The following is a 461,373-nucleotide window of genomic DNA, read 5'->3' as shown; positions in this document are numbered from 1 at the left end:
CGTCGACCAGGCCCGGCCAGTACTCCGCCCAGGCGCCGCCGACTTTGGCCCGGCCCAGTTGCAGGGGACCGGTCGCGTCGAAGCCGATGGTGTTCCAGCGGGCCGAGACCCGGTCGGTGGTCTGTTCCAGCCAGCCGTTGACGTACAGCTGCAGCACCCCGGCGACCGCGTCGTAGACCACCGCGATGTGGTCCCACTGGGCCTGCCACTGGTATTCCTGGTGCTCGGCGGTCTGCGCCACCGCGGCGGCCGTGTCGGTGCTGGGCATCTCGATCTGCCAGCCGCCGGCCTGGTCGAACAGGCCGGGGTGGTAACGCAGCGCGAAGCCGCTGTTCACCGTCCCCGCCTGGGAGAACACGGTGGCCTTCGCGGTCGGGCGGGACGCGGCCGTCACCCAGCCGGCGACGGTGAAGCTACGGTTGGTCGCCAGGACCGGCCCGGCGGTGGCCGCGTAGTCGCCAGCGCCGTCCAGCCGCAGCGCACCGGGCGGGCTGCCGAGCCATCCGGCGGCCGGGTCGATCCGGGCGTCGCCGGTCGGCGTCAGCGGGCGGCCCTTGCCGGAGTCGTCCGCACCGTCGGTGTTGAGTTTCCACCGCCCGGCCAGCACCGGGTGCTGGCGGTACAGGTCGGAGACCTCCTCGGTGGACACGACCCGGTCGAAGACCTGGACGTCGTCGAGGTCACCGGGGAAGAACTCGTTCTTCACGCCGTTGTACTTGCCCCGGCCGACGGCCATCGGGCCGGTGGCGTTGAAGGTGAGCGGCACGGCCTTGTCCTGCTGCAGCACGCCGTTGACGTAGAGCCGGGACCGTTTGGCCACGGCGTCTTGCACACCGACCAGGTGCGTCCACTCCCCCACCACCGGCGGCGCGCTCGACAGGAGCCGCACGAACCCCGGCAGGGCGTCGCTGTTCCACTGGCTGAACGACCACCGGTTGTCGACCTTGGAGTAGTGCAGGTAGAAGCCGCTGACGGTGGTGCCGTCCTGGCTGACGACCGAGGCGAAGTCGTTGGTGCTGGACAGCTTCGCCCACGCCGACACGGCAAACGACTTGCTGGTGTCGATGACCGGGCCGGTCGTCTCGGCGTACCCGGTGGTGCCGTTGCCGCGCAGCGCGGTGCCGACCTGCCCGCCGACGCCGAGCACGGCGCCGGTGTTGACGCGGGCAGTGACCGGGGTGGTTCCGGTGCGGACCTCGGCCGCCACCGTGGTGGCACCGGCGGGTTCGTCGAGCCTCCAGCGGGCGCGCGGCTCGGTGCCGGCCCTGACCCGGAACAGGTATGCGGTCGGGGCACTAGCATTGCCTGCGGCGTCCAGGGCGGTGACGTACAGGAAGTTCACCCCGGCGCGGGTCGGTGTCAGCTGGACCGTGACCGCGCCTCCGGCCGTCGCGGGCCGGTACTCCCCCGCAGCGGTAGGCGTGGTGTTCACCCCCACCCAGTAGCGGGTCACGTCGGTGTCGGTCGTGGTCAGTGTGAACGATCCCGGCCTGCCGACGCCGTCATACCACGGGTCGTCAGGGTTGTCCGGGTTCGAGCGCGGGTACGCCGCCGACGACACCGCCGGGGCCGACGGCGCGCCGGCGTCATAGCGCAGGTAACAGCTGGTGGCGCCGCCGATCCAGCTCCACGGGCTGTAGTCGTTGCCGTCCCAGGTCCGCACCTCCCAGCGCAGCCCTGTCTTGCCGGCCAGCGACACGGGCGGCGTCACCTGGAACGTCGACCCGGTCGTCTTGGGCCCGACGCGCGGCGAGGACCACTTGCCCCCGGTCCAGGTCAGCGAGAACTCGGCATACAGCTTCGCGGCCGAGCCGGAGTCGGCGTCGTGCAGGATCGCGTAGAACGTCGGCGTCTGGTTGACCACTGGCGAGTTCGCCGGGTCCATGCACGCCCCGCCCGGACTCATCGACATGTTCTTCATCAGCGGCTGCGGCGGCGGCGTGTTGTACTCGATCCGCAGGTCGGCGTCGGCGGCGAACCGCTTCCACCAGGCCATCGTCGACTCGGAGTAGGCCCGCAACCCCAGGGTGATCGCCGGATCCTTGCGGGCGACTGCGGCCCGCAGCACGTCACGCAGCGCGGTGCCGCCGAACTCGACCGGGGTGCGCGAGCAGTAGGCGACGTCGCGTGAGGTCAGGTGGGTCAGCCAGTTGTCGGCGGTCGAGCTCCACGTCGAGGTCGAGGAGAAGCCGCTGGCGTGCCACAGCTGCACGCTGGTGCCCTCGTCGCAGTCGTAGGCGTGGGTCTCGTAGGCGATGAACTCGGCGTTGAGAATGCTCTTGCCCGCGAACGCGCCGATCGGTAAACGGTAGAAGATCCGCTTGCGGTTGTCGCTGCCGCACTCGGAGTCGAAGCTGACGTCGCAGAAGCCGACACCCTCGGTGCCGGTGAAGCCGTAGCTGTTGTAACGCTGCGACACCATCAGGTTCGCCGAGGAGTCCACTGGCTTCCACACCGGGTCGATGACCAGCGGAAACCGGCTGGCGTCGGCGCGCAGTAGCGCCGCGTCGGGCAGCAGCACGAGCTCGTCGCGGGACACGTCAACGCCGACCCGGGCAACCGCGGCCCTCGCTGCCGGACGGAACATCCCCAGGGCACCGGCAGCGGCGCGGGCGGCCGGGGTGCCGCCGGAATCCCACATCTGAGGTGCGGGTGCTTCGAAGACCGCCTGCCCGCTGCGCCGGTCGACCGCGCGCAGCGCACCGGCCGCGTCGGCGCTGACAGTCAGGTCCGGTGCCTGCACCCTCAGCCGCACCCGGGCCAGCGCGGGCTGGCGGGCCGCCTGCGGCGTCTTGACCACCAGCAGGTGCGCGAAGCCGTCCACGTCGGCGCGTACCCGCAGGTCGACGCCGGGCAGCACCTCCGGGTAGGTCACGGTGTCACCAGCGACCGTGGGTGCCGGCAGCGGCTGCGGCCAGGACAGTGCGAGGCTGCGCCCGGCCCGGGTCATCCGGACGAACGGACCGTCGCCGCCGCCGGACAGCACTAGGTCGACCGTCGAGGCAGCGGGCGCGAACCCGCCACCGGGCACCCGGGTGAGCGTGGTGTCGACCGCCGACCAGCCGCCGCCCGTACGCGCCCGGACCGGCTTGGCGTGCTGCACCATCCGCATCCGGCCAGACGCCAGCGCGTACACCTCCCGGGACTCCCCACGCAGCGACACCACCTCGACCGGCTGGCCCGTCAGCTGCGCCTGCCGCAGCGCCGCGGCCTCGCTCAGCCGGCCGTCCGGGGCCGGGACCGCCGCGGCAGGCATGGGCGCGGGCGGTGCCGCGGCCACGGGCTGCACCAGCACCACCGTCGCCGCGACGGCGGCGACCAGAGCGCTGACGACCCCCGTCCGACCACCAGAAACTCTCGTACCAGACATCACTGCCGACCGCTCCCCACCCCGGCGTCCATCGCCGACTGCGGCAACGTATGCGCCGGGATGGATGTCCGGCGTCTGGCAGCAGATGGATCTCCGCATACCGCATCGGTGGCACGCCGCCCGGCAGATCCACCCGCGGTGGTAGGGCGGCGTTACCCGCCACGGCGCTAAACTCCGCCAATGTCCGCGCTGTCGACCCTGGCCGGCCGGCTCGCCACGTGCCGCACCCTGCTACTGGACATCACTCTTGCGGTCGGATCCACGATGGTCGCCGTCCTGCTCGGTCACGAGTATCTGGGTGACTGGCGATCGATGGACGCGACCGGCTACCTGCTCATCGTCGCGGCCAACCTGCCGGCCGCGTTCCGACGACAGGCACCCGTCGCGATCCTGACCTGGTGTGCCGGGGCATGGACGCTGTCCATCGCGGTAGGCTACTGGCCGGCGCTGAACACCTACGGCACCTTTCTCAGCCTCTATGCCGTCGCGCTGCTGCGCAGCCGCCGCGTCGCCCTCACCGCCACCGGCTGTGCCGCCCTAATCTGGGTATTCGCCGGACTGCTGGCCGCCAACTCGTCCATGCCCAGCGTGCTCGCCCAGACGGTGCTGTTCAACGGCATCACCTGGCAGATGGGCACCAGCGCCCGCAAACTGGAGCAGCGCAACAGGCAACTGGCCCAGCTCACCGAGCAGCTGCGTCAGGAGCAGGCCGACCGGGCGCAGCGGGCCGTCGTCGAGGAACGTATCCGCATCGCCCAGGAACTGCACGACATCGTCGCCCACCACATGTCGGTGATCTCCGTGCAGGCGGGGATGGCCGGGTACGTGTTCGACAGCGACCGGCCAACGGCCCGCACCGCGCTGGCGGTCATCGCCGACAACAGCCGCGAGGCACAGGAGGAACTGCGCCGGATCCTGAGCCTGCTGCGCACCAGCGCCACCCCCGCCGACGGCGACCCGGCCCGCCCACCGGCCCCCGGTGTCGGCCGCCTCGGCGAACTCGTCGACCGCATGCGGACCGCCGGGGTGCACACCGAACTCCGGGTCGACGGCAAGCCCCAGCCACTACCGCCGGGCCTGGACGCTTGCACCTATCGCGTCGTGCAGGAGTCACTGACCAATGTGCTCAAACACGCGGGCCCGGCAACGGCCACGGTGACCCTCGAATACGCGCACCAGCGGTTCACGGTTCGGGTCATCGATGACGGTGGTGCCGCTCGCCCCGCCGAGCCCGCGCTCGCGGCGCTCGCCCAACCGGGGCACGGAGTGCTCGGTATGCGGGAACGGGCGCGTGTCTACGGCGGGACACTGACCGCCGGTCACCGGGACGAGGCCGGTTTCCAGGTGATCCTCGTGTTGCCCCTGCCCTGAGCAGGAAGGGTGACTGAGCCCGCCGCCGGATGCCAGCGACCCACGCCAGGCACGAAAACTTTTCGACCGATGCACCGTCGCGCCTGGATAAGCGGACGCCGTCGTCGCCGTCGTCCCCGTACCGCACGTTCGGAGGGCACGCGCGCCGTTGCCGAAAAGGTTTTCGTAAGTCATCGTGGCACCTGTCGATGTACCGGCATACCGGCGAGAGGAGCACGCACCCGGACCCAGCAACCCGCGGTGGCGGGCACACGCCACCACCGACAGCCCTGAACAGGTGAGACACCGACCAGCCCGCACGGTGACCGGGTAGGCACGGCTCCCCCGCGCGGCGCGTCCCGCCGGCCGGGGAGACGGCGTGCGCTGTGGCGGCCCATGGTGGCGTCTCGCCGAGCCGGCCCCTACCCGGAGGACGCGAACATGACACGCTCCCGACTACTGTCCCTGCTCACCGTGCCCGTCATCGTGGCCGCGACGCTGCTGGTCCCGCAGCCCGCCGCCGCGATCGTCACCTTCAGCTCGACCGCGGTCAACGCCAACGGCGGCAACTGCGCGGCGCTGCCGGGCGGCGACACCGCCAACCTGGTGCAGCTGACCCAGCAGGCCTGCAACGCGGCCACGTACCAGCGGTTCACCTTCACGCCGGTGTCGGGCACCACCGACACCTACACCATCGCGACGTCGACGTCGGGCAAGTGCGTCGACGTCAACGGCGCGTCCACGGCCGACAACGCCACGATCATCCAGTGGCCGTGCCACACCAACGCCAACCAGCGCTGGCGGCTGGCCGCGGTGACGGTCAGCGGCACCGACAAGACCTTCAACGTGGTCTCGGTCGGGTCCGGCAAGTGCATCGTGCCCAGCGGCGGCTCCTCCGGGGCCAACGTGGGCCTCGTGCAGCTGCCGTGCAGCACCGCGACGAGCCGGGTGTGGCGCCTGCCGTCGTACGTCAGCGACGGCACCGGCGTCACGGTCACCAACCCCGGCAGCCGCTCCACGGTGGTCAACACGGCCACCTCGCTGGCCCTGCAGGCCGCTGGCGGCTCGGGCGGCTACACCTGGACGGCAAGCGGCCTGCCCGCCGGGCTGAGCATCAACGGCTCGACCGGCGTGATCAGCGGCACCGCGACGACCGTGGCGTCGTACTCGGTGACGGCGACCGCGACCAGCGGCGGCGTCAGCGGCAGCACGACGTTCAGCTGGACGGTCACCGGGGGCGGCGGCACGAACACGTTCACCAACCCGATCAAGGCGCAGGGCCCGGACCCGTGGCTGCAGTACTACAACGGCTACTACTACCTGGCGACGACCACCTGGAACCGGACCATCACGATGCGCCGGGCGACCACGATGCGGGGCCTGGCCACCGCCACCGACCAGGTGCTGTTCAACCTGACCAACCCCAACGGGGCGGGCACCATGTGGGCTCCGGAGTTCCACCTGCTCAACGGCCCGAACGGGCTGCGCTGGTACTTCTACTACACCGCCGGGCAGGAGCCGTACAACCTGGGCACCCAGCGCATCCACGTGCTGGAGAGCGCGGGGACGGACCCGATGGGCCCGTACAGCTTCAAGGCCGACCTGCTCGACCCGACGGCCAACAACACCTGGGAGCTCGACCCGGGCATCCTGCAGCTCAACGGCAACCTGTACCTGCTGGGCACCTTCTACAACGGGTCGCAGCCGCTGTTCATCCGACCGCTGAGCAACCCGTGGACCGCCAGCGGCACCCGCCGGATCCTGACCACCCCGACGCTGAGCTGGGAGACGGTCGGCGGGGCGGTCGCCGAGGGCGGTGAGGTCCTGCAGCGCAACGGCAAGACGTTCATCATCTACTCGGCCAGCCACTGCTCCACGCCGGACTACAAGCTCGGCATGCTGACCTACAACGGCACCGGCGACCCGCTGCTGTCGTCGTCGTGGACGAAGTCGGGCCCGGTGTTCCAGCGCTCCAACGCCAACAGCGTGTACGGGCCGGGCCACAACGGCTTCTTCAAGTCGCCCGACGGCACCGAGGACTGGATCGTGTACCACGCGAACAGCTCGACCAGCGGCGGCTGCGACATGAACCGCTCGACCCGGGTTCAGAAGATCACCTGGAACGCCGACGGCACCCCTAACCTCGGCGTGCCGGTCGCGACCGGCGTCACCCTGACGGCGCCCTCGGGCGAGCCGGTCTCGTGACCGACGCCGCCCGCCGCCACCGCCCGGTGGCGGCGGGCGGCCGCGGACACACCCGACCGGGCGTCCTGTACGGGAATGAATGAGCGGTTCACCGCGTGATGTCCGCCCGCAGCGGCTAACCTCGCCGCATGCATCCTGCCAAGGTCACCGTGGCCGAGATCACCGGCCCTCGCGCGCTCGCGCGGCCGGTGTGCCCTGGGCAGCCCCCGCACGCCGTAGAACGCCTGGTCGGCAGCACATCCGGGCAACGGACCGGTGCGTGGTGAGACCTCGCCGCGGCCACGGCCTCGCCACGCCTGGAGGCGGCCGGGTGCGGACGGCGCGCCGATCTTCACGGGGTTCACGATCTGGCACAGCGGAGAGGGCTACACTCTCGGCCGCACGTGGTGGTGGGCCACGTGCACCGGCGGGAGCGGGAAAAAGCTCGTCCCCGCCGCCTGCGGCACTGGCGCGACGGGGCGCTGCCGGTGTTCGAGCACCTCCCCCACCAGGGGATCTCGGAGCCGTCGAAAGGGCCGGCGAGGGCCGGAAAATGACCCTCGCAGCTGCGAACCGAAACGACTGCCCCGGCGTTGAACCTGCAACAACCCGCCGCTGCCGCGATGTGATGCGGAACAACATCGGCGGGACTGGAATAGGCACCACAGTGACGGTGTTCCAACGGTGCGTCACGAGGGGGGAGAGAAGACCATGGCAATCACCGACTACGACACGCCCCGTACGCCCGCCGTCGAGGAAGACAGCCTCGAGGAACTGCGGGCCCGGCGGGATGCGCCCAACGCTTCGGCGGTGGACGTCGAGGAGAGCGAGTCCTACGACCTGCCCGGCGGCGAACAGCTCGACGAGGAGCTGACGGTGCCGGTCGTGGCACAGCAGGCGGACGAGTTCCGCTGCACGAAGTGCTTCCTGGTCCGCCACCGCAACCAGCGGGCGGCGGCTGGCAAGGACGTGTGCGTCGAATGTGCCTGACCTAGCGCGGGCGGCGGCTGCGGCCCGGGTGCGCGAGCGGCAGCTCCGCGCGGCCCGGGCAGCCCCGCCCCTGGCGGGTCACCGGTGCCCGAAGTACCCATGCCGGTACTTCGGGCGCGTTCACGATCGATGAACCGGCGCGCGCCGTGGACGGGGGTCCCGGCGTCGCCGGTGGCGTCGTTTCAGACGGTCTGCTCGGGTCCTGAGATCTTGTCCAGCACCGAGCCGACCGCCACACCGAGCAGGATCGCCACCCCGGCGGGCAGCGAGAACGCCAGCCAGGTGGGGGCCCCGGCCAGCAACAGGGCGGTCTGGGTGAGCACCAGCAACGCGGTGGCCAGCACGGTGCCGGCCACGCCGCCGCGATAGGTGTAGGCACTCAGTCCGCCGAGCAGCACCGCGGCCACCGCGATCAGCATGTGGATGTCCGACACGGGGAAGGAACCGCCGAGGTAGCCGGCCTGCGCGATGCCGCTGAGCGCGGCCAGCAGGCCGGAGCCGGTGAATCCGAGCACCGCGCCGAGCAGCCGCTTGGCCTGGAACCGCGGCACCTCGCCGTCCGGCCGGGCAACGCCGAGTGCGCGCCGCACGGCGACGCTGAGGAAGACCACTCCTCCGGCCAGCGACCCGAGCACGAACAGGGCCAGCCACGCCCACGTGGCCCACGCCGGGTCAGGGCCGCCGCGCAGCGGGATGCCCCGGTCGGCGGCCACGCCCAGCGCGACGGCCTGGGCGGCGGCGAGACCGCCGAGCGAGACCGCCCAGGCAGGTGCGGAGGTGAGCCCGGTGACGACACCCAGGATCAGGCTGAACACCACGACGGCGGCGACGGCGGTGGCACCGGCGAGCAGGCCCGGCCAGTCGGCCTGGACGAGCTTGGCGTAGACGGTCCCGGCGAGCCCTCCCAGCGCCCCGACCGCGAGGTTCGGTGCGGCGGTACGCAGCGAGAAGGCGAACGCGGCGGCGAGCAGGCCGGCGATGGCCATGGTCAGCCACAGCCTGCGGCCGAACGCGTCGCCCCCGCCCTGCGCGCCTACGGCGACCGCCGCGATGACGGCCAGGACCAGCAGGATCGCTTCCCAGCCGAGGTGGGTCAGCAGCCCGCGGGCGCTGCGGCGCGGTGGCGGAGGTGCGGCCTGGGCCGTCGCGGGCGGTGCGCTGATCACCATGGGCGGACCTCCACAGACCGTCGTGAATTGACGAGGGTCCACTATAGACCCGGTCCGTCGAGGCTGTCATCGGGCAGATCTGGCAGGCCGCGACCGAGGCGGTGCCGTACCTGTATCTGCGGTTCTTCTGAGCCGACCGGCGGAGCGCCCTCGCACGGGCGCTCCGCCGGCGCGGCGGGTCAGCCGAGCGGCTGGACCGTCGCCGAGGTCAGGCTCGTGTAGAAGCAGCCGGTCGTCGGCAGGCTGGTCGCGGCGGGCGGGGTGAGCCCGTCGTAGAGGGCCAGCAGGTAGTTCTGCGGGCACCGGCGGGTGCTGCCGGTGCGGATGCCGAAGTGCAGGTGCGGGCCGGTCGAGTTGCCGGTGTTGCCGGTCAGGCCGACCTGCTGTCCGGCCACGACGGTCGCGCCGTTGGACACCGACCACGACGAGAAGTGGCAGTAGGTGTAGACGTTGCCGTCGGCGCCGGTGAGGTTGACGCCGCGCCCGCAGGAGCTGTCGTCGATGATCACGACGGTGCCGCCGCGCACGGCGTACGCGGGGGTGCCGGTGCCGACGGGCAGGTCGATGGCCGGGTAGTCGTGGTGCGGGTCGTCGTACTCGCTGCGCGGCAGGGCGCTCTTGGCCAGCGGCAGGGAGAACGCGGGCGCGCCGGTCGTGGACGTCAGGCGGATCGCGTCGGCCACGACGTAGCCGGTGCCGTTGGTCCACCGGCTCACCCCGACCACGTTGCGGGTGCCCGCGGCCAGGGTGAACGTGCCGAGGCTGACCCAGCGGCCGCCGTTGGCGCGCTGGTTGACCACGACCGTCTGGCTGCCGCCGCTGGCGGCGACGACGAACGGGGTGGCGTTGTTGTACCCGGCGTCGGCCGGGTACCAGACCTCGACCGTGTGTGGTCCGGCGGCCGCGATCGTGGCGGTGAACCAGGCCGCGTCGCTGACGGTGGTGTCGGGGCTGGCGAAGCGGTAGTCGGCGCCGTAGCGCTGCGTCGACCAGGCCGAGGTGCCCCAGTTGGCGCTGGCGGTGAACCCGGCGGCGTTGTCGACGATGGTCGTCGCCGCCGCGGCGGGCGCGGCGGGGCCGAGCACGACGAGGGTGGCGGTGGCGAGCCCGGCGACAGCGTTGCGCAGGGCGAGGGGAAGTCTCACTAGCTCTCCGTCAGGGGGTGTCGAGGAGTGGAAGTGAAACTATTCAACCAACATCAAGTTACGAGCGAAAGAGTTCTACATAGATCACCTTGAAAGGGTCGTGCCCCCGCCCCCTTACACAGGGGGCAGGGGCACGATGCTCACAGTGCCGGATAGAGCGGGTGCGCGGCGGTCAGCGCCGCGACCCGGTCCCGCAGGGCGCTGGCGGTGGCATCGTCGAAGGTCGGCAGCAGCGCCGCCGCGACGATGTCGGCGACCTCGGCGAAGTCGGCCTCGCCGAACCCCCGCGCGGCCAGCGCGGCGGTGCCGATCCGCAGCCCGGAGGTGACCATCGGCGGGCGCGGATCGCCAGGCACGGCATTGCGGTTCACCGTGATGCCGATGCCGTGCAGCCGGTCCTCGGCCTGCCGCCCGTCCAGCGCCGACGCCCGCAGATCCACCAGGACCAGGTGCACATCCGTGCCACCGGTCAGCACCGACACCCCGGCCGCCGCGACGTCGGCCGCACCCAGCCGCCGCGCCAGCAGCCGCGCGCCGTCGAGGGTCCGCTGCTGGCGCTGCGCGAACTCCGCGCTCGCCGCCATCTTGAACCCGACCGCCTTCGCCGCGATCACATGCTCCAGCGGACCACCCTGCTGCCCCGGGAACACCGCACTGTTGACCTTGCGGGCGACCTCCTCGTCGTTGCTGAGCACCACTCCCCCACGCGGGCCGCCCAGCGTCTTGTGCGTCGTGGTGGTGACCACGTCGGCGAACGGCACCGGATTCGGGTGCAGGCCCGCCGCGACCAGCCCGGCAAAGTGCGCCATGTCCACCATCAGCCGCGCCCCGACCAGATCGGCGATCTTGCGGAAGGCGGCGAAGTCCAGCTGCCGGGGGTACGCCGACCAGCCAGCGATGATCAGAGCGGGCCGGTGTTCGAGCGCCAGCCGCTCCACCTCGGCGAGATCGACCCGGCCGTCGTCGGCCGACACGTGATAGGCCACCGCGTGGTACAGCCGCCCCGAGAAGTTGATCCGCATGCCGTGGGTGAGGTGGCCGCCGTGCGCCAGGTCCAGGCCGAGGATCGTGTCGCCGGGCTGGATCAGCGCCATCATCGCCGCCGCGTTGGCCTGCGCGCCCGAGTGCGGCTGCACGTTGGCGAACCCCGCCCCGAACAGCGCCTTCACCCGGTCGATCGCCAGCTGCTCCACCACGTCGACGTGCTCACAGCCGCCGTAGTAGCGCCGCCCGGGATAACCCTCGGCGTACTTGTTGGTCAGCACCGAACCCTGCGCCTGCAGCACCGCCAGCGGCGCGAAGTTCTCGCTCGCGATCATCTCCAGGGTGTCGCGCTGGCGGCCCAGCTCGGCGCGCAGCGCCGCGTACACCTCGGGGTCGAAGTCGGCCAGCGGGGCGTCCAGCGTCGTCACCGGCTCGCCTCCGCACCGATCAGCGCGGCGTACTCCGCCGCGTCCAGCAGCTCCGGGGTGCCGGTCAGGCGCAGCCGGAACAGCCAGCCCTGCCCGTACGGATCGGCGTTGACCAGCGACGGGTCCTCGGCCACGGCCGGGTTCACCGCGACGATCTCACCGTCGGCCGGGGCGTACAGCTCACTGACCGACTTGGTCGACTCGACCTCCCCGCACGGGTCGCCCGCCGTGACGACGGTGCCGACCGGCGGCAGCTCCAGGTAGACGATGTCGCCCAGGGCCTCGCCCGCGAACGCGGTGATGCCGACGGCGGGCTCGTCCTCGCCGGACAGCCACTCGTGGTCGCGGGTGTAGCGCAGGTTCTCCGGAACGGTGTTCACGCGTTGCCTCCAGCCTGGCGGCGGTAGAAGGGCAGCTCGACGACGGTGACGGTGTCGCGGCTGCCGCGGATGTCGACGGCGAGCACGGTGCCGACGGCGGCCCGGTCGGCGGGCACGTACGCCATCGCGATCGGGCGGCCCAGGGTCGGCGACGGCACGCCGCTGGTCACGGTGCCGATCCGGACGCCGGTGTCCGGGTCGAGCACGTCGTAGCCCTGCCGGGGCGCGCGCCGCCCAGCGGGCAGCAGCCCGACCAGCAGCTCGGCCGGACCGCTCGCCTGGCGGGCGAGCAGCGCGTCCTGGCCCACGAAGGCGGGTTTGTCGAGCACGGCGACGCGGCCCAGCCCGGCTTCGAACGGGGTGCGCGCGACGGTCAACTCCTGGCCGTACAACGGCATGCCCGCCTCCAGCCGCAGCGTGTCCCGGCAGGCGAGCCCGGCCGGGACCAGGCCGTGTGCCGCACCCGCCGCGCTCACCGCGGCCCATACGGCGGCCGCGTCGCCGGGCGCGCAGTAGATCTCGAAGCCGTCCTCACCGGTGTAGCCGGTCCGGGCCAGCAGCACCGGCAACCCGGCCAGCACAGCGGGGTCGATGGCGTAGTAGCGCAGGGCGTCCACGTCGGAGTCCGTCACCTCGCGCAGGACGTCGGTCGAGCGCGGCCCCTGCACGGCGATCAGCGCCCAGTCGCCGGACACGTCGGCGACGGCGGCGTCGAACCCGGCGGCCCGCCCGGCCAGCGCGGCGTACACGGTGGCGACATTGGCGGCGTTGGCCACGACCAGGTAGCGCTCGGTGTCGAGGCGGTAGACGACCAGGTCGTCGAGCACACCGCCGTCGGGCGCGCACAGCATCGTGTAGCGGGCCCGGCCGACCGCGACGGCCGACAGCCGCCCGGTCAGCGCGTAGTCGAGCATGTCTGCGGCCTCGGGGCCGGTCACCTCGATCTCGCCCATGTGGGTCAGGTCGAACAGCCCGGCGGCGCGGCGTACGGCGTGGTGCTCGGCGGTCTCGCTGCCGTAGCGCAGCGGCATCGTCCAGCCGGCGAACGCGGTCAGCACAGCGCCGAGCCCGACGTGCACGTCGTGCAGCGGGGTGCGCCTGGGGGAAGGTTGGTCATGCCCGGCCGTGTCCCGTTCAGGACAGGCGTGGGCGGTCGACGACGCGACGGCACTCACGGGAGGCTCCCTGGTCCGGGTGCCGCACACGCGGCACCGGTGATGGATGGCCTCCCCCTCTGTCATGGGGCCTGAGAGCTTCACCGCGGCGGCGGCTTGCACCTTGGGCGCAGGACGTTCCCGTCCTGACTTTCCAGAGTTCGCCTCGCCACGGCGGTACGTGGGCCTGAGAGATTCCGGGGAGAGTTGCTCCTTCGGCGGCCCGGACGCACCGGGCCTCTCCCGCCGTGGTTCTGTCGGCGAGGTATGCAGTTGTCCGCCGTACCGTAAGCGCCGGTCGTGAACGCCGTCAACCGGCGCGGGTCAGCGGCGCCTGGCCACGTAGACGGTGTTGGTGGACTCCCGGTCCTGCAGCGGGTTCGGGAAGCTGACGACCTCGGCCCGCACGCCGGCGAACACCGCGGCCAGCCGGGCGGTGAACTGCTCCTCGGGCGGGTCGTTGGACCACAGCGTGAACACGCCGCCGGGGTGCAGGTGCTCGGCGAGCCGGCGCAGCCCGGCGGGCTCGTAGAAGCCCGCGTGGCTGGGGTGCAGCAGGTGGCTGGGCGAGTGGTCGATGTCGACGACGATGGCGTGGAAGCGCCGTCCGGGCCGGTGCGGGTCGAGGCCTTCCGCCGACGCGCAGCGGGCGAAGAAGTCGCCCTCGGCCAGGCGGCAGCGCGGGTCGGCGGTCAGCGTCGTGCCCGCCGGGATCAGGCCCTGCTCGTGCCAGGCGATGACGTCGGGCAGCGCGTCGATGACCAGCAGCGCGTCGACCCGCTCGTCCTGCAGGACGGTCAGCGCCGTGTAGCCCAGGCCGAGCCCGCCGACGGCGACGTCGAAGCCGGTGCCGTCCAGCTCGGCCAGGGCCAGCGCGGCCACGGCCTCCTCGGCGACGGTGAACAGGCTCGACATGAGGAAGTCGTCGTCGAGTTTGACCTCGTACACGTCGGTGGCGAACATCGGGTCCCAGCGGCGGCGCAGGCTGATGACGCCCATCGGCGTCTGCCGCCAGCCGAGTTCCTGCAGCCGTGCACCCATGCCGTCTCCGCCTCCGTCGGCCGCGGCCGTCCTGCGGCTTCGTCGGCGATCGGTCCAGGCTAGCCGACGTGCGGGGCGCGCCCGTGCGGGCGCGCCCCGGGCCCGTCAGCCCGCGCGGCGCGCGGTGTAGAGCAGGTATTCCCAGTCCATCGCGCCCCGGCCGAGGTCGTTGCGGCGGCCGAGTTCGGCCAGCGCCTCGTCGAGGGCGGCGACCTTGTCGGGCTGGTCGGCGATGTTGCGGTACACCGCGATGGTGGGGCCGTACGTCGCCTTGAAGAAGTCGCGGAACTCTTCGGCCGTGGCGAACCGGTCCACCCGCACGGTGCGGCGCTGCGCGACGACGTCGGTGACCCGGTCGCCGAACAGGGCGGTGACGTGCTCCTCGCTGCCCCACAGCGGCGGCGGCTGCGCTCCGGGCGGCGGCGGGGCGGCGTACGGCTTCAGCACGGCGAACATCTGCCCGATGAACCCCTGCGGCGTCCAGTTCGCCAGCCCGATGGTCCCGCCGGGGCGGCAGACCCGGACCAGTTCGTCGGCGGCGGGCTGGTGGTGCGGGGCGAACATGACCCCGACGCAGGACATGACGGCGTCGAACGACGCGTCGGCGTACGGCAGCGCCTCGGCGTCGGCCTGCTCCCAGGTCAGCTTCGCGCCGCGCTGCTCGGCCAGGGCGCGGCCGACGTCCAGCAGTTCGGGCGTCAGGTCGCTGGCGACGACGTCGGCCCCGGCGAGCGCGGCGGGGATCGCTGCGTTGCCCGAGCCGGCGCCGACGTCGAGCAGGCGGACGCCCGGTCCGGCGGCGACGGCCCCGGCCAGGACGGTGCCGAGTTCGGGGATGACCTCGGCGGCGACGGCCGGGTAGTCGCCCAGCGCCCACATCGCGCGGTGCTTGGCCTTGAGCGCGCTGTCGTCGCTCGGTGCGGTGGTCATGGTGGTGCTCCTGTCGTGTCTCATGATGGGTTCACGGTAGGAAGCCGCCCGATGTCCGATCCAGTACAGGATCTGTACCAGGCCCGCGTTCCCGTTCTACGGTGCCGGACATGGGAGCCTCATATCGCCAGTTCTGCCCGGTCGCCAAGGCCATGGAGCTGCTCGACGAGCGCTGGACGATGCTGGTCGTCCGGGAGCTGGTGGCGGGTAGCCGACACTTCAACTAGCTGCGCCGGGGCCTGCCGCGCATGTCGCCGACGCTGCTGTCCAAACGGCTGCAGCAGCTGGTGGCCGCCGGGGTGGTGGAGCGGCGGCCGACCGACAGCGAGGTGCAGTACACGCTGACCCCGGCCGGGCGGGAGCTGGAGCCGATCGTGGTGGCGCTGGGCGCGTGGGGTGTTCGCTGGATCGGCCAGCTCGGCGACCAGGATCTGGACCCGAAGCTGCTGCTGTGGGACATGCACCGCCACGTCGACCGGGCGGCGGTGCCTGGTGGGCGTACAGTGCTGCGGTTCGCGTTCCACGACGTGGCGCGCCCGCTGCGCGACTGGTGGCTGGTGATCACCCCGGAGGACGTCGACATCTGCGACTTCGACCCTGGGCACGAGGTGGCGGTGACGGTCACCGCGAGCCTGCGCGGCCTGATCCGGGTGTGGCTGGGCGAGCTGTCCTGGGCTGACGGGATGCGGCGCGGGGACCTGGAGATCGAGGGTCCGCAGGAGCTGCGCCGGGCGCTGCCGACGTGGTTCCGCTCGAACGTGTTCGCGACCGTTCCCCGCCCGGAACCGGTTCCGGCAGCCCAGCCCGTCCCAGCCTGACCGCCGCAGCCCTGCCGCCTGGTAAAACGTCGCCAATAAGCACTCGGCCGAGCGTGGTAGGCCCCGCGCACCATGATCACACATTACGCTGAGCCGTGAAATAAGCGGCAAAAGGGGTAATCGGGCCATGGGGCGTGCGGTTCTGCGTGCGATCGCCGCTTTGTGTCTGCTCGCACCGGCCGCATGCGGGGGTACGCCGGGACCGGTACCGCAGCGGGCCGGGCCCGCCACGCTGCAGGTTCTCATCGGCTCGTCCGGTGCTGCCGAGACCAGAGCGGTCACCGACGCCGCCGCGGCGTGGTCGGCGGCCAGCGGCAACCAGGTGACCGTCATCCCGGCCCAGGACCTCGACCAGCAGCTCGGGCAGGCGTTCGCGGGCTCGTCGCCGCCAGACGTGTTCTACGTCGACGCGGCCCGCTTCGCCGACTTCGCCAGCGTCGGCGCGCTGGAGCCCTACGCCGAGCAGTTGCCCGGAGCGGGCGACTTCTACGGCACGCTGCGGCAGGCGTTCACCTACCAGGGCCGGTTCTACTGCGCGCCCAAGGACTTCGCCACCCTGGCCCTGCAGGTCAACGAGGACCTGTGGGCCAAGGCCGGGCTGAGCGCCGCCGACGTGCCCCGCGACTGGGTACAGCTGGCGGCGGTCGCCGAGCGGATCGCGGCGACCGGCGTCACGCCACTGGTGCTCGGCGACACCCAGGAACGGATCGGCGCGTTCCTGGTGCAGGCGGGCGGCTGGCTGATCAGCCCGGACGGCACCCGGGCCACTGCCGACAGCCCGCAGAACCTCACCGCGCTGCGGTACGTGCAGCAGCTGCTGCGGGCCGGGCTGGCCAGATACCCGAGCGCGCTGGACACCGGCTGGGCCGGGGAGGCGTTCGGGCGCGGCCTGGCCGCCATGACGATCGAGGGCAACTGGATCCGCGGCGCGCTGGCCGGGGACTACCCGGGCATCCGGTACACCGTGCACGCGCTGCCCACCGGGCCCGCCGGACCGGGCACGCTGTCGTTCACCACCTGTTGGGGCATCTCGGCACGCACCCCGTACCGCGCGCAGGCCGTCGCGTTCGTGGAGGCGATGACGGCCGTCGACCAGCAGCTCGCGTTCGCCTCCGCGTACGGGGTGATGCCGTCGGTGACCACCGCCCGCGACCGCTACCTGCAGGCGTCCCCCGGCGACCGCGCGTTCCTCGACGGCGCGGACCACGCCCAGGGCCCGGTCAACGCCCCGAGGATGGGCAACGTCCTGTCCGACTTCGACACCCAGCTGCAGCGCCTGACCGTGGCCGACCCGCAGGCGATCCTGCGGCGGCTGCAGCGCAACATGACGGCGGCGCTGCGTGGCTGAGCCGCGCCGCCGCAGCGGCATCCGGGGCAACGAGGCGGCGGCCGGGTGGCTGTTCGTCGCACCCGCCGTGCTGATCCTGGGCCTGTTCCTGGTGCTGCCGATCGGCATGGCCCTGTGGGTCAGCGTCAGCGGCTGGAACGGCCAGGGCAGCCCGTTCGCCGCCGGCGTGCCGTACGTGGGGGCCGACAACTACGCCGAGCTGTTCCTCGACGACGGGCTCACCCGCGAGAACTTCATGATCAGCCTCCGCAACAACCTGTACTACGTCGCCGTGGCCGTACCCGCCCAGACGCTGCTGGCACTCGCCCTGGCCCTGGTCGTCAACCAGCGCTTCCTCAAGGCCACCTCGTTCTTCCGGACCGCGTTCTACTTCCCGTCGGTCACCAGTTCGGTGGCGATCAGCGTGGTGTTCCTGTTCCTGTTCGCCAACTCCGGCGCGGTCAACGCACTACTGGCCATGGTCGGCATCAGCGGCCCGGCCTGGTTCGCCGACCCGCGCGGGCTGCTGCACCTGATCCTTGACGGCCTCGGGCTGGTCGACCTCACCGCCCCGCCCGCCGCGCTGACCGGCGGCGGCCCGTTCGGGCTGTCCTGGTGGGAGTGGCTGGCCGGCCCCAGCGTCGCCATGTCGACCATCATCATGCTCGTCGTCTGGACCACCAGCGGCACCTTCATGCTGATCTTCCTCGCCGCGCTGCAGGACGTGCCGGTGCAGGTCGAGGAGGCGAGCCTGATCGACGGCGCCAACGCCTGGCAGCGGGTGCGCCACGTCACCCTGCCGATGGTCAAACCCGCCCTGTTCCTGGTCATCACCCTGGGCCTGATCGGCACCTGGCAGGTCTTCGACCAGATCTACGTGATGAGCCAGGGCAAACCCGCCAACACCACGCTCACCCCCGCCTACCTGTCCTACCGCACCGCGTTCACCGACTTCTCGTACGGCACCGGCGCGGCGATCTCGTTCGTCCTGTTCCTGATCATCGTGGTGATGACGCTGCTCCAGCGCTGGATCATGCGTGACCGCGACGAGCCCCGGCCCCGCCGCCGCTGGTGGCCTCGCCGCCGGAGCACGCCATGACCCCGCCCGGCAGGCGGCGCGGCGGGCCCCGCGCGATCGTGGGAGTCTTCCTCGGATACGCCATCCTGGTCTTCTTCGCCCTGGTGTTCCTGTATCCGTTCGTGATCCAGGCCGCCAGCTCGTTCAAGACCGAAGCCGACGCCGCAGCGCATCCGCTGTCGCCGGTGCCCGACCCGTTCACCACCGCCGCGTTCGCGAAGATCTTCGACAGCACCGCGTTCCCGGTGTGGATCGGCAACTCGATCCTGGTCACGCTGCTCATCACGGCAGGCCGGGTGTTCCTGGACTCCCTGGCCGGATACGCGCTGGCGCGGCTGAGCTTCCGGGGTCGGGGCGCGGTCACCGCGATGATCGTGGCGGTGATGGCGGTGCCCGGCGTCGTGCTGCTGATCCCCAAGTTCCTGGTGCTCAACCAGCTCGGCATCTACAACACGTACGCCGCGCTGGTGCTGCCGCTGCTCGTCGACGCCGCGGGCGTGTTCATCATGCGGCAGTTCTTCCTGTCCGTGCCCCCCAGCCTGGAGGAAGCCGCCCGGATGGACGGGGCGGGAGTGTTCCGGACCTACTGGTCGGTCATCCTGCCAATGGCCCGGCCCGCCCTGATCACGCTGACCATCCTGTCGTTCCAGGCGTCGTGGAACGAGTTCCCGCACACCGTCGTCGCGGTGCAGAGCCCGCAACTGTTCACGCTGCCCCGGGGCATCGCCAACCTGGTCAGCGGCTCACTGGGCGCGGGCACCCAGTATCCGCTGAAACTCGGCGCGGCCCTGCTGGCCACCATCCCCGTCGCGATCATCTTCGTGATCTTCCAGCGTTACTTCGTCCGCGGCGCGGCCGAGGGCGGCAGCAAGGAATGACCCGCCTGCCGTGCCCGGTAATCTGCAGAGGTGACCTCCTCCGGTGATCACACGGCGGCGCTTCCCCGCAAGCGCATGGGCGCGGCTGTCCTGTTCACCGACGCGACCGGGCGCGCGCTGCTGGTCGAACCCGTCTACAAAGACGACTGGGAGATCGTCGGCGGCTGCGTCGACGAGAACGAGTCGCCGCGGCAGGCCGCGATCCGCGAGGTCGAAGAGGAGCTGGGCAAGACCGTCGCGCCGGGGCGGTTGCTGGTGATCGACTGGGTGCCGCCCCGACCGGGCCGGACCGAAGGCGTCATGTACGTCTACGACGGCGGTGTCCTGGACGAGTCGGGCACCGCGGACATTCAACTGCCGCCGGACGAGCTTGCCGGCTGGGCGTGGTGCGACCAGGCACAGACCGAGCAGCGGGCGTCGGAGCTGCTGGCCCGGCGGGTGACCGCCGCAGTGCGAGCCAAGGCCGAGGGCACCATGTTCGAACTGGAGAACGGCTTTCACGTGCGATGAACTGGTTCTCCACCGGCAGGCGGTGGCGGTAGCGCCGTAAGGGCCATCACCGCGGCGTCGTCGTCGAGGCCGGTGCCGAATCGGGTGAGCAGGTCGGTCAGAGCGGCGACGGCCGCGCCCGCCGACGCGGGGGCGAGCGAGGTCGCGAAGTCGAGCAGGTCCTCGGAGCTGTAGCGACCGCGGTCGGCGTCGGTGCGCGCCTCGATGAGCCCGTCGGTGTAGAGGATCAGGGTGTCGCCTGGGCGCAGGGTGTAGGTGTGGGTGGTGAACCGGAGGTCGGGCAGCAGGCCGACAAGCGGGCCGCCGCTGGTGTCGAGGTATTCGGCGGTGCCTGCCGCGGTCAGGAGCAGCGCCGGGGGATGTCCGCCGCCGGTGACGGTCATGGCGCGTCCCGCGCTGGTCGCGTGGCCGAGGATGCCGAACACGACGGTGCAGTGGCGGTGGTTGTCGGACTGGTACTCCTGGTAGAGGACGGTGTTGAGGTTGCCGAGCACCGCCGCCGGGTCCGGGTCGTAGACCGTCGCGGCGCGCAGCGTGTAGCGGGCCAGTGAGGTGACCGCCGCGGCTTCGACGCCCTTGCCGCACACGTCGCCGAGGAAGAATCCCCAGCGGTCGCCGCCAAGCGGGAACAGGTCGTAGAAGTCGCCGCCGACCTCGTCCGCGGAGGCCATGTGGTAGTAGGCGGCGACGTCCATCGCCGGTGGGGTGGCCAGGGTCCGGGGCAGCAGGCTGCGCTGCAGTCCGGCGACCAGTTTCTGCAGGCGCTGCCTGTCCTGCTGGGCGGCCTGTTCGGAGGCTTCGGCGGCGTGACGGGCGCGCAGCAGCTCGGTCTCGTAGGCGCGGCGGTCGCGGGCGTCGAACAGCGTGGTGCGGATCAGCAGCGGCTGACCGTCGGCGCCGGTCTTGACCGTCGAGGTCACCAGGACGGGGAGTTTACGGCCGTCCTTGGCGCGCAGGTCCAGCGCGACGCCGCCGATCTCGCCCTGCATGGTCAGCAGCGGTGCGTAATGGGTCTCGTAGTAGATCTTCCCGCCGACGGTGAGCAGGTCGCTGAACCGGCGACGGGCGACGATCTCATCCCGGTCGTAGCCCAGCCACCCCAGCAGCGTCTCGTTGATCTTCGCGATGGTGCCGTCGAGCATGGTCGACAGGTTCCCGCACGGGGCGTGTTCGTACAGGTCGTCGGCGCTGTCCTCGAGCATGGCGGGAAACGTCACATCCGCGGTGTTCTCATCGGTCCGGCACGGCCGCGGCGTGCTCACCGGCGCACGGCCAGAAACTCACGCAACGCCGCGACAGTCTCCTCCGGCGCGCTGAGCTGCGGACAATGACCTGTCGCGGCCAGCGTGACCAGACGGCTGCCCGGTATCTGCTGTCGCAGGTAGAACCCTACCTCCGGCGGGGCGATCGCGTCGTGGGAACACTGCATGATCAGCGTGGGCACACCGACCTTGGCGAGGTCGGCCCGGTTGTCGGACAGGAACGTGGCCCGGGCGAACACCGCGGCCATCGCCGGGTCGGTCCGGCAGAAGCTGTTGGTCAGTTCCTCGCCGAGCTCCGGGCGCCCGGGATTGCCCATGATCACTGGAGCCATGGTCGCCGACCAGCCCAGGTAGTTGCTGTCCAGCGACTCCAGCAGCTCGTCGATGTCAGCGCGGCTGAACCCCCCGTGGTAGGTGTCGTCGTCGATGTAGCACGGCGACGGGGTGATCAACGCCAGGGCGGCGAACCGATCAGGGGCCTCGTTGGCCGCCAGCACACCGATCATCGCCGCGACCGAGTGCCCGACGAACGTGACCGGCGGCAGCTCCAGTTCCCGGCAGATGTCGACGACGTCCTCGGCGTACCCGGACAGCGACGCGTACCGCTCGGCGCCCCACGCCGCCGGATCGGACCGGCCCGACCCCACGTGATCGAACAGTACGACGCGGTGGTCGACGGCCAGAGCGGGAACGATCCGACGCCACATGTTCTGGTCGCAGCCGAAGCCATGTGCGAGCATCACCACCGGCGCGTCGACAGGCCCGGCGAACGTGACATGGTTTCGGGTACGAACATTCATGCGCCCATGCTCGCACGATGACCTCCCGGGCGCGGCTCAGCGCGGCAGCAGGAAGTCGGCCGGGTCAGCGGGTTCGCCGCACGCACCGGCTAGCGTGGAGCCATGGGCTCGGGACACGGCCACGGCCACTCCCACGGCGTGACGGCGACCGGACGGCACCGCCGGGCGCTGGCCGTCGTGCTGGGCATCTCCCTGGTCATCTTCGTGATCGAGGTCGTCGGCGCGGTGGTCACCGGCAGCCTCGCGCTGCTGGCCGACGCGGGCCACGTGCTGGCCGACGCGGGCGGTGTCGCGCTGGCGCTGGGCGCGGCCGTGCTGGCGGCCCGGCCCCCGACCGAGCGGCGCACCTGGGGCTGGGCACGCGCGGAGGTGCTCGCCGCCGCGATCAACGGACTTGTCCTGGCGGGCATGGGCGTCTACGTGCTGATCGAGGGCGTACAGCGGCTGTTCGTGCCCACCGACGTACACCCCGGCGGGATGGCGCTGTTCGCCGCGATCGGCCTGGTCGGCAACGCGATCGGCATCGCCGTGCTCTACCGGGTCCGCGACGCCGGCCTGAACATGCGAGGCGCGTTCCTGGAGGTGGCCACGGACACCGCCACGTCGGTCGGGGTGCTGGTCGCGGCGGCAGTCATCGCGTGGACCGGCTACACCCAGGCCGACGCGGTCGTGTCGATCCTCATCGGCCTGGTCATCGTGCCCCGGGCGCTGAAGCTGCTGCGCGCGGCCGCCGACGTGCTGCTGCAGGCCGTCCCGGCGGGCATCGACGTGAACGAGATCCGCGCCCACATCACCGGCCTGGACCACGTCGTCGGCGTACACGACCTGCACGTCTACACCGTCACCTCGGGCCTGCCGGTGCTGACCGCCCACGTCGTCGTCGAGGCCGGGTGCTTCCAGGACGGCCACGCCCCGCAACTACTCGACGCGCTGCAACTGTGCATCAGCGGCCACTTCGACGTGGTGCACTCCACGTTCCAACTCGAACCCCCCGGCCACACCGGCCACGAACCCGAGACCCACGCCTGACCCGCGTCAGGACACGCGGACCAGCATCTGGTCGACGGGGGCGAAGTCGTCGGTGAGGACGGTCGCATCGGCGGTGAAGGCGGTCAGGTCAGGGCCGGAGATCATCGGCACGGGTTGCTGGAGCATGGCCAGCCGGGCCGTGAGAGCCGGCAGCGGCAGGGGGCGAGCCGAGGCGACGATGACGAAGTTGGCGCCCTCGCGGCCGTCGAGCGCGCCACGCGGGGCGATCAGGGCCACGTGCGGGAAGACCGCGGCGACGGTGGCGACCTCGGCGCGGATGAAGCGGGTCGGCGGGCCGTCGATGACGTTCTGGGCGTATATCCCGTCCGGGCCCGCCACCCGGCGGATCTCGGTCATCATCTCGCGGGTGGTCAGGTGCCACGGCACGGCCAGGTCGCCGAAAGCGTCGCCGACGACCAGGTCGGCGGAGCCGTCGGGCAGTTCGCCGAGCAGCATCCGGGCGTCGCCGACCACGGCGCGCAGGTCGGGGCCGGGGCGCAGGCCCAGGGTGCGTTCGGCGAGTTCGACCAGGCCGCCGTCGATCTCGAAGACGGTGCTGCGGCTGCCGGGACGGGTCGCGGCGAGGTAACGGGGCACGGTGAAGCCGCCGCCGCCGAGGTGCACGGCGTCGACCGCGGCCCCGGCCGGTGCGGCGAGGTCCGCGACCACCCCGATCCACTGGGTGTACGCGTACTCCAGGCGGGTCGGGTCGGCCAGGTCCACGTAGGAGTGCTCGGCGGAGTTGAGGTACAGCACCCGCCCGGCGGGCCGCAGCGGATCGGCGCTGACCTGCGCGCAGTGGTACGCGGTCTCGACGTCGCACGGGTCGGGCGCGAGCACGGACAGGCCCGTGCCGACGGCCAGCAGCGCCGCCGCGGTGACCCGGGCGGCGGTCGCCGTCGCCTGCCCGGCCCGGCGCAGATACGCACCCAGCGCGAGTGCGGCGACCGCGAGCAGCACCGCCGCCCCGATCATGATCACGCTGGTGGGCAGCGCGGCGACCAGGACGAAGCCGGTGACCAGGGTCGCGGTGACCGCACCGAGGGTGCCCACACTGGACAGCCGACCGACGACCCGGCCGGTCTGCTCCAGGTCGCCGAGCTGAAGTTTGACGACCATCGGCGGCACCGCCGACAGCAGCATGATCGGCACGAACACGGCCGCGGCGGTCAGCCCGAGCACCACGGTGACCGAGGTGCCGCGCAGCGCCTCGCCGAGCCAGCGGACCACCGGCAGGGTGCCCGCGACGGCCAGCGCCGACAGGCCGAGCAGCGGGGCCAGCAAACGGCGCGGGTCGCGGCGGTCGGCGTGCCAGCCGCCCAGCCACGCGCCGTAGGCGATCGCGCCCAGCGACATGCCGATGACGGCGCTGGTGACCTGCAGGCTCAGCCCGAGGTACGGCGCGACCAGGCGCAGTGACACGGTCTCCAGCACCAGCACGATGCCGCTGGCGAAGAAGACCAGGACCATGGCGAGCCGGTCGGGCAGCCTGGACGGCGAAACGGTGTCGGTCACCGTCGCGATGATACGGCCAGCTCGGCGTCACGATCGCCGACGGGCGCGGGCGGCGTGCGAGATCCACATGGGCCGGTATGGCCGGGGACTGTATCCTGCCCGGATGCCGGACGCCCTGACATACAAGATCGCCGATTCTGCGGCCGAGGAGCAGGGCATCCACCGGCTCAACCACCGTACGTTCGCCGGGGAGATCCCCCAGCACGCGGCCAACGCCGACGGTCTGCTGGTCGACCGGTTCCACGCCGAGAACACCTACGCGGTCTGCCTGGACGGCGACGAGGTCGTCGGCATGGTCTGCGGTCGTACCGCGCGGCCGTTCTCGCTGGACGGCAAACTCGCCGGGCTCGACGGGCACCTGCCCGCCGGACGCCGCCCGGTGGAGGTGCGGCTGCTGGCCGTCGATCCGCGCTACCGCCGGGGCACGATCCTGCCCCGGCTGCTGGCGATGATCGCCGAGCACTTCACCGGGCTCGGCTGCGACCTGGCGCTGCTGTCGGGCACCACCCGCGCGCTGGAGATGTACCGGCGGATGGGCTGCGTCCCGTTCGGCCCGCTCACCGGCGAGCCGGGCGCGCAGTTCCAGCCGATGTACCTGACCCTCGAAGACGGCCGCCGCCAGGCATGGAGCGGCCTGTCGGCAGGCGGTGGGCAGCCGGAGAACCTGCTGCCAGGGCCGGTGTCGGTCGCCCCCGAGGTCGCCGCCGCGTTCGGCAGACCGCCCGCCTACCACCGCTCGCCCGAACACCAGGCCGTCGTCGACGACCTGCACCGCCGCCTTGCCTCGTTCGTACACGCGGCCCACGCGCAGCTGCTGCTCGGCTCGGGCACCGTCGCCAACGACGCCGTCGCGGCCCAGCTGCGGCTGCTCGACCGGCCCGGCGTCGTGCTGGCGTACGGCGAGTTCGGCGAGCGCCTGGCCGACCACGCCGCCCGCACCGGCCTCGACCACCGGGTGCTGACCGGGCCGTGGGGCGCCCCCCTGCCCTGGCCCGCCGTCGAACAGGCGGTCACCGCGCTGCCCGAGGGCGGCTGGCTGTGGACCGTGCACTGCGAGACGTCGACCGGGCAACTGTTCGACCTGCCGCGGCTGACCCGGCTGTGCGCGGACGCCGGGGTGCGGCTGTGCGTCGACGCGATCAGCTCGATCGGCACGGTGCCGGTGGACCTGTCGGGGGCGTACCTGGCCACCGGCACCAGTGGCAAGGCGCTCGGCGGCTACCCCGGGCTGTCGATGGTGTTCCTGCGCGAACTGCCCCGGTCCTCGCCCGGCCTGATCCCCCGCTACCTCGATCTGGGCTGCTACGCCGAGGCGGGCGGGATCGCGTACACCCAGTCGTCGAACCTGGTCGCCGCGCTGGACACGGCCCTGGCGGTCACCGACTGGCCGGACCGGCACGCCCGGCTGGCCCGCGCCGCGGCCTGGCTCGACGCCCGGCTGCGCCGCCTCGGACTGGACGTGGTCGCCGAGCCCGCCGAGGCCGCACCGGGCATAGTCACCATCGCGCTGCCCGCCGCGCTCCCGGCCGCCGACGTCGGGGCCAGCCTGGAGCGGGCCGGTTACCTGCTCGCCTACCAGAGCGGCTACCTGCGCGACCGCAACTGGCTGCAGATCAGCCTGATGGGCCGCTGGACCTGGCCGACCCTGCGCGGCCTGGTCACCTCCCTGGCCGCCGCGACCGGCCACACCGCCTGACCCCAGGCACTCCCAGCCATCGCCCGTAGCCGATGGCGAGAAGTCGGGCACATCCGGGAACCCGAAGCCGCCGACCGCCGACCAACGCTGACCGAGCCGCAGAAGACGGGCGACGCCCAGCGCGTCACCCGCCAGGCTCGGCGACAGTGCGGCGATGGGGAGGATTGTGGACATCTCGGTGAAGGCGACACGACGTGCGCTGCACTGGCTGCTCGCCGTGGTCGCGGGAGTGGCGGCGGCCGTGGCGCCGTCCGGCGCGGCCTGGGCGCACGAGGTCGGCGGGGTCGGCGCGACCAACTTCACCACCACCCTGTCCGCGCTCACCCCCGCCGTGCCCGGAGTACGCCTGGCCGTGGTCGAGAACGGCTCCCGGCTCGAACTGCGCAACACCACCGCCCAGGAGGTCGTGGTACGCGGCTACAGCGACGAGCCGTACGCCCGGATCGGTCCCGACGGCGTCTGGCTCAACGACAGCTCCCCCGCGACCTACCTCAACGCCGACCGCTTCGCCAGCACGACCGTGCCCGCCGACGCCGACCCCGCCGCACCTCCGCGCTGGCGCAAGGTCTCCGGCGACAACGTGCACCGCTGGCACGACCACCGTATCCACTGGATGCTCAGCACCCTGCCCACCGCCGTCGCCGCCGCGCCCACCGCCGCCCACCGGGTCTCGGACTGGCACGTCGACCTCGACTACGGCGGCGCCGTCCTGTCCGCGACCGGCTCGCTGGACTGGGTCCCCGGCCCCTCCCCCACCCCCTGGTACCTGCTCGCCGCCGTGGCGGCGCTGCTCGTCGTCGGCGCGGTGTTCACCCGCCGCGCACACACCCTGGTCGCCGCCGCCCTGGTCGCACTCATCGCCGCGGACGTGCTGCACGCCGCCGGGATCGCCCTGGTCACCGCCGGCAACGTGCCCGAACGCCTCACCGCGTTCCTCGGCGACGGCCTGACCGGCCTGCTCATCTGGCCCTTCGGCCTGGTCGCGGCCGTGCTGATCGCCAAGCGCGCGACGTTCCTGGGCTTCGTGGCGATGGGCGTCGGCGGCCTGCTGTCGTCGATGATGGCCCTGGACGACGCGCCCGTGTGGTGGCGCTCCTCAGCCCCGTCGGCCCTGCCCGCCGACCTCAACCGCGCCGGTGTGGCCCTGGTCGTCGGCCTCGGCGCGGGCCTGCTGGTCGGCGGCCCGCTGCTGTGGCGGCGCTTCAAACCCCAGGCCCGCGAGGCCGCGGTCGCGGAGCCGTCCCTCGCCGACGACATGCGAACCGCCCACCCACCGGGCGGCGAGCCCACGGCAGGCGGCACACCGGCCACCGACCCGCAGGCAGGCAACGCCCCACGCGTCGACCCGACGTCATCGCCCGAGAACGGTTCGCCCACCGAGCAGCCGACCAGCCCCGACGCCGCGCCCGTGGTGCTCGGCGCCCGTGCCGCCCGCGCCGCCGCCGACGTGTCAGCCGACAGCGGCGAGGCCGGGCAGGGCGGCGCGGTGGGGCGGCGCGGTTTCGCGGGCACACTGGCCGCGGGTGGCATCGGGGCGATCCTCGGCGCAGCGGGCGGGATCGCCGCAGGCACCCCGGGCGAACCCGGGACACCGGCAGGCGCGCCTCCGGCCGAACCGCTGACGGGCGTCGGGGCGACCCGGATCGCGTTCCACGGCGAGCGCCAGGCAGGCATCACCACCCCGGCCCGCCCGCAGGCGCGGCTGCGGATCATCGCGTTCGACCTGGCCGAAGGCGTCGACCGGGTCGGGCTGCAGAGTCTGCTGCGCCGCTGGACCCAGGCCGCCGCACAGCTCAGCCAGGGCCTGCCGCTGGGCGACAGCGGTGACGACGTCGTCACCGGCGCGGGCCCGTCGTCGCTGACCGTCACCGCCGGTTTCGGGCCGAGCCTGTTCGGCAAGGCGGGCCTGCCCGCCACCGCCCGTCCCGCCGAGCTCACCCCACTGCCCGCGTTCCCCGGCGAACGGCTCGACCCCGCGCACAGCGACGGCGACCTGTGCCTGCTGGTACACGCCGACGACGCGCTCGTCGTGTTCCGCGCCGCCCGCGCGCTGACCCGCCTGGCCGCCCCGCAGGCCAGGATGCGCTGGCAGCTCGACGGCTTCAACAACAGCCCCGGCGTGACCCCGACGGCGGCGACCGGGCGCAACCTGATGGGCCAGCTCGACGGCACCAACAACCCGCAACCCACCGACGAGGACTTCAGCACGAAGGTGTACGTCACCGACCCGGCCGCCCCAGCGTGGCTGCGCGGCGGTTCCGTGCTGGTGGTGCGCCGGATCCGGATGCTGCTCGACGACTGGGACGCCCAGCCCCGGCAGGCGCAGGAGCGGGTCATCGGCCGCCGCAAGGACACCGGCGCGCCGCTGAGCGGCGGACAGGAGCGGACCCCGGCGAACTTCGGCACCAAGGGCGCCGACGGCGCCCTGACGATCCCCGCCGACGCGCACATCCGGCTCGCCACCCCGGCGTTCAACAACGGCGCGGCGATGCTGCGGCGGGGCTACTCGTACACCGACGGCGACGCGGCCGGGCTGATCTTCCTGGCCTGGCAGGCCGACCCGAGACGCGGGTTCGTCCCGGTGCAGCAGCGCCTGGTCGCCTCCGACGCCCTCAACCGTTTCACCAGGCACGAGACCAGTGCCCTGTTCGCGATGCCGCACGGCGTCGCGCCCGGCGGCCACCTCGGCCAGGACCTGTTCGGAGAGGACCCGGCATGAGCACGCCATACCGTCCGTTATCGGTGCTGGCCGCCGCGCTCGTGGCGGCATCGGCCCTGTCCGGCTGTGCACTGTGGGGCATGGAGGGCGGACCTGACGCCGCAGGGGCCTCGATGCCGCCCGTTGCCGTCACCGCCCCGCCCGCCGCCGTGGCGGTCCAGGGGCCGGACGGCGTGCAGCGTATCGAGATCACCGTCGACGACGACCTCAAGCTCACCCCGCAGGTGGTGACGGCGCGGCCGGGCCGGATCGAGCTGACGTTCCGCAACGTCGGACTGACCCCGCACGACATCGCCCTGCGCATTCCCGCCGCGACGGGGACCGGCAACATCAACGGCTCCGCCACCGACATCGTCACCGTCGAGGTCACCGAACCCGGCACCTACCCCATGCCCTGCCTCTACCACGGCACGTCCGGCATGCGCGGCACCCTCGAAATCCGCTGACCCGCCCATCGCCCAGATCGGCGGACCTCCAGGACACCAGCCAGGGAGTAGGTTGCAGGCACCACCGACGAGGGCGACCACATGCCGCTGATGCAGGACACTCAACCGCTACACCTACTCGAAGTCGAGTGCTACGAGTTCATCGACGATGGCTGGCCGCCATGGGTTAAGGCCCGCTTGGTCGATGCTGCCGGGAGCATCTGGCACTTTGCCGAGAAGACCCCGATGTTCTTCGCCGACGACGAGCCGACCGGCTCGACGCCGATGCCGGTGAAGGGCAACGTGCGATGTGAGATTCTGCGGACGGAGTCCGACGATCAAGGCCGCGAGGTCAAAGTCGTGCGGACCGAGGCCGAGGCCCTTGAGGACGACCTCTGCGAGTTTCGCGTGTGGCCCGTGCAGATCATCGGTCGCTGGCGCGACTAGCGCGCAGCCGAATGGCCGAGGTGTGCCCCGCTGATGCCCATCAAGGCTGTACTTGAGAGGGGCGCCCAGAGGATCCGGTCAGGGTCGATCAGAACATGACTCAACTTCACCGGATTCTCGAAATCTCATATCGACACGGACACCTAGAGCTCACTTGTCGCGTCGGATCGGGCAGCGGCTGCGGTGCTCCAACCCCGCTCGAGAAGCTCCTCACATGAAACCGCCTCTTGTTTCCATTAGCAGATCGACACCTCGCGCGCCACCAATCTCCCGACCCGATCGACGACTCTTACGTGTGTAATTCCCACACCCATTCGATCGCCTTATTTCTAGACTTAAGCGCGTCAATGCAAGATCGGCAGACGCCCTAGGAGTTTCGGTGAGACGAACAACCACAGCAAGGGCTGGCGCCCTGTGGCTGGCCTCGATCGCGGTAGTGGGAACGACCGCAACTCCGGCTCGCGCCGCGGACAGCAACCTGCCCGGCGGCACCAGCATCTCCGTCGCCATCAGCACACCCGCGAACGGAGCAGTACGCCCACCCGGCCCGGTACCCGTCACCGGCACGGCCGCGATCGGCACCGGAGCACCCGTGGTCAGCACCTCGCTGACCTACGTGCTGGACGTCTCCGGCAGCACTGCGAGCACCAACGGCTGCGGTGGCGACCAGAACGGCGACGGGTCGGCCAACACGGTCCTCGACTGTGAGATCGCCGCGGCGAAGACCCTCAACGGCCAGACCCTCGTCGCGCCCGTCGCGGGGACCATCGCCGCCGTCGGCGCTGCGGTCTTCGGCGACAGCGGAGCGGCGGCCGACGTCGGGCCCGCCACCGGTCAGCAGCTGTCGACCGGCCCGAGCACCGACGCCAACGCCAACGGCACCCGCGACATCGACGAGGTGCTGTCCTCGGCCTTCATCTCCGGTGGCCTGAACCAGTTCCCGCCGGTCAAGAACGTCGGCGGCACCACCAGCTTCCCCAGCGGCATCACCGCCGCGACGACCGCGGCGGCCGCGCCCGCCAACCCGCCGGGGCGCACCCTGCGGCGGATCGTGGTGTTCCTGTCGGACGGCATGAACAACGGAGCGGCCATCGACACCGCGCTCGCGGCGGTGCCCGCCAGCGTCGACTTCTACACGTTCGCCGTCGGCAGCGGCTCCGCGTGCGGCGGTGCGACCGGCAACACGCTGCGGCAGATCGCCAACGCGACCGGAGGCACCTGCACCGAGGTCGACGACCCCGCCGACCTGCCCGCCATCCTGCCCAGCGTGATCGCGTCGGAGCTGACGTCGCTGACGCTGCGCGTCGACGGCACGGTCGTGGCCAGCCCGTTCACGGTCACTCCGGTCCTGCCCCAGAACGGGCCGAAGTCCGTCTCCTACAGCGTCAACACCAACGCGCTGACGGCAGGCTCGCACCAGGTCTGCGTCCTGGCCAACGGCAGCGACGGCGGCGGGACGGGCAGCGTCACCGACTGCCGCACGATCGTCATCAACGCCCCGCCGGTCGTCAACGCCGGTGGCGCGTACGCCGGAAAGGAAGGCACCCCGATCGGGATCGCGGGCTCGGTCGTCGACCCTGACGGTCCCGCCTTGACCACGTCGTGGACGGCAGCGCCACAGTCGGGCGTGGACTCGGGGGCCGCGTGCACGTTCGCCAACCCGGCCGCCACCTCGACGACGGTCACCTGCACCGATGACGGCGTCTACAAGCTGACCCTGTCGGCCGGCGACGGCGTCAACGCCACGGTCTCCGCGGCCACCACGCTGACCCTGACCAACGTCGCGCCGCAGGTCACCGTATCCGCACCGGCCAACGGCGCCCTGTTCACCAAGGGCACCACGGTCGCCTTCACCGCGCCGTTCACCGACATCGGCCGCAACGACAGCCACACCTGCTCGGTCAATTTCGATGACGGCACTCCCGCCGCCACCGGCACCGTGGTGGAGTCACCGGGCTCGGGCACCTGCACCGTCAGCCACGCGTTCACCGCCGTCGGCCCGCACGACGTCCTCGTCCGGGTCACCGACGACGACGGCGCCGCCGCCACAGCCGTGGTGCGGGTCGTCGTCTACCTGCCCGGCGGCGCCTTCGGCCTGCAGGCCAAGGGACTGCTGCTCACCCTGCCCCGGACCCCGGACGCGACCTGCCCGCCGGACAAGACGCTGACCCGGACCCCGGTCAACGCGGCGCCGCTGCTCACCACCGGTGTGCTCAACGCCAGCTGCACCCTTGATCCCGCCACGGGCACGACCACCGCGAAAGCCTCGGTCGACGGGGCGACCCTGCTCAATGGCGTGATCAACCTGTCGGTCATCGAGACCACGAGCACCTCCGGCGCGGCCGGGGTCACCCGCACCTCCCGTGTGGTGGGCACCGTCAACGGCTCGGCCGTGGGCACGGACCAGCCGAGGACGATCGGCATCCCCGGCATCGCGGTCGTCTACCTCAATGAGAACAGCACCAACGCCAGCGGCCAGCTGGTGCGCAACGCCGTCCGGGTAGAGGTCCTCGGAGCCCTCGGCATCGTCACCGAAGAGATCATCCTCGCGGAGACCCATCTGGGCTGATACTCCGCAGCGAACAACCGACCGACACTCACGGCGGCCACCTGTGACCAGGTGGCCGCCGCCATGCCAGGTCCCGGGGCCGGGCGGGTCGGTGCCGACGGGGCCGGCGGCCGGTGTCGGACGTGGGCGGCATGATGTCGCGATGCTGAACCTGTCGCTGCTGCGGCCCATCGTGCGGGAGGCCTGGGGGCCCGACACCTGTGATCCCGTGGACCTCGCGGACTGGCGGCCGGACAACCCGGGTCGCGGCCAGTGCGGGGTCACCGCCCTCGTCGTCCATGACCTGCTCGGCGGCGAGCTGCTGCTGGGCGAGGTGTTCGAGGACGGCGTACGGCGCGGGCACCACTACTGGAACCGGCTGCCCGACGGCACCGAGGTCGACCTCACCCGGGAGCAGTTCCACCCGGGTGAGACCGTGACCGGCGGCGTGGACGTGGCCCGTCCGCCCGGTGCGCCGCGCCGGTGCCGTGGACAGTACGAGCTGCTCCGGCACCGGGTACGCGCCGGGCTGCACCGCGCCGAAGGTACTCACCTGCCGGTACCGGCTGGTCCGCCGGTCCGGATCGCGGTGGTGCTGCTGGTCGATCCCGCCGGGGCGGTACTGCTGCAGCTCCGTGATCGGAACGCGCGTGCCGAACCGGGCCAGTGGGGACTGGTCGGCGGACATGTCGAGCAGGGCGAGGACTACGAGCAGGCCGCCCGACGTGAACTGGCCGAGGAGACCGGGCTCGTCGTCGACGCCCCGTTGCGGCTCCTCTGGCAGGACGTGCGCCCAGACCTCGCCGAAGGCACGTCAGGGGTGGACATGCGCGCCTATACGGCCCGCTGCGGCGTGGTGCCCGCCGGCGCCATCGTCGTCGGTGAGGGTCAGGCCGCGGAGTTCGTCAGCCTCGCCGAGGCCGTCAAGCGTGACCTGACCCCGACCGCCGCGGCCGTGCTGTCGCAGATCCTCACCCGCCACGGCCGGGCGTTGTAGGCGAGCGCACCGCGTGGTGCCCCGAGCGGATGGGGCACCACGCGGACGTGCTGTCAGGGGGCCAGGTCGAGCAGGCTCTGCAGCGACGCCTTGTGCGAGTGGTTGACCACGTTGCGGGCACCGGTGTACTCCGCCGAACCGGACTCGTAGTTCACGTACACGACCGTGCCGACCCGGGACAGGCCCTGGGTCATGCTGGGCGCCGAGAAGCACGCGCCGGTCGCGTTGGCCCAGGTGTTTCCGTAGCCGCGCTTGACGACGAAGATGTAGCTCAGGTTCGTCCGGCCGTACGACGTGCTGAAGATGAAGTGCGTGTCGGTGACGACCACGCCCTGCGTGCGCGGGGGCACGGCGTACGGGCCGCTCTTGACCGACAGCGTGCCGTCGCCGTTGACGCTGTACTCCCACATGGACTTCTGGGTGGTCTCGTCGAAGTTGCCCGCCCAGACCGTGCCGCCGGGGCCGGCGGTCAGGAACGAGTTGCCGTTGGTCTCCTGCTCACCGGACTGCGCCAGGTACGGCACGCCGGTGGTCTCCAGCGCGGTCCGCACGTTGGTCAGGCTGTACCGGCGGATCTTCTGACCGCCGCCGGACACGTACAGGTAGCCGCTGGCGACCGCGATACCCCCGGCGTGGGTCTCGTAGATGTCGAACTCGCCCTTGTCGACGCCGTCCCACGCCTGGGCGTTGATCCGGGCCCGGCCGCCCGCCGTGCGGTTCCAGTGGCTGGTCAGGTGCACCGACATGTCGCCGAAGTAGGAGATGCCCTGCGGCACGTGCGTGCTCAGCAGCCGCAGGTCGAAACCCTGGCTGAACCGGTCGTTGTACACCTTCGACGCTGACGGGCCCGGATAGAACACCGAGCCGCCGGTGCTGGTGCTGCAGCTGGGCGCGGCGTGGGCCGCACCCGGCGCGGCGAGCGCGACGATGATCGCCGCGGCCGCCGCGCCGAGCGCGGCCGTGATCGCTGTGGTCTTCTTCATGACGTCCTCTCGGTCTGGGATCGGGCGCGTCACGAGATCATGACCGCGACCTCCCCTGCCCATCGTCACAGCGCGGGGCAGGCCAGCGCGTGCACCCGGGGTATGGACGCCGATCTCCCACCAGGGCGGTAGCGGTCCAACCGGCGGAGTAGTCAGTCGGGGCTGCCGGGGGTGACCAGCCCGGACTCGTACGCGACCACGACGGCCTGGGCCCGGCTGGACAGCGACAGCTTCGACATCAGGCGGTTGAGGTGCGTCTTCACCGTCGCCTCGCTCACGTACAGGGTGCCGGCGATGTCGGTGTTGGACAGCCCGCGCGCGACCAGGCGCAGCACCTCCTGTTCCCGGCTGGTCAGCGCGGCCAGGTCCTGGCCGGGTGCGCCCGCGGCCGGGCCGGGGCGGGTGTTCGCCTCGATCAGCCGGCGCAGCACCCCCGGGGTGAACAGCATGTCCCCGCCCGCGATGGCGGCGATCGCCGCGAACAGCCGTTCGGGGCTGGTGTCCTTCAGCATGAATCCGCTGGCCCCGGCCCGCAGCGCCGCGTACACGTACTCGTCGAGGTCGAACGTGGTCAGGATGAGGATGCGCGGCGGGTCGTGGGTGGCCGCCGCCAGGATCTGCTCTGTCGCCGCGACGCCGCTCAGGCCCGGCATCCGGATGTCCATCAGGATCACGTCCGGCCGCAGCCGCGCCGCCAGCTCGACGGCCTGCTCTCCGGAGGACGCCTCCCCCACCGCGTTCAGGCCGGGCGCGGCTTTGATCATGGCGACCAGCCCTGCCCTGATGAGGACCTGGTCGTCGACGACCAAGACGTCAACCATCGCCGTGTTCCCCGATCGGCAGCGTGAGGCGCACCTCGAACCCGCCCTGCGGCCGAGGCCCGGCCGACAGCGTCCCGCCGTAGATCCTCGCCCGCTCCCGCATGCCGATCAACCCGTGGCGCACCACATCGGAGGGTGATTCCGGTCTCCGGGGTGCGCCCCGGTCGGTGACGCGGACCTCCAGCGACTGCGCGCGCCACGTCAGCGACACCGCGGCCTCGGGCGGCACCGCGTGTTTGAGCACGTTGGTGAGGGACTCCTGCACGACCCGGTACACACACAGCGCCAGCCCCGGCGGCAGGGTCACCGGCTCGCCCTCGGTATGCGACGTGACGGTCGCGCCCGCCGCCCGGACCCGGTCCAGCAGGTGCGGCAACCGGTCCAGGCCCGGCGCGGCGTCGAACTGCGCGGGCTCGCCGGCCTCCACCGACGACACCCGCAGCACCGCGAGCAGCCGCCGCATCTCGCTCAGCGCCTCGTGCGCGGTGCCCGCGATCACGTCCAGCGCGGTCCGCGCCGTCTGCGGGTCGGCGTCCAGCACGTACCGGCCGAGCCCGGCCTGCACCGAGATCACCGACATGTGGTGCGCCACGACGTCGTGCAGCTCGCGTGCGATCCGGCGCTGTTCCTGCGAGACCGCCTGGTGGGCCCGTTCCTGCTGCTCGCGGCGCAGCTGCTCGGTGAGGTACGCCAGCCGCCGGCCCCGTTCGCGCAGTTGCCGCCAGTTGTCGCCGAATCCCCACGCCACCAGGAGGATGAAGGTGACCACCACGGAGCCGAACAGGCGCTCGTCGCCGTCGAGCGCGCGCTGGGCGTACAGCAGCACGGCCCAGCCCAGCAGCGCGCCGGGCACCGACGTCCGGCGGGGCCGGGTCTCGGCGACGGTGAACACCGCCAGCGCGACGGCGAACGTCACGACCGAGTGGTAGTAGCCGAGCGTGAGGTAGACCGTCGCCGCGGTGGCCACCGCGAGCAGGATCGGCAGCGGGAACCAGGTCCGCACGTACAGCGGAAGGTGGAGGGCGAGGATGAGCGCCCACCCGGCGGCGTCGATCGGCACGCCGGTGGTGGCCGCGGCGACGTCGGTGCCCGCCAGCAGCAGCGCGGCGGCCAGCAGCCACGACACCAGCACCACATCGGCCAGCTGACGCCATCGCATCCGGCAGACGCTAGCGACGTCGCGCCGCCACTGTCATCAACCCACCGACGTACCGCGGTCAGCGGGCTGCTGCCACCACCGGTCGAGTGGGGGCGGGCTCGGGCCGGACGATGGAGGCGGTGCACGCCGCGACGGCGCAGAACAGCAGTGGCAGCAGGAACGTGTAGTTGAGCGGCATGACGCGGGTGAGCGCCCCGATCACCGCGGGTCCGGCGAGCAGGCCGACGTAGCCCAGGCCCACGACGCGGGACATGTTGGTCGCCGCGGCGGCCGGGTCGGTGTGGCCCGCGGTGCTGAACAGTTGCGGGATCGTTCCGGACAGGCCGATGCCGAACAGGGTCCAGCCGACGAGGGTGAGGGGCACGTTCGGGGACAGGGTGATGAGTACGAGGGCCGCGGCGGCGACGAGGCAGCCGTACCGGACGACGGCGACCGGGCCGAAACGGGCGACGACCCGGTCGGCGAGGAACCGGCCGGTGGTCATGGCCGTCGCGAAGGCGCCGTAGGCGAACGCGGCGGTGGCCGTGCTCGTGTCCAGGACGTCGCGCATCGCCAGGGCGCTCCAGTCGGCCGCGACGCCTTCGCTGAGCATGAGCATGAACGCCAGGAACGCCAGCGCCCAGATCCGCAGCGGCACCGGTCCACGCGTCCGGGTGTCAGGTGCCGGCGCGGCGGTGGCGTGCGGTGCGGGCAGCAGGCTGCGCGCTGCCAGCAGCGCGACGGCGATCCCGGTGGCGCTGACGGCGGCGAGCACGGTGGCGGTGCTCCACTGCCAGCTGAGGGTGCGTGCGCCGAGCAGGGCCGCGAACACGCCGCCGATGGAGAACATGGCGTGGAACGCGGACATGACCGGCCGCTGGTAGGCGGCTTCGACCTGGACGGCATGGGCGTTCATGCTGACGTCGAGGCAGCCGTTGCCGATGCCGAAGATCAGTAGCGCCACGGCCAGGGTCCAGGTGCTGGTCGCGAGGGCGGGCAGGATCAGGGCCGCGCTGATCAGCACGCCGCTGACGGGAACGGTGCGGCGGGCCCCGTGGCGGTCGGCGAGCGGTCCGGCGACCTGCATGCCGAGGAAGGCCCCTCCGCCGAACAGCAGCAGCAGCCAGCCGAGGGTGGCGTGGGTGATGCCGAGGTGCTGTTCGATGGCGGGGATGTGGACGACCCAGATGCCGAGGACGAACCCGTTGAGCACGAAATAGGTGAAGGTCGCCATCCGGGCAGCCCGCAGCGGAGTTAACATGGAAGCGAACATAACAAACATCTCATGTGTTTGAAACTGGTGGTTCGATGTTCTGTGGTGTTCAATACGTGCTGTGAGTCTTGACCGGCATCGACAGATCATCGACGCGGTGCGCCAGGCGGGCCAGCTCAGCGTGACCCAACTGGCCGAGCTGACCAGCGCGTCGGAGATGACCATCCGCCGCGATCTGGATGTGCTGACCGAGCAGGGCGCGCTGCAGCGATACCGCGGCGGCGCGCGCACGGTGCAGTTGCGCGGCGAGGAGACCCCGTTCGCGGTACGGGCGCACGAGCGCTCCGACGGCAAGCGCCGCATCGCCGCGGCGGTGTCGGAGATGATCGCCGACGGCGAGGCGGTCGTACTCGACAGCGGCACGACGTGTCTCGAGGTCGCCCACGCGCTGACAGGTCGGCGGCTGACCGTGATGCCCCTGTCGTTGCACGCGGTCAACGTGCTGACCAGCGCACCGCAACTGCGGCTGCTGCTGCCCGGCGGCGAGCCCCGGCCGGGCGAGCTGACGATGATCGGCCCGCTGGCCGAGGCGTCCCTGGCCGCACTGCGGTTCGACACCGCCGTGATCGGCTGCTGCGGCCTCACCGCCGAGCAGGGCCTGACGGCGTTCGACCTCGCCGACGCGGCGATCAAGCGCGCCGCGATCGGCTCCTCGCGCCGCGTCATCGTGGTGGCCGAGCCGGCCAAACTGAGCCGCGTGGCACTGGCCCTGGTCGCACCGGTGTCGGCGGTGCACGTCGTGGTCACCACCGAGGACGCGTCCGACGAGGACGTGCACGCGCTGACCACGGCCGGAGTCGTCGTGGAGCGGGTGTGACGCGCGCCTTCCGGTGACAGGCCCGCGACCCAGAAGATCACCAACGCCTGGAACGCCTCCGTCACCCGGTCCGGCACCGCCGTCACCGCGGTCAACGCCGCCTACAACGGCGACCTGGCGCCCGGATCACCGGCGCTGGTCTACTACCGTGCCCGCAGCGGCGCTCCGACACGGTGCAGGTGCGTCAGAGCCTGGCGATACGACGCGACGAGGCCCGACTCCGCATAGGGCACCCCGATCCCGGCGCAATACTCCCGCACGATCGGCTTGGCCCGGCGCAGGTTCGGCGTGGGCATGTTCGGGAACAGGTGGTGCTCGATCTGGTGGTTGAGCCCGCCCAGCGCCAGGTCGACCAGCCGCCCGCCCGTCACGTCCCGCGAGGTGATCACCTGCTTGCGCAGGTAGTCCATGTCGTCGGTGGCCATCGGCATGCCCTTGTGGTTGGGTGCGAACGTGCAGCCCAGGTAGAGGCCGAACAGCCCCTGGTGGACCGCGACGAAGGCCAGTGCCCTGCCGGGCGGCAGCATCGCGAAGGCGACCCCGAGATAGCCGAGCACGTGCACGGTGAACAACGCGATCTCCGCCGCCCGGTGCCGGATCCCCCGGCGGCGCAGGGCGCGGGCACCCGACACGTGCAGGTTCAGCCCTTCCAGCAGCAGCAGCGGGAAGAACAGGTATGCCTGGTAACGCCCGACGAGGCGGGGCACTCCCCGGCTGGCCCGCGCCTGGTCGGTGGACCAGATCAGGATGTCGGGCGATACGTCGGGATCGTGGTCCTCGTGGTTGGGGTTGGCATGGTGGCGGGTGTGCTTGTCCATCCACCAGCCGTAACTCATGCCGATACCGAGATTGCCGGCCAGCAGCCCGGCGATCTCGCTCGGCCTGCGCGAGGCGAAGACCTGACGGTGCGCGAGGTCGTGGGCGACCAGGGCCACCTGGGCGTACACCACGGCGAGCGCGGCGGCGACGAGCAGCTGCCACCACGAGTCGCCGATCAGCGCGAACGCCGCCCACGCCCCGGCGTACGCCACGACGACGAGCCCGATGCGCAGCGCGTAGTAGCCGGGGCGGCGGTCGAGCAGCCCGGCTTTCTTGATCCGTTCCGACAGGTGCGCGAAGTCGCTGCCCCGGGTGGCCGGAGGACGGTCCGCGATCATGGCTTGACTCATGGGTTCGAGCCTGCCGAATGCGACCTTGCCAAGGAATCCCGCACGCCCCCTGACCAGGGGTAGGGCCACCCCCACCCTTCCCGCAGCGGGCCACCCCGCTGATCCGGTCAGCCGGGCATGGGGTTCAGAGGTCCGGGACCTGCTGCTGCCCGGCGGGCTGGGAAGCGTCGGCTGCGGCGGGCTGGGACGGCATCGGGGCGGTCTCCACAGCGGAGGGCCCGTCCGTCGTGGTTGGCGCCGGGCGCGCCAGCCGCCGGTCGAGCAGGTGGTTGCCGAACATGTGCAGCAGGTTCGCGGTCAGGATCGTCGGCGCGATCACCGCGACCACGCCGGTGAACTGGATCTCCAGGGTGAGGGCCAGGATGATCGCGGTGATGCCGTGCTGCTGCGCGGCGGCCAGGTGCCAGCGGTCGGCGGAGGGCATGCCCCGGGTCAGCGGCCACGCGACGAGGGCCTGCGCCAGGAACGCCACCGCCCCCAGCGCGATGCCGGCCGCGAGGTCGACGCCGCCGATCAGCAGCACGCCCAGCCCGGCCGCCGCCGCGTACATGGCCGCCTCGGTGATCCGGGGCATGAGCCGCTCCAGCGCCGGCGGGCGGGCGAACAGGCCGATCAGGGCCATCGCCAGCATCCATCCGGTGAACATCGCCACGACCACGCACGCGAGCAGCACCGCGTACTGCAGCCACGGCTGCCGGCGGGTGTAGCGCCACACCAGCCACGCCAGCGCGGCGAGCCCGAGGTTGCCGGCGAGGTCGGTCAGGTAGTGCAACGGCCACTGGCCGTCGGCAGCCGCGGACGCCGTGCCCAGGCCGAACGAGGTGGCGATCGTGGCGGCGTAGACGGTGAGGATGACGGTGATCGGGTCGTCGAACGACGACCAGGCGGCCAGGACGGTGCGCGCGCGGGTGCTCATCCGGTCGTCGCCCATCAGCGCCGCCACCGACAGCGGGTCGATCTGCGCCACGGCGACACCCAGCAGCAGGAACAGCGGGTCGCGCCACGCCAGCGCCAGGACACCGCCGATGATCAGTGCTTTGACGACGACGCCGACCGTCACCGCCGATACGATGATCTTCTTGTCCTGCCGGGCCTGCGCCAGGTCGATGCCGTACGTCGCGCCGTACAGGCCGATGGCCAGCAGCAGGTAGGCAGCCCAGTGGTAGGCCGCCGAATGCGGCAGGGACGCGGCGTCGATGTCGAACACGGCAGCCGCACCCAGCCCCGCCAGCACGAACGCCGTGAGCACCGCAAGGCGACGCATGATCCCACCATTCCGCCGACGGGTCGGCACCGCTGCCCGAACCTGTGCCGGCCAACGCCAGCGTAGTGCGCGGCCGCCAGGTATCGGTCCGTCGCGAAAGAGTGATCCCTGACGCGGGCGCCGTCACCGCCGGACCCGGCGATGACGGCGGCCGCACCGGGGTCAGCCGGCGTCGCGGCGAGGCATGGGCACGACGACGTTGAGGGTGTCCACCGGCCCGGTAGGGCCGACCGGGTGGCCGCGGTTGCTGCGCCCGCAGTGCGGGCACAGGCGGTAGAAGTCGTCGTCCTCCTGCTTGCCGTGGGCGCGCAGGAACGCGTTCGACAGGTCCGACATCTTCCAGTCGGTCGGGTCGACCTTCTGCTGGTCGAGCGTCACGCCGACGAGGAAGCCGAGGCCCGGCAGGCTGTAGTAGAAGATCGCCCCCTTCTCGACGTCGAGCACCACCCGCACCAGCGGGCCGGTGTCCAGGTCGTCGAGCCGGTCACTGAGCTTGCCGATCAGATGGCGGACATGGCGGGCGTGGCGCATGTAGTTGGTGCGGCGGTCGCCGGAGTCACCGGTGGCCATCAGGTCGAGGGCGTCGTCGTCGAACAGGTCCACATAGAAGTCACAGTCGGCCTGCGGGGTGAACCAGGCGACATAGTGCAGGTCGTTGATGTCGAGGAAGCGCTGGCTGATCGCGATGAGGGTGTTGCGGCCGCGCTGGCGGGTGGTGTCCTCCGACGTCCACACGGCCGACGTACGCAGGTTCAGCGGGGTCATCTTGGCCATGCTGGTGCGATCGGGCAGCGGACTGTCCAGCTCGGCCCTGGCCCGGTTGCGCCGTTCCCGGACCAGGTACGCCCCGGCGGCGACCAGGAGCACGCCGAGCGACGGAGCCAGCGCCGTCACGATGATCTCCACGGTGCCGGACCAGCCGGTCATCGCGCGGATCTCGTCATCCCAGATCACCGCGGTCAGGCCGAGCCCGGCCAGAGCCGTGCCGACCAGCAGGACGTAGTAGCCGACGATGATCTGCGGATACCACCAGCTGCGGCGGCGCAGCACCCCCAGCACGGCGGCGAGCACGATCAGGGTGCCGAGGATGATCGCCAGGCGGCGGTAGTCGTACTGCTCGCGCTTGACCACGCCGATCGCGATCTCGAACGGGGCGGGTGTGGCGAACAGTGCGACGAGCAGTTTGGTGTAGTCGTCGAGTTTGCGGGTCCGGGGCAGGTTCATCGGGGTTTCCTCACCCTTGACGAAGCGCGGCTGCCCAGACATTCTGACAGCTCGATGCCACGCTATGAGGTGACGACCGTACAGAAAGTACTGACGGTAGGTCGGGTTCCCCGGCCGCCCGGATGCCGACCGCCCGTGCGATCGCGCCCGGCGGACGTCCGAGCGTCAGCCCTGAGCAGCCGTTCTTGCCATTTGTCACACAACTGTCACGGCACTGCGGAACTTCCGCCACATGCGGTGGCGATCGTCTGGTGCACCGATACGAGGAGGTGCCGAGATGGCGGCGAAAGCGGTCGCGGGTTCGCGACACCGGCCGGTGGGCGAAGGCAGCGCCCGTGGCTGACAAGCTGCGCCTGCGGCTGTACTCCAGCCCGCTCGGCCTGTACCTGACCGCCGGCGGCCGCCTGGACGGGAGCACCGTCCACCAGCTCACCACCGCCGTCGACCTGGCCCTGATCCGCCTGAACCCGGTCCGGCTCATGGTCGACCTGCACGCGGTGACCTACCTCGACGTGGCGGGAGTGGCGGCGCTGATCGCCTGCCGCCGCGACGCGCACGCCAGGGGCGCGCAACTGGCCGTCGTGCAGCCCAGCAACCCCGCACGGGCGACCGTGCTGGCGTGCGCCGCCCAGGACCTGCTCGCGGGAGACAAATCCGCGCCCGCGGCGCGTCCGGCCGCTGACAGCTGGCGCCACTGTCCCAGGCCCAGCCTGCGCTGCCCCCGGCCGCCGGGCCGCGCCCACCGTGCTCCCCGCGGCACTCACCACCGCTGACCGCGCCGCCGGTTGTCCGGCCCACTACGCTGCCGCCGAGGAGGCACCGATGTCCGAGCTGTTCCAGCTCCGGCTGCACGTCACCGCGGCCGGGCTGTGCCTGGACGCGCGCGGCCGGCTGGACGGCACGACCTGCCACCGGCTGACGCGCGTGATCACGGCCGTGCTCGACCACCGGGCGGCACGGCGGGTCATGCTCGGCCTCTACGCGGTCGACGCCATCGACCTGGCCGGCATCGCGGCACTGCGCATGTCGCACGCACAAGCCCACAGGCACGGCGTCGAGCTGCTGATGTACGGGCCCCAGCGGCATGTCCGCGCCGCCATCGGGGCGGCCGGAGCGGGTCACCTGATCACCGACACCGCCGGCGAGTCGATGCCGCACCTGCCCGTACGGGCGTTCCGGCAGCGCGACCGAGCACGGTACGCCTGCCCGCGACCCCCGGCACGACCGCCAGGATGCGTACGACCGGCCCGACAGAGCGCCGACTGAGCACGTCACCGACCCTGCGGCCTCCTGTCACGCGGGTCCGCGGTCAGCAAGCTGTCCACCCCGGTCACCTCCAGCACCTGCATCACGATGCCGGACGCGTTCGTCACGTAGATCCGGTGCCCCAGCCGTAGCGCGGCGGCGTGCGCGTTCAGCAGCGCCCTGATGCCCGTGGAGTCCAGGAACGTGACCTCCGCGAGATCGACCTCGATCTCAGGCGACTGCTCGACCGCGGCGTGCAGCTCCGACAGCAGCCGGTCGGCGACCATGAGATCGATCTCGCCCTGCAACCAGACCACGACCCGGTCTTCGTGAACCTGTCGCCGTACAGCGAACCGGCCTTCGGGCTCACTCGTCGCCACTGATGACTCACCTCTTCACCTGAACGTTCGGACAGCCCCGCCCGCCGCAGCCTCACGGCATCACCTCGGCGGAGCATGGTGGGGGGACCGGCATGGGGTGCGGCCGCACCGGTCCCACGGGTATAGCGCCGGACCGCCCCGCAGTGTCACACCGCTGGCCGAGTCACCCGACCCGAGCGCTGTCAGGCGTGGAGGGTTCGCCTCATCGTGGAGGACATCGCCGCCAGCTCCGGCCGGGCAGGCAGGAACAACGTCGTCACGCCCAGCGCTGCGTTCGTCCTGGCGAGCTCCTGCTCGTACAGGTAGTCCGCGGCGTTCCTGACCCCGCGCACGATCGTGTCACCGCCATGACGCCGGCAGTAGTCCACGGTCAGCCCTTGCCAGACCGCCACGGTGACGTTGAGCCAGGCCTCGGGGAGCAGCGCCTGGATCTCCAGCGCCCGCGCGGCCGGCGGCCGAGACGGCTGCTTGCCGTCGTTGACCGCGACCAGGACCGTGACGTGCTCGAACATGCGACGCGACCGGTCCACGACGTCAAGGTGACCGGGCGTGAACGGATCGAACGTCCCGGGGTAAACCGCTCGGGCCGACCCGCGGCCACCATTAGACCCATGAAGCATCGCGCCAGACTATGCCGACCGCGTCGAACCGACTGGTTCAGTTCGGCAGCCACGCGCGGGCTGGGTCAGGGGCGGGGGGCGTACATGATGACCGCGACGCCTGCGAGGCAGATCAGTGCGCCGATGACGTCGTAGCGGTCGGGCCGGAACCTGTCGACGATCATGCCCCACGCGAGGGACCCGGCGACGAAGACGCCGCCGTACGCGGCCAGGATGCGGCCGAAGTCGGGGTCGGGCTGGAACGTGGCGACGAACCCGTACACACCGAGGGCCACGACACCGGCGGCGATGAACCACAGCCCGCGATGCTCGCGCCAGCCCTGCCAGATCAGCCATGCTCCGCCGATCTCGAACAACGCCGCCACGACGAACAGCACGATGGACCTGGTGATCGTCATGGCGGCAGGATACCGGCGCGGGCTACGACGACGCGCTCATCGCCCGAGCCGCGACGACGGCCGTCACCGCGCTCCGGTCCTGACCGGCGTCACACCGTGGTGATCATGCCTCGGTGGGTTGTTCGGCCCGCAGCAGGCGCCGCCCGCAGGCGAGCAGCTGCTGTCGGCGGCTGCGGTCGTCGAGCGGCGCCAGGACCGGGTCGCGGCTGGTGCCCGACAGGCCGTTGATGAACATGACCAGGCCGATCCGGGCCTCGACGTCGGGCGCGGGTCCGAGGATGAGCGTGGTGGCGTCGTCCCACCACCGGCGCATCGACTCCTGCTGGCTCAGCAACTGTTGGAGGTAGGGGTCCTTCATCAGCACGGCGAACCCGGAGTTCTCGTCGAGCGCGATGTCGATGATGCCGCCGAGCACCTCGTCGACACGTGCCGCGCGGGTGCGGTGGGCCTCGGCACGGCGGGTCACGGTCGGCAGCTCGTCCAGTGAAGGTCTGAGCACGTCCAGGACGATCTCGTCCTTGGTCTTGTAGTGGTAGTACAGCCCGGCCTTGGTCACTCCGGCCTCGGTGGCGATGTCCTGCAGCGACGTCGTCTGGATCCCGTCACGGGCGAACAGCCGCAGCGCCGCGGCGAGCAGCTGTTCGCGGCCGACCCGTCGGCGGCGCGGTGGCGCGGTCTCCATCGCGGCCGGCCTCCTCAGTCACGCCCCGCAGCTAACGGGCCTTGAGCAGCGATTATGAGATCCCGTCGGCGGTGCTGCCACCGAATGTGGGCTATACCTCTCGGCTCATCAAATGTTAGCCGGTCGGCTTAGTCCGCTCCTATCGTTCCTGCTTGCGGGCCGTGCACCCCGACGCCACCGCTCCCTCGACCGCGGCAAGGAAATGATCATGGCAAATCTGCTGTACCGGCTGGGCCGGTTCTCCTTCCGCCGCCGCGGCCTGGTCACCGCCCTGTGGCTGGTGCTGCTCGCCGCCGTCGGCGTGGGCGCGGCGACGCTGTCCGGGCCGACCAGCAACGCCTTCAGCATCCCGGGCACCGAGTCGTCGCAGGCCATCACCGTGCTGCGCGAGAAGATGGGCGTCGGGGCCGACAACGCGTCCGCGCAGGTGGTGTTCACGGCGAGCGGCCAGGCGAAGCTGACCGACCCCGGCCAGCAGGCCGCGGTCACCGCCGCCGTGGCGGCGCTGCGGGCCGCGCCGCAGGTCGCCCAGGTCGGCGACCCGTTCCAGGCCGGAACCATCTCCCCCGACCAGCGCACGGCGTTCGCCTCGGTGGCCTACACCGTCGCGCCCGGGGACCTGACCGACACCGACCGGCAGGCCCTGTACGCGGCCGGGCGCACCGCCGAGGCGGCCGGTGTCGGCGTCGCGTTCGGCGGCACGGCCACCCAGCAGCAGCAGGCGGGCGGCGCGGCCGAGGCCATCGGCATCGCCGTGGCCGCGCTCATCCTGCTGCTGACGTTCGGTTCACTGGTCGCGGCCGGTCTGCCGCTGCTGACCGCTCTGCTGGGCGTCGGCTTCGGCATGGGCGGCATCCAGATCGCCACCGGCTTCTTCGACCTGTCGACGTCGACCTCGGCGCTGGCGACCATGCTCGGCCTGGCCGTAGCCATCGACTACGCGCTGTTCGTCGTATCCCGGTTCCGCCACGAACTGGCCGACGGCCACGAACCCGAACAGGCCGCCGGACGCGCGGTGGGCACCGCGGGGTCCGCGGTGGTGTTCGCGGGACTCACCGTCATCATCGCGCTGGTCGCGCTCTCGGTGACCGGCATCCCGTTCCTCACCGCGATGGGCCTGGCCGCCGCAGGCACGGTCGCCGTCGCCGTCGCGATCACGCTGAGCCTGGTGCCCGCCCTGCTGGGCTTCGCCGGCCCCAGGATCCTGACCGCCGACCGCCGCAAGGGCATCGGCCGGCACCGTTCCCCGGCCACCATGCCACTGGGCGGCAGGTGGGCCCGTGGCGTCCTGCGCCACCGGGTGCCCGCGCTGCTGCTGGCGCTCGGCGTGGCCGGTGTCATGGCCGTCCCCGCGCTCGACCTGGCGCTCGCCCTGCCCGACGACAGCACCGCCGCCCCCGGATCCACCCAGCGTATGGCCTACGAGCAGCTCAGTTCCGGCTTCGGCGCCGGGTTCAACGGCCCCCTGCTGCTCGTCGTCGAGGACTCGCTGGGCGACGTCAGCACCGCCGCCGGGCAGGCACAGCAGTCCGTGTCGCGGCTGCCCGACGTCGCCGTGGTCACGCCGCCGACGATCAACCCCGACCGTGACACGGCCATGCTGACCGTCATCCCGCACAGCGGCCCCGGCACGCAGGAGACCAAGGACCTCGTCACGGCGATCCGCGACTTCGCCCCAGCCGTGGCCGCGTCCACCGGCGCGGACCTGTCGGTCACCGGTGCCACCGCGGTCAACATCGACGTGTCGGACAAGCTGACCGCGGCCCTGATCCCGTACCTGGCGATCGTGGTCGGGCTGGCGTTCGTGCTGCTCATGCTGGTGTTCCGCAGCGTACTGGTGCCACTGAAGGCCACCGTCGGGTTCCTGATCAGCGTCGCGGCCGCGTTCGGCGCCCTGGTAGCGGTCTTCCAGTGGGGCTGGCTCGCCGACCTGTTCGGCGTCCCGTCCACCGGCCCGATCGTCAGCATCATGCCGATCTTCCTCATCGGCGTGCTGTTCGGCCTCGCCATGGACTACGAGGTCTTCCTCGTCACGCGCACCCGCGAGGAGTACGTCCACGGCGCGGCCCCCGACGATGCGATCATCACCGGCACCCGCCACGGCGCGCGCGTCGTCACCGCCGCCGCACTCATCATGATCTCGGTCTTCGCCGGGTTCATCCTCACCGACGACACCATCATCAAGTCGCTCGGCTTCGCACTGGCCGTCGGCGTCGCCGTCGACGCCTTCCTGGTCCGGATGACCATCGTCCCGGCGGTCCTGTCACTGCTGGGCAGGGCCGCGTGGTGGCTGCCCGCGTGGCTCGACCGGATCCTGCCCAACGTCGACGTCGAAGGCGAGCAGCTGACCCGCCGCCTGGCCGCCGAGCAGCCACCGCTCTCGGCGGCCCCGGCCCAGCCGCAGTCTGCCGCCGCACCGGCCGAAGAGCCGACTGTCGCGGCGTCTGCTGACCTTTCGCAGCAGGCCGAGCCGATGCCCGAGCGCGAGCTGGTATCGGTGTAGAACCTCCACAAGGCATCGGCGACACACCGCCGGGCACAGTGCTGGCGCCGTCACGCCGCGAGGAGGAACGATGCACTCCAGACCCGACCCAGCTGGGCTGCCGCGACGGCTGAGCCACGTCTACTGGATCGGCGGCAGCAGCGGCTCGGGCAAATCGACCGCCGCCAGGCGTCTCGCCGCCCGCTACGGGCTCGGCGTGTACGACACCGACGCCGCCATGCCCGACCACGCCCGCCGTCTGCCCGCCGACACCGCGCCGCGCCTGAGCAGGTTCGCCGCCATGGACATGGACGACCGGTGGGTCAACCGGACACCGCACGAGATGCTCCAGACCTTCCACTGGTACCACGGCGAGGGCTTCGAACAGATCATCGCCGACCTGCTCCGCCTGCCCGCCGACCGGCCCGTCGTCGCCGAGGGCTTCCGCCTGCTACCGGAGCTCGTCAAGCCCCTGCTCGCCGACCAGCATCGCGCGGTGTGGCTGCTCGGGTCCCCATCGTTACGCAAGGCCGTCTTCGACGCCCGCGGCGGCACCGGGTGGGGCTTCATCGCCAAGACCAGCGATCCGCGACGCGCGCTGGACAACCTGCTCCAGCGCGACGCCATGTTCACCGACCGGCTCGCCCGGCAGACCACCGAACTCGGCCTCACCGCGCTCGCGACGACCACCGACAGCAGCGAAGAGGACTTCGTACGGCAGATCGCGGCAACCCTCGGCCTCGATCGCTGAACCAGCGGGTCGTACTCCTACAGTCCGCTCAGTCCGGGCGGCGTCCCCAGGCCGAGATCAGCGGCGCGAGGGTGAGGTCGAGTTCGCCGGCGTCGACGGCGGCCAGATGCGCGTCGATCTCGGCGTCGTCGGTCAGCCCTGCGGCCAGCAGCTCGGCGCGGACCATGCGCACCGTCGCGGCCTCCAGCCGGTCGCAGGCCACGCCGCCGACCGGGAAGCAGCCCGATGCCTCGACGTCGGCCAGGCCCGCTGCCCGCAGCGCCCGCGGCAGCGTACGGCCGAAGCGCAGTTCGGCGCCCCGGCGGGTCATCAGCTCCCGGACGGCCCGCCGCAGCCGGTTGGCGCGCTGCTGCGCCGGGCCGATCTCGTCGAGGCAGGCCAGCGGCTGCAGCTCGGTGTCGGCGTCCTCGATCAGCAGCCATCCGCCTGGACGCAGCGCCGCGACCATCGTCGCCAGCGCACGGGCACGGTCGGGCACGTGGACGAGCACCAGCCGCGCGTGTACGAGGTCGAACGTGCCCGGCTGCGGCGGCGGATCCGCGACGACGTCATGCCGCAGCACCTCGTACCCGCCGCGCGGGTCCAGCCAGGCGGGGTTGATGTCGGTGGCCAGCACGTATCCGGTCGGCCCGACCGCCGCGGCGAGCGCCTCGGGGACGCTGGTTCCTCCCGCGCCGACCTCCCAGCAGCGCCATCCCGCGCTCACACCGAGCCGGTCGAAGTGCCCGCGCGTGACCCCGTCGAACAGCCTGGCCAGCCAGGTGAACCGCTCGCCCGCCTGCACCCGCGCGTTGTCGAGCAGGTACCGGTGATCCGGGGAGGGGTCGACGGCGGGCTGCGGTGAACTCATGCCCACATCCTCATGTCGTGGCCGGTGCCGTGTCAGCACGACACGGGATGAGACGTGCCACAGCGCCCGTCACGACGTGGCGGCCAGCCACGGTTGGATAAGTGCCGGGTCGGCGAACATGAGTTCGCAAGAACAGGCCGGGCGCGGCGGACCTGAGTCCTCCGCGCCCGGCGTTGTGCCGTTCTACCAGGTCAGTTGTAGACCTCGAACTCGAACAGCGAGTAGCCCCAGGCCGTGCCCCGGGCGGTGCCGTTGATCCGCACGTACCGGCCGGTGGCCCCGAGCGCGGTGTTGTCGTCGACGCCGCCGTTGCCGCCGGTCACCGACCGCACCGTCGTCCAGGTCGTGCCGTTGGCCGAGGTCTGGATCTGGTACGCGGACCCGTACGCCGCCTCCCAGGTCAGCTTGACCCGGCTGATGGCGGACGACTGGCCGAGGTCGACCTGGATCCACTGCGGGTCGGCGAACGCGCTGCCCCAGCGGGTCGTCAGCGAGCCGTCGACCGCTGCCGCCGCCGTGAACGCGCCTTCCACGGTGGACGCCGTGGCCGGACGGTTCAGGGCGATGTTGGTCGAGGTGGGCGGCGGGCCGCTGTCACCGTAGACCTCGAACTCGAACAGCGAGTAGCCGAATCCGGTGCCCCGGGCCGTGCCGTTGATGCGCACGTACCGGCCGGTGGCGGTCAGGCCCGTGTTGTCGTCGACCCCGCCGTCGCCGCCGGTGACCGATCGGGCGTTGGTCCAGTTCGTGCCGTCGGCCGAGGTCTGGATCTGGTACGCCGAACCGTACGCCGCCTCCCAGGTCAGCTTGACCCGGTTGATCGCGTACGACTGGCCGAGGTCGACCTGGATCCACTGCGGATCGGCGAACGCGCTGCTCCACCGCGTGGTCAGCGAGCCGTCGACCGCACCCGACGCCGTGTAGGCGCCCTCGACGCTCGACGCCGTCGCCGGACGGTTGAGCGCGAGGTTGCCCCCTGTCGGCGGCTGGGTGCCGCCGGAGGTGAACGTGAAATCGTCGATGTCGAACAGCGAGCCGGTGGCCGCACCGGTGAACACCAGGTACAGCGTCTGCGTCCCGGACGGCACGGTCACCGTTCCGGTCACGTCGACCCAGGTCTCCCAGCCGCCGGTCGGGGCGACCGGCACCGTGGACACGACCGTGCCGGTCGGCGAGCCGACCCGTACGGTCAGCGTGCCGCCGACCCCGGCCGAGGCGACCCGCGCCTTGAACCCGGTGACGCCGCCCAGGTTGTACGGCGTGAACGAGATCCAGTCGCCGTTCTCGATGTAGCCGACGGCGTTGCCGCCGTGCGCGCTGGCCTTGGCGGCGAGCTGGACGCCGCTCATCGTGTTGTAGTGCTCAGCCTGGCGGGTGCGCGGCTGGAGCACGGTCTGGGCCGAGACGGCCGTCCCGGTCGGCGGGGTGTACACCGCGGCGAGCACCCCGAAGATGTTCGCGGCCGCGTCGTGCTCGCCGTCGACCGTGGTCTGGATCGACCCGGTGCAGCCGTTCTTGCTGGTGATGGGGTGTCCGTGGCTGTCGTGGCCGAGGACGTAGTTGAGCACGACCCGGTTGCAGTCGATCGTGCCCGCGTTCGGGTCGGTCACCCGGATCTCGTAGGGCACCAGGTCGCCGAACTGGAACACGGTGCCGTTGCTCGGCAGGACGATCTGGATCCCGGCCCGGCCGACGCCGACGACGACGCTGGCCGTGGAGATCCGGCCACCGGTGTCCCGGACCGTCAGCGTGGCGGTGTACTCGCCGTTGGCCGCGTACGTGAACGTCGGGTTGGCCGCGGTCGAGTCGGTGCTGCCGTTGCTGGTGAAGTCCCAGGCGTAGGTGATCGCGTCACCGTCGGGGTCGTTGCTGCCGGCCGAGCTGAACTGCACGGTCAGCGGAGCCGCCCCGGTGGACGGGTTCGCCGCCGCCTGGGCGATCGGCGCCCGGTTGCCGCCGCTGTTGTACTCGATGCGGTAGACGGCCGAGTTGGCGTCGCCGCCGAACCAGGTCGTGCCGTAGTCGAGCACGTACAGGGCACCGTCCGGCCCGAACTCCATGTCCATGATCGCGGTTCCGGACCACGGAACCGATTCGATCGCACCGGCCGTGCCGTTGGCGTTGATCGTGGCCGCCTTGATCCAGCGGCTGGTGAACTCGCCGAGCATGACCTTGCCGTTGTACGAGGCGGGCCACTTCACGTCGGAGACCAGCGCCGGGTTGAACTGGTAGACCGGGCCGCCCATCGGGCCGCCGCCGCCCAGCTCGGGCCGCCAGGGTCCCGCGCCGCCGTAGGGCAGCCAGGCGGCCTGCGACGGCGGGAGGGTGGTGATGCCGGTGTTGTTGCGCGAGTTGTTCGTCGGGCCGCCGGCGCAGTTGAACAGGCCGGTCGACGGGCCGGTCGGGAACGTGTACTCGTGGTACGGGGTGTTGTAGTTGGAGCAGTACGGCCAGCCGAAGTTGCCGGGCTGGGTGATCCGCTCGAACGACACCGTGCCCGCGGGACCGCGGTTGGGGTCGGCACCGCCGTCGGGGCCGTAGTCGCCGAGGTAGACGACGCCGGTGGCCTTGTCCACGCTCATCCGGAACGGGTTGCGGAAGCCCATGGCGTACACCTCGGGCTTGGTGTTGGGCGTGCCCGGCGCGAACATGTTGCCCGCCGGGATGGTGTAGCCGCCGGTCGCGCCGGGCTTGATGCGCAGCACCTTGCCCCGCAGGTCGTTGCTGTTGCCCGCGGTCCGCTGAGCGTCGAACGCCGGGTTGCGGTCGGCCCGCTCGTCGATCGGCGCGGAGCCGCCCGAGTCGAACGGGTTGGTGTCGTCGCCGGTGGACAGGAACAGGTTGCCGGCCGCGTCGAAGTCGATGTCACCGCCGACGTGGCAGCACTGCCCCCGGCTGGTCGGCACGTCGAGGATGGTGACCTGGGTGGCCGGGTCGATGGTGTTGTCGTCGCGGACCGTGAACCGGGCCAGCTTGTTGGACCCGTTGAACGGCGCGAACTGCGCCGCGGTGCCGGTCGCCGGGGAGTCGCCGCCCGGGGTGCTCAGCGGCGGCGCGTAGTACAGGTACACCCAGCGGTTGCTGGCGAAGTTCGGGTCGGCCTTGATGCTCTGCAGACCCTCCTCGTCGTGGGTGTAGACCTGCAGCGTCAGCGCGACCTTGGTGTTGCCGTTGACGTCGGTGTAGCGCACCACACCGTCGCGGGAGGTGTGCAGCACACCCCGGTTCGGCAGCACGGTCAGGCCCATCGGCTCGCCCGTCTCGGCCACGCCCTTGGCCAGCGTCACCTGGCTGAAACCGCCCGGCTGCTGGGTGCCGACGGTGCAGTTGCCGGTGCCCTGGGCCGCGTAGCGGATGCCGCCGAGCAGGTGGGTGCGGAAGTTGGCCTCGCTGAAGCTCTCCTGGGTGTGGCCGAGGCCGGTGTACCAGGAGCGGCCGCCGTCGTAGGCGCGGCACCACGCGATCGGGTGGTCCGCGCCCATGCTGCCACCGGTGTAGGTGGACTCGTCCAGGTTGGCCAGGACGTGCACCGACGCGCGCGGGTTGGTGCGGTAGTTGTACAGCTCGTCGGTCCGGTTCCAGTTCGCCGGCAGGCCGGCGGTGGACGGGTGGGCCGTGTCCTCGACGCGCACCGTGACCGGCTGGATCGCCGGGTGGCTGGCGAAGTACGCGCCGACCAGGTTGCCGTACCAGGGCCAGTCGTACTCGGTGTCGGAGGCGGCGTGCAGGCCGACGTAGCCGCCGCCCGCGCGCACGTAGCGCTCGAATGCGGCCTGCTGGGTGGCGTCGAGCACGTCGCCGGTGGTGGACAGCCAGATCACGGCCTTGAATCTGGCCAGGTTGGCGTCGTTGAACTGGGTGGCGTCCTCGGTCGCCTCCACCGCGAAGTTGTTCGCGGTGCCGAGCTGCTGGATCGCGGTGATGCCCACCGGGATCGAGTCATGCCGGAACCCCGCGGTCTTGCTGAAGATCAGCACCGTGAAGTCGGCCGCTTGCGCGGGGACGGCGTTGACGCCGACTCCCGCCAGCACGAGGGTGACACAGAGCAGCACTCTGCGAAGGAACATGATCGGTTGGCACCTCTCCCGAAGTGAATCCCATGAAGACGTGCGCCGATCACGTCTGGAACGTGCACTGTCAGCCGCATCGTGGGCCGATGGGCCTCAGACTGGGTCGCGGCCCGACATACGGTGCCGCCTATGTCGCCCGCCTGCCATGAAGCGGCATGGCCAGCCACGACTGAGGTGGATTCGTGTTACCGCCTCCTTCCGCGCAGGTTACCGGAGAGCGCTCTCCCGGCGAGGTGCAGACAGTTAAGCAGACTCCCCCGCCGTTGTGAAGGCTCATCGCGTGCCGACCGTCCTATACCTTCTGTCCGCGTTGGACGACCAGCTTCGCATCGATGCGCTCCGCGTGCGCCAACGATGCCGATGCGGTGCCGAGCCGCTCTACGTTGCCCGCCATGCACAGCGATGGTGGGAGGACGACGTGAGGTTTCCAGTAGTACGGACAGCGGCGAGGATCGTCGCCGCGACAGGGGCGGTGGCACTGCTCCTGTCGATGGGCGTGTTAGGCGCCCAGGCCGCACCCGAGGGCGCCGGGCCGCCCCCCGGGGACCCGGCCACGGTCACGACCGTCGGCGGCGTGACCAACAGCGTCGCCGCCGAACGCCGCGACACGGTCCTGCCCAAGGGCTGGCGGACCTCGGCCGACACGGCGTGGACGACCTCCGGTGACGCGACCGGCCTGCACGTGCTGGTGGCCACGGCCCGCAGCGGGTACACCTGGCAGACGGCGGCGACGCTGGCCGAGCCGGGCTTCGACACCGACATGTGGATCGGCAACGCCTGCCTGACCGGCTCCGGCCGGCGGCTGGTCGTGGCGTACGCGCCGCGCACGTTCACCAACAAGGCCGACCTGTTCGACCGGGGCGCCTTCACCGCCGTGGTGGACCTGCAGACCGGCGCGGTCCGCAAGCTCAGCGTGCAGAGCTCCCTGGCGTACTTCAACCCCGGCTGCGGAGCCGGGGAGACCGCGGTCATCAGCCAGTTCGGCGGCGACCGCGCCGACGACCCGGCCCCCACCGCCATCCGCAGCCGCCTGTTCACCGTGGACTCCGCGACCGGCAAACTGTCCACGCCGATCGGCCTGCGCACCGAGGTCACCTCGGCCGTGCCGACCAGCGACGGCATCGTCGCCGCAGGTCCCGGCAGGCTGGTCCGTGTCGGCACCGACGGCACGACCAAGCCGCTCGCGCCGACCACCGGCGTGGCGTTCCGGCTCGTGCCCGACGGTTCCGGGCAGGTGACGTTCGCCGAGCACGACGGCGTGAAGGTCCGGGTGCGGCACACCTCGACCGCCACGGCCGCCCCGGCGGCGCTGCTGGCCGAGGGCGACCTGACCGAACTGGGCCTGACCCGTGGCGCGAACGGCAAGGCGTTCGTGACCGGACGGCCGACCCGGGTGGCGGCGCTGCCCGGCAGTGTCCGCGTGCTGGACGTGCCGGTGGGCAGCGAGCCGTCCTCCACCGGAGCGCTCGCCCTGACCCGTGTGAGCGTGGCCGCCGGCGTCGACCCGCGGCTGGCCGTCGACCCGCAGGCCGGTGCGCGTACCGTCACCGTGCAGGCGAAGGTGCTGGCAGGCGGTGCGCGGCTGGACTTCCGCGTCGGCCCGCACGTCAGCGGCGCGAACGCCGCGGCGGGCACGGCCGTGAACCCGCTGCTGCTCGGCGCGGCTCCGGCCGGTGCCGGGCTGCGCCTCAAGACGGCCACGACGACGAGTTCGGCCGACAACCCCGTCGACGCCGAGCGCTACTGCTCGGTGCCCCGCAACGACCCGCGCAACCAGGCCATGCAGCCCAAGCCGCGCCAGGTCGAATGGGCGGTGGACCAGGCGATCACGAACTCGCTGCACCTGGCCCGGCCCGCCGACTGGAAGAACCTCGGCATGCCGGCGTACACCCCGCAGGGTCTGTTCCCCAGCATCCCGCTGATCGGCGGCGGGCGGGTCCCGGCGCAGATCATGCTCGGCATCATCGCCCAGGAGTCGAACATGTGGCAGGCGTCGCGGTTCGCCCTGCCGGGCGTCACCGCGAACCCGCTGATCGGCAACTTCTACGGCCGCGAGATCTACAACGCCAACCCCGACGACGACTGGGCCATCAACTGGACCAAGTCCGACTGCGGGTACGGGCTCACGCAGGTCACCGACCACATGCGACTCGCCGGTCACGAGAAGGGCCCCGACGACACCGCGTGGACGTACCAGACGCAGCGGGCCGTGGCGCTGGACTTCGCCACTAACATCGCGGCCGGCCTGCGCATCCTGCAGGACAAGTGGAACCAGACGCGGCAGGGCGGGCTGATGATCCACGACGGCAACCCGGCGGCGCTGGAGAACTGGTTCTTCGCCGTGTGGGCGTACAACAGCGGCTACCACCCGCAGAGTGAGGCCGCGGCCAACAACGGGGCGTGGGGTGTCGGCTGGGGCAACAACCCGATCAACCCCCGGTTCAACCCGCAGCGCAAGGCGTTCCTGGAGGTCAGCTACGACGACGCCCGCAACCCGCAGTGGTGGCCGTACCCGGAGAAGATCATGGGCTGGGCGGGGCATCCGATCGAGGCCAGCGAGACGCCGGAGACCACGGTCGCCGGTTACCGGGCCGCCTGGTGGACCACCGCCGAGGCACGGGCGTCGGTCAAGCCGCCGCTGACGAAGTTCTGCGACGCCACCAACGACTGCGTGCCCGGCGCGCTGTTCCCGCCGAACGAGGAGGACGTCGTCGGCGAGCCCGCGGGCCCGTGCGGTCACATCGACGACGCCGGCTGGTACGACCTGAAGTGCTGGTTCAACCGGCCCGTGGGCTGGCAGACCGATCCCGGCGCGTCCTGCTCGCGGTGCGGCAACGAGGTGCTGCGCTTCGACCCCGGTTACGCCTACCAGGACGACGGCACCAGCTTCCCGCCCCGGTGCGACCTGACCGGGCTGCCCGCGGGCGCGCGCATCGTCGACGACGTCGCCGACGACATCCGCTCGGTGCGGACCGGCTGCCCCCGCAACTTCACCAACGCGGGCACGTTCGCGCTGGACTTCGCCGGCGACTCGGCGGGCAACCGTCCGTCGAAGATCGATTTCCACCAGGTGGGGGCAGGGTTCGGCGGGCACCTGTGGCGGGCGTACACCCGCGTCCAGGGCGCCAACGGCGGCTCGCTGAAGGTGACCGGCACCTGGTCCGCGTCGCAGGCCATCAACGGCTGGACCCGGATCATGGTGTCGGTCCCCGACCACGGGGCGTGGACCCGCCAGGCCAAGTACGTCGTCAACCTCGGCAACGGCCAGACCAGGTACCGGGTCGTCAACCAGGCCTGGCGCGAGCACCGCTGGATCGACCTGGGCGTGTTCCCGGTCAACGGCAAGCCCAGCGTGTCGCTGAGCACGGAGACCTCCGACGGGCGCGGCGAGGACGCGATCATCTTCGACGCGGTCGCGTTCGTGCCGACGCAGGCACCGTCGGCGATCTACGTGGCGATGGGCGACTCGTACTCCTCCGGTGAGGGTGCCGCGCCGTACGACCGCAACAGCGACTACCTGCACACGGTCAGCGACGGCGAGGACAAGAACGCCTGCCACCGCTCCCGCGACGACGCCTACCCGCGCAAGGTCACCCTGCCGGGACACGCCGCACCGATCGCGCAGGAGGCCGCCGAGGGCAAAGCCTCGTTCGGGTTCATCGCCTGCTCGGGCGCGATGACCGTCAGCCTGACCCGGGACGCGGTCAACAACCCGCCGACAGCCGACGACCTGCGCGGCAGCACGAGCTGGGGCGCGGCCGACCAGCACTTCGGCGAGGTCGCCCAGGTGGACCAGGGCTACCTCGACGTCGACACCACGCTGGTCACCGTGTCCATCGGCGGCAACGACGCCCGGTTCGGCGACGTGCTCAACGGCTGCGTCATGACACTGGGCAACTGCTACGACAGCGACTACCGGCTCACCCGTGACGTCCACGGCACCGACGTCGTCGACCCCGCTCCGCTCAAGGACTACCAGTCGAACCTCATCCGCAACCAGCTCCCCCAGCACCTCAAGGCGGTCTACCGGGCGATCCGCGCCAAGGCCCCGAACGCGAAGATCCTCGTGATGGGTTATCCGCAGATGTTCCCCAACCTCCCGTCCGAGGGCTGCTACAACCTCGGGCCGCAGACGCAGAGTTTCCTCAACAGCCTGGCCGGACTGCTGACCACCACCATCGCCAAGGCCGTCCAGGAGGTGAAGGACGAGGGCGCGAACATCCGGTTCGTCGAGCCGAACACCACCTGGCTCGTGGGCGTCGGCCAGAACAGCCACGCCGCCTGCCCGGCGACCCCCAACTCGTGGCTCAACGCGCTCACCGCCACGTCGACGACGGGCAGCGGCAGCGCCACCCCCGGCGCCGGCAGCTTCCACCCGACCGTCGCCGGCTACCGCGCCTACGCCGACCTGGCCAACAGCGCACTGCAGGGCTACAGCCACCGCGCCATGGTGTCCCAGCGGATCTTCAACTATGTCGCCAGCCGTTCGTCCGACGGGTGGCAGATCACCCAGGCGCAGGCCGACGAGGCGGCCCTGCGCTGCCTGAACCTGGCGGCACGGTCCGGCCTGACCGGCGATCCCTGCATGAGCGTGCCGATCCTGTTCCCCACCGCCACCGACGCCAACGGGGCGGCGATCAACGACGACGACGCCATCATCGGCAACCCGCAGTGGCTGCTCAACAGGTACGTGAGCGGCGCGCAGAAGGAGGCGGTGCTCAGCCGCAGCTGGATGAACCTGGTCGGCGTCGGGCAGACCACCTGCCCGACCCCGCGCCCCACCGGGTACCAGTGCGACGAGTACCCGTTCTACTCCAGCGAGCGGGGAGGCGTGTGGGACATGTTCTACGGTGAGACGTCGACGAACAGCACCCGCCTGCGCCTGGTCCCGACCGCGGAGAACCGGGCCGAGGGCACGATGCTGGGCGCGATGTACACCAAGTGCCAGATGACCTCCGGCACGTACGAGCCGACCCAGGGCACCCTGAAGACCCACGGGCAGCCGTACCTGACCATCCCGCTGCTGTTCAGCCCACCGAAGACGTTCTACGTCTGCTGACCGAACAGGGGCCCGGCGGCGCGTTCCATGCCGCCGGGCCCCTGCCTGCCTGGTCTCAGCGGGCGTACGCGGCCAGTGCCGACGGGAGCAGGTCGTCGAGCCCGAACGGGACCCCGGCGAGGATCGCCCTTCGGGCCCGCTGCAGGGCGCTACCAGGTGGCACGCCCAGTTCCACGCTCAGCCGCGAGCGGACCCGGTCGAAGGCGTGCAGGGCGCCGGCGGCGCTACCGGCCCGGCACAGTGCCACCATCAGGGCACACTGCAGCCGGTCCCGGCCGGGATGCGCGTCGGCCAGTGACAGCAGTTCGGGCACCAGCACCCGGTGCAGCCCCAGATCGAGTTCGACGGCCACCCGGTCCTCCACGGCCTGCAACCGCCACTCCTCCAGGCGCAGCGCCTCGGCGGCCAGGGCGCCTTCGGCCAGGCCCGCCAGCGCAGGTCCGCGCCACAACCGGTCGGCGGCCCGGAAACCGGCGGCCGCCGCGGGCAGATCACCGGCGTCGCGGTCCCGGCGGGCGGCCGCCACCAGCGACTCGAACCGCTGCCGGTCCACCTCGCACCCGACCGTACGCAGCAGATAACCCCCCGAGCCCACGGCCAGGTCGGCAGGCGCGAGCCCCGCCTCGACCAGGGTCCGGCGCAGCGACGCGGCGCAGTTGCGCACCTGCCGGTCGGCCGTCGCGGGCGGATCGTCCGGCCACAGGCAGTCGACCAGCCGCGACACCCCCACCCAGCGGTCGCTGTGCGCCAGCAGCATCGCCATGATCTGCTGCTGGCGCACTCCCCCGAACGCCACACCCCGTCCACCCGCCAGGACCTCCAGCGGCCCCAACATCCGGATCTCCATCACGGTCCCCATCCCCGAATCCCTCATGACGGGGGCACCGTATGCGCACCGGACGGCGCTTCACCCCACCGCGAACCGATCCGCGCGACCGTTGCCGGTGACCCGCCCGAGTCCCGCAGCCAGGCCGTTCACCTGCGGATATCCACCACGTTTCCGCGGCGAGGCGGTGCCGCGGCCGCCCGGCGCAGGCAGAATCGGGCGCGCCCGGCGGCAGATTCACCGGCGGCGGCAGAACCCGGGCCGAGCCACTCCGCTCGCATCGAGCACGCCGACAATGACGGCGCTGTGGCAAAATCCATGCGCGGCGACGACATCAGTCCCTCCACAGTGGAGGATCACGTGCCGCCCGCAGACGGCCTGGCCCACCACCCGGCCGGGTCCCCTGATCACACGAGCTCCTGGACGGCAACAGCCACATGGACGGTGAACAGCTCGGCGAGTGGCTGCGCCGATGCCGCCGGGCGGCCGGCCTGACCCAGCACGAACTGGCGGTCCGGTCCGGACTGGCCGAACGCGCCCTGCGCGACATCGAACGCGGCCAGGTACGCCATCCGCATCCGCGCACCATGCGGGCACTGACCGCCGTGTTCGGACCGCCCGACGCCACACCGGCACACCGGCCACCGCTGACCGTCGGTGTGCTCGGCTCCCTGACCGTCCACCGCGACGGGCACCCGATCGAGATCGGCCAGCCGATGCTGCGCGCCCTGCTCGGCCTGCTCGCCCTGCAGCCCGGACAGACGGTGTCCCGCGAGCACATCGTCGATGTGCTGTGGCCCGAGAACCCGCCGCCGACCTGCCTCAAACTGCTGCAGGGCTACGTCGGGCAGCTGCGGTCCATCCTGGAACCGCAGCGCACTCCGCGCGCGCCGGCGCAGGTGCTGTCCCTGGTCGGCAACGGCTACCAGCTGCGGCTGACCGGCGAACAACTCGACCTCGCGCAGTTCAACGACCGGCTCGCCCGCGCCCGCGACGCCCGCACCGGCGGTGACGCCGAGACGGCGCTGCGGGAGCTGGAACAGGCCCTGGCCTGCTGGCGCGGTCCCGTGCTGGCCGACGCGCCCCCGAACCTGCGCCAGCACCCCGCCGCCGCGGCCGCGGCACGCCGCCGCACCGCCGCCGTGCTCACCTATGCCGACACCGCGATCGAGCGGGGCCGTCCCGACCCGGCCTGCGAGCGTCTGCAGGAACTGCTGGCCGAGGAGCCGCTGCACGAGGCGCTGGCCGCCCGGCTCATGCGGGCCCTGGCGGCCAGCGGGCAGCGCGCCGCCGCCCTGGACCTGTTCGCCGCGACCCGGGCCCGGCTCGCCGACGAGCTGGGCATCGAACCCGACGCCGCCCTGCATGAGGCGTACCTCGACATCCTGCGGGCGCGGCCCGCCGAGGCCGAACGGCCCCGCGCCCCGGCGGTGCCCGCGCAGCTGCCCCTGGACGTGCCCGGCTTCAGCGGACGCGGCCGGGAGCTGCGCTGGCTCGACGCCGGCCTGGCCGACGCCGGGGACCCGCCCCGGTCGCTGGTCGTCGCGGCGCTGACCGGCACGCCGGGCTGCGGCAAGACCGCCGTCGCGGTGCACTGGGCGCACCGGGTGGCCCACCGGTTCCCCGACGGGCAGCTGTACCTGGACCTGCGCGGATTCGATCCGGGCGGCCCGGCGATGGTCCCCGCCGAGGCGGCCCGGTCGCTACTGGAGGCGCTGGACGTGCCACCGGACGGCATACCCGTCTCCCCGCAGGCGCAACTCGGGCTCTACCGCAGCCTGCTGGCCGGGCGGCGGGTCCTCATCCTGCTCGACAACGCCCGCGACGCCGAGCAGGTCCGGCCGCTGCTACCCGGCAGCCCCGGCTGCGCCGTGCTGGTGACCAGCCGCGACCAGCTACGCGGCCTGCTGGCGACCAGCAACGCCCGCCTGCTCACCCTCGACCTGCCGTCCCCGCACGACGCCCGGCGGCTGCTGGCCGCGCGGATCGGCGCCCAGCGCACCGCGGCCGAGCCCGCCGCCGTCGAGGAGATCATCGCGCGCTGTGCCCGGCTGCCGCTGGCACTGGCGATCGTCGGGGCCCGCGCCGCGACCCGGCCCCGGCTCGCGCTGTCCGCGATCACGCACGAGCTGGCCACCCGGAACCTGGACGGGCTCAGCGGCCCCGACGCGGCCACCGACGCGCGCGCCGCGTTCTCCTGGTCCTACCGCACGCTGAGCCCGGCGGCCGCTACCGCGTTCCGGCTGATCGGACACACCGCGACCGGCAGCGTCACCGCCGACGTCACCGCCAGCCTCACCGGGGCCGCCACCCCCGCCGCCCACCGCGTCCTCGAAGAGCTCACCGACGCCAACCTGGTCACCGAGTCCACGCCGGGCCGGTACCACCTGCACAGCCTGCTGCGCGCCTACGCCGCCGAGCTGAGCCGCGCCCTCGACGCCACGACGGCACGGCGGCAGGCGCTGCACCGGCTGCTCGACCACCACCTCGCGACCGCGCGCACCGCCGCCACGCTGCTGGAACCGGCGCGCGAGCAGCTCACGACCGCCCCCGCGACGCCCGGGGTGACCCCGCCGCCGCTGGCCACCCGTGAACAGGCGCTGGCCTGGTTCGCCGCCGAACGCGGCACCCTGCTCGCGGCCATACGCCGGGCCGAGGCCGGCGGCTGGGACAGCCACTGCTGGCAGCTGGCGCACAGCGTGTCGACGTTCCTGTACGCCCGCGGTCACTGGCACGACCTGGTCGCCGCCCAGCGCAGCGCGGTCCGGGCAGCGCGCCGGCTCGGCGAGCGCACCGGGGAGGGCCACACGCACCTGAACCTGGCCCGCGCATACTCCGCGCTCGGCCGGGGGGCTCGGATGCGCCCGCACCTGCGGCGCGCGCTGGCCCTGTTCACCCGCTCCGGCGACCACGGCGGCCTGGCAAGGGCGCACAACGCGATCGCGCTGAGCCATTCGCGCCAGGGCGAGCACGGCCGCGCCCTGCACCACAACCAGCAGGCGCTGACCCACTACCGCCTCGCGGGCAACGCCAACGGCTACGGTCAGGCGCTCAACGACATCGGCTGGGGCTACGCCATGCTGGGCCGGCACCGCCTCGCCCTGCGCTACTGCCGCCGGGCGCTGGCGGTGCTAGGCGGGCTCGCCGACCCCACCGAGGCGGCCCACACCTGGGACAGCCTCGGTTACGTCCACCACCGGCTGGGGGATCACGCCCGCGCCGTGGCCTGCTACGAGCGGGCGGTCGCGCTGTTCCGGGAGAACGGCAGCCGCTACCACGAGGCCGAGTCCCTGACCCGGCTGGGCGACACGCACCGCGCGGCCGGTGACGGTGCTGCTGCCCGCGCCGCCTGGCAGCAGGCCCGCGACATCCTGGACGGGCTGCGCCACGCCGACACCGCGCGGGTACGCGGGCTGCTGGCCGAACTGTCCACCAGGTGAGCGGCCGGGGCCGCTGCCGTCACCCGGCGAGCCCCGGCTCCAGCAGCGCGGTCCCGAGCGGGGTGAGGGTGTGCAGGACCGCTTTGCCGACCCGGCCGGTCTGGATCAGCCCGGCGGTGCGCAGCACGGTGGTGTGCTGGCTGATCGACGAGGCGCTGACCCCGACCCGGCGGGCCAGTTCCGTGGTGGTGCTGCCCTGACCGATGGACTCCAGGACCGCGGTGCGGGTGTCGCCGATCAGCGGCGCCAGTGACATCCGCGGCGGGAGCACCATCGCGGACACGGCCAGGCTGTGCTCGACGGGATACACCAGCACCTGCGGCAGGGTGCTGTCGAGCAGGACGTCGGGGGTGTTCATCGAGATGTAGGACGGCACCAGCAGCAGCCCGCGCCCGTCGAGGTGGACGTCCTGATCACGCAGCACCGCGACCGTCAGCACCGGCGGCGACCACTGCATCAACGGCAGGTAGCTGCTCAGCAGCCCGTCGACGCCGCCGTCCAGGAACGCGCGGGCCCGCCGGGCGCGGTCGGCGTCGATGTGCGCCTGCGCCTGCGGCCAGAACGGCTCGATCGCGGCGTGGAAGTGGCGGCGGATCGCGTCGGCCAGCCGCTGCAGGGTCTCACGGTCGCCGTCGGCCAGCCGCGCGGTCCACCCCGGCAGCCGATGCCGGGCCGCGAGGATCGCCAGTTCCTCGCGCAGCCGCGACCGGGGCGTGCTCAGCAGCGCGTCGAGTCCCGCGTCGAGGCCGAGGCCGCCCTCGCTGGGGGTGAGGAAGTCGGGAAAGTATCCGCCGGGCACCAGCGCGCCCAGCACGGCCAGATCGTCACGGGAACAGGCCAGCGTCGCGGCTCGCCGCCACTCGTGGAAGGCCAGCGGCAGCGACCGGTCCTGCAGCCGGAAGATGCTGAGCACCGTCTCCCACAGGGGATCGGGCTGTGACAGCACCCGTACGCGGGCGAAGTCCTCGGGCGCGAAATGAATCCGCAGCACAGCGGCCGCCCTCCCCATAGCGATCACCGCATCGACGGCAGTGACGCTAATGGCGAGGGAGATGTGTCGCAACCCGACAGACGTGACGGGTATGCCATTCCGGGCAGCCTCAGCACCGAGCGCGGACGGCTGCTCCTACGTCGACCTGCGATGGCTGCGGACCGGTCGTGTCGTTGCCCCCGGTAGCTGTCGCATTTGTCACCCGGCGAAGGCCGCCCGGCGGTCCGTGGCCGACAGCACGGCGGCGACATCCGTGCGGATGCCGGTCAGCCAGCCCGCCAGCAGGTCTCCCGGGCATTCGGTCGCGCCCCAGTCCCGGTGCCCGGCGATGGCGGGCACGGTCCGGCGCAGTCCGCTGATCGGGTTGACGTAGCCGACGCTGGCCAGCGGGTTGATCCGGGACCAGCCCGCCAGCCCGGCCAGGACCAGGACCAGGCTGTGCCGGGCGGCGGCCGTGGGTTCGCGCTGCATGAAGTTGCCCAGCAGCACGACGCCCACGTTGCCCGCGTTGTAACCGCCCACGTGCGCGCCGTTGACCATCCACCCGGCCGGGTCGAAGCCGGGCAGCACGTCACCGCCGGACCACCGCCCCTCGTACACCGTGCCCGCCTCGTCGATGAGCAGGTGGTAGCCGAAGTCGCCGTAGCCGAGGTCGACGGCCTGGTACCGGTAGATGGAACGCATCCGCGCGACCGGGTCGGGGTCGTCGTTGGCCGTCGCCGTGTGGTGCACGGTGAACCCCTGCACCGGCCAGTACGAACACGGGGTGATCTCGGCCCCGCCCGCGCCGAAGCGCAGCGACTCGTCGGCGCCCCAGGCCGCGCGGCTCAGATACGTCCGCCCGAACAGCGAGGTCCGTCCGTCGGTGCCCGCCGACGCGGCGGCCAGAGCAGGACCGTCCGTGCCGTTCAGGGCGACCGCGCGGGCACTGTCGGCCAGGTCCAGTTCGTACGCCGGTGCGCCCGGTGCCGTGACCAGGGCCAGCTGCTCGGTCGCCGGGCCGGTGTCACCCGCGCCTGCGGGGCAGCCCGGCGTCACCGTCTGCCAGGTGCCCCAGCGGCCCTGCCGGTCGGCGAAGCGCAGCCGCCCGGCCCGGCCGTGCGCGGGCCATCGCACGCCGACGGTCTGCACCGCGAACCCTGGCCGCGCCGTCCCGTCCGTACCGGGCGTGGCCAGGGTCCTGGTGACCGGTCGACCGCCGCCTGCGGGACGCGGGCCGGGGTCGGCCGCCGTGGCCGGGTGGGCTCCGGCGAGGACCGTGGCCGCGCCCACCCCCAGCGCACCGATCAGCGCGCGCCTGCCCACCCCGTCGCCGACCGCCTCGACATCGCCGCCATCGCTTCGCACAGCCACTCCTCCGCATCCTGCCGACCCGGCACCCGGCCGAGTCCTCCGCAGCGATCGTCGTGACTGGGCAGCCGCCGCGGCAATACCTTTCAGTCGAGGCTGAAAAGATGCTCCCGCTCCTGCTCAGCGCCAGGTTTCAGGCTCGCCTACAAGGTGTGGCAGCCGCCCGGCGGGCCGCCTGAGGATGACGTCGTGCCGCGGTGCCCAAGGCCCGCACCGCCCCGACACGAGATGGAGTGCAGCAGATGCGTACCAGAAGGATGCTTGAGGTCGGCGCAGCCTGCCTCGTCGCGCTGGCGGCCGTGTTCGCCATGCCCACCCCCGCCAGCGCCGCGGTCAACACGTACATCAGCGTGACGCCGCAGCCCCAGGGGCCGTCCAGGATGGTGCTGGACGTGCTGGACGCCAACCCGGCGAACGGGACCCCCGTGCAGCTGTGGGAGCGCAACTACAAGACCCAGCAGTACTGGACCATCCACCACGTCGGTTACTACAACGGCTACGACGTGTACGAGTTCCACAGCAACATCGCCGACAAGTGCCTCGACATGGCCATCGACGGCCCTCCGGGCAACGGCACCCGGGTGCAGACCTGGACGTGCAGCGGGGGCTCCAACCAGCGGTGGTACGCGGAGAACGTCTCCGGCGGCGACTTCGTGAGCTGGCGGCCGCTGCACAACATGCGCAACAAGAACCTCTGCCTCGACCTGCTCAACGGCCAGTACGGCAACGGGGCGCGGCTGCAGGTATTCACCTGCCAGGGCACCTGGAACCAGCGCTTCAACGTCTACTGACAGGAACCGTGGCCGGTGCACCGCACCCGCCGAAAGTCACGACCCGGCCCCGAGGCGCGTCATCGGCCTCGGGGCCGGGTCGTGTCGCCGTCGCCTTCCGCGCGACACGCCGACGATCTCCCCGGACCGCGCCGCCACGGTGACTACCCTGCTGGTGATCAAGCAATTCATCTCTTACGGGGGCATCATGGACATGGACATCTCGGACCGCATCCGCCTGCGTTTCAACCTGCTCGACGCCGACGGCAACGGCGTGCTCGAAGCCGAGGACTTCGCCGCGGTAGCCGACCGGATCATCCTGGCGGCCGGCGCGGACGCGACCGACCCGAAGGCCGCCGCCCTGCGCGCCGCACACGACCGGTACTGGCAGAGCCTGCGCTCGGCGAGCCCCGCCGAGCGGATCGACCTGCCGGCCTACGCCGCCATCGTGGCCGCCGACGGCTGGTTCCCGCAGTACGGCCAGCAGTACGCGCAGTCGCTGGCCGACATCTGCGACCGCGACGGTGACGGCCAGATCAGTTTCACCGAGTTCCAGCCGGTCATGGTCGCCGTGGGCTTCGCCGCGGACAAGGTGCAGCGCCTGTTCTCCTCCTTCGACCAGGACGGCAGCGGCAGCATCGACCGCGCCGAGTGGGTCGCGGGCATCGCCGAGTTCTACGACCCCACCGTGACCGGTTCGGTCACCGAGGTCCTCGTCAACGCCTGACCGCGCGCAACGGGCCGGGAGCGCCGCCGTCCACGGCGGGGCTCCCGGTCGCCGGGGTGCCGCTTCGCGCGTGGTGTGACAGGCTGGGGACCGGTTTCGATTCGCCGGCCAAGCGGAGGTCGCGGTGCCCGGATCAGTGTCGATGCTCTACATGGCGATGTCGCTGGACGGATACATCGCAGGCCCGGGCGACGGGCCGGACAACCCCGGCGGCGAGGGTTTCACGCGGCTTCACGACTGGTTCGTCGACGCGGACGGCAAGTTCGTCCGGCCGTCCGGACCGGACGCGGAGCTCTACGACGAGCTGGAGACGTTCGGCGCGGTGCTGGCGGGCAGGCGCACCGTGGAGCAGGTCGACCACTGGGGCGGCGACCATCACGGCAGGCCCGTCTTCGTGCCCAGCCATCGTCCGCCGGGCCCGTCGGTGGCGAACTATCCGCTGGTCACCTACGTCAGCGACGGGATCGTCAGCGCGATGGCGCAGGCGAAGGCCGCCGCGGGCGACCGGTACGTGCTGGTGCACGGCGCGTACACGGCGCAACGGGCGCTGGCGGCCGGGGTGCTCGACGAGCTGCAGATCAGCCAGATTCCGGTGTTGTTCGGCGGCGGCCGCCGCCTGTTCGACGTGCTGCCCGCACGCCTCGAACTGGAGATCGTCCGGGTGATCGACACGCCGCAGGCGACTCACCTGCGATACCGCGTCCTGCGCTGACCCGCGCCCGCTACGGCAGGGTCGGGCGGACGTCCAGGTCGCGGTCCATGCCGGTCAGGGCGAGCAGGCTGCCGGCGACGCCCGACGGTGGGGCGATGACGGTCAGCGCGGTGCCGGTCCGGGTGAGGTCGTCGGCCAGCCGCTGGAGCATGCTCAGGGCCTGGCTGTCGAGGAACGCGACCTCGGTGAGGTCCACGTACGCGGCCGAGGCGTCGCCGATACCGGCTCGCAGTCGCGGGTCGAGGGCTGGGACGTTGGACATGTCCAGCTCACCGCTGATGCGTACCAGGGGCCGGTCCCGGTGGGTGGCCACGACGATCTGTGCCAGGTCGCTCATGCGGCAGGTCCGTTCGGTGAAAGTCGAAGCCGGATGGTGGTGCCACCGGCGGTGGTGTGCCGTTCGAACGTGTCACTGACCCGGCGCATGATCATTATGCCGCGGCCGCGGTCGCTGCCCGGATGGGCCGGTGAACGCCAGCTGCCGGTGTCGGCGATGGCGACCACCAGGGTGCCGTCGGGCTCCTGGCTGACGGTCACGCTGACAGACCGTGGCGTCTGGCCGAGGTAGGCGTGTTCGATCGCGTTGGCGGCCGCCTCGCCGACCGCCAGCATCAGCCTGGCCACCGTGGTGTCGGCGACGTGGCGCACGGCGCACCACGCGGTCAGCGAACGGCGCATTCCACTGAGCTCGGTGGCGTCCGCGCGCAGTTCACGCCGGTACGGCTGGGCCACCGCGCGCAGGCAGAGCACGACGGTGTCGTCGGTGCGCTGCCGTTCACCCCCCAGGGCACTGATCAGCCGGCTACAGAACTGTTCGACAGGAAGATGGTGCAGCTCGACCGCCGCCCGGGCGAGGCGTTCCAGGCCCACGGTGATCGGCTCCCGGCGGCGTTCGATGAGCCCGTCGGAGTACAGCACCAGGGTGGCACCGGGTTCCAGCCGGTCGGTGGCGTCAGGGCGCTGATCGTCGACCTTTCCGGTGAGCGGGCCCGATCGTCCGCCGTCGAGCCAGCGAGCGCTGCCGTCGGCGTCGATGACGAGCATGGGCGGATGCCCCGCCGAGGCATAGCGCAGCCGTCCGCTGGCCGGGTCGTACTGGGCGTAGCAGGCGGTGGCGAAATGTGCGCCGTCGACCTCCCGCGCGAACCGGTCGAACTGCGACAGCAGCTCACCTGGGCCCGCCGAGTGCGGCGCCAGAGCCGCCATGGCCACCCGCAGCGCCCCCATCGCGATGGCGGCGTCGAGACCGTGGCCGACCACGTCGCCGACGGTGATCGCGAGCTGGCCGTCGGGCAGGGCGAACGCGTCATACCAGTCGCCGCCGACCTCCAGCGCGACGGTTCCGGCCTCGTACCGGGCACAGACGGCCGTGCCCGCCGGACTCTCGACGGCCCGTGGCAGCAGCGCCCGCTGCAGCCGCAGGGCGACCTGGTGTTCCTCCTCGCGCAGGACCTCGTCGGCCCGGCGGCGGTCGTCGATGTCGGTGGCCACACCGAACCACTTGAGCACCGACCCGGCCCCGTCGCTGAGCGGCACGATGCGCATCAGGAACCAGCGGAAACCGCCCGAGCGCTGCCGCAGCCGCAGCTCGCCTTCGAACGCGGCGCAGCGGGCCTCGGCCCGCGCGAGGTCGGCGCGCAGTCCCGCCGCCTCGTCAGGGTGCGCGGCGGCGGTCAGCATGGCCCAGTGGTCCATGCCGTCGGGGTCCACGCCGGTGGAGGTGGTCCAGTTCTCGTTGGCGAACTCGACCGAACCGTCGCAGCGGCCCACCCAGACCAACTGGGGAGCCACCTCGACCACCTCACGGAACCGCAGTTCGCTCTGGCGGAGCTCCTTTTCGGCCTGGGCGCGCTCGACGGCGGCCCAGGTCCGTTCCGCGACCTCCTCGACCAGTGCCAGCTCGCCGGGCTGCCAGGTGCGTGGCGTGCTCTGGTGCAGCATCAGCGTCGCGACGTGCGAGCCCTCCTTCACCAGGGGGACCGCCGCGAACGCCCGGACGTCGGTGGCCGGGTAGGCCAGCCGTTCGGCCTCACTGACCCGGGCGTCGGTGCGCACGTCGGTGACGGTGATCGCACGCCCGGCCCGCCACTCGGCGAACAGACCCGCCCCGAAGTCGTCGGCCCGGTAACGGCCGGCGATGCTGGCGACGCCGGGATCGTGGAAGTCCCGCTCGACGACGTAGTAGTCGCTGTCCGGCTCGTGGGTGACGTCGAGGTACAGCGCCCGGCTCACCGACAGGTGACGGCCGAGCAGGTCGGCCGAGCGCGTCTTGATCTCCGCCGGGTCGGTCAGGGCCCGCAGCGTCTCGCTCACCGTGAACAGGAAGTCCCGGCGGGCCTCGGCCTCGTAGCGTTCGGTCACCTCCGCCGCGACCCCGACCAGGCGGTACGGCACGGGCGGGTCCCCGGTGAAGAAGGCACGGGCGGAGACCGCGACCCAGTGGTAGCCGCCGTGGGACTGCATGACGCGGATGTCCTCACGCAGCTCGCGCGCGCCGCCGGGGTCGAACGCCGCGGCCACCGCGTCGGCGTAGCGGCCGCGGTCATCGGGATGGATCATCGAGGCCAGGGCCGCCGACAGCGACAGCGTCCCGTCCTTGGGCAGGTTGAACAGCTCGAGCATCCGCTCGTCGGGTTCCCCGCGATCGTCGGCATACCAGACGAAGGTTCCCAGGCGGGCCGCGTCCAGCGCCAGCTGCAGCCGCTCCTCCTTCGACGTCTCCATGGCCAACAATCTAGCGGCTCCCGCCGGGGCACCTCGGACACAGCGAAGCCCGTACCTCCCTGGGCGGGGCACGGGCCGTCGCTGCGGATCATTCAGCCGATCGCCGCGTCAGCGGCGCTTCTCCAGCGCGCTCTGGCACGGCACGCAGTGCGTCGCCCACGGCATCACCTCCAGGCGGATCACCGGCACCTGCTGCCCGCACCTGGCGCACACCCCGAACGTTCCCGCCTCCAGCCGCGACAGCGCGGTCTGCAGCTTCTCCAGCTGCTCGGACAGGGCCGCAGTCAGCATGGCCTGCTCGGCACTCTCCACGACCAGAGTCCCCGCGTCGGCGGCGTCGCCGCTGCCGGTCTCACCGGCCAGCACCGTGACGGTCTGCTCCCGCAGACTGCGCAGCCGCTCGGCCGTGTCGTCGTGGCGCTGCCGCAGCAGCCGGGCGATATCGGCCAGGTCTGCGCTGCCGGCCACCGCGGTCATCGTCTCCCCCTCAGCGCTCAACTGGACGGCACCTTCCCTTCGCACAACAGGGCCGAACCCGTGGCCGAACACGTTCCGGCCTGGGTCTCCCTGACGGATGAGCGCAGAGCGTAACCAGACCGGTGCCAGGGAGACGAGACACCACGCCGTCCGGCATCAACGGGCGATTCGGGCTTTTCGCCGGGGCGCGGGCCACCGCGGACCGAATCCCACGACACGTCAGCCGATCGATGCGCGTTTCCGCCGATGATCGTCCGGGCACGATGACCGTGAGAGCGGAGGTGAGGCTGGTGTCGTCAGCGAACTTGCAATTCAGTGTTCCGGCGGGCGGACAGGGCGTCAGGGCCGCCCGCGACGCGATCAGCGCGGCGGTCAGGCAGTGGGGTTTCACCGACCCCGGGTGGGTGTACGAGATCTGTGCGGTGACCACCGAACTGGTCAACAATGCCGTCTGTCACGGTGGCGGATGCCGAGGGGTGGCGCTGAGCGCCGACGACGCCTCGGTCACCGTGCACGTCACCGACAGTTCGCCCGCCGAGCCGCGGCAACGGCCCGGGGCGTACGGCCTGGCGATCGTCGCGGCGTTCGCGCGGGCCTTCGACACCACCCGGCTGCCTGCGGGAAAGCGCGTCTGGGCGACCATGCGCCCCTGCCCGGCGATCCGGGCCTGAGCCGTGGGTCAGCGACTGCCGGGATCGGGCTGTTCGGGCACGGTGAGCAGGGACATCACGCCCGTGACCTCCAGCACCCTCAGCACCATCCCGGTGGCGTTGACGACATACAGGTGGTGGCCGAGCGCCTGCGCCGTGGAGCGGGCGTCGATGAAGGTCCGGATGCCGGTCGAGTCCAGGAACGTCAGCTCGGTGAAGTCGACGTCGGTGCGGGGCGACTGCTTGACCGCGTCGAGCAGCTCGGCGTGCAGGTCGTCGGCGACCATCATGTCGATCTCGCCGCGCACGTGTACGACGATCCGGTCGTCCTCGACCTGCCGCCGCATCGCGAAACGTTCCTCGGTGTCACTCATCACCGCTATTAACTCACCCGCCGAAGCGGCGCCGCAACAGGCCCCCGGCTGGTTCGCGTACCGGATTCACACAGCTCAAACACAGCTTGGGCGCGGCCGCGCCGGTGCCCTGGTTTGGTGACCGCCATAACTGAGCAATGATCCGTACATGGGACCGGGCTACGGAGTGGGTGAGCGCACCGCGACCGTCGCCCTGCCGACCGGGCCGGCGGCGCCCGGTGCGGCTCGCGCCGAGGTGAGCCGGTTGCTGATCACCTGGGGCCTGACCGACCCGGACTGGCTGGGCCAGGTCAGTGTCGTGGTGAGCGAGCTGATCAGCAACTGCGTGCGCCACGGTGGCGGGTGCCGCGGCCTGACCGTCGAGGCGCGGGGCGGTGACGTCACCTTGACCGCCTCGGACGGTTCGGCGACCCTGCCACGGCAGCGCCCGCACGGCGGTCCGGACGGCGGCCGCGGACTGTGGATCATCGACGAGTTCGCCGACGCCTGGGGAGCCCGCCCGACGCCCGGCGGCAAGCAGGTCTGGGTGCGGCTGCGCGCCCACCCCGATCAGCTGTGAGCAGCCTGCGCAGGAGTCAGGCCGCTCACGACCGGCGGCCCGCCGCCAGCTGGGCGCGGGCCCGGGGAAAGTCATAGAGCTGCTGGGCGTACAGGTCCAGCACGAGATCCACGGACGACGGCGGGACCCCACGGGTGCCCAGCACGACGCGCAGCCACTGCAGAAATGTCGTGAACAGCTCGGTGTCGTCGACGAACAGCGCCGCGCACAGGAACTCGACGATCTGGCCGAGGTCGTACTCGGTGGCCTCCCGCTGGTGCGCGCTGTAACCGGCCAGGGCCGGGAACCGCTGCGCCAGATCGTCCATCGCGGCCGCGACGAGCTGCGTGTTCCGCTTGGCGATCAGGACGTGCTCGTCGTCGCTGACGAACGACTCCCGCAGCGGGTCGTACTGCCCGACGGCGGGCAGCAGCCACGTCCGCAGCACCTCGACCGCCTCTCCCGCGCTGGCGGCCACCCGGTCGGCGCCCAGCCGCAGCCCCCAGCGTGCTGCCGGGCCGAACCCGCGCCCGCCCGCGAGCACCGGGATACCGGCGCCCTGCGCCGCTTCGATGACGCGGTGGGCGGCGGCGAGCCGGGTCGGCACCGAGCAGCTGACCGCCACTACGTCGGGCCCGTGGCGATGCAGGTAGGAGATCAGGTGCGGGCCGGGCACGCTCGCGCCCAGGAAGCGCACGTCCCAGCCGTCCCAGCGGGTGACCTCGGCGAACATGCGGGCGGGCAGCGCATGCCATTCGCCGTCGACGCACGCGACCACGAGCACGCCGCGCCCGGAGTGCTGCGGGCGGTGACGGGCGGCGAGCGCGGCGACGACCTGCTCGCTGACGTGGGTCGCGACGTGCTCCTGGGCGACGCTCCACTCGTTGCGCGCCCACAGCTCGCCGATCCGCGCCTGGGTGGGCGCGACCAGGTCGAGCACCACGTCACGGGGCGGCACGCCGCGCTCGGTGAGGGCGAGCGCGAAGTCGACCGCGGCCGCCTGCGCACCGTCGCCGACCAGTTCCAGGTAGCGGGCCCGATCCGCCGTGGACACCGCCGTCACCTGGCGCCGCCTTCCGGTGGCAGCAGGGCTTGTATGACCAGCACCGCGATGTCGTCCTGGAGCCGGTCGCCGGCCCAGTCGGTGACCTGCTGCGCGACCCGTTCGGCGATGACGGCCGCGGGCGCCCCACGGTACGCCCGGATCTCGGCGGCCAGCCGGTCCGGGCCGAACAGGGGGTGGTCGGCGCTACGGCCGCGCGCCTCGGTGATGCCGTCGGTGAACAGGACCAGCGTCTCACCGGGCAGGAGCGTGAGGTGGGTCTCGCCGAAGGGGGCGTCGAGGATCAGGCCGATCGCGGTGCCCGCCAGGTCGACCTCGGTCACCTGGCCGTCGGCGGCCATGAGCAGCGGCGGGGCGTGTCCGCCGGTCGCGAGCGTGACCTCGACCTCGGCGGCCGCGCCGGTGGCGAACGTGCCGATGACGAGAGTCGCCATGGCCGGCTCGTCGCCGGTCAGCGTCGCCTGGTTGAGCAGGCCGAGCAGCCGCAGCGGGCTGGACTCGGTCAGCCATAGGGCGCGCAGGCTCTGCCGGGTGTTGCCGGACTGCACCGCCGCCTCGATGCCCTTTCCGCACACGTCGCCGAGCACGAACAGCCAGCGGCCGCTGCCGTCGGTGGCCGGGCGTACGTCGTAGAAGTCGCCGCCGACGCGCAGGCGCTCCCACGCGGGGCGGTACGCGGCCCCGAGCGTGACACCAGGCACCGCCGGCAGTTCGGGCGGTTCGACGCTGCGCTGCACGGCCTCTGCGGCGTCGGCCTGCGCCGCGTACAGGGTGGCCGCGCTGATCGCCGCGCCCGCCCGGGCGGCGAACTGGCGCACCAGGTGCGTCTCGACGGTCTCGAACGGGGCGCGGCCCGCGTGCCGGGCCAGGATCAGCGCCCCGGCGGGGCTGGTGTGGCCGGGCAGCGGGACGACCATCGCCGAACCGACCGCACCGAAGCCGGGTGCCAGCAGCGCCCCGATGTCGTCGCCGAGCCGGGGGTCGTCGAGCACACTGAGGCCGGACATAGCCTGGTCCAGGGCGCTGTCGGGCCGTACCGTCCAGCGCGACAGCGCGCCGGTGGACTCGGTGCGGTCCTCGGGACTGACGTCGACGCGGAACCACGGCAGTTCCCGCTCCCCGTCGAGCACCACCACGGCGCAGTCGGCCAGCGCTGGCACGGCCAGCACGGCGGTGGTCCGGGCCGCGCGGACGGGGTTGAGGCAGGAGCCGAGCCGGCGGCTGGCCTCGGACAGGAACGCCGAGCGCCACCGCTCGGCGAGCAGCGCGTCGACGCGCATGACCTGGTCGGTGACGTCGCGCACGTACCACGAGGTCCATTCGCCGGTCGGCACCGCGCGCCCGCGCAGGCGGCGTTCGTCGAGGTCGAGATCGAACGAGCCCGGAGGTCCCTGCAGCACGGTGGCCAGCGGCGGCGCGGTCATGGTCTGGCCGACGGCGACGCCGAGGATCTGCACGGCGGCGGCGTTGGCGACCCGGACGATGCCCGCCCGGTCCACCATGAAGATCATCTCGTCGGAGCCGTCGAGCAGGTCGGCCCACGGCGGACCGTCACCCTCGCCGTCGACGACCGGCTCGGCGACCTCCGCGCCGACGAAGACCTGCTCCGCCCGCGACTCGGGCACCGGGATGTGCGGAAGCCGCATCGTCTTGATCTCTTCTCGCATTCCCCTACCCTGCCACGGCCGATGAAGCCCCGGCGAGGACCGCCGGGGTCCTTGGCGGATACCCCGTTGACGAGTTCCGCAATCCTGACGCGGGAACATTTGCCGTGGACCGCCTATGAAGGAAACGATCCCACGGCCGTAGAACATGACCGGTGGCCACCCGCCGGGCGGCTCGGTTCGCGGCCGGGTGAACCTGCTGCTGCCACCTGCCGGGTAGCGGACAATGAATGGCGTCGCACGCCGGCGGGGAACACCCTTTCGCCATGACGCGTATCCCATTGCACCGATGGATCTCGGCGGCGCTGACGATGCTGCTGACGCCGCTTGTCGCCGCCGCGACCTGCGATGGCCCGATCGTGGCCGCGACGATCAACTACGAGCAGCTCGGCGCCTGCAACGGATTCAAACGGCCGGACGGCGCGACCCAGGCCGCCAAGCCCGGACACGCCTACGTCGTGTTCCGCATCAGCACCGTCACCAACACCAGCACCGGCGCGGCCGATTTCAGCCTCGATCCGGTCCGGCTGTTCGTCAACTCCGACCCCAGGGCGTACGGCGTCGGCACCTATCCGCTCGGCTGGCGGCGTCCGCGCGCGGTCGAGCCCCGGGTGGTGCGCGCCGGGACCGTGGAGACCTTCAACGGCACGGTGACCATGGAGGTGTCCGAGGGAGGCGCCGGGACCGACGGCGCCGCCGCGGCTCAGAACGTCAGCTACTTCCTGTCGCACGAGACCCCGGCCGGAACGCAGGGCGTGCTCATGGCGAAGTCGAACAGCGCGCAGACCTCGTGGAACTACACCAACGACTGCGCGAAGATCGAGGAGTTCTACCCGAACCCGTGACCGGCCACGGTCGGCGTGAACAGCGCCGCGGGCGGTCAGGCCGCAGCCTGCCGCCCGCGGCCGTTCGGTTCAGAGCTGCCGGAACTGCCCGTAGTAGGAGCCCAGCGAGTCGAGGTACGCCCCGTCCTGGTGACGGTCGGCCTCGTACTCGGGCGCGTCCTTGACCTGATCCTTGGTGCATTCGATGTAGACGCGCTCGTCGTCGAGGTCGATGCCCTTGATGACGCCGGCGGGCAGCACCACCTTGCTGCCGAAGATCCACGGGCCGGTGTCGACCACGAGGATCCGCGAGCCCGCCTCCCCGGCCTGCTCGTCGATCTTGCCGATCGAGCCGTCCGTGGCCTCCACCCGGAACCCGGTCAGGTCCCTCTCCCCGCCCTCGACGACGGGTTTGTAGTCCAGCGTCTCGTGATAGTTCCACGGATCCCACGGCGTGGGGTTCATCAGCGCCACGACGGCCTCCTTGCTCATGGTCAAGTACGCCGCCCTTTTACCCACTGACAGTCCTGCCAATCCTCACGTTCGGCGGACAGCGGATGCTCGCCGTCGACGCGCCACCGGCCCCGGTGCCCGGCTGAGCCGCCGGGCTCAGCCGCCCGTGGCGGAGAAGTGCATGTAGTCCTTCAGGGACCGGTAGTCGCCGCCCCACTGCCAGCCGATAGCCGCGAAGGCCCGGACGGCCTCCTCCCGGGGCTGCGCCATTCCGGGCCGGGCGTCGGCCCGGTCGAGGTAGGAGGTGGCGAGCTCCGGCAGGACGACCTTGCCCTTCTGGTACGGGTTCTGGAACGGGTTGAGGTCGATGGCGAGCCCGTAGGCGTGCTGCGACCAGCCCTGGTGACCGCGTACCGGGCGGCAGGCGTACACCTCGGTGGTGTTATGGTCGCCGGTCGGCGGGGCCTTCAGGCCGGCGGCGCTGGTGATCCGCATCCGCTCGATCGGGAAGCCGGCCGTGAACAGCCGCTTGAACACGGTGACCAGGTCGTCGGCCACGCGCGCGTTGACCAGCAGCTCACCGGTGTGGGCACGCCCGTCGAAGCCGCGGAAGACCACCGTGACGTAACGAAGGTCCGCCGCGGCGATCGGGCAGTTCCGGGTCCAGCTTGATCTGGCCAGTACGGCGGCGGGCACCGCCTGGACCGTGGCGTGGAAACGGCCGTCGGCGGGCGGTGCCAGGTCGTCGACGGTGACGATCGACCGGTGGCGCAGCTCGGGCGGGGTCGCCTGGGCCGCGGCGAAACCCTGCGGCCCGACGGGCAGCACCCGCTTTCCCAGCCACGGCGGAGCGGCGCCGGCATCGCCGGTGGTCCCGGAGCCGGAATCCGCCCGCGCGGACGGGGTGTGTGTCGGCTTGTCCGGTTCCGCGCTGGCCGGGACGGCTGAGCAGGCGGACAGCACAGAGCCCAAAAGCACCACTCCGGCCACGAAACGTGCCGCCCGGCCGCCCACGCGACGCCGTGCGCCGCTGTCCGCAGGGGCACTGGAACGGGGGGTCGACGAGAGGTCTCCGGGGGCACGCATCTCGCCAAGGGTACCGTTTGAGCAGGTGGGAGGCTTGCCGCCGGGTCCCGACAAGGTCACACCCGCAGTTGCGCCTAGCGGCTTCCGGTCGACTCCGGCATCGTCACAGCGGCCTCGCGGGGCGGCGGGACGGTGGCCTGCTCGTCCTCGTCACCGCCGGAGGCGCGGGCGTCGGCCAGCACGTCGGCGGGGACGTGCCGCTCCAGGAAACGCCGGGCGAGCCGCGTCGAGGGATGGATGCCGAGCGTCGCCACCAGGACGATTCCCGCGATCACGAGCCAGCCGCCCGCGCCCCAGTTCAGTGCCAGGAAGGTGTACAGCGCCGGCGCCCAGACCTTGCCCAGGGTGCCGCTCAGCTCGGCCGCGCCCTGATAGGCGCCGCGCTGACGCGGGTCCATCAGCTCGGCCTCGAACGACCAGCTCGCCGCCGAGAGGTAGAGCTCGGCACCGGTCACCGTGACATGGCCCAGCCACACCAGGAAGATCGTCACCCAGCCGACGGTGTCGTGTGTCGCGAGCGTGATCAGGCAGGACAGCACGAAGAAGGTCGACGACAGCCGCACCGCCTTGAGCGCGGTCGGCACGTCCCGTACGCCACGCGAGGTGACCATCGGCAGGAAGATGCACATCACCGTGTTGGTGGCGAACAGGAACGCCAGTACGACGCGCGGCGCGTCGGTCTGCTCCACCAGCCAGAGCGGGATGACGACGTTGAGCAGCACCTGGTTGGTCCAGAACACGCCGGTGAAGAAGTTGGTCAGCAGCCAGCCGGGGTTGCGCAGCGGACCCGGCCCCGGGATACGCAGCCTGCGGTCCTCGGGGCTGCGCTCGTCGTGCGAGGCCCGGGGCAGCCGCGTCACCGCCGTCGCGTTGACCAGGAACACCACGGCGGTGAACCAGGGCAGGGCGTGCAGCACGTCGTTGGAGTGGAACGCGAGTGCGATGCCGCCCATCACCGAGCCGAGGGTGAAGCCCAGGTTGAGCGCGGAATACATGTAGGCGCGGGACTTCACCCGCTCGTCGGGTGGCAGCACGTCGATCGTGTACGCCCCGTACGCGGCGCCGCCGAGCGCGCCGATCACCTCCATGCCGACGGCCATGACGACGTAGCCCCGGAAGTCGGTGATGAACGGCCACACGGCGAACATCGCCGCCTGCCCGGCGGCGCTGGCCGCCCACATCCGTTTCGGCCCGTAGCGGTCCACCAGCTTGCCCATCGGCACGGCGGCCACGAACGCCGCGATGCCCGCCAACGTCAGACCGAGGCCGACCTGGGCGGCCGACAGCCCGACGATCTGCGTGAAGAACACCGCCGACCCGGTCATGAACGTGCCCTGGCCGAGCGCGAACAGCAGCGACTGCGTGGAGAGGCGGCCGGCCAGCGGCGACGGCGGGCGGGCACGGCTGAGCAGGGCGGTGAGCGTCACCTCGGGATTCTCTAGGCGCGGTAGGACAATTGTCGCGCCAATTACCCGTCCCGCCGCCGCGACAAGGCGGGTGGAGCACCGTACGGCGGCGTTGTAGGGTGCGTGCATGAGTGGGGAGGTACGGGCCGATCCGGTCGAGCTGGCGCGGGTCGCGCAGTCCTGTCTGGACGGTTCACTGGATCTCGCTGCGGCGCTGCGCACCGCCAGGGCCGACACGGTGCTGTCCACGGCCGACTTCGGCAACGTCGCGAACGCGGGTGCCCAGACCGAGGCCTACCACGGCGTGGAGGGCAGTGCGGGCACCGCCACGGAGCGGCTGGTCACGGTGCTGGAGGTCGACAACGAGAGCCTGCTCCGGGTCGCCTTCGCCTACCAGCAGGCAGACGCCGACGCCGAGCGCAGACTGCGGCGCAAGCACCGCAACATTCCGATCTGACCACGGGAGCTCGCCGATGGGAATGCCACCGGAGGACCAGGAGCACTTCCCGCCGATCACGGCGGCCGAGTCCACCTGGCAGCTGCACGCGAACCCGGGGCGGATCACCAGCGCCGCGTCGGCGTGGCGGCGGTTCGGCAAGTCCGCCACCTCCCTGGGCGACGACCTCGACGCGGACGCCAAGAAGCTGGTCGGCTCCCAGTGGGCGGGCCCGGCCCGCGACAGCTACGTGAGCCACCGGACCAAGCTGATCTCCAGCGTCGACGCGCTGCAGGACAACGCGGGCAAGCTCGCCGCTCACCTGGAGGGCGTCGCGGACCTGCTGCAGCGCTACCAGGGACTGCTCGACGCCGCGTACGCCAAGGTGCGCTTCCGTGACGTCGGCGGCACGTTCCACCCGCGCAGCGCGGACGAGCAGAAGCTGATCAGCGACGCCATCGCCGAGGCCGCGACGCTGCGCAAGGAGCTGGAGCAGGCGCTCGCCGGAAGTCTCAGCGGCTTCGACCGCTCGGGCTGGAACGCCGTCGCCGCCGAGTGGGGCGCGATCGCCACCGGCAGCACCGACCCGTTCACGCTGCCCGCCGAGGCGACCGGCGGCGTTTCGGTGATCATGGTCGACGGCCGGGCGGTCGTGAACACCGGCACCGGAGACGACGACGTCAAGGTCAGGATCGACCCGAAGACCGGCGACGTCGTCGTCACCGTCAACGGCGCGGACTACCACTACCCGCCGGGCACCCCGGTCACCATCCGCGGCGGCGAAGGCAACGACACCATCGAGGTCCCGAAGGGCTCCGACATCCGCGTGACGCTGCTCGGCGGCGCGGGCGACGACACCATCCGCGGCGGGGACGGCGCGGAGCAGATCTTCGGCGGGCGCGGCACCGACGACCTCTACGGCGGCCGCAGTGACGACTACGTCTCCGGCGGCTCCGGCATCGACTACCTCGACGGCCAGGACGGCAACGACGTGCTGGCGGGCGGCGCGGGCCAGGACACCGTGTACGGCCTGGGCGGCGACGACCAGCTGTCCGGCGGCGAGGACGACGACTACCTCGAAGGCGCGAAGGGCAACGACACCCTGTACGGCGGCGCTGGCAGGGACGTGCTGTCCGGCGGCCACGGCGACGACAGACTGGCCGGGGGCACCGGCGACGACGTCTACTACGGCGGCCACGGCAGGGACCAGATCCTCGCGGGCGGCGGGCGCGACACCGCCTACCGGCAGGACGAGGACACCGTCGACGGCGTGGCCTCCGACGTCAAGGTCGAGATCAGCGACAAGGCGCAGTTCATCAGGATCGAAGGCTCCGACGAGTTCAGGGAACGGGTGCTGGCCGACCTCGACATGTACCGCGCCTCCCCCACCGGGCAGCAGATGCTGGACAACCTGGAGGCCAAGCGCGACCCGAACTTCCTGTTCGGCGAGAACACGCTGACCATCAAGGAACTCGACGACGAGAACGGCTACGCCAGCAAGGGACACAAACTCGCCAACTCCGACTCCGTCATCCAGTACAACCCGGCCTTCACCTTCGACGCCGAGCGCGGGCGGCCGTCGGTCGTGCTCTACCACGAGCTCGGGCACGTCTACGACTACTGGAACGACACCTTCCAGGAGGAGCAGATCACCGGCGGGCCTGACGACGGCATCAAGAAGGGCGAGCGGCAGGCCGCCGGCCTCCCCTTCGACCACGACGGCGACTCCTCGACGCCCGACCAGCTCGACCCCGACCATCCGATCCAGTACACCGAGAACGGACTCCGCCGGGAGATGGGCATGCGCGAACGCGACACCTACCGCACCTACTCCGGAGACGGCTGGTGAACACCGTGCGCCGGATCGCCGGTCTGCTCCTCGCCACGGCGTCGCTGGCCGCCTGCTCGGGCGACCCGGACCTGGACCTGGACGTGCGGACCGCCGTCGCGGGCACGGAGGTCACGGTCGAGTACACCCTGGCCAACCGGTCCGACACGCAGGTGGTGGTCTACGACGGCGGGTGGACCGATCCGCAACGGCCGGGCTGGTCACAGGGGCCGGTGGAGGTCAGCGTCCGCGACGACGGGGTGATCGAACTGTCCCGGCGCATCATCCACGCCTGCCAGACCCCCGACACCAGCGACTGCGGCGGCGTGCAGGAACCCACCGTACGGATGCACGGCTCCGTACTCGAACCCGGTGCGAGCAGGTCGGACAGTTTCCGGGTGCCGCTGCGGGTCGAGCCCGATCACCCGGTGTCCGCCCAGCGCACGCCGATCTCGCTGGCCGGCGAGAAGGTGGTCTTCTGCATCGGGTTCACCGAGGCGACCGAGGCCGACCCGCCCGCTGCCGACGGGCTCTACCCGCCCGGCAGCCCGCAGACCGTCCTCTGCGGCGACCCGGTCCAGCTGCCGTAGACCAGGTCGCGGCAGGCCGACTGCTCGCCCGCCGCGACCCCCCGTTGTGGCCGACGCGCTAAGCCGTCACCTCGTCCTCCGATGCGGTGGCGGAGGTCGGCACCCGCGGTGCCGCAGCGGCGATCGCCCCGCAGAGCAGCAGGCTGATACCGCCCGCGGCGGTCACCACCCCGACGAAGGAGAGCACCAGGTAGGGAATGCGGGAGTCCTGGTGCGACCAGCCGAGTGCCGTCGCGAAGTAGTACGCCAGGACCAGCGCCGCCACCTCCGCCAGCGCGGCTATGACCAACCCCGGGGCGCCTGCCACCAGCATCGCGATCCTGCCTGCGGCGGTGTGCCGCTGGAACGCGCGGAGCGCCCATCCGGCGAACATCCAGCCCGCCCCGATCCCGATGAGCAGGCCCACCACGGCCGCGGGCGTCACCAGCGCAGGTGCCTGCCCGTGCACGGCGATGACGACGTTCGGGTTCCCCGAACTCGCGTACTTCTCGGTCGGGTCCCCGCTGACGCGGACCACGAGGTCACCCTTGGCCGCCCAGAAGATCGTCTGCTCAGGGTACGTGTCGACGGCCTGGTCGGACATGCTGTAGACGGTGCGCCCGAGCTGCCAGCCGTCGGCCGTGAACCGCTCCCTGACCCCGTCGACCCAGGCGTTGACCTCCGCGCCGGGCACCCGGTACGCCAGCCAGGTATGAGTGAGTACGGGGTCGGCGCCCGCCGGGACGAGTGACTCGCAGGACTCGTTGGTGTCTGCCCGGTCGCATCCGACATAGTTCGCCGACGGGTACGGACCCTGGACCGGTGTCGACGTGGTGACGGACCTGCCGATCGCCTCCACGACCGAGTCTGCGGGCGTCGTCGGTGACGCCCGCCAGACCGCCTCGCTCGCGGCCGCCGAGGCGGCGAGACCGACGAACAGGGCAACCACCACGGCAGCGGTCTGGTACCACGGGCCGCCGGGGAGCCTGAACCGCCACCTGAGCCCGCTGAGGATCAGGTTGAAGGCCTCTGTCCTGGTCGGCTTGGTCCGCCCCGGTTCGGCGGCGTCCATCAGCGTCGTGACCACCTCCAGCCCGCGTTCACGGCGAAAGCTCCGGGGATAGCAGAGCAGCAACCTGCGGTACGCGACTTCCAGTTGTGTCATCGTCCACTCCCTACAGTGCCGGGCTGGGGCGCAGCCGCGCCGCCGCCACGGACGCGTTCTTGCGAAGCAACTCCACCTCGGCGGTGAGCAGCGCTCTGCCGCCGTCGCTGAGCCGGTAGTACCGGCGCAGCCGGCCGTCGACGGCCTCTTCGCGGTCGAGGGACACGCTGCCCTCGCCGACCAGCCGGTCCAGCGCGGCGTAAAGCGTGCCCGCCTGCAGCTTGACCCGGCCTTCGGAGAGCTCGCCGACGGTCCGGATGATGCCGTAACCGTGCAGTGGCTCCTTCGCCAGCGCGGTCAGGATGAAGAACGTGGGTTCACGGATCGACATGCGTTCAATATAAAGACCATCTGTATATACAGTCAATCTTTCATTAAGCCGGTACGTGCCCGCTCCCGCTGACTGCGCGCACGGCCTGCCGCTCACCGGGGTCGACCCGTCGATCACGGGCCGGTCGGGGAGGGGTCGAAGCGCCGGCCGCGCCGAGGACGAGGCCCGACGCGACCACGAGCACGCCGAGCACCTGGCTGAGACCGGGCAGCGTGTGGTCCTGGAGCGACGCGGCGACCAGCGTGGCCGCGGGCACCACGCCGGTGAACATCCCGGCCCGTTCCACGCCGAGTCTGCCCAGCCCGGTGAACCAGGCCAGGAACGCGACGACGGTCATCATCACGGCCAGGTAGAGCAGGGTCAGCGTCTCGGTCGTGGACGGCGGGCGCAGCGCACCGGCCTCTCCGGCGATCAAAGCCGCGACGGCCAGCATCGGCACCGCGAGCGCGCAGCTGTACGCCGACACCCGCACCGCCCCGAGCCGGGGCAGCACCATCGCGGCCAGCAGCGAGAACAGCACCTCGCAGACGAGTGTGCCGAGGGCGGCCAGGGTGCCGACGGTGTCGGCGGCGCCGGTGCCGTGGACCAGCGCGGTGCCGCCGACGACGATCAGCGCGGCGACGACCAGGCGGGCGGCGGGGCGTTCGCGGCGCAGCAGCGGGCCGGTGAGGGCCAGGCCGAGCGGTGCGGCCCCGACGACGGTGCCGACGACGGCCGCGTCGGCGTGCTCGAGGGCGATCAGCAGCAGCGTGTTGAACAGCGCGAGGCCGAACACGGCGACCCCGGCCAGCACCAGCAGGTCGCGGCCGCTGGGCCGGGTGGCCGCCCCGCGCAGTCGCGGGAACAGCCGCAGCAGTGCGGCCAGCAGGGCGGCGGCCAGCGCGTATCGCATGGCCTGGCCGGTGAGCATCGGGTAGTCGAGCAGGAGGCGGCTCAGGCTGAACGAGCCACCGAGGATGATCATGCCGAAGGTGCACAGGGCCGCTCCGGTGAGGCTGTCACGGTTCACGTCCTGACGTTATGGTCGTCATTGGTATCCCAGACAGGGCCACCTGGCACACGAAATCGAGGACCACTTGCCGGTACGCGAAGCGCTGCTCGACCTGGACCGCACCCGCCCCGGCGTCGGTGAGCGCCTGACCGGGGCGCTGCGGGACGCGATCACCCAGCGGCGCATCCCACCGGGCACCCGGCTGCCGTCCAGCCGGGACCTGGCCGCCGACCTCGGCCTGTCCCGGGGGCTGGTCGTGACGGCGTACGAGCAGCTGGTGGCCGAGGGGCGGCTGCTGAGCCGTCGCGGTTCCGGCACCGTCGTCGCCGCGGCCGTGGCCGAGTCCTGCGGCGGCGGCCTCGGAGTGCCCGGACCGGTGCCGCCCGGTGTGGCTCCCCTGCGTCCGGGCGTGCCGGATCTGGGCATGTTCCCGCGGGCGGCATGGCGGCGGGCATACGAGAAGACGCTGGCCACGGCCCTGGACACCGACCTGGACTACACCGACCCGGCGGGCGTGCCACGGCTGCGGGCCGAGCTCGCGGGCTACCTCGGGCGGGTCCGCGCGGCCCGGGTGGACCCGGACGGGCTGGTGGTCACGACCGGCGCGGCGCAGGCGCTGAGCCTGCTGGGCCGGGTGCTGGCGGCACGGGGCATGGTCGAGGTCGGCGTGGAGGATCCGGGCAGCGCGGGCATCCGCGACCACCTGCGCGCGCACGGGCTGCGGCTGCGGCCGGTGCCGGTCGACGACCGCGGGCTGGTGGTGTCGGCGCTGGGCGGGGTCCGGGCGGTGTTCGTGACGCCCGCGCACCAGTTCCCGGTCGGCGTGGTGCTGGCCCCGGAGCGCCGGGCCGCGCTGATCGACTGGGCACGCCGCACCGGCGGGCTGATCATCGAGGACGACTACGACGCCGAGTTCCGGTACGACCGTGAGCCGGTCGGCTGCCTGCAGGGGCTGGTCCCGGACCTGGTCGCGCTGGTCGGCTCGGCCAGTAAGGCGCTCGCGCCGGGCCTGCGCCGGGGCTGGCTGGTCCCGCCACCGGCCTGGCTGGCCGCCGTACGCCAGGCCAAGTGCGACGCCGACATGGGCGGCTCGGCCCTGGAGCAGCTCGCCTTCGCCGAGTTCCTCGCCGGCGGCGGCTTCGACCGGCACCTGCGCCGCGCCCGGCGGGTCCAGCGCGCCCGGCGCGACGCGCTGGTCGAGGCGCTGCGGCGGCACCTGCCCCAGGTCCGCGTGTCCGGTATCGCCGCAGGCCTGCACCTGGTGGTCGAGCTGCCCGACGGGGTCGACGACCGCGCGCTGGCCGACCGCGCCCACGCCGCAGGGCTCGGCCCGGTGGCCCTGTCCGACCTGCGGCTGGGCACGCCAGGGCCGCCCGGTCTGGTGCTCGGCTACGCGGCGCGGTCCCCGGACGAGCTGGCCGCCGCGGTGGCGACGCTCGCCCGGCTGATGTAACGACCCTGGGTACGTGGGCTCATAACACATCGGTTTACATGATCGGCCGGTGGTCCGTGATCGTCTCATCTCGCGGCGATGGCAATCTGATCGGGTGTCACGCCCCTCCGGTCCTGCCGAGCACTGGCAGTCCGTCTACGATCGCACCGCCCCGCACCAGGTCAGCTGGTACCAGGCCGAGTCCGCCATGTCGGTGCGGCTCGTCGAGTCAGCCGGCCCCGGCCGCTCCGTCATCGACGTCGGAGCCGGCGCCTCCACCCTCGTCGACGGGCTGCTCGACCGCGGTTACACCGACGTGACCGTCCTGGACATCGCCCCCGCGGCGCTGGAGGTCGCGCGCCGCCGGGTCGGCGCGCGCGCCGGAGCCGCGCACTGGATGAACCGCGACCTGCTCACCTGGGCGCCGCTGCGGCACTACGACGTGTGGCACGACCGTGCCGTGTTCCACTTCCTCACCGACCCGGCCGACCGCGACCGCTACCGCCGGGTGCTGGACGCCGCCGTCGCGCCCGGCGGCCAGGTCGTCATCGGCGTGTTCTCCGAGGCCGGCCCGGAGACCTGCGCCGGGCTGCCGGTCGCCCGCTTCCACCAGGAGAGCCTGGCCGTGCAGTTCCCCGGCTTCCAGGTCGTGCAGGCCGAACGCGAACACCACTACACCCCGGGCGGGGAGTTGCAGCCGTTCCTGTGGCTGCGGCTGACGCGTACGCCCGGCACCGGTCCTTCGGAATGGCGGCCCGAGCCCGCGCCGCGGCCCGGACGCCTGTACTGACCTGGCGTGTTCCGCGGGGCGAGCCACCCCGCGGAACACAGCCCGGCGGTCACGGGACCGTCGTGCTTGGACGATTCCGCTAGGCTCCGCGCCATGCCTGAGCTACGCCACGCCATCGCCGTCGTCGCCCTGCTCGCCGCCACCGTGGCCGGCTGCGACGCGAACCCCGCCGTTCCGGCCGCGCCCACCGGCGCGCCGTCGGCGTCGCCCGACCCCGTGGAGACCCCCGCACCCGGCGACCACCGCCTGACCATCGCCTGGAACGGCGGTAACCGATCGTTCGTGGTGCACGCGCCGCCGTCCTACGATCCGGCCAAGCCCATGCCGCTCGTCGTCACCATGCACTACTTCCCCGGCGACGCCGACGGCATCGCCGCCACCAGCGGCATGAGCGCCAAGGCCGACCGCGAGGGCTTCCTGGTGCTGTATCCCGAGGGCTTCGCCGGCGGCCTGAACGCGCTGTCGTGCTGCGGCTCCGAGGACGACGTAGGCCTGATCAAGACGCTGGTCGCCCGGATGGTCGAGCGCTGGCACGCCGACCCGAAGGCGATCTTCGCCACCGGCATCTCCAACGGCGGCGACATGGCCTACCGGCTCGCCGTCGAGATGCCCGGCGTGTTCGCCGCGATCGCACCGGTCAGCGGCGGCTTCAGCGGAGGAAAGGCGAGCCAGGCCGACTTCAGGCCCACCCAGCCGGTATCGGTGATCACCTTCGTCGGCGGCAAGGACCGGTATGCCACGGCGTTCGAGTCGGGGCTGACGGCCTGGCAGGAGCGCCTGTCGTGTACGCCGAAACCGGCCGCGAAACTGCCCCGGGGCGGCACCCGCACGACGGCGGCCTGCGCCGACGGCAGTGAGCAGGTCGCCTACCGGCTGCCGCAGATGGGCCACAGCTGGCCCGGAGCGCGGTCGGGTGCGCTGGCCGACCCGGACGCCGGGGTCGACGCCACCGCGCTGATGTGGGAGTTCTTCCGGGCACACCGGCGCTGAACTGCACACTCACAGCAGCATCAGCCGTATCAGCAGTCTCGTTCCGCAGGAGCGCGTAGTAGCGTGAATCTGAAGAAAACGCGCGTTTCGAGGGAGGTGCGGTGGACGTCTCCAGTGAACAGGAGCCGGGCAGGCGCTGGATGGGTGTCGGACGCAGTCACGCGGCCGACTCCCGGCCCGCAGCGGCACAGGCCGCCCGCTTCGCGCTGACCGGACCGGACCCCAAGCTGCTGATCGTCTTCGCCGCGATCACCCACGACCCGCAGGCGGTGCTCGCCGGGCTGGCCGAGGCCGCGCCCGGCGTGCCCGTGGTCGGCTGCACCACCCACGGCGAGATCGGGCCCGGCGGCCCGGCCGACGGCACCATCACCGTGGCCGCCATCGGCGGCGCGGGCTTCCAGGTGCAGACCACCGTCGCCAGGGACGTGACCGGCCGCCAGGGCGACGCGGGCTTCGAGGTCGCCGCCTGCGTGGACCGCGTCGACCTGCCGCACAAGGTGCTGATGCTGCTCACCGACGGCCTGGTCCGCGACCAGGAGAGCATCGTGCGCGGCTGCTACCGGGCCCTGGGCGCAGCCGTGCCGCTGTTCGGCGGCGCGGCGGCCGACGGCTGGCGGATGAGCGGGGCCTACCTGTTCAAGGACGGCCAGGTGCTGACCGACGCGGTGATCGGCGTCGCGCTGGCCTCCGAAGCACCCCTGTCCGTGGCGGTCAAGCACGGCTGGCGCACCGTCGGGCAGCCGATGATCGTCACCCGCAGCCTCGACGGGCGGGTCTACACCCTCGACGACCGCCCCGCCCTCGACGTCTACCTCGAACGGCTCGACGCACCACCGGAGGCCTACACCGACCCGGCGGCGTTCACCGCGTTCGCGCTGCCCCGGCCGCTGGGCGTACAGCGGCGCAGCGGCGTCGAGGCCCGCAACCTGTCCACCGAGGTCGACCTGGCCGGCAAGTCGATCGGCGGCGGCGGCGCCATCGACCCGGGGGGGCTGACCTGGGTCATGACCGGCGACGAGGAGTCCATCCTCGAAGCCACCGACGACGCGTGCCGCGACGCCCTGTCCGGACTGGACGGCCACCCGCCGCTGGGCATGCTCACCTTCAGCTGCGCCGCGATCCGCGCGGTGCTCGGCGACGACGGCATCCAGCGCGAGGGCCAGCACCTGGACCGCTGGGCGGGCTCGCGGCCCTACGCCGGCTTCTACACCTACGGGGAGATCGCCCGTACCCACGGCATCGACGGGTTCCACAACCAGACGCTCGCCGTGCTGGCGCTGAGCTGACATGCCGGGTTCGGCCGAGTCGCTGCACATCCAGCAGCTCGTCGAGCTGATGGCTGTGGTGTCGTCGTCGACCGACGAGTCCTCGGCGGTCCAGCACGCGGTCGAACGCTCGGCGCAGGCCCTGGAGGCCGAGGTCGCCGCCGTGGTGCTCGACGGCAAGGTGGCCGCGTCGATCGGTTTCCCGCTGGGCGCGGTGCCCGACGACGACATCGTGGCGGTGAGCCTGCACGAACGCGACACCCTGGACGTGCCGGGCGTCGGGCGCTGCCCGGTGGCGAGCGCGGCCTGGGCGGGCAGCAAACCGGGACACCTGGTGCTGGCCCGGTGGGGTGAGCCGTTCGCGATCGAGGAGCAGAACCTGATCCGCGGCATGGCCCGGCTGCTGGAGCTGACCCTGACCATGCTGCGCACGCTGGCCGCCGAGCAGTCCATGCGCGAGTCGCTGCAGGAGCGCCAGCGGCTGCTGGAACAGCTGTTCACCATCCAGCGCGCCATCGCCCGCCGCGAGGACCTGCAGCAGATCCTGGACACCATCACCCTGGCCGCCCGTGACCTGCTCGGCGACGAGATCAGCCTGCTGTGGCTGCGCGACGAGGACGACACCGGGCGGGCCCGGCTGGCCTCGGCCGCCGACGCGGGCGGCATCCTGCCCGGCAGCGCGCTGACCGCCGACCTGACCGATGCCGCGACCGCGAGCCAGGCCATGACCGTCGGCGACATCGTGGTACGCCAGGGCGGCATCGCCGCGACCGAGGTGGTCAGCCGGTTCGGCAACGGCCGGGTGCACGCCTCGATGGGCGCCCCGGTGCACGACAGCGGCGTGGTCACCGGCGCGCTGGTCGTCGCATCCTGCGACGAGGGCCGGGTGTACGGCCCGTCGGACGTGCAGACCCTGCGGGCTTTCGCGCAGAACGTCAGCCTCGCGCTCACCGACGCCAACACGGTGGTGCGCATGCAGCAGGCCCACCACGACGCGCTCACCGGGCTGGCCAGCCGCAGGCTGTTCATGGAGCAGCTGACCCAGCGACTGGCCACGGCCGACGCCGAGGGCGCCACGGTCGCGGTGCTGTTCCTGGACCTGGACCGGTTCAAGGACATCAACGACACCCTCGGCCACGCGGCCGGTGACCAGCTACTGACCGTCACCGCCGACCGGATCGCCGCCCAGTTGCGCGCCGTCGACCTGGCGTCGCGGTTCGGCGGGGACGAGTTCGCGGTGATGCTGCACCGGGTCGACGGGCCGGGCGACGCCGCCGCCGTCGCCGGGCGCATCGCCACCGCGCTGGGCAAGCCGATGCACGTCGCGCACCAGCGGCTCCGGGTCGGAGCCAGCATCGGGATCGCGCTGAGCACCCCCGGCCACAGCGACCCGGTGGAGCTCGTCACGCACGCCGATCATGCGATGTACGAGGCCAAACGCGCCAACGCGGGCGGCTACGCGATCTACGACGCCACCACGTCGGCGGAACGGGATCCCCGCCCGGGACCCGTCCGGGCCTGAGCCGCCCGCTGCCCCCGTCCGGCCGGTCCGGGGCCCGTCAGGTGTCGGGCTTCCGGCGACCATGACGCCACCGTGATACCCGTCCCGATGATGGGAGACGGCCGTCCACCGAGGACCGCCACGAGAGGAGCAAGCGGTGAAGGCAGCACCCACCACCCGCGTGATCGTCGCGGTCGCCGTCCTCGGCGCCGTGCTCGCCCCGGCCGCACCGGCCGCGGCCGTCCCCGACCCGCTGGTGACCCTGGAACAGCAGATCAGTGGCACCGACACCGCCCCGAAGACCGTCGTCGTGTCCTGCCCCAAGGACAGCTGGGTGTTCGCCGTCGGCGGCTGGGTCAACGGCAGCACCGGCGGGGTGCTGCTGACCCGCCTGGAACCCGCCGCCGACCTGCGCTCGGCGACCGTGTCGGCCCGCCCGCGCAGCGACAGCGCGGTCGCGTTCTCCGTCGTCGCGCAGGTCGTCTGCGCCCGGACGCTGGTGGCCCCGACCCGTGTCGGCAACACCACCACCCAGGGCGGTGCGATCGAGGCTGCGTGCCCGGATCCGACGGTCATGCTGGGCTTCGGGTTCGCGATGGACCGCCGCGTCGACAACTGGCGACTGGACGAACTGGCACCCGACAGCGCCCTGGCACGGGTCAGTGTGCACGCCTCGGGCAGCGGCATCGGCGGTGCGCTCACCGCCTACGCCATCTGCCACACCGTGTCGGAGCCGCCCGGAGCGCTGATCAACCTTTACCGGGCGGTTGGCATCCCCGTCACCGGTCCGGCCTGGCCGAAGCTCGCCACACTCCTGCCGATGGACCTCGGCTGGACGTTCGGCGTCGGCGCGACCGTCAGCGGCGCGGGCAGCCACCTCGCCGGCTTCCAGCTCCGGCCGTTCGGGGAGGGCACGGCACGGGCCGACAGCGTCGGTGCCCTGCCGGGCCTGCGCACCCCTTCCCTGGTCGCGAGCGGGATGGCCGCCGCCGAGGATCCGTCGCTGACGACCTACGGCGCGCGCATCGGGACGTTCCACTGACCTCGGGTTCAGCGAGCGGGCGGCCGGACCGGGACGAGCAGGTCCCGGTCCGGTGGGCGCACCCCGATCGTCCGCATCGCCGCGGTGTAACGCTCGAAGGCCCGCCGGGCCTCACCGTGCTGCCCGCCCGCGACGAGCGTGCGCACCAGCGACCGGTGTGCCCGCTCGTCGTACGGGTCCCGCTCCAGCAGCCGCAGCAGGTAACCGACCGCCGCGCCCGGCTGGCCCGCCGCCCGGCTCGTGTGCGCCAGCATCCGCAGCATCGCCAGGTACGCCGCACGGGCCTCCTCGCGCAGCGGACCGGCCCACTCGGCGTACGGCTCGTCCTCGAACGCGTCGGCCCGGTAGAGCTGGTCGGCGGCGAGCAGGATCAGCCGCGCCTGCGCCAGCGCCTCCTGCTCGACCAGCCGGCGGCCCCGCGCGACCTGGTCCAGGAAGTCCTCCACGTCCACCCCGGTCGTGGCCGTGTTCAGCGCGATGCTGCCCTGGTCGGCGGTCAGGTGATGGTCGGCCGGATGCGCGCGGGCCGGGTCGAGCACCCCGCGCACGATGTTGAGCAGCACGGACAGCCGGTGCCCCGTACGCTGCCCGTCGCCGTCAGGCCACAGCAACTCGCTCAGCTCTCCGCGCGGCACCGGCCTGCCCCGCCGCCCGACCAGGATGCGCAGCAGGTCACGGGCCTTACGCGACTGCCACGACGACGCCGGGACCACCTGCCCGGCCAGCTCCACCTCGAACCGGCCCAGCGCCCGCACCAGCACCGGCGAGCGGTCCGCCGACGGACCCGCCCCGCCGCCGATACGGTCGGCCAGCGCGTCGGCCGCCGCCAGCCGCTGCTCGCCGAGCAGCCCGGCGGCGCGCTCGTCGGGGCCCGCGCCCGGCATCCGGCTCATCAGCACCGCGATCCGCGCCGCCTCGACCTCGGCCCCGGCCTCGGTCCAGATCGCCAGCGCCTCCCGCAGCGCCCCGGCAGCACGCGCCTGGTCGTCCTCGGCGGCGGCCCGCAACTCCAGCGCGTCGGCCAGCCCCGCCCGGTCGCCCTGCCCGCGCGCCACCCGCGCGGCCTCGGTCGACAGGTCCGCGGCGCGGCGCGCCTCACCCTGGCTCAGCGCGATCCAGCCCTGCGCCTGCAGGGCCGGGCCGGAGATCTCCGGACCGGCCCGGTCGGCGGCGGCGTCGGCGTGGCCCGCGGCGGTCTTCACGTCGTCGCCGAGCAGCACCAGGGCCAGCCCCGCCAGCGCCGGGACCAGCACGTGGGCGTTGCCGGTGCCCGAGGCGACCTGCACCACCTGCTCGTACGCCGCCCGCGCCTGCTCGCGCCAGCCACGCCGCCGGAACAGCTCCGCCAGCCCCAGCACCGCCCCCGCGAACCGGCGCGACCCGAAGCGCTGATAGTGGCCGATCGCCGCCCGGTACCGGCGCACCGACTCCTCGTAGCGGCCCAGCATCGCCAGCGCGTCGGCCTCGTTGCAGGTCGCGATCGCCTGCAGGCTCGGCGACCCGGCCGCCTGGGCGTACGCCGCGCACAGCCGCGCCGACTCCAGCGCCGCCGGGTAGCGCGCCGCCTGCAGATCCTGGAAGGTGCGGTTGGTGTGGATGCGGGTCAGCAGCAGCACGTCGCCGGTGCGGTGCGCGATCGGCAGCGCGAGCGCGAAGTGCTCCTCGCTGCCCGCGGCATCACCCGCGACGCCCAGCGACAGCGCCACGCTCAGATACGCGGTGGCCAGCGCGGCGTCGTCCCCGGCCCGCAGCGCCCGGCCCACGGCCGCCCGCGCCGCCGACAGCGCGCTGTCGGTGTCCCCGGCGAGCAGGTGCGCATGGGCGGTCCAGGCGGCCAGCAACGCCGTGTCGGCCGTGTCGCCCACGGCCGCGCCACGGCTGAACACGTCGAGCGCGCCTAGGCCGTCGCCGCGCTGGTAGGCGACCCGCCCGGCCCGCCAGGCCAGCCCTGCGGCCAGTTCCGGACCGTCCGCGCCGAGTTCGCCGTAGGCGCGGGCGGCCGCCTCCAGGTCGCCCGCGGTGCGCAGCGCGTCGGCGTGCAGCAGGGCCAGCCGGTCGTCGCGCTCAGCCTGCGGCAGGGCCGCCACCAGCTCCCTGACGAGGTCGGCCTGCCCGGCCGCGATGATCCGGTCACCGTGTTCCCGCAGGACCCGCGCGGCACCGGCCTGGTCACCGGCGCGCCGGTGCTCCCGTGCCGCCGCGCCCGGCGGACCGTGCCGGTCGTACCACGCGGCTGCGGTCTGCCCGCCTTGCGCCTTGCTCCGATCCGCCACCGGTGCCGGATCCGGGGCGGATCCGCCGGACCCGGTCGCCTCGTCCCGGACACCCGATGACGGCACCTCATGCCCCACCGCCACGCCCCAGGCCCTCGCCGACGGCATCGCGGGGTCCGCCGCCACGCGGGCCACCACCGGCACGACGTGCTCGTCGTTCGGCAGGCCGGGCACCGCCGGCCCGCGGACCAGCAGGCCGGTCCGGCGGAGCAGGTCCATCAGCCCGTCGGCGTCCGGGTGGCCCAGCGCCGTACACAGGCCAGGCGTCACCGGTTTCCGGTCACCGACATCGGCCAGCAGGCGCACCGCGGCTTCGGGTAGCCCCGCCAGCACCTCGGTGCGCAGGTAGGCAGCCAGCGCGCCGACGGCCAGCGCCGCGGGCTCCCCCGCCGCCGGACCGCCCAGCCGGACCGCCTCGACCGCGAAGTGGACCAGCGCGGGCCAGCCGCGGGTGGCCGTGTGCAGTGCGGCGGCCAGGTCGGGATCGGCCAGGCCGCTCTCCTCGGCCAGCAGCCCGGCGACCTCGTCGACGGTGCAGGCCAGGTCCGCCGGTCCGAGCTCGGTCCAGCGGCCCGGACGTCCCGCGTGCCGCCACGGCACGGGCCAGCGCGACGCGAGCACCACCTCGGCGTCGTCGGGCAGCTCCTCGACCGCGATCAGCAGCTCGCGCACCTGTGCCGCGGACAGCCGCGGCAGGTCGTCGAGCACGAGACAGCGAACCTCGTCCGACCCGGCCTGCCGCACGAAACCGCACGGGTCGGCCCCGCCCTGCCACCAGCGCGCCCGTACGGGTGGACACAGGCCGCGCAGCAGCGTCGTCTTGCCGTAGCCCGCCGCGGCGACCACGATCCGGCGGCTCGGCCCGCTGCCCATCGACGCTCCTCCTCCGGTCCGCCCGCCGTGCCGCTCGCCCCGTGGGAAGGCTCCGTCCCGGCGACCCGACGATCAATCCTTCTGTCGGGAATTCGCGCCAGAGCGCAGCGTCGGTCCAGTATGGACCCATGGTCGGCGCGCCCGCCGGGCATTATGGTCGGCATGACCGACACCGCGAAGGACACCTCCGCCGCCGACGACCAGGGCCGTTACGTCAACCCCGGCGGCGAGTTCACCCGCGACCAGCGCTACATCGCCACCCGGATCACCGCCGACGGCCGCGACGGCTACCCCGTGGAGTTCGGCCGCTACCGGCTCGTGGTCAGCCGGGCCTGCCCCTGGGCGAGCCGGGCGGTGATCGTACGCCGCCTGCTCGGGCTGGAGCAGGCGCTGCCGATGGCGGTCGCCGGGCCGACCCACGACGCGCGCAGCTGGACGTTCGACCTGGATCCGGGCGGCCGGGACCCGGTGCTGGGCATCGAGCGGCTGCAGGAGGCCTTCTTCGCGCGGTTCCCCGGCTACGAGCGCGGCATCACCGTGCCCGCGATCGTCGACGTCACCACGGGCCAGGTCGTCACCAACGACTACGCCCCGATGACGATCGACCTGTCCCTGGAGTGGACCGCCCACCACCGGCCCGGCGCGCCCGAACTGTATCCGGCCGCGCTGCGCGGTGAGATCGACGAGCTGAACGCCCTGGTGTTCCGGGACGTTAACAACGGCGTCTACCAGTGCGGCTTCGCCGGGTCACAGCGGGCGTACGAGACCGCGTACCGGCGGCTGTTCGCGCGGCTGGACGCCCTGTCGGCGCGGCTGGCCACGCAGCGCTACCTGGTCGGCGACACGATCACCGAGGCCGACGTGCGGCTGTTCACGACGCTGGTGCGCTTCGACGCGGTGTACCACGGGCACTTCAAGTGCAACCGGCAGAAGCTGGCCGAGATGCCGGTGCTGTGGGCGTACGCCCGCGATCTGTTCGCCACGCCGGGCTTCGGCGACACTGTCGACTTCGGGCACATCAAGTCGCACTACTACGAGGTGCACCGCGACATCAACCCGACCGGGGTCGTGCCCGCCGGGCCGGACCTGTCCGGCTGGCTCACCCCGCACGGGCGCGAGGAACTGGGCGGCCGCCCGTTCGGCGACGGCACCCCGCCCCGCCCGGTGGCAGCCGGGGAGGCAGTACCGCCGCTCACCTGAGCCGCTTGGAGCACTCCTCGGCGACGAACGCCTGCAACTCGGGTCCCATGGACGCGCTGGTCTCGTCGACGTCGACGAGCCAGGACCGCTGCGCGTCGGTGAGCGTGATCAGCAGGTCCTCCCCGATGACGCCGGTGTCCAGCGCGGTGCACCACTCGTCGCGGTCCTCGCCCGACAGGCCCTCGTTCCACCAGGAAGACATGCTGTGCTCGTCCATGGCCTCGACGTTACGACCTGAGCCGGGCCCGGCGGCCCAAAACGCGGGACCGCCGGGCGGTCGCACCGGCGTGTCCGGGCCGGATCACACCGAGGCGAGCACCGCCGGGATCTCGTCGGCGATCTCGCGGGCCAGGAAGCCGATCCGGCCGAACCGGGGGGCCAGCCGCTGGGCGCTGCCCGCGTGGGCGTATGCCGCCCAGCACGCGGCCTGGGCGGGTTCGGCGCCCCGGGACAGCAGGCCGGTGACGACCCCGGCGCGCACGTCGCCGCTGCCGGAGGTGCCCAGGCCGCTGCCGCCGGTCTGCTCCCACCAGGTCCGGCCGTCCGGGTCGGCGATCCGCCCGAACAGCGACACCACCGCCCGGTAGCGCTGCGCGATGCGCACCGCGGCGTCCATCAGGTCCTCGCCGACGTCGCCGCCGAGCAGGTACCGGGCTTCGCCGACGTTGGGCGTCAGCACGTACGAGCCGGGCCGGTCGGCGGTCAGCGACGGGTCCTTGCTGAGCGCGCCCAGCGCGTAGGCGTCCAGCACCACGGTGGTGTCCGGCCCGGTCGCGTCCAGCACGTGGCGCAGCAGGTCGGCGGCATGGTCGATGTCACCGAGGCCCGGCCCGATCGCGACGGCGGTCGCCTGCCCGGCCAGCTCGGCCAGGCGGTCGGGGAAGCCCCGGTCGCCGCCGGGCTCGGGCAGGTCGAGCACCAGCGCCTCGGGCACCTGGATGCTCAGCGCGGTCGCGGTCGACTCCTCGACGGCGAGCTGCAGCACCCCCGCCCCGGCCCGCAGCGCGGCGACCCCGGCCAGCAGCACCGCCCCGGGCGTGTGCCGCGAGCCGCCGACGATCAGGGCGGTCCCCCGGCTGTCCTTGGCTCCGGCGACCTCCGGCAGTGGCCAGTCGCGCAGCAGCTGGACGGTGACGATCGAAGGTTCAGACCGGCTCGGCACGGATGCCCTCCTCGCGGGTCGGCGTGGTGTCGCGGGCACGCAGGTGGGCGACGTCGTTGAACACCTGCGGAACGAGGCGGCCGCCGTCGCGTGCCCATACGCTGACCGAGGTGTTCCCGATCGCCGCGGCCCGGCTCAGGTCCAGCAGCCGCTGCTCGTCCAGGTCCTCGACGAGGTAGCGGATGATCTGCACGACCACGTCGTGGGTGACCAGCAGCACCCGCCGGTCGCTGTGGTCGCGGCGCAGGTCGGACAGCAGCGTCCGGATCCGCAGTGCCACGTCCGCCCACGACTCCCCGCCCGGCGGCCGGTAGTAGAACTTGCCGAGCCGCTGGCGGCGCTCGGCCTCGGTCGGGTGCAGCTCCTGCACGCCGCGAGCCGTCAGCAGGTCGAGGATGCCCAGTTCCCGGTCGCGCAGCCGCTCGTCGAACGACAGCGGCAGGTCCAGGCCGTCGGTCATCGCCTTGGCCGTGTCGGTGGTGCGCAGGTAGGGCGAGACCAGCACCAGGTCGGGCTTGGGCACACCGGCCAGCCAGCCGCGGGTCGCGGCGGCCTGCTCGCGGCCCAGGTCCGACAGCGGCACGTCCGGGTCGCGCGGGGCGAGGTCCAGCCGCGACGCCCCCGTGCCCTCGGCGAGCACGGCCGCGACGTTGCCGACGCTCTCGGCATGGCGTACGGCGGCCAGCCAGTCCAGTTCGCCCATGTCTCCCCTTGTCCGCGTGCGATGGGGGTGAGGTACCCGGAGCCGCGCCGTTGACACCTGCCGGTCAGGGCAGGATCGCGTCGACGTAGCCGCCGTCCACGCGCAGCGCCCCGCCTGTCGTCGCGCTCGCCTGGTCCGAGCACAGGTACGCCACCATGTTGGCGATCTCCTCGGGCTCGATCAGCCGCTGGATCAGCGAGTACGGCCGGTGTTCGCGCATGAACCGGCGCTGCGCCTCGTCCCAGGGCACGTCGTCGCCGACCAGGTCGCCGACGAACGTCTCCACGCCGGCGGTGTGGGTCGGCCCGGCGATCACCGAGTTGACGGTCACGCCGGTGCCCGCCGCCGCCTTGGCGTAGCCTCGGGTGACCGCGAGCAGCGCCGTCTTGGTCATGCCGTAGTGGACCATCTCGATCGGGGTGACCACGGCGGAGTCGCTGGCGATGGACTGCACGCGGCCCCAGCCGCGCTCCATCATGCCCGGCAGGTACAGCCGGATCAGCCGGACCGCCGACAGCACGTTGACCTCGAAGAAGCGTGTCCACTCGGCGTCGCTGATCTCCAGCACCGGCTTGGCCTCGAAGATGCCCAGGTTGTTGACCAGGATGTCGAGTCGCGGCATCGCGTCGAGCATGGCCGCCGCCCCGTCGGCGGTGCTCAGGTCCGCCGCGACCGCGGTGACCGCCGCGTCCGGCACCGCGGTGCGCAGCCGGGCCGCGGCGTCCTCGGTGGACGCGCCGCGGCCGTTGACGACCACGTGCGCGCCGCTGCGCGCCAGGCGCTCGGCGATGGCGTACCCGATGCCCTGGGTCGAACCTGAGACGAGCGCGGTGCGCCCGGAGAGGTCGATCATCATCGGTCCATCATCGCAGCGCGGTGTGCCCGCCACGGCGCATCCGGCGACATCGCGGACGGTGTGCCTCAGGCGTCGGCCGCGCCGCGCTGCTCCCCCGGCGTCACCCCGACGCCGGGGCAGGGCCGCTCCAGGCGCTGCTGCTCGCGCAGGTGTTCCGGGGCCAGCCAGCGGGCCAGGTGGTAGCCGGCGATGGTGACGATGGTGCCCAGCGCGATGCCGCTGAGCTGGAACGTCGGGCTGAACACCAGCGAGGTGTCGCCGATCGCGATGATGATGCCCGCGGCCAGCGGAACAAGGTTGACCGGGTTGCCGAAGTCCACCCCGTTCTCCTTCCAGATCTTCGCGCCGAGCAGGCCGATCATGCCGTACAGGACCACGGTGATGCCGCCGAGCACCCCGCCCGGGGTCGCCGAGATGACCGCGCCGAACTTGGGCGAGAAGCCGAACACGATCGCCACGAGCGCCGCGATGAAGTACGCCGCCGTCGAGTAGATCCGGGTCGCCGCCATCACCCCGATGTTCTCCGCGTACGTGGTGGTCGGCGAGCCGCCGACGGAGCTGGCCAGCACGGTGGCGACGCCGTCGGCCCCGATGGCCCTGCCCATGACCGGGTTGAGGTCGTGGCCGGTCATCTCGGCGACGGCCTTGACGTGCCCGGCGTTCTCCGCGATCAGCGCGACCACGGCGGGCAGCACCAGCAAGATGAACCCGAACGTGAACGCGGGGGCGTGCCAGCCGGCGACCTCGTTGCCGTCGGCGCCGGTGGTGGTGTGCGGCGGGAAGCCGACCCAGGGCGCGGCGGCCACCGACGACCAGTCGACCCGCTCGTGCGTGGTCGGGCCGCTCGATCCCGGCAGCACCGACGTGATCGGCCCGGCGACGCGGTCGAGCAGCCAGGACAGCAGGTAGCCGAAGATCAGGCCGAGGAAGATGGCGATACGCCCGATGAACCCGCGTGCGGCGACCGCGACCACGATGACGAACGTCATGGTCACCAGGGCCACCCACTGGTCCTGCGGCCAGTACACGGACGCGACGACCGGGGCGAGGTTGAAGCCGATCAGCATGACGACCGCGCCGGTGACCACGGGTGGCAGGACCGCGTGCAGCACCCGGAACCCGAGCAGGTGGATGAGCAGGCCGCACAGCGCCAGCACCAGACCGGCGACCAGGATCGCGCCGGTGACCTGCGCGGAGTCGCCGCCCTGGGCCCGGATAGCGGCCACGGCGCTGACGAACGACGCCGAAGTGCCCAGGTAGCTGGGCACGACGCCCTTGACGATGAGCAGGAAGCAGATCGTGGCGACGCCGCTCATCATGATCGCCAGCTGCGGGTTGAGGCCCATGACGACCGGGAAGACGAACGTCGCCCCGAACATCGCCACCACGTGCTGCGCGCCGAGCCCGGCCATGCGGGGCCAGGACAGCCGCTCGTCGGGCGCGACGACCTGGCCGGGCGGCGGCGTCCTGCCCCCGTACACCTCACGCCATCTGAACACCGGCCACCTCACCGCCAAGCTCGCGCCCTCTGGACCACCCACCGGCCACTCACGCGGCGCAACGGACTGATCACAGAATGCACGGTGAACGGCCGGACACTCCCCGGCCACGCCGCGCCCGGCAGTTCCGGCCGGTCGCGGGGGTCAGGCCCGTTCGCGGGCGGCGGTGCGTCGGCGATCGGCGGGGTCGCCCGACAGCAGGTCGATCAGGGAGGTCAGCGGCATCGGGTGGGCGAGGTGGTAGCCCTGTGCACGAGCGTCCAGCCACGCCGGTGTGTTCCCCCGGAACGCGGGAGGGCCGACCCGGCAAGCCGAGTCGGCCCTCGATCAGTCACCTAGCGGGGTGCCACCTGGGTCACGGGTAGCTGGTGACGGTGCTCGGCACGGTCGCCGTGCCCTGTGCGGGTCCACCGGTGGTGTTGATGACGTTGTCGATCACACCGTTGCCGCCCAGCGACACCGTGGAGATGCTGTGGAACTTGACGTTGGGGTTGTTCGGCGTCTCGATACCCCTCGCGGCGTGGATCGTGGGATCCACGTTGAAGTAGCAGTAGATGCCCAGACCCCAGGCCTCGTGGCTGGTCACCGTGTCGGCCACCTTGTACGCGGCGTAGCCCCTGGTGGCGCCGTTCATGTAGGCCGCCTGGTTCGGCGGGTCGTAGGGCAGCTCGTTCTGGAAGAAGATCGTCTTGCCGCCCTGGCCGTTCCAGACCACGTTGTACTTCTGGTAGTGCTCGACGAACAGACCGGTCGCCAGCACGTTGTTGCCGTTGACGATGACGCCGTAGTCGGCCGTGTTGACGGTCCAGCCGATGCCCGCGCCGTGGTCGCCGCGCCACGCCCAGATGTGGTCGATGATCACGTTGTTGCTGTTGACCAGCAGGCTGGTGGTGGCCTTGCCGGCGTGCGCGCCGCCGATCCGGAAGAACACGTCCGAGATCGACGTCGGGTTGGCGGCGTGGCTGGCCGACGAGCCGTTCGCGCCGAGCTGCAGCAGCACCGGCGAGTTGACCGGGCCCGCGTCGAACAGCAGACCGGCGATCTTCACGCCGTCCACGTCGGCGACCGACATCGGGATGGCCCCGGTGTCCGGGATGATCGTCGCGTAGCCGAGACCCAGCACCACGGTGTCGGGGCGGTTGACGTTGATCGTGCCGCTGGTGTGGTAGATGCCCGGCGTGAACAGCAGGTGCAGGCCCTGGGCCAGCGCCTGGTTGATGCGCGCCGCGCTGTCGCCCGGCTTGGCCACGTAGAACGCGCTCAGCGGCAGCGAGCTGCCGGGGGTGGAGCCGCCCGCCCAGGTGGTGCCGGACGCGTTGGTACGCAGGGACGGCACGAACACCCGGTAGTTGCCGCCGCCGTCGATGTACAGGTACGGCTTCTCCCGGCTCTGCGGGGTGGTCGCCAGAGTGGTGTAGACCGGGTTCGGGAAGCCGTTGGCCGGAGCGCCCTGCACGCCCGAGAACACCATGTTCCACACGCCGTTGACCCAGCCGCCGATCTGGCTGTCCCGGGTGTACCACTGCTGCTGCGAGTACGGCCCGACCGCGCCGGAGACCCGGCTGTCGGCGATGTAGCCGCCGCTGGCCCAGCCGTAGCCGTTCGGGGCGAGGTTCAGGTCGCCGTGGATGTCCATCCGCCGGAACGGCGCGGCCTGCGAGACGGCCCACCGGGTGAACCCGGCCGACGGGTAGATGGACAGGTTCTCCGCCGAGCGCCAGAAGTTCTGCGTGGCGTTGCCCTGGAACCAGCCCGCGTCCACGGTCACGTCGCCGTTGATGCGTACGTCACCGGGGTTCTGGCCGAGACCGATGATCGAGGTGTAGAACCCGATCTGGGCGTTGAACCCGCTGTAGGTGCCCGGCTTGAACGCCAGCGCGTAGCGCTGCAGGCCGAACTGGTTCGACTCCATCTCGTTGAAGATGGTGTTGACCTGCGCCTGGATCGTCGCCCCGGACATGGACGGGTCGAAGACCTTCACGTTCGGGCCGAGCGAGCCGCCGCCGGGGATGACCTCGCCGCTGGGGCTGGGCGAGGGCTGCGTGCTCGGGCTGGCGCTGGGCGAGGTCGGGGTGCCGGAGCGCACGGCGACCTCCCACAGCGAGTAGCCCCAGCCGGTGGCGCGGGCGGTCATGTAGACGCGCACGTAGCGCGCCGAGGCTGACGCGTTGATCGTGGCGGTGCCGCCGGTGCCGGTGGTGGTGCTCCAGACCGTGGTCCAGGTGGTCGCGTTGGTCGACGCCTGGATCTGGTACGCCGTGGCGTAGGCGCCTTCCCAGGTCAGGATCACCTGGCAGATCGGGGTGGCGACGCCGAGGTCGATCTGCAGCCACTGCGGGTCGGCGAAGGCGCTGGACCAGCGGGTGGTGCCGCTGCCGTCGACGGCGTTGGACGCCGGCGTGCCGGCGTTCTCGACCGAGGAGGCGGTGGCGGGCTTGCCCTGGGCGACGTTCGTGGTGCCGCAGCCGCCGGTGCCGCCGCCGATCTCGCCGTAGACCTGGAACTCCCACAGCGAGTAGCCGTAGCCGGTCGCCCGCGCGGTGCCGTACACCCGCACGTAGCGGCCGGAGCCGGTCACGTTGAGGGTCTGCACGCCGCCGGTGCTGGTGGTCGTGCTGTAGACGGTGGTCCAGCTGCTGCCGTTGGCCGAGGTCTGGATCTGGAACGCGGTGGCGTACGCCGACTCCCAGCGCAGGATGACCTGGCTGAGGGTGGCGGTGTCACCGAGGTCGACCTGGATCCACTGCGGGTCGCTGGCGGCACTGGACCAGCGGGTGCCGGTGTTGCCGTCGACCGCGGCCGACGCGGGCGTGCCCGCGTTCTCCACCGACGACGCGGTGACGGTCTTGCCCTGCGAGAGCAGGGTCACCGCGGCGTTCGCCGCACTGTTGCCGATCACGACGAAATAGGCCATGAGGAGTACGCCGACGGTTGCGAGCACGAGGGCGTACAGGGGTCTGCCGCGGGACACGGCCAGACGGGGGACGGATTGCATCTCTTCTCCCTGGTAGGGGACTGGGCGACGGGTCCGGCCGGCCTGTGCGATCAGGACGGTCGGTGGACGGTAGAGAGCGCTCTCTGAAACAGAGAGTTGTCGTTTGTTCGATAGCTGTCAAGGGCATGTTTCCGTGGTGTGTCACGGAGATCCGTTCAGAAGGTGCCCAGGCAGCGCTTTTGTTGCCGGGTACTGCATTCGGGCGGGCGAGTTGGCACGGCCCGAATCCGTGGATCATGGGAGAGCGATTGCCCACGATCGTCACGGGTGCCCCGGCGGCCGCCGCTCGCGTGCCGCGCGTGCCCGGAACCCGGCTCCGGTAACGTGCACCGCTGGCGTACCCGGTAGCAATGTCCGATCATGGGCGGAAGTAGCGGCAACTGCCGCAGAACTGCACGCCCGACCTGGTTAGTCAAGGTTCCCATCGGGTACTGACCGCTTGCCAGGCGCGCCGAGGAGAGGAACCCCATGGCGGATGCGGTGACCGTGGACGAGATCAACCCAGGTGATCACGCCTGCCTGACGTTCACCGACCCCGACGAGAGGCTCGACCTGGTCGCCGACTTCGTCGCGGACGGACTGCACCGCGGCCAGCGCGTGATCTGCTTCACCGACGCGCTGACCCCCGACGAGCTGTCCGAGGAGCTGGCGATGCGCGAGGTCGCCAGCGTGGCGGCCATCGACCGCGGCCAGCTCACGCTGTACACCAGCCAGGACGCCCCGGCAGCGGACGGCGGCGCGACCGCCGAGCGCATGGTCGCCCTGATCGCACGGGAGCGCCACCAGGCCGCCCGGCGCGGCATGCCGGGGCTGCGGGTCAGCGCCGACATGTGCTGGGCGGGGCGGCCGATCGCCATCGACCAGCTCGTCGCGTTCGAGCAGCAGGCCGCGAGCCTGTTCACCGACGGGCGGCTGACCGCGATCTGCCAGTACGACCGGGAGACGTTCGACTCGGTGACGCTGGCCTTCGCCAGCGACGCCCACCACAAGACGGTCGCGGCGCTGGCCTACCACGACACTCCCCTGCTGCGGATCTGCCGCCAGCACCGCCCACCGGGGGTGCGCGCCGCCGGCGAGATGGACTACACCCACCTGCAGCCGCTGCAGCAGGCACTGACCGAGGCGCTGCGGCTTGACGACAACATCCACCTCAACCTGGTCAAGCTGCGATTCATCGACGTCACGGCGGCCACCGCCATCGTCAAGGCCGCCGCGACCCTGCCCGCCGGGCGGCGCATGGTCGTGTCCTGCCCTCCGGCGGTCGCCCAGGTGCTCAACGCGGTAGGCGCCGAACACGTGCCGCAACTGGTCATGCCGAGTCAGTCATGACGGCCGCCGACTGGCTCCCGGAGCCTCCGCCCGCGATGGCGGAGCCCGAGGGGCTGGACACGGTGTTCGTCGCCGACGACCTGTACTCGCTGCGCGCGGCCGTGGCCGCGCACGCCGGCGAGTTCGGGCTGACCGAGCCGGGGCTGGGCAGGCTGCTCGTGGTGGCCACCGAACTGGCCACCAATGCCATCCGGCACGGCGGCGGGCGGGGCCGCCTGCGGCTGTGGCGTCACGACGCAGCGGTCCACTGCGAGGTCAGTGACGACGGTCCGGGCATCGCCGACACGGCGAGCGCGGGCATGAACCGGGTGCCGCTGAGCACCGAGGGCGGCCGCGGGCTGTGGGTCGTCCGCCAGTTCACCGACGAGATGACGATCACCGGCCGGGAGCCGGGCACGACCATCACGGTCACGTTCAAGCTCTGATCCTCAGCTGGCGAGCCCCGTGTCGTGCGCCAGCAGCGCGATCTGCACCCGGTTGTTCAGCTCCAGCTTCGCCAGCAGCCGCGACACGTACGCCTTGACCGTGGCCACGCTCATGTGCAGCCGTACGCCGATCTCGGCGTTGGACAGGCCCTGCCCGATCGCGGCGGCCACCTCCCGCTCCCGCGCGGTCAACCGGCCCAGCACCTGCTGCGCGCGGGCCGCGCGAGCGGCTCCGGTGCCCGCCGTCACCTGGTCGATGAGCTGCCGGGTCACCGACGGCGACAGCATCGGCTCGCCCGTCGCGACCCGGCGCAGCGCCCGCACCAGCTCCGCGGGCGGAGTGTCCTTGAGCAGGAACCCGCTGGCCCCGGCCCGCAGCGCCCGCAGCACCTGCTCGTCGGCGTCGAACGTGGTCAGCACGACCACCTCCGGCGCGCCGGGCCTGCGGCGCAGCAGTTCGGTGGCGGCCAGGCCGTCCATACGCGGCATGCGGATGTCCATCAGCACGATGTCGGGCGTGTGCGCGGCCACCGCCGCGGGCACCTCGGTCCCGTCGGCCGCCTCGCCGACCACCCGCAGATCGTCCAGCCCCGCCAGCATCATCGACAGACCGGCCCGCACCAGCGGGTCGTCGTCGACGATCAGCAGCCGGATCACGCCGGCCACGGCTGCCACGTCCACAGCCGGAAGTCGCCCGCCGGGGTACGGCCGTGCTCGATGCGCCCACCCGCCAGCGACACCCGCTCAGCCAGCCCGACCAGGCCGGTGCCCGTGCCGGGGATACCCGCCGCGCCGCCGAGCGGCCCCCGGCTGAGCACCTCGACGGTCAGCCCCTGCGCGGGCTGCCCGGCGACCGCGACCCGCACCGCCGCGCCGGGGGCGTGCTTGCGGGCGTTGGTCAGGCCCTCCTGCACCACGCGGTACGCGGTGCGCCCGGCATGCGCGGGCAGCGCGGCGGGTTCGGGCAGCTGCTGGGTGAGCTGCACCCGCATCCCCGCCGACCGCGACTCGGCGACCAGGCCGGGCAGGTCGGACAGGGTCGGCTGGGGCCGTTCGGGCTCGTCGCCGGGCTCGTCGGGAGTGCGCAGCACGCCGATGACGGCGCGCAGGTCCTGCAGCGCCTGGTGGGCGCTGTCGCGGATGACGCCGGCGGCCCGCGCCACCTCCTGCGGCGGCGCGTCCGGCCGGAACTCCAGCGCTCCGGCGTGCAGGCTGAGCAGCGAGATCCGGTGCGCGAGCACGTCGTGCATCTCCCGGGCGATCCGGGTGCGCTCCAGCTGGCGGGCCTGCGCGACGCGCAGCTCCTGCTCGGCCTCGGCGCGTACGGCCCGCTCGCGCAGCGAGTGCACCAGCTGCCGCCGCGCGCCGAGGAACAGCGCCCACGCGGTGACCACGGCGAGCATCAGCCACGTCCAGGCCACCGACGGCCAGATCGACAGCTCCGGATCCGGGTACAGGCGCAGGTACACCGGCGACAGCAGCGCGTGGATCGCACCGACCGCCAGCACAGCGCCGGGCCGGCCGCGTGCGCCGAGGGTGAGCAGGGCCACGATGGCCGCGCCGCCGGACAGCGGCGAGAACGCCCCCGCCACCGCCGTCACGACGGCCAGGGCCAGCGGGACACGCCGCCGCCAGAACAGGGCCAGGCACAGCACGGTGCCCGCGACCAGGTCGGCAAACTGGATCAGCTCGGGCACCGCGCGGCCCGCGGAATCCAGGTCGTACACGGTCAGACCGACGAGCACCGCCGCCACGAGACAGGCCACGTCGACGGCCCAGTCGCGGGCGGTGCGCCGCCTGGCCGCGCCGTCGGGCTGCAGGTCGGCGGGCAGCAGCTGACGCAGCAGGCGCGGGGAGTGGGTGGGGGCCGCAGCGGTCGTCATGGTGGCTCCCAGGGTACGTGCGGCCTGGTCGGGCGGGGTACCGACTTTGGTCTACGCCTGCTGTCGACCAAGGTCGGCCCCCGTCGCCCTCCGGCCGCTGCGGGCCGACCCCCGAGGCCGCCAGGCTGGTACGCATGATCGAAGTCGCGCACCTCACCAAGCGCTACGGCGCGCAGACGGCCGTCGACGACGTGTCGTTTCGCTGCACGCCCGGCACTGTCACCGGGTTCCTCGGCCCGAACGGGGCCGGCAAGTCCACCACCATGCGGATGATCTGCGGACTCACCCCGCCGACCGGCGGGCACGCCACCGTCGCCGGACGCCCGTACCGGCAGCTGCCCAACCCGGGCCGCGAGGTCGGCATCCTGCTCGACGCGTCCGCCCAGCACCCCGGCCGCACCGGCCGGGAGACCCTCGCCCTGGCCGCGCAGCTGCTCCGCGTCCCGTCCAGCCGGGTCGGCGAGCTGCTGACCTGCGTCGACCTGCCGTCCTCGGCCGCCCGCAAGCGCGTCGGCGACTACTCGCTGGGCATGCGCCAGCGCCTCGGCCTGGCCCAGGCCCTGCTCGGCGAGCCCCGGGCGCTGATCCTCGACGAGCCCGCCAACGGCCTGGACCCCGAGGGCATCTTCTGGATGCGCGGCCTGCTGCGCGACTTCGCCGACCGGGGCGGCACCGTGCTGCTCTCCTCCCACCTGCTGCGCGAGGTCGAGGCCGTCGCCGACCGGCTCGTCATGATCGGCAACGGGCGGGTCGTCGCCCAGGGCGCCAAGGACGAACTGCTGTCCGGCGCCGGGATGCGGGTACGCGCCCTCGACCCCGCCGCGCTGCGGGCCGCGCTGGCCACGGCCGGGCTGTCCGCCTCCCCCGCCGACGGCGGCGCGCTGCTCGTCGACGCCGAGGCCGAAGCCGTCGGCCGGGCCGCCGCCACAGCGGGCGTGGTGCTGCTCGAACTGCAGCCCGGCCGGGCCCGCGGCCTGGAGGAGATGTTCCTCAGCCTCACCAACGGCACCACCGCCCCCGAAGGGACCGCCCGATGACCGTCACCGCGCCCGCCCGCGACACCCCCGCCGTCGCGACCGCGTCCCACTCCCCCGTGCCGCTGTGGCGGCTGACCGCCGTCGAGCTGCGCAAGATGGCCGACACCCGCTCCGGGGCGTGGCTGCTGGCGGTCGTCGCACTGCTCGCCGTGGCCGTAGTCACCGTGCTGTCGCTGACCGCCGACGCGCGGTTCGACTTCGGCGGGCTGCTCGGCCCGACCGTGCTGCCCGCCGCCGTGCTGCTGCCCGTGCTCGGCGTGCTGTCGGTCACCAGCGAGTGGTCCCAGCGCGCCACCCTCACCACGTACGCGCTGGTGCCGCGGCGGATGCGGGTCGCCGCCGCGAAGGTGCTCGCCGCGCTGGCACTGGCCGTGCTGGCGTACGCCGCGTGCCTGCTGGCCACCGCGGCGGCGCTGCCGTTCGCGGGCGGCCCCGACCCGTGGCACCTGCCCGCCGCCGCGCTGGGCAAGGCCGGGCTGTTCCTGGTCGTCAACGTGCTGCTCGGGGTCGCGTTCGGCATGGTGCTGCTGAACTCGGCCCTGGCCATCGTGCTGTACTTCGTGCTCCCGATCGCGTGGAGCATCCTCGGCGAGATGGTCACCGCCCTGTCCGGACCCGCGCAGTGGCTGGACCTGTCGGTCACCTCCGGCCTGCTGCTCGAACCGGTGATGACCGGCCGGGACTGGGCCCGGCTGGGCACCTCGGTCGCGGTCTGGATCGTTGCCCCGCTGGCGCTGGGCCTGATCCGGGTCGCCCGCCGCGAAGTCAAGTGACCGGCACGTCCCGGCAGCGGTCACCTGCTGCCGGGACGTGCGCCGACGCCCCGCCATCCGGTCCCCGACACCCGCTGTCCCTGCGCCGTGCACCTGCGGGTGGACGGCACTGGTTACCGTCGCGGCGTGGCCGACTCCCCGACGGACCTGACCGCTGAACGACCGGCCCTGGCCGCCCTGCTCGTGCAGCCACCACGCCGCGTCGCGGCGACCGGGGCGTACGCCACGATGCTCGACCTCGTCGCGCGCGGCTTGCTGGCCGTCGACCCCACGGCCGGGACGATCCACGCGCCCCGGCCGGACCCCGCCGGGCTCGCCCCGTTCGAGCAGCACGTCTTCGACGCCGTCGTCGCCCGGGTGCCCGGCGGACACGGTCCGGTGCCGCTCGGCGCGATCGACCTCGGCACTCGCGAGCAGGCCGAACAGTGGCACGAGCGGTTCACCGACCTGCTCGCCGAGGTCGCGACCGCGCGCGGGCTGGTGCGCCCACGGGTGCCGATGGGCGTACGCGTCGTGCTCTGGACCGGGTTCACGATCCTGTGGGTCGGCGCGATCGTCGCGGTGTGGCAGGCCGGACGCGCCCCGCTGGCCATCGGTGTGGTGCTCGTCGCCCGCCTGGTCTCGCTGCCGTTCCGGCTGCTGAAGCGGCTGGTCCCGCAGGGCCGGGGCAGGCGCCTCGCGGCCGTCTACGCCCGCCTGCGCACCGAGCCGGGCATCGCACCCGGCGACCCGCGCGCGCCGTACGCCGTCGCCGCCGGGGCGCGGCTGCCCTGGCTGGGCGTCTCCCCGTTCGCCGACGGCAAGCAGGACTTCGCGTGGTCACGGCGCGACGGGACGTGGCGGCGGGTCGGGCTCGTCGACGGCCGGGGGTTCGCGTTCGGCTGGTCGCCGTGGGCGGCGCTGCTGACCCAGATCCCGGCCGCGGTGTTCTTCGGCATCTGGCTGCTGCTGCTCGGCATGTTCTCGGCCGACCTGGACCTCCGGCAGCCAGGCGACCTCCTGCCCGTGGCGCTGGTCGCGGGGGGCTGGCTGCTGTGGCTCGCCGCCGTCGCCTGGCTCGCCCGGACCGGCTACCGCGGCCTGCTGGACGTGATCCGCCCCGCCCGGATCGTCGCCGGGCCGGTGATCTGGCTGGAGTCCGACGTCGGGGAGGACAACACGACCTACCGCGTCGCTGTCGACGACGGCGGCGACGTCGCCGTGCGCTACGAGATCTCCGCCGGGCTCTACCACCAGCTGCGCAAGGACGCGTGGCTACGGCTGGAGGTCACCCCGAACCTCGGCCACGTACGGCGAGCGGAGATCGTCGGCCGTTAGCCCGCCCGGCCACGCCGACCGGGCGGGCGGCACTGTCACGGCAGGCGGTGACGGGTGAAGAACTCCGCGATCAGCGTGCTCGCGTCGACGGCATGCTCGCGGGTGTTCGGCCACTCGTGGGCCATCGGGCCGATCGCGTACACCACGTGCTCGCCGCCGTTCGCGCAGGTGGACACGCGGCGCTCGGCCCGCCCCTGCGTGCCCGGGACCGGGGTGACCACCGGCTCGGCGCAGCCCGCGGCCTCCCGCCAGGACTGGTTGGTGGTGCTCCACGCGGGCGAGAGCATGTCCTTGCCGCCCTGGAACGTCACCACCGACACCGGATTGGCGGTGCCGAGCTGCCCGGTCCACGAGGGCACGGTGTCCATCCGGCCGCTGACCGGCGCGATCGCCGCGAACCGGCCGGGCAGTTCCCGGGCCAGGCGGTAGCTGAACGCCGCACCGGCGGAGAATCCGGCGACGTGGACCCGTTTGGGGTCGGCGTGCCAGGTGGACACGAGGTGATCGATCAGCGCGGCGACGAATCCGACGTCGCCGCTGGCCGGATCACCGGCGGTGCCCGAATCCCACTTGCCGCCCAGCCCCTGCGGGTAGGCGACCAGGAACCCGGCCTTGTCCGCGATCGGGTTCAGGCCGCTCTGCCCCTCGATGCCCGCGCTGTTGCCGGGCTGCCCGTGCAGCACGAGCACCAGCGGCAGGGCGCTTCCCGGCTGGTAGCCGGGCGGCGCGTGCAGTTTGTACTCGCGCTTCACGCCACCGTGCGCGATCGCGAGGCTGTGCTCGCCGGGTCCGGGCTGGTCCGGAGGCAGGCTGAGCGCCGGGGTCGGGCTCGCCGCGGGCGGCGTCGGCGCGGCGGGGCTACAGGCGGTGAGTACGGTGACGATGCCGAGCAGGGCGAGGACGCGTTTCACGGAACCCCCTATGTCAGAGTTGACATGTCAGAAGTTACATAGAGCGGAGGCCGGATGGCGGGCATCGAGGGTGACGATTCGGCAACGACATCCGGCTCGACGCTGGGCTACGCGCTGCTGTCACTGCTCACCCGCGGCCCCGCCACCGGCTACCAGCTGACCCAGCAGGTCAAAGCACCGCTCGGGCATTTCTGGACGGCCCGGCACAGCCAGATCTACCCCGAACTCGCCCGCCTGTCCGCGGCGGGCTGGGTCGACTCCGTCGAGCAGGCCGGACCCGGCCCCCGCGCGAAGAAGACCTACGCGGTCACCGCCGCCGGGCTGACCGCCCTGCGCGCCTGGCTGGTGATCCCGCCGACAGCCCAGCCACGCAGCGAGATCACACTCAAGGCGTACGCCGCCACCAGCGCCGATCCCGTCGCCATGGCCGCCCTCTACACCGATCTCGCCGAACGCTCGACGCGACTGCTCGCCGAGTACGAACAGGACGCCTCGCGCATGCGGGCCGCCGGTCAGGACGACCCGGGCAACCCCCGGTTCGGCAACTACGCGGTGCTCATGATGGGCGTCGAGTCCCAGCGCGTCGTCCACCGCTGGGCCCTCTGGCTGGCCTCCTGCCTGCGCACCGGCCGTCCCGTGCCATACGGCGAACCGCCAGGCTGACGTACCCGACAATGATATTGAGTGGCCGGACGGCGCTCGGCTCGGCACACTCTCCGTCGGCACCGAAGACGGGGGAACCACCGACATGCCTTACCAGACCATCAGTGACACCGCCGCTCCGCTGCGGATGTGGGCCGATCCCGCGACCGTGGACGAGCGCGCCATGGAGCAGCTGCGCAACGTCGCGGCGCTGCCGTGGACCCACTCCGTGGCCGTGATGCCCGACGTGCACGTCGGCATCGGCGCGACGGTCGGCTCGGTCATCGCCATGCGCGGCGCGGTCGCCCCCGCCGCCGTCGGCGTCGACATCGGCTGCGGCATGACCGCCCAGCTCACCTCGCTGCGCGCCGGGCACCTGCCCGACGACCTCGGCAGGCTCCGCTCGGCGATCGAGAAGGCCGTGCCGGTCGGCATGGGCATGCACCAGCGCTCGGTCGACGTCGACCACCTCAACACCGGGCTGCGCGGCTGGCACGGGTTCTGGAGCGACTTCGACGACCTGACCGCCCCGCACGTGCTGCGCCGCAAGGGCCGGGTGATGCAGCAGCTGGGCACCCTCGGCGGCGGCAACCATTTCATCGAGGTGTGCCTGGACGGTGAGGGCCGGGTCTGGTTGATGCTGCACTCGGGCTCGCGGGGCGTCGGCAACGAGCTGGCCCAGTACCACATCGCCAAGGCCAAGGACCTGCCGCACAACGCCGACCTGCCTGACCCGGACCTGGCCGTGTTCGTCACGGGCGAGCCGACGATGGAGGACTACCGCCGGGACCTGTTCTGGGCGCAGGACTACGCCCGGCGCAACCGGGCCGTGATGATGGCGCTGCTGCGCGACGTGGTGCGCAAGCAGTTCAAGAAGGTCGACTTCGAGCCGGAGATCTCCTGCCACCACAACTACGTGGCCGAGGAGAAGCACGACGGCCAGGAGCTGCTGGTCACCCGCAAGGGCGCGATCCGCGCCGGGGCGGGCGACTTCGGCATCATCCCGGGCTCGATGGGCGCTTCGTCGTTCATCGTTAAGGGCTTGGGCTCGGCACCGGCGCTGCAGTCGGCCTCGCACGGCGCGGGCCGCAAGATGAGCCGCAACGAGGCCCGCCGCCGCTTCAACACCCGCGATCTGGCCGAGCAGACCGAGGGCGTCGAGTGCCGCAAGGACAACGGCGTCGTCGACGAGATCCCGGCCGCGTACAAGAACATCGACGAGGTCATGGCCCAGCAGTCCGACCTGGTCACCATCACCGCCCGCCTCAAGCAGGTCATCTGCGTCAAGGGCTGAAGAAGGGCACCTTCACATCGCCATACGTTGTGCAGGTGCCCTTCCTTTCGTCGCGGTGCGGTGAGCTGCGGCGATGGGGCGGGTGGGTGAACACGGTCGGAACTCCGCGTACACATGATCGACGGACCTTGCCTTCGGCATGCCGGACGGTCCACTATGTACCGCATCCATTGAGAGACATGAGATCCTGCGCCACGAGCGCGGGATCGGATGCGAAGGAGACGCCATGGGCCCAACGCGCCTGCGCCATCTCGTCCTACCGGCCTGTATCGCGGCCGCCGCCGTGCTCGCCGCCACCCCCGCCACCGCCCACGTCCCCGAGCAGGCCGCATCACAGCAGGCCCCCGCGCTCGCCCCGGCCGGCGTCGCGTCCACCCTGGACACCCTCGCCCGGCAGGTCGCCTCCTCGCTGGCCGACCAGACCGCACGCCGGACCCTGACCTCGGCGCTGCGCTCCGGACCCGTCGACCTGTCCACGCTGCGCGCCGACGCCACCCTCACCGGCCGCGTACGCACCGCCGACCAGTCCGTACGCACCGCCAAGGGCCTGCCCGCGTCCACCGGTTCCCTGGTCCGGGCCCGCCTGGCCGACGACGGCATGGCCGCCGCCCTCGCCGCAGGCACCGTCCCGCTGGTCGCCACGGCCCCCAGCGACGACGACGCGGCGTCGGTCACCGCCTACGAGCCCGACGGCCGGCGTGTGCTGCTCGACCCGGCCCGTACGCCCACCCGCCCGGTGATCGTCGTCGAGGTGGACGTCGCCAAGGCGCTGCCCGCCGGGCTCGACATCCTGCGCCAGGCGCTCGCCCAGCGCGGCGTCGCCCCCGCCGCGGCCTCGGCGGCCCTCGCGAGCGGCGGCTACTGGGCCACCAAGGTCAACGCGGTGCGCCTGTCCGACGACCAGGAACCCTGGATCAAGGGCGCGGCCGAGGTCTACAGCATCGTCAGCGGCTTCGGCCTCGACGGCCACCCCAAGGTCGACATCGTGCAGATGCCCTACCTGGACTACGACGGCACGACGTACTACCCGAACCAGCTGCTCGTCCACTTCTCGGCGTACAAGTACAACCTCGCCGACGTCGTGATGATGGAGGACGACGGCGACACCAACTACCAGCAGCTCGCCCAGGCCATCGCGGCGGTGCTGCTGACGATCTTCGACGTCGGGGCGTACATCCCGCTGGTCGACGCGATCCTGTCGGCCATCCCGACGTCCTGGTGGACCGACGACCCGGACTTCGTCGACGCCTGGTACACCCTGTCCACCGGCAGCAGCGGCCGCCTCAACGGCGCGGGCGCGCACGGGTGGCTGGAGGTCAGCCCGTACTGGGTCGCCCCGCTCTGATCCAGACCCGCCGTGGGCCCGCGCCGGGCCCACGGCGGTCAGCGCAGGCTCGGCACCGCGCCGTTGTCGAGCAGCGCGACCTCGACGCCGGGCAGCTCGCCTGCCCACCGCAGCGCCGCGTCCAGCGCCGGGCCCGGTGCGGACCGGCCCAGGCCGACGGCGTAGTAGACCGGGTCGTTCCCGAACGGCCTCGGCCAGGCGCGTGCCTGCGTGACCCCGGCTTCGTCGAGCAGGGTCAGCAGGGCACGCATGCGCCCCCGCACCCGGCCCAGCGCCTCGCCGTCGCCAGGCACACCGACCACGAGCCAGCGGGCGTGACGCCGGTGCAGCGGCGGCGGCTCGACGAGCAGCGGCCACGGGTCGACACCAGCCCGCGACGCCCCCTCCACGACCTCCCACGCGTGGTAGAACTCCTGCACCAGAAGATCCCACCCACCGGGTCCGAGCCGGTCGGCGCAGTTGCGCACCGGCGAGGTCGGCGTCAGCACCGCGCCTTGCGGGTGTACGCCGTCAGCCTCACCGGTCAGCGCCACCGCCTGCCGCCAGTCCCACCCCGCCCAGTCCTCGAAGAACCGCAGCAGCAACGCGTCAGCGCTGACGTCGGCGGGCGCGCCGAGCACGGTCCGCGCGGCCAGCACTGACCACGCCAGACCGGGCAGCCCGCCGAACGGAGCCGCGTCGAGTCCCTTCGCCCGCGCCCAACCCTTGACCTGCTTCGTGAGCAGTGCGAACGCGGCTTGCCGGGCCCCGACGACCATGCTTACCGCATCTGCGTCGCTGACCGCGCTCAGCGCGACGGCAGCGTCCTCGCCCAGCTCCACACGCCGGGCGACAGCGTCAGCCGGATCAAGGTCACCGGTGCCGATCACCACCAGGTCGACGTCGAGTTCTCCGACCGTCATCCGCAGCCTGGGCACTCTGGCATCGACAACCGACCGCAGCACGGCCGCGTCCGGCAGCGACCTGCTCACCCGCGACGCCACCTCGGCGGGATCAACCCGCCCTGGCAGTACGGCCACCAGATCCAGATCCGCCCCCGGCAGCGCGCAGCCCATCCGCCGCGACCCGGTGACACGTACGACGCCGTCCCCGAACTCGGCCGACAACCGTAAGACGACCGACGCCGCGAGGCGATCCACCGCCACCGACGCCGTCCCGCCCGGCGTCGCCTGCTGCTCGGGCAGCCAGCACAGCTCGCCCGTGCCGAGGGCCAGCAGAGCGCGGGGACGCATCGGCTCGTCGCCGCGTCTCGACAGCAGCACCAGCTCGCCGACCTGTGCCCGGATCTCGCCGAGCGCGGCCTCGCAGGCGGCGGCCACCCGCTGCGGGTCGCGGCTGCGCCCGAGCGTCAGGTGCGGCGTGAAGCCTTCGTCCCGGCCCCGGCAGCGCGGGAACCGCTGCCGGAGCGTCTGCCACAACCGGTGCCAGGGCGCGTCGCCGTCGGCGGCCGGGTCGAGCCAGATCGTCGCGTCGTCGCGGTGGCCGAAGGTGTGCACCCCGCGCAGCCGTACCGGGAACGGCGGCACCTCGGCGGCGGCCGCGGCCAGCAGTGGTGCGGCGGCCTCGAAGTCGGCCTCGGGCACGAACCCGAACAGCACGTTCACGTGCGGCGGCCAGCGGTGCAACTGCGGGTCGTGGGCGCGGCGCAGGTCCTGGACCGCGTCGGTGACCGGCGGCAGCCAGGCCAGCGCGGTACGCGCGGTCGGTGCCACGTCGAGCACGTCGCCGTCCCGCGTACCGGACAGGGCCAGGTCGATCTGGACTCCGAAGTGGTCCGACGGATAGAGCCCCGCCGTCGGCTGGTCGCCGACCAGGGTCGCCGTCGCGGCTGACGCGCTGCCACGCAGCAGCACCCGGTCCAGCCGCCGGGCCACGCCGGACAGCGACGACACCGCCGCCAAGGGATTGGTGACCGGGTCGAAGGTCGGCGTGGTGTCACCCGGCCCGTGTACCTGCGTCCACGCGTCGTCCATGCCGAGCATCGCCGTCGGCGCGCTGCTCTCGTCGTTGAAGTCGCCCATCAGCACGACGTCGGCGGCGAGGTCGGACAGGCCCTCGGCGAGCAGGGTCAGTTCGTCCTGCCTGCGGCGCGCGCCGTCGGCGGAGTGGTCGCTGCTCAGGTGGGTCGCGGCGATGACCAGCGGACCTGTCGCGGTGTCGACCACGATCGCGACGGCGGCCTTGTGCGGGGCGAGCCGGTGGCTGCCGACCTCCCGGACCGGGAGCCTGCTGAGCAGCACCAGCCCGCCGGGTGCGGGGGCGTCCATGGCGGCGCTCAGGGTGTAGTGCTCGCGTACCCAGGGTGCGGCGCACAGCAGGGTGAGCAGGTCCGGTTCGACCTCCTGGAGTGCGATGACGTCCGCGTCGGCGTCCGCCAGGGACGTCAGCAGTGCGGGCCGCCGCCGGGCGGTGTCGATGCGGTCGCTGTCGTAGCGGTCCCACAGCGTGTTCCAGGTGAGCAGGCGCAGGCGGCCGGGTGCGGCGGGCTCCGGGGTGGGCGCGGGACGCCAGCCGTGGCCCGGTTGCCAGGTGTGCGCGGTGCCCGGCGTGAAGAACGGCGCGGGCAGCAGCCCGTGGTGGCGTACCAGGCCCGCGCCGGAGGTGTCGACCCGGTCGAGGCCGGTGGCGCGGTCCCAGACGAGCACCCCGTCGGCCTCGATGAACATCACCCGGTGCCACGGGACGTCGCCGCCGGGCTTGAACGAGGGCAACCGCACCCGCTTGGGTTCGGCTCCGCGCTGGCGTACGCCGAGCACGAAGCGCTCCGGGTCGAACCTCGGATCCCAGCGCACCCGGTGATAGATCTGCTCGCTGGTACGCATGTCCCCCACCTCGATGATCGATCAAAGTATGGACGGCCCGCCCCGACAGCCCCACCGGATTTCCTGTCGCGATCATGGTTGAGCGCGGCTGACCTGGGATAATAAGAGTCGAGTGCCGTCACGTGAGGGGGTGGGCACCGATGCCGGGCAACAAGACCGTCGTCTATCAGGGCCCCGGGCACGTCAGTGTCGAGGACCTCGACTACCCGAAGCTCGAACTACCCGAACAGCACCGCAAGATCAACCATGGCGCGATCCTGAAGGTCGTCGCCTCCAACATCTGCGGCAGCGACCAGCACATGGTCCGTGGCCGCACCACCGCCCCGGAGGGGCAGACGCTCGGCCACGAGATCACCGGCGAGGTGGTCGAAGTAGGCCCGGATGTCGAGTTCATCAAGGTCGGCGACCTGTGCTCGGTCCCGTTCAACATCGCCTGCGGCCGGTGCCGCATGTGCATGGAGGGCCACACGGGCGTATGCCTCAACGTCAACCCGGCCCGCGCCGGCGCGGCGTACGGCTACGTGGACATGGGCGGCTGGCTCGGCGGCCAGGCGCAGTACGTGCTGGTGCCGTACGCGGACTTCAACCTGCTGAAGTTCCCCGACAAGGACCGGGCCATGGACAAGATCCTCGACCTGGCGATGCTCAGCGACATCTTCCCGACGGGTTACCACGGCTGCTACACCGCGGGCGTGACCACCGGGTCCACGGTCTACATCGCCGGAGCCGGACCGGTCGGGCTCGCGGCGGCGACATCGGCGTTCCTGCTGGGCGCGGCCGTCGTCATCGTCGGCGACCTCAACGAGCAGCGCCTGGCCCAGGCCCGCAGCTTCGGCTGCGAGACCGTCGACCTGACGACCGACGCGTCCCTGGCCGACATGGTCGAGCAGATCCTCGGGGAGCCGGAGGTCGACGCCGCCGTCGACGCGGTCGGCTTCGAGGCGCGCGGGCACGGCGCGGACGCCGGGGAGGAACCCGCGACCGTGCTCAACGACATCATGTCGATCGCCCGCCCGGCGGCGCGGCTGGGCATCCCGGGGCTGTACGTCACCGGCGATCCCGGCGGCAAGGACGCCGAAGCCAAGGTCGGCAGCCTGCGGGTGAGCATCGGTACGGGCTGGGCCAAGTCGCACAGCTTCACCACCGGCCAGTGCCCGGTCAAGCAGTACAACCGGCAGCTGATGATGGCGATCCTGCACGACCGCACCCACATCGCCAAGAACGTGCACGCCACGGTGCTGCCGATCGACGATGCCCCGAAGGGCTACACCGACTTCGACCAGGGCGCGGCCAGCAAGTACGTGCTGGACCCGAACCGGGAGCTGGTCGGCGCGGGCGTCTGATCACATGTCGACGGCCGTGCCGACGCCATGGGCCCGTGCCCAGTCGTGCACGACCGCGGCGGCGGCCACGTCGAGGGCGCCGTGGCCGGTCGACTTGAACACCGTCAACCCACCCCGGCTGTCGCGGCCGGGGTGGGTTCCGTCCAGCACCGCTCCGAGTAGCGTTACCCGGTCGGGGCCGACGCCCTGCAGCTCGTAGGCCCCGGCCGGGGGAGGCGCGACCACGGCTCCGGGCCACTCCGCGTACAGCGCGGCCTCGGCGATCAGCGCCGGGTCGAGTTCGGGGCCGTGCGAGCCGCCGACCGAACTGACGTGCGCGTCCGCGCGCAGCCAGGCCTTCGGGAAGACCGGCTGGGTCGCGCCGGTGCAGCAGAACACGACGTCGGCGTCGCGCACCGCGGCCTCCACGGTCGCCGCCTCGGCCTTCGGATGGCGCGCCGCCAGCCCGGAAGCCCGCGCGGGGTCGCGGCCGCCGACGGCCACCGGGATCGCCGCGTCGAGTGCCGCGAGCATCGCCACCTGCGCCGCAGCCTGCACACCGGTGCCGATCACGGCGATCCTCGACGGCTGCGGGACCAGCGCGCGCATGCTCAGCGTCGCCGACGCGGCGGTGCGTACGGCGGTCAGCGGCTCGGCGTCGAGCAGGGCCCGTACCCGGCCGTCGTGCTCGTCGAACAGCGCGACCAGACCGCGATGCGAGCTGCGCCCGGCCTGGCCGGGGGTCGCGAACACGGATACCAGCTTGGCGGCCAGGCCGACGCCGGGCACGTAGGCGGGCATCGCGCCGAGCAGCCCGCCCGGCGCCTGGGCCGCGATCCGGGGCGGTGCGCTGACCTCGCCCCGGCTGAGCGCGATCAGCGCGACCGACACCGCGTCGAGCACCCGCAGCGGGTCCAGCCCGGCCCTGGTCTGTGCCTTGTCCAGCACGAGCACGTGGTTCACGGGTGTGATCTCCCAACAGTGGGTCGGGTGGGTGCGGTCGGGTCGGCCTTCGCAGGCGCGGTCAAAGTCACGGTGAGTGCTGTCGAGGCGTCGGCCAGGGCGCGTCCGAGCTCGGACAGGCGGGGCTCGGCGAACTCGGCGTCGGGTCCGACGAGGGTGACGGCGCACAGCGGCGCGCCGCCCGGTGCGACGACCGCCCGGCTCATCGACCCGATCACCTTGTCGTTGCGGCCGTGCTCGACGGCGAAGCCGGTGTCACGAACCCGGTCCAGGTCGGCGAGCAGGCCGCCCGGTCCGGTCAGCGGATGCCCGGCGGCTTGCGCGACGGCGAGATACGGCGTGCGGGCCCGCTCGTCGAGCTGGGCGACCAGCGCCAGCGGTCCGGCGAAGCGGTGCACGGGCAGGGCCTCGTCGCGCAGGTCGCTGATCATCTCCAGGCGCGCGGGGCGTACGACGTCGATCACGCGGGACCGGTCGGCTTCGAGGATCTGCAGGTTGACCATCATCGCGGTGCGCCCGGCGAGGTCTTCGAGCACGGGGCGGCACAGCGCGGCCAGTGAGCGGGACGCCGCCGCCCGCGACACCTGCAGGGCCACCACGCCGGGTAGGTAGTGCTCCCCCGCGCGCTGGACCCAGCCGCGCCGGACCAGGTCGAGCAGCACCCGGTAGGCGGTGGCCCGGTGCAGGCCGACGGCCTGGGCCAGCTCGCCGAGCCGGAGCGGGCGGTCGGCGCGGGCGACGGCCTCGACGAGGTCGAGCGCCTTGTCCACCGCCGAGCTGGCGGATCTCGGCACGGGTCGCCTCCTGGGGTACAGTGCACTGACGTTTCAGGTAACGATACAGACGTTACATCTGCTGTAACAAGGAGCACCGATGGCCCACGTCGACGAGCCCGCGCCGACCCCGTACGCCCCACCCGAGACCGGCACGGTCACCGCGTACCGCAACGCGACGCTCATCGACGGCACCGGCGGCCCGGCCCGGCCGGGCACCACGATCGTGGTCGACGGCGACGTGATCATCGAGGTCGTCCCGGACGGCGACGCCACCGTGCCCGACGGCGTGGCGTCCGTCGACGTCGGCGGCCTGTACGTCATCCCCGGCCTGATCGACTCCCACCAGCACCTGGCCACCCCGCCGAACCGGCCGGTCGCCGAGGCGGTGCTGCGGCGGCAGGTGTACGGCGGCGTCACCGCGATCCGCGACATGGCCGACGACCTGCGCCAGATCGCCGACCTGACCCGCGCGACCCGGATCGGCGAGATCCCCGGCCCCGACATCGCCTACGCGTCGCTGATGGCCGGTCCCACCTTCTTCGACGACCCGCGCACCTGGCAGGTGTCGCAGGGCGGCACCCCCGGCCACGTGCCGTGGATGCAGGCGATCGACGACGACACCGACCTGCCGCTCGCGGTCGCGATGGCCCGCGGCACCCACGCCACGGCCATCAAGGTGTACGCCGAACTGCCCGGCGCGACCGTCGCCGCGATCACCGCCGAGGCCAAACGCCAGGGCATCGGCGTATGGGCGCACGCCGCCGTGTTCCCGGCCACGCCCGCTCAGGTCGTCGCGTCCGGCGTGGACGCCGTCTCGCACGTGACGCTGCTCGCCCAGGAGACCGCCGACGAGCCGCTGACCTCGTACAAGACGAAAGCGCCGGTGGATGTCGAACGTCTGGTGCGCGACGGCGACCAGCGCCTCGACGCCCTCTACGCGCTGATGCGCCAGCGCGGCACCGTACTGGACGCGACCGGCAGCATGTGGACGTGGATGGCCGAGCAGGCCGACGACGCCGAGGGCAAGGCCCGCGCGATGGCCAACGACGCGCTGTCGGCGAAGCTCACCGGCGACGCGTACCGCGCGGGGGTGCTCGTGTCGACGGGCACCGACTACGAGACCGACCCCAAGCACCCGTTCCCGTCCCTGCACGCCGAGATGGCCTTCCTCGCCGACCGCTGCGGCATCCCCGCCGAGGAGGTCATCCGCTGCGCGACGCAGGTCGGCGCGATCAGCATGGGCGCGCAGGACACCATGGGCACCGTCGAGGCGGGCAAACTCGCCAACTTCGTCGTGCTGGCCCGCGACCCGCGCGCGGACATGGCCAACCTGGGCAGCATCGAGTACACCGTCAAGCGCGGCCGCCGCTTCGAGCGCGGCGACTTCCGGAAGGACGAGCAGTGAGCACCGACTACATGATCATCAACGCGCTGGGCATCCTCGACAACCCCAACGCCGAGCACTCCCTGGCCGCCGCGCACAAGCTCGTCCAGGACAGCGACGACCTCACCATCGACGCCCGCACCCTCGCCGACGCGCACGCCTCCGGCCTCACCGCCGTCAACATCACCCTCGGCTACACCATGGGCGACGCCGAACCGTACAGCCACACCCTGCGCGAGATCGACGTCTGGGACCGCTTCGTCGCCGACAACCCCGCCGACCTGGTCAAGGTGCTCACCGCCGACGACATCCGCGCCGCCCACCGCGACAGCAGGGTCGGCATCATCTACGGCTTCCAGAACGCGGTCGCCGTCGGCGACGACCCCACCCGCATCGCCCAGTTCCACCACCTGGGCGTACGCGTCATCCAGCTCACCTACAACCAGGCCAACCACATCGGCGACGGCTCGATGGCACCCGGCAACCGCGGCCTGTCCGCGTTCGGGCACGAGGTCGTCGAAGCACTGTGCGACAGCCGGATCATGGTCGACCTGTCGCACAGCGGCGAGAACACCTGCCTGGAGGCCACCCGGGCGGCGAAGCTGCCGGTGTCCATCAACCACACCGGCTGCCGCGCCCTGGTCGACCTGCCCCGCAACAAGACCGACGAGGAGCTGCGGCTGGTCGCCGAACGCGGCGGCTTCGTCGGCATCTACTTCATGCCGTTCGTCAACGCCACCGGCCACGCCCGCGCCGCCGACGTCGTCAACCACATCGCACACGCGGTCAACGTGTGCGGCGAGGACTTCGTCGGCATCGGCACCGACGGCACCGTGACCTCCATCGACGACCTCGACGGCTACCGGGCGCAGCTCGCCGAGCACGTCGCGCACCGGCAGGCCGCGGGTGTCGGCGCGGCCGGCGAGCGCGCCGACACGTTCCCGTTCGTCGAGGACCTGCGCGGTGTGGACCAGTTCCACCAGCTGATCCGCCTGCTGGAGCAGCGCGGTTTCAACTCGACCCGGATCGAGAAGATCATGGGCCGCAACTTCCTCGACTACGCCGACCGCGTCTGGGCCGCCTGACGCCCACAGCGAACGGGGACCGCGTCCGCGCGGTCCCCGACGTAGCGTCGCACAGCATGGGGACGACGACCGCCGCGTACGACGCGCACGCCGACTGGTACAACGACTTCATGTCCCCCGCCGCGGGCGAATACCTGCGGCGGGTCCACGCCACGCTCGGTGACCTGCTGGGTCAGGGTGACGGCGTATGCCTGGACGTGTGCTGCGGCACCGGTGCGCACGCGCGCGCCGTCGCGGGTCTGGGATGGACCTCGGTCGGGGTGGACCTCTCGGCCGGGCAGCTGCGGCACGCCGCGCACCGGCTGCCGGTCGCGGTCGCCGACGCGGCCCGGCTCCCGTTCGCCGACGGTGCGCTGACCGCCGCCGTATGTGTGCTGGCCAGCACCGATGTGCCCGACTACGGTGCGGTGATCGCCGACATCGGACGCGTGCTGCGGCCCGGTGGCCGGTTCGTGCACCTGGGCGTGCACCCGTGCTTCATCGGCGCGTTCGCCGACTGGAGCGACCGGACCCGCGTCGCCGTCGACGAGCGCTACGCCGACCGGCAGCACACCTTCGAGACCTGGAACCCGCACGGCGTACGCGCCCGCGTCGGCGGCTGGCACATCCCGCTCGCCGACCTGCTCAACGCGGTCACCGCCGCCGGTCTGCGGCTCGAACGCGTCGCCGAGTCCGGCAGCGGCGGCGTGCCGGACCTGTTCGGCCTCGCCGCCGTCAAACACTGACCCGGGCGGTCAGCGGCGCACCCGGTAACGCAGGTGAAGCACCCGGTCGCCCTGAATCACCACGTCCGGATCGGCCAGCAGGTGCTGCGCGTCGACCGACCCGAAGAAGCGCTTGCCGGACCCGAACACGACGGGTACGACGTCCATGCGCACCTCGTCGACCAGGCCCGCGGCGAGCACCTGGCCGCCGACCTCACCAGCGGCGACCTCGACGGTGCGGTCACCCGCGAGCTCCTGCGCCCTGGCCACGGCCGCCGCGACGCCGTCGACGAAGTGAAACGGGGCCGCCGGGTCCCAGCCCTCAGGCGCCGGCCGGTGCGTCACGACGACCACGTGGTCGATCCCGCCCGGAGGCTTGCCGTCCCAGCCGTCGGTCATGTCGAAGACATGGCGGCCGACGACCGTCACCCCGATCTCGTCCCAGTACGGCCGGACGTAGTCGTAGGACGTCTGCGACACCTTCAACACGCCGCTGTCGTCCAGCGGGACGTCACCGCTGGACAGCCAGTCGAACAGCGGCCCGGGCTGATCGTCTCCGTCCGCGACGAAGCCGTCCACCGACACCGAGCTGTACATGACCACCTTGCCCACCGGGCACTCCTCTACTGTCGGATAAGCCAAGCTAGCGTGCCGCAGGCTGCCGCTCTTGTAAGAAATCAATCGGCGGGCAGCGGCCACCCGTCCAGCACATGGCCGGGATGCTCGCGCATGAACCGCCGCCGGACCTCGGCGTACCGCGTCGGGGTGAGCCCCGTGAACGCCCGGAACTCGTGGCCGAAGTGGGCCTGGTCGAAGTAGCCCGCGCCACAGGCGATCTCGCTCCAGTCGATCGGCCCCGCGGGGTCGAGCGCGAGCACGATGGCGGCGAAGCGGTGGGCGCGGGCCAGCCGCTTCGGCGTGACACCGACGAGCTCCTTGAACCGCCGCGCCAGATGAGTGCTGCTGACACCGGCCGCCACGGTCAGGTCACCGATCGCCACCGCCCCGCCGGTCGCCGCGAGAACGCCGCTCGTATGGCGGACCAGCCCCAGACCAGCGGTGTCGCCCAGCCGCCGCGCCAGCTCCTCCTCCAGCAGCGTCAGCATCGCGTGCGGCCCGTCCGCCGAGGCCAGCCGGTCCCGGAGCTCGGCTACGGCGGCCCGGCCCCAGACCTGCTCGATGGTCACCGGCCGGTCACACAGTTCGGCCGCGGGCATCGACAGGAACGGCGCCAGCCCCCACGGCTTGACGTGCACGCCGACGGACCGGGTCCAGGACGGGTAGCTGAACTCCAGCGCGCGGGTCGGCGTGGTGACCACGCATCCGTCGGCGTACTCGGCCGCCCCGACGTCGGTGCCGGCGCGGATGCGAAACGGCGCCCCGAGGTTGACGATGAGCAGCGCGGCCGGCATCGGCGGCAGCATCAGCCGGGCGTACGGCGGCGCACCCGCCAGGTAGTAGAGGTCGTCGATCAGCCCGTCCAGCGGCGGCCGCGGCACTCTCGACACGTACTCCACGCCCACAGCATCGCCGACACCCGACTGCCCTCGCCCGCCGGGCTGGCTGGTCCGACCCGCGCTTTGGCATGGCAACTTATTGACAACAAGGTTTTCAGTCAATCACCATGTGAGAGCGCTCTCACATCCGCCCCAGTGAGGGACTCGAACGGGCACTTCCGTCCTCGCACGACTTCCGCCCCTGCTCGAGAAGGGCACCATCGCTGTGGAGATTCACCAAGAACCCGCACCCCGCACGCCCCGTGGCCGCGCTGCGAACCGAGCGCTGTCACGCGGCCGGCGCCTCCTGATCCTCCTCGCCGCGGCCGTCACCGCGCTCGTCGGCAGCACGGTCGTCCAGCAGCAGCCCGCACACGCCGCCTGGAACCTCGTGTGGGCCGACGAATTCAACGGGTCCGGCGCGCCCAGCAGCGCCAACTGGAACTACAACGTCGGCAACGGCCTCAACCCCGGCCTCAATACCTTCGACGGCTGGGGCAACGGCGAGTGGGAGTGGTACCGCCCCGAGAACTGCTCGCAGTCCGGCGGCAACCTCGTGATGCGTGCCAACTGGCTCACGACGCCCATCGTGGTCAACGGCCGCAACTTCTACCAGACGTCGTGCCGCATGACGACGGACACGAAGAGGTCCTTCCAGTACGGCCGCATCGAGGCGCGCATGGCGCTCCCGACCGCCACCGGCTCGTGGCCGGCTTTCTGGATGCTCGGTGACTCGTGCGACGAGTCGTCCACGAGCGCCTACAACCCGGCGCAGACCTACTACGACCGCCTGCCCACCAACTGGGCCAGTTGCGGCGAGGTCGACATCATGGAACACGCGAACGCGAACGCGACCGTCACGAACAACATCTTCTGGGATGTGCGGACCGGCGTGTTCCCGTGGACAGCGGGTCAGAACGCCAACTACGTCGCGAACCCCGCCGTCAACAACCCTGCGGCCTTCCACGTCTATGCGATCGAGTGGACGGCCGCGCAGATCCGCTGGTACGTCGACGGTGTGCAGACGCACGTGATCGACACGACACCAGCGACATTGGAGGAGTTCCGCAAGCCGTTCCACGTCATCTTTAACCTGGCGCTGGGCGGCACCTACCCTGGACAGAACCCCGTGCAGGGCCAGTTCCCGCTCACCGCATTGATCGACTACGTGCGCTACTACCAGGACGGCGGGGGCACGGGCGGATCCGCGACGCAGATCAACGGGCCGGGCGGCAAGTGCGTGGACGTGTCCGGAAACGACACGGGTGGCAATGGCGCGGCCGTGCAGCTGTGGACGTGCCAGGGCTCTGCTGCTTCCAAGGACCAGCAGTGGAGCCGGGACGGCCAGACCCTGCGGACGCTGGGTCGGTGCCTCGACGTCAACGGCGCGGGTACGGCCAACGGCACGCAGGTGCAGCTCTGGGACTGCAACGGCAGCGGCGCACAGAACTGGGTCCAGGAAGGTAACCGGTTGCGCAACCCGAACTCCAACAGGTGCCTGGACTCTCCGTCAGGCTCGACAGCGGACGGCGCGCGACTGCAGATCTGGGATTGCAACGGATCGGCCGCGCAGTACTTCGTGAAGGCCGCGTGACGGCTGGCCGCGGGGCACGCTGACGGTCAGGGCGCGGGAGCGGACAGCCTCCCGCGCCCTTTCCGCGCGCTCCGGACGCTAGGAGTCGCCATCTGAAGGTCGCTCGGGCGATGAGGCGCACAGGATTTACTGGGCAGTCTCCTGTCAGTGGCGCCTCAGCCAACGGTCGTCTCTTCCCTGACCAGCCGAGCCCAACAGCGCGATGCCGGAAATGATCGCACACGCCACGAACAACAGGGTGATCACCAATTCGATCATCGTCCCCTCCAACGCATAACCTCGCTCTTCCCACGATCACCTCTTGGCCCGACCTCGGCAAGCACATCAGCCCCACCCGCCACCCTCAGCAAACTCACAGGTCGTGGCAGTAACGTCATCTCTCGAGGGGAGTACCTCGACAGATCGTCCCGGTCAGTACGGTCGGCCATCCGGCCCCGGGCGGTCGCTCGCGTCATGCGGGTGAGGGAGACCTCAGACGTACATGTCTGGAGTCTCGTCATGCCTGTCGAAGCCGCTGCCGCATCCCTGAACACCATCGGCACCCCCTGGCTCTGGGCCGCCACCATCCTGGGCCTGCTCGGGCTCCTCGCGGTCGACTTCGTGATCACCCGCCGCCCGCACGCGGTCAGCATGCGCGAGGCGATCGGCTGGACCGTCTTCTACCTCGCCCTGCCGATCGCCTTCGGCTTCTTCGTATGGGCACGCTTCGGCGGCACACCCGCGGCCGAGTTCTTCACCGGTTACGTCGTGGAGAAGTCGCTGTCGGTAGACAACCTGTTCGTGTTCATGCTGCTGCTGGCCGCGTTCGCGGTGCCCGCGCAGCTGGCCCAGCGGGTGCTGCTGTACGGCATCGTCGGCGCGCTCGTCCTGCGGGCGATCTTCATCGCGCTCGGCGCCGCCGTGCTGCAGACCGGCACCTGGGCGTTCGTGCTGTTCGGGGCCATCCTGCTGATCACCGCGGTCAAGGTGATGCGCGACGCGGTTCGTGGTGGCGAGCACGAAATCGACATCGACCAGATGCGCAGCGTACGGCTGCTGCGCCGGTTCATGCCGGTCACCCAGGAGTACCACGGCTCGCGCCTGACGGTCATCCGTGACGGCGCACGCACGCTGACCCCGATGGCCCTGGTCGTCGCCGCCGTCTTCATGACCGACATCGTGTTCGCCGTCGACTCCGTGCCCGCCGTCTACGGCGTGACCGAGGACCCCTACCTCGTCTTCGCCACCAACGCCTTCGCCCTGCTGGGCCTGCGTGCCCTGTACTTCGTCCTGCACAACGCGCTGAGCAGCCTGCGCTACCTCAACCACGGCCTGGCGCTGATCCTCGCCTTCATCGGTGTCAAGCTCGTGCTGCACTGGGCGCACGGCGTCTGGCCCGCACTGCCCGAGGTGCCGACCCTGCTGTCCCTGGGCATCATCATCGGTGTGCTGGTCATCGTCACCCTGGCCAGCATCGCCGCCAACCGCCGCGACGCCCGCGCGCTCGCCGCAGCGGCCCCGGACGAGCAGAGCGAGACCCGCTCCCCCGCCGAAACGAACCACTGAGCCGCCCGGCCGCGCGCCGCGGAGCCGACACGGCCCGCAGCGCGCGGCCGGTAACGTGCGACGTCGTTCGCATCCGCGAGAAGTGCAGATGTAGTGGGCGTCGGCTTCAAGACCGATTGGATCGCCGTCCGGGACGCCTCCCCCGACGATGTCGCCGCCGCGCTGAGCCTCGACTGCGAGCCTTTTGCAGGTCACCTGCTGTCGAAGCCCCGAAACGTGCCGGACTCGTCTGCAGCGTCTGCGAAATCTGCGAAGTCCAGATTCGCGATGCTCAGATTGGTGGAGACGTCGGGGAACCAGCGCGGTGGCAACCGGAAGGAACGCCCGGGTTCGTCGAAGAGGTCTACCGCCAGCAGCCGGTGCTCCTCGTCAGTCATGCAGACGGCATCGGCCAGGAACAAGTAGGTGACCTTGTCCTCGTCGTCGGCTGAGGCGTCTGCCTCCGCAAGTGCCTGGATCGATACGTCGGCGAACGCCGGATCGCTGACGTATGTCGCGCAGCGGTGTCCGCCGGAGTCGTCGGACCCCGTCGCGGCGCTGGCCGCCTGCTGATCGGCGAGGGCCGGTTTCAGGCCGGGTTCGGGCCGCCGGTCGCGAACAGGTCGCCCTGGTCGGCCGCGGCGAGGTCGACGCCGCTGTGCGCGGGCGCGGGCCGGGCCGCGACCGGTGCGGAGAAGACCCGGTGCCCGGAAGCGTCTTTGCGTGCGCTGACCTCGCAGGTCACCAGCCGCACGCTTCCGTCGGGAACGGTGAACGGGCCGGTCCCCCAGCGCAGCCAGACCGCGACCCGGCCCTCGGCCGCCTCGGCGGTCAGCTTCTCCAGGGTGCGGCGGCGCTCCGACCGGTCGATCTCGATCACGATCGGGGATTCACCGCCCGCGCGGGCGACACCCACGTCGACCCAGGAGTGCCGGTCCTCGTACGGCGCGGGCAGTTTCACCACGCTGCGGGCTCGGCGGTAGACCCGCCAGCCCTGCACTCTCCCCCAGGCCAGCACGGTCTCGGTCAGCGCCTCGGTGACCTGGTCGACGTCGAGGTCCACGAACGCCACCGTGGCGAGCCATGCCTGCAGCGAGCCCGCGATCCGATCCGCGTCGTCTACCGCACCGCTGCCCACCGGCCCACCTTAGCCGTTCAGCAGATGATCCACTTCACGGCTCCGTCGAGCGCAGCGGAGCGGGGCAGTGCGGGCGGCCGCGTTGGTGCACCATGTGCTCATGCGGCGCTGGCGTAGGCCATACGACATGGAGGCCGGACTGGCCAGTGCGGTGCAGGTGCTGGTCTTCACCGGTGTCGGGACGCTGTTCTGCCTGATAGACCTGCTGGCAGGCGCCCACCGATTCGGCGTCTACGTGCTCGTCTGGGTGCTGACCGCGTTGGCGGCGCGGGCGGCGCTGGTCGGCGTATACGTGAGCCCCGCCGCGATCAGGATCCGCCTGTTCTGGACGACGCACACGGTGCCCTGGGCCGAGGTCATGAGCATCGACACCACTCCTCGCGGCTACAGCGGACACGAGACGATCCGGCTCATGCGGCGCGGGTGGGTCATCATCGTGACCCCGATCCGTCGCGGGCCGCCGGGCATCTGGCGGCCGATCATGCATGCCACCCAGCGCGGAAGCCTGACCACGCGCGTCCTGCCACCCCGCGAGTTCGAGCAGCTCGTGAACGCGCTCACCACCACCTGGCACGACGCTGTCGGGGCCGAGCCCTGAGACAGCACATGGGACCCAACCCGACGCCACGTGGCGGGTCAGCGAGGCGGCAGTGCCGTGTTCATCGCTCGCACGAACTTGCCGACGTACGCGGCGAACTCGTCCTGCTCCCACGCGGTGCCCGGCTCGAAGCGATCGACCAGTAGCAGGTACTGGCCGAACCTGGCCTGATACATCCAGTAGAGGCAGCCGCCTCCGCGCTCGACGACGCACCAGCCCGCCTGCTGGTCGGGGCCGTCGACGTGGAATGCGACGGAGTAAGGCGAGGACTCGAAGTCGTCGGCCGCGTCGTCGGCCAGGTCGCCGGAGACGAACGCCCAGGTGGCCGCGTACGGCGATGAGTACGCGGTGACGGTGACACCGACGGTGTCGCTGCCGTCGTGCCAGCTGAAAGCCGCGTCGCCGTTCGGCAGGACCGGCGATCCGGAAGCCGCTGGACGCCACCGGCTCGACGACATGCCCGAGGACACCGCGATTGTCTCGGCCAGCTCGGCGACCGTGGTCGCCGGGCGCTCCGAGGCGCCTAGCTCGTGGGCGCATCCACCGATGATCCCGACGAGCGCGACCATGCTGACGAGAACCACGGCGCTTCGACGCCTGGACATCCGGCCCCGGATCCCGCCCGTGACCCGCGCCGGGCTGGGCATCAGCGACGCGGGGACCGGCCGCCGCGGCTGCTCGGGCTCTGGCGGCGGGCGGGCTTGGCCGCCTTCGCGGGCTTGGCCGGCACGGTCACCTTGTCGGTTCCGTCCTGCTTGCGCTCCTCGAGCCGCCGCTGCTCGCGCAGGGTCTCGGCGTGGGTCGCGCGCTCCTGGACCAGCCACTCCGGCGGGTTGGCGGCCAGGTCCGCGATCTGGGCGGTGGTCAGCGCCTCGGTGATGCCCGCGCGGGCCAGCCCGCTGTTGGAGATCCGCAGCCGCGCGGCGACCACGTTGCGCGGGTGGGGGCCTTCGCGGCGCAGGTCGGCCAGCCACTGCGGAGGGTTGCGCTGCAGCTCGTCGAGGTCCTCACGCGACACCATGCCGTCCTGGAACTCCTGCGGCGTGGCAGGCAGGTAGATGTCGAGCTTCAGCGCCGCCGTGGCGGGCTTCATCAGCTGGGACTTCTTCGGCTTGGTCACCGCGTCAGCGTAGCGGCCCGGCGGCGGGCCGGGCCGCTCACCCCTGGGCGGGGTGCCGCCTGTCACCGGTCCGGGGTCCGGCCGCCCGGTACCCTGACCAGGTTGCGCCTGAGATCAGCGCGGCCCGATCGCCGGTGTCCGACCGGTCCACGCTCCGGAGGTAACCCGTGCCCGATGATCGCCCTCCCGCGACGTTCCGCCTGCTGGTCGTGCCCGGCGTCACCATGGACAAGTGGAGCCGGGTCTGGGCCGAGCGGCAGCCCGAGGTGGCGCTGGAGGTGGTCCCGGTGGAGGCCGCGCACGCCGCCGCGCTGCTGACCGGCGAGGCCGAGGCCGGTCTGCTGCGGCTGCCCGTCGACCAGGACGATTTCCACGCCATTCCGCTGTACACCGAGGCGACGGTGGTCGTCGTGCCGCGTGAACACATGGTCGCCGCCGCCGACGAGGTCACGCTCGCCGACCTGGCCGACGAGACGCTGCTGCTGCCCGAGGACGACGTGATCGGCTGGCCGGACGCCGCGGCGATGCCCGGCACGGTGGCCGCGCACCGGCCCGCGACCACGGCCGAGGCGGTCGAGCTGGTGGCCGCCGAGGTCGGCGTGCTCGTCGTGCCGCAGTCGCTGGCCCGCCTGCACCACCGCCGTGACCTCACCTACCGCGTGCTCACCGACGCCCCGGCCTCCGGGGTGGGGCTGGTGTGGTCCCGCGACCGGTACACCGAGCTGGTCGAGGAGATGATCGGTGTGGTGCGCGGGCGGACCGCGAACAGCACCCGCGGCCGGGCCCCGACGCCCGCCGAGCCGCGCACTGCCGCGCGTAAACCGGCCGAGGGCGCGAACCGTGGCAAGGCCACACCGGGGCGTACGGGTGGCGTACGGCGCGGCGGCGGCACCCCGCCGAAACGGCGCGGCCGCTGACGGCGGCGTGCGCCCGGCACGGTGGCCGACCGGCGGGTGGCTGCCGCCCGGCGGACGGCCGGGTAGCCGATCAGGCATGATCGCGAAGTGAAGTCTTCCGTCACCCCGATCCGCCTGTCGGTGCTCGCCCTGTCCTACTTCGCGTTCATCAGCCTGGGGCTGCCCGACGGCCTGCTCGGCGTGGCCTGGCCGTCGATGAGCGCCGACCTGGACGTGCCCCGGGAGACGATCGGCCTGCTGCTGATCCCGTCCACCTGCGGTTATCTGATCTCCAGCGTGACGGCCGGGTTCGTGCTGTCGAAACTCGGCGTGGGCCGGCTGCTGGCGGGCAGCACCGCGCTGGCCAGCCTGGCGCTGTTCGGGTACGCCCTGTCGCCCGCGTTCGCGTTCACGATGGCCGCGGCGCTGTTCGCCGGGTTCGCGGGCGGCGCGATCGACGCGGGCCTCAACGCGTACGCGGCGTCGGCGTTCGGGCCCCGGCACATGAACTGGCTGCACGCGTTCTTCGGGCTCGGCGTCGCGATGGGACCACTGATCATGACGGCGGCGATCCAGTACGGCGACGCCTGGCGGCCCGGTTACCTGGTCGTCGCGTCCGGGCAGGCGGTGCTGGCGGTGGCGTTCGTGCTGACCGCCCGGCAGTGGGCGCGGCGGCCGGAACCCGAACAGGCCCCCCACGAGGCGCACGCCGGGCCGGTCCGGGCCCGGGACACGTTCAAGCTGCCCGCGGTCTGGTTCAGCGTGCTGACCATCGCCGTGTACGTGGCGCTGGAGGTCGGCGCCGGACTGTTCGCGTACCAGCTGCTCACCGAGGGCCGTGGGATGAGCGACGCGGTCGCGGGCGTCTGCGTGTCGCTGTACTGGGGCAGCCTGTTCGTCGGCCGGGTGCTGCAGGGCTTCGCCGCGCACCGGTTCCTGCCGGGCCGGACCGTCGTCTGGTCGATCGGCGGTATGGCCGCCGGGGCGGTGCTGGTCGCCGTGCCGGGGCCGGGCTGGCTCGCGGCGTTCGGGTTCATCGTCATCGGTTTCGCCGCAGCGGCGGTGTTCCCGCTGTTCACGCTGCTGACGGCGGAGCGGGTCGGGGCGGCTCACGCCGACCGGACCATCGGCCTGCAGATGGCGGGCGCGGGGCTCGGCGGCTCGATCATCCCGGCGATCATCGGCGTGGTCCTGGGCACCTGGGGCGTGAACGCCCTCGGGCTCAGCCTCGTGGTGCTCGCCGCCGCCCTGATCGTGGCGTACCTGGCCGCGACCCGGACCCGCCACCCGCAGCCGACCGGGTGAGCGGGTGAGCGACACTCGTGTCCATGAACGTGGTCGCTCAGGTTTTCGCCGTGCTCGCGGGTCTGCTGCATGTGCTGATCTTCACGATGGAGAGTGTGCTGTTCCGGCGGCCACAGGTGCACGGCCGGTTCCGGGTCAAGCCGCAGGACCTGGCGGCGGTCCACCCCTGGGCCTTCAACCAGGGCTTCTACAACCTGTTCCTGGGCCTGGGGGCGCTGGGCGGGGTGGTCGCCGTGCACACCGGACACCCGGTCGTCGGCGCGGCCGTCGCCCTGTTCAGCTGTGCCTGCATGCTGGGCGCGGCCGTGGTGCTGGCGGCCACCGACCGCCGGATGGCCCGCGCCGCGCTCATCCAGGGGCTGACCCCGCTGGCGGCCCTCGTCGCGGCACTGCTCGCGGGCTGATCCGGGCAGGTCAGCCGAGGTATCCGGGACGGGCGCACCGCCGAGGGCGACACGACCGGCCGGCGGGGGTGATCTGCGCAGCACACGCCCCCGAGGCCGCGATCGCAGGGTACCGTCCAGGGTGGCAGTTCTGCCCAAGTAGCGTACCGATGACCCGGAATTGTCGAGCAGAAGGCGGAACATTGAGCCAGGAGCCCTCAGCGGCCACGTCCGAAGAGACCGTCACCTTCGCCGACCTCGGCCTGCGGCCGGAGTTGACGAAGGCGCTCTCGGCGCTGGGCTACGAGGAGCCGACGCCGATCCAGCGCGAGGCGATCGGCCCGCTGCTGGCGGGCCGCGACCTGCTCGGGCAGGCCGCCACCGGCACCGGCAAGACCGCCGCGTTCGCGCTACCGGTGCTGCAGCACTGGGCTGACAGCGCCGACGGCCGGACCAGCGTCGACCCGACCGCGCTCATCCTCGTGCCCACCCGCGAGCTGGCCGTGCAGGTCTCCGAGGCGGTCCACCGCTATGGCCGCGACCTCGGCGTGCGCGTGCTGCCGATCTACGGCGGGCAGCCCATCGGGCGCCAGTTGCAGACGCTGCGCCGCGGCGTCGACATCGTGGTGGCCACGCCCGGCCGGGCGCTGGACCACATCGGCCGCGGCACGCTGCAGCTTTCCGAGCTGCGCACCGTCGTGCTCGACGAGGCCGACGAGATGCTCGACATGGGCTTCGCCGAGGACATCGAGGCGATCCTGCAGGAGACCCCGGACACCCGGCAGACGGTGCTGTTCTCCGCGACCATGCCGTCGCGGGTGGAGGGTCTGGTCAAGCGTTACCTGCGCGACGCGGCCCGGATCCAGATGGGCCGGGCGGCGCAGGCCCCGGGCGAGTCGCCGAAGGTGCGCCAGAGCGCGTACGTGGTGGCCCGCGCGCACAAGCCGGCCGCGCTCGGCCGGGTGCTCGACGTCGAGGCGCCCACCGCGGCGATCGTGTTCTGCCGCACCCGTGAAGAGGTCGACCAGCTCACCGAGACGATGAACGGCCGCGGTTACCGGGCCGAGGCGCTGCACGGCGGCATGAGCCAGGAGCAGCGCGACCGGGTCATGGGACGGCTGCGCGCCGGGACGGCCGACCTGCTGGTCGCCACCGACGTGGCCGCCCGCGGCCTGGACATCGAGCAGCTCACCCACGTGATCAACTACGACGTGCCGTCGGCTCCCGAGGCGTACGTGCACCGCATCGGCCGGGTCGGCCGGGCGGGGCGCGAGGGCGTCGCGGTGACCCTCGCGGAGCCGCGCGAGCACCGGATGCTCAAGGCGATCGAGCGGGTCACCCGCCAGCGCATCACCATGGAGAAGATCCCCAGCGTCGCCGACCTGCACGCCCGGCGGCTGGAGATGACCCGCGCGGCGATCCACGAGAGCCTGCTCGACGAGGAGAGCCTGGACCGGTTCCGGGTCGTCGTGGAGAGCCTGGCCGACGAGTTCGACATCGTCGAGGTCGCACTGGCCGCGGTGAAGGTCGCGCACGAGGCGATGGGCAACGCCCCCGACGACGAGGTGATCCCGGACATAGCCGAGCCCGTCGAGCGGCGGGAACGGCCCGGCCAGGGCGACGGGCGACCCCGTGGCGGTTCGCGTGGTCCGGCCGCCGGTGCGGTCAAGCTGTTCATCGGGCTGGGCCGGCGCAACGGCGTACGCCCGCAGGATCTGGTGGGCGCCATCGCCGGTGAGGCGGGGCTGCCGGGTCGGGACATCGGCGCGATCGAGATCGCCGACCGGTTCTCGCTGGTCGAGGTGCCCGCGGAGGCGGCTGACGACGTCATCCAGGCGCTGCGCAACGCGACGATCAAGGGCAAGCGGGTCAGCGCCCGCCGTGACCGTGACCGCGAGGACGCTCCGCGCCGCCAGCGCTGGTAGCCCCGCGCCGCCGCCGTCGGCGGCGAGCACGCTCTCCGGGCGCGTGCTCGTTTTCGGACTCTCATGCGTCCGAAAACGAGCACGCGCCCGCGGCATATGTGCCCCATCGGCCTGCTCTGGCGCCCCAAGATTGTCCGCATCAGATGAACATGCAGCTCAGCTGCTATTCCCATAAATCCTATGGGGTTGATAGCCTTTCTCGATCGCGTCGGTGACGAGATTTAGCCGCAACCCCTCAGGAGACGATTCATGCAGGCCCAGCCTGGACTTTCCCGCCGTACGCTGCTGGCCGCGCTCGCGGCGGCCCCGCTGTCCGCGACCCTGCTGTCGGCCTGCGGCGGCGAGGAGCCGGCCGCCGCCGGGCAGCCGCTGCGCATCGGCTACCAGCGGTTCGGCGGCCTCAGCCTGGTCAAGGCACGCAACGCCGCCGACCCGAAGGCCACCTGGTCGCTGTTCGAGAGCGGCCCCGCGCTGACCGAGGGCATCAAAGGCCGGGCGATCGACATCGGGCAGACCGGCGAGGCTCCCCCGATCTTCGCCGCCGCCGGAAAGATCGATTTCAGGATCATCGGCACCTCGGCTCCCGTGCCCAAGGGTGAGGCCGTGCTCGTCAAGCAGGCCAAGGGGTTCAAGACCTTCGCCGACCTCAAGGGCAAGAAGGTCGCCCTGAACAAGGGCTCCAACGTCAACTGGCTGCTGGTGAAGCTGCTGGAGAAGCACAATCTCAAGATCACCGACATCGACGTCAAGTATCTCAAGCCCGCCGAGGCCCGCCCGGCCTTCGACGGCGACCAGGTCGACGCCTGGATCATCTGGGACCCCTACTTCGCCCTGGCGGAGCAGCCCGGCGTCGCCATCCTGGAGGACGCCACCGGCCTGGCGAGCAACCGCGAGTACCTGCTCGTCGACCCGGCCGCGCTGGACCAGAAGACCGACCAGCTTGGCGAGTTCATCAAGCAGTACCGCACGGTGACCGACTGGGGCATCGCCAACCCCGCCGAGCGCGCCGCGGTGCTCGCACCCGAGCTGAAGATCCCGCTCGACGTGACCAGCCGCGCGCTGGAGCGCAGCGCGCAGCCGCTGGCCGCGATCACCCCCGAGATCGGCGACGAGCTGCAGGCCATCGCCGACGGCTTCGCCGCGCTCCAGCTCATCCCCGAGAAGATCGACATCAAGTCCCGGATCGACGGCCGCTTCAACGAGGCGCTGCGATGACAGCCGCACCGCGGACGGTGGCTCCGGCCGCCGTCCGCGCCCCGTCGGCCGAGGCGGTGACCCCGGCACCGGACCGTTCCGCCCGGCCCCGCCGCGGTCGCCGTGTGCTCCGGCTGGTCAGTCCCATCGTGCTGTTCGCCGGCTGGGAGGCCGCCGCCCGGACCGGGCTGCTGCCGCCGGAGAAGCTGCCCGCGCCCAGCGAGGTGCTGCGCACCGGCTGGCGGCTGACCGCCGAGGGGACCCTCGCCGTGCACCTGCTGGACTCGCTGCAGCGCGCGGCGCTCGGGCTGGTGATCGGCGGCGGGCTGGCCCTGCTGCTGGGCGCGGTCGCGGGCCTGCTGCGCGTCGGCGACGACCTGGTCGACCCGCCGGTGCAGATGGCCCGGATGCTGCCGCACCTCGGCCTGGTCCCACTGCTGATCATCTGGGTCGGCATCGGCGAGGAACTGAAGATCACGCTGGTCGCGCTGGGCAGCTTCTTCCCGATCTACTTCAACACCTACGCCGGTATCCGTGACATCGACGAGCGGCTCGTCGAGGCGGCCCGCGCCTGCGGGCTCGGCCAGCTCGCGCGGCTGCGGCACGTGGTGCTGCCCGGCGCGCTGCCGTCGCTGTTCCTCGGGCTGCGGCTGGCCATCGGCGCGGCCTGGCTCAGCCTGGTCGTCGGCGAGCAGGTCAACGCCCAGACCGGCATCGGCTTCCTGATGATGGAGGCGCGCGAGTTCGCCCAGACCGACGTGGTGCTGCTCGGCCTGCTCGTGTACGCGCTGCTGGGCCTGCTGTCGGATCTGCTGCTGCGGCTGGCGGAGAGGAGGACGCTGTCATGGCGACGCGGCCTGAAGGCGACCTGAGCCCGGTGCTGACGGCGGGCGGCGTACGGCGCTCGTTCGGGGTGAGCGTCGTGCTGGACGGGATCGACCTGACCATCGCGCCCGGCGAGGTGGTCGCGCTGCTCGGCGGCAGTGGGTCGGGCAAGAGCACCCTGCTGCGCATCCTCGCCGGGCTCGACCCGGATGCCAGCGGCAACGTACGCCGCCCGCTCCATCACGCGGTCGTGTTCCAGGAGCACCGGCTGCTGCCGTGGAAGCGCGTCCTGGACAACGTCGCGCTCGGGCTGTCCGGGCCGGACGTGCGTACCCGGGCCCGCGCGGCGCTGGCGGAGGTCGGCCTGCCCGATCGGGACACCGCCTGGCCCGCCGAGCTGTCCGGCGGGCAGGCTCAGCGTGTCGCGGTCGCCCGCGCGCTGGTACGCGAGCCGGAACTGCTGCTGCTCGACGAGCCGTTCGGCGCGCTGGACGCGCTGACCCGGCTGCGCATGCAGCAGCTGTTCATCCGGCTGCGCGAGCAGCACGGCTTCGCGGCGTTGCTGGTCACGCACGATGTCGACGAGGCGCTGCTGCTGGCCGACCGCACCCTGGTGCTGGAGGGCGGCCGGCTGGTCGAGGACGCCCCGGTCCCGCTGGCCCATCCGCGTACGCCCGATGATCCGGCTTTCGGCGCGCTGCGCCGCCACCTGCTGGAGCGGCTGGGCGTCGCCGCCTGAACGCCGTCCCGGCGGCCTGCTCTCAGCGCGCCAGGTGGGTGTAGCCGCCCATGTGGTGCAGCAGCGGGTCGCCGGGGTGGTGCTCGGCGCTGACCGGGCGGCCCAGCACGATCGCGTGGTCCCCGGCCGGAACCCGCTGGACGACCTCGCAGACCAGCACCGCCAGCACGCCGTGCAGCAGCGGCATGCCGTAGGGGCCGTGGCGCCACCGGGTCGTGTCGGCGAAGCGGTCGACACCGCGGGTCGCGAAGGTGCGGGCCACCTCCTGCTGGCCTTCGGCGAGCAGGTGGATCGCCACGTGACGGGCCTGGGCGACGGTGGGCCAGCTGGAGGAGTCACGGTCGAGGCAGAACGAGACGAGCTGCGGTCGCAGCGACACGGAGGTGAACGAGGTGGCGGTGAACCCGACGGGCGGGTCACCGGCCTGACCCGGCGCGGTCACCACGGTGACCGTGGTGGCGTGGCGGCGCAGCAGGCCGAGGTAACGGTGCAGTTCCACCCCGCCCACGCCGGAGCTGGACAGGTCGTCGGACGGAGTCGAGGGCAGCGCGGTGAGCGTCATGGGGGTGTCTCTCGGGGCGGAGGTGACGGTTGCCGGAACCTCGACACGACATCGATCAACATTCATGTCTTGACGGTAGCAGCACGAGGAGTAACCTCGTCATATCCTATCGGAATTGTAGACTTTCCTCAACGGTGCCGGGACCAGGTCGCGAACATGTCGGCGTAGCGGCCCTCGGCGGCCAGCAGCTCGGCGTGCGATCCGATCTCGACGACCCCCGACTCGTCCAGCACCACGATCCGGTCGGCACGCATCGCGGTGGACAGCCGGTGCGCGATGAGCAGCGCCGTACGGCCCTCCAGCAGACGATCCAGAGCCTGCTCGACGCGCAGCTCAGAGCGCAGGTCCAGGTTCGAGGTCGCCTCGTCCAGCACCACCACCCTCGGCTGGGCCAGGAACGCCCGCGCCAGCGCCAGCAGCTGCCGCTGGCCCGACGACACCGACTGCCCCCGCTCGTGCAGCGTCGCGTCCAGCCCGGCGTCCGTACGCTCGACCAGGTCACGCAGGCCGACGGCGTCGATCGCCGCCCAGATCTCGGCCTCGCTCGCCCCGGGCCGGGCGAACGCGACGTTGTCCCGGATCGACCCGGCGAACATGAACGGCTCCTGCGGCACCACCCCGATCTGACGGCGCAGCGAGACCAGACTGACGTCGCGCAGGTCGTGCCCGTCGATCAGGACCCGGCCCGAGTCCGGGTCGTGCAGCCGCGTGACCAGCTTCGCCAGCGTCGACTTGCCAGCCCCGGTCGGCCCGACGCAGGCGATCGTCTCCCCCGGCTCGATCCGCAGGTCCACCCCGCGCAGCACCGGGCGCGCCGGGTCGTAGCCGAACACGACTTTCTCGAAGACGATCCCCCCGGCCACCGGTGGCAGCTCGACCGGGTCGGCGCGCTCAGCCACCGTCGGCGCCTGCCCCAGCAGCGTACGCAGCTTCGCCACCGCCGCCCGGCTCTGCTGGTAGTTCGTGTACAGCTGCACCAACTGCTGCACCGGGGCGAAGAACGCGTTGAGATAGAGCACGAACGCGGTCAGCTCACCGATGCTCAGCTGCCCGCGCAGCACCATGCGCCCGCCGATCAGCAGCAGGGCCGCCATGCCGAGCAGGCCGATGACCGAGGTGCCGGGGCCGTAGATCGCGCTGATGTGGCCGGTGAAGTCGTTCGCGTCCCGGTAACGGCCGACCACGGTGCGGTGCTGGGCGATGTTGCGGTCCTCGCGGTGGTGCGCGGTGACCACCCGCACCCCGTGCAGGCTCTCGGCCAGGTCGGTGAACATCGCCGCGATGGCGTCGCGCTGGCGGGCGTAGCCGACGTCGGAAGCCCGCCGGAACCACACCGACGCCGCGAACAGCGCCGGCACGACCAGCAGCAGCGTGATCGCGGCCAGGCCCGCGTCGTAGTGGAACAGCACCGCCGTCACCACGACCATGGTCAGGCCCTGCACCGCGAACTGGGCCAGGCCCTCCTGCAGGAGCTGCTGCAGCGACTCGATGTCCGACGACATCCGGGTCATGATGACCCCGGCCTTCTCCTCGGTGTAGTAGTCCATGGACAGCCGCTGCAGGTGCGCGAAGACGCGTACCCGCAGGTGGCGCATCGCGTCGGCGGCCAGCGCCCCGGTCTGGCGCATGCGCGCGGTCGTGGTGGCCCACCCGGCCAGCACCGCCGCCGTGAACGCGCCCGCCGACCACAGCAGCACCGGCAGATCGCGTGCGACGATGCCGTGGTCGATGCCGACCTGCACCAGGTACGGCCCGGCCTGCAGCAGCAGCGTCTCGGCGAGGATGGTCACGCACGCCGCCAGGAACACCCCGCGACGCCGGGTCAGCAGCGACAGCAGGCTCAGCGCGGGCCCTTCCGGCGGCCGGTGCCCGAACCTGTCCTCCGGAACGCCGTGCTCAGGCTCGGCGTCCTCCAAGCGGCGTACGCCCGCCGCCAGCTCGTCCGGCACTCCCGCGAACGGCAGCGTGTCACCCGTGCGCCGGGTGCCGCGGCCCGCGCCGACGCCGCTGAGCCCGCCCATCGGGCCGCTACCGGGTCCCCCGCCCGGCCCGCCGAACCCGCCTCCGAACATGCTCATGCCCGCTGCCCCCCGTTCTCGCTGACGCCGCCGCGGCTCATGCGGGCACCTGCTCGTCCGCGTCCGCCGACTGCATGGTGGCCAGCACGTCGCGGTAGCGCGGCTCGGCGGCCATCAGCTCGTCGTGGGTGCCCTGGGCGGCGACGCGCCCGTCCTCGATCAGCACGACGGTGTCGGCCAGGGCGATGGTGGACAACCGGTGCGCGACGATGATCGTGGTGCGGTTGCGGAGCAGGTCGCGCAGGGCGGCGTGGATACGCTGCTCGACGTGCACGTCAACGGCGCTGGTCGCGTCGTCGAGCACCAGCACCGGCGGGTTGACCAGCAGCGCGCGGGCGATGGCGACGCGCTGGCGCTGCCCGCCGGACAGGGTGTAGCCGCGCTCGCCGATGACCGTGTCGTAGCCCTCGGGCAGGGCCCGCACGAACCCGTCGGCCCCGGCCGCCCGAGCGGCGGCGACCACGTCGGCCAGCTCGGCGTCCGGCCTGCCGAAGGCGATGTTGTCGCGGATCGACACCGAGAACAGGAACGGCTCGTCGGGCACGATGCCGACCTGCTCGCGCAGGCTGTCCAGGGCGTACTCGCGCACGTCGCGCCCGTCGACGCGCACACTGCCCCCGGTCGTGTCGTAGTAGCGGGCCAGCAGGCGGCCCAACGTCGACTTGCCCGAACCGGTGCGCCCCACCACCGCGACCGTCGTCCCGGCGGACACCCGCAAATCCAGGCCGCGCAGCGCGACGGTGCCGTCCGGGTAGGCGAACTCGACCCCCGCGAACTCGACCTCGCCCAGGATCGGTGTACGCACCGGGTCGGCGGGCTCGGCGATCTCGCTGCGGGTGTCCAGCACCTCGTAGATGCGCTGGGCGGAGGCAGCGGCCCGCTGCCCCATCATGATCATCATGCCGAGCATGCGGAACGGCGGCTGCAGCATCAGGACGTAGGAGTTGAACGCCACGATCGCGCCGACCGTGGCGCTGCCCTCGATCACCATCCAGCCGCCGCACAACAGCACCAGGGCCAGGCCGAGGCGGGGCAGGTTCTCCAGCGTCGGCGACCAGCGGCTGCGGATGTACGCGTCACGCCGGTACGCCCAGCGCACCCGGTCGGCGGCCGAGGCCAGCAGGGTGACCTGCCGCTGCTCGCCCGCGAACGCCTTGACGATGCGCACCCCGTTGATGTTCTCGTCGACGACCGTGGCGACCTGCGCCAGCCGCGACTGGATCAGCCACGACACCGGGAAGATCGCCCTGCGCATCCACACGCCCAGCAGCGCGATCACCGGCATGGTCGCCATCGCCACGACCGCCAGCAGCGGCTCGATCGACAGCATCAGCGCGAACGCGAACACCGCGATCAGGCACTGCACCAGGATCGAGGGCCCGAACGCCAGATACATCTGCACCGCGCGGATGTCCGAACTGGACCGCGACATCAGCTCACCGGTCTGCACCCGGTCGTAGAAGCCGTACGGCATCCGGATCAGGTGCGCGTACATGATGTTGCGCAGGTCGTACTCGATCTCGTACGCGGTGCGCAGCAGGAAGCGGCGGGCCAGGTAGTTGACGAACCCGGACACCACGGCGAGCCCGGCCAGCCACCACACGTACCCGGCCAGGCGGTCGGTGCGCGCGATCAGGGCGTGGTCGATGCCGAGCCGCATCACGTTCGGGATCTGCACCTGCACCAGCAGGCCCACCAGCGACAGGCCCAGCGAGGTGAGCAGCACCCTGCGGTGCGCCAGCACGATCGGCAGCGCCCGCCGCAGCCAGGACCGGCTCTGGTCGGGATCGATGGTCGACTTCGGGGCCGGATACCGCGGGGGCTGCGGTGGCGCTGACATCACGCTCCAGGGGGTGGAGGCTGCTCACCGCGGGGGTCCGGCGGCGGGGGGCAAGGGTACGTCACCGCGCCGCCGCTCGTTTCGGGACGCTTGCGAGTCCCGAGACGAGCGGGCTTCAGCGTGATGGTGGTCCGGAGGGGACCGGCCCCACTGCCACCATGGCACAGCGCCCGGACCCACCGCGACGGGTTACCGCGCCGGGGTGACGCCATACGCGTCGCGCCGCCGAGGCGACGGTGGTCGCGGTGGCTCAGGCCGCGACGGCGTGCGGCACGGCGGCATACTGGCTGGCGGGTCGTTCGAGGCCCAGGTGGTCGCGCAGGGTCGTGCCGGTGTACTCGGTGCGGAAGAGCCCACGGCGGCGCAGGATCGGCACGACGTGGTCGACGAACACCTCCGCGCCGGACGGGAACATGTCGGGCATCAGGTTGAACCCGTCGGCGGCCCCGTTGACGAACCACTCTTCGAGGGTGTCGGCGATCTGCTCGGGCGACCCCGCGACCAGGCGGTGCCCGGAGCGGATCCGTCCCGCGAGCTGCCGGACCGTGAGCCGTTCCCGCCGGGCCAGGTTGATCTGCGCGTCGAAGAAGCCGCGGGAGCCGTTCTCGACCTGCAGCGCGTCGCCGATGAGGTGCCAGGGCAGCTCCTCGTCGAGCTCGAGGTGCCTGGGGTCCAGCTGCAGCCGCTGCGCGACCTGCCCTACCTGCGCCTCGATGCCCTGGAACGCGTCCAGTTCGGCCTGGCGGGCCAGCGCCTCGGCCTCGGTGCCGCCGATGACCGTGGACAGTCCCGGCATGATCTTCAGCGTGTCGGGGTCCCGGCCGAACGCCGCGGCGCGGGCCTTCATCTCGGCGTAGAAGGCCTGCCCGTCGGCCAGGGTGGTCTGCGCGGTGAACACGGCGTCGGCGCGGCGGGCGGCCAGGGCCTTGCCGTGCTCGGACGATCCGGCCTGCACGAGCACCGGGCGGCCCTGCGGCGAGCGCGGGACGTTCAGCGGGCCGCGTACCGCGAAGTGGCTGCCCTCGTGGTCGATGGTGTGCACCCGGTCCCCGTGGGCGAACAGGCCGCTCGCCCGGTCGGCGACGATCGCGTCGTCCTCCCAGCTGTCCCAGAGCTTGACCGCGATGTCGACGAACTCCTCGGCGCGGCCGTAGCGGTCGTCGTGCACGGGCGCGCCGGTGAGGCCGAAGTTGCGGGCCGCGGCGTCCCCGGCGGTGGTGACGATGTTCCACGCGGCCCGCCCGCCGGACAGGTGGTCCAGCGAGGACAGCCGCCGGGCCAGGTTGTACGGGTCGTTGTAGCTGGTCGACGCGGTGGCGATGACGCCGATCCGCTCGGTGGCCAGCGCGATGGCGGTCAGCACCAGCGTCGGCTCCAGCCGCCCGCTCGGCCCGCCGCCGGGGTCGCCGGCGAGCGCGGGCCCGTCGGCGAGGAAGATCGCGTCGAGGGTGCCGCGTTCGGAGATGCGGGCGATGTTCTGGTAGTAGCCGATGTCGAGGTAGGACAGCGGGTCGACCTCGCCGTACCGCCAGGCGGAGTTGTGCCCGCCGAGCCCGAGGATGTTCATGCCGATGCTCATCTGCCGTGGCTTGGTGGCCATGGTGGTGCTCCTTGCTGCTGTGCCGGTCAGAACAGGCCGCTGAGCGGCGGCTGTTCACCGGTGAGGTGGAATGCGCCCGCGGCGGCGGCCTTCCACAGGCGCGGGTTGTGGTTGGCGACGGTGCGGGCGTTGCGCCAGTGGCGGTCGAGGTTGTGCACACGGGCGACGGCCGAACCGCCGCCGACGTCGAAGACCAGCTCCCCGGCGCGCAGGGCCGCCTCCGCGGCGACGTACTGCGCCTGGGCGACCTCGACCGATGCCCGGACCAGCGCATCGTCGTCGAGGTCGGCGGCCCAGGCGTCGTCGATCGCCTGCGCGGCGGCCAGCACGACCGCGTGTGCGGCGTACGCCCGCGAGGCGATCTCCCCCACCGCGAGCCGCACGTACGGGTCGTCCACGGCCCGCGCCGCGGTGCTGTGCTTGATCGGCCGAGCCCGGTCCCGGGCGTACGCGGTCGCGTCGGCCAGCGCGTCACGGGCGATCCCGGCCAGCACCGCCGCCAGGTACAGCTGCAGGAACGCGGTCACCGGCGAGCGCCGGTCACGAAAGCCTCGCCGGTCGCGCACCTCGTGCGGGTGCACCAGCAGGCCGTCGAGGTCGGTGGTGCCGCTGGCGGTCAGCCGCTGCCCGACGGCGTCGAAGTCGTCGTGCAGCCGCAGCCCTTCGCGGTCGCGGGGCACGATGAACGAGACGGGCTGCCCGTCGTCGTCGAGGGCGGTGGCGCTGACCCAGTCGGCGAACAGCGCCCCGGTGCTGTAGTACTTGCTGCCGGTGGCCCGGTAGTGGGGTCCGTCGCGGGTGATCCGGGCGCTGACCGCGCCGTTCGCGCCGCCGATCTCCCAGCCCGCGTTGCCCACGACCTGCCCTGCCATCAGGCGGCAGTACCAGGTCTTGCGTTCGGCGTCGGAGCCTTGCGCGACCAGCCCCTCCACGAACGAGAAGTCCGGTCGCAGCGCCTGGGCGACGTTGGAGTCGGCGGCGGCCAGGTCCACGACGAAGCGGATCGTGTCGCGGACGCTCGCGCCCGCGCCGCCGTACGCCGTCGGGATGCGGAACGCGAACAGCTGCGCCCGTGCCACCGCCCTGACCTGGTCGTAGGGCAGTTCCCGCAGCCGTTCCCGGTCGGCGGCCCCGGCCCGGATCCCGGCGAGCACCGGCACGGCCCGCTCGTGCAGGACCTCGGCGCTCAGGACGGCCGGGGCGGCTCGCGTGGTCGGCACGTCAGGCCGCCTGCAGGGAACGGGCCGCGAGGGCGTCGGTGAAGCCGGTGACGACGGAGTCCAGGAAGGCCTGGCCGGTGGCGTCGAGCAGGATGCCGCCGCCGTCGGTGTCGACGATGGCCTTGTCGTGGATGAAGCACCCGGCGGTGATGTGCGTGGCACCCATGCTGGACAGCACCGGCCGCAGCGCGTAGTCGATGGCCAGCACGTGTGCCGGGGTGCCGCCGGTGGCCAGCGGCAGCACCACCTTCCCGGCCAGCGCGTACTGCGGCAGCAGGTCCAGCAGCGACTTGAGCACGCCGCTGTACGCGGCCTTGTAGACCGGCGTCGCGACGATGACGCCGTCGGCGGCCGCGATGGCCGCGCCGACTGCCAGGATCGCCGGGTGGCGCACGTCCGCGCCGAGCAGCGCCTCGGCGGGCAGGTCCCGCACGGCGAGGTGGCGCACCTCGTAGGAGCCGGAGCCGGGCAGGTTGTCGGTGACGTGGCGCAGCACGCGCGCGGTCTTGGAGGTGGGTGAGGGCGATCCGGAGATCGCGAGGATCGAGGGCATAGGTGTTCCTCCTCAGCCGGCGGGCAGTGGTGCGGGCGTGAGCACGGCCGACAGCAGCGTGCGCGTGTAGGGGTGGGCGGGCGCGGTGAATATCTGCCGTACGTCGCCGGACTCGACGACCTCGCCGTCCTTCATGACCAGCACCCGGTCGCTGACGTGGTGGATCACACCGAGGTCGTGCGAGATGAACAGGTACGCGACACCGAGCCGCTCCTGCAGGTCGGCGAGCAGGTCCAGGATCTGCGCCTGGACCGACACGTCCAGCGCCGACACCGGCTCGTCGCAGACGATCAGTTCCGGTTCCGGGGCCAGCGCGCGGGCGATGGCGACCCGCTGGCGCTGCCCGCCGGACAGCTCCAGCGGCCGCCGTTTGAGGTGCTCCGCGCCGAGGCTGACCTGTTCCAGCAGTTCGACGGCGCGGTCGCGGCGCTGCGCGGCCCGCAGTCCGGTGACGGCGACAGCCTCGCCGAGCACCCGCCCGACGGTGTAGCGGGGGTCGAAGGAACTGAGCGGGTCCTGGTAGACGATCTGCAGGCGGCGGCGCTCGGCGCGCTTGTCGGCCGGGGACAGGCTGTCCCAGCGGCGGCCGCGCACGCTGACGTGCCCGCCGTCGGCCCGTTCCAGGCCCAGGATCAGCCGGGCGGTCGTCGTCTTGCCCGAACCGGACTCCCCGACGATGCCGAGCGTCTCCCCCGGGTGCACCGCGAAGGACACTTCACGGACCACGGTCCGGTGCGTCCGGTCCGGCCCGGCGTAGGTCTTGACGAGTCCTTCGGCGGCGACGATCGGGGTGCTGCGGTCGAACTCGCGCGGGGTGGCGCGGATGACGGCGGCGGGCGCGGACGACAGCCGGGTGCCCTTGGCGTGCGTCGCGGGCACCGCCGCGAGCAGCGCTTTCGTGTACTCGTGCTGCGGGTCCTGCAGAACCTGCCGGGTCGGGCCGTGCTCGACGATGCGACCGTCGCGCAGCACCGCGACCCGGTCGGCCAGCCGCGCGACCACGGACAGGTCGTGGCTGACCACGAGCATGCCCGCGTCGCCGCGCTTGAGCCCGCCGAGCAGTTCCAGGATCTGCGCCTGCACGGTGGCGTCGAGCGCGGTCGTCGGCTCGTCGGCGATGAGCAGCCGTGGCCCGCAGGCGATGGCGGACGCGATCAGGGCCCGCTGGCGCAGCCCGCCGGAGAGTTGGTGCGGATACTGCTGCGCCCGCAGTTCCGGTTCGGGGACCCCGACGGCCCGCAGCAGTTCGAGGACCTTCTCCCTGCGGGCGGCCTTGGTGAGGGTGGTGTGCAGGGCCAGCGGTTCGGCGATCTCCCGGCCGACCGGGCGCAGCGCGTCCAGGGAACTGAGCGCGTCCTGGAGCACGAAGCCGACCTGCGCGCCCCGGATGCCGCGCCAGTGGCGCTCGGTGTGGCGGGACACGTCCCGGCCGTCGAACTGCAGCGCGGCGGCGCGCACCCGTGCGCCGTGCCCGGTGAGCCCGACCAGGGTGCGGGCGGTGACGCTCTTGCCCGACCCGGACTCCCCGACCAGCGCCAGGCACTCCCCCGGCGCGATCGTGAACGACACCCCGTCGACGACGTCGGCCCCGTGCCCGCCGAACGACACCCGCAGGTCGTCGACCCGTACCAGCGGCGCGGTCACGACCGGCCCTCCGTACGGCGGCGCAGGTCCCGGCCGACGACCGTCACCGACAGGACGGTCAGTGTGATCGCCACGCCGGGCACGATCACCATGAACGGGTCGTTGGAGATGTACTGGATGCCCAGCGAGAGCATGTTGCCCCACTCCGGCGCGGGCGGCTTGGTGCCCAGGCCGAGAAAGCTCAGTGACGCGCCCGCGCCGATGGCGTTGCCGACGCCGATGGTGGCCAGCACGACCAGCGGCTTGAACGCGTTGGGCAGGATGTGGCGGCGGATCACCGCCGACCGGCGCAGCCCCAGCGCGGTGGCCGCCTCGACGTAGGCCGCGCTGCGGACCACGTGGGTCTGCGCGCGGATCATCCGGGCGTAGTAGGGCACGCTGGCGAACGCGACCGCGAACAGCGCGTTGACCGTGCCGGTGCCCAGCAGGGTGATGACGACCAGGGCCAGCAGCAGGTCCGGGATGGACAGCGCCACGTCGATGAGCCGCATCACGGCGCCCTCGACGTACCGGTTGGCCAGGCCCGCGAGCAGGCCGATCGCGGAGCCGAGCGTCACCGCGATCGCGGTCGCGCCCAGGCCCATCACCAGCGACGAGCGCGCCCCGTAGACCATGCGGGCGAGGGTGTCCCGGCCGGACTGGTCGGTGCCCAGCAGGTGTTCCGCGCCGGGTGGCACGAACGCGCCCGCGCTGCTGATCTCCAGCGGGTCGTGCGCGGTGAGCAGCCCCGGCGCGGCGGCGGCGACCGCGAGCAGTCCGATGAAGGCCAGGCCGAGCACGACACCGGGCCGCAGCGAACGCCGCCGGGCGGCGGTGTGCCCGCGCCGTTCGGGCAGGACGGCGGGGACGGTGATGGCGGTCACGCGGTCACCACTCTCGGGTCGATGAGGCCGTAGACGATGTCGACGACGAGGTTGACGACCACGTACACGGCGGCCGCGAACAGCACCACGCCGAGCACCAGCGGAATGTCCTTGCTGGTGGTGGCGGTGAGCATGAGCTGGCCGACGCCGCGGCGCACGAACAGCGTCTCGGTGATCACCGCGCCGCCGAGCAGGCCGCCGATGACGAACCCGGACATGGTCACGATCTGGATGAGCGCGTGCCGCAGCGCGTGGCGCAGCCGTACGCCCGCGTCGCGCATGCCGCGGCTGCGGGCGGTCAGGATGAACGGCTGTTCGAGGACCTCCTCCAGTTCGGTGCGCAGCACCTGCGACAGCGTCGCCGCGATCGGCAGCGCGAGGGTGAACGTCGGCAGGACCAGTGCGGCGGGGCCGTCGTTGCCCGACACCGGGAACCATCCGGCCTGGAACGAGAACACGATGAGCAGCACCAGGCCGAGCACGAACGTCGGGAACGAGGTGAGCACCAGTTCGGTGCCCGAGGCGGCCGAGCGGATCCACGGCCGCCTCCTGGCGGTGAGGACCGCGGTCCCCACCGCCAGGACGACCGCGACCAGCGCGGCCGACAGCGCCAGCTGAACCGTCTCGCCCAGCTGCTCCCCGATCGCCGTCGCCACGGGTACGCGCTGCTGGTAGCTCTCGCCCAGGTCCCCCTGCAGCAGCCGGCCGAGATAGCCGAGGTACTGCTGCCACAGGGGCTGGTCGAGGCCGTAGTCGGCGCGGACCCGGTCGAGCACGGCCTGGGTCGGGTTGGCTCCGTCCCCGGCCACCGTCGCCAGGGCCGCGTCGCCCGCGGTGACGTGCAGCGCGGCGAACGACAGCGTCGCCGCGCCCCACAGCACCCCGACGCCGGCGGCGAACCGGGTGGCGATCCGTTTCAGCTGGCGCATGTCTACTTCTCCAGCCAGGCGTACCCGAAGTACGGGGTGCCGTGAGAGGTGTCGACGACGACGTCGTGCAGCTTGGCGCTGAACGCCCACAGCACGGAGTTGTCGTAGACGGGGAAGCCGGGCACCAGTTCGGCCAGGCGCTGCTGGGACTTGGCGTACAGATCGGTCAGTTTCGCCCGGTCACCGGTGCGGCGGGCCTCCTCCAGCCATCCGTCGAGCTGGGCGTCGCTGATGCGGGAGGTGTTCTGGCCCAGCCGTGTGGCGTTGGGGATGCTGAACGTGGCGTACTTGATGTACAGCACGTCGGGGGTGTTGGTGTGCCAGACACCCGCCGACAGGTCGTAGTCGCCGCCGTAGCGTCTGGTGGTCAGCTGCGCGCTGGGCAGCAGCTCGATGTCGACCTTGATACCGACGGCCTTCACCTGCGCCTGGACCAGGTCGAAGATCGGGCTGATGGTGGCGGTCTGGGCCACCGGCCACTGCACCAGCAGCGGCTTGCCGTCCTTGGTGCGGTATCCCTCGGCGTCGCGCCCGGTCCAGCCCGCCTTGTCCAGCAGCTCGTTCGCGACCTTCAGGTCGTGCCCGCGCAGCTTCACCGCCGGGTCGTAGTACTTGGTGACCCGGTCCACGAAACTGGTCGCGAGCTGCCGCTCACCGAACCCGACGGTCTTGACCAGGGCCTCGCGGTCGACCGCGGACACGAACGCCTGCCGGATCGCGAGGTCGTCGAACGGCGCCCGGGAGGTGTTGAACTCGATGGTGTACGGCAGCCCGATCCGGTTGACGTTGGAGTACACCAGGTTCGGGTTCGTCTTGACCGCCGCCGCGTTCTGCGCGGGCACGTACCCGGTGGCCTGGTACTGGTTGCTGACCAGCGAGTTGAACCGTACGGCGTCCTGCCCGACCCAGGACACGTCGATGCCGTCGAGGTGGGCCGCCCCGGAGTAGCCGAGCTGCGGCGGCGCCCAGTCGTAGCCCTCGCGCCGGACGAACGTCGCCCCCTGCGTCTTGGTGTATCCGGTCAGCACGAACGGCCCGGAGCCGACCGGCTTCTCGCACAGCTGCGCCGGGGTGCTCTCCTTGATCGCCTTGGGCGACAGCAGGCCGAGCCAGCCCTGCGCCAGCACGTCCAGGAACGGGGTGTACGGCTGCTTGAGGGTCACCTCCAGCGTGTACGGGTCGACGATGCGGCTGCCCTCGTACGGCGCGATGTACGGCCCGGCCAGCGGCGAGCGGGTGTCCGGGTCGAGCATGTGCGCGAAGTTGGCGACCACGGCGGCGGCGTCGAACACCGCCCCGTCGCTGAACGTCACCCCCTTGCGCAGGTGGAACGTGTAGACCTTGCCGTCGGCGGAGATGTCCCACTTCTCGGCCAGCCACGGCCCGGGGTTGCCGCCGGCGTCGAGGTAGACGAGGTTGTCGGTGAGGATGCGCCCGAAGATCTGCTCCACGTCGGAGGAGATGGCGTGCGGGTCGAGGCAGAGCGGGTCGGCGGACATCGACAGGTGCAGGATGCCCCCGTCGACCGGGGAGCCCCCGCCGTTGAGCACAGCCCCGGCGGTACGCGACGACGCGTCGGCGCTGGCCGGGCTGATGCCGCCGGCGGAGCCGCAGGCGGTCAGTGCGCCGATCGCGACGGTCGCGGCGAGCAGGCGGGTGGACAGGTGGAAACGCACGGTGAAGCCCTTCGCAGGCGGTGGAGGGTGTGCCGAGACGGCCGTCCTCGTGTCGTCGAGAGCGGCTCGGGGTTTCGGAGTCGAGGAACGCGGCGCAGGTTGACGGCGGCGTCAACAGCCGCTGCTGCACACCCTTTGGAAGTCCACGTGGCGCCGCTGAGTCAGGCGCAGGCTTCGCTTCATGGCTAGGGACCGTAGGAGCGCGCAGACAAGAGCGTCCAGGCTTTTGTGACCCGGATCACATAGTTCTCCTGTATATCCCATAGAGTTAATATGAATTATCTGCTCGATGGATTGTGCTGGCCCGCCTGACCATGCCAGCATCCGATTTACCTGCTCTGATCCACCCACGACGCCGGTCCGGGAGCCACGAGGCCGCGAGTTCGGCGGCAACGGCACCGCGGCTCCCGGACCGCGACCCACCCTGAACAGCACGGAGACAGCAACATGAGCCTCGCCTTCCACTGGTTCCTGCCCACCTACGGCGACAGCCGGTTCATCGTCGGCGGCGGCCACGGCCTGCCCGCGGGCGTGGCCGGCGGCGCGCGCCCGGCGACGCTGGCCTACCTCGGCCAGATCGCCCGCACCGCCGAGCAGCTGGGCTTCGCCGGCGCGCTCACGCCGACCGGCGCGTGGTGCGAGGACGCCTGGCTGTCCACCGCGATGCTCACCGAGGTCACCGAACGGCTGAAGTTCCTCGTCGCGTTCCGGCCTGGCCTGCTGTCACCGACCCTCGCCGCGCAGATGGCCGCCACCTTCCAGCGCCACTCCGAGGGCAGGCTGCTGCTCAACGTCGTCGTCGGCGGCGAGACCCACGAGCAGCGGGCGTACGGCGACTGGCTCGACAAGGACGCCCGCTACGCCCGCGCCGACGAGTTCCTGCACGTCACCCGCTCGCTGTGGCGGGGCGGCAGCGTCGACTTCACCGGTGAGCACCACCGTATCGAGGGCGCGACCCTGCCCCGGGTGCCCGACCCGGTGCCGCCGATCTACTTCGGCGGCTCGTCCCAGGCCGCCGGTCCGGTCGCCGCCAGGCACGCCGACGTCTACCTCACCTGGGGCGAGCCGCCCGCACAGGTCGCCGGCAAGCTCGACTGGATCCGCGAACTCGCCGCCGAGCAGGGCCGCGAGCTGCGCTACGGCATCCGGCTGCACGTCATCGCCCGCGACACCGCCGACGAGGCCTGGGCGCAGGCCCGCAAGCTGCTCGACGGCATCAGCGACGGCGACATCGCCACCGTGCAGGCGGGCCTGGCCCGCAGCGAGTCCGAAGGGCAGCGGCGCATGCTCGCCCTGCACGGCGGCAGGCGCGACAGCCTGCAGATCGCACCGAACCTGTGGGCGGGCGTCGGCCTGGTCCGTGGCGGCGCGGGCACCGCGCTGGTCGGCAGCCACACCGAGATCGCCGACCGCATCGCCGAATACGCCGACCTCGGCATCAGCGAGTTCATCCTGTCCGGACACCCGCACGTCGAGGAGGCGTACTGGTTCGGCGAGGGTGTGCTGCCGATCCTGCGCGACCGCGGCCTGTGGACACACCCGGCCGGCGACCCGGCACAGGAACTACCCAAGATCCCGTTCGCTGCCCCGTCCCGTTAGGCGGTGACCCCATGACCGGATCGACGGACTGGCTGAACAGTGAGACCGGAGCCCATCGCTGTCCACCGGTGTCGTCGACGGGCCCGTTCGCTGGGCTGATCCCCCACGGCGTACGGCCCGACCGCTGGTGCTGGGGCCCAGACCAGGGATTCCATCCCCGGTCGGCCCCGCACCAGCGGGTCCAGCTCACCCCTGCCGCCGGGCTGCTCACCCGCGGGCACACCATCGGCGTACGCCAGGCCGTCGCGCTGGGCGCGGCCGGGGCGCACGCCGACCTCGCCCACGCGTTCAGCGAACTCGACTCGTGGGTGCCGTTGCCCGACGCCGAGGTCTTCGCCCGCCTCGGCTGGTCCGTCCGGCACCTGGACGGCGCGGACGACGCCACCCTGCACGCCGTCGTGGCCGGGGCACTGCGCGGCGTCGACGAGGTGCTGCTGCCGACCTCGTGGCGGCGGCCACTGGCCATCGCAGCCGCCGGGACGGCGGTGTCGGCGGCCGAACGGACGTGGCTGCGTGACGCGTGCGACGCGGCGTACCGGCGGCTGACCCGGTTCGAGACCGGCTGGCCACAGCCGCCCACCGACCGGCAGGCCTGGTGGGACTACGCGGCCGCGCGGGCCTGCACCGCGCTGCGGGACGGCGACTGGGTCGCGGCCGCCCGCGCGGTAACCGACCTGTACGGGCTGACCAGCCCCGACCCGCACCAGGCCGCGCGATGGCTGGCCGCGATCGGCGAGCGCGTCGGCGTCTGACCGGGCCGGTGCTCAGCCCGCGAGCCGGGTCGTCTTCTCCAGGTACGCCAGTGCCTCGGCGCCGGTGTCGGCGATGAAGACCAGGTCGGCCAGCGGCACCGGCAGGAAGCCCTCCTCGTCCATGCGGCGCAGCTGCAGGATCAGGCCGTCGTAGAAACCCGCCGTGTTCAGCAGCACCACCGGCTTGTCGAACAGCCCGTGCTTGCGCAACTCCAGGGCCTCGGTCGCCTCGTCCAGCGTGCCCAGGCCACCGGCCAGCACGACCACCGCGTCGGCGGCGGCGAGCAGCATCGCCTTGCGCTCGGCGAGATCCTTGGCGACCGTCATCTCGTCCACGTCCGCCCTGGCGAACTGCCGCAGGAAGTCGACCGAGAACCCGGACAGCCGCCCGCCGCCCGCCCGTACGCCGTCGGCGACGACCTTCATCAGCCCGGCGTCGGAACCGCCCCACACCAGCGTGTGCCCGGCCCTGCCGACGAGCTCGGCGAACTCGCGGGTCGGCGCGGTGTAGCGCTCGTCGAGGTCGCTGGCCGACAGGAAGACACAGATCTTCATGGGGGTGGGTGCGGTCATGTGGTCAACGGTAGGCGCACGGCGACCTGCCGTGGCGGGTGTGTGCCGGGCAGTGTGACGGACCACTCCGTCATCCGGTGGGCGCGAACCACGTCATCGCCTGCCCGTGGCCACGCGCCCAGGCCAGCGGGGTCCCGTCCAGGGCGAGCACGTTGTGCAGCGCGCCGTCCGGGGCGGACGGAAGGCCCTGGTAGGCCATGACGTCCGGGTCCTCCACCGAGATCCAGTGGCCGGGCAGTTCCCGGACCAGGCCCGTGAACGCCGTCCTGCGCTCGGGCGGCACCTGGTACAGCACGGAGGTGTGGAACACGACGAGCGTCGCGTCGGCGGGCGCCTGCGCGGCCAGGCCGGGCAGGTCGTCCACCAGGTCACCGCGGATCAGCGTCGGCGGGTCCGCCGCCGCGACGGCCGCCGCGGCACGCAGTCGCTCCCGGCGGTGCCGGTGTTCGGGCCAGATCAGCGCCTCCAGCCAGGCGACGTCGGCGGGGTCGGTGACCTGGAGCGGGTTCAGATCCAGGCCCGCCCGCCACACCACCTCGGGCAGCCGCGTCGGCGGTGCTGTTCCGGTGAGGGCGCAGTCGAGCACCGGGCCACCGGATCCGATCTCGTGGTCGCCATACCGGTAGGTGTAGCGGTCGGGGTAGAGGCCGAGCCCGGCCGCCGCGCCGACCTCCAGCAGCGCCAGCGGCTGCGGCAACGCGGCCAGCACCGGCAGCAGCACCGCGCACCGGCCCGCCTCGTTGGTCTGGGTGGCCCGCGTTCGCAGCTCGGCCTCGATCGCCGGCCAGTGCGCCACGGTGAAGTCGTGGAAGGCAGCCGGGTCGTCCACCGGGCCGCCGAGCAGGCGTACGACGCCGAGCAGCAGGTTCGGCTGCCGCTTCGACTCCGGGACGGTGGCCAGCAGTCCGAGGACCTGCTCGTCGGCCGCGATCGCGAATGCCAGCCGCTCGTAGGTCGGCGACACGCCCCGCGCCTCCCGCAGGGCGAAGTCCGTATACCGCGAAGCGTCGATCACCGGCCGATGGTCCCACGGTGAACGACGGCCCGCTGACCCGACGGTCTCCGTGGAACGCGCCTGCGGCCGCTTGACGACCTGCCTCATCATAGACGTGTGACGATCAATGAGGGCACGCTGTGGCAGGCGGGCAAGCGGGGCCGGAACTGGGCACGGTGGTTCGTGTGGGCCGCCGTGACCCCGTCGGCCGCCTACCTCGGCCTGCTCCGGTCGGACTCCAGCTTCTACGGCTACCTGCTGGTGGGTGCCGCTGGGCTCGCCGCGGTCATCGGCATCGTCTACTGGTTCTGGGACCGCCCTCGGGTCGTCGAGATCAAGCTGCTCGACAGCGCGACCCCTGTGCTCGCCGTCCGCACCGTCAGCGGCCGCGTGGATCAGGTCGATCCGCAGGATGTCGGGAGCCTGCACCTGGACTGCCTCTACCCTGCCTACGATCCGGACTCCTACGGCCAGGCCGACATCCGTAACAGCGACAACGTGCTGCTGCTGAGGCTTCGCGACGGCCGCAGCTACCGCACCCGGCCGACCGCGTACATGCATGACTCGCGCCGGGACGCGTTGTGGGCCGAGTGGCAACGGCTGTGCCCGCGGGCGACGGCGAGAACCGCGACCCGGTTCCGGACCTCGGGCACCAACGACTGACCACCTGCGGCGGCACCGTGGCTCACTGCCACGGTGCCGCCGTCACGGGCCGGATCCGCGGGCTCAGTCCTGCTGGTCGAGGAACGCCAGGGCGGTCGCGGCGAACAGCGGCGAGTCGACCAGGTTGTAGTGGGTCAGGCCGGGCAGGATCGCCAGCGCATGGCCGCCCTTGGGCCGGCCCTCACCCATCCAGCCGCCGTCGCGCAGACCGCCGTCGAGCAGGTTGAAGATCTCCACGAAGTGGCTCGGCGGGGCCATGTCGGCGTCGGCCGCGACGATCAGGGTCGGCACCTGCATGCCGCGCACCTCGTCGGTGTAGTCGAAGTCCTGCTGCATAGCTGCACCGATCTTGTCGAGCAGCCGGGGGAAGTCCTCCGGGCGCGGTGCGACGCGGTGATACAGCTCGTACATCGGGGTGTCCTTCAGGAACTCGGCTGCGGCCGCGTTCACCTGGCCCTGCTGGCCGAGCATCTCGGGGTAGACGGCGCTGCGGCGGATGTTGGCCGAGGCCGAGACCACGCGGCCGACCTTCTCCGGGTGCCGGATCCCGGTCAGCAGGGCGACGCCGCCGCCGAGGGAGAAGCCGACCACGTCCGGGCGGTCGAGCCCGAGGTGCGCGATGAGCGCGCCGATGTCGTCGGCCATCAGCGGCACTTCGAGCGGCCGGTCGATGTCGGCGGTGCGGCCGTGTCCCTGCAGGTCGACGGCGATCACCTGGTGGTGGTCGGCGAGCATCGGCAGGATCGCCCCGAACATCTCGCCCGAGCCGAGCCCGCCGTGCAGCAGGATCATCGGACGGCCCGAGCCGTGCGTCTCGTAGTACAGGTTGATGCCGTTTACCTCGGCGTATGCGCCAGTGCCGGTCGATGCGGTCGCGCTCATGGTGGTCTCCTCGGATCCTGCGAGTGTGTCTACACCTGCTCTGACGATCGGGGCGGGCAGAACTCATCGGCTTCGCGGAAACAATTGCGCGACCGCGGGAGCTGCCGCGTTCGGCCATCGCGGGCCAGACCGAACCGCGGCTCGTCAGCCATGGAACGGCCACCTCTTCCAGGTCTTCAGCACCGGCCCGAGCTCTCCCTCCTCGAACTCCAGGTGTTCGAGGAGCTTGTCGGAGAGCGTGCGCAGGGCCACCACCAGCTTCGCGCGTATCTCCGCGTCGTCGCCGCCCAATGCCCGAGCTGCGCCTTCGACCTGGTCGAGCAGGTCCGACACGACGCGGTGGTCGGCCTCCAGCCGGTCGACGGTCGCTCGCAGGTGTGGTGCCGCACGGCGTACCGCCGGGAACATCATGGCGTCCTCGGCCTGGTGGTGATGGTGTACGAACTGGCAGTAGCTCAGGCAGTTGATCTTCAGTTGGAACAGCGGGCCGTTGCTCTGCAGCTTGCGCAGGCCCTGCTGGAGGTCGCGGGCGGGCGCGCCGCCGGCGGCCTCGTCGGCCAGCCTGCGCACCGCCGCCAGGTCGCGGCGCAGCATGTCGTGCACCCATCGCAGTTCGGCCAGCAGAGGGTTGTCGTCCACTCGTGGTCTCGTCATCGCCATATCTCGTTCGCCGGGGAACACCGCACTGATCACGGTGCTCCCCCAGCCTGGCGGCGGCGGCCCTGAACCGCAAACCGCCGGTTAGTCACTAACCATTAGTAAGTCTCATCCGGCGGCCCGCCGATAGCCCGCCCCGGCGTAAAGGTCGACAGCAACCGGTCCTGCGCCGCGCACTCGTGGCGCAGGGCCGGTTTCAATGTCGCCGAACGGAGAGATAGACGTCGTCGATAAACCGCGAAATCCCAAGTGATTTGGTCGTCCGCTATTCGTGCAGTACCTTGGCGCGAACAATTCTCACGGCCAGAGCCGACGCGCGCGACGGGGACGCACGCCGGTGGCTTCAGGCACGGAAGGCCGCTACGCATGTCCTCATACACCGTCACCATCACGCCTGACGACCCCACGCAGGCCGTCACGACGATCCGGCTCGACCTCGACGGGGCGGCGACGACGGTACGCGAGCTGCGCCTGGCGCCCGGCTCCGGCGGCACCCTGATGCCCGGCGCCCTGCCCGTGCTCGACCTGAACCAGCTCGTCGCCGCCGTATTGGCGGCGACCTCGGGCGCCGTTGCGGCCCCCGCACCGGCCAAGCCGTCCCACACCGCCCCGGCTGCACCCGCGGTGCCCGGTGAACTGGAGATCCAGGCCCCGGCCGCCGACACGGCCGCGCCGAAGCCGCCCGCCCGCAAGCGCGCCCCGGCGAAGACCGCCGCCCCGGCGGCCGCAGCCGAGCCGGTGCCGCCCACGGCCGCCGAACCGGCAGCCGCTCGCCGATCCCGCGCGGGCAGGCCGAGCGCGGTCAAGGCCGACACTGCCGCCGCCAAGCCCGGTGCGGCCAAGACGGCCTCGGCCAAGGCGAGCACGGCGAAACCGGCGCGGGCCAAGGGATCCGCGCGCGGCGCGGCGGCCGTGACACGGGAGAAGAAGGCCTCACCCGCGAAGGCGACGGCGAAGAAGTCCGCCTCGTCCACTCCGGACAGCGGGCACCCGAGCGGCGGCAGCCGCAGCTACCGCAAGCTGCCGGACGACTTCGAGCAGGTGCTGCGCCAGGCCGGGGACAGCGCGAGCGTCATCGCCGACCACTACGACGTGCCGCGGCACACCGCGTACGGCTGGATCCGTACGGCCCGTAAGAAGGCGACGACTGCCTGAACCAGCCACGATGAAGGTGCGCGTGGGAACTCACGCGCACCTTGGTCCCGCCGCACCCGTACAACGACAACCCGTACGCCCGGCACTGGTTCGCCGAGCCGTGGTGACCGGCCCGTCCGTCACTCGAAGCGGGTGGGGTCGCCGGCACCGATGCGGAGGATCTCGGGTTCGCCTTCGGACAGGTCGACGACGGTCGTGGGTTCGGTGCCGCAGTCGCCGGAGTCGATGACCGCGTCGATGAGGTGGTCCAGGCGTTCTTTGATCTCCCAGCCCTGGGTCATCGGCTCGGTGTCGCCGGGCAGCAGCAGGGTGCTGGAGACCAGTGGTTCGCCGAGTTCCGCCAGCAGCGCCTGGGCGACCGGGTGGTCGGGGATGCGTACGCCCACGGTGTGTTTCTTGGGGTGCAGCATCCGGCGCGGCACCTCGCGCAGCGCCGGGAGGATGAAGGTGTAGCTGCCCGGGGTCGACGCCTTGATCAGGCGGAACACCGCGTTGTCAATCTTGACGAACTGCCCGAGCTGGGCGAAGTCGCGGCAGACCAGGGTGAAGTGGTGCCGGTCGTCGAGTTTGCGGATGTCACGGATGCGGTCCAGCCCGTTCTTGTCGCCGAGCTTGCAGCCGAAGGCGAAGCACGAGTCGGTCGGGTAGGCGATCAGCCCGCCCTCCCGCACGATGTCGACGACCTGCCGGATGGAGCGAGCCTGCGGGTTGTCCGGATGCACGTCGAAATACCTGGCCACACGCTGAGAGTAGTCCTCCCCCGGCGAGCGTGGCGGGCGCATGGGCGCAGGCGGGGCACCCGGCGCGCCGCCGGGTGCACTACGCTCGGCCGCCTTGGGATCCCTGGGGAGGACGACCAATGCGCTTCACGCGTACGCACGCCGTAGTCGGCTCGTTCACCGTGGTCGCCGCGGTGCTGGCCGCGACCGTGGTCATGCTCGAACGCGGCGACGACCCGGTGACCGGGGCCGAGCCGCGCCCGAGTGCCGTGTTCGAGACCGGGGCCCTGCCCACACCGGGCGAGTCCGCCGACGCCGAGCCGAGTGCGTCGCCGTCGCCGTCGGTGAAGCCGTCGCCGTCGAAGTCACCGAAACCGAAGCCCAAGCCCAAACCGAGCCCGAAGAAGGTGGACCTGCCCGGCCCGCCGCCGCCCGCGCCCAAGCCGTCGCCGCCCGCGGGCGCCAAGTGCCCGATCCACAAGGGTGCGGGCGCGCCCATGGCCGACGTCGAGGCGGCGCTGGAGGCCGCCGCGGCCCGCAAGTTCTGGACGGTCTCGCAGGTCACCCTGCCCGCGAAGGTGATCAAGGCGGTGGCGATGCAGGAGAGCGGCTGGCAGTCGACCATCGTCGCGTGCGACGGCGGCATCGGCACCATGCAGGTCATGCCGAGCACGGCGACGTGGCTCAACGACGACTCGCCGTTCACCCTCGACGAGGACGTGAACACGCTCCAAGGCAACACGATGCTGGGCTCGGCCTACCTGCAGTGGCTGATCCGGTACTTCGGGATGAAGTACGGGTTCGGCTGCGAGGAGCCCGACCCGGACGTGTCGCCCGCCCCGGCGTGCACACCGGACTACACGCTGCGCGAGGACGACTGCCGCCAGGACCCGGCCGTCGCCGACAGCAAGGAGTGGTGCCTGCTCAACGCGGTCATCGCGGCGTACAACTTCGGGCAGGGCGCCGTCGACAAGGAGATCCTCGACGGCGACGCCGTGTGGTACCCGAACGCGACGTACGTGCTCAACGTCCGGGCGCTGATGGAGCGGTACTGATCAGATCCACAGGTTGCCCAGCAGCATGCGCCGGCTCCAGTCCTCGTACGGCAGCGAACCGCCCGTGTAGATCGGGTGGTAGTACGTGAACACGACGACGACCAGCAGCACGAACACCCCGGCCATGACGGAGCCGAACAGTTGCCGGTCGGGGTCCGGCGGGCGGCCCGGCGGCGGGGTCATCGCCGCGCCGAACACGAACACCAGCGCCAGGATCAGGAACGGCTCGGCGGGCAGGGCGTAGAAGTAGAACATCGTGCGCGCCGGGAAGAAGAACCACGGGATCAGCGCCGCGGCGGTCATCGCCAGCACGGCACCGGCGCGCCAGTCGCGGCGGGCGATGCCGAACCAGATCGCGGCCAGCAGCGCCGGGATGAACGCCCACCACAACAGGGGCGTGCCGAGCAGCAGCACGTCGGCCATGCACTTGTCGGCGTCGCAGGGGATGTTCTCGTTGCGGTAGAGCAGCACCGGGCGGCCCAGCAGCAGCCACTGGATCGGGGCCCACTCACCCACCGACTGGTAGGCGTGCGCCTCGGTGATCGCCTGGTGCGAGGCGTACGCCACCTCGTGGTAGTGGGCGAGGTTGCGCAGCGCGCCCCAGAACGGCGGCTCGTCCTGGCCGCTGTCGCGCAGGAAGTGCCGGGCGTAGCCGCCGTCGGTGGACAGCCAGCCGGTCCAGCTCGCGACGTAGACGGCGGCCGTGATCGGCACGCCGGCCAGCAGCCAGCCGGTCTCGTCGAGGATCGTGTCACGGATCGGGCGGCGCACCCCGGCGCTGCGCCGCGCGCCGACCTCCCACCAGAGCACGAGCAGCACGAACACCGGCGCGAACGCCAGCGCCGACCACTTGACGGCCAGCGCGCAGCCGAACAGCAGCGCCGCGGCCAGCCGCCACCACGGCACGGCTCCCGGCGGGCGGCTGCGCCGTCCCCGGGCGCGCGGGTCGCCACCGTCGGCGAGGAAGCGCAGCCAGCGGGTGCGGCGCTGGTCGCGGTCGAGCACCAGCGCGCCGAACGCGGCGAGGATGAAGAACATCAGGAAGATGTCGAGCATGGCGACCCGCGACAGCACGAAGTGCATGCCGTCGAAGGCCATCAGCAGCCCGGCGGCGCAGCCGAGCACGACGGAGCCGAGCATGCGCATCGCGATGCGGGTCAGCAGCAGCACCGACAGGGTGCCGAAGACGGCGGCGGAGATACGCCAGCCCAGCTCGTTGTAGCCGAAGACCTGCTCACCCAGTCCGATGATCCACTTGCCGAGCGGAGGGTGCACGACGTAACCGGCCGTGTTGTCCTTCTCGTTCCACTCGAAGCCCTTCTCCAGCAGGAAGTGGGCGTCGGTGGCGTAGTAGTTCTCGTCGAACATCTTGCCGCCGGGGCTGGCGAGATTGCTCAGGCGCAGCACGCCCGCCAGCATGGTCACGAACAGCGCGGCCGGCCAGGCGTACGGGTCCAGCAGCGCCGGGGAGAGCCGTCGGCGGACCACGTCGGGGACCGTCGCGCCGGGCTCGGCGGGCGGTACGGATTCGGACAGCGCCTGCCGTGGGCGCGGCACCCGGGCCGTCTGCGTCATGCGGCGCATCGTAGCCGCCACCGGTGAAGCTGTTCGACCGGGCGGCGGCGGCGCATGGGGTCCGCTTAGGGTGGCGGCGTGAGCGAGCCGTCCTTCCTGCACGACACCCGGACGGCGTACGACACCTTCGCCGGTGCGTACGCCGAGCACTTCCACGACGAGCTGGCCGGCATACCGGTCGAGCGGGCGATGATGGCCGCCTACGCCGAACTGGTGCTGGCCGGTGGCGGCGGGCAGACGCTGGACGTCGGCTGCGGCGCCGGGCCCGGCACGGCCCACCTGGCGAGCCTGGGCCTGGACGTGCGCGGCCTGGACCTGTCCCCCGGCATGCTCGCGCTGGCCCGCGCCCGGTATCCGCGCCTGCGCTTCGACGAGGGCACCATGACGGCCCTGACCGTCGCCGACGGCTCGCTCGCCGGGATCAGCTCGCAGTACTCGGTCATCCACGTCCCGGACGGTGAGCTGCCGTCGGTGCTGGCCGGGTTCCGGCGGGCACTGGCCGACGGCGGCCACCTGCTGCTGATCTTCCAGAACCTGGACGAGGACCGGCTGCGCACCGAGGCGTTCGGGCACACCTTCACGCTCAACTACCACTTCCGCTCGGCGGACCGCATGGCCGGATTCGTGACCGAGGCCGGGTTCGACGTGTTCGCGCAGGCCAGCCGCAAGGCGCAGACCGGCGAGCAGACGCCGCGGGCCATGCTGCTCGCGCGGGCCTGCTAACGTCGCGCGCTGATGAGCTCCCCGACCGATCGCCACGGCACCCTGCACACGCCGAGCCTGCACGGGCGCGTACCCGACGACCTTCCGGTGCTGCTGCGCAGCAACCCGCTCGCGTACGCCCTGCAGTTGACCCAGCGCAGGCTGTTCACCGTGTACCTGCCCCTCGCCGCTGCGCTGTGCCTGATCGCGATCCGGTCCTGGCTGCTCACGGTGATCGCGCTGGCCGTGGTCGGCCTGCACTATGTGGTCACCTGTCTCGACGAGGCCACCAGGGCCCGCTCGCCGCTGCTGGGCGCCGACGAGCACGGCTTGTTCCTGCGGCCCAACGGCGTCGCCCGGCCCGCTCTGCACCTGCCGTGGCCGTACGTGAAGGAACTAGCCGTCCGGCGGTCCGGCGGCGTGTGGATGCTGTGTGTCACGCCGCGCGACCCAGGCGAGGACAAGCGCGCCCAGGAGCGGGAGACCGCTGGTCGCTTCTACGGCTTCTGGCGCATCGTGCGCTACCAGCGCATGCTACGCAGACTGGGCACGAGCCTGTTCATCCCGATCGTCGGCACCGACCCGGATCAGCTGCTCACCGCGCTCACGGCCCGACGCGGAGCCCGGTAGCGGCCGGGCCGGGGCACCCGCGATCGACGTGCACGAAACCGCTACGGTGAGCGGATCCCGACGTCTGTCGTATCTGGAGGCTGAGCGATGAGCGCCGAACCGGCTGCGGTGCCCCGGCAGCACGACCCGCAGCACGGCGACCCGCTGGACCGCCGGTTGGCCGACGCGGGGCCGAGCGGGCGGGTGGCCGTCCTCGTCGAGCACCTGGCCCCGAAGGTCGCCACGACCTCATTGGACTGGATCGGCGACCTGTCGGCAGCGGCCGCGCGGCACGAGATGAGCCTGCCCGAGCTGCGTACCGCCGCGACGGACCTCGCCTGGCTGGCCCGCGACGCCGGGCAGCGGTTCCCGGGCGCCGCCGAGGAGCAGGCGCTGCGTGGTGCCCCGGCTCTCGACCGGCTCGTGCTGGCGTACGTGCACGGGCAGCGGCTGCGGTTCGATTTCAAGTTCGAGGCGCTGCAGTCGCAGTCGCACCGCTGGCTGGCCGAGTTCGACGGCGACGCGCTCATCGTCGGGCTGGCCGCGTTCGGGGCACTGGGCTCGCGTTCGGGGCGGGGTCTGGAGCTCTACCGGCAGGCCGTCGACGCCCCGGACGTCGACGCCAAGACCCGCCACGTGTGCATGCACGGGCTGTGGTTCGCCGACCACCTGCCCGATCAGGCCGAGCTGATGCTGGAGCTGTCCCAGCAGCTGACGGCCTCCAGCGGGCTGGACGCGAACGTGTTCTTCCGGCGCGCGTTCGCGCTGCGCAAGCTGGGCCGCTTCGAGCAGGCGCTCGACGAGATCGACCGGGCCATCGCCATGCTCGGTCCGGGCCACAACGCGGTCCACCAGGACTACGTACGCGAGCGCGAGCTGATCGTCGTCACCCGGCAGTTGCACGGGTACGCCCAGGAGCTCACCCGGGCGGCCGGCGACACCGTCGCCGAGCAGGCCGAACGGCGGATCAAGGAGGCGTCGGCGGCGCTGACCGAGAAGGTCGAGACGGCGCAGCGGGTGGTCGCCGAGGGCACCTTGAAGGTCGTCGAGATCCTGGGCCTGTTCGTGACGCTGGCGGGCTTCGTGATCGGCTCGGGCGCGGTGGTGGTGAAGGCGGGCACCTTCGGTGAACGCGCCGCCGCGATGGGCATCGTGCTGGTGGGCTGCCTGCTGTTCTTCGCCCTGCTGCGCTTCGTCACCACGTTCCGCCGCAGGTAGCACGTGCCGCGTCGGCCCACTCGGTAGGATCGGGGCGTTCACCCCCGCGTCAGGTGAGGAGTGGGCGCGTGAAGAAGAGTGTCACGTTCAAGAGCAACGGCCTGGACGTCAAAGGCGACCTCTACGTACCCGACGACTACCAGGCTGGGCAGAAGCTGCCCGCGATCGTGGTCAGCCACCCGTTCGGCGGGGTCAAGGAGCAGACCGCGGGCCTGTACGCGCAGAAGCTGTGCATGAAGGGCAACGTCACGCTCGCCTTCGACGCGTCGTACCAGGGTGAGAGCGCTGGTGAGCCGCGTTTCCTGGAGGACCCGTTCGCCCGCGCCGAGGACATCCGCAGCGCCGTCACCTTCCTGGGCACCGCCGACGAGGTCGACCCGGCGCGCATCGGCGCGCTGGGCATCTGCGCGTCGGGCGGCTACGTGCCGTTCACGGCGGCCACCGACCACCGCATCAGGGCCGTGGCCACGGTGAGCGCGGCCGACATGGGCTCGCTGTTCCGCGACGGGCTGGGCGGCAACGGCGACGCCGAACTGCGCGACGGCCTGCTGGAGGCGGCCGCGCAGGACCGCACCGACCAGGCGCACGGCAAACCGGCCCGGCTGGAGCACATCGTGCCGGACACCCCGGCCGAGGTCACCGAGGACACCCCGGCGCTGTATGCCGAGGGCACCGACTACTACCGCACACCTCGCGCCCAGCACCCGAACGCGCAGAACTGGTACGTGGTGGCGGGCCTGGACCGGATCATGGCGTACGGCTCCTTCGACCACGTCGACCTGATCTCGCCGCGTCCGCTGCTGATGATCGCGGGCACCAGGGCGGACACGAAGTATTGCAGCGAGCAGGCGTACGCCCAGGCCAAGGAGCCCAAGGAGCTGTACCTGGTCGACGGGGCGTCGCACGTCGACCTCTACGACAAGCCCGAGTACGTGACCCCGGCCGTGGAGCGCCTCGACGCGTTCTTCGACAAGCACCTGGCCGCCGCCTAGGCGGACTGCTCGGCCACCGTACGGCCGGTCTCCAGGTCGAAGCTGACAGGTCATGGTCGAGCCGACCTGCCAGTACCTTGCGCGGGCTCGACCCGCCGCAGCGTGCGCACGGCCGGGGCGGACAGCAGCAGACCGCATGCCAGCAGCGCGAAGACCGTCGAGAAGGCGAGCACCTCGCGGGACCCGGCCAGTAGCGCGACCGGTCCGGCCAGCGCCCTGCCGATCGGCAGGATGAGGATGGAACCGGCCACGTCGTAGGCGTAGACACGATTGAGGACCGGTGCCGGAATCTGGGTCTGCACGGTGGTCGCCCACATCACGCCCCAGAACGCGAAGCCCGCGCCGCCGATCAGGTGGCCCAGGCACAGCAGCGGCAGGTCGGCACCGGCAGCGAGCACCAGCGGGCAGCACGCGAACAGCAGCATGGCCGTCGCCCCCGCGGCCAGCGGACGGCGTGGGCGCAGCCACATGCCGAGCAGCCCACCGGCGATGGTGCCCGCGCCGAAGACCGACGTGACGATGCCGTACGCCGTGGCGCCGTGCGCACCGACGATCAGTGCGGCGCCGAGTGGCACGACCGGGCCGAAGACCAGCAGCCCGTACACGGCCCAGATCGCGATGACCGTCCACAGCCAGGTCCGCTGCCGGAACTCGCGCCAGCCCTCGACGAGGCTACGGGCCATGTTCGTGCCGGTGGTCACTGTGACGGCGGCGACCCGGAGCGCGAGCAGGCACAGACCGCTGACGGCGAAGGTCGCCGCGTCGAAGGCGAGCACCGCCCCGGCGTTCAGCATCGCCACGAGCAGGCCGGCCAGCGCCGGGCCGAGCAGGGCGGTCATCGCCTCGGCGACCCGCAGTGCGCCGTTGGCACGCTGCACGTCGGAGGCCACCTGCACGGTCAGTCCTGCCGTCCCCGGCTGGAACACGGCCGTGGCCGCGCCGCTGATCGCCTGCAGTACCAGCACCTGCCACAGCGTGGGCACTCCGGTCAGGAACAGCATCGCGGCGCAGCCCTGCACGACCAGGCGCACGGCGTCCGCGCCGATCATCATCCGGCGGGCGCCGAACTTGTCGGCGAGCGCGCCGCCGAAGGGGATGAGCACGGCGATCGGGGCCATCCACGCCGCCAGCGCCCAGCCGACGCCGGATGCGCCGTATCCGGCTGCGAGCAGCCCGGTGGCCAGCGCGACGGGCAGCAGCGCGTCGCCGAGCAGCGAGACGGTGCGGGCGGCGAAGTAGAGGGTGAAGTCCCGCGACCACAGCCGCGCCGATGGCGTGGGCGTGGATGCGGGCGTGCTGGCGACAGGTGCCACGGCCGTTGACATGCGATCTCTTTCCGCCAAAGTGATCAGTTAGGAAACTTGGCAGAAGATTAGTTGCAGACGCGGGTTATTGCAACAGCGGGCTACCGGCTGAAGCGGTGTACTCTCGCCGCATGGCGGTTCAGGAGCAGGCTCTCGACGACGTCGTGGCGTGTGCGCAGAACTGGCGCGCGCTGGCCGGGCTGCACGCCCGGATCGAGCAGCGGCTCGAACGCGCGCTGCAGGCCGCACACCGGCTCAGCGTCGTGGAGTACTCGGTGCTCGAACTGCTGTCGCGGCAGGAACGCTGGCACATGCGGATGCAGCAGCTGGCCGACGCGGTCGTGCTGAGTCAGAGCGCGACCACCCGCCTGGTCGCCCGGCTGGAGGAGCAGGGCCTGCTGAGCCGCTACCTGTGCGAGAACGACCGCCGGGGCATCTTCACCGAGGTGACCGAGTCCGGTCTGAGTTTGCTGGAGCAGGCCCGCCCCACCCACGATCAGGCGCTGCGCGAGGCGATGCACGACGCCGAGCAGCTGCCGGAGTTCTCCCGGCTGGTCGGGGCGCTGCGCGACCAGCCGGCCTAGCCGGTCCCAGCAGCGGAAACGACTGAAGCCCAGGCGAGCGCCTGGGCTTCAGCGGGTGAGGACGTTCAGCCGCGGCGGGCGTGGCGGATGGTCTCGAACAAGGCCGACAGGATGCCGACCGCACCGGTGATGATCAGAGCCGGGGTGATCCAGCGGGTGGCCTGCTCGGGCCAGCCCGTGGCGGCGATGAACGCGGGGTTGAGGAAGTGCTCCTGGGCGGCCAGCCAGACCAGCAGAGCTGCGGGAGCCGCCTGGGCCAGGCCCCCGGCGACACCCAGCACCGGCCGCCAGCCCGCGTGGTAGCGGGCGAAGGTCAGGAACAGGCTCGCCAACACCAAGGCCACCAGGGCGTACACGACGCCGGTGTCCCACAGCCACGGGTCGAGCACCGGGATCGGCTCCCCGCTGCCGTCCAGCTTCAGCTTCAGCGACGGTGACCACAGGATGACGGCGGCCAGCGCGACGGTCGCGACGCTCTCGATGATCAGCTCGGATCGCCGGGTGCGGCGGCTCGCCGGTGCCGGCAGCGCGTCAGGCGTCCACGGCCGTCCCTCGTCCGGGCTCCATCGGGCTCCGGTGCGCTCCAGGACCGCGAAGACCGCGGTGGTCCAGCCGACGATGTGCACGGCCGTGGTGAGCGCGGCGCTGATGGCGCTGCCGAGCACGGTGCCGAAGGGCGCGCCGTCCACGACGCGCACCACGGCGGCGATCACCGCGACGATCGGCACGACCGAGCTGAGCAGCACGGTCAGCAGCCGGGTGTAGTCGACGAACAGCGCGGGGCCGATGAGATAGAGGGGACGGTCGGCGTAACCGGCGGCGAGCCGGGCCGGGTCGCCGAGTTCGGTGAGCACGGCGGTCTCGGCCACGCTCTGGTCCTCGCCGCCCGCGACGCGGGCTTCGACGGCGTCCTCGATGGACGCGCGCAGCTCGCGCTCGATGTCGGGGCGCTGGCGGGGCGGCAGGCGGCGCAGGGTCGTCTCGACGTAGCGGTCGGTGAGGGTGGTCATGATGCGCCTCTCAGGGATCGGAATGCGGTGTGCAGGGAGTTCCAGTCGTCGCTGAGGGTGTCGGCGAGCGCGGCGCCCTCGGCGCTGGTGCGGTAGAACTTGCGCGGTCGCGATTCGTCGGTGTTCCAGTCGCTGGTGAGCAGCCCCTGCTTCTCCAGCCGGCGCAGCAGCGGGTAGAGGGTGTTGGCGTCGACCGTGAAGCCGTGCTGCTGCAGCACCTCGAGCAGGGCGTAGCCGTAGTTCGGCCGGTGCAGCACGAGCAGGCAGGCCAGCACGACCGTGCCTCGCCGCAGTTCCTGTAGGTGTGTCGCGAGCAGTTCGTCTTCCATGCGTCACACGATACTGTGTGCCACACACTAATGCAACAGCCAACAACAATGCACTGTGGACACCCTTGCGCATCTAGCGGTACCCGTGGATACGTGGTAGGAATTCTCCACACATCGATCTACTCGCTGAGAATTCCTTCACACCCGGGAGGCTCGTTTGAGAAGGGTCATAGCAGGTCCGGCCGTGCTGGCCGCCGCGATAACCGTCGCGGTCGCCGGTGCGTCCCTGATGACGACACCGTCCTGGGCGAGGCCCGCCGACCCGGCTGACGGCCGGCTCGTGGCTTACCAGGGATATCGCGTGACCGTTCCCGCCTCGTGGCAGGTCGTCGACCTCGCCGCCCAGCCGGGGGCGTGTGTGCGCTTCGACCGACCCACCGTCTACCTCGGACACCCCGGCGACCAGGCCTCCTGCTCGACGAACCTGGCCGGGCGCACCGCCGCGCTGATCATCGAACCACTCGACGCCGTCGCCACGAGCCGGCTCACCGCGCAGACCGCCATCACAGCACCGGGCACGGCGGTCGCCGACAGCGCCGTGTCCCACGACGACGCTATCCAGGTCGCGGTCCGCGGCGCGGGTGTGCTGGTCACCGCAGCGCACAACCCCGACACCGAGGACGCCGTCCGCCGGATCCTCGCCTCGGCGAGCCTCGGGCGCGACGCCCGGCCGTCAGCCGACGTCGTGCTCACCGCGAAGGCGCAGCCTGCGGCGGCACCGCTGGCGGCGGCACCGCTGGCGGCGGCCGGGCCGCAGCCGGGCACGTACACCGGCAAGGGGTTCGACACCTGTGCCGCGCCGTCCCAGTCGACCATGAACACGTGGCGCAACAGCTCGCCGTACCGGGCCATCGGCATCTACATCAGCGGCGGCAGCCGGTCCTGCTCGCAGCCGAACCTGACCGCGAACTGGGTCACCAACCAGACCAGCAACGGCTGGCGGCTGATCCCGATCGAGCTGGGCCGCCAGGCCCCCTGCGGCACCCGGCAGCCGAAGATGTCAGCCGACGCCACGACCGCCCGCTCGCAGGGCGTGACGGCCGCCAACAGCGCGGTCAGCGCCGCGCAGGCGCTGGGCATCCCGGCGGGCAGCGCGATCTACAACGACATCGAGCAGTATCCGTCCAATGCCTCGTGCAAGCACGCCGTGCTGTCGTTCCTGTCCGGCTGGACGCAGCAGCTGCACGCGCGCGGCTACCTGTCCGGCATGTACTCCAGCGGCTCGTCCGGCATCACCGACGTGTGCGGCGCGTACAACGACCCCGCCTACACGCGCCTGGACCACCTGTGGATCGCCTGGTGGAACGGGGTGGCCAACACGGACGGCGGCCCGTACTGCGACGCCGCCTACTACGCCAACCACCAGCGGCTGCACCAGTACGCCGGGGACGTGCGGGAGACGTGGGGCGGGGTGCAGATCAACATCGACCGCAACTACCTCGACGTGTCGACCAGCGTCACCGAGCCGCCGCCGACGTCGTGGAGCGCCGTCGTGGACAACACCACCCCCGGCGGGTTCACCGCCAGCGCGAACTGGGGCACCTCGGCGTTCTCCGCCCAGCGGCACGGCACCGACTACCGCTTCGCCGACCCGGTCGCGGCCAGCGACCCGGCCTGGTTCCGGGTGAACATCCCGGCGACCGCGTCCTACGAGGTGTCGATCTGGTATCCAGCCAGCACCGGCTACAACGAGGCGACCCCGTTCATCGTCGCCACCACCGGCGGCAACCAGACGGTGACCGTCAACCAGCGCGTCAACGGCGGCCAGTGGGTGTCACTCGGCGTGTTCAGCATGGCCGCCGGTGACGGCGACAAGGTCGGCGTGAGCCGGTGGACCACCGGCACGGGATACGTCATCGCCGACGCGGTGCGCTTCACCCGCGTCTAGCGCACCGTCGGCGGGGACCCGGCCGCGAGCACGGGTCCCCGCCGACGGCGAGTCGTCACCGGCTCAGGCCGGTGCGCCGACCGGCCGGGACAGGAAGCCCTTGCCCAGCTCGTGGGCCTGCGCGACGGCGCCGGTCAGCGCCGCCTCGCGCTGGTGCGGGGTGATGTCCATCGGCTGGGCGTGGATGAACTGCAGGTCGGTGATGCCGACGAACCCGAAGATCGCCCGCAGGTACGGCTCCTGGAAGTCGTACGGGTGCAGGAACGTTCCCGCCGAGTAGTCGGCCCCGCGGGTGGTCACGCACACCATGCGCTTGCCGTTGACCATCGGCACGACCTGGCCGGTCTCGTCGTAGCGGAACAGGTAGCCGGGCTGCACGACGCAGTCGATGTAGTACTTCAGCGCGTACGGCACACCGAAGTTCCACATCGGAGCGGTGATGAGGTAGGCGTCCGCGGAGACGAAGTGCTCGATCAGCGACTCCACCTGCTGCCACGACTCCGCGTGGCCACGGTCGATCGGGCGGCCCACCATCAGCGTGTACTTCGCCTCGATGTTGTCGCCCGTCAACGCCGGCAGGTCGTGGTCGTACAGGTCGACGACGTCCACGGTGACGTCGCCGGACTGCTCGCGCACGCCTTTCAGAAAGGCTTCGGAAACACGAAGTGAGTGCGATTGCGAGCCACGGGGCGTGGCGATGATGTGCAGCATGCGCATGGCGTTCCCTCAGCACTGGAAGTGAAGGTCAATCTAGCGACGGCCAGCGGGAACGTGGTCGATGTGTCGGAAGTTGGCGACCATTCGAGTGATTGTCCGGGAGCAATGCGAATTACGTTCGTTACCGTTGCCATCCGACCCGGACAGACACGATCGCGACCTCCGGCGCAAGGTCCGCGATTCGCCGCTGCGCCCACCCGGAGCTAGGGTTGCCACAGAGATCCACTATCGGAAGGTGCCCGCCATGAGCAGCGTCCTGGTCACCGGTTCGGCCGACGGCATCGGCTTGCAGACGGCACGCGAGCTGCTGGCGCTCGGGCACCGGGTGGTGCTGCACGCCCGCAACGAGCAGCGGGCCGCGCAGACCCGCGACGCGCTGCCGGGCGCCGCCGCGGTGCTGGTCGGCGACGTGTCGTCGCTGGCGCAGACCCGGTCGCTGGCCGCCGCCGCGAACGAGCACGGCCCGTACGACGCCGTGATCCACAACGTCGGGGTGGGCTCGGCGGCCCGGCGTGAGGTCACCGAGGACGGCATCGAGCGCATCCTCGCCGTCAACGTGCTCGCCCCGTACCTGCTGACGGCCCTGATGCCGCTACCGCAGCGGCTGGTGTACCTGACCTCGGGGCTGGAGGCGGCCGGCCACGCCGACTTCGACGACCTGCAGTACGAGCGCAAGCCCTGGGACGGGATGCGCGCCTACAGCGACTCTAAGCTGCACGACGTGCTGCTGGCGTTCGCGGTCGCGCGGCTGTTCCCGGCGGTGCTGAGCAACGCCGTCGACCCGGGCTGGATCAAGACCCGGATGGGCGGCCCGAACGCCACCGACGAGCTGCCCGCCGGCGCGGAGACGCAGGTCTGGCTGGCGACCGCCGACCCGGCCGAGGTCGGCTTCAGCGGCCGCTACCTCAAGCGCCGCCAGGACCTGCGCGCCAACGCCGCCGCCTACGACATCGCCGCCCAGGACCGCCTCCTGGCCGCCTGCGCCCACCTCACCGGCGAGAAGTTCCCGGCCTGAGCCTGCTGTTTCGGGGAAACCGCGCCTTCGAAGGGCGTGTTGCCCGCAGATTCCCCGAAACTGCGGGCGCTCACTGCCAGGATTGCGCACCGACCTCGACCGTCTGGCCGGTGCGGGCGGATTCGTCGATGGCGAGGCTGATCAGGTGGTCCTGGCAGGCCTGGGCGAGGGGGTAGGGGGCTTCGGACTCGCCGCGCGTCCAGCGGCCGGTCGACTCCAGGATGGTCGCGATGGCGATCTCCTCGTCGGACAGGCGTACACCCGCGTAGGGGTTGGTGTAGACCACGGCGCCGTCGAAGCTGATGTGGTCCAGGTCGAAGCCTTCGAGGTTGAGGTCGCGGCCGGTCTGGCGGCGGCGCAGCTCCGACTCGACGATGGTACGGGTGCCCTGCAGCTGCACGACCCGATCGTCGACGAGTTCACCGAGGCTGCCCCGGACCACGACGCGCCGGGTGCGCAGCTGGTTCCACCACTGGTTGTCGGTGAAGTCGTACAGGCCGCTGCGGCCACCGAAATCGATGGTGGCCAGGGTGTTCACGGCCGGTTTCGGGGTCGCGTCGTCGCGCCAGCCGGCCGGGCTCATCGGATCGGCCAGCGGCGCGGTGAAGGTGCGGGCGTGCACGCTCGCCGGGCCCATGCCCACGTCGAGCATGCCGCGCAGTATCGACACCGCGTGGTAGCCGTGCGTGGACGACACCTGCGCCGAGGTGCGCTCACCGATGACGCCCGAGCGCAGCACCGCCAGCCGGGCCGCGTGGTCGGGCAGCAGCAGGTACTGCTCGGCGACCTGGACCTTGTCGGCCTTGCCGACCCGCGCCCACAGCTCGCGCAGCCCGTCCAGGTCGGGCGCGGGCGGGGTCTCCGACAGCACCGGCATGGTGCGCTCGACCAGCGTCTCGACCAGGCCGGGGTTCACGCCCCACGGCACGGAGGTGATGACGTACTCGGGGTCGCCGGTGCGCAGCAGGTCGCCGAGGTCCTGGGTGACGGGCAGCCGCCAGCGGCCGGCCACCTCGGCGGCGGCCTCCACCGAGCGGGTCATCACACCGGTCACCGTGAAACGCTCCGGCATCAGCTCGGCCAGTTTGAAGAAGAACTGCGCACGCCAGCCGCGCCCGACGACCGCGTACCTGATCGGGTTCTGTGTCACCGGCAAACCGTACGCCGCCACGGCCGGGCGGAACGCGACGGTGCCGGGCTCCCGGGCGCATGACACACCATGCTCCGCCCGGCAGCCCGGCACATCCGGAGCCCGTCGCGGCGGCACGGCGCGCGACGGTCCCCGGGGACGGCCGCCGTCCCGCCCCACCGACGGGCCCGGACAGCGGCCTGGCGCGCCCGGCGGCCTTCTCCCCCGGCCGGTCGGGCGCACGTCCCAGCATCGGCACGGTGGCACCCGGTGCCGATCAATCGTTAAGAAACTTTCTTAAAGACGTTTCGAGTCAACCACCGGCACCGATCCAAGTCAAGGCATCCGTCAATGAACTGCGGCCCCGCTGGCACACGGGTGCGGCGGTAACGCATCATCGAAGGCCACACGGCACCGAGGGGAGGTCCGGTTGCGCATCCTGCTGGTCGAGGACGACCTGCGCGTCGCCACGGCGATGAGCGCCGCGCTGACCCGCCGCGGGTACGACGTCGAGCACGCCGCCACCGCCACCGCGGCCCTGTCGGCGGCCCCGTGCGACCTGGTGCTGCTCGACCGGTCCCTGCCCGACGGCGACGGCCTCGACGTGTGCCGCGCACTGCGTGCCCGCAGCCCCCAGCTGGGCATCATCGCGGTCACCGCCCGCGGCGAGGAGCGCGACCGGGTGGTCGGGCTGCGCGTCGGCGCGGACGACTACGTGGTCAAGCCGTTCTCCATGGTCGAGCTGCAGGCGCGCATCGAGGCGGTGCTGCGCCGGGCGTCGTACGCCTCCCCCGAACTGATGGTCATCGTCGCCGGGCGGGTGCGCATCGACGTGCCCGCCCGCACCGTCACCGTCGACGGGGCCGACGTCGCGCTGACCCGCAAGGAGTTCGACATCCTGCTGTCGCTGGCCCGGCATCCCGGCCTGGTCATCACCCGCGACCGCATCCTGCTCGACGCCTGGCAGACCACCTGGGTCGCCCGGCACACCGTCGAGGTGCACGTCGGCTCGCTGCGCGGCAAGCTCGGCGACCCCCGCCTGATCGAGTCGGTGCGCGGCGTCGGCTACCGGCTGCGCGGCGAGTAGCCGTGCGCCGACGCCTGGCCGCCAGCTACCTGCTTCTCATGACGCTGGTCCTGCTCGCCCTGGAGATCCCGCTGGCGCTGACCCTGGCCAGCCGCGAATCCGACCTGGTCCGCGCCGACCGGCTGGCCGACGCGACCCGCTTCGCCGCGCTCGCCCGGCCCGGCCTGCGCACCGACACCATCGGCACCGTACGCGACGAGCTGGCCCGCTACGACGAGCTCTACGGCATCGGCGCGGCCGTGCTCGACCGCGACCGGCACACCTTCGCCCGCTCGGTCAGCTACCACCTCGAACCGGCCCGCGGCGAGGCCGCGGTGCGCGCCGCGCTGGCCGGGCAGCAGTACAGCTCCGCCGAGTCCGTGCTGCCCTGGACCGGCGAGCCGATAGTGGTCGCCGTGCCCGTCAACGACAACGGCGAAGTGCTCGGCATGGTGATCATCGTGTCGCCCGCCGACCGGGTCCGCGACGCGGTCACATTCTGGTGGCTGGCCCTGGGCGGCATCGGCCTGCTCGCCGCGCTGGCCTGCGTGCTCACCGCCCGCAGCCTGGCCAACTGGGTGCTGCGCCCGGTCACCGTGCTCGACGCGATGACCCACGAGGTCGCCGCGGGCGACGGCAACACCCGCATCTCCGACCAGGCCGGACCGTCCGAACTGCGGCGGCTCACCCGCAGCTTCAACGACATGGCCGGAGCCGTCGCCGACGCCATGGAACGGCAGCGCGCCTTCGTCGCCCACGCCAGCCACCAGCTGCGCAACCCGCTGACCGCGCTGCGCCTGCGCGTGGAGGAGCTGGGCCCGAGCCTGGCCGACGACGACGGCCGCAGCGAACACCGCCTCGCCCTGGAGGAGACCGACCGCCTGGCCACGGTCCTCGACGGGCTGCTCACCCTCGCCCGCGCCGAACGGGGACGCCACCAGCTGGTCACCATCGACGCCGTCGCGGTCGCCGAGTCCCGGGTCGCGGCGTGGGAACCACTGGCCCGCCACCACGCCACGACGCTGACCCTGACCGTCGGGCTGCCGGTGGCGCTGGTGCAGGCCGTGCCGACGGCGCTCGACCAGACGCTGGACGCGCTCATCGACAACGCGGTGAAGTTCAGCGGGTCCGGCGGGCGGGTCGAGGTCGAGGTGCGCGCGGCCGACGACGGCATCGCGGTGCACGTCCGCGATGACGGGCCCGGCATGACCGACGCGCAGCTCGACCAGGCCACCGAGCGGTTCTGGCGAGCCCCGGACGCGCAGAACATCGACGGCTCCGGCCTGGGCCTGACCATCGCGGCGGTGCTGGTCGACGCGTCCGGCGGGAGGCTGGCGATGACCCACGCCGGACAGCGCGGCCTGGACGCCCGCGTCTGGCTGCGCGGCCTGGACACCCCGGCGTAACGCCCGCCCGGCCGGTTCACCGGCGGGCTATGGCTTGATCGACTGGTAGTAGCGGGCCGCGCCCGGATGCAGGGGCAGCGGCGCGGTGGCGATGGCCGACTGCGGGTTGAGCCGCCCGGCGGCCGGGTGCGCCACGCCCAGCTCGTCGCGGTACTGCATGAGCAGTCGGGTCAGTTCGTAGACCAGGTCATCGGGCATGTTCTCGCTGACCACGAGGTAGTTCGGGTCGGCGACGGTGCTGATCGGGTCGAGGCCGTACACCGAGAACGGGATGTCGCGGCTGACGTAGACCTCGCTGTAGCGCACCCGCAGGGGTTCGGTCCACTCGCCCAGTTCGATGAGCCGGATCGGCATCGCGTCGATCAGCTGCTCGACCGCCTTGACCGGCGGGCCGCCGGAGAAGAAGAACGCGTCGACCTGCCCCTTGCCGAGCGCCTCGGCCGAGGCGTCCAGGCCGAGCTGGCTGATCTTCACCCGGTCGCCGCCCAGGTCGGCGACGTCGAGCAGCCGGTTCGCGGTGATCGCGGTGCCCGAGCCGGGCGCGCCGACCGACACGGTGCGCCCGCGCAGGTCGGCCAGGCGGCGCACCGGGCCGTCGGCGCGCACCACCAGGTGCAGCAGGTCGTCGTAGACGCGGGCCACGGCACGCACCTGGTTGCCGGTGGTGGGCAGGATGTCGGCCTGGGTGAAGCCGAGCTGCATCTGCCCGCCGCCGACGAGCTCGACGTTCTCGGCCGAAGCCGTGGTCACCCGGGCCTCGGCGTGCACGTGCGGCAACTCGCGGTTGATGATCTCCGCGTACGCCTGCCCGAAGACGTAGTAGACCCCCGTACGGCTGCCGGTGGCGATCTCCAGGCGCACCGGCTCGGGCGCGGGCTCGGTGCACGCGGCCATGCCGAGCAGGACCGCCACGACCAGCGCGGCGGCCGACGACACTCGCAGACGGACCACGGCGCAGAACCTACCCGACGCGGGCCGCACACCGCCCCTGGTGGCGGGCCTGGCTCAGTCGGCGTCGCCCGCCAGGTCCCGGGCCTGGGCCGCCTGCTCGGCGTCGAACCCGGAGACGCCGGTGCTGCGGAACTGCTCGGCCTGGTCATTGATCCAGCGGGTGTGCGCCTCCCAGGCCGACTGGCGCGCGATGCCCAGCGCCGCGCCGATCTGTGCCCAGGACGCCCCCGCTCTGCGGGCGTTGCGCACCGACAACTGCCGGCCGTAACCGGCCTTCCGGATGATCAGCTCACCGAGTGCGAGCAGCTGCAGCGCCTCCTCGGCGGTGAGGCCGGGTTCGGCGAGCGCCTCGCGCATGCGCAGGTCGTTGTAGCGGGTGACGGCGGTCTGCAGGGTGTGCTCACGCTCGAGCGCATCAGGGGTGGTCATGCTGTCAGGCTAGCCTGACGGCTTGCTTTCACGCTCCGCGTTTCGCCGAGGGCTGACACCACTCGGGTCGAACGAGAACGGCCGATGCGATCGGAGGGTTCGGGCCTGAGGCGTGTTCATCGGCATGACGGGACGCCGCGACGAGGCGACTGCCTGATCCCTTGACGCGGTCAGTGCAGGATGCCCGCGCCGTGCAGCACGCGGTGGGCGGACGGAGCGGGCACGCTGACCAGCAGGCTGCCCGCCTGGCGGGACAGCGCGGCCTGCGCGCCGAGCAGGTGTGCGCCGCGGACCAGGATCGCGGCGAGGTCCTGGTCGATGACGCGTACGCCGAGGATGTGCTTGCGCATGTGGCGGCCCGCGGCCAGCAGCACGCCGCGCCACGCGGACCCGGCCAGGCGCAGCCGCTCGGCGTGCGCGGGCGCGGAACCGCCGACGGGGGCGGTGCTCAGCACCGAGGCCCGGCCCTGCCGCCAGGCGCCGCCGCTGATCTCCAGGTAGGCCGCGCGGTGCTCGCCCGGCACGCTGACCCGGTGCAGCAGGTAGCGGCGGCGCAGGCCCGCCTCGGCGGTCTCGTGGGCGTACGGCAGCTCCAGCGCCCGCATCAGCTGCCCCATCCGGCGGGCGGCGTGCTCGGCGCTGAACTCGACCGTCCCGGCCGGTGTGGCCGGGCGGCGCGGATGGCCCACCCGCACTCCCCCGTCCGGCGTCAGCGACGTCGCCCGCACCAGACAGGCCAGCTCGAACGCGTCCGCCAGCCGGGACCGGTCGAGCCGTACGACGGGCTCACACGCGGTGTCGGCGGGAGGCAGTTCGAGGGTGGACCGCATGGGCGAGCTCCCGTCGTCGACGTCGTGGTGCGGATGGTCTACCCACAGTGACGGCCCCTACGCCCGCGCGAAACCACCCCGCCCGACCCTTGAGGAAAACTTGCGCAACCACACCCGCCGCAACTCTTGACCAGTCGCGCCGTCGGGCAGCCCACCAAGCCGCTACTCGTTAAGAGTTGCGGCAGAGTGGGGGCGGCTGGTCAGGGGAGTTCGGCGAAGCGCTCGACGCGGTCGACGGGGCCGGCGACGACGATGATGTCGCCGTACTGGAGGACGGTGGTGGCGTCGGCGTAGGTGAACTCGCTGCCCTGGGTCTTCACGCAGACGATGGTCACGCCGTGTTTGCGGCGCAGCCGGGTCTCGCCCAGCGGCACGCCCACGTACTCGTGTGGCGGGCGGGTCTTGACCAGCGCGAAGTTGGAGTCGATCTCCATGTAGTCGAGCATCCGGCCCGAGACCAGGTGGGCGACGCGCTCGCCCATGTCGTGCTCGGGGAGCACGATGTGTTTGGCCCCGATCCGCTCCAGGATGCGGCCGTGCTGGCGGCTGACCGCCTTCGCCCAGATGTCGGCCACCTCCAGCTCCACCAACAGCGACGTGGCCAGGATGCTGGCCTCCAGGTCCGAGCCGATGGCGACCACCGCCCGGCCGAACTCGGCGACGCCGAGCTGGCGCAGCGCCTCCATGTCGGTGGCGTCCGCGGCCACCACGTGGGTCAGCTCCCCGGCCAGGCTCTGCACCACCTTGGGCCGGTGGTCGATGGCCAGCACCTCGGTGCCGCGGCGCATCAGCTCCACGGCCAGCGAGCTGCCGAACCTGCCCAGCCCGATGACGACGACGGGGTCGTTGCCGCTCTCAGCCGACAAGGGGACGCTCCTCGGGTAGTTCGTAGTGGCGGGTCCTGGCGCGCAGGGCCAGCGCCGTGCCCAGGGTCAGCGGGCCGACCCGGCCCACGAACATCAGGATGGCGAGCAGCCCGTGGCTGACCGCGTCGAGTTCGGCGGTGATGCCCGTGGACACCCCGACGGTCGCGAACGCCGAGATCACCTCGAACAGCACCTGGTCCAGGGTGTGCGGGTTGAGCACCAGCAGCAGGTACGTCGAGGCGGCGACGGTGCCGACACCGACCAGCGCGATGGTCAGCGCCTGGCGCTGGAGCTGCTCGGGGATGCGGCGGCGGCCGACGTTGACCGACGGCTCCCCGCGCAGCTCGGCCCAGATCACGTACGCCAGCAGCCCGAAGGTGGTGACCTTGATGCCGCCCGCGGTGCCCGCGCTGCCGCCGCCGATGAACATCAGCGCGTCGTACGCCAGCCAGCTCGACGGGTACATCGCCCCGATGTCGATGGAGTTGAACCCGCCCGAGCGCGGCATCACCGCGCCGAAGAACGCGTTGAGCAGCTGGTCGGCCCCGGACATGTCGCCCAGGGTGCGCGGGTTGCGGCCCTCGGTGGCCAGCAGCAGGACGGTGCCGATCACCAGCAGCACCACGCTCAGGGTCAGGGTCAGCCGGGTCAGCACCGACCAGCGTTTCGGCCGCCGCCACGAGTGCCGCAGCTCGAACAGCACCGGAAAGCCCAGCCCGCCGACGATCACGCCCACCGCCAGGGTCAGGCAGATCCACGGATCGGTGTTGAACCGGACCACGCTGTCGGGCCACAGCGCGAACCCGGCGTTGTTGAACGCCGAGATCGCGTGGAAGGCCCCCAGGTAGACGGCCCTCCCGAAGGACTCGCCGTAGCCGATCATGAACCGTCCCGCCAGCACGGCCGCGAGGATCACCTCGCTGACCATGCTGAGCAGCACCACGTTGCGGACCACCCGGCGCAGGTCGGTCATCTGCAGCGTCTTGGTCTCGGCCTGCACCAGCATCCTGGCCCGCAGCCCCAGCCGCCCGGACAGCGCGATCGCGAACAGCGTCGCCATCGTCATGATGCCCAGCCCACCGGCCTGCATCAGCACCATGATGATCAGCTCACCCGCGACCGACCAGTGGGTCTCGCTGTCGACCAGCACCAGGCCGGTCAGGCAGACCGCCGAGGTCGCGGTGAACAGCGCGTCCAGGAACCGCGCGGGCTCGCCGGACTCGGTGGCGATCGGCAGCGACAGCAGCCCCGTCCCGGCCAGCGCGGCCGCGGCGAACCCCCCGACGATCACCTGCGTCGGGTGGTGGAACTGATCGAGCACGACCGCCGACACACTCCTGCGCACGCCGCGACCATACCAACCTTGTGATCCACGGGTGGCCGGCGTCGCGAGCGGCGGGACCGCCGTTCGGCCGGTGCCCGCCGTTAACGTAACCGTGCCAAGGTATGCGGCATGCGTGATGTGGACGTTCTCGTCATCGGATCGGGTCCCGGCGGACAGAAGGCCGCCATCGCGGCCGCCAAGCTCGGCCGGCGGGTCGCCATGGTCGAACGCGGCGACATGATCGGCGGGGTCAGCGTCAACACCGGGACCATCCCGTCGAAGACCCTGCGCGAAGCCGTCGTCTACCTCACCGGCCTGAGCCAGCGCGAGCTCTACGGGCAGAGCTACCGGCTCAAGGAGGACATCACCGTCGCCGACCTGACCGCGCGCACCGAGCACGTGATCAGCCGCGAGGTCGACGTCGTACGCGGCCAGCTGGCCCGCAACGGGATCCGGCTGCACGCGGGCACCGCCCGGTTCACCGACGCGCACACCGTGCACGTGACCGGCGAACGCGGCCGCGACTTCACGGTCACCGCCGACCACATCGTCATCGCCGCGGGCAGCCGCCCGGCCCGCCCGGCCACCGTCGAGTTCGACGACCTGACGATCATCGACTCCGACGGCATCCTCAAACTCGACCGCGTGCCGCGCTCGATGGTCGTGGTCGGCGCGGGCGTCATCGGCATCGAGTACGCCTCGATGTTCGCCGCGCTGGGCACCAAGGTCACCGTCGTCGAGCGGCGCAGCCGCATGCTCGACTTCTGCGACCTGGAGGTCGTCGAGGCGCTGAAGTACCACCTGCGCGACCTGGCCGTGACGTTCCGGTTCAGCGAGGCCGTCGCCGCGGTCGAGAAGCACCCCAAGGGCGCCATCGCGGTGCTGGAGAGCGGCAAGACGATCGCCGCCGACACCGTCATGTACTCCGCCGGGCGGCAGGGCATGGGCGACGCGCTGCACCTGGAGGCCGCCGGGCTGGCCGCCGACGACCGCGGCCGGATCACCGTCGACGAGCACTTCCGCACCGCCGTGCCGCACATCTACGCCGTCGGCGACATCATCGGCTTCCCCGCGCTGGCCGCGACCTCGATGGAGCAGGGCCGCCTGGCCGCGCACCACGCCTGCGGGCAGCCGCTGGGCCCGATCTCGGCGCTGCAGCCGATCGGCATCTACACCATCCCCGAGATCAGCTACGTCGGCCGCACCGAGGACGAGCTGACCGACCAGCGGGTGCCGTTCGAGGTCGGCGTGTCCCGCTACCGCGAACTGGCCCGCGGGCAGATCATCGGCGACACCCACGGCATGCTGAAGATCCTCGTGTCGCCGGAGGACCGCACGCTGCTCGGCGTGCACGTGTTCGGCACCGGCGCGACCGAACTGCTCCATATCGGCCAGTCCGTGATGGGCTGCGGCGGCACCGTCGACTACCTGGTCGAGGCGGTGTTCAACTACCCGACGCTGGCCGAGTCGTACAAGGTCGCGGCGCTGGACGCCACCAACAAGATGCGCCACATCGCGAGCCTGCGAGACTGACCCTGGTGGACACCATGACGGCGCCCCCCGCGGCCGCCACGACAGACCGGTCGCTGCCCCGCCGAACCCGCGTGCCCGCGCCCCGTGGCCTGGTGACGGCGTCGCTGTCAGTGCTCGTCGCGGGCCTGCTCGTGCTGCACGCCGCCGTGCCGAACACGCTCGGGCACCTGGGCAGCCTGCTGGAGTCGTTCCTGCCGTGGCTGGGCCTGGCCGTCCCGCCGCTGCTCGGCGTCGCGCTGCTGCGCCGCTCGACCATCGCGCTGGTCACCCTGCCGCTGCCCGTGGCCGCCTGGCTCGGCCTGTTCGCCGGAGTGGCGGCCCCGGCGGCCGACGTCCCCTACGACCTGACCGTGGTGCAGCACAACGTCAGTGACGAGAACCCCGACCCGGCGGGCACCGTACGGGCGCTGACGGCGGTCTCCCCGGACCTCATCGCCCTGGAGGAGGTCACCGAGCAGGCACTGGCCGACTGGAGCGCCGCGCTGTCCCCGGCGTATCCGCACACCGCCATCCAGGGCACCGTCGGGCTGTGGTCGAAGTACCCGGTCAGCGACGTGCGGGTGGTCGAGATCCGGCCACGCGCCATCGTCGACGACTGGAGCCGCGGCATGCGCGCCACGGTCCGGCTCCCGCAGGGCGACGTCGCCGTGTACGTGGCCCACCTGCCCTCACTGCGGCTGGGCTGGACCCACGGCTTCGGCTCGACGCGACGCGACGGCAGCGCCGAGAAACTCGGCGCGGCGCTGGCCGCCGAACCGTCGCAGCGGGTCCTGCTGCTCGGCGACCTCAACGGCACTCTCGACGACCGCGGCCTGGACCCGGTCACCTCCCAGCTCACGTCCGACCGGTCCGACTTCGCGTTCAGCTGGCCTGCGCCCGCGCCCCTGGCCCGTATCGACCACGTGCTCGCCCGTGGCGCGACCGTCACCCACGTCTGGTCACTGCCCCGCACCGGCAGCGACCACCTGCCGGTCGCCGCCCGCATCAGGCTGTGAGCTGCACAGATCCACCGCGTCGCGACAACCCCGGCTTGTATCGTGGAAACACCCGGCGGTACGCGCCCGAGTCGGCCAACGGCCCCGCACCCGGCTGACGGCGCACCGTAGGCGTGCGCGGCGGATGGGACGGGGACGCAGATGCCTGACACGGGCACGCAGTGGTCCACCACCATCAGGACACCCGATCAGCGGCTGCGCGTGTTCGTGTCCTCGACGCTGGTGGAGCTCGCCGCCGAACGCGACGCGGCCCGCACCGCGATCGAGCAGCTGCGCCTTGCCCCGGTCATGTTCGAGTCCGGTGCCCGCCCGCATCCCGCGCAGGCGGTGTACCGGTCCTACCTCGCCCAGTCCGATGTCTTCATCGGCATCTACGGCGACAGCTACGGCTGGGTCGGGCCGGGTATGACCGTCTCCGGCCTGGAGGACGAGCTCCAGCGGGCCGGTCACCTCCCCCGGCTGCTCTACGTCAGGTCACCGGCACCGGACCGCGAGCCCGCCCTCGGCGCGATGATCGACCGGATCAGGGACGGCGGCGAGTCCGCGTACAAGAAGTTCAGCGACGCCGCGCAACTGCACGAACTGATCCTGAACGACCTGGCGACGCTGCTCGCGGAGAGGTTCGACCGGCCGCCGCGCGACGAGCCGCCGGCCGGGGTCGCCCCGCCGACGCCGGTCACCGCCCTGGTCGGCCGCGACGACGACGTCGACCGGATCGTGGGCCTGCTCGACTCCGGCGACCGCCGACTGGTGGTGCTGACCGGCACCGGCGGGATCGGCAAGACCCGGCTGGCGCTGGCCGCGATGCGGCGCGCCGCCGCGGACCGGCGCGACGGCGCGGCCTTCGTAGACCTGTCCGCGATCACCGACGCCCGGCTCGTGCCCGACACCATCGCACAGACCCTCGACCTGGTGGTGCAGGGCAGGGAGAACGCCCTGGACGCACTACGGCGGCGGCTGTCCGACCGCGACATGCTCATCGTGCTCGACAACTTCGAACAGGTCCTCGACGCCGCACCCGTGGTGGCCGACCTGCTCCAGCACGCGCCGCTGCTGCACATCCTGGTGACCAGCCGGGTGGTGCTGCGGATACGCGGCGAGCAGGAATGGCCGGTCCAGGCGCTCGCGCTGCCGCCCGCGCACGGCGAGCCCGACGCGCTGGCCCAGGCACCCGCACTGCGCCTGTTCGTCGACCGGGTCCGCGACGTGCAGCCCGGTTTCGCGCTGACCGAGCAGAACACGCCCGTGCTGGCCGAGCTGTGCCGACGGCTCGGTGGCCTGCCGCTCGCGCTGGAGCTGGCCGCCGCATGGATGCGCCTGCTCACCCCCGAACAGATGCTGACCCAGCTGTTCGGACGCCTCGAACAGCAGGGCACACTGGTCGACCTGCCCGACCGCCAGCAGACCATGAGCAGGACGATCTCGTGGAGCTACGACCTGCTGCCCGCCTCCGCCCAGGCACTGCTGACCCGCCTGTCGGTGTTCGCCGACCCCTTCACCGTCGACGGCGTCGTCGCGGTCTGCTCCACCGACGGCGCCGACGTGATCGAGGACCTGTCGGCCCTGATGGACAGCAGCATGGTCAGCCCGGTCGACCGTACCGACGGCGAGCGCGGATTCCAGCTGCTCGAACCGATCCGCCGCTTCGCCGCCGCCCGGCTGACCGACCCGGACCACACCCTCGGCCGCCTGCACGGCCACGTCCTCGACGTGCTCAAGGCCGCCGACACCCGCACCGGCTCGCAGGACCTGCTCATGCGGCGGCTCGACAGCGAGCAGCTCAACCTCCAGGTCGTGCTCGCCTGGGTCGGCCGCACCGGGCAGCCGTCCGGACCGCTGGTGCGGGCCCTCGGCGACGCCTGGCTGTGGATGCTGGCCTGCGGGCTGCTACGGCAGAACGCCGAACTGTGGAAACAACTGCAGGCACTGCCACCCGGCGGGCTGCGCACCGACGGCGACCGGCTGGCGATGCAGTGGCTGACCGCCAACCGGCTGCTCAACGACGGCGACTTCGACCAGGCGGGCGCGCTGATCGACCAGATGATGCCGCACGCGCGCCGGCTCGAATCTCCGGGACGGCTCGCGCTGCTGCTCACGACGCGGGCGATCACCCTGCCACGCGGCGCGCATCAGCACGCCGGGCAGCTGTTCGAGCAGGCGCAGGAGCTGGCACGCGGCGCGAACGACCCCCTGGTACGGGGTTACCTGCTGTCACACCACGGCCTGCTGTCCTGCGTCGACGGCCAGCCCGCACGGGCCCGCGACCAGCACCGGGAGACGCTGGACATCGCCGACACGCTCAACGACGCGAACCTGCACGCCGAGGCCGAGTACGAACTCGCCTGGGACGACCTGGTGCTGACCGACCCGGTGTCGGCGCACCCGCACCTGGTCGCCGCGGAGCAAGGCTACCGCCGCCTCGACCACCTCGACGGGCTCACCCGCTGCCTCGGCGCGCTCAGCGAACTCGCCGTCCAGCACGGCGAACACCACCTCGCCGTTCGCCTCGCCGGGTCGGCCGCCGCGGCGCGCGAACAGATCGGCCTGACACCCTGGCCGTCGGTCGCCGAACTCGAACAGCGCACCACGGACGGGCTGCGCGCCACCCTGCCGGACGACGTGTACCGGGCACAGTTCGACACCGGCCGCCGCCTCACCGTTCAGGATGCGCTCGCCGAGGCCCACGCCCTGCCCGGGCACCCCTGACGCGGCAGCTCAGTCCTGGCTGGTCACGAACTCGAACCGCAGGCCCCGCGCCTCGCTGAGAACGATGAGTCCCGACCCCTCGGCGAGCAGGAAGTACCTGCCGCCGAGGTGGTCCACCAGCCGCAGGTTCTCGTAGCGGTAGCGGAATGCTCCGCCGTCGCGCGGGTGCCCCGACAGCATGTCCAGGTCGGTCACCTGGACCCCCGACAGGTAGAGCCGATCGGTGCTGAACACGGTCACCGTGGTCACGCCACGGCCGTTCCAGAACTCGCTCGCCAGGTGCCGGCCCTCCTGCCTGGCGAGATTGCCCGCCGCCCAGAACAGGCAACCGCACAGCGCCAGCGCCGTCATCAGCCGCAGGCCCGGCGGCGGCTCCGCCGTGCCCCGCAGCAGGCCGCCCACCACCACGGCGTACGCGACGAGCAGCGTGGCCAGCCCGATCAACCACGGGTACAGCACGTACGACGTCGGCAGCCAGTGGTTCTGGGACAGGTAGACGGCCCCCGGGACGGCGACGGCCACGACCGAGGCCAGCGCGGGAGCCCAGCGCAGCCGGCGACGGCGGGCCTGGTCCATCCCGGCCACAGCCGAGCGCACCAGCCTGTCGAGGAGCACACACGCCACCCCGAGCACGGCCACCACCAGCACCATCGGCAGCACCGAACCGACCGCGCGCAACGCGAGGTCCGGCACGGACAGGCCCAGCAGCCGCACGTCCACGCCCATGGCCAGACCCTGCGCCTGCGCCCTGGTGTAGCCGAGGTACACCAGCAGCCCGGCGGTCAGCGCGATCCCGAACAGCAGCCGGAGGCCTGCGGCCACCAAGCGGTTCATACGCTCTCCCCGTGTCGCGTCTTGGGGGAGGATAGAGGCCGCGGAGCACATGGTCGATCACGAACCCGACACGACTTCTCGATCACTAGGACACCGCCGCCCCGGACGTGCGCAGCGGCGCTCGGCGTGATGGGGTATGAGGTGGAAGGGACGCACCGGGGCGGCCGCAAACATCGAGCTTTCACGACCAGGAGTCACACCATGGCAGCACAGATCGGTGTCACCGGGCTGGCGGTGATGGGCGCCAACCTCGCCCGCAACCTGGCCCGCAACGGCTACACCGTGGCGGTGCACAACCGCAGCCGCGCCCGCACTGACGCGCTGATCGCCGAGCACGGCGGCGACGGCGACTTCGTCGCGGCCGAGACGATGGCCGAGCTGGTCGGAGCGCTGGAGAAGCCGCGCCGCGTACTGATCATGGTCAAGGCCGGCAAGCCGGTCGACGACGTGATCGCCGAGCTGGTGCCGCTGCTCGACGCCGACGACATCATCATCGACGGCGGCAACTCCCACTACACCGACACCCGCCGCCGCGAGGCCGCGCTGGCCGACAAGGGCCTGCACTTCGTCGGCGTCGGCGTGTCCGGCGGCGAGGAGGGCGCGCTCAACGGACCGTCGATCATGCCTGGCGGGTCGAAGAAGTCCTACGAGTCGCTCGGGCCGATGCTGGAGAAGATCTCCGCGCACGTGGACGGCGAGCCGTGCTGCCACTGGCTGGGCACCGACGGCGCGGGCCACTTCGTGAAGATGGTCCACAACGGCATCGAGTACGCCGACATGCAGGTCATCGGTGAGGCGTACGACCTGCTGCGCTCCGGGGCGGGCATCGAGCCCGGCGAGCAGGCGAAGATCTTCGCCGAGTGGAACAAGGGCGACCTGTCGTCGTTCCTGATCGAGATCACCGCGCAGGTGCTCGGGCACGTCGACGCGAAGACCGGCAAGCCGTTCATCGACGTGCTCGTCGACGCGGCGGGCATGAAGGGCACCGGCGGCTGGACCGTGCAGGCGGCGCTGGAACTGGGCTCGCCGGTGACCGGCATCGCCGAGTCGGTGTTCGCCCGCGCGCTGTCGTCGCAGTCGGCGCAGCGCCCGACCGCGCAGCAGGTGCTGGCCGGGCACGAGGTCAAGCTCGACCTGCCGGACACGTTCGTCGAGGACGTGCGCCAGGCGCTGTACGCGTCCAAGCTGGTCAGCTACGCCCAGGGCCTGGACATGCTGGTGTCGGCGTCCAAGGAGTACGGCTGGGATCTCGACCTGGGCGGCATCGCGTCGCTGTGGCGGGGCGGCTGCATCATCCGGGCGGCGCTGCTGCGCACCATCACCGAGGCGTACCGCGGCGACAACCCGCCCGCGAACCTGCTGTTCGCGCCGGAGTTCACCGAGGCGATCGGCGCGGCCGTGCCCGCCTGGCGCCGCGTGGTGGCCACCGCCGCCCAGCTGGGCATCCCCGCGCCGGTGTTCTCCTCCTCGCTGGCCTACTACGACGGCCTGCGCCGCGAGCGGCTGCCCGCCGCGCTGACCCAGGGCCTGCGGGACCTGTTCGGCGCGCACACCTACAAGCGCGTCGACGCCGACGGCACGTTCCACACCCTGTGGTCGGGCGACAAGTCCGAGGTCAAGCAGGACTGACGCCTTTCGCGAACAAAGCTCCGTTCATGCCGCTGTCCAGCATGAACGGAGCTTTGTCCGCGCCGCCCTGTGCGGAGCGTTCAGGAAGACCCGATACGGTATGGGTTCTGTCTTGACATGTCGAGGAGTGAACGCCCGTGGGCGGCTACGGCACCCAGGTTCTGCTGGTGCTTGTCCTTATGTTGATCAACGGAGCGCTTTCCGGCAGCGAGATGGCTCTCATCTCCCTGCGTGAGTCGCAGATCCAGCGGCTTGAACGCTCCTCCTCCGGCGGCCGGGTGCTGGCGCGCCTGTCGCGGGACCCGAACCGGTTCCTGGCCACCATCCAGATCGGCATCACCCTGGCCGGCTTCCTGGCCTCAGCCTTCGCGGCGACGTCGCTGGCCCAGCCGCTGGTGCCCGTGCTCGGCTTCTTCGGCTCGGCCGCGGAGACCGCCGCGATCATCGTGGTCACCCTGGCCCTGACGTTCCTCACCCTGGTGCTGGGCGAGCTGGCCCCCAAGCGCATCGCCATGCAGCGCGCCGAGGGCTGGGCGCTGGTCGCCGCGCGGCCGCTGGACTGGATGGCCAGCGCGTCGCGGCCGTTCGTGTGGCTGCTCGGCAAGTCCACCGACGTGATCGTCCGCATCGCCGGGGTGGACCCCCGGGCGGGCCGGGAGGAGATCTCCGCCGAGGAGATCCGCGACCTGGTCGTGGCCCAGCGTAGCTTCACCGCCGAGCAGCGGGAGATCATCTCCGGGGCGTTCGAGATCAGCGAGCGTGACATCCGCGACATCCTGATCCCCCGGCGCGAGGTCATCACCCTGCCCGCGGAGATGTCCGCGGAGGAGGGCCTGGCCCTGCTCGCCGAGACCGGGCACAGCCGGGCACCGGTCGTCGACGACGGCGACCTGGACTCGGTGGTCGGCGTCGTGCACCTGCGCGACCTGCTCGGCGACGGCGGCCCGGTCGGCGAGCGCGCCCGTACGGCGATCTTCCTGCCGGAGACGCTGTCGGTGTCGGACGCGATGCGCCAACTGCGCAACCAGCGCGAGCAGTTCGCCCTGGTGGTCGACGAGCACGGGTCCATCGACGGCATCATCACGATGGAGGACCTCGTCGAGGAGGTCGTCGGCGAGATCTACGACGAGACCGACCGCGACGTGGTGTCGGTGGTCCGCGAGGGCGACGACGTGTTCCTGGTGCCGGGCTCGTTCCCGCTGCACGACCTGCCCGACCTGGGCATCGACCTGAACCGCCTCGGCGAGATGGACTACACCACGGTCGCGGGCCTGGTGCTGGACAAGCTCGGCCACATCCCGACCAAGCCCGGTGAGACGATCAAGGCCGCGGGCTTCACCGCCGAGGTCACCGAGATCGACGGCCGCAGCATCTCGCAGGTCCGCCTGCGCCTGGTCCGCAACCACGACCGCAGCCACTCGTCCTGACCGTCCCACCCTTGATCGCCGGACTTGCCCGGCACCTGTGCGTATCTTGAGCACGCATGCGCGCAGGTGCCGGGCAAGTCGACGGAGCCTGAGCCCGACGGCGCCCGCTCTGGTTGTCAGCGCGGGGTCGTCGGGTCCGGGGTGAAGGCGGGGCCGTGGCCGGGGACGATGAGGACCGGGTTCAGGGCGAGGATGCGCGCGCGGGATGCGGCGAGCGCGACGGCGTCGGTGGCGAACGGGTCCTTCGGCGGTCCCTCGGCGTGCCACCACACGTGGGTGAGCGCGACCAGGCCGTCGGCGGTGTCGACCAGCGTCGTGATGTCCTCGGCGGTGTGCCCCGGGGTACGGATGAGACTGATCGCGTCGGAGAGCGCGAATCCCTCGGCGTCCCGGCTGACCCACTGGTCGTCCAGGTAGTACGCCCAGTGGTCGTGGTAGCGGGCGTTAAGGAACAGCGCCGCGTTGATCGTGTGGTCCGGGTGGTGGTGACTGAAGATCACGTCAGTGACGGACTCCGGGTCGACGCCGAGGTCGGCCAGGGGCCCGAGGATCTGCTGCCGGTCGGCGACCATTCCCGGGTCGACGATCACGACGGTGTCCCCGTCCCTGATCAGCGCCACCGTGCTCGCCACCCGGTCGCCGACATACCCGGCATTCAGCACCCGCAGTTCAGCCACCATGCCCTCAGGCTACCCACCCACGGGCCGATCTTCGTGCTGCAGTTTCGGGGAAAGTGCAGCAACCGAGGGCTCGATGCGTGCGGTTTCCCCGAAACTGTCGGGCAAGAACGGCCTCAGGCGGCGAAGGAGTGGCGGATGAGGGAGCCGCCGTCGACGACGAGGGTTTGGCCGGTCATCCAGGAGGAGGTCTGGCCGGCGAGGAAGACGACGGCGCTGGCGATGTCCTCGGGTTCGCCGATGCGGCCCAGGGGGGTGTGCTGGTTGATCAGGTCTTCGTTGTTCTCCCAGAGGGCCTGGGCGAGCTTGGTGCGGACGATGCCGGGGGCGATGCCGTTGACGCGCACCTTCGGGGCCAGTTCGGCGGCGAACTGGCGGGTCAGGTGGATGACGGCGGCCTTGGTGGCGTTGTAGTAGCCGATGCCGGGTTCGGTGGCCAGGCCGCCGACGGAGGCGATGTTGACGATCGTGCCGCCGTTGGCCGCCATCGAGGCGTGCCAGGCGGCCTGCGTCCACAGCACGATGGACAACTGGTTGACCTGCACCGTCTTCTCCGCGCGGGACACGTCGAGGTCGACCATGGGGCCGAAGTAGGGGTTGGTGCCGGCGTTGTTGACGAGCACGTCGACGGAGCCGAACTCGGCCACGGCGGCGGCGACGCAGGCGTCGGCCTGGTCCTTCTCCCCCACGTGCGCGGCCTTGGCGAGGAAGCCGACCTTCGGGTACGCCGTGCGGAACTCCTCGGCGACGGCGTCGAGGGCGTCCTGCCGCCGGGAGGTCAGCACGACGTTGCAGCCCTCGGCGGCCAGGGCGGCCGCAGTGGCCTTGCCGATGCCGCGGGACGCGCCGGTGACCAGCGCGGTACGACCTTCCAGACCTGTACGCACAGCTTCGCCCCTTGTCCTTCGCTTGTTGTTGCAGTCGATGTGCGCATACCTTAGCGAGCAGTCCGACCGGTCGGTAGGCCCGCGTGCGATGCAACATACCAACCGGTCGGTATTGACAGCGGGGCCGCCGCCGCGCTGTCATGGGCACCTCGACACGTCGGCGCGGACCTGTGCGCCATGGGGGAAGGCTGGGCATGAGCCACTACCGGAGCAATCTGCGTGACCTGCGGTTCAACCTGTTCGAGGTGTTCGGCCTCGGCGACAAGCTGGGCACCGGGCGCTTCGCCGAGCTCGACGCCGACACCGTCGAGCACATGCTCGCCGAGGTGGAGCGGCTGTCGGTCGGGCCGATCGCGGCGTCGTACGTCGACGTGGACCGCAACCCGCCCGTCTACGACCCGCAGACGCACTCGGTGACCATGCCCGACAGCTTCCGCCGCTCGTACCAGGCCTGGATGGACGCCGAGTGGTGGCGGCTGGACATGCCCGCCGAGGCGGGCGGCGTCGTGGCCCCGCGTGCCCTGTGGTGGGCGCTGATCGAGCTGGTCCAGGGCGCGCAGGCGCCGGTCTACATGTACGGCGGCGGCCCCGGCTTCGGCGGCCTGCTGCACCGCATGGGCACCGAGCCGCAGCAGCGCATGGCCGAGATCATGATCGAGCGCCAGTGGGGCGCGACCATGGTGCTGACCGAGCCGGACGCGGGCTCCGACGTCGGCGCGGGCCGCACCCGCGCGGTGCCGCAGGCCGACGGCTCGTGGCACCTGGAGGGCGTCAAGCGCTTCATCACCTCGGGCGAGCACGACCTGAGCGAGAACATCATGCACTTCGTCCTGGCCCGTCCGGTCGACACGCCCGGCGCGGGCGGACCCGGCACCAAGGGCCTGTCGATGTTCCTGGTCCCGAAGTTCCACTTCGACCACGAGTCCGGCCAGCTCGGCGAGCGCAACGGCGTGTACGCCACCAACGTCGAGAAGAAGATGGGCCTGAAGGTGTCCAGCACCTGCGAGCTGACGTTCGGCCAGCACGGTGTCCCGGCCAGGGGCTGGCTGGTCGGCGAGGTGCACGACGGCATCGCGCAGATGTTCAAGGTCATCGAGTCGGCGCGGATGCAGGTCGGCGTGAAGGCCATCGCGACGCTGTCGACGGGTTACCTCAACGCCCTCGACTACGCCCGCCAGCGGGTCCAGGGCCCCGACCTGACCCGCGCGGCCGACAAGACCGCACCCCGCGTCACCATCGACCGGCACCCCGACGTGCGCCGCATCCTCATGCTGCAGAAGGCGTACGCCGAGGGCCTGCGCGCCACCTACCTGTACACGGCGGGTTGGCTGGACCGCGACCACCCGCAGGGCGCGAACGTCAACGACCTGCTGCTGCCGATCGTCAAGGGCGTCGGCTCCGAGCGCTCGTACGAGATGCTGGCCCTGTCGCTGCAGACCCTCGGCGGCTCGGGCTACCTGCAGGACTACCCGCTGGAGCAGTACATCCGGGACACGAAGATCGACACGTTGTACGAGGGCACGACGGCGATCCAGGGCCAGGACTTCTTCTTCCGCAAGATCGTCCGGGATCGCTCGGTGGCCCTGGACCTGCTCGTCGGCGAGATGGAGCAGTTCCTCGACGCGAACGAGTCCACCGACGGGCTGAAGCAGGAGTGCGAGTCGCTGCGCGAGGCGATCGCCGACGTACGCGGCATGGTCGCCACGATGTTCGGCTGGCAGCAGGCCGCCGGGGAGGACGTGACCGAGGTCTACAAGGTCGGGCAGAACACCACCCGCCTGCTGATGAGCGTCGGCGACCTGGTGATCGGCTGGCTGCTGATCCGCCAGGCCGCGGTCGCGCTGACCGCCCTGGACGGCGCGTCCGGCGACGACACGGGCTTCTACCAGGGCAAGCTCGCGGTGGCGCGGTTCTTCGCGCGTACCGTGCTGCCGGAGCTGACCGCCCGCCGCCGGGTGCTCGAGGCCACCGACAACGCGCTGATGGAGATCCCGGATGGGGCGTTCTAGGACCGAGGGCGCGGCCGGGGTGCGCGAGCGCATCCTGGCCGCGGCATGCGCGCTGTTCGCCGAGCAGGGGTACGACGCCACGTCGGTGCAGCAGGTCGTCGACCGCGCCGGGGTCACCAAGGGCGGGCTGTACCACTACTTCGGGGCCAAGGAGGACCTGCTCGTCGAGATGTACCGCACGGTGTTCGGGGAGCGGCTGGCAGCCCTGGACCGGATCCTGGAGCAGGGCCGGGATCCGGAGTGGACGCTGCGGGCGATCATCGACGACATCGTGGTCGGCACCGCGGCGATGATGACCGAGTCGGCGGCGGTGTCGCGGGAGCTGGCGCACATGGACAGCGCGCGTACGCAGCGGCTGCAGGCCGACTGGCGGCGCTACCAGGAGGCGGTCCGGGCGCTGATCCGCGACGCGCAGGCCGCCGGGGTGTTCGCGGCGGTCGCGTCACCGGAGCTGGTGTCCTGGTCCATCTTCGGGGTGACCACGACGCTGCACACCTGGTTCCGCCCCGACGGCCCGAAACGCGCCGAGCAGATCGCCCACGAGCTGGCCGACCTGGTCCTGACCGGCTTGAAGTCACGGCCGTGACGGGTGGCCGACGGTCCGCACCGGACGGAGCGCGGCCGCTCGCGCCCGGCGCAGGCTGGGCGTGGCCCCGTGCCGTCACGTATCGTTGATCCTTCAACGTCACCGGCCACAGGGTGTAGTGCGATGCCGACCAGTCCTGCAGCGCTGCGGGCCGACCTCGTAGCCGAGGAGGCGTCGCAGCCGAATCTCGGCGTGCTCCTGCGGCACGTGCACCGGGCCGGGCCGCTGTCCCGCGCGGTGCTGGCGGAGCGGATGAACCTCAACCGCAGCACGATCATGGGGCTGACCACGAAACTGAGCGCGGCCGGACTGGTCCACGAGCGCAGCCCCGCCGGTGAGGGCCGGTCGGGCCGCCCGTCGCTGGTGGTCACGCCCGCCGCCGAGCAGGTGTACGTGCTGGCCTTCGACGTCGCGGTGGACAGGCTGGTAGCGGCCCGGGTGGCGCTGGGCGGCGCCGTGCTGGAGCGCCGGGTCGCACCCCGGTCGCGATCGGGACCAGACCTGGACGCGGTCGTGAGCGTGCTGGCCGGGTTCGGCCGGCAGCTGCACCGCGCCGCTCCGCCCGGCTCGGTCTGCGTCGGCGTGGGCGCGTCCTACTGCGGGATGATCCGCCCCGGCGACGGCATGGTCCGCTACGGGCCGCACCTGGGCTGGGTGGATCAGGCGTTCGGCGCGGAGCTCGGCGAGCAGCTGGGGCTGGGCCTGCCCGTCGCCGTCGGCAACGAGGCGCACCTGGGCGCGCTGGCCGAGCATGCGCGCGGCGCGGGAGTCGGCGTGCAGAACCTCATCTACCTGCACGGTGACGTCGGGGTCGGTGGCGGGATCATCGTCGGCGGGGAGGTGCTCGACGGGGAGGCCGGGTACGGCTGCGAGGTCGGGCACATGCTGGTCAACCCGCACGGCGGGCGGCCCTGCTCGTGCGGTGCGCGCGGATGCCTGGAAGCGGAGGTCGGCGAGCGGGCGCTGCTCGACGAGGCAGGTCGCCCGGCCGACCTCATCGGCCGCGACGCGGTGCGCGCGGTGGTCACCGATGCCGAGCACGGTGATCCGGTGGCACGGGAGGCGGTACGGCGGGTGGGCGACTGGCTCGGGATCGGCGTCGCGAACCTGATCAACCTGTTCAACCCGGGGATGCTGATCTTCGGGGGCATCATGCGCGACGTGTACGTGGGTGCGGAGCCGCAGATCCGGGGCCGGATCGAGCGCAACGTGCTGCCGGTGTCGCGGGAGCGGGTGCGGTTGTCGACGGCGGCGCTCGGCGACGACACGACCCTGCTCGGCGCGGCCGAACTGGCGTTCGCCGACCTGCTGGGCAACCCGCTCGCGGTGATGGCGCAGGCAGCCCGGTAGCCGGGGTGCCGAGTTCATGTGCTGACCAGATCCTCGCCTCCTACTATTAGGAAGCTTTATTTATTGATACTCTTCTTCGTGAGCGCTCGTCCCCCTTGACATCTCACGAACCGCTGGCACCCCACGCCGCGGAGAGGAGCCCCCATGTCACGACAACGTTCCCTGGCGCTGACGGGAGTGCTCGCGATCGTCGCAGCACTCGCGGTCATCCTGCCCTCGGCCTCGGCGTCCGCCGCCAACTGCGTCACCGGGTGGCAGTCGTCGGCCGTCTACACCTCAGGTATGACCGCCTCGTACAACGGTCACAACTGGCTGGCCCGCTGGTGGACCCAGAACCAGGCCCCCGGCACCAACGAGGTCTGGACCGACCAGGGCACCTGCGGCGGCGGCACCACGCCACCGCCCGGCGGCAACTGCAGCTACCCGAACTGGGCCGCGGGCACCTGGTACGCCGCCGGCGCCATCGTGCGCTACACCAACGGCCAGTACTACATCGCCGAGCACGACAACCCGGGCTACGACCCGATCATCAGCACCTGGTACTGGGACCCGTACACCTGCAGCGGCACTCCCCCGTCGAACCCGCCGACCAACCCGGGCGGCTTCGTGGTGTCCGAGGCTGCCTTCAACCAGATGTTCCCGGGCCGCAACTCGTTCTACACGTACCAGGGCCTGATCGCCGCGCTGAGCGCCTACCCGTCGTTCGCGACCAGCGGCAGTGACACCGTGCGCCGCCAGGAGGCCGCGGCGTTCCTGGCCAACGTCAACCACGAGACCGGCGGGCTGGTCCACATCGTGGAGCAGAACACGGCCAACTACCCGCACTACTGCGACGCGGGCCAGCCCTACGGCTGCCCGGCCGGGCAGGCCGCCTACTACGGCCGCGGCCCGATCCAGCTGAGCTGGAACTTCAACTACAAGGCCGCCGGTGACGCGCTGGGCCTGCCGCTGCTGACCAACCCGTGGCTGGTCCAGCAGGACGCGTCGGTCGCCTGGCGCACCGGCCTGTGGTACTGGATGACCCAGAACGGCCCCGGCACGATGACCGCGCACAACGCCATGGTCAACGGGGCGGGCTTCGGCCAGACGATCCGCAGCATCAACGGGTCCATCGAGTGCAACGGCGGCAACCCGGCGCAGGTCCAGAGCCGCGTCAACGCCTACCAGCAGTTCGTCGGCATCCTCGGCACGACTCCGGGCGCCAACCTGTACTGCTGAGCGATCCGGCGGCGCGGCGGCGGCACGACGCCCGGATCGCCCGCACCGCCGCCGAGGGCCGGCACCGCATCGTGGTGCCGGCCTTCGGGCGTTCAGGGACGGGTGTAGTGCAGCAGCACGACGCCGTTGCCGAAGGTGCGGGTGCGGGCCAGGCGCAGGTCGTGGTGGCGGTCGGACGGCCGGAACAGCGGCCGGCCCCGACCCAGGACCACCGGGTGTACGTAGAGCCGGATCTCGTCGAGCAGGTCGTGCTCCAGGAACGTGGCCGACAGGTTCGCGCCGCCGACGGCCACGTCGCCGCCCGACTGCTCGGCCAGCGCCCGGACTTCGGCGGGCACGACCTCCCGTACCACCGTGGTGTTCCAGTCGGCGTGGTCGAGGGTGCGGGAGAAGACGTACTTCGTCTTGTCGCGCCAGATGCCGGCGAACTCCGCGGCCACCGCTGGGGCGGCCGGATCCTGGTCGGCGGTGGGCCAGTAGTCGGCCATCAGGTCGTAGGTGACACGCCCGTCGAAGAACGCGCCCATCGGGGCGAGCAGCGCGTTGAAGTGGTGGTGCAGTTCGTCGTCGACCAGGTGCCAGTCGAGTTCGCCGTCCGGTCCGGCGAAGAATCCGTCGACGGACACCGACATCATGAGTACGATCTTGCGCATCGCAGCCTCCCCGGCATCGTTGCCCACTGCCCGGCCATCCTGTGCACGCGGTCGGGACCTACGAGGCCAGCCGCTCGCCCGCCCCGGTGAGTTCGGCGGCGTCCGGTTGCTTGATCTCCGACCACACGGTGTCGAGGGACAGTCCGAGGACGTCGGCGATCGCCGCGATGGTCGAGAAGGCCGGCGTGGCCACGCGACCGGACTCGATCTTGCGGAGGGTCTCCGGCGAGACTCCCGCCATCAGCGCGGTGACGAGCATCGAGCGCTCGCCCCTGGCGCGGCGCAGCAGGGAGCCGAGACGCTGTCCGCGTTCGACCTCCGCGGGGGTGAGTGGCAACCTGACCATGCGGCGATTCTAATACCGGGATAACATTGCCGGGATACTTATTGGCCATGCGAGTAGGGCGACTGATGATCGAGATCCTGGACCAGACCGAACTGCCCCGAGCCCGGCAGGCGGGTGCGCTGGTCTCCGGCATCCTGCAGAACCTGAAGAGCCGCGCCACGGTCGGCACGAATCTGCTGGACATCGACCGGTGGGCACAGGCCATGATCATCGAAGCGGGCGGCAAGTCCTGCTACGTCGACTACGCGCCGTCGTTCGGGCGCGGACCGTTCGGGCACTACATCTGCACCTCGGTCAACGACGCCGTGCTGCACGGCCTGCCCCACGACTACGCGCTCGCCGACGGCGACCTGCTGTCGCTCGACTTGGCCGTTTCACTGGACGGCGTCGTCACCGACTCGGCGATCAGCTTCATCGTCGGCGAGGCCAGGCCCGCCGAGAGCGTCGCGCTGATCAGCGCCACCGAGCGTGCCCTGAGCGCGGGGATCGCCGCAGCCGGGCCCGGCGCGCAGATCGGCGACATCTCGCACGCCATCGGCACCGTGCTCGGCGAGGCCGGGTACGCGGTCAACACCGAGTTCGGCGGGCACGGCGTCGGGTCGACCATGCACCAGGACCCGCACGTGCCGAACACGGGGCGGCCCGGCCGCGGCTACAAGCTGCGCCCCGGGCTGCTGCTGGCGCTGGAGCCGTGGGTCATGGCCGACACCGCCAAGCTCGTCACCGACGCCGACGGCTGGACCCTGCGCAGCGCGACCGGCTGCCGGACCGCGCACAGCGAGCACACGATCTTCATCACCGACGACGGAGCCGAGATCCTGACCAAGCCGTAGGCGGAATACCGTGCTCCGGGTCGCGGTTGACGCTGGCGACGATCATGAAGGAGGGGCCGGCATGTCCGCACCGCTGGAGTTCGCGCTCGACACGTTCGGTGACGTCACCGTCGGCGACACCGGGAGCACGGTGCCGTACGCGCAGGTGATCCGCAACGTCGTCGAGCAGGCCGTGCTGGCCGACCGCCTGGGCGTGGACGCCTTCGGCATCGGCGAGCACCACCGGGAGGACTTCGCCGTCACCGCGCCCGAGATCGTGCTCGCCGCGATCGCGTCGCGCACCGAGCGGATCAGGCTCGGCACGGCCGTGACGGTGCTCAGCTCCGACGACCCGGTGCGGGTCTTCGAGCGGTTCGCGACCCTGGACGCGGTCTCGCACGGCCGCGCCGAGATCATCCTGGGGCGGGGTTCGTTCACCGAGTCGTTCCCGCTGTTCGGCTACGACCTGGCGCAGTACAGCGAGCTGTTCGAGGAGAAGCTGGACCTGCTGGCGCAGCTGCTCGGCGAGGGGCCGGTCACCTGGCAGGGCAACCTGCGGGCGGGGCTCAAGGACCAGCACGTGTACCCGAAGACCGAGTCGGGGCGCATCCGCACCTGGATCGGCGTCGGCGGCAGCCCGGAGTCGGTGGTGCGCGCGGCGGCGTACCAGATGCCGCTCATGCTCGCGATCATCGGCGGGCGGCCGGAGCGCTTCGCGCCCTACGTCGACCTGTATCACCGCGCGCTGGTGCAGGTGGAGGCCGACCGGCTGCCCGTCGGCGTGCACTCGCCCGGCCACCTGGCCGACACCGACGCGCTGGCCCGCGAGCAGCTGTGGCCGCACTACCGCAAGATGATCGACCGGATCGGCCGCGAGCGGGGCTGGCCGCCCACCAACCGTGCCCGGTTCGAGGCCGAGGCCGACGAGGGCTCCCTGTACGTCGGCTCGCCCGAGACCGTCGCCCAGAAGATCGCCGCCACGGTACGCACGCTCGGGGTGAACCGGTTCGAGCTGAAGTACAGCGCCGGGACCCTGCCCCACGACCACCTGATGACCTCGATCGGCCTGTACGGCGAGCAGGTCGTCCCCCGCGTACGCGAACTGCTCGCCGCCTGACAGGTCGTCGTGCTTGACCGGGCGGACCACACTCGGCGGATGGGCGTCGACGTCGTGGCGATGGTGGACCTGCTGGGTGAGGTGCGGGGGTGGCTGGCCCGGCCGGACAGCGACTACTCCTGGTCGTCCTTCCTCGACGCCGACGCCGCGCTCACCGAGATCGACGAGCTGACAGCCCGGGTGCGGGCTGACGGCCGGGTGCCGTTCGGGCTGTCGGTGCTGTTCGCCCCGACCGGCCCGATCCAGGAGGTGGCGCTGTCCAGCGGGTGGGGCGACGAGTTCCTGGCCCTGGCCGACCGCTTCGACGCCGCCTGCGCGACAGGCGAGTCCGACCTGACTCACGGATGTCACGAACCGCCGCATGCGGTGTCTTGAGGACCCCGCTCACTCTGCGCTGAGACGGGCCGGTCCGAGGCCCGTGCGACAGCCGGGCACCCGGACCAGGCGGTCACTGCGTGATCGCGAACCCCAGGATCACGGCGGCCGACACCACCACGTGACCGGGTGCCAGGGACTCGTCGGCGGCGTCCGGTGCGGACCCGTGGCCCTTGTAACGCTCGGTGCCCGACCCCTCGGGGTCGACGTCCTCCAGGTGCAGGAGGTCGCCGACCCGGACACCGGCCGCCGACGCGTACAGCTCCGCCTTCGCCCGCGCCGCCTCGACGGCCCGCTGCCTGGCCTCATCGCGCAGTTGCTTCTTGCCGGTCACGTCGAACTCCACCGCGTCGATCTCCGACGCCCCCGCGCCGACCAGATCGATCAGCAGCGCCTGGACCGAGTCGAGGTTCGCCGACGTCACCGTGAACGCGGCCCGGCACTGGTAGCCCATGAAGCGTTTCTTTCCGCTGTTCCAGTCCCAATCGCTCTTCAGGTCCAGCCGGGAGCCGTCCACGGCGGAGTCGGGCACGCCGTGCCCGCGCAGCACCTCCCGGACCGCGTGAACGTCCGCGTTGACCAGGGTGAAGGCTGCCTGCGGGTCCTTCTCCACCCGGACGACGCGCAGTTTGACGCGCACCAGGTCCGGTGCTTTCTTGACGCTAGCCGCGCCGTACGCGCTGATGCCCCACGGCTGTTTGATCATCTGCTTGTCCTGCAAGGCTTCTCCCGACCGTCCACAGTGCCGAAGCGCTCCAGCATAGGGTCGCCCGGCGGCGTTTGCCGACCGTCAGCGCAGGGTGGCCGCCGCGACCGTCCGCACAGCCTCGGTGAGCGCGGTGAGGGCCTGCGCGTCGAACCGCCAGTGCTGCCAGTACAGCGGAACGGTCAACCGGCTGCCGGGTGACAGCTCCCGGTAGCGGCCCGCGGCCAGGTCCGCGTCGGCGACCAGGTCAGGCACCATCCCCCAGCCCAAACCGAGGCGGATGGCCTCCTCGAACGCGGTCACCGAGGGCACGTAGTGGCTCGGCGGGTCCAGTTCCCGGCGGGTAAGGGTACGCAGGAAGCGGTGCTGCAGCCGGTCCTTGCGGTTCACCACCAGCATCGGCGCGTCCGCGAGCGCCCGCGGGGTGACCCCGTCGGCGAACCAGGTGGCGAACATGGCCGGTGCGGCGACGGCCCGGTAGCCCATCGCGCCGAGCCGCTGCGAGCGACAGCCCTGCACGGGCACGTTCTGCGCGGTGACGGCGGCCATGACGGTGCCGCTGCGCAGCAGGTCGGCGGTGTGCTCCTGGTCGTCCTGGTGGATGTCGAACAGCAGCCGCAGCTCCGGCGGTACGGCGGCGAGCGCCGGCATGAACCAGGTGGCCAGCGAGTCGGCGTTGACGACGACGGCGGCCCTGGTCCAGGTGCCCGCGCCCGAGCCCCGGGCGGTGTCGAGGGCTTCGCGTTCGAGCAGCGCGATCTGTCCGGCCAGGCGCAGCAGCGGCGCACCGGCCTCGGTGGCCTGGCACGGTCTGGCCCGGCGGACCAGGACCTGCCCGGCGGCCTGCTCGAGCGCCTTGATGCGCTGGCTGACCGCGGACGGCGTCACGTTGAGCACGCGGGCGGCCGCGTCAAAGCTGCCTTCGCGTACGACCGCGGCGAAGGTCTCCAGTTGCGCCGAATCCAGGCTCACCTAAGCGATGCTAATGGTCGTTCAGAAACATTAGCTGGAGTGGTGACCGATCCCGCCGTAGCGTCCAGACATGATCACCTCCGTGCTCGCCGGTTTCACCTCCTCCCTGGTCCTGATCGTGGCCATCGGCAGCCAGAATGCGTTCGTGCTGCGCCAGGGGCTGCGCCGCGAGCACGTGCTGCCGGTGGTCGTGACGTGTGCGGCCGCCGACGCGCTGCTGATCGCGGCGGGGGTGGGCGGGCTCGGCTCGCTGGTCGCCGACCGCCCCGGCCTGCTGGCGGCGATCAGGTGGGGCGGGGCCGCGTTCCTGCTCGGCTACGCCGTGCTGGCGGCGCGCCGCGCGCTGCGGCCCGGCCGCCTCGACCCGCGAGCCGGGGCGGCCTCGCCGCTGCGGGCCACCCTGCTGACCTGCCTGGCGTTCACGTTCCTCAACCCGCACGTGTATCTCGACACGGTGCTGCTGCTCGGCGGGCTCGCGGTACGCGACCCCAGCCGGTGGCTGTTCGCCGCGGGCGCCGCGCTGGCCAGCGCGGTCTGGTTCGCCGCGCTCGGCGCGGGGGCGCGCCGCCTCGCGCCCGCGCTGGCGCGGCCGGTGACGTGGCGGGTGCTCGACGGGATCATCGCGGTGACCATGGTGGCGATCGCGGTCGGGCTGCTGATCGGCTGAGGCGCTGTGGGAGAACCCCTGTGGGCGGCTGCGATCTCCGCCGAGCAGCCGCGAGTGTGCATCATCTCGGGCAAAATGGGTAGACGAGGGCTAAGCATTCCCGGTGAGACCGCGCGCCCGGGGCCGGTGCGGCGACCGGGCACGATCTCGCGTACGGCACAGCGCGCGTGCACGAGGAAAGGACAGTCTCGATGACCGCACAGGACCGCCCACCCACGACGACGGACGCCGGTATCCCCGTCGCCAGCGACGAGCACTCGCTGACCGTCGGCCCGGACGGCCCCCTGCTGCTGCAGGACCACTACCTGCTGGAGCAGATGGCCAACTTCAACCGCGAGCGCATCCCGGAGCGGCAGCCGCACGCCAAGGGCGGCGGGGCGTTCGGGACGTTCGAGGTCACCCAGGACCACCGTGCCCACACCCGGGCCGCGGTGTTCTCCCCGGGTGCGAAGACCGAGGTGCTGATCCGGTTCTCCACGGTCGCGGGCGAGCGCGGCAGCCCCGACACCTGGCGCGACCCGCGCGGGTTCGCGGTCAAGTTCTACACCGGTGAGGGCAACCTCGACATCGTCGGCAACAACACGCCGGTCTTCTTCATCCGCGACCCGCTCAAGTTCCAGCACTTCATCCGCTCGCAGAAGCGCCGCGCGGACAACAACCTGCGCGACCACGACATGCAGTGGGACTTCTGGACGCTGTCGCCGGAGTCGGCGCACCAGGTCACCTGGCTGATGGGCGACCGCGGCATCCCGCGCAGCTGGCGGCACATGAACGGGTACGGCAGCCACACCTACATGTGGATCAACGCGCAGGGTGAGCGGTTCTGGGTCAAGTACCACTTCAAGACCGACCAGGGCATCGAGTTCTTCACCCAGGACGAGGGCGACCAGATGGCGTCCGCGGACACCGACTACCACCAGCGCGACCTGTACGAGCACATCGCCGCCGGGCAGTTCCCGAGCTGGACCCTGCACGTGCAGATCATGCCGTTCGCCGACGCGAAGACCTACCGGTTCAACCCGTTCGACCTGACGAAGGTGTGGCCGCACGGCGACTACCCGCTGCACGAGGTCGGCCGGATGACGTTGAACCGCAACGTGTCCGACTACCACACCGAGATCGAGCAGGCCGCGTTCGAGCCGAACAACCTGGTCGCCGGGACCGGGCTGTCGCCGGACAAGATGCTGCTGGCCCGCGGGTTCAGCTACTCCGACGCGCACCGGGCCAGGCTCGGGGTCAACTACCGGCAGATCCCGGTGAACGCGCCCAAGTCGCCGGTGCACAGCTACTCCAAGGACGGCGCGATGCGGATGGTCAACGTGACCGATCCGGTGTACGCGCCGAACTCCTACGGCGGCCCGCAGGCGCAGCCGGGGCTGACCGACGACGGCGGGCTCTGGCACTCCGACGGCGAGATGGTCCGTGCCGCGTACACGCTGCGCCCGGACGACGACGACTGGGGACAGGCCGGCACGATGGTCCGCGAGGTGCTCGACGACGACGCCCGGCAGCGGCTGGTCGACAACATCGTCGGCCACCTGCTCAACGGGGTGAGCGAACCGGTGCTGGAGCGGGCTTTCCAGTACTGGCACAACGTCGACAAGAACCTCGGTGACCGCATCGAGGCCGGGGTGCGCGCCAAGCAGGGCGAGAAGGATCCGAAGGCGGCCAAGCAGGCCAATCCGGCCCGTACGAGCATGCAGCAGAAGGCCTGACAGCGGCCTTTGACAAACCGGACGGCGAGGGCGATGCTGGCCGCGTGATGGGATCAACACGCGTATGACCAGCGTCGCCCCGCTCGTTTCAGGGGTGCCCAGCAGTCCCGGCCAGGCCCGCGGCCCGGTCCGGCTGGTGCGCACCGTCGACGACTTCGCCCGGATGCGGCCCGGCGACGTGCTCGTGTGCCGCACCACCGACCCGGCCTGGACGCCCCTGTTCCGGCTCGCCGCCGCGGTCGTCACCGAGACCGGTGGCCTGCTCAGCCACGCGTCGATCGTCGCCCGCGAGTACCGCATACCGGCCGTCGTCGGCGCCACCGGCGCGCTGTCGCTGCTCGGCGACGGGACGACGGTCATCGTCGACGGCACCCTCGGCACCGTCACCGGGCAGACCCGCTGATGCCCCACACCTCCCCCACCGCCCTGCTGGTGCTGCACGCCGTGCGACTGAAAGGGTTCGCCGACACCGACGCGGTCGCCGCCCGCTTCGACCTGGACGCCGCGCAGACCGGCGAGGACCTGCTCGACGCCGAGGCGTACGGCCAGATCAGCCGGTCGTCGTTCGCGGGCCTGGCCGGCTGGTCGCTCACCGAGGCGGGCCGCCGCCACAACGAGAACCTGCTGCGTGCCGAACTCGACCAGACCGGCAGCCGCGACGCCGTCGCCGCCGCGCACGACGACTTCCTGCCGCTCAACGCGCAGGCCACGCAGGCGTTCACGGCATGGCAGCTCGCGTCGATGGACACCGCCTCCCCGGCGGCGACCGGTGACACCACCGGACGGCTCGCCGCACTGGCCGACCGGCTCGCGCCGCTCGAACTGCGGCTGACCGGGCGGCTGAGCCGGTTCGGCGGCTACCACGGCCGGTTCGCCGGGGCGCTGACCCGCGCCGCCGCCGACCCCGCCTGGATCACCGGCATGGAGGTCGACTCGTGCCACCGGATCTGGTTCGAGCTCCACGAGGACCTCGTGGCCACCCTGAACATCACGCGTTAGCCGACCGGCGCTGCCCCGCTGCTAGCATCGCGCGGCATGGGCCAGATCACCGTACGTGCCAGCCGACCCCTCGCGTACGCGCTGGCACCGGTGCTGATCACGCAGGGTGTCCGGGTCCGCCGCCGGACTCCCGTGCTGCCGGAGGCGGCCGGTGAACGGCACGGCCGGGAAGGTTCGGCAGACGGCGGCGCGCTGGCCGTGCTGGTGCTCGGCGAGTCGACGGCCGCCGGGGTCGGCGTGGCCGCACAGGCCGACGGGCTCGCCCCGGCGCTCGCCGTACGCCTGGCCGGGCAGACCGCCCGCCCGGTGAGCTGGCGGGTCGCGGCGCGGACCGGGTCCAACGCCCGGCAGGTGCTGACCGGTCTGCTGCCGCAGGTGGCCGGCGAGTCCTTCGACGTCGTGGTCGTCGCGCTCGGCGTCAACGACGTGCTGGAGATGCGGTCCGCGCGGGCCTGGCAGCGCGACGTCGCCGCGCTCGTCGGCGCGCTGCGCGACCGGCTGCGCCCCGGCGGCCGGATCGTCCTGGCCGGGGTGCCCGACCTCGCCGGGTTCCCGTCACTGCCGCAGCCGACCCGGGCGGTGCTCGCCCTGCACGCCCGCCACCTCGACCGCCGCCTCGCCCTGGTCGCCGCGGCCGCACCCGCGACGATCCACGTCCCGTCGCCGCGGATCGACAGCGCCGACCTGTACGCCGCCGACGGCTTCCACCCCAGCGGGGCGGGCTACCGGATGTGGGCCGATCACCTGCTGGCTGCCGCCACGCCCGGCTGACCACATGCGATGGACGGCGGCGGCGCGTCCGGAACACGTCTGCCCGACCCGCGGGCGCGGATGTGCGTTCCCCGGGGCGAGGTGCAAGGATGTCGGGACCGGGCGCTGCGGCTAGGTGGGTGGTGATGTGGTGTCGTTCCGTTTCAGCACGGAGCCGCGATCAGACCGCGTCGTGCTGCGCCTGTTCGGCGACTGCGACCTGTCCTGCCTGCTGGAACTGCAGGATGCGATCATGTCCGCGCTCGCGGAGCACCACGCCGTGCAGATCGATCTCAGCGCCGTCGGGTTCCTCGACTCCAGCGGCATCCACGCCATGGTGACCGGATACCGCCACGCCGAGCAGCAGGGCCGCGCACTGTACGTCACGGGAGCCACCGGCATTGTCTCGCACGTGCTGACGCTGACCGGCGTCGCCGACCTGCTGGCCCCACCATCGTCGGGACACGGCCATGAGCACTGAACGCCCCGCCTACGCCACCGAGCCGCACCGCGTCGCCTACCGGGAGGCCGGTGACCTGGGCACGCTGCGCACCTACGTCACGTCCTACGCCGAGGAGGCGGGCCTGCCCGCGTCCCGCTCCGGGCTGCTGGCGCTGGCCGTCAGCGAACTGGCCACCAACACGCTGATGTACACCGCCGGGGGCGGCACGATGGTGCTGTGGGCGGAGCCCGGTGAGATCGTCTGCGAGCTGCACGACCAGGGCCCGGTCGCCAGCAGGCCATCGCCCGTACTGATGCCCGCGGCGGACGCCCCCAGCGGACGCGGACTGGCGATCGTGGACCAGGTATGCGACGAGGTCCGCACCTACCGCACCGAGCAGTCGACGGTGGTCCAGGTGCGGATGCGCCTCTGAGCCGCCCGGTCAGCGGCGGACGCGGGCGGCCAGGACGCAGGTGTCGTCGTGCGGGTTCGGCCGCGGCAGCAGGGTGGCCAGCGGGCGGTCGGCGTCGCCGCTGAGCTCGGCCAGCGCCAGCGTCACCGCGTCCAGGGTCTGCTGCTCGTCGCCTTCGCGTCGCTCGGTCAGGCCGTCGGTGTACAGCAGCAGCACGTCCTGCGGCCGCAGCACCACCCGTCCCGGCGGGTAGTCGGCCCGCGCGGAGGCGCCCAGCAGCAGCCCGTCCAGCCAGGGCAGCGGCTGCGCGGTCCCGGCACTGCCGAGCAGCGGCAGCGGGTGCCCGGCCCGCGCCCAGACCAGCGAGCCGTCGGCGGGGTCGTACACGGCGATGACGGCCGTGGCGGTGGTATTGAGCTGCAGGCACAGCGTGTTCATGTGACGCAGCAGCTGTGCCGGGTCGCCGATGCCGACCGACGTCCACGCGGTGAGCGAGTAGCGCAGGTGGGCCATGGCGGTGGCCGCGGGCAGGCCGTGGCCGACGACGTCGCCGACGGCCAGCAGCACCTGACCGGTGGGCAGGGTGAGGGCGTGATACCAGTCGCCGCCGACGCGTACGGAGTTCTCCGCCGGCAGGTAGCGCACCAGCGCCTGCACGCAGCCCAGCTCGACGACGTCCTCGGGGACCGGCTGGATGATCTGCTGCAGCCGCCCGGCGAGCCGGTGCTCGGCCACCATCGTCAGCTCCTGGGTGTGCAACTGCTCCTGGAGCCGGTCCATCGCGGTACGGGTGGTCTCGCGCGCGGTCACGTCCTGCACGACGCCGTACACCTTCACCGGGTGCCCGGCCGGGTCGCGCGCGGTGTCGGCGACCAGCCGCAGGTGCTTGACCTGGTCGCCGACGCGCACGCGCAGGGTCAGGTCGGAGATCGTGCCGCTGTCGAGGATCTGCCAGGTGGTCTCGCGCAGCGGCTGGTCCTCCTCGATGACCATCTCGGCCTGCGCCCGGCGGCTGAGCGGTCCGAGCGCCGGGTCGCGTTCGAAGATCTGGTACATGCCCGGTGACCAGGTCGTCTCACCGGTGGTGAGGTCGGTCTCGCCCCAGCCGAGGCTGCCCAGCGTCTCGGTCTGTGCCAGGCGGCGCAGGTCCTCGTCCAGGCGCTGCCAGTACACCAGCAGCCCGCCGCAGGCCCGGTGCACGGTGATGTCGAACAGCGACGACGCGACGATGCCGAGCTGTTCGGTGGTGTACCGGAAGTCCGGCAGCCGGCCGGGCGTGCCGTCGGCGAGCACCTGGTGGTACAGCTGCCACAGCGGCTGCCCGACCAGCGTCGGATACAGCTCGGCCATGGTGCGGCCGACCCGCTCCTGGCCGCTGCGGCCTGCGACGTCGTCGGCGCGGGTGCCGACCGCGGCGATCCGGAAGTCGGCCACCGTGCCGTCGGCGGCGGTCACCGGCAGCAGCCAGGTGCAGCTGGCGGGAAGCCCGGACAGCAGTTCACGCACGAACGGCGTCGCCGCTTCACCGGTGGGCAGGCCCGCGGGCCCGGGCGCTGCGCCTGACTCGACCACGCCGCCTCCTCCGCCGCGACCCGGCGGCCGTCGCCGGGCTCCCCGAGCGTAGCGGTGACCGGACTGCTGTGGCGATGCCGCCGCCTACAGACCGGGCCGGTCGCCCGGCGGGGCCTGCACCTGATCGCGGCCGGCCCGTTTGGCGGCGTAGAGGGCGTCGTCGGCGCGCTGCACGAGCAGCTCCGCGTCCTGGCCGTCCTCGGGGAAGCACACGACGCCCAGGCTCGCGGTGATCGTGACGGTGCGGTCGCGGTGGATGATCGTCTCCTTGGCCAGCGCCGCCCGCAGCCGCTCGGCGATGCCCATCGCCGCGGCCCGGCCCGTGTCGGGCAGCAGCACGGCGAACTCCTCCCCGCCGGGCCGCCCGGCCACGTCCGACGACCTCAGCTCCCGGCGCAGCACCTCGCCGACCCGGCGCAGCACCTCGTCACCGGCGAGGTGGCCGTACTCGTCGTTGACGGCCTTGAAACGGTCCAGGTCGATGATGATCAGCCCGAGGGGGGTGCGGTCGCGCCTGGCGCGCTGCAGCTCGCGCGTCAGGCTGGTGCGCATGAAGCGCCGGTTCGGCAGCCCGGTCAGCGCGTCGAGGGTGGCCAGGTCGGTCAGTTCGGCCCGGCGCTCGGCTATCCGGTCGGCCATCTGGTTGAACGCCGCGGCCAGCTGCCGCAGCTCGCCGCGCGAGGTCACCGTGGCGCGCGCGGCGTAGTCGCCCCCGGCGAGCTGTTCGGCGGTGTCGGTCAGGTGCCGGATGTCGCGGATCAGGCCGCGGGACAGCAGGTACGCCAGGCACACCGATACGGCCATGCCGGCCACGCCCGCGACGAGCGTCGACCGCCGGATGGGCTCGCTGGCGGTGAGCAGTTGCCGGTGCAGGTCGGTGTAGTCGAGCAGCAGCGCCCCGACGATGCTCTGGTCCGGGGCGCGGATCGGCACCACGGCCAGCTTCACGGCCTCGCCCGCCACGTCCGCGCCGACGTCGATGGTGCGGACCTCGCCGTCGCGCAGGGTCGCCGCGATCCGCCCTTCCTGGTCGGCCACCAGCCTGCGCGCCACCTCGCCGGGCATCGTGTACGCGACGACGTCGCGTCTGAGGTCCAGGATCTCGACATCGCCGCCGATGTGGCGGCGCAGCTCGTCGAGCTGCTGCTGCAACCGCGGCCGGTCCAGGGCGCGGCCCTCGCCGACCTCGGTCCCGATCTCGTGGGAGATCACCCCGGCCAGGCGCCGCGCCTGGATCTCGGCGTCGCGGGTCACGGCCGTGCGCTGGTGCCGTTCGGCCACCAGCCCGATCAGCGGCAACAGCACCGCGACCAGTACCGACGCCAGCGCCAGACGCGCGCCGACCCGGGCAAAGCGGCTGGTGCCGGCCCCGCTGGAGGGCGGCGGCGGCTGCAGGAGTGCGATGAGACGTCGTCGGAAACCCATCATCGGCCGGGGTGGTTCGGGACGGCCCCGGCAGGCCTTTCTCCCGGTGGTCGGCGTGGCAGGCGCACACGCTGGACACGCGCCCGATGGCGCACAACGTCCACCCTAGCCTCGCGCCGAACCGCCCGCCCCCGTAGCCGCAGGTCCGAGGGCCTGACCGGGCCACCCCGACACCAGCAGCCACGGCGGCACCATCCGCACCAGTCCAGGCCGTCGGCCGCGCACATTGTCGAAAAGGTTTTCGTCCGGCATCGTGTCAGCCGTCGGTGCCCCGGCGGCGACCCGCGGGTCGCCGCGACCACCGCCGAGGCCTGCCGCTCCACGCGGGCGATCGGGTCCGCTCCCCACGATCCCTTGAGGACTGCCGTATGACCGCCAGCCATGAGCCGCCACGGGGACACCGGGCCCGGCCCGGAAACCGCCGGCGGCTCCTGATCGCCGCCGCCCTGGCCGTGGCGGCCGTGACCGCCGTCGGCGCGGTGGTGTGGGTGTCCACTCCCGACGACGCCGCCGACGCGCACGGCACGGCCGGGACAGGTTCGCCGGCAGTCGGGCCGGTGGCCACCGCGACGCCCACCGCCGCCACACCGACACCGACGCCGTCTCCGTCGGCGACGGGCTGCGCGCGAGCCGCCTCGCCCCGGCCCGTCGTGAGGGTGACCGAGGTCAAGGTCGGCTCGCGGGTGACCGGATACGGCCGCGAGGGCGACACCGAGCCGCTGCCGATGGCCGTCGCGGCCCGGCCCGACGGGACTTCGTGGCTGGCCTGGACCGGCACGGACAGCCGCATCCACCTGGCGCGGCTGGGCTGCGACGACCGGATGACCGGCAAGGCCGTCAGCGTCGCCGGCATCGATCTGCAGGACGTGCAGGCCGACGCGGGCGGGGTCGTCGTGCTGCTGACGCGGCGCGGCTCCTGCGGCAGCGGGCCGCTGTGCGGCGGCTCGTCGAGCCCCTGCAACACCATGCACCTGGTCCGGTTCGACAACGGCGGCAGGCAGGTGTGGGAGCGTCAGGTCACGAACCTGGGCGGCGGGCGGGCGGGCTACGACCCGGGGGCGCGGTTCGTGTGGTGGTACCAGCACCACGGGCGGCTGGCCACGGACGGCACGAACTGGGCGGCGTACTTCGGAGTGGCGATCACGGTCAAGAACGGGGCCTGTGTCGACATCCACGAGGGTGACCGGATGCAGGTCGTCAGCGGCGGCGGCGCGCTGGTCGGCGGGCACCGCGACAGCTTCGAGGTCGGCTGCAGCCACAGCTGGACCACGCGGATCGTGTGGGATCCGCGGACCAGCCGGTTCGTCACGGTGTGCGCGACGGACAACGGGTGCCGCATCGCGCGGCCGAACCCGTACCGGACGGTGGCCAAGGGGACCTGCGACGGCACCCTGTTCGGCGGTGACCTGGTGCTGGCCCGGACCAAGGGGTACTGGACGGCGTGGAGCCAGGGCGGGCAGGTGCGGCTGGAGCACTTCACTACCGGGGCGTCGGACGACACCGTGCGGACCGCCGCGCGAGGGGCGCATCCGCACCTGGTCGGGTACGGGACCGGGCACATGCTGCTGGCGTGGGAGGACGGCTCGGCGCTGGCCGCACAGGTGTACGACACGACCGGCGGCAAGACCGTCGGCGACCGGTTCACCATCGGCGTCCGGGACCACGGCTACCAGGCCTTCAAGGCGTACGCGGACGGCAGCGCGGCCTATCCGGCGGCCGGCGCGGGCAACACCTCGATCCGCGTCGCCCGGGTGATGCCGCTCGCCACGGCGGGGTGATGCCCGACACGTTCGAGCACTCACGGTAGAGGTCCAACTACTTTCAGTGAAAAAATCTTGGCCCGCCTCTGGACGATCGCCACTCGGCGACATAACGTTTTCACCAGTGGCGCGACGCTCGATGAAGGCCCCAGGGGTCCCAGCGGGTCAGCCCGGCAGGGGAACTCGTTTTCCGGTCGAAGGCGCCGAGCGAAGTGCACAGGGGGATGGGTGGACACAAGCCGTTGGGGGACGGCGTTCACCCGGACAGTGAAAGGCCGGCGGTTGCTGACGGGGGTGAGCGACCGCCGGCCTCACTGTGACCCGAGCGGCACCAGATAGCAGGACAAACACCCATGTGACCACTTCGTCACCGCGTCCCACTATGTAATTCCTACTTGACCGATAGGAAATGTGGGCTCAAGCTTCGTGGCGTGTCCGATCTCCTCGCCGCCACCGGCCGACCGACCTCGCGCCGCTGGCGCACCGCCGCACTGCGGGCCGGTGCCGTCGTGGCGTTCGTCGGCGTCTGGTGGGCGATCGCGGCGGCCGAGATCTGGCCGCCGGTGTTCGTGCCCGCACCGTCCTCGGTCTGGCAGCAGTTCCTCGACACCGCGGGCCTCAGCGACACCGCCCGGCCCGGCTGGGCGGGATACACCCTCGGCGAGCACCTTTGGGCAAGCCTGCGACGGATGGCACTGGGCTGCGCGTACGGCATCAGCGGCGGGCTCTTCCTGGGCCTGCTGATCGGTCTGCTGCCCGCCGCCGACGCGGTGCTCGGCCCGGCGGTCACGTTCCTGCGCACCCTGCCACCCCTGGCCTACCTCAGCCTGCTGGTCATCTGGTTCGGCATCGACGAGTCGCCGAAGGTGTGGCTGCTACTGCTCGCCGCGCTGCCGCCGGTCGCCGTCGCCACCGCCGAGGCCGTGCGCGGGGTGCCCGCCGACTACCTGCACGCCGCCCGCTCCCTGGGCACCGGACGAGCCATGCTGCCCTGGCGGGTGCTGCTGCCGGCCGCCGCCCCGGAGATCCTCACCGGCGTACGGCTGGCCGTCGGTGTCGCGTACACCACGGTCGTGGCCGCCGAGACGATCAACGGCGTGCCCGGCATCGGCGGCATGATCCGCGACGCGCAGCGCTACAACCAGACCGACGTCGTCGTGCTCGGCATCATCCTCATCGGCCTGTCCGGCCTGGCCTTCGACGGCCTGCTCCAGCTCGCCCAGCGCCGGCTCACCCCGTGGCGCGGGCGCGTCTAGACCCCCGCTTGACCGAAAGGATTCCCGTGACCCACCTCGTGGACCGCCGCCGTCTGCTGCTCGGCGCGCTGGGACTGGCCGCCGCACCCGCGCTGGCGGCCTGCACCGGCGACCCGGACCCCGCCCCCGCCGGTCCCGGCGGCGCCCCGAAGCAGCTGCGCATCGGCTACCAGCTCATCCCGAACGGCGACCTGATCGTGAAGGACCTGGGCTGGCTGGAGGCAGCGCTACCGGGCACCACCGTGGTGTGGAGCAAGTTCGACTCCGGCGGCGACGTCAACACCGCGATCCTGGCCGGCAGCCTCGACATCGGCCTGGCCGGCAGCAGCCCGGTCGCACGCGGGCTGGCCGCGCCGCTGAACATCCCGTACGCCGTGCCGTGGATCTTCGACGTGATCGGCGACAACGAGTCCCTGGTCGTCAAGCCGAACATCAGCGACCTGGCGGGCCTGGCCGGCAAGAAGATCGCCACGCCGTTCTCCTCCACCTCCCACTACAGCCTGCTGGCCGCGCTGGCCGGGGCCGGCGTGCCCGAGTCCAGCGTGAAGATCATCGACCTGGAGCCGCCGGAGATCCAGGCCGCCTGGCAGCGCGGCGACATCGACGGCGCGTACGTGTGGACCCCGGTCCTGGCCGAGCTGCGCAAGACCGGCAAGGTGCTGACGACCAGCCGGGAGCTGGCCGGCAAGGGCAAGCTGACGGCCGACCTGGCCGTGGTGCGCACCGCGTTCCTTCAGCAGTATCCGCAGACCCTCACGACCTGGATCCGGCAGCAGGACCGTGCCGTCAAGCTGGTCCGCAGCGACAAGACCGCCGCCGCGCAGGCCATCAGCCGCCAGCTCAACCTCGACGCCGACGAGGCCGGTGCGCAGCTGTCCGAACTGGTCCTGCTCGACGCCGCCGAGCAGGCCGGAGCCGACTACCTCGGCACCCCGGCCGCCCCCGGCAAGCTGGCCGAGAACCTGCACGACGCCGCCGAGTTCCTCACCGCGCAGGGCAAGCTGCCCGCCGCGCCGGGCCTCGACGCCTACCGCAAGGGCCTGGCCGTGCAGGCGCTCGCCGATGCCCGCACAGCCTGACGACCTGGCCGCCCTCCCGGACAGCGCCACCGCCACGGCGGTGGCGCTGTCCGGGGTGCGGCACGAGTACCGGTCCGGCGGCCAGCGCATTCTCGCCCTCGACGGGATCGACCTGCGGCTGGCAGCCGGGGAGTCGCTGGCCGTGGTCGGCCCGTCCGGCTGCGGCAAGAGCACGCTGCTGCGGATGGTCGCCGGTTTCCTGCGCCCGTCACACGGTGAGATCAGCGTCGGCGGCGCGCCGGTCACCCGCCCCGGACCCGATCGCGGCGTGGTCTTCCAGCAGCCGCGCCTGTTCCCGTGGCTTTCGGTGTACGGCAACGTCGCCTACGGCCTGCGCGAGGCCGGTGTACCCCGCCGGGCCCGGCGCGAGCGCGTCGGGCAACTACTCGACCTGGTCGGCCTCGGCGACGTCGCCGCGCTGCGGCCGTACGAGCTGTCCGGCGGCATGCAGCAGCGTGCCGCGATCGCCCGCGCCCTGGCGCCCGATCCCGCCATCCTGCTGCTCGACGAGCCGTTCGCGGCGCTGGACGCGCTGACCCGCGAGCGGCTGCAGGAGGAGTTGCGCACCCTCTGGCTGCGCACCGGCCGAACACAGCTGCTGGTCACGCACAGCGTCGACGAGGCTGCGCTGCTGGGCAGCCGGATCATCGTGCTCAGTCCGCGGCCGGGCACGGTGGTGCTCGACGAGCAGTCAGCACTACCCCGGGCCGAACACGCCCGCGACCTGCCGGAGTTCACAGCCCTGCGCGCACGGATCCTGCAAGCGGTGCGCGCCCCGGGACGCTGACCACCGCCCGGCCCTGGCCAGGCGGTCCCATGCGAACGGCGGCATCGGCGGCCGCCGCCGGCGTTCGCCGGTTTCGGGTCGCCGATGCCGTCGCGGCCATGGCTTAGCGGCCCCGTACCAGCGGCAGGACGTGCTCACCCACCCGCCGGGCCTCCTCCAGGTGCGGCCAGGCGGACAGGATGAACTCGTCGACGCCCAGGCCGGCGTACTCGCTGAGCCGCTCGGCGACGTCGGCGTAGCTGCCGACCAGGGCCGTGCCCGCACCCTCGCGGACCAGTCCCACCCCGGCCCACAGGTTCGGGGCGATGAGCAGGCTGTCGCTGCGGCCGCCGTGCAGCGCCGCCATGCGGGCCTGGCCGACCGACTCCATCCGGGCGAAGCGCTGCTGCGCGGCGGTGATGCGCGCCGGGTCCATGCCCGACAGCAGCCGGTCGGCCTCCGCCCAGGCCTGCTCGGCAGTGGGGCGGGCGATGACGTGGATGCGCAGGCCCAGCCGCAGGGTGCGGCCGTGCTCGGCGGCGAGAGCGCGCATCCGGGCGGCCCGCTCGCCGATCGCTGCCGGGGGCTCGCCCCACATCAGGTACACGTCGGACAGCCGGGCCGCGACCTGCTCGGCGGCCGCCGACGCGCCGCCGAAGTAGATCGGCGGGGCCGGGTCGAGCGCCCCGCCGAGGCCACCCTGCTCGACGCGGTAGTGCCCGCCCTGGTAGTCGAACCGCTCCCCCGCCCAGCAGCGCCGGATGACCTCCAGGCATTCAGCGGTGCGGGAGTAGCGCTCGCCGTGGTCGAGGAAGTCGCCGTACGCGCGCTGCTCGGCGCCGTCGCCGCCGGTGACGGCGTTGAGGGCGAGCCGCCCGCCGGACATCGCCTGGAACGCCTCGGCCTGCTGGGCGACCAGCGTGGGCAGGGCGAAACCGGTCCGGAACGCGACGAGCAGCTTGAGCCGCTCGGTGTGCTGGGCGACCGCGGCGCACACGATCCACGGATCCGGGCAGCCCGCGCCGACCGGGGTCAGCGCGGCCGTGAAGCCGGACTGCTCGGCGGCGCGGGCGATGTCGGCGAGGTAGCCGATGGACGCCGCACGCGCATGCCGGGCCGCGCCCGCCGCGACGGTCGCCGCGCCGACCTCGTGGCCGTCGCCCGACGTGGGCAGGAACCAGTGGAACCGCGTCATTCGTGCTCTCCTACATTTCCGACCGAACTGCTAGCTTATGCGGTCGGCCCGCTCCACGGAAGATCGCCCACGGCTCGGTTCAGGGCTCGCCGAGCGGCCGGTCGAGGTTCAGCCGGAGCCAGGCCGCGAGCTGCTCGATCCCCCGGTCGACGGCGGCGGCCATCGCCTTGGTGAACGGGACGTCCTGATGGATCGCGTCCACGCGCAGCACACCGGCGCGCCGGTCGGCGGTGGCGTCCAGCTTGCCGACCAGCCGGTCGCCGTGCAGGATCGGCATCGCCCAGTAACCCCACCGGCGCTTGGCCACCGGCTTGTACATCTCCAGCTGGTAGTCGAACGCGAACAGCTCCGCCATCCGCTTGCGGTCGAAGATGAGCCGGTCCAGCGGCGACAGCAGCGCGGTCCGGCCGCTGAACGGCCGGTCCAGCTGCTCCGGATCGACCCGCCACCGCCCGCGCAGGCCCTCCACCACGGCGGGCTCACCGGCCTCGGCCACATCGACCGGTTCGACGGACTGCCTGGCGCTGGCGCCGCGGGCGATGCCCAGCGACCGCAGCCGCCGCTGCGCGCGAAGCCGCGCGGCCTCCCCGGCCGGAACCATGTCGTCGTCGGGATAGATGCGCTCCGCCAGGTCCCACAGCCGCTCCCGGCCGTCGCGGCCCGCGACGGCGACCTCACCGCGCGCCTCCATCAACTCCAGCATCTTGAGCACGTTGCGGTCGTTGCTCCAGCCGCTCGACGGCCAGCGCAGCTCGCACGAATCGGGCAGCTGCCGGGCGGGCAGCGGCCCGTCCGAGCGCAGGCGGCCGATGATGTCCATCCGGCAGCCCCGGTTGGCCTCGACCCAGTCCCGCAGGTACTCCTGCCAGTCGACCAGCTCGCCACGGCCGGGCCAGTCGGCCATGTCGGCGCGGTAGAGGGCGAGGTCGGCAGCGGGCCGGATCATGCCCTGCCACTCCAGCAGCGCCTGGTCGCCCAGCGCGGCTTCCAGGTCGGCGGGCTCGTACGCCGCGCCGAGCCGGGTCCACAACACCAGGTCCGCGTTCGGCGCCACGGCGGCGGTCTGGTCGGCCTGCAGCAGCGTCAGCTGCCGTACGACGTCGAGCAGTGACGTCGGCCGGGGCCGGTCCAGTAGCTGGGCACGCACCGCGATGCGGCGCGCCTCGGCGCGGGTGAGCTCGTGAACCACCACGCGCCGACCCTAGGCCACGGCACCGACACCACCGCACCGAACGCCACGCCCGGTCAGGCCTCGCCCTCCACCGGTGACGGCGAGGGGGCCGCCGGGCTCGGCTCACTGCTCGGGCTGCTGTCCGGGCTGGGCGGGACGGGCTCGGGCTCGGGTTCGGCGTCCGGGCTCGGCCGGGGCGCGGGCGTACGGGCATCCGGACCCGTGGTGGCCCTGGAGGCCACGGGCGTGACCGGCTGCGGGGTGATGGTGGCTCCCGACGGGCCGAGCAGGGTCGCCGCGCACGGCCGGCCGTCGAGCCGGAACGCGGTGGGCAGCGGGTTGGCGTCGCGATAGGTGCCGGTGACGGGCAGGCTCAGCTCGGCGCCCGCATCCAGCGTCCGGCTGCCGGTGGCGGTGACCGTCCGCGCCTGCTGCTGCCAGTGCGCGTCGGCCGCGATCCGCTGGTCACCGGGCAGGTCGAAGGAGATCCGGGCCGGGGTACGGGCACCGGTGGCGGCGTTGGTGACGGTGACGGTCGCGGCGAACCGGGTCCCGGTGTCGCTCTGCAGGCGGAACACCGCGGCGCAGTCCGGGGCGGCGGCACCGGGCGGCCCGGCAGCGGCCGGTTGCCGCTGGTCCGCGCCGCCGAAGGCCCACAGCGCCCCGCCGACGGCCAGGCCGCCGAGGACGACGGCACCCGCGAGCACCGCGTTGCGGGGACGGCGGGCGCGGGCCGGGGCGGGCGGCTGCCGCCAGGGCAGGATGTGCGTCACCGTGCCCGCCGCTTCGGGTTCGGCGTACGCCCCGGCGGGCAGGGCGGCCAGGTCGCCTCCGGCAGCGGGGACTTCGCCCAGCACGTCTGCCAGCTGGGCGGCGGTGGGTCTGGCGGCGGGGTCCATGTCCAGGCAGGCGGTGACCGCGGCGGTGACGGCCGGGGGCAGGTCCGCGATGTCGGGCAGGGGGTCCGGCGGGCGCAGGCGCGGCGCGGTGAGCAGGCCGAGCGGAGTGTCGGCCTGCCAGGGCAGGTGGCCGCTGAGCATGCGGTACAGCAGCACGCCGAGGGCGTACACGTCGGCGGGTGGCTGGACCGGCCGGTTGTCGGCGCGTTCCGGGGCGAGGTAGGCCGGGGTGCCGATGAGGTTGCCGTCGGCGTCGAGTTCCTCGCTTCCCGTCGAGGCGCACAGCCCGAAGTCGATGATCTTCACACCGTCACCGGTGAGCAGGACGTTGCCCGGCGCGATGTCGCGGTGCACGACGCCGCGCGCGTGGGCGGCGGCCAGCCCCGCGGCGGTCTGGGCGGCGATCCGGACGGCCTGCGGCCAGGGCAGGCGGCCACCGTCGGCGACGGCCTGGCGCACGGGCATACCCTCGATCAGCTCCATCACGAGGTAGGCGGCCACGGTCTGCCCGCCCTGGCGGTCGACGCTGTAGTCGTACACCTCGGCGATGTGGCGGTGCCGTAGCCGGGCCAGTGCCTGCGCCTCCACGCCCAGCCGCTGCACCGCCAGGTCGTCGGTGAGCATCCGGGGGCTGAGCAGCTTGACCGCGACCATCCGGCCGAGCCGCTCGTCGCGGGCGTGCCAGACCGTCGCGGTGCCGCCGCTGCCGACCGGGGTCGTCAGCAGGTAGCGGTCGTCGATCAGGGTGCCCGAACGCCATGAGCCTTCCGCGGGGGTGCGCATGGCAGTCGCCTACCCGCGCGCCCGCGCCGGCAACCCCTACGGCCAGGTAGCAGCCGGTATGTCGGAGTGCCGATCGGGCCATTGACCGTTAAGAGTCCTTTCCGTTAACTCGGTTCCATGCGTCGACTCCTTCGCGGCCTGGCCGCGCTGTGCCTGCTGGGCACCGTCTTCGTGCTGCCCAGCCCCGCTCACGCGGCGGCCGGCCAGTACACCTTCAACACCGGGGCCATGGCGGCCGGCAGCTCCAGGACCTGGCACTGGAACAACGCCGGCACGGGCAACGCCTACCAGGTGGGCCTGTCCCCGCAGGGCGCGACCGCGGCGGCGACGTGCGAATTCGAGGTCGTCCGCGACTGGTACGCCCAGCTGCCCGGCGAGATCGAGTACTGGTTCACCGTCAAGAACGTCGGCACCATCAGCTGCAACGCCGATGTCACGCTGGCGTGGAACACCACCAGCGGCAGCACGCCGACCCTGTCCGCCGCGCCCGGCGAGACGGCCGGCACCTGGTACCACTACGACCCGTCACCGGCGACGACGGCCATCTCCGTCGCCCTCATCCCCAGCGGCGGCACCGCCGCCGACCCGTGCCAGTACGAGATCGAGCGCATGCAGGTCGTCGTCTCCGGCGGCGAGCGCCGGCACGGCATCACGGTCGTCAACGTCGGCGCGATCACCTGCTCGGTCACCGTGCGGGTCACCCCGCTCGCGTCCAGCTCCTCCTGGTCCTCGGGCAGCATGACGCCGATGAGCACCAAGAACTGGCGCTGGAACAACGCCAACCCGCTCACGGCCGTGCACGTCGTGACGCTCAACCCGAACCAGGACGCCCGCTACTTCAGCATCGAGCGGACCTGGTACCTGCAGCGCATCAACACCGACGGCAGCGCCGAACGCGAGTTCTGGCTCACGGTGAAGCACTTCAACTCCCCGGCCAACGCGACGGCGCAGGTGCTGCTGGCACGGGCGGCCTGACCGGCGCGGGCGCCGGGACGCCGGCCGTGGGACGCTCGTCGCGCCACGGCCGGCGTCAACCCGCCGCGCCCGCGGATCACCCGCGTGACCGCACCCGGTGCTCGATCTGTTCCTGCTCGTGCAGGGGCCGCTGCTCGGCGGCGATGAGCTCGTCGCGGGCCCCGCTGGTGGCACGTACCAGCTCGTCGAGTTTGAGCATGATCGCCCGCGACTCCCGGCCGGTGGTGTGCTGGACGAAGAACACCATGATGAAGGTGAACACACTGGTGACCGCGTGCAGGATGTAGATCCAGTGTTCGGTGAAACCGCCGAGCAGCCCACCCAGCAGCCACAGCACCGCCAGCGCGACCGCCGCGGCGGCCGCCCAGGCCGAGCCCGCCCACTCCACCACCTGCCGTGCCGCGGTCGAGATCGCGTTGCGGGGTTGACCGTTCGCCGGTGTCACCGACACTCCTTCATGCTCAGGGCCGCGGCTGATCAGCGGTGCCGGTCGACGATGCTCTGGCACGGCACGCAGTGCGTCGCCCACGGCATGATCTGCAGCCGGGTCAGCGGGATCTGCACCGCGCAGCGCTCGCACCGCCCGAGGGTCCCGGAGTCGAGCCGACCCAGCGCCGCCTGGAGGCGGGCCAGCTGCTCCTGCAGTGCCATGGTCACCATCGCCTGCTCGGCCGTCTCCGCCGCGACCGTGCCGACGTCCGCGGCGTCACCGGCACCGGCGTCATGCGCCACCAGCATCGACGCGGCCTGGGCCCGCAGCCTGCGCACCTGCTCGGCGGTCTCGTCGTGACGCTGCTGAAGCAGCAGGCCGATCGAGGCCGTGTCCACACCCTCCGCCACCGCGGTCATCGTGTTCTCCTTCGTAGGTCGTGTGTCGCGCCACCTACTTCCCGTGGGCGGATGGCCTAAACCAGCCGTCTGGACCGGACCTTGTCGCGTTCCGCCACCCTTGTCGATGATCAACAGACCTTGCGCTGATCGCATGCCTGTGCGAATCTCGTCAGGTGAGTACGCGCAGGGTGGCCGCTGATGTGAAGTCCGTGCTGGCGGCTGTGCCGAACCCGGCCGCGGCCTCCAGCGGCGACGCGGTGCTGGCCGCGCTCGCGGACGCGCACGCGCGGCGGTCGCGGGCCGAGGAGGAGATCCGGCTGCTGCTGGCCTATGGCCGCCAGTTCGTGTATCCGCACCCGTACACCCTGGGCGAGCTGGCCACCGCCGCCGGAATGTCGGTGTCGGGCGTGCGCACCGCCTACGGCCCGCACGATGTCGACAAGGTCTCGGCAGCGACCGGCCTGGAGCCGGTGCCCTCGGACGCGGAGGACTGACGTGGCGGTCGCGAGCGTCGACGTGCACGGTGACGACCCGCGCGAGGCGGTCGTGGCGGTGTCCGGCGAAATCGATCTGGCAGTCCGCGAGGATCTGCTGAACACGCTCCACCACGCGATCCACGCGACGGCGGCCACGGCGGTCGTCGTCGACCTCTCACGCGTCACGTTCATGGATTCGACCGGCCTGCACGTGCTGCTCACCAGCCACAAAAGCGCGCTCGGCTCGGGCGTGGGCTTCAGCGTCGTCGGGGCCACCGGCCTCGTCCACCGGCTGCTGGCCGTCACCGGCATGCTCGGCCTGCTGACCGGCGAGACCGACACCGGCGAGCACGCCGACGCCGACCTGTCACCCACCGCCGATCGGCCCTCCACGGCGGCGCGCCGACGATCCGACCCGCCGGCGGGCGACGTTTAGGCTGGTCCGGATCTGGAGATGACCAGGCTGTTCACGGCACACCACCGGGAGGAGCGGCATGAGCATCAACGACGACGACCTGGCCACCAGCGGCGCGGGCGGCACCGAGGGACCGGACGACGCGGGCGCGGGCCAGCCGGCCGACCCGGCCGAGCACGACGGCGGCGCGGACGGCGGAGCCGACCTGGAGGGCCCGCTGGACGCGGGAGCCGACGACGCGGTCGACTCGGCGGAGCACGACGGCGGAGCCGACGGCGGTGCCTGATCGGCCAGACCACGGCGCAGCGTCCGGCCCCCACGGGTCGGCGCTGCGCCGCTGCGTGGGCGACCCGGCGGAGTTCGAACACACGCACTGGGGCCGCCTGCCGCTGCTGCGCCGCGGCGGCGGCCACGGCGACCTGCTCGACCTCGCCGCCGTCGACGAACTACTGAGCGAGCGCGGCCTGCGCACCCCGTTCCTGCGCGTGGCCAGCGAAGGCGCCGTGGTGTCCGCGAAGAACTTCACCGGCGGGGCCGGCCTGGGCGCCGAGGTGTCCGACCAGGTCCGCGACGACAAGGTGCTCGCGCAACTGGCCGCCGGGGCCACGCTGATCTTCCAGGGGCTGCACCGGATCTGGCCGCCGCTGCAGGCGTTCTGCCTGGAACTGGCTCGCGAGCTGGGCTGTGCGGTGCAGGCCAACGCCTACCTGACGCCCGCCGGGAACCAGGGCTTCGCCACGCACTACGACACCCATGACGTGTTCGTGCTGCAGGTCGCCGGGGTCAAGCACTGGCAGGTGCACGAGCCGGTGTATCCCGATCCGCTGGAGCGCCAGCCCTGGGGCGGTCACGCCGACGAGGTCACCGCCAGCGCGACCGGCGCGCCGTACCTCGACCACGTGCTGGCGGAGGGCGACGTGCTGTATCTGCCCCGTGGCTGGCTGCACTCCGCGGCCGCGGTGGACCGCACGAGCCTGCACATCACCCTCGGCCTGCGCCGTCCCACCCGGTACAGCATCGTGGAGTCGCTGCTCGGGCTCGCCGCCGAGGACCCGGAGCTGCGGGCCGGGCTTCCGCTGGGCCTGGACCTGACCGACCCGGCGGCGCTCGCGCCCCACCTGGCCGCCACGGTGCAGGCGCTGCAGGACGCCGTCGCCAAGGCCGACCCCGACGACGTCGCGCGCCGGTTGCGGGCAGGTCAGTGGACCGCGCACCGCCCGGCCCCGATCGGACCCGTCGCGCAGGCCGCTTTCGCGGAGGCACTGACCGCCGACAGCCGGGTCCGGCCGCGCCCCGGCCTGCACCTGGCCCTCGGGCGGCAGCGGGTGGAACTGGCCGACCGGACGGTGAGCTATCCCGACGAGTGCGACCAGGCCGTACAGGCGCTGCTCGCCGGACCGGCCGTACGCGTCGGCGACCTGCCCGGGCTCGACGAGCAGTCACAGCTCGTGCTCGTCAGGCGGATGCTGCGCGAGGCGATAGTGGTGCCCGCCTGACCGGCCGGGCACGCCCGGTTTCGGTGGCCGCCGGATTGTCACCGAGTGATGTGGGGTAGGTGTCCGCCATGATGCATGTCGACACGGTGGGATACCCCGAGCCGCCGGCCGTCGCGGGTGAGGCCGAGACCCTGCTCGGCTCCCTGGAACGCCAGCGCGCCACGTTCGCCTGGAAGTGCGCCGGGCTCGACGCGGCCGGGCTGCGGTCGAGCGTGGGCATCTCGCTGATGACCCTCGGCGGCCTACTCAAACACATGGCCTACATGGAGGACGTCAACTTCACCGGTGACCTGGCCGGGGCGGAACTGCCACCCCCGTGGGAGGACCTGGAACGCTCCGCCGGGCCGGGCGCGGAGTGGCGCACCGCCGCCAGCGACCCCCCGGCGGAGCTCTACCAGCTGTGGGAGCAGGCCGTCGACCGGTCCCGGGCCGCGGTCAACGACGTGCTGATGACCACGGGCGTGGACACCGTGTACACGGCCCCAGACGGCAGCCTGCTCACCCTGCGGCGGCTGCTGGTGGACATGATCGAGGAGTACGCCCGGCACACCGGCCACGCCGACCTCATCCGTGAGGCGTACGACGGCAGGGTCGGCGAGGATCCGCCCGGCCCCGCCTACCCGTACCAGGCCGCGTAGCCCGGACGGCCGGTGCCGTGAACGCCACGGGCCCGGCTGGTCGGTGACCAGCCGGGCCCGGTTACGGCGAACTGTCAGGACAGGTCGAACCGGTCCAGCTCCATCACCTTGGTCCAGGCCGCCACGAAGTCCGTGGCGAACTTCTCCTGGGCGTCCTGGCTGGCGTACACCTCCGACAGGGCCCGCAGCTGCGAGTTCGAGCCGAAGATGAGGTCGACCGCGGTGGCGGTCCACTTCACCTGGTCGGTGGACACGTCACGGATCTCGTACACGTGCTCGCCGGACTCGGCGGCCTTCCACCGGGTGCCCGGCGACAGCAGGTTGGCGAAGTAGTCGTTGGTGAGCACGCCGGGCCGGTCGGTGAGCACGCCGTGCGCGGACTCGCCGACGTTGGCCCCGAGCGCGCGCAGGCCGCCGACCAGGACGGTCATCTCGGGCGCGGTCAGGTTGAGCATGTACGCCCGGTCGAGCAGCAGCACCTCGGGCAGGGTCTTCTCGCCGGGACGCAGGTAGTTGCGGAACCCGTCGGCCCGCGGCTCGAGGACCGCGAACGACTCCACGTCGGTCTGCTCCTGGGTCGCGTCGGTGCGGCCCGGGTGGAACGGCACGGTGACCGTGACGCCGCCGTCGCGCGCGGCCTTCTCGACGGCCGCGGATCCGGCCAGCACGATCAGGTCGGCGAGGGAGATCTTCGCGCCCCCCGCGGCGTTGAAGTCACGCTGGATACCTTCCAGCGTGCTCAGGACGGTGGCGAGCTGGGCGGGCTCGTTGACCTCCCAGCCGCGCTGCGGTTCCAGGCGCAGCCGGCCGCCGTTGGCCCCGCCGCGCTTGTCGGTGGACCGGAAGCTGGCCGCCGACGCCCAGGCGGTGGAGACCAGCTGGGCGGTGGTAAGGCCGGAGTCCAGCACCTTCGCCTTGAGCGCGGTGATGTCGGCGTCGCCGACCAGCTGGTGGTCGACGGCGGGGACCGGGTCCTGCCACAGCTGGGCCTCGGGCACCCACGGGCCGAGGAAGCGGCTGACCGGGCCCATGTCGCGGTGCAGGAGCTTGTACCAGGCCTTGGCGAAGGCGAGGGCGAACTCGTCGGGGTTGGCCAGGAAGCGGCGCGAGATCTTCTCGTACGCCGGGTCGACGCGCAGCGACAGGTCGGTGGTCAGCATCGTCGGCTTGTGCTTCTTCGCCGGGTCGTAGGCGTCCGGGATGATCGCCTCGGCGTCCTTGGCGACCCACTGCTTCGCCCCGCCGGGGCTGGTGGTCAGCTCCCACTCGTTGCCGAACAGGATCTCGAAGAAGCGGTTGCTCCACTGCGTCGGCCGGTCGGTCCACGTCACCTCGAGACCGCTGGTGATCGTGTCGGCCCCCTTGCCGCTGCCGCTGCTGCTCAGCCAGCCCAGGCCCTGCGCCTCCAGCGGCGCGCCCTCGGGCTCCGGGCCGACGTGGTCGGCGGCCACGGCCGCACCGTGGGTCTTGCCGAAGGTGTGCCCGCCCGCGATCAGCGCGACGGTCTCCTCGTCGTTCATCGCCATCCGGGCGAACGTCTCCCGGATGAAGTGCGCCGCGGCGATGGGGTCGGCGCTGCCGCGCGGACCCTCCGGGTTGACGTAGATCAGGCCCATCTCGGTCGCGCCGACGCCGACGGCCATCTCCTGCTCGGAGACGTAGCGCTCGTCGCCGAGCCAGGCGTCCTCCGGACCCCAGAAGATCTCCTCGGGCTCCCATACGTCGACCCGGCCGAAGCCGAAGCCGAACGTCTTGAACCCCATCGACTCCAGCGCGACGTTGCCGGCGAGCACGAGCAGGTCGGCCCAGGAGATCTTCTGGCCGTACTTCTGCTTGACCGGCCACAGCAGCCGCCGGGCCTTGTCCAGGTTGGCGTTGTCCGGCCAGCTGTTGAGCGGCGCGAAGCGCTGACCGCCGTCACCGGCGCCGCCGCGCCCGTCCTGGATGCGGTACGTGCCTGCGGCGTGCCAGCTCAGCCGGATCATGAGGCCGCCGTAGTGGCCGAAGTCGGCCGGCCACCAGTCCTGGGAGGTGGTGAGCACGTCGGTGATGTCGCGCTTGACCGCTTCGACGTCGAGCTTGGCGAACGCGTCGGCGTAGTTGAAGTCCGCGCCCAGCGGGTTGCCCTTGGGCGAGTGGGCGTGCAGCACCGACAGGTCGAGCTGGTTGGGCCACCAGTCACGGTTGGTGCGGGGCCTGCCGCCGGTCTTCGGGGTGGGCGACGGGATCGCCGGGTTCTCGCTCTCGCTGCCGGACTCGGTCGCGGAGTCGTGTGCGACCGGGCATCCGGCCGCGGCCTTCGGGTCCATACCCGAAGCCGTGTTGTCCTTGGTGTCGCTCATTGCTTCCTCCGAACTGGCGGATCACTGTGATGGTGTTCGGTCGCACACGCGGGGCAGGAGCCCCAGTAGACGACCTCCGCCTCGTCGACCGTGAAGCCGTGGTCGTCCGAGGCGGTGAGGCAGGGGGCGTCGCCGACGGCGCAGTCGACGTCGACGATGGCGCCGCAGGTGCGGCAGACCAGATGGTGGTGGTTGTCGCCGACCCGCGATTCGTAGCGGGCGACCGCGCCGGCCGGCTGGATTCGCCGCACGAGGCCGGCGTCGGTGAGCGCGCGCAGGACGTCGTACACCGTCTGGTGCGAGACCAGCGGGTGCTGCGCCCGCACCAGCGCGATCACCGTCTCGGTGTCGCTGTGCGGGTGCTCGTGCAGCGCGGCCAGCACCGCCAGCCGGGGCCGGGTCACGCGGAGCGGGACCCGGCGTAGCTGCGCTTCGAAGTCGGACGTCATGCGATCGCTATGCCACTCATCTGGAATAGTTCAAGTTTACCCGGCCAGCCTACAGGTGGCGTACGCGCATCGTCGACTTCCCCCAGTTTTACGTCACCGGCGAACACGACCCCGCGCCCGACACGCCGCGGCCCGCCTTCGCCGACCGGCCGGACCCGGAATCGGCGGGCGCGGAGTTCAGCAGCTGGGACCGTTCGGCGCGACCCATCACATAGCCTGGTCGCGGGAGGTGGCGATGCGCCGGCTCGTGATTCTCGTGGTTCTGGCGTGGCTGGCCGCCGGGGTGGTGGCGGCGGCCCAGCGCGACTATTTCACCGGACCGTCCGACTGCGACCGCGTCACGACGATCGCGGCGACGGCCATCGCGGGTCCGCTGAACTACACCGGCGCCGAGCCGGCCGTCAGCTGCCGGTAGCGGGCGCGGTGCCCGGCGGGCTTGGCGGGCCCACTTCCCGGGTAGCGAGATCGTGACCCCACCGGCGACCGGCGGCACGAACGGGCCGGAGCGGGCGGTATCGTCCCGCACGACATCCGATCATCGGCACCCGCCGCCCAGGAGGACCCGTGGCCAGCAAGCAGGAGCCAGGACACCATCCGGGCGCACGGGACGCGGTGAAGCTGGCGATCGTGGTGGGCGCGCTCGGCGTCGTGTTCGGCGACATCGGCACCAGCCCGATCTACACCATGCAGACGGTGTTCAACCCCGCCGACCCGCACCCGGTGCCGGTCAGCGCCGACAACGTCTTCGGCGTCGCCTCGCTGATCTTCTGGTCCGTGATGATCATCGTGACGGTCACCTACATCCTGCTCGCCATGCGCGCCGACAACCAGGGCGAGGGCGGCATCATGGCCCTGATCACCCTGCTGCGCCGGTGGAGCTCCGGCAGCGCCGGGCGGATCCCGGCGGTGCTCGCCGTGGTCGGCATCTTCGGCGCGGCCCTGTTCTTCGGCGACAGCATGATCACCCCGGCGATCTCGGTGCTGTCGGCGATCGAGGGCCTGGAGATCGTCAACCCGGACCTGGAGGCGGCGGTCGTCCCGATCACCGCCGTGATCATCGTCGCGCTGTTCCTGGTGCAGCGCCGGGGCACCGCCGCCGTGGGCCGGGTCTTCGGCCCCGTCATGATCGCCTGGTTCGTGGTGATCGCCGCGCTCGGCATCGGCGGCATCGCCCACCACCCCGACATCCTCAAGGCGCTGTCGCCCACGTACGCGCTCAGCTTCCTGTCGGGCCACTTCGGCATCGCGTTCTTCGCCCTGGCCGCGATCGTCCTGTCGGTCACCGGCGCCGAGGCCCTCTACGCCGACATGGGCCACTTCGGCCGCAGGGCGATCACCCGCGGCTGGCTCGGCCTGGTCCTGCCCGCCTGCGTGCTCAGCTACCTCGGGCAGGGCGCGCTGATCCTGGCCGACCCGGCCAACATCAGCAGCCCGTTCTTCCTGCTCGCGCCCGGCTGGGCCCGCCTGCCGCTGGTCGTGCTGGCCACCGCCGCCACGGTCATCGCCTCCCAGGCCGTGATCACCGGCGCGTACTCGGTCGCCTCCCAGGCCGCGCAGCTCGGCTACCTGCCACGGCTGCGGATCGCGCACACCTCCGAGTCGACGATGGGCCAGATCTACGTGCCGTGGATCAACTGGCTGCTCATGGTGTCCGTGCTGACCCTGGTGTTCGCGTTCCAGTCCTCGGCCGCGCTGGCGTACGCCTTCGGCATGGCCGTCACCGGCACGATCACCATCACCACGCTGCTGTTCTTCTACGTCGCCCGGCTCAAGTGGGGCACCTCGTGGTGGCTGCTGGGCACCGGCGCGGCCCTGCTGCTCGGCGTGGACCTGCTGTTCGTCGCGGCGAACCTGACCAAGCTGGTGCACGGCGCGTGGCTGCCGCTGCTGATCGCCCTCACCGCGTTCACGATCATGACGACGTGGCAGCGTGGCCGCCAGGTGGTCACCGCCGAGCGCGAGCGCACCGAGGGCACCCTGCCCGAGTTCGTCGAGCAGCTGCGTGAGTGCCGCGCGGCGACGGCGACCGTGCCCGGTACGGCGATCTTCCTCAACCGGGGCAAGCAGACCGTGCCACTGGCGCTGCGGGCCAACCTGGAGCACAACCACGTCCGGCACGAGCACGTCGTGATCATGTCGATCGAGACCGACACGGTGCCGTTCGTGCCCGCCGAGCAGCGGGTGACCGTCGACGACCTGGGCTACACCGACGACGGCATCACCCACGTGACGGCGCGGTTCGGGTACATGGACGGCCCGGACGTGCCCGCGGCACTGCGCACCCTGGACGAGGCCGCCACCGAGGGGCCGCTGGACCTGGACGACGCGACGTACTTCCTGTCCAAGATCGAGCTGCGGCGCGGTCCGGCGGCGACGATGGCGAACTGGCGCAAGCGGCTGTTCATCGCCACGTCGTACATCACCGCCGACGCGGCCGCGCACTTCGGCCTGCCCCGCGAACGCACCATCATCATGGGCTCGCACATCGAGGTGTGAACGGAAACCGGTTTTGTAAAGATAGTGTAATTAATATTTACGGCGATAATTGTTCGCGGCGAGATAATGCCGCCCATCGAGCATGGTCGACATGCTTCGACACCCCCGCCGCCTCGGCGCGGCCCTCGCCGTCACCAGCCTGCTCGCGCTGAGTGTCTGGACGTCCGCCCCGGCCGCCGGCACCACCCTGCCCGCCGACCCGGCCGCCGCCGCGACGCCGCCCAACGTCATCCTCATCCTCACCGACGACCTGGCCTGGAACCTCGTTCAATACATGCCGCAGGTCCAGCGGTTGCAGCGCGACGGCATGACGTTCACCAACTACACCGTCACCGACTCGCTGTGCTGCCCGTCCCGCTCGTCGATCTTCACCGGCAAGTTCCCGCACGACACCGGGGTGTTCACCAACGGCGGCACCGACGGCGGGTTCGCCGTGTTCAAGGGGCGGGGCAACGAGTCGAACACCTTCGCGACCGCGCTGCAGGCGAAGGGCTACGCCACCGCGATGATGGGCAAGTACCTCAACGGCTACCTGCCCGCCGACACCCAGGGCGGCAGCCTGCCGTACGTGCCGCCGGGCTGGTCGGACTGGCGGGTCGCCGGCAACGGCTACCCCGAGTACAACTACGACCTCAACGAGAACCACACCGTGGTGCACTACGGCGACTCCCCCGCCGACTACCTGACCGACGTCGTGTCCGGCAAGGGCAGCTCCTTCATCCAGAACGCGGTGGCCGCGAACAAGCCGTTCCTGCTGGAGATCGCCACGTTCGCCCCGCACGGGCCGTTCACCCCCGCGCCCGAGGACCTGACCGACTTCCCCGGCCTGACCGCGCCGCGCACCCCGGCGTTCAACAAGCTGCCCGCCAACGCGCCTGGCTGGCTGGCCGGAAACGCTCCGCTGACGGCTGCCCAGAAGACGACGATCGACACCAACTTCCGCAAGCGCGCGCAGTCCGTGCAGGCGGTCGACCGTATGATCGGCGACCTGCGGGCCGACCTCGCGGCCAGTGGCGTCGCCGACAACACCTACCTGGTTTTCACCTCGGACAACGGCTTCCACATGGGCGAGTACCGGCTGACCTCCGGCAAGCAGACCGCGTTCGACACCGACGTGCGGGTGCCGCTGATCGTCGTCGGCCCCGGCGTCGCCGCGGGCAGCACCCGGCCCGAGATCGTGCAGAACATCGATCTCGCACCGACGTTCCAGCGCATCGGCGGTGCCGACGTCGCCAGCGCCGTCAACGGCCGCAGCCTGCTGCCGCTGCTGAACGGCGAACCGGCCGCGAACTGGCGGACCGCGTCGCTGATCGAGCATCACGGACCCGGCCAGGACGCCGACGACCCCGACTTCCAGACCGCCAAGGCGGGCACGCCCACCACGTACTCGGCGCTGCGCACCGCGGTCTACACCTACGTCGAGTACTCCACCGGCGAGCGGGAGTACTACGACCGGGTGGCAGACCCGTACCAGCTGAACAACATCGCCGCGACGCTGTCGGCGGCCCGGCTGGCGGCGCTGCACACCGCCCTGGACGCCCTGGTGAACTGCCACAGCCAGAGTGCGTGCTGGACCGCGGGTCACGTCACCGCCTGACCGGTCGCCACCCCGCCCGAACGGCGCGGGCCCGGCCTGCGCCGGGCTCGCACCGTTCGGTCCAGAAGCGAGCGGACCCGCTGGAACCGGTCCAGAAAACGCTTCGGTCACCCCCGGAGTGCGACGGGGCGCGAGGATGAGCAGGCGTGTTCTCACCGGCCGCTGAGCGCACCGAGCCGGGCGGCGGACCGCAGACGCAGCCGGGAGCGTACATGGCCGACTGGGACGGCGAGGGTTACGCCCACATCAGCGGACTGCAGCGGGCGATGGCGGCGGCGGCCCTGGAGTCGGTCGCCGTCGACGGCGGCGAAACCGTGCTCGACGTGGGCTGCGGGGACGGGTACGTGACCCGGCTGATCGCCTCGCGCGTGCCGCGAGGGTCCGTGCTGGGCCTGGATCCGTCGCCGCGGATGGTCGAGACGGCCCGCACGGCCGACGACCGGCTCGCCAACGTGTCGTTCGAGCTCGGCGACGTCACCACGATGGCGTTCGCGCCCGTCTTCGACCTCGTCGTGTCGTTCAACGCCCTGCACTGGGTCGCCGACCAGCGCCGCGCCTACCGCAACATCGCGGCGTCGCTGAAGCCCGGCGGGCGGGTGGTGGTGCAGTTCGTCTGCCACGGATCCCGGCCCAGCGTCGAGCGGATCGCCACCCAGGTGACCCACGACCCGCGCTTCGCGGCCGCGTTCGCGGGCTTCGCGCCGCCGTATACCCACCTCGACCCTGCCGAGCTGGCTGCCGTCGCGGCCGACGCGGGCCTGGCGATGACGCGGCAGTCGGTGGCCGACCGGGCCTGGGACTTCGGCTCGCGTGAGCAGTTCGCGGCCTGGTGCACGGTCGGGTTCTCCGACTGGGCGGCACGGCTGCCCGCCGCCGACGTGCCCGCGTTCGTGGACGCCGTCGTCGACCGGTACCAGCAGGTCGCCGGGCAGCCCGGAGTGTTCCGGTTCCTGCAGCTGCGGGCCGAACTGCGGCACCTGCCCGACCAGCGTTAGCGGCCCGCCACCCGCTCGCCGATCAGCCCTTCGAGCAGCGTCGCCGCCGCGCCCGCGCCACCGGCCGCGGCCATCCTCACGCCCAGTTCGCGGGCGCGCCCGGCCAGTTCCGGCCGGGCGAGCACCTGGCGCACCGCCCGGCGGACCCGGGCCGCGCCGGGCCTGCCGGTGTGCAGGTTGCGGCCGACGCCCGACCAGGCGACCCGGCGGGCGACCTCGGGCTTGTCCAGCGAGGCTCCGGCGACCACGAGCGGCACCCCGGCCTGCACCGCGGCCAGTACGCCGCCCCAGCCGCCGTTGGTGACCATGACGTCGGTGAGCGGCAGCAGCCGGTCGTGCGGCAGGAAGCGGGCCGCGCGGACGTTGTCCGGCAACGGCCCGAGCGCGTCGACCGGCGCGCCGCCCGTGGTGCACACCACCAGCACCCGCTCCCCGCCGAGTCCCGCGATCGCGGGTTTGAGCAGGTCGGACAGGTCCACGTCGAGGGTTCCCTGGGTGACGTGCACGACCGGCAGCCCCGCGGACCGCGCCGACTCGACCTCGGCCCACCACGGCGGGAGCTCCTGCGCGGCGGGTGCGGCGGCCAGGCGGCCGACGAAGTGGACGTACGGCGGCAGGTCGGTGCGCGGGTATTCCAGCCCGACCACACCCTGCGCCAGGATCAGGTGCGGCGACAGCAGGCTGTCCATGCCACCCGTGGTCGGGGGCAGGCCCGCGCCCGCACGCATCCGGTTCAGCATCGGGCTCAGCAAACGGCCGGTCATCGCGTGTACGGCCGACCGCAGGGCCCGGTCGCGGACCCGGCCGAGCGGTCCCCTGGCGGGCATCGCCGGGAATCCGGGCGGGGGCAGCTCCCGGCTCTCCAGTGGCAGCGGCGTCACCGACACCGAGGCCCAGGGCAGGCCCAGGGTCTCCCCCGCCAGCGCCGCGCCGAACGCCAGGTGGTCGGTGACCAGCAGGTCGGCCGGTCGGCGCGCCACCTCGGCGAGCAGGTCGGCGGCCTGGCCCGCGCCGGTGCCCATCAGCACGTGCTCGACGTTGGCCATGCCGCCGCGCAGGCCCTTGCCGTCGCCGACCGGCGGGAACGTCGCGGCGAGGTCGCTGTCGTCGAAGTCGGTCGCCCGCTGCCACGGCAGCCACTGCGCGCCCACCGCACGGAAGCGCTGCTCGTACTTCGCCCCGGTGTAGGCCAGCACCTCGTGGCCGCGGTCCGCGAGCTCACCGGCGACCGCGCTCATCACACCGACGTGACCTGCGAACGGCATTGACGCCACGATGATCCGAGCCATGGCGACACAGTAGTGGTGCCCGCCGGGGGCGCCACGCCGCCCTGCCTGCCGCTTTGCCGCGCCACTGGGGCGGTGCGGCCGCCGTACGCCCATCCCGCGCCGCTTGAATCACCATCGTCGATCTGAAAGCATCGACAACCATCACGCTGTATCCGACCCTCGGCGACTGTCCACCACCCCTGGAAGGAAGCCACATGCGGTTCACCCACCGCCTGACGCTCATCGTCGCGCTGCTCGCAGCCACCCTCCCGATCCCCGTCGCCGTCGCGGCGGCAGCGCCGCAGGCCGCGCTCGCCCAGATCGAGGAACGGGTCTACGTCGAGTCCAGCGTGGACTCCAACGGCGACGGCAGGCTCGACCGGATCGCCATCGACATCGCCCGGCCGTCGAGCGGCGGGCCGGTCCCCGTCGTGTTCGAGCAGAGCCCGTACCGCAACGGGCTGGCCAACGCCGCCAACCATGGTGTGAACGTCACCGCCCTGCCGCAGGAGAACCTGTTCCCGCTCACGCCGGGCGCACCGCCCACGGCCGGGCCGGGCCTCAACGCCGCCCGGCCGGTGCCGGACCTGCCCGACTGGTACGACGACTACTTCGTGCCCAAGGGGTACGCGGTCGTGCTCGGCCACAGCCTCGGCACCGGCGACTCCGAGGGCTGCCCGACCAGCGGCGACATGCAGGAGACCCTGGCCACCACCGCGGTCGTGGACTGGCTCAACGGCCGCGCCCGCGGCTACAGCGCGGCGGGCGCTCTGGTGACCGCATCCTGGAGCACCGGCAACGTCGGCATGATCGGCGTCTCGTACAACGGCACGCTGCCGAACATGGCCGCCGCCACCGGTGTCGCGGGGCTCAAGGCGATCGTGCCGATCTCGGCGATCTCCAGCTGGTACGACTACTACCGGGCCAACGGGCTCGTCGTCGCGCCCGGCGGCTACCAGGGCGAGGACGCCGACGTGCTGGCCCGCGCCGTGGTCGACCGGACCGGGTGCACCAGCCGCATCGACCAGATCGAGACCGACCAGGACCGGATCACCGGCGACTGGAAGCAGTTCTGGGCCGACCGCGACTACGTCGGCAAGGCCGACAAGGTCACCGCGGGCGTGTTCGTCATCCACGGCCAGTCCGACTGGAACGTCAAGGGCCAGCACTACGCGCAGTGGTGGGACGCGCTTCGGGCCAACAACGTGCCCCGCAAGATCTGGCTGCACAACGGCGGCCACGGCACGACCTCACGGTCGGACTACAAGGCGACCGTCGAGCGCTGGTTCGCGTACTTCCTCAAGGGCGTCGACAACGGCATCCTCACCGAGCCCCGGGCCGAGGTGCAGTTCAAGGACGGCGCCTGGCGGCAGTACGCCGACTGGCCCAACCCCGCCGCCGCCCCGGCCGTGTTCAAGCTCGACACGACGTCGGCCACCGCACCCGGCGGGCTGACCCTCGGCACGCCGTCGGGCACCACGGCGCAGCAGTTCACCGACAACGGCCGGACCAGCACGGCGACGACGCTGGTCGCGAACCCGGACACCGCGAACGGCAACCGGCTGGTCTACCGGACCGGCAACCTGCCCGCCGCGGTCACCCTGACCGGCTCGCCCCGCGTCTCACTGCGCCTGGCCGTCACCAATCGCAACGACGCCAACGTGACCGCGCTGCTGGTCGACTACGGCGGCACGGGCACCAGCACCACCCCCGTGATCGTCACCCGCGGCTGGATCGACCCGCAGAACCGCAACAGCCGCGCCACCAGCGAGAAGGTCGTGCAGGGCACGGAGTACACGCTGACCTTCGCCATGCAGCCCAAGGACTACGTGTTCGCCGCCGGACACCGGATCGGCCTGGTGGTGATCTCCACCGACTACGACTACACGCTGCGCCCGCCGGCTGGCGCCGGGCTGCGGCTCAACCCGGTCGCCAGCACCCTCACGATCACGCAGACGGGCCTGACCGGGTCCGGCAGCTGCCGGGCGAGCAACCCCGCCGACGTCGCGATCCCGGACGCGGGAGCCGCGGTCGAGAGCACCGTCACCATCAGCGGCTGCCCGGCAGCGGCCTCGGCGTCATCGACGGCGGAGGTGCACATCGTCCACCCGTACCGTGGCGATCTGGTGGTCAGCCTGGTCGCACCGGACGGGTCGAGCTACTCGCTGAGCAACCGCTCCGGCGGCAGCGCCGACGACATCCACCAGACCTACACCGTGAACCTGTCCGGCGAGACCGCCAACGGCACGTGGCGCCTGCGCGTCCAGGACGCGGCGTCGTCCGACGTCGGCCGGATCGACACCTGGACACTGACCCTGGGCCCGTGACCTACGCCGACACTCTCTGAAGGAGGCGTGCTCGCGCTTGCGGGGTCGCGCCCACCCGGCAGCCGGTCAGCCGACCGGTTGCCGGGCCGCGGCGAACATCTGCTGGATCCAGCCCGGATACAGCGCCGGCGGAGCCGACACCCGGTCCAGGTCGGCCAGGTCCTGCGCGGTCAGCACCAGGTCGCTGGCCGCGGCGTTGTCAGCCAACTGCTCGACCCTCCGCGCGCCCACGATGACACTGGTCACCGCCGGCTGTGCCAACAGCCAGGCCAGCGCCACGCGGGGCACGCTGACGGCGTGGCGGGCGGCGACGGCACGCAGGACGTCCAGCACGTCGTGGCCGCGCTCCCGGTCGACCGGCGGGAAGTCGGGATAGTCGGGCGCGGCGCGCCTGCTGCCGGGCTCGGCCGTGCCGTCACGGTGCAGCTTGCCGCTGAGGAAGCCGCCGGCCAGGGGGCTCCACACGGTCAGCCCGACGCCTTCGGCCTGGGCCATCGGCACCAGTTCGTGTTCGGCGTCGCGGCCGACCAGGGAGTAGTAGGCCTGCGTCGCCGCGAAGGCGGGCAGCCCGTGCCTCGCCGACACGCCCAGCGCCCGGCTGATCTGCCAGGCGGACAGGTTGGCGCACCCGATGTAACGGACCTTGCCCTGGCGTACGGCGTCGCCGAGCGCGGCGAGCACCTCCTCGAACGGGGTCAGCGGGTCGTAGTTGTGCAGCTGGTAGAGGTCGATGTGATCGGTGCCCAGGCGGCGCAGGCTGGCTTCCAGCGCCCGCATCACGTGCAGCCGCGACCAGCCCGCGTCGTTGGGGCCGGGTCCGGTCGGCGCGTGCACCTTGGTCGCGAGCACGATCTCGTCGCGCCGGGAGCCCAACGCCTGACCGAGCAGCTGCTCGCTCTCGCCGTCGGCGTAGACGTCGGCCGTGTCGATGAAGTTGATTCCCGCGTCGAGCGCGGTGCCCACGATCCGGTCGGCCTCGGCGCGGCCCAGGCCGCCGAGGGGGCCGTAGACGGGGTGGTCCGCGCCGCCGAAGGTCATCGTTCCCAGCGAGATCTCCGAGACCCAGACTCCGGTGCGGCCCAGCAGGCGGTACTTCACGGTGTTCCTTTCCTGATCACGCTGACGTGATCGCAAGACACTTCGTCGGACACTATGTCCGACACCAGCGTAGCTCGGCCCTGACCAGCCGCCACCACGCCTAAGATCCAGCTATGCCGTCCATCACCAGACGCCGTTCCGGCGCCGCCGACCGCCGCGGCGGCGTCGAGGCCCAGATCCTCGACACGGTCACCCGCCTGCTCGCCGAGGGCGCCGGATTCACCGAACTCGGCGTGCAGCGCATCGCCGCCGCCGCAGGGGTGGCCCGCTCGACGTTCTACCTCTACTTCGCCGACAAGACCCAGCTGCTGCTGCGCCTGGCCGCCTCGATGAGCGAGACCTCGTTCGGCATCACCGCCGCCTGGCGGCCCGAAGCCGGCCTCGACGGCCTCACCACGACGTTCACCGACGTCATCGCCACGTACCGGGCCCACGCCGCGCTGCTGACGGCGGTGCAGGAGACCTCCGCGTACGACCCGGCCGTGCGCGACTTCTGGAACGACCGGCTCGAAGCGTTCCGCGACAACACCCGCCGGCTCATCGCCGCCGAACAGGCCGCCGGACGCACCCCCGCCGACATCGACCCCGCGGCCGCCACCCGCCTCATGATCGACGGCGGTGACCGTTTCCTGCTGCGCCACGTCACCACCGACGACGGGGGCCGCGACGCCGCGGCCGCCCGGGAACTGGCCGCCACCTGGTGGTACGGCGTCTTCCGCCGCCCGGCCGCGAGCTGAGCGAACGCGACGCCGCCGCATCGCCGGGCCGCCGCCGTGAACTCGCGTCGTCACAGCGCGACTCCCCGCCGGGCAGGCTTTGTGCTGTCGCCTGCCCGGCGGGGAGTTCGACGATCGCGATCAGTCGGCGGATCGACGGCCTAGGTCCGGGGCACCTCGCGGTAGGACTGCGCCGCCGTGCCGATTTCCGCCGCGTCGGCGACCTTGCGCCTGCCCATCGACATCATGGCGATGGTGCACACCAGACCCACGAGGCCGACGATGACGTTGCTGACGATCGCGCCCACACTCGGTGCGGGGCCGCTGACCAGCCAGGGCGAGACGATCGCCCACAGGCTGAGGATCGGGGCGACCCAGGCGATCCGGTGCGAGCCCGCGAACATGGTGGCGAAGCACAGCGCCAGCACGGCCAGTCCGATACCGGTGATGACGTTGCTCGCCGTCAGGCTGGCGTTGCTGTCGAAACCCACCACCCAGGGCGAGATCGCGAGGTAGAGGCCTGACAGCAGGGTGAGTCCCTCCACCACCTGCGCCGTCGGGGTTTCGGCGGCTTCCTCGTACCGCAGCCTGAGCTCGGCGAGGTCTGGATGATCTTCGATGCGAGGGGTTCGAACAGTCATGCTAAACACCTCCGAACAGCGACACCACACAAGCGTTCCTGAAACCGACCCCTGTCGACTTTACGCTGGTCAGAGCATCTGACACCCCGGTTGGCGCGATCCCTGGCCGACCCCGCTCGCAGGCCGTCCCGGCCGCCCACCCTGCGAAAAAACGGGTTGCCGGGCGCCGTGCGGCCGACGACCCTGGGGCCCGCGCCCCACCGGACCTCGACACCGGGGCGTATGAGAAGTGGCAGGCCGCTCCGGTCCGGCCCGATGACGGACAGGATGATCATGCAACCACTCAGCGCAGCCGAGATCCGTGGCTGTTTGGCGAACACGTCGAAGGGCGAGGCTCAGCGGCTGACACTGCCCGGGCCGCCCGAACAGCTCGCCTGGCCGGACCTCGACTTCCTCGGCTGGCGCGATGCCAAGGCGCCCGGCCGGGCATACCTGGTGACGCCACTGGGCTCCACCGTCGTCGGGCTGGCACTCAGCGCGACCGTGCCGCCGCGGAGCCTGATGCGGTCGAACATGTGCGGGTTCTGCCACACCTTGCACGACGCCGCCTCGATCGCCCTGTTCGCGGCCCGGCTGGCCGGAGCCGCCGGACGGGCGGGCAACACGGCCGGGATGTACGCCTGCACCGATCTGGCGTGCTCGCTGTACGTCCGCGAACTGCGCAAACCGTTCCTGCCGCAGCCGCCGGAGAGCCTCACCCCGCAGGAGCGCGTCGCACGCCTGCGGCAGAAGGTGACCGCGTTCGTCACACATGTGCTCGACGCCGACCCGGCGGGTTCACGCCCAGCGGCGTGACGGGAACCGGGAGCACGGCCCCGACCGGTGGCCTGGGCCATGCTCCGCGTGGTCAGCGGACGGCCCGTGATCGCCGTCGGCGGAAGGCGCGGCCGGCGGCGTAGCCGAGGACGGCGACCGCGGCGGCGGCGACGGGTAGTGCAAGCAGGACCGCTGTGGTGTTGATGTTGTTGAGCACCCCGAGAGGATAGGGGTAAGGAGCCGAGCGTGTGACCCCGGCTCCGCCGAACAGATGAGGTTATCGATCTTCAGTTGCGGCTCAGCTGGCCTTCGGTTCCAGTACGAAGACAGGAATCTCGCGGTCGGTCTTCTTCTGGTAGTCGGCGTACGGCGGATACGCCGCGACCGCGCGCTCCCACCACTGCGCCTTCTCCGCGCCGGTCACCTCACGGGCCGTCATGTCCCGCCGCCGCGGCCCGTCCTGCAGTTCGACCGTGGGGTGCTGCAGGACGTTGTAGTACCAGACGGGATGCTTGGGCGCTCCGCCCAGCGAGGCCACCGCGGCGTACCGGCCGTCGTGCTCGACGCGCATCAGCGGCGTCTTGCGGATCTTGCCGCTCTTCGCGCCCACCGTGGCCAGAATGATCACCGGCAGACCGGTGTCCAGCAGCGTGGTGCCCTTGGTGCCGCCCGAACTCTCGTACATGGCGACCTGATCGCGTACCCACTTCTCGGGACTGGGTTCGTACTCACCTTCGAGTGGCATGGCATCCGTCCGTTCACCGTCGCGTACCTGGCTCTACCGTGCCCCGGATCGCGCCCCCGAACCGGCCGTTTGCCGGATTTCACCCGCCGTAGACGGTCTCGATCTCCAGCTCGTAGTCGACGCCCTTTTTCTTGAACCACGTCAGCGGGTTCTGCGCGACCCCGTTGACGTGCACCTCCAGGTGCAGGTGGGTGCCGAAGGAGTGCCCGGTGTTGCCCAGCAGCGCGATCACGTCGCCGGCTTTGACCTGCTGCCCGACCTTGACCTTGACCTTGCTGGAGTGGCCGTACAGCGTCTGCACGCCGTCGCCGTGGTCGATGATGACCGAGTTGCCGTAACCGCCGTTCCAGCCCGCCTGCACCACCGTGCCCGAGCGCACCGCCGCGAACGGCGTGCCCTCGGGCAGACCCGCCAGATCCAGCCCCTGGTGCAGCCTGCCCCAGCGCATCCCGAACCGGGAGGTCAGGTTGAAGTTGCGCAGCGGCAGCACCCAGGCGTCCGGGGCCTGGTTGATCGAGGTGCTCATCAGCCGGTCGTCGCGGCTGACCCGCTCACCCGACGCGGCACGGTCGGCACCGTCACCGGCGGTCAGTGCCGCGATGGGGATCGCGTCGTCCTTGGCGTCGTCGAGGCTCGCGCCCGCGCCGAACGCGACGACACCCGCACCGGCCAACGCGGTGGCCAGAACGCTGGCGTAGCGCCTGCGGGAGGGCGCCGACACACGGCGGCGTCCCTGGTAGCGGTCACCTTCGCGGGACACCTCGGGGCGGTACTGCACGCCTGCACACTCCGATATCGGATACCGGTGGCCCGTCCCCGTACGAGCTCACCTAAGGCATGGGAGACGGCGCTACGGTAGCGAAGCCCGGTCCGCTCAGCAAGGCCACTGCTGAGAACACCGCTGCGGGCCCCCTCAAAAGGGTCGGCCTCGCCGACAGACCGATGTGTACGGTGTCACCGACGACGCCGACGAAGCCGAAGCCATGCGTCCGGGGTGCTGGCCGGGCGGGGGCCGGTGATCGCCGCGATGGCCCTGGTGGTGCTCGCCCGGATCTGGTACTCGGCGGCCGTACGGGCCGTCGACGGCTGGGACGGGGCCGTGCGGTCCATGGTCAACCTCGGTCGCGTACGCCTGGCGGAGTCCATCGCCGCGAGATGACTCTCGGCGGGCAGCCGCCGCAGCCAGGGGTGCACGCCGATCCCGAAGCCGACGAACAGACCACTGATGAGCAGCAACATCGTGGGAATCGTGGCGAGGGGCACTCCGCCAAGGTATGGCGATCTGCCAATGGCATGCGGGTGCCGACAAAGCCCTCACATCCGGCCCGCCGCTGCCCGTGACGAAAATTCTTGCCAGAAAACATCGATTTAGCGACACTTATCTACGCCCGACGCATCACCACCTCACCCCCTCCCACCCGGAGATGTCATGCGCCGACCAGCTTTCACCGTCCTGCTCACCGCGCTGCTCGCCCTGGCGGGCACCGGCGCGCTACCCACCCCCGCGACCGCGGTGCCGGACCGCGCCGCTGCCATCGCGGCCGACGTCGGCACACTGGCCACCACCTCCCTCGCCCCCGGCCTCACCCTGACCAGCACCTCCATCAGCGGGCCGAACCAGGTCAACATCCTGACCGCCAACCTGGCCGAACCGACGCTCAAACCCCGATACCTCAACCCCGGCACCGTCGGCGCGACCACCGCACTGACCGTGCAGGCCAACCGGGTCGGCGCGGTAGCCGCCGTCAACGGCGACTTCTTCGACATCGGCGAGACCGGCGCACCGCGCGGCATCGGCCTCGACGGCGGCACCCTCCTGCACGGCCCGGCCACGGGCTGGAACAACGTCGCCGCGCTCTACAGCAACGGGGCGGGCAGCCGCGGCGGGCTGGCCGAGATCTTCCTCGATGCCACGATCACCCTGCCCGGCGGCACCCGGCTCACGGCCACGAACCTCAACTCCCCGAACATCGCCGCGAACGGCATCGGCGTCTACAACCCCCTGTGGGGCGACCAGCCACGCAGCAAGGCCCTCGACGGCGCCACCCGGTCCCGCGAGATCGAGGTGACAGCCGGGAAGGTGACCAAGGTCAGCACCACCCCCGGCGGCAAGGTGGCCAACGGGACCGTCGCCGTGCTCGGCGTGAACGCCGGTGCCGACGCCCTCGCCAGCCTCACCGTCGGCGCGGCCGTCACCGTCAACTACGCGCCGCGCGGCGGCGACGGAGCGGCCCAGGTGGCGATCGGCGGCAACCTCGTGCTGGTCAAGGACGGGGTAGCCACCACCGTCGCGCACCCGAAGAATCCGCGTACCGCGGTCGGCTTCTCCGCCGACGGGCTGAAGATGTGGCTGGTGGTCGTCGACGGCCGCACGGCCGCCAGCGTCGGCATGACCTACGTGGAACTGGCCGCCTACATGAAGTCGCTGGGCGCCGACGACGCGATCAACCTCGACGGCGGCGGTTCGAGCACCCTGGTGGCGCGGATGCCCGGCGCCACGTCGGCCACCGTGCGCAACACGCCCTCCGACGGCGCACAGCGGCCGGTCCCGAACGGTATCGGGTTCGTCTCCACCGCCCAGCCGTGGACCACGACCGTCGACAACAGCACCGCGGACAGGTTCACCGCCGGGGCCAGCTGGGGCGTGTCCACCTACTCGGCCGAGCGGTACGGCGCCGACTACCGCTTCGCCGACCCCGTGCTGGCCAGCGACGCCGCCTGGTACCGGGTGAACATCCCGCAGACCGCCGACTACGACGTGTCGGTCTGGTACCCGGCCAACGCCGGCTACAACGACGCGACGCCGTACATCGTGTCCACGACCAGCGGCAACCAGACGGTCCGGGTCAACCAGCGCGTCAACGGCGGCCGGTGGGTGTCGCTCGGCGTGTTCCGCCTGGCCGCCGGTGACGCGAACGTGGTCGGGGTCAGCCGCTGGACGTCCGGCACCGGCTACGTCATCGCCGACGCGGTCCGGATCACCCGCGCCTGACCGCCTGGGCAGCCGCCGCGCCGCGCAGGCGTGGCGGCTGCCCAGGCACGGCTATCGCACAGGCGGCAGTCGCGGAGTGTGCAGGGTCTGGGCACCGGCCCACCTCACTTGCGGCTGCCTGACCTGAAGGTGATACGGCAGGCCGTTCAGGCGGGGTCAGGTCATGTCGCACCGTGGGACCTTCTGCGCGATCGGGCCGCCGGTGTCCAGCCACACGTCTGCGACGAAGCCGCTCAGCTCGCCATACCGGAGGTGGTCCCACCTCGTGCTGCTGCCACGGCGGCCGGAGACCTGCTCGCCCTCCAGGTAGCAGTCGACCGCGACGACCCGGCCCGCCTCGACGCGCCCGACGATCGCCGACTTCGTCGTCGGGCCGGCCCGGACCACGATCCTCGGGTCGGCCTTGACCGTCGCCGTGACGGCGCCGCCGTAGTCGGCACGCCCGGGTTTGGCGGCGCGCCGAGCCGTGCAACTCCTCGGCTCCCATCAGGCGGCGGTCTGGGCGATGGCCATCGGCACGGTGGACGGCCGGACGACAGCCGTCTCCGGCAGCGAGGACGGCGAGATCCGCAGCTGGGATCTCACGGCGCCGACGCCGGGTGGCCGCACCATCAGCCGCGGCACGGTCGCGGTGAAGACCATGCCATCGGGACCCTGGACGGCAGGACGGTGGCCGTCTGCGGCAGCGACGACAGCAGGATCCGGGTCTGGGACCTGTCCAGCGGCCAGCCGTACGGCACCGGGCTGACCGGCCCGCAGACCGCCGCCGAGGCGATCGCCATCGGCGACCTCGACGGGCGCACCATCGTGGTCTCCGGCCACTGGGACGGCAGCATCTGGACCTGGCGCCCGTGACCCGCTCACCACCGGGCCGGTCCCCATCACGCTCTGGCGGGCGGCGCACGTTGCCGCGCGCCGCCCGCCTGTCACGCGGTGCCGCTATCGGCTGAGCAGCGCCCTCGACATCTCCAGTTCTTTGATCATCTGTTCGATCTCGGGGATGCCCTCGACGTACTCGCCCCGACTGAGCTGTCCCGAATGGAGCCGGTACTCCGCCGACAGCTCGTTGACCCTGCGGACGGCCTCGAAGGCCAGGCAGTCACCGATCGGGTCCCGTGGCATGACAGCCACCTCCGACGGTGCGCACGCCGTGCCGAACTGGGCCATCGGCGTACGGTCGAGGTAGCCCTTCGGGCTGTACCAGTCGCCGTACGGGCACGCCTCGCCCAGCGGCGCCGCGCAGTTGCTGTACGCGTCGAGGGCTGCGACCAGCGGTTCGAGCAGGTAGTCGGAGTGCAGTCCACTGGTGAGCCGGATGCTGCCCGGCAGGTGACCCGTGCCGTTGAGCCGGTTGGCCAGCACGGTGTTGACGCTCGACGCCTGGGGGAAGCCGAGCTGGGTGTAGGTCTGCAGCAGCAGCACGGCCTCGTTGACCCTGGCCGCGGCCAGGTTCAGCACCGAGTTCGGGGTACGCAGTTCGGCGACGGCCCTGCTGTAGTACAGCCGCTGCTTGCCGTTCTGCAGCGCGTGCAGCCGCAACCAGGCGTTGTCCTCGGTGGCCGCCACGTTGCCGACGGTCGTGCTCGCCTCCATCGCGGCACGCAGGCCCTGCGGCCACTTGGACACCACGGCCTGCTGCGGGGTGATCATTCCGGTCCCGGAGGCGTCGTCCCATTCGATCTTGCCTGCGGGGTGTACGGCGCTCATCGTGCGCGCGTCGCGCCACGCGTCCTCGCCGTGCCACTTCACCTGGAGCCGGATGGTGACCTGGACGTCAGCGCTGGTGCGCCACTCGCCGCGGCTGTTCTCCCAGGTGTCGTGATTGACGAAGACCGCGTCGTAGCAGTCGCGCACCTGCACCTTCGCGCTCACGGGAGACGCCAGCGTGTACATGGTGTGGTAGACCCGCGACATGTTCGCCAGGCTCGCCACCGCGGGCGCGGGCACCGGACTGCCGCTGGTCGGGCAGTGCACCACCTGGTTGCTGCTGGGCAGGTTGCCCGGCGGCGGCTGGGCGGGGTCGCCGAAGATGTCGTAGTTCGGGTACGGCAGCACGTCGCGGCGGATGTCGCTCAGCCGCTGACTGAAGCCGTCCATCGCGGTGCGGTAGGTGCCCGTCAGGCCCTGGAACAGCTGGTTGGTGCCGCCGTTGGCCGGAGCGCTGTAGGAACGCAGCACCGCCTGGATCCTGGCACCGGCGGTGATCAGCTCGGTGGCCCGCGAGGGCGGGTTGTTGCCCGCGAACTGCGGGTTCTGCAGCGTCATGTCGTTGTAGGCGCGGGCGGCGGCGATCCATACCCCGGCGTTGGGCACGCCCTGAGCGGTGTTGACGGCCGGGAGCGGGAAGTTGCCGTCCCAGCGGTGCCTGGCCAGCCAGGACAGGTAGTACAGCGACCCGTGCGGCGTGTACTCGCCGATCGCGGCCGGGGTCATGTCGGGTGCGGTGTTCTGCTGGATGGCGAACGGCGCGCTGGAGGACCGGTACGCGCCGAGACTGTGGAACGTGGACGCGGCGGTCCAGTATCTGCCGAAGTCGGTCAGCGGCAGGTTGGTCTTCGTCTCCCAGCCGAGGTTCTCGTTGACCTGGGCCACGAACCCGTCCAGCGCCTGGTTGCGCAGGGCGGCGGCGGTCGACGCCGCGAGCTGGGAGACCCGCTCGTCGAGTGCCAGCAGGCCGTTCTGCATGGCGGCCAGGTTGCGCCGGATCTCCTCGATATCCTTCTCGAGCTCGATCAGCACCTTGGAGATCTCTTCGAACATCGTCTTGAGCATCAGTTCCAGGTGGTCGAAGCGTGCGTTCATCGTGGTGCGCAGCTCGTCGATCTGCTTGCTGACGAGCTTGATCTGGTCGATCATGACCTGCTCCGGAGCGGGTCCGGTATAACCGAACATCTCGGTGATCAGCTGCACTCCACCGACGACCGCCTGGCCGAACGCGACGATGGCGCCGACACCGGCCAGGCTGCCACCGGCGAGCGCGACCATGGCCGGGCCGAAGTCGTTGTACGACTTGACGATGGCCGACACGGCGTCGACGATCCGGACGATGTCCGCGCCCACCTCCTTGTCGAAGTATCCGACGACGGTGCCGATCAGACGCCCGGTGGCCGCGTAGCCGTCCAGCTCCTTGTTGCGGTTGGCCGCGGCGGTCGCCGCCTGTTCCGCCGACGTGGTGGGCGGTAGCCCGGGCGGGTTGGCGGCGTTGAGCGCCTTCAGTGCGTCGGTGGCCTCGACGTGTCTGGCGTTGAGCGCGACCCGGGACGCGGCCGCCTGGGCCAGCGCTTCGGCCTGGAACGCGGCGGGGTTGTCGCGCAGGTCCAGGAGCCTGGTCAGGTCGGTGCGCGCCGGTGCCGGCAGTCCCTGGAGCAGGGTGTCACGGTCGGCTGCCAGGTGCACGGACAGGGTGCCGCCGAGCACCGTGTCCCAGGCCTGGGCCAGCGTGCTGTCGGCCAGGCCCGCGCGGCTCACCGCGGCCCAGTGCTCGCGCTGGACCCGCGGGTAGGTGGCGTACAGGACTTCGTTCTGGTACGAGCCGGTCACCTGGTGGATGTCGACCGGGGTGCCACCCAGCGAGTCACCCTGGGTGTCGCGGGCCAGTTCACGCAGCCGGGGCAGGTCGATGGTGCCGGTCGCGTCCATCGCCGCGTCGATGGCGGCCAGCAGGTATCCCTGCGGGCTCGGCGTCATGGGCCGGTCTGCCGCCGCGGTCGGTGGCGGGCACGGCTTCTGCGGCGTCGGCTGGCAGGGTGGCTGCGGGGTGAAGGCGCCGAGCACGCGCGGCAGCACCTCGTCTTTGATGGCGGTGAACGCGGCGACGGTGGCCGGGACGGTCGCCGCCGGGTTGGCCGCCCGCCAGTCCAGCAGCGCCACCGACGACACCAGGTAGGCGTATCCCCGCTCGCCGGAGCCCTGTGCCTGCACCTGGCTCACGAACAGGACGTCACGGAAGTCCTGGTCGTTCCAGACGAGGTCGGCGGAGGCAGGGACGGCGTTGCCGAGCAGCATCGCCGTGATCGCCGCCCCGGTGGTCAGCAGCCGGCCGGTGACGGACATCCGCCCGCGCCGTTTTCGGGCCGTCGGCTGGTGGTGGCGCGGTCGTGCGTGCCCGCGCGGCAGTGTTGGTGACACCCTGTCCCCCTCGACATGGGCCGTCCACGACGGACGGCCGACGAGGACTCAGGCTGCGTGAGCGCACTGGGATGTCTCTGGGACTGCGGGCGCGGCCTTTCAGGCGTCGCCGAGCCCGCTCCTGCGGGCGGTGACGATCGCCTGTGAACGGTCCCTGACCTGCAGCTTCACCAGGATGTTCGACAGGTTGTTGCGGACGGTCTTCGGGCTCAGCGCCAGCCGGTGCGCGATCGTGGCGTTGTCCAGGCCCCGCGCGACGAGGTCCAGCACCTCCCGTTCCCGCTCGGTCAGCTGCGGAAACGCGATCGGGGCGGCGGCCCGTGCGGTCAGCAGCCGCATGGCGCGGCCACCGACGGCCGAACCCAGCAGCACCTCGCCGTTGGCCACCGCGCGGATGCCGCGTTCGATCTCCTCCGGCGAGGCTCCCTTGAGCAGGTAGCCCGACGCCCCGGCGCGCAGCGCTCCGTGCAGCGACTCGTCGTCGTCCAGCATCGAGATCACCAGGATCGCGGCCCTGGGCTGCTGGGAACGGATCTGCCGGATCGCGTCGATGCCCGACTGCTGGCCCAGGTGCAGGTCCATCAGCACGACATCGGGATCGTGCCGTACGGCCAGGGCAACGGCCGACGGCACGTCGACCGCGTCACCGACCACCAGCATCCCGTCGAGCGTGCCGACCAGGGCGGTCATGCCGAGCCGGAACACCGGATGGTCGTCCACGACCGCCACCCGGACCGTCATCGCGTACCGGCCGGCACGAGCAGGCGGACCCGGGTGCCGCCGCCGGGCGGCGTCGTGATGGTCAGCGTGCCGCCGACCCCGGCCGCCCGCTCGTGCATCGCGCGGGTGCCCACCCCGGTCGCCGCGTCGGCGTCGATGCCCGCGCCGTGGTCGGTCACCGACACCTCCAGCCCCCCAGGTCCGTTCATGACGTCGATGATGCACCGGTCCACGGCCGCGTGGCGGTGGACGTTGCGCACCGCTTCGGCGACGATGCCGTACACGGCGGTGGCCAGGTCGCCGGGCAGCAGCCCCGGCCGCGCGCGGACCTCGATGGCCAGACCGGCCGCGACGTAGCGCTCGCGGAGCTGGTCCAGTGCCGGAGCGAGGGCTCCGTCGTCGAGCAGTGGCGGCATCACCGCGCGGGCGACGTCCCTGACCGCGGCGGCCTGCCGATCGGCCTCGGCCGCCAGCTGCCCGACGAGCTCGTCCGCGGCGGCGACCGCCGGATCGTCACGGCGGCTTCGCAGCATGTTGCGCACCGCGGCCAGTCCCAGGGCCAGGCCGCTGAACGCCGGGCCGAGCCCGTCGTGCAGGTCCCGGCGCAACCGGCGGCGTTCCTCGTCGCGGGCCCGGGCGGTGCGGTCGCGGGCGAGGTCGATCTCGCCCTGCGCGGCGGCCAGGTCGACCAGCGCGGTCACCACCGGCGCGAGGTCGCCCAGGGTCGAAACCGCACGCCGTCCCAGCCGCTCACCGGGCCGTGGCCAGGCCCGCAGGACCGCCACCACGCGCCCCTGGCTGGTCAACCGCAGCGTCAGCACGTCGCCGCCGTCCGGCGGGACCGGGCTGTCGCCGCTGGCCACCGTCACCCGTTCCAGCCGCAGGGACTGCGCGATCCCGGCCGCGACCGCGTCGAGCATCACCTGACCCCGGTCGGCTGTCCGCAGCCGGTCGGCGACCTGCCGGATCAGCCGCCGGTCGCCCTCGCCGTGGACGAGGCGGTCGACCCGTGCCTGCACCCACTGCCGGACCGGCAGGAAAGCGGCCGCGAGCAGCGCGGTCGCCAGCGCCTGCGGCACCACGGACGGCATGACCAGGACCCGGTCGGCCACCAGCACCACGACCGTGTAGCCGCCGATGACGATGCACGTCATCAGGGCCCAGACCAGGGTCCGGCCGACCGCGAGCTCCATGCCCCACAGCCGCTGGCGCAGCACGACGACCAGCACCGCGGCGGGGAAGAACAGCTGCGCGGCCAGCATCAGCGCGGGGGCGAGCGGGCCGTAGACCGGCACGCCCCACGCCGTGTGCAGGGCCAGCGGGCCGATCGCGAGGCCCAGCAGGGTGATCCCGATCGCCAGCCAGCCCAGTCCCCGGCGGTCCGGAGGTGACGCGCGACGGCGGCGGGCGATCACCCCGGCGGCCGCGGCGAGGGTCAGCGCGAGCCAGCCCACGTTCAGCCACGGGGTGACGGCCGCCCGCCCGGCCAGCAGGGCCGGATCGTCGACCGGCAGCGGCCGCCAGCTCTCGGCCGGGTCCGACATGGTGCTCAGCTGCACCACCACGATGAACGCCGCCCCCGCCCCGACGGCGAACCGGTCCAGCGGGCCGAACCTGCGGATGGGCAGCAGCCAGGGCAGCACCACCGTCAGCGCGTACGAGCCGGGGATCCACAGCCAGTACATCGCGCCGAGCAGCACCGCGGGCGGCAGCACCGCCGGCCGGGCTTCGCCGAGCACCGCCCAGGTTGCCAGGGCGGCCGACGCCGCGCCGCCGATCCCGGCAGCCGCCATGATCCACGCGGCGAGGTGGCCGCGCCGCGACAGCATCAGCCACGCCACGACGCCGTAGACCGCGCCCACCAGCCAGTCGACCAGCGAGTAAAGCATCCACGGGTCCCAGCGCGGCGCGGCGACCAGCCATCCGGCGGCCGATCCCACTGACAGGACGCTGGTCACGGCCAGCACCACCCACGCCGTCACCGGCCGGCGGCGATCGGTCATCGGCCACGCCCCTCCCCTGTCAGCTGGTCATCTTGAGATACCGTGGCGCGCGCCCGAGCGCCAGGGTCACCGGTCCCGGGACGCCGGGACGGGTGCGCTCCCGGCAGCGCAGGACACCCGGCCCTGTCCTGCGGGCCGCCGTCGCTGATGTGCTCCTGCTCCAACCATCGAGCCGGGGAGAACCATGCACGACGATCGACGACAGCCAGGTGTACAGGTGACGGTGCTCGGCCCGTTCGCCGCGATTCGCGACGGCCGCCCGGCGGCTCTCGGCGGCCGCCGGCAGCGGCTCGTGCTCGCCGCGCTCCTGCTCGCCCGTGGCCGGATGCTCTGCGCCGACCGGCTGCAGGAACTGGCCTGGAGCGACGCGGGGCACGTGGCCAGCCGCGCCACCCTGCACGGGTATGTCGCCCAGCTGCGCCGCGCGCTCGAACCCGGCCACCCCCACCGGGCCGGTGAACTGCTCGTCCGCGAAGGCCCCGGCTATGCCCTGCGGCTGCCGGCGGGTGCGCTCGACGCCGACCGCTTCACCGACGGCGTCGAGCGGGGCAGGCTGCTGCTCGAACTGGGCCACACCGCCGAGGCGCTGTCGACCCTGGACGGCAGTCTCGCGCTGTGGCGCGGCCCGGCGTACACCGGCATCGACGCCGCACCGTTCGTGCTGCCCGAGACCACCCGGCTCGACGGCCTGTACGCGACCGCCGTCGAGCTGCGCCTGGCGGCGATGCTGGACCTCGGACGGCTGCCCGCCGCGCTCAGCGAGCTGGAGGCCGTGGTCATCGAGCAGCCCCTGCGCGAACGCGGCTGGGAACTGCTGGCGCTGGCCCGCTACCGCGCCGGCCGTCAGGGTGACGCGCTCGCCGCGCTGCGCGGCGCCCGGACGCGCCTGGCCGCGGAGTTGGGCGTCGACCCCGGACCGGCGCTGCGCCGGATGGAGACCGCGATCCTCGGCCAGGACGACTCGCTGCAGGCCACCACCTGGCCCGGCCTGCGGACCAGACCTCGCCGCAGCGGCGGCATCGCTGCGGTCACCCGGCTGCGGACGGCCGCCCCGGTGGAAAGCATCTCGGCGTGAAGCACCGTGGGAGTACCGCGCCCGATCGCGGCCGCCGTGCGGCCCGGCACACCGTCACCCGGTGGCGCGAACGTGTGCTGCCGGGGCTGGTCGCCTGGTCGGTGACGCTGGCCGTCATGCTGGTCCCGGCCGCGCCTGCCGCCGCCCGGAGCGGCTACCGGCCCGAGCCGTGGCAGACCTGGACGCAGGAGGGCTGGACCGCACCGGCCGGGCGTTACTGCGCGTTCCCGTTGCAGGTCTCGGTGGTGTCGCAGGACGTCCGCACCAGGGTCAGCGCCCGCTACGGCGACGGCACCGTACGCCTGGAGGAGTTCGCCGGGCCGCTGACCGTCGACTTCACCGACACCGCGACGGGGCGCTCGGTCCGCCGCGACGCGGGTGGCTCGGGAGTGCTCGAACACCGGCCCGACGGCAGCTGGCTGCGGTACACCATCATCGGCCCCGCCGGATTCGGTTTCCGCCCCGGCGACCGATACCCGCTGGGCTACTACCTGCTCGACGGACTGCACGTCATCGCGCTCGATGCCGCGGGCGTGCGCAGCATGCGCGTCGCGCTGGGAGACCAGGAGAACGTCTGCGACGCCATCGCCGCCCGCTGACGGTCAGGGGCGGCAGGTGTGCGCCTGGTGACGGCAGTCCGTCGTGACGCGACGGCGGCGGGGCGCCGGCGATGAGCCCGCGTCCCGCCGCCGTGGCGGTTCAGGCCGGTAGCAGCCCGACGGCGGACAGGCCCGCCCGGATGTCGTCCTTCTCGGCGTCGGTGAACGGCATCACCGGCGGGCGGGTCAGGGCGCTGGGCAGCAGCCCACGCTGGAACATCGCCTCCTTCATGCGGGCGTGCGAGGCCGCGGAGGGCTGCTCCATGCGGTACACGGCCTGCTTGAGGGTGTAGATGCGGTCGTAGACGGCCACGGCCGCGGTCAGGTCCTGCTTCTCCACGGCGCGGACCAGCGCGACGATCAGGTCGGGCACGAAGCAGCCGAAGCCGACGAGCGCGCCGTCGATGCCCTGGGTGAGGGTCGGCAGCAGGTACTCGTCGTGGCAGGTCAGCAGCGCGACCTCGGGTGCGGCGGCCTTGAGCGCGCGGACGTCGACCTCGTACTGGGCCATGTCCCGGTTGCCCATCTTGACCGCGTGCACGTTGTCGATCGCGACGAGGTCGAGCAGCTCGCGGGTGCTGTAGGTGGCCTTGGTGTTGTTCGGGTACTGGTGCACGATGATCGAGATGTCGACGGCGGCGGCGACGTCGGTGAAGAACGACACCGCCGACTCGGGCTGGCGGCCGAAGCGCAGCCAGGAGTGCGGGGGCATGAGCAGGATGCCGTCGCCGCCGGCGGCCTGTACGGCCTCGGCGTGCTGGCGGGCCTCGATGGTGCCCTCGGCGCTGACGCCCGAGACGACCTTGACCCGGTCGCCGACCTCGGACACGGCGATGCGGACCGCTTCGGCGCGCTCCTCGGGCAGCAGCGAGCTGATCTCGCCGGTGTGGCCGTTGACGACGACACCGGTGATGCCGTCGTGTCCGGCGACCCAGCGCAGCAGGGACCGGAACCCTTCCTCGTCGATGCGGTAGTCGTCCTTGAACGGCAGCAGCACTGCCGGGTAGACGCCGCTCCAGCGTTTGGTCACTGCGCTCCACTCTCCTTGGCTCGAACCGTCGTGGGTGTTCACTGGGCGATCCAGTGCCGGGCGCGCTCGTCGGTGAGCGGCCGGTCGTACGCGGCGACCCGCAGGCCGACCGTCCAGCTGCCGCCGGCGTCGAGGACGACGTCGTCGTGGCGGGTGGCGTCGTACATGGCCATGCCGTAGTCACGGATGAACCACACGCCGGGGGCGCTGCCGGCCAGCGGCGTCATCAGCACGCCGTACGCGCCGTGGCCGGTCAGCTCGTTCTCGTAGGCGACGTACGCCGAGGGCTGCTCGTGCAGGTCGTCGGAGCGGCCGCGGCGACCGGCGTCGCCGATGACGACGCCGCCGAAGTCGGGCAGCAGCCGGGGTTCGACGCGCATGCCGATGCTGCCGAACTTGGTCGCGGCGAGGGTGACCGGCCCGTACGCGGCGGTCTTGACGCTGGTCATGTCACACAGCGTCGCCCCGTCGCCGAGGTGGAAGTCGACGCGGCGCAGCTCGTCGAGCACGGGTCGCTCGTCCTCGTCGCGCCATACCAGCGGCAGCTCGAAGCGGACGCCGTCGGCGTACGGCTCGACCTTCAGCGGGCTCTCGGCCGCCATCCGGCCGACGGCCTTCTGCAGCGGGTCGCCGGCGACCCGGTCGGGCGGGGTGGCCCAGAAGTTCGCGGTGCGGCCGACGGCGAGCACGGGGCTCTGTCCGACGAAGAAGCCGCTGTGGAACGGGTGGTCCGGCGGGGACTCCTGCAGCACGGTGATGCCGGACGGGGTGTAGAGGGGGAAGACCCACGGCCGGTAGTGGCTGACGGCGAAACCGCCGAGCCAGCGCTGGGTGGCCACGTCCATCACGTAGTGGTTCTGCTTGTTCTCCACGACGGTGAACTGGTGCTCGCTCACGGCTGGCTCCCTTCGGCGAACGCGGCGGCGTAGCGGGGGTTGGCGCGGACCGCGACCGGTGCCCCGCCCTGGGCGATGGAGTCGATACCGGCGCTGAGCAGGGCGACCACCGGCAGGTTGCGGCGGGCGCTGAACGCGGGCTCGGTGCCGCCGTCGACGTAGTCGCTCCACTGCGCGGCGAAGACGTCCCACGGGTTGACCGCGGGGAAGTCGCGGTCGAGGTCGCTGGGGCCGAAGTCCTTGCCCGCCGGGGCGTACTCGTTGGTCATCGTGTCGATGGACATGTGCTGGCCACGGCAGCGCACCGCGCCGGTGGAACCTTCGACGCGGACCTCGTAGTTCGGTGCCTGGGCGGAGAAGCCGCCCTGGTAGAGCACGTGTACGCCGCCGGAGTAGCGGATCAGGGCGTTGACGGTGCAGGGACCGTCGTACTTCGACCAGGACGGGGTGAACCCGTCGCAGGCGATGGACTCGGGGACCGCGCCGGGCAGCAGCGCGGCGAGGGAGTCGAAGTGGTGGCAGGCCATCTCGTACAGGGCGGGCTGGGCCATGCCGGTCAGGTTGGCCGGGTTGGGGCGGGGCTTGGAATTGAGCAGGTTGACCGATTCGACGCTGCCGACGCCGCCGTCGGCCAGGAACCGGCCGAGGGCCTGGTAGTGGCGCATGAATCGCATCTGCTGGCCGACCGACAGGGTCAGGCCGAGCCGGTCGGCGAGCCCGACGAGCGCGACGGCCTGGTCGAAGTCGTTGGTGATCGGCTTGGCGACCAGCACGTGCGCGCCGGCTTCCAGCGCCGGGACGACCTGCTCGTAGTGCAGGTGCGAGGGGGTGTTGATGATGACGGCGTCCGGTTCGACCGCTGCCAGCGCCTCGGACAGACCGGTGAAGCCCGCGACGCCGGGGCGGGTGGCCCGTACGTCGTCGAGGGCTTCGGGCCGCACGTCGACGACTGCCGACGTCTCGTACCAGTCGGTGGCATCGAGCGCGCGCAGCATGATCCGCGAGACGGCTCCCCAACCCACCACGACACAACGCACGGTCGTGCCCCTTTCCGATGAACAGTCATTGATCTTCATTGGACCAGGTCCGGCCTTGTTGGTTTATGGTATACCAAAAGACCGCCACTGGGAATGCCTGGTCCACCAGCGAAGACGCGCGGCCGGGAGCTTGGCCCTCCCGGCCGCGCGCCGACCAGCCCGCGGGGGTTTACGGGCTGGTCAGGGAGAAGGTCTGCACGAGGATGTACTGTCCGGGGTCGGCGGGTAGTCGTCGTCGCCGCCGTTGTGGCTGACCACGATGATCTTCCCGTTACCGCCGTCCTGGATGCTGCGCGGGTAGTACCGCGCGTAGCAGTTGTAGGTGGAGCCACCGGCCGCCGCGCAGTCGGTGGTGGTCGTCGGCGAGGTGAACGGCAGCAGCGTCCAGGAGCTGCTGCCCGCCTGCGCCTGGGCCATGGTCAGGTACCAGGTGCCCTTCGCGTAACCGCCGTCGGTCGCGCTCGATCCGATGTAGAGGATCGCGCCCTGCGAGGTGCGCAGCAGCTCCGGGTGACCGCTGTGGCCGAACGGCGTGTCCGACACGTCCGTCATGACCCAGCCGGACCCGCTCTTGACCAGCAGCGCCTGCTCGGGCAGCCCCGCGCTGCCCGCCGTGCGGAACACCGCGATCAGGTCACCGCTGTCCAGCTCGGCCACGTCCCACTCGTTGACGTACGGCGCGGTCGTGCCCGCCGCCACGGTCAACGCCTGCGACCAGGTCGCGCCGTCATCGGCCGACACCATGATGAGGTGGTGCGCCGGCGTCGACTTCACCCGCGAACCGGCCGGGGCGTCCCAGCGCTGGCCGATCGCGATGAGCCGCCCGTCGGTCAGCCGCCGGATGCGGCTGATCTGGTAGGTGTAGGTCGCCGGGCTCAGCAGGTACTGCGGGGCCGACCAGGCCGTCGCCCCCGGCGCGAGCTTCTGCAGGAACGCGGTGGCCTGCACGCCCAGGTCGTACTGGAAGTCCTCGCCGTTGACGCGCCGGATCAGCGTGCCGTCGTCGAGCTGGATGCCCGCCTGCGGCGTGAACGGCACCGCGTACGCGGTCGGGCAGCCCGAGCCCGAGGTCGCGCCCGACGAGGTGCAGCCCGCCGTCGAGGTCGCCGTCAGCGCGCCGTCCAGCGGGGTCACCACCAGGTCGTCGACGCCGCTGTGCGGGTAGACGTAGTTCCACGTCGCGCCGTGGTCGGTGGAGCGCATGTACTGCAGCGTCGTGGTGGCGTTCCAGGCGTCCTTGTCGGCGAGGTAGCCGCTGCCCAGCCGGCTCTGCACCCAGGCGGGCGCGCCGCTGCCCTTGGCGCCCGCGCTCTGGATCCACGAGATCCAGATGCTGCCGTCGGCCGGGTTGACCCACTCCCCCACGAACGAGGTGTACGGCGCACCGGCCGGGTTGGCCACGACGGCGCGGGTGTAGCCGGTCGCGGTGTACGACGCCGGGGCCGGGGCGCTGGTGATGACGGCCGTCGCGCCCGAGGACGCGGTGGTGGAACCGGTCGCGTTGGTCGCGGTGACCTTGACCTTCAGGCGCCCGCCGACGTCGGCCGCGCTCGCGGTGTACGTCGACGCGGTCGCGCCGGAGATGTCCACACACGACCCGCCGGCGCTGTCGCAGCGCTGCCAGCGGTAGGCGTACGAGGTCGGCGAGCCGGTCCAGGTCCCGTTCGCGGCGGTCTGCGTCGCGCCCTGGTTCGGGGTGCCGCTGATCGTCGGGGCCGAGGTGTTGACCGGCGGGGTCGGGCCGCCGCCGCCCGTGGTGTACGTGACCGTGACGGTCACCGCGTCGACCTTGGCGAACGCGCCGTCGCTGTCGACGTTCTGCACCGCCAGCACGACGCCGAAGCCGGAGTTGACGACGTCGGCCTGGGTCAGCGTGGTGCCCCACAGGTCGGACGCCGACCCGTAGACGGCCACGGCGTCGGAGGTCGGCCAGGTGACGCCGGTCGCCGCGTGCTCGGTGCCGACGATGGTGCCCGCCTTGACCAGCTTGATCGAGGCGTCGCGCAGGTCGCCCGCCGAGCCCGACGCGCGGCGCTCGACGGCCACGGTGACTCCGGAGACCGTCGCACCGGACGGCACGGCCAGGCCGAAGTTGGTCAGCTTCAGGTAGTTCGAGGTGCTGCCGGCCAGGGCCGCGTACGCCCAGACGTCGTTGGGGGTGCGGGCGTCGGCGGGGCCGGTCCAGGCCACGGTGCCGATCCCGGTCGCGCTGACGATGGTGCCGGGCGCGGTCGGCGGGGTCGCACCGCCGCTGCCCGATGCCGTCACCACGGCGGTGACCGCCGACGAGGCGGTGTTCGCGCCCGCGCCGTTGGTCGCGGTGACCCGCGAGCGCAGCCGCCCGCCGACGTCGACCCCGGCCAGCACGTACGACGAGGCCGTCGCGCCGGAGATGTTCGCGCAGCTCGCACCGGCGCTGTCGCAGCGCTGCCACTGGTAGGTGTAGGTCGGCCCGTTGGTCCATACGCCGGTGCTGGTGGTCAGGGTCTGGCCCTGCTGAGCCGTGCCGCTGACCGCCGGGGCGGTGGTGTTGACCGGCGCGCTCGCCCCGCTCGGGGTGTAGGTGACCGAGATCGTCACGGCGTCGACCTTGGCGAAGGTGCCGTTACCGTTGAGGTTCTGCACGGCCAGCACCGCGCCGAAGGTGGCGCTGGTGACGTCGGCCTGGGTCAGCGTGGTGCCCCACAGGTCGCTCGCCGAGCCGTACATGGCGGTGGCGTCGGAGATCGGCCAGGAGGTGGCGGTGTCGGCGTGCTCGGTGCCGGTGATGGTGCCGCCCTTGACCAGCTTGACGCTGACGTCGCGCAGGTCGCCGGACGAGCCGGAGGCCCTGCGCTCGATGGCGACGCTGACGCCGTTGACGGTCGCGCCCGCCGGGACGGCGAGCGCGAATCCGGTCACCTTGAGGTAGTTCGAGGTGGAGCTGTTGAGGCCGGCGAAGGTGTAGAGGTCGTCGGTCTCCAGGGCGTTGGCCGGGGTGCTCCAGGCCGCGGTGCCGATGCCGGTGACGCTGGCGGCCGTGGCGGGCTCGGTCGGGCCGGTGGTCGCGGCACCGGCCGGGACGGCCAGGCCGACCACGGTCAGGGCGGCCACGCCGAGGACGGCGACGGCGGCGCGGGCGCGCCTGCGGAAGGGACGGTGGGGGGCGGATCTGATCATGTGCACGCTCCAGTGCCTACGACCCCGGGGGCAGGGCCGAGATCATCCAATTGGAGCGATGGTAGACCAGAGTTCGGTTTATTTGTATACCATCAAGCCAAGTTTGGTTTTCGATCGAGACGCGGGCTGCTCAGCAGCCGCCCGAACCCCCGCACCGGCTCCCCCACGTGGACGGCGCGCAGCGCGTTCCACAGGGTCGCCTGGTTGCTGCTGACCACGTTCAGGCCGGTGTCCCACTCCAGCGCCTCGATGACCTCGAACGTCCGGGTGTTGCCGCAGGTCAGCAGCAGCGTGTCGACCTCGCCCGCATCGATGGCCCGCAGCGCGACCTCCCGGCCGAGCCGGTAGAACACGTGCGGCTCCTCCGCGCCGAACTCCGCGCTGTGCGTCTTGGCCAGCCCCTGCGCCGCGACCACCTCGAAGCCCTCCCCGGTCAGGTAACCGGCCAGCTCGGCGTTCTGGTGCTCCGGATACGGGGTGCCCAGCGCGATCCGGCGCGCGCCCGTCGCCCGCAGCGCCGCGACCACCGAGCCGAGCACGGTCAGCGCCCGGATGCCGGTGGCCGCCTCGATGCGCTCGCGGATCTCGGCCTCCCGGCCGATCGCTGCCAGGGTGCTGCACTGCACGATCACGTCGACCTGCGCGGTGGCGACCTCCCGCGCGGCGCGCTCCAACTCCTGCAGCATCTGGTCGTGGCTGGCCCGGTCGTTGCGCTCCATCCGGTACCGGCTGCCCACGAACGAGACTCCCGGCGGGGCGGCCGCCCGCCACTCCTCCATCCCGACCGTCGCCGGGGAGGGGTTGAGGTGACCGATCCGCGCTCGCCATCCGTACATCCGCCCAGGTGCCCTTCTCGCGACGCCGATCGGGACGACCGGCGTGATCATCGCATGGTACACAGCGGATGGTCTTATGGTATACCTGAAACCACCTTCGCGTCCTGACCTCTGGAGCACCCCCATGCACCTGCGCGCCGCCCTCCGCGAACGCCGCCCCCTCGTCGGCTGCTGGCACCTCGTCGAAGACCCCACCGTCACCGAGGCCCTGCGCAACGTCGACCTCGACTTCCTCGTCTTCGACCAGCAGCACATCGCGACCACCACGGTCAGCCTCCAGCAGCGCTTCCTCGCCTTCCGTGGGGCCCGCCCCGCCGCCCTGGTCCGCGTCCTGCGCAACGACACCGCCGAGATCGGACACCTGCTCGACCTCGGCGCCGACGGCGTCATCGTGCCCATGGTCGACACCGCCGACCAGGCCCGCCAGGCCGTCGCCGCCGCCCGCTTCCGCCCCGAAGGCGTACGCAGCCTCGGCCCCGGCCGCGCCCCCATGAAGTACGAGGGCGGCTACGCCGAGTTCCTCCAGCACGCGAACGACAGCGTCGTCATCGTCCAGATCGAGACCGTCGAAGCCATCGCCAACCTGCCCGAGATCCTGGCCGTGCCCGGCCTCGACGCCGTCATGGTCGGCCCCGGCGACCTCGCCGTCTCCCTCGGCCACCTGCACGACCCCGACCACCCCGACGTCGAGCAGGCCATCCAGACCGTGCTCGACGCCTGCCTGGCCGCCGACGTCCCGTTCGGCCTGTTCACCGCCGATCCCGCCACGTCCCTGAAGTGGATCGGCCGGGGCGGCGTCATCATGAACTGCCGCGCCGACATCGGCCTGCTGCTGTCCGGCGTACACGCCCTGGCCGCCGAGCTGCGTGCCGGGCTGCCCACGCCGTGACCGGCTACGTCGCGGCCCTCGACATCGGCGGCACGACGATCAAGTCCGCCCTCCACCACGGCGTGACCACCACCGCACACCACCGCCGACCCACCCCCCGGCAACTCGGCCCCGAAGCCGTCGTCGCCGCCGTGCTCGACGAGGCCCGCGCCCTCGTCGAGCACGGCACCGCCCGCCACGGCACCCCACCGGCCGCCCTCGGCGTCGCCTGCCTCGGCATGGTCGACGAACACACCGGCACCGCCGTCGCCTCCAGCGCCATCGGCTGGCACGACGTACCGCTGCGCGAGCTGCTCGCCGCCGCCACCGGCCTGCCCGTCACCGTCACCAACGACCTGCGCGCCGCCGCCCACGCCGAAGCCCGCACCCGCGACGACGACGACTTCCTGTTCGTCGCCGTAGGCACCGGCATCGGCGGCGCGATCGTCACCGGCGGCGACGTCCGCACCGGCGCGCACCAGCGGGCCGGGGAGATCGGCCACCTGACCGTCCACCAGGGCGGCTACCGGTGCGGGTGCGGCGCGCACGGCTGCCTGGAGGCCGAAGCGTCGGCGTCGGCGGTCGCGCGTCGCCATCACGCCGCCACCGGCGGGCAGGCCACCGCCCGCGACGTCGCCAGGCTCGCGGCAACCGGCGACACGGCAGCCGCCGCCGTCTGGCAGACGACCGTGAGCCGCCTCGCCACCGGTCTGTCCATGGCCGCGACGCTGCTCGACCCCGGCGTCGTCGTCGTCGGCGGCGGCCTGTCCCTGGCCGGGGAGCAGCTGCTCGGCCCGCTGCGCGAGGCGTTCGAGCGCCGATTCCGGATGCCCCGCCCGCCCCGGCTCGTACTCAGCACCCACGGTGACGAGTCGGCCTGCGTCGGGGCCGCCCTGATGGCCCTGGAGGCCCGCGCATGACGGCAACTGTCCTTTCCGGAACCCTCATCCTGCCCGACGGCCCGCTTGACGGGTGGCTCCGCATCGAGGACGGCCTCATCACCGACCTCGGTTCCGGCACCGTCGCAGGCGCGCAGCACACCGACGGCTACCTGCTGCCGGGGCTGGTCGACATGCACTGCCACGGCGGAGGCGGCGGCGCGTTCGAGGTCGGCGAGACCGCGGCCCGCCGCGCCGCCGCCTTCCACGCCGCGCACGGCACGACCACGGTCGTGGCCAGTCTCGGCTCCACCACGCACCCGGCGCTGCTCGACCAGGTCCGCGCGCTCGCCCCGCTCGTGCGGGACCAGACCATCGCCGGAGTGCATCTCGAAGGGCCATACCTGAGCACCACCCGGCGCGGCGCGCACTCCCTGGACCACGTACGGACACCGGACTCCCGCGAGCTGGCCGAGGTCCTTGCCGTGGGCGGCGTCAGGATGGTCACCGTCGCGCCCGAGCTGCCGGGCGCCGCCGAGATGATCGCCGGGCTGCCCTGCGTGGCGGCTCTCGGCCACACCGACGCCACCTACGCGCAGGCCACCGCCGGGATCGCCGCCGGGGCGACGGTCGCCACCCACCTGTTCAACGGGATGCGGCCCGTCCACCACCGCGACGGCGGGGTGGCGGTGGCGTGCCTGGAGGACGAGCAGGTGACCTGCGAGCTGATCTGCGACGGCCACCACGTCAGCCCGGAGATGGTGCGGCTCGCGTTCCGGGCCGCGCCGGGCCGCGTCGCGCTGATCACCGACGCGTGCGTGGCCGCCGGGATGCCCGACGGGGACTACCGGGTCGGCACCGAACCGGTCCGGGTCGTCGCGGGCGAGGTGCGCACCACCGACGGCCGCTCGCTCGCCGGAAGCGGGCTGACGCTGCTCGCGGCCGTCACCAACGCGGTCCGCTTCGGCATCGCGCTCGCCGACGCGGTGCACGCCGCCTCGGCCGTGCCCGCCGCCGCCCTCGGACTGGCCGACCGTGGCCGCCTGGCAGTGGGCCTGCGCGCCGACCTGGTGGTGACCGACCGAGCCCTGCACGTACGCCGGGTGCTTCGGCAGGGACGGTCCGCAGGCAGCGCGGCCTGATCATCAGGGTGACCTGACACCACTACTGCGGCCAAGAGTTCCAAGATCTGTTTTTGTGGACGTCGACGGCCCCTATAGGGGCAGCCGGCGTCCACAAAAACGGATCATCGCAGTGAGCGGACCGCGCATCGCCATCAAGGGGAGGCGGCCGGTGCCGCCGATGCGCTCTGTTCGTTCTCGTCAGCCAGCAAGCGGGCGGCTGCCCGAACCGTCTTCGAGAAAGCCTTGCCGTTTAGGGGAACCGGCCTTAGGTTGCATTGATGATCCTCAGTGACGGGCCGCGCCCCGACCCTCCTCAGGATGCCGATGCCGACCACGGCGGTCTGCGGCCCGAGGAGCTCGGTGGCATCGCCTACCTGCGGGGACTGTCCAGGCGAGGGTTCATCACCGGCGCCGCGCTGGCGGCGTCCGGAGTGTCGGCGGCGTTCGCGCTGCTGCCCGAATCCGCCCAGGCGGCCGGCAGCTACCAGCGGCCGTGCGGGATCGTGAGGATCTCGAGTTCCTGGCAGGACCACCGCAACCGCACACCGCCCTCGGCCGAGCCGGGCACCGACTACGCCGTCGGCGTCGGCACCCCCGTCATGGCCGCCGCGAACGGCACGATCCGCCTCGTGAAGACCGACACCTCCGGAGGAACCGGCCGCGTCGTCGGGATGGCCCACGACGACGGCAACTACTCCCGGCACCTGCACCTGTCGAGGATCACCGTCGCCACCGGCCAGCGCGTATCGCGAGGCCAGACCATCGCCTACACCGGCGCCTCGGCCAACGGCAGCGACAGCGGCGTCGGACCGCACGTGCACACCAGCCTGTGGCTGAACACCGCCAACCCCACCAACTTCCGCGCGACGGTCGACTTCGAGACCTACGCCGGGAACGTCACCACCCCGACCCCGCCTGACCAAGAGGTAGCCGACGTGTTCATCGCGAATGTCAAGGGCAACTGGTATCTCGTCGTGCCGCAGGGCACCAACAAGCCGCGGGCGGTGGTCCTCGGCGGCGACAGCAACGCCGCCGGCTCCGGCATCCCCGTCCTGCACTTCACCTGGGACCCGTCGGTCAACGCGCTCAAGGCAGCGGTCGACGGCATCGCCTGACGGTCACGGCATCCAGTGCGGATAGCGCTCGGTGACGGCTGCGGCGAACGCGGCGTACTCAGCCTCGGTCGCACCCCGGTAGGGCGCGAGCAGCCGCAGCGGAAAGCGTTCGTCGTGCACCCGGTTGAAGCACTTGTCGTACGCCCCGTCGATGCGCCCGCCGCCGAGCGCCTCGACCAGCGCCGCCGTGATCCCGCCCAGCTCCGCCGACAGCTGCTCGACCGTGTCCAGGTCACCGCCCGCCCCGGCGGCGAACAACTCGCCCGCGAGCGCCGGGTTGATCGACGACATGGACAGCAGCAGTCCCGCCTCCGGGTGCCCCTGCCGGATCGCCGCCGCGTAGCCGGGTTCGGTCAGGTAGTGCCGCAGCTGTGGCGCGAGCGTGAACAGGTCGTCGAGCGTCTGCCCGCTGGCCCCGGCGTTCTTCGTCGCCACCAGGTTCGGGTGTCGATCGCTGAGCACCGCGTATTCGGCGGGCGTCACGATGCGCCGGGCCCGGGGCAGGTTGTAGTGCAGGAACGTCAGCTCCGGGAACCGCCCCACGGTCTGGTCGAAGAACGCGCCCAGTTCGGCGTCGTCGAGCGCGCTCCAGCTGGGCAGCGACAGCTGGAACGCGGTGACGCCCCGTGCCGCCGCCCGCTCGATGCGCTCCACTACGGTCCCCGTCGACAGGCTGATCACCCCGACCATCGGTGACGCGCCCGCCATCTCCTCGGCGAACACGGCCACGATCTGGTCGTACTGCCGGTCGGTGACCGCGTGGCCCTCCCCCGCCGTCCCGAACAGGTACAGGTGGTCCAGGCCGTGCCCGCGCTGGAAACGGATGCTGTCACGGAACACGTCTTCGAGCAGTTCACCCTGTTCGGACCAGGGCACGCAGCAGGTCGCGAGCATGGTGTGGGGGTAGCGCATGGGGTTCGGCTCCTGTGGTCAGGCGGGGCGCAGGCTGAGCTCGTCGGTGCGGTGGCAGGCGGCCAGGTGCCCGGTCGACGTCTCGCGCAGCGGCGGCATCTCGTTGCGGCAGAGGTCGGTCGCGTACGGGCAGCGGCTGCTGAACGGGCAGCCGGGCGGGGCGTCGCCGGGGTCGGGCAGTTCGCCGCGCGCGGTGACGGCGGTGCGCTGGCCGCGCTGGCGCGGGTCGGGTTTCGGGATAGCGGCGAGCAGTGTCTCGGTGTACGGGTGGCGCGGGTTGCCGTACACCTCCTCGGTCGTTCCGAACTCGACGATCCGGCCCAGGTACATGACGGCGACGCGCTGGCACAGGTAGTCGACGACACCCAGGTCGTGGGTGATCATCAGGTAGGTCAGCCCCGCTTCGGCCCGCAGATCCTCCAGCAGGTTGAGGATCTGTGCGCGGACCGACACGTCCAGGGCGGACACGGCCTCGTCGGCGATGACCAGGCGCGGGTCCAGGGCCAGGGCGCGGGCGATGCTGACCCGCTGGCGCTGGCCGCCGGAGAACGCGTGCGGGTAGCGGCGCATGAACTCCGGGCGCAGCCCGACGCGGGTGAGCAGGTCGGCGACCCGCTGCTCGCGTTCGACCCGGTCGGTCATGCCGTGCAGCAGCAGCGGCTCGGAGATGATCTGCAGCAGGTTCATCCGAGGGTTGAGCGAGGAGTACGGGTCCTGGAACACCAGCCGCACCTCGCCCTGGTAGGGCTTGAGCTGCGAGCGGCGCAGCTTGGCGGCATCGATGACCTGCCCGTCGCGGCGGCGGTAGTGGATCTGCCCTGAGGTGGGTTCGTAGGCGCGCACGATGCACCGGCCCAGGGTCGACTTGCCGCAGCCGGTCTCGCCGACCAGCCCGACGGTCTCGCCCTCGTGGATGGTGAGGTCGACGCCCTCGACGGCACGCACATTGGACACGATCTTCGCGCGCAGGCCAGCACGTTTGATGAAGTGCATGCTCAGGTCACGCACCTCCAGCAGCGGCCCGGCGACGGGCACGGCCGCGGCCGTGGGGTGGGCGGTGTCAGCGGACGGGCTCGCCATCGCGGGCCACCTCCTCGGTGTAGAGCATGCACCGGGCGGCCCGCCCGGCGTCGAGGTCGACGAGCGGGACGGGGCCGCGGTCGCATACGCCCGGCATCATCGCGTCGCAGCGGGGGTGGAAGGCGCATCCGCTGGGCCGGTCGTAGGGCGACGGCACGCCGCCGCGAATCGGGGCGAGCCGGGTGCGGGTGCCGGGTTTGGGCACCGAGGACAACAGGGCCCGGGTGTACGGGTGGGCGGGCCGGTGGAACAGCGAGTCGACGTCGGTCTGCTCGGCGACCTGGCCGAGGTACATGACGACGACCTCGTCCGCGATCGACGCCACGACACCGAGGTCGTGGGTGATGAACATGACGGCCATGTCGAGTTCCTGCTGCAGCTCGGCGAACAGGTCGAGGATCTGCGCCTGGGTCGTGACGTCCAGGGCCGTGGTCGGCTCGTCGGCGATGAGCAGGGCCGGTTCGCAGGACAGCGCCGCGGCCAGTGACACCCGCTGGCGCATGCCGCCGGACAGCTGGAACGTGTACGAGTCCATGTGCCGGCGCGGGTTCGGGATGCGTACCCGGTCGAGCAGGTCGACGGCGCGTTCGTGGATCTGCTTCTCCGGCAGCGGCAGGTGCAGCCGGATGGCTTCCATGACCTGGTCGCCGACGGTGTGCACGGGGCTGAGCGAGGTCATCGGCTCCTGGAAGACCATCGCGATCTCGCGGCCGCGGATCTCGCGCATCTGCTTGCCCCGGGCGGGCAGCGCGGCCAGGTCGACGACCTGCCCGGCCTGCTCGCCGTGGGTGCGGTGGAGCAGGATCCGCCCGCCGACGATCTTTCCGGGTTCGTCGACCAGCTGCAGGATGGAGTGGGCGGTGGCGCTCTTGCCGCAGCCGCTCTCCCCCACCACGCACAGGGTCCGGCCCCGGCGCACGTCGAACGACACGCCGTCGACGGCGCGGGTCACGCCGTCGCGCAGCAGGTAGTGCGTCTGCAGGTCCTGGACTTGCAGGATCACGTCGGACATGGGTTCCTCCCTCCTACTGCCGGTACGGGTCGGCGGCGTCGCGCAGGCCGTCGCCGACGAAGTTGAACGACAGCACCGCGACGACGACCGCGATGCCGGGGGCCAGCACCAGCCACGGCGCGGTGGTGATGGCGCGCAGGTTCTGCGCCTCCTGCAGCAGCACGCCCCAGCTGACCGCCGGGTACTGCAGGCCCAGGCCGAGGAAGCTCAGCGTCGTCTCGGCGAGGATCATCGCGGGCACGGCCAGGGTGACCGAGGCGATGATGTGGCTGGTGAACGACGGCAGCATGTGCCGCCACATGACCCGCATCGGCCCGGCCCCGTCGAGGATCGACGCGGTGACGAAGTCCTCGTGCCGCATGGCCAGGAACCGGCCCCGGACCTGGCGGGCCAGGTCGGTCCAGGCCAGCAGCGACAGGATCACCGTGATGGCGAGGTACGTCTGCACCGACGACCAGGTCGGCGGCACCGCGGCGGCCAGGCCCATCCACAGCGGGATCGTCGGGATCGAGGTGAGGAACTCGATGACCCGCTGGATGACGGTGTCGACGGCGCCGCCGTAGTAGCCGGAGATCCCGCCGAGCAGCAGCCCCAGCAGCAGGCTGAGCAGGACGCCGATCAGGCCGATCGACATCGAGATCCGGGCCCCGTGCAGCACCCGCGACAGCACGTCCTGACCCTGGGCGTTGGCCCCGAGCGGGTAGAACGGGTCACCGGCGTGCACGGGCCCGAACAGGTGGATGTCGGAGGCGATGAACCCGAACATCTCGTACGGCTTGCCGTGCACGAAGAACCCGAGCGCGATCTTCGTGGACTCGTCGACGGCGAACTTCTCCTCGAACGTGTCCGGGTCGCGCTGCATCGTGTACGGGTGGGTGTAGAAGCCCCAGTCGCCGTCGTCGTACACGTGCACGGTCTGCGGCGCGGCGTAGGTGTAGCGGGTGTCGTACTGGTCGAGGGTGCTCGGGGCGACGAAGTCCGCGAAGATCGCGAGCAGGTACACCGTGGCGAGCACGATCGCCCCGGCCATGGCCAGTTTGTGTTTGCGGAAGCGCCACCAGACCAGCCGCCACTGCGAGGCCTGGTCGCGGCGGCGCGGGTCGGTCGCGGACATGGTCACCGGCTCGGTGCGCGGCGGGGTCCCGTCGGGGATCGTGACAGTCATCGCGTCTCCTAGGAGTACCGGTGCCGGATGCGCGGATCGGCCCAGCCCAGCATCAGGTCGGAGATGAGGGTGCCGACGACGGTCAGCACGCTCACCGCGAAGATGAGGCTTCCGGCCAGGTACATGTCCTGCGTCTGCAGGGAGCTGAGCAGCAGCGGCCCGGTCGTCTGCAGGCTGAGCACGATCGCGACGACCTCACCGGAGGACACGACCGCGGGCAGCACCGCGCCGAGTGTGGACAGCAGCGGCGCGATGGCGACCCGCACCGGGTACTTCACGATCAGGCGGGTCTCGGAGTTGCCCCGGGCCCGGGCCGCGGCGACGTAGGGTTTGCGCAGCTCGTCGAGCAGGTTGGCGCGCATCACCCGGATCAGCGACGCGGTCCCGGCCAGGCCGGTGATCGCGACCGGGATCCACATGTGTTTGAGCAGGTCGACGACCTTGCCGAAGCTCCACGGGGCGTCGATGTAGCGTTCGGAGAACAGCCCGCCGACGTCCTGGCCGAAGAAGTTGTACGAGACGTACAGCAGCACCAGCGCGACCAGGAAGCTGGGGATCGCCAGACCGAGAAAGCCCAGGATGGTGACGGCGTAGTCGCCCAGGGAGTACTGGCGCACCGCCGAGTAGATGCCGATCGGCACCGCCATCGCCCAGGTGAACACGATGGTCGCGATGGACAGCGCGATCGTCAGCGGCAGCCGCTGCCCGATCAGCTCCGCGACCGGCCGGTGGTAGACGAACGACTGGCCGAAGTCGCCGTGCAGCACGATGCCGGAGATCCATTTGAAGTACTGCACCCAGATCGGCTGGTCCAGCCCGTACTGCTCGCGCAGCACGGCGATCTGGGCCTCACCGACCGCGCCGTCGTCGCCCATGCGCTCGATCGAGGTGGTCAGGAAGTCGCCCGGCGGCAGCTGGATGATGATGAACGCGACGAACGACACGCCCCAGATCGTCAGGAGCGCGTACGCCAGCCGGCGCAGCACGAAACGCATCATGGCATCGGCCCCTTCCAGGGCGCTCGTCGAGCCGCCGGTCCCCGACGCGCGGGGACCGGCGGCTCTGGGGTCAGTCGACGAAGAACTGCTCCGGGTGCGCCGCACCGACGTTGGGGAACGTCAGGTCGCCCGGGATCGACTTCGGCACGTTGTGGAAGTTGTTCTTGACCACGCCGTAGCCGTGGATCGGCAGCACCGTGCCGATCACCTGGAACTCGTCGCGTACGCCGGCCAGGATGCCCTTCATCAGGTTCGTGGCCGTCGTCGCGTCGGTCGTGCCGCGGATCTTCTTGTAGTCCTCGATCCATTTGGCGACCGCGGCCGGCGGCTGCTCGCCCTGCGCCCCGTTGCTGAGGTACCAGGTGCCCCAGGCCGGGCCGAACAGCGACACCCGCGGCGCGGTCGGGATGTAGCGGTACGGGTACAGGATCGGGTTGTCGCCGCCGTCCCCCGTGGACACGGCGACATCGTGCTGACCGGCGGTGACCCGCTCGAAGAACAGGGTCTCGTCGACGCTCTGCACGGTCGCCTTCACGCCGACGGCCTGCCAGAAGCGGGTGATGAAGCCCATCGCCTGCACGATGGTCGGGTTGCTGGTCGAGACCAGGACCACGAACTCGATCGGCTTGCCGTCCGGGCCGACCCGCGCCCCGTCCTTGAGCGCGAAACCGGCCTTGTCCAGGGCCGCGTTGGCCCCGGCGACGTCGTACTCGGTGTACTGCTTGGCCATCTTCTGGTCGTAGAACGGCGAATCGGGGCGGGGGGCGGCCTGCCACGGCTCACCCTGGCCCGCGTACACCCCGTCGATGATCTCCTTGCGGTTGATCGCGAGCGACAGGCCGACGCGGAAGTCGCGGTTGCCGAAGATCTGCCGCTTGACCGGGTCGGCGTGGGTCAGGTTGAACATGATGGTGTTGGCGTTCATCTGGCCGGTCTTGACCTCGAAGAAGTCGAAGCCGCCCTTGGCTCGGGCGTTGGCCAGCACCGGCTTGTTGCGGGTGCTGTTGACCGCGCGGGAGGTCAGCTCGACCTGGCCGTTGGAGACCTGGGCGAGGCCGACCTCGGCGTCGGTGACGATGCTGTAGACGACCTTGTCCAGGTACGGCAGCTGCCGCCGGTTCTGGTCGACCTTCCAGTAGTACGGGTTGCGCTCGACGACGACCTGCGAGCCGCCGCCGATCGGGGTGGTGACCTTCCACGCGGTCAGGGTGGGCCGCTCGGCGTTGCCGAACGGGTCGTTCTTGGTCTTGAACGCGGTCACCCAGTCGGCGGGTTTGGCGCTCATGTGGTCGCCGTGGAACTGCTGCAGGTAGTGCATCGGCGCGGCCAGCACCCAGCCGCCGGCCGAGCACATGCCCTGCAGGAACAGGCCGTTGGGGCCGGTGAAGGTGATCTTCACGGTGTACTGGTCGACCTTCTCGGCCTTGCCGGGCTTGCCGTCCAGGCCGACGAACCGTGAGTTCGGGGCCGGGGACACCTCCGGGTGCACGGCGATCTCGTTGACGGCGAACACCACGTCGTCGGCGGTGAACGGCTTGCCGTCGGACCACTTGATGCCCGGCCGCAGCTTGAAGACGTACTCGGTGCCGTCGGCGTTGCTGGTGAACGACTCGGCCAGGTTGGCCTTCACGTCGGCGATGCCGCCGTTGTTCGGGAATGCCGCGTCCCAGGCCAGGACGTTGTCGTAGTAGATCGTCTGCAGCATCCAGGACGAGGCGTCCTCGACCCCGACCGCCACGGTGCGCCACGTGCCGCCGTACTTGCCCGGCCGGTCCACGGTCTGGACCACCAGCGGGTTGGCCGGCAGCCGCTCCTCCAGCTTGGGCAGCCGACCCGCCTTGACCTCCTCGGCCAGGGCCGGGGCTTCCTTCTGTCCCAGGTCTGCCGTGTTCGCCGGGTCATCCGCACTGTCGCATGCCGAGACCAGGCCCAAGGTCCCCAGCGCCGTCACGCCGCCGGCGATCAGGAAACTCCGGCGCCCGACGTTATGTCTGCTCACGCTCGCTCCTTCCATCGCATACCTCATGTGCCACCGGTCTCGCTCCTCGCGATAGAGAAGATCTCGATAGGCAGTGGAGCGATGGTATGCAAGTAGTCCATCTGCGGTCAACAGTTGGTCCACCATTGTTTGGTCCACTGGTCCACCACAGAGAGTGCGCAGGTGGTAACCGGTGTACGGGCTTCGATTCGCCGGGCACCCGGACATGCGAAAGCGCCCGGTGCCAGTGGGCACCGGGCGCTGGAGGAGGCGGGACTCAGCCGCGCAGGTCCCGCATGTGCGCGACCAGACCCTCCTTGACGTACCGGTTGTGCAGCGACTGCTGGATGTCGGCGGCCAGCTCCGGACGCCGCCCGGCCAGCACCGCCGTCAGGTTCTCGAACAGCGCGACGGTCGGCAGCACCGTGAACGACAGCGCCGTGCCCTGCGCCGGGACGATCGCCACCTGCTTGGAGTACCGCGTGATCGGGCTGCCCGGCGAGGCGGTGAACGCCACGGTGTGGCACCCGGCGTCGGACGCCAGCCGCATCACGTCGATCGACCCCCGGAACGGCAGCCACAGCGCTATGCAGAGCACGACGTCCTGCGGGCCCAGCCCGTACATGTCCAGGGCGCTGTCCACCGGCCCGTTCGCCATCACCTGCGCGTTGACGCCGACGTGCTGCAGCATCCGGGCCAGCACCCCGGCCAGCGCCGCCGAAGCGCCCTCCCCGTACACCACCACGCGCCGCGCGCCCTCCAGCGCCGCGCACATCTCGTCGAGCTGCGCCCGGCCGACCGCCTCGTACAGTTTCTCCAGGTCGGCACGCTGCCGTCGGCGCTGTTCGGCCAGCAGCTCATCGGCCTCACCCCCGGCCGGGCGGACCACCGCCGGGTCCAGGCCCGCATTGCGCAGGTACGCCTCCCGCACCGAGGCCTGCAGCGTCTGGTAACCGCTGTAGCCGAGGTCGCGGGCGAAACGCTGCACCTCCTCCGGCTCGACCGCCAGCTGTCCCGCGACCTGGCCCACCGACCCGAAGGCCAGCATCTCCGGCTCCTCCAGCAGCTGCGCGGCGAGCTGGCGGCGGTCGAAGTCGGTGACGGTCGGCGACCGGGACGGCTCCCGGCGCACCAGCCCCTCGCCGACCAGCTGGTTGACCGCCTCGCGCAGCACCGTGCGGCTGACGTTGAGCGCCTCGGCCAGCCGCCGCTCCGGTGGCAGCTTGTCGCCTGGTTCGAGCCGCTCAGCCAGCAGGTAGCGCTTGAGCGCGGTGGCCGATCGTGAGGACAGGCTCTCCCGCGCAGGCATCGCCAGCGAAACGACCGGCAGGTCGGATTCGGCGTCGTCCTTCATCGATCTCCTCGGGCAGCAGACAGGCGTCGCAACATGGTACATCTTTAGACCAAAAAGTCGCGCCCTCGTCGCGTTACGCCCAGCCGGTCGAATGCCGGGAAAACCAGGCGAATGCCTCGCAGTCGCCCAGCTACCACACGCAGACCAGAGGTCTTCGTCATCACCCGAGCGATCACGCTCCGGTGATGACGAAGACCTCGGGAACCTGTGGGGCTCAGCCCTCGATGCTCGCGGTGGCCAGCTCACGCAGCGCCGCGTCCAGATCGTCCCGTGCGGTGGCCAACTGCGCGCCCCGCTGCTCGGCCAGCTTCATGGCCTCGTCGTCAGGGGCCCCGGCCCGCAGCGCCGTTCTCAGCTCGGCCACCTGGCCGCGCCAGCCCGTGCCCTGCGCGCCACCGCCGAGGATCTGCTCGGCCTGCCGCGTCGCCGCGCCGTCGGCCTGCGCCTGCAACTGCGCGCGCTTGTCCCGCAGATCCTGCGACGCCCGCTCCTGCTGCTGCATGCGCAGCAGTTCCAGCAGCACCGGCGCCACGTCCGCGGCGATCCGCAGCGTGTGCGCGGTGTTCTTCAGCCGCTCCGCGTGAACCGGGCTGACGATGCCGCCCGGCTTGCGCAGATAGGCGATCAGCTCGCTGACCCCCTCGTGTTTCTGCAGACCGGCCAGCTCCTGGGCGTACTGCGGGTTCGTGAGCACCCCGTCGATGCCCAGCAGGGACAGCGTCCGGGCGTACGCGTCGGGGTGGACCCGGTCCAGCAGCGACTGGTACTGGTCCAGGTGCTCCGGCACGTCGGCGCTCCTGATGCCCAGCCGCAGCTCCTGCAGCTTGTCCGCCACCACCAGGCCCTTGGCCACGAACTCGCTGAGCCGGGCGTCGAGCCCGTCGGCAGCCGCGGTCTGCGTGACGAACTGCTCGGTAGGCATGCTCAGCGACCGGCCGCCGGAGTCGGTCGCGACCGGGCTCAGCTCCACCTGGGCACGCCGGGCCAGCGCCACCAGCTTGCCGGTGGACTCCGCGTGCCAGGCCGCGACGCAGGAGTTCAGCCGCTCGGCCATCTGCTCGGCCAGCTGCTCCGTCTCGTCCACCGCACCCTGCATGATCACGCTGTGCATCTCGTCGCGGATGTCGTCGCGCAACCGGCTCGCCGCCGACGCGTCGATCGCCGCCAGCTCCTCGTCCAGCACCAGCACCCGGGACCGGTCCGCCTGCATACGCCGCAGCTCGTCCTGGGACTCCGCCAGCGCCGAGGTGGCCTGCTCCCGCGCGATCGCGGCGGCACGGGCCCAGTGCCGCACCTGCGCCGCTGCCCGCAGCCGCCCCGCGTCCGCCCCGGCCAGCGCGGCACGCAGCGCCTGCACGCCGTCCCACTCCCGGCCCTCGGCGAACGCCGAGACGTTCGGCTGGGGGTTGCGCGCGTGCTGCCCGCCCAGATCGGCGACCACCGCGATGACCGGCGGCAGGTCGCCACGGACGTGCCGCCGCAGCGCCGTCACGACAGAGGACCGCTTGCGGTCGACCATCGCCCGGAAACCGCCGAGGTCGTCGATCGGGTCGACCCCGGCCATGTCGGCTTTGCTGATGACCACCACCAGCGCCCCCGGCGGAAAGAACCCGCCACCGTAGGGGGTGATCGCCGTGCCGTCGGCCAGCGCCGCCAGCCTGTCCACGTCAGTGCCGAGCAGCTGAGGCGTCACCGTGACCACGAGCAGGTCGGTCGCCGCGACGGTGGACAGCGCGAGCAGGTCGTGCCGCTGCTCGTCACTGCCGAGCCCCGGAGTGTCCACATAGGTGACACCGGCCGAGCGCGCCTCGCGGATCTCATAGGTCTCCCGCGAGGCGCTGACCGACAGCCATGGCGGGACCGGGCTCCCGTCCTCCACCAGCAGTCGCTTGATCAGGCTCGACTTACCGGCGCTCCACGGCCCGACCAGGGTCACCCGCAACGTGTCGGCGTCGGCCACCCGGCGCCACGCGCCCTCGGCCTCGGCGGCGCTCTGCGCACCGGTCGCCGCCTCGATCGCCCCACGCAGGCGCTGCACCCATCGCGTACTCATCCCTGTTCTCCTTCGAGTAGCTCATTCGCGAGCATCCGCGCGTCCTCATACCGGCTCAGCCTCGCGCTGAGCGCCTCGACCTGCTCAGCGCCCGTACGCAGGCGCTCGGCCGCCTCGCCGATCGCCTCGTCGAGAAGACCGCCCTGAGACGCCAGCCAGGACAGTCCCGGATGGGCCTCGACCACTTGTGCTACCCACCGACCGGCGTCCTCGAACAGCCTGGCCTCACCCCGCTCCCGTTCGCCCTCGCGGCGCTTGCGGGTCCGGGCCGACAGCAGGTCCTCCGCGGTGGTGGCGATCAGTGGCACGAACGGGGCGAGCCGGATGAAGCGCGCGGCCGCTGAACTGCCCTCACCGGCGAGCCGGCCCACCGTCTTGAGCTTCGACAGCGCCGACACCGCACTACCTGCTCTGCCCAGCAGCGAGGACTCACCGGCGCGCTGGAGGAACGGGGCCCGCAGCCGCACGCCCGGTTCACGCTGGTGCGGAATGGCACCGGCCGGGTCGTAGGTCGCCATGTCCTGGGACCAGTGCTCCACCTGCCGCTGAGCCGCCGCGGCCCACTCCTCGACGTACGCCCGCAGGTCGGGGCGCTCGTGCAGGCGCAGAATCTGCTGGGCGATGGCGGCCTGCTCCTCCTTGTCGGTCGCGGCGTCCCACTGGTCGAGATGCGTGCGGATCGCGCCCGTGATGATCCAGTCCAGCCGGTCGACGGCCGCCGACCGCAGCGCGGTGGCGTTCTCCGACCGCAGCCGCAGGTCGGCCTGGAGCATGCGCAGACTGTCCAAATCGGCCTCCAGGTCGGCCCGCGCCGACGACGCCTCCCCGGCCAGGCCGCTGAGCCGCCCCACCGCCCCGAGCAGCACACCGGCGTCGACCGCGGACTGTCGCCACCAGTCCTGTGCCGACCGCCAGCCGGCCCGGAAATCCTCGGTGCCGTCCCAGTCGGCGGGCTGACCGGTCCCCGTCACCGGGTCCGGGGCGAGGCTCACCACCTGCACCCCGCCGATGAGCGGGCCCTGCCCACCCTGAATCCGGTGCAGCTCGCCGAGCAGCTCGGACTCCTTACGGCGGCAGCGCCGCACGAACTCCTCCGGCGACTCGACCGGGTCGGCCCCCATCACGTCGGCATGCCCGATCACGAAGATCACCCGAGCGGCCCTGGACAGGACCCCGCGCGTCCCATCACCGGCGATGAGGGCGGCCAGATGCGGCGTCGCGGTCAGGTTGGGGCTGAGCACGTACCAGACGAACGCGGCGTCGTGCAGTGCCTCGGCGGTGCCCGGCTCGCCCAGCGGCGGCGTGTCGACCAGCGTCACCCCCTCCCACGGATAGTGGTGAACCCGGTCGGTCGGCCCGCGCTCCACCAGCGCGGGCGCACCCGCCAGCGCCGTCATCCGCCGGACCAGAGACGTCTTGCCGGTGCCCCGGTCGCCGACCACCACCACCCGCGGCGACTGCTCGGCGAGCAGGGCACGCAGTTCGGCCAGCGCCGCCTCGGCGGCCGGATCCGCGGCCGGGTCGTGCCCGTTGACCGTCCACCTGTCCAGCCACCGCCGCGCCGCCCCGGCCGGAACCCGGTGCGCCCGGCGCAGGGTCCGCGCCACCCGTTCCGCCACCACCCGGTGCTCGATCGGGAACGGACGCACCGGCACCTCGGCGACCGCCGCACCCGGCGTCTCGTCGACCCAGTCGTCGCCCAGCCACACCCGGCGGCCGGGCCGCCCGGTGGCGGCGTACTCCGCCTCGATCGCGGCCACCGCCGCCGACACGGCATGCCGACCCAGCCCGGTGGGCCCGATCTCCGCACAGGCCGCGGTGAGCAGCGCGGCATGCCCCAGCGCCCGGCGCTCCTGCTCGCGCAGCGACCGCGCCGACCGGACCAGCTCGCTGATCGAGGCCACCACCTGGTCGTACGCGATGCGCAGCAGCCTGCCCCGCACCTGCTGCGACAGCTGCAGGAAGTAGTCGCGCACCGCCAGCCGGGCCTGCGCCAGCGCCACCGCCCGGGACTCCCGCTTGCGGATCAGCCCCTTCTTGCGGAACCGGCGGCCGATGATGTCGCCGAGCAGGCCGACCAGCGCCATCGGCGGGAACACCACGGTGCCCGCCGCGGCCATCGCCGAGCCGTACCGCACGATGTTGCCGCCCATCCGCATCCGCTTGCCCGCGCTGCCGTCGAAGGACGCGCCGGTGGCGGGCATGCTGACCTGGAGGTCGGCTTCGACGGTGTCGAGGCGGTGCCGCAGGTGCGTGGTGAACGACGCCGCCACCGCCTGCACGGCCAGCTCGACCTCGGCCTGCGGGAAGACCGTGGCGGCGAACTCGTCGCCTTCGATCACCCGGTTGCCGGCGAAAGCCTCGTCGACCAACACCTCGGCCCGGCGCAGCGCAACGCGCTCCAGCGGCCCGAAGTGGGAGATCAGCAGGTTGGCCACGTAGTCGACGATCACCCCGGGCCGGTCGGAGAAGATGTCCTGATCGCTGAGCCGCTCCAGCTCCACCAGCTCGGTCAGCACCCGCGCCGTGGCCGGAGGGACAGCCTGGTCTCCCGCGGCGTAGTACAGGTGCCGGTAGTCGCCGAACAGCCACAGCACCTTGGCGATGGCCTGCTCCATCACGACCGCGCGGGCCCGCAGGTCCGCGGCCAGCTCAGTGAGCTCCCGCGCCCCGCCGGAGGCCTGCGACACCAGCTGTCGGGTCAGCGAACCCAGCCGCAGACCGACCGCGTCGGCGGTGATCGCCCTGGTCATCAGCCGTTCCAGCATGTCGACGTGGGACCACGCCATGAGGTTGGCGACGCCGTAGTCGTGGCGGTGCTTGCGGAAGGTCACCGCGTCATAGCCGTCGTAGCTCTCCGGCAACCGGGCGAACGCGGCCCGCCTGCTGTTGACCGCCACGATGGGCACCTCGGGCAACCCGATCTCGGCGAGCTGGCCCTGCAACCACAGCGCCGACTGCGCCACCGCGTCGGACAGCTGGCGGCGAAACGCCGGGTCTGGCACCCGGGGCGGCTGCCGCCACAGCGCGTTCTTGACGTTCAGCACGGCGACGGCCTGCTTGCCGAACTCGGCCACCCATCGGGAGATCTCCGCGAACTCGGTGATCTGGGTGACGGTGTCGTCGAAGCACAGCAGCACCAGATCGGCGGTACGCACCGCGGCCCGCGCCCGCGCGTGCAGCTCCCCGGCGTCGACGGTGCGGCCCCAGCCGCCGGTGCCCGGCGTGTCGACCAGTCTGCTGCCCTGCCAGAGCAGCGCGCCGACCTCGGTGGTGAAGTCGTTGTCCCCCGGCGAGATGAGCGTTCCGTCACCACGACCCAGCGCGGTGATCAAAGTGCTCTTTCCCGCTCCCGTACGGCCGAAGAAGACCACGTTGAACGTGTCGATGTCCGCGAGCTGGTCGGCGACCATGGCGCGCAGCGCGGCGGCCGTCCTCGCGGCCAGCAGCCCTACCTCGTCCTCGGTCCCCTGCGCCGCGGGCGCCCGCGCGGACAGGTCCGCGTCGAGCCGCGCGACCAGCTCACGCAGCCGGGCGGCGACCGGACGGCTCTGCTCCACGGCCATCGCGCAGGCGCGCTGGAACTCTGCTCCGCTGTCGGACGCGAACCCGGCGCCAGGGGCCGTCGCCGTACCGGTCATGCAGCACCTTCACACTTTCCGTTGAGGACGTTGGCCGACCCATACCCGGCCGAGGCCATCAGGATGCGGCCCCCAGTGTCCCCGGCGGGTGCGACAGCGCACAGCATGTCCCCGTCGGCTGAGCCCTCAGGTGAGGTCGGCGTCGGACCATCCGGGCGGCCTGGTCGGCAGGCTGATCAGCACATCGATGTCGAGGTGCTCCTTGAGCAGGCTCTTCAGATGCCGCCCCTCGATGATCTCGATGCGTCCGTTGGCGTACGCGAAGTCTCGGCTGGCCTTACCGACCCACGACGTGACCACCAGCACACCCTTCGCCGCCCGCTTGTGCTCCATCACTCCCGCGAGAGCATGCACCGACTCCACCCCGACGATCTTGCTCCAGCGCTTGGCCTGGATGATGCAGAGACCGCCGACGATCGGATCCCCGTTGACCGCCACGAACTCCTCCATGGCCGCAACCCGGACCACCGGCCACCACTCCAGGACGTCCACGCATGGACCAGCGCCGTTGACGACCTGGAAAGCGAGCTGGCCACCGCCGCATCGGCCTGAGTCTGCTCCCACTACAACATTTCTGCATACGTCAACAGCAAGGTGGCCTTTGACCAGAGTTAATGCTGGTCAAAGGCCACCTTCGCCGCATCACTGCTTGCGGAAGACCTGGGCGGATGAGCCGTTGCAGTCCCAGATCCGCAGGCGGGTGCCGTTGGCCGTGGCACCGTTGGGCGAGTCCAGGCAGTAGCCCGACTGCGGGTTGAAGGGCGCCGTTGTCGCGCTGCATCTACTGCTGGCCGCCGACCCCGTTGCAGTCCCACAGGTGCACGAGAGCACCCATGGCGGTGCTGTTGCCCTCGATGTCGAGGCAGCGGCCGAGGGTGCGCAGCGAGGCCCCGCTTCACGTCCACCGCTGGTCCACCGAACCGTCCTGGCAGTCCCACAGCTGCACGGCGGCCCGGTTGCCGCCGACGTCGTCGCCGGCCACGTCGACGCACTTGCCGGCCGGCCCGATGATCCGGCTGGTCGAAAGCCCCCGGCGGACCATGCCAAGCGCTGAACCATTCGTCCTCTATAGACGATCGCTAGTTCGAATAATGCGAATACCTGATGCCACCTGGAGGGCGGCGTTGCATACTGCCGTGATCGGGGCCCACGGGGGGCGCCACTGCGCAGAGAGCGAGAGCCCGTTGAAGGCAGATCGTCGTCAAGTGCTGACCATCGGCGTATCCGCGGCGGTCGCGGCCGTGACCGCACCACTGGTGCCGTCGTCGGCACACGCGGCCGGACCGCAGATCATCGACCTGGGCGTGTTGCCTGGCACGACCAGCAGCGTCGCCACCGACCTCAACGAACACGGTGTGATCGTCGGCAACAGCAGCGGTAATTCCGCCTCCCGGGCGGTCCGCTGGAAGAACGGCACCATGACCGACCTCGGCACGCTGGGCGGGCCGACAGCGAGCGCCACCGCGATCAACAACAACGGTTGGATCGTCGGGAACAGCAACGTGGACGACTACGGCACCAGGCACGGGTTCCTGTGGCGGCCCGGCCAGCCCATGCTCGACCTCGACTCGCTTGGTTCGGACAGCTTCGCCGCCGACATCAACGACGCCGGCGTCGTGATCGGTCAGTACTACGACTCAGAACTCGGCTTCCGGGGCTTCCGCTGGGAGAACGGCGTCATGACGACGATCGAGAACCAGGCGGGCGGTCCGGACCCCGACCTGCGCAGGTTCATTCCCAAGCAGATCACCGGAAGTGGCTTGATCGTCGGCGAGAGCCAGGGTCAGGCCGCCAGGTGGGTCGACGGCACCGTCACGCTGGTCGGCGTGCCCGGAGCCTACTGCGGAGGCGCCAACGCGGCAGGCGAGGTGACGGCATCGGCCAGCTTGCCGACAGAGCGCGCCTTCGTCTGGAGGGCCGACGGCACGACCCGGACCCTGCAGATGCCCTCGGGCACCACCCGAGCGTGGCCGACGAGCATCAACGCCGACGGCGACGCGGTCGGCTACGGCACCAGCGGTCACGGCACGATCAGCCGTCCCGTCTACTGGTCGGAGACCGGGGTGGCGCACAGCCTGCCGAGCCTCGTGCCGGACGGGCACTCCGTCGCGGTCCGGGTGAACAACGCCAGCAAGGTCATCGGCTGGTCGCACGCCGCCGACGGCACGACTCGCGCGGTGCTGTGGTCTGCCTGATCCGCAGGCGGTGACGACCCCGCCCGGCGTCGCCCGACGCCGGGCGGGGCAGAATGGCCGGATGGCGGATGAACTGGAGTTGAGGAGCTTTGCCTCGCGGCAGGAGTTCGAGCAGTGGCTGGAGCGCGAGCACGCGACCTCTCCCGGCCTCCTGATCAAGTTCGCCAAGAAGGGCAGCGGCGTCGTCTCGCTCACCTACGCCGAAGCGGTGGAGGTCAGTCTGTGCTACGGCTGGATCGACGGGCAGGCCAAGCGCATCGACGATGCCTTCTACCAGCAGCGATACACCCCGCGCCGTAAACGCAGCATCTGGTCGAAGATCAACACGGAGAAGGTGGCGGCGCTGATCGCCAGTGGCCGGATGCGCCCCGCCGGTCAGGCGCAGGTCGACCTGGCCAAGGCTGACGGCAGGTGGGATGCGGCCTACCACGGTCCCGCCACGGCGCAGGTCCCCGCCGAGATCGCCGCCGACCCGCAGGCACTGCAGGCGATCGAGGCGATGAACCGGACCAACCGGTTCGCCTACATCAATCGCTTCAACCTGGCCAAGAAGCCGGAGACCAAGGCGAAGATCATCGACCAGCTACGCCGGGGACACCTGTTCCACCCCTGACAGGGCCGGAGCAGGCGATGTCCGCGGGGGTCAGGCAGGCGTCACAGCGTCGCACGAAGGCCTCCGGTGGTGGCTCGCGCCCCACCGGAGGCCTTCCATTGATCAATGCCCGGTACGGCTAGGCGGGCAGGTTCCACTGCTGGTTGGTCTGGGTGTTACAGGTCCAGAGCTGCAGCTTGGTCCCGTCGGCGGTGCCCTGACCGGTGGCGTCGAGGCACTTGCCCGTCTTCGGGTTCGTCAACCGACGCGTCGAGCCGTTGTACGTCCACTGCTGGTTGAGGTTGCCCGCCGTGCAGTCCCAGATCTGCACCTTCGTCCCGTCAGCACTCAGACCGCCGTTGACATCAAGGCACTTGCCCAGCGCACGGATCGTCCCGTCAGCGCCGACCGTCCACGACTGGGCGGCGGTGCCGTTGCACGTCCAGATCTGGACCTGCAGTCCGTTCGTCGTCGCCGCGCCGGGCACGTCGACACACCTGCCCGAGCCGACGCCGGTGATCGGCCCGGTGCCGCCGCCGGGCGGGGTGCCGCCGACCGGGATGGTGATCTCGCCGCGGTTGAGCACCCGCGGGTCGTAGTAGGTGGCCTTGACCCCGTCGTTGGTGTTGTACTCCGGCTTGATCAGCCAGTCCATCCAGACGCTGAAGAAGGTCCAGCGCGGCTGGGCGGCCATCTGCGCGGGCGTCGGCGTGCGGCCGACCTCGGCCAGGCCGATGGGCTTGCCGTGGGACACGTTCTGGATCGCCTGGTACCACTCGGCCGACGGGAAGTACTGCACCCACACGTCGAGGGTCACCAGGTCCACGTAGCTGTCGCCGGGATAGTAGTCCGCGACGCGGGCCGCTCCCCCGCTGACGTCCTTGACGTTCCATACCCAGACGATGTTGTCGAAGCCCTTGCCGACGAGGTAGTCGTGGGTGATCTGGAACAGCTTGCGGCTGCCGTTGGCTCCGGGGCGGCCGCCCCACCACGCCCACGCCTCGTTCATCTCGTGCGAGGGGCGGAACAGCACCGGGATGCCCGCGGTCTTGAGCTGCTGGAAGTACGGCACCGTCTGGTCGAGCCGCCGCTTCCAGGAGGTGTTGAGTCCCGCACCGTCGGTGACCAGTTCGTTCCACTGGCTGTCGGACAGCCAGCTGCCCTTGACCGGCCAGCTGCCGCCCTCGAAGTTGCAGACCGCGACGAGCGGCGCGCAAGCGTGCCAGGTGATGGCCGGGATCGTTCCCGCGTTCCAGGCTGCTTTGGCCTGGTCGAAGACCCGCTGCCGGTTGTCGATGTCGTTCTGGCTGAACCCGAAGTCGCCGCCCCACATGCCGGGGAACAGGCCGGTGATGTCGCGGACCTTGTTGGTCCACTGGGTCGGGTTGCTGTTGGGCCCGTCCTGCTGCCCGGACAGCCAGTTGCGGCCGGTGAGGCCCTGGAAGTAGTTGATGACGTCGGTGCGGGTCACGCCCGGTGCGGCCGGTGGGGCCGCGAGCGCGGGCTGGGCGGTCAGGCCGACGGCGGCGGCCAGTGCCGCTGCTGCCGTCAGCCGGATCAGTCGGCGTAATGCCATGGTCTTCACCTTTCGGTTCGCAGGTGCGCTGGAGGTACGGGCGGCGGTGGTGGTGCCGTCCGGTGGGGTGGTGCGGCTGTGCGATGGGGTGGTGCTACGCGCCGGGCAGGCGGTAGCGCTGGAAGAACTGCCACATCAGGGTGTTGGCGCTGATCTCGCGGGTGGTGTTGCCGTTGCCCGGCGAGGCCTGGGTGGTGCCCGGCCAGGTGTGCCCGCCGTCGGAGATCGCGTAGAGGTGGACGTCGGCGCCGTCGCGGCAGCCGTTGTAGGCGATCCGGGTGACGTGCGCCGCGACGGTGGTGGTGACCGGGGCGGCGGGGCAGGCGTCGATGGCGGCCCAGCGCTGCTGCGCGGCGGGCACCGAGTACTGCCACAGTTCGGAGCCGCCGCCGGGGTACGGGTTGGTGTTGTCCTGCTGGCCGTGGAAGGCGATCACCGGCACGGGCCGGGTGGGCCGGCAGGACAGCGGGTCGGGCCGGGAGGTGTTCGCCGGGTCGGGGCGTCCGGCGCGCAGCCCGGCGACGGGGGCGATCGCGGCGACGAGGTCGGGCCGGGCGCAGGCGAACGCGGAGGTCATCCGTCCGCCGCCGGAGTAGCCGGTCAGGTAGACGCGGGTGCTGTCGGCGCACAGGGCGCTGCCGGTCATGGTGGCGATGACCTGTGCCAGGAAGCCGACGTCGTCGCGGCCGGGCGGCGGGTCGCCGACGCCGGGCACGTTCCAGGCGTAGCCGCTGCCGTTGACGAACGCGCCGTCGGGGGCGGCGACGAGGTAGCGGCCCGTGTCGGCGGCGGCTTTCATCTCGCTGTACCGCAGCTGGCCGGTGCCGGTGCCGGAGGTGCCGTGCAGGTTGAGCACGAGCGGCAGGCGGGTGCCGGGGGCGGCGCCGGTCGGCACGTACACGGTCACCTGGTGGGTGGTGCCGTTGAAGGTGACCGGGACGGTGCGTTCGCCGGGAGTGGTGGTGCGGACGCAGGCGGGGACGGTGCCCGACGGGAGGGTCCACTGCTGGTTGGTCTGGCCGTTGCAGGTCCAGATCTGCAGCCTGGCACCGTCGGCGCTGGACTGTCCGGTCACGTCCAGGCACCGTCCGGTCTCCGGGTTGACCAGGTTCCTGGTCGCGGGGCGGTAGGTCCATTGCTGGTGGGTGTTGCCCGCGTGGCAGTCCCACAGCTGCACCTTGGTGCCGTCGGCGTTGATGCCGCCGTTGACGTCGAGGCACTTGCCCAGGGCGCGCAGCGTGCCGTCGGCGCCGACGGTCCAGGTCTGGGCGGCGGTGTTGTTGCAGGTCCAGAGCTGCAGCGGGGTGCCGTTGGCGGTCGCCGCGCCGGGCACATCCAGGCATTTTCCGGCCAGGCCGGTGATCGGCCCGGCCGGGTCGGCCGCCGCGGCGGGCCCGGCGGCGAGCAGTGCCGCGGTGATCGTGAGGGCGGCGAGCGCCGCGTGGAGGGCTCTGCTGGTCGGGTTCACGGTCGGCTGCTCCTGATGAGCTCGGCGTAGCGGTGGGCGCTGGCTTTGGGGATGCGCTGCTGGGTGTCGTAGTCGACGCGCACGATGCCGAATCGTGGGCCGTAGCCGTGGCCCCATTCGAAGTTGTCGAGTAGCGACCAGACGAAGTAGCCGCGTACGTCGGCGCCCCTGGCGATGGCCGCGGCGGTGGCGGCGACGTGGGCCTGCAGGAACGCGGCCCGTTCGGTGTCGTCGACGTATCCGCGCGGATCGGGCCGGTCGGGGTAGGCGGACCCGTTCTCGGTGACGACCAGCGGCAGGCCGGGGTATTCGCGGGTCAGGCGCAGCAGCAGGTCGGTCAGCCCGTGGGGGGTGACGGGCCAGCCCATGCCGGTCAACGGGTCGCGGCGGGTCTCCCCTGCTGCGGTGAGGGTGGTGTCGAAGTAGTAGTTGACGCCGAGCACGTCGATCGGGGTGGCGATGGTCGGCAGGTCGCCGTCGGCGATGGGCAGGGTCACCGCGCGGGCGGCCAGGTCGTCGAGGACGTCGTGCGGGTAGCGGCCGTGGACGAGGGCGTCGAGGTAGAAGCGGTTGTTGAGCCCGTCGGCGCGGCGGGCCTGATCGGCGGCGGCCGGGTCGGCGTGTACGCCACCGAGGTTGAGGGTGATCCCGAACCGGTGCGACGGGGTCGCGGCGGTGCGCATGGCGTCGACGGCCAGGCCGTGGCCGAGCAGCAGGTGGTGGGCGGCGGCCATGGCGGCGGGGAAGTCGGTGCGGCCGGGGGCGTGGATGCCGTCGGCGTAGCCGTAGGTGGCCACGCACCAGGGTTCGTTGATGGTGGTCCACGTGGTGACCCGGTCGGACAGGGCGTCGAAGACCAGTGTGGCGTAGTCGGCGAAGCGGTGTGCGGTGTCGCGGTGCGGCCAGCCGCCGGCGTCTTCGAGTTCCTGCGGCAGGTCCCAGTGGTAGAGGGTGAGCCACGGGTCGATGCCGTGGTGCAGCAGCCGGTCGACGAGCCGGTCGTAGAACCCGATCCCGGCCGGGTTGACCGGGCCGCGGCCGCGGGGCTGGACGCGAGGCCAGGCGACCGAGAAGCGGTACGTGTCGACGCCGAGTTCGGCCATCAGCGCCACGTCGGCCGGCATCCGCCGGTAGTGCTCGCAGGCGGTGTCGGCGTTGCTCGCGTCCGCGACGGCGGTGGGGCGGCGGGTGAAGGTGTCCCAGATGGAGTCGGTGCGGCCGTCGGCGCGGGTCGCGCCCTCGATCTGGAACGCCGAGGTGGCCACGCCCCACCGGAACCGGGGCGGCCAGGTGGCGGCCGCGGGGTCGTGCTGTGTCTCGTTCATGGGTCGGAGTCCTGTCGGTGCGGCGGGTGGCCCGGGTGGCAGGGTGCCGGGGCTGGCACCGTGCCACCCGGGTGTCGGTCGGCCGGTGTCAGGCGGGCAGGTTCCACTGCTGGTTGGTCTGGGTGTTACAGGTCCAGAGCTGCAGCTTGGTCCCGTCGGCGGTGCCCTGACCGGTGGCGTCGAGGCACTTGCCCGTCTTCGGGTTCGTCAACCGACGCGTCGTGGCGTTGTAGGTCCACTGCTGGTTGAGGTTGCCCGCCGTGCAGTCCCAGATCTGCACCTTCGTCCCGTCAGCGCTCAACCCGCCGTTGACGTCCAGGCACTTGCCCAGCGCACGGATGGTCCCGTCAGCACCCACGGTCCACGACTGCGCACCGGAGCCGTTGCAGGTCCAGATCTGCACCTGCAGGCCGTTCGTCGCCGCCGCACCGGGCACGTCGACGCAGCGGCCGCTGGCGACCCCGGTGATCGGGCCGACGCGGCTGCCGCCTCCTCCACCGCCGATGGTGAACTCGCCACGGTTGAGCACCCGGGAGTGGAAGTACGACTGCTGGACGGCGGCGTTGTTGTTGTAGCCGGGGTCGGTGAGCCATTCGGCCCAGACCATCCACCAGGCCCAGCGGGGCTGGGCGTTCATGACGGCGGGGCTGGGCACGCGGCCGACCTCGGCCAGCGCGATCGGCTTGCCGCCGGCGATGTTGAGCATCGCCTGGTAGTCGGACTGGCTGGGTTCCATCTTGACCCAGATGTCGAGCGACGCGACGTCGACGTAGGACGCGCCGGGCCAGTAGTCGCCGATGGAGCCCATGTTGACGTCCTTGACGTTCCACACCCAGACCAGGTTGTTCAGGCCCTGGCTGGTGTAGTAGTCGTAGGTGATCTGGTAGAGCCGGCGGCTGCCGTTGGCGCCGGGGCGGCCGCCCCACCAGGACCAGCCTTCGTTCATCTCGTGGATGGGCCGCCACAGCACCGGCACCCCGGCGTTCTGCAGCTGCCGCAGGTACGGCACCGCTTCGGCGAGCCGATTCTTCCAGGCGTTGTTGAGGCTGGAGCCGTTGGTGACCAGCTGGGTCCACTGGCTGTCGCTCAGGCTGCCGAGGATGCCGGCCTCGTTCCAGCTGCAGGTGCTGCCGATCGTCGGCGGGCACATGTGCCAGGTCAGGGCGACGACGGAGCCGCCCTGCCACTGCCGGATCGCCTCGTTGACCATCGTCTGGCGGGCGTTGACGTCGGCGGCCTCGAACAGGAAGTCCCCGCCCCACAGGCCGGGGGTCTGCCCGGTGATCGACTGGGCTACGCGGGTGTACTTGGTCGGGTCGCTGTTGGGTTCGCGGTTGTGCTGCCCGGACAGCATGCTCTGCCCGGCGATGCCGTTGAGGAAGCTGATCAGCTGGGCTTTGGTGGCGGCGGGGAACGCCTGGGCGGTGGTGGCCGGGGTGAGGGCGACGGCCAGGGCCAGGGCCCCGGCGAGCGCGGCGGCCCGGCGCAGGGCGGTGGTCAGCGGTCGGCGCATGGCGGGTGCTCCTGTCCGGTGTGGTGGTGGCGCATGGGATGGACCTCCTTCGGGACGGGTGGAGGGTCAGATTCCGGGTTCGGCGCAGTACGCCGTGCCCTCGCCGGTGACGGTGAGGGAGTCGTGGTGGGCGGGCAGCCACAGTGACTGCCCGGCGTGCAGGGTGGTGCCGTCGGCGGTGACGGTGCCGCAGGTGCACAGCAGGATCCGCGGCCACGCCCCCGTGAGCCGCCGTGGCGTGGCCGGGGTGAGGTGGCGCAGCCGGAACTGCCGGCAGCCGGGCCGGTAGGCGCCGTCGGCGTCCGGGGTCACCGGCCGGGGCCGCGCGGAGGCGTCGACGACCGACAGCAGCGCGGCGACGTCGACGGGTTTGCTGGTCAGCCCGGCGCGCAGCACGTTGTCGGAGGCGCCCATGACTTCGACGGCGAAGCCGCGCAGGTAGGTGTGCAGGACCCCGGCGGGCAGGTACAGCGCCTCGCCGGGCGCGAGCCGGTGGTGGTTCAGCAGCAGTGGCGCGAGCACGGCGGGATCGTCGGGGTGCAGTGCCGCCAACTGGGCCGTGACTGCGAAAGCGGGCTCCTCGGCAAGGTCCACGCAGGCGTCGGCGACCTCGGTGACCAGGCAGCGGCGGTCGGGCTGCGGCCAGGTCAGCACGGTGCGCAGCGCACCGGGCGGGTCGCCGCCGGTCAGGGTGTCGACGACCGGGGCGAGGCGGCGCAGCCCGAGACGGTTGACGAGGTCGGCGGCCTCGGCCGGTGGGCGCATCCCGGCGAGGGCGTCGAACGTGGTCAGGGCGACGGCCATCTCGGGTTTGTCCCACGGGTCGGGGTAGTGCGGGTCGCCGCGGTCGTGGCCTAGGCGGGCCTGCTCGGCCGACGGGTGGACCTGCAGCGACAGCGGCTGGCGGGCGGACAGGAGTTTGAGCAGGTACGGCAGCCGTGGGCCGAACGTGCCGACGGTGTCCGCGCCGAGTTCGCGTACGGGGTCGGCGGCGACGACCTCGGCCAGGGTGCGGGTGTGCCCGGCACGGACCAGGGTGGACGGGCCCGACGGGTGGGTGCCGAGCCACAGTTCGGCCCGGGGCCGGTCGGGGGCGAGCCCGAGCAGCGCGGCGAGGTCGGTGCGGGTTCCCCAGTCGTACTCCTTGACCGGGTTGGTGAGCAGGTCCATCGTGTCGTCTCCGTCCTCGGGTCAGACCGGCATGCCGGCGAGCGCGAACGCCAGGGCGGCCGCGCCGTACAGCCCGGCGTCGCGGCCCAGCCCGGTCGGGGTCACCGTGACGCCGCGTACGAACGGCAGGCCGCCCCGGTCGGCCAGGGCCTGGCGCAGCGGGCCGAACAGGACCTCGCCCGCGGCGGCGACCCCGCCGCCGACCACGACGGTGTCGACGTCGACCAGCGCGGTGGTGGTGCGGATCGCGGTGGCCAGCGCCGCCGCGCCACGGGCGAACGCGCGCCGGGCGACCGGGTGCCCGGCGGCGGCGTCGGCGGCCAGCGCTCTGGCGTCGGGCCCGGCCCAGCCCTGCTCGCGGGCGTACGCCGCCATGCTCGGCCCGGACGCGACCGTCTCGACGCAGCCGGTGTCCCCACACGGGCAATGCCGCCCAGCCGGGTCGATGCTGATGTGGCCGATGTGCCCGGCGTTGCCGGACCGCCCGAAGTACGGCTCGCCGTCGAGCACCAGCCCGCCGCCGATGCCGGTGGACACGACCACGCCGAGCAGCGATGCCGCGCCCGGTCGCAGCCAGTGCTCGCCCAGCGCCATGCACTGCGCGTCACCGGCGAGCCCGACCGGCAGGCCGGTCAGGTCGCCGAGCACGCCCGTCAGCGGGTAGCGCCGCCAGCCGGGGATGTTGACGGGGCTGACCGTGCCGCTGGCGGCGTCCAGCGGCCCGGCCGATCCGACGCCGACCCCGATCAGCCCGCGCGTTTCGAAGCCCGCGATGAGCCGGGTCAGGGTGGCGGTCGGGTCGGCGCCGACGGGGATCTCGGCGCGGTCGGTGATGGCGCGGTCGGCGGTGACCGTCGCGGCGGCGAAGGTGGTGCCGCCGATGTCGACGGCGAGCACGGTCTTCACGGCCGGGCCTCGTTGACGGTGCGCAGCACCGGGTAGGCCAGCAGCTGCTCGGGGTCCAGGGCCTGGGCGGTGGTGACGTGGAAGGTGACGGTCTCGCCGGGCAGCAGCGTGACCAGTTGCTCGTCGACGGTCGCGGCCGGGTCGAGGCGGTCGGGGAACAGGGCCAGCTCCCGCAGCAGGGTGACGGCGGTGATGTGCACGTCCAGGCCGCCGTTGGCAGGGGTGACGGTGGCGTCGAAGTCGGCCGCCGGGTAGGCCATGGCCGGGTCCTCGGCGAACATCTTCACCGCGCGCAGTTCGCCGGTCTCGGCGAGCAGCAGTTCACGGGCGGGGTCGGCGGGCGTGGTCAGGGTGTCGGCCAGGGTCAGCCGGACGGTGTCGCGGGCGGGGACGTCGAAGGTGACGGCGTCCTTTGCCAGGGGCTGGCCGGTCACGTCGAGCCGGGTCAGGGCCAGGTCGCCGGTCCAGGGTTCGTCGGTGTCGTTGACCAGGGCGATGCCGCCGTCGTGGAAGGTGAGCAGCCGGTCGGCGTAGGCGCGGCGCAGCGCGTACCACAGGGGTTTGCGGCGGGCGTCGCCGTCGACGGCGGCCCAGGAGGTGACCGGCCAGCAGTCGTTGAGCTGCCACACGATGGTGCCCATGCAGTAGGGCATGAGCGCGCGGAACCGGGTGACGCCGTGGCTGATGGCGCGGGCCTGGTTGAGCTGGGTGTAGTAGTGCCAGTCGTCGAAGTTGCCCGGCTGGGGCAGGTGCTCGCCGAGTCCGCGCAGCAGTTTGGCGTTGCCGTCGGTGGCCTTCTGGTGGTGGGCGATGCCGGGTGAGTCGGGGGTCAGCGGCTGGTCGGAGACGGCGGCGCGCAGGGTCGCGTACGCCGGTGGGCCCTGGAATCCGAACTCGGCGACGAACCGGGGCGTGTAGGTGTCGTAGTAGGTGTAGTCCTGCCGGCCCCACACGGTCCAGATGTGGATCGTGCCGGTGGACGGGTCGTGCACGTCGCGGTCGGGCGCGCCGGAGTAGGGGCTGCCGGGCCAGTACGGGCGGGTCGGGTCGAGTTCGGCGACGATACGCGGCAGCAGGTCGAAGTAGTAGCCCGCGCCCCAGTCACGGCCGGCGAGCGGTTCGCGCCAGTCCCAGTGCTGGTGGCCTTCGATGTTCTCGTTGTTGCCGCACCAGATGACCAGGCTCGGGTGGCTCATCAGCCGTACGACGTTCTGCCTGGCCTCAGCCTCGACCTCGGCGCGGGTGGTGCCGTCCTCGGGGTAGGCGGCGCAGGCGAACGGGAAGTCCTGCCAGACCAGCAGGCCGAGCTCGTCGGCGAGGTCGTAGAAGTCGTCCGATTCGTACAGGCCGCCACCCCATACCCGCAGGGCGTTGGCTCCGGTGTCGACGGCCTGGCCGAAGCGCTGGGCGAGGCGTTCGCGGGTGACACGGTGCGGGAAGCAGTCGTCGGGGATCCAGTTGAAGCCCTTCACGAACACCGGGCGGCCGTTGACGATGATCCGGAACGCGTCGGGGTCGAGTGCGACGGTGCGCAGGCCGACGCGGCGGGTCCAGGTGTCGTCGGCGGCGGTGAGGGTCAGCTGGTACAGGTGCTGGGGTCCGTGGCCGCGCGGCCACCACAGCCGGGCGTCGGGCACGTCGAGGCGCAGGACGGCCTCGTGCTGCCCGGCGGGCACGACGGCGTGCACGGTGACACCGGCGATCTCGGCGGTCACGGTGACGGGCTGCTCGCCGTCGCGGTCGAGGCGCACGTGCACGTCGACGCCGTCGGCGCGTACGTGCGGGCGGACCTCGGCCAGGCGCGCACCGGACCAGGAGTGCAGGCGCACCGGCCGCCAGATGCCGGAGGTGACCAGGGTCGGGCCCCAGTCCCAGCCGAAGTTGCAGGCCATCTTGCGGATGAACTGGTAGGGCTCGTCGTAGGGGCCGGGCAGTGGGCCGTAGGCGGCCTCCTGCTGCGCGGTGTAGTCGTACGGCGCCTGGAACTCGACTTCGAGGGTGTTCGTGCCCGGGGTGAGCATGTCTCGGACGTCGAGGCGGTAGCTGCGGTGCATGTTGGCGGTGGCGGCGACGCGGGTGCCGTTGAGCCGGACCACGGCGATCGTGTCGAGGCCGTCGAACAGCAGGTCGGTGTGGGTCGCGCCGTCGGGCTGCCAGTCGAAGGCGGTGCGGTAGGTCCAGCCGGTGCGCCCGATCCAGGTCAGCCTGTTCTCGTTGTCGTCGCGGTAGGGGTCGTCGATGAGCCCTGCGGCCAGCAGGTCGGTGTGCACGCAGCCGGGCACGGTCGCGGGGATGGTGTCGAGGTCGCGGACGCCGGTGGTGGACGAGAGGGTCCAGCCGTCGTGCAGGCTGCGGTAGGTGCTCACGTGTTTCTCCCCAGAATGTTCAAGGTAACCTTGTTTACAAAACCGAGTAAGTGCCTCGACGCTAGGTGCGGCACTACCGGGTGTCAATGATTGAGAACTGCCAATTTCCCGAGTAGTAGACGGCTTGCCAGGGTGCGCTCCATCGCGGTTCCGCCAGAGAGACAGCGGGACCGGAACGAGGCTTACTGAACCGTGAAAGGTGGCCCTATTTCGCGGCTCCGGCGGTGAAGCCGTTGTAGATGAAGCGCTGCAGCAGCAGGAACAGGACCAGCGTCGGGACGATGACCAGGACCGCGCCCGCCGAGATGGTCTCCCAGTGCGCCCCGAACGGGCCCTTGAACCGGAACAGCGACGTCGAGATCGTGCCCAGCTCCGGCGACGGGTTGTACAGGAACGGGATGTAGAAGTCGTTGTAGACGGTGATGCCCTTGATGATCACGACCGTGGCGATGGCCGGCTTGAGCAGCGGGAAGATCACCGTACGGTAGATCTTGAACGAGCCCGCGCCGTCGATGCGGGCCGCCTCGTCCAGCGACACCGGAATGCCCCGGATGAACTGCTGGAAGATGTAGATCGCCACGATGTCGGTGCCCATGTACAGCAGGATCGGTGCCCACCGGGTGTCGAACAGCCCCAGCGCGTCGACCACCTTGAACGTCGCGACCTGCGTGGTCACCGCCGGAACCAGCGTGGCCGTCAGGAACGCCGCCACGACCAGCCGCTTGAACCGGAACGTGAACCGCTCGATGGCGTACGCGGCCATCGAGCCGATCACGACGGTGCCGCTGATCGAGAACAGCAGGATGATCGCCGTGTTGCCGAACGCCGCCAGCATCTGCCCCTTGGTGAAGGCGGTGGCGTAGTTGGCGAAGTTGAACCAGTCCCCCGGCAGCGAGAACGTGCCGCCGGCGGCCATCTCCCGCTCGGTCTTCAGCGACGTCAGGAAGATGGTGACCAGCGGCAGCAGCACCACCACCGACGCCGCCACCAGCGACAGGTACTTGAGAAACACCGCGACCGGGCGCAGCAGCGCGGCGCGGCGCTCGCGACGGTCGAAGTCGGCCCGGGTGCTCATGCCTTCTCGGCCCTCTCGTCGGGCACCAGGCGCCGCTGCACCCAGGTGATCAGCAGGATGATGGCGAGCAGCACCACGGCCATGGCCGAGGCGAGCCCCATCTTGTTGAAGTCGAAGGCGAGCTTGACGGTCTGGATGACGAACGTCTTACTCTCGCCGAAGCCGCGGGTCATGATGAACGGGATCTCGAAGACCGACAGCGAGCCCGAGATCGCCAGGATGACGCTCAGGCCGATGATGGGCCGGATGCTGGGCGCGATGATGCCGCGGAACACCTGCCACCGGGTCGCGCCGTCGATCTCGGCGGCTTCGTGCAGTTCGGCGGGGATCGACTGCATCGCGCCGAGGAACAGCACGAAGTTCAGGCCGAGGAAGCGCCAGACCGACACCCCGGACAGCGAGATGTTGACCATGTCGGGGTCGCCCAGCCACAGCCTGTCCGGGTGGAGGCCGACGATCGCCAGCACCGTGTCCAGGGTGCCGCCCTCCTTGAAGAAGTAGAGGAACACGAACGCGACGGCGACCCCGTTGATCAGGTACGGGAAGAACAGCAGCCCCTTGAACAGGTTGCGGAACCTGGTCTTGAACGTCAGCACCGTCGCGAAGTACAGCGCGACGACGATCTGCACGGCCGCGGCGGCCAGGTAGAACAGGCTGACGAAGAAGACGTGGAACAGGTCGGGGCGGGTGAACAGCTCCACGTAGTTGTCGACGCCGACGAAGTCGCGGTCGGGGCTGACCCCGTCCCAGTCGGTGAAGCTGTAGGAGATCATGTTGGCGACCGGGATGTAGGTGAAGGCCACCAGCAGCACCAGCGCCGCGGACAGGTACGCCCACGGGGTGAGCCGGGTGGGCCAGGTCGCCCGCCGCCGGTGGGGCGGGTCGGCCGGCCGTGGGCCGTGGTCGGCCTCGGGCCGCGCCTGGGCGCGGGGTCCGGTCTTGAGGTCGGTCATGCGGTGGCCTTTCTGGGTGCCCGCCTGCGCTGGGAGGTGCGGGGGCCGGTGGCCCCGCTCGGCCGTCCGGCCCCCGCACCACGGAAGGTGCGTCTCAGCCGAGGTTCTTGGCGGCCTCGGACCACTTCTTCGCCAGGTCGGCGAAGATCGTGTTCAGGTCGCCCTTGCCCGCGCCGCGGGCCACGTCGATGAGATGCTGGCGGTATTCGGGCTTGCTGATGCCCACTTCGGACAGGTTGTCGATCTGACTGACCTTGGCCGAGTCGGCCTGGGACAGGTCGATGAACTGCACGCCCGCGTCGGTGAACGGCTTCAGGGCGCTGGGCAGCGGGGCGCCCTTGAGCGCGGAGACGGCCTGGTTGACCGCCGCGGTGTCGGACTTCTCCAGGATCCAGTCGATCCAGGCGCGGGCCGCGGCCTTGTTCGGGGAGTGGATGTTGACCGCCGACTGGTAGTCGGGGGCGACCACCGAGCAGAACTTGCCGCCGACCTGCGCCGGGAACGGCATGTAGCCGATGGACTCGGGGTTCTTGCCGGCCTTCTTGGCCGCGTCCTGCATCTGCGCGAGCGACCAGGAGCCCAGCCACATGGTGGCGATCTTGCCGGTGGCGAGCAGCCCCTTGGAGTCTTCCCAGTTGGTGGTGGTCGGGTCGGACTCCGACAGCTTGTTCTTGACGATGTCGTAGAGCAGCGTGTCACCGGTGTTGAGGTCGCTGCCGGGGGCCCACGGGTTGCCCGTGGGCAGCTTGTCGTTGGCCTTGGCGTCGCAGGTGGCCGAGCCCAGGACCGACGACCAGGAGCTGAGCGGCCAGCCGTCCTTGTAGTTGGTGTAGTACGGCGTCGCGCCGGTCTTGTCCTTGATCGCCTGGAGCCCGGTCAGGAACTCGGCGGGCGTCGTGGGCCAGGTGGTGACCCCGGCGGCGGTCCAGACGTCCTTGTTGTAGACGAACCCGTTGATGAAGGAGAAGCCGGCCAGGCCGTAGACCTTGTCGCCGACCTTGCCCTTGCCGGTGCCCGCCGCGGTGTACTTGGCGTCCAGGTCGGCGGCGCCGCCCAGCGAGGCGAAGAACTTCGGGTAGTCGGCGGTGACCACGGAGTTCGGGATGAGCAGGACGTCACCGTACTTGTCGGTGTTCATCCGGATCTTGACTTCGCCCTCGTAGTCGGTCACGCCCTCGAACTTGACCTTGACGTGGGGGTAGTCCTTGTTGAACAGGTCAGCGTACTTCTGCATGGTGCCGTCGGTGACCTGGTCGGTGCGGTTGGTCAGCACGGTGATCTCACCGGAGACCTTGGCCGGGTCCGCCGGTGACAGGGCGCTGTCGTCGGCGGCACCGGGGTCGCTGCTGCCGGAGCAGCCCGCGGCCAGCAGCGCCGCCGACAGCAGCACGGCGGCGAGGGCACGTCGTCTCATGTCCACCACTCCATCTCCAGAACGCCCGCTGCGGCCCGGCAACGTGGCCGCGGCGTCCCGCTATAGGGATCGAACTTTCCTTACTGAACCGAGTAAGTGCCCAGACTTTACGACCGGGTTTCAAGGCTGTCAACGCGATGCACGCACCAAGGTCCGAACCCGGCCTCGCACCATGAACCTGAGCTGCGCCAACAGTTGTCCAGCGACGCGGCTTCGACCGGGAAGGGTCGTGGGGCGAGCAGGGAGGCCCTGACGCAGGTCTGCCACCGGCGCGGTGCTGCGCTACGATTGGTTAACCGAGAAAGTTGCGCATCCGTGCCGCGTACGCGGCTGTCACCTGATACGAGGGCCTGAGTGAAACGACCGACCATCGCCGACGTCGCCAAGGCCGCCGGAGTATCCAAAGGCGCGGTGTCCTACGCCCTCAACGGACAGCCCGGCGTCTCCGACACCACCCGGCGGCGCATCCTGGCCGCCGCCGAGACCCTCGGCTTCCGCGCCAACAGCGCCGCCCGCGCCCTGGCCGGGGCACCCTCCAACGTCGTCGGCCTCACCCTGCACCGACCGGCCAAGACCCTCGGCGTCGAGCCGTTCTTCATGGAACTGGTCAGCGGCCTGGAAGCAGAGCTGTCCACGCACTCCTACGCGCTGCTGCTGCAGATGGTCTCCGGCAGCGACCAGGAGATCGCCGTCTACCAGCGCTGGTGGAGCGACCGCAGCGTCGACGGCGTGCTGGTCTGCGACGTACGCGACGGCGACCCCCGCATCGAGGCCCTGACCCGCATGGGACTGCCCGCCGTCGTCATCGGACCGCCCGCCGCGAGCGGCACGCTGGCCAGTATCTGGTCCGACGACGGCGTGTCCCTGGTCGAAGCCGTCGAATACCTCGCCGCACTGGGACACCGGCGCATCGCCCGGGTCGGCGGGTTACCCGAACTGTCCCACACCGCCATCCGCACCCAGACGTTCACCAGGCTCGCCGAGCAGCTGCAACTGCAGACGGTCACCGTCTGCACCGACTACACCGGCGAGGACGGCGCCCGCGCCACCCGCCGCCTGCTCAGTTCTCCCCAGCGGCCCACCGCGCTGATCTACGACAACGACATCATGGCCATCGCCGGGCTCGCCGTCGCCGCCGAGATGGGGCTGACCGTGCCCGCCGACCTGTCCATCATCGCGTGGGACGACTCCCCCATCTGCCGCCTGGTGCACCCGCCGCTGACCGCGCTGACCCGCGACATCTCCGCCTACGGCACGCACGCCGCCCGGCTGCTGCTGGCCGCGATCGACGGCAAACCGGTGACCGACGTACACGACGAGCCCGCCCACCTCAGCCCGCGCGGCAGCACCGCCGCCCCGCCCGCCGACGCCCAGCCGTCACGGCAGGCACCACGTCGACGGGCCACCCGCCAGGCCGCCTGAACAGGTCAGGACGCGGCCGGGCCCACACTGTCGCGGGCCACCAGCGTCGCCGCGTGATCGAGCACCGACGTCGGCGGGCCGCCCGCGATGACGTCGAGCAGCAGTCGCGCCGCGTGCGCGCCGTAGCCGACGATGTCACGGCGCAGCACGGTCAACGGCGGATGCACCACCTGGCACAGCGGCGAGTCCTCGTACGCCATCATCGACACGTCGCCGGGCACCGCGATGCCCATCTCCGCCGCGACGGCCAGCCCCGCCACCGCCATCACGTCGTTGTCGTAGCAGATCGCGGTGGGGCGTTCGCGCGCGCTGAGCATCCGCCGCGTCGCCTGCGCCCCGGACTCGCCGGTGTAGTCGGAGTCCAGCACCGTGCCCCGCACCCCGGCCTGCGCGCACGCTGCCAGGAACGTCTCGCTGCGCAGCACCGTGTGCAGCATGCGCGGCGGGCCGCCGACCCTGGTGATGCGGCGGTGGCCCAGCCCCGCCAGGTACCGCACCGACGCGGCGACCGCCGCGCCGTCGTCACTCCACACGCTGCTCAGCCGCGGTCCGGTCACCGGACCGCCGACCACCACCGCGGGCAGGTCCAGCGCCGCCATCAACGCCACCCGGGGATCGTCGGCCACCAGGTCGCACAGCAGCACCCCGGCGACCCGCCGGTCGGCGCTCCACCGGCGGTAGACCTCGATCTCGGCGTCGAGCCCGTCGACGAACTGCAGTGCCAGCCCGATCTCGCGGGCCATCAGCTCCGACTGCACACCGCTGATCAGCTCCCGGCGGAACACCTCGACGTGGAACGCCGCCGACGGGCGGCGCATCGTCAGCCCCACCGCCCGCACCACCGTGCCGTGCAGCGCCTGCGCCGGGCCGTTCGCACTGAACCCGACCTCTTGGGCGATCCGCACGATCCGCTCGCGGACCTCGTCGGAGACGCCGGGACGGCCGTTGAGCGCGTACGAGACGGCCACCCGGGAGACGCCAGCCTGCCTGGCGATGTCCGCCATCGTGGGCTGCTGCCGCGTCATCGATTCTCCCCATCGGCCGGACCAACGGCGAGCATACCGCCACTCGATCATCAGCAGGTCGGGCAGCGCGCCGACAACGCGAGTCAGATTTTTCATCATTGCGACCCATCCGTCACCGCGCGGGCTCCGAATCAGGGGTGCAGACGGATTCCGCCGGAGTCCAGCTTGGAAGGGTCGTCATGAAGTCGAAGAACATGCTCGTCGCCGTGCTCACCGCCGGCGTGGCCGCGCTGGCCCTGACCGCGTGCGGCAGCGGATCCGCCACCCCTGCCGCCTCAGCCGGGGCCTCGACGCCGAGCGCCATGGCCTCCTCCGTGGCCGCCGCGCCGGTGGGCGAGTTCGGGGCCGGCTGCGCCGCCGTCCCGACGGACCCGGCCGACGCGGGCAGTTTCCAGGCGATGGCCAAGGTTCCGGTCGCCACCGCCGCGTCGGGCAACCCCCTGCTGTCGACGCTGGTCACAGCGGTGAAGAAGGCCAACCTCGTCGACACGCTCAACAGCGCCCCGGCGATCACGGTGTTCGCCCCGACCAACGACGCCTTCGCCAAGATCCCGAAGGCTGATCTGGACAAGGTGCTGGCCGACAACGCCACCCTCACCAAGATCCTCACCTACCACGTGGTGGCCGGGAAACTGACCCCGGAGCAGCTCGCGGGCACGCACAAGACCCTGCAGGGCGGCGAGATCACCGTCGCGGGCTCCGGCGAGGCCTTCACCGTCAACGGCTCGGCCAAGGTCGTCTGCGGCAACGTGCAGACCGCCAACGCCACCGTCTACATCATCGACTCGGTGCTCATGCCCCAGTAAGCGCCTCCCGGACAGGGCCCGCCGGCGACTCGCCGGCGGGCCCTGTCCGTGCGAGCCCGATGCGAAAGACGCGGACCGGGCTCAGCGGGGCGGCAGAGGAAAGAATCCGCTGGTACGCCGGACGTAGTCGGCATAGCCGGGGCGGCGGCGCAGCAGATCCGCCTCCAGCAGCGGCTTCCCGGTCTTCGCCGCCAGGAACCAGGTCATCAGCAGCGGCGAGAGCACGGTCATCGCGCCCGCCCAGCCACCCACCGCCGCCAGCAGGTAGAGCCCCCACCACACGCAGGCGTCACCGAAGTAGTTCGGGTGCCGCGTGTAACGCCACAACCCACTGTCCAGAACCCGCCCCGCGCTGTCGGACCGCCGGGTGAACGCCAGCAGTTGCGCGTCGCCGACGGTCTCGAACACGAACCCGACCGCCCACACCGCCACCCCCACGACCAGCCACCAGTCCGGCGGGTCCGGATCGTACTGGGCGACCTGCACGGGCAGGGAGACGAACCAGATCAGGGCACCTTGCAGCAGGTAGACCATGCGCAGCGCGTACAGGTCGCGGTCGCCTCGGGCGCGGGCCAGCAGCCGCTCGTAGCGGCGGTCCTCGCCGTGTCCTCGGCTACGCCAGGCGATGTGCACCGCCAGCCGCAGCCCCCACACCACGGTCAGCACCGTGACCAGGGTGCGGCGCAGCGGATCGCCGGTGCCGGCGGACAGCAGGAAGGTCGTGCCCGCGACCGCGGCGAACCCGGCGCCCCAGGCGATGTCGACGACCCGGTGCCTGCCGCCGGCCACCCCGAAGCCGAAAGCCACCAGCACCACCGCGAGCGCGACCCCGGCGCTGACGAGCAGGTTGAGGGCCAGCGGGCTCATCTGAGACCCGCTCCAGTCCCGCGCCGGCGTGCCGGAGTCGTGCTGACGGCACACTCGGCGGGACGTACTGCCGGGATCTGGTCCACGCCGGTCCTCCGTAGTTCGCAGGCCAGTGCCTCGCCGAACCGGTCCAGCCGCGACCACGGACGCGCCAGGCCGCCGACACGATTCACGCCTCGGCGTAGGTTATCTCGGCCACCTGGCCCTCGGCGATGGTGACGGTGGCTGCGGGGGTGGTGGCGTCGTGCCAGATCGTGTAGTCGCCCGCGGCGAGGCGCGGGAAGAACGCGCAGTTGACTTCTCCCCCGGCCAGACGGCGGGTCCGGACGGCGACGTGGGTGCGCGGGCCGCCGACAGGGCTGATGTCGATCTCGCGGCCGATCTCGGCCGGGCTGGTGTAGATGATCAGTGCGCCTGCGCCGGTGCCGATGTCCATCATGACGGTGCCGGGTCCGCAGGGGCCGAGCTGGTGGTGGTCGTGCACGGGACGCCTCTCGGTCGGGAACGTGGGCGGCCAGTGGCCTGGCCGCCCACGTGGAATCAAGACGGGTTGTGGTAGCCGTCGTAGGGAACCCCGAGGTAGGGGAACGTCTTGAGGTACTTCGCGGACACGTCGGCGGCGGTGAGGCCGTCGGTGACCGAGGCGATGACCTTGTCCGGCTGGTACTTCTTGTCGATCAGGGCGTAGGTCGCGCCCGCGATGGCGCGCAGTTCGACCGTGACGACGTCGTCCTTGGGGCGGCGGCCGTTGGGGAACCCTGCCGGGTCGCCGCCGACCAGGCCCAGGTCGTTGGGCTTGGCGGCAGGCGGGATGGCGGTGTTGAGCCGGAGCATGTCGGCCTGCAGCGATGACATGCTGTTCTGGAAGCCGGGCACGACACCGGCGGGGATGCCGGTGAGCAGGATCGCGAGCAGGTCGGCGCGGTCCTTGCCGGACTTGTTGAGCGTGTCGAGGTGGGGGAACGCGCCCGGATAGAGCGCGGGTAGCAGCCGGGCGAGTTCGGGCCGGGCGACGCGGTGCGCGTAGTTCTTGTCGTCGCCGGGCGGTGACTGGTTCCAGGCGTCCTTGTCTGCCATCGGGATGAGAACCTCGTTGACCAGGGGGTTGCCCAGGCGTGACAGCTGCACCCACGGGCCGGTTCGCAGATCGCCGGAGCCGGGTTTGTACACGTGCACCTGGCGGCGGCTGGCGGTGGTCCAGACCCCGACGACCGCGCGCGGATCGTCGGGCGCCACGCGCGCGGCCCCGCCACGGCGGACGTCCGACAGGGGCACCTGGATGGCCAGGCTGTGCACGTTGAGCCGGTCGGTGGCGTTGACGCCCATCGCCGGACCGCTGAAGACGTCCTTGCCCAGGGCGTGGGCTTTCTGCAGGGGCCGCAGGTTGCCCAGGTCGAAGATCGAGCCGAGGTCGACGTAGAAGCCCTCGGCGCGCTGCCCGGCGAAGACCCTGCGCCCGCCCTGCAGCTCGTGTACGGCCGACTGGGCCAGGCGGCCGTAGTCGGGAGTGGACAGCGGCCCGACGTTGCCCGGCGGGCAGGCGAGGTTGACCGCGAGGACGGTCTCCCGCCCGTGCACGTCGACGCGGGACAGCGTGTAGAACTGGCGGCGGTTCCAGTTCGGGCTGCTCAAGGAGGTGATCGGGCCGGTGTTGTACAGGAACGTGTCGCGATTGGCGATCGTCGTCGTGAACTGGAACCGGTAGGTGACGTCGGCCACGCCGTCGCCGTTGTTGTCGACGTGGATCTCGTACCGGACGTCGTCGCCGAACTCGTAGAAGTTCGGCCCGGCGGCCGGGGTCTGCAGCGGAACGTAGTTGGCGATCAGGGTGACCTTGTCGGGGGCGTCGGGGCTGACGAACGCGTACAGGTCGGTGGAGTCGACCACGGGGTCCTTGGCGATCTCCGGTGCTTCACGGTGCGATGACATGCGGTCTCCAGGTGGGTCGGGTTTGTCAGCCGCGCGTGGCGCGCAGCATCGCCGCAGCCAGGGCACGGTCGTCGAGGCGTACCACGGTGTCGGTGCTGTAGACCTCGACGACGGTCGCGTTCCGGTCGGGCAGGTGGGCCACCACCCGTGACGAGTCGCCGCCGGCGGTCCGCAGGCGCGCGGCCAGGTCGGCGTCGACAGTGGTGAGGTGGCGGCCACCGGCGTAGACGTCGACGCGACCCGCGGCCGGGTCGAGCAGCTGGACGACGACATCGGGCCCGTCGTCAGGCCCACCGGCGGCCGGTGCGCCCTGTCCGGCAGGCTGCGGTTGCGGTGCGGCGAACGCGGCGCCGACGGCGCCGACCAGAGCCATCGCCGCGCCTGTGCCGACCGAGACCTTCAGCACGGTGCGCCGGGACACGGGCGGTTCGGCGCGGTCTTCGTGCAGACGAACATCACGCAAGGAGATCTCCTCTTCCGACAGCGGCCGACGGCCGCAGAAATCCATGAGGCAGCCGACGGGGCAGGCGAGCCGGTGGGGGTGCCGGAGGAAGCGCCCCCACCGTTCCCGCCCGTCCCGTGATCGGGACGCTCGGACAGTCATTCGGCCGACCTGTGCGGCTCGGATGGGCGATGTCACCCGATAGATGGAGAAATGACGGCGCTCGCCATCCCGGCTGCCGTCTGATCCGAATCGCCGCACTGGCCGCAGCCTGCCGCCACTTCGCGGCGCTCGACCAGCCTGCCCGCAGTGACGTGGGCCGGGCTCGTGTTAGCTTGGCTCATGCGCCGGACCGGTTTCGTCGACGCGGTCGACGGTCTCGGCCAGCACGACCACATCTGCTGGGTCTTCCACACCCTGGAGCAGTTTCGGCAGGCGGCCGGCCGGTTCCTCACCGACGGCGTCGCCGCGGGCCAGCAGGTGATCTACCTGGCCGAAGGCGCGTCCGCCACCGAACTCGACCACGTGGCGGGCTTCGCGGCCGCCCGGATGAGCGGTGCCGCGCTCGTGCAGGACCTGGGCATCTATGAGCCCCTGCGTCCCGTCGACGCCGCAGCGCAGGTCGCGGAGTACGAACGGGCCACCGACCAGGCCCTGGCCGCAGGTTTCACGGGTCTTCGGGTGGCCGCGCAGGTGACGCCGCTGGCGCGCACCCCCGCCCAGCTGGACGCTTTCACCCGCTACGAGCACCACGCCGACGCTCTCATGATCCGTCGGCCGTTCTCCGCGATGTGCGGCTACCACGCGGGTGAACTCAGCGCCGCGGCCGTGGCAGAGCTGGCCAGCATGCATCCCCTGGCCACCCCGGGATCCACCCCGCTGCGCATGTTTCCCTCCGCGCAGCCCGAGGTGACCGCCGTCCTGGCCGGCGAGGTCGACCTGGCCGGCCGTCGGCTGCTGCACGACGTCCTGCGGCGCGTCGACCTGACCCCCGTGGACGGCGCGGTCACCATCGACGCCCGGGACCTGACGTTCCTCGATCACCGGGGCCTGTTCCAGCTGGTCGACCAGGTGCGCGCCCGAGGCGCCACCACGGTGCTGCACGTCGCGGAACGCAGCCCGGTGCGCCTGGTCGCCGAGCTGTTGGCGCTGCCCGACGTGCGGCTGGTGATGTCATGAGGTCGGGTGCGGCCGCAGGGCAGGCCGGCATCGTCCACGACACCGCCTTCTACGACTCCGACGAGCAGTTCCTCGACGTCGTCCTGCCGTTCCTGCAGGAGGGCGTCGCCGCCGGGGAGCCGACCGTGTCGGTGTTCGGCGAGCCGAAGCTCCGGCTGCTGCGCGACGCGCTCGGGCCCGCCAGCAGCGTCCTGCTGATCGACGGCCAGGGCCACTACCTGCGCCCGGCGGTGGCGATCCAGCGGCACCGGCAGATGATGGCCGGTTACGTCGCCGACGGCGCGACCCAGATCCGCGTCGCCGGGGACGTGCCCCATCCCGGTGTGGGCGTGGCGTGGGAGTGGTGGGCACGCTACGAGGCGGCCGCCAACCGGGTCTACGACGACTTCCCGATGTACGCGCTGTGCCCCTATGACACCCGCACCGCACCGCCGGAGGTCCTCGACCACGCCCGGCGGACCCACACCCACGTGGTGACCCCCTCGGGACGCGAGCCCAGCTCCGCGTTCCAGGACCCGCACGAGTTCCTGGCCAGCGCGCTCACTCCCGTCGCGGAGCCGCTGCAGGCGCGACCGGCGCTGGTCGACGTGATCGATCCTTCACCGGGACGTTCCCGGCAGGCCGTCGCGGCGCTGCAGGCGGTGGCGGGACTGGCCGCTGACGACCTCAACGGGTTGCTGGTCAGCACCAGCGAGGTGGTCACCAACGCGCTGGTGTACGGCCGCGGCCCACTGCGGCTGCAGGCCTGGGCGGACCGGGGCCGGATCATCGTCACGGTCACCGACCGTGGACCCGGCCCGGCTGATCTCACCGTCGGGCTGATGCCCGGCGCCGGGCCCGGCGGCTACGGCCTGTGGCTGGCGCATCAGACGTGTTCGTACGTGTCGATGTGGCGCGGCCCCGAAGGGTTCACCGTCCGGCTGGTGGCCGACTCGCCGGGTGCCTGACCGGGCACCTGACGCGGTTCGGCCCGCGGCGAGGTCGCCGCGGGCCGAGAAGTCGATCGGTGGTCAGACCGCCGAGCGGCCCCGCACACCGGCGATCAGCGCGACGCCCAGCGCGGCCAGGCCGATCTGGAAGACGAGCTCGATCCAGTCGATGCCGTCGGTGACGGCCACACCCACCGCCTGGGCGATGGCGGTGCCGATCAGCGCCGCGACGATGCCGACGAGGATGGTCAGCCAGATGGGCAGGCTCTGGCGTCCGGGAACGACCAGGCGTCCCAGCGCACCGATGACCAGACCCACGATGATGGCCGAGATGATGCCGGCGACGGTCATGTCCGTTCTCCTTCACGCTCAGGAATTCTTCACCGACCGACTGCCCCACGAAGGGCGGCGATAAACGAACCCGTTCTCACCTCTGGGCACGCGGCAGGTCAGCGACCATCACCGACCGGGTCGGCAGGACCGCCGAGGCACCACGGTGTCTTGGTATAGTCGCCGCGCGCACCTGTGCGCGGTCGAGGTCGAGAGGCGCTGCGACGGACTGACAGCCCCACGGGCTGCGGCCTGCCACGCTCGGCCACGGCTTCTCCCCAAGGGCGCCTCCGCATGCGGAGGTGCCCTTTCTGCTGTACGCCACGGGCTTTCGCCACGGGCGGCGTAGACCACCTTCGCTCGGGACCGACCATCGCACCGTTCCTGAGGGAGGAACCATGAACAAGAGACTGCAGCACCGCAACGGTCTCGACTTCGCCGTCGCGGACCTGTCGCTGGCGCGGGCCGGCCGTCACCAGATGCGGCTGGCCGAACACGAGATGCCCGGCCTGATGGCCGTCCGCCGGGAGTTCGCGGCCGCCCAGCCGCTGCGCGGCGCGCGCATCGCGGGTTCGCTGCACATGACGATCCAGACCGCGGTGCTCATCGAGACCCTGGTCGCGCTCGGCGCCGAGGTCCGCTGGGTGTCCTGCAACATCTTCTCGACGCAGGACGAGGCCGCCGCCGCGGCGGTCGTCGGCCCCACCGGCACGGTCGACCGGCCCGCCGGTGTCCCGGTCTTCGCGTGGAAGGGCGAGACGCTGGAGGACTACTGGTGGTGTACGACGCAGCTGTTCGACTTCGGTGACAGCCGGGGCCCGAACATGATCGTCGACGACGGAGGCGACGTCACCCAGCTCGTCCACCTGGGTGCCGAGTACGAGGCCGCAGGCGCGGTCCCCGCGCCTGCCGACGGCGACCACCCCGAGCACCGGCTGCTGCTGCAGACACTGCGAGCGGGCCTGGACGCCGACAGCAAGCGGTTCACGCGGATCGTGGCGCAGCTGCGCGGCGTCACCGAGGAGACCACCATCGGCGTCACGCGCCTGTACCGGCTGGCCCGCGAGGGACGGCTGCTGTTCCCGGCGATCAACGTCAACGACGCGGTGACCAAGTCCAAGTTCGACAACAAGTACGGCATCAGGCACTCCCTGGCCGACGGCCTCAACCGGGCCACCGACGTCATGATGGGCGGCAAGCTCGCCGTCGTCTGCGGCTACGGCGACGTGGGCAAGGGCGCGGTCGAGGCGCTGCGCGGCCAGGGCGCCCGCGTCGTCGTCACCGAGATCGACCCGATCTGCGCGCTGCAGGCGGCGATGGAGGGCCTGCAGGTGGTCCGGCTGGACGACGTCGTCGCCACGGGGGACATCTTCATCACCACGACCGGGGGCACCGACATCATCACGGCCGAGCAGATGGCCGGTATGAAGCACAACGCCATCGTCGGCAACGTCGGGCACTTCGACGACGAGATCGACATGGCGGGCCTGGGCCGCATCCCCGGCATCGTCCGGGTGGAGATCAAGCCGCAGGTCCACGAGTGGCGGTTCCCGGACGGCCACGCGGTCATCGTGCTGTCCGAGGGCCGCCTGTTCAACCTCGGCAACGCCACCGGCCACCCGAGCTTCGTGATGTCGACCTCGTTCACCAACCAGGTCATCGCGCAGATCGAGCTGTTCACCAGGCCCGAGGCGTACGACAGGCGCGTCCATGTGCTGCCCAAGCACCTCGACGAGAAGGTCGCCCGGCTGCACCTCGACGCGCTCGGGGTGCGGTTGACCACCCTGACCGACCGGCAGGCCGACTACCTCGGCATCGACGCCGAGGGGCCGTACAAACCAGACCACTACCGGTACTGACCGCCCGCATCGAGCCGGGCCGCGCGACGCGGCCCGGCTCGGCGTGTTCGGGCAGGCGTGCGCTCCCACCCGGCCGCTGAACCGGCGCGCAGGTTAGCGTGGGTGGCACACATTCTTTCGACGATCGGCAGCCCACGGCATGAGCCAGCTCGAGGACATCGCGAACCAGGACGGCTGGCGCTGCTGGGTGTGCGACGAACCGGTCGACGCGACCATCTCGGTGAACGACCCGCGCGGCCCCAGCGTCGACAGCCGGGCCACGAACGCACGGTCGGCGAAGAAGGGCGCCGCCGACTTCGCCGGTGGCGAGCGGCTGGCCCACCGGGGCTGCAACACCAAGAAGGGCGCGGTTACCGCGGTGATCCCGTGGCCGTCGGACCTGGTGCTGATGGATCCCGCCCCGCTGATCACGGTCGCCGAGCGGCTGGACCGCAAGGGCGGCCGGGAGGTCGTGGTCCGGTGCGCGGACCGTGCCGATGCCCAGCAGGTGGCGCACTGGCTGGTCGACCGGTTCTCCCGGCTCGCCCCGGCCCTGGCTGTCGACGCGAGCATCGACCCCGGCGGTGGCCAGTTCGTGGTCGCCCTGACCGCGGCCCGGCGGCGCTGACGACTACGCGGCCCGGCTCCTGCTGCGGCCGGTGAGCCGTGGCACCGGCCGCCCTCCCTCGGGACGTGGTCAGGCGGTGGCGGTGACGACGATGTTGTCGCGGTAGTGGCGGGTCGACTCGTCGAACGGTCCGCCGCAGGTGATCAGGGTGATCCGCGGTGCGCCGTCGCGGGCGAAGTAGCGCTCCAGCGGGATCCGGGTCTTGCGGAACTGTTCGACGCCGACGACCTGGAAGCCGTACCCGCGCCCGGCACCGTCGGTAAGGGTCAACCGGTCGCCCTTGGCCAGCGTACGCAGCGTGAAGAACGCTCCTCTCCCCTGCGCCGCGCTGTCGACGTGACCGGCGATGACGATGGAGCCCGCGCGCGCCTCCAGGCCGGGGCCGTGGCGGTACCAGCCCACCCGGTCGACGCTGGGCGGCACGGCGAAGTCGCCGGTTCGGGCGTCGATGCCGACGGCGTCGACCTTCGCGTCGAGCGACATGGCCGGGATGCGCAGCCGGACCGGGCGGATCACCGCCTGCGCCGTGGGCAGCCCGGCGCGCTGGACCGGGACCTGCGTCGGTGGCACGTCGGGGCTGGGCGTGGGGCTGGACAGCGCCTCGACCTCCGGCGACGTGCTGTCGGCTTCCCCTGCGCCGCAACCCGCCAGCAGCGCCGCGCCGCATGCGGCCAGGACAGCACGTCGGGACAGGTGGGAGCGGCGTGCCCCGCGAATCTCGCGGGGCACGCCGTGGTGGTGCAGGCTCATCGGCCGGTACGCCGGGTCGCCAGCCGGATCCCGCCGCCGAGGGCCAGCAGCAGCGCGGCGGCCCCGGCGACCAGCCACCAGGTGCTCACGCCGGAGTCGTCGGCCAGGCCGCCGTCGCCGCTGGGCACGCCGCCGGGCGCCGAGTGCAGACCGGTGATGACCTGCGCGACCACGCCCAGCGTCTTGCCCTCGGCCGAGCCGGTGGCGTAGACGATGGTGGCGGTGCCCTCGGCGAGGTTGAGGTCGGTCGCCGGGATGGCCACGGTGGTGGTGCCGGCGAGCACGACGTCGGCGCTGACGGTGCCCGCGCCGAGGTCGGCCTTGGCCTCGTCGGGGTTGGTCAGGTTCTTGAACACCGGCGTGCCGCCAGCGCGTACGTCGACCGCGGGCGCGGCGGCGGTGTGCCGTACGACCAGGCGGGCCTTGCCCGCGCCGACCTTGCTGACGTCGTTGACGAACGGCGTGATCTTCGGGGTGCCCGCGGCGTCGAGGTGCGCGACGATGCTGATGTTCGCCCCGCCCGGCACGGCGGCGCCGTCGACCGACAGGATCGCCTTGTCGATCGCCTCCCCCGGCTTGGTCAGGTCGATGTCGTACTTGCCCTCGGCCAGGTCGAGCGGACCGGCCACGTCACCGGGCTGGAAGTTCTTCAGGGTGACCTTGCCGTTGACGTACACGTCGACCGGCGTCGCCGGGATCCCGTGCACCACCGACACCTTGGACGTCGCGGCGTAGGCGGGTGTCGCGGTCGCCAGGCCGGCGGTGGCGGTGACCGCTGCCGTGGCGGCCCCTGCCGCCAGCACCCGGACGATGGTCGAACTGCGCATCACGTGTCCTCGATTCGTGTCTGCCTCTGACGGCGTCAACGCGCCGTCAGTGGGGGCTACGGCCGCCGTCCGGCCCCCGGATGCACCGGCGAGACATAGGTCACCGGCTGCGTCCACATAGCCCCTCGCGGTCGTATGGCCCAGCGAAGGCGTCTGGGCAGCGGGCAGCAGGAGGCGGTGTGAGTGCGGCGGTTAGAGTCTCAGCGAGCCCACGAAAGGCGACCCCTCTGGTGATGCGACAGCGCGAGCAGACCGACGACGTTGTCGTCGACGACCTCGCGGAGCGGTTCGCCAGCGGTGACGAGTCGGCGCTGCGCGAAACCTACGACCGTCATGCCGCGGCGGTGCTGCATCTGGCGTCACGGCTGCTGCGTAACCGCGCCGACGCCGAGGACATCACCCAGGCCGTGTTCGTGGCGGCGTGGCTGAGCCGGGCGACCTTCGACCCGGCCCGCGGTGGGCTGCTCGGCTGGCTGCTGACCATCACCCGCCGCAAAGTCATCGACCTGGTCCGGGTGCGCCAGCGCACCGACCGGGTCGAGGACGCGATAGCCCAGCAGCCTGAGCCGCCGCCGGTCGCATCCGCGGAACAGGTCATCGACCAGCTGGTGGTCGCCGACGAACTCGCCAGGCTGCCCGACGACCAGCGCACGATGCTCGAACTGGCCTTCTACGAGGACCTGACCCACCAGCAGATCGCCGACCGCACCGGCGTGGCCCTGGGCACGGTCAAAAGCCACATCCGACGCGGTATGGCCGCGATCAAACGGCGATGGGAGGTGGACGGTGCAGCACCTGACTCAGGATCAGCTCATTCAGCTGGCCTTTGACGAGCCGGACACCTCCGCCGCGACAGAGCACGTCGCCGGCTGCGAGCAGTGTCGCGGCGAGCTGCGCGACCTTCAGCAGTTGTCGATCGTGCTCGCCGCGTCGAGCCAGGTGCGCGACCTGCCCGCGCCGCCGCCACAGCTGTGGGACCGGATCGCGCAGCAGACCGGCGTTGCGGCACCGGCACCGGCACCGGCACCGGCACCGGTGCAGCCTGCCGCGCCCGTGGTCGCGCCGGTGGCGGCACGGTCGGCGAGCGCCCGCCCGCCCGGCAGGTCCGGTGCTTCCCGGCCGGGTGCACGCCGCGGGATGGCACGGTTGTCGGTGGCGGCCGCAGCCGTCGCCGTCGCCCTGGTGATCGGGGCGGTCGTGGGATCCTGGTGGACCCGCCCGGCCGTCGTGGCGCAGCCGACGGTGCTGGCGGCCGCGGATCTGGCGGCGTACGGCACCACCCCGAAGACCGCCACCGGGCAGGCCCACCTCGTGCAGGGGCACCGGCTGCGGTTGCACGTGGCCGGTCTGCCGACCATCGACGGCTACTACGAAGTGTGGCTGATCGACCCCGACACGATGCGCATGTTCTCCATCGGCACCCTGGGCAGCGCCGCCGACGGCGAGTTCACCCTCCCGGCCAACACCGACCTCGGCGCGTACCGGCTGGTCGACGTGTCGGCCGAACACTTCGACAACGACACCGCCCACTCCGGCGAAAGCCTGCTGCGCGGCCTGCTGGCCTAGCGGTCAGCTGGGCTCGACGTCGGAGAACAGGCCGGTGAAGGTGGCGTTCGCCCCGGCCAGGGCGCCGAAGACCTCGGCGGCGACGGGTGTGGCGACCGCGGCGGAAGCGTCGTCGTAGCTGTCGAAGTAGAGGTCCAGTGTCCGGTAGGCGGGGGTGGCGGTGCCGTCCTCCTTCGGCCACACCTTCGCCGACTCCAGTCGCTGGAGTTTCGGGAACGACTTCGCGGCCGCCTTCGCGTCCGCGTAGGCGCGCTCGAAGTCGTCAGGGCTGGCGGGATTGTCGAACATCAACGTGATCTTCGTAGGCACGACACTCTCCTTGCAGTTGCCCAGCAAGCCGCTTGGAGCCACGGCCTGCGCACGGCCGAAGGCCCTACCGCCAGGGTAGGGAACGGGGGTCCCGGCTGCGGAGGATACCGAAATCCGGCGGTCACCCCGCGTGGGCGGCGGAGCTTATCCCGCTCAGATCCCGGAGATAGCACTTACGAACACGCCCATAAAATCTAGGTTCGAGGTACTAGACATCCTCGGGAGCGGCGTCTAAAGTTCCTGGAGTCAGCAGATGAGACGAGTAAAGACGCAGACGTAGCCGCCCCTCCAGAGGGCGATGAAGCAGGACCGGGCACGAAGGGCCCGGGTGACAGGTGAGGCTGAAGCACTGTTCGGGGCTTCACCTGAAGGGCGCTCCGTCCGTACGTGTGCAGGGCCATGGAAGTCGCGTGGGGTCCTGACACCGGCGGAGCCGCAGTACGGCAAGGCACGTGGAAACTGAGGAAAGGGAGGGCTGCACACCGTTGGATCGCCCGCGTCGGCGTAGTTCAGCCGTTGCGGACACCGCAGGTCCCATCGAACGAAAGGTGGTCTCCGGTCACGCTTACGCGATCCTCGCACCCGGCCCCGTCGCAGACGGACGCCGCGGATACGACGAGCCGACAATGTCGGCAGATGGTGTCATAACCCACAACCCTTGGGCCCCGGTGCTGCTTCGGCACCGGGGCCCTCGACTTGGAAGGTGACAATGGGCCAACCCGACGACATGTTCGGCGACGAGCAGTACCCCGCCTACACGATGGGCCGGGCCGCGGAGATCATCGGCGCCACGCCGGATTTCCTGCGCAAACTAGACGAACTGAAACTGATCAACCCGCTGCGCTCCGCCGGCGGACACCGCCGCTACTCCCGCTACCAGCTGCGCCTGGCGGCCCGAGCCCGCGAGATGGTGGATCAGGGCACCGCACTGGAAGCCGCGTGCCGGATCATCATCCTCGAAGACCAGCTCGAAGAGGCCCTACGCCAGAACCAGCAGCACCCACCAGGCTGACCTGCCCCGACCGCGGCACTGTGCCGCTGGTCGCCCGTCGCGGTCCGCCCTCCACTGGCCCTGCGACCGACGCGCCGCCCCGGCCGGAGAAGGTATCCGGCCGGGGCGGTGCGTTTTCGGCGAACCCGGTTCTCAGCTCATCCGGATCGGCCGTCAGATGCGCCGCAGTGACCAGATCGCGACCTCTGTGCTAGGCCGCAGCGGCAGGCCGTCACTCTCTCGGGTGACAAGTCACGACACACAAACTCCCTGCTTCAAGGACAAACGACCTGCGTGACGATGCCCGGCATGATCAGCCCGGTACGCGGCCACCGCCCGGGTGACCGTCCGACCACGGGGATGACATGAAACTTCGCATCAAGAACGCGCTGCTGCTCGCCGCCGCCACGGCAGCCGTGCTCGCCGCGCCCGCCGCCGCTCAGGCCGAACCGACCGTGGCCGGTGGCGGCAAGGACCACGGTCCCGCCGCGGTCGGCCTCACCGCCGACCAGCGCCTGGTGGGCTTCCAGATCGACGGACCGCGCCGGCTGCGCCCGATCGGCGCCATCACGGGCCTGGTCGGCGACACCCGCATCGTCGGCATCGACTACCGCATCCAGGACCGCCTGCTCTACGGCGTGGGTGACCAGGGCGGCGTCTACACGTTCGCCGACGCCGTAGCCACCAAGGTCAGCCAGCTCACCGTCGCCCTGACCGGCACCGCGCACGGCGTCGACTTCAACCCCGCCGCCGACCGGCTGCGCGTGGTCGGCGACACCGGCCAGAACCTGCGCCACGACCTGGCCACCGACACCACCACCGCCGACACCGACCTCACCTACCCGCCGGCGGTCACCCCCGCCCTGGGCGTGACCGCTGCCGCGTACACCAACAACGACCTCGACCCCGCCACCGGCACCACCCTCTACGACCTCGACACCGCGCTGGACCAGACGGTCATCCAGTCGCCGGCCAACGCGGGCCTGCTCGCGCCCGTCGGCGCGCTGGGCGTCGACGCCGCCACCGAGGCCGGATTCGACATCTACTCCCCCGTCGCCGACGGCGTGGTCGTCGGCGCCCGCGGGTACGCCACCCTGTCGGTCGGCGGGACCTACCACCTGTACCGCGTCAACCTGTTCACGGGCGCAGCCCGCGACCTCGGCGCGTTCCGCGGCGGCGAGCAGGTCACCGACCTCGCCGTGAAGCTCGCCTGACCGGCCCGCCGACATGCCGCTCGGACGCGGTTTCACCGAGGCCCGTGGCGGGGATGACCGGCTCATGAATCAGCCGGATCTCGACCCTGAGCTGTACCCACCGATCGACCCGCGGGAGCCCGTCCCGGACGATCCCGGTGACCTGCTGCCGGACACGCCGGATGTGCTGCCCGACGCGCCGGTCGAGCCGATGCCGGGTGAGGAGGATCCCGGCGGTGATCCAGGGGGCGTACGCGAGCCCGCCTGATCGCCGGTCAGCCTCATGTGTTTCACCCACGGCCGGCGGCCCGACGCACACCGTCGGGCCGCCGGCTCGTCCAGCCACCGGCCGGACTGGTTTGACCGGCGGAACTTCGGGCGATCACCGCGGTATGAACGACACCGACCCGGCCGCCGGACCCGCCGGTGCGGCGAACCCGCCGCCGCGCGCTCGCCTGCGCCGCCGCTATCTGAGCCTCGGCCTCGGTGAACTGGCCGCCGCCGGTGTCTTCGTCTTCCTCTGCGCCGCCACGATCGGCCCGCGCCTGCCTGACGCCACCGACCGGCTGGCGCTGTGGTCGGCCGTCCTCCCGCTGGTCGCCATCCTGGTCCAGGCGGGCGTCTACTGGCTGCTCGCCCGCCGCTGGGTGGCTCGCTCCGCCATGCCCGAACCATTGGCAGTCCTGTACCGGGCGCTGCGGCTGCTGAACGTCGCGCTGCTGGCGGCTGGGCTGGCCGGTGTCGTCCACTGGTTTCCCGGCGGAGGGGTCGGCGCGGCTCTCGTCGTGGGGGCCTGGCTGTTCGGGGTCGTCGAATACCTCAACTACTTCGTCGTGCGCCTGGCCTACCCGCCGACCCGATGGCCGGCCGAGGTCGGCCGGTGGCGGGTGCCACGGCTGATGCTCGACGTCCGCCGCTGACCTGCCGGTGTCGGCGACCTCACCGGGCCGTCACGGACCGGCCGGGGTGGGGTCCGGGAAGTTGCGCTGGGGGCAGGTGACCGGCCGGGCCGGGTCGTAGCGGTGCAGGGCGAGTGCGATGCCACCGGCGGGCACGGTCGTCACCGGCGCGGTGTCGGAGACCACCAGCACGCCGTGCCAGCCGGTGTACCCCGCCCGGTAGAGCGTGCAGTTGCCGACGACCCGCATCCCCGGGACGCCGACGGACTGGGCGCGGGTGCGCAGGAACGTGGCCGGGTCGTAGGGATTGCTCGGCAGGAAGTAGAAGCCGGTGTCCGGGGTCGCGTTGACCCAGAACATGTCCCCGTAGTTCAGGTGCATGTCATAGACGTTGACCACGTCGCGGCTGTCGAGCCAGGCGAAGGCCAGATCCGGGTCGCCGGGGCCGCTCACCCCGTCGTTGGCGGGCACCGGCAGCACGATCTTCGCCGTGGCCTGCCGCCACTGCATGTACGGGCTGTATCCGGTGATCCGGGTCGCCTCGGCCCGATACGCGGCGACGCCCCGCAGGTGCGAGTTGACGGCGATGAACTCGGTCCTGCCCGCCGGATAGGTGCTCGACGCCAGCCACGCGCCCGTTGACTCCAGCAGGCTGGCGTTCCAGTTGTTCGGGGAGTAGACGGCCACCGCGGCCCAGGCCGGCCGGTCGGCGGCGAGCTCGTACACGGTGCTGGACTTGGGGCGCTGGACGGTGCCGTCGGGCAGCGGTGCCGCGTACGCCGGGGAAGGTGGCAGCGAGACCACGACGGCGCTGCACAGCACTGCGGCCAGCGCGAACCGTCGGGGGCGGGCGAGTCTGTCCATCATGTCTCCTGCCGCGTCGATCGATAGCTGACTCAGTGTGAGTCGGCGGCATCGTGTCGGCACCGCTGCGTCGGACACCCGACCTCGGCGCGCGGCCGGGCGGGTCGCTGGTCCCGCGACCAGCGACCCGCGTGGATCAGGCGGCGGTCATGCCCGCACCATCGGCGGCCGGATCGAGGCCGAGGTGCGGCGGGCGGTGACGACGATGTCGACGATGACGAAGACGAGCACGAGCAGCAGACCGAAGGTGGCTGCCTCGTCCGCGGCCTCGTCGACGAAGATCCGGCCCGTGACGAGCCACCAGACCAGCACCACGAGCCAGCCGACGCCCAGGGCCAGGCCGGCCAGGCGGGTACGCCGTTCCCAGCGCCCGGCGATCAGCACGATCGTGTTGACGGCGAAGCCGGCGGCCCACAGCGGCAGTGCCCATATCGCCCGCTCGCGCAGGAACCGCGGGTCGAAGGTGAACGCGTCGAGCACCGGTTGCGGCAGGCCCGGAGCCCAGACGGCGAGCCACGGCAGGGCGATCATCAAGGTGGCTCCGGCGGCGCCGAACGCGAGACCCAGCACGATCGCGGGCCGGTTGACGTGGTCGCGGTCGATCGTGCGCCGGGGCGCCCAGGGCTTGGTCTCGCGGCGGTGCCGGCCCAGCGCGGCGCTGATCAGGGTGAAGGTGATCAGGAAGCCCGGCCACCAGAACGCACCCAGTCCCCAGCTCAGCCACCAGGTGGTCAGCCGCCCCCACCAGCTCGCGGCGTAGACCCACTCGTCGGTGGCGACCGGGCTGGTGAACGCGTCGATCAGGGTGACCGCCCACTGCAGGACCAGGCCGCCGAGCGCGATCCAGGCGAACCGGGGAGCGTCGGCGGGGCGGATGACGGTGAAACCGGCCGGCCGGTAGCGGTCGGCCACCTCCTGCGGGCGGCCGAACGCGGTGAGCAGCTCCAGTGCCATGGCCGCGTCGGCGGGGCGGCCGCTGTCGGCGGCTCGCCCGTCGAGGTCCTCGTTCAGCAGCGACCGGAGTTCGAAGCCCACGTCGTGGCGCTGGCGGCGCGGGAGGTGGCGCACGACGTCCCTGACGTACGTCTCGATGATGGCCTTCGGGTCGTCCATCTCTCAGCCTTCCTCAACTACTAGGCGGTCCACGACCGATGTCAGCGACCGCCAGGCCCCGGTCAGTTCGCGGTAGGTCTCAGCGCCGTGCGCGCTGAGGGTGTAGTAGCGGCGCGGTGGCCCGTCGTCGACCTGCCACTGGGAGGCGAGCAGGCCCTGGCTTTCCAGCCGGCGCAGCAGCGGGTAGAGGGTGCCCTCTTCGATCGGCATGCCGCGCTCGGCGAGCGCCTGCCGTAGCGAGTAGCCGTACTGCTGGGTTCTGAGCTGGGACAGCACGGCCAGGACCAGGACGCCTTTGCGCAGGTCCTGCTCCAGCTTCAGCGCCTGTCCGGCAGATCCGTCTACCATGCGGGCTACACTACATAGCCGCGCACAGTAGGTCAACGCGCCGATGCCGTAACCGGTATCATGCGTTTGGAGGTGACGTCACGTGGAAGAGGGCAGGCTGCGGCTGGTCCGCGAGTTGGTGAACACCTGCGACCTGGAGCGTCTCGTCGAAGCGCTGCCGAACACCGGGGACCTGGCCGCCTGGCTGCGGCACCTGGAACTGATCGACGGCGCTACGGAGGTCGGCGATGCCGATCTGGTCCGCGTGATCGAGCTGCGCGAGGCCGTACGCCAGTTGCTGATCGTCAACCACGACGGCGTCACCTCCACCGCCGCCGAGCAGGCCGCCGCCTACCTGAGCGAGGTGGCGCACCGGGTGCAGCTGCGTCCCGTCTTCAGCGCCGACGGCTTCCGGCTGGCCGCCGCGTCGACCGGAGTCGACCATGCGATCGGCGCGTTCCTGGCCGTCATCGTGCAGGCGATGGCCGACGGCAACTGGTCGCGGCTCAAGGCGTGCTCCAGCGACATCTGCCGGTGGGCGTTCTACGACACGACCCGCTCCGGGGGCGGCCGATGGTGCTCGATGCGGGTCTGCGGCAACAAACGGAAGGCCGCGGCCTTCCGCGCTCGCAAACGCGCGGCGGCCGCGGCCGGGTCCTGACCACGAGCCTCACCGGGCGCTAGCCCAGGTCCAGGCCCAGTTGCTCGGTGACGCCGCTGGCGAGCGCGGCCAGGGTCGGGTAGTGCCAGACGAACTTGGCGTGCAGGCGGATGCGCAGCTCGTTCTCGAGCCGGGCGCGCAGTTCCAGGGTAAGCAGCGAGTCGAACCCCAGCGACCGCAGCGAGGTCTGCGGGTCCAGGGCCGCCGGGCCCAGTTGCAGCACGGCCCGGATGTGCCCGGCGATGTGCGTCTCCAGTGCGGCCTGCCGGGCCGGGGCGTCGGGCAGTTCCCGCAGCGTGGCCAGGAAGTCGGCGGCCGGGGCCAGGGCCGGGGCCTCGACGAGGTCGGCGAACAGCGACGACTCGCGGGCCGGGCCACGCAGCCAGCTGTCGGGTGGGCCGGGGATGACGCCGGTGTGCACGCGGCGGTGGGTCAGCAGTTCGCCGAGGGCACGCAGCCCGTCGGCGGTGGGGATGGTGTCGTAGCCACGGTCGGCGAAGTCGGTGGCGGCCCCGGTCTGGCCCCAGGGCCCCCAGGCGACGGCCAGTGTCGGCAGGCCCTGCCGGGTGCGCCAGGCCGCGAACCCGTCCAGCCACGAGTTCGCGGCGGCGTAGACGGCCTGTCCCCCGTTGCCGATCAGGGCCGACATCGACGAGTACGCCACGAACCAGTCCAGGTCCCGGTCCGCGACGGCGGTGTGCAGCCGCCAGGCTCCGGTGACCTTCGGCGTCCAGACGCGGACCAGGTCGTCGTCGTCGACGTTGGTGACGGCCGCGTCGGCCAGGACCATCGCGGAGTGCACCACACCGCGCAGCGCCGTGCCGTCGGCGGTCGCGGCGGCAACGAGCTGTTCGGCGATGCCGTCGGCGGCGATGTCACCGCATACGACCTGGACGTCGACGCCTCGGCGGCGCATGTCGGCCAGCCGCTGCCACGTCTGCGGGCCGGGTTCGCGACGGCCGTTGAGCACCAGCCGGCGAGCCCCGGCGGCGGCCAGCCATTCGGCGGTGGCCAGGCCGACGCCGCTGAGCCCGCCGGTCACCAGGTAGGCCCCGTCGGCGCGCACCGCGGGCGGCGGCGGGTACACGGCGGTGGCCGGAGCGTCGTCGGGCATCGTGAGCACGAGTTTTCCCAGGTGGCGGCCGCCTGCCATGAGCCGCATCGCGTCGGCGGCCGCGTCCAGCGGGAACGCGCGGGTGCGTACGGGTGCGAGCCGGCCCTCGGCGAAGTGGCCCATCAGCTCCCGGAACAGTGCGCCGAAACGGTCGGGGCGCCGCTGCTGCAGTTCGATCAGGTCGACGGTGCTGAGGGTGATGTTGTGGCGCAGCGGGGCCATGCCGAGCGGCTCGTCGGCGAGGATGTCGCGTACGCCGAGCTCGACGAACCGGCCGAACGGCCGCAGCGTCTCCAGTCCGGCGCGGACCGCCGCCCCGGACAGCGAGTTGAGCACGACGTCCACGCCGCCGACGGCGCGGATGTGGTCGGCGAAGTCGAGGCTGCGGGAGTCGAGCACGTGTTCGATGCCGAGGCCGCGCAGGTACTCGCGTTTGGTCTCGGTACCGGCGGTGGCGATCACCCGCGCGCCGAGCAGGTTCGCGACCGCGATCGCGGCCAGGCCGGTGCCGCCGGTGGCCGAATGGACGAGCACGGTCTCGTCCGGGGCCAGGCGGGCGACATCGCGCAGGGCGTACCAGGCGGTCAGGAACACCGCGGGCACCCCGGCGGCGGCGACCGGGTCGACGCCGGGCGGGATCGGCAGGGCCATCGCGGCGGGGACGGTGAGGTAGGAGCCGAACGCCCCACCGTGCAGGTCGATGGCCACGACCGGGTCCCCGGGCCGCGGTCCGTCGACGCCGTCGCCGACGGCGCTGACGACACCGGCGCATTCGAAACCCAGCCGGGAGCCGATGTCGTCGCCGGGGTGGCGGCCGGGCAGCAGCCCCAGCGCGGTCAGCACGTCGCGGAAGTTGATCCCGGCCGCGGTGATCCGGACCTCGATCTCGCCCGGCCCGGGTGCGCGCCGCGCCCCGCCGGTCAGGGTCAGGCTGTCCAGGTCGCCGAGGGTGGCCGCGCGCAGCCGGAACCCGTCGTGGCCGTACCGGACGGTGCGGACGGTCGCCGCGCGGTGCTGCTCGGCGGTGACCGGGGCCGGTGCCAGCCGGGCGGTGTACCGGCGGCCCCCGCGCAGCGCGACCTCGTCGTCGGCCGATCCGGCCAGCAGCTCGCGGGCCAGCGCTGCCGCGTCGTCGCCGTCGCGGTCGATCTGGGTGGCGCGCAGGCGCGGCTGTTCCCAGGCCAGCACGCGCAGCACACCGCGCAGCGCGGCCTGGGCCAGGTCGACGTGGTCGCCGGGCAGCACCTGGTGGGCGGCGCGGGTGACGACGTACAGCCGGGGCGGGTCATCCCAGACGCCGAGGACGGCCTGGACGGTGTCGAGCAGCCGCCGCACCCGGTCGGGTGCGGCCGCCGGGTTCCCGGTGCCGCTGTCGCAGACCAGCACGACCGCGTGCGGTGTCGTGGGACGGCCGGCCCAGCGGTCGCCGAGGGCGTCGCCGAGGGGTCCGAGGGGCTGCTCGGACGGTTTGACGCACAGGGTCGTGGCGCTGCCGCCGGTGGCGCGCAGGCCGTTGGCCAGCAGGGAGCAGAACGTGCGGTCGCGTTCGCCGAGCACGATCCAGTGGCCGGGCCGGGCGGCGGGGTCCGTTGCCTCGGCCGGTGGGGTGGCTTGCCAGTGTGGTTCGTAGAACCAGCGGCCGGGGTCGGGTTCGGCGGCCTCGCTGCGGGCGAGCGCGACGCCGTCGACGGTGAGCACGGTACGGCCGTCGGCGTCGAGCAGGCGGATCTGGCCGGTCAGGTGGGCGGGGTCGGCGCCGGTGCGGCGGGCGTGGCAGTACACGGCGGTGGCGGGGTCGCCGGTGAGCCGGATCGCGTCCAGGCCTACGGGCAGCACCAGGCCGCTGCCCGCGGCGGCGTCCACGGTGGCGACGAGGGTCTGCAGGCACGCGTCGAGCAGGATGGGGTGCAGTAGCAGTTCGGCCGGCTCGGCGGGCTGGCGCAGCCGGGCGAGCGCGCTGTGCCCGTCGGCGCTGCGGTGCAGGTCGGTGAGGACGGTGAAGGCCGGGCCGTGTTCGATGCCGCGGCGGCGCATGGACGCGTACAGGTCGGCGGGGTCGGCGGGCACCGGGTGCGCGGCGGCGAGCGCGGCCAGGTCGGTGGCCGGTGCGGGCTGGCCGGTGCGGTGGTGCAGGACGGCGGTGGCGTGGCGCTGCCAGCCGCCGTCGGTGTCGCGGGTGGACAGTTCCACGGTGGCCCGCCGGGGGTCGCGGCGGTGTACGCGGGTGGTGAGGTCGGTCCGCTCGCCGAGGGTGAGCATCCGTTCCAGGCGCAACTCGGTGACGGCCACGGTGTCCGGTGCCGCGTCGAAGGTGGCGCAGGCGGCGGTCAGCGCCATCGCGGCGTATGCCGCGCCGGGCAGCACCGGTTCGGCGTGTACGCGGTGCTCGTCCAGCCACGGCATCGCCCCGGTGCCGGTGTCGGCATGCCACAGGTCGCCGTCGGGCAGCGGCAGGCGGGTGCCGGGCAGGCCCTGGCCTGTCGTCGCGGCGGGTGCGGTGAGGTCGATCCAGTGCCGTCGGCGGGCGAAGGTGATGGTGGGCGCGTCGACCAGGCGGCCGCCCCGGTAGCGGGTGCTGTAGTCGACGGGTACGCCGTGGCAGTGCAGGGTGGCCAGGGCGTGGGCGAGGGCGGCGGGGTCGTCGCCGTCGCGGTGCAGCGTGCCGAGCACCACCGGGTCGCCGGGGTGGGCCTGCAGGCAGCCGCGCAGGGCGTGGGTGACCACCGGGTGCGGGGACACCTCGACGAACAGGGTGTGCCGGTCGGCGGTGGCGTCGGCGACCGCGTCGGCGAACCGGACCGGCTGGCGCAGATTGGCGCACCAGTAGTCCGCGTCCATGAGCGGTGGCGTGTCGTGGCCGCTGACGGCGGTGGAGTACAGCCGGATGCGGGGCGGTCGCGGGCTGAGCCCGGCCAGGGCGGCGTCGAGTTCGGGCAGCAGCTCGTCGACCTGCGGCGAGTGGGAGGCGACGTCGACGGCGACGAGGTGCGCGGCGATCCCGGCGGCCTGCCAGCGCTCGGTGAGTTCGCGTACCCGGCCGGTGTCACCGGCGATGACGGTCGAGGACGGACCGGCGTAGACGGCGACCGACACGCTGTGTTCGGCGCCGGCCTGGGCGAGCCGGGACTGCACCTCGGCGCGGTCCAGGCCGACGGTGGCCATGCTGCCCGACCCGGCGATGCGGGCCAGCAGCGCCGACCGGCGGCAGATGACGGCCGCGCCGTCGGCCGGGGACAGTGCTCCGGCGACGACCGCGGCGGCGGCCTCGCCCATGGAGTGGCCGATCACCGCCGCGGGCCGCACCCCGTAGGCGGCGTAGGTCTCGGCGAGGGCGACCTGCATCGCGTACAGGGTGGGCTGGACCTGTCCCGGGCCGGTCACCGGGCGGCCGTCGCGGATCAGTTCCAGGGGCGAGAACCCCGCCTCGTCCTGGATCAGGGCGTCGACGTCGGCCAGGGCGCGGGCGAACGCGGGCTCGGACGCCAGCAGGGCCCGGCCCATGCCCGCCCACTGCGAGCCCTGGCCGGAGAACACGAACACCGGCGCACGGCGTACGCCGGAGGCCACCTCGCCGGACACGGCGGCCGGGTGCAGGTGGCCGGTCGCGTGGGCGCGCAGCGCCGCGACGGTCGCGGCGCGGTCGGCCCCGGTGACGGCCAGCCGCCCGCGGCCCGGCGAACGGCGCAGCGCCAGGGTGTGCGCGACGTCACGCAGCGCGACGTCGCGGCCTGGTCCTTCGAGCCAGTCGGCGAGCCGCCCGGCGGCCTGCGGCAGGGCCGCGGCGGCTCCGGCGGCGACCAGCAGCGTGTGCGGGCCGGGCCGGTCGTCCCCGGCCGGCTGGTCGCCGCCGGGACGGCGGCTGGCGGGGATGCGGGCGAGCACGCCGGCGTCGTTGGGTGCCGGGGCCTGGGCGAGGATGACGTGCACGTTGGTGCCGGAGTAGCCGAACGAGGAGACCGTGGCGAGCCGGTCACGGTCGGGCACCGGCCAGTCGGTGAGCTCGCCGGGGATGAAGAACCGGGTCGCCTGCGCGTCGATGTGCCGGTTCCATTGCCCGAAGTGGAGATTGGCCGGGATCTGGCCGTGCCGCAGGCACAGCACCGCTTTGATGAGGCCGGTGAGCCCGGCGGCGGGTTCCAGGTGGCCGAGGTTGGTCTTGACCGAGCCGAGCGCGCACGGGTGCTGCCCGGTGCCGTACACCTGGGCCAGCGCCGTGAACTCGACGGGGTCGCCGACGGGGGTGCCGGTGCCGTGCGCCTCGACGAGGCCGACGTCGGCGGGGTCGATGCCCGCCCTGGCGACGGCCTCGGCCAGCAGGTCGCGCTGCGCGTCGGCCGACGGGGCGGCGATGCCCTCGGAGTGGCCGTCCTGGTTGGCGGTCGAGGCCCGGACGACGGCCAGCACCCGGTCGCCGTCGCGTACGGCGTCGGCCAGCAGTTTCAGGACCACGCCGCTGCAGCCCTCGCCGCGTACGAAGCCGTCGGCGGCGTCGTCGAAGGTGCGGCAGCGGGCGGTGGGCGACAGCATTCCCATCCGCTCGAACGACTGCGCGGCACGCGGCCACAGCATGAGGGTGACCCCGGTGGCCACGGCCACGTCGCAGTCGCCGTCGCGCAGGGCCTGGGTGGCCAGGTGCAGGGCCATCAGCGACGACGAGCAGGCGGTGTCGACGGCGATGCTCGGGCCGTGCAGTCCGAGCAGGTAGGAGACCCGGCCGGGGGCCAGGCAGGCGCCGTTGGTCAGCACCGAGCCCTCCAGGCCCGCGGGTTGCCCGGCGAGCCGTTCCATGTATTCGGCGTACGAGATGCCGGTGAACACGCCGGTGCGGCTGCCGTCGAGCCGTTCGGGCGGCAGTCCGGCGTGCTCCAGGGCCTCCCAGACCACTTCGAGCAGCAGCCGGTGCTGCGGGTCGAGGACGTCGGCCTCGCGGCGGGAGACGCCGAAGAAGTCGGCGTCGAAGCCGGCGACGTCGGCGAGGTAGCCGCCGTGGTCGGGCAGCTGGGCCCGGCCGGGCACATCGCGTTCGGCGGGGCGGGCCACGATCGCGTCGCGGCCTTCGGTCAGCAGCCGCCACAGCGCCTGCGGGCTGTCGACGCCGCCGGGTAGGCGGCAGCCCATGCCGATGACGGCCACCAGCCGGTCGGAGTCGTCGCGTGAATCCATCGGATACGCCCTTTCCGGGTCAGCGGACAGGTCAGCAGGCGTCGGGGTGCCCGAGCAGGATGGCGCTCTTCACCCCGCCCACCTGGTAGTTCAGGCTCAGCGCGTAGCGGGTGTCCAGCGGCCGGGTCGCGGTGCCGGGGACCGGGTCGAACGGGATCTGCTCGGCGGGCTGCTCGCAGTTGGCGGTGGGGCAGACCTGCCCGTGGCGCAGCATGAGCAGGGTCAGTGCGACCCCGAGCGCGCCGGCCGGGGCGCCGTTGTGGCCGAAGCAGGCTTCCTGGGAGGTCATCAGCAGGTCGGTGACCTTGTCGGCGTACAGTTCGCGGACCGCGTTGGCTTCGAAGGACGTCACCAGGGCGTCGCCGTCGCTGCCGCCGTGCACGTAGCCGACCTCGCTGATGTCGGCGTGCCCGCGCAGGCAGCGCCGGATCGCCGCGACCAGCCCTGCCCCGCTGTCGTCGCTGGTCAGCGGGTGGGCCAGCCCGTCGCGGGTGGTGGCTTGGGACAGGACCCGGCCGTACGGGCGGGCGCCGCGCCGTTCGGCGTGCTCGCGGCTCTCGATGATGACCGTGGCGGCGCCTTCGCCGTAGTTGACGCAGTCGGCGCGCCGGTCGTAGGGGCGCATCAGCCGGTCGAAGGCGGGCAGCAGTGCGGGCAGGCCGTCGGGGCGGTCGGCGCCGGTGGACTCCTGCACGGTACGCAGCAGGGTCTGGGTGTTGCGGATCAGGTCGATGTGGAACGTGTCGGCACCGGTCACCACGGCGACGTCGACGTCTCCACTGGCGATGAGCGCGACGGCATGTCCGATCTGGATGGCCGAGGACGCGCATCCGCTGGACACGGTGTGACACGGTCCGGTGGACCGGGCCAGCGCGCTCTGCACGAGGGCCAGGTCGGACAGGGTGACGCCGAGTTCGCCGCCGATGAACAGGTCCATGGCCTGGTGTGCGGTGACGGTGGCGGGTTCGGCGCGCAGCACGGCCACGTAGCGGTCGATGGTCGCGTCGACGCCGCCGCGCCCGGCCAGGATCGCCGCGGCGCTCAGGTCACCGGCGGCGGGGTCGAGGCCCGCGTCGGCGCAGGCGTGGGCCATGGCGATCAGCCCGAACCGGTGGACGTCGGTGAAGTGGCGGCCGAAGGCGTCGGGGATGCCGGGGACGCGTTCGGCGAACAGGGTCGGCGGCAGGTTGACCGAGCCGTAGTAGACGCCCTGCTGGCGAAGGCAGGAGGCACCGGCGGCAGCCACCTGCCACAGGTCGTCGGGGGTCTGCACCGGCTGGTCGGGTCCCGGTAGGCAGAAGCCCATTCCGGTGACCAGCGCCTGGCGGGCGCGGTCGGGCGACGGGGTCTGCGGTGTGCTCACTTTTGTCACGAGCGCTCCTCACCTGCGAGGCACGGCCTGTTGCCTCTGTGCTATCAAGCATTCACTGACAGTCACTGCCCGCCAACACTCGACGCGGTGACCCACGGTCGATGGAATCCACCACCATCGCCGTCATACGTCGAAGACTTCTCGACAGATCAGTTCGCTTGACCAGCACCAGGTTGTATTGCCGCTCGCGCCGCAGGCGCGGCTCGGCGCGGCGTCATCGCCGCCCGACGGGAGGTTTAAGAACAGGTGAGTGCGTTCAGGCCGTGGCCGGGCTCTCCTCCTGGGCGGCGAGTTCGCTCAACTCGGGATCGTCGACGGGGTGGTCGACCGCGTAGCCGGGCGGCGGCAGCGGGATCCGCAGCTCGGCGATCACGGCCTTGATCGTGGCGGCGATCGGGATCGCCATGAGCGCGCCGACCAGGCCCAGCACGGCGACGCCGACGAGCCCGGCGAGCAGGACCGACAGCGACGGCATGTCCATGCTGCGGCGCATCACCAGCGGCACGATCCAGTAGTTCTCGATCTGCTGGTACACCAGCAGCCACACCACGATCGCGATCGCGGCCGGCCACAGGCCGACGGCGATGGCCGCGACGACGCCGCAGATCGCCATGCCCAGGGTCGCGCCGACGAGCGGGATGAGGTCGGTGACGGCGACGATCAGCGCCAGCGGGAGCGCGAACGGCACATCGAAGATCAGCAGGCCGATGTAGGCGACCACCCCGGCGATCAGCGACACGATCGCGTTTCCGATCATGTACGAGCCGACCTTGTCGACGGCGGTGTCGACGATGCGCCGCACCCGCTCCCGGTGCCGGTCGGGTGCCATGAGCTGGGCCCGCCGGCGCAGCCGGGGCATGTCCGCCAGGAAGTACAGCGCCAGGACCACGACCGTGACCGTGGTGACCAGGCCCTCCATGAAGGTCTGGAACATGCCGAGCAGGTTCGTGGCGACCCACTGCGGCATCGCGGCGGCCAGCTCGTTGAGCCGGTCGTCCAGGCCGTAGCGCAGGCTCAGCTCACGGAAGAACGGGGAGCGTTCGTCGAGTCCCCCGATGTAGCCGGGCAGGTCGGCCACCAGCTGCCCCGCCTGGCGGACCAGCGGCGGGCCGACACCGATCACCAGCCCGGCCAAGGCCGCGAGCGCGACGAGCAGGATCATGCCCACCGCGACCGGCCGGCGTACGCGGTGCCGGACCAGCCAGCGCACCGCCGGATCCAGGCTCACCGCCACGAACAGCGCCACCAGCACCAGCGCCAGCACGCCGCGCACCGTCCACAACACGATCAAGCCCAAGCCCACCGCCGTCACGCCGCAGGCGGCAGCCGCGGCCCAGCGGAAGACCTGGCCAGCGGTTATACGTCCCGTTCTCACGCGCAGCAGATGCCCGCGCGCGACGTGAGCAAACCTCGGCTCCATACCGATCGATCGATTGTTATATATAGTGCTGCACATGAAGACGAGACTCGCCGTGATGGTCGCGTCGGCTACCGCCGTCGCCGCCCTGGCCATTGGCAGCCCAGCCCAAGCGCTGATATGGATCTGGATGGGCCCCTACCCGAGCAAGGCCGCCTGCGACGTGGAACGTGTCGAATTCTCCGGCACCTACATCACCCAGCAGTGCGTTTATCGCGACCTGACGGGAACCTTCAACGACGGCTGGTACTTCAAGTACGCCCCCGAGTTCTGAGTTCGACGCCCGGCTCCCCGGCCGCTCAGCCACCACGTGGCCGGGGAGGCGGACGTCACGGGCGTACCAGCGCCACGAGGTCGTCCATGGCCGCGACCAGCATTCCGGCCACCGCACCGACCACGCCCGCGAGCACGGCCGCGGGTATCGGCAACCCGGTGGTCGCGGGTACGGCGACCGCACCGGCCAGCGCTATCGCGATGAGAGCCCCGTTGCGGGCGAGATGTCGAGCGGACAGCGGAGTGGCCGAGGCGCCGAAGCAGCGGCACGGCACGGCCCGCTTGCGCCGCACCACCAGGGCTATCGCGACGGTGAAGACGGCGAGCAGGCCAGCGGCCAGGATGAACCCGGCGAACCCGGCGATCTTGCCGGGAATCAGCAGGCAGCCGATGACCGCCAGCTCGGCGGCCGCCGACGCGCGGGCCGCGGCCGACAGGCGCGCAACGGGCACCACGTCCATGTCGCGCAGTGACGCTTCGAAAGCGGCCCATGCGGATCGGCTGGAGACCTTGCCCGCCAGGGCGATCCCGAAGACGGTGACAAGGAGGAGCCGACCGGCGACCTCGACATAGGACACGAGTATCAACCTACCTTTTGCCGGTCGACCCGGCAGCCCAGGTGCCACCGTCGACCTCGTCCAAAGCCGACGGCAGGTGAGAGCAGGTTCGTCCGCTCTCACCTGCACCGGGCAGGCTGATCCCGTGGTACGCCGGATCAGCGCATACCGGCGTCTCGGGCTCGGACGATGGCCTGAGCCCGGCTGGCCACCTGGAGCTTGGTGAAGACACTGCTCACGTAGTTCCGCACGGTCTTGGCGCTCAGCGACAGCTCGCCGGCGATGACCTCGTTCGACAGGCCACGGGCCATCAGCTGCAACACGTTGCGTTCGCTCGCCGTGAGCTCGGGGAAGGGCTCCACGGCACGGCCGGCGGTGGCGAAGAACGCCATGATGCGGGTCGCGATCGCCGGGCTGAAGATCGCCCCGCCGTCGGCGACCGCCTGGATGGCCCGCGACATCTGCTCATCGTCGGTGTCCTTCAAAACGTAACCGCGGGCACCGGCGCGCAGGGCGGCGAAGACCGAGTCGTCGTCCTCGAACATCGTCACCACCAGAATGTTGACCTCCGGAGCGGCGGCGGCCAGCTGACGGATCGCGGAGAGGCCGTCACCGCCGGGCATGTGCAGGTCGAGCAGGACCACCCGGGGGACCAGTTGCCGGCCCAGGCGGACCGCCTCGTGGCCGTCGACCGCCTCCCCCACGACCTCGACTCCGGGCAGCGTGCCCAGCAGCGCCCGCAGGCCCCGGCGGAACATGGGATGGTCGTCGGCGATCAGCACCGTGATCGGCTCAGTCATCGAAATCCTACCGGGACGGCGGAACGGGGAAGCTGGCGGTGACGCGGGTGCCACGGGTGGGCGCGGGCCCGATCTCCAGCACGCCACCCAGTTCCGCGGTCCGCTCGCGCATGGAATGATGCCCGACCCCGGCCAGGTAACCCGCGGGCAGCCCGCAGCCATCGTCGATGACGGTGAGGGTCACCAGGTCAGCCGACACGTCGAGTGCGACCGTGGCTACCGTGGCGGCGGCGTGCCGGGAAGTGTTGTGCAGCGCCTCGGCGGCGATCCGGTAGATCGCCACCTCGACGGCGGCCGGCAGTGCCGGCATCGGTTCGGGAGCCCGGACGGTACGGGGTGGCCCGTCGACCGCGCGCAGGTGGCGTATCGCCTCGACCAGCCCGAGTTCGTCGAGCATGGGTGGGCGTAGCTCGTACACCAGTCGCCTGATCTCGGCGGTCGCCTGGCGCACGTCTGCCTGCAGCTCCTTGGCCAGGTCTTGCGCGGCGTCCGGCTGATCGCGCAGGGTGCGTTGCAGGACACCGAGCTGCAGCGCGATGGCGGCGAGCATCGGCGCGAGGCCGTCGTGCAGGTCACGGCGGATCCGGCGTCGTTCCTCCTCCCGCGCGCCGACCAGCTGTTCCCGCGAATGCTGCACGGCCATGGTCGTCGCGAGGTGCCGTGCGAGATCGGCGAGCAGCCGCAGGTCAGCCGCAGGCAACCGGTCACCGCGGCGGCGGCCGCTGACCCGCAGCGTGCCCAACCGCAGCCCCTGATGCGTCAGTGGAATGGCGACGACCTCGGCGTCCTGGGGCGTGGCACCGTGCGAGGCCACGACCTGCCCGCCTGCTTCGATCTCGGTGAACGGCAGGGCCAGAGCACCGGCGAGCACCGTGGCCATCGTCGGCAGCAGCTGGTCGGGCAGTTGACGGTAGATCTCGGTGGTGTCGTCGCGGTGGCCGTATGCGAGCTGGTGCACGCTGCGGTCGAGCTGGCTGGTCACCGGTGCCCAGGTCGCCACGAGGACGACCAGGGCGACCAGGTGCGACCACCAGGGTATGTCGGCGAGCGATCCGACCGGCCGGGACGGCCAGGTGGTCACCACCGCGACGAGCCCGGCCACGACGAAGGCGTAGCCGATCGTCAGCAACGCCAACAGCGCCTGGTGGAGCCGCCGGTGGGCGAGGTCAGACCGCACTGGCGACCCGTTCGCGCCACAGGCACAACGTGATGACCACGAGGTGGTGCACGAGCATGACCGAGGCGAAGACCGTCTCCCCGAGGCTCGTGTCGAGCAGCAGCGATCCGATCGCCTGGACCAGCCAGAACATGTTGACCCCGACCAGCAGGACGGCTCCCCACTTCTGCGTACGCCAGGCTCCGTAGGCCGCGACCAGGGCGAGGATGTCGGAGGCGAAACTGCCCAGGACGATCGCGAACGGGTCCCGGCTGTGCTGCGCGCCGAGCGTCAGGTTCGGCAGGTCGAACATGGCGATGCCGATGATCGCCACCACGACGGACAGGGTCGCGGCGATCTTCAACGCGGTGGAGCGGGTCATGGTTGCCATCAGAAGTCCTCCAGGTGCGGATGTCGAGGAGGAGAACGTTAGGAGCCGGTCGTCCCCATGGTCACGATGCGGTTGTCCCGGGCATTTGGGAACAACGCTGGGACAGGATCGGCGCCCGCCGCGACGGGCGTGGGACCGGGTCATTATCGGCTATATGTCACATAATGAGAAAGTAGACTCGGAGGGGATCATGGTTGTCGCCGTTTTGCTCGTGACCGGACCCACGCTTCCACGAGTCACCCATCTGACGCTCAGCCACGTACAGCGGATGTTTCTCAACACGTTCCATTACATCGGCGATCAGTCCGGCGGCCGGGAGACGATGACCTTCACCGTGTTCGACTGGTGGAAGGTGCCGGTCACCGAGGCGGAATGGGCAGCGCTGGGCGAAGGCCTGGGACCGAAGGCCGAGCAGCTGTATCTGCGCGACATGGGTGTCAGCCTGGCGCACTTCGGCCACATCGCTTTCGTCATCGACCAGCACAACGCGTCCAGCGGCGTGAAGGTGAGCGATCGTTACACGCATCTGGGCGCGCAGTCGCTGACGCCCGCGTTGATCGCGCACGAGATGGGTCACGTGTACGGTGCCGCCCACGCCCGCAGCGACGCTGCGGCGGGACCGGACGAGTACGGCGACCCGTTCTGCGTCATGGGCGGTGAAGGTGCCAAGTTCAGCTTTGCCGAGCCGACCCTGGCCATCCGCGCCGATCTCGGCCAGGTCGGGTGGCGGTTCTGCCAGCTGTGCTCCGGGCTGTTCTTCACCGGCGTGCCCGGCAGCATGGGCGTGTGTACCGGCGCGATGATCGGCGGTGGCCACCTCGCGCAGGGTTTCGAGTTCGTGCTGCCGCACGACCTGCCGGCCGGGCCGAAGGAAGCGGGCTGGCGGCGCTGCGACGACTGCCTTCAGCTGTGCCGGCCGCTGGCAGGCGTAGCCGGCGTGTGCCCGGCCGGCAGCGACCACAGCCTGTCCGGGTCCGACTTCGCGCTGCTGCGTGACCAGCCGGCGGGCAGCGCGCGGCAGCCCGGCTGGCGGCAGTGCGGCAGGTGCGCCGCACTGTTCTTCGCCGACACTCCCCCGGTCGGCCAGGGCAAATGCCCTGCGGGCGGCGGGCACACCGTCGGGCCGGCCAACTACGCCGTCCCGCACCCGGATGAGCACAACACGGTCGGGCCGGGCATGACCGCGGCCACCCTGCTGGGCTGCGGCTGGCTCACCACGACCGGCCACGGGGCCGACATCGGCGCGCCGCTGCGCACCCGGCCCGGCGAAACGGTCGTCGAGCTCCAAGCCCTGCGCGGCGCGCCGGGTGCGGCGTCAGTGCGTCCCGCCGTCTTCGCCTACGCCGACGGGGTGGCCCGCGAGCGGCTGCTGGTCGAGTACCGGCTCGCCGACGGCTGGGACCGTGCCCTGCCCGTGACCGGCGCGGGCCGGGCGGGTTGGGTGCTGGTCCACCTGAGCACCGGCAACCCGCCGAACGTCAGCTCCCTGCTGGTCGCGCACGTACCCGACGATCCGGGTGCGCGCGTGTTCATCCCCGGCGCGCTGGCTCAGCTCACGGTGGTCGGCCGCGACGAGGCCCGCGGCACGGTCGTGGTGCGGCTGGCCAGCCACCCGCTGCCGGGCATCGGCGACCTGATCGACAAGAAGATCCTGCCCGAGCGCAGCGGCAACAGTCCCGCGCTGGTCTCCGACCAGCGTCACCTGGTGCTGGCGTGGCGAGGTGAGAGCAACAGCCAGCTCAACCTGATGGTCTCCGCCGACGACGGGGTGACCTGGGTCGGTAAGCACACCTCGGCCGACACGACCGCCGACTCCCCCGCCCTTGCCGTCGCCGACGGCAAGGTGTTCATCGCGTGGACGGGACAGGGCGACGGCAACCTCAACATCGCCCGCGTCGAGCTGACGGACACTCCGACCCCGGCGGTCGCCGGGCTGCGCGACAAGGTGACCCTCACCGACACCAGCCCGTTTCGGCCCGCGCTGGCCGCCGACCCGCACGGCAACCTCTACCTCGCCTGGACCGGACACGGACCGCACCGGCTCAACGTCATGTTCTCCACCGACCTCGGCGCCACCTGGAACACCAAGCAGCACAGGGTGTTCACGCACACCTCCGACGCCGGCCCGGCCCTGGCGCAGGTCGCGGGCGGGCGCATGTACCTGGCCTGGCGTGGCTCCGGCAACCCGAACCTGACCATCGGCCGGCTCGACGTCCTGCTGTCCGGCCCACCCGACGACCACCCGGTGCGCATCGAGGCACTGCTCGACCCCGCAGTCCTGGCAGAGACCAGCACGCACACGCCCGCGCTCGGTGCCGAACGCGAGCACCTGGTGCTCGGCTGGACCGGCCAGGGCGAGCAGGCCCTGAACCTGGCCCTGCCGATGGGCTCCACCGCCGCCTACACCAAACGCGTCTTCGCCGCGGAGACCTCCGACGCAGGTCCCGCGCTGACCAGTCACCGCTCGCGGCTGTACGTCGCGTGGCGCGGGTCAGGCAACACCGACCTCAACGTCGCACGCGTACGCGGCCGAGGGCTGGTCATCGACGACTTCACCACCGGACCCGACCAGCTCAGCGCCGCTGTCGGCGTAACCGAGACGAAGACCCAGACCGGCGTGATGCTCGGCGGCGTGCGGCGCACGTCGCTGACCAACGCGGTGTCGCCTTCGGGCGTCACGTCGACGATCGGCATCACCGCCGCCGGGGGTCTGGTCTTCGGGCAGCAACCGGACCAGTACGGCAAGGTCGAGGTGGCGTACGGGTTCGGGGTCGATGGCAGCGTGCAGGACCTCGGTGTCGACCTGCACGCCGACGGCGCCGACCGGTTCCGGATCACCATCCCGCACCTCGGTTCCGGCATCGTCAACTTCAACATCGTCGTCGCCTCAGGCGGGTTGTGGGCCTCCAACGGCGTCAACACCGGCCCTGGCGTGTTCGACCTCGCATTCGCCGACTTCACCGGCCCGCTCGGCGCCGACCTGTCCAGCGTCACCTGGTTCGTGGTGATCATCCAATGTTCGGGCGGCCTGACCCTGGCGCGGGTTGAGACGACAGGCTCTTAACGGCGGCAGTGTGGTTGCGCTGGCCGGACCATGCCGGGGCGCCAATTGGCGCGCTGCTTGACCGCGTTTGGGTCCGTCAGCGGGCAGCGGTGCAGGCGTCGGTGACGGTCCTGGCCCAGACCTCGGGGTGGGTGGACCAGAAGTCGTGCGGCACGCCAGGCACGGTGGACAACGTCCCACGCGGAACGAGTGCGGCCAGCTGGGCCAAGGGCCACGACGGGCGGATGTCGTCACCGGCGGCGATGAAGAGCATCGGGACCTCGCAGACGGCGAGCCGTCGCCACAGGTCGGGGCGGTGGATCCACGTGGTGAACGAGTCGCCGAGTGCCGCGTGCACCTCGGGAACCCACTCGACGTCGACGACGGGTTCTGTTGCCTTACCGGCTTCGTACGCCTCGGACCAGGTGCGGTCACGCTGAGGACCCCTACCGGCGATGCCGACCACCGCGGCCACCGCAGCCGGATGCTCGACCGCGTAGCGGACGCCGAGGTCGCAGCCCCACGAGTGGCCGACCACGATCCAGGTGCGGACACCGACCGCCGCTCGGATGCCTTCGAGGTCGGCGATCGCCTCTTCCATGGTGTGCGGGCCACCGCCCGACCGGCCGACACCTCGCGGTTCGGGGTACCAGGCGCGGTGACCCAGCGGCGAGATCTCTTCCCGTTCCAGGTACTGCACGCAGCCGGGCCCGCCCGTCAGCACGACGACGTCGGGTCCACTCCCCGTCACACCGACGTGCAGCGCGGCATCTCCGACCTGCACCATCCGCGACTCCATGTCCGCGAACGCTACCAACATCCGGCGGGCCGCCACCGCACCTGACGATCGCCGGTCGGACATCTCCGTGAACAGTGCAGCCCGTCCGCTGAGGGGCTGCACTGTTCACGAGAGGCGGTAATCAGAAGAGCAGGCTCCACAGCGCGTAGGGCACCGCGCAGCTGCCCTGGATCAGGGCGGTGCCGGGATCCTTGCCCGGACGGGACAGGCACTTGCCGGTGGCCGCGTTGGTGAAACGCAGCGCGTTGCCCGAGCCGTTGCCGCTCCACCGCTGCGTGGACGCGCCGTTGCAGGTGAGCTGCTGCACCGGCGATCCGGTCGACGTGCCGACCGCGGTCAGGCACTTGCCGCTGCCGAAGTTGCTGATCCGGTACGTCCCGGTGACGATCTCGGTCACGTTCCACAGCTGGAGGTTCACGTCGGTGCAGATCTCCTGGGTGGCAGCCGAGCCGTCGGCGAAGTCGGGAACGGCGACGCAGGTGCCCGCCGACTGGCTCTCCAGGAAGATGGCGGTCCACGACGCGGCGTGCGCGGGGACGGCCGGCACTGTCACGGCGGACAGCGCCACCAGGGCAGCCATCAGCGCTTGGATGGAACGTCGAATCATGGATGCCTCCCGCTAGGAACCGACACGTCAGCATCTTAGATTGAGACTCCTCAATTCGATAGATGCCCGTCAGCATGGCGTAGGTGCGTTCGGGCCACCCGGCGGCGATGGTGAAGACGCCCTGCCCGGTGGGCGGTCTCCACCATCGCCGCGAGGGCCTAGCCGCGCCTGACGGTCACGTCGTACTGCACGCCGCCGATGTCGGTCGGCTGCGCCCCCGCATGGCCAGGCCCGAACTGGGTGACCGTGATCGGGAAGACCGTCGAGGCCGGTTGGGCCGCGGTGAAGTTCAGCAGCACCTGTGGCCGTTCACCGGGATTGATCCTTATCCCGGCGATCCGGGCCGTGGCCAGGTCGAGGATCTGGATCTTGGTGCCGCCGATCGGCCGGATGGCGGTGCCCTTGGCTCCGGCCTGCTGCCAGCGCTGGAACAGCTGGCCGCCGAGGTCCACCACCACCTTGCCGCCGACGTTCTCGAAGCGCCGGTCCGCGCCCTGGCCGAAGACCAGGTCGTTGTCGGTCGGCACGTTGGCCACGTTGCCGACCGCGAACGGCACGGTGGTGCCGGTGCTGGTCCCGGCGTTGACCGGGATCGGGGCGACGTTGTGCCAGGAGATGTTGTTGTTGGCGGTCGTGTTGGCGACCGTGTTGGGGCCCTCGAACGTCATCGGGTCGGTCGGCGAGACCCAGCGGCTGAGCAGGCAGAAGTGCGCGCCCGGGGCGGGGCCGTCGTCGGGCACGCCGACCCACGGGATCGTGATCGTGGTGACGCCCGGCGACGCGGGGACCGCGACCGAGCCGATCGAGGTCCAGTCGGCCGGCCACTGGGCAGCGCCGCCGAGCAGGGTCCAGTACACGTTCATGGTGCCGTTGCTGACGCCGGTTCCGTAGGGTCCGGGCACATTGAGGGTGATGAAGACGTAGGCCGTGCCGCCGACGGTCAGCGGCTGGTCGGAGGCGCAGCCGAGCGCGGTCGCGCAGACCTTGATGTCGGGGCTGGCCCAGAACGGCAGGCCGGACGGGTTGGGTTCGAGGCCGATGTCGCCGACCTGGTCACGGGTGAAGGCGTCGGTGCGGGCGGCGGCCGCCGGGGCCGCCACTGTGTCGCTGCCCGCGACGGCGACACCGGCCGCCGAGACGACGACCAGGGCGGCCACGGCGGCGGCGACGGCCAGGCGCAGGCCCGACCGGCGCCGTGGCCGATCTTCTGTGTTCATGCGGCTCCTCCTGCCAGGTGCTGCGCCGGCATCCGCCAACGCATTGAGAGACTCCTATCAGCCGATGGTTGTCACCTGGCTGCGAGACGGTTGTCGCTCATGTCGATCACCACCTATCCTCGACACAGAGATAGGTGAACATGACTGTCTGCGTTCGCGCGGCCGCGAAGGAGGCCCAGTGCCACCGACCAGACCAGCCCCCGCTGAGCCGCCGCCATCCATCCGCCTGCTCGGCCCGATCGAGGTGACCGGCCCGAGTGGCCAGGCTGTGTTCACCGGCAACCGCCAGCCCGCGCTCGTCGGGCTGCTGGCTCTCGGCGCGCCCGACACGGTGTCGCGGACCTGGCTGATCGACGGCCTCTGGGGCGACCAGCCCCCACGCACCGCCGTGCGGACCCTGCACAGCCACATCGCCCGGCTCCGGCAGGCACTCGACGACTGCGGGCTGACCGGCCTGGTCCACACCAGCGACTCCGGCTACCAGCTCAGTATCGACCCCGCCGCCGTCGACACCCACCGCTTCGAACACCGGGTGCGGCAGGCCCGTGTCGCGCTGGCCGAACGCGCCGACACCACCGCCGCCACCCAGCTGCGCCACGCCCTGGACCTGTGGCGCGGCGACGCCTTCGCCGGTGCCGAAGCCCACGGCTGGGCCGCCGGCGAACTCGTCCGGCTCGAAGAGGTCAGGCTCGCCGCGTACTGCGACCTGTGGGACGCCGAACTGCGCCTGGGCCGCCACAGCGCCGCCGTCGGCGAGCTGCAGGCCCTGCTCGCCCGGTATCCGTTCCACGAGCGGCTGGTCGGGATCACCCTGCTCGCCCTGTACCGGTCCGGCCGGACCAGCGACGCGCTGAACCTCTACCACCTGCTGCGCGCCCACCTGCGCGAGGAACTGGGCGCCGAGCCCAGCGCCGAGCTGGCCGTGCGCTACGTGCAGATGCTGCGCCGCGATCCCGCCCTCGACCACCACGATCCGTCGACCCCGCCGGGACCGTCGTCCCCGGCGCCGTCGCCGCTGAGCCGGCCACGCCCGCGACCGGCCGAGCTGCCCGCGCCGGTGGGGCATTTCACCGGACGCGGCGACGAGCTGGCGCAGCTCGACGCCGTGGCCGCCGACCCCGGCGTCCGCGTGGTGGTGATCTCCGGCGCGGCGGGCATGGGCAAGACCGCGCTGGCCGTGCACTGGAGCCACCGGGCCGCCGCGGACTTCCCCGACGGGCAGGTGTTCCTGGACCTGCGCGGACACGACCCGGCGGTGGCTCTCTCGGCCGCCGCGGCGCTGGAGCACGTGCTGGCCGGACTGGACCAGCCCGACCCCGGCGGCCGGGCCGACGGGACGGACCGGGCCGGGCTGTACCGGACCCTGACCCGCGAGCGCCGGATGCTGATCGTGGCCGACAACGCCGGCACCGTCGCGCAGGTTCTGGCGCTGGTCCCGGCGAACAGCACGACCCTGCTGGTGGTGACCTCCCGCCACCGGCTCACCGCGCTGAACACCCATCATGCGGTCAAGGCCGTCACCCTCGACGCGCTGCGCCCGGACGAGGCGATGGCGCTGCTCGACCGGGTGCTCGGCGCGCAGCGCACCGGACGCGAGCCGGACAGCGCCGCGCAGCTGGCCGAGCTGTGCGACCGCATCCCGCTGGCGCTGCAGATCGCCGCGGCCAAGCTCAGCTCCCGGCCGCTGCGCGACATCGCCGACCTGGCCGAGGAGCTGTCCACCGGCGAACGGCTCGACGAGCTGTCGGTGGAGGGCGACTCCCGCAACCTGCGGGCGGTCTTCGCGTCCACGTACGACGTTCTGGAACCGGTCACCGCTCGGGTGTTCCGGGCACTGGGCCTGCATCCGGGCGTCACGTTCTGCGCGTCGCTGGCCGCGTCGGCCGCCGGTGCCACACCGGCCCTGGCCAGGCAGGCGCTGGACGAGCTGGCCGCCGTCCACCTGGTCACCGAGGTCGCCAACGGCCGCTACCGCTTCCACGACCTCATCGGCCTGTACGCCCGCGAATGCGCCCAGCGCGGCGAGTCCGAGCAGGTCCGCGCCGCCATCATGGACCGGATCCTGGACTGGTACCTGGCCGTCGCCGACGCCGCCAACAAGATCGTCGACCGTGGCCGGGACCGCGTCCGTGTCACCGTCGCCCATCCCCCGGCCCTGCTGCCGTTCCCGGCCGAGCCGGAGCGGGCGCTGTCGTTCCTCGACGGTGAGCGCGACAACCTGGCCCCGATCATGACGTACGCGATCGAGCACGGCCGCCCCGACACGGCCTGGCAGATGACCTACCTGGTCACCGGCTTCTTCGACTCGCGCGGTCACTGGCGGCGGCGCATCCAGCTGTGCCGGCTGGGCCTGGCCGCCGCGCAGGCCGCCGGTGACCCGGTCGCTGAGGGCCTGATGGGCAGCGGGCTGGGGGTGGCGTACCTGAGCAACCGCAGCTTCGACGACGCGCTGACCGTCCTGGGGCAGGCGCTGCAGGTGCTGCAGGCCCAGGGCGACCGGCGCGGCGAGGCCCACGTGCGCAACAACATCGCGGTGGCACTGGCCGGGGCGCGGCGCTTCCCCGAGGCCGTCGACGCCTACGGGCAGGCCCTGGCCCTGCACCTGGCCGAGGGCAACCGGCTCGGTGTCGCCCTGACGCTGAGCAACCTGGGCGACGCGTACGTCCGCATGGGCCGGGCCGACCTGGCCCTCGACCACCTCGGCCGCGCCCTGGCCGCCAGCCGGGAGCTCGGCAACCCCCGGCTGGAGGCGGTGGCGCTGGGCGGCCTCGGCCAGGCCCACCGCGACCGCGGCGAGTGGGAGCTGGCCACCGCCCGGTTCCACGACGCGCTGATCCTGCGGCGCAAGGCCGGTGACCGCCGCTACGAGGCCGAGACGCTGAACAACCTCGGGCTCACCGAGTACGAGCGGCAGCGGTACACCTCCGCCACCGAGCACTTCCGCCAGGCCCTGGCCCTCAGCCGCCAGCAGGCCGACCCGCACCAGGAGGCGATCGCCCTGGCCCACCTCGGCCGGATCGGCCTGGCCGTCGGCGACACCGTGGCGGCCCTCGAACATCTCAGCCTGGCCCTGGCGGCCCGGGAACTGGCCCCCGACCCGCACGAGACGGCGTCGATCCACCGCGATCTGGGCCGGCTCGCCGGACGCTGTGCGAGCGGCGAGCCGGCCGGCGGACTGCGCTGGCATGCCGACGCCGAGGTGCTCTAGCGCGGTGAGGGCCTGATCGTCACCGTCGCCATCGGCCTGACCATCCCGGCGCCGGTCACGCCGAACAGCTCCACACCGAACTTGCGGTCCTCGGTCAGGCCCGGGTTCGGGATCAGCTGGATCGTGATCTCGGCGGAGGCCTGGTTCGGCTGGAGGTACAGCGTTCCCGAGCTGACGCCGACGTAGTCGATGCCGGGGTGGGCCGTCATGGCGACGGTGCGGTAGTGGACGGTGACCGGGTTGCTGCGCGGGGGCACGCGCACCACCACCACGGTGCAGCGTGGCGGCCCTTCCCAGCACAGCGTGTCCAGGGGCTGGACGCAGCCGTTGCAGGGGCCCGGGTTCGGCGACGGACTCAGCAACGGGATGTGGTTCACCGGGCGGGTCGGTGTGCCGGGCGGGGCGGCCGGCAGCAGGGTCGTCACCGTCAGTATCGCGGCGGCGGCCGCGCTGAGCAGTGGCAGGTGTAGCAGTCGTATCACGGGGCGCCTTTTCTGGCCGCCTCTTCTCGCCGTGGCCAGTCCGACGGCGGGTAGGGGACGTCGACGGCCACGGTCAGGCTACGGCGCGGCTGTTGTGAATCGGTTGTGACCGCAGCGCGGCGTTCACCCCGCCGTGGCCGCCTGTGCCGGCACGCTCACGTCCGGGCCGTCGCCGGTGGCGTACACGAACCGGTCCGGCCGCAGCACCGCCAGCCCGCACCGGTGCCGGGCGAACCACGCCGCCAGCCGCCCGTCGGCGTCGGCGACCTCCAGGTAGTCGCCGTCGGCCACACCCGGCGCGTGCCCCGGCGGGCAGACCCGGACGAAACGCACCGGCAGGCCCCGCCAGCGCGGATCCGCGGCCACGTCGGGGCCCACCGCGGGCCCGACGACCGCGAATCCGTCGCCGAGCACGTCGTCCAGCAGCACCGGCCCCGCCCCGCCCGCCGCAGTGACCCGCGGCTGGGGGAACATCGTCCCGGCGGGACGGCCGCCGACGTGCCAGCCGCGGCGGTGCAGGGGCAGCGGCTTGAACTCGAACCGCCGTACCAGCCGGCGCACTCTCGGGATGAGCTGCAGGCCACGCAGGGCCACGTCGCGCAGTTTCGCCCCGGCCCGGCTGCGGGCCAGGAAGATCCGCCCCATCTGCACGGTGATCCGGGCCATCTCCTCGGTGTGCGGGCGGCGCTCCTGCTCGTACGTGTCGAGCAGCTGTTCACCGGCCTGCCCGTGCAGGGCCAGGTCCAGTTTCCAGACCAGGTTGGCCGCGTCGCGCAGCCCGCTGCACAGGCCCTGGCCCATGAACGGCGGCATCTGGTGCGCGGCGTCGCCGAGCAGGAACACCCGCCCGGCCCGCCAGCGTTGCGCGACCAGGTGGTTGAAGGTGTAGACGGCGGCTCGGCGCACCTGGAACCGCTGCGGGTCGACGTACGGCGCGACCAGCTCGGCGACCGCCGCGGGGTGCTCCAGCCGGGCGGCGGTCTCCCCGGCGCGGAGCATGAACTCCAGCCGGTAGCCGCCGTCGGCGGCCGGTGACACGAACGCCGGGCGCCGCCAGTCGCAGACGAACCGGGTCCGGTCCAGCCGCACCGCGTCCGGCGGCAGGTCACCGGACACGGCCAGCCACGGCTCCTCGTACGTGGACCCGCGCAGCCTGATACCGGCCAGCTCCCGGGTGGTGCTGCGGGCCCCGTCGCAGCCGAGCACATACCGGGCCCGGACCTGCCGGGTGTCGCCGTCCAGGTCACTCAGCAGCGCGGTCACGCCGTCGGCGTCGGTGTGCAGCTCCTGAAGCGACACGCCCAGGCGCAGTTCGACGTGCGGGAAGCGGGCGAGCCCGGTCCGCAGCGCGTGCTCCAGCCGGGGCTGGTCGAAGAACTGCAGCGGCGGGTGGCCCAGCCCGAAGTCGACGTCGGACAGGGTGATCTCGGCGAACGGGCGGCCTGCGCCGTCGGTGTAGTCGACCAGACCGGCGGTGCGCATCCCGTCGCGGACCTCGGCGAGCAGTCCCGCCTGCTGGTAGATCCGCAGGGCCTCGTCGTCGCAGGAGAAGGCACGGGGCTGGCCGTGCGGGCCGGGGCTGCGTTCGACCACCAGGGTGGTGACGCCGCGACGGCCGAGCAGGTTCGCGGTGAGCGCGCCGACGGGGCCGCAGCCGACGACGAGCACGTCGACGTCGGCACGGCTTGCGGGGGTGGACACGGGTTCTCCTTCACGGGCGGCTGATCGGGCCCGTCCAGCACATCGCCCGCCCGTGGAGGCGGCGTGGAGGCGACGTGGAGGCCGCGCCTGCACACCCGAGTCCTGGCCGCTCAGCAGGGCGGCGACACCGCCGCGACACGGGCGGCGAGCAGCCGGGCACCCTGCTCGGCGGCGACCGCGGCAGCGGCGGCCAGGCCGGGCACGTCGCCCGTGGCCAGTGCCCGCGCCCGCAGCAACTCCGCCAGGAACACCCGTTCGCCGGTCTGCTCGGCCAGGTCCAGGCCCTGCTGGGCGAGCCGGGCCGCGCCGTCGCGGTCACCGGCGGCCAGGTGCGCGTTGGCCATCGCGCCCAGGGACAGGGTCCGGGTGGCGCGCAGGCCCAGCCGGTACAGGTCCTCGTACGCCGTGCGCATCTGCGGGGCCTGGGTGAGGTCGCCCGCGTACACGGCGGCCCACGCGGCGAACAGCTGCGCCGTGGTGACGAAATGCGGCATGCCGTAGGCCACGCCCAGGTCCCGGAACCGCAGCGCGGCGGCGTGCCCGCGCGGGGCGTCCAGCTCCTGCCACTCCAGCCACGCGGCGTACAGGCGGGCGTTGGCCCGGCCGTAGGGGTCGTCGAGCCGGTCCGCCAAGGCCACGGCCGCCGCCAGGTCCGCCTCGGCGGCCGCCCGGTCGCCGCGCAGCGACCGCACGAGAGCCCGGAAGTTGTACGCGGCGAGCGCGGGCCGGTGGGCCACCTCCCGGCTCAGCGTCCGCGGGTCCATCCCCGACAGCAACCGCGCCGACCGTGTCAGGTGGTCCTCGGCCTCGGCCAGCCGCCCCTGGAAGTAGCAGGCCGCGCCCAGCAGGTAGGAGCCCGCCGCGCGGTGCAGCGGCGCGGCGTCGTCCGCCAGCGGTGCCGCGAGCTCGGCGCAGATCGCGTACTCGGCGCGGTTGGCCGCGAGCTCGCCGAGCATCCACCGGGCCGCGGCCAGGTCCGCGCCGGGCGGCGACTGTCCCAGCAGCTCGCGCGCCCGTACGCACACCCGGTCCACGGCGTCGCTGCCGATCCCGACGGTGACCTGCAGCAGCGCCGCCCGGCGCAACTGCACCGCCAGCTCCTCCCCCGCGGTCCCGCGCTGCCCGGCCAGCAGCGTCGCGGCGACGTCGAGGTGCGCGGCCGCGTCCTGGTACGCCAGCCGCCTGGTCGCGGCGTCGGCGGCCCGCAGCAGCCAGCGCAGGTGATCGTCGGTGTGGCCGAGGCCCGCCGCGTGTCCGAAGTGGTACGCGATCTCGGCCGGGGCCGCCCCGCCGAGCCGCTCCAGCGTCGCGGCCAGGCGCGCGTGCAGTGCGGCGCGTCTCGGCGGGGCGAGGACCGCGTAGCCGACCTCGGCGAACAGCGGATGGGCGAACCCGACCCGGCCCGGCGCGGTCTCCACGACCAGCCCGGCCGCGTACGCGCCGAGCAGCGCACCGGCCGCCTCGGCCGCGCTCACGCCGAGCACGGCGGCCAGCAGCGGCACCGCCAGGTCGTGCCCGGCGACGCCCAGCACGTCCAGGTGATCCCGTGCCGGGCCCGGCACGGCGTCCAGCCGCAGGCGCAGCGTGTCCCGTACGGTCGGCGGCAGTTCGCCCGCGCCGCCGTGCCGCAGCAGCTCGATCGCGAAGAACGGGTTGCCCCCGGTCCGGCCCGCCAGCGCCGCGAGGGCTTCCGGCGACGGGTCGGCACCGGACTCGCGGCGCACCAGCGCCGCGAGCGCCGCCCCGGCCAGGCCCGCGAGGTCCAGCCGGGCGAAACCCGGGGTGCGGGACAGTTCCGCCACGGCCGCGACCAGGTCCGGATCGTGCTCGTACGGCCGCGACGTGGCGGTCAGCAGCGCCCGCGTCGGCGCGAGCGCCCCCGCCAGGTAACGCAGCAGCAGCAGCGAGTCCGGGTCGGCGGCGTGCAGGTCGTCGAGCACCACGAGCAGCCCGTGCTCACGGGATGCGGCGTCGATCAGGCCCGCCACCGCCTCGTAGAGGCGAAACCGCGCCGCCGGATCGGCCGACGCCTGCTCGGGCGCGCGCGTGCCGAGCGCGGCCAGCGCACCCGCGGCGGCCGCCTCCCCGGCTCCGGGCACCGTGGCCAGTTCCCGGACGACCTGGATCCACACCCAGAACGGCGGGGCCTGTCCCACGGCGGGGCAGCGCGCCCACACCACCGGCACACCGTCCCGGGCGGCGGCCGCCGCGGCGCGAGTGACCAGGGTCGTCTTGCCCATGCCCGCTTCGCCGACCACGAGCGCGCCCCGGCCCGCACCACCGCGCGCCCCGGCGACTGCCACGGCCAGTGCCGCCAGCTCCGCTGCCCGGCCGGGCAGCGCGTCGGACGGCGGCGGGACCGGGCGTGCGGCACCGCCCGGCGAGGCGTCCAGCGACGGGCTCTGCGTCAGGATCGCCAGGTGCGCCGCGCGCAGCCGCTCCCCCGGGTCCAGTCCGTACTCACCCGACAGCAGCTCGTGCGCCTGCGTGTACAGCGCCAGCGCCTCGGCCTGCCGCCCGCCGCGATACAGCGCCACCATCAGCTGCGCGCGGGCGGCCTCCCGCAGCGGATGCTCGGCCACGAACGCCTGCAGTTCAGCCAGCACCCGCACATGCCCGCCCGCGTCGACGGCGGCCACGAGCCGGCCCTCGACCGCCTGCAACCGCAGCCCGGACAGGCGCGCGACCTCCGGCTGGGCGGCGGCCAGCCCGGCGGTGTCGGGCAGCGGGTCGCCGCGCCACAGACCCAGCGCCGCCGCCCACTCGCGTTCGGCGGTGACCGGATCACCGGCCGCGTGCGCGGTGGCGGCCCGCCTGGTCAGCGTCTCGAACCGCGTCACGTCGACGTCGTCGGCTCCGACGACGAGCTGGTAGCCGCCATCGCGGCTGACCAGCACCCGCGGCCCGGCGTCGGCGGTACGGCCGGGTTCCAGCACCCGGCGCAGCCCGGCGATGTGGGTACGCAGCGTCGTCTCGGCGCTGGGCGGGGGCGCCCCGTCCCACAGCGCCTCGGCCAGCCAGCCCGCCGAAGCGAAGTGGTCCGGGCGGATCAGCAGCAGCGTCAGCAGGGCCCGCTGGCGGCCGCTGCCGATGCTCGCCTGTTGGCCGTCGCGCCACACCTGCAGGCGGCCCAGCACACCCAGACGCAGCCGCGCCGCAGCATGGGGGCCGGTCATGAGGCGGGAGGACTGTCCACGGGCGTCATCCTAGGCGGCCGCCCGGCACCGCCCCGTCCCGGCGAACGGAGCGGTGCCGTCCACCGGCGGGACCTGCCGCTACGCGGGTTCGGGGGCGTCGGCGGTGGCCACCGGGTCGGCCAGGAACGCCATCAAGGCCTGCTCGACCTGCCCGTCGACCAGGGTCACGCCGTGGTTGACGGTGGAGCGGATCATCAGCCGCTTGTGCTTGGCGATCGACAGGCCGTACAGCTCCCTGGCGTTGTCGGCGAAGCTGCCGTCCAGGTCACCGGCGACGAGGATGGTCGGCGCGCCCAGTTTCGTGACGGCGGTCAGCGCGTCGGCGTCGTACACGGTCGGGGCGGACAGGGCGATCACCCCGTCGACCGGCGGACTGGTCGCCGCCGACGCCGCCAGGGCGACGGTGCCTCCGCGTGAGGCCCCGATGACGAAGACCCGCTTGACGCCCCCGGCACGCAGGTGCGCGATGCCTGCCTGGGCGACCTCGACGGCGTCGCGGGAGGTGATGTCGGGCGCCAGCGCCCGGTAGCCGCGCTGCGCCAGGATCAGCGCGAACGCGTACCACTGACAGGCCGTGCCGTCGGCCTGGTGCAGCAGGACGACACCGGTGTCGCCCGTGCCCGCCTGGATCGCGGCCGTCATGTCCTGCTCGGCGTCGGTGATCGCGACCACCGGGCTCCGGTCGTCCAGGCAGTCGAGGTCGGCGGTGTCGATCACCCGCTGGCGGGCCACCGCGCTCGGGTCGAGGGGCGGGGGCGTGTCCGTGCCGCAGCCCGCGACGACAGCGAGCAGGACGGCCGCGGCGAGCCCGCGGGTGACGGTCGTGATGGTTCTCATGCCAGTGGATACCGGCGGGACGGCTCGTCAGGTGGGGCGGGCGGCCCGGTGGATCACGATGTGGCCGAGCGTCGCGGTGCGGTCAGGCCGCCACCGCCGCGATGGCGGCGTGCGGCCGGTGGGTGCCGTCGGCGGGACGGTGCAGGCGCTCGATCTCGGTGAAACCGGCCCGCCTCAGCCGGGCGGAGAACTCGTCGACGGGCCAGCGGTAGGCCGTCACGACCTTGTGGTCGAAGGCGTCGATCTCGTCGCCGGAGAAGAAGCCGACGACCAGTCTGCCGCCCGGGGCCGTCACCCGCCGGAACCCGGCGAGCACCCCGTCGAGTTCGGAGGGCAGCAGGTGGATCAGCGAGTACCAGGCCAGGATGCCCGCGATGGTGCCGTCGGCGGCGTCGAGGCTGCTCAGCGACCCGAGCCGGTACGTGCCGTCCGGGTGGGCAGCCCTGGCGTGGGCGATGAACTCGGGGACCATGTCGATGCCGACGGCGTCGACGCCCAGCGACCGGAGATGGCCGGTGTAGTGGCCTGGCCCGCAGCCCAGGTCGAGCACGGTGCCGGGCCGGATCGACAGGTGCCGCCCGATGAGGTCGACGTCCTCGGCGTCCGCTTTACCGGTCGTGCCGAACAGGTCGATGTAGACGGGCGCGACGGCGGAGTAGGCGTCCCGGACCACGGCTGCGTTCACCGCGCGACTATACGGCCAGGTTTGAGATTCGCGTGGCTGGACATGGACGTGCCGGGACGAGGTGCTTGCAGGGAGTGACGATGAGCGACGATATGTTGGTACGTCTGGTGGTGGCGGGCTTTGTGGTGTCGCTGCTGGTCCGCTTCTGGTATGCCGCCCGCCGGACCGAGCCCGCGGCCCCGGTCCGGGTACGCGCCGGGGCGGGCCGCCGCCGGAGCCTGGCCCTGCTGGTCTCTGCGGCCCGTCGCCGGGTCGCCGCGGACCCGTCCTCGCGCCTGCGGACCTTCCGGCCCTCGGGTGAGCGCACCGAGCGGGCGGGCCGCCGCCTGGCGTCGAGCCTGCCCCGGCGGCATGGGGTCGGCCGGCGGCAGCCGTGGGCCAGGCTCGCCCGGCGCGCGACACCCCCGCTGCGCCCCGTGCTCTGAGCGCTCTCGGTAGGGCACGACCGGCACCGGATCGAGCTTGAGCTGCGGCGAATGCCGCGGTGAAGCCGTCCGGGACGGCGGTGAAACCGCGGTGTAGGCGCGGTGGAACCGGCCCGTCGGATGCTGGTCGCCGACCGGTTGACGCCGGTCACGAGGGAGCGATCATGAAGCACATTCCCGCGGTACACGCGGAGGGACTGGTGAAGTCGTTCGGTGACTTCCGCGCGGTCGACGGGGTCGACCTGCACGTCGACCAGGGCGAGATCTTCGGCGTGCTCGGGCCCAACGGGGCGGGCAAGACCACCATGCTCAAGATGCTGGCCACGCTGCTGCCCATCGACGGGGGCCGGGGCGAGATCTTCGGCGTGGACGTACGCCGAGACCCGCACCGCACCCGGCAGCTGCTCGGTGTCACCGGCCAGTACGCCTCCGTCGACGAGAACCTGACCGCGAACGAGAACCTGTGGCTGTTCGGCCGCCTGCAGGGGGTGTCCAGCCGCACGTCACGGGCCACGGCGGCGCAGCTGCTGGAGCAGTTCGGCCTGCAGGAGGCGGCGAACAAGCCGATCTCGCAGTTCAGCGGCGGCATGCGGCGGCGGCTGGACCTGGCCGCGAGCCTGATCACCCGGCCGCCGCTGATCTTCCTGGACGAGCCGACCACCGGCCTGGACCCGCGTACCCGCGGGCAGATGTGGGACACCATCCGCGACCTGGTCGCGGGCGGCTGCACGGTCCTGCTGACCACGCAGTACCTGGACGAGGCCGACCAGCTCGCCGACCGGATCGCGGTCATCGACCGGGGCCGCAAGGTCGCCGAGGGCACTCCCGACGAGCTGAAGGCGTCGGTGGGCAACTCGACCCTGCGGCTGCGGCTGACCGACGCCGCCGACCAGCAGGTCGCGGCCGAGGTCGTCCGCCGCCTGCTGGGTGAGGATCCGGTGCTCAGCCCCGAGTCGGGGCGGATGAACGTGGCGCTGGACGCCGCGGACCGGGCCGCCGACGTGCTCATCAGCCTGCGTCAGGCGGGCATCGGCATCACCTCGGTGAGCGTCGACGCGCCGACCCTCGACGAGGTGTTCCTCGCCCTCACCGGCCACGACACCGGTGACGGCGCCGACCAGTCCGCGGACAAGCAGCTAGAGGTGGCCCGATGACCATGCAGTTGACCCAGCCCGCCCCGGTGGCCGCGCCGCCGCGGCGGCTGACGGCCGATGACATCGCCGGGCGTACGACGTCGCACAACAGCCTGCGCCAGACGATCAGCCAGACGATGTCGATGGCGTGGCGGGCGACGAAGAAGATGCGCCGCAACCCGGAGCAGTTCTTCGACGTCACCATCCAGCCGCTGCTGTTCACGGCGATGTTCGCGTACCTGCTCGGCGGCGGCCTGTCCGGCAGCGTGGAGGCCTACCTGCCGCTGGTGATCCCCGGCATCCTGGCCCAGACCGCGCTGACGGCGTGCATGGCCACCGGCGTGCAGCTGCGCGAGGACATGGAGAAGGGGGTCTTCGACCGGTTCAAGTCGCTGCCGATGGCCCGGATCGCGCCGCTGGCCGGTCCCATGATCGCCGACCTGCTGCGGTACGCCATCGCCTCGACGCTGACGTTCTTCACCGGCATCATGATGGGCTACCGCCCCGGCGGCGGCGCGGCCGGAGTCGTGATGGCGATCGTGCTCACCATGATCGCCGGCTGGTCGCTGGCCTGGGTGTTCACCTGGGTCGGCACCCTGGCCCGCAGCGCGCAGAGCGTCCAGGGCATCTCCATGATGATCATGTTCCCGCTGACGTTCATGTCCAACGCGCTGGTCCCGGTCGAGACCCTGCCGGGCTGGCTCGCCGCGTTCGTGAAGGTCAACCCGGTGTCGTACATCGTCACCGCGACCCGTGACCTGGCCAACGACGGCCAGATCACCGGGCACGTCGGCTGGGCCCTGGTGGCCTGCGCGGCCGTGATCGCGATCTTCGCGCCGCTGTCGGTGAACAGCTACAAGCGCCACCTGTAGGCGGTCAGCGGGCCCCGATCCGCCCGACCAGGCTCCGTGCCTCGTCGAGCAGGTCGGGGCCGCGCCGGTCGCCGTACTCGGCGGCCATCGCGGCCAGCATCCCCGGTGCCCGGTCCTCGGCCCGCCCGGCGATCCGCTCCCAGGCCAGCGTGGGCATGGTCCGGTTGTACGCGAACCGGTCCGCCAGCGCGATCAGCCGCACCGCGTCCGCGACCGGCAGCGCCTCGCGCAGCAGCCCCCACGTACCGAGCGCGAACAGCACCAGCCCGCACACCGGATAGTCCAGATACGGGTGGTCGGGGTCGAGCACCTGCGACGCCCGATCGCGGGCGTACGCGAACAGCGCCGCCCCGTCCGGGTCCCCGTCCGGGGCGTAGTAGGCGTACGCGGCCAGGGTCGCCGCCTCCGCCACCAGCACCCACGGCTCGACCCCGGTCGGCGCGATCCCCGGCATCCGCAGCGCGCGCACCCGCCGGCACGCCGCGCCGTAACCGGCCAGTCCCGCCGCGACGTCGCCACGGGCCAGGTCCAGCTCGGCGTTGCCCATGTCGAACGACAGCCACCCGGCCAGCGTGCCGTCGGACTCCGCCGGGTCGCCGAACACGGCGAGCTGGACGGCCGCGGCGTCGAGGTCACCGGCGGCGACCATCACCAGGGCCAGCAGCGAGCGCAGCTGGATGGAGTCGTCACGGGCACCGAGCCGGTCCAGCACCGGCAGCGCGGCCTGCGCGTGGACCGCCGCGTCCTCGCTGCGGCCGAGCTGCATCGCCAGCTGCGCCGCCATGGTGTGCATGATCGCCTGCGACCAGGGGCCCACGCTGTCGTCGGCGAGCAGCAGGCCGCGCTCGGCGGCGTCCATGGCCGCGTCCGGGTCGCCCATGTTCTCCAGGGCCTGGCTCAGCCACGGCAGCGCCAGCGCGGCGATCTCACGGTCAGCGGAGGCCGCGTGATCACGCAACTGCTGCAGGAAGCCGTCGGCCGAGCGCGGGTCGATGTCGGTCAGCATGGTGACCATCGCGGACTGCCACGGATCGTGCTCGCCCGGCCCGATCCGCCGCAGCGTGTCCCGCAGCGCGTCGGAGTGCGGGGTGTTGGCGACCAGCGAGCCGTTGAGGGTCATGGCGATCGCCATCCGGGTGGCGTCGGCGAGGTCCGGCGGCGGGGTCCAACCGTCCACGGCGTTCGCGGCGGCCTCGATGAGGACCAGCATCCGGGGATGCTCGCCCAGGATGATCCAGTATCCGGCCAGGGCGGCGAGGATCTGCACCGTCGCGGCCGGGTCCGGGGCGGCGAAGGTCCGGCGCAGCACGTCGGCCAGGTTGCCCTCCTCGGGGCGGATGGCGTCGACGACCTCGAACTGCCGCGGGCTGAACAGGGCGCGGGCGCGCTGCGCGCAGAAGGCGACCGCCCAGGCGCGCTGGGCCTGCTCGGCCGCGACATCCTCCCCGGCGTCGACCAGCTGCATCCGGCCGAACTCGCGTACGGTCTCCAGCATCCGGTAGCGCACCCCGCCCGGGCCGGTCTCCACGACGGTCAGCAGCGACTGGTCGGCCAGGTCCTGCACCGCCGCGAGCGCGTCGTCGCCGAGCATCGCCTCCGCGGCGGCCAGGGTGAACCCGTCGTGGAACACCGACAGCCAGCGCAGCGCCCGGCGCTCGCGTTCGCCGAGCAGGTTCCACGACCAGTCGATGACCGCCAGCAGCGTCTGATGCCGGTCCGGTGCGCTGCGGTCCCCGCCGCGCAGCAGCGCGAACCGGTTCTCCAGGCGGCGGGCGATGTCGGCGACCGCCATCACCCGCACCTTCGCCGCCGCCAGCTCGATCGCCAGCGGGAGCCCGTCGAGCCGCTCGACGATCTCGGCCACCACCTCGTCCGCCCCCGCCAGGTGCACGTCCGGCCGGGCCGCCACGGCCCGCTGCCGGAACAGCTCGGCGGCGTCGGCGGCGTCCAGCTCGGCCAGCGGGTAGACGTGCTCGGCCGCGATGGCCAGCGGAGCCCGGGTGGTGGTGAGCACCCGCAGCTCACGGGTCGCGGCGGTGAGGTAGGCGACGAGGTCGGCGACCGCGGCGACGATGTGCTCGCAGTTGTCCAGGATCAGCAGGCTCGGCGCCTGGTCGAGATAGCGGGCGATCCGGGCGCGTACGTCGGCCCACTGCTGCGGCGTCAGGGTGCGGCGGCCGCTGACCGAGTCCCGCACCCCCAGCGCCGACCCGACCTCCCCGACGAGGTCGTCGGGTGCGGTGACACCGACGAGCTCGACGAAATGCACCACCGGCGCGGCGTACTCCCGGCCGAGCACGTGGGCCAGCCGGGTCTTGCCCAGCCCACCCGGCCCGACGATGGACACCACCCGGTGGGCGGCCAGTGACGCCTGCAACCGCCGGATGTCGGCCGCCCGGCCGAGCAGGGTCGTCGCCTCGTAGCGCACACCCGCCCGGACCGGGCTGTCCTGCACGAGCAGCTCGCTGTACACCCGGCGCAGCTCCGCACCGGGATCGGCGCCGATCCGCTCGCGCAGGTCCGCCCGGTACGCCTCATACCGGCTCAGCGCCGCGCCGACGCCACGGGCCGCCGCCTCGCTGCGCAGCAGATCCGCCAGCAGGCTCTCGTCGCCGGGGCTGTCCTCCCACGCCGCGGCCAGCACGGGCAGCGCATCGGCGTGCTCGCCGAGCCTGACCTGTGCCCTGGCCAGCACCAGCCGCGCCTGCGCCAGATCGCGTCCGGCCTCGCGCCGCAGCGACCCGAGTGGCCCGTGGCCGACGTCGGCGGGGACCGCGCCGAGCGCGAGCGCCTCAGCGGCCAGCCCGGCCGCCCGCCCCGGCTCGGACTCGACCGCCGACCGGGCCGCAGCCAGCCGATCCGCCAGCACCTGCGTGTCGACCTGCGTCCGGTCGACGCCCAGCCGGTAGCCGTCGCCGTCGCGGACCACCGCGTCCGGCCCGTGCGCCGTTCGGGTCCGGGAGACCACCACCTGCAGCGCCTTGAGCGGGTTGGCGGGGGTGTCGTCGTCCCAGATGAGGTCGATCAGCCGCGCCGAACCGACCGTCCTGCCGGCGGCGGCCAGCGCGGCCAGGAGCGCCTGCGGCCGCTCGCCCACCACCGGCTCGCCGTCCCAGCGCACCGTGTCCAGCAGCGACAGGATGATCGGCACCGGCCAAGTCTATGCGCTGGCCGTTACGGTGCGCCGCCGGTGCTGACCGGCGAGGATCACGGGTTCGGCGGCCGGTCGAGGACAGGACTACACCGTGGCGATCTCGAAATGGACCGGCGTGGCCCGGTCGGCCGGCTCCCCGAGCACGAGCAGGTCGACGTCGGTGGGCTGCGCCCGCAGGCCGGACAGCGCCCGCGACAGCGGATCGAGCACGTCCAGGCCGATGGTGAGGAACGAGTGCCGCCCGTGCAGCCGGTTGCAGGCATGCCTGAGCAGGACGCGCAGCGTCTCCGGGTCGGCCGCGCACGGGTGGACGGCGGTGCGGTAGCTCAGTTCCCCGCCGGTACGCGGCAGGCGCGGCACCCGCAGCAGCGGTGCGGCGAGGTTGAAGCCGACCCGGGCCGCCGCCAGCCGGGGCGAGTAGCCGGTGATGCGCATCTGCTTGATGTCGTGCTGGTCCCACAGCCCGACGAACCCGGCGAGTTCCCCGCCCGGACGCCGTGCCAGCAAATACTCCAGGTTCGGTCGGGCAAGCGGGAACGACTCGCAGACCGGGGCGAACTGGCGGGACGCGGCTACGGCCCGCCACAGCTCGACCATGTCGCGCCCGTCGGCGGGACCGGCCACGGACACGGTGAGGTCGCCGGGCGGGATACGTCGGCGGGTCAGCAGGTCGATGCTGTGCGACCTGATGGTGGCCCGCCTGCGTACGCCCGGTTCGACCTGGCGGCGCAGCATCTCGACGGCGTTGTTGCCGCCCAGGACCGTGCTGATCAGCGGCGCGTCCGGTCCGGCCAGCTCCCGGGCGGCCGCCTGCGCCCACTGCGCCAGCGCGCGGGCGGTCCCGCGCCGCCGGTACGCCGGATGCACCTTGAGGTCGCCGACGTAGCCGAGCACGGCTTGGCGTCCGTCGAGGTAGGACGCTCGGCGGGCGACGGCGACGCAGGCGACCGGGCCGTCGTCGCCGTCGACGACCCCGACCCGCCAGGCGTCGCCGCCGACCCGGTGGAGTGCGAAGAAGTCGGGCCGCCGGTCGATGCACAGCGACAGGTCACCCTCCATGGCGCAGCGGGCCGCCAGGGCGACCAGCGCCGCGTTGTCCTCCGGCCGGGCGTCGCGGACCGTCACGGCGTCACCTCGCAGATCGCGAACCGGCGCTGGCAGAGGCTGCGGTCGGTGCGCATCAGCTCCTCGCCGCGGGCCCGGTCCTCGCGTACGGCGTCACGCCAGCGCGGCGGCACCTCGGTCCAGCCGACGAAGTTGCGGAACACCAGCCGGGCACCGGGCCGGGCCGTACGGACGATCTCGGCGAACAGCTCGTCGACCTCGGCTGGGCTCAGCCACTCGCAGATGTTCGACAGCGCGAACCCGGCCATGCTGGCGTCTGGCCGCGTACGCAGGTAGCCGGTGAACGTGCCGTCGACCAGGTGCAGCCGGTCCACCGGCACGGGACCGGCCAGGTAGGGCGGGCGGGCCTGCTGGTAGCCGCCGGTCAGCAGCAGTTGCAGGAAGTAGTTGCCGTCGATGTCCAGGCCGGTCAGCGTGTGCTCGGCGACCTGCCGGAAGTGCCGGGCATAGCTGGGGTTCTCCACGTGTGCGAAGAACCGCTCGTCGTAGGTGCGCCGCAGCACGAGCCGGTTGCACAGCACCCCGAACAGCAGCCGCCAGCCGACCGTGTCCCACTCCCGGCGGTAGAACTCACGCTGCTCGTCGAGGGTCCGCAGGGCCAGCAGCCGCCCGGTCCGCCGGGGGTGGACCAGGCGCAGCGTCCGGGCGATCAGGCGCATCAGCCGCTCGGTGACCCCTGCCTGGAGCACACCGGACGCGATCGCCTGCGGGTGCGCGTCCCAGTAGGCGCGTGCCCCAGGGGTGAGCACGCCACGGACCTGCGCGTATGCCGACCGCCGCGCCGCCGCCACCATGGCCGAGCCGCCGAGCAGCCCCAGCGCCGTCGCGGGTTCCAGCTGCGAGATCGCCGCGGCTTTGAATTCCACGAGGTGGTTCTGGGTCCGGTTGACGTCCACGGCGACGACCTCGGTGGCACCCGCCGCCAGCAGCGACAGTGCGGTGCAGCCGGCCGAGCCGACCACGGCGATCGGGCCGTCCCCGTGCCCCGCGAACGCGGCGATCTCCAGTTCCGGGTCCTCCCGGACCTGGGCGAAGTACAGCCGGTCGTCGACGGCGCCGGGCAGCTCGGTGCGCCGTACGGTGTGCGGTGGCGCTTCAGGCTGTCGGGACACGGAAGCTCCTCTCGATCAGGTCGGTGCACGCCGCCGCGACCAGCGCCGCGGCGTCCTGCGTCCGGTAACCGGGCCACGCCGCGCGCAGCCGGTCGGTCGTGAAGTGTTTGGGCAGGTAGAGCTGTTCGGCGAACGGCGTGACCGAGGCGAGCGCGGGCTGTAGCGGACCGCCGCGCAGCCGCTGGGCGGCCTGCGCCAGGTCCCGGAAGCTTGCCGGGTCGCACGGGACCGGACGAGGCAGCATCCGGCGGCGGAAGCCCGGGTCCTGCTCGAAGACGGCGAATGCGGTGTCGATCGCCGCGCCGAGCGTCACCGGGCCAGGGCATACCTGGTAGATCCCGGTAGGCGCGGCGAGCAGCGCCGTCACGGCGTCGACGGTGAACGCGGCCGAGGCCAGGCTCAGCGGCGTCGCCGGATCGCCGGGCAGCAGGGTCAGCAGCCCCGAGTAATACAGCCGCATGGTGTGGTGGAACGCGTTGTACTGGGCGACGTCCCCGGCCGCGTCCTCGGCGATCAGCGTCGGCAGGCGTACCACGCTCACCGGCAGTTCCGGCCGGTCGAGCAGGCACTCCTCGGCCGCCCACTTCGACCACTCGTAGTGGTTGACGAAGCCAATGTCGTCGTGGCGGGTCTCGCCGACCTGCCCGCGCCGCCGCCCGGCGCTGTACAGGGTGGACAGCAGCATCAGCCGGTCGAGCCGGTCGCAGCGGTGCGCGAACTCGCGTACGCGCGCCGTCCCGGCCACGTTCACCCGCTCGGCGGTGTCCCGGCTGACATCGAAGCGGATGACGGCGGCAGCGTGCACGATCCGGGTGATCCGTCGTGGGTCCACCTGGGCGAACGGGTCGGCGTCGCGCAGGTCGACCGGCACGACGGGTGCGTCGGCGACATCGGCGAGCCGGGCCCGTTTGCGGTCGAGTTCGGCCTGGTCGGCACAGCGCACCGCGAGGACCAGGTCCTCGCCGCGCAGCGCGGCCGCGATCCGCCGCCCGAGGTAGCCGTCCGCGCCGGTGATCAGCGTGGTCATCGGGCCACCGCCCGCATGGCCGCCGCGTCCAGGTCCGGCCAGCCCGCCGGGTCCAGGCCGTGCCGGTCGACCAGCGCGTACAGCCATCGTTCGAGGCCGAACGCGAGGCAGGCGGTGCTGGCCCGGCCGCCACCACGGGTGATGTCGTACGCGGACCCGAAGTGGTCGTGGTGCAGGTTGGCCGAGCCGAGGGCCAGCGAGCCGCCGTACACCGCCTCATGCTTGACCGCCTGGATGCGCTGCAGCAGGTGGCCCGGATGCCGGTCGGGCCGGAAGAACGTGTCCGTCGCCGCCACCCAGTCGACCGGCACGTCGACCAGCCCGGCGAAGCGGTCCGTCATCGTGCAGGCCTCGTCCAGGAACGACGCCGTCTCCTCCGCCGTGCCGAGACACACGATCTCCCGCATGGCGAACGTCCACTGGCGGCGCAGCGGCTCATACTGGCGTTCCCGCCGGAAACAGGTGCTGCGGGTGGTCACGTACGTCGCCTGCGCCAACCGCTCCCCCCGGTGCGCGCGGTAGACGTGATGGCAGGCCGCCGGGGTGAGGACCTCGGTCACCGGTGCCGTACCGGTCAGCGCGACCGTGCCGGACGCGTCGACGACCGGCCCGTCGGCGAACCCGGCGAGGTTGGCATCGGCCGGGTCGAGCGCCGCCGCGAAGGTGACCTGGTGCGGGAAGGACCGCAGATGGCCGCCGAGGGACGCGGCGGGCAGCGTCATCGGATACGCCTCCTCCTGCGCGTGCCACCGGCTCGCGATGGTCCGGAAGGCGCGGTCGCAGCCGTCGGCGAGCGCCAGCAGCGGCCCGGTCAACCCGGCCTGTCCGCTGGTCTCCCAGCGCAGCCCGAGCCCGGTCAGCTCCGCCAGCCCCGTCACGGCAGGCTCCCGAAACGCGCCATCATGGCGTCGATGCCGTCGAAGTCGCCCATCCGCAGCTGCTCGACGTCGATCGGCGCGCCCCGCAGGCGCTCCAGCAGGATGATCAGCTCAGGCAGGTGCACCGACCGCAGCAGGCGCAGCGTGAACAGCGGCGTGTCATCGGTGACGTCACCAGCGTGGCGGCGTACGAAGGTGCGCAGCTGCGCACGGATCTCGGTGTCAGAACGCATCGGCGGGCTCCTCGGTGAGTACGTCGGCCGCCGCCAGGAACCGCAGGCAGTCCGCGGACACGTGACGGCGGTGGGTGCGCTGGGCAGGGGCGTGCCAGGCCGCCTCCGCCAGGTCCCACGGGTCGGCGAGCCCGGCGTCGGCGTACACGTCGGGGTGGTAGTACTCGCGCCAGGTCGCGGTCAGGAACCGGCCCAGGTCGGCGCGTATCCCGGCGGCGGTCGCCGGATCGAAGCCCGCCGCCTGCCACAGCGCCGTCACGAGGCGGCGGCCGAACACCAGGTGCCGGGCCTCCTCGCGGTGGTGGCTGTCGTTGATGAACCTGGCCAGCGGATGCAGCCGCCCGTCGCGCCCCTGGACCCGGTTGTAGTGGTCCACGATCTCCTCGAAGATCAGCGTCTTGGCGAAGAACAGCAGGTCGTCGACGTCCCGCGCCTGGTCGGTCCCGAACGACACCTGGCGGCTGCGGTAGACCCGCGCGTACCGGGTGCAGAACCCGCCGAAGTAGACGCTGTGCTTGTTCTCCTCGTCCAGGAAGTGGTGCAGGTATCCGGCCGCCCCGGCCAGGTCACTGCGGTAGAGCCGCGCGGCCAGCCCCTGGATCAGCGCCTTCTCGCCGTGGATGTTGAGGCTGTAGAACCCGGCAGCCTCATGGAAGGCGACCCGGCGGCGGGCGGTGTCGTCCAGGCCCTCCCACACCGGGGTGCCGTGCAGGCTCACGTACTCGGGGGTGCCGAACCAGTCCCGCTCCGGATCCACCGAAGAAGGCCAGTCGACCAGGGTGTACGGGTTCTCGTGCGCCCGGACCGACAGTCGGCTGAGCCGGTCGGCGGTCTCCGACACCTCGGCCAGCGCGGTGGCCAGCGCGCTCATCGGGCCACCTCCAGCACCGCGCACTGCCAGTTGAGCCCGAACCCGGCCATCGGCAGCGCGATCCGCTGCCCCGGCCGGGCCTGCCCCGAGCCGAGCAGCGCCGACAGGTTGACGAAGGCGTCGGCGGAGATGACGTGGCCGACGTCGGCCAGCGTCGGCGCCCAGATCCGCGCATGGTCGACGTCGAGCAGCCGGGCGAGGATCTGCCAGGCCTTCTCGTGCGTGTTCTGGGTGACGACCCAGTCCAGGTCGGCAGGGGTCAGCCCGGCGCGCGCCGCGGCCTCCCGGACCAGCCGGTGGGTGTACGCGAAATAGGTCCCGACGGTCTCGTCGTCACCGGCCCGGCCCAGACCGCCGTTGGTGATCTGGTGCACGGTCAGCAGCCGGCACACGTCCGGGTCCCGCCCGACCACGCAGGCCGCGGCCCCATCCGAGATCAGGTTGTACGCCTGCTCGTACCAGGCGCCCTCGGGAAACCGGTCGGCGGTCACGCACAGCACCCGCCGCCACGCCGGTTCGGTCGTCAGCAGCGCGCCCGCGAGCCGCAGCGCTCCGATGGCGCCGGTACAGGCCTGCTGGTGCAGCCCGACCACGATCGCCCGCGACAGGCCGAACTCGGCCTGCAACCGCCCGGCCGGGAAATCCATCAGGTCCTTGACGTCACGGACCGGACCGGCCCCTGTCTCACCAGGCAGGCACGTGGCGTACACGATGGCGTCGATGTCGGTGAGCCCGCCACCGGCCGCGATCTCCGCGACCGCCGCATGAGCGAGTTCGTAGGCGGTGCCGCCGGGTTCGCAGACGTGGTGCCAGCGGAAACCTGCCGCCTCCAGGTCCTCGGGAGCCGACTGGAGGAGTCCCGCCGCAGCCGACTCGCGTAGATGTCGCCTCCGCGCGCCCAGCGCGTGGGCGAAGGATCCGATATAGAGCCCGTCCATGAACCCATGCTGGTCGCGGCGGCCCGCCCGCACATGAGCACCCGTACTCAGATCCCGCTGAGTCGACCACCCCACCGGGCTGAGGCGTGCGACGCGCACGCGCGGGTGGCCCGTGGACACGGGCCACCCGCAGTGCTCAGGTGCGGATGCTGGGCAGGTTCAGCCCACACGCCCGCTCGACGAACTCGCCGACCTTGACGGTCACCTCCTGGAACTCGTCCGCCGACACGTGCGAGTGCGGCTCGGACTCCGGCACCAGGTCGTCGACCAGCACCCGCATCTCGTCACGCAACGCCTCCGGTGAGGACACCGCCATCGCCCGCACCGCCGCCAGCCGCTCCTCGCCGGTGATGTGATCCTGCTCGGAGACCTCGAACGTGGCCGCGTTCGCGCAGAACGCCGCCTTGTCCGGCCACTGCGTCGGCAGGTTCTCCGGCCAGAGCAGCCAGGCCCCGGCCCCGGCGAGCACCAGCGCCACCGCGCCGGCCACCCAGCGCCTAGACGACGGCGTTGACAGCATCGATGTCATGGGTGTCGAGGTAGCGAGGCCAGATCTCGTCGCGCATGCACGAGTTGTTGTTGCTGTCGGTGCTCTTGTACCGGTGGCCGAGGCCGCCGGAGTGCCCGAACTCGTGGCAGCCCAGGCTCTGCCAGTACGACGTGGACTTGCCGTTCATCAGGCGGGTGTTGAACTTGATGTCCATGTGGTCGCACTTGCCGTTGAGCCAGTTGCGGTCCGTGCACGACGTCTGCCCGTACCACGAGCCGCTGTACGAGGCGTCGTAGACGTGCAGGTCCGAGCCGCCGGTGCTCATGGTGATGTCGGTGCGGTCGAGCTGCGCCCGGCCGAACGACGCCGCCGCCGAACCGGCCGAGGTCAGCGAGTTCACCTGGACGTCCTGCTGGGCGTTGTCCGGCGGGCCCGCGTTGGCCTTGTTGCCGTGCCCGGCCGCGGCCGGGGTCGCCGTGACCGCGATCGCCAGGATCACGGTCGCCGCCGCGATGATCGTACGCCTCATTCGCCTGGTCCTTCCGGGGATTCGGGCTGGTCGCCGACGCTGGCGGCAGCGGGCAGCGTGCCTGCCGCGTACGCCTGGCTGGCGTTGTAGACGGTGATGCCGAACATGCCCGACCCGATCGCGGTGATCTGACCGGCGAGTTCGCGTTCGCTGTTGCTCGGCGACAGCACCCCGCCCCGGTTGAGCACCCGGCCGTCGGAGCTGGTCAGCACGTAGGTGTTCGCGTCACCACCGGCCGAGCGGCGCAGGAAGAAGTAGCCGGTGTCGCCGACGTTGCTCCACGCGACCCCGTTGACGGTGTACCCGCGCCCCAGCGCGTCCCAGCCCTCCTCCTCCAGCGTGATCAGCGGCGGGACCAGCGCCAGCTTCGGGTTGTGCAGCACGCTGTCGACCGCGATGGTCACGCTGCGCAGCCTGACCTGGCTGGCCGTCGAGCCGTCCTCGTCGACGCCGGTGAACCGGCCCTCGCCGACCGCGGTCACGGTGCCGGACACGACCAGGTGCGACGTCGCCACCATGCTGTCGACGCTGCTGAACAGGTACATCTCCTTGCTGTGCGCGCTGGACTCGGGCTGCGCGTCGTAGCGCACCTCGTCGCCGCCGCCGAAGCCGGCGGTCAGCGCCAGCACGGCGGCGGCAGCCAGGCCGAGGCCTGCCAGGCGGGTCCGCCGCCGATCCGTCTGTCTCATGTGGTCTCCCTCATTGCCGAGAACGATCTACCGCGTAAGACTGCTCGGCGGCGCTGTCAGCCGGCCGACACTTCGGCGACGGACGGCCGAGGCAGTTGACCCGCATGGACAGGTCGGCGACGCCGAACCGCTACGGTCCCGGTACGGGACCCCCGACGATGGAGAAGCATGTGCCAGGCGGACCGTCACCTGTGGGCCGTCACATCCGCGAGCGCCGCAACCGGGCCGGGCTCAGCCAGGCAGAGCTCGCCGCCCTGGCCGCGATCAGCGCCGCCGGGCTGCGCGACCTGGAACAGGGCCGGGTGCTACGGCCCCGGCCGGACACGCTGCGCCGCCTGGCCGCGGCGCTCAGCCTGACGACGGCCGAAACGGACGCCCTGATCGAGCTGGGCCACGATCCCGACGGCGATCCGGGCGGCGTGCGGATCGAGGTGCTGGGCCCGCTGCGGGTCACCATCGGCGGGCACTCCATCGACCTCGGTTCGCCCACCCGGCGCACGCTGCTGGCCCTGCTCGCCCTGTCACCGAACGCCGTAGTGCCCCGCGACGAGCTGACAGAGCAGCTGTGGGCCACCCCGCAGGCGACACCCCTGCTGCAGACGCACATCTCCCGGCTGCGGGCACGCCTGTCGGGGCAGCCGATCGGCATCGCCGCGGTCGGCGACGGATACCGCCTGGACGTGACGGCCGACCAGCTCGACCTGCTGGCGTTTCAGGACGTCGCGGCGCAGGCCAGGTCGCTGTCGGCGCACGGGCGGCAGGAGGACGCCCTGCGTTGCTTCCAGCGGGCCGTCGCGATGTGGCGCGGCGCACCACTGGCCGACCTGCCCGGACTGCAGACCCACCCGGCGCTGGTGGACCTCGGGCGGCAGCGCCGGGCCTGCGCCATCGAGTACGCCGACGCGGGCGCCCCACCACAGCAAGCCCTGGCCGCCCTGCTCCCGCTGGCCGAAGCCGACCCGCTCGACGAGCCGGTGTGCCTGCGCCTGATGACGGCGCTGGCCGCCACCGGGCAGCGAGCCGCCGCCCTGGCCGCGTACGAGGCGCTGCGCCGCGGGCTGCGCGACGAACTCGGCGTCGATCCCGGCCCCGAGCTGGAGCAGGCCCACCGCACCCTACTCGGCGGCCCGGCCGGGCATGTGCCCGAACAGCTCCCCGCCGCGCCGCACCGGTTCTCCGGACGGCAGAGCGACCTCGCCCGCCTGGACGGCCTGCTGGCAGGCTGGCCCGGACGCGCCCCCCTGGTCTGCACGATCTCCGGCATGGCGGGAGTCGGCAAGTCCACCCTGGCCGTGCACTGGGCACACGCGGTACGCGACGCGTTCCCCGACGGGCGGCTGTACCTCGACCTGCGCGGCTACGACCCCGGCCGGGCAGCGATGAGTTCCGGCGAGGTGATCCGGGCGCTACTGGAAGCGCTGCAGCCGGGCGCGCGGCTGCCGCATGCCCCGCACGCGCTGGCAGCGCACTACCGCAGCCTGGTCGCCGGAAAGCGCGTACTGATCCTGCTGGACAACGCCCGCGACGCCGAGCAGGTGCGCCCGGCCCTGCCCGGAGCCCCCGGCGCCATGGTCCTGGTCACCAGCCGTGACCAGCTCACCGGGCTCGCGGCGGCCCAGCACGCGCAGCCGGTGCGGCTCGGCGTCTTCACCGCCGCCGAGGCCCGCTCGTTCCTGGCGTACCGGCTCGGCGAGCAGCGGATCGCCGCGGAACCGGGGGCCGTCGCCGACATCGTCGAAGCGTGCGGCAGGCTCCCGCTCGCCCTGGCCGTGGTCGCCGCGCGGGCAGCGACCCACCCGCACTTCACGCTCGCCGCGCTCGCCGCCGAGCTGCGCGGCGGACACGGCACGCTCTCAGCGCTGGAGATCAGCGACCGGGCAGCCGACGTGCGCACCGTGTTCATGCACTCCTACCGGGACCTCAGGCCCGCCGAAGCGGCGATGTTCCGGCTGCTCGCGCTGCATCCCGGCCCGGAGGTGTCGGTGGCGGCCGCAGCCCGGCTGGCCGACGTCGCCGGCACCGGGGCGCGCCGGACCCTGCGCGAGTTGGCGGCCGCGCATCTGATCGAGGAGCCCTCCCCCGGCCGATTCCGGTTCCACGATCTGCTGCGGGCCTTCGCACGAGAGCTCGTCCTGGCCGAGGACAGCGTCGCCGACCGCGCCGCTGCCATTCGGCGGATGGTCGGCCACTACCTGCACACCGCGGCCGCGGGCACGCTGCTGCTCGCGCCGCGCCGGGACCCCATCGGGCTGGCGGAGGGCTCGTCCGGGCAGCCGCTGGCCGATCACCGGGAAGCGATGGACTGGTTCCGGACCGAGTACCCGGTGCTGCTGGCGGTCGCCGACGTCGCCGACGGGCCGTACCTGTGGCAGCTCGCCTGGGCGATGCTCACCTACCAGGACCGGGCCGGATACTGGCAGGACTGGGCCGAGCTGCAGGACAAGGCCCTGCGCGCCGCCGAGCGGAGCGGCGACCGGCTCGGTGCCGCGCACAGCCAGCGCGGCCGCGGGCGGGCGCTGGCCTGGCTCGGACACCCGGACGCGCGTACGCCCCTGCACCGCGCGATGGAACTGTTCGCCGCACTGGGCGACATCGCCTCGCTGGGCCACGTGGAACTGGACCTGTCCGTCGTCGAGGAACTACAGGGCCGCGCCGACCTGGCACTTCGGCACGCCGAACGCGGGGTGGCGCTGTTCGAGCGCGCCGGGCACCAGGCCGGGACGGCCAACGCGCTCAACAACATCTGCGTCCAGCTCGCCGAGCTGGGCAGGCACGAGGACAGCGTCCGCTACGGGCAACGGGCCCTGGCGCTGCTGCGCGAGCTGGGCGACCGGCGGGGTGAGGCGGCGACCCACGACAGCCTCGGCGTCGCGTACCTGCACCTCGGTGACCACAGCCGCGCGCTGGCGGACTTCGCCCAGGCGTACCGGCTGTTCGAGGAGGTCGGGGACCGGCCGGGCTGCGGCGACGTCCTGCTGCACCTCGGCGACGCGCACCGCGCGGCGGGCGCGGACACCGACGCCGTGGCGGCCTGGCGGGCCGCGCTGGCGATCTTCGAGGAGCTGAATCTCGCCGACGCGGAGAAGGCCATGCAGCGTCTCGCGGTGTCCCTGGGCTGATTCTGCTTCGAACGGGGGAAGCCGGCCCGGACGCAGTGTCCGGACCGGCTCCTTTCTGTGGGGGATCAGGCCACAGGCTCTACCCAGATGTTGCGGTAGAACAGGTTGGCGCCCGGGTCGCCGTGGTCCTGGAACCGCAGCGGGCCGGGGGCCGAGGTCTCGGCCGCACCGTTGCCGGTGGAGCCGTTGATCTCGGCGTTGTTGATGACGGTGACGCCGTTCCAGACGACCGTGACGCGGGCGTTCTCGGTCTTGGTGGTCCCGTTGAAGCGGGCCGCCCGGAACGTCACGTCGTAGGTCTGCCAGGTCTGCGGCGCGGTGGCCGCGTTGACCGACGGGGCGATCTTCTCGTAGATCGCGCCGCACTCGTTGTTGGCCGGGGTGGTGTCCCCGAACGAGTCCAGCACCTGCAGCTCGTAGCGGTCCTGCAGGTAGATGCCACTGTTGGCCCGTTGCTGGCCGGTGACGTCGCCCGGCAGCAGCGGCAGCCAGAACTCGGCGTGCAGCTTGAAGTCACCGAACGCCTGCTTGGACTTGATGTCGCCGCCGAGGACCTCGACGCCGCCGTTGCCCAGCGGCCAGGTGACCGGGGTGCCGTTGGAGTGCTGGAAGTTGTTCATGTTGGCACCGTCGAACAGCACGATCCGGGTGGGCTGGGTCGTGTTGGCGTACGCCTCGAACTCGTAGATCCGGGCGGCGCCGTTGCCGTCGCTGGCCGGGGTCGTCACGTTCAGCCTGATGTAGCGGGCCGACGTGGCGGTGAAGTTGTGCGTGGTGACGCTGGCCGTGTTGGCGGTGACGGTCGCGACCGTGGTCCAGCTGGTGCCGTTGGTCGACACCTGCAGGTTGAAGTCGCGGGTGTTCCAGGCGGTGTTCTCCCCGCCCGCTCCGGCGTGCCGGACGACGAGCTGGGCGACCGTCTGCGAGGAGCCGAGGTCGACCTGGAGCCACTTGGTCGCGCCGAGCGAGCACCACTTGTCGGTGTTGCCGCCCGAGACGCTGCCGTTGACCGCCTTGTCGGGGCCTTCGGTGGTGCCGCAGGAGCTGTCGGCGGTCGCCGCCTTGTTGAGCGCGAGGTTGCCCGTCGGTGGCGGGGTGCCGCCGTAGACCTCGAGTTCGTAGATGCGGGCCGCGCCGTTGCCGGTGGTGCCGCCGGTGGTGACGTTCAGCCTGACGTATCGGGCCGAGGTCGCCGTGATGTTGTGGGTGGTGGTGTTGGCCGTGTTCGCGGTGACGGTCGCCGCAGTGGTCCAGGTCGTGCCGTTGGTGGACGTCTGGATGTTGAAGTCACGGGTGTTCCAGCCCGTGTCCTCGCCACCGGCACCCGCGTGCTGGACGACGAACCGGTTGACGCTCTGCGCGGAGCCGAGGTCGACCTGCAGCCACTTGCTGGTGCCCAGCGAGCACCACTTGTCGGCGTTGCCGCCGTTGACGGTGCCGTTGAACGCCTGCGCCGGGCCCTCGGAGGTGGTGCAGGAGCTGTCGGCGGTGGCCGGCTTGTTCAGGGCCAGGTTGCTGGACGGGGCCTGGCCGGGGATGTTGTTGAGGGTGTACCAGACCTCGGTGTTCCACAGCGACTGGCCGTTGGTGGAACCGAACGGCCGCGGCGAGCGGATGTGCACGACCCGGCCGGCCTTGAGGCCGTTGATGGCCAGGGTGACCTTCTTGCCGTCGGCGGACAGGGTCGCCGAGGACACCGTCAGCGTCTCTTCGTCGATCTTCGGGCCGCCGTAGGCGGCCGTCGGGACGTAGCGCCACTGCTTCACGCGGTACTTGGTGGCCAGGTTGGCGGCGGTGGCCGCGGAGATCGGCTGGGTGTACTCGATCTCGAAGCCGTTGGACAGCGCCTTCATGTTGAGCATGTCGAAGACGTTGTTGCCGTTGGGGATCAGCTTCTGCAGGCCGAAGTTCAGCTTGCCGGACTGGCCCCAGTTGCCGCCGCCGCCGATGCCGCCGACGTAGATGGCGCCGTCGGGGCCGACGTTGACCTCGGAGATACCGGCTTCCAGGCCCTGCGTCATGCGGAACAGGGCGCCCTGGTACTCGCCGTTGATCTTTTCGACCGCGGCGCGCTGCAGGCCGCCGTAGGTGACGTCACCGATGACGAACTGTCCGGAGTACAGGCCGCTGGTCATGTACTTCGGGGTGCTCGGCGAGTTGCCGATCTCGTTCTGCGGCAGCCAGATCACCGGCGGGGTGACCGGGGCACTGTCGAACGGGCCGGCCGGGGTCAGGTAGTGGTTGAAGAAGCGGCCCTGCTTGATGTGCACCAGCTTCGAGGCCGGCTGCCAGCCGCCCTGGTTGTCGGTGACGAACAGGCCGTTCTCCGGGCCCCAGCCGATGCCGTGCGGGGTCCGCAGGCCGCCGGCGACGTACGTCCACGCGCCGGTGTCCTTGTTGATTTTGATGGTGGTGCCGCGGTTGCCGACCTTCTGCGGGTTGGTGGTGTTGCCGCCGTAGTCGATGCCTACCGAGAGGTTGAGGTAGAAGAACGGGGCCTCGTACATCAGGCCGAACGCGAACTCGTGGAACGTGCCGCCGTACGGCCAGGTCGCGACCTGCTGGTACTGGTCGGCCACCTCGTCGCCGTTGGTGTCGACGAGCCTGGTCAGCCGCATCTTCTCCGAGACGTAGATGACCCCGTCGACGACCTTGAGGCCCATCGGCTCCTTGAGGTTGCTGCCGACCCGCTTGGTGGTGACGGTGCTCGGGTTGGCGTTGCCGCCGGTGTTGCCCATGATCCAGACTTCACCGGCCTGCGAGGTGCCGGAGTCGTTGGTGCCGCCCCAGGTGCAGATGACCAGGCGGCCGTCGGCGAGCCAGTCCATGCCCGTCACGCGCGGCTCGAAGCCGCTCGGGCGCAGGTTGGCGAGGTTGAAGTTCGGGTGCACGGAGGTCAGCGGCAGGCCGTCGCCCGGCGAGTCGCCGGTGCCCTCGCACTCCTTGCGGCCCGGCGCGGTGACGCGCACGACGCCGGCGTCGGTGCTGAGCACCGAGTTCGGCACGGTCACGAACGTCGACGAGCCGGGCGTCTGCCACTGCAGCGTGAGCTGCTGGCCGCCGCCGGCCTCGAAGAAGTCGACGCGCAGCGCGTGGTAGCCGGTGGTCAGGGTGACCGCGCCGTCCTTGGCCGTCGCGCCGTGCAGCCCGTCGTGGTTGATGACCACGTTGTCATCGATCAGCAGGCGCGAGCCGTCGTCGCTGATCAGCCGGAAGGTGTAGCTGCCGGCGGTGGGGATGTTCACGTAGCCGAGGGCCTGGGTGTAGAAGTTGTCCTCGTAGCCGAACTGCGCGGCCGTGGTCCAGTCGATCGTCGACATGAGCTTGTCGACGTTGGGGGTCTGCGCGGGCTTGAGGTTGCAGAGGGCGCTCAGCGCGACCTGCATGTCGAAGGTCCGCAGCGTGATGCCGGGGGTCTGCGGGGGCGGGGCGGCGGCGGCCGCGGTGGCGGGCAACCACCCGGCTGCGGCGACTACCGCTGTGGTGAGGGCGCCCGCCATAATCAGGCGCGCCCGTCGGGACGGAGCTAACACTTTTCCTCCAGTGTGAGCGGGACTGCTGCGCACCGTCCGTCGACGTGGCATGCACCGCTCACAGCGGCGTGCCGCGACCTGGGACGGATGTGTTGTCTGTCCTGATGCGACCTGGCACGCCGATGCCTGGTGTAGACACCTTAGAATTCTTTTTTCTAGATGTACAGATCTAACCGAGGTTCAGTCACAACTTTTGTCGATCGTGGCAAAAGTTGTCGCCGCAGACCGGCGGGACCGGGCAGAACACTGCTCGGACATGGGCTATTGCGCCACCGGCGACTGATGTTTGTCAATGACTGACCTGTGCCCACCTCGCCCGGACACCGCGACCCTACCCACCGGCGCGGGGTCGCACCACCGGAGCCGCGCATGCCGATTGTCATACATATATTGAAATGTTTGACAATCTGAGTGAGGGTGTGGGGCATGAGATCTCACCTCGCGCGGATCGCGGCGGCCACCCTCGCCGCCATCGCGATGACCCTGTCCAGCCTGCTCGTCGGCAGCGCCGCCACCGCGGCCCCCGCACCCGCCGCCGTCCGGGTGCTCTACTACGACGCGAGCCAGGCCGCCGAATTCGTCAACGCCGTACACCAGGGCGCGGCCAACTGGAACGCCCGCGTCACCAACGTGCGCCTGGAGCGGTGGACCTCCGGCCGCCCGCTCAACATCCGCGTCTACGCCGACAACAACTGGCCCCGCGCCTACGTCAACTCGCTGGGCAACGGCACGATCTACATGGGACGCCAGGCGACCGCCGAGGGCCACAACCCCCCGCGTATCGCGGCCCACGAGCTCGGTCACATCCTCGGCCTGCCCGACCGGCGCACCGGCATCTGCTCCGAACTGATGTCCGGCAGCAGCGCGGGCACCTCGTGCACCAGCGCCTTCCCGAACGCGACGGAGATCAACAAGGTCAACAACCTGTTCGCGAGCGGCGCCCTGGTCCCCGCCGGCTGGCGCAACGAGGCCTCCTGACGCGTACGCCCGCGGGGGCGGCAGGTCCGCCGTCCCCGCGGTGGCGCGACGGCACCCACCCCAGGTGAGCCGTCGCGCCACGAAGCCAGGCCGCAGTTTTGAGAGCTGATCGGCCGGTCGTCCGCTCCTGAACGGGACCGGTCAGCGGGTGGCGGCCACGACGCGGCGCACCTCGTCGGCGTCGGTGGCCTCGCGGCCGTCCCGCCGCACCGGCGCCCGCAGGTGCACCTCCTGCGCGCCGGTCTCGGCGAGCACCCGCCGGATGTTGTGCGACCGGATGCCGCCCGCGGCGACGATCCGCAGCCGGTCCCCGGCCCGCTCCCGCAGCGCGGCGATGCGTGCCGCGCCCTCCAGCGCGGTCGGGGCCGCGCCCGAGGTGAGGACGGCGTCGGCACCCAGTTCGATGATCTCGTCGAGGGCCGCGAGCTGATCGTGGACCTCGTCGACGGCCTTGTGCACGGTCACCGGCAGCGGCCCGGCCGCCGCGATCAGGCGGCGCAGGACCGGCAGGTCGAGCCGACCCGCGCCGGTGAGCGCGCCGACGACCACGCCGAGGTCGAGTCCGCGCGGGTTGGGCAGGGCGCGGACGGCGGCGATGTCGGCGAGCATGACCTGTTCCTCGATCTCGCTCACCCGGAAGTCCCCACCACGAGGCCGGACCATCACCCGCAGTCCGGCGGTGGTCAGCGAGCGCAGGGCGACCTCGACGGCGCCAAGGCTCGGGGTGGTGCCGCCCTGGCCCAGATCGGCGCACAGTTCCAGCCGGTCGGCTCCCGCCGCCTCCGCCACCAGCGCGGTCGGCACGTCGCTCACGCAGATCTCCACCGTGGTCACGGGGAGGAACCTATCCCCGGCCCCTGGGAGCTACTGCAGTTACCCCCTCAAATCGGCGACTTTCAGCGGACTACGATCAAAGACCCCGGCCGCGCCCGGACCAGCCAGGATGCGCCCTGGGCGGGCACGACGGCCGACGCACGAGCTGCCTAGGAGCCGAGCACCATGTCCCGCCCCCTGCGTATCGCCATCGGCGGTGTCCACATCGAATCCAGCACGTTCTCCCCGCACCTGAGCACCGCCGCCGACTTCGAGGTCACCCGCGGCGACGCCCTGCTGGCACGCTACGACTGGCTGACGCTCCCCTGGGCCGAAGGCGTCGAGTGGATCCCGCTGGTGCACGCCCGCGCCCTGCCCGGCGGGGCCGTCGAGGCCGCCGCCTACGAGGCCTGGGCCGCCGAGATCGTGGACCGGATCGCCGCGTCGGGCCCGCTGGACGGCATGCTGCTCGACTTCCACGGCGCGATGAGCGTCGTCGGGCGCGACGACGCCGAGGGTGACCTGATCACCGCGATCCGGTCGGCGCTCGGGCCGCGGCCGTACGTGTCCGCAGCGATGGACCTGCACGGCAACGTGTCCCAGGTGCTGTTCGACGGGTGCGACCTGCTCACCTGCTACCGCACCGCGCCGCACGTCGACGTGTGGGAGACCCGCGAGCGCGCCGCGCGCAACCTGGTCGAGGCGCTGCACCGGGGGCAGCGGCCGCACAAGGCCCTGGTCCACGTGCCGATCCTGCTGCCGGGCGAGAAGACCAGCACCCGCGAGGAGCCCGCCCGCGGCCTCTACGCCCGCATCCCCGAGATCGAGGCCCGTGACGGCGTCGTCGACGCGGCGATCTGGATCGGGTACGCGTGGGCCGACCAGGCGCGCTGCCAGGGCGCGGTCGTGGTCACCGGCACCGACGCCACGGCGGCCGCGGACGCGGCGCGGGAACTGGGCGAGCGGTTCTGGGCGGCCCGCGACGAGTTCGCGTTCGTCGCCCCGACCGGCACGATGGACGAGTGCCTCGACACCGCCCTGGCCGCCGACCCGGCCCGGCGGCCGTTCTTCATCAGCGACTCCGGTGACAACCCCGGCGCGGGTGGCGCGGACGACGTCACGTTCGCCCTGGAGCGGCTGCTGGCCCGGCCCGAGATCCGCGACGGGGCATGTCGGGCCGTGTTCGCGTCGCTGGTCGATCCGCAGGCCGTCGCGCAGGTCGCCGGGCAGCCGGTCGGCTCGGCGGTGCGGGTCACGGCCGGTGGCCGCATCGACGCGCGCGAGCCGGGGCCGCTGGTGCTCGACGGGGTCCTGGAGGCCGTCGCCGACGATCCCGACGGGGGGCGGTGCGTCAGCGTGCGGGTGGGCGGGCTGAGCGTGTTCCTGACGTCGCGCCGGATGCAGTACCGGCTGCTGGCGTCGTACGCCCGGCTCGGGGTCGAGGTCGACGCGGTCGACGTCGTGGTGGTGAAGATCGGCTACCTGGAGCCCGAGCTGTTCGACGCGGCCGGTGACTGGCTGCTCGCACTGACGCCGGGCGGGGTCGACCAGGATCTCGCGCGGCTGCCGTACCGCAGGGTGGTGCGGCCGATGTTCCCGCTGGACCGTGACTTCACCCCCGAGCTGACCGTCGTTCTTGGATGATCGCACCCGGCGGGTCTTAGGATGCCGTCATGCGGCCGTTCCCCCGTGTCACCGCGATCGTCTTCCTGCTGACCGCGGTGCCGAGCCTGCTCCAGTTCGCGTATCCGGCGCTGGAGACGAACCTGCGGCGTGATCCCGCCCTGATCGCCGACGGCCAGGTGTGGCGGCTGGTGACGTCGTCGCTCGTGCAGGACAGCGGCGTCGCGGGCACCGTCGGCAACCTCGGGTTCCTGCTGGTGCTCGGCTGGCTCACCGAGCGCACCGTCGGCCCCGGCCGGTGGCTGCTGTTCTTCGGCGGCGGGGTCGCCCTCGGGCAGGTCGGCGGGATGGTGTTCGACACCGTCGGCGCGGGCAGCTCGATCGGGCTGTGCGGCCTGGCCGGGGGCGCGGCGATCGCGGCGTGGACCGGTCGCGATCCGCTGGCCGCCGCGGTCGGCACGCTCTACGCGCTGCTCGTCGCCGTGGCGACCCTGGACGCCCTGTGGGGTTACGTGGCGGCGGCGGTCCTGGCCGGGCTGCTCATCAGCCAGCGTGCGCGGGTGCCGGGGTGGGCGTACGCCCTGGTGGTGCTGATCGTGGGGGTCGGGCTGACGATCGGGGCGGATCTGCACGGCCCGGCGCTGCTGGGCGGGCTCGCCGCGGGCGGGGTGGCGCTGCGGCGGCGCGGGCCGGGCAGCTCCTAGATCACCGTCGGGCGTCGGCCGTACGCTGTCGGCCGTGGACCGCAAGAGCTACTACGACCTGCGTTTCGGCGTCTCCCCCGGCGGCGCCCGCAAGGACGCCCACTACTTCCGCGGCAGCCTCGACGAGGTCAGGGCCGACCTGGCGGCGGAGCTCGCCGACGGCATGAACCTCTACCTGCTCTGCTGGTATGGCGCTGAGCTGGCGCTCGACGTCTACCAGCACGGCAGGCGCACCCGGTCGATCGACCTGCACCCGTTCGTCACGATCGACATCGACGGGTATCCGCCGATCACGTTCACCGGGCCCGGCGCGCCCGTCGGATACGACTTCGGCACCGACGAGGAGCAGGGCGTCGACGACGGCAGCCTGTCCGACCTGCTGTTCATGGGCGAACTCGAAGCCGTCACCCGGGTGACCGTCGACTGGGCCGGGATCGATGCGCCCGCGCTGCTGGGCGAGCCCGCCCAGCGCGGTGACCTGCTGGTCCTCGACGAGCGGCCGATCGACGACGCGAACGGGGACCTGTCGCCCGAGACCGCCGGGGTCTGGTACGGGTTCGTGGACTTCGAGGCTTAGCGGCCGATCCGGGAACCTCGGGGCGGTCCGGGCGGTCGGTTGGGGGCAGACCACGATCATGAAAGGCGGCCCCGATGCCCGAGGAGATGGACCTGCTGACCGACGCGCAGGAGCAGACGTACCGGTCGCTGGTGCAGCTGGGCGCGGCGCGGGCCGCCGACGTCGCCGCGCTCAGCGAACTGTCGCACGCCCAGGCCACCAGTGCGCTGGGCGTGCTGCTGGAGGCCGGGCTGGCCGTCGTCGAACCCGGCCCCGACCCGGTGTACCAGCCGCTGCCGCCGGACGTGGCCCTCGGCGCGGGCCTGCTGCGGCGGCAGGAGGCCCTGGAACGGGGCCGCCGGCTCATGGCCGACCTGCACGAGCAGTACCGCGCGTCCAGCCGCCGGCGGGGCGGCGAGCAGGTGGCGGAGCTGGTCGTGGGCGCGGAGCCGCTGCGGCGGCGGCTGCGGCAGGTGCAGGACATGGCGGGCCGGGAGCTGCTGTGGTTCTGCCGCGCCAACCCGGTCGCGCTGGCCAGCGGTGAGAACACCGCCGAGTTCGACGCGCTCGCCCGTGGGGTGACCTGCCGCGTCGTGTACGAGCGTGAGTCGCTGCTGGTGCCGGGCGTGCTCGACAACGTCGCCGAGTGCGTCCGGCACGGCCAGCTCGCCCGCGCCACGCAGGCGCTGCCGGTGCGGATGCTGGTCGCCGACCGGGCCACGGCGGTGCTGTCGCTGATCCGCGAACCCGGCGACGCCCCCGGCCCGCGCGCCGCCGTCATCAGCAACGGGGAGATGCTGCACGCCCTGGTCGCGCTGTTCGACGGGCACTGGGAGGCCGCGGTGCCGATCCGCGTCCCCGGCGGCGGCGAGCACCACGACGGCCCGGACGAAGCCGAACTGTACGTGCTGTCGCTGGTCGTCGGCGGGGTCCCGGACAAGGCCATCGCCTCGCAGCTGGGGGTCAGCAGGCGCACCGTGCAGCGGCGGCTGGACCGGCTGATGTCGCTGGCGGGTGTCGACACCCGCGCCGGGCTGGCCTACCACGCGGCGCGCTGCGGCTGGCTCTGACCGCGCCCGCGTCGGTGCGGGCGGCCATGACCGTGCCGTGGCGCGGTGCCGCTGGTCATGACCACGCTCGCGTCGCGGATGGGCGAGTCACAACCGTGCCACGCTGATCGCTTCAACCTGGCAGCCGCCGTTGCGACGATCTCCACACGTTCACCCCCCGTTCTAGTGGAGTCGCGCTGATGGCCGCCCGTTCACCTGCCCCACGCCGTAAGGCCCTGGCGCGCGCCGCACTGGCGCTCGCGATGGTCGCCGGTCTGTCCTCCGCCGTGCCGGTCGCCGCCACCGCCGCGGCCACCGGCACCGCCGTTTCGCCACGGTCCGGCTCCACGCACACCGTCACCCTGCTCAACGGCGACCGCGTCACCGTCACCGCGCTGCCCGGCGGGCACACCACCACCGTCGTACGCGGACCGTCGGGCCAGCCCGTCGGCGCGCACGTGGTGACGTCCGGCCCGCGCACCTACGTCTACCCCGACGCGGTCGCCCCGTACGTGGCGGCGGGCCTGCTCGACGAGCGCCTGTTCGACGTGACCGGCCTGATCGCCGCCGGGTACGACGACGCGCGGATCGCGCGTCTGCCCCTGATCGTCGAGTATGCCGACGCCGCCGCGCGCCGCACGCCGCTGCCCGGGGCGACCCAGGTGCGCACGCTGGACAGCGTGCACGGCGCGGCCATCGAGCAGGACCGGACCGGCGCGGCCCGCTTCTGGCAGGCGATCACCGCACCCGCCGCCAAGCGCGCCGACGCGAAGCCGGTGCTCAGCGGCGGCATCACGAAGGTGTGGCTGGACGACAGGGTCCGCGCGGCGCTGGCCGACACCACCGCGCAGATCGGCGCCCCGGCCGTGTGGGCGACCGGCAACACCGGCGCGGGCGTCGACGTCGCCGTCCTGGACACCGGCGTTGACCAGACCCACCCCGACCTCGCGGGCCAGATCACGCAGGCGCAGAGCTTCGTGCCCGGCCAGGAGGTCACCGACCGCAACGGCCACGGCACGCACGTCGCGTCGACCATCGCGGGCACCGGCGCGGCGTCGCAGGGCCTGGAGCGCGGTGTCGCTCCCGGCGCGCGGCTGCACGTCGGCAAGGTGCTCAACGACGCCGGTGAGGGTCAGGACTCCTGGATCATCGCGGGCATGGAGTGGGCCGCCCGGCAGCAGCACGCCAAGATCGTCAGCATGAGCCTGGGCGGCGCGCCGACTGACGGCACCGACCCGCTCAGCCGGGCCGTCGACGAGCTCAGCGCGCAGACCGGCGCGCTGTTCACCATCGCCGCGGGCAACTCCGGCCCCGACATGCAGACCGTCGGCGCACCCGGCGCGGCCGACGCCGCGCTGACCGTCGGCGCGGTGGACGGCCAGGATCGCTGGGCGTTCTTCTCCAGCAGCGGGCCGCGGCGCGGCGACAACGGGCTCAAGCCGGACCTGTCCGGCCCCGGCGTCGACGTGCTGGCCGCTCGCTCGCAGCAGTCCAGCGAGGGTGAGGGCCTCTACACCACGATGAGCGGCACCTCGATGGCGACGCCGCACGTCGCGGGAGCCGCGGCGCTGCTGGCCGCGAAGCACCCCGACTGGACCGGCCGCCAGCTCAAGGACGCGCTGATGAGCACGAGTCGCGCCCCGGAGCGGCTGGAGCCGTACCGCGACGGCAGCGGACGGGTCGACGCGGCGGGCACGGCCGCGGCGACGGTGTTCGCGACCGGCTCCGACTTCGCCGCGCTGACCTGGCCGTACACCCCCGGCCAGCGCGCCGACCGGACCATCACCTACACCAACACCGGCGACGCGGCGGTGACCCTCGATCTGTCGATGCGCGCCACGACCGCCCCGGCGGGCCTGTTCACGCTGGCCGCCGACCGGGTGACCGTGCCCGCGCACGGCACCGCGCAGGTCACCGTACGCGTGGACGTGGACCGTGCCGCCGAGGACACGTACGCCAACGCCAGCGTCGACGCCGCCGGACCCGGTGGGGTGCGGCTGACGCACACGCTGGTCGGGATGAACAAGGAGGGGCAGCGGGCCAAGCTGACGTTCCAGGCCCGCGACCGCGACGGCGGCCCGCTGGCCGGGCTCCTGCTGGTCAACGACATCACCCGCAACACCGCGCCGCAGCTGGTGGCCGTGGATGCGAACGGAGACGTCGAGCTGCGCCTGCCGATCGGCACCTACAGCGCCGTGATGCACGCCGACCTGCCCGGCGCCGACGGGCCGGACTCGCTCGGGCTGGGCATGCTGTTCGCGCCCGAGACCGTGCTGACCGGCGACCGCACCGTCGTGCTCGACGCCCGGCGGCTGCGCCGGGTCAGCGCCGAGGTCAAGGCCGACACCGCCGTCGCCGGGATGCGCGTCGACTATGGACGGACCTTCGCGGACCGGTTCCCGATGTTCGACAACTACACCGTCGACAAGCGCTACCACAGCGTCTGGGCCACCCCCACCGGCAAGGCCGTCACCCAGGGCGTGTTCAGCCTCGGCTTCCGATGGAGCCTGATCCAGCCGCCGCTGACCGTCGGCGGCCACGGGCAGCGCTTCGACGACCTGCTGATGCAGACCGCCTCGCGGTCCCTGCCCGAGGGCAGCCAGCAGCTCGACGTCGTCTACGCGGGCAAGGGCACGCCCGCCGAACTCGACAAGGCCCGGATCAGGGGCAAGGTCGCCGTCGTACGCCACGACCCGGCCGTGGACGTGGTCGCGTCCGCCGCGGCAGCCGCCGCCGCGGGGGCGAAGCTGCTGGTCATCGTCAACGACGGCCCCGGCCGCCTCGACGCGTGGTCGGAGATCCCCGACCCGAACCCGGCGCTGCCGGTGGCCTCGGTCGGGCGCGGCCAGGGCGAGCAGCTCATCGCCCAGCTCGGCCGCGGCCGGGTGCGCTACACGGTGACCGCGCATCCGGCGACCGGCTACGTGTACGACCTCGTCCGCCGCCACCGCGGCGCGGTGCCGTCCGAGCTGACCTACCGGCCCGGCGCGAAGGACCTGGCCCGGATCGACGTCTCCTACGGGCGCCCCACGCCGGGCACGGTGACCGCGCTGCGCTACGACGTGTCGCCGGAGCAGCCGGACTCCGGCCTGGGCGGGCCCCCACTGGTCGCACCGGCCCAGGGGCGGCGCACCGACTGGGTGTCGGCAGGCCGGACCGACCAGTGGTTCGAGCAGACCATGGAGACGCGCCTCATGCTCTCCTCGGACCTGCTCACCTACCGGGCGGGCCAGCGGCACGAGGTCAGCTGGTTCGCGCCGGTCGGCCGGCCCAGCCTGCTGCGGGACAGCCTGATCTCGGGTGTGCCCACGCAGCTGGGCAACGACGTGATGATCTGGAACCTGCCGAGCTGGGGCGACGCCGACCCGCACCACCAGGGCCAGGTCTGGGAGGGTGAGATCGCCCAGGTCACCAGCCTCTACCAGGGCGGCAAGCTGGTCGTCGAAGGTCCGGGAAGCAGCCTGTACGGGTCGCTCACGCCCGGCGGCGGCCGGGTGCGGATCGTCAACCGCGGCACGCAGGAGATCGTGTCGCCGTACTCGACGAGCACCGAGACGGCGTGGTCGTTCCCGTTCACGCCCGCCGCCGCCGACGTCTCGTGGCGGCTGCCGCTGATCGGGGTGCACTACGCGGTGGACACCGACCTCGCGGGCCGGGCGGACCGGCGGGCCGGGCTGACCGTGTCGGCGGCGCACCACCCGGACGCGCACCGGGCCGGGCAGATCCGCGACGTCATGGTCGAGCTGTCCTATGACGACGGCCGCACCTGGCGGCGGGCCGCCGTGACGCAGCGCGACGGCGGCTGGCGTACCACGCTGGAAGCCCCGCGCGGCGCGTCATTCGTCGCGGTGCGCGTCACCGCGGCCGACAGTGCGGGCAACGCCGTCACGCAGACGGTGGTACGGGCCTTCGGGCTGCGTTAGCACGCACCTCACGCGGTTCGCCGCGTGATCCGAGGACAGCTCCGGCCGGGTGGCAGCCCCCGTCCCCCGGCCGGAGCCCTCCGCGACTCACCGCCGCGCTCACGGCTCGATCAGGCCGGCCCGGATGGCGTAGCGGGTCAGTTCGAGCCGGTCGCGCAGGCCGAGTTTCTGCAGCAGGTTGGCCCGGTGCCGGTCGACGGTCTTGATGCTGATGAACAGCAGCTGGGCGATCTCCCTGGCCGAGTGGCCCTCGGCGATCAGTTTGAGCACCTCCTCCTCGCGCGCGGTGATCGCCCGCTCCGGCTGGTCCTGGCCCCGCGCGGCCCGGTCGAGGTAGTCGCGGATCAGGGCGGTGACCGCGCCCGGATACAGGAACGGCTCGTCGCGCATCGCCGCCCGGCAGGCCTCGACCAGGTCGCGGTCGGCCACGGACTTCAGCACGTAGCCGTTGGCCCCGGCCCGCAGCGCCTCGAAGAAGAACTGCTCGTTGTCGTACATCGTCAGGATCAGGATGCGCAGGCCCGGCATCGTGCGCGACAGCTCCCGGGCGGCCTGCAGGCCGGTCAGCCGGGGCATGGCGATGTCGAGGATGGCCAGGTCGGGCTGCTCGGCGCGGGCCAGCGCGATCGCCTCCGCGCCGTCCCCGGCCTCGGCGACGACGGTCAGGTCCGGTTCGCTGTCGAGGATCAGGCGCACGCCGCGGCGTACCAGCGCATGGTCGTCGGCCAGCAGGATGCGCGCGGGCCCGGTCACGGCGCGGTCCTGGTCGCGGCCGCCGGGACACGCAGCCGGACCTCGGTGCCGCCCGCCGCGCCGCGGACCACCTCCAGCTGCGCGCCGATGAGCAGGGCACGTTCGCGCATACCGCGGATGCCCGCGCCCTCGGCGGCGTCGGCCGCGCCCCGGCCGTCGTCGGCGACCCGCAGCAGCACCTCGCCGGGACGGCGGTGCAGCGACAGCTCGACTCGGCTCGCGCGGGCGTGCCGTACGGCGTTGGTGAGCCCCTCCTGCGCCACCCGGTAGACCACCAGTTCGGTCTCGGCGTCCATCGGCGGCAGGTCACTGTCGAGGCGGTGCACGACCGCGAGGTCGGTGTGCCCGGTGACCTCGGTGATCAGCGCCTTGAGCGCGCTGGCCAGGCCCAGCTCCTCCAGCACGCCCGGACGCAGGCGGCGGGCGATGCGGCGGATCTCGTCCAGCCCGCCCCGGGTGGTCTCCTGGACCTGGCGCAGCTCGGCGTTGAGCGGTGCGGGAGCGTGCCGGGCGACCTGCTCCAGCTGCAGCAGCACGGCGGTCAGCGACTGCCCGACCTCGTCGTGCAGTTCGCGGGCGACCCGGCGGCGCTCGTCCTCCTGCGCGGACAGGGCACGGGCGGTGCTGGTGGCCCGCTCGGCCTCCAGCCTGTCGATCATGGTGTTGAACGCCCGGATCAGGTCGGCGATGCCCGCGTGGCCGGAGGCGATCGGGCGCGGAGCCGGTTGCAGCAGGTCGAGAGTGGCCATGGCCCGGCTGAGCCGGTGCAGCGGGGCCAGCCCGACCCGCAGCAGCGCGGCGTTGGCGACCAGCATCAGCGCCAGGCCGACCGCCAGCACCAGGGCTTCGGTGAGCACGACCGGCGTGGACACGGTGACCGGGCCCAGCAGCAGCACGACCGTGGCCGCCACCAGCACCGCCGCGTTGAGAAGGAAGATCCGCCAGAACAGCGACACCGTGCGCCTCCCCTCACCGGACCCCATCGCACCTCTTCCTGATCTCGAAACTATCCCGCCACGACGCCACAGGCAGCGCGCTTCGACCCCGCCCCGGCCCATGGCGTCGTGTCGGGTCAAGGCAACCTTGCGCGCGGCCGATCGCCCATGGGTGCTGACACCCATTTCCGGCCCGCACCGACCGCCGGAACCCTTCGCCACCGGGCCGCCGGCCGCACGGCGGGCCGCGGTTGAGGGCTGCCGCCGTACGCAAATGGGTGCCGGACCGCATGGTCGCGCAGCACAGGCCAGATGACCATGAAAGCAGGCCGGGCGAGGCAGCCCGGTCCGCACCCGTCGTGGCGGGCCGCCGCGACCTCACGAGGAGACACGATGACACTGCCAGCCGCCGACCACGGCCGCTCCTACAACCCGCCCGAGTCAGGGCTGCGCCCGGCAGACGCCGACACCGGCCCGCCCGGCGGCCGCCCGTGAGCCTGCAGGCCGTCACCGCCCTCGTCATCTTCGCGGTCGCGTTCGCGCTCATCGCGACCGAGAAGATCAACCGCGTCGCCGTCGTGCTCGGCGCCGCCGGTCTCATGACCCTGCTGGGCCTGGTGCCCGGCTCGCACGTGTTCTACTCCGCGCACGCGGGCATCGACTGGGACGTCATCTTCCTGCTGCTCGGCATGATGATCATCGTGGGGGTGATCAAGCAGACGGGCGTCTTCGACTACCTCGGCATCTGGGCCGCCCAGCGCTCGCAGGGCCGCCCGTACAAGCTTATGGTCCTGCTGATGGTGATCACCGCCGTCGCGTCGCCGTTCCTGGACAACGTCACCACGGTCATGCTCGTCGCCCCGATCACCATCTCGGTCTGCCGCCGGCTGGGCATCCCCGCCGCGCCGTACCTCATCGCCGAGGCGCTGGCGTCCAACATCGGCGGCGCGGCCACCCTCATCGGCGACCCGCCGAACATCATCATCGGCAGCCGCGCGGGGCTCAGCTTCAACGACTTCCTGGTCCACATGGCACCGATCACGGTCGTGCTGTTCGCGGTGTTCGTGCTGATGGCGCGGGTGATGTTCCGCAAGTCGTTCGTGTACCGCCCGGACAGCTTCGCCGCCGTCCGGGATCTCGACGCCAAGGAGCAGATCACCGACGGCCCGCTGCTGGCCCGCTGCCTGGCCGTGCTGGCTCTGGTGAGCGTGGGCTTCACCCTGCACACCGTCATCCACGTCGAACCGGCCATCATCGCGATGCTCGGCGCGGGCCTGATGGTGCTGGTCTCCCGCGTCGACAGCACCCGCTACCTGGCCGAGGTCGAATGGCCGACGCTGGTGTTCTTCATGGGCCTGTTCGTCATGGTCGGCGGGCTGGTCGACACCGGCGTCATCCACCAGATCGGCCAGTGGGCCGTCGACACCGTCGGCGAGAACCACTTCCTCGCCGCCACCGGGCTCATCTTCGGCTCGGCGGTGCTCGGCGCGTTCTTCGACAACATCCCCTACGTCGCGACGATGGCCCCGATCGTCGAGGACGTCGTCGCGCAGACCCCCGACCCGGCCACCGGGCAGGCCCTGTGGTGGTCGTTCGCGCTCGGCGCGGACCTGGGCGGCAACGGCACCGCCGTCGCCGCCAGCGCGAACCTGGTGGTGCTCGGCATCGCCGCCCGCGCCGGACAGCCGATCTCGTTCTGGCAGTTCACCAGGTACGGCATCGTCACCACGGCGGTGACCACCGTGATCGCTTGGGGGTACGTATGGCTGCGCTACTTCGCGGTCTTCTGACCACCGACACCACCTCCCAGCCGGTGCCGCCTGGGATGCCCACCGAACGCCGTCCAGCCGATCCGCCGCGAACGCGGCCCCGCAGACAGGAGACGACCACATGACGATCATCGAACGGTCCGCACTGCCCGGGATCGGGACGCATTACAGCCTGGACACCGTGGACGGCCGCCGCCTGGCGGTGATCTGCCACGTGTCCGGCCGCCGGGACCTGCTGTTCTATCCGACGCCGCACGCCGAGGTCGCCGTCGGCGGCGTCATCCTGACCCCGGCCCAGGCGCACGACGTCGCCGAGCTACTGCACACGCTGGGCGTCGTGGACCGGCTGGCCACCGCCGACGGCGCTGACCGGCCGAGGTGAGCGGGCAGCGAAAAGGGTGCCTTCCCGGCGTGCGTACGCCGGGAAGGCACCCTGCTGCTGATCAGCCGGTGACGGCGAGCACCGTCTGGCCGATCGGGGCGCTGCCGTCGCCGAAGCGCAGCACGCCCAGGTAGCGGACCCCGGCGGTCAGGACGGACCAGGATGCCGTCACGGTGGCAGCCCCGTTCAGCGTCGCGGGCTGGCTGGCCGGGGTCGCGGTGAGGTTGCCCGCCGCCGCACCCGGCACGACCCACGCGTGGCCGGGCACGGTGAGCGCGCCGGAGGACGCGAACAGGTGCACCCACACGTCGTAGCTGCCCGCAGGCAGGGTCACCGACTCCTGCGCGGTGCCGCCGTCACTGGTGGCGACCTCGCCTGCGGTGCTGCCCGCCGGGAACACGTGCAGGTCCACGTCGGTGCCCATGGGCACGTCGGCGTCGAAGGTGGAGAACCGCGCCAGCGCGGTGCCCGCCGGGACGGTGACCGTCACCTTCTTCGTCGACCCGGACTCCACCGGGGTGAAGGTCGAGGCCGGGCCGTCGAAGGCGAGTGCGCTGACCGCGGCCGGGGTCAGACCGGCGGCCGAGGTGGTCAGCGTGCCGGCGTAGCCGGTGCGGACCGCGACCGCGGTGCTGCCGCTCACGCCGGTGCCGGTGACCTCGGGCGGGGCGGCCAGGGCGGCGTAGCGTACGGCGATCGGGCTGGCGACCTTGTGGCCACGCAGGTCCGACCAGGTCAGCGAGCCGAACGACCAGGTGCCGACGGGCGCGCTGGTGCGGGTGACGGTGACCGTGAACGACTTGGTCTTGCCCGGCGGCACCGTCAGCGTCTTCGGTTGCACCTGGACGGTGAACCCGGCGGGCGCGACGACCTGGGTCGCGTACACCGAGGAGTTCTTGCTGACGTTGGTGACGCGGCGGGTGACCGTCTGGGTGCCCGGCAGGTCGCCGACGGCGATCGACGGGTAGTTCAGGTCGCTGGGGTCGATCGCGCCGGTCGAGGCGCAGAACGACGGCTCGGTGATCAGCTGGAGCTGGCCGATGCCGCAGGCGTACTGCAGCCACTGCTCCGGCGTGGAGTCGTAGACCAGGCCCGGGTCGAAGGCGCTGCCCGGCACGACGTGGCCCGCACCGTAGTTGAGCGGGGTGGCGTCGCCCTGCGACCACTGGATGGGCTGGCCGGTGTTGTCCTTCGTGGACGCGGTCGTCATCAGCGCCGACTTGATCCACATCGGGGACCACTTCGGGTTCTTGCTCTTGATCAGCGCGGCGACACCGGCGATGTGCGGCGACGACATCGACGTGCCCGACAGCGAGTTGAAGTTGTTGCCGCCGTTGTTGGGCGGCGCGACCGCGGCGATGACGTCCACGCCGGGGCCGGTGATGTCGGGCTTGAGCAGGTCGCCGTTGCCGGCCAGGGCCGGGCCGTAGGACGAGAAGCCCGCCATGGCCGGGGCGCGCACCGGGTCGGTGCTGACCGCGGAGATGCTGGCGGTCGGGCCGGCCGTCGCGGCGTACGCGGTGACAGCCGCACCCGCCGTGGCGTCGAGGTGGATGCTGGGCACCGCGTGGAAGTCGGCGTTGAGCGACTGCGCGCTGCTGGTGTTGGCCTGGATCATGCCGACGCCGCCCGCCTGGGCGACGGCCGCGCTCTTGTCGACGCGGGCGTTGCCGCCCCGGTCGCACAGCACGATCTTGCCGGTCACCTTCGCCGGGTCCAGCGTGCCGAGGTAGCACTGGTCCACCTGGACCTGGTTCGCGCCGGGCAGGCCGACGAGGCTGGAGTCGATCAGCGTGGCCGGGCCGACCCCGGGACCGACGCCGACACCGGTGTACGACGTGCCGTCGCCCAGCGTGACCGTCTTGGCGTTGCCGCGGTCGTGCGTGCTGGCCGCGACGGTGGTCAGCCACGGCGAGTTGTGCGCGACACTGCCCGCGCCGAGCTGGTCGCCGGAGTTGCCCGCCGACGCGGACACGAACACACCCGCCGCGGCGGCGTTGAGGAACGCGATCTCGGCCGGGTCGACGACGTACTGCCGCGAGCCGGAGATGGAGTAGTTGATGACGTCGACGCCGTCGGCGACCGCCGCGTCGATCGCGGCGACGATGTCGGCGGTGCCGCCGGAGGAGTTGCCCGCCACCGGGTTGTGCCACAGCACCTTGTACGCCGCGATGCGCGCCGCGGGGGCAACCCCGGACACGGTGCCGACGGACCCGCCGTTGATCGACGCGGGCACCCCGAAGTTGCCCGCCGACGTCGACGCGGTGTGCGAGCCGTGGCCGTTGTAGTCACGCGGCGACAGGAACTCGACGTCGTTGACGGTGGCGTCGTCGTGGAAGTAGCGCGCGCCGATGACCTTGTTGTTGCAGGTGACCGGCTGCTCCTGGCCGGTGTCGCAGGTGCCCTTCCACTTCCGGCTGATCGTCTTCTGATCGGGGCGGGGCGCGGGCAGCGCGGCGAACGACGGGTTCTCCGTCCAGATGCCGGAGTCGATGACCCCGACGATGACGCCCTCACCGGCGTGCGCGTCCCCGGCGAACTGCTTGGCCCACACCCCGGCGGGGCCGGTCAGGCCGAGGAAGTCGCGGGTGGTGACGGTGTCGGCGGTCAACTGCTCGCTCTTCCACACCCGCAGCACACCGCCGCCGGTGCGCAGGCGCGCGACCTCGGCAGGGGTCAGCCGGGCGCTGAAGCCGTTGAAGGTGACGCCGTAGTCGTAGGCCTTGCGGCCGGTGTCGACGCGCGCGCCGCGCAGCGCCGCGTCGTGCTCGCCGCGCAGCCGGTCCCGCCAGCGGGTCGCGGCGGTCGAGTGCGCGTCGACGCGCTCGCCCTCGACGGGCCGGGTCGCGGCGTATCCGCCGACGCCTCCGGCGTAGGTGGCGACGGGCTGGCTGACGGTCTGGACCAGGTACAGCGCAGTGCTCTCCGGGCCCGGTGCGGCGGCCTGGGCGGCGGTGGCCGCCGAGGCGGTGAGGGCGGCGGTGACGACGACGGACAGGGCGATCGCGGCCGGCCGTCTGACCGGTCGATGAGTGCTCACGGGGGTGTCCCTCCTGATGGGCGCACGACAGCACGTCGTGGCCGATCAGGGTCCCCGTCACGACGCCGCGCCGCGCGATGCGAAAGGATCGTTGCATAGTCGCACGCCGATGCGCCAGAGGTGGTGCCCCCGAAACACGACGATGGGCCCGGCGATCACCGGGCCCATCGTCGTGTGTGGAGGTCTACGGGCGCGGCCCGGGGCCGTACGGGTACTTCCGGCTCACCACGACCTGCTCGGCCGGGTCGCCGCAGCTGGTCGCGACGGCCTCGTTGCCGTCGTCGCCGCTGTAGGAGGCCACCCACTGGTAGGTGCCGGGCTGGTGCGGCCGGTGGCTGGCCGACACGTAGTCGCCGTTGCCGTCGACCTGCACGACGGAGGTCGCGACGGGAGTACGCGAGCAGGTCGCGTCGTCGGGGCCGTACAGCGTGAAGGTGATGGTGCCGGTCGGGTCGACGCCGCCAGCCAGGGTCGCGGTGTCGAAGATCCGCTTACCGACGTAGGTGTCCCGCGAGGCGTTCGTGGCCAGCGTGGGGGTGGCCGCGTCGCCGCGCACCACGACGGTCTCGCCCGGGTCCGCGCAGGCCGTGGTGACCCCGGCGTTGTCGTCGTCGCCGCCGTAGGACGCGATCCAGTGGTAGGTGCCGGCCGCGGTCGGCGTGAAGTCGCCGGAGTCGTACGTGCCGTCGCCGTCGACGGTCACCGGGTCGGAGGTGAACACCGGCTCGCCGGTGCACTGGTCGTCGTTCGGGCCGTACAGCTCGAACACGATCGAGCCGGTGGCGTCGTCGCTGCCGGACAGCGTCGCGGTGTCGCTGACCGCGCCGCCGAGGTCCACGTCGGCCGAGGCCAGGGTGGTCAGGTCGGGTGCGGTCAGGACGTCGAAGTCCTCGTCCTCGTCGTTGCACGCGGTGCCGACCGGGGCGTTGTTGGCGTCGCCGCTGTAGTCGGCCCGCCAGCGGTAGCCGCCGACGGCCGTCGGCTCGAACACGGCCGACTGGTAGTCGCCGTTGCCGTCGACGTCGACGGTGGAGGTGGTGACGGGGGCTGCCTCGCAGACCTCGTCGCCGGGGCCGTACAGGTTGAACGTGACGGTGCCGGTGGGCTGGTAGCCGTCGGCGATGGTGGCGGTGTCGAAGACCTCGCCGCCCAGCGGCACGTTGCCGGACGCGACCGTGGACAGCGCCGGGGTGGCCCGCAGCACCTCGACGCTCTCGTCCTCGTCGTCGCACGTGGTGGACACGGTCTCACCGCTGAGGTCGCCGGTGTAGGACGCGATCCACTGGTAGACACCGGCGGTCTCGGGGGTGTAGTCGCCCGACCCGAAGTCGCCCTCCCCGGCGGTCGCCACCGCCGACACGAACACGGGGGTGCCGCTGCAGGTGGCGTCGTTCGGGCCGTACAGCGAGAACGTGATGGTGCCGGTCTCGGTCACCGGGTCGAGGTCGGACAGCGACGCCGTGTCGGAGACCGCACCGCCGATGGTCACGTCGTCGGAGGCTTCCGTGGACAGTTCCTGCATGGCCGCCTGGCGCAGGCTGACCGGCGCGGCCGAGGCGGCCGAGCCGGCCGACCCGACGGCGGCGAGCAGGGCCAGGCTCAGCAGCGCGCCGTGCGCCGCCGAGCGGAGTTTCGAGTTGGGGCGTGCGGTTCGCATGCGCTTGTGCCTCCGGAGCGAGATGGTCCCGTGTGGTGCGAAAACACCGATACGGAGCATATGACCGCTCGGATACACAAAAACGGCCAAACGGTCAAACATGTCCTTTCCTCATGTTCACGGCGCTCAGTCCAGAATTCATCCAACCTGGACCGCGTCGGCATCAGCCATCCCTTGTCCTTCGAAGAATGTCGATGCAATTCTGGACTCCTCCCCGTCCACACACCCCGGAGGACGCCATGAGACGCCCCTTCCACCTCGCCGCCGCGACCCTCGCCGTGCTGGCCGCGACGGCCATGACCGCGAGCCCGGCGGTCGCCGTGCCCGGACCGGCGACCCGGTCCCTGTCCGCCGTCGCGCACACACCCGGCACCGTCTGGACCACCGACCCGGTGACCGGACGGACGACCGTCGCGCTCGACGAGACGGTCACCGCACGCGACGCCGCGCTACTGCGCGACGGACTACGCGGAACCGGCGACGTACGCCGTGAGCCCGGCCGCCTGCGCACGATGCTGGCGGGCGGCGACGCCATCTACGGCAGCACCTCGCGCTGCTCGCTCGGCGCGAACGCGCGCAGCGGCAGCACCTACTACCTGATCACCGCCGGACACTGCACGAACAGCTCCGCGACCTGGTGGACCAGCAGCGCCCACACCATCGCGATCGGCACCCGCACCGCGAGCAGCTTCCCGAACAACGACTACGGCCTGATCAAGTACACGAGCCGGCTGAGCCACCCGAGCGCCGTCAACACCTACCCCGGCCTGCTGCAGCTGTACGGGACCGGCAACGCGTACGTCGGGCAGGCGGTCTGTCGCAGCGGGGCCACCACGGGCGTACGCTGCGGCGTCGTCACCGGCCTGAACGCGACCGTCAACTACCCCGACGGCACCGTCACAGGTCTGATCAGGACGAACATCTGCGCCGAGAACGGCGACAGCGGCGGCCCGCTCTACACCTCGGCGGGGATCATCCTGGGCATCCTGTCCGGCGGCACCGGCAACTGCACCTCCGGCGGCACGACCTACTACCAGCCCATCGCCGAGATCCTGGCGGTGTACGGCCTCACCATCCCCTGACCCCGGCCCGTCAGCACATGTCCAGGGCCAGGTCCACCCGCAGGTAGGCGTCGACCCATGCCTGCTCGGCAGCCTCCCCCGGATCGCCGTCGAGCAGCCCGCCGAACGTGGTGAGGCCGTCGCCTGCCCGGCGTAGTCCCAGGGAGCCGAGGCGCTGCGCGGCCGTGGCCAGCCGGGCTGCGAACCCCGGCGGAAGGTGGCGCAGGCCGCGGTGCGGCACCTCGGCCAGCACATCGCGGGCCGTGGTCAGCGCCGCGGCCAGCGGGTCGGCCAGGTCACCGCCGCTCAGCGCCAACCCGGCACTGCCCTGCGGCACGGCCAGGTCGGGCACGACGACCGTGTCCCCGGCGGCCAGCCCGATCGGGTCGAGCAGCACCGTACCGCCGCTGCGCCGTACCGTGCCGCTGACGTAGCGCACCTCACCGTGCTCGCCTGCCAGGGCCGCGGCCAGCACGTCGAGGCGGCCGGGCGCGGCCGCGGCGTGCACCGCGCTGACCACGGCGGTGTTGCCGTCGCCGTCGACGATCTCGGCGTCGATACGCTGGTCGCCGGGCGCGTAGCCGATCGACCGGACACCGGTCACGGCCAGTACCCGGACCAGCTCCGCCTCCACGCGGGGCCGGATCAGGCGCGGGGCCAGCGCGTCGAGTTCGGCGGCCAGCGCCGCGAAGTCCCGGACGACCAGCGCGGCGGGCAGTTCACCCCACGCGGCGCGGGACGGGCTGATCGTGGTCTTGGCGACCCGTGACGTGGCCAGCCGCACCGCCCGGCTGGCGCTGCGCACCGCGGACTCGGTGACCAGGCTGCCCCCGGCCAGTGCGCCCAGGGTGCTGCGGTCGACCCGGCGGCGGGCCAGCGCGGGCCCGTCGTCGGCTGTGTCGAAGGTGCGGCGCAGCACCAACACCGTCGCGCTGTCGGCGTGGGCCAGGAACACCTCGGCCGTCCGCTGGTCGCCGTAGGCGTGCACGCGGCAGCCGAGGCTGTCCAGGCGGGCCCGCCGCAGCGGGGTCTCGGCCGCCTCGGCCGTGCCGAGCACGCTGCTGCGCAGCACCGCCCCGGGCCGGGTCACCGCGCGATGCCGGGCGTGCAGTTCAGCCAGTTGCGCGGCCAGTTCCGCGGGACGGTAGCGGGCGCTGCGGTCGCGATAGGACGTCAGTTGCTCGGCGAGGCCGTCGACGGCCAGCACCGGCCAGCGCAGCCCGGACTCGTCGAGCCGGCGGCGTACGTCGGTGACGGTGGCGTCCAGGCCCGTCCCGAGTTCGGTCGCGCCCTCGCGGAGCACCGTCCCGGCCAGGGCCAGCGCCCGTTCCAGGCCGGAGCCGGTGTCGCCGGTCTGCTGGCCGCCTACGTCAAGGCGTACGTCGGCGGCGTCGGGGTGAGCGGCGTCGGCGGCCCGGAACGCCCACACGGCCAGCGCGAGCACGTCGTCCCGGCTGCCTGCGGCGGCGTCGGAGTGAGCGAAGCCCAGGTCCCCGGGCACCAGGAAACGCACCGTCGCGGTCGGCAGCTCCACCTGCGGCACCGCGTCAGCGGCCGTGGCCCGGCGCACGCGGGCGGTGTAACCGGCGCGATGGGCTCGGCGCGCGGTGTTCATCAGCCGGGTGCCGATCCGGCGGGTCAGCTCCTCGTCGCTGATCTGCCCCGGCGACCACGCCTCCTGCCCCGCGACGGGCGGCGTCGCGGGCGGCAGCGTGCGGGCGACGGCTGCGGTCGCGGGGCGTTTCACCGGGCCGCGCTCGTCCCCGCCCTGCCCCGCCGCCGCGCCGAACGCCGGTGGCGCACCGGATGCGGGCAGGGGGCCGGATACCGGCCCGGACGCGCTGTCGGCGGCGTGCTGCTGGCAGGCCAGGACCAGGCCGACGAGGTGGCGGCAGACTCCGGTCGCGCCGCAGTCGCAGCTCCCCGCCGCCAGGCCGCCCGTCGGCGGCAGCGACGCGCTCGGCCCGTCGGCGAAGTCGCCACGCACGGTGCCGTCCGGGTCTTCGCGCAGCGTCGGCGGGGCCGCGTCGAGGTCTTTGGCGGCGCGTTTGACCAGGCCACGGTTGGTGAGCGCGGACAGCGCATCGGGGGTCAGGGCGAGCAGGTCGGTCCTCATCGGCCCACGTGCTCCGCGACGAACGACGCCAGCTCACCGGGCGTCATCGCGCCCACGTGCGCGCCCTGGTCGGCCAGCCGCTGGGCGAGCTGCCGGTCGTAGGACGGGTTGGCCTGCGAGTCCAGCGCCGCCAGGCACAACACCTTGCTGCCCTGCTCGACCATGCCGCGTACGGTGCGCACCAGGCGGCCCGGATCGCCGCCCTCGTAGAAGTCCGAGATGAGCGCCACGATCGCGCGGCGCGGGTCGTCGATCAGACCCGCGCCGTACGCGGCCGCGCGGCCGATGTCGGTGCCGCCGCCGAGCTGCACCTTCATCAGCAGCTCGACCGGGTCGTCCACGTCGCGGGTCAGGTCGACGACGCTGGTGTCGAACGCGACCAGGTGGGTGCGGACGCCGGGCAGCCCCCACAGGCACGCCGCCGTCACCGCCGAGTGGATCACCGAGTCCACCATGGACCCCGACTGGTCGACCAGCAGGATGACCTGCCACTGCTGCAGATGGCGGCGTACGCGGGAGAAGAAGTACGGCGTCTGGATGGCGAGCTTGCCGGTGTCCGGCTGGTAGCGGCCCAGGTTGGCGCGCAGGGTCCGGGCCACGTCGAAGTTGCGGGCTATCCGCAGGCGGCTCGGCCTGCGGGTGCGGGTGCCGGAGAAGGCCACCCGCACCTCGGCGGCCAGCTTGTCCATCAACTGGCGGACGACCGCCTCCACGATACGCCGGGCCAGCCGCAGCACCTGCGGGTTCATCAGGTGCTTGGTGTGCAGGACCGCGCGCAGCAGCGCCGGGTTGGGCTCGATGCGCTCCAGCACGGCCGGGTCGGTGACCACATCGTGGATCTCGTACTGCTCGACCGCGTCGCGCTGTAGCCGCTCGACCGTCTCCTTCGGAAACAGCCGGGTGATGTCGTCGAGCCACCCGGCGGTGGTCAGCGCCGACGGGCCGAGCCCGCCCTCGCGTCCGCTGCCGGTGCGCACGCCGCGGCGGCGCAGGTCCTCGTCGCGGCCGTAGAGCCAGTCCAGGGCCGCGTCGCGGGCCACGGCGTCGGCGTCCATCGGCTGGTCACCGAGGCAGGCCGCGCCCGGTGTGCCGAGCAGCAGCCGCCAGCGCTGCAGTGCCGGATCGGTCATGTGGTGATCAGTCCCTCCCGGCGCAGCGCCGCGTCGACCCGCTCGTCCAGTGCCATGCCCGCCGCGACCAGTCCCGGTGCGGCATCCAACCGCAGCAGGTCCGGCCCGGTGCCGCCGGTGCGCGCCCGCAGCACCCGGACGGCGATCTGGTGCCGTTCGCGGGGCGGGAACCAGGCGAACGCCTGCCGCAGCGCGGGCAGCGCGATCAGGAACTGCGCCTCACCGAGCCCCCCGACCAGCTCGTCGAGCAGTTCCACCATGCCCTCGGCGTGCAGCACCTCCTCGCGGGCCAGGGCGAACAGGCCCGCGAGCCAGTCCCCCGCGCCCGCCGGGGTGAACGCGCCGCGCATCGCCCGGCCCGCGTCCGTGGCGCTGCCGCGCAGTGACCAGCCCAGCCCGAAGACCGCGCCGCGCAGGTCGGCGGGGGCGTCCCGGTCGGCGGCGACCCGGTCGGCGACGCCGAGCGCCGCGGGCAGGTCCAGGCCGAGCTGGCCACCGGCGTGGCGCAGCGCGTCGCGGACACCGGTGACGGCATGGATGCGGGCCCGGTCGGCGGGGGCAGCGCCGCCTCGTACGCCCTCGATCAGCCACAGGGCGCGGCGCGTCGCCGCGGCCACGACGGTACCCAGGGTGACGCTGCCCGCGGTGTCGAACACCCCGTCGTGACGCCACATCGCCAGCACCACGCCCAGCGCCTGACCCAGCCCGCCCAGGTCGGCGGCGGACGCCACGGCGGCGTCCAGTTCGTCCAGCAGCGGCCCGGCGAGCTCGCCCGCGCCGCACAGCACCGCGTCGAACAGCAGCGCCGCCATGACCGGCATGTCGCCGCCCGCGGCGGCGATCCGTTCCGCGAGCACCGCGGCGGCCGCGTCCAGCGGGTCCCCGCCGTAGCTGCCCGCCTCGATCAGTGCGGGCAGCCGGTCATCCGACGGCTCCAGCAGCCACCGCTCCCGCAGCAGCGGAACCTGACCGGGACCCGGCCCGGCGGCGCGCTCCACACCGGGCACGGCGAGCACCCGCAGCCGGTGCAGCAGGCGGCTGCGCTGCCGGTCGGTGTCGTCGCCCAGGTCGATACCGATCTCGCCGGACCCGTCCAGGCCGAGGTCGGCGAGCTGCCGCCGCGCGGCGTGCACCAGCGGGGGCAGCGGCGTGTCCGGATGCAGCACGCCGACCAGGTCGCCGCTGAGCGACGCGACCATCTCGACGACCACCGGGTGGCTGCCCGGCCGTAGGTGCCCGCGTGTCGCCCAGGGCAGCGGCACCTCTAGCGCCTCGCCGACCAGGGCGGCGGCCAGGCCGTCGAGCACGTCGACCCGCGACGGCACCGGGTGCCCGCGCAGCGCGGCCAGGGCCTGCCCGGTGACCCGTGCGGCGATCAGGTCGGCGGTGGACACCGGCTGGCGGCGGCCGCGCAGCCGCGTCGCCACCGCCCCGGTCAGCCGGGCCGCGGCCTCGACCGGGCCGGACTCCCACAGCTGCTGGTAGTACGCCGGGGACGGCATGCCGGACTGGTAGCCGTCGAAGGCGTCGAGCCGCCGGAACGAGTACGGGACCAGGTAGCTGCCGACGACCGCGTCGCCGGGCGGCTGCGGCACCTCGGGCCAGTCCCGGTCGCCGTGCTGTGCCAGCCGGATCAGCGCGGGGCGGTGGAAGCCGCCGGTGACCACGACGACGGGCCGGTCTCCGGCGTCGGCCGCCGCCGCCCGCACCCAGTGCGCCATGTACCGCTCGCGGGCGGTGTCGTCGGGCCCGGCCTCGGTCTCCCCGCGTACCGCGTCGAAGTAGACGTCCAGCCGCTCGGCGAGGCCTTCGGCGGGCGCGATCTCGAACAGGTGGTCCCACAGGGCGTCGATGTTGTCGACGGCGAACTCGCGGCACAGCCGCTCGGTCGCGGCACTGTAGCGGGTTTCGGCGTCGGCGTACCGGTTGCGCAACCCGGCCAGGGCCGGATCCCAGGCGGGCAGGTCGATGAACCGCAGCTGCGCGCCCACCTCCCGGCCCGCGGTCAGCGCCGTCCACTCCGGGGAGTACGCGCACAGCGGCGCCCACGACGCGTGCCTGCGCCGCCCGTCGCGGTAACCGGTGTACACGGCGATCGGCAGCTCGTGCCCGAGCAGCAGCTCACCGATCCGCCCGTTCATGTCCGCGGGCCCTTCGACCAGCACGTACGCCGGACGCACAGCCGTGATCGTGTCGGCGACCAGGCGGGCGCACGCCGGACTGTGGTGGCGTACGCCGAGGTAGGTGACGGCCATCGCTCAGCCGGGAAGCTCGTGTCGGGCCTCGTACAGGGCCTGCCACTGCCCTCCGCGCCGCCCCCGGGGCTGCTGCTCCAGGTAGCGGCGCAGCTTGGCCAGGTCCTCGGGGCTGTCCTTGGCCGCCGTCCCTGCCAGGCACGACACGAGGTCCGCGGCGGTGCCGGGCTCGCGGCGCAGGAACCAGCCCCGCAGCCCGACGGCGTGGGCCACCGACACCGCCTCGGCGGTGCTCATCACCCCGGACAGCCGGTCGGTGGCGTCGCCGCGCGTGTTGTGCCCGTCGCGCAGCTCCCGGAACGCGGTGACCAGCACCTCCATCACGTCGCGGCGCGGCGGCACGCCGACCCCGGACGCGCTGAGCAGCTTCGCCGCCTCGGCCTCGACAAGCTGCAGCTCGGTGTCGAAGTCGGCGATCGGGAACACCGTCTCGAAGTTGAACCGGCGCTTGAGCGCGGCGCTCATCTCGTTGACGCCCCGGTCGCGGGTGTTCGCGGTCGCGATGATGTTGAAACCCTCGCGCGCGAACACCATCGACTCCGGGCCGGTCAGCTCAGGCAGTGCCAGCACCCGGTCCGACAGCGGCGACAGCAGGCTGTCCTGCACCTCCAGCGGGCACCGGGTGATCTCCTCGAAGCGCACCACCCGGCCCTCGGCCATCCCGTGCAGCAGTGGCGCGGGCACCAGCGACCGGGTCGACGGGCCCTCAGCGACCAGCAGCGCGTAGTTCCACGAGTACTTGATCTGGTCTTCGGTGGTGGCCGCGCCGCCCTGGATGGTCAGCGTCGACGTGCCGCTGACGGCGGCGGCCAGCAGTTCCGACAGCAGCGACTTGGCTGTGCCGGGCTCGCCGACCAGCATCAGCCCGCGGCTTGTCGCCAGGGTCACCAGCGCCCGGTCGATCAGCGACGGGTCGCCGACGAACTTGCGGCTCACCCCGAGCTTGTCGTCGCCGATGACGAACGCGCGCGCGGCCCGCAGGCTCAGCGCCCAGCCGGGCGGGCGCTCGCCGTCGTCGGTCTCGCGCAGCCGGGCCAGTTCGGCGGCGTAGCGCACCTCGGCCGGGGGGCGCTGGATCTGCTCGCTCATCGGGTGATCTCCTCCAGGTCGCGCAGGATCTCCGACGCGGTCACGGGGTCCAGCACGTCGAACGTGGTCTTGCTACGGTCGTGCCAGTAGCCGTCGCCCGGTCCCTTGACCCAGATCCGTTCCAGCGACTGCTCCGGGAACATGTCGATGTAGCCGACGGCGATGCCCGGATCGAGGTCGACCATGACGATGCGGTTGCCGGGCACGTCGCGTTCCATCCAGCCCTGGTGGCCCGCGTCCTGCGGCGCGCCCCGCCGCCAGCCGCGCCGCTCCAGGCCGACCACCCGGCCCGTCGGGATCTTCACGTCGCCGAATCGGGTCAGCACCGTGCCCTGCCGCTCCTGCTCGGACAGCCCGTACACGGCACGGCCCAGCTGGGCGAACGGCTGCAGGATCTCGTAGTCGGCGAACACCTCCGCCCAGCCGGGCAGGGCGTCGGCCAGCTCCACCGGGTGGGCCACGCCGATGACGGCGTCGGCGGCCACCGAAACCGTCTCGTCGTCGATGTCGGCGAAGCTACGGTCCTCGGCGACCCGCACCGCCGCGACCAGGTCACCGGCTTCGTCGTAGACGCCCCACACCAGCCGCCGCACGATGTGCCACAGCAGCGGGTGCCCGACCAGCAGCTTGGTGAAGTCCTCCCCGCTCCACCGCCGCCGCGCAGTCATCGCCAGCTCCAGCCGCCGGATCGTGTCCGCGGCGACGGTGCGCACGTCCTTCTTCAACCCGGCGAACCGCTGGTACGCGGCGGGCGCCAGCGCGGCGTCGTCGGCCGCGCCGGGCTTGGGCAGCTCCTTGCGGCGCTTGCCGTCGCCGTCGGCGACGTACGGCTTGAGCTGCTCGTCGAACCCTACGGTGAACGTGCGGCGGCCGTAGTCCAGGGTCAGGCTGCCGTCGGCGGCCAGCCCGAAGTCGGGCACCAGCCGGTCGGCCAGCTGCTCGGCGGTCAGCCCCAGCTGCGCCGCCACGTCGGCCATCTTGGCGCGGGCCCGTTCCTTCAGCCCGGTGAACTTGGCCTTCTCGGCGATGCCGTGCAGGTGCATCAGCGCGGTGTCGGAGCCGATGGCCGCCAGCACGTGCAGGCCGGTCACGGCCCGGTTGTGGCCGCCCTCACCGGGCCACACCCGGATCAGCGGCGCGAGCCGCCGCACGGTCTCGTCGTCGCCGACCAGCCCCAGCGCGTTCATCACCCAGCCGTCCCTGGACGGGAAGCCGACGGCCTGCCACCGGGTGAACAGCGACCAGCCGAACTCGGCCAGGCTGCCGGGATCGCACGCCTCCCGAACGAGGGCCACGCCCGCGTACGGCTCGCCCGCTCTCGACACGGCCAGCATGGTCAGCAGGTGCCGGACCGCGCCGCGCGGCAGCGCACCGGCGTCCCCGCGCAACTGCACCGGTTCCAGCAGCCCGGGGTCGGCCCACTCCGGCAGCACCGGCATGTTCGCGGGCAGCAGGTCCAGCGGGTCCTCGGCCAGCAGCGCGTCGACGGCGTCCCGCGCGGCCGGGCCGTAGGCGTCCGCACCGGCCGTGACGGCGTCCCGGTGGCCGTTGGCGGCCAGCACGGTCAGCGCCTGCTCGGCCTGCCGCCGCGCCACTCCCGCCTTGCCCAGCGCCGGCGGGACCAGAGCCCGTGCGGCGGCCTCAGGTTGCCGCGCCAGCCACGACAACGCGATTTCCCGCACCGACTTCAGCCGGGCCAGCGCGTCGGCCATCACGACCGCGACCTCCGGCGAGGCGTACGGCAGCAGCAGCGGCACGTGCTGCGCCGCGCTCCGGCGGGCGCCGTCCAGCAGCATCGGCAGCACCGCCAGCTCGAATCGGGCCACCACCGACGGCATCCAGTCGGCGGCGTCCCACAGGTCGCCGGGCCGCCAGCGGCCGATCAGCGGGGCGGCCAGCTCCTCGGGACCGGCCACGAAGAACGCGATCTGGCCGTACCAGGAGCTGTAGCCGGTTTGCGTGTCGTTCAGGTTGCCGATGACGTTCTGCCAGTCGCCGCCGTGCTCGGCGGCCCACGAGGGGAAGTGGGACTGCCTGGCCCGCCACTGCTCCCGCTCACCGGGCAGCCAGCGCATGGTCGCCGGGTCCGCGCAGACCAGGCCTTCGATCACCACCGGTTTGCGTACGGTGCGCGCTGCCGTCCAGGGCGGACTGACCAGGACCGTGGGCAGCAGCTCGGCCGGTGCCTCCACCCGCTGCGCGGCGGCGAGGGCCACGGCGCTGATGCGCTCGGCGGCGGCCGGGCTCACCGCCGCCAGCGCCTCGTCCACCAGGTCCGGGTGGCCGAGCACGTGGGCGCGCAACAGCCCGCCGGTGATCTTGCTGTCGCGTTCGGCGAGTAACCGCAGCGCACGGCGGGGGAACCGGGCCGCCGCCTGCAACAGATACGGCTGAGCCAGCCGGTGTTCGACCCGGTCCAGCAATGCGCCCATGGCCTCGTCGACGGGTAGTTCGCTGAGCATGCCCAGCATCCGGCGCTCAGCGTCGGCCGCGTACGCCCCGTCGAACCAGTGCGCCAGCAGCGGCACGGCGTGCGCGGGACCGAGCCCGTCGACGACCGTGGCCATCAGCGACATGATCCCGGCCCCGAATCCGCGCGACAGGTGCGAGACGATCAGGTCTGCCTGCTCGGGCGTGCTGACCGCACTGACCAGCACGTCTGCGAACTTGGTGTTGACCCGCACCGCTTCGCGGCAGTCCGCGTCGACCCAGTCCGCCTCGGACGGCACGAGGTACGAAGCGGCCGCCCGCTGGTGCAACCCGTGCTCACGCAGCTCCGCGAGCGCGGTGACCACCTGGGCGTACTCGGCGTCGGGCGCGGCGGCGACGGCGGCACGCACCCGGCTGGTCAGGACCGAACGGTGCATGCCCAGCCACTGGCCGACCTGCTCGGTGTCGAGCAGCCGTCGCAGGATCCCGGCCTGCGACCCCACCCGCTGACCGTGGTCGCCGTAGAACCACAGCGAACCCAGCTCGCACACGGCCCGAGCGGCGAAGACCGTCCCGTACTCGTGCAACCACATATCGGCGACGGCGGGCAGGGTCGTGTTGTCGTCGTAGCGGACGTACTGGCCGAGCATCGCCACGACCACGGCGGCTCCGATCGGGTTGTCCACGGCAGGGCTGTCGAGCCAGGCGGTGGCCGCCTGGACGAGCACCGGATCTGCCTGTGGCATCGCCAGGGACTGCTTCAGGATTTCCTCGTGCAGCCCCATGGCGGTCGACACCTTCGCGGCCGCGCCCGCCTCGGGGCGCTTGCGGGCAACCGGCTCGCCGCCGCGCCTGGGCAGCAGGACGCGCCGCCAGCCCACCGGCATGACGAAGGTGTCCTCGTCGGCCTCGTCCGCCGTGGGCACGGCCGGTGCCTGCGCCGGGCCGGTCACGCCGGGGTCCGGGGCGGCCGTGTCCGGCGCGTACCCCTTGCGCAGCTTCTCGGCGATCAGCCGGTCGGCGGCCTCGGTCGCGGCCTGCGCGGTGTCGAACGACTTCTGCTGCTGCTGGCCCGCGGCGCCGATCCGGCCGAATTGGATGACCAGCTCGCCGCCGTCCTGGCTGACCTGCCAGAACTTCGCCGAGCTGCCGCTGACGCAGGTCAGCCGTCGTTGCGTGGCCATGTCGCGCACCTTCCCGCGGGGACTTTCCGATGATCGCGAGCAGGTTAATGGGCACGGCGCGCAGCCGCAGCCCCGCCCGCCTGCGCCCCGGATCGTCCGAGGTGGCGACAAGTTAACGGACCCGACCGACAATGCCGCCGAGGTGGCTGCGCAGGCGGCGGGCATCAGCCCGGCGCCGCCCGGCAGCGAGCCTCGCCTGGCCCGCCGACGGCATCGCTCGACCGCCTTGATCGCAGGTGAGCGGCGCATGAACGCCTGGCGACAGCCGATAACGAATCCAAATCAATCACTAGAGTTTTCTTGCAACCTGACCTACGTTTTTGGAAACTTCCTTCACCAGTGCAATGTGGAGCGTGCCCCGGACCGGTCGCGCCATGCCGCGGTCCTGCTCCACCGACCGAGGAGGAAAGGAAGGAATGAGGATCACCAAGACCACCCGGATGCTCGGGGCGGCCCTGGCCGTGCTCATGATCACGGCTCTGCCCGGACCGGCGGCGACGGCTCAGGCACAGGCCGCGGCGGAGACCTTCACCATCGTGATGCTGCCCGACACCCAGTACGCCTCCGAGTACTGGCCGGAGGTGTTCCGGGCCCAGATGCAGTGGGTGGACGACCAGCAGACCGCGCGGAACATCAAGTACGTCCTGCACGTCGGCGACGTCATCGACAACTCCGACCAGCTGGCCCAGTGGAACAACAGCAAGAGTGCGATGGGCCTGCCCACCGACGACGTGCCGTACATCATCGGGCCGGGCAACCACGACCTCGACCCGGGGACCGCCTCGACCACCCGCACCACGACGCGGTACAACACCCACTACCCGCGGTCCACGTTCACCGGGCTGCCGTCGTTCGGCGGGACCTACCCGGCGACCGCGAACGACAACACGTACCACACGTTCACCGCCGGTGGCGTGGACTGGCTGGTCGTGGCGATGAAGTACGCGCCCAGCTCCGCCGAGATCACGTGGGCAAACTCGATCGTGGCCGCGCACCCGAACCACAACGCGATCCTGGTCACCCACGCCTACCAGAACGGTGTCACCAAGGACACCAACGGCAACAACCTGTGGACCAACCTGGTCAGCAAGCAGGCGAACTTCCGGTTCACGTTCTCCGGCCACTACGTCAACGCCGGTGTGATCACCCAGCAGGGCACCAAGGGCAACACGGTGCACCAGATCCAGGCGGACTACCAGAACGCGTCCCAGCGCGATCCGAACAGCTTCCTGCGCATCATGACGGTCGACCCGAACGCCAAGACGCTCGACGTCAAGACCTACTCCCCCTTCCTCAACACCTACAAGACCGACGCGGCGAACCAGTTCGTGCTCCGCAACATCAACCTGGTCCCGCAGGCCTGGAGCACGATCGTCGACAACACCACGGCGGGCCGGTTCACCGCGAGCGCCAACTGGGGCACCTCGACCTACTCGGCCCAGCGGTACGGCGCCGACTACCGCTTCGCCGACCCGGTCTCGTCCAGCGATCCGGCCTGGTACAAGGTGAACGTCCCGGCGACGGGCACCTATCAGGTCGCCGTCTGGTACGCGGCCAACACCGGCTACAACGACGCCACGCCGTACATCGTCGTCACGGCGACCGGCAACCAGACCGTCAACGTCAACCAGCGTGCCAACGGCGGCAAATGGGTCTCGCTGGGCAACTTCCAGCTGACCGCCGGTGACGAGAACAAGGTCGGCGTCAGCCGGTGGACCGCCGGGACCGGCTACGTCATCGCCGACGCGGTGAAGGTCACCCGAATCAGCTGAACCCGTGTGTGGGGGCGCGACGCGACCGGCGTGCCTCCACACACACCCGCCCCACCGCCCCAGCCGACAACCGCCACGGAGGGTGTCTCGTGATCCTCACGTTCCTGCTCGGCGCGGCCATCGCCGCCCACCCGCTGACCCCGTTCTCGGTCGACCAGCTGGTCGAGGTGACGCTGCACGCCGACCGCGTCGACGTCGTCGCCGTGCTCGACGTCGGCGAGGTCGCGGCCAAGCAGCTCACTCCCGACTGCACGGCCTTCGCCGCGAAACTCGACGCCCGGCTCGGCCAGGCCCCGCTGCGCTGGACCCTCCAGTCGCACGAGCTCAAACACCAGGGCGCAGCGGGTATGCAGACCGCCCGGCTCACCTGCCGACTGTCCGCCCCCACCACGCCGGACGCGGCGTCCTCCATCTCGGTCGTCAACGGCTACCTCACCGACCGGGTCGGCGCGAACCAGATCGTCCTGGCGGGCGAGGGAGTGCCGCCGCCCGAGCAGCTGCCGCCCTACGAGCGGTCGGCCGAGCTGACCCTGCGATCCGGAGCCGCCGCGCCGACAGCCGCCGCGAGCCCGGCTGCCGCCGCCGCACCGGGTGGCTGGCTCCAGCGCGGTGAGGCCTGGCTCGCCGGCGCCGTCGGTGACCCGTCGCCGCAGGTCCTGCTGCTCGCGCTGCTGTTCGCGGCGCTGCTCGGCGCGGCCCACGCCGCCCTGCCCGGCCACGGCAAGACCGTGATGGCCCTGTACATGGCCGGACGTCAGGGGCGGCGGCGCGACGCGGTCATCGTCGGCGGCACCGTCACGCTGACCCATACCGCCGGGGTGCTGGTCCTCGGTATCGCGACCACGACGTTCGCGGGCCTGGCCGCAGAATCCGTGCTCCGCTGGCTCGGCGTGGCCAGCGGCATCCTGATCACCGTGGTGGGCGCGGGCATCCTCGTCAACGGCCTGCGCCACCGCCACGCCCACCGGCACGCCCACGACCACGGCACGCCCCACCACCACGACCACCACGGCCACAGCCACGGGCACAGCCACGGGCCCGACGGCCGCCGGGGCAGCCTCACCGCGCTCGGCATCGCCGGTGGCCTGGTGCCCAGCCCGACCGCGCTGGTGGTGCTGCTCGGTGCGGCCGCGCTGGGGCGGCTGTGGTTCGGCATCGTCCTGGTCATCGTGTACGGGCTGGGCATGGCGGGCATGCTGACCGCGGCCGGGCTCCTGCTGCTGCGGGCACGCGAGCGCTGGGCGTGGCTCGGCCGCCTCACCGTGCCCGCCGAGGCGACGGCATCGGTCATCATCGTGGTCGGCTGCGGTCTCGCCGCCCGAGCCGCGTTCGCCTTCTGAACCACTGATCCGACCACGTCCGGCCCGCGCAGCGGCGCGGCAGAAGGGAAACATCGTGCGACCTGGCACCGTCCGTCTTCTCGGCACCGTCCTGGTGGGATTCGCGCTGTCCGCGACCGCGGCCTGCGGCAAGGTCACCCCGGCCGCCGGTCCGGGCCCGGCCGCGCCGACCGGAGCCACCACCACCCCGGCCACCGCCACCACTGCCGTCACCGGGCAGGCCGTGCCCTCCGCCGCCACCTCCGCGACCACGGCGACGGGCACTCCGAAGAACACCGCCTGCGCCGCGTTCGCCGAAGCCCACCAGTCCGGCGTCGCCGCGCTCGCGCCGGTGGGGGCGGTGCTGCGCCGGGGCGGGCTGTCGAAGCAGGGGCTCGCCACCGCGACCGTCGACCTGAACGCCGCGTTCACCGCCATGCACACGCGGGTCGCCGCCGCCGCCGAACTCAGCGCCGACCCGCAGCTCAAGGCGAAAATCTCCGCGTACCAGCTGGCGATCGAGCAGGCGATCGTCGCGGTCGAGGGGTCCGACAGCGAGCAGGCGAAACTCCAGGCCGCGCTCGACTCGCCCGCGATGGCAGCCGCCGAGAAGGCGGTCACCGCCGCGTGCGCCTGAGAACCGTCAGCCGGGCGCGATACGCTCCGGGCCGCCGGCATCGGCATCGCGTGAACGGGGTAGGCATGGGCACCTGGGGCAGCGGCAACTTCGACGACGACACGGCCGCCGACCACCTGTCCATGCTGACCGACCGGCTCATCCGCGAGGTCGCCGAGGCGATGGACGGGGACCCGGTCGCGATCGAGCCCGACGAGTACTGGGGCGTAGCCGTGCCGTGCAACCTCGAACTGCTGCACCTGATCGCGTCGCAGAACCACGTCGGCGCGAGTCTGCCCGAGGCCGACGCCGTCACCGGATGGAAGGCGCGGTTCCTGGACGTCTGGGATCAGGCCATCGACGGCCTGGAGCCGCAGCCCGGCTTCAAGGAGCAGCGGCGGGCCGTGCTCGCCCGGACGTTCGACCAGCTGGCCGACCTGGCGGCCCGCAGGCAGGCAGCCGGGTGAGCCCGGCGGGTCAGGAGTGAGTGGTCGGCGCGTCGGCCGGTGCGGCCGTGGCCGGCTGGTCGCGGATCAGCGCGACGATGGTGTCGGCGGTCCGGTCGAGGTGGCTGCGGCCGTCGGGCAGCTTGGCCTGGGGGCTGATGTAACTGCGCGGACCGACGTGGGTGGCCGGGTCGAGCAGGTGCACGGTGACCTTCCCGGCGCGGACGGCCCGGCCCCACCCGCTCCAGCGCAACAGCCGCCAGCGCTGCGGGAACAGCGAGGTGCCGGCCCGCTCGATCCAGTCGTCGGCGGCGGTGAGCCGGTACAGGTGCTGGGCGTGGCCGATGTCGTTGGCGCCGTTGAAGAAGCCGCCGAGGGTGATCAGGCGGATCGGGGCGCGCAGCTGCGCCCACAGTTCCTCGACCGCGCCCGTGGCGACCTGCGCGCCGCCGCTGTAGCTGAGCAGCACCACGGGGATGCCGCTGCCGGGGTGGTATCCGGCCAGCCGCAGCTGGGTGGCTATCTGCGAGCCGACGGCACGGTTGTACAGCGGCCGGTAGCGCCGGTCGGCGGCGACGAAGATCTGCATCACGTTGTGCAGGAACAGCACCAGCCCGATACGGCGGCGCAGCCAGATCCACACCGGCCGGTTGCCCAGCGGGTGGGCCAGTGGCGAGTAGGGCTGGACCTGGCCCAGCACCCGCAGTTCCGGCGCCCGGCCGAGGATGGCCTTGACCAGCTGCCCTCCGTCGCGGGTGTCCTGGAAGCGGCGCTTGCCGATGCCGTCGAGGTAGACCAGGTACGCGGCCGGGGGACGGTCGGCTTCCGCGCCCCGGGCGTACGGCATACGCGCGGGCAGGTCGGTGGTGGGCGTACGCCAGCCTGCCGCGTACGCCAGCACCTCGTACCGGGCGAGCAGCGCCTCGGCGAGCAGAACCGGCCCGATCCCGGCGACCAGCAGCAGCAACGCGAACTCGATCATGCGAGGGGCTCCGGGGTCCGGGTCCGGTTGAACCGCACGACCAGGTGGCGTACGCCCTCGACGGCCAGGCCGAGCCCGACGCCCGCCACGGCCACGCAACCGGCGGCCTCCCACCAGCCGATCCCGGCCACCGCCCCGAGCGCGGAGGCGAGCCCGGCTCCGACGCCGACCATGACCAGCAGGTGCAGCAACGGCCCGAGCAGCGGGAACGCGAGCACCGCAGCCAGCAGCAGCGGGGCGGCCAGCGCGGGTGTCCACACCAGCACATTCTGGCCGGAGGGCGACACGGGCAGCACCAGTTCGGCGACGGTCCACGCGGTCAGCGGCCACAGCGCGAACACCGCCGCGTCGACGAAGGCGCCGGCCAGCACCAGCCAGAACACCCGCCTACGGGACGCGCCGCGCAGTCCGGCGACCATCGGCAGCAGCCGGCCGATGGCCTCGGACAGCCCGGCGAGCACCAGGACGACGGCGACGAACGGGGTCATCGCTCAGCCCTGCGTCGGCAGCTCGGCCGGGCCCGGCCGGGCCGCGCCGGTCTGCCGCAGGTAGCGCTCCAGCTCGTCGACGGCCCGCGGGGCGCCGCTCGCGTGCTGCTGGGCGTCCCGCAGGCCGTGCACGGCGTCCCGGAACCGGGGCTCGCCGAGCAGCCGCCGGGCGAGGGCGCGTACAGCGTCCACAGTGACGTCCTCGGTCCGGATCACCAGGCCCGCGCCCAGTTCGGCGATGCGGTCCGCGACGAGCAGCTGGTCGGCGCCCTGCGGGACGGCCAGCATCGGGACACCGGCGTGCAGCGACTCGTTGACGCTGTTCACGCCGCCGTGGGTGACGAACAGCGCGGCGCGTGACAGCACCTCCAACTGCGGCACGGAGCCGCGGGCGAGCACCGTGGGCGGCAGCGGGCCGAGCGCGGCGGGGTCGGTGTGGCCGGTGGCGACGACCACGGTGCCGCCCAGCGGGGCGAGCGCCTCGGCGACGGTGCGCAGCACCTGCGGACCGGCGTCGAACACCGTGCCCATGGACACGTACAGCACCGGGTCGCGCAGGCTGTCGATGGGGAACATCGGGTCGGCCGGGCGCGCGCCGATGCTCGGCCCGACGAAGCGGTAGGACTTGTCGAAACCGTTCGCGCCGGGATGGAACACCGGTGAGGTGTAGACGAGGTTGAGCGGCTGGCGGATGTCGGCCAGGTCGATCAGGGGAACGTCGCTGGTGTCGTACCGGCGGCGCAGTTCCCGGCGGGCCCGCAGGTAGCCTCTGGCGCTGCTCGGCATCGCGCCCGCCGCGGCCAGCAGTCCCCAGGAGGCGCGGGTGGGGCTGGGCACCTGCCGCCCGAACGCGAACGTGGTGAACGACGACACGGCCGGGACACCGAGTTCCCGGGCCGCGACCGGGCCCCACAGGCACGCGGAGTCGTGCACGATCAGGTCGGGCGGCATGGCGCGCAAATCGGTCAGCACACCGGGCAGCACCTGCACCGCCGTACGCGCCAGCTGCTCCATCAGGGTGACCGGCGAGGGCGGGCCCGACATCGGCACCTCGTCGCCGGAGTACAGGAACACCCGTGCTCCGGCGGCCGCGACCTCCTCGGCGAAGGCGGGCGTCGTGTGGTAGGTCACCGCGTGGCCGCGGCGCACGAGTTCGGCCACGACGGGCAGTGTCGGGTTGATGTGGCCGTGCATGCCGATGTTGAGGAACGCGACCGCGCTCATCGGCCGCCCCCGGCCCGGCAGGAGACGAGTATCCGGCGACAGTTGGCGATCATGTTCCGCCCTTTCCACCGCGACGTCGCATCGCGTTCGTTCGCGGCCAGTATGGCAGCGCCGGAAGATCGAATCGGCCGGGACCCCAGGCAGTGACCGGCGTCGACCAGGCACATCGACCCGTGCCGACCGCCGCTGGACGGTCACCTCGCCGCGCCGCCGCGGCACCCGCCGGTGCGGCGTCGCCGCTCACGCCGGCTCCGGGGAACGGGTGGCGGGCAACGCCGCGGGCAGGTGCCGCCGCGAGCTCACGCCGAGCTTGGCGAACACGTGCCCCAGGTGCCATTCGACGGTGCGGGGGCTGATGAACAGCTGCGCGGCGATCTCGGGATTGCTGTGACCGTCCCGAGCCAGCCAGGCGATCTGGGCTTCCTGGCTGGTCAGTTCAGCCAGCGGGCTCTCGTGACGTTTGCGCACCGTCTCCCCGGTCGCGGTCAGCTCGCGCCGGGCGCGCTCGGCGAAGCCATCGGCGCCCGCGCGGGCGAACACCTCGTGAGCGGCGCGCAGCTGCGCCCTGCTGTCCTGGCGGCGGTTCTGCCGGCGCAGCCACTCGCCGTACACCAGCCGGGTGCGGGCCAGGTGGATGGTGATCCGGCAGCGTTCCAGGTGCTCGACGGCTTCGGCGAACAGCAGGTCGGCGGCGGGGCCGTCGGCCAGCAGGGCGCGCGACCGGGCCTCGACGCCCCGCGCCCAGGTGGTGGCGCTGGCACGGGTGCGCGGCACGAGCTGGTCGAGGGCCGCCGCCGCGGCGTCCCGGTCGCCGTTGCGGGCGGCCGCCTCGACCAGTTCGGCCAGCGCCCAGCCGAAGATGCCCAGGTCCTCGTACGCGCACGCGCGGGTGGCCGCGGCCTGCGCGGCGTCGTAGCGGCCACGGCCGTTGTGCAGCACCGCGGCCGCGTACTCGGCCAGCGCCAGCGCGCGCCCCTCGCCCCGGTGACGGGCTTCGCCCACACCGGCCTCGATGGCTTCCAGCGACTCGGGCTCCCGTGCCCGCCACGCGCTCAGTAGCAGCGACGTGTACATCAGCGGCGTGTGGTAGGTCGCTTCCGAGATCGCGGTCGCCTCGTCGATCAGCGCTGCCGCGGTCGCGAAGTCACCGGTGTGCAGGAGGTAGTTCGCCTGGTAGCTCAGTGCGATCGGCAGCACGGACAGCGTGCCCGCCCTGCGGACGATGCCGACGGCGGTGCTGGTCAGCTCGTGCCAGGCCGCGTCGTCCCACAACTCCGGTGCCAGCGGCTCCGGGGTCACCGGGCAGGTGAGCCACAACCAGTCCGCGGGCTGCTCGGCGTCGGTGCCGTGGTGCCTGCACAGCATACGCAGCGTGTACTGCAGCGCGCCGACATCGGTGGCGTGGCCGTCGATGATCCGGGCGGTGATGCTGTCCAGCAGCACGTCGACCTGCCGGGGCGGGTCCGCTGCGGGCGGTCCGGATCGGACGGCCCTGGCCACCTCCACCTCTCCGGGGCCGAGCCGACCGGCGAAGATCGCCGCGCCGAGCGCCTCCAGCAGCGTGTCGCGGGCGAGCGCGGCGTCGTACGGCGCCATGCGACCGGCCGCGTCGAGCAGCCGGTGGGCCGTGCCGCCGTCGCGCACCTGAGTGGACACCAGCCGGGCGCGCAGCCGTTCGATCCTGGCGCACTGCAGGTCGTCCGTGGGCCCGATCTCCGCGACGGCCAGCAGGTTGTGCGTACGGTCGATCGCGCCGACCTCGAACGCCGCCTCGGCGGCGGACAGCGCGCGGGCGACCCGGCGCACCGGGTCGGGGGTCAGGTCCGTCGCCCAGCGCAGGAACACCGCGCTCGCGGCGGCTCCGCCCCGGCTGTGTGCCCGCTGCGCGGAGTGCTCCAGGTCGGCAGCGATGCTCTCGTCCGGCTGGGTGGCGGCACGGGCGCGGTGCCAGGCCCTGCGGTCGGGATCCCGCTCGGGGTCGGTGGCCTGGGCCAGCGCCAGGTGCGCGGCGCGGCGCTGCGTCACGGTGGCACCGCGGTAGACGGCGGTGCGGGCGAGCTGGTGCCGGAACCGCACCCGGGCGCCGAAGTCGACCAGCCCCGCCGCCTCCGCCGGGCCTGCGGCGTCCGCCGGGATGCCCTCGGCTTCGACCGCCCGCCACAGCAGGCCGGCGTCGCCGGTCGGGTCGGTGGCGGCGATCAGCAGCAGGCGGCGGGTGTCGGGCGGCAGGGCCTGGATCTGCTGGCGGTACGCGTTCTCCAGGTGGCTCGTCGCGGAGCGGCCCTCCGGATGCCAGAATCCGCCGCCGGGTTCGGCCGGTGCGAGCGTGCGCGGCAGCATCAGCAGGGCCAGCGGGTTGCCGTGTGCCTCGGCGACGAGCCGGTCGCGCACCAGCGGGTCGAGCGGACCGACGACCGAGGTCAGCAGCGTACGCGCGTCGGCGTCGCTCAGGCCCGGCACGACCAGCTCGGCAAGGCCGGGCAGCACCGGGGGATAGCTCGGCTCCCGCACCGCGAAGATCAGCGCGACCGGCTCGGCCTGCAGCCGCCGCGCCACGAACGCCAGCGCCTGCAGCGAGGCGTGGTCGATCCACTGTGCGTCGTCGACGAAGCACGCCAGCGGCCGGTCCGCGGCGGCCGCCGAGAGCAGGCTGAGCACCGCCAGCCCGACCATGAACCGTTCCGGGGGCGGACCGGTCCGCAGGCCGAACGCGACGGACAGGGCCTCGCTCTGCGGGGCGGGCAGCTGTGACAGCGGGTCGAGGATCGTGGCGCACAGCTGGTGCAGGCTGGCGTAGGGCAGTTCCATCTCGGACTCGACGCCGGTGACCGTGGTGACCCGCAGCCCGGTGGTGTCGGCGGCCTCCAGCAGCGCCGTCTTGCCGATCCCCGCCTCGCCCCGGACGACCAGGACCGCGCTGGTCCCCGTGCGGGCCCGGTCCAGCACACGCGCCAGCGCCGCCGACTCCGGCCGCCGTCCCGTCAGTCCCACCTGTGCCGTTGCGGACGCGCTCAAGGGATGGTTCATTTCTCATCGTCGGTGCGCAAACCGGTAATTAGGGTCATCCTACCCAGGGCCGCGCTGCCGACCGGGCCAAGCGGCGCGCACGGGCACCGCCCCTCGGCAGCACAAACGCCCAAAAGACCCAGCGGCCGCCATCGGGGCGTCAACCTCCGCCGCCGTAGGCGTCGCACCGGGTCCCGGGGCCGGCGGCCCGGGCGCGAACCCCGGGAGTACCCCGGGGCGACGGGGAGCCGATCCAGCGACCGTGGACGAGTCCGGCGCGACAGCGCCCGACTCCCCGACGAGCCTGCCAAGGCGTACCCCGAAGGTGTGAGACGTGGACCACTTCGAGATCGAGACCAGCCGCCGCCCCGGTGGAACCGCGATCGACGACCTCGCCGCAGGCGTGCTGGTCGTCGCCCCTCCCGCCGCCGACCACCCGGCGCCACCACGGCCGCCGCGGCACGCGGTCGCCGCCCGGCAGCACGACCCCCTGACCGGTCTGCCCGACCGCAGCACGTTCCGCCAGGCGCTACTCGCCGCCGGGTCACCCGCCGCCGGGCTGTGCCGCCTGGACATCGACGCATTCACCGCGATCAACCACACGCTCGGCCATGACGTCAGCGACAAGGTGCTCCAGGTCGTCGCGCGGCGGCTGTCCGACACGCTCGGCCCGGCCTACCTGATCGCCCGTACGGGCGGCGACGAGTTCTCGGTCCTGGTGCCCACCTCGGCGCCCGTCACCGACCTGGCGCGGGTCGCCGACCTGATCCAGCAGGCGATCCGCCGGCCCGTCCAGATCGGCACCCGCCGGCTGCACCTCACGGCCAGCGTCGGCACGGCCGCCCCGGCGGCGGGACACGACTCCGCCTGCGACCTGATGAACGCCGCCGAGTCCGCGCTCACCCAGGCCAAGGCCTCCGGCCGCGAAGGTCGCGGCCGCTTCGACCCGGACCTGCACGCCCGGCAGCTGATCCGGCACGAGATGGCGTGGGCCCTGCCCCGGGCACTGGAACGCGGCGAGCTGTTCGTGGAGTACCAGCCCATGGTCCGCGCCCACGACGGCGAGCTGTACGGCGTCGAAGCGCTGGCCCGCTGGCAGCACCCCCAGCACGGCCTGGTCGGGCCGGCCCAGTTCATCCCCGTCGCCGAGGACACCGGCATGATCGACAAAGTCGGCCGGTTCGTGCTGCGCACCGCCTGCGCGCAGGCGGGCACCTGGAAGACCCGGCACCCGGGCCGCGAGCTGGTGATGAGCGTCAACATCGCCCCCGCCCAGACCGACGATCCCGCGCTCGCCATCCTGGTCGCCGGGCTGCTCGCCCAGCACGGCATCGACCCCGCGATGCTGCAGCTGGAGGTCACCGAGACCAGGATGATGCCGGCCACCGGACCGGCGCTGGACACCCTGCGCGCGCTGGCCCGCCTCGGGGTGCGCATCGCGATCGACGACTTCGGCACCGGCTACGCCAACCTCGGCAACCTGCGGTCGCTGCCGATCCACCACGTCAAACTCGCCCGCCAGTTCGTCAGCGCGCCCATCGGCGAACTCGCCGACCAGGTCGACTGCGTCCTGATCGCAGCCGTCGTGGGACTCGCCCGCAGCCTGGGCCTCGGCGTGATCGCCGAGGGCGTCGAGTCCGAGGCCCAGGCCGCGACGCTGCGGCGGCTCGGCTGCGACGTGATCCAGGGATACCTGTACGGCAGGCCGCAGTCGCCCGCCGCCATCGACGCCCGCCTCGGCACCAGCGCCGAGCGCCCGCACGCGGGCTGGGCGGAAGGGAGCAGCCGGCCATGAGGATCACCGTCATCGGGGCCAGCGGCCTGGTCGGCTCGCACCTCACCCGACAGTTGCGGGACCGGGGCCACGACGTCACCGCCGCCTCGCCCAGCACCGGGGTCGACAGCTTCGCCGGGACCGGACTCGCCGCGGCGGTCGCCGGGGCCGAAGCCGTCGTCGACGTCAGCAACGCCCCGACGTTCTGCCCCGCCGAGGTCATGGACTTCTTCCAGACCTCCGGGCGCAACCTGCTGTCGGCCGAGGTCGCGGCCCGGGTGCCCCATCACGTGGCGCTGTCGGTCGTCGGCGCCGACCGGATGCCCGCCAGCGGCTACATGCGGGCCAAGGCTGCCCAGGAGCAGCTGGTCGGCTACGGGCTGGTGCCGTACACCGTCGTGCGCAGCACCCAGTGCTACGAGTTCGCCGGCGGCGTCACCGTGGGCGGCAGCGACACGATCCGCCTGTCACCGGTGCTGATGCAGCCGATCGCGGTCCAGGACACGGCCGCGATCCTGGCCGACGTCGCCGAGGGCCACGCCCGCGGCGGCCGCCTCGACATCGCCGGACCCGAGCGGATACGCCAGGACGCGCTGGTGCGGCGGCTGCTCGCCGCGCGGAACGACAACCGGCAAGTGGTCGTGGACCGGGCCGCCTACTACTTCGGGGCGACCGTCGACGACACGACGCTGGTCCCCGCCCGGCCGTGGCGGCTGGGCGGCATCCGGCTCGCGGACTGGATCGGCGCGGCGGTCGAGCGTGCTCGGCCGCCGCATGGTGCTCCACCGGCTGCGGAGCGGTGCTCGGCCGTCAGAGCACACCGCCGTTGACCTGGAGCACCTGGCCGTTGATCCAGTGGCCGGCCGGGCGGGCCAGGAACGCCACGACCTCCGCGATCTCCTCGGGAGTGCCCAGCCGCCCCACCGGAGCGCGGGCGGCCAGCTCGGACAGGGTCCGGTCGTCCTTGCCCTCCAGGAACAGCTCCGTCGCGGTCGGGCCGGGCGCGACCGCGTTGACGGTGATGTCGCGCGTCCCCAGCTCCCGGGCCAGGATCAGCGTCAGTGCCTCCACCGCGCCCTTGCTGGCGCTGTAGGAGGCGTAGCCGGGCATGGACAGGGCCACCACCGCCGACGAGAACGTGACGATCGCGCCGCCGTCGCGTACCCGGCGGGCGGCCTGCTGGGCGACCATGAACGTGCCCCGGATGTTGGTGCGGTACAGCTCGTCCAGCACGTTCAGGTCCAGGTCGGCGACCGTCGACGTACGCCCGAGACCGGCGTGGGCGGCGGCGTGCACCACCACGTCGACCCCGCCGTAGGCCGCCTCGGCCGTGTCGAACAGGGCCCCGACCGAGGCCTCGTCGGAGACGTCGCCGTGTACGCCCATCGCCGTCCCGCCGTCCGCGATGATCTCCTTGGCGGCCGTGTCGGACTCGCCCTGGTTACGCGAGCAGATGACGACCGCGTGCCCGTCGGCGGCGAGCAGGCGGGCCGACGCGAAGCCGATACCGCGTGAGCCGCCGGTCACCACCGCCACCCGGGCGGGAGTCTGCTTCTCCGTCATGGTGCTGCCCCGTTCCGCCGCCCGCCGTGGGGCGGCAGCGTCGGTCACGGGCCGGGTTTGTCCGTTATGTTCCTTTCGACGATAACAAGAGCCCACCGTGATCGTGACCGAGAGCGGCGGCGACGCCGCCCGTCCGGGGCCTATGCTGCGGTGACAGGGGGTGTGCGATGACGGCTGGTGGCACGCGGGGAAACGGGATGCCGGTCGGTGCCCGGCTGGCGCTGTTCGCCGCCCTCGCGGGGGCCGCGGCGGCAGGCGTGGCCGGTGCCCTGCGCCGCCGCAACCGCCGTGACACCGTCATCGCGGAGAAGGACCTCGGCCCGAAGGGCACCTGAGGCGCGACACCGCCAGGCCGCACGCGGCAGGCCCGGTGCCGCCGGCGATCGCATGATCGGCGCGCCGGGGACGACGACCGGGCACCTGGTCGGCACCGGATAGTCTGGCCAATGTGGAGGAACGTTCGACCCCCGTCGGCGAGTTCTGCGCTGATCTGCAGGCGCGCTGGCGGGCTTCAGGAAGAGACCTGCCGGGCATCGCCCGCGACATCCGCATCAGCCGCACCCAGCTCTACGCCATCCTCAATGGAGAGATCAAGCGCCCGCCGGACTTCGACGCGCTGGTACGCCCGTTCGCGCTCGCGTGCGGCGCCACCGACACCGAACTCGCCGAGTGGCGCCGCCGCCACGACATCCTCGTCGGCGTCCACGAGGGCCTGCACCGCCGCAGGAGTCACCGCCCGGCCGGGCCCAACCTGCTGCCCGCCACGAGCGGCGGGTTCGCCGGCCGCCCCGCACTGCTGGCGGCCCTGGAGTCCGCGACCGGCCCCGTCGTGGTGGTCACCGGGCCGCCCGGCGTCGGCAAGACCGCCCTGGCCGTGCACTGGGCACACGGTCAGGCGGAGCCCTATCCCGACGGCCGCCTGTACGCCGATCTGCACGGCTACGCCCGCGACAGCGACGGGGCCGACCCGGTCGCCGACGCTGTCCGCGGCTTCCTCGACGCGCTCGGCGTCGCCGCCCGGGACGTCCCGGCGGACCGGGCCGCGCAGGTGGCCCGGTTCCGCAGTCTCGCCGCCGAGCGCCGCCTGCTCGTCGTGCTCGACAACGCCCGCGACGCCGACCAGGTCCGCCCGCTCCTGGCCGGTGGCCCCGACGTGCGCACCGTGGTGACCAGCCGCAACCCGCTGACCACCCTGGTCGCCGAGTACGCCGCCACACCCGTCGCGGTCGGCCTGCCGACCCACGCCGAAGCCGTGGCACTGCTGCTGTCCCGCCTGCCCGGCACCGCCGACGACCAGGCAGCCGAAGACGCCGTGGCAGCCTGCGGACGCCTGCCGCTGGCGATCGCCCTCACCGCCGCCCGGGTGCGCCAGACCGGCTTCCCCCTGGCGAGCGCCGCCGCCGAACTGCACCGGGCCGGATCGCGGGCCCACGACGCGCTGGGCGCCGTCTTCTCCTGGTCGTACACGGCGATCAGCCCGCCCGCCGCGCGGCTGTTCCGCCTGCTCGGCCTGTCCGCCGGACCCGACATCGCCGCCCCCGCGGCCGCCGCGCTCGCCGGGACCCACGACGCCACCGCCGAACTCGACGAGCTGATCGGGGCCGGGCTCATCACCGAGCACCTGCCCGGTCGCTACGTGCTGCCCGAACTGCTGCGCGACTACGCCGCCGAGCAGGCGCGCGCCGTCGACACCGGCGACCAGCGCCGCGACGCGCTGACCCGGCTGCTCGACTACTACACCCGCCGGGCCCACGAAGCCGACCGCGTGCTGAACCCCATCCGCCCGGCCATCCCGCTGCCCGTGCCGCCGCCGGAAGGCAGCCACCGGCCCGACTACCGGACCGCGCTGGCCTGGCTGGAATCCGAACGCTCGGTGCTGCTCGCCACCCTGCGCCAGGCCCGCGACGACGGCCTCGACCGGCACGCCTGGCAGCTCGGCTGGGCCCTGGACACGTTCCTGTTCGAGCAGCACCGCTGGCACGACGAGGGCGCGGCCTGGGCCGTCGCGTTGCGGGCGGCGACCGCCTCACTGGACCACGCCGCGGCCGCGCACGCCCACCGTTTCCTGGGCGCCGTCGCCGGACGCCTGCGGCACTTCACCGACGCGTACGCCCACATGCACGAATCCATGCAGCTGTGCCGCGCCGCAGGCGACCGCCCCGGCGAGGCCGAGACCGAATTCGTCCTGTCCTACGTCTGCTTCCTGCAGGGTGACCACGACCTGGCCCTGTCCCACGCGACCCGGTCCCTGGAACTCTGGAGCAGCATGGCCGACCCCAGCTGGACCGGCCGGGCCGCCAACGCCGTCGGGCTCTACCACGCCTTCCTCGGCGACGCGGCGGCCGCGGCCGTGTTCTTCGAGCGGGCCGCAGGCCACCAGCACCTCGCCGGTGACTTCGCCAACGAGGCCGTCAGCCGCGACGGCCTCGGCCAGGCCCGCCACCACCTGGGCGAGCACGCCGCCGCCATCGAGCAGTACGACCTCGCCCGCGACCTGGCCCGCCTGCTCGACGAACCCGTTCTCGACGCGCAGCTGGCCGACCACGCGGGTGACGCGTTCCAGGCGCTGGGCGACCACGCCACCGCCCGCGAACTCTGGAAACACGCCCACAAGCTGCTGTCCAACGCGGGCCACCCGGCGGCCAACGACGTCGCCAACAAGCTCGCCGTGCCGCAGCCGCCCTCGCGGGAGGACTGGTGACCGCCGGGTCAGCCCGCCTGTCGGCGTCGCGTGTCGAGCAGTTCCACGAGGGCGACCAGCTTCTCGAAGGGCATCCTGACGACCGGGCTGAACAGGTTCCGGCTGACGCCGACACCCATCGGGACCTGCGTGCCGTCGAGCAGTTCCAGGAACAGCAGCCGTTTGCCGGACGGCTGCGGGCGGATGGTGAACTCGCGCACCCCGTTCAGCCCGACGACGGTGCGGCCCAGCCCGAACCGCAGGATCAGCTGGTCACCGGCGAGGTAGACGCCCTGGCGCAGCCCGCCGTACGCGGCGACGAGCAGGACGGCCAGCGGGATCAGCATCGGATCGGCGTACCGGCCGTCGGCGAACGCCTCCACGGCCAGCGCCCCGCAGATGACGAGGATGACCAGGTACAGCGGGCCGAGGGCGGGCAGCGGGGTGAGCCGCTTCGAGCGGCGTACGGCGACTGAGGGCACGCGCGCATTCTGCCCAGTCGGCCACGCGGCGTCTGCCCCACTTCCGGGCGGACAGTGCTGATCCGCATGGTCGGAAGCGGACGGAACCACAGGATCCGGGCCGGCGGCCGCCCTCATCCAAAGGCGGGCCGTGGCGCCGAAGCGCGCAGGGCCGTCTGCGCCTTCGTGTGCCGGAACAGCCTCGGGATCACCCGGTGCAGGTCCAGGAACGACGGCCACCGCGCCACGGCCGCCGCCGCGTCCGCCGCGGCGACCTTGCTCGACAGCTCCACCACCGGCTCGGCCGGGAACTCCCACATCTGCACCGTCAGCGGGTGCTGCCAGCCACGGGCCGTGCCCGCCAGCCGCTGCACCCGCACCGGGCCGAACAGGCAGAGCCCGTCCAGGGCCATGCCGACCGGGGCGTACGCCTGGAACAGCCGCCGCTGCCGCGGCGTGAACAGCGCCCCCGGCGATGCCCGGCCCGTAGCCGCCGCCACCACCGTCGCCCCGGCGAGCCGGGTCTTCAGCGACGCCGAGCAGACGAAGCCGTCGGGGCCCATGTCCAGCTCGACGTTGAAGCCCTTGCGGCGGCGCAGCTCCGGTTCGAGCGCGGCGGGGTCGGCCGGGCGGATGCGCACCGTCGTGTCGGCACCGGCGTCACCGGTGCGCCGGACCCGCACGATCACCCCGGCCGCCTCCAGCGCCAGACCGGGCGTGTCCAGGTAGTAGACCTGCCTGGTCAGCACACCGGCCAGGTCGAAGCCCAGCGAGTGCGCCGCCCGGCTGCCCTCCGACTCGGCCAGGACGGCCTTCAGCTCGACCGTGTCGCAGGCGTCGAGATACGCCGGGACGTCCGGGACGGCGTACCGGCCGCTGGGGTGCTGTGCGATTTCAGGGGCCACGTGTGATGGCAACGATCGCACGCCGACCCGGTTACCGCGACGTCGAATGCCCGTCACCGCGCGACGGCACGGACCTCACCCGGCGGGGCTACCCGGCCGGCGGTGTCAGCCGGCCAGGTTGAGGTCGACCAGCAGCGCGTCGGCGAGGCTGGAATCGCCCGCGTCCGAGAACTGCGGGCGCGAGGACGGGAGCACGAACTTGTAGCCGACCTGGCGGACGGTGCCGATCATCGCCTCGTACTCGGAGCCGAGTTTGGCGCGCAGGCGGCGCACGTGCACGTCGACGGTGCGGGTGCCGCCGAAGTAGTCGTAGCCCCACACCTCGCGCAGCAGCTGGTCGCGGGTGAACACCCGGCCCGGGTGCTGGGCCAGGAACTTCAACAGCTCGAACTCCTTGTACGTGAGATCGAGGTGGCGTCCCTTGAGCTTGGCCGCGTACGTGTCGGGGTCGATGGTCAGCTCGCCGCCCCGGATCACGCCGCCGGCAGCCGCCGCTGCGGAGTTCAGGCGGCCGGTCGCCACCCGCAGCCGCGCCTCGACCTCGGCGGGACCGGCGGTGGCGAGGATGACGTCGTCGACGCCCCAGTCGGCGTTGATCGCGACCAGCCCGGCCTCGGTGACCACGGCGATCAGCGGCACGCCGATGCCGGTCGCGTGCAGCATCCGGCAGGTCGCACGGGCCTCGGACAGTTCGGTGCGCGCGTCGATCAGGACGGCGTCGGGGCTGGGGGTCGACACCAGGGTGCGCACGTCGCGCGGAGCGGTGCGCACGGAGTGCGGGAGCAGGTCGATCGAGGGCAGCACGGCCGATGGTTCACCGGCACGTGCGGTCACCAGGAGCAGGATTTCCACGGAACGCCTCCGTCACTCGCGAATCTCGCCGATCGGGCCTGCGCGGGGGATGCGGTGCCCGTTCGGTCCCGGCGTCGCTGACGGGCGGATAAGGCATGAGCATAACGGAGTACGCAGCAAAGACCAGTGATTGATTTGTTTGTCACTACTGTCTTTGCGCAGCCATTCCGGGCAGTTTTCCAACATGTTTCGGGGCCGATCTCCGATGCCGATCGGCGGGCTCATCGGGAGTCGAGACCGGCGACCGTGACCGCCAGCGCCGCGATCGACGCCAGGCCGAGCAGTGTCAGAGCGTGTCGCGACAGGAACGCCCGCACCCCGGGCGGCCGGGCGGGACCGGGCGCGTCGGCGTACCCGTCCAGGTGCCGCCGCAGCAGGTCGTGGCGGATCTGGTAGGCGGCACCGGCCTGGCGCAGCACGCCCAGCCGCTGCGCGGACCGCAGGAACCGCATCAGCCGCAGCGGCAGCCTGCGGGTCAGCCACAGCCAGCCACACGCCGTGGCGTACGCCCACCACGCCGAACTGGCGCTCAGGAAGGCCAGCAGCGTCACGCCGACGCCGACAGCGGCCGCGAGGAACAGTCCGAGCACCAGCTCGCCGTCCAGCGACAGCAGCAGGGTGATCGCGGCGGCCACCGACAGGCCGGTGCCGAGCGCCGCGACCACCGAGGCCATCAGGTCCCGGCGCAGCACCGAGGCGGGTGAGACGGCCTCCTCCAGCCGGTTCGCCGAGCCGCTGAGCCAGCGCCCGATCCCGATCGGCACGGCCAGCGCCGCGGCGAGGCCCGCGACCACCGGTGCCATGACCGCCACCTCGACCGCGTCACCGGCGAAGAACGCCGCGATCGACGGAACGGCGATGGCGAGGCCGACCGCCAGACCCAGCACCAGGCTGGCGGGCAGCCGCCGCAGGCGCGGCACGATCCGGCGCGGTGCTCCGGCCTGGCCCGCCGTGACCGCCCGGACGAACACCAGCAGCGCCACGATGATGAACAGGTACGGCACGACGATGCTGTACGGGTCGTCGCTGGTGACCATCGCCAGGTCCGGGCGGCGGACCGCGTCGGCGAGCACCGCGGCCAGCCGCGCGGCGGCGTCCGGTTCATACCGTGCCACGACGAGCAGCACGGCCAGCAGGGCCGCCGACAGGACGGCCGCGACCGTGAACGCCTCGGCCAGCACCGTCCGGGCCGCGCGGACGAGCGGGTGCCGCTGCGGCCGGTCCGGCGACCACACCGTACGGACCATCCCGACGCCGACGACCGTGCCCAGGAACAGGCCGACGACGCCGGTCTGGGCAGCCCCGAGCAGCGCGTCCCGCGGGTCCTCCAGCAGCGTGAGCAGCGCGCCGGGCACCGCGCAGAGCACCGCCAGCTGGAGCGCGGCCAGCAGCACGAGCACGGGCCGGGGCACCAGCCGGGCCAGCCGCCACCAGTGCAGGTTCGGGTCGCCGGGCTGGGCCGGCAGGCGGCGGCTGAGCAGGGACAGCCACCGGCCCGCGCGGGCCGCGGCGGGCTCCGAGCCGTACACCGACGGCAGGAACCGGCTCAGCACCCGGCTGCGGATCTGCTCCTCCGACGGCAGGGTCAGCAGGTCCGACGGACTCGTGCCCGGCGCCCGGTAGGCCTGCCGCGCCATCGAGATCATCAACGGGGTGGCCAGCGCGGCCGCTACCGGACCCGTGGGCTGCTCGGCCATCCGCCCGGTCAGCCCGGACCAGCGGGTGCTGTCGGTCGGCTCCCGCTCGCCGAGGTAGGTCGTGGCGTCGGGCACCGACACCGGCTCCATGTCGACCACGATCGCCTGGGGCAGCACCCCCTGGCGTTCGACGATCTCGCGAAACTCGTCGGTCCGCGAGGTCAGCACCGCGCGCAGTCCCGCCCCGGCCGAGGTCTCCAGCTCGTGCAGGGCCAGTTCACGGCTGCGCACGGGCAGCTCGTCGAGGCCGTCGAGCACCGGCACGATCAGCCGCCGCTCGACCAGGTGCTCCGCCTCGGCAGCGCTGACCTGCGGATACTCCTCGGCGATCTGGCGTACGACCCAGCTCTCCAGACCGCCTGCCGCCGGATCCCACGCGGCGATCGACAGCGGCACGGGAACCGCTCCGGCATGGTCGGGCGCGGTGGCCGCCGCGACGAACAGCAGTGCCGTGGTCGACTTGCCCGCTCCCGGACGGCCGAGCACGACCACGTGCCGCACGTGCGGATGGTTCAGCACGGTGAGCAGGTCCTCGCCCGGCGATCCGGCCGCGCTGCCCCACGGCACGGGCCTGGTGCGCTCGTCGGCGCCGGCCAGCCGGAGCACGCCCGCGGCCTGCACGCCGGGCGTCTCGGTCAGCCGCCAGCCCACGTGCAGCGGCCGGGGCAGGTGCAGCGTGCGCGCCGCGAGCTCGCGGGACCAGGTCAGGTTCACGACACGGCGCAGCCGGGCCAGCGCCACCTCGTCGGGCTGCGGCCGGTGCGAGGCCCGCCGCAGCATCCACGCCACCATCGCTCCGGTCGTGACGACCCAGGTCAGCGGGAGCGCGAAGATGCTCGCCCACTGGTCGGCGTTCTCCCGGCCCTCGCGCAGCAGGAACCACACCAGCCCGGCGAAGACGGCCGCCGAGGCGACGCCGGTGGCCCCGGCGGCGGCCAGCCAGCGCAGCCGTCGCCGCTCATCAGTAGGTCGCACATCGACAGTCTGAGATACGCGGACAAGTGGCACGTCCGGCGGTCAGCCGAACGAGTCGGCCCGTCCGGCCGGCCGCGCCAGAACGGCCCCTTGCGCAGACAGGTCTGTAATGCAAAGCTAACTGCATGACACACGAATCCGTCTCGCCGACGGACAGCCCTCACGACCTGCTGGCCGCCGTGCGCGAGCTGACCCGCCAGGTCCGTGTCGCGCAGCGGGGCACCTGGTTCCCGCTGCTGGTCTTCGCGGCGGTCACCCTGGTCGCGATACCCGTCTACCGGTACGCCCCGTTCGTCGACCTGTTCGGCACCTGCCGCTCCCAGCCAGGGCAGACCGTCTGCATGACACCCCACCCGGTCGAGCTCGGCTACTGGACGCTCGCGCTGGTGCTGGCGTACGGGGTGATCGCGGGCTTCTACGTCCGCCAGTCCCGGCGGCGCGGCATCGGCACCCCCATCCGGCCCTACGTCATCACCGGCGTCGCGCTGGCCCTCGCCATGGCGGCCGTGTCGGTCTGGCAGGCGTACCAGCCGCTGCTGCCCGTGCCCGCCGACCCGTTCGCCGTCGACGCGGCCGACATCGCGCTCAGCCCCGCCGCGTGGCTGGTCAACGGCTTCGCCAGCCCCATCGCGGTGATCGGGCTGGCACTGCTGGTGCTCGCCTGGGTCGAGCGGAACGGGGCCCTGGCGGCGTACAGCGTCGGCTACCTGGTCATCGTGGTGGCCGAGAGCAGCCGGTTCATCCACTCGTCGTCGCCGTGGTTCTTCCTGCCGCACCTGCTGGTCCCGGCCGCCGCGCTGCTGCTGGGCGCGGCCGCGTTCGCCCTGTTCCGGCCCGCCGCCGAGGTCCAGCCGTGATGACCGACCACCCCACCAACAGCCTCGACGACGTCGTCCACCAGCGCGTCAGGCTGGGCATCCTGGCCATCGCCCAGCAGGCCCGCCAGGTGGAGTTCGGTTTCCTGCGCACCACCCTGCAGCTGACCGCCGGCAACCTCGGCCAGCACCTGACCGTCCTGGAGAAGGCCGAGCTGATCCAGATCGAGAAGGGGTACGAGGGCAAGCGCCCCCGCACCTGGGTCACGCTCACCCCGGCCGGGCAGACCGCCCTGCGCGACGAGATCGCCCACCTCAAACTGCTCATCCAGCAGGTCGAGGCGGCCTCGCCCGCCGAGCGCTGACCATCGGACGCGGACGGACCCGACGCCACTGCGGGTCCGTCCGCGCCGGGCGCACTACTCGGACTCCGCCGGTGTCTCCCCGCTCGCGACCCAACCCGCGACCAGCACCAGGCCCGACGGGCGGTGCCGGGCCACGAACCCGAACGGCCGGTCCAGCAGCAGCCGCACCTGCAGCGGGCGGCCCGACGGCGGGGCGCTGCCGGCCCGCATGCCGAACGCGGTCACCACCGCCGCCTCGAACCCGTCCGCCGTGAACGACGCGGTCAGGTCCTGCGCCGCCGCACCGACACCCAGCGGGAAGTCGCTCACCCCGGGCAGCCGCTGCCGGCTCAGCTCCGACACCGTACGCAGCCCGAACAGGTCGGGGTCGGCGAGCAGGTCGTGTGACGACGTCACCGTGAACCGGGGCAGGCTCGCCAGCAGCCGTGGTGCGTCGTCGTGCGCCCAGCCGCGGTCCACGGTGACACCCGGCGCGGTGTCGCCCTCGGCGAACTGTGAGCCGTGCTTGGACGGCCGAGCCGACCGGGCGTCGACCCCCGCCGTGAGCACCGCGGCAGCCGGAGTCCCGGGCAGGCCGACGGCCAGGTCGACATCGATGCCGTCGGAGCCCTCGACGGTCAGCACGGTGACCGGACCGTGCGCGGTGGCGTACTCGGCGAGCATGTCGAGCTTCCGCGTGGTCCGGTGCAGGCCCGCCAGATGCTGCCCGGACCACGGTCCCTCGTCAGGCCTGAGCACGCCGTCGGTGAACGGCTCCTGCCAGCGGGTCCGGGCGACCAGCGCCGACGCCAGCACCAGCAGGGTCTCGGGGTCGATCCGCAGTGGCATCCGATCGAGCAGGCCGCCGGTCTGCTCGCGCACCCAGGCGTCCAGCGCGGCCTGCCCGCCGAGCGTGCCCACGGTGCCCGGCGGCAGGCTGTCGCGCCACGAGTCGCGCAGGTCCAGTCGCGGGTGGACCCACGCGCCGATCGCGGCCCGCAGCCCGGGTGCCGTGCGCAGCAGTTCCACCAGGGCAGCCGCCCCAGCGGCCGCGGCATCCGGGGGCAGGCCGACCGCCTCGGCCAGCTCGTCGCGACCGTCGCCGTCGGCGGCCGGGGCGAGGTAGGCCAGCAGCGGCCACACTCCCGCCCCGGAGACCGCGGCCGACGCCCCGGAGTCGATCGTGGACACCCATCGCCTTGTCAGCGCGTTCGCGCCCGCCACCGCCGTCTCGATCACGGCGACACCATACGCCGCAGGGGCGACGCGGCCGCTGCTCCACAGCCGCCGCCCGCGAAGGCGACGGTTCTGTCGCACCCTCGGCATAGCATCTACATGAGTCGCTGTCTCGGTGGGCGGGAGCGGGCCGGACGCAGCGCAGGCACTCGGCGGACGGGCAGGTGGGAGACGTGACCACGCAGACGCACCACACGAACCGTGCTCTCCTGCACGCCACCATGCTCACCCTGCGACTGGCCGCCGCGGACCTCACCAGTGCCCAGGGCTGGGCGCGGATGCTCGCCGTCGCGGCCCGCCACCCCGGACGTGGCGTCAACGACGTCCTGCTCATCGCACGCCAGCACCCGCACGCCACTGACCTGGCCACCTACGAGCAGTGGCGCGCCCGCGGCGCCCATGTGCGCCGCGGCGAACGCGGCGTGACCCTGCTGCAACCGCTGGACGGCACCGGCGGTGCGCACGACGTCGTCAAGGTGTTCGACATCGCGCAGACCAATGCGCTGCCCCCGACCCGGCCACCCGCGCACGACCTGGTGCCGGTGGTGGCGGCGCTGGCCGCGCTGGCCGACCGGGCGGGACTGTCCGTGCGGCTGCGCCGGGGACTCGCGGCGGCGGCCAGCGCCGACGGCGACCGGCTCGACCTGGCCGCCAACCTGCCGATCTCCGCGACCGCCGGGCACCTGGTCGGCCACCTGGCCCGCCGGATGCTGTCGGCGGGACCGGCCCGCGACGTGCAGGCCGCCGGAGCCGCCCGCATCGTCGCGCTGCGCTTCGGGCTGCAACCACCCGACGCTCCGCCACCCGGCCCCGGCCACTGGCCCGACGTCACCGACCCGGCAGCCCTCGACCAGGCCGTGATCGGCAGCGCCACGGCGGCGATCGGGGCCGCCGACGCCCTCACCGCCCGGCTGCGGCGCGCACTCGACCAGCGCCCGGCATCCGCCCGCCCCACGCCCGTACGCCCGGCACCGCCGACCCCGCCGACGCGTGCCGCCCGCGTCCCGGCGCAACGCCGACCGGCCCCGCCGGCAGTCCCCGCCTCCGACACCGCCCACCTGGCCGTGCTGTACGCCGCCAACGCGGCCGCCGCCGCCTTCTACGCCGCCCGCCTGCCCGCCAGCCGCAGCGCCGCCGCCTACCTGCGTTCGCGGGGCATCGGCGCGGCCGCCGATCCCGACGGCGGCTGGCAGCTCGGCGTCGCCCCACCCGGCAACGACACCCTGCTGCGGCACCTGCGCTCGCTGGGCTTCTCCGAGCAGGTCATGCTCGACGCCGGGCTGGTCGCCGCGAGCCGCCTGCACGGCGGCGGCCGCTACGACCTGTTCCGCGACCGGCTGATGTTCCCCATCCACACCCCCGACGGGCAGATCGCCGGATTCACCGGCCGGGACCTCTCCGGGCAGCCCACCAGGGCCAAGTTCTTCAACACGCCCGCGACCCCGGTGTTCCGCAAGGGCGAGCTGCTCTACGGCCTCGCCCCGCAGCTGCGCCGCCAGGGCGCTCCCGCGCAGTTCGTGGTGGTCGAGGGGCCCACCGACACGATCGCCGCGCAGCTGGCCTACCGCGGGCTGGCCGGTGACGGGGTCACCACCATCGCCGTCGCGCCGTGCGGGACCGCGTTCACCGCCGCCCAGTTCGGCCTGCTGGCCGCGCACGCCCGGCCCGACACGTCGCTGATCATGTCGTTCGACGCCGACAGCGCGGGCGTCAAAGCCCTGAACCGGGCCTACCCGCTGGCAGTCACCTGGCCGCACGGGCGGGTCCTGGGCACCGCCCCGGCGGGGCACAAGGACATCGCCGCGCTGCTGCACGACCGAGGCCCCGACGACGCGCTGCTGGACCTGCTGGCCGCCGAGCGGCCACTGCCGCTGCTCGCCGTCGAACACGCGCTGGCCAGGGCGTTCCCCGACGGCTTCCACGCCGACTGGCCGGAGGCTCGGGTGCGCGCCTACCGGACCGTCGCGCCGTACCTGATCGACGCGGTGCGCCACGGCGACGTCGACCTGCTGCTGCAATCGGCGGCGGCGCAGCTCTCGCTGGCACCGCACGAGTTGAGCGAGGGCGTGATCCAGCACTTCGGACCGGCCGGGCGCACCGCTCAGCCGCGCCCCGCCGCCCGGATCGCGTCGAGATCGCGTACGGCGTGACCGCGGACTGCCCTTTCTCGGGGATCACGTGCGGGCGGGGTGCTTCAAGGAGAGCGGGGAGCGACGGCCGGACGCCGGGTGGCCCGTGCGGGACCACCCGGCGTCGCGGTCACAGCGCGGCGACCGCGTACGTGCGCACGTAGTCGAAGCTCGCCGTGGCCCCGGCGCGGTTCATCGACACCAGGCCGATGCGCAGCGCGCCGACGCGTGGCAGCGACCAGGTGCCGCCCCACGTCCAGGACGTGCCGTAGGTGCTGGACCCCATCCGGATGTCGTGCTCGCCGCTGGCGGCGTCGTAGTGGTAGAGCAGGCGCAGCCACAGCGTCGACGTGGCCGGGCCGCCGAACATCGGCCGGTGGAACACCGCCGACGGCGGGGTCGTGGTGGGCCGCTCGGCCTCCTTGCCGAAGTCGGTCACGTGCAGCAGCGCGCCGCCGCCCCGGCTGAGCGGCAGCACCGAGTGGGTGAGCTTGACGTAGCGGTCGTCGTGCTCGTAGAGCACCAGCCCCGCCTGCTGGTTGCCGGTGTCGCCGGTGAACGCCAGCTTCGTCTCCACCACGAAGTCACCCGGCGGCGCGGCGCGCAGCAGCACCGATGCCGTGTTGGTGCCCTCGTACAGGTCGGCGGCCTGGGTCGGCCAGACCAGCGCCCCACCGGAGCGGTTCGCGGTGACGCCCGCGCCGCGTACCCAGCTCCAGGCCGGGTCGCCCGCCTGCGGCGTGCCGGACCCGCTGAACTCGTCGCTGTACGCCGCCAGTAGCGCCCCCAGCTGCGGCGGCGGCACCTTCGCGGTGACCGGCTGGTACAGCGGAGCCGCGCCGAGGTTGTCGGCCGCGCTGACACCGCCGGTGGACACCGCCCCGATCCGGCCCGCGCCGGTCGCCCCAGCGGGCAGGGTGAGCGTCACCGTCGCCACGGCGGTGCGGAGCCGGTCCGGGGTCACCCAGGCGACCAGGGTGCTGCCGCGCCGCTCGACGGCGAGGTTGTGCCACGAGTCGTGGTCGAAGCCCGCGGGCAGGTTGCCCGACAGGCTGGTCAGCACGCCGCCGACCCGCGCCTCGACGATCAGCTTCTGCTGCGGGCGGTTGATCCAGGCGACCACGTTGTTGTTCGCGTCGGTGTAGCTGACGACCAGGCCGACTGCGCCGCCCGTGTTGGCCGCGCCGAGCCGCAGGTCGGCCTCGATCCGCAGGTCGCCGCTGACGGTCGCGGTGCTGAGCTGGTACGCCGTGCCGCTGCCCGAGTAGGACAGGAAGCCCTGGGAGTCGGGGTCGCTGCCCAGCGTCCACGGCCCGGTCCAGCCCGACAGCGAGCCGCCGTTGAAGCCGCTGCCGACGGTCCAGGTGGTGACCGGCGCCGGCTGCGATCCGGTGGACGGCCCCGCTCCGGCGCGGACCACCGGCCAGCCGCCGATCCAGTCCAGCCGGTCGATCATCAGCGGGCGGCGGCTGAGGTTGTTCATGGTGCCGCCCCACGGGCTGGTCACCGGAGGGAAGTCGGGGTTGGCCTGCCGGATCGCGTGGTACACCAGCCAGTCCTGCCCCGACAGGTCGGTGGCCAGCGCGTTGTGGCCGGGGCCGACGAAGCCGTTGCCGCTGGCGGCCACCACGATGCCGTCCTTGCTGGTCAGGTCCATCAGGTTGGACCCGCCCGGGGTGGTGAACGGCCCCAGCGGGCTGCTCGCCCGGCCGACCTTCACCGCGTACCCGCTGAACGCGCCGTCGCAGCAGCCCGCGTCGGAGTAGAACAGGTAGTACATGCCGTCGCGGCGCACCACGAAGCCGCCCTCCATCCGGCGGCCGCGCGCGACCTGGGTGACCGCCCCGGTCAGCGCGGTCCCGGCGGCGTTGAGCCGGGACACGCAGATCGTGTCGTAGCTGCCCCAGTACAGGTACCGGTCGCCGTTGAGGTCGGTGTACGACGCCTGGTCGATCGCGCCGCTCGGGCAGCCGCCGCCGCCCGCGGGCACCAGCAGGCCCCGGTCGGTCCATAGGCCGGTCGGCGTCGGGGCGGTGGCCAGCGCGATCCCGCCGCCGGACAGCGAGTAGGTCAGGTGGTAGACACCGTCGACGTAGCGGATGTCGGGCGCCCACGGGCGGGTGCCGCTCGGCCACCACGACGGCCGCCCGGCGAAGCTGAACACGTCCCCGGCATAGCTCCAGGTCACCATGTCCGGCGAGGTCAGCACCGGCAGGATGTGCTCGACCTGGTCGCCGGCCAGCAGCCGCACCGGGTTGGTGGTGCCGTACGCGTACCAGGTGCCGTTCTTGGCCCGGATGATCGCCGGGTCCGGCAGGCTGTCCACGACCCCGGCGCTGACCGGGTTGGTGTAGACCGTGGCCGCCGCCACGGCGTCGGCGGCCTGCCCGGCGGGTGGCACGGCCAGCGCCGCGCTCAGCAGCACCGCCGCGCCCAGCAGGGTGCGGGCCAGGCCGTGCGGTCGTGAGAGGACTCCGCGCATCGCGGTCCCTTCCGTCGTCGCGCCGCGCATCGGGCGCGCCGCATCTGCGGCGACAGTAGGTTTGCGGCATTCTTCCCGCGAGAGGCCGTCGGAATGCGGTGCCGCGCGGACGCCGCGACCGCACCCGGACCTGCGCCTACCCGTCCAGTTGCTGCGACGGGACGGGGGTGGCGGCGGCCGTTCTTGCCAGGATGTGAAGAGTATTAACAGGATCCGTTGAAATGAGCCCCGAATTCTGTCGGAGCGTTGACGGAAAAATTCGGCCCCCCTAGCTTTTCGCTCATGCCGCCCGCCAGCAGCGCCCACGCGCTCGTCCGCCGCTCCCACGAGGAGCGTGTGCTGCGCGTGCTGCAGCAGTCGGGCGCGCTGAGCCGCGGCGAGATCGCCGACCGGGTCGGTTTGTCCCGCACCACCATCTCCGAGATCACCAGCGAGCTGCTGGTGCGCGGTGCGATCACCGTCGTGGACACCGACAGCCACGGCCGGGTCGGCAGCGGGCGGCCCGCCGAACGGCTCGCCCTGGACCCCGGCTCCGGCCAGTTCATGGGCGTCGACTTCGGACACCGGCGGGTGCACATCGCGGTCGCCGACGCCGCGCACGAGATCATCGCCGCGGGCACCGCCCGCTACCCCGAGTCGGCCCGCTGGCCCGAACGCCTGCAAGCCGCCTTCGCGCTGGTGGAGCAGCTGTCCGCGGACACCGGCGTGCACTACGGGGCGCTGCAGGCGGTCGCCGTCGGCGTGCCCGGCTGGGGCAACCGGCTGCCCGCCGACGGCGTCGCCGACGCCTTCGCGCACCGCTTCGCCGCCCCGGTCACCGTCGACAACCACGTGCGCTACGCCGGGCTCGCCGAAGCGGCCCGCTCGTCGGCCGACACCGCGGGCAACCTCGTCTACCTGCGGCTGTCCGACGGGGTCGGCGGCGGCCTGGTCGTCGGCGGCAGGCTGGTGCGCGGCGCGGGCGGCCACGCGGGCGAGTTCGGCCACGTCACCGTCGTCGGCGAGCAGGGCGAGTTGTGCCGCTGCGGCAAACGCGGCTGCGTCGAGACGATCGCGTCCGTGCCCGCCGTGCTGGCCCGGTGCCGGGCGCTGGGCATACCGCTGGAGAACCTGGACGACCTGCGGGCCGCCGTCGACATCGCGCAGCCGACCGTCGACCGGGTGCTGCGTGAGGCCGGGACCGCCGTCGGCCGGGTCCTCGGCGCGGTCGCGATGGCACTCAACCCGAGCGAGATCGTGCTCGGCGGCGAGATCGTCCAGCTCGCCCCCGCGCTGCTGCAGCAGGTCCGGTCGACGATCACCTACGAGCTGTCCTGGCTGCCCGACGCCGCCCCGCTGGTGCGGGCCGCGTCGCTGCCCGACTCCGGCGGCGCGCTCGGCGCGATCACCGCGCTGTTCCACGACTCGCCACTACTGGCCAGCTACCCGGCCACGGTGACACCGAGCCGCCCCACCCCGATCCGAGGAAGCAGGCCCGTGCGCCTTACCAACCCGGCAGGTCCGTCGTGGCTGTCGTGACCCCGCCCGTGCCCGCCCCGGCGCGTACGACCTCGCCCGCGCGCCGCCCGCGCAGCCTGCTGCCGCTGAACCTGGTGTCGGTCGCCGCCGGGGTCGGCCTGTGGTGGGCGCTGGCCGCCGCGGGCCTGCAGTTCCCGACCCCGGCCGAGGTCGCCGTGCAGGCCGGGCGGATGGCCGCCGACGGCACGCTGCTCGACGACGCCGTCGCCAGCCTGCTCCGGGTGCTCACCGGGTTCGTGCTCGGGTCGGCCGCCGCGATCGTGGTCGGCTTCCTGATGGGCTGGTACGCCGTCGCGCGGGGGCTGTTCGAGCCGTGGATCCAGTTCTTCCGCACCATCCCGCCGCTGGCCATGCTGCCGCTGGTGCTGGTGCTGCTCGGCATCGACGAGACCCCGAAGGTCTTCGTGATCTTCCTGGCCGCGTTCCTGTCCTGCGTCATCTCCACCTACCAGGGCGTCGTCAGCGTCGAGCGCACGCTGATCAACGCGGCCCGGGTGCTGGGCGCGGGCGACGCCACCGTGTTCGCCCGTGTCGTGGTGCCCGCGTCGACGCCGTTCATCCTGGTCGGCATGCGGGTCGGGCTCGGCGCGGCGTGGGCCACCCTGGTCGCCGCCGAGCTGCTGGCCGCGCAGGAGGGCCTGGGCCACCGGATGCAGACCGCGCAGCTGTACTACGACCTGCCCACCATCTTCGTCGGCATCGTGTCGATCGGCGTGCTCGGCCTGCTCATGGACCGCGCCCTGCTGCTGGGCGGCAACCGCCTCACCCGCTGGCAGGAGACCCGATGAGCACCGCCACCACCGCCCGCATCGCGGTACGCGACGTGAGCCGCCACTTCACCGTCGGGCGCGAGCGGTTCACGGCCCTGGACCGGGTCACCCTCGACATCGCCGACAACGAGTTCGTGACCCTGGTCGGCCCGTCCGGCTGCGGCAAGACCACCCTGCTCAACATCCTCGCCGGACTCGACCACCCGACCTCGGGGGACGCCCTGGTCGGCGGAGAGCCGGTACGCGGCCCCGGCCCGGGACGCGGCGTCATCTTCCAGCAGTACGCCCTGTTCCCGTGGCTGACCGTGCGCGGCAACGTCGAGTTCGGGCTGCGCACCGCCGGGGTCGGCCGCCGCGAGCGCCGGGAGCGGGCCGAGCACTTCATCCGCCTGGTCGGGCTGGAGCAGTTCGCCGACGCGCTGCCCAAGACCCTGTCCGGCGGCATGAAACAGCGCTGCGCCATCGCGCGGGCGTACGCGGTGAACCCGTCGATCCTGCTGATGGACGAGCCGTTCGGGGCCCTCGACGCGCTCACCCGGGTCCGGCTGCAGGAGCAGCTGCTCGACACCTGGAACGCCGAGCGGCGCACCGTCGTGTTCGTGACCCACGACGTCGACGAGGCCGTGTTCCTGGCCAACCGCGTGATCGTGATGGCGGCGCGGCCCGGCCGCGTCTTCGCCACGGTCGACGTCGACCTGCCCCATCCCCGTACCGAACAGATCCGGTTGAGCCCGGAGTTCGCCGCCCTGCGCAACCGCGTCTGGCAGGCGGTCCACCACCAGTAGCCGCACCCGGCGACAGGTTCCACCCACACCCGTACATCCGAAGGATTCACCATGCCCTTGAACCGACGCGCCCTCGGCCTCGCCGCCGTCGCGCTCACCCTCACCCTGGCCACCACGGCCTGCGGCGACGACGCCACCGCCCCGGGCGGCGGCGCCCTGACCGCCGTCAAGCTCGGCTACATCGGCGACTGGAACGGCGCCAGCCTGCTGGCCATCGCCAACGAGAAGAACCTGTGGCAGGCCCACGGCCTGAAGGCCGACGCGAAGGTGTTCACCAACGGCCCGCTGCAGATCCAGGCGCTGGACACCGGCGACCTGGAGTTCGGCTACATCGGACCCGGCGCGATGTGGCTGCCCGCCTCCGGCAAGGCCAAGGTCATCGCGATCAACACGCTCGGCAACGCCGACCGGGTCATCGCCCAGCCCGGCATCACCAGCCTGGCCGACCTGCGCGGCAAGACCGTCGGCGTGCCCGAGGGCACCTCCGGCGACATGATCCTCACCCTCGCCCTGCGGTCGGCCGGGCTGACCAAGAAGGACCTGAAGGTCGTGCCGATGGACCCGGCGACGATCGTGTCGGCGTTCTCGTCGAAGAAGATCGACGCGGCGGGCTTCTGGTATCCCGCCACCGCGACCATCAAGAAGCAGGTCCCGGACCTGGTCGAGCTGGCGAAGAACGCCGACTTCGCGGCGCAGGTCTCCTTCCCCACCGCGTTCGTGGCCGGGAACAAGGTCGTCGACGGCGACAAGGACAAGGTCACCAAGGTGCTCGCCGTGCTGCGCGAGGCCATCGCGTTCCGCAGCGAGCACCCCGACCAGGCTGTGGAGTACACCGCGAAGCTGCTCAAGGTCAGCGTCGACCAGGTGCGGGCCGACGCCGCCAACTCGCAGACGATCCCGGTCGCCGACCTGGACAGGTTCACCGCCGACGGCACGATCGCCAAGTGGCTGTCCGGGATGAACGACTACTTCGTGGCGGCGGGCAAGCTGCCCGCGACCGTCGACCCGGCGACGTACTACACCGGCGACCTGTTCACGGCGGCGGGCAAGTGACGCGGCGGCACAACATCCTGTTCCTGATGACCGACCAGCATCGGGCGGACACGCTCGGCGCGTACGGGAACCAGCTCGTGGGCACTCCGGTGCTCGACGAGCTGGCCCGTACGGGCACCCGCTTCGACCGCTGGTACACCCCCACCGCGATCTGCACCCCGTCGCGGGCGAGCCTGCTCACCGGGCAGGCCCCGTTCCGGCACCGGCTGCTGGCCAACCACGAGCGCAACGTCGGATACCTCGAGGATCTGCCCGAAGACGTGTTCTCGTTCTCCCAGGTGCTGCGCGACTCCGGCTACCAGTGCGGGCTGGTCGGCAAGTGGCACGTCGGCCACCACCGCCGGGCCGCCGACTTCGGCTTCGACGGCCCCGACCTGCCCGGCTGGCACAACCCCGTCGACCACGAGGACTACCGGGCCTTCCTGGCCGAGGGCGGGCATCCGCCGTACGCGATCAGCGACCGCATCCGCGGCACCCTGCCCAACGGCGGCCCCGGCAACCTGCTCGCGGCCCGCCTGCACCAGCCCGTCGAGGCGACCTTCGAGCACTACCTGGCGACCCGCGTCATCGAGCTGATGCGGCGCTACGCCGCCGACGGGCGGCCGTTCTTCCTGCAGGCCAACTTCTTCGGCCCGCACCTGCCCTACATCGTGCCCGACGAGTACTTCGACCTGGTCGACCCGGCGACGGTGGAGCTGCCCCGCTCGATCGCCGAGACATTCGACGGCAAACCGCCGGTGCAGCGCAACTACAGCGCCCACTGGACCTTCGACACCATGCCGATCGAGCAGACCCGCAAGCTGATAGCCGTCTACCACGGCTACGTCGCGATGATCGACCACGAGATCGGGCGGATCGTCGCGGCGATGGACGAGCTCGGCCTGACCGACGACACGGCGGTGTTCTTCACCTGCGACCACGGCGAGTTCACCGGCGCGCACCGGCTGCACGACAAGGGCCCGGCGATGTACGAGGACATCTACCGCACTCCCGGCCTGCTGCGCGTGCCCGGACGACCGGCCGGGGTGGTCCGCGACGAGTTCGTCAGCCTGCTCGACTGCACCGCCACGATCCTGGAGCTGGCCGGACTCGACCCGTCGGCCGCGGTCGACTCACGCAGCCTGCTGCCGCTGACCACCGGGCAGCCCGCCGACTGGGCGCCCGACATCGTGTGCGAGTTCCACGGCCACCACTTCCCGTACCCGCAGCGCATGCTGCGCACCGACCGGTACAAGCTGGTGGTCAACCCCGACTCGGTCAACGAGCTCTACGACCTGCGCGACGACCCCGACGAGCTGCTCAACCTGTACCGGCTGCCGGAGCTGGAACCGGTCCGCTCGCGGCTGCTGCGGCGGCTCTACCAGGTGCTACGGGACCGGGGCGACAACTTCTACCACTGGATGACCTCGATGTACGACGTCGGCGAGGTCACCCACGACCCGACCCTGAGCGGCCTCGACGACGCGACCTACCGGCCCGCCGCGACCTGATCCGGTAGGCGGCGGGAGCCGCTCCGCCGCCCACCGGGCGTCCTTACGGCAACGTGCGCTCCGAAACCCGTGCCGGGCCTACCCCGACCCGGACGCATCCTCCACTATGGAACCGTGACCTCCGCGCCAGGCAACGTCTGGGCGGTCAGCGACCTGCACCTGTCGTACGCCGACAACCGCACCCTCGCCGACGGCCTGTCCCCGCACACCCCCGCCGACTGGCTCATCGTCGCCGGGGACGTCGCCGACCAGTTCGCCGCCGTGCGCACCGGCCTCGCCCGGCTGCGGGAGCGGTTCGCGCAGGTGATCTGGGCGCCGGGCAACCACGAGCTGTGGACCCCACCGGACGACCCGGTGCGGCTGCGCGGGCGCGAACGCTACGACGCGCTCGTCGCGATGTGCCGCGGCCTGGACGTGCGCACCCCGGAGGACCCGTACCTGCGCCATCACGGCCCCGACGGCCCGGTCGCCATCGCGCCCCTGTTCGTGCTGTACGACTACACGTTCCGCCCGCCCGGCTGCGCCACCAAGGCCGAGGGCCTGGCCTACGCGCACCGCACCGGCATCGTCTGCACCGACGAGTACCTGCTGCACCCCGACCCGTACCCGAGCCGGGAGGAGTGGTGCGCCGCCCGGCTCGCGCACACCGAGGCGCTGCTGTCGACAGTGGCGGCCACCGAGCGCACGGTACTGGTCAACCACTACCCGCTGGTCCGCGAACCGACCCTGATCCTGCGCTACCCCGAGTTCGCCCAGTGGTGCGGGACCACCGCCACCGCCGACTGGCACCTGCGCCACCGTGCCCACACCGTCGTCTACGGGCACCTGCACATCCCGCGCAGCACCCGGCACGACGGCGTGCCGTTCGAGGAGGTCTCGGTCGGCTACCCCCGCGAGTGGCAGCCCCGGCCCACCCCACCCGGCCTGCGCCTGATCCTGCCCGCCGCTACCGGCTGACTCTCGGCACACGGTCGTCGGTGCTCATCCGCCCCTGCGCTCCGCGGTGCCGAGCAGGTGGTGCAGCTGCGCCCGCGAGCGCACCCCCGTGCGCCGGTACAGGCGGGTCAGGGTCGCTTCGACGGTCTTGACGCTCAAGAACAACGTCGCGGCGATCTCCCGGTTGGACGCGCCGCCGGTGGCCAAGCCCACGATCTTGGCCTCGGTCTCGGACAGGTCGGGCGCATCCGCCCGGTCCCCGTCGACGGCGTGGTCGGCGGTCCGGCGCGTGGCCGCCGCCCAGACCGGGGCCCCGGCGGTGGCGAAGACCTCCTCGGCCTGCTGCCACGAATCCCGGGCCGCCGCGCGACGTCGGCGGCGGCGTTCGACCCCGGCCAGCGCGATCAGGCTACGGCCGCGTTCCAGGGGCATGCCGAGGATCGCGAACTGGTCCTGCGAGCGGCGCAGCAGCGCCACCGCGTGCGCGGCGTCACCGGCCGCGCACCGGTACAGGCCCTCGGCCCGGTCCAGCGCCGCGTTCACGCCGTCACGGGCCAGCTCCCCCGCCAGGGCACGCACGTCGGTGATCAGCTGCTGTGCCTCGTCGAGGTCGCCGACGCCGACCAGCGCCTCGGCGAGGTCGGCGTGCCAGCGCAGCAGCGACGGGTCGCGTACCTGCTGGCGGCGCTCCAGTTCCTGGACGTGACGCAGCGCGCGGGCGGCGGCCGCGTTGTCGCGGCAGGCCAGCTCGATCTGCCCCAGGGCGTGCCAGGCACGGGCCAGGTAGATCTGGTCATGCTCGTGGGTGGACGCGGTCAGCGCCCGCTCGGCGTGGCGGCGGGCCTGTTCGGGGGTGCCCGCGGCGAGTTCGGCCAGCGCAGCCGTGTAGCAGGACGGCCCCGGGGACAGCCCGGCCCGCTCGCTGAGCCGCAGGGCGTGCTGCGCCCGTGCCTGCCCCGACTGGCATCGGCCCGACCGGATCTCGACCTCGGCTAGGTTGCGCAGGATGTCGACGACGTCCTCGGCGATGCCGGAGTCCTCGGCCGCGGGCAGCATCGCCAGCAGGCCCCGGCGGGCCGTGTCGAGCTGGTCGTCGAAGTAGGCGTGGCGCAGCGCGAGATAGTGCGGCGAGTTGTGCAGGCCGTACGCCGCCGGGGTGCCGGGCAGCGCGAGCGCCTGCGCCAGCGTGTGCTCGGCTGCGGGCTCGCCGAGGATGCGCTGCATGCGGGCGAGCATCGTCAGCGCGAGCGCCTGCTTGGGCTCGTCGGCGGCCAGCCGGGCATGGTGTGCCGCGGCTTGCGCCTGCTCGGCGGCCCGCTGCGGGGAGCCTTCGGCGAGGTTGGCGTGCCACGCCATCCGCAACCGGACCGCGGCCACGAGCGCGTGGTCGTCGTGCGCCTCGGCCAGTGCCCGGCTCAGCATCTCGTCCAGGCCGTCCAGTGCCTGACCGGCGGCGTCGGCCATCGACAGCCGGGCTCGGGCCCGGTCGGCGGGCGGGCTCGGCGTCTCCTCCAGCAACTGCACGGCACTGCGTACGAGGTCGGTGCGCCCGGCGGCCCCGGCGGCGCGGGCCGCTTCGATGAGCCACGCGGAGATCCGGTCGGCGGGCACGGCAGTGGTGGCCAGTGTCGCGGCGCGCAGCGCCAGTTCGGCCGCGCGGGTGGGGCGGCCCTGCGCCAGCACGGCGGCGGACGCGTCGCCGAGCGCGCACGCCAGGGCCGTGTCGGGCAGGTGGCTCAGGGCGCTGGTGTGCCACAGCCGGGTGGCGTCGTCGTCGGCCGCCGCGGCCAGCGCCCGGTGCCCGCCGGTCAACTGCTCGGGTGCGGCGTCGTGGACGAGCACCGCCGCCAGCGCCCCGGCCCGCAGGGTGACCCGCGCTTCGGCGGTCACCTCGACAAGGCCCGCGGCCTGCGCGGCGGCCAGGTCGTGCGCGGCCGTGGCACGCCCCGCGCGGCGGAGCTGGCGCAGCGTCGGCCGGTCGGCCAGCGCGGCCAGCAGCAGGGTGTGCCGTGGTGAGCCGTCCAGGGTGGCGAGCATGGCACGTGCCGCGGCCAGCACCTGCGGGGTGAGCACGGCGGTGTCGAAGGTGGCCGGGTCGGCGTCGGCGGCCGCCGCCGAGCCGATCGCCAGCAGCAGGCGCGGATTGCCGCCCCCGGCAGCGTGGATCTTCGCGGCGAGGCGGCTCGGGGTGCCCCGGTCGGCGAGCAGCTGCGCGGTCTGCGGCAGGTCCAGCGGCGGCAGCGCCAGCTCGGTGGTGCCGGTCAGCACGGGTTCGCCCGCGCGGACCGTGGCCAGCACACCGAGCGAGCCCTCGCCCCGGCGTACCAGGTACGCCAGGATCTCGCGGCTCGGCTCGTCGAGCCACTGCGCGTCGTCGACGACCAGCAGCCCCGCCTGCAGCAACGCGGCCAGGGTCAGCCGCAGGGCCAGCGGATCGGGGCTGCCCGCCCGCCGGGTGAGCACCGCGTCGACGGCGGCGCGCTGCGGGGCGGGCAGGGTGTCGCCGAGCCGCCCCTGCCCGTCGAGCTGCAGCAGCAGGTCGGCCAGCGCGCAGAACGCGATCGTGCGGTCCTCCGGGCTCGGCCGCAGCGTCCACACCGGACGGGCGCCGTCGGCCACGGCGGCGGCGACCGCCGTGCGCCCCGACCCGGCGGCTCCGCTGAGCGTGACGCGGCCACCGTCGGCGAGCCGTCGGCGCAGCTCATCGACCAGGGCCTGGCGGCCGACGAGGGTGGTCGGGGCGGTCATCAGATTCCTTCCGTGGATACTGCGGCCTTCAGGCCGGAGTAGGAGACGGAGTCAGGGCGGGGCAGACGTCAAGGCACCTCACCTGTGCGGGTGGCCGGGGCGTGTCGAAGAATCGCACACCCCGGCCGTCGGCGGCGACTACAGCGTGATCGACCAGGCGTCGAGCACGCCGGTGTCGCCAGGGCCGTAGTCGGTCACGCGCAGCTTCCACGTCCCGGCGGCGCCGCTGAGCACGTTCGGGACGGTGAACGTCCGCGACCCGTTCCACGCCGTGCAGTTGTACTGGCCGCTGCCGCTGTACTTGACCGGGTACGCGTAACCGGTCGGGGTGTACAGCGAGATGCCGATGTCCTCGGCGCAGCTGTGCGCGATCGTGACCACCACCGTGACCGTCGCGGTGGCCTGGCCGGTCGCCGTGGACTGCACCGGGCTGAAGAACTGGCCGTAGTCGGTGATCGCGTAGTCGGTGCCGCTGGTGAACGTACGCCCGCCGCCGCCCGGATCGGTGCGCACGGTCAGCGCCGCGCTCGCCGCGGACCTGTTGCCCGCCGCGTCGCGCGCCTGGACCGTGAACGAGTAGGACGTGTCCGCGCTCAGCCCCGTGACCGTCGCGCTGGTGGTGCTGACGGTGGCGGCCAGGGTCGTGCCCCGGAAGACGTCGTACGCGGCCACGCCGACGTCGTCGGTGGACGCGTTCCAGGCCAGCGACACCGACGTGCTGGTCTTGGCCGTGGAGCGCAGGTTGCCCGGCACCGTCGGCGGCTGCGTGTCGCCACCGCCGCCCGGGTGGGTGCGGGCGCTGACGGCGTTAGACGCCGGGGAGGTGTTGCCGGCCGCGTCACGGGCCTTGACCGTGAACGTGTACGCCGTGTCCGCGCTGAGCCCCGCGACCGTGGCCGACGGCCCCGTCACCGTCGTGGCCAGCGCCGAGCCCTGGTACACGTCGTACGCGGTGACGCCGACGTTGTCGGTGGACGCGTTCCAGGCCAGTGACACCGACGCGGCGGTCGTGCCGGTCGAGCGCAGGCTCGCGGGCGCGGTCGGCGGGCTCGTGTCCGAACCGGACCCGGTGACCAGGGTCAGGTTCCACTTCGCCAGCGCCTCGTTGACCGGCTGGAAGATCGACAGGTCGCCGTCGGACGGGTTCGACACGCACTGCGACGGGCCGCCGTCGTGCAGGCCGACGGCCTTGTCGCCGAGCAGCCACGCGCCACCGGAGTCGCCGCCCAGCGAGCAGGCGGTGCTCCAGGTCAGGTCCTCGATGATCAGACCGCCGCCGTAGTCGACGGACTTGTGGGTGTACTTCACGACGCCGCACTGCCAGTGGGAGGTGTTGCCGGAGTGGCAGACCCGGTCGCCGACCAGTGCCTCGGCGGAACCGGTGACGGTCACGGCGGCCTCGCCCCAGGTGTTGACCGACGCCGACAGGTTCCAGCCCGCCTCGGTCACCGCGACCACGCCCATGTCGCCCTCGCGGGCGTTGACGCTGCGCGAACCGCCGACGTTCGAGGTGCCGATCCGGTTCGCCTGGCCCTGCTGGCCGTACGCCGCCTGGTTGGCGTCGTTGGTGCAGTGGCCCGCGGTCAGGAAGTGCTTGCCGCCGTTGGCGTCCGTGGCGGGGAAACCGATGGAGCAGTTGCTCTCCGAACCCGGCCACCACGGGCTGCCGGGCCGCACGTCGCCTGCCTGCTGGCGCTGCTGCGACGCGGTGCGCACGATCCGCACGCCGGAGCCGAGCCGGGCCAGCCGCGCGACGGCGGCCTCCGTCGCGGCACCCTGCCGGGCGGAGTTCACGTTGACGACGACGTCGTTGGCCTGCACGTCGATACCCCAGCCGTAGACGCCGGGCACACCCGTGCCGACGACGGACTTCACTCCGGCGAGCAGCCGACCCAGCTCGGCGGGTCCGCGCGTGACCAGCCGGGGGCTGGCTCCCGCGGCGGACGCCTGGGCCGCCGCCGACCGGCTGGTCACCGCCACGACGAGCCTCGCACCGTCGAACCAGGTGCCGGACAGTTCGCTGCGCAGGCTGCCCGGCAGCGACGCGGCGACCCGGTGGGCCGCGTCCTGGGCGGCCAGCTCCCGGCGGGCCTGGTCGACGCTGATGCCGAGCGAGCGGGCGACACCGGCGGCGACCGCCGGGTGCACGGCGTCGGCCCGCGGCGGCGCGCTGCTGGCCGGTACGCCGTCGAGGGCCGGCAGGACCGCCGCGCCCAACAGCGCCGCGCCGAACAGCGAGGCTACGTATCTGGTGCGTGTACGCATCGGAGGTGCTCCTTTGAGGAGGTGACGGGGTCCTCGCGGCGAAGGCGGTCGCGTCGCATCGACGCACTTCGGTTCGGGGCGAGGTGGACCGACGATATGGCCGCGGTCACCGCCGCAGAACCCGCAGGCCACGGGCTTGCACCAAGGCAAGGGATAACCCTCGTACGCAACTGGCACCGTCCCGCCGACACCCGTGCATGCAAGGGGTTTCCCTGTTTCGCGACAGGTCGTGGCCCGGCCAGGATGGTCACGGCCGCCATCGCCTACCGCACCCGTGGAGCCCCGGATGAACCTCGACACCGTGGTCGAGACCGTGTACGCCGCAGCGCGCCTGCACCCCGTGCCGGACCGCCGCTTCGGCATCGCCGTGGCCACCGTCGACGGCCGGGTGCACGGGCAGGGGTCGTGGCAGGAGCCGTTCGCCGTGCAGAGCATCGCCAAGGTGTTCGCGCTGGCGCTGGTGATCGCCGCGGACGGCGACAAGATCTGGGCCAGGGTCGGCCGCAGGCCGTCCAGCCGCCCGTACCACGCGATCTCCGAACTGGACGTCGAGTCCGGCATCCCGCGCAACCCGCTGATCAACGCGGGGGCCCTGGTCGTCGTGGACCGGCTGCTGGAGGTCACCGGTGGTCAGGCATGCCACGGCGTGCTGGACCTGATCCGGGTCGAGGCCGCCGCCGCCGGCGTGGAGATGGACGCCGCCGTCGCCGAGCACGAGCGGGAACGGTCCGAACGCAACCTGGCCCTGGCCCACCTGATGGCCGCGTACGGCAACCTGCACCAGGGCGTCGACCAGGTGCTGACGCACTACATCTGGCAGTGCGCGATCACGGCGAGCTGCCGTGATCTGACGCTGGCCGCGCTGCTGCTCGCGCGCGGCGGCGTGCGGGCCGACGGGCGTCGGCTGATCAGCCCGCAGGACACCAGGCGCATCAACGCGACCATGCTGGCCTGCGGCGCGTACGACGCGAGTGCCGACATCGCGCACCGCGTCGGACTCCCCCTGAAGTCGGGGGTGGGGGGAGGGATCCTGGCCGTGGCTCCCGGTGTGGGCGCGGTGTGCGCGTGGGGGCCCGGCCTGGATTCCTCCGGCAACTCGGTCTCGGGCCTGCTGGCGCTGGAGCACTTCGCCGCGCTGAGCGGCTGGTCGGTGTTCTGAGCGCTTGACACGACCGCACCCTAGACATAGCCTGCGGTCGAACTAGCAAGAAACTTTACCATTGCGCTGGAGGACGTCGTGCACCGTCGCGCCCGGCAAGTTCTGCTCGTATCCGCAGTCGCCGCCGTCACCGCCACCATCGGCCTCGCCTGGGTCGCCACCGCACCACCGGCCGACGCCGCCCCGGTGAGCCTGACCAGCGTCGTGCCCGTGCCGGTGACCGTCCAGCCCGCTGGCACCACCTACACGCTGCCCGCGTCCGCCGCGATCCAGACCCCGACCGGCTCGACGGCGGCCGCCGCCGTCGGCGCCTACCTCGCCGACCTGCTGCGCCCCTCCACCGGTTACGCGCTGCCCGTCACCACCGTCAGCGGCACCCCGACCAGCGGCATCGCACTGCTGCTGACCGGCGCGGACCCGAGCGTCGGCGGCGAGGGCTACCAGCTCGACGTCACCACCACGCTGGTCACCGTACGCGCGCAGACCGCCGCCGGGCTGTTCCACGGGGTGCAGACCCTGCGCCAGCTGCTGCCCGCTGCCGTCGAGGCGCGCACCGTCCAGCCCGGACCGTGGGAGCTCGCGGGCGGGCGGATCATCGACTACCCGCGCTACGCCTACCGGGGCGCGATGCTCGACGTGTCACGGCACTTCTTCGGCGTCGACACCGTCAAGCGGTACCTCGACGAGATCAGCCAGTACAAAATCAACACGCTGCACCTGCACCTGTCCGACGACCAGGGCTGGCGCATCGTCGTGGACGCGTGGCCGCGCCTGGCCACCGTCGGCGGCAGCACCCAGGTCGGCGGGGGCGCGGGCGGCTACTACACCAAGGCGCAGTACACCGACATCGTCAACTACGCCGCGGCCCGCCACATCACGATCGTGCCCGAGATCGACATGCCCGGTCACGTCAACGCCGCCCTGGCCTCGTACGCCGAACTGAACTGCAACAACACCGCGCCGCCGCTGTACACCGGCACCAGCGTCGGGTTCAGCTCGCTGTGCGTCGGCAAGGAGGTCACCTACACCTTCGTGCAGCAGGTCCTCGCCGAGCTGGCCGCCCTCACCCCCGGCCCGTACCTGCACATCGGCGGCGACGAGGCCAACAGCACCCCGGCCGCCGACTACCGCACGTTCATGAACCGCATCCAGCCGTACGTCACCGCCACCGGCAAGACCGTCATGGGCTGGCACCAGCTCGGCCAGGCCGACCACTCCCCCGGCCGGATCGCGCAGTACTGGGGCACCACCACCTCCGACGCCAACATCAGCGCGGCGGTCACCAAGGGCGCCAAGGTCGTGATGTCGCCCGCCAACAAGGCGTACCTCGACATGAAGTACAACAACCAGACCCCGCTCGGCCTGAGCTGGGCGGGGCTGATCGAGGTGCAGACGGCGTACAACTGGGACCCGGCGACGCTGCTGTCCGGCGTGCCGTCCAGTGCCATCCTCGGCGTGGAAGCGCCGATGTGGAGCGAGACCCTCACCACGCTCGCGAACATCGAGTACATGGCCTTCCCGCGCCTGCCCGCCCTCGCCGAGCTGGCCTGGTCGCCGCAGTCGGCCCGTAACTGGGACACCTTCAAGGTCCGCCTGGGCGCGCAGGGCCCCCGCTGGACCCTGCAGAACATCAACTTCTACCGGTCGACGCAGGTCCCGTGGGCTACCCCGCCCGCGACGGGCCGCGTCGAGGCGGAGTCCTACACCTCACAGTCCGGTGTGCAGATCGTCGCCGACGCCGCGGCGCACGGCGGCAACCGCGTCGGCTACATCGAGAACGGCGACTGGATCGCCTTCTCCGGCGTCAACCCCGCAGGCAGGACCGGCTTCACCGCCCGCGTCTCCTCCGGCGGCACCGGCGGCACCATCCAGATCCGCACCGGCTCCGCCACCGGACCGCTCATCGGCTCGGTGAACGTCGCCAACACCGGCGGGTGGGGCAGCTACACGGATGTCACCACCACCGTCTCCAGCGGATCGGGAGCGTTATACCTCGTCTTCACCAGCAGCGGCACCAGCCTGTTCGACGTCGACGACTTCGCCCTCACCGGCACCGCGACCAGCCCACCGCCGGTGAGCCGGGTCGAGGCGGAGTCGTACAGCTCGCAGTCCGGTGTCCAGATAGTCGCCGACGCGGCGGCGCACGGCGGGAACCGCGTCGGCTACATCGAGATCGGCGACTGGATCGGATTCTCCGGTGTCAGCCCTGCCGGGAAGACCGGTTTCACCGCGCGGGTGTCCTCGGGCGGATCAGGCGGCACCATCCAGATCCGCACCGGCTCGGCCACCGGACCGCTCATCGGCTCCGCCACCGTCACCAACACCGGCGGCTACGGCGTGTACGCCGAAGTGAGCACCACCCTCAGCGCCGGCTCCGGCCCGCTGTTCCTCGTCTTCACCAGCAGCGGCGGCACCGGCCTGTTCGACATCGACGACTTCGCCCTCACCGCCTGACCACCACGTCGTACCGTGGCCTACCTCTGTGGTGCTGTGCCCACAGCACCACATAGGTAGGCCGCACGCTATCGGCAACCGTCGCGTGGTCCAGGACGTCTACAGCGCATGCTTCGATTGCGTGACGCCGCCGTCACCGTGCTCTGCGTGGCGGTGCTGACGCCGCTGCTGGTCCTGTCGGCGGCAGCCACCGGGTTCGGGCCCCGGCACTGGTCCGGCGTGCGGCTCGCCGGGCTGCAACTTCCATTCCTCGACGCGGCCCCGACCTCGTCGGGCACCCGCGCGCAGGACCTGGACACGGTGACCGACGAACTGGTCGCGATGAGTTACCGGGGATGGACGGCGGCCTACTCAGTCGCCGGCGACCGGGTCCAGTTGGAGACGACCCGCCTGGACTTCTCGCTGTTCAGCACCCTCGGCAGCCGATTCGGTGGCGACACGGTCGGCGTCGTCTACAGCCCGCTGACCCCGCCCGTGGCGCCGGACCCGCCGGGCGACGGACCGGCCGCCGAGACGACCTGGCAGCGCACGAACCCGATCGGCACCTGGTTCACACTGCTGTTCGGCTTCCCCTGGCAACTCGGCACGGTGCTACTGCTGACCGCGCTCGGCTGGACGCTCGTTCTGCGCCGCCGGAGGGCGACCGAAAAGCTTTTCAACATACCTTTATAAAGGTATGTTGAAAAGCGTGTCCCATGATCCCGTCGCACTGACCGATCCGATCGCGATGCGGGCGCTGGCTCACCCGCTGCGCCTGGCGCTGCTGCGCCAACTGACGGAGGCGGGCCCAGCCACCGCCACCCAGCTGGCCGAACGCACCGGCGTCTCCGCTCCCTCCGCCAGTTACCACCTCAAACAACTGGCCAAGTACGGGTTCGTCGAAGACGCCGATCCCCCGGAGAAGGGGCGCGACCGGCCGTGGCGCGCACGAGGCCGTGGCATGCACTGGTCGGCCGGCGCGGGCGAGTCCACCGAGTTCGTCGCCGCGTCCCGGCTGCTGCGCGACGAGTTCACCAACCACGCGCTGACGTCGCTGCGGTCCTACTGGCGCGACGAGGACACCTACGACGCGTCCTGGCAGGAAGCCGCGTTCGTGCTCGCGGACACGGCCGCGATGACGGCCGACGAGGTGCAGGAGGTCAACGAGGAACTGCGGCAGCTGATCGCCCGCTTCCGCGACCGGCCGGACGGGCAGCGGCCGAAGGACGCACGGCCGGTGCGGCTGTTCGGATTCGGCGTGCCGGAGCAGCCGTGACCGGCCTCGCGGCGGTACGGCGGCACACCCGCGCCTACTGGACCTGTCACCTGCTGCGCTGGCTGCCGCTCGGGCTGGTCATCCCGGTGTTCGCGCTGCTGCCCGCCCAGCGCGGCCTGAGCATCGCGCAGGTGGGTGCGGTCTTCAGCGCGTACACCGCGACCGCGGCGATCCTGGAACTGCCCACCGGCACCCTCGCCGACGTGATCGGGCGCAGGCCGGTGCTCATCGCCGCCGCCGTGCTGGAGACCGCCTGCTTCGCCGGGTTCCTGGCCGCGCACACCGTCACCGGTTTCTGCCTGGCCATGGTGCTCGGCGGCGCGGGACGCGCCCTGAACTCCGGAGCCTTGGAGGCGTGGTACGTCGACGGACTCCACGCCCTGCGACCGAACGCCGACGTGCGCCGACCCGTCGGCACGGCGATGACGCTGACCAACGTCGCGGTGCTGGCCGGGGCGCTGACCGTCACCGTGCTGCCCTACCTGACCTCGGCTCAGGCCACCGGGCTGTTCGCGCCCGCGGCACTGCCGTTCCTGATCGCCGCGGCCAGCGGTGTGCCGCAGGTCGCCGCGGTCCTGCTACTGGTACGCGAGCCGCGGCGCGGCGGCACGTGGCGAGCGGCGCTGCGGGCGCTGCGCGGCTGCCCCGCGTTCGCCAGGGACAGTGTGCGCGTCGCGGTCCAGCACCGCGGCCTGCGGCTGCTGCTGACCGCCGGTATCGGCGTCGGTGTCGGCATCGGAGCGGTCGAGACCTTCTGGCAGCCTGAGTTCGCGCGCCTGCTCGGCGACCCGGCCCGCGCCACCGGAACACTGGGCGCGCTGGTCATCGCCTCGACCGTGGCCGGGATCGCCGGTGGGCTGCTGGCCGCCCGCGCGCCGGACAGGTTCGCCCGCCATCAGGCGCCGCTGTGCGCGGTGCTGCTGGCCCTGATCGGCGCGGCCGTCGCGGGAATGGCCCTGGCTCCGTCATTCGCCGTCGCGGCGGCCGCGTTCGTCTGCGTGTACCTGTTCCTGGAGATGCGCGCGCCGCTCGCCCAGGCCCTGCTGCACCGGGCCTGCCCGCCCGGACGTCGGGCGAGCGTGCTCTCGGCGTACTCGATGAGCACCAACGCCGGGGCGCTGCTGGCCACTGCCGGACTCGGCGCGGCGCTGGGCGGCCGGGGCGTCGGTGCCATCTGGCTGACCGCCGCGGCGGTCGTCGCCGTCGCCGGGCTCGCCTACCTGCCCCGGCACGTCACCGCACCGGCCGACCACCCGCGGGTCACCAGCCCGGCAGAGGGCAGGCTGGCGCGCGGTTAGGCAGCTCAGTCCTCGTCGAGGCAGAGGCAGAACGGATGTCCGGCCGGGTCGATCAGGACGCGTACGTTCTCCCGTGGCGAGGCCGCGCCGAGCGTGGCGCCGAGGGCGAGCGCGTCGGCGACGGCCGTGTCGAGGTCGCCGACCTGGAAGTCGAAGTGCATCATCGGGCGCTGTGCCCCGTCGACGGGCGGCCAGACCGGTGCCCGGTAGTCGCCGGCCCGCTGGAACACCAGGTACACGGCACCCTGCGGCGGTGCGACGATCGCCGTCCCCGGCTCCTCGTGCACGAGGGGCCAGCCGAGCAGTTCGGCGTAGAAGCGGGCCAGCGCGGCCGGGTCGGGTGCTTCGATGGCGGTGCCCCACCACATGCCCGCGGTTCGAGATCGCATCCTCGTATCCTGTCGCCGCGTAGGACGGGCGTCCACCGGACCTGCCGGGACATATGCTCGATGGCGTGTCCGACGACAGCGAGCGGCCCGCCACGGTCGACGACGTGCACGAGCTGGCCCTGGCCATGCCGCACGTGACCGTCGAGTATGCCGGTGAGAACCCCGTCTACCAGGTCGGCGGCAAGTCGTTCGTCTTCTTCCGCAACCCTCGGCCCGACGCGTTCGACCCGGACACCGGCGAGCGCTACCCCGACGTGATCGTCTTCTGGGTCGACTCCGACGCCGACAAGCAGGCCATGGTCCAGGACGAGTCCTCGCCGTACTTCACCACGGCGCACTTCAACGGCCACCCGTCGGTGCTGCTGCGGGCGAGCCGGGTCGGCGAGATCAGCCATGGGGAGCTGGCCGAGCTGGTGCAGGACGCGTGGCTGTCGCGCGCCTCGGCCCGCCGGGCGAAGGTGTGGCTGGCCGAGCACCCGCCGACCTGAGCCTTCAGCGAGCCTGGACCATGCGTACGGCCAGGTCGGCGTAGAGCGCGCCGATGTCGGCGGGGGCGCGGCGGCCGGACGTGCGGTACCAGCGGGCGACGTCGACGGTCAGCGACAGCAGCGCCAGGCCGGTGCCGGGGATGTCCGGGACGTCGAAGACGCCCTGCGCGACACCGTGTTCGAGGGTCGCCCGGACGAGCAGGTCCATCTCGTGGCGCAGCGCGGTGATCTCGGTGAGGTGCGCCGGTGCGAGGGCGTTCAGCTCGTACGAGATGACGCGGGCCGGGGTGTGGAACAGGGCGTGCCAGGCGGCGAAGTCGCCGATGACGTCGCGCAGCTGCTGGACGGGGTCGTCGCTGCGGGCGGCCGCGGCGCGCAGGGCTACCAGCGAGTGCCGGTGCCCGACCAGGCAGATGCGGTGCAGCAGCTCCTCCTTGGAGCGGTAGTGCACGTACACCCCGGCGGGGCTCATGCCGACCCGCGTGGCGATGTCGCGGGTGGTGGTGGCGTGGTAGCCGCGCTCGGCGAAGGCCTGCACGGCAGCGATGAGCAGCCGCCGGGCGGGTGCCGGGCTGACGTCGTGCCAGGCCCGCTCCAGCATCGCGACCTCGTCGAGGTCGGCGGCGGCGGTGTCCATCGGGGTCCTCCACGGCTCGGGGGAAGCGTTGACAGCACCCTTCCACACCGGCATCCTAAGCAAGCGCTTACTTAGTTCGCCAGTCCTCACCGTGGAAAGGGACACCAGACATGGCCTTCGCCTCCCTGGACGACGTACGTGCCGCCGCCGGCACCGTCGTCAGCACCAGCGAGTGGTTGGAGATCGACCAGCAGCGGGTCGACATGTTCGCCGAGGCCACCGGCGACCTGCAGTGGATCCACACCGACCCGGCCCGCGCCGCGTCCGGGCCGTTCGGCACGACCATCGCGCACGGATACCTGACGCTGTCGCTGATCCCGTTCCTGGCCGGCGACGCGCTGCGGGTGCCGGACGTGAAGATGGGCGTCAACTACGGCACCAACAAGGTGCGCTTCCCCGCCCCGGTGCCGGTCGGCTCGCGGGTGCGCGCGACGGTGAAGCTGCTGTCGGTCGAGGACGTCACCGGCGGCGTGCAGCTGACCTCGCAGGTGACCATCGAGCGCGAGGGCGGCGACAAGCCGGTCTGCGTCGCCGAGACCGTGTCCCGGATGTACCTCTGATGGCCGCCACGATGCGCGCCTGGCAGGTGCCCGCCAACGGCGAGCCGGGCGACGTGATGCGCCTGGCCGAGACGCCGGTGCCGACCCCAGGACCACACCAGCTGCTGGTACGCGTGAAGGCGTCCGCCCTGAACTTCCCCGACGTGCTGCTGGTACGCGGGCAGTACCAGGTGCGCCCGCCGCTGCCGTTCACGCCGGGGGTGGAGCTGTGCGGCGAGGTGGTCGCCGCCGGGGCCGACGTGACCGGGTTCGCCGAGGGCGACCGGGTCATCGGGACCACCGCGCTGCCGTCCGGGGCGCTGGCCGAGTACGCGCTGGTCGAGGCCGCGGACGCGTTCAGCGCCCCGGCCGCGCTGGATGACGTGCAGGCGTCGGCGATGCACATCGCGTACCAGACGGGCTGGTTCTCGCTGCACCGCCGGGCCCGGCTGCAGCCGGGCGAGACGCTGCTGATCCACGCGGGCGCGGGTGGCGTCGGCAGCGCCGCGATCCAGCTCGGCAAGGCCGCGGGCGCGACCGTGATCGCGGTCGTCGGCGGGGCCGCCAAGGCCGAGGTCGCCGCCAAGCTCGGCGCGGACCTGGTCGTCGACCGCCGCGAGCAGGACTTCGTCGGCGCGGTGAAGGCCGCCACGGGCGGGCGCGGCGCGGACGTGATCTTCGACCCGGTGGGCGGCGACGCGTACACGGGTTCGGCCAAGTGCGTCGCGTTCGAGGGCCGCATCCTGGTCGTCGGCTTCGCGGGCGGCACCGTCCCGACGCCGGGGCTCAACCACGCCCTGGTGAAGAACTACTCGATCGTCGGCGTGCACTGGGGCCTGTACCGGCAGCTCGACCCGGCGCTGGTCGGGCAGGCGCACGAGACGCTGTGCGGGCTCGCCGCCGACGGTGTCGTCCAGCCGCTGATCGGCGGCGTGCTCAGCCTCGACGAGGCCGCCGACGGCCTGACCCGCCTCGGCGCGGGCGAGACCGTGGGCCGCCTGGTGGTGAAACCGTGACCGATCCCAAGGGCCTCGACCTGTCCGCCCTGCGGTCGTTCCTGGACCGGGCCCGCCCCGGCCTGGTTGACGGCGAGCTGACCGGCGAACTCATCCCCGGCGGCAAGTCCAACCTGACCTACCGCGTCGCCGACGACGCGCAGCGCTGGGTGGTGCGCCGCCCGCCGCTCGGGCACGTGCTGTCCACCGCCCACGACATGTCCCGGGAGTACCGGGTGATCTCGGCGCTGGGCGGCACGCGGGTGCCGGTGCCGGGCACCGTCGCGCTGTGCGAGGACCCCGAGGTGATCGGGGCGCCGTTCTACGTGATGGAGCACGTCGACGGGACGGTGTGGCGTACCGCCGGGCAGACCTCGACGCTCGGGGCACAGCGGGTCGGCTCGCTTTCGCTGGCGCTGATGGACGTGCTCGCCGACCTGCACGCGGTCGACCCGGCGGCGGTCGGGCTCGGCGACTTCGGCAAGCCGGAGGGCTACCTGGCCCGGCAGCTGCGCCGCTGGAGCACCCAGCTGCAGCACTCCCACAACCGGGAACTGCCCGGCCTGGCCGAGCTGCACGACGACCTCGTGGCGCGGATGCCCGCGCAGGCCGCGCAGGTGTCGATCCTGCACGGCGACTACCGGCTCGACAACTGCATCGTCGGGCCGGGCGACCAGATCGTCGCCGTGCTCGACTGGGAGATGGCCACCATCGGCGACCCCCTCGCCGACCTGGGCCTGTTCCTCTGCTACTGGCGCATGTGGACCGAGCCCGTGATGGACGGCCTGTTCGGCGAGGCTCCCCCAGCCGGGATCTTCCCCTCCTCCGCGCAGATGGCGGCCCGGTACGCCGCCCGGCGCGGCGCGGACCTGTCACAGCTGCCGTGGTACGTCGCGTTCGCGCACTACAAGCTCGTCGGGATCCTCGAAGGCATCCACTACCGGTATCTCGCGGGCCAGACGGTCGGCGAGGGCTTCGACCGCGTCGGCGCCATGGTCCCGCATCTGATCACGCTCGGACACCGCACGCTGCAGGAGGCGTAAGACCATGGACTTCTCGTACGACGAGCGCACCGAGCAGTTGCGTGCCGACCTGCTCGACTTCATGGAGCAGCACGTCTACCCGGCCGAGGCCGTCGCCGAGCACCAGCTCGGCGAGATCGCGCCGTGGACGACGCCGCCGGTCATGGAGGAGCTGAAGACCGAGGCCCGCAAGCGCGGCCTGTGGAACCTGGTGCCTCTGGCACCCCATGGGCTCAGTCTGCCGCACCACCCGCTGGGTGCGGGGCTGAGCAATCTGCAGTACGCGCCGCTGGCCGAGATCACCGGACGCAGCCCGCACCTGGCCCCGGAGTCGATCAACTGCAACGCCCCCGACACCGGCAACATGGAGGTGCTGACCATGTTCGGCACCCCCGAGCAGCAGGAGCGCTGGCTCAAGCCGCTGCTCGCGGGCGAGATCCGGTCGGCGTTCTGCATGACCGAGCCGGAGGTCGCCTCGTCCGACGCCACCAACATCACCACCCGCATCGAGCGCGACGGCGACTCTTACGTCATCAACGGGCGCAAGTGGTGGTCGTCGGGCGCGATGAACCCGCGCTGCGCGATCTTCATCGTGATGGGCAAGACCGACCCGTCCGCCGACCGGCACCGCCAGCAGAGCCAGATCCTCGTCCCACGGGACACTCCCGGCGTCGAGATCAAGCGCGGCATGCAGGTGTTCGGCTACGACGACGGCTGGCACGGCGGCCACGCCGAGATCACCTTCACCGACGTACGCGTACCCGCCGCGAACCTGGTCGCGGGCGAGGGTGAAGGCTTCGCCATCGCCCAGGCGCGGCTCGGCCCGGGGCGCATCCACCACTGCATGCGGCTCATCGGCATGGCCGAGCGGGCTCTGGAGCTGATGTGCCGCCGCGCCACCGAGCGTGTCGCGTTCGGCAAGCCGCTCGCCGCGCAGGGCGTGGTCGGCGAGTGGATCGCCGAGGCCCGGGTGCGCATCGAGCAGGCCCGCCTGCTGGTGCTCAAGACCGCCTGGCTGATGGACACCGTCGGCAACAAGGGCGCGCACACCGAGATCCAGGCGATTAAGATCGTCGTGCCGGAGATGGCCGGCTGGGTGATCGACAAGGCGATCCAGGTGCACGGCGGCGGCGGCGTCAGCCAGGACTTCCCGCTGGCCCAGATGTGGGCCGGGGCGCGCACCCTGCGCCTGGCCGACGGCCCCGACGAGGTGCACAAGGCCTCGCTGGCCAAGCGGGAACTGCGCAAGTACAGCGCGGAGCGGAGCTGAGCATGAGGAGCGCGTACGCCGACCTCGGCGGACCCGTGCACCACGTCGACTTCGGCGGGCGGCCCGACACCCCGCCCGTCGTGCTGGTGCACGGGCTGGGCGGTTCGCACCTGAACTGGACGCGGATCGCGCCGCTGCTGACGCCGTACGCCCGGGTCAGCGCTCTTGATCTCGCCGGGTTCGGCCGCACGGGCACCGCGGCCGGGCCCACCACCGTGACCGCCAACGCCGAGCTGCTGCGGCGCTACGTCACCGAGGTCGTCGGCGAGCCCGCGGTGCTGGTCGGCAACTCGATGGGCGGCATGATCTCCACGCTGACCGCGGCCGCCGCCCCGGACGCGGTACGCGGGCTGGCACTGGTCGACCCGAGCGTGCCGATCGCCCCCAACGTCAAGATCGATCCGGAGATCCGGAAGCTGTTCCTGATCAACCTCGTGCCCGGTCTCGCCGGCTGGGCCATGCGCCGCCGCCTGGCCACCGTGCCCGCCCGGCGGCGCGTCGAGGAAACCCTCGCGATGACCTGCGCCGACGCGTCCCGGGTGCCCGAACAGGTCATCGCCGACGCGGTAGCGCTCGACGAGGAGATGGCGGCGGCGAGCCCGCGCCGGGCCGCCGGATACCTCGGCGCCAGCCGGTCACTGCTGCGCCTGCTGGCCCGCCCCGACGGCTACTGGCGGGCGATGGAGTCGCTGCGCATGCCGGTGCTGCTCACCCACGGCGTACACGACCGGCACGTGCCGATCGGTTCCGCCCGCGCGGTCGCCGCCCGCCTGCCCCACTGGACCTACGTCGAACTCGACTCCGGCCACGTCCCCCAGCTCGAACACCCCCAGGAGCTGGCCGGACACCTGCTCGCCTGGCTCCACGAACACGACCTGATCCCCGCGGAACCCGCGAGGTGAGCATGGCCGGACGTGGCGGCGGGCTCAGACGCGCAGCGTGCCGGTGACCGACAGGAGCTGAAGCTTCTCGTAGCTCTCGCTGCCCGGCGTGGCGGTGTAGACCAGCAGCGACTGGGACTGGTCGGGATCCAGCAACGTCTGGCACTGCAGCTCGATCGGACCGAGCTGAGGGTGCACGAGCCGCTTCGCGACGCAGTACGGGCCGGGAACCGGGTGGGCACGCCAGAGCTCGGCGAACTCCGGGCTGGCGCGCAGCAGAGCCTCGGCGATCGCACCCGCACGCCCACCCCCGCCGTCACGGGTGTACGCGCGATGCAGGTCGGCGGTGAGCTGGCTGCTGTGCACCGCATGGTCGTCCGGGTCGTACAGCTCACGGGCCGTCGGATCGGTGAACCACCGGTAGTGCAGGCTCCGGGCGAGCCCGGTGTACGCGGTCTCGTCGCCCAGCAGCGCCACGGCCAGCCGGGTCTGCGCCAGCGTCTCCCCCAGGTCGCTCACCACCAGCGCGGCGGCGTCGCCGAGCCCATCGAAGATCCGCATCATGCCCGGGTTGATGTGGTCGGCGCGCAGCACCCGCCGCGGCACGGGGTGCCCGCCGAGCCGGAACAGGTGGTCGCGCTCCTCCAGCGACAGCCGCAGGCCCCTGGCGATCGCGGCCAGCATCTGCTCCGACGGGTGCGGACCGCGCTGCTGCTCGATCCGGCTGTAGTAGTCGGTCGACATACCGCTGAGCGCCGCGACCTCCTCGCGCCGCAGGCCGCCGGTACGCCGCCGCTGCCCTCGGGGCAGCCCGACGTCCTCCGGCTGCAGCGCCTCGCGCCTGGTCCGCAGGAACTCGGCAAGTCGATCACGATGCATCACGCGGCTCCGTTCTCTGATCTTGTCAACAACGCCCCGGCCGGAGCTGTTTCCCCGCCGACGAGGATCACCCCGAGACGATCATGGCGCGCTGCGCGCCCCTCAGCCACGGACAGGTTGTGCCTGGTTACGGCCGTTCAGGGCCGACACAGTCGAAGCATGACCAACCCAGCACACCACCCACTCGGCCACTGGATCGGCGGCCGGATCATCCCCGGCACCGGCGAGACCATCCCCGTGACGAACCCGGCGGACGGCAGGGTCGTCGCCGAGGCGCCTGCGGGCACCGCCGCGCACGTGGACCAGGCCGTCGCCGCCGCCCGCGCCGCCTTCCCCGGCTGGGCCGCCACCGACCCGGCCGAGCGGGCCGCCGCCGTACGGCGCATCGCCGAAGGTCTGCAGGCCCGCGCGGAGGAGATCGCCGTGACGATCACCACCGAGATGGGTTCGCCCATCGCCATGTCCCGCACCGCCCAGATCGGCTTCCCGGTCGCGGTCGCCACCTCGTTCGCCGCGCTGGCCGCCGACTTCGCCTGGACTCAGCAGGTCGGCAACTCGCTGATCGTCCGCGAGCCGATCGGCGTCGTCGGCGCGATCACGCCCTGGAACTTCCCGCTCCAGCAGATCGTCTCGAAGCTCGCCCCGGCCCTGGTCGCGGGCGACACGATGGTGTTCAAGCCGTCGGAGGTCGCGCCGCTGACCGCCCGGATCCTCGCCGAGGTCACCGCCGAGGCGGGCCTGCCGCCGGGCGTCTTCAACGTCGTGTACGGCACCGGCGACGTCGTCGGCGAGGCCATCTCGGCGCACCCCGACATCGACATGGTCTCGTTCACCGGCTCGACCCGCGCGGGCCGCCGGATCTCCGAGGTCGCCGCGCAGACCGTCAAACGGGTCGCGCTGGAACTGGGCGGCAAGGGCGCGAACGTGATCCTCGATGACGCCGACCTGGCCAAGGCCGTCGACAAGGGCCTGATGATGGCGTTCGCCAACAGCGGCCAGGTCTGCGGCGCATGGCCGCGCATGCTGGTCCCGGCGGCCCGCCACGACGAGATCGTCGCGCTGGCCGTGGCCGCCGCGGCGCAGTACACCGTCGGGGTGCCGACCGACGAGGCCACCCGGCTCGGGCCGCTGGTGTCCGAGGAGCACCGGCGCAAGGTCGACAGCTACATCGAGCGCGGCATCGCCGACGGCGCGACGCTGGTGTTCGGCGGCCCGGGACGGCCCGACGGGCTCGACGGCGCGTACGCCCGGCCGACGATCTTCGCCAACGTCGACCCGGACTCGACCATCGCCCAGGAGGAGATCTTCGGGCCGGTGCTCACGATCATCCCGTACACCGACGAAGACCACGCCGTAGCCATCGCCAACAGCACGATGTACGGCCTGACCAGCGGTGTCTTCGGCGAACCCGAGCATGCCCTGGCGGTCGCCCGGCGGCTGCGCGCAGGCCAGGTCGACGTCAACGGCGCGCCGTGGAACGCCCTCGCCCCGTTCGGCGGCTACCGGCAGTCCGGCAACGGCCGCGAGTTCGGCCACCTCGGGCTGGAGGAGTACCTGGAGACCAAGTCCGTCCAGCGCTGACCGGACCGGTCCCGTCCGGCGGCGGTCCAGCCGCTGGACGGGACACGCTGGTCGACGGGTCGGTCACCAGCAGTGCTGATGGTTCACGCCTTCTTCGCGGCGGACGTGTCGACGCATACGATTCCCCTGTTGCCGTCCTGGTCGGCGAGCACCGTGAGCGAGGGCGAGTTGCTGTCGTCGACGACGGTGCCACCCGCCGCGACGGCGGCCGCGATGCGCTGCTCGGCCACCTCGGGCGCCACATAGACCTCGACATGGAACCGCGGTCGTGTGGCGGCGTGCTCGTCGGCGTCTCCGAACCACAGGTTCGGCACCCGGCCCGTGGCGTCGCGGATCTCATCGCTGGGGGACCCGTGGCCCTGCGACTCGGGATTTCCGGTCAGCAGGGCCGCCCACACCGGGGCGATGGTCGCGGAGCGCGCCGTGTCGAGGCCGAGCTCGATCATGCTGACCGCAGTCGGATCAGCGTCGACCTGGTGCTCGGCGGCGATCTCGGTGATCCGGCGCGCCAGGTCGACGTCCTGCTGGGTCACCCATTCGATGATGTGTTCAGTGCCCTCGCCGTCACGGTAGACGGCGTCGTCGGTGATCAGCTTGAGATCGACGTATCCGTTGCCCATCGATACACGCGGGTGGTGGCCGATCGCGTCGCCCGCCTCTCCCACCGCGGCGACGAACCGCGCGCCGATGCTGAAGCTGCCGACGAGATAACGCGCGTGCAGCCCCTGGGCCAGCTTGCGCCAGTCGGTCAGGTCGGCCTCGGCGATCTTCTCGCCCCGCAGCATGTCCATGGACAGGGACCTTATCCTCGACCCCAGCATCCGAACAGTCAGGATCACCGCCCCACGCGCCGTCTCCCCTGCGCTTGACGAGTTGGCAGCGTGTGAGCCCATCAGGAAGGCTCTCTACGTGGGCTATCGCGATGATCTGGATTCCGACGTTCAGCGCCTGCTGAACGAACTGTGCATCAAGCTGGGTTTCTGCCTGCCGCCCGACGACAACCGCCGACTGTGCGCAGCACCTCCCGGCGACGTGGACGCCTTCACCGATGCGGTCTTCGAGGCGGAGGGCATGGGCGACATGGCCTACGTCGACAAGCACCTCCGCCGCCAGGTACGAGAAGTCGTCGACCGGCACATGAGCCGATGGCACTGACCGTCGCGGGTTTCCGCAGCGGCGCCAAGCCCTGGCCCGATCGCCGTTATGCCGCCCCCAGCAGGCATTCATGAGCCGTCGGCGTTACGTGGCTCGCGGCGTCCCCGGCGGTTACCGCATCTGGAACAACAGGTCCGGCCGATGGTGGGGCGACCACTACGAGGTCTGCCCCGACGACCTGCTGGCTGAACTCAACGGCAACGGCGACTATGCCAGAATCACCGAACTGCTAAAGCGTTACCGCGCACTCAAGCGTTAGCGTCACAGCTTCTGATACCGCCCGCCAGCAGGACTGCGACGCAGTCGCCACGGGTCGTGGGCGCGCCGGGCGCCGCGACCGGATCTATTCACTGGATACGGGCTGGCAGCTGTGGCATTCTGCGTGCCGTGTCCGAGCTGAAAGTCCCCAAGCTGCACGACGATGAGGTCGACATCGACGCGCCGCTCGTGACGCGCCTGCTGTCCGAGCAGTTCCCGCAGTGGGCCGACCTACCCGTGCAGGTGGTCCCCTCATCGGGCACGGACAACGTGACCTTCCGCGTCGGCACGGAACTCGCCGCCCGGCTGCCGCGCACCCCGTGGGCCCAGGGCCAAGTGGAGAAAGACCTGACCTGGCTGCCCCGGCTGGCCCCGCAACTGCCCCTGGCCGTGCCCCAGCCGCTGGCCGTCGGCTCGCCGAGCGAGCAGTTCCCCTTCACCTGGGGCGTCTACCGCTGGCTGGAGGGCACGCCCTTCCAGTTGGACCAGCTGGCCGACCCGTCCGCCACGGCGCGCGAACTCGCCGCGTTCATCCACTGCCTGCAGCAGATCGACACGACCGGCGCCCCGGTCCCGACGGACGACCTGTTCAGCCGGGGCACCCCGCTGGCACCGCGCGACGAGCTGTTCCGCGCCGCGGTCGAGGAGATGCGGGACGAGTTCGACACCGGGCTGGTGCTCGCCGCCTGGGAGGCGTCCCTGGCGGTGGGCCCGTGGAGCGGGCCGCCACGGTGGATCCACGGCGACCTCATGCCGGGCAACGTGCTCATGGCCGACGGCAGGCTGACCGCGGTCATCGACTTCGCCACCGCACGCGCCGCCGACCCGGCCGGTGACCTGCTCGCCGCCTGGTACCTGTTCAGCGGCGACTCGCGGCAGGCGTTCCGTGACGCGTTGGAGATCGACGAGCACGCCTGGGTACGCGCCCGCGGCTGGACCCTGTCCCTGAAGATGATCGCGCTTCCCTACTACCGTGTCCGCAACCCGGAAGCGGTGCGTGACAGCCCGCGCTTCATCGCCGAACTGCTGGCCGACTTCGCCGCGGACCAATAGATCGACGTAGTCGGCCGGGTTGGTGATCGTTCGACTTGCCTGGTAGGTGGGCGTATCTTGAGCCGCGATACGCCCGTTGGCCAGGCAAGTCGAACGATCATGGCAGGCTGGTGCGGTGACCGTGGGTCACAGCGTCTCGGCGAGGAATTCGGCGAGTTTGGCTTCGGCCTGTGGTGAGCCAGGGCTCAGGTGCTCGTGCGGCTCGCCCTGCTGGTGGCCCTTCTCCAGCCACTTCATGAAGTCGCGGCGGGTCTGCGGATTCTGGACCTTGTTCTTGAGCCAGCCGGAGTCCTCCAGCTCGGCCTTGTTCGCGTCGCTCATGCGCTGCTGGCGCGGCGGCGGATCGTCCTGGCCGTACTTCTCCTCCCAGTAGTCGTCCCCACGGCCGCCGCCGCTGCCGTTGCCGCTCATCATCGCGGCGAGGATCGCCAGCGCACCCGCACCGGCGAGGGTGGCCAGGAAGTCGGCCGCGGCGGCGGTGAGCACGAGCTGGAAGCCGCCTCCGGCCAGCGCCGCCATACCCAAGGGCGGGAACCAGACCATGGCGAGCATCGCCAGTAGCAGCGAGGCGAGGAACAGGGTCTGGCTGATCGCGTCGAGGATGTGCGAGGTGAGGATCGGCTGGTCGGGTCCGCCCGCAGCGAGTCCGAGGACCAGGCTGCCGATTCCGGCGGCGATGCTGCCGAAGCCGGTGAGCAGGCGCAGTTCGGCGCGGACGGCGGCGTCGGCGGCGGGGGCTGCCAGCAGTGGGCGCAGCCGCCGGGCGGTGGAGTACAGCTGCCAGCCGAGCCAGCCGAGTCCTGCCACGGAGACGACCAGGACCAGCGGGAACACCCAGGGTTCGGCGAGCAGGCCCTGTACGCCGGAGAAGGTGGGCAGGCTGCCGGGCAGGAAGTACACGATGGCGGGCACGAGCAGCGCGGCCCATACGATCAGCGGCAGCCAGGGTTTGATCCCGCGCGGCGGGGTCGCGCCGTCGCGGCGGCGCACGGTGGTGCCCCGCCACGCCTGGGCGTCGGTGCCGTCCAGGGCGGTGGTGGCCTGCGCGACGGCCCGGTGCATGGGATCGTCGGGGGTGACCCGGGCGTGGCTGAACAGGGCGGCTCGGCGGGTCAGCGTGTACGTCCAGATGAAGTAGGGCGTCCAGGGCAGGCCCGCGAAGGCGTGCCCGCCGAGGGCGGCCACGGCGGGCCGCCCGGCGCGTTCGGCGGCGGTGAGCGTGTCGGGCCAGGCGCGTTTGCCCGCCAGCAGGGTGCGCCGGTCCAGGAACGTCGCGGCGGCCAGGGCGAGCAGCGGATACAGCCACAGCGCGTGGCGCAGGAACGCCAGCGGCGTGGCGAACGCGTTGATGACGCCCGCGCCGTCGGGGTCGGCGACCTCATGGTTGTACGCGGCGTGGTCGAGCCACGGGAACAGCAGCAGCGCGACGCCGGCCAGGCGCTGCAGGGCGCTGCCCCGGATCAGCAGGCCGACGCCGAGGCCGGCCAGGGCGCTCCAGACCAGGTGCAGGCTGATCTCGGGGCTGGGTGCGTCGGCGGAGAACGCGTCGATGTAGGACACCGGGGTCGGCAGCCACGAGGTGATCAGGTCGGGCAGTCCCCAGATCTGCACGAAGCCGAAGCCCTGCATCCGGGACCAGCCTTCGAACGGGCCGCCGCCGGTGACCGACGCGGCTTCGTCGGCGTGGCGCAGCAGCTGCTCGACGAGCCCGAATCCGGCTCCACCGGCCGCGCCGAGCAGCAGGAAGTCGGTCAGGCCCCACTGCGCGCGGACCTTGCGGTGCAGGAGGGCGAGCAGCGCGAACGGGGCGACCTTGGCCAGCTCCTCGATGAGCGGGTCGACGGTGTAGCTGGCGGTGCGCACGATCTCGGGCAGCGGGTCGCCGGTGAGCGCGGTCATGCCGCGGGTGTAGAGCATCTGCAGGCCGAGGGCGAGCATGCCCGCGCCGTAGAGCCCGGCGACCACACCGAGGACCAGCAGCGGCATACGCACCGTACGGGTCGCCGAGGCGAGCATCGTGAGCTGCCATACGCCGTAGCAGGCAGCGAACATCATGAGGACGGTCACGCCGGGCAGGGTAGCCGGTATCGACCACGCCCACTGTCTGGCAGGCGACTCGGTGTGCGCTGCTCAGGCCTCGTCCCAGTCGAGGCGGCCGTCGAGCACCGTTCGCCGCGACTTCATGAACCGGTTGCCGTACCGCATGGCCTCGTAGGTGCGCGACAGCAGGGCGTCGAGGTCGGGCCAGGTCTTGGGGAAGTCACGGCTGTCGTCGGTGGACGAGATGGTGACGTGGCCGTGTGTGTCGCTCTCGGCGTGGTCGACGGTCAGGACGCGCCCGCGCTGTCCTGCGGCCACGGGCAGCCACTGCCGGTTCCAGGTGTGCCAGTGGCGGGCCGCGTCCTCGGCGAGGTGCCGCCGCGACGTGGCGATCATGTCGGCAGTGCTCAGGAAGGCGTAGCCCGGGGCGAGGCAGAACGGCGGCACGGCGCGGCCTGCTCCGTTGTGCCAGCGCAGCAGCTGCTCGACCTCCTTGAGCAGGTCGGTGCCGAGGTGCGCGCGGACGGCCGCGAGGTCGGCGGCGGTCGCGGGCGCGGGCAGGTCGCGCAGGGTCAGCGGGGCGTGCTCGGCCAGCCAGCCGTCGATCGCCGCGAGCGTGGAGGAGAACGGCATGAGGCATTCAAGCACCGCGGCCACATTGCCGCACTCGTCCGATCGAGCGCGGTGCCGCGTACCGGACCGTCCAATGCGGTCGATGCGGCAGGGTGTACGTGTCGTGGCCGGGCACTAGCATCGGATGATGTGACCGACACAGTGCCGAAGACCCCCGCCCGCACCACCAATGTCCTGTTCGGACTGCTGGCCGTCGTCCCGGCGTTCGTGCTGCTAGTCAGCGGCTACGTCGTGCCCACGGTGCGCACCGCGCTGGCGAGCTTCACCGACGTCGACATGCTCGGCCGCGATGCAGAACAGGTCGGGTTGGAGAACTACACCGACGTGTTCCCCGACTTCGGGGGTTCGTTGGTCTGGCCGCTGGTCTTCGCCGTGCTGGCCACGCTCACCGCGGTCGTCGGCGGCGGCGTGCTGGCCTATCTCGCGGCGCGGGGTGGCCGGGCGGGGCGGTGGACGGCCCGGATCGCGTTCGCGCTGCCGATGGCCGCCCTGGGCACCGCGGGCGCGGCCATCGCGTGGGTGCTGGCTTACGAGCCGACCCGCGACAGCATGAACCCGATGCTCGCGCAGTACATCACGTTCTTCGGGCTCGCCGTCGGGCTCGGCACCACCGCGTTCCTGCTGGTGTTCCGGCACTCGACCCGGCCTGGTGGCACCTGGTCGGCCGGGTTGCTGGTCACCGGTGTCATCGCGGCTTCGGCGCTGGCGATCGGGCTGCAGTCGTTCGGCTTCCCCTACCTGCTGGGCAGGGGCGCCGAACGGTACGCATCCCCGGTGCTGCTGATCTTCGATCATGCGTTCCGGACGTTCCGGCTGGGCTCGGCGTCGGCGGGTGCGATCCTGCTGTGGCTGCCGCTGGCGGTCCTCGGCATCGGCATCGCGGTCTGGCTGATCGTGGCCCGCGCCCGGATCGTGGCCGCGGACCAGCCCGCCCCGGCGGAGCAGCCCCCGTCCACGGTCACGGGGTGGCGGGCGGCCGCCGCCGTCGCCACCGGCGGGCTGCTGGTGCTCGGCCTGGCCGGGCTCGGCCCGTGGCTGCTGAGCACGATCGACTTCGACACCGCGGCGGTACGCGGCAACCTGTTCGCGCACCTGTCGTCGACCTGGCTGCCGCCGCTGATCTCCACGGTCGTCGGGGTGCTCGCCGCGGCGCTGGCCGGGTACGGCATCGGCGCGCTGCGGCCGCTCGGCGAGCGCAGCGCACTGCTGCTGCTGCCGTTCGCGCCGTGGCTGTTCACCGGGCTGGCCGGGCTCGCGCCCGACACCTGGATGCACCGCACCGACGACGGCAGCGCGTTCCTGTTCCTGATCCCGCCCGCCTCGCTGACCATTCCGGTGCTGTTCGGGTCGGCGCTGCTGTTCCGGGGCGTGCGCTGGACGCTGGCGCTGCCCGCCGTCGGGCTCGCGGCGCTGATCACGTGGATCGTCCAGGCGCAGGACACGCTGTGGCCGATCATCGCGGGCTACGAGGTCGACAGCAACCCGATGCAGGTGGTGGTGATGCAGGCGGTGCAGATGTTCCGGCGCGGCGGCGAGGTGCCGCTCGGCTGGCTGTACCCGCTGCCGGTCCTGCTCTTGGTCGCGGCGGTCGTCGCCGTGGTGCAGGTGCTGGTGCTGGACCGGCTCGCGCTGCGGACCGGCCGTGACGCCGTTGCCGCCGCGACGCCCGCGGACTCGGGCAACTGACGTCGTCGGGCCGGTGTGGTCCGGGACCGAAGTCCTGGACCACACCGGCCCGATCAGTTCGAGGGGTGTTCCGCTAGGTCAGCAGCCGGTCAGACGACCCGGCTGGCTGCGCCCCACGGTGATTTCGACCCCGCCGGGCCTTTTGCCTGGCAGGTCGAGGCGAAACGGTCGTGGTGGTAGTCGAGCTGTTCGCTGCGCGCGCTCTGCGGAACCCGCTGCCAAGCGCCCTCGCTGGTGGTCCACCAGCTGCCGTCGGTCTTGGCGAACGTGTTGATCGTCGATGACATGGGGGTCACCAGGCCTTGGTGCCATCGCGCGAGCATCGCCTCATGCGTCATTTCCGTCAATGCGCCCAAATCGGTACGTTCGGCCGCAAGATCGTCGACAGACACAGGTGCATTCCTTACGCAGAAGCCGGGGGTCTCCTCGACTATGCGCTGCGCAGCGGTGATTGAGCAAGCTTTCGCAGGACCCGATGTGGTCTCAAGTAGCGGGCCGACCGCTCGGCGAGGCGGGAAGCGGGCTCAGCCACCGGCCGGACGGCGCAGGCCCAGACGCACCAGGAGCAGCCCGGCGACCGCCGTGACGGGGCCGATGAACGCCCAGATCCGCTGCCCGTTCATGCCGCCGGACTGACCGAGCAGATCCAGGCCCTGCAGGGTCCACACGATCCCCGACAGAACCAGCAGCACCCCGATCACCAGCCACACCCAGCGCATGATCTCTCCTCGTCGACGGCGGGCTCATCCTCGCACGGAAGTCATTCGATCACACGCGGGCGGTCCGCTCGCGGCGCGGCTCAGGTCGTGCAGTCGATCCAGGTCCAGAAGCCGTCCGGGGTGTTCTGCAGGCACCAGTCCGCGTACGCCGGGGACGCCCCCAGCACCCCCACCACCAGCACCGGCACGGTTCTCTTGATACGACGCGCTATCGGAACCACCCCTCAGCGTCACCGACGATGCACCGAACGTAGCGGCTCCATCTGTTCATGTCAATGCACGGATCGACATCGCGGTACGTCGCTAGAATCGCCGGATGCCCGTCCTGGTACGCGACCTGGTGCCCGCCTTCCTCGGCTTCTGGCAGCAGGCCGCCGACGCCCCACCGAACCGGCAGACGCGACTGTGGCGGGAGTACGCCGCCCGCCACCCCGAGGTCGCCGACGACGTGACCCGCGGCGGCGGCGAGCCCGATCCCGGGCCCGCGCTCGCCCGCTACCCCGAGCTGATCGGGCGGATCACCGCCAACGCACCGCTCGCCGCAGGCTGGATCACCGAGGCCTACCGGCTGGTGGCCCCGCCGCTGCGCGCCGAGGACCGCACCGTGCCATGCGTCAGCATGGTCGGCCTGGCCAGGTCCAACGGCTGGGTCAGCGAGGTCGGCGGCAGGCACACCCTGTTCCTGGCCGTCGAGCAGATCCCCGACGTCGACGCGGCCCGCATCCTCGCCGCGCACGAGATGGCGCACGCGCTCCAGTTCCCGCTACCCGCGACGCCGTGGCCGCAGCACGGCCCGCTCGGGCAGGCCGTGTTCGCCGAGGGCTTCGCGACGCTGCTCACCGCCGAACTGCTGCCGGAGTACGGCCTGGCCGAGCACCTGTGGTTCGGCCCCGGCCACGACGCCTGGCTGCACGAGTGCGAGCGGCTGCTGCCCGTGGCCCGCGCCGAGATCCTGTCGTGTCTGGACACGACGGACGGCGACGCGGAGCGGCGCTACCTGACCCTCAACGCCGGGCACCGCCTGCCCGACCGGATCGGCTACCTGGTCGGGGTCCGCGCCCTGCAACAGCTGCGGCGCGCGTACACCTGGCCGGAGCTCGCCCGCTGGGACACCGGCCGGGCGACGGACGAGCTGCGGCGGGCCCTGGCGGGATGAGCGGCGCTAGCCGACCTGCTGCACCTGGGGCAGGGACAGTTGCAGCTCGGTGCGGATCGCCGGGGTCAGCACCTCCCCGGCCTGCTTGCACAGCTTGGCCATCTCGTATCCGGCCACGCCCACGTCCGCGCCGGTGGCGGTCAGGGTGGCCAGGATCGAGCCGTCGCGGATCGGCATCACGAGCAGGAAGCCACGGCCCATCTCGACCACGGTCTGGCGCACCGAGTCGCCGTCGAACAGTGACGCCGCGCTCTTGGTCACGCTCACCAGGCTGGAGGTCACCGCCGCGAACTGGTCGGCGCTGTCGCGCGGCAACCGGTCCGAGGCGGCCACCAGCAGGCCGTCGGAGGAGACCACGACGGTGTGCACGACACCGGCCACGCGCTCGGCGAATCCGTTGATGAGCCAGTTGAAGTCACGCGCCGCTGCGCTGATCGCCATTTCCGTCCACTCTCCTGTCACTTACCGGCCGGCTGGGTCAGCTGCCGATCCGCCTCGGTCCGCCCCGCGGCGTCGTCCTGTTCCGGCTCCGTCGCGGCGGGCGGTTCGGGGGCGACCGGCGCGCTCGCGCCAGGTCCCGTCCCGTCCTCCGCCTCGGCGCGCCGTACACCCTCGTAAAGCCTGGTCAGCGTGTCGCCGAGCGCATCCGGGTCGGCTTCGTACCGGGTCGTGTCGACCGGGGCGGCCTGCGGCACCGAGCGCCGGGTGCGGGTCGGCAACCCGGCTTTGGTCAGTGCGGGCGGCGCCGCGGCCTCGGCCTGCGGGGCGGCGGCCGCCTGCTCGGCGGCGTCGCGGTTCCACCAGATGCTGGGCGCGCGGCGCTCGGGGGTCAGCACGTCCTCGGCCCGGGTCGGCACGCGGCGGCGCAGTGTCGACATGGCCGACCCGTCAGGCTCGCCGGAGGGCGGCGCGGTCTCGGGCTCGTCGGCGGGCACGGGCGCGATAAGCGCCTCCGGCAGCAGCACCCGTACGGTGACGCCGCGAATCCCGGAACTCAGCCGGACCGTGATGCCGTGCCGCCGGGCCAGGTGCCCGACCACGACCAGTCCCATCCGCTCGGCGGCGGAGGTGTCGATGCTGACCGGTTCCGACACCTGGCTGTTGGCCTCGGCGAGCTGCTGGTCCGACATGCCGATGCCGTCGTCGACGACGACCAGCTCGGCCGAGCCGTCGGCGAGCGGGTTGCCGCGCACCTGCACGGTGGTGTCCGGCGGGGAGAAGGCGGTGCCGTTCTCCAGCAGTTCGGCGAGCAGGTTGACCACGTCGGCGACGGCGTGGCCGACGACGTACACCCCGTCGGGGGTGTCGTGGTGCACCCGCTCGTAGTGCTCGACCTCGGCGGTGGCCGCCAGCACGATGGTGTTGAGGTCCTTGGGCCGGTTCCAGTGCCGGGCGGTGTCGCCACCGGCGAGCACGAGCAGGTTCTCGTCGTTGCGGCGCAGGCGCGCGGCGAGGTGGTCGAGCCGGAACAGGCTGCTGAGCTTGTCCGGGTCGACCTCGGCCGACTCCATGGTGTCCAGCAGCTGGAGCTGCCGTTCGACCAGGGTCTGGCTGCGCCGGGACAGCTTGATGAAGATCTCGTTGACGTTGCGGCGCATGCTGGCCTGCTCGGCGGCGAGCCGCACCGCGCTCAGGTGCACGGCCGTGAACGCCTCGGCGACCTCGGCGACCTCGTCCCGTGAGCCGATGATGATCGGTTCGACATGCACCGGTGGCGCGGTCGTCGGTGACAGGCGCAGCTGCTCGATGACGCCCGGCAGCGCGACCTCGGCGACGATCAGCGCCTGGGTGCGCAGCGAGCGCAGCGCCGCGGCCATGTTGCGGCCGATCACGATGGACATCAGCAGCGCGGCGAGCAGCAGCAGGATGGTGATCAGGGAACCGAACAGGGTGGTGAGCCAGCGGCTGCCGCTGGCCGCGGCGACGGCCTCGGACGCGCCGGACAGCAGGTCCTGCTCGACGGTGCGCAGTTGTTCGAGTTCGGTGGTGCTGGCCGACCACCACTGCTGGGGGTCGACGCCCGAGCCGGGTTCCGCGGCGACGATCGTCTCGGCGAGCCGGTTCGCGTTGCGTACGGCCTGACCGGCCACGACGTCTTCGAAGCGGGAGACCTGGGCCGGGTCGGCGTCGGCCCGGAACGCGGCCAGGGCGGCCTGCCGCTGGGCACGGGACTGGGCGATGCGGGCGCCGGGCGCGGTTTCGAAGGTGACGCCGTAGCAGAGCATGTAGAGGCGGCCGCGGATCTGCGCGGTGAGTTCCTTGGCCCGCGCCAGGTTCGTGAAGCCGCGCACCTGGCGGCCCAGCGTGTCGTCGCCGCCGACGTCGACCGGTGCGGGCAGCAGTGCGTGCAGGGCGGCGATGACACCGGTGTACGCGTCGAAGGCCGCCTGGGCGCGCAGCCAGCCGCCGCCGACCCCGGCACGCACGGGCGCGACCTGGTCGAGCCGGTCCCGGGCCGCCAGATACGGACCGGACAGCGCAGGATCGGCGGCCAGTGCGGCGGCTGCCGTGCGCCACCGGGCCGCGGCCCGGTCGACGGCGGTGCGTTCCGGGGCCAGTCCGGCGACGTCGCGGACCGGCGAGCCGCCCGCCGACAGCGAGACCAGCATGCCGACGCTGCGGTCGCGTTCGTTCTGCAGCTCGTGGACCAGGTTGGTGATCTCGTCGCCGAGGGCGACCTGGCGCGAGAACGCGTCGAGGTCGGCGGCGGTGCGCACCGAGTCGGAGATCTGCACCCCGGCGACGACGAGGAAGCCCAGCAGCGGCACGGTGAGCACGGCGGCGAGCTTGGTGGGCACCCGCCACAGCCGTGTGCGCAGCGGCGACATGCGGCGATGCGCACCGGTCGCCCGCCCGCTGCGACGCCCTTGATCCGTCACCGGACGACCTCCGTACACTTTGCGCAGTCCACATTAGAGTGAACCGGGTCTGGCTCCGTACATCTAACCGTCGGCCGTGACGCCGCAGCAAGTAGATCCGGGATGAACTTATTTAACGGAACACATACGACGCCGGGGCTTGAAAGTCTCAGTCGCGCACGAAAAGATACCCCGGTCCACGATCATCGGCAGCGACCGGATCTTTCCACATCGGAGCGTGCGTTCATGAATCCGCTGCGCCTGGCATGCGGCCTGGCCTCGGTGACCCTGCTGATCGCCGGATGCACGACCACCACCGACACCCCGCAGCCGGCCGCTGTCGGCGTGCTCGCCCCGCTGACCGGCCCCGACGCCGGCTGGGGCGTCGACGCCGTCAACGGCGCGCGGCTGGCCGTCGACGTCGTCAACGACGACCACCCCGAGCTGCCACTGCCCCTGGCCGCGGGCACCGGCCTGCCCGGCCGGGGCGGAGCGCGGCTGAGCCTGGCCGCCCGGGACACCGCGGGCGGGCCCGAGGCCGCCTCGGCCGCGCTGACCTCGCTCACCGAGCAGGAGCACGTGGCGGGGCTGGTGCTGGCCGACTCCACGGAGGTCGCCGAGTCCGCTGCCAGCCAGGCGCAGCGGCTGCGGGTGCCGCTGCTCGACGCGCGCAGCACCGACGACTACCTCACCGAGCTGGGCATCGACTGGTACTTCCGGACCGGACCGAGCGACAGCCGCCTGGCGGAAGCGGCGTTCGCGCTGCTGGCCCGGCGCGGTCAGGGCACGGGCACGATCACCCTGGTCACCGAGAGCGGGCGGACCGGTTCCGCCGCGGCCATGTCCGACCTGCGGGAACTGGCCCGCCGGGCGGGCGTGCCGATCGGCGAGACGCTGACCGTGACCGCCTCCGCCGCCGACCGGGACGCGCTGCACGACCGGCTCGACGCGCAGGCCGGCCACACGGTCGTGGCGTGGGCGCAGACCGCGGCCGGGGCGCGGGCTGTCGCCGACGCCGTCGGGCAGACCGGCGAACGGCCGACCCTGTTCGGCCTCGGCCAGGGCTTCCGGCTGCTGGAGCGGCCGGACGGCGGTGCCGCGCTGCTGCGGGCGGTGCCGTGGTCAGCCGAACTCGCCGGGCGCGAACCGACCGCGCGACTCGTCGCGCAGCTGTACGAGCAGCGCTTCGGCAGACCCATGAGCGCCGTCGCCGCCGACGCCTTCACCGCGACGATCGCGCTGGCAGCGGCCATCGACGCGGCCGGTTCGTCCGATGCCGCCGCGATCCGCACCGCGCTGCGCCGGACCTCCCTGTCCGCCGTGCAGATGATCATGCCGTGGGACGGGGTGCGGTTCGGCGACGACGGGCAGAACCAGTTCGCCGCCGCCGTGGTCGAGCAGTGGCAGGATCGCGGCTACCGGCTCGTCTACCCGGTGGAGCTCGCCTCGTCGGCGGCCCGCTGGAGCAGCCCGGAGCCCCAGCCGTGACCGGCGGCCCGCTGCTGCTGCGCCATGCCACGCTCACCGACGGCCGCCACGTCGACGTGACGCTGAACAACGGGATGATCACCCACGTCGAAGCCGTGGCCGACACGGCCAGGGCCGGGGCGGACGTGCTCGGCGGTGGCGGAGGTCCGGCCTCGGCCTCGGCGGCCGTCGACCTGGCCGGGCACCTGCTCCTGCCCGCCCCGATGGAGATCCACGCCCACCTCGACAAGGCCTTGAGCGCCGACGCGGTGCCCAACCCGGCCGGAGACCTGATGGGCGCGGTCATGGCATGGCTGGCCTACCGGCCGTCGCTGGGCCGCGAGCAGATCGAGCACCGCGCCCGTGCTGCGCTGAACGCCTACCTCGGCCACGGCGCGACGGCCGTGCGCACCCACGCCGACCTCGGCGCGGACATCGGCCTGCGAGGGCTGCTGGCGGTGCTCGCGATCCGCGACGAAGCCGCTGGCCGCTGCGACGTGCAGGTCACCGCGTTCGCGGCGACCCCGCTGACCGGGGAGGCCGGAGCCGCCAACCGCGCGCTGCTGGCCGACGCGCTGGACGCCGGAGCCGACGCGGTCGGGGCCTGCCCGGGGCTCGACCCCGACCCGGCGGGCTGCATCGCGATCTGCCTGGACCTCGCGGCACGCCACGGCGTCCCGCTGGACCTGCACGTCGACGAGTGGCTGCACCCCGACCCGTGCACGCTCGAACTGCTCGCCGACGCGGTGACCGCGAGCGGCTTCGCGCACGGCGTCATCGCCGGGCACTGCGTCAGCCTCGGCATGATGGCGGCCGACCGGGCCGGGCGCATCGCCGACAAGGTCGCCCGCGCCGGGATCGCCGTCGCGTGCCTGCCGCAGACCAACCTGTTCCTGCAGGGACGCGACCACGACCGGGCCGTGCCGCGCGGGCTGACCGCCCTGCGCACCCTGCGAGCCGCAGGCGTCACCGTCGCCGCGGGCGGCGACAACCTGCAGGACCCGTTCCAGCTCCTCGGCCGGGGCGACCCCCTGGAGACGGCGGCGCTGCTGGTGCTGGCCGGACACGACACCCCCGAGACCGCGTACGACGCGGTCAGCGCCCAGGCCCGTAAGGCCGCCGGGCTGGCCCCGGTCGCCGTCGCGCCCGGATTCCCGGCCGAGCTGCTGGCCGTACGCGCCGGATCGCTGCGCGAGGCGCTCGCGACGGCCACCGCCCACCGACTCGTGCTCCACCGCGGGCGCACCGTCGCCCGCACCACGGTCACCCGGCACGACCACCCTGCACAGATAGGACACCCCGCGTGACCGACGACGGCACACCCGCCCTGACCCTGGAGGCGGTCGGCGTGCGATATCCCGACGGCACCGAAGCCCTCGACGGGGTGACCCTGCACCTGGCCGCGGGCGAGTTCACCGCCGTGGTCGGCCCGTCCGGCTGCGGCAAGAGCACCCTGCTGCGGCTGGCCGCCGGACTGCTCAAGCCGACCGCGGGCACGGTTGCCCGCGCCAGCGACCGGCTCGGCTTCGTGTTCCAGGACCCGACCCTGCTGCCCTGGCGCAGCGTACGGCGCAACGTCGAACTGTCCGGCGAGCTGACCGGCGTGCCCGCGCGTGAGCGGCGCGCACGGGCCGAGGACGCGCTGCGGCGGGTGGGGCTGTCGCACGTCGCCGACGCGCTGCCGGGCACCCTGTCCGGCGGCATGCGGATGCGGGTCTCGCTGGCCCGTACGCTGACCGGCCGCCCCGAGCTGATGCTGTTCGACGAGCCGTTCGGGTCCGTCGACGAGATCACCCGCGCCCGGCTGGGCGACGACCTGCAGGAGCTGTTCGCCGCCGACGGGTTCGCGGGGCTGCTGGTCACGCATTCGGTCGCCGAGGCGGTGTACCTGTCGCAGCGGGTCGTCGTGATGGCCGACCGCCCCGGGCGGGTGGTCGGCGAGGTCGCCGTGCCGCTGCCATACCCGCGCCTGCCCGAGGTGCGCTTCTCCCCCGCCTTCACCGCGCTGACCTCCCAGGTGACCGCCCTGCTGCAGGGCGGCACCGCCGACCGGATCGAGGTCGCCGCATGACCCGCGTGCTCACCCGGCAGACGTGGCGGCTCGCCCCGCCCGCGATCGTGGCCGCGATCGTGCTGGCCGTCTGGTACTTCGGCAGCTACGTGCTGATCGACGCCGACCGGCGCTTCCTGCTGCCCGCCCCGCACGAGGTCGTCAAGGTCGGCTTCGGCGACCCGGCCAACCTGGCCGAACTGCTCGCCGCGTTGCGGCTGTCCGCCGAGGTCGCGCTCACCGGCCTGATCTGCGCCGCGCTGCTGGGACTCGCGCTCGCGGTACTGATGAGCCAGGCCCGCTGGGTGGAGCGCTCGCTGTACCCGTACGCCGTGGCGCTGCAGACCGTGCCGATCCTGGCCCTGGTGCCGCTGTTCGGGTTCTGGTTCGGGTTCGGGTTCTCCAGCCGGGTGCTGACCTGCGTGCTCATCGCGCTGTTCCCGATCGTGGCGAACTCGCTGTTCGGGCTGCGCTCGGTCGACCCGGCGCTGCACGACCTGTTCACCCTGCACCGCGCCGGGCGGCTGACCCGGCTGGTCAAGCTGCAACTGCCCGCCGCGCTGCCCGCGATCCTCACCGGGCTGCGGATCTCCGCCGGGGCGGCCGTCATCGGCGCGATCGTCGGCGACTTCTTCTTCCAGCAGGGCGAACCCGGCCTCGGCCAGCTCATCTACGTGTACCCCCGCCGCCTGCAGTCGGAAATGCTGTTCGCCGCGGTGTTCCTCGCCTCGGCGTTCGGCGTGGCCGTGTTCTGGCTGTTCGGCGTGCTCGCCCGCCGGGCCACCGCCTGGCACTCCTCGCAGCAGCGCCGGCCCTATCCCGGCGCGCCCCGCTGACCCCCGCCCCACCCCCCTCCATCACCTGACCGAAGGAGATCCATGAATACCCTTCCCGCCTCCCGAAGGCCTTTGCACCGGGCCGGCGCGGCTACCGCGCTGGTCGCGATGCTGCTGGTCGGGGGCTGCCAGTCCGACGGCGACACCCCGGCACCCGCGCCCAGCGCGGGCAGCGGCTCCACCGACCTCGCCGCGGTGTGCCCGGCCACGGTCGTCGTGCAGGCGGCCTGGACGCCCGAAGCCGAGCACGGCGCGCTGTACCACCTGCTCGGCCCCACGCCGACGATCGACGCCGGGGCCAAGAAGGTCACCGGCCCGCTGATGGCGGGTGGGCAGAGCACCGGCGTCAACATCGAGATCCGCGCGGGCGGCCCGGCGATCGGCTTCCAGAACGCGGGCGCGCAGATGTACGCCGACCCGTCGATCATGCTCGGCCAGGTGGCCACCGACGACGCGATCGGCCTGTCGGCCAAGCAGCCCGTCGTCGCCGTCGTCGCCCCGTTCGACATCGCGCCGTACATGATCATGTGGGACCCGGCGGCCAACCCCGGCTTCAACTCGATCGTCGACATCGGCAAGACCGACACCAAGGTGCTGTTCTTCAACGGCGCGACCTACATGGACTACCTGACCGGCTCGGGCATCCTGCGCCGCGGCCAGGTCGACGGCGCGTACGACGGCAGCCCCACCCGCTTCCTCGCCGAGAAGGGCAAGATCGCCCAGCAGGGCTTCGCCACCAACGAGCCGTTCATCTATGAGAACGCGCTGCCGCAGTGGAAGAAGCCGGTCAAGTTCCAGCTCATCCACGACACCGGCTACCCGATCTACCCCGAGGCCGTCGTGGTGCGCGCGGACAAGAAGGCCGAACACGCCGCCTGCCTCAAGCGCCTGGTGCCGATCATCCAGCGCTCGCAGGTCGAGTACGTGAAGGACTTCGCCGCCACCAACGACCTGATCATCAAGCTCAACGACGCGTACAAGGGTTTCCCGTACAGCAAGGAGCAGGCCGCGTTCAGCGTCGACCAGCAGCTCAAGCTGAAGATCGTCGGCAACGGCGGCAACGCCACGCTGGGCGACTTCGACGTCGACCGGGTCAAGCAGGTCATCGGCATCGTCGGCCCGATCTACTCCGGCCAGCGCAAGGAGGTCAAGGCGGGCCTGACCGCCCAGGACCTGGTGACCAACGAGTTCATCGACCCGGCGATCGGGCTGAGCTGACCCCGTGAGCACCCTGGAACCACCTCCGCTGGCGCACGTCGCGCAGCGGGCGAGCCGCCGGGCACCCAGCCCGGCGGCTCTCGCCGCCTTCCTCGACGCGCTCACCGCCGCCCTGCCCGCCGACCGCGTCACCACCCTCGACTCGGCACGCCTGGCCGCGTCCCGCGACGGGGCATACCTGTCCCCACTGCTGTCCGCGGTGCTGCCCGACCGCCTCGCCGACGTCGTCGTCCGCCCGGCCGGAACAGATCAACTGCAGACCGTGGTACGCCTCGCGCACGCCCACGCGGTGCCCGTCGTGCCCCGCGGCCGCGGCACCGGCAACTACGGCCAGGCCGTGCCGCTGGCCGGAGGCGTGGTCGTCGACCTCAGCGACGCCGACCGCATCCTCGAAGTCGGCAACGGCTGGATCCACGCCCAGGCCGGAGCCACCTTCGTCGCCCTGGAAGCCGCCGCCCGGCGCACCGGCCAGGAGATCGCGATGATGCCGACCACCGTCGGCAGCACCATCGGCGGCTTCCTCGGCGGCGGCGCGGGCGGGCTCGGCTCCATCGAACACGGCTGGCTCTGGGACGGCTTCGTCCAGGCCCTGGAGGTCGTCGCCTGCCCCCCGCAGGACGAACCCCGCCGGGCGTACGGCGCACAGTGCCTGCCCTACCTGCACGCGTACGGCGTCACCGGCATCATCGCCACCGCCACCGTCAAACTCGCCCCCGCCCGGGACTGGACCGCGCTGCTCGCCTCGTTCCCCGGCCCCGCCGGCGCGGACGCCACGCAGGCCGGGCTGGCCCTGCTCCGCCTCGACCCGCCGCCCCGGATGGTGTCGCTGGACGAACCCGCGCTCGTCGCGACCTACCCCGCCGACCCTGCCCTGCCCGCAGGCCGCCACAGCCTGCGAGCCGTCGTCGACGTCTCCGCCGTGGACGCCGTGACCAAGACCGTCGCCGCGCACGGCGGCCGGATCGACAAGGTCGACGCCGCTGCCGTGGGCTACGTGTCGACGCTGTCGTTCAACCACGTCACGCTGCGCGCCAAGAAGGCCCGCCCGGAGCTGTGCCACCTGCAGGTCGGCGGCGCACCACTGGTCACCGACCCGGACGCGGTCCGCGCGGCGCTACCCGGCTCGATGCTGCACCTGGACGGCATGCGCCCCTACCTCGACCCGGCCGACCCGGTACGCGGACGCGGCTTCGGCGGCCTGCTCCTGGCCCCCTTCCACGACGCCGCATCGCTGTACGCCTGGATCGAGCGCCTACAGGCCCTGGGCGTGCACGTCGTCGACCCGCACACCTGGCTGCTCGACG

At 72.2% G+C, this 461,373-nt stretch carries 401 protein-coding genes, 1 pseudogene and 2 riboswitches (2 of these 404 only partly in view); of the genes and pseudogenes, 192 read left to right on the top strand and 210 right to left on the bottom strand.

Going from position 1 to position 461,373, the window contains the following annotated elements; genetic code table 11:
- Positions 1-3,370, bottom strand: the 5' portion of a protein-coding gene (locus HAV40_RS10350) for a LamG domain-containing protein (protein WP_166380638.1). It extends 89 nt beyond the left edge of the window; the window shows 3,370 of its 3,459 coding nt (coding positions 1-3,370); its start codon is at positions 3,368-3,370; its stop codon lies beyond the left edge, outside the window.
- A gap of 180 nt (positions 3,371-3,550) precedes the next feature.
- Between HAV40_RS10350 and HAV40_RS10345 the strand changes: the two genes are divergently transcribed.
- The 3 genes from HAV40_RS10345 (at position 3,551) to HAV40_RS10335 (ending at position 7,894) form a co-directional block, all read left to right on the top strand.
- On the top strand, positions 3,551-4,741 hold the full coding sequence (locus tag HAV40_RS10345; RefSeq protein ID WP_203670854.1) for a sensor histidine kinase: 1,191 nt from the start codon (positions 3,551-3,553) through the stop codon (positions 4,739-4,741).
- Positions 4,742-5,161: 420 nt separating this feature from the next.
- Entirely contained in the window at positions 5,162-6,925 is a 1,764-nt protein-coding gene (locus HAV40_RS10340) for a family 43 glycosylhydrolase (protein WP_166380637.1), read from the top strand.
- Positions 6,926-7,615: 690 nt separating this feature from the next.
- Positions 7,616-7,894, top strand: a complete 279-nt coding sequence (locus HAV40_RS10335) for a DUF4193 family protein (protein ID WP_144127275.1) — start codon at positions 7,616-7,618, stop codon at positions 7,892-7,894.
- 182 nt (positions 7,895-8,076) lie between these two features.
- Here HAV40_RS10335 and HAV40_RS10330 read toward each other — a convergent pair whose 3' ends face one another.
- The 7 genes from HAV40_RS10330 to HAV40_RS10300 form a co-directional block, all read right to left on the bottom strand.
- Positions 8,077-9,063 (bottom strand): ABC transporter permease, encoded by a 987-nt coding sequence (locus HAV40_RS10330; protein WP_166380636.1) that lies wholly within the window; start codon positions 9,061-9,063, stop codon positions 8,077-8,079.
- 179 nt (positions 9,064-9,242) lie between these two features.
- Positions 9,243-10,208 (bottom strand): golvesin C-terminal-like domain-containing protein, encoded by a 966-nt coding sequence (locus HAV40_RS37970; RefSeq protein ID WP_203670855.1) that lies wholly within the window; start codon positions 10,206-10,208, stop codon positions 9,243-9,245.
- A gap of 140 nt (positions 10,209-10,348) precedes the next feature.
- Positions 10,349-11,620 carry a serine hydroxymethyltransferase gene (glyA, locus tag HAV40_RS10320; RefSeq protein ID WP_166380635.1) on the bottom strand — a complete coding sequence of 424 codons (1,272 nt, stop codon included), beginning with the start codon at positions 11,618-11,620 and terminating at the stop codon, positions 10,349-10,351.
- Positions 11,617-12,000, bottom strand: coding sequence for a glycine cleavage system protein GcvH (gene gcvH / locus HAV40_RS10315; protein WP_166380634.1), 384 nt, complete (start codon positions 11,998-12,000; stop codon positions 11,617-11,619). The genes glyA and gcvH overlap by 4 nt, the downstream gene beginning before the upstream one ends.
- The gene (gene gcvT, locus HAV40_RS10310) at positions 11,997-13,175 is read right to left on the bottom strand and encodes a glycine cleavage system aminomethyltransferase GcvT (RefSeq protein WP_239085659.1); all 1,179 of its coding nucleotides are present in this window, start codon (positions 13,173-13,175) and stop codon (positions 11,997-11,999) included. The genes gcvH and gcvT overlap by 4 nt, the downstream gene beginning before the upstream one ends.
- A 57-nt stretch (positions 13,176-13,232) precedes the next feature.
- Positions 13,233-13,314, bottom strand: a riboswitch (glycine riboswitch).
- 5 nt (positions 13,315-13,319) lie between these two features.
- Positions 13,320-13,410: riboswitch (glycine riboswitch) on the bottom strand.
- A 68-nt stretch (positions 13,411-13,478) separates the two neighbouring features.
- A complete protein-coding gene (locus HAV40_RS10305) occupies positions 13,479-14,195 on the bottom strand; it encodes a spermidine synthase (RefSeq protein ID WP_166380632.1) in 717 nt (238 codons plus the stop codon).
- Between the two features lie 105 nt (positions 14,196-14,300).
- A complete protein-coding gene (locus HAV40_RS10300) occupies positions 14,301-15,125 on the bottom strand; it encodes a class I SAM-dependent methyltransferase (RefSeq protein WP_166380631.1) in 825 nt (274 codons plus the stop codon).
- A 110-nt stretch (positions 15,126-15,235) separates the two neighbouring features.
- On the opposite strand from HAV40_RS10300, the gene HAV40_RS39175 reads away from it, so the two are divergent.
- The 6 genes from HAV40_RS39175 to HAV40_RS10275 all read left to right on the top strand — a co-directional run bounded on the left by HAV40_RS39175 (position 15,236) and on the right by HAV40_RS10275 (position 19,736).
- The gene (locus HAV40_RS39175) at positions 15,236-15,352 is read left to right on the top strand and encodes a winged helix-turn-helix transcriptional regulator (protein ID WP_409364906.1); all 117 of its coding nucleotides are present in this window, start codon (positions 15,236-15,238) and stop codon (positions 15,350-15,352) included.
- Complete coding sequence (locus tag HAV40_RS10295) at positions 15,353-15,943, top strand: winged helix-turn-helix transcriptional regulator (RefSeq protein ID WP_338076414.1); 591 nt, start codon at positions 15,353-15,355, stop codon at positions 15,941-15,943.
- A 127-nt stretch (positions 15,944-16,070) separates the two neighbouring features.
- Positions 16,071-17,291: a sugar ABC transporter substrate-binding protein gene (locus HAV40_RS10290; RefSeq protein WP_166380630.1), complete on the top strand. Its 1,221-nt coding sequence runs from the start codon at positions 16,071-16,073 to the stop codon at positions 17,289-17,291.
- Positions 17,284-18,369 carry a carbohydrate ABC transporter permease gene (locus HAV40_RS10285; protein ID WP_166380629.1) on the top strand — a complete coding sequence of 362 codons (1,086 nt, stop codon included), beginning with the start codon at positions 17,284-17,286 and terminating at the stop codon, positions 18,367-18,369. The genes HAV40_RS10290 and HAV40_RS10285 overlap by 8 nt, the downstream gene beginning before the upstream one ends.
- Entirely contained in the window at positions 18,366-19,226 is an 861-nt protein-coding gene (locus HAV40_RS10280) for a carbohydrate ABC transporter permease (RefSeq protein WP_166380628.1), read from the top strand. Before HAV40_RS10285 ends, HAV40_RS10280 begins: the two co-directional genes overlap by 4 nt.
- Positions 19,227-19,256: 30 nt before the next feature.
- The gene (locus HAV40_RS10275) at positions 19,257-19,736 is read left to right on the top strand and encodes an NUDIX domain-containing protein (protein WP_308440982.1); all 480 of its coding nucleotides are present in this window, start codon (positions 19,257-19,259) and stop codon (positions 19,734-19,736) included.
- Here the strand turns inward: HAV40_RS10275 and HAV40_RS10270 are convergent.
- Positions 19,724-20,938: a PP2C family protein-serine/threonine phosphatase gene (locus HAV40_RS10270; protein ID WP_166380627.1), complete on the bottom strand. Its 1,215-nt coding sequence runs from the start codon at positions 20,936-20,938 to the stop codon at positions 19,724-19,726. The genes HAV40_RS10275 and HAV40_RS10270 overlap by 13 nt on opposite strands.
- Positions 20,939-20,994: 56 nt before the next feature.
- The gene (locus HAV40_RS10265; RefSeq protein ID WP_166380626.1) at positions 20,995-21,798 is read right to left on the bottom strand and encodes an alpha/beta fold hydrolase; all 804 of its coding nucleotides are present in this window, start codon (positions 21,796-21,798) and stop codon (positions 20,995-20,997) included.
- Positions 21,799-21,900: 102 nt separating this feature from the next.
- On the opposite strand from HAV40_RS10265, the gene HAV40_RS10260 reads away from it, so the two are divergent.
- Positions 21,901-22,827 (top strand): cation diffusion facilitator family transporter, encoded by a 927-nt coding sequence (locus tag HAV40_RS10260; protein ID WP_166380625.1) that lies wholly within the window; start codon positions 21,901-21,903, stop codon positions 22,825-22,827.
- Positions 22,828-22,833: 6 nt separating this feature from the next.
- On the opposite strand, the gene HAV40_RS10255 is transcribed toward HAV40_RS10260, so the two are convergent.
- Positions 22,834-24,297 carry a fused MFS/spermidine synthase gene (locus tag HAV40_RS10255; protein WP_166380784.1) on the bottom strand — a complete coding sequence of 488 codons (1,464 nt, stop codon included), beginning with the start codon at positions 24,295-24,297 and terminating at the stop codon, positions 22,834-22,836.
- Between the two features lie 148 nt (positions 24,298-24,445).
- On the opposite strand from HAV40_RS10255, the gene HAV40_RS10250 reads away from it, so the two are divergent.
- From HAV40_RS10250 to HAV40_RS10225, 6 genes are all read left to right on the top strand, one after another.
- On the top strand, positions 24,446-26,038 hold the full coding sequence (locus tag HAV40_RS10250; protein ID WP_166380624.1) for a GNAT family N-acetyltransferase: 1,593 nt from the start codon (positions 24,446-24,448) through the stop codon (positions 26,036-26,038).
- Between the two features lie 154 nt (positions 26,039-26,192).
- Positions 26,193-28,757 carry a Dyp-type peroxidase gene (locus HAV40_RS37965; RefSeq protein WP_203670856.1) on the top strand — a complete coding sequence of 855 codons (2,565 nt, stop codon included), beginning with the start codon at positions 26,193-26,195 and terminating at the stop codon, positions 28,755-28,757.
- A complete protein-coding gene (locus tag HAV40_RS10240; protein WP_166380623.1) occupies positions 28,754-29,203 on the top strand; it encodes a cupredoxin domain-containing protein in 450 nt (149 codons plus the stop codon). The genes HAV40_RS37965 and HAV40_RS10240 overlap by 4 nt, the downstream gene beginning before the upstream one ends.
- Before the next feature lie 81 nt (positions 29,204-29,284).
- Complete coding sequence (locus HAV40_RS10235) at positions 29,285-29,629, top strand: hypothetical protein (protein ID WP_166380622.1); 345 nt, start codon at positions 29,285-29,287, stop codon at positions 29,627-29,629.
- A gap of 436 nt (positions 29,630-30,065) precedes the next feature.
- Complete coding sequence (locus tag HAV40_RS10230) at positions 30,066-32,198, top strand: choice-of-anchor P family protein (protein ID WP_166380621.1); 2,133 nt, start codon at positions 30,066-30,068, stop codon at positions 32,196-32,198.
- Positions 32,199-32,340: 142 nt separating this feature from the next.
- Positions 32,341-33,174 carry a YunG family protein gene (locus HAV40_RS10225; protein ID WP_166380620.1) on the top strand — a complete coding sequence of 278 codons (834 nt, stop codon included), beginning with the start codon at positions 32,341-32,343 and terminating at the stop codon, positions 33,172-33,174.
- Positions 33,175-33,227: 53 nt separating this feature from the next.
- On the opposite strand, the gene HAV40_RS10220 is transcribed toward HAV40_RS10225, so the two are convergent.
- From HAV40_RS10220 to HAV40_RS10205, 4 genes are all read right to left on the bottom strand, one after another.
- On the bottom strand, positions 33,228-34,157 hold the full coding sequence (locus tag HAV40_RS10220) for a hypothetical protein (protein WP_166380619.1): 930 nt from the start codon (positions 34,155-34,157) through the stop codon (positions 33,228-33,230).
- Between the two features lie 152 nt (positions 34,158-34,309).
- On the bottom strand, positions 34,310-34,978 hold the full coding sequence (locus HAV40_RS10215) for a response regulator (RefSeq protein WP_166380618.1): 669 nt from the start codon (positions 34,976-34,978) through the stop codon (positions 34,310-34,312).
- A complete protein-coding gene (locus HAV40_RS10210) occupies positions 34,971-36,137 on the bottom strand; it encodes a sensor histidine kinase (RefSeq protein WP_166380617.1) in 1,167 nt (388 codons plus the stop codon). The genes HAV40_RS10215 and HAV40_RS10210 overlap by 8 nt, the downstream gene beginning before the upstream one ends.
- Positions 36,138-36,195: 58 nt before the next feature.
- Positions 36,196-37,389, bottom strand: coding sequence for an MFS transporter (locus HAV40_RS10205; RefSeq protein ID WP_166380616.1), 1,194 nt, complete (start codon positions 37,387-37,389; stop codon positions 36,196-36,198).
- Between the two features lie 61 nt (positions 37,390-37,450).
- Here HAV40_RS10205 and HAV40_RS10200 point away from each other — a divergent pair, with 61 nt between their 5' ends.
- Complete coding sequence (locus tag HAV40_RS10200; protein WP_166380615.1) at positions 37,451-38,206, top strand: DeoR/GlpR family DNA-binding transcription regulator; 756 nt, start codon at positions 37,451-37,453, stop codon at positions 38,204-38,206.
- Positions 38,207-38,239: 33 nt separating this feature from the next.
- A pseudogene (locus HAV40_RS38845) lies at positions 38,240-38,434 on the top strand (cellulose binding domain-containing protein); the annotation flags it as partial.
- Here the strand turns inward: HAV40_RS38845 and HAV40_RS10190 are convergent.
- From HAV40_RS10190 to HAV40_RS10180, 3 genes are all read right to left on the bottom strand, one after another.
- Positions 38,350-39,375, bottom strand: a complete 1,026-nt coding sequence (locus HAV40_RS10190; protein WP_166380614.1) for a fatty acid desaturase family protein — start codon at positions 39,373-39,375, stop codon at positions 38,350-38,352. The pseudogene HAV40_RS38845 and the gene HAV40_RS10190 sit on opposite strands and share 85 nt — an antisense overlap.
- Before the next feature lie 124 nt (positions 39,376-39,499).
- Complete coding sequence (locus HAV40_RS10185; protein ID WP_166380613.1) at positions 39,500-40,639, bottom strand: cation:proton antiporter domain-containing protein; 1,140 nt, start codon at positions 40,637-40,639, stop codon at positions 39,500-39,502.
- Positions 40,640-40,801: 162 nt separating this feature from the next.
- Entirely contained in the window at positions 40,802-41,863 is a 1,062-nt protein-coding gene (locus tag HAV40_RS10180; RefSeq protein ID WP_166380612.1) for a hypothetical protein, read from the bottom strand.
- Positions 41,864-42,198: 335 nt separating this feature from the next.
- On the opposite strand from HAV40_RS10180, the gene HAV40_RS10175 reads away from it, so the two are divergent.
- Together HAV40_RS10175 and HAV40_RS10170 are read left to right on the top strand one after the other, a co-directional pair.
- Entirely contained in the window at positions 42,199-42,636 is a 438-nt protein-coding gene (locus HAV40_RS10175; protein ID WP_166380611.1) for an STAS domain-containing protein, read from the top strand.
- Positions 42,637-42,685: 49 nt separating this feature from the next.
- Positions 42,686-43,129: an STAS domain-containing protein gene (locus HAV40_RS10170; RefSeq protein WP_166380610.1), complete on the top strand. Its 444-nt coding sequence runs from the start codon at positions 42,686-42,688 to the stop codon at positions 43,127-43,129.
- A 5-nt stretch (positions 43,130-43,134) separates the two neighbouring features.
- On the opposite strand, the gene HAV40_RS10165 is transcribed toward HAV40_RS10170, so the two are convergent.
- The 4 genes from HAV40_RS10165 to HAV40_RS10150 all read right to left on the bottom strand — a co-directional run bounded on the left by HAV40_RS10165 (position 43,135) and on the right by HAV40_RS10150 (position 45,188).
- Positions 43,135-43,488 (bottom strand): STAS domain-containing protein, encoded by a 354-nt coding sequence (locus HAV40_RS10165; RefSeq protein WP_166380609.1) that lies wholly within the window; start codon positions 43,486-43,488, stop codon positions 43,135-43,137.
- A 182-nt stretch (positions 43,489-43,670) separates the two neighbouring features.
- Positions 43,671-44,108, bottom strand: a complete 438-nt coding sequence (gene coaD, locus HAV40_RS10160; RefSeq protein ID WP_166380608.1) for a pantetheine-phosphate adenylyltransferase — start codon at positions 44,106-44,108, stop codon at positions 43,671-43,673.
- A gap of 65 nt (positions 44,109-44,173) precedes the next feature.
- On the bottom strand, positions 44,174-44,506 hold the full coding sequence (locus tag HAV40_RS10155) for a YnfA family protein (protein WP_166380607.1): 333 nt from the start codon (positions 44,504-44,506) through the stop codon (positions 44,174-44,176).
- Positions 44,507-44,609: 103 nt separating this feature from the next.
- The gene (locus tag HAV40_RS10150) at positions 44,610-45,188 is read right to left on the bottom strand and encodes a TetR/AcrR family transcriptional regulator (RefSeq protein WP_166380606.1); all 579 of its coding nucleotides are present in this window, start codon (positions 45,186-45,188) and stop codon (positions 44,610-44,612) included.
- A gap of 208 nt (positions 45,189-45,396) precedes the next feature.
- Between HAV40_RS10150 and HAV40_RS10145 the strand changes: the two genes are divergently transcribed.
- Positions 45,397-47,691: an MMPL family transporter gene (locus tag HAV40_RS10145; RefSeq protein WP_166380605.1), complete on the top strand. Its 2,295-nt coding sequence runs from the start codon at positions 45,397-45,399 to the stop codon at positions 47,689-47,691.
- Between the two features lie 70 nt (positions 47,692-47,761).
- Positions 47,762-48,421, top strand: coding sequence for a hypothetical protein (locus HAV40_RS10140; protein WP_166380604.1), 660 nt, complete (start codon positions 47,762-47,764; stop codon positions 48,419-48,421).
- A 28-nt stretch (positions 48,422-48,449) separates the two neighbouring features.
- Here the strand turns inward: HAV40_RS10140 and HAV40_RS10135 are convergent, their stop codons facing one another.
- Together HAV40_RS10135 and HAV40_RS10130 are read right to left on the bottom strand one after the other, a co-directional pair.
- Entirely contained in the window at positions 48,450-49,271 is an 822-nt protein-coding gene (locus HAV40_RS10135) for a methyltransferase domain-containing protein (protein ID WP_239085663.1), read from the bottom strand.
- Between the two features lie 191 nt (positions 49,272-49,462).
- The gene (locus HAV40_RS10130; protein ID WP_166380603.1) at positions 49,463-53,338 is read right to left on the bottom strand and encodes a ThuA domain-containing protein; all 3,876 of its coding nucleotides are present in this window, start codon (positions 53,336-53,338) and stop codon (positions 49,463-49,465) included.
- 421 nt (positions 53,339-53,759) lie between these two features.
- Here HAV40_RS10130 and HAV40_RS10125 point away from each other — a divergent pair, with 421 nt between their 5' ends.
- The gene (locus HAV40_RS10125) at positions 53,760-58,400 is read left to right on the top strand and encodes a GDSL-type esterase/lipase family protein (protein ID WP_166380602.1); all 4,641 of its coding nucleotides are present in this window, start codon (positions 53,760-53,762) and stop codon (positions 58,398-58,400) included.
- A 55-nt stretch (positions 58,401-58,455) separates the two neighbouring features.
- On the opposite strand, the gene HAV40_RS10120 is transcribed toward HAV40_RS10125, so the two are convergent.
- Positions 58,456-59,259: an AfsR/SARP family transcriptional regulator gene (locus tag HAV40_RS10120; RefSeq protein ID WP_166380601.1), complete on the bottom strand. Its 804-nt coding sequence runs from the start codon at positions 59,257-59,259 to the stop codon at positions 58,456-58,458.
- A 404-nt stretch (positions 59,260-59,663) separates the two neighbouring features.
- Between HAV40_RS10120 and HAV40_RS10115 the strand changes: the two genes are divergently transcribed.
- Positions 59,664-62,666 carry a BTAD domain-containing putative transcriptional regulator gene (locus HAV40_RS10115; protein WP_166380600.1) on the top strand — a complete coding sequence of 1,001 codons (3,003 nt, stop codon included), beginning with the start codon at positions 59,664-59,666 and terminating at the stop codon, positions 62,664-62,666.
- Between the two features lie 19 nt (positions 62,667-62,685).
- Here HAV40_RS10115 and HAV40_RS10110 read toward each other — a convergent pair whose 3' ends face one another.
- Together HAV40_RS10110 and HAV40_RS10105 are read right to left on the bottom strand one after the other, a co-directional pair.
- Positions 62,686-63,657, bottom strand: a complete 972-nt coding sequence (locus tag HAV40_RS10110) for an ArsR/SmtB family transcription factor (RefSeq protein ID WP_166380599.1) — start codon at positions 63,655-63,657, stop codon at positions 62,686-62,688.
- A 198-nt stretch (positions 63,658-63,855) separates the two neighbouring features.
- Positions 63,856-65,004, bottom strand: coding sequence for a peptidoglycan recognition protein family protein (locus HAV40_RS10105; RefSeq protein WP_166380598.1), 1,149 nt, complete (start codon positions 65,002-65,004; stop codon positions 63,856-63,858).
- Positions 65,005-65,249: 245 nt separating this feature from the next.
- Here HAV40_RS10105 and HAV40_RS10100 point away from each other — a divergent pair, with 245 nt between their 5' ends.
- The 3 genes from HAV40_RS10100 (at position 65,250) to HAV40_RS10090 (ending at position 67,216) form a co-directional block, all read left to right on the top strand.
- A complete protein-coding gene (locus HAV40_RS10100) occupies positions 65,250-65,798 on the top strand; it encodes an RICIN domain-containing protein (RefSeq protein ID WP_166380597.1) in 549 nt (182 codons plus the stop codon).
- A 154-nt stretch (positions 65,799-65,952) separates the two neighbouring features.
- The gene (locus HAV40_RS10095; RefSeq protein WP_166380596.1) at positions 65,953-66,504 is read left to right on the top strand and encodes an EF-hand domain-containing protein; all 552 of its coding nucleotides are present in this window, start codon (positions 65,953-65,955) and stop codon (positions 66,502-66,504) included.
- A gap of 124 nt (positions 66,505-66,628) precedes the next feature.
- Positions 66,629-67,216, top strand: a complete 588-nt coding sequence (locus tag HAV40_RS10090; protein WP_239085664.1) for a dihydrofolate reductase family protein — start codon at positions 66,629-66,631, stop codon at positions 67,214-67,216.
- A 10-nt stretch (positions 67,217-67,226) separates the two neighbouring features.
- Here HAV40_RS10090 and HAV40_RS10085 read toward each other — a convergent pair whose 3' ends face one another.
- The 3 genes from HAV40_RS10085 to HAV40_RS10075 all read right to left on the bottom strand — a co-directional run bounded on the left by HAV40_RS10085 (position 67,227) and on the right by HAV40_RS10075 (position 70,438).
- Complete coding sequence (locus HAV40_RS10085; protein ID WP_166380595.1) at positions 67,227-67,553, bottom strand: STAS domain-containing protein; 327 nt, start codon at positions 67,551-67,553, stop codon at positions 67,227-67,229.
- A complete protein-coding gene (locus HAV40_RS10080; protein ID WP_166380594.1) occupies positions 67,550-69,940 on the bottom strand; it encodes a SpoIIE family protein phosphatase in 2,391 nt (796 codons plus the stop codon). Before HAV40_RS10080 ends, HAV40_RS10085 begins: the two co-directional genes overlap by 4 nt.
- Positions 69,941-70,048: 108 nt before the next feature.
- Entirely contained in the window at positions 70,049-70,438 is a 390-nt protein-coding gene (locus HAV40_RS10075; RefSeq protein ID WP_166380593.1) for a TraR/DksA family transcriptional regulator, read from the bottom strand.
- Positions 70,439-70,707: 269 nt separating this feature from the next.
- Here HAV40_RS10075 and HAV40_RS10070 point away from each other — a divergent pair, with 269 nt between their 5' ends.
- Positions 70,708-71,088: an ATP-binding protein gene (locus HAV40_RS10070; RefSeq protein WP_166380592.1), complete on the top strand. Its 381-nt coding sequence runs from the start codon at positions 70,708-70,710 to the stop codon at positions 71,086-71,088.
- 8 nt (positions 71,089-71,096) lie between these two features.
- Here the strand turns inward: HAV40_RS10070 and HAV40_RS10065 are convergent, their stop codons facing one another.
- Complete coding sequence (locus HAV40_RS10065) at positions 71,097-71,441, bottom strand: STAS domain-containing protein (RefSeq protein ID WP_166380591.1); 345 nt, start codon at positions 71,439-71,441, stop codon at positions 71,097-71,099.
- Positions 71,442-71,589: 148 nt separating this feature from the next.
- Between HAV40_RS10065 and HAV40_RS10060 the strand changes: the two genes are divergently transcribed.
- Positions 71,590-72,000: an ATP-binding protein gene (locus HAV40_RS10060; RefSeq protein WP_166380590.1), complete on the top strand. Its 411-nt coding sequence runs from the start codon at positions 71,590-71,592 to the stop codon at positions 71,998-72,000.
- Between the two features lie 25 nt (positions 72,001-72,025).
- On the opposite strand, the gene HAV40_RS10055 is transcribed toward HAV40_RS10060, so the two are convergent.
- A complete protein-coding gene (locus HAV40_RS10055; protein ID WP_239085665.1) occupies positions 72,026-73,033 on the bottom strand; it encodes a cobalamin B12-binding domain-containing protein in 1,008 nt (335 codons plus the stop codon).
- A gap of 5 nt (positions 73,034-73,038) precedes the next feature.
- Complete coding sequence (locus HAV40_RS10050) at positions 73,039-74,709, bottom strand: SpoIIE family protein phosphatase (protein ID WP_166380588.1); 1,671 nt, start codon at positions 74,707-74,709, stop codon at positions 73,039-73,041.
- A 263-nt stretch (positions 74,710-74,972) separates the two neighbouring features.
- Between HAV40_RS10050 and HAV40_RS10045 the strand changes: the two genes are divergently transcribed.
- Positions 74,973-75,551, top strand: coding sequence for a hypothetical protein (locus tag HAV40_RS10045; RefSeq protein WP_166380587.1), 579 nt, complete (start codon positions 74,973-74,975; stop codon positions 75,549-75,551).
- Positions 75,552-75,620: 69 nt separating this feature from the next.
- Here the strand turns inward: HAV40_RS10045 and HAV40_RS10040 are convergent, their stop codons facing one another.
- The 3 genes from HAV40_RS10040 to HAV40_RS10030 all read right to left on the bottom strand — a co-directional run bounded on the left by HAV40_RS10040 (position 75,621) and on the right by HAV40_RS10030 (position 78,496).
- Complete coding sequence (locus tag HAV40_RS10040; RefSeq protein WP_239085733.1) at positions 75,621-76,022, bottom strand: PRC-barrel domain containing protein; 402 nt, start codon at positions 76,020-76,022, stop codon at positions 75,621-75,623.
- A 117-nt stretch (positions 76,023-76,139) separates the two neighbouring features.
- On the bottom strand, positions 76,140-76,811 hold the full coding sequence (locus HAV40_RS10035) for a M15 family metallopeptidase (RefSeq protein WP_239085666.1): 672 nt from the start codon (positions 76,809-76,811) through the stop codon (positions 76,140-76,142).
- 332 nt (positions 76,812-77,143) lie between these two features.
- Positions 77,144-78,496: an MFS transporter gene (locus HAV40_RS10030; RefSeq protein ID WP_166380585.1), complete on the bottom strand. Its 1,353-nt coding sequence runs from the start codon at positions 78,494-78,496 to the stop codon at positions 77,144-77,146.
- Between the two features lie 106 nt (positions 78,497-78,602).
- Between HAV40_RS10030 and HAV40_RS10025 the strand changes: the two genes are divergently transcribed.
- Genes HAV40_RS10025 through HAV40_RS10015 form a run of 3 tightly spaced genes read left to right on the top strand, consistent with a single transcriptional unit; the run spans position 78,603 to position 81,329 of the window.
- Positions 78,603-78,932: a hypothetical protein gene (locus HAV40_RS10025; protein ID WP_166380584.1), complete on the top strand. Its 330-nt coding sequence runs from the start codon at positions 78,603-78,605 to the stop codon at positions 78,930-78,932.
- 16 nt (positions 78,933-78,948) lie between these two features.
- On the top strand, positions 78,949-80,760 hold the full coding sequence (locus tag HAV40_RS10020; RefSeq protein ID WP_203670857.1) for a M91 family zinc metallopeptidase: 1,812 nt from the start codon (positions 78,949-78,951) through the stop codon (positions 80,758-80,760).
- Positions 80,757-81,329, top strand: a complete 573-nt coding sequence (locus tag HAV40_RS10015) for a hypothetical protein (protein WP_166380583.1) — start codon at positions 80,757-80,759, stop codon at positions 81,327-81,329. Before HAV40_RS10020 ends, HAV40_RS10015 begins: the two co-directional genes overlap by 4 nt.
- 58 nt (positions 81,330-81,387) lie before the next feature.
- Here the strand turns inward: HAV40_RS10015 and HAV40_RS10010 are convergent, their stop codons facing one another.
- From HAV40_RS10010 to HAV40_RS10000, 3 genes are read right to left on the bottom strand one after another with little or no spacing between them, the layout of a single operon-like run.
- Positions 81,388-82,473 (bottom strand): hypothetical protein, encoded by a 1,086-nt coding sequence (locus HAV40_RS10010; protein WP_166380582.1) that lies wholly within the window; start codon positions 82,471-82,473, stop codon positions 81,388-81,390.
- A 10-nt stretch (positions 82,474-82,483) separates the two neighbouring features.
- Complete coding sequence (locus HAV40_RS10005) at positions 82,484-82,804, bottom strand: PadR family transcriptional regulator (RefSeq protein ID WP_166380581.1); 321 nt, start codon at positions 82,802-82,804, stop codon at positions 82,484-82,486.
- A gap of 43 nt (positions 82,805-82,847) precedes the next feature.
- Positions 82,848-83,813, bottom strand: coding sequence for a DMT family transporter (locus HAV40_RS10000; protein WP_166380580.1), 966 nt, complete (start codon positions 83,811-83,813; stop codon positions 82,848-82,850).
- A 67-nt stretch (positions 83,814-83,880) separates the two neighbouring features.
- Here HAV40_RS10000 and pdxR point away from each other — a divergent pair, with 67 nt between their 5' ends.
- From pdxR to HAV40_RS09970, 6 genes are all read left to right on the top strand, one after another.
- Positions 83,881-85,248, top strand: coding sequence for a MocR-like pyridoxine biosynthesis transcription factor PdxR (gene pdxR / locus HAV40_RS09995; RefSeq protein WP_166380579.1), 1,368 nt, complete (start codon positions 83,881-83,883; stop codon positions 85,246-85,248).
- A gap of 94 nt (positions 85,249-85,342) precedes the next feature.
- Positions 85,343-86,017 (top strand): class I SAM-dependent methyltransferase, encoded by a 675-nt coding sequence (locus HAV40_RS09990; protein ID WP_203670858.1) that lies wholly within the window; start codon positions 85,343-85,345, stop codon positions 86,015-86,017.
- 93 nt (positions 86,018-86,110) lie between these two features.
- A complete protein-coding gene (locus tag HAV40_RS09985) occupies positions 86,111-87,007 on the top strand; it encodes an extracellular catalytic domain type 1 short-chain-length polyhydroxyalkanoate depolymerase (RefSeq protein ID WP_166380578.1) in 897 nt (298 codons plus the stop codon).
- Positions 87,008-87,108: 101 nt separating this feature from the next.
- On the top strand, positions 87,109-88,293 hold the full coding sequence (locus HAV40_RS09980; protein WP_166380577.1) for an FIST signal transduction protein: 1,185 nt from the start codon (positions 87,109-87,111) through the stop codon (positions 88,291-88,293).
- Position 88,294: 1 nt separating this feature from the next.
- Entirely contained in the window at positions 88,295-89,794 is a 1,500-nt protein-coding gene (locus tag HAV40_RS09975; RefSeq protein ID WP_166380576.1) for a sensor domain-containing diguanylate cyclase, read from the top strand.
- A 136-nt stretch (positions 89,795-89,930) separates the two neighbouring features.
- Positions 89,931-90,815 (top strand): hypothetical protein, encoded by an 885-nt coding sequence (locus HAV40_RS09970; RefSeq protein ID WP_166380575.1) that lies wholly within the window; start codon positions 89,931-89,933, stop codon positions 90,813-90,815.
- A gap of 8 nt (positions 90,816-90,823) precedes the next feature.
- Here HAV40_RS09970 and HAV40_RS09965 read toward each other — a convergent pair whose 3' ends face one another.
- On the bottom strand, positions 90,824-93,961 hold the full coding sequence (locus HAV40_RS09965) for a BTAD domain-containing putative transcriptional regulator (protein ID WP_166380574.1): 3,138 nt from the start codon (positions 93,959-93,961) through the stop codon (positions 90,824-90,826).
- 162 nt (positions 93,962-94,123) lie between these two features.
- Between HAV40_RS09965 and HAV40_RS09960 the strand changes: the two genes are divergently transcribed.
- Complete coding sequence (locus HAV40_RS09960; RefSeq protein ID WP_166380573.1) at positions 94,124-95,161, top strand: glutathione S-transferase family protein; 1,038 nt, start codon at positions 94,124-94,126, stop codon at positions 95,159-95,161.
- Here HAV40_RS09960 and HAV40_RS09955 read toward each other — a convergent pair.
- The 6 genes from HAV40_RS09955 to HAV40_RS09930 form a co-directional block, all read right to left on the bottom strand.
- Complete coding sequence (locus HAV40_RS09955) at positions 95,154-95,378, bottom strand: hypothetical protein (protein WP_166380572.1); 225 nt, start codon at positions 95,376-95,378, stop codon at positions 95,154-95,156. The two genes, HAV40_RS09960 and HAV40_RS09955, sit on opposite strands and share 8 nt — an antisense overlap.
- Before the next feature lie 84 nt (positions 95,379-95,462).
- Positions 95,463-96,323, bottom strand: coding sequence for an NAD(P)H-hydrate dehydratase (locus HAV40_RS09950; protein WP_166380571.1), 861 nt, complete (start codon positions 96,321-96,323; stop codon positions 95,463-95,465).
- A complete protein-coding gene (locus tag HAV40_RS09945; protein ID WP_166380570.1) occupies positions 96,307-97,026 on the bottom strand; it encodes a histidine phosphatase family protein in 720 nt (239 codons plus the stop codon). Before HAV40_RS09945 ends, HAV40_RS09950 begins: the two co-directional genes overlap by 17 nt.
- Positions 97,027-97,090: 64 nt before the next feature.
- The gene (locus HAV40_RS09940) at positions 97,091-97,882 is read right to left on the bottom strand and encodes an SDR family NAD(P)-dependent oxidoreductase (protein WP_166380569.1); all 792 of its coding nucleotides are present in this window, start codon (positions 97,880-97,882) and stop codon (positions 97,091-97,093) included.
- A 65-nt stretch (positions 97,883-97,947) separates the two neighbouring features.
- Positions 97,948-99,381: a uracil-xanthine permease family protein gene (locus HAV40_RS09935; RefSeq protein ID WP_203670859.1), complete on the bottom strand. Its 1,434-nt coding sequence runs from the start codon at positions 99,379-99,381 to the stop codon at positions 97,948-97,950.
- Positions 99,382-99,736: 355 nt separating this feature from the next.
- On the bottom strand, positions 99,737-102,376 hold the full coding sequence (locus tag HAV40_RS09930; protein WP_166380568.1) for a discoidin domain-containing protein: 2,640 nt from the start codon (positions 102,374-102,376) through the stop codon (positions 99,737-99,739).
- Between the two features lie 468 nt (positions 102,377-102,844).
- On the opposite strand from HAV40_RS09930, the gene HAV40_RS09925 reads away from it, so the two are divergent.
- Both HAV40_RS09925 and HAV40_RS09920 read left to right on the top strand, forming a co-directional pair.
- Entirely contained in the window at positions 102,845-103,705 is an 861-nt protein-coding gene (locus tag HAV40_RS09925; protein ID WP_166380567.1) for an MEDS domain-containing protein, read from the top strand.
- On the top strand, positions 103,702-104,130 hold the full coding sequence (locus HAV40_RS09920; RefSeq protein WP_166380566.1) for an ATP-binding protein: 429 nt from the start codon (positions 103,702-103,704) through the stop codon (positions 104,128-104,130). The genes HAV40_RS09925 and HAV40_RS09920 overlap by 4 nt, the downstream gene beginning before the upstream one ends.
- A 3-nt stretch (positions 104,131-104,133) precedes the next feature.
- Here the strand turns inward: HAV40_RS09920 and HAV40_RS09915 are convergent, their stop codons facing one another.
- Together HAV40_RS09915 and HAV40_RS09910 are read right to left on the bottom strand one after the other, a co-directional pair.
- Positions 104,134-104,733, bottom strand: a complete 600-nt coding sequence (locus HAV40_RS09915) for a response regulator (RefSeq protein ID WP_239085734.1) — start codon at positions 104,731-104,733, stop codon at positions 104,134-104,136.
- A 50-nt stretch (positions 104,734-104,783) separates the two neighbouring features.
- Entirely contained in the window at positions 104,784-106,013 is a 1,230-nt protein-coding gene (locus tag HAV40_RS09910) for a sensor histidine kinase (protein ID WP_166380565.1), read from the bottom strand.
- A gap of 134 nt (positions 106,014-106,147) precedes the next feature.
- Here HAV40_RS09910 and HAV40_RS09905 point away from each other — a divergent pair, with 134 nt between their 5' ends.
- The 3 genes from HAV40_RS09905 to HAV40_RS09895 all read left to right on the top strand — a co-directional run bounded on the left by HAV40_RS09905 (position 106,148) and on the right by HAV40_RS09895 (position 109,140).
- Complete coding sequence (locus tag HAV40_RS09905) at positions 106,148-107,050, top strand: ABC transporter ATP-binding protein (protein WP_166380564.1); 903 nt, start codon at positions 106,148-106,150, stop codon at positions 107,048-107,050.
- Positions 107,047-107,823, top strand: coding sequence for an ABC transporter permease (locus HAV40_RS09900; protein ID WP_166380563.1), 777 nt, complete (start codon positions 107,047-107,049; stop codon positions 107,821-107,823). Before HAV40_RS09905 ends, HAV40_RS09900 begins: the two co-directional genes overlap by 4 nt.
- A 126-nt stretch (positions 107,824-107,949) precedes the next feature.
- Positions 107,950-109,140, top strand: coding sequence for a DUF2207 domain-containing protein (locus HAV40_RS09895; RefSeq protein WP_166380562.1), 1,191 nt, complete (start codon positions 107,950-107,952; stop codon positions 109,138-109,140).
- Positions 109,141-109,175: 35 nt separating this feature from the next.
- Here the strand turns inward: HAV40_RS09895 and HAV40_RS09890 are convergent, their stop codons facing one another.
- Positions 109,176-110,051 (bottom strand): CE1 family esterase, encoded by an 876-nt coding sequence (locus HAV40_RS09890; protein WP_166380561.1) that lies wholly within the window; start codon positions 110,049-110,051, stop codon positions 109,176-109,178.
- Positions 110,052-110,105: 54 nt separating this feature from the next.
- Here HAV40_RS09890 and HAV40_RS09885 point away from each other — a divergent pair, with 54 nt between their 5' ends.
- From HAV40_RS09885 to HAV40_RS09875, 3 genes are all read left to right on the top strand, one after another.
- Positions 110,106-110,714 carry a PadR family transcriptional regulator gene (locus tag HAV40_RS09885; RefSeq protein WP_166380560.1) on the top strand — a complete coding sequence of 203 codons (609 nt, stop codon included), beginning with the start codon at positions 110,106-110,108 and terminating at the stop codon, positions 110,712-110,714.
- 85 nt (positions 110,715-110,799) lie between these two features.
- Positions 110,800-111,987, top strand: a complete 1,188-nt coding sequence (locus tag HAV40_RS09880; protein ID WP_166380559.1) for an RtcB family protein — start codon at positions 110,800-110,802, stop codon at positions 111,985-111,987.
- A gap of 226 nt (positions 111,988-112,213) precedes the next feature.
- The gene (locus HAV40_RS09875; RefSeq protein WP_166380558.1) at positions 112,214-113,332 is read left to right on the top strand and encodes a DUF3103 family protein; all 1,119 of its coding nucleotides are present in this window, start codon (positions 112,214-112,216) and stop codon (positions 113,330-113,332) included.
- A gap of 38 nt (positions 113,333-113,370) precedes the next feature.
- Here the strand turns inward: HAV40_RS09875 and HAV40_RS38840 are convergent, their stop codons facing one another.
- Positions 113,371-116,154 (bottom strand): poly(A) polymerase, encoded by a 2,784-nt coding sequence (locus tag HAV40_RS38840; protein ID WP_166380557.1) that lies wholly within the window; start codon positions 116,152-116,154, stop codon positions 113,371-113,373.
- 140 nt (positions 116,155-116,294) lie between these two features.
- Here HAV40_RS38840 and fdhA point away from each other — a divergent pair, with 140 nt between their 5' ends.
- Positions 116,295-117,497 carry a formaldehyde dehydrogenase, glutathione-independent gene (gene fdhA / locus HAV40_RS09865; protein WP_166380556.1) on the top strand — a complete coding sequence of 401 codons (1,203 nt, stop codon included), beginning with the start codon at positions 116,295-116,297 and terminating at the stop codon, positions 117,495-117,497.
- Here fdhA and HAV40_RS09860 read toward each other — a convergent pair whose 3' ends face one another.
- Both HAV40_RS09860 and HAV40_RS09855 read right to left on the bottom strand, forming a co-directional pair.
- On the bottom strand, positions 117,498-118,439 hold the full coding sequence (locus tag HAV40_RS09860; protein ID WP_166380555.1) for an ornithine cyclodeaminase family protein: 942 nt from the start codon (positions 118,437-118,439) through the stop codon (positions 117,498-117,500).
- Positions 118,436-119,233, bottom strand: a complete 798-nt coding sequence (locus tag HAV40_RS09855) for an IclR family transcriptional regulator (protein ID WP_203670862.1) — start codon at positions 119,231-119,233, stop codon at positions 118,436-118,438. The genes HAV40_RS09860 and HAV40_RS09855 overlap by 4 nt, the downstream gene beginning before the upstream one ends.
- A gap of 79 nt (positions 119,234-119,312) precedes the next feature.
- On the opposite strand from HAV40_RS09855, the gene HAV40_RS09850 reads away from it, so the two are divergent.
- The 3 genes from HAV40_RS09850 to HAV40_RS09840 are packed head-to-tail and all read left to right on the top strand — an operon-like array spanning position 119,313 to position 122,409.
- Positions 119,313-120,620, top strand: coding sequence for an amidohydrolase family protein (locus tag HAV40_RS09850; RefSeq protein ID WP_166380554.1), 1,308 nt, complete (start codon positions 119,313-119,315; stop codon positions 120,618-120,620).
- Positions 120,617-121,684 (top strand): dipeptidase, encoded by a 1,068-nt coding sequence (locus HAV40_RS09845; protein WP_203670865.1) that lies wholly within the window; start codon positions 120,617-120,619, stop codon positions 121,682-121,684. Before HAV40_RS09850 ends, HAV40_RS09845 begins: the two co-directional genes overlap by 4 nt.
- A gap of 56 nt (positions 121,685-121,740) precedes the next feature.
- A complete protein-coding gene (locus tag HAV40_RS09840) occupies positions 121,741-122,409 on the top strand; it encodes a class I SAM-dependent methyltransferase (RefSeq protein ID WP_166380553.1) in 669 nt (222 codons plus the stop codon).
- Positions 122,410-122,418: 9 nt separating this feature from the next.
- Here HAV40_RS09840 and HAV40_RS09835 read toward each other — a convergent pair whose 3' ends face one another.
- Positions 122,419-123,000: a dihydrofolate reductase family protein gene (locus HAV40_RS09835; RefSeq protein WP_166380552.1), complete on the bottom strand. Its 582-nt coding sequence runs from the start codon at positions 122,998-123,000 to the stop codon at positions 122,419-122,421.
- 65 nt (positions 123,001-123,065) lie between these two features.
- Positions 123,066-123,905 (bottom strand): helix-turn-helix domain-containing protein, encoded by an 840-nt coding sequence (locus HAV40_RS09830; protein WP_239085667.1) that lies wholly within the window; start codon positions 123,903-123,905, stop codon positions 123,066-123,068.
- A 205-nt stretch (positions 123,906-124,110) separates the two neighbouring features.
- Here HAV40_RS09830 and HAV40_RS38375 point away from each other — a divergent pair, with 205 nt between their 5' ends.
- A complete protein-coding gene (locus HAV40_RS38375) occupies positions 124,111-125,478 on the top strand; it encodes a ricin-type beta-trefoil lectin domain protein (RefSeq protein WP_166380551.1) in 1,368 nt (455 codons plus the stop codon).
- Between the two features lie 498 nt (positions 125,479-125,976).
- A complete protein-coding gene (locus HAV40_RS09820) occupies positions 125,977-127,023 on the top strand; it encodes a TerC family protein (protein ID WP_166380550.1) in 1,047 nt (348 codons plus the stop codon).
- Positions 127,024-127,214: 191 nt separating this feature from the next.
- Here HAV40_RS09820 and HAV40_RS39170 read toward each other — a convergent pair whose 3' ends face one another.
- Both HAV40_RS39170 and HAV40_RS09810 read right to left on the bottom strand, forming a co-directional pair.
- Entirely contained in the window at positions 127,215-127,595 is a 381-nt protein-coding gene (locus tag HAV40_RS39170; RefSeq protein ID WP_409364915.1) for a DUF6924 domain-containing protein, read from the bottom strand.
- Entirely contained in the window at positions 127,592-128,140 is a 549-nt protein-coding gene (locus HAV40_RS09810; RefSeq protein WP_239085668.1) for a hypothetical protein, read from the bottom strand. The genes HAV40_RS39170 and HAV40_RS09810 overlap by 4 nt, the downstream gene beginning before the upstream one ends.
- 100 nt (positions 128,141-128,240) lie before the next feature.
- On the opposite strand from HAV40_RS09810, the gene HAV40_RS09805 reads away from it, so the two are divergent.
- Positions 128,241-128,738 carry a hypothetical protein gene (locus tag HAV40_RS09805; RefSeq protein ID WP_166380548.1) on the top strand — a complete coding sequence of 166 codons (498 nt, stop codon included), beginning with the start codon at positions 128,241-128,243 and terminating at the stop codon, positions 128,736-128,738.
- Positions 128,739-128,776: 38 nt separating this feature from the next.
- Here HAV40_RS09805 and HAV40_RS09800 read toward each other — a convergent pair whose 3' ends face one another.
- Together HAV40_RS09800 and HAV40_RS09795 are read right to left on the bottom strand one after the other, a co-directional pair.
- Positions 128,777-129,343: a hypothetical protein gene (locus tag HAV40_RS09800; protein WP_166380547.1), complete on the bottom strand. Its 567-nt coding sequence runs from the start codon at positions 129,341-129,343 to the stop codon at positions 128,777-128,779.
- A gap of 41 nt (positions 129,344-129,384) precedes the next feature.
- Positions 129,385-129,858 carry a DUF5997 family protein gene (locus tag HAV40_RS09795; RefSeq protein WP_239085669.1) on the bottom strand — a complete coding sequence of 158 codons (474 nt, stop codon included), beginning with the start codon at positions 129,856-129,858 and terminating at the stop codon, positions 129,385-129,387.
- A gap of 167 nt (positions 129,859-130,025) precedes the next feature.
- Between HAV40_RS09795 and HAV40_RS09790 the strand changes: the two genes are divergently transcribed.
- The 7 genes from HAV40_RS09790 to HAV40_RS09760 all read left to right on the top strand — a co-directional run bounded on the left by HAV40_RS09790 (position 130,026) and on the right by HAV40_RS09760 (position 137,125).
- On the top strand, positions 130,026-130,775 hold the full coding sequence (locus HAV40_RS09790; protein WP_239085670.1) for a LysR family substrate-binding domain-containing protein: 750 nt from the start codon (positions 130,026-130,028) through the stop codon (positions 130,773-130,775).
- A gap of 87 nt (positions 130,776-130,862) precedes the next feature.
- Entirely contained in the window at positions 130,863-132,059 is a 1,197-nt protein-coding gene (locus tag HAV40_RS09785; protein ID WP_166380546.1) for an MFS transporter, read from the top strand.
- A gap of 23 nt (positions 132,060-132,082) precedes the next feature.
- A complete protein-coding gene (locus HAV40_RS09780) occupies positions 132,083-132,463 on the top strand; it encodes a DUF1304 domain-containing protein (protein WP_166380545.1) in 381 nt (126 codons plus the stop codon).
- A 149-nt stretch (positions 132,464-132,612) separates the two neighbouring features.
- Positions 132,613-134,367 (top strand): DEAD/DEAH box helicase, encoded by a 1,755-nt coding sequence (locus tag HAV40_RS09775; protein ID WP_166380544.1) that lies wholly within the window; start codon positions 132,613-132,615, stop codon positions 134,365-134,367.
- A gap of 249 nt (positions 134,368-134,616) precedes the next feature.
- The gene (locus HAV40_RS09770) at positions 134,617-135,582 is read left to right on the top strand and encodes an aliphatic sulfonate ABC transporter substrate-binding protein (protein WP_166380543.1); all 966 of its coding nucleotides are present in this window, start codon (positions 134,617-134,619) and stop codon (positions 135,580-135,582) included.
- Complete coding sequence (locus HAV40_RS09765) at positions 135,579-136,433, top strand: ABC transporter permease (protein WP_166380542.1); 855 nt, start codon at positions 135,579-135,581, stop codon at positions 136,431-136,433. The genes HAV40_RS09770 and HAV40_RS09765 overlap by 4 nt, the downstream gene beginning before the upstream one ends.
- Positions 136,430-137,125 (top strand): ABC transporter ATP-binding protein, encoded by a 696-nt coding sequence (locus HAV40_RS09760; RefSeq protein WP_425549769.1) that lies wholly within the window; start codon positions 136,430-136,432, stop codon positions 137,123-137,125. The genes HAV40_RS09765 and HAV40_RS09760 overlap by 4 nt, the downstream gene beginning before the upstream one ends.
- 22 nt (positions 137,126-137,147) lie before the next feature.
- Here the strand turns inward: HAV40_RS09760 and HAV40_RS09755 are convergent, their stop codons facing one another.
- From HAV40_RS09755 to HAV40_RS09710, 10 genes are all read right to left on the bottom strand, one after another.
- Positions 137,148-137,687, bottom strand: coding sequence for a flavin reductase family protein (locus HAV40_RS09755; protein ID WP_166380540.1), 540 nt, complete (start codon positions 137,685-137,687; stop codon positions 137,148-137,150).
- 128 nt (positions 137,688-137,815) lie between these two features.
- Entirely contained in the window at positions 137,816-139,765 is a 1,950-nt protein-coding gene (locus HAV40_RS09750; RefSeq protein WP_166380539.1) for an ABC transporter ATP-binding protein, read from the bottom strand.
- A gap of 37 nt (positions 139,766-139,802) precedes the next feature.
- Positions 139,803-141,605 (bottom strand): ABC transporter ATP-binding protein, encoded by a 1,803-nt coding sequence (locus HAV40_RS09745; RefSeq protein WP_166380538.1) that lies wholly within the window; start codon positions 141,603-141,605, stop codon positions 139,803-139,805.
- Between the two features lie 250 nt (positions 141,606-141,855).
- On the bottom strand, positions 141,856-143,205 hold the full coding sequence (locus HAV40_RS09740; protein ID WP_166380537.1) for an LLM class flavin-dependent oxidoreductase: 1,350 nt from the start codon (positions 143,203-143,205) through the stop codon (positions 141,856-141,858).
- Between the two features lie 26 nt (positions 143,206-143,231).
- Positions 143,232-144,425, bottom strand: coding sequence for an acyl-CoA dehydrogenase family protein (locus HAV40_RS09735; protein ID WP_203670871.1), 1,194 nt, complete (start codon positions 144,423-144,425; stop codon positions 143,232-143,234).
- 1 nt (position 144,426) lies between these two features.
- Positions 144,427-144,978: an NADPH-dependent FMN reductase gene (gene ssuE / locus HAV40_RS09730; RefSeq protein ID WP_166380536.1), complete on the bottom strand. Its 552-nt coding sequence runs from the start codon at positions 144,976-144,978 to the stop codon at positions 144,427-144,429.
- Between the two features lie 12 nt (positions 144,979-144,990).
- The gene (locus tag HAV40_RS09725) at positions 144,991-146,622 is read right to left on the bottom strand and encodes a dipeptide ABC transporter ATP-binding protein (RefSeq protein ID WP_166380535.1); all 1,632 of its coding nucleotides are present in this window, start codon (positions 146,620-146,622) and stop codon (positions 144,991-144,993) included.
- On the bottom strand, positions 146,619-147,485 hold the full coding sequence (locus HAV40_RS09720; RefSeq protein ID WP_166380534.1) for an ABC transporter permease: 867 nt from the start codon (positions 147,483-147,485) through the stop codon (positions 146,619-146,621). Before HAV40_RS09720 ends, HAV40_RS09725 begins: the two co-directional genes overlap by 4 nt.
- Complete coding sequence (locus HAV40_RS09715; protein ID WP_166380533.1) at positions 147,482-148,414, bottom strand: ABC transporter permease; 933 nt, start codon at positions 148,412-148,414, stop codon at positions 147,482-147,484. The genes HAV40_RS09720 and HAV40_RS09715 overlap by 4 nt, the downstream gene beginning before the upstream one ends.
- Positions 148,415-148,416: 2 nt before the next feature.
- Positions 148,417-150,090 (bottom strand): ABC transporter substrate-binding protein, encoded by a 1,674-nt coding sequence (locus HAV40_RS09710; protein WP_166380532.1) that lies wholly within the window; start codon positions 150,088-150,090, stop codon positions 148,417-148,419.
- Positions 150,091-150,537: 447 nt separating this feature from the next.
- On the opposite strand from HAV40_RS09710, the gene HAV40_RS09705 reads away from it, so the two are divergent.
- Positions 150,538-151,689: an LLM class flavin-dependent oxidoreductase gene (locus HAV40_RS09705; RefSeq protein ID WP_166380531.1), complete on the top strand. Its 1,152-nt coding sequence runs from the start codon at positions 150,538-150,540 to the stop codon at positions 151,687-151,689.
- Between the two features lie 11 nt (positions 151,690-151,700).
- Entirely contained in the window at positions 151,701-152,441 is a 741-nt protein-coding gene (locus HAV40_RS09700; protein ID WP_166380530.1) for a hypothetical protein, read from the top strand.
- A gap of 12 nt (positions 152,442-152,453) precedes the next feature.
- On the opposite strand, the gene HAV40_RS09695 is transcribed toward HAV40_RS09700, so the two are convergent.
- Both HAV40_RS09695 and HAV40_RS09690 read right to left on the bottom strand, forming a co-directional pair.
- On the bottom strand, positions 152,454-153,014 hold the full coding sequence (locus HAV40_RS09695) for an LOG family protein (protein WP_239085672.1): 561 nt from the start codon (positions 153,012-153,014) through the stop codon (positions 152,454-152,456).
- A 70-nt stretch (positions 153,015-153,084) separates the two neighbouring features.
- Positions 153,085-154,029, bottom strand: a complete 945-nt coding sequence (locus tag HAV40_RS09690; protein ID WP_239085673.1) for a DUF2332 domain-containing protein — start codon at positions 154,027-154,029, stop codon at positions 153,085-153,087.
- Between the two features lie 96 nt (positions 154,030-154,125).
- Between HAV40_RS09690 and HAV40_RS09685 the strand changes: the two genes are divergently transcribed.
- Positions 154,126-154,671: a hypothetical protein gene (locus HAV40_RS09685; RefSeq protein WP_166380528.1), complete on the top strand. Its 546-nt coding sequence runs from the start codon at positions 154,126-154,128 to the stop codon at positions 154,669-154,671.
- 63 nt (positions 154,672-154,734) lie between these two features.
- On the opposite strand, the gene HAV40_RS09680 is transcribed toward HAV40_RS09685, so the two are convergent.
- On the bottom strand, positions 154,735-155,553 hold the full coding sequence (locus HAV40_RS09680; RefSeq protein ID WP_166380527.1) for an alpha/beta fold hydrolase: 819 nt from the start codon (positions 155,551-155,553) through the stop codon (positions 154,735-154,737).
- A 144-nt stretch (positions 155,554-155,697) separates the two neighbouring features.
- Positions 155,698-156,192: a hemerythrin domain-containing protein gene (locus HAV40_RS09675; protein ID WP_166380526.1), complete on the bottom strand. Its 495-nt coding sequence runs from the start codon at positions 156,190-156,192 to the stop codon at positions 155,698-155,700.
- Positions 156,193-156,576: 384 nt separating this feature from the next.
- On the opposite strand from HAV40_RS09675, the gene HAV40_RS09670 reads away from it, so the two are divergent.
- A complete protein-coding gene (locus HAV40_RS09670) occupies positions 156,577-157,365 on the top strand; it encodes a hypothetical protein (RefSeq protein WP_166380525.1) in 789 nt (262 codons plus the stop codon).
- A 119-nt stretch (positions 157,366-157,484) separates the two neighbouring features.
- Here HAV40_RS09670 and HAV40_RS09665 read toward each other — a convergent pair whose 3' ends face one another.
- Positions 157,485-158,105 (bottom strand): L-threonylcarbamoyladenylate synthase, encoded by a 621-nt coding sequence (locus tag HAV40_RS09665; protein ID WP_166380524.1) that lies wholly within the window; start codon positions 158,103-158,105, stop codon positions 157,485-157,487.
- A 119-nt stretch (positions 158,106-158,224) separates the two neighbouring features.
- Between HAV40_RS09665 and HAV40_RS09660 the strand changes: the two genes are divergently transcribed.
- On the top strand, positions 158,225-159,139 hold the full coding sequence (locus HAV40_RS09660; protein ID WP_166380523.1) for a lytic transglycosylase domain-containing protein: 915 nt from the start codon (positions 158,225-158,227) through the stop codon (positions 159,137-159,139).
- On the opposite strand, the gene HAV40_RS09655 is transcribed toward HAV40_RS09660, so the two are convergent.
- Positions 159,140-160,714, bottom strand: a complete 1,575-nt coding sequence (locus tag HAV40_RS09655; protein WP_166380522.1) for a dolichyl-phosphate-mannose--protein mannosyltransferase — start codon at positions 160,712-160,714, stop codon at positions 159,140-159,142.
- Between the two features lie 78 nt (positions 160,715-160,792).
- Between HAV40_RS09655 and HAV40_RS09650 the strand changes: the two genes are divergently transcribed.
- The 4 genes from HAV40_RS09650 (at position 160,793) to HAV40_RS09635 (ending at position 164,235) form a co-directional block, all read left to right on the top strand.
- Complete coding sequence (locus HAV40_RS09650) at positions 160,793-161,437, top strand: class I SAM-dependent DNA methyltransferase (protein ID WP_166380521.1); 645 nt, start codon at positions 160,793-160,795, stop codon at positions 161,435-161,437.
- A gap of 12 nt (positions 161,438-161,449) precedes the next feature.
- On the top strand, positions 161,450-162,046 hold the full coding sequence (locus HAV40_RS09645) for a hypothetical protein (protein WP_166380520.1): 597 nt from the start codon (positions 161,450-161,452) through the stop codon (positions 162,044-162,046).
- 87 nt (positions 162,047-162,133) lie between these two features.
- A complete protein-coding gene (locus HAV40_RS09640) occupies positions 162,134-163,243 on the top strand; it encodes a tetratricopeptide repeat protein (RefSeq protein WP_166380519.1) in 1,110 nt (369 codons plus the stop codon).
- 68 nt (positions 163,244-163,311) lie between these two features.
- Positions 163,312-164,235, top strand: a complete 924-nt coding sequence (locus tag HAV40_RS09635) for an alpha/beta hydrolase (protein ID WP_166380518.1) — start codon at positions 163,312-163,314, stop codon at positions 164,233-164,235.
- A 50-nt stretch (positions 164,236-164,285) separates the two neighbouring features.
- Here HAV40_RS09635 and HAV40_RS09630 read toward each other — a convergent pair whose 3' ends face one another.
- A complete protein-coding gene (locus HAV40_RS09630) occupies positions 164,286-165,560 on the bottom strand; it encodes an MFS transporter (protein ID WP_166380517.1) in 1,275 nt (424 codons plus the stop codon).
- A gap of 110 nt (positions 165,561-165,670) precedes the next feature.
- On the opposite strand from HAV40_RS09630, the gene HAV40_RS09625 reads away from it, so the two are divergent.
- The gene (locus HAV40_RS09625; RefSeq protein WP_166380516.1) at positions 165,671-166,123 is read left to right on the top strand and encodes a MarR family winged helix-turn-helix transcriptional regulator; all 453 of its coding nucleotides are present in this window, start codon (positions 165,671-165,673) and stop codon (positions 166,121-166,123) included.
- A 65-nt stretch (positions 166,124-166,188) separates the two neighbouring features.
- Here HAV40_RS09625 and HAV40_RS09620 read toward each other — a convergent pair whose 3' ends face one another.
- Complete coding sequence (locus HAV40_RS09620; protein WP_166380515.1) at positions 166,189-167,133, bottom strand: permease prefix domain 1-containing protein; 945 nt, start codon at positions 167,131-167,133, stop codon at positions 166,189-166,191.
- Positions 167,130-167,462 carry a PadR family transcriptional regulator gene (locus tag HAV40_RS09615; RefSeq protein ID WP_166380514.1) on the bottom strand — a complete coding sequence of 111 codons (333 nt, stop codon included), beginning with the start codon at positions 167,460-167,462 and terminating at the stop codon, positions 167,130-167,132. The genes HAV40_RS09620 and HAV40_RS09615 overlap by 4 nt, the downstream gene beginning before the upstream one ends.
- Before the next feature lie 301 nt (positions 167,463-167,763).
- On the opposite strand from HAV40_RS09615, the gene HAV40_RS09610 reads away from it, so the two are divergent.
- On the top strand, positions 167,764-169,350 hold the full coding sequence (locus HAV40_RS09610) for a glycoside hydrolase domain-containing protein (protein WP_308440983.1): 1,587 nt from the start codon (positions 167,764-167,766) through the stop codon (positions 169,348-169,350).
- Positions 169,351-169,413: 63 nt separating this feature from the next.
- Here the strand turns inward: HAV40_RS09610 and HAV40_RS09605 are convergent, their stop codons facing one another.
- Complete coding sequence (locus HAV40_RS09605) at positions 169,414-170,061, bottom strand: FMN-dependent NADH-azoreductase (RefSeq protein WP_239085735.1); 648 nt, start codon at positions 170,059-170,061, stop codon at positions 169,414-169,416.
- A gap of 250 nt (positions 170,062-170,311) precedes the next feature.
- Between HAV40_RS09605 and HAV40_RS09600 the strand changes: the two genes are divergently transcribed.
- Positions 170,312-171,082 carry an SDR family NAD(P)-dependent oxidoreductase gene (locus HAV40_RS09600; protein ID WP_166380512.1) on the top strand — a complete coding sequence of 257 codons (771 nt, stop codon included), beginning with the start codon at positions 170,312-170,314 and terminating at the stop codon, positions 171,080-171,082.
- A 70-nt stretch (positions 171,083-171,152) separates the two neighbouring features.
- Here HAV40_RS09600 and HAV40_RS09595 read toward each other — a convergent pair whose 3' ends face one another.
- Positions 171,153-172,232 (bottom strand): Gfo/Idh/MocA family protein, encoded by a 1,080-nt coding sequence (locus tag HAV40_RS09595; protein ID WP_166380511.1) that lies wholly within the window; start codon positions 172,230-172,232, stop codon positions 171,153-171,155.
- 409 nt (positions 172,233-172,641) lie between these two features.
- On the opposite strand from HAV40_RS09595, the gene HAV40_RS09590 reads away from it, so the two are divergent.
- The gene (locus tag HAV40_RS09590) at positions 172,642-173,298 is read left to right on the top strand and encodes a response regulator transcription factor (protein WP_166380510.1); all 657 of its coding nucleotides are present in this window, start codon (positions 172,642-172,644) and stop codon (positions 173,296-173,298) included.
- 2 nt (positions 173,299-173,300) lie between these two features.
- Positions 173,301-174,683 carry a sensor histidine kinase gene (locus HAV40_RS09585; RefSeq protein WP_166380509.1) on the top strand — a complete coding sequence of 461 codons (1,383 nt, stop codon included), beginning with the start codon at positions 173,301-173,303 and terminating at the stop codon, positions 174,681-174,683.
- A 27-nt stretch (positions 174,684-174,710) separates the two neighbouring features.
- Here HAV40_RS09585 and HAV40_RS09580 read toward each other — a convergent pair whose 3' ends face one another.
- From HAV40_RS09580 to HAV40_RS09560, 5 genes are all read right to left on the bottom strand, one after another.
- Positions 174,711-175,634 (bottom strand): TAXI family TRAP transporter solute-binding subunit, encoded by a 924-nt coding sequence (locus tag HAV40_RS09580; protein ID WP_409364907.1) that lies wholly within the window; start codon positions 175,632-175,634, stop codon positions 174,711-174,713.
- Between the two features lie 54 nt (positions 175,635-175,688).
- A complete protein-coding gene (locus HAV40_RS09575; protein ID WP_166380508.1) occupies positions 175,689-176,063 on the bottom strand; it encodes a hypothetical protein in 375 nt (124 codons plus the stop codon).
- Positions 176,064-176,233: 170 nt separating this feature from the next.
- Positions 176,234-176,893: a hypothetical protein gene (locus HAV40_RS09570; RefSeq protein WP_239085675.1), complete on the bottom strand. Its 660-nt coding sequence runs from the start codon at positions 176,891-176,893 to the stop codon at positions 176,234-176,236.
- A 200-nt stretch (positions 176,894-177,093) separates the two neighbouring features.
- Positions 177,094-177,759 (bottom strand): potassium channel family protein, encoded by a 666-nt coding sequence (locus tag HAV40_RS09565; RefSeq protein ID WP_239085676.1) that lies wholly within the window; start codon positions 177,757-177,759, stop codon positions 177,094-177,096.
- Complete coding sequence (locus HAV40_RS09560; RefSeq protein ID WP_239085677.1) at positions 177,749-179,104, bottom strand: TrkH family potassium uptake protein; 1,356 nt, start codon at positions 179,102-179,104, stop codon at positions 177,749-177,751. Before HAV40_RS09560 ends, HAV40_RS09565 begins: the two co-directional genes overlap by 11 nt.
- Positions 179,105-179,212: 108 nt before the next feature.
- Between HAV40_RS09560 and sthA the strand changes: the two genes are divergently transcribed.
- From sthA to HAV40_RS09545, 3 genes are all read left to right on the top strand, one after another.
- Positions 179,213-180,616 (top strand): Si-specific NAD(P)(+) transhydrogenase, encoded by a 1,404-nt coding sequence (gene sthA, locus HAV40_RS09555; protein WP_166380507.1) that lies wholly within the window; start codon positions 179,213-179,215, stop codon positions 180,614-180,616.
- Between the two features lie 14 nt (positions 180,617-180,630).
- Positions 180,631-181,611, top strand: a complete 981-nt coding sequence (locus HAV40_RS09550) for an endonuclease/exonuclease/phosphatase family protein (RefSeq protein ID WP_239085678.1) — start codon at positions 180,631-180,633, stop codon at positions 181,609-181,611.
- A gap of 141 nt (positions 181,612-181,752) precedes the next feature.
- Positions 181,753-184,317, top strand: coding sequence for an ATP-binding protein (locus HAV40_RS09545; RefSeq protein WP_166380506.1), 2,565 nt, complete (start codon positions 181,753-181,755; stop codon positions 184,315-184,317).
- A 9-nt stretch (positions 184,318-184,326) separates the two neighbouring features.
- Here the strand turns inward: HAV40_RS09545 and HAV40_RS09540 are convergent, their stop codons facing one another.
- Complete coding sequence (locus HAV40_RS09540; RefSeq protein ID WP_166380505.1) at positions 184,327-185,151, bottom strand: hypothetical protein; 825 nt, start codon at positions 185,149-185,151, stop codon at positions 184,327-184,329.
- Positions 185,152-185,352: 201 nt separating this feature from the next.
- On the opposite strand from HAV40_RS09540, the gene gndA reads away from it, so the two are divergent.
- Positions 185,353-186,780, top strand: a complete 1,428-nt coding sequence (gene gndA, locus HAV40_RS09535) for an NADP-dependent phosphogluconate dehydrogenase (protein WP_166380504.1) — start codon at positions 185,353-185,355, stop codon at positions 186,778-186,780.
- Positions 186,781-186,917: 137 nt separating this feature from the next.
- The gene (locus HAV40_RS09530) at positions 186,918-188,207 is read left to right on the top strand and encodes a hemolysin family protein (protein WP_166380503.1); all 1,290 of its coding nucleotides are present in this window, start codon (positions 186,918-186,920) and stop codon (positions 188,205-188,207) included.
- 116 nt (positions 188,208-188,323) lie between these two features.
- On the opposite strand, the gene HAV40_RS09525 is transcribed toward HAV40_RS09530, so the two are convergent.
- Positions 188,324-188,887 carry an MBL fold metallo-hydrolase gene (locus HAV40_RS09525; protein WP_166380502.1) on the bottom strand — a complete coding sequence of 188 codons (564 nt, stop codon included), beginning with the start codon at positions 188,885-188,887 and terminating at the stop codon, positions 188,324-188,326.
- Positions 188,888-189,000: 113 nt separating this feature from the next.
- The gene (locus HAV40_RS09520) at positions 189,001-189,771 is read right to left on the bottom strand and encodes an SDR family oxidoreductase (protein WP_166380501.1); all 771 of its coding nucleotides are present in this window, start codon (positions 189,769-189,771) and stop codon (positions 189,001-189,003) included.
- Positions 189,772-189,965: 194 nt separating this feature from the next.
- On the opposite strand from HAV40_RS09520, the gene HAV40_RS09515 reads away from it, so the two are divergent.
- The 4 genes from HAV40_RS09515 (at position 189,966) to HAV40_RS09500 (ending at position 194,934) form a co-directional block, all read left to right on the top strand.
- Positions 189,966-191,780 (top strand): acyl-CoA dehydrogenase, encoded by a 1,815-nt coding sequence (locus HAV40_RS09515; RefSeq protein ID WP_166380500.1) that lies wholly within the window; start codon positions 189,966-189,968, stop codon positions 191,778-191,780.
- Complete coding sequence (locus tag HAV40_RS09510; RefSeq protein ID WP_166380499.1) at positions 191,767-192,366, top strand: TetR/AcrR family transcriptional regulator; 600 nt, start codon at positions 191,767-191,769, stop codon at positions 192,364-192,366. Before HAV40_RS09515 ends, HAV40_RS09510 begins: the two co-directional genes overlap by 14 nt.
- A 144-nt stretch (positions 192,367-192,510) precedes the next feature.
- On the top strand, positions 192,511-193,716 hold the full coding sequence (locus HAV40_RS09505; RefSeq protein ID WP_409364916.1) for an ROK family protein: 1,206 nt from the start codon (positions 192,511-192,513) through the stop codon (positions 193,714-193,716).
- Positions 193,717-193,860: 144 nt separating this feature from the next.
- A complete protein-coding gene (locus HAV40_RS09500) occupies positions 193,861-194,934 on the top strand; it encodes a glycoside hydrolase family 19 protein (protein ID WP_166380497.1) in 1,074 nt (357 codons plus the stop codon).
- A 92-nt stretch (positions 194,935-195,026) separates the two neighbouring features.
- Here HAV40_RS09500 and HAV40_RS09495 read toward each other — a convergent pair whose 3' ends face one another.
- Both HAV40_RS09495 and HAV40_RS09490 read right to left on the bottom strand, forming a co-directional pair.
- Positions 195,027-195,587, bottom strand: a complete 561-nt coding sequence (locus HAV40_RS09495; RefSeq protein ID WP_166380496.1) for a dihydrofolate reductase family protein — start codon at positions 195,585-195,587, stop codon at positions 195,027-195,029.
- A gap of 58 nt (positions 195,588-195,645) precedes the next feature.
- Positions 195,646-195,933 carry a helix-turn-helix domain-containing protein gene (locus tag HAV40_RS09490; RefSeq protein WP_166380495.1) on the bottom strand — a complete coding sequence of 96 codons (288 nt, stop codon included), beginning with the start codon at positions 195,931-195,933 and terminating at the stop codon, positions 195,646-195,648.
- 65 nt (positions 195,934-195,998) lie between these two features.
- Between HAV40_RS09490 and map the strand changes: the two genes are divergently transcribed.
- The 3 genes from map to HAV40_RS09475 all read left to right on the top strand — a co-directional run bounded on the left by map (position 195,999) and on the right by HAV40_RS09475 (position 198,237).
- Entirely contained in the window at positions 195,999-196,766 is a 768-nt protein-coding gene (gene map / locus HAV40_RS09485) for a type I methionyl aminopeptidase (protein WP_166380761.1), read from the top strand.
- A gap of 61 nt (positions 196,767-196,827) precedes the next feature.
- A complete protein-coding gene (locus tag HAV40_RS09480; RefSeq protein ID WP_166380494.1) occupies positions 196,828-197,862 on the top strand; it encodes an LLM class flavin-dependent oxidoreductase in 1,035 nt (344 codons plus the stop codon).
- Between the two features lie 39 nt (positions 197,863-197,901).
- Positions 197,902-198,237 (top strand): hypothetical protein, encoded by a 336-nt coding sequence (locus HAV40_RS09475; RefSeq protein WP_166380493.1) that lies wholly within the window; start codon positions 197,902-197,904, stop codon positions 198,235-198,237.
- Between the two features lie 73 nt (positions 198,238-198,310).
- On the opposite strand, the gene HAV40_RS09470 is transcribed toward HAV40_RS09475, so the two are convergent.
- Together HAV40_RS09470 and HAV40_RS09465 are read right to left on the bottom strand one after the other, a co-directional pair.
- A complete protein-coding gene (locus HAV40_RS09470) occupies positions 198,311-198,958 on the bottom strand; it encodes an SIMPL domain-containing protein (RefSeq protein WP_203670873.1) in 648 nt (215 codons plus the stop codon).
- A gap of 69 nt (positions 198,959-199,027) precedes the next feature.
- Positions 199,028-199,909, bottom strand: coding sequence for a LysR family transcriptional regulator ArgP (locus HAV40_RS09465; protein WP_203670982.1), 882 nt, complete (start codon positions 199,907-199,909; stop codon positions 199,028-199,030).
- A gap of 76 nt (positions 199,910-199,985) precedes the next feature.
- On the opposite strand from HAV40_RS09465, the gene HAV40_RS09460 reads away from it, so the two are divergent.
- The 7 genes from HAV40_RS09460 (at position 199,986) to HAV40_RS09430 (ending at position 204,921) form a co-directional block, all read left to right on the top strand.
- A complete protein-coding gene (locus HAV40_RS09460) occupies positions 199,986-200,582 on the top strand; it encodes a LysE/ArgO family amino acid transporter (RefSeq protein ID WP_166380491.1) in 597 nt (198 codons plus the stop codon).
- 191 nt (positions 200,583-200,773) lie between these two features.
- Positions 200,774-202,297 (top strand): catalase, encoded by a 1,524-nt coding sequence (locus HAV40_RS09455; protein ID WP_166380490.1) that lies wholly within the window; start codon positions 200,774-200,776, stop codon positions 202,295-202,297.
- Positions 202,298-202,361: 64 nt separating this feature from the next.
- On the top strand, positions 202,362-202,700 hold the full coding sequence (locus HAV40_RS09450; RefSeq protein ID WP_166380489.1) for a PEP-utilizing enzyme: 339 nt from the start codon (positions 202,362-202,364) through the stop codon (positions 202,698-202,700).
- Positions 202,700-203,296, top strand: coding sequence for a hypothetical protein (locus HAV40_RS09445; RefSeq protein WP_166380488.1), 597 nt, complete (start codon positions 202,700-202,702; stop codon positions 203,294-203,296). Before HAV40_RS09450 ends, HAV40_RS09445 begins: the two co-directional genes overlap by 1 nt.
- A 36-nt stretch (positions 203,297-203,332) precedes the next feature.
- Positions 203,333-204,067, top strand: coding sequence for an SGNH/GDSL hydrolase family protein (locus HAV40_RS09440; RefSeq protein WP_203670874.1), 735 nt, complete (start codon positions 203,333-203,335; stop codon positions 204,065-204,067).
- A 130-nt stretch (positions 204,068-204,197) separates the two neighbouring features.
- Complete coding sequence (locus tag HAV40_RS09435) at positions 204,198-204,527, top strand: STAS domain-containing protein (RefSeq protein ID WP_166380487.1); 330 nt, start codon at positions 204,198-204,200, stop codon at positions 204,525-204,527.
- Positions 204,517-204,921, top strand: a complete 405-nt coding sequence (locus HAV40_RS09430; protein ID WP_166380486.1) for an ATP-binding protein — start codon at positions 204,517-204,519, stop codon at positions 204,919-204,921. The genes HAV40_RS09435 and HAV40_RS09430 overlap by 11 nt, the downstream gene beginning before the upstream one ends.
- Before the next feature lie 9 nt (positions 204,922-204,930).
- Here the strand turns inward: HAV40_RS09430 and HAV40_RS09425 are convergent, their stop codons facing one another.
- Complete coding sequence (locus HAV40_RS09425; protein ID WP_239085679.1) at positions 204,931-206,472, bottom strand: PP2C family protein-serine/threonine phosphatase; 1,542 nt, start codon at positions 206,470-206,472, stop codon at positions 204,931-204,933.
- An 84-nt stretch (positions 206,473-206,556) separates the two neighbouring features.
- Positions 206,557-207,777, bottom strand: coding sequence for a GGDEF domain-containing protein (locus tag HAV40_RS09420; protein WP_166380485.1), 1,221 nt, complete (start codon positions 207,775-207,777; stop codon positions 206,557-206,559).
- Positions 207,778-208,265: 488 nt separating this feature from the next.
- Between HAV40_RS09420 and HAV40_RS09415 the strand changes: the two genes are divergently transcribed.
- The 4 genes from HAV40_RS09415 (at position 208,266) to HAV40_RS09400 (ending at position 212,779) form a co-directional block, all read left to right on the top strand.
- Positions 208,266-209,675, top strand: coding sequence for a hypothetical protein (locus tag HAV40_RS09415; protein WP_166380484.1), 1,410 nt, complete (start codon positions 208,266-208,268; stop codon positions 209,673-209,675).
- A 413-nt stretch (positions 209,676-210,088) separates the two neighbouring features.
- Entirely contained in the window at positions 210,089-210,913 is an 825-nt protein-coding gene (locus HAV40_RS09410) for an ABC transporter permease (protein WP_203670875.1), read from the top strand.
- 26 nt (positions 210,914-210,939) lie between these two features.
- Positions 210,940-211,992 carry a taurine ABC transporter substrate-binding protein gene (locus HAV40_RS09405; protein ID WP_239085680.1) on the top strand — a complete coding sequence of 351 codons (1,053 nt, stop codon included), beginning with the start codon at positions 210,940-210,942 and terminating at the stop codon, positions 211,990-211,992.
- Complete coding sequence (locus HAV40_RS09400; RefSeq protein WP_166380482.1) at positions 211,976-212,779, top strand: ABC transporter ATP-binding protein; 804 nt, start codon at positions 211,976-211,978, stop codon at positions 212,777-212,779. The genes HAV40_RS09405 and HAV40_RS09400 overlap by 17 nt, the downstream gene beginning before the upstream one ends.
- 103 nt (positions 212,780-212,882) lie before the next feature.
- Here the strand turns inward: HAV40_RS09400 and HAV40_RS09395 are convergent, their stop codons facing one another.
- The 3 genes from HAV40_RS09395 to HAV40_RS09385 all read right to left on the bottom strand — a co-directional run bounded on the left by HAV40_RS09395 (position 212,883) and on the right by HAV40_RS09385 (position 216,806).
- Positions 212,883-213,953 carry an LLM class flavin-dependent oxidoreductase gene (locus HAV40_RS09395; protein WP_166380481.1) on the bottom strand — a complete coding sequence of 357 codons (1,071 nt, stop codon included), beginning with the start codon at positions 213,951-213,953 and terminating at the stop codon, positions 212,883-212,885.
- Positions 213,954-214,032: 79 nt separating this feature from the next.
- Complete coding sequence (locus tag HAV40_RS09390; protein ID WP_166380480.1) at positions 214,033-215,145, bottom strand: DNA glycosylase AlkZ-like family protein; 1,113 nt, start codon at positions 215,143-215,145, stop codon at positions 214,033-214,035.
- A gap of 53 nt (positions 215,146-215,198) precedes the next feature.
- Complete coding sequence (locus HAV40_RS09385) at positions 215,199-216,806, bottom strand: serine/threonine-protein kinase (protein ID WP_166380479.1); 1,608 nt, start codon at positions 216,804-216,806, stop codon at positions 215,199-215,201.
- A 117-nt stretch (positions 216,807-216,923) separates the two neighbouring features.
- Between HAV40_RS09385 and HAV40_RS09380 the strand changes: the two genes are divergently transcribed.
- Positions 216,924-217,781, top strand: coding sequence for a hypothetical protein (locus tag HAV40_RS09380; RefSeq protein ID WP_166380478.1), 858 nt, complete (start codon positions 216,924-216,926; stop codon positions 217,779-217,781).
- 76 nt (positions 217,782-217,857) lie between these two features.
- Here the strand turns inward: HAV40_RS09380 and HAV40_RS09375 are convergent, their stop codons facing one another.
- Both HAV40_RS09375 and HAV40_RS09370 read right to left on the bottom strand, forming a co-directional pair.
- Positions 217,858-218,226: a low affinity iron permease family protein gene (locus HAV40_RS09375; RefSeq protein ID WP_166380477.1), complete on the bottom strand. Its 369-nt coding sequence runs from the start codon at positions 218,224-218,226 to the stop codon at positions 217,858-217,860.
- 32 nt (positions 218,227-218,258) lie between these two features.
- Entirely contained in the window at positions 218,259-218,630 is a 372-nt protein-coding gene (locus HAV40_RS09370; protein WP_166380476.1) for a TraR/DksA family transcriptional regulator, read from the bottom strand.
- Between the two features lie 155 nt (positions 218,631-218,785).
- Here HAV40_RS09370 and HAV40_RS09365 point away from each other — a divergent pair, with 155 nt between their 5' ends.
- The 5 genes from HAV40_RS09365 (at position 218,786) to HAV40_RS09345 (ending at position 221,637) form a co-directional block, all read left to right on the top strand.
- On the top strand, positions 218,786-219,106 hold the full coding sequence (locus HAV40_RS09365; RefSeq protein WP_166380475.1) for a hypothetical protein: 321 nt from the start codon (positions 218,786-218,788) through the stop codon (positions 219,104-219,106).
- 1 nt (position 219,107) lies between these two features.
- On the top strand, positions 219,108-219,524 hold the full coding sequence (locus HAV40_RS09360) for an STAS domain-containing protein (protein WP_166380474.1): 417 nt from the start codon (positions 219,108-219,110) through the stop codon (positions 219,522-219,524).
- Positions 219,525-219,582: 58 nt separating this feature from the next.
- On the top strand, positions 219,583-219,789 hold the full coding sequence (locus HAV40_RS09355) for a hypothetical protein (RefSeq protein WP_166380473.1): 207 nt from the start codon (positions 219,583-219,585) through the stop codon (positions 219,787-219,789).
- Positions 219,782-220,999, top strand: coding sequence for a cupin domain-containing protein (locus HAV40_RS09350; RefSeq protein ID WP_166380472.1), 1,218 nt, complete (start codon positions 219,782-219,784; stop codon positions 220,997-220,999). The genes HAV40_RS09355 and HAV40_RS09350 overlap by 8 nt, the downstream gene beginning before the upstream one ends.
- Before the next feature lie 68 nt (positions 221,000-221,067).
- Positions 221,068-221,637 carry a DinB family protein gene (locus HAV40_RS09345; RefSeq protein ID WP_166380471.1) on the top strand — a complete coding sequence of 190 codons (570 nt, stop codon included), beginning with the start codon at positions 221,068-221,070 and terminating at the stop codon, positions 221,635-221,637.
- A gap of 74 nt (positions 221,638-221,711) precedes the next feature.
- On the opposite strand, the gene katG is transcribed toward HAV40_RS09345, so the two are convergent.
- Entirely contained in the window at positions 221,712-223,979 is a 2,268-nt protein-coding gene (gene katG, locus HAV40_RS09340) for a catalase/peroxidase HPI (protein WP_166380470.1), read from the bottom strand.
- Entirely contained in the window at positions 223,976-224,428 is a 453-nt protein-coding gene (locus tag HAV40_RS09335) for a Fur family transcriptional regulator (protein ID WP_166380469.1), read from the bottom strand. The genes katG and HAV40_RS09335 overlap by 4 nt, the downstream gene beginning before the upstream one ends.
- 235 nt (positions 224,429-224,663) lie before the next feature.
- On the opposite strand from HAV40_RS09335, the gene HAV40_RS09330 reads away from it, so the two are divergent.
- From HAV40_RS09330 to HAV40_RS09315, 4 genes are all read left to right on the top strand, one after another.
- Positions 224,664-224,843 (top strand): hypothetical protein, encoded by a 180-nt coding sequence (locus tag HAV40_RS09330; protein ID WP_166380468.1) that lies wholly within the window; start codon positions 224,664-224,666, stop codon positions 224,841-224,843.
- A gap of 149 nt (positions 224,844-224,992) precedes the next feature.
- Entirely contained in the window at positions 224,993-226,924 is a 1,932-nt protein-coding gene (locus HAV40_RS09325; protein ID WP_203670876.1) for a potassium transporter Kup, read from the top strand.
- 91 nt (positions 226,925-227,015) lie between these two features.
- Complete coding sequence (locus HAV40_RS09320; protein WP_166380467.1) at positions 227,016-228,521, top strand: sulfatase family protein; 1,506 nt, start codon at positions 227,016-227,018, stop codon at positions 228,519-228,521.
- A gap of 146 nt (positions 228,522-228,667) precedes the next feature.
- Complete coding sequence (locus tag HAV40_RS09315; RefSeq protein WP_239085681.1) at positions 228,668-229,516, top strand: class I SAM-dependent methyltransferase; 849 nt, start codon at positions 228,668-228,670, stop codon at positions 229,514-229,516.
- Here HAV40_RS09315 and HAV40_RS09310 read toward each other — a convergent pair.
- The gene (locus HAV40_RS09310; RefSeq protein ID WP_166380466.1) at positions 229,513-230,781 is read right to left on the bottom strand and encodes a glycosyltransferase; all 1,269 of its coding nucleotides are present in this window, start codon (positions 230,779-230,781) and stop codon (positions 229,513-229,515) included. The two genes, HAV40_RS09315 and HAV40_RS09310, sit on opposite strands and share 4 nt — an antisense overlap.
- Before the next feature lie 218 nt (positions 230,782-230,999).
- On the opposite strand from HAV40_RS09310, the gene HAV40_RS09305 reads away from it, so the two are divergent.
- Positions 231,000-233,111 (top strand): Xaa-Pro dipeptidyl-peptidase, encoded by a 2,112-nt coding sequence (locus HAV40_RS09305; RefSeq protein ID WP_166380465.1) that lies wholly within the window; start codon positions 231,000-231,002, stop codon positions 233,109-233,111.
- A 66-nt stretch (positions 233,112-233,177) separates the two neighbouring features.
- Here HAV40_RS09305 and HAV40_RS09300 read toward each other — a convergent pair whose 3' ends face one another.
- Positions 233,178-234,209 (bottom strand): aldo/keto reductase, encoded by a 1,032-nt coding sequence (locus tag HAV40_RS09300; RefSeq protein WP_166380464.1) that lies wholly within the window; start codon positions 234,207-234,209, stop codon positions 233,178-233,180.
- A gap of 113 nt (positions 234,210-234,322) precedes the next feature.
- Between HAV40_RS09300 and HAV40_RS09295 the strand changes: the two genes are divergently transcribed.
- Positions 234,323-234,946 (top strand): TetR/AcrR family transcriptional regulator, encoded by a 624-nt coding sequence (locus tag HAV40_RS09295; RefSeq protein WP_166380463.1) that lies wholly within the window; start codon positions 234,323-234,325, stop codon positions 234,944-234,946.
- 140 nt (positions 234,947-235,086) lie between these two features.
- On the opposite strand, the gene HAV40_RS09290 is transcribed toward HAV40_RS09295, so the two are convergent.
- A complete protein-coding gene (locus HAV40_RS09290; protein ID WP_166380462.1) occupies positions 235,087-235,566 on the bottom strand; it encodes an SPW repeat protein in 480 nt (159 codons plus the stop codon).
- A 273-nt stretch (positions 235,567-235,839) separates the two neighbouring features.
- Between HAV40_RS09290 and HAV40_RS09285 the strand changes: the two genes are divergently transcribed.
- The gene (locus HAV40_RS09285; protein ID WP_166380461.1) at positions 235,840-236,361 is read left to right on the top strand and encodes an FBP domain-containing protein; all 522 of its coding nucleotides are present in this window, start codon (positions 235,840-235,842) and stop codon (positions 236,359-236,361) included.
- Between the two features lie 52 nt (positions 236,362-236,413).
- Here the strand turns inward: HAV40_RS09285 and HAV40_RS38835 are convergent, their stop codons facing one another.
- The 3 genes from HAV40_RS38835 to HAV40_RS09275 all read right to left on the bottom strand — a co-directional run bounded on the left by HAV40_RS38835 (position 236,414) and on the right by HAV40_RS09275 (position 237,845).
- Positions 236,414-236,539 (bottom strand): hypothetical protein, encoded by a 126-nt coding sequence (locus HAV40_RS38835; RefSeq protein WP_275413425.1) that lies wholly within the window; start codon positions 236,537-236,539, stop codon positions 236,414-236,416.
- An 81-nt stretch (positions 236,540-236,620) separates the two neighbouring features.
- Positions 236,621-237,067 (bottom strand): nitroreductase family deazaflavin-dependent oxidoreductase, encoded by a 447-nt coding sequence (locus HAV40_RS09280; protein ID WP_166380460.1) that lies wholly within the window; start codon positions 237,065-237,067, stop codon positions 236,621-236,623.
- 79 nt (positions 237,068-237,146) lie between these two features.
- Entirely contained in the window at positions 237,147-237,845 is a 699-nt protein-coding gene (locus HAV40_RS09275; RefSeq protein WP_239085682.1) for a M23 family metallopeptidase, read from the bottom strand.
- A gap of 216 nt (positions 237,846-238,061) precedes the next feature.
- On the opposite strand from HAV40_RS09275, the gene HAV40_RS09270 reads away from it, so the two are divergent.
- Both HAV40_RS09270 and HAV40_RS09265 read left to right on the top strand, forming a co-directional pair.
- Positions 238,062-238,226 carry a hypothetical protein gene (locus tag HAV40_RS09270; protein WP_166380459.1) on the top strand — a complete coding sequence of 55 codons (165 nt, stop codon included), beginning with the start codon at positions 238,062-238,064 and terminating at the stop codon, positions 238,224-238,226.
- A 270-nt stretch (positions 238,227-238,496) separates the two neighbouring features.
- Entirely contained in the window at positions 238,497-240,059 is a 1,563-nt protein-coding gene (locus HAV40_RS09265) for a golvesin C-terminal-like domain-containing protein (protein WP_166380458.1), read from the top strand.
- Between the two features lie 156 nt (positions 240,060-240,215).
- On the opposite strand, the gene HAV40_RS09260 is transcribed toward HAV40_RS09265, so the two are convergent.
- Complete coding sequence (locus tag HAV40_RS09260; protein WP_166380457.1) at positions 240,216-240,446, bottom strand: hypothetical protein; 231 nt, start codon at positions 240,444-240,446, stop codon at positions 240,216-240,218.
- A gap of 99 nt (positions 240,447-240,545) precedes the next feature.
- A complete protein-coding gene (locus HAV40_RS09255; protein WP_166380456.1) occupies positions 240,546-240,701 on the bottom strand; it encodes a hypothetical protein in 156 nt (51 codons plus the stop codon).
- A 27-nt stretch (positions 240,702-240,728) separates the two neighbouring features.
- Between HAV40_RS09255 and HAV40_RS09250 the strand changes: the two genes are divergently transcribed.
- Positions 240,729-240,914: a hypothetical protein gene (locus tag HAV40_RS09250; RefSeq protein WP_166380455.1), complete on the top strand. Its 186-nt coding sequence runs from the start codon at positions 240,729-240,731 to the stop codon at positions 240,912-240,914.
- 84 nt (positions 240,915-240,998) lie between these two features.
- Here the strand turns inward: HAV40_RS09250 and HAV40_RS09245 are convergent, their stop codons facing one another.
- From HAV40_RS09245 to HAV40_RS09235, 3 genes are all read right to left on the bottom strand, one after another.
- Positions 240,999-244,112, bottom strand: coding sequence for a hypothetical protein (locus tag HAV40_RS09245; RefSeq protein ID WP_166380454.1), 3,114 nt, complete (start codon positions 244,110-244,112; stop codon positions 240,999-241,001).
- A gap of 174 nt (positions 244,113-244,286) precedes the next feature.
- Positions 244,287-244,907 carry a response regulator gene (locus HAV40_RS09240; RefSeq protein WP_239085683.1) on the bottom strand — a complete coding sequence of 207 codons (621 nt, stop codon included), beginning with the start codon at positions 244,905-244,907 and terminating at the stop codon, positions 244,287-244,289.
- 17 nt (positions 244,908-244,924) lie between these two features.
- Positions 244,925-246,910, bottom strand: coding sequence for a sensor histidine kinase (locus HAV40_RS09235; RefSeq protein WP_166380452.1), 1,986 nt, complete (start codon positions 246,908-246,910; stop codon positions 244,925-244,927).
- 217 nt (positions 246,911-247,127) lie between these two features.
- On the opposite strand from HAV40_RS09235, the gene HAV40_RS09230 reads away from it, so the two are divergent.
- The gene (locus tag HAV40_RS09230) at positions 247,128-247,985 is read left to right on the top strand and encodes an AfsR/SARP family transcriptional regulator (protein WP_166380451.1); all 858 of its coding nucleotides are present in this window, start codon (positions 247,128-247,130) and stop codon (positions 247,983-247,985) included.
- Entirely contained in the window at positions 247,982-248,584 is a 603-nt protein-coding gene (locus HAV40_RS09225) for a hypothetical protein (protein ID WP_166380450.1), read from the top strand. Before HAV40_RS09230 ends, HAV40_RS09225 begins: the two co-directional genes overlap by 4 nt.
- A 100-nt stretch (positions 248,585-248,684) precedes the next feature.
- Here the strand turns inward: HAV40_RS09225 and HAV40_RS09220 are convergent, their stop codons facing one another.
- The 5 genes from HAV40_RS09220 to HAV40_RS09200 all read right to left on the bottom strand — a co-directional run bounded on the left by HAV40_RS09220 (position 248,685) and on the right by HAV40_RS09200 (position 255,542).
- Positions 248,685-249,614 (bottom strand): dihydrodipicolinate synthase family protein, encoded by a 930-nt coding sequence (locus tag HAV40_RS09220; protein ID WP_166380449.1) that lies wholly within the window; start codon positions 249,612-249,614, stop codon positions 248,685-248,687.
- 38 nt (positions 249,615-249,652) lie between these two features.
- A complete protein-coding gene (locus HAV40_RS09215) occupies positions 249,653-250,510 on the bottom strand; it encodes a DUF6807 family protein (RefSeq protein ID WP_166380448.1) in 858 nt (285 codons plus the stop codon).
- Positions 250,507-251,547 (bottom strand): Gfo/Idh/MocA family protein, encoded by a 1,041-nt coding sequence (locus tag HAV40_RS09210; protein ID WP_166380447.1) that lies wholly within the window; start codon positions 251,545-251,547, stop codon positions 250,507-250,509. Before HAV40_RS09210 ends, HAV40_RS09215 begins: the two co-directional genes overlap by 4 nt.
- Before the next feature lie 180 nt (positions 251,548-251,727).
- Positions 251,728-254,706 carry a sialidase family protein gene (locus HAV40_RS09205; protein WP_166380446.1) on the bottom strand — a complete coding sequence of 993 codons (2,979 nt, stop codon included), beginning with the start codon at positions 254,704-254,706 and terminating at the stop codon, positions 251,728-251,730.
- Between the two features lie 92 nt (positions 254,707-254,798).
- Positions 254,799-255,542, bottom strand: a complete 744-nt coding sequence (locus HAV40_RS09200) for a maleate cis-trans isomerase family protein (RefSeq protein WP_166380445.1) — start codon at positions 255,540-255,542, stop codon at positions 254,799-254,801.
- A gap of 124 nt (positions 255,543-255,666) precedes the next feature.
- Here HAV40_RS09200 and HAV40_RS09195 point away from each other — a divergent pair, with 124 nt between their 5' ends.
- The 4 genes from HAV40_RS09195 to HAV40_RS09180 all read left to right on the top strand — a co-directional run bounded on the left by HAV40_RS09195 (position 255,667) and on the right by HAV40_RS09180 (position 259,527).
- Positions 255,667-256,431, top strand: coding sequence for an HpcH/HpaI aldolase family protein (locus HAV40_RS09195; protein WP_166380444.1), 765 nt, complete (start codon positions 255,667-255,669; stop codon positions 256,429-256,431).
- Positions 256,428-257,330 carry an ROK family protein gene (locus HAV40_RS09190; RefSeq protein ID WP_166380443.1) on the top strand — a complete coding sequence of 301 codons (903 nt, stop codon included), beginning with the start codon at positions 256,428-256,430 and terminating at the stop codon, positions 257,328-257,330. The genes HAV40_RS09195 and HAV40_RS09190 overlap by 4 nt, the downstream gene beginning before the upstream one ends.
- A complete protein-coding gene (locus tag HAV40_RS09185; RefSeq protein ID WP_166380442.1) occupies positions 257,327-258,430 on the top strand; it encodes an N-acetylglucosamine-6-phosphate deacetylase in 1,104 nt (367 codons plus the stop codon). The genes HAV40_RS09190 and HAV40_RS09185 overlap by 4 nt, the downstream gene beginning before the upstream one ends.
- A 260-nt stretch (positions 258,431-258,690) precedes the next feature.
- Entirely contained in the window at positions 258,691-259,527 is an 837-nt protein-coding gene (locus HAV40_RS09180) for a M23 family metallopeptidase (RefSeq protein WP_166380441.1), read from the top strand.
- Positions 259,528-259,530: 3 nt separating this feature from the next.
- Here the strand turns inward: HAV40_RS09180 and HAV40_RS09175 are convergent, their stop codons facing one another.
- The 11 genes from HAV40_RS09175 to HAV40_RS37955 all read right to left on the bottom strand — a co-directional run bounded on the left by HAV40_RS09175 (position 259,531) and on the right by HAV40_RS37955 (position 274,762).
- On the bottom strand, positions 259,531-260,439 hold the full coding sequence (locus HAV40_RS09175; protein ID WP_166380440.1) for a dihydrodipicolinate synthase family protein: 909 nt from the start codon (positions 260,437-260,439) through the stop codon (positions 259,531-259,533).
- An 18-nt stretch (positions 260,440-260,457) separates the two neighbouring features.
- Positions 260,458-261,432 (bottom strand): ABC transporter ATP-binding protein, encoded by a 975-nt coding sequence (locus HAV40_RS09170; RefSeq protein WP_409364917.1) that lies wholly within the window; start codon positions 261,430-261,432, stop codon positions 260,458-260,460.
- A 67-nt stretch (positions 261,433-261,499) separates the two neighbouring features.
- A complete protein-coding gene (locus HAV40_RS09165) occupies positions 261,500-262,531 on the bottom strand; it encodes an ABC transporter ATP-binding protein (RefSeq protein WP_166380438.1) in 1,032 nt (343 codons plus the stop codon).
- Positions 262,532-262,544: 13 nt separating this feature from the next.
- On the bottom strand, positions 262,545-263,696 hold the full coding sequence (locus HAV40_RS09160) for an ABC transporter permease (protein ID WP_166380437.1): 1,152 nt from the start codon (positions 263,694-263,696) through the stop codon (positions 262,545-262,547).
- 8 nt (positions 263,697-263,704) lie between these two features.
- A complete protein-coding gene (locus HAV40_RS09155; RefSeq protein WP_166380436.1) occupies positions 263,705-264,694 on the bottom strand; it encodes an ABC transporter permease in 990 nt (329 codons plus the stop codon).
- A 70-nt stretch (positions 264,695-264,764) separates the two neighbouring features.
- Complete coding sequence (locus tag HAV40_RS09150; protein ID WP_166380435.1) at positions 264,765-266,693, bottom strand: ABC transporter substrate-binding protein; 1,929 nt, start codon at positions 266,691-266,693, stop codon at positions 264,765-264,767.
- Between the two features lie 256 nt (positions 266,694-266,949).
- Complete coding sequence (locus HAV40_RS09145; protein WP_203670878.1) at positions 266,950-268,026, bottom strand: GntR family transcriptional regulator; 1,077 nt, start codon at positions 268,024-268,026, stop codon at positions 266,950-266,952.
- 214 nt (positions 268,027-268,240) lie between these two features.
- Positions 268,241-270,079, bottom strand: coding sequence for a GTPase (locus tag HAV40_RS09140; protein WP_166380433.1), 1,839 nt, complete (start codon positions 270,077-270,079; stop codon positions 268,241-268,243).
- A complete protein-coding gene (locus HAV40_RS09135; protein ID WP_166380432.1) occupies positions 270,076-273,720 on the bottom strand; it encodes a GTPase in 3,645 nt (1,214 codons plus the stop codon). The genes HAV40_RS09140 and HAV40_RS09135 overlap by 4 nt, the downstream gene beginning before the upstream one ends.
- Before the next feature lie 126 nt (positions 273,721-273,846).
- Positions 273,847-274,212, bottom strand: a complete 366-nt coding sequence (locus HAV40_RS09130; protein ID WP_239085684.1) for a restriction endonuclease — start codon at positions 274,210-274,212, stop codon at positions 273,847-273,849.
- Positions 274,213-274,615: 403 nt separating this feature from the next.
- Complete coding sequence (locus HAV40_RS37955) at positions 274,616-274,762, bottom strand: RICIN domain-containing protein (RefSeq protein ID WP_203670880.1); 147 nt, start codon at positions 274,760-274,762, stop codon at positions 274,616-274,618.
- 163 nt (positions 274,763-274,925) lie between these two features.
- Between HAV40_RS37955 and HAV40_RS09120 the strand changes: the two genes are divergently transcribed.
- Together HAV40_RS09120 and HAV40_RS09115 are read left to right on the top strand one after the other, a co-directional pair.
- The gene (locus HAV40_RS09120) at positions 274,926-275,915 is read left to right on the top strand and encodes a hypothetical protein (protein ID WP_166380431.1); all 990 of its coding nucleotides are present in this window, start codon (positions 274,926-274,928) and stop codon (positions 275,913-275,915) included.
- Positions 275,916-275,976: 61 nt separating this feature from the next.
- Entirely contained in the window at positions 275,977-276,528 is a 552-nt protein-coding gene (locus HAV40_RS09115) for a YdeI/OmpD-associated family protein (protein WP_166380430.1), read from the top strand.
- Positions 276,529-276,646: 118 nt separating this feature from the next.
- Here HAV40_RS09115 and HAV40_RS09110 read toward each other — a convergent pair whose 3' ends face one another.
- The 10 genes from HAV40_RS09110 to HAV40_RS09065 form a co-directional block, all read right to left on the bottom strand.
- Positions 276,647-278,083 carry a glycosyl hydrolase gene (locus HAV40_RS09110; protein WP_166380429.1) on the bottom strand — a complete coding sequence of 479 codons (1,437 nt, stop codon included), beginning with the start codon at positions 278,081-278,083 and terminating at the stop codon, positions 276,647-276,649.
- A 94-nt stretch (positions 278,084-278,177) separates the two neighbouring features.
- The gene (locus HAV40_RS09105; RefSeq protein WP_166380128.1) at positions 278,178-279,551 is read right to left on the bottom strand and encodes an extracellular catalytic domain type 1 short-chain-length polyhydroxyalkanoate depolymerase; all 1,374 of its coding nucleotides are present in this window, start codon (positions 279,549-279,551) and stop codon (positions 278,178-278,180) included.
- Positions 279,548-280,876 carry a GH1 family beta-glucosidase gene (locus tag HAV40_RS09100; protein ID WP_166380428.1) on the bottom strand — a complete coding sequence of 443 codons (1,329 nt, stop codon included), beginning with the start codon at positions 280,874-280,876 and terminating at the stop codon, positions 279,548-279,550. The genes HAV40_RS09105 and HAV40_RS09100 overlap by 4 nt, the downstream gene beginning before the upstream one ends.
- Before the next feature lie 88 nt (positions 280,877-280,964).
- Positions 280,965-282,389, bottom strand: a complete 1,425-nt coding sequence (locus tag HAV40_RS09095) for a glycosyl hydrolase (RefSeq protein WP_166380427.1) — start codon at positions 282,387-282,389, stop codon at positions 280,965-280,967.
- A gap of 66 nt (positions 282,390-282,455) precedes the next feature.
- Positions 282,456-283,559, bottom strand: a complete 1,104-nt coding sequence (manA, locus tag HAV40_RS09090) for a mannose-6-phosphate isomerase, class I (protein ID WP_166380426.1) — start codon at positions 283,557-283,559, stop codon at positions 282,456-282,458.
- Between the two features lie 21 nt (positions 283,560-283,580).
- Positions 283,581-284,465 (bottom strand): ROK family protein, encoded by an 885-nt coding sequence (locus HAV40_RS09085; RefSeq protein ID WP_166380425.1) that lies wholly within the window; start codon positions 284,463-284,465, stop codon positions 283,581-283,583.
- The gene (locus tag HAV40_RS09080) at positions 284,462-286,831 is read right to left on the bottom strand and encodes a glycoside hydrolase family 2 protein (RefSeq protein ID WP_166380424.1); all 2,370 of its coding nucleotides are present in this window, start codon (positions 286,829-286,831) and stop codon (positions 284,462-284,464) included. The genes HAV40_RS09085 and HAV40_RS09080 overlap by 4 nt, the downstream gene beginning before the upstream one ends.
- Before the next feature lie 205 nt (positions 286,832-287,036).
- Positions 287,037-287,906: a carbohydrate ABC transporter permease gene (locus tag HAV40_RS09075; protein WP_166380423.1), complete on the bottom strand. Its 870-nt coding sequence runs from the start codon at positions 287,904-287,906 to the stop codon at positions 287,037-287,039.
- Positions 287,903-288,859 (bottom strand): carbohydrate ABC transporter permease, encoded by a 957-nt coding sequence (locus HAV40_RS09070; protein WP_166380422.1) that lies wholly within the window; start codon positions 288,857-288,859, stop codon positions 287,903-287,905. Before HAV40_RS09070 ends, HAV40_RS09075 begins: the two co-directional genes overlap by 4 nt.
- A 94-nt stretch (positions 288,860-288,953) precedes the next feature.
- The gene (locus tag HAV40_RS09065; RefSeq protein ID WP_166380421.1) at positions 288,954-290,273 is read right to left on the bottom strand and encodes an ABC transporter substrate-binding protein; all 1,320 of its coding nucleotides are present in this window, start codon (positions 290,271-290,273) and stop codon (positions 288,954-288,956) included.
- Between the two features lie 354 nt (positions 290,274-290,627).
- Here HAV40_RS09065 and HAV40_RS09060 point away from each other — a divergent pair, with 354 nt between their 5' ends.
- Entirely contained in the window at positions 290,628-291,695 is a 1,068-nt protein-coding gene (locus HAV40_RS09060) for a LacI family DNA-binding transcriptional regulator (RefSeq protein ID WP_166380420.1), read from the top strand.
- Positions 291,696-291,700: 5 nt separating this feature from the next.
- On the opposite strand, the gene HAV40_RS09055 is transcribed toward HAV40_RS09060, so the two are convergent.
- Positions 291,701-292,720 carry a LacI family DNA-binding transcriptional regulator gene (locus HAV40_RS09055; protein ID WP_166380419.1) on the bottom strand — a complete coding sequence of 340 codons (1,020 nt, stop codon included), beginning with the start codon at positions 292,718-292,720 and terminating at the stop codon, positions 291,701-291,703.
- 179 nt (positions 292,721-292,899) lie between these two features.
- Here HAV40_RS09055 and HAV40_RS09050 point away from each other — a divergent pair, with 179 nt between their 5' ends.
- Positions 292,900-293,526: a fasciclin domain-containing protein gene (locus HAV40_RS09050; RefSeq protein ID WP_166380418.1), complete on the top strand. Its 627-nt coding sequence runs from the start codon at positions 292,900-292,902 to the stop codon at positions 293,524-293,526.
- Positions 293,527-293,607: 81 nt separating this feature from the next.
- On the opposite strand, the gene HAV40_RS09045 is transcribed toward HAV40_RS09050, so the two are convergent.
- The 4 genes from HAV40_RS09045 to HAV40_RS09030 all read right to left on the bottom strand — a co-directional run bounded on the left by HAV40_RS09045 (position 293,608) and on the right by HAV40_RS09030 (position 296,785).
- On the bottom strand, positions 293,608-294,393 hold the full coding sequence (locus tag HAV40_RS09045) for a DUF1295 domain-containing protein (RefSeq protein ID WP_166380417.1): 786 nt from the start codon (positions 294,391-294,393) through the stop codon (positions 293,608-293,610).
- A 169-nt stretch (positions 294,394-294,562) separates the two neighbouring features.
- Positions 294,563-294,877, bottom strand: a complete 315-nt coding sequence (locus HAV40_RS09040) for a phospholipase (RefSeq protein ID WP_239085685.1) — start codon at positions 294,875-294,877, stop codon at positions 294,563-294,565.
- 56 nt (positions 294,878-294,933) lie between these two features.
- Positions 294,934-296,322 carry a DUF4331 domain-containing protein gene (locus HAV40_RS09035; protein ID WP_166380416.1) on the bottom strand — a complete coding sequence of 463 codons (1,389 nt, stop codon included), beginning with the start codon at positions 296,320-296,322 and terminating at the stop codon, positions 294,934-294,936.
- A gap of 25 nt (positions 296,323-296,347) precedes the next feature.
- Complete coding sequence (locus HAV40_RS09030; RefSeq protein ID WP_166380415.1) at positions 296,348-296,785, bottom strand: hypothetical protein; 438 nt, start codon at positions 296,783-296,785, stop codon at positions 296,348-296,350.
- A gap of 321 nt (positions 296,786-297,106) precedes the next feature.
- Between HAV40_RS09030 and HAV40_RS09025 the strand changes: the two genes are divergently transcribed.
- Both HAV40_RS09025 and HAV40_RS09020 read left to right on the top strand, forming a co-directional pair.
- Entirely contained in the window at positions 297,107-297,943 is an 837-nt protein-coding gene (locus HAV40_RS09025; RefSeq protein WP_166380414.1) for an MEDS domain-containing protein, read from the top strand.
- Positions 297,940-298,890, top strand: coding sequence for a sensor histidine kinase (locus HAV40_RS09020; RefSeq protein WP_166380413.1), 951 nt, complete (start codon positions 297,940-297,942; stop codon positions 298,888-298,890). Before HAV40_RS09025 ends, HAV40_RS09020 begins: the two co-directional genes overlap by 4 nt.
- A 63-nt stretch (positions 298,891-298,953) precedes the next feature.
- On the opposite strand, the gene HAV40_RS09015 is transcribed toward HAV40_RS09020, so the two are convergent.
- The gene (locus HAV40_RS09015) at positions 298,954-299,223 is read right to left on the bottom strand and encodes a GlsB/YeaQ/YmgE family stress response membrane protein (protein ID WP_166380412.1); all 270 of its coding nucleotides are present in this window, start codon (positions 299,221-299,223) and stop codon (positions 298,954-298,956) included.
- A gap of 377 nt (positions 299,224-299,600) precedes the next feature.
- Between HAV40_RS09015 and ahcY the strand changes: the two genes are divergently transcribed.
- Positions 299,601-301,061, top strand: coding sequence for an adenosylhomocysteinase (gene ahcY / locus HAV40_RS09010; RefSeq protein WP_166380411.1), 1,461 nt, complete (start codon positions 299,601-299,603; stop codon positions 301,059-301,061).
- Positions 301,062-301,200: 139 nt separating this feature from the next.
- The gene (locus HAV40_RS09005; protein ID WP_166380410.1) at positions 301,201-301,668 is read left to right on the top strand and encodes a hypothetical protein; all 468 of its coding nucleotides are present in this window, start codon (positions 301,201-301,203) and stop codon (positions 301,666-301,668) included.
- Between the two features lie 69 nt (positions 301,669-301,737).
- Here the strand turns inward: HAV40_RS09005 and HAV40_RS09000 are convergent, their stop codons facing one another.
- Both HAV40_RS09000 and HAV40_RS08995 read right to left on the bottom strand, forming a co-directional pair.
- The gene (locus HAV40_RS09000) at positions 301,738-302,418 is read right to left on the bottom strand and encodes a class F sortase (RefSeq protein WP_166380409.1); all 681 of its coding nucleotides are present in this window, start codon (positions 302,416-302,418) and stop codon (positions 301,738-301,740) included.
- The gene (locus HAV40_RS08995) at positions 302,415-303,245 is read right to left on the bottom strand and encodes a DUF4397 domain-containing protein (protein ID WP_166380408.1); all 831 of its coding nucleotides are present in this window, start codon (positions 303,243-303,245) and stop codon (positions 302,415-302,417) included. The genes HAV40_RS09000 and HAV40_RS08995 overlap by 4 nt, the downstream gene beginning before the upstream one ends.
- Positions 303,246-303,478: 233 nt before the next feature.
- Between HAV40_RS08995 and HAV40_RS08990 the strand changes: the two genes are divergently transcribed.
- Both HAV40_RS08990 and HAV40_RS08985 read left to right on the top strand, forming a co-directional pair.
- Positions 303,479-304,075, top strand: a complete 597-nt coding sequence (locus tag HAV40_RS08990; RefSeq protein WP_166380751.1) for an RNA polymerase sigma factor — start codon at positions 303,479-303,481, stop codon at positions 304,073-304,075.
- Entirely contained in the window at positions 304,032-304,811 is a 780-nt protein-coding gene (locus HAV40_RS08985; RefSeq protein ID WP_166380407.1) for an anti-sigma factor, read from the top strand. Before HAV40_RS08990 ends, HAV40_RS08985 begins: the two co-directional genes overlap by 44 nt.
- Before the next feature lie 3 nt (positions 304,812-304,814).
- Here the strand turns inward: HAV40_RS08985 and HAV40_RS08980 are convergent, their stop codons facing one another.
- Positions 304,815-305,120 (bottom strand): EthD family reductase, encoded by a 306-nt coding sequence (locus HAV40_RS08980; RefSeq protein ID WP_166380406.1) that lies wholly within the window; start codon positions 305,118-305,120, stop codon positions 304,815-304,817.
- A gap of 709 nt (positions 305,121-305,829) precedes the next feature.
- On the opposite strand from HAV40_RS08980, the gene HAV40_RS08975 reads away from it, so the two are divergent.
- The 4 genes from HAV40_RS08975 to HAV40_RS08960 all read left to right on the top strand — a co-directional run bounded on the left by HAV40_RS08975 (position 305,830) and on the right by HAV40_RS08960 (position 308,224).
- Positions 305,830-306,132 carry a MerR family transcriptional regulator gene (locus HAV40_RS08975; protein WP_166380405.1) on the top strand — a complete coding sequence of 101 codons (303 nt, stop codon included), beginning with the start codon at positions 305,830-305,832 and terminating at the stop codon, positions 306,130-306,132.
- Between the two features lie 344 nt (positions 306,133-306,476).
- Positions 306,477-307,325, top strand: coding sequence for a DUF4394 domain-containing protein (locus HAV40_RS08970; protein WP_166380404.1), 849 nt, complete (start codon positions 306,477-306,479; stop codon positions 307,323-307,325).
- A 64-nt stretch (positions 307,326-307,389) separates the two neighbouring features.
- The gene (locus tag HAV40_RS08965) at positions 307,390-307,572 is read left to right on the top strand and encodes a hypothetical protein (RefSeq protein ID WP_166380403.1); all 183 of its coding nucleotides are present in this window, start codon (positions 307,390-307,392) and stop codon (positions 307,570-307,572) included.
- 124 nt (positions 307,573-307,696) lie between these two features.
- Positions 307,697-308,224, top strand: a complete 528-nt coding sequence (locus HAV40_RS08960) for a hypothetical protein (RefSeq protein WP_203670882.1) — start codon at positions 307,697-307,699, stop codon at positions 308,222-308,224.
- A gap of 30 nt (positions 308,225-308,254) precedes the next feature.
- Here the strand turns inward: HAV40_RS08960 and HAV40_RS08955 are convergent, their stop codons facing one another.
- The 3 genes from HAV40_RS08955 to HAV40_RS08945 form a co-directional block, all read right to left on the bottom strand.
- Positions 308,255-309,067: a hypothetical protein gene (locus HAV40_RS08955; RefSeq protein ID WP_166380402.1), complete on the bottom strand. Its 813-nt coding sequence runs from the start codon at positions 309,065-309,067 to the stop codon at positions 308,255-308,257.
- A 147-nt stretch (positions 309,068-309,214) separates the two neighbouring features.
- Positions 309,215-310,180 carry a hypothetical protein gene (locus tag HAV40_RS08950; RefSeq protein WP_166380401.1) on the bottom strand — a complete coding sequence of 322 codons (966 nt, stop codon included), beginning with the start codon at positions 310,178-310,180 and terminating at the stop codon, positions 309,215-309,217.
- Between the two features lie 3 nt (positions 310,181-310,183).
- A complete protein-coding gene (locus HAV40_RS08945; protein WP_166380400.1) occupies positions 310,184-310,528 on the bottom strand; it encodes a PadR family transcriptional regulator in 345 nt (114 codons plus the stop codon).
- Positions 310,529-310,610: 82 nt separating this feature from the next.
- Between HAV40_RS08945 and HAV40_RS08940 the strand changes: the two genes are divergently transcribed.
- On the top strand, positions 310,611-311,168 hold the full coding sequence (locus tag HAV40_RS08940; protein WP_166380399.1) for a CGNR zinc finger domain-containing protein: 558 nt from the start codon (positions 310,611-310,613) through the stop codon (positions 311,166-311,168).
- 19 nt (positions 311,169-311,187) lie between these two features.
- Here the strand turns inward: HAV40_RS08940 and HAV40_RS08935 are convergent, their stop codons facing one another.
- From HAV40_RS08935 to HAV40_RS08925, 3 genes are all read right to left on the bottom strand, one after another.
- Positions 311,188-317,445 carry a type I polyketide synthase gene (locus HAV40_RS08935; protein ID WP_203670884.1) on the bottom strand — a complete coding sequence of 2,086 codons (6,258 nt, stop codon included), beginning with the start codon at positions 317,443-317,445 and terminating at the stop codon, positions 311,188-311,190.
- A 31-nt stretch (positions 317,446-317,476) separates the two neighbouring features.
- Positions 317,477-318,817: a beta-ketoacyl-[acyl-carrier-protein] synthase family protein gene (locus tag HAV40_RS08930; protein WP_203670886.1), complete on the bottom strand. Its 1,341-nt coding sequence runs from the start codon at positions 318,815-318,817 to the stop codon at positions 317,477-317,479.
- A 256-nt stretch (positions 318,818-319,073) separates the two neighbouring features.
- Positions 319,074-320,237: an AI-2E family transporter gene (locus tag HAV40_RS08925; RefSeq protein WP_275413440.1), complete on the bottom strand. Its 1,164-nt coding sequence runs from the start codon at positions 320,235-320,237 to the stop codon at positions 319,074-319,076.
- A gap of 34 nt (positions 320,238-320,271) precedes the next feature.
- On the opposite strand from HAV40_RS08925, the gene HAV40_RS08920 reads away from it, so the two are divergent.
- Positions 320,272-320,508 carry a hypothetical protein gene (locus tag HAV40_RS08920; protein ID WP_166380397.1) on the top strand — a complete coding sequence of 79 codons (237 nt, stop codon included), beginning with the start codon at positions 320,272-320,274 and terminating at the stop codon, positions 320,506-320,508.
- A 55-nt stretch (positions 320,509-320,563) separates the two neighbouring features.
- Here the strand turns inward: HAV40_RS08920 and HAV40_RS08915 are convergent, their stop codons facing one another.
- From HAV40_RS08915 to HAV40_RS39165, 5 genes are all read right to left on the bottom strand, one after another.
- Positions 320,564-321,085, bottom strand: a complete 522-nt coding sequence (locus HAV40_RS08915; protein ID WP_166380396.1) for a MauE/DoxX family redox-associated membrane protein — start codon at positions 321,083-321,085, stop codon at positions 320,564-320,566.
- Between the two features lie 137 nt (positions 321,086-321,222).
- On the bottom strand, positions 321,223-321,864 hold the full coding sequence (locus HAV40_RS08910) for a response regulator (RefSeq protein ID WP_203670888.1): 642 nt from the start codon (positions 321,862-321,864) through the stop codon (positions 321,223-321,225).
- Between the two features lie 7 nt (positions 321,865-321,871).
- Positions 321,872-322,999, bottom strand: a complete 1,128-nt coding sequence (locus HAV40_RS08905; RefSeq protein WP_166380395.1) for a sensor histidine kinase — start codon at positions 322,997-322,999, stop codon at positions 321,872-321,874.
- Positions 323,000-323,030: 31 nt separating this feature from the next.
- Positions 323,031-323,411: a hypothetical protein gene (locus HAV40_RS08900; protein ID WP_166380394.1), complete on the bottom strand. Its 381-nt coding sequence runs from the start codon at positions 323,409-323,411 to the stop codon at positions 323,031-323,033.
- Between the two features lie 157 nt (positions 323,412-323,568).
- Entirely contained in the window at positions 323,569-324,006 is a 438-nt protein-coding gene (locus HAV40_RS39165) for an LpqB family beta-propeller domain-containing protein (RefSeq protein WP_420837234.1), read from the bottom strand.
- Between HAV40_RS39165 and HAV40_RS08895 the strand changes: the two genes are divergently transcribed.
- Positions 323,989-326,475: a hypothetical protein gene (locus tag HAV40_RS08895; protein ID WP_420837233.1), complete on the top strand. Its 2,487-nt coding sequence runs from the start codon at positions 323,989-323,991 to the stop codon at positions 326,473-326,475. The two genes, HAV40_RS39165 and HAV40_RS08895, sit on opposite strands and share 18 nt — an antisense overlap.
- Positions 326,476-326,551: 76 nt before the next feature.
- Here the strand turns inward: HAV40_RS08895 and HAV40_RS08890 are convergent, their stop codons facing one another.
- The 3 genes from HAV40_RS08890 to HAV40_RS08880 form a co-directional block, all read right to left on the bottom strand.
- Complete coding sequence (locus HAV40_RS08890; RefSeq protein WP_166380392.1) at positions 326,552-327,241, bottom strand: alpha/beta fold hydrolase; 690 nt, start codon at positions 327,239-327,241, stop codon at positions 326,552-326,554.
- A gap of 133 nt (positions 327,242-327,374) precedes the next feature.
- Positions 327,375-327,860, bottom strand: coding sequence for an RICIN domain-containing protein (locus HAV40_RS08885; RefSeq protein WP_166380391.1), 486 nt, complete (start codon positions 327,858-327,860; stop codon positions 327,375-327,377).
- A 158-nt stretch (positions 327,861-328,018) separates the two neighbouring features.
- On the bottom strand, positions 328,019-329,077 hold the full coding sequence (locus HAV40_RS08880) for a hypothetical protein (RefSeq protein ID WP_166380390.1): 1,059 nt from the start codon (positions 329,075-329,077) through the stop codon (positions 328,019-328,021).
- A 178-nt stretch (positions 329,078-329,255) separates the two neighbouring features.
- On the opposite strand from HAV40_RS08880, the gene HAV40_RS08875 reads away from it, so the two are divergent.
- Entirely contained in the window at positions 329,256-332,285 is a 3,030-nt protein-coding gene (locus HAV40_RS08875; protein WP_166380389.1) for an AfsR/SARP family transcriptional regulator, read from the top strand.
- Here the strand turns inward: HAV40_RS08875 and HAV40_RS08870 are convergent.
- From HAV40_RS08870 to HAV40_RS08850, 5 genes are all read right to left on the bottom strand, one after another.
- On the bottom strand, positions 332,282-332,767 hold the full coding sequence (locus tag HAV40_RS08870; RefSeq protein WP_166380388.1) for a Calx-beta domain-containing protein: 486 nt from the start codon (positions 332,765-332,767) through the stop codon (positions 332,282-332,284). The genes HAV40_RS08875 and HAV40_RS08870 overlap by 4 nt on opposite strands.
- Positions 332,768-332,890: 123 nt before the next feature.
- Complete coding sequence (gene mhpA / locus HAV40_RS08865) at positions 332,891-334,468, bottom strand: bifunctional 3-(3-hydroxy-phenyl)propionate/3-hydroxycinnamic acid hydroxylase MhpA (RefSeq protein WP_166380387.1); 1,578 nt, start codon at positions 334,466-334,468, stop codon at positions 332,891-332,893.
- Positions 334,469-334,578: 110 nt separating this feature from the next.
- The gene (locus tag HAV40_RS08860) at positions 334,579-337,644 is read right to left on the bottom strand and encodes an ATP-binding protein (RefSeq protein WP_166380386.1); all 3,066 of its coding nucleotides are present in this window, start codon (positions 337,642-337,644) and stop codon (positions 334,579-334,581) included.
- 99 nt (positions 337,645-337,743) lie between these two features.
- Positions 337,744-338,502 carry an alpha/beta hydrolase family protein gene (locus tag HAV40_RS08855; protein WP_166380385.1) on the bottom strand — a complete coding sequence of 253 codons (759 nt, stop codon included), beginning with the start codon at positions 338,500-338,502 and terminating at the stop codon, positions 337,744-337,746.
- A gap of 82 nt (positions 338,503-338,584) precedes the next feature.
- Positions 338,585-339,187, bottom strand: a complete 603-nt coding sequence (locus tag HAV40_RS08850) for a class I SAM-dependent methyltransferase (protein ID WP_166380384.1) — start codon at positions 339,185-339,187, stop codon at positions 338,585-338,587.
- A gap of 80 nt (positions 339,188-339,267) precedes the next feature.
- On the opposite strand from HAV40_RS08850, the gene HAV40_RS08845 reads away from it, so the two are divergent.
- From HAV40_RS08845 to HAV40_RS08835, 3 genes are all read left to right on the top strand, one after another.
- Entirely contained in the window at positions 339,268-339,612 is a 345-nt protein-coding gene (locus tag HAV40_RS08845) for a hypothetical protein (protein WP_166380383.1), read from the top strand.
- A gap of 164 nt (positions 339,613-339,776) precedes the next feature.
- Positions 339,777-340,766: an ATP-binding cassette domain-containing protein gene (locus HAV40_RS08840; RefSeq protein WP_166380382.1), complete on the top strand. Its 990-nt coding sequence runs from the start codon at positions 339,777-339,779 to the stop codon at positions 340,764-340,766.
- Positions 340,763-341,617, top strand: coding sequence for an ABC transporter permease (locus HAV40_RS08835; protein ID WP_166380381.1), 855 nt, complete (start codon positions 340,763-340,765; stop codon positions 341,615-341,617). Before HAV40_RS08840 ends, HAV40_RS08835 begins: the two co-directional genes overlap by 4 nt.
- Positions 341,618-341,621: 4 nt before the next feature.
- Here HAV40_RS08835 and HAV40_RS08830 read toward each other — a convergent pair whose 3' ends face one another.
- From HAV40_RS08830 to HAV40_RS08780, 11 genes are all read right to left on the bottom strand, one after another.
- The gene (locus tag HAV40_RS08830; protein ID WP_166380380.1) at positions 341,622-344,768 is read right to left on the bottom strand and encodes an ATP-binding protein; all 3,147 of its coding nucleotides are present in this window, start codon (positions 344,766-344,768) and stop codon (positions 341,622-341,624) included.
- An 87-nt stretch (positions 344,769-344,855) separates the two neighbouring features.
- Positions 344,856-345,896, bottom strand: a complete 1,041-nt coding sequence (locus HAV40_RS08825) for a GNAT family N-acetyltransferase (RefSeq protein ID WP_166380379.1) — start codon at positions 345,894-345,896, stop codon at positions 344,856-344,858.
- Complete coding sequence (locus HAV40_RS08820; protein ID WP_166380378.1) at positions 345,893-347,008, bottom strand: DUF3419 family protein; 1,116 nt, start codon at positions 347,006-347,008, stop codon at positions 345,893-345,895. Before HAV40_RS08820 ends, HAV40_RS08825 begins: the two co-directional genes overlap by 4 nt.
- A complete protein-coding gene (locus HAV40_RS08815) occupies positions 346,992-348,035 on the bottom strand; it encodes an SDR family oxidoreductase (protein ID WP_166380377.1) in 1,044 nt (347 codons plus the stop codon). The genes HAV40_RS08820 and HAV40_RS08815 overlap by 17 nt, the downstream gene beginning before the upstream one ends.
- Complete coding sequence (locus HAV40_RS08810) at positions 348,032-348,913, bottom strand: class-II aminoacyl-tRNA synthetase family protein (RefSeq protein ID WP_166380376.1); 882 nt, start codon at positions 348,911-348,913, stop codon at positions 348,032-348,034. Before HAV40_RS08810 ends, HAV40_RS08815 begins: the two co-directional genes overlap by 4 nt.
- A complete protein-coding gene (locus HAV40_RS08805) occupies positions 348,910-349,146 on the bottom strand; it encodes a hypothetical protein (RefSeq protein WP_166380375.1) in 237 nt (78 codons plus the stop codon). Before HAV40_RS08805 ends, HAV40_RS08810 begins: the two co-directional genes overlap by 4 nt.
- Positions 349,136-350,017 (bottom strand): diiron oxygenase, encoded by an 882-nt coding sequence (locus tag HAV40_RS08800; protein WP_166380374.1) that lies wholly within the window; start codon positions 350,015-350,017, stop codon positions 349,136-349,138. The genes HAV40_RS08805 and HAV40_RS08800 overlap by 11 nt, the downstream gene beginning before the upstream one ends.
- Positions 350,014-350,955 (bottom strand): 3-oxoacyl-[acyl-carrier-protein] synthase III C-terminal domain-containing protein, encoded by a 942-nt coding sequence (locus HAV40_RS08795; protein ID WP_166380373.1) that lies wholly within the window; start codon positions 350,953-350,955, stop codon positions 350,014-350,016. The genes HAV40_RS08800 and HAV40_RS08795 overlap by 4 nt, the downstream gene beginning before the upstream one ends.
- 136 nt (positions 350,956-351,091) lie before the next feature.
- Complete coding sequence (locus HAV40_RS08790; RefSeq protein ID WP_166380372.1) at positions 351,092-351,445, bottom strand: hypothetical protein; 354 nt, start codon at positions 351,443-351,445, stop codon at positions 351,092-351,094.
- Between the two features lie 7 nt (positions 351,446-351,452).
- Positions 351,453-351,974 carry a hypothetical protein gene (locus HAV40_RS08785; protein ID WP_166380371.1) on the bottom strand — a complete coding sequence of 174 codons (522 nt, stop codon included), beginning with the start codon at positions 351,972-351,974 and terminating at the stop codon, positions 351,453-351,455.
- A complete protein-coding gene (locus HAV40_RS08780; RefSeq protein ID WP_166380370.1) occupies positions 351,971-352,663 on the bottom strand; it encodes a hypothetical protein in 693 nt (230 codons plus the stop codon). The genes HAV40_RS08785 and HAV40_RS08780 overlap by 4 nt, the downstream gene beginning before the upstream one ends.
- Positions 352,664-352,854: 191 nt before the next feature.
- Between HAV40_RS08780 and HAV40_RS08775 the strand changes: the two genes are divergently transcribed.
- Complete coding sequence (locus HAV40_RS08775; RefSeq protein WP_166380369.1) at positions 352,855-355,782, top strand: AfsR/SARP family transcriptional regulator; 2,928 nt, start codon at positions 352,855-352,857, stop codon at positions 355,780-355,782.
- A gap of 65 nt (positions 355,783-355,847) precedes the next feature.
- Here the strand turns inward: HAV40_RS08775 and HAV40_RS08770 are convergent, their stop codons facing one another.
- On the bottom strand, positions 355,848-359,237 hold the full coding sequence (locus HAV40_RS08770) for a discoidin domain-containing protein (RefSeq protein ID WP_239085686.1): 3,390 nt from the start codon (positions 359,235-359,237) through the stop codon (positions 355,848-355,850).
- A 504-nt stretch (positions 359,238-359,741) separates the two neighbouring features.
- On the opposite strand from HAV40_RS08770, the gene HAV40_RS08765 reads away from it, so the two are divergent.
- Positions 359,742-360,293 carry a snapalysin family zinc-dependent metalloprotease gene (locus tag HAV40_RS08765; protein WP_166380367.1) on the top strand — a complete coding sequence of 184 codons (552 nt, stop codon included), beginning with the start codon at positions 359,742-359,744 and terminating at the stop codon, positions 360,291-360,293.
- Between the two features lie 141 nt (positions 360,294-360,434).
- Here the strand turns inward: HAV40_RS08765 and HAV40_RS08760 are convergent, their stop codons facing one another.
- Positions 360,435-361,127, bottom strand: a complete 693-nt coding sequence (locus HAV40_RS08760) for a copper homeostasis protein CutC (RefSeq protein WP_166380366.1) — start codon at positions 361,125-361,127, stop codon at positions 360,435-360,437.
- A gap of 165 nt (positions 361,128-361,292) precedes the next feature.
- Between HAV40_RS08760 and HAV40_RS08755 the strand changes: the two genes are divergently transcribed.
- The 5 genes from HAV40_RS08755 to HAV40_RS08735 all read left to right on the top strand — a co-directional run bounded on the left by HAV40_RS08755 (position 361,293) and on the right by HAV40_RS08735 (position 368,961).
- On the top strand, positions 361,293-362,750 hold the full coding sequence (locus HAV40_RS08755; RefSeq protein WP_166380365.1) for a M81 family metallopeptidase: 1,458 nt from the start codon (positions 361,293-361,295) through the stop codon (positions 362,748-362,750).
- 29 nt (positions 362,751-362,779) lie between these two features.
- A complete protein-coding gene (locus HAV40_RS08750; RefSeq protein ID WP_166380364.1) occupies positions 362,780-363,433 on the top strand; it encodes a rhomboid family intramembrane serine protease in 654 nt (217 codons plus the stop codon).
- Positions 363,434-363,467: 34 nt separating this feature from the next.
- On the top strand, positions 363,468-364,010 hold the full coding sequence (locus tag HAV40_RS08745; RefSeq protein WP_203670889.1) for a hypothetical protein: 543 nt from the start codon (positions 363,468-363,470) through the stop codon (positions 364,008-364,010).
- A 74-nt stretch (positions 364,011-364,084) separates the two neighbouring features.
- Positions 364,085-365,059, top strand: coding sequence for a helix-turn-helix domain-containing protein (locus tag HAV40_RS08740; RefSeq protein ID WP_166380363.1), 975 nt, complete (start codon positions 364,085-364,087; stop codon positions 365,057-365,059).
- Between the two features lie 179 nt (positions 365,060-365,238).
- On the top strand, positions 365,239-368,961 hold the full coding sequence (locus HAV40_RS08735) for a S8 family serine peptidase (RefSeq protein WP_239085687.1): 3,723 nt from the start codon (positions 365,239-365,241) through the stop codon (positions 368,959-368,961).
- 99 nt (positions 368,962-369,060) lie between these two features.
- Here HAV40_RS08735 and HAV40_RS08730 read toward each other — a convergent pair whose 3' ends face one another.
- Positions 369,061-369,714 (bottom strand): response regulator, encoded by a 654-nt coding sequence (locus tag HAV40_RS08730; protein ID WP_166380362.1) that lies wholly within the window; start codon positions 369,712-369,714, stop codon positions 369,061-369,063.
- A complete protein-coding gene (locus HAV40_RS08725; RefSeq protein WP_166380361.1) occupies positions 369,711-370,670 on the bottom strand; it encodes a sensor histidine kinase in 960 nt (319 codons plus the stop codon). Before HAV40_RS08725 ends, HAV40_RS08730 begins: the two co-directional genes overlap by 4 nt.
- A gap of 470 nt (positions 370,671-371,140) precedes the next feature.
- On the opposite strand from HAV40_RS08725, the gene HAV40_RS08720 reads away from it, so the two are divergent.
- Both HAV40_RS08720 and HAV40_RS08715 read left to right on the top strand, forming a co-directional pair.
- Positions 371,141-372,439 carry an ArsB/NhaD family transporter gene (locus HAV40_RS08720; RefSeq protein WP_239085688.1) on the top strand — a complete coding sequence of 433 codons (1,299 nt, stop codon included), beginning with the start codon at positions 371,141-371,143 and terminating at the stop codon, positions 372,437-372,439.
- A gap of 100 nt (positions 372,440-372,539) precedes the next feature.
- Entirely contained in the window at positions 372,540-372,800 is a 261-nt protein-coding gene (locus HAV40_RS08715) for a cation:proton antiporter regulatory subunit (protein ID WP_166380359.1), read from the top strand.
- Positions 372,801-372,861: 61 nt separating this feature from the next.
- On the opposite strand, the gene HAV40_RS08710 is transcribed toward HAV40_RS08715, so the two are convergent.
- Together HAV40_RS08710 and HAV40_RS08705 are read right to left on the bottom strand one after the other, a co-directional pair.
- Positions 372,862-375,840, bottom strand: coding sequence for a S8 family serine peptidase (locus HAV40_RS08710; protein ID WP_239085689.1), 2,979 nt, complete (start codon positions 375,838-375,840; stop codon positions 372,862-372,864).
- Positions 375,841-376,024: 184 nt separating this feature from the next.
- Entirely contained in the window at positions 376,025-377,497 is a 1,473-nt protein-coding gene (locus HAV40_RS08705) for a hypothetical protein (RefSeq protein ID WP_166380358.1), read from the bottom strand.
- Positions 377,498-377,736: 239 nt separating this feature from the next.
- On the opposite strand from HAV40_RS08705, the gene HAV40_RS08700 reads away from it, so the two are divergent.
- Positions 377,737-378,579 (top strand): S1 family peptidase, encoded by an 843-nt coding sequence (locus tag HAV40_RS08700; RefSeq protein WP_166380357.1) that lies wholly within the window; start codon positions 377,737-377,739, stop codon positions 378,577-378,579.
- Between the two features lie 10 nt (positions 378,580-378,589).
- Here the strand turns inward: HAV40_RS08700 and HAV40_RS08695 are convergent, their stop codons facing one another.
- The 5 genes from HAV40_RS08695 to HAV40_RS08675 are packed head-to-tail and all read right to left on the bottom strand — an operon-like array spanning position 378,590 to position 388,762.
- Positions 378,590-380,674 carry a hypothetical protein gene (locus HAV40_RS08695; RefSeq protein WP_166380356.1) on the bottom strand — a complete coding sequence of 695 codons (2,085 nt, stop codon included), beginning with the start codon at positions 380,672-380,674 and terminating at the stop codon, positions 378,590-378,592.
- A complete protein-coding gene (locus HAV40_RS08690; protein WP_166380355.1) occupies positions 380,671-381,804 on the bottom strand; it encodes a VWA domain-containing protein in 1,134 nt (377 codons plus the stop codon). The genes HAV40_RS08695 and HAV40_RS08690 overlap by 4 nt, the downstream gene beginning before the upstream one ends.
- Positions 381,801-384,059 carry a DUF5682 family protein gene (locus HAV40_RS08685; RefSeq protein ID WP_166380354.1) on the bottom strand — a complete coding sequence of 753 codons (2,259 nt, stop codon included), beginning with the start codon at positions 384,057-384,059 and terminating at the stop codon, positions 381,801-381,803. Before HAV40_RS08685 ends, HAV40_RS08690 begins: the two co-directional genes overlap by 4 nt.
- A 3-nt stretch (positions 384,060-384,062) precedes the next feature.
- Positions 384,063-385,148 (bottom strand): ATP-binding protein, encoded by a 1,086-nt coding sequence (locus HAV40_RS08680; RefSeq protein WP_166380353.1) that lies wholly within the window; start codon positions 385,146-385,148, stop codon positions 384,063-384,065.
- Positions 385,145-388,762, bottom strand: coding sequence for a DUF4132 domain-containing protein (locus HAV40_RS08675; protein ID WP_166380352.1), 3,618 nt, complete (start codon positions 388,760-388,762; stop codon positions 385,145-385,147). The genes HAV40_RS08680 and HAV40_RS08675 overlap by 4 nt, the downstream gene beginning before the upstream one ends.
- A 416-nt stretch (positions 388,763-389,178) precedes the next feature.
- Between HAV40_RS08675 and HAV40_RS08670 the strand changes: the two genes are divergently transcribed.
- The 4 genes from HAV40_RS08670 to HAV40_RS08655 all read left to right on the top strand — a co-directional run bounded on the left by HAV40_RS08670 (position 389,179) and on the right by HAV40_RS08655 (position 392,936).
- On the top strand, positions 389,179-390,534 hold the full coding sequence (locus HAV40_RS08670; protein WP_166380351.1) for a golvesin C-terminal-like domain-containing protein: 1,356 nt from the start codon (positions 389,179-389,181) through the stop codon (positions 390,532-390,534).
- 89 nt (positions 390,535-390,623) lie between these two features.
- Positions 390,624-391,874 (top strand): urease accessory protein UreH domain-containing protein, encoded by a 1,251-nt coding sequence (locus tag HAV40_RS08665; protein WP_166380350.1) that lies wholly within the window; start codon positions 390,624-390,626, stop codon positions 391,872-391,874.
- 55 nt (positions 391,875-391,929) lie between these two features.
- On the top strand, positions 391,930-392,490 hold the full coding sequence (locus HAV40_RS08660; RefSeq protein WP_166380349.1) for a hypothetical protein: 561 nt from the start codon (positions 391,930-391,932) through the stop codon (positions 392,488-392,490).
- A gap of 50 nt (positions 392,491-392,540) precedes the next feature.
- Positions 392,541-392,936, top strand: a complete 396-nt coding sequence (locus tag HAV40_RS08655) for a DUF4259 domain-containing protein (RefSeq protein ID WP_239085690.1) — start codon at positions 392,541-392,543, stop codon at positions 392,934-392,936.
- Between the two features lie 10 nt (positions 392,937-392,946).
- Here the strand turns inward: HAV40_RS08655 and HAV40_RS08650 are convergent, their stop codons facing one another.
- The 4 genes from HAV40_RS08650 to HAV40_RS08635 all read right to left on the bottom strand — a co-directional run bounded on the left by HAV40_RS08650 (position 392,947) and on the right by HAV40_RS08635 (position 398,624).
- Positions 392,947-393,897, bottom strand: a complete 951-nt coding sequence (locus tag HAV40_RS08650) for a hypothetical protein (RefSeq protein ID WP_166380348.1) — start codon at positions 393,895-393,897, stop codon at positions 392,947-392,949.
- The gene (locus HAV40_RS08645) at positions 393,894-394,385 is read right to left on the bottom strand and encodes a hypothetical protein (protein ID WP_166380347.1); all 492 of its coding nucleotides are present in this window, start codon (positions 394,383-394,385) and stop codon (positions 393,894-393,896) included. Before HAV40_RS08645 ends, HAV40_RS08650 begins: the two co-directional genes overlap by 4 nt.
- A gap of 3 nt (positions 394,386-394,388) precedes the next feature.
- Entirely contained in the window at positions 394,389-395,609 is a 1,221-nt protein-coding gene (locus HAV40_RS08640; RefSeq protein ID WP_166380346.1) for a macrolide family glycosyltransferase, read from the bottom strand.
- A gap of 240 nt (positions 395,610-395,849) precedes the next feature.
- Positions 395,850-398,624 (bottom strand): AAA family ATPase, encoded by a 2,775-nt coding sequence (locus HAV40_RS08635; RefSeq protein WP_239085691.1) that lies wholly within the window; start codon positions 398,622-398,624, stop codon positions 395,850-395,852.
- Positions 398,625-398,949: 325 nt separating this feature from the next.
- Here HAV40_RS08635 and HAV40_RS08630 point away from each other — a divergent pair, with 325 nt between their 5' ends.
- Both HAV40_RS08630 and HAV40_RS08625 read left to right on the top strand, forming a co-directional pair.
- The gene (locus HAV40_RS08630) at positions 398,950-400,410 is read left to right on the top strand and encodes a putative bifunctional diguanylate cyclase/phosphodiesterase (RefSeq protein WP_166380344.1); all 1,461 of its coding nucleotides are present in this window, start codon (positions 398,950-398,952) and stop codon (positions 400,408-400,410) included.
- A complete protein-coding gene (locus tag HAV40_RS08625) occupies positions 400,407-401,219 on the top strand; it encodes an SDR family oxidoreductase (RefSeq protein WP_166380343.1) in 813 nt (270 codons plus the stop codon). Before HAV40_RS08630 ends, HAV40_RS08625 begins: the two co-directional genes overlap by 4 nt.
- Here the strand turns inward: HAV40_RS08625 and HAV40_RS08620 are convergent.
- A complete protein-coding gene (locus HAV40_RS08620; protein ID WP_166380342.1) occupies positions 401,200-401,952 on the bottom strand; it encodes an SDR family oxidoreductase in 753 nt (250 codons plus the stop codon). The genes HAV40_RS08625 and HAV40_RS08620 overlap by 20 nt on opposite strands.
- 197 nt (positions 401,953-402,149) lie before the next feature.
- Here HAV40_RS08620 and HAV40_RS08615 point away from each other — a divergent pair, with 197 nt between their 5' ends.
- Both HAV40_RS08615 and HAV40_RS08610 read left to right on the top strand, forming a co-directional pair.
- The gene (locus tag HAV40_RS08615) at positions 402,150-402,287 is read left to right on the top strand and encodes a hypothetical protein (RefSeq protein ID WP_166380341.1); all 138 of its coding nucleotides are present in this window, start codon (positions 402,150-402,152) and stop codon (positions 402,285-402,287) included.
- 113 nt (positions 402,288-402,400) lie between these two features.
- Positions 402,401-404,653 carry a tetratricopeptide repeat protein gene (locus HAV40_RS08610; RefSeq protein ID WP_166380340.1) on the top strand — a complete coding sequence of 751 codons (2,253 nt, stop codon included), beginning with the start codon at positions 402,401-402,403 and terminating at the stop codon, positions 404,651-404,653.
- A gap of 8 nt (positions 404,654-404,661) precedes the next feature.
- Here HAV40_RS08610 and HAV40_RS08605 read toward each other — a convergent pair whose 3' ends face one another.
- The 4 genes from HAV40_RS08605 to HAV40_RS08590 all read right to left on the bottom strand — a co-directional run bounded on the left by HAV40_RS08605 (position 404,662) and on the right by HAV40_RS08590 (position 409,522).
- Complete coding sequence (locus HAV40_RS08605) at positions 404,662-405,114, bottom strand: hypothetical protein (RefSeq protein WP_166380339.1); 453 nt, start codon at positions 405,112-405,114, stop codon at positions 404,662-404,664.
- 113 nt (positions 405,115-405,227) lie between these two features.
- A complete protein-coding gene (locus tag HAV40_RS08600) occupies positions 405,228-405,998 on the bottom strand; it encodes a CYTH domain-containing protein (RefSeq protein WP_166380338.1) in 771 nt (256 codons plus the stop codon).
- A 105-nt stretch (positions 405,999-406,103) separates the two neighbouring features.
- Positions 406,104-406,850, bottom strand: a complete 747-nt coding sequence (locus tag HAV40_RS08595) for a winged helix-turn-helix transcriptional regulator (RefSeq protein WP_240935351.1) — start codon at positions 406,848-406,850, stop codon at positions 406,104-406,106.
- Between the two features lie 221 nt (positions 406,851-407,071).
- Positions 407,072-409,522, bottom strand: a complete 2,451-nt coding sequence (locus HAV40_RS08590; RefSeq protein WP_166380337.1) for an NACHT domain-containing protein — start codon at positions 409,520-409,522, stop codon at positions 407,072-407,074.
- A 125-nt stretch (positions 409,523-409,647) separates the two neighbouring features.
- Between HAV40_RS08590 and HAV40_RS08585 the strand changes: the two genes are divergently transcribed.
- Together HAV40_RS08585 and HAV40_RS08580 are read left to right on the top strand one after the other, a co-directional pair.
- Complete coding sequence (locus HAV40_RS08585) at positions 409,648-410,379, top strand: hypothetical protein (RefSeq protein ID WP_166380336.1); 732 nt, start codon at positions 409,648-409,650, stop codon at positions 410,377-410,379.
- A complete protein-coding gene (locus tag HAV40_RS08580; RefSeq protein ID WP_166380335.1) occupies positions 410,379-410,702 on the top strand; it encodes a winged helix-turn-helix domain-containing protein in 324 nt (107 codons plus the stop codon). Before HAV40_RS08585 ends, HAV40_RS08580 begins: the two co-directional genes overlap by 1 nt.
- 54 nt (positions 410,703-410,756) lie before the next feature.
- Here the strand turns inward: HAV40_RS08580 and HAV40_RS08575 are convergent, their stop codons facing one another.
- On the bottom strand, positions 410,757-411,920 hold the full coding sequence (locus tag HAV40_RS08575; protein WP_166380334.1) for a serpin family protein: 1,164 nt from the start codon (positions 411,918-411,920) through the stop codon (positions 410,757-410,759).
- A gap of 170 nt (positions 411,921-412,090) precedes the next feature.
- Between HAV40_RS08575 and HAV40_RS38830 the strand changes: the two genes are divergently transcribed.
- Positions 412,091-414,067: a toprim domain-containing protein gene (locus HAV40_RS38830; protein WP_166380333.1), complete on the top strand. Its 1,977-nt coding sequence runs from the start codon at positions 412,091-412,093 to the stop codon at positions 414,065-414,067.
- 109 nt (positions 414,068-414,176) lie between these two features.
- Here HAV40_RS38830 and HAV40_RS08565 read toward each other — a convergent pair whose 3' ends face one another.
- A complete protein-coding gene (locus HAV40_RS08565; protein ID WP_166380332.1) occupies positions 414,177-416,528 on the bottom strand; it encodes a family 43 glycosylhydrolase in 2,352 nt (783 codons plus the stop codon).
- A gap of 282 nt (positions 416,529-416,810) precedes the next feature.
- On the opposite strand from HAV40_RS08565, the gene HAV40_RS08560 reads away from it, so the two are divergent.
- From HAV40_RS08560 to HAV40_RS08535, 6 genes are all read left to right on the top strand, one after another.
- On the top strand, positions 416,811-418,046 hold the full coding sequence (locus HAV40_RS08560; RefSeq protein ID WP_166380331.1) for an ROK family transcriptional regulator: 1,236 nt from the start codon (positions 416,811-416,813) through the stop codon (positions 418,044-418,046).
- Complete coding sequence (locus HAV40_RS08555; RefSeq protein WP_203670890.1) at positions 418,034-418,834, top strand: ABC transporter permease; 801 nt, start codon at positions 418,034-418,036, stop codon at positions 418,832-418,834. The genes HAV40_RS08560 and HAV40_RS08555 overlap by 13 nt, the downstream gene beginning before the upstream one ends.
- A complete protein-coding gene (locus HAV40_RS08550) occupies positions 418,831-419,601 on the top strand; it encodes an ABC transporter ATP-binding protein (RefSeq protein WP_166380330.1) in 771 nt (256 codons plus the stop codon). Before HAV40_RS08555 ends, HAV40_RS08550 begins: the two co-directional genes overlap by 4 nt.
- A 51-nt stretch (positions 419,602-419,652) precedes the next feature.
- On the top strand, positions 419,653-420,654 hold the full coding sequence (locus tag HAV40_RS08545; RefSeq protein WP_166380329.1) for an aliphatic sulfonate ABC transporter substrate-binding protein: 1,002 nt from the start codon (positions 419,653-419,655) through the stop codon (positions 420,652-420,654).
- Complete coding sequence (locus tag HAV40_RS08540; protein ID WP_476727376.1) at positions 420,546-422,144, top strand: sulfatase family protein; 1,599 nt, start codon at positions 420,546-420,548, stop codon at positions 422,142-422,144. The genes HAV40_RS08545 and HAV40_RS08540 overlap by 109 nt, the downstream gene beginning before the upstream one ends.
- A 114-nt stretch (positions 422,145-422,258) precedes the next feature.
- The gene (locus tag HAV40_RS08535; protein ID WP_166380327.1) at positions 422,259-423,101 is read left to right on the top strand and encodes a metallophosphoesterase family protein; all 843 of its coding nucleotides are present in this window, start codon (positions 422,259-422,261) and stop codon (positions 423,099-423,101) included.
- A 24-nt stretch (positions 423,102-423,125) separates the two neighbouring features.
- On the opposite strand, the gene HAV40_RS08530 is transcribed toward HAV40_RS08535, so the two are convergent.
- Both HAV40_RS08530 and HAV40_RS38360 read right to left on the bottom strand, forming a co-directional pair.
- Positions 423,126-425,828 (bottom strand): helix-turn-helix transcriptional regulator, encoded by a 2,703-nt coding sequence (locus HAV40_RS08530; protein WP_166380326.1) that lies wholly within the window; start codon positions 425,826-425,828, stop codon positions 423,126-423,128.
- 138 nt (positions 425,829-425,966) lie between these two features.
- Positions 425,967-428,093, bottom strand: coding sequence for a fibronectin type III domain-containing protein (locus HAV40_RS38360; protein WP_239085693.1), 2,127 nt, complete (start codon positions 428,091-428,093; stop codon positions 425,967-425,969).
- Between the two features lie 286 nt (positions 428,094-428,379).
- On the opposite strand from HAV40_RS38360, the gene glsA reads away from it, so the two are divergent.
- The 5 genes from glsA (at position 428,380) to HAV40_RS08500 (ending at position 434,259) form a co-directional block, all read left to right on the top strand.
- Positions 428,380-429,252, top strand: a complete 873-nt coding sequence (gene glsA, locus HAV40_RS08520; RefSeq protein WP_166380324.1) for a glutaminase A — start codon at positions 428,380-428,382, stop codon at positions 429,250-429,252.
- Between the two features lie 78 nt (positions 429,253-429,330).
- The gene (locus HAV40_RS08515) at positions 429,331-431,706 is read left to right on the top strand and encodes a family 20 glycosylhydrolase (RefSeq protein ID WP_166380323.1); all 2,376 of its coding nucleotides are present in this window, start codon (positions 429,331-429,333) and stop codon (positions 431,704-431,706) included.
- 108 nt (positions 431,707-431,814) lie between these two features.
- Positions 431,815-432,378 carry a hypothetical protein gene (locus HAV40_RS08510; protein ID WP_166380322.1) on the top strand — a complete coding sequence of 188 codons (564 nt, stop codon included), beginning with the start codon at positions 431,815-431,817 and terminating at the stop codon, positions 432,376-432,378.
- A gap of 16 nt (positions 432,379-432,394) precedes the next feature.
- On the top strand, positions 432,395-432,961 hold the full coding sequence (locus tag HAV40_RS08505; protein ID WP_203670892.1) for an ArsR/SmtB family transcription factor: 567 nt from the start codon (positions 432,395-432,397) through the stop codon (positions 432,959-432,961).
- The gene (locus tag HAV40_RS08500) at positions 432,958-434,259 is read left to right on the top strand and encodes an MFS transporter (RefSeq protein ID WP_166380320.1); all 1,302 of its coding nucleotides are present in this window, start codon (positions 432,958-432,960) and stop codon (positions 434,257-434,259) included. Before HAV40_RS08505 ends, HAV40_RS08500 begins: the two co-directional genes overlap by 4 nt.
- 5 nt (positions 434,260-434,264) lie before the next feature.
- Here HAV40_RS08500 and HAV40_RS08495 read toward each other — a convergent pair whose 3' ends face one another.
- Positions 434,265-434,648 carry a VOC family protein gene (locus HAV40_RS08495; RefSeq protein WP_239085694.1) on the bottom strand — a complete coding sequence of 128 codons (384 nt, stop codon included), beginning with the start codon at positions 434,646-434,648 and terminating at the stop codon, positions 434,265-434,267.
- A 65-nt stretch (positions 434,649-434,713) separates the two neighbouring features.
- On the opposite strand from HAV40_RS08495, the gene HAV40_RS08490 reads away from it, so the two are divergent.
- A complete protein-coding gene (locus HAV40_RS08490; RefSeq protein WP_239085695.1) occupies positions 434,714-435,136 on the top strand; it encodes an MmcQ/YjbR family DNA-binding protein in 423 nt (140 codons plus the stop codon).
- A 4-nt stretch (positions 435,137-435,140) separates the two neighbouring features.
- On the opposite strand, the gene HAV40_RS08485 is transcribed toward HAV40_RS08490, so the two are convergent.
- Positions 435,141-435,773 (bottom strand): TetR/AcrR family transcriptional regulator, encoded by a 633-nt coding sequence (locus tag HAV40_RS08485; protein ID WP_166380318.1) that lies wholly within the window; start codon positions 435,771-435,773, stop codon positions 435,141-435,143.
- Positions 435,774-435,883: 110 nt separating this feature from the next.
- Here HAV40_RS08485 and HAV40_RS08480 point away from each other — a divergent pair, with 110 nt between their 5' ends.
- The 5 genes from HAV40_RS08480 to HAV40_RS08460 are packed head-to-tail and all read left to right on the top strand — an operon-like array spanning position 435,884 to position 440,501.
- On the top strand, positions 435,884-436,333 hold the full coding sequence (locus HAV40_RS08480) for a MaoC family dehydratase (protein ID WP_166380317.1): 450 nt from the start codon (positions 435,884-435,886) through the stop codon (positions 436,331-436,333).
- Positions 436,333-437,328, top strand: a complete 996-nt coding sequence (locus tag HAV40_RS08475) for an NADPH:quinone oxidoreductase family protein (RefSeq protein ID WP_239085696.1) — start codon at positions 436,333-436,335, stop codon at positions 437,326-437,328. Before HAV40_RS08480 ends, HAV40_RS08475 begins: the two co-directional genes overlap by 1 nt.
- Positions 437,325-438,350 (top strand): phosphotransferase family protein, encoded by a 1,026-nt coding sequence (locus HAV40_RS08470; protein WP_166380316.1) that lies wholly within the window; start codon positions 437,325-437,327, stop codon positions 438,348-438,350. The genes HAV40_RS08475 and HAV40_RS08470 overlap by 4 nt, the downstream gene beginning before the upstream one ends.
- A 4-nt stretch (positions 438,351-438,354) precedes the next feature.
- Complete coding sequence (locus HAV40_RS08465; RefSeq protein ID WP_166380315.1) at positions 438,355-439,599, top strand: acyl-CoA dehydrogenase family protein; 1,245 nt, start codon at positions 438,355-438,357, stop codon at positions 439,597-439,599.
- A gap of 2 nt (positions 439,600-439,601) precedes the next feature.
- Positions 439,602-440,501 (top strand): alpha/beta fold hydrolase, encoded by a 900-nt coding sequence (locus HAV40_RS08460; protein WP_166380314.1) that lies wholly within the window; start codon positions 439,602-439,604, stop codon positions 440,499-440,501.
- A 24-nt stretch (positions 440,502-440,525) separates the two neighbouring features.
- On the opposite strand, the gene HAV40_RS08455 is transcribed toward HAV40_RS08460, so the two are convergent.
- Positions 440,526-441,359, bottom strand: coding sequence for a helix-turn-helix transcriptional regulator (locus HAV40_RS08455; RefSeq protein WP_166380313.1), 834 nt, complete (start codon positions 441,357-441,359; stop codon positions 440,526-440,528).
- A gap of 159 nt (positions 441,360-441,518) precedes the next feature.
- On the opposite strand from HAV40_RS08455, the gene HAV40_RS08450 reads away from it, so the two are divergent.
- Entirely contained in the window at positions 441,519-442,940 is a 1,422-nt protein-coding gene (locus HAV40_RS08450) for an aldehyde dehydrogenase family protein (protein WP_166380312.1), read from the top strand.
- An 83-nt stretch (positions 442,941-443,023) separates the two neighbouring features.
- Here the strand turns inward: HAV40_RS08450 and HAV40_RS08445 are convergent, their stop codons facing one another.
- Positions 443,024-443,725 (bottom strand): 4a-hydroxytetrahydrobiopterin dehydratase, encoded by a 702-nt coding sequence (locus tag HAV40_RS08445; RefSeq protein ID WP_203670893.1) that lies wholly within the window; start codon positions 443,723-443,725, stop codon positions 443,024-443,026.
- A gap of 124 nt (positions 443,726-443,849) precedes the next feature.
- On the opposite strand from HAV40_RS08445, the gene HAV40_RS08440 reads away from it, so the two are divergent.
- The 3 genes from HAV40_RS08440 (at position 443,850) to HAV40_RS08430 (ending at position 445,406) form a co-directional block, all read left to right on the top strand.
- On the top strand, positions 443,850-444,095 hold the full coding sequence (locus HAV40_RS08440; protein ID WP_166380311.1) for a hypothetical protein: 246 nt from the start codon (positions 443,850-443,852) through the stop codon (positions 444,093-444,095).
- Between the two features lie 70 nt (positions 444,096-444,165).
- On the top strand, positions 444,166-444,354 hold the full coding sequence (locus HAV40_RS08435; protein WP_166380310.1) for a hypothetical protein: 189 nt from the start codon (positions 444,166-444,168) through the stop codon (positions 444,352-444,354).
- Positions 444,355-444,482: 128 nt separating this feature from the next.
- Entirely contained in the window at positions 444,483-445,406 is a 924-nt protein-coding gene (locus HAV40_RS08430; protein ID WP_203670900.1) for an aminoglycoside phosphotransferase family protein, read from the top strand.
- 126 nt (positions 445,407-445,532) lie between these two features.
- Here the strand turns inward: HAV40_RS08430 and HAV40_RS08425 are convergent, their stop codons facing one another.
- Both HAV40_RS08425 and HAV40_RS08420 read right to left on the bottom strand, forming a co-directional pair.
- Positions 445,533-447,473, bottom strand: a complete 1,941-nt coding sequence (locus HAV40_RS08425) for a PrsW family glutamic-type intramembrane protease (protein ID WP_166380309.1) — start codon at positions 447,471-447,473, stop codon at positions 445,533-445,535.
- A gap of 63 nt (positions 447,474-447,536) precedes the next feature.
- A complete protein-coding gene (locus HAV40_RS08420) occupies positions 447,537-448,079 on the bottom strand; it encodes an SMI1/KNR4 family protein (protein ID WP_166380308.1) in 543 nt (180 codons plus the stop codon).
- A gap of 129 nt (positions 448,080-448,208) precedes the next feature.
- On the opposite strand from HAV40_RS08420, the gene HAV40_RS08415 reads away from it, so the two are divergent.
- Positions 448,209-449,765 (top strand): carbohydrate ABC transporter permease, encoded by a 1,557-nt coding sequence (locus HAV40_RS08415; protein WP_166380307.1) that lies wholly within the window; start codon positions 448,209-448,211, stop codon positions 449,763-449,765.
- 89 nt (positions 449,766-449,854) lie between these two features.
- Here the strand turns inward: HAV40_RS08415 and HAV40_RS08410 are convergent, their stop codons facing one another.
- Both HAV40_RS08410 and HAV40_RS08405 read right to left on the bottom strand, forming a co-directional pair.
- Complete coding sequence (locus HAV40_RS08410; RefSeq protein ID WP_166380306.1) at positions 449,855-450,157, bottom strand: hypothetical protein; 303 nt, start codon at positions 450,155-450,157, stop codon at positions 449,855-449,857.
- 132 nt (positions 450,158-450,289) lie between these two features.
- Positions 450,290-450,484 carry a hypothetical protein gene (locus HAV40_RS08405; RefSeq protein WP_166380305.1) on the bottom strand — a complete coding sequence of 65 codons (195 nt, stop codon included), beginning with the start codon at positions 450,482-450,484 and terminating at the stop codon, positions 450,290-450,292.
- 316 nt (positions 450,485-450,800) lie between these two features.
- Between HAV40_RS08405 and HAV40_RS08400 the strand changes: the two genes are divergently transcribed.
- On the top strand, positions 450,801-451,640 hold the full coding sequence (locus HAV40_RS08400) for a hypothetical protein (protein ID WP_166380304.1): 840 nt from the start codon (positions 450,801-450,803) through the stop codon (positions 451,638-451,640).
- A 6-nt stretch (positions 451,641-451,646) separates the two neighbouring features.
- Here the strand turns inward: HAV40_RS08400 and HAV40_RS08395 are convergent, their stop codons facing one another.
- Together HAV40_RS08395 and HAV40_RS08390 are read right to left on the bottom strand one after the other, a co-directional pair.
- Complete coding sequence (locus tag HAV40_RS08395) at positions 451,647-452,081, bottom strand: roadblock/LC7 domain-containing protein (RefSeq protein WP_166380303.1); 435 nt, start codon at positions 452,079-452,081, stop codon at positions 451,647-451,649.
- 17 nt (positions 452,082-452,098) lie between these two features.
- Positions 452,099-454,468, bottom strand: a complete 2,370-nt coding sequence (locus HAV40_RS08390) for a sensor histidine kinase (protein WP_166380302.1) — start codon at positions 454,466-454,468, stop codon at positions 452,099-452,101.
- Between the two features lie 276 nt (positions 454,469-454,744).
- Here HAV40_RS08390 and HAV40_RS08385 point away from each other — a divergent pair, with 276 nt between their 5' ends.
- The 6 genes in view from HAV40_RS08385 to HAV40_RS08360 are tightly spaced (at most 42 nt apart) and all read left to right on the top strand, a layout consistent with a single transcriptional unit that may run on beyond the window.
- Positions 454,745-455,986: an ABC transporter substrate-binding protein gene (locus HAV40_RS08385; protein WP_166380301.1), complete on the top strand. Its 1,242-nt coding sequence runs from the start codon at positions 454,745-454,747 to the stop codon at positions 455,984-455,986.
- A complete protein-coding gene (locus HAV40_RS08380) occupies positions 455,983-457,272 on the top strand; it encodes an amidohydrolase family protein (RefSeq protein ID WP_166380300.1) in 1,290 nt (429 codons plus the stop codon). Before HAV40_RS08385 ends, HAV40_RS08380 begins: the two co-directional genes overlap by 4 nt.
- Entirely contained in the window at positions 457,269-458,036 is a 768-nt protein-coding gene (locus HAV40_RS08375) for an ABC transporter ATP-binding protein (protein WP_166380299.1), read from the top strand. Before HAV40_RS08380 ends, HAV40_RS08375 begins: the two co-directional genes overlap by 4 nt.
- Positions 458,033-458,851, top strand: a complete 819-nt coding sequence (locus HAV40_RS08370) for an ABC transporter permease (RefSeq protein WP_166380298.1) — start codon at positions 458,033-458,035, stop codon at positions 458,849-458,851. Before HAV40_RS08375 ends, HAV40_RS08370 begins: the two co-directional genes overlap by 4 nt.
- 42 nt (positions 458,852-458,893) lie before the next feature.
- Positions 458,894-460,069, top strand: a complete 1,176-nt coding sequence (locus HAV40_RS08365; RefSeq protein ID WP_203670903.1) for a hypothetical protein — start codon at positions 458,894-458,896, stop codon at positions 460,067-460,069.
- Positions 460,070-460,073: 4 nt separating this feature from the next.
- Positions 460,074-461,373, top strand: the 5' portion of a protein-coding gene (locus HAV40_RS08360) for an FAD-binding oxidoreductase (protein WP_239085697.1). The gene runs 80 nt beyond the window's last position; the window shows 1,300 of its 1,380 coding nt (coding positions 1-1,300); the start codon lies at positions 460,074-460,076; its stop codon lies off the right edge, out of view.

It is taken from the genome of Catellatospora methionotrophica, assembly GCF_011297335.1.
Classification (GTDB): Bacteria; Actinomycetota; Actinomycetes; order Mycobacteriales; family Micromonosporaceae; genus Catellatospora; species Catellatospora methionotrophica.
The sequence above is the reverse complement of the archived record's forward strand: the minus strand, read 5'-3'. Positions and strand labels throughout refer to the sequence as shown.

Excerpts from the sequence above, each read along its gene's own strand:
- HAV40_RS10345 (WP_203670854.1), top strand. The coding sequence starts at position 3,551 with ATGTCCGCGCTGTCGACCCTGGCCGGCCGGCTCGCCACGTGCCGCACC.
- HAV40_RS10340 (WP_166380637.1), top strand. The coding sequence starts at position 5,162 with ATGACACGCTCCCGACTACTGTCCCTGCTCACCGTGCCCGTCATCGTG.
- HAV40_RS10335 (WP_144127275.1), top strand. The coding sequence starts at position 7,616 with ATGGCAATCACCGACTACGACACGCCCCGTACGCCCGCCGTCGAGGAA.
- HAV40_RS10330 (WP_166380636.1), bottom strand. The coding sequence starts at position 9,063 with ATGGTGATCAGCGCACCGCCCGCGACGGCCCAGGCCGCACCTCCGCCA.
- HAV40_RS10305 (WP_166380632.1), bottom strand. The coding sequence starts at position 14,195 with ATGGGTGCACGGCTGCAGGAACTCGGCTGGCGGCAGACGCCGATGGGC.
- HAV40_RS10300 (WP_166380631.1), bottom strand. The coding sequence starts at position 15,125 with ATGACCACCGCACCGAGCGACGACAGCGCGCTCAAGGCCAAGCACCGC.
- HAV40_RS39175 (WP_409364906.1), top strand. The coding sequence starts at position 15,236 with ATGGGAGCCTCATATCGCCAGTTCTGCCCGGTCGCCAAGGCCATGGAG.
- HAV40_RS10290 (WP_166380630.1), top strand. The coding sequence starts at position 16,071 with ATGGGGCGTGCGGTTCTGCGTGCGATCGCCGCTTTGTGTCTGCTCGCA.
- HAV40_RS10280 (WP_166380628.1), top strand. The coding sequence starts at position 18,366 with ATGACCCCGCCCGGCAGGCGGCGCGGCGGGCCCCGCGCGATCGTGGGA.
- HAV40_RS10270 (WP_166380627.1), bottom strand. The coding sequence starts at position 20,938 with ATGCTCGAGGACAGCGCCGACGACCTGTACGAACACGCCCCGTGCGGG.
- HAV40_RS10265 (WP_166380626.1), bottom strand. The coding sequence starts at position 21,798 with ATGAATGTTCGTACCCGAAACCATGTCACGTTCGCCGGGCCTGTCGAC.
- HAV40_RS10260 (WP_166380625.1), top strand. The coding sequence starts at position 21,901 with ATGGGCTCGGGACACGGCCACGGCCACTCCCACGGCGTGACGGCGACC.
- HAV40_RS10255 (WP_166380784.1), bottom strand. The coding sequence starts at position 24,297 with ATGGTCCTGGTCTTCTTCGCCAGCGGCATCGTGCTGGTGCTGGAGACC.
- HAV40_RS10250 (WP_166380624.1), top strand. The coding sequence starts at position 24,446 with ATGCCGGACGCCCTGACATACAAGATCGCCGATTCTGCGGCCGAGGAG.
- HAV40_RS37965 (WP_203670856.1), top strand. The coding sequence starts at position 26,193 with ATGGGGAGGATTGTGGACATCTCGGTGAAGGCGACACGACGTGCGCTG.
- HAV40_RS10240 (WP_166380623.1), top strand. The coding sequence starts at position 28,754 with ATGAGCACGCCATACCGTCCGTTATCGGTGCTGGCCGCCGCGCTCGTG.
- HAV40_RS10235 (WP_166380622.1), top strand. The coding sequence starts at position 29,285 with ATGCCGCTGATGCAGGACACTCAACCGCTACACCTACTCGAAGTCGAG.
- HAV40_RS10225 (WP_166380620.1), top strand. The coding sequence starts at position 32,341 with ATGCTGAACCTGTCGCTGCTGCGGCCCATCGTGCGGGAGGCCTGGGGG.
- HAV40_RS10220 (WP_166380619.1), bottom strand. The coding sequence starts at position 34,157 with ATGAAGAAGACCACAGCGATCACGGCCGCGCTCGGCGCGGCGGCCGCG.
- HAV40_RS10215 (WP_166380618.1), bottom strand. The coding sequence starts at position 34,978 with ATGGTTGACGTCTTGGTCGTCGACGACCAGGTCCTCATCAGGGCAGGG.
- HAV40_RS10210 (WP_166380617.1), bottom strand. The coding sequence starts at position 36,137 with ATGCGATGGCGTCAGCTGGCCGATGTGGTGCTGGTGTCGTGGCTGCTG.
- HAV40_RS10205 (WP_166380616.1), bottom strand. The coding sequence starts at position 37,389 with ATGTTCGCTTCCATGTTAACTCCGCTGCGGGCTGCCCGGATGGCGACC.
- HAV40_RS10190 (WP_166380614.1), bottom strand. The coding sequence starts at position 39,375 with ATGAGTCAAGCCATGATCGCGGACCGTCCTCCGGCCACCCGGGGCAGC.
- HAV40_RS10185 (WP_166380613.1), bottom strand. The coding sequence starts at position 40,639 with ATGCGTCGCCTTGCGGTGCTCACGGCGTTCGTGCTGGCGGGGCTGGGT.
- HAV40_RS10180 (WP_166380612.1), bottom strand. The coding sequence starts at position 41,863 with ATGAACCTGCCCCGGACCCGCAAACTCGACGACTACACCAAACTGCTC.
- HAV40_RS10170 (WP_166380610.1), top strand. The coding sequence starts at position 42,686 with ATGTCCGAGCTGTTCCAGCTCCGGCTGCACGTCACCGCGGCCGGGCTG.
- coaD (WP_166380608.1), bottom strand. The coding sequence starts at position 44,108 with ATGCTTCATGGGTCTAATGGTGGCCGCGGGTCGGCCCGAGCGGTTTAC.
- HAV40_RS10155 (WP_166380607.1), bottom strand. The coding sequence starts at position 44,506 with ATGACGATCACCAGGTCCATCGTGCTGTTCGTCGTGGCGGCGTTGTTC.
- HAV40_RS10150 (WP_166380606.1), bottom strand. The coding sequence starts at position 45,188 with ATGGAGACCGCGCCACCGCGCCGCCGACGGGTCGGCCGCGAACAGCTG.
- HAV40_RS10145 (WP_166380605.1), top strand. The coding sequence starts at position 45,397 with ATGGCAAATCTGCTGTACCGGCTGGGCCGGTTCTCCTTCCGCCGCCGC.
- HAV40_RS10140 (WP_166380604.1), top strand. The coding sequence starts at position 47,762 with ATGCACTCCAGACCCGACCCAGCTGGGCTGCCGCGACGGCTGAGCCAC.
- HAV40_RS10135 (WP_239085663.1), bottom strand. The coding sequence starts at position 49,271 with ATGAGTTCACCGCAGCCCGCCGTCGACCCCTCCCCGGATCACCGGTAC.
- HAV40_RS10130 (WP_166380603.1), bottom strand. The coding sequence starts at position 53,338 with ATGTTCCTTCGCAGAGTGCTGCTCTGTGTCACCCTCGTGCTGGCGGGA.
- HAV40_RS10120 (WP_166380601.1), bottom strand. The coding sequence starts at position 59,259 with ATGGGGACCGTGATGGAGATCCGGATGTTGGGGCCGCTGGAGGTCCTG.
- HAV40_RS10115 (WP_166380600.1), top strand. The coding sequence starts at position 59,664 with ATGGACGGTGAACAGCTCGGCGAGTGGCTGCGCCGATGCCGCCGGGCG.
- HAV40_RS10100 (WP_166380597.1), top strand. The coding sequence starts at position 65,250 with ATGCGTACCAGAAGGATGCTTGAGGTCGGCGCAGCCTGCCTCGTCGCG.
- HAV40_RS10085 (WP_166380595.1), bottom strand. The coding sequence starts at position 67,553 with ATGAGCGACCTGGCACAGATCGTCGTGGCCACCCACCGGGACCGGCCC.
- HAV40_RS10080 (WP_166380594.1), bottom strand. The coding sequence starts at position 69,940 with ATGGAGACGTCGAAGGAGGAGCGGCTGCAGCTGGCGCTGGACGCGGCC.
- HAV40_RS10065 (WP_166380591.1), bottom strand. The coding sequence starts at position 71,441 with ATGAGTGACACCGAGGAACGTTTCGCGATGCGGCGGCAGGTCGAGGAC.
- HAV40_RS10060 (WP_166380590.1), top strand. The coding sequence starts at position 71,590 with ATGGGACCGGGCTACGGAGTGGGTGAGCGCACCGCGACCGTCGCCCTG.
- HAV40_RS10050 (WP_166380588.1), bottom strand. The coding sequence starts at position 74,709 with ATGCGAGAAGAGATCAAGACGATGCGGCTTCCGCACATCCCGGTGCCC.
- HAV40_RS10045 (WP_166380587.1), top strand. The coding sequence starts at position 74,973 with ATGACGCGTATCCCATTGCACCGATGGATCTCGGCGGCGCTGACGATG.
- HAV40_RS10040 (WP_239085733.1), bottom strand. The coding sequence starts at position 76,022 with ATGAGCAAGGAGGCCGTCGTGGCGCTGATGAACCCCACGCCGTGGGAT.
- HAV40_RS10025 (WP_166380584.1), top strand. The coding sequence starts at position 78,603 with ATGAGTGGGGAGGTACGGGCCGATCCGGTCGAGCTGGCGCGGGTCGCG.
- HAV40_RS10020 (WP_203670857.1), top strand. The coding sequence starts at position 78,949 with ATGGGAATGCCACCGGAGGACCAGGAGCACTTCCCGCCGATCACGGCG.
- HAV40_RS10010 (WP_166380582.1), bottom strand. The coding sequence starts at position 82,473 with ATGACACAACTGGAAGTCGCGTACCGCAGGTTGCTGCTCTGCTATCCC.
- HAV40_RS10005 (WP_166380581.1), bottom strand. The coding sequence starts at position 82,804 with ATGTCGATCCGTGAACCCACGTTCTTCATCCTGACCGCGCTGGCGAAG.
- HAV40_RS09985 (WP_166380578.1), top strand. The coding sequence starts at position 86,111 with ATGCCTGAGCTACGCCACGCCATCGCCGTCGTCGCCCTGCTCGCCGCC.
- HAV40_RS09975 (WP_166380576.1), top strand. The coding sequence starts at position 88,295 with ATGCCGGGTTCGGCCGAGTCGCTGCACATCCAGCAGCTCGTCGAGCTG.
- HAV40_RS09965 (WP_166380574.1), bottom strand. The coding sequence starts at position 93,961 with ATGGGCAGCGGGCCGAGCCGCCGGATCGTGGTCGCCGCGGCGGGCTAC.
- HAV40_RS09960 (WP_166380573.1), top strand. The coding sequence starts at position 94,124 with ATGACCGACACCGCGAAGGACACCTCCGCCGCCGACGACCAGGGCCGT.
- HAV40_RS09955 (WP_166380572.1), bottom strand. The coding sequence starts at position 95,378 with ATGGACGAGCACAGCATGTCTTCCTGGTGGAACGAGGGCCTGTCGGGC.
- HAV40_RS09945 (WP_166380570.1), bottom strand. The coding sequence starts at position 97,026 with ATGGGCGAACTGGACTGGCTGGCCGCCGTACGCCATGCCGAGAGCGTC.
- HAV40_RS09940 (WP_166380569.1), bottom strand. The coding sequence starts at position 97,882 with ATGATGATCGACCTCTCCGGGCGCACCGCGCTCGTCTCAGGTTCGACC.
- HAV40_RS09930 (WP_166380568.1), bottom strand. The coding sequence starts at position 102,376 with ATGCAATCCGTCCCCCGTCTGGCCGTGTCCCGCGGCAGACCCCTGTAC.
- HAV40_RS09925 (WP_166380567.1), top strand. The coding sequence starts at position 102,845 with ATGGCGGATGCGGTGACCGTGGACGAGATCAACCCAGGTGATCACGCC.
- HAV40_RS09920 (WP_166380566.1), top strand. The coding sequence starts at position 103,702 with ATGACGGCCGCCGACTGGCTCCCGGAGCCTCCGCCCGCGATGGCGGAG.
- HAV40_RS09915 (WP_239085734.1), bottom strand. The coding sequence starts at position 104,733 with ATGATGCTGGCGGGGCTGGACGATCTGCGGGTGGTCGGCGAGGCGGCC.
- HAV40_RS09910 (WP_166380565.1), bottom strand. The coding sequence starts at position 106,013 with ATGACGACCGCTGCGGCCCCCACCCACTCCCCGCGCCTGCTGCGTCAG.
- HAV40_RS09905 (WP_166380564.1), top strand. The coding sequence starts at position 106,148 with ATGATCGAAGTCGCGCACCTCACCAAGCGCTACGGCGCGCAGACGGCC.
- HAV40_RS09900 (WP_166380563.1), top strand. The coding sequence starts at position 107,047 with ATGACCGTCACCGCGCCCGCCCGCGACACCCCCGCCGTCGCGACCGCG.
- HAV40_RS09885 (WP_166380560.1), top strand. The coding sequence starts at position 110,106 with ATGGCGGGCATCGAGGGTGACGATTCGGCAACGACATCCGGCTCGACG.
- HAV40_RS09880 (WP_166380559.1), top strand. The coding sequence starts at position 110,800 with ATGCCTTACCAGACCATCAGTGACACCGCCGCTCCGCTGCGGATGTGG.
- HAV40_RS09875 (WP_166380558.1), top strand. The coding sequence starts at position 112,214 with ATGGGCCCAACGCGCCTGCGCCATCTCGTCCTACCGGCCTGTATCGCG.
- HAV40_RS38840 (WP_166380557.1), bottom strand. The coding sequence starts at position 116,154 with ATGCGTACCAGCGAGCAGATCTATCACCGGGTGCGCTGGGATCCGAGG.
- fdhA (WP_166380556.1), top strand. The coding sequence starts at position 116,295 with ATGCCGGGCAACAAGACCGTCGTCTATCAGGGCCCCGGGCACGTCAGT.
- HAV40_RS09850 (WP_166380554.1), top strand. The coding sequence starts at position 119,313 with ATGGCCCACGTCGACGAGCCCGCGCCGACCCCGTACGCCCCACCCGAG.
- HAV40_RS09840 (WP_166380553.1), top strand. The coding sequence starts at position 121,741 with ATGGGGACGACGACCGCCGCGTACGACGCGCACGCCGACTGGTACAAC.
- HAV40_RS09820 (WP_166380550.1), top strand. The coding sequence starts at position 125,977 with ATGCCTGTCGAAGCCGCTGCCGCATCCCTGAACACCATCGGCACCCCC.
- HAV40_RS09805 (WP_166380548.1), top strand. The coding sequence starts at position 128,241 with ATGCGGCGCTGGCGTAGGCCATACGACATGGAGGCCGGACTGGCCAGT.
- HAV40_RS09800 (WP_166380547.1), bottom strand. The coding sequence starts at position 129,343 with ATGTCCAGGCGTCGAAGCGCCGTGGTTCTCGTCAGCATGGTCGCGCTC.
- HAV40_RS09780 (WP_166380545.1), top strand. The coding sequence starts at position 132,083 with ATGAACGTGGTCGCTCAGGTTTTCGCCGTGCTCGCGGGTCTGCTGCAT.
- HAV40_RS09775 (WP_166380544.1), top strand. The coding sequence starts at position 132,613 with ATGACCCGGAATTGTCGAGCAGAAGGCGGAACATTGAGCCAGGAGCCC.
- HAV40_RS09770 (WP_166380543.1), top strand. The coding sequence starts at position 134,617 with ATGCAGGCCCAGCCTGGACTTTCCCGCCGTACGCTGCTGGCCGCGCTC.
- HAV40_RS09765 (WP_166380542.1), top strand. The coding sequence starts at position 135,579 with ATGACAGCCGCACCGCGGACGGTGGCTCCGGCCGCCGTCCGCGCCCCG.
- HAV40_RS09755 (WP_166380540.1), bottom strand. The coding sequence starts at position 137,687 with ATGACGCTCACCGCGCTGCCCTCGACTCCGTCCGACGACCTGTCCAGC.
- HAV40_RS09750 (WP_166380539.1), bottom strand. The coding sequence starts at position 139,765 with ATGAGCATGTTCGGAGGCGGGTTCGGCGGGCCGGGCGGGGGACCCGGT.
- HAV40_RS09745 (WP_166380538.1), bottom strand. The coding sequence starts at position 141,605 with ATGTCAGCGCCACCGCAGCCCCCGCGGTATCCGGCCCCGAAGTCGACC.
- HAV40_RS09740 (WP_166380537.1), bottom strand. The coding sequence starts at position 143,205 with ATGGCCACCAAGCCACGGCAGATGAGCATCGGCATGAACATCCTCGGG.
- ssuE (WP_166380536.1), bottom strand. The coding sequence starts at position 144,978 with ATGCCCTCGATCCTCGCGATCTCCGGATCGCCCTCACCCACCTCCAAG.
- HAV40_RS09715 (WP_166380533.1), bottom strand. The coding sequence starts at position 148,414 with ATGCGCCAGCTGAAACGGATCGCCACCCGGTTCGCCGCCGGCGTCGGG.
- HAV40_RS09705 (WP_166380531.1), top strand. The coding sequence starts at position 150,538 with ATGAGCCTCGCCTTCCACTGGTTCCTGCCCACCTACGGCGACAGCCGG.
- HAV40_RS09700 (WP_166380530.1), top strand. The coding sequence starts at position 151,701 with ATGACCGGATCGACGGACTGGCTGAACAGTGAGACCGGAGCCCATCGC.
- HAV40_RS09695 (WP_239085672.1), bottom strand. The coding sequence starts at position 153,014 with ATGACCGCACCCACCCCCATGAAGATCTGTGTCTTCCTGTCGGCCAGC.
- HAV40_RS09680 (WP_166380527.1), bottom strand. The coding sequence starts at position 155,553 with ATGAGCGCGACCGCATCGACCGGCACTGGCGCATACGCCGAGGTAAAC.
- HAV40_RS09670 (WP_166380525.1), top strand. The coding sequence starts at position 156,577 with ATGTCCTCATACACCGTCACCATCACGCCTGACGACCCCACGCAGGCC.
- HAV40_RS09660 (WP_166380523.1), top strand. The coding sequence starts at position 158,225 with ATGCGCTTCACGCGTACGCACGCCGTAGTCGGCTCGTTCACCGTGGTC.
- HAV40_RS09655 (WP_166380522.1), bottom strand. The coding sequence starts at position 160,714 with ATGACGCAGACGGCCCGGGTGCCGCGCCCACGGCAGGCGCTGTCCGAA.
- HAV40_RS09645 (WP_166380520.1), top strand. The coding sequence starts at position 161,450 with ATGAGCTCCCCGACCGATCGCCACGGCACCCTGCACACGCCGAGCCTG.
- HAV40_RS09640 (WP_166380519.1), top strand. The coding sequence starts at position 162,134 with ATGAGCGCCGAACCGGCTGCGGTGCCCCGGCAGCACGACCCGCAGCAC.
- HAV40_RS09630 (WP_166380517.1), bottom strand. The coding sequence starts at position 165,560 with ATGTCAACGGCCGTGGCACCTGTCGCCAGCACGCCCGCATCCACGCCC.
- HAV40_RS09625 (WP_166380516.1), top strand. The coding sequence starts at position 165,671 with ATGGCGGTTCAGGAGCAGGCTCTCGACGACGTCGTGGCGTGTGCGCAG.
- HAV40_RS09620 (WP_166380515.1), bottom strand. The coding sequence starts at position 167,133 with ATGACCACCCTCACCGACCGCTACGTCGAGACGACCCTGCGCCGCCTG.
- HAV40_RS09615 (WP_166380514.1), bottom strand. The coding sequence starts at position 167,462 with ATGGAAGACGAACTGCTCGCGACACACCTACAGGAACTGCGGCGAGGC.
- HAV40_RS09605 (WP_239085735.1), bottom strand. The coding sequence starts at position 170,061 with ATGCTGCACATCATCGCCACGCCCCGTGGCTCGCAATCGCACTCACTT.
- HAV40_RS09600 (WP_166380512.1), top strand. The coding sequence starts at position 170,312 with ATGAGCAGCGTCCTGGTCACCGGTTCGGCCGACGGCATCGGCTTGCAG.
- HAV40_RS09575 (WP_166380508.1), bottom strand. The coding sequence starts at position 176,063 with ATGACCACCCCTGATGCGCTCGAGCGTGAGCACACCCTGCAGACCGCC.
- HAV40_RS09570 (WP_239085675.1), bottom strand. The coding sequence starts at position 176,893 with ATGCGGTCCACCCTCGAACTGCCTCCCGCCGACACCGCGTGTGAGCCC.
- sthA (WP_166380507.1), top strand. The coding sequence starts at position 179,213 with ATGCGTGATGTGGACGTTCTCGTCATCGGATCGGGTCCCGGCGGACAG.
- HAV40_RS09550 (WP_239085678.1), top strand. The coding sequence starts at position 180,631 with ATGACGGCGCCCCCCGCGGCCGCCACGACAGACCGGTCGCTGCCCCGC.
- HAV40_RS09545 (WP_166380506.1), top strand. The coding sequence starts at position 181,753 with ATGCCTGACACGGGCACGCAGTGGTCCACCACCATCAGGACACCCGAT.
- HAV40_RS09540 (WP_166380505.1), bottom strand. The coding sequence starts at position 185,151 with ATGAACCGCTTGGTGGCCGCAGGCCTCCGGCTGCTGTTCGGGATCGCG.
- gndA (WP_166380504.1), top strand. The coding sequence starts at position 185,353 with ATGGCAGCACAGATCGGTGTCACCGGGCTGGCGGTGATGGGCGCCAAC.
- HAV40_RS09525 (WP_166380502.1), bottom strand. The coding sequence starts at position 188,887 with ATGGTGGCTGAACTGCGGGTGCTGAATGCCGGGTATGTCGGCGACCGG.
- HAV40_RS09515 (WP_166380500.1), top strand. The coding sequence starts at position 189,966 with ATGAGCCACTACCGGAGCAATCTGCGTGACCTGCGGTTCAACCTGTTC.
- HAV40_RS09510 (WP_166380499.1), top strand. The coding sequence starts at position 191,767 with ATGGGGCGTTCTAGGACCGAGGGCGCGGCCGGGGTGCGCGAGCGCATC.
- HAV40_RS09500 (WP_166380497.1), top strand. The coding sequence starts at position 193,861 with ATGTCACGACAACGTTCCCTGGCGCTGACGGGAGTGCTCGCGATCGTC.
- HAV40_RS09495 (WP_166380496.1), bottom strand. The coding sequence starts at position 195,587 with ATGCGCAAGATCGTACTCATGATGTCGGTGTCCGTCGACGGATTCTTC.
- HAV40_RS09490 (WP_166380495.1), bottom strand. The coding sequence starts at position 195,933 with ATGGTCAGGTTGCCACTCACCCCCGCGGAGGTCGAACGCGGACAGCGT.
- map (WP_166380761.1), top strand. The coding sequence starts at position 195,999 with ATGATCGAGATCCTGGACCAGACCGAACTGCCCCGAGCCCGGCAGGCG.
- HAV40_RS09480 (WP_166380494.1), top strand. The coding sequence starts at position 196,828 with ATGTCCGCACCGCTGGAGTTCGCGCTCGACACGTTCGGTGACGTCACC.
- HAV40_RS09475 (WP_166380493.1), top strand. The coding sequence starts at position 197,902 with ATGGGCGTCGACGTCGTGGCGATGGTGGACCTGCTGGGTGAGGTGCGG.
- HAV40_RS09460 (WP_166380491.1), top strand. The coding sequence starts at position 199,986 with ATGATCACCTCCGTGCTCGCCGGTTTCACCTCCTCCCTGGTCCTGATC.
- HAV40_RS09455 (WP_166380490.1), top strand. The coding sequence starts at position 200,774 with ATGACCGCACAGGACCGCCCACCCACGACGACGGACGCCGGTATCCCC.
- HAV40_RS09450 (WP_166380489.1), top strand. The coding sequence starts at position 202,362 with ATGACCAGCGTCGCCCCGCTCGTTTCAGGGGTGCCCAGCAGTCCCGGC.
- HAV40_RS09445 (WP_166380488.1), top strand. The coding sequence starts at position 202,700 with ATGCCCCACACCTCCCCCACCGCCCTGCTGGTGCTGCACGCCGTGCGA.
- HAV40_RS09440 (WP_203670874.1), top strand. The coding sequence starts at position 203,333 with ATGGGCCAGATCACCGTACGTGCCAGCCGACCCCTCGCGTACGCGCTG.
- HAV40_RS09430 (WP_166380486.1), top strand. The coding sequence starts at position 204,517 with ATGAGCACTGAACGCCCCGCCTACGCCACCGAGCCGCACCGCGTCGCC.
- HAV40_RS09415 (WP_166380484.1), top strand. The coding sequence starts at position 208,266 with ATGACCGCCAGCCATGAGCCGCCACGGGGACACCGGGCCCGGCCCGGA.
- HAV40_RS09400 (WP_166380482.1), top strand. The coding sequence starts at position 211,976 with ATGCCCGCACAGCCTGACGACCTGGCCGCCCTCCCGGACAGCGCCACC.
- HAV40_RS09395 (WP_166380481.1), bottom strand. The coding sequence starts at position 213,953 with ATGACGCGGTTCCACTGGTTCCTGCCCACGTCGGGCGACGGCCACGAG.
- HAV40_RS09385 (WP_166380479.1), bottom strand. The coding sequence starts at position 216,806 with ATGCGCACCCCCGCGGAAGGCTCATGGCGTTCGGGCACCCTGATCGAC.
- HAV40_RS09380 (WP_166380478.1), top strand. The coding sequence starts at position 216,924 with ATGCGTCGACTCCTTCGCGGCCTGGCCGCGCTGTGCCTGCTGGGCACC.
- HAV40_RS09370 (WP_166380476.1), bottom strand. The coding sequence starts at position 218,630 with ATGACCGCGGTGGCGGAGGGTGTGGACACGGCCTCGATCGGCCTGCTG.
- HAV40_RS09355 (WP_166380473.1), top strand. The coding sequence starts at position 219,583 with ATGAGCATCAACGACGACGACCTGGCCACCAGCGGCGCGGGCGGCACC.
- HAV40_RS09345 (WP_166380471.1), top strand. The coding sequence starts at position 221,068 with ATGATGCATGTCGACACGGTGGGATACCCCGAGCCGCCGGCCGTCGCG.
- katG (WP_166380470.1), bottom strand. The coding sequence starts at position 223,979 with ATGAGCGACACCAAGGACAACACGGCTTCGGGTATGGACCCGAAGGCC.
- HAV40_RS09335 (WP_166380469.1), bottom strand. The coding sequence starts at position 224,428 with ATGACGTCCGACTTCGAAGCGCAGCTACGCCGGGTCCCGCTCCGCGTG.
- HAV40_RS09330 (WP_166380468.1), top strand. The coding sequence starts at position 224,664 with ATGCGCCGGCTCGTGATTCTCGTGGTTCTGGCGTGGCTGGCCGCCGGG.
- HAV40_RS09320 (WP_166380467.1), top strand. The coding sequence starts at position 227,016 with ATGCTTCGACACCCCCGCCGCCTCGGCGCGGCCCTCGCCGTCACCAGC.
- HAV40_RS09310 (WP_166380466.1), bottom strand. The coding sequence starts at position 230,781 with ATGCCGTTCGCAGGTCACGTCGGTGTGATGAGCGCGGTCGCCGGTGAG.
- HAV40_RS09305 (WP_166380465.1), top strand. The coding sequence starts at position 231,000 with ATGCGGTTCACCCACCGCCTGACGCTCATCGTCGCGCTGCTCGCAGCC.
- HAV40_RS09295 (WP_166380463.1), top strand. The coding sequence starts at position 234,323 with ATGCCGTCCATCACCAGACGCCGTTCCGGCGCCGCCGACCGCCGCGGC.
- HAV40_RS09290 (WP_166380462.1), bottom strand. The coding sequence starts at position 235,566 with ATGACTGTTCGAACCCCTCGCATCGAAGATCATCCAGACCTCGCCGAG.
- HAV40_RS09285 (WP_166380461.1), top strand. The coding sequence starts at position 235,840 with ATGCAACCACTCAGCGCAGCCGAGATCCGTGGCTGTTTGGCGAACACG.
- HAV40_RS09280 (WP_166380460.1), bottom strand. The coding sequence starts at position 237,067 with ATGCCACTCGAAGGTGAGTACGAACCCAGTCCCGAGAAGTGGGTACGC.
- HAV40_RS09265 (WP_166380458.1), top strand. The coding sequence starts at position 238,497 with ATGCGCCGACCAGCTTTCACCGTCCTGCTCACCGCGCTGCTCGCCCTG.
- HAV40_RS09255 (WP_166380456.1), bottom strand. The coding sequence starts at position 240,701 with ATGGTCTTCACCGCGACCGTGCCGCGGCTGATGGTGCGGCCACCCGGC.
- HAV40_RS09245 (WP_166380454.1), bottom strand. The coding sequence starts at position 244,112 with ATGTCCGTCACCGGCCGGCTGCTGACCACCGGGGCGGCGATCACGGCG.
- HAV40_RS09235 (WP_166380452.1), bottom strand. The coding sequence starts at position 246,910 with ATGACCGATCGCCGCCGGCCGGTGACGGCGTGGGTGGTGCTGGCCGTG.
- HAV40_RS09205 (WP_166380446.1), bottom strand. The coding sequence starts at position 254,706 with ATGATCAGATCCGCCCCCCACCGTCCCTTCCGCAGGCGCGCCCGCGCC.
- HAV40_RS09200 (WP_166380445.1), bottom strand. The coding sequence starts at position 255,542 with ATGTACGGATGGCGAGCGCGGATCGGTCACCTCAACCCCTCCCCGGCG.
- HAV40_RS09195 (WP_166380444.1), top strand. The coding sequence starts at position 255,667 with ATGCACCTGCGCGCCGCCCTCCGCGAACGCCGCCCCCTCGTCGGCTGC.
- HAV40_RS09185 (WP_166380442.1), top strand. The coding sequence starts at position 257,327 with ATGACGGCAACTGTCCTTTCCGGAACCCTCATCCTGCCCGACGGCCCG.
- HAV40_RS09180 (WP_166380441.1), top strand. The coding sequence starts at position 258,691 with ATGATCCTCAGTGACGGGCCGCGCCCCGACCCTCCTCAGGATGCCGAT.
- HAV40_RS09175 (WP_166380440.1), bottom strand. The coding sequence starts at position 260,439 with ATGCGCTACCCCCACACCATGCTCGCGACCTGCTGCGTGCCCTGGTCC.
- HAV40_RS09170 (WP_409364917.1), bottom strand. The coding sequence starts at position 261,432 with ATGCACTTCATCAAACGTGCTGGCCTGCGCGCGAAGATCGTGTCCAAT.
- HAV40_RS09165 (WP_166380438.1), bottom strand. The coding sequence starts at position 262,531 with ATGTCCGACGTGATCCTGCAAGTCCAGGACCTGCAGACGCACTACCTG.
- HAV40_RS09160 (WP_166380437.1), bottom strand. The coding sequence starts at position 263,696 with ATGACTGTCACGATCCCCGACGGGACCCCGCCGCGCACCGAGCCGGTG.
- HAV40_RS09155 (WP_166380436.1), bottom strand. The coding sequence starts at position 264,694 with ATGATGCGTTTCGTGCTGCGCCGGCTGGCGTACGCGCTCCTGACGATC.
- HAV40_RS09145 (WP_203670878.1), bottom strand. The coding sequence starts at position 268,026 with ATGAAGGACGACGCCGAATCCGACCTGCCGGTCGTTTCGCTGGCGATG.
- HAV40_RS09140 (WP_166380433.1), bottom strand. The coding sequence starts at position 270,079 with ATGAGTACGCGATGGGTGCAGCGCCTGCGTGGGGCGATCGAGGCGGCG.
- HAV40_RS09135 (WP_166380432.1), bottom strand. The coding sequence starts at position 273,720 with ATGACCGGTACGGCGACGGCCCCTGGCGCCGGGTTCGCGTCCGACAGC.
- HAV40_RS37955 (WP_203670880.1), bottom strand. The coding sequence starts at position 274,762 with ATGGTCCGCCGGGGGCTTTCGACCAGCCGGATCATCGGGCCGGCCGGC.
- HAV40_RS09115 (WP_166380430.1), top strand. The coding sequence starts at position 275,977 with ATGGCGGATGAACTGGAGTTGAGGAGCTTTGCCTCGCGGCAGGAGTTC.
- HAV40_RS09110 (WP_166380429.1), bottom strand. The coding sequence starts at position 278,083 with ATGGCATTACGCCGACTGATCCGGCTGACGGCAGCAGCGGCACTGGCC.
- HAV40_RS09100 (WP_166380428.1), bottom strand. The coding sequence starts at position 280,876 with ATGAACGAGACACAGCACGACCCCGCGGCCGCCACCTGGCCGCCCCGG.
- HAV40_RS09095 (WP_166380427.1), bottom strand. The coding sequence starts at position 282,389 with ATGCGCCGACCGCTGACCACCGCCCTGCGCCGGGCCGCCGCGCTCGCC.
- manA (WP_166380426.1), bottom strand. The coding sequence starts at position 283,559 with ATGGACCTGCTCACCAACCCGGTCAAGGAGTACGACTGGGGAACCCGC.
- HAV40_RS09075 (WP_166380423.1), bottom strand. The coding sequence starts at position 287,906 with ATGAGCACCCGGGCCGACTTCGACCGTCGCGAGCGCCGCGCCGCGCTG.
- HAV40_RS09070 (WP_166380422.1), bottom strand. The coding sequence starts at position 288,859 with ATGACCGACCTCAAGACCGGACCCCGCGCCCAGGCGCGGCCCGAGGCC.
- HAV40_RS09065 (WP_166380421.1), bottom strand. The coding sequence starts at position 290,273 with ATGAGACGACGTGCCCTCGCCGCCGTGCTGCTGTCGGCGGCGCTGCTG.
- HAV40_RS09055 (WP_166380419.1), bottom strand. The coding sequence starts at position 292,720 with ATGACGCGGCAGCAGCCCACGATGGCGGACATCGCCAGGCAGGCTGGC.
- HAV40_RS09050 (WP_166380418.1), top strand. The coding sequence starts at position 292,900 with ATGAAGTCGAAGAACATGCTCGTCGCCGTGCTCACCGCCGGCGTGGCC.
- HAV40_RS09045 (WP_166380417.1), bottom strand. The coding sequence starts at position 294,393 with ATGAGCCCGCTGGCCCTCAACCTGCTCGTCAGCGCCGGGGTCGCGCTC.
- HAV40_RS09035 (WP_166380416.1), bottom strand. The coding sequence starts at position 296,322 with ATGTCATCGCACCGTGAAGCACCGGAGATCGCCAAGGACCCCGTGGTC.
- HAV40_RS09025 (WP_166380414.1), top strand. The coding sequence starts at position 297,107 with ATGCGCCGGACCGGTTTCGTCGACGCGGTCGACGGTCTCGGCCAGCAC.
- HAV40_RS09020 (WP_166380413.1), top strand. The coding sequence starts at position 297,940 with ATGAGGTCGGGTGCGGCCGCAGGGCAGGCCGGCATCGTCCACGACACC.
- HAV40_RS09015 (WP_166380412.1), bottom strand. The coding sequence starts at position 299,223 with ATGACCGTCGCCGGCATCATCTCGGCCATCATCGTGGGTCTGGTCATC.
- ahcY (WP_166380411.1), top strand. The coding sequence starts at position 299,601 with ATGAACAAGAGACTGCAGCACCGCAACGGTCTCGACTTCGCCGTCGCG.
- HAV40_RS09005 (WP_166380410.1), top strand. The coding sequence starts at position 301,201 with ATGAGCCAGCTCGAGGACATCGCGAACCAGGACGGCTGGCGCTGCTGG.
- HAV40_RS09000 (WP_166380409.1), bottom strand. The coding sequence starts at position 302,418 with ATGAGCCTGCACCACCACGGCGTGCCCCGCGAGATTCGCGGGGCACGC.
- HAV40_RS08995 (WP_166380408.1), bottom strand. The coding sequence starts at position 303,245 with ATGCGCAGTTCGACCATCGTCCGGGTGCTGGCGGCAGGGGCCGCCACG.
- HAV40_RS08990 (WP_166380751.1), top strand. The coding sequence starts at position 303,479 with ATGCGACAGCGCGAGCAGACCGACGACGTTGTCGTCGACGACCTCGCG.
- HAV40_RS08975 (WP_166380405.1), top strand. The coding sequence starts at position 305,830 with ATGGGCCAACCCGACGACATGTTCGGCGACGAGCAGTACCCCGCCTAC.
- HAV40_RS08970 (WP_166380404.1), top strand. The coding sequence starts at position 306,477 with ATGAAACTTCGCATCAAGAACGCGCTGCTGCTCGCCGCCGCCACGGCA.
- HAV40_RS08965 (WP_166380403.1), top strand. The coding sequence starts at position 307,390 with ATGAATCAGCCGGATCTCGACCCTGAGCTGTACCCACCGATCGACCCG.
- HAV40_RS08960 (WP_203670882.1), top strand. The coding sequence starts at position 307,697 with ATGAACGACACCGACCCGGCCGCCGGACCCGCCGGTGCGGCGAACCCG.
- HAV40_RS08955 (WP_166380402.1), bottom strand. The coding sequence starts at position 309,067 with ATGGACAGACTCGCCCGCCCCCGACGGTTCGCGCTGGCCGCAGTGCTG.
- HAV40_RS08950 (WP_166380401.1), bottom strand. The coding sequence starts at position 310,180 with ATGGACGACCCGAAGGCCATCATCGAGACGTACGTCAGGGACGTCGTG.
- HAV40_RS08945 (WP_166380400.1), bottom strand. The coding sequence starts at position 310,528 with ATGGTAGACGGATCTGCCGGACAGGCGCTGAAGCTGGAGCAGGACCTG.
- HAV40_RS08935 (WP_203670884.1), bottom strand. The coding sequence starts at position 317,445 with ATGGATTCACGCGACGACTCCGACCGGCTGGTGGCCGTCATCGGCATG.
- HAV40_RS08925 (WP_275413440.1), bottom strand. The coding sequence starts at position 320,237 with ATGGAGCCGAGGTTTGCTCACGTCGCGCGCGGGCATCTGCTGCGCGTG.
- HAV40_RS08920 (WP_166380397.1), top strand. The coding sequence starts at position 320,272 with ATGAAGACGAGACTCGCCGTGATGGTCGCGTCGGCTACCGCCGTCGCC.
- HAV40_RS08910 (WP_203670888.1), bottom strand. The coding sequence starts at position 321,864 with ATGACTGAGCCGATCACGGTGCTGATCGCCGACGACCATCCCATGTTC.
- HAV40_RS08900 (WP_166380394.1), bottom strand. The coding sequence starts at position 323,411 with ATGGCAACCATGACCCGCTCCACCGCGTTGAAGATCGCCGCGACCCTG.
- HAV40_RS08890 (WP_166380392.1), bottom strand. The coding sequence starts at position 327,241 with ATGGTGCAGGTCGGAGATGCCGCGCTGCACGTCGGTGTGACGGGGAGT.
- HAV40_RS08885 (WP_166380391.1), bottom strand. The coding sequence starts at position 327,860 with ATGATTCGACGTTCCATCCAAGCGCTGATGGCTGCCCTGGTGGCGCTG.
- HAV40_RS08880 (WP_166380390.1), bottom strand. The coding sequence starts at position 329,077 with ATGAACACAGAAGATCGGCCACGGCGCCGGTCGGGCCTGCGCCTGGCC.
- HAV40_RS08860 (WP_166380386.1), bottom strand. The coding sequence starts at position 337,644 with ATGACCGGCCCCCATGCTGCGGCGCGGCTGCGTCTGGGTGTGCTGGGC.
- HAV40_RS08855 (WP_166380385.1), bottom strand. The coding sequence starts at position 338,502 with ATGAGAACCATCACGACCGTCACCCGCGGGCTCGCCGCGGCCGTCCTG.
- HAV40_RS08845 (WP_166380383.1), top strand. The coding sequence starts at position 339,268 with ATGAGCGACGATATGTTGGTACGTCTGGTGGTGGCGGGCTTTGTGGTG.
- HAV40_RS08840 (WP_166380382.1), top strand. The coding sequence starts at position 339,777 with ATGAAGCACATTCCCGCGGTACACGCGGAGGGACTGGTGAAGTCGTTC.
- HAV40_RS08835 (WP_166380381.1), top strand. The coding sequence starts at position 340,763 with ATGACCATGCAGTTGACCCAGCCCGCCCCGGTGGCCGCGCCGCCGCGG.
- HAV40_RS08815 (WP_166380377.1), bottom strand. The coding sequence starts at position 348,035 with ATGACCACGCTGATCACCGGCGCGGACGGCTACCTCGGGCGGCGGATC.
- HAV40_RS08805 (WP_166380375.1), bottom strand. The coding sequence starts at position 349,146 with ATGCGTTCTGACACCGAGATCCGTGCGCAGCTGCGCACCTTCGTACGC.
- HAV40_RS08800 (WP_166380374.1), bottom strand. The coding sequence starts at position 350,017 with ATGAGCGCGCTGGCCACCGCGCTGGCCGAGGTGTCGGAGACCGCCGAC.
- HAV40_RS08795 (WP_166380373.1), bottom strand. The coding sequence starts at position 350,955 with ATGGACGGGCTCTATATCGGATCCTTCGCCCACGCGCTGGGCGCGCGG.
- HAV40_RS08785 (WP_166380371.1), bottom strand. The coding sequence starts at position 351,974 with ATGAGGCGTACGATCATCGCGGCGGCGACCGTGATCCTGGCGATCGCG.
- HAV40_RS08780 (WP_166380370.1), bottom strand. The coding sequence starts at position 352,663 with ATGAGACAGACGGATCGGCGGCGGACCCGCCTGGCAGGCCTCGGCCTG.
- HAV40_RS08765 (WP_166380367.1), top strand. The coding sequence starts at position 359,742 with ATGAGATCTCACCTCGCGCGGATCGCGGCGGCCACCCTCGCCGCCATC.
- HAV40_RS08755 (WP_166380365.1), top strand. The coding sequence starts at position 361,293 with ATGTCCCGCCCCCTGCGTATCGCCATCGGCGGTGTCCACATCGAATCC.
- HAV40_RS08750 (WP_166380364.1), top strand. The coding sequence starts at position 362,780 with ATGCGGCCGTTCCCCCGTGTCACCGCGATCGTCTTCCTGCTGACCGCG.
- HAV40_RS08740 (WP_166380363.1), top strand. The coding sequence starts at position 364,085 with ATGCCCGAGGAGATGGACCTGCTGACCGACGCGCAGGAGCAGACGTAC.
- HAV40_RS08735 (WP_239085687.1), top strand. The coding sequence starts at position 365,239 with ATGGCCGCCCGTTCACCTGCCCCACGCCGTAAGGCCCTGGCGCGCGCC.
- HAV40_RS08715 (WP_166380359.1), top strand. The coding sequence starts at position 372,540 with ATGACGATCATCGAACGGTCCGCACTGCCCGGGATCGGGACGCATTAC.
- HAV40_RS08705 (WP_166380358.1), bottom strand. The coding sequence starts at position 377,497 with ATGCGAACCGCACGCCCCAACTCGAAACTCCGCTCGGCGGCGCACGGC.
- HAV40_RS08700 (WP_166380357.1), top strand. The coding sequence starts at position 377,737 with ATGAGACGCCCCTTCCACCTCGCCGCCGCGACCCTCGCCGTGCTGGCC.
- HAV40_RS08695 (WP_166380356.1), bottom strand. The coding sequence starts at position 380,674 with ATGAGGACCGACCTGCTCGCCCTGACCCCCGATGCGCTGTCCGCGCTC.
- HAV40_RS08690 (WP_166380355.1), bottom strand. The coding sequence starts at position 381,804 with ATGACCGATCCGGCACTGCAGCGCTGGCGGCTGCTGCTCGGCACACCG.
- HAV40_RS08685 (WP_166380354.1), bottom strand. The coding sequence starts at position 384,059 with ATGGCCGTCACCTACCTCGGCGTACGCCACCACAGTCCGGCGTGCGCC.
- HAV40_RS08680 (WP_166380353.1), bottom strand. The coding sequence starts at position 385,148 with ATGAGCGAGCAGATCCAGCGCCCCCCGGCCGAGGTGCGCTACGCCGCC.
- HAV40_RS08675 (WP_166380352.1), bottom strand. The coding sequence starts at position 388,762 with ATGGCCACGCAACGACGGCTGACCTGCGTCAGCGGCAGCTCGGCGAAG.
- HAV40_RS08670 (WP_166380351.1), top strand. The coding sequence starts at position 389,179 with ATGAGGATCACCAAGACCACCCGGATGCTCGGGGCGGCCCTGGCCGTG.
- HAV40_RS08650 (WP_166380348.1), bottom strand. The coding sequence starts at position 393,897 with ATGATCGAGTTCGCGTTGCTGCTGCTGGTCGCCGGGATCGGGCCGGTT.
- HAV40_RS08645 (WP_166380347.1), bottom strand. The coding sequence starts at position 394,385 with ATGACCCCGTTCGTCGCCGTCGTCCTGGTGCTCGCCGGGCTGTCCGAG.
- HAV40_RS08640 (WP_166380346.1), bottom strand. The coding sequence starts at position 395,609 with ATGAGCGCGGTCGCGTTCCTCAACATCGGCATGCACGGCCACATCAAC.
- HAV40_RS08625 (WP_166380343.1), top strand. The coding sequence starts at position 400,407 with ATGAGGATCACCGTCATCGGGGCCAGCGGCCTGGTCGGCTCGCACCTC.
- HAV40_RS08620 (WP_166380342.1), bottom strand. The coding sequence starts at position 401,952 with ATGACGGAGAAGCAGACTCCCGCCCGGGTGGCGGTGGTGACCGGCGGC.
- HAV40_RS08615 (WP_166380341.1), top strand. The coding sequence starts at position 402,150 with ATGCCGGTCGGTGCCCGGCTGGCGCTGTTCGCCGCCCTCGCGGGGGCC.
- HAV40_RS08585 (WP_166380336.1), top strand. The coding sequence starts at position 409,648 with ATGACACACGAATCCGTCTCGCCGACGGACAGCCCTCACGACCTGCTG.
- HAV40_RS08580 (WP_166380335.1), top strand. The coding sequence starts at position 410,379 with ATGACCGACCACCCCACCAACAGCCTCGACGACGTCGTCCACCAGCGC.
- HAV40_RS08565 (WP_166380332.1), bottom strand. The coding sequence starts at position 416,528 with ATGCGCGGAGTCCTCTCACGACCGCACGGCCTGGCCCGCACCCTGCTG.
- HAV40_RS08560 (WP_166380331.1), top strand. The coding sequence starts at position 416,811 with ATGCCGCCCGCCAGCAGCGCCCACGCGCTCGTCCGCCGCTCCCACGAG.
- HAV40_RS08550 (WP_166380330.1), top strand. The coding sequence starts at position 418,831 with ATGAGCACCGCCACCACCGCCCGCATCGCGGTACGCGACGTGAGCCGC.
- HAV40_RS08545 (WP_166380329.1), top strand. The coding sequence starts at position 419,653 with ATGCCCTTGAACCGACGCGCCCTCGGCCTCGCCGCCGTCGCGCTCACC.
- HAV40_RS08530 (WP_166380326.1), bottom strand. The coding sequence starts at position 425,828 with ATGACCGCCCCGACCACCCTCGTCGGCCGCCAGGCCCTGGTCGATGAG.
- HAV40_RS38360 (WP_239085693.1), bottom strand. The coding sequence starts at position 428,093 with ATGCGTACACGCACCAGATACGTAGCCTCGCTGTTCGGCGCGGCGCTG.
- glsA (WP_166380324.1), top strand. The coding sequence starts at position 428,380 with ATGAACCTCGACACCGTGGTCGAGACCGTGTACGCCGCAGCGCGCCTG.
- HAV40_RS08510 (WP_166380322.1), top strand. The coding sequence starts at position 431,815 with ATGCTTCGATTGCGTGACGCCGCCGTCACCGTGCTCTGCGTGGCGGTG.
- HAV40_RS08495 (WP_239085694.1), bottom strand. The coding sequence starts at position 434,648 with ATGCGATCTCGAACCGCGGGCATGTGGTGGGGCACCGCCATCGAAGCA.
- HAV40_RS08485 (WP_166380318.1), bottom strand. The coding sequence starts at position 435,773 with ATGGACACCGCCGCCGCCGACCTCGACGAGGTCGCGATGCTGGAGCGG.
- HAV40_RS08480 (WP_166380317.1), top strand. The coding sequence starts at position 435,884 with ATGGCCTTCGCCTCCCTGGACGACGTACGTGCCGCCGCCGGCACCGTC.
- HAV40_RS08475 (WP_239085696.1), top strand. The coding sequence starts at position 436,333 with ATGGCCGCCACGATGCGCGCCTGGCAGGTGCCCGCCAACGGCGAGCCG.
- HAV40_RS08465 (WP_166380315.1), top strand. The coding sequence starts at position 438,355 with ATGGACTTCTCGTACGACGAGCGCACCGAGCAGTTGCGTGCCGACCTG.
- HAV40_RS08460 (WP_166380314.1), top strand. The coding sequence starts at position 439,602 with ATGAGGAGCGCGTACGCCGACCTCGGCGGACCCGTGCACCACGTCGAC.
- HAV40_RS08455 (WP_166380313.1), bottom strand. The coding sequence starts at position 441,359 with ATGCATCGTGATCGACTTGCCGAGTTCCTGCGGACCAGGCGCGAGGCG.
- HAV40_RS08450 (WP_166380312.1), top strand. The coding sequence starts at position 441,519 with ATGACCAACCCAGCACACCACCCACTCGGCCACTGGATCGGCGGCCGG.
- HAV40_RS08445 (WP_203670893.1), bottom strand. The coding sequence starts at position 443,725 with ATGCTGCGGGGCGAGAAGATCGCCGAGGCCGACCTGACCGACTGGCGC.
- HAV40_RS08435 (WP_166380310.1), top strand. The coding sequence starts at position 444,166 with ATGAGCCGTCGGCGTTACGTGGCTCGCGGCGTCCCCGGCGGTTACCGC.
- HAV40_RS08420 (WP_166380308.1), bottom strand. The coding sequence starts at position 448,079 with ATGCCGTTCTCCTCCACGCTCGCGGCGATCGACGGCTGGCTGGCCGAG.
- HAV40_RS08405 (WP_166380305.1), bottom strand. The coding sequence starts at position 450,484 with ATGCGCTGGGTGTGGCTGGTGATCGGGGTGCTGCTGGTTCTGTCGGGG.
- HAV40_RS08400 (WP_166380304.1), top strand. The coding sequence starts at position 450,801 with ATGCCCGTCCTGGTACGCGACCTGGTGCCCGCCTTCCTCGGCTTCTGG.
- HAV40_RS08395 (WP_166380303.1), bottom strand. The coding sequence starts at position 452,081 with ATGGCGATCAGCGCAGCGGCGCGTGACTTCAACTGGCTCATCAACGGA.
- HAV40_RS08390 (WP_166380302.1), bottom strand. The coding sequence starts at position 454,468 with ATGTCGCCGCTGCGCACACGGCTGTGGCGGGTGCCCACCAAGCTCGCC.
- HAV40_RS08385 (WP_166380301.1), top strand. The coding sequence starts at position 454,745 with ATGAATCCGCTGCGCCTGGCATGCGGCCTGGCCTCGGTGACCCTGCTG.
- HAV40_RS08370 (WP_166380298.1), top strand. The coding sequence starts at position 458,033 with ATGACCCGCGTGCTCACCCGGCAGACGTGGCGGCTCGCCCCGCCCGCG.
- HAV40_RS08365 (WP_203670903.1), top strand. The coding sequence starts at position 458,894 with ATGAATACCCTTCCCGCCTCCCGAAGGCCTTTGCACCGGGCCGGCGCG.